This is a genomic window from Cupriavidus sp. DB3, assembly GCF_020418465.1.
GTDB lineage: Bacteria > Pseudomonadota > Gammaproteobacteria > Burkholderiales > Burkholderiaceae > Cupriavidus > Cupriavidus cauae.
Genome location: NZ_JAIZPL010000006.1, coordinates 1 through 340656, shown reverse-complemented (window position 1 = coordinate 340656; position 340656 = coordinate 1). Strand labels below are relative to the sequence as shown.

Below are 340656 nucleotides of genomic sequence, written 5' to 3'. Positions count from 1 at the left end.
GCGTCGCTGCGTTGTCAGCAGCAGAGAAACGAGATTATGCAGAACATTTCGCTTCTCGTCAACAGGTTGTCAGCACTTTTTTGCTGCGGCTCCAGCACCACAGCGCCTTCGCCTTCCCCGCCAACCCCGCCGCCGTTCGGCCGCGAGGGGGGCGAATATTAAGGGAGCGTGACAGCCATTGCAAGCGCTTTTTCGTGCGACCGTCGACGTGCCGTAAGTGGCCTCAAGCTGCCTCTTTGAGCCGCCGCCACAAGGTGGTCGGACTGATGCCCAACAGGTGGCACGCCGCGGCGCGATCCCCACCGCATTCGTCCAGCACACGGCGGATATGTTCCGCCTGGGATGAACGCGCCACTCCCGCAAGCGAATAGCTGCCTGATCGCGCACTCCCCACTGCCGGCGGCGCCGCGTCCATCCCTTCGCCACCGAACAGCTCGGGCACCGTCGCACGCAACTCGCGCAGCAGCGCTTCCTCGCCGAGCGCCCTCCCCGCCAACAACACGGCAATCCGCTCCACCACGTTCTCCAGCTCGCGGATGTTCCCCGGCCAGCCATACGCCGTCAGCCGGCTGCGCGCCGCTTCCGGCAGGCTGTCCGGTCGAGGCAATCCGAGCCGTTGCTGCGCGCGGCGGTACAGCAACTCGGCCAGCTCCGGCAGGTCCGCCTTCCGTTCGCGCAGCGGCGGCATGGCGATCCGCAGGATATTCAGCCGGTAGTAGAGATCCTGGCGAAACGCCCCGTCGCGCACGAGCGCGGCCAGATCCCGATGGGTGGCGGCGATCACGCGCACGTTGACCGGTACCGCGTCCACGCCGCCGATCGGCAGCACCTGCTTTTCCTGCAGCACGCGCAACAGCCTCGTCTGCAGGGCCGGCGGCATGTCGCCGACCTCGTCCAGGAACAGGGTGCCGTTATGCGCGGACTCGAACAGCCCCGCCTTGCCGCCGCGTCGGGCGCCGGTGAACGCGCCCTCCTCGTAGCCGAACAGCTCGCTCTCGAGCAGCGCCTCGGGAAACGCCGCGCAATTGATCGCCACGAACGGAAACGCGCGGCGCGGACTGGCATCGTGCATGCCCTGCGCCAGCACCTCCTTGCCGGTGCCGCTCTCGCCGCTGATCAGCACGGTGGAATCGACGGCCGCATAGCGCCGCGCCAGTTCGCGCAGCTGGCGCATTGCCGGCGATTCCCCCGCAAGATCGTCGAGCCGATAGCGAACGCCGGTCGTGCGCGCGCTGGCGCGCCGGCGCAGATGACGGTCGACCCGCTGGATCGCATTGGCATCCTGAATCGTCAACACCGCGCCCGCGGGACTGCCTTCCATCAGAATCGGAATCCGGTTGACCACCACCATGCGGTCGCCCAGCTTGTGGATCGCCTCGAGTTCCTTGGCGCCGGTCCGCATCACGCTGTCGAGCGACAGATCGGGAGCCAAGCCCTGCAGCTTGCGGCCGACTGCATCGGCGGCCGGCGTGCCGAGGAAGCGCTCCATCGCCGGATTGAACGACTGGATCCGCCCGTCGGCATCGACTGCCGCGACGCCCTCGTTCAGATGCGCCAGGATCGTATTGACGTATTCGCGCCGGCTCGACTCGATGCGCCGCAGCCGCGCCGCCTCGATCGCGTCCTCGAGCGCGAGCTTGACCGACTGCCCCGAGTACAGGAACACCCCCGTCAGCCCGAGCCGATCCGCGAGTTCCGTCACGAGCCCGGGTCCGACCACGACCTCGATGCCCTCCTGCCGCAGCGCCTTGACGCGCACCGTGGCGTCGTCCTCGGTCAAATACGTATACGACGGAATCGGCAGGCCGAACTCCCTCGCAAACTCGTCGACTTCGGGATACGTGGCGGCGTGGGTCACCAGCGCGACCCGCGGCGAGATGCGCCGCGCGGTAGCGAGCGCGCTGAGCACGTCGAACCCCGTTACCTTGACCAGCGTGACCGGCACGTCCACATGCTGGCGCAGATAGGCGCCGTTCGAGCCGGCCGCGACCACCGCATCGAGCCGCCCTTCCCTGGCCTCCCGGGCGATCGCACTGGCGGCCGCCTCGTAGCCCTTGCCGACGAGCCGGAAGTCCGCCTGGGCGGCATAGGAAGGAATCAGATCGGCGAAGGCACGCGACAGCCGGCTGATGCCGACCGCCCAGATGCGAGGCCGGCCAGGAGGGATCGGGGTAGCGGGAGTCATGGATCGAAGGAAAATGGCGAACGCCGCAAGCCACGGCCAACGCGAAACAAGATGGCGAACGCTGCAAACCGCAGTCAGCGGACGAACAAAACCGGCCACAATAGGACGTTGACGCCAGCACGTTACGCGCCGCCGCTGCATTCTGTGCCCACCGGCGCTGCATTTCAAGTCACGGAGATGAAATTCAAACTTGAAATGCAACTCAAGCGTCGGACACGCCACCTGAGGCGGCGAAAACACCCGCTAGCCCTTGTCCGGACTGGCCAAATCACGCCGCCCCGCAACCCGCCACGCCGTTGGCACGCCGCTTGCGCTCTGCCGGCATTCCGCTCACCCAGGACGCCATCATGACCCTGACCTCCCAAGACCTGGCCCGCTCGGCCGGCGCCCGTTTCCGCCAGGCCCTGGCCGACGAGCAGCCGCTGCAGGTCGTCGGCACCATCAACGCCAACCACGCCCTGCTGGCCAAGCGCGCCGGCTACCGCGCGATCTACCTGTCCGGCGGCGGCGTCGCGGCCGGCTCGCTGGGCCTGCCCGATCTCGGCATCTCGAACCTCGACGACGTGCTGACCGACATCCGCCGCATCACCGATGTCTGCGACGTGCCGCTGCTGGTCGACGTCGACACCGGCTTCGGCGCCTCGGCCTTCAACGTGGCGCGCACCACGCGCTCGCTGATCAAGTTCGGCGCCGCCGCAATGCACATCGAGGACCAGGTCGGCGCCAAGCGCTGCGGCCACCGGCCGAACAAGGAGATCGTCTCGCAGGACGAGATGGTCGACCGCATCAAGGCCGCGGTCGACGCGCGCACCGACGAGCATTTCGTCATCATGGCGCGCACCGACGCGCTGGCGGTCGAGGGCCTGGACAAGGCGATCGAACGCGCGGTGGCCTGCGTCGAGGCCGGCGCCGATGCGATCTTCCCGGAGGCGATGACCGACCTGTCGATGTACCGCAAGTTCGTCGACGCGGTGAAGGTGCCCGTGCTGGCCAACATCACCGAGTTCGGCGCCACGCCGCTGTTTACGCGCGACGAGCTGGCCGGCGCCGGCGTCGCGATGATCCTCTACCCGCTGTCGGCGTTCCGCGCGATGAACAAGGCCGCCGAGAACGTCTACGCGGCGATCCGCCGCGACGGCACCCAGCAGAACGTGCTGGACACCATGCAGACGCGCGCCGAGCTCTACGAGAGCATCGGCTACCATGCATACGAACAGAAGCTGGATGCGCTGTTCGCGCAAGCCAAGGCCAAGTAATCAGAACAGAGCGAAGCAAGGAGACGACATGTCCGAAGCCACTCCGGCGCAAGCCACCCCGAAGCCCAAGAAATCCGTCGCGCTGTCCGGCGTCGTCGCCGGCAATACCGCGCTGTGTACGGTCGGCCGCAGCGGCAACGACCTCCACTATCGCGGCTACGACATCCTCGACGTTGCCGAGACCTGCGAATTCGAAGAGATCGCCTATCTGCTGGTGCACGGCAAGCTGCCGACCCAGGCCGAGCTGAACGGCTACAAGGCCAAGCTGCGCGCGCTGCGCGGCCTGCCCGCCAACGTCAAGGCCGCGCTGGAATGGGTTCCGGCCTCGGCCCATCCGATGGACGTGATGCGCACCGGCGTGTCGGTGCTCGGCACGGTGCTGCCCGAGAAGGAAGACCACAATCTGCCGGGCGCGCGCGACATCGCCGACCGCCTGATGGCCTCGCTCGGCTCGATGCTGCTGTACTGGTACCACTACAGCCATAACGGCCGGCGCATCGAGGTCGAGACCGACGACGATTCGATCGGCGGCCACTTCCTGCATCTGCTGCACGGCCGCAAGCCCAGCGAGCTGTGGGAACGCGCGATGCACACCTCGCTGAACCTGTACGCCGAGCACGAATTCAACGCGTCGACCTTCACCGGCCGCGTGATCGCCGGCACGGGTTCCGACATGTATTCGGCGATCTGCGGCGCGATCGGCGCGCTGCGCGGCCCCAAGCACGGCGGCGCCAACGAGGTCGCGTTCGAGATTCAGAAGCGCTACGACACGCCCGACGAGGCCCAGGCCGACATCACCCGCCGCGTCGAGAACAAGGAAGTCGTGATCGGCTTCGGCCATCCGGTCTACACGACCGGCGATCCGCGCAACCAGGTGATCAAGGAAGTCGCGCGCCGCCTGTCGAAGGACGCCGGCTCGATGAAGATGTTCGACATCGCCGAGCGCCTGGAGACCACGATGTGGGACATCAAGAAGATGTTCCCCAATCTCGACTGGTTCAGCGCCGTCAGTTACCACATGATGGGCGTGCCGACCGCGATGTTCACGCCGCTGTTCGTGATCGCGCGGACCTCCGGCTGGGCCGCGCACATCATCGAGCAACGCATCGACAACAAGATCATCCGCCCGAGCGCCAACTACATCGGCCCGGACAACCTGAAGTTCGTGCCGATCGAGAAGCGCCGCTGATGCGGCAGATCCGGGCGGGAGCGGCCGCGCCACGCGCTCCGCTTCCGCCCGCAGTCCGCATGTCCCACGACACACCACGGCGCGCCGAGCACGACCCGTATTGATCCCCTCCCCATGAATACTGCCTACCGCAAACCGCTGCCCGGCACGGGCCTGGACTATTTCGACGCACGCGCCGCGGTCGATGCAATCCAGCCCGGCGCCTATGACAAGCTGCCCTACACCTCGCGCGTGCTCGCCGAAAACCTGGTGCGCCGCTGCGACCCGTCGCTGCTGAACGCGGCGCTGACGCAGCTGATCGAACGCAAGCGCGAGCTGGACTTCCCGTGGTTCCCTGCGCGCGTGGTCTGCCACGACATCCTCGGCCAGACCGCACTGGTGGACCTCGCCGGCCTGCGCGATGCGATCGCCGACCAGGGCGGCGATCCGGCCCAGGTCAATCCGGTGGTGCCGGTCCAGCTGATCGTCGACCATTCGCTGGCGGTCGAGCACGGCGGTTTCGACAAGGATGCCTTCGCCAAGAACCGCGCGATCGAGGAGCGCCGCAACGAGGATCGCTTCCACTTCATCGAGTGGACCCGCAAGGCGTTCAAGAACGTCGACGTGATCCCGCCGGGCAACGGCATCATGCATCAGATCAATCTGGAGCGGATGTCGCCGGTGATCCATGCCGTCGACGGCGTCGCCTACCCCGACACGCTGGTCGGCACCGACAGCCATACGCCCCATGTCGACGCGCTGGGCGTGATCGCCATCGGCGTGGGCGGCCTCGAGGCCGAGAACGTGATGCTGGGCCGCGCGTCGTGGATGCGGCTGCCGGACATCGTCGGCGTCGAGCTGCGCGGCAAGCCGCAGCCGGGCATCACCGCGACCGACATCGTGCTGGCGCTGACCGAATTCCTGCGCAGCCAGCGCGTGGTGGGCGCCTATCTCGAATTCCGCGGCGAAGGCGCGGCCAGCCTGACCCTGGGCGATCGCGCGACCATCTCCAACATGGCCCCCGAATACGGCGCCACCGCGGCGATGTTCTTCATCGACGGCCAGACCATCGACTATCTGCGCCTGACCGGCCGCAGCGACGAGCAGGTGCGTCTGGTCGAGACCTACGCGAAGACGGCGGGCCTGTGGGCCGATACGCTGGAGGACGCCGAATACGAGCGCGTGCTCGAGTTCGACCTGTCGACCGTGGTCCGCAACATGGCCGGCCCGTCGAACCCGCACAAGCGCCTGCCGACCACCGCGCTGGCCGAACGGGGCATCGCCGGCCAATGGCAGGAAGTGCCGGGACAGATGCCGGACGGCGCCGTGATCATCGCCGCCATCACCAGCTGCACCAACACCAGCAATCCGCGCAACGTGATCGCCGCCGGCCTGCTGGCGCGCAACGCCAACGCGCGCGGCCTGACGCGCAAGCCCTGGGTCAAGTCCTCGCTCGCGCCGGGCTCCAAGGTGGTGCAGCTGTATCTGGAGGAAGCCGGACTGCTGCCCGAGCTCGAACGGCTGGGCTTCGGCATCGTCGCGTTCGCCTGCACCACCTGCAACGGCATGTCGGGCGCGCTCGATCCGGCGATCCAGCAGGAGATCGTCGAGCGCGACCTGTATGCGACCGCGGTGCTGTCGGGCAACCGCAATTTCGACGGCCGCATCCATCCCTACGCGAAGCAGGCCTTCCTGGCTTCGCCGCCGCTGGTGGTCGCCTACGCGATCGCCGGCACCATCCGCTTCGACATCGAGCGCGACGTGCTGGGCCACGACGCCAACGGCCAGCCGGTGACGCTGAAGGACATCTGGCCGAGCGACGAGGAGATCGACGCGATCGTCGCGCAAAGCGTCAAGCCCGAGCAGTTCCGCAAGGTCTACGAGCCGATGTTCGCGGTACAGGCGGCCAACGCCGAGACCATCAGCCCGCTGTACGACTGGCGGCCGCAGAGCACCTATATCCGCCGCCCGCCGTACTGGGAAGGCGCGCTGGCCGGGGAGCGCACGCTCAAGGGCCTGCGTCCGCTGGCGGTGCTCGGCGACAACATCACCACCGACCACCTGTCGCCGTCCAACGCGATCCTGCCCGACAGCGCCGCCGGCGAATACCTGGCGAAGATGGGCCTGCCCGAGGAAGACTTCAATTCGTACGCGACCCACCGCGGCGACCACCTGACCGCGCAGCGCGCCACCTTCGCCAACCCGACCCTGGTCAATGAAATGGCGGTGGTCGACGGCAAGGTCAGGAAGGGTTCGCTGGCGCGCATCGAGCCGGAGGGCAAGGTCGTGCGCATGTGGGAAGCGATCGAGACCTACATGGAGCGCAAGCAGCCGCTGATCATCATCGCTGGCGCCGACTACGGCCAGGGCTCGTCGCGCGACTGGGCAGCCAAGGGCGTGCGGCTGGCCGGCGTGGAGGCGATCGTCGCCGAAGGCTTCGAGCGGATCCACCGCACCAATCTGATCGGCATGGGCGTGCTACCGCTGGAGTTCAAGCCGGGCACCAACCGCCTGACGCTGCAGATCGACGGCACCGAGACCTTCGACGTGATCGGCGAGCGCAAGCCGCGCGCGGACCTGACGCTGGTGATCCACCGCAGGAACGGCGAGCGCGTCGAGACCGCGGTGACCTGCCGGCTCGATACCGCCGAGGAAGTGTCGATCTACGAAGCCGGCGGCGTGCTGCAGCGCTTCGCGCAGGACTTCCTCGATTCGACCAAGGCGGCGCGGGCGGCCTCGGCCGCATCGGCCGCATGAACCGGCGCGGCGCTCCACCCTGAATCAGCACGAGGCATCCATGGTTTCCCTTCCCCAGATCCGCATCCCCGCCACCTATATGCGTGGCGGCACCAGCAAGGGCGTGTTCTTCCGCCTGCAGGACCTGCCCGAGGCGGCGCAGTCGCCGGGCCCCGCCCGCGATGCACTGCTGATGCGCGTGATCGGCAGCCCCGACCCGTACGGCAAGCAGATCGACGGCATGGGCGCGGCGACGTCGAGCACCAGCAAGACGGTGATCGTGTCGCGCAGCAGCCGACCGGGCCACGACGTCGACTACCTGTTCGGCCAGGTCGCGATCGACCAGCCCTTCGTCGACTGGAGCGGCAACTGCGGCAACCTGTCCGCCGCGGTGGGCCCGTTCGCGATCGCCGCCGGGCTGATCGATCCGGCGCGCATCCCGCGCGAGGGCGTCGCCACCGTGCGCATCTGGCAGGCCAATATCGGCAAGACGATCGTCTCGCATGTGCCGATCGTCGACGGCATGGTCAAGGAGACCGGCGACTTCGAGCTGGACGGCGTGACCTTCCCCGCCGCCGAGATCATGCTCGAGTTCATGGACCCGGCGGCCGAGGAGGAAGGCGGCCGCGGCGCGATGTTCCCGACCGGCAACCTGGTCGACGACCTCGAAGTGCCCGGCGTCGGCACGCTGCAGGCGACGATGATCAATGCCGGCATTCCGACCATCTTCGTCAACGCGGACGCGATCGGCTACAGCGGCACCGAGCTGCAGGAGGCGATCAATGGCGATCCCAAGGCGCTGGCGATGTTCGAGACCATCCGCGCCTACGGGGCCGTGCGCATGGGCCTGATCCAGAACGTGGACGAGGCCGCGCGGCGCCAGCACACGCCCAAGGTGGCCTTCGTCGCCCCGCCGGCCAGCTATACCGCGTCGAGCGGCAAGCCGGTGCGGGCGGAAGACATCGACCTGCTGGTGCGCGCGCTGTCGATGGGCAAGCTGCACCACGCGATGATGGGCACGGCGGCGGTGGCGATCGGCACCGCGGCGGCCATTCCCGGCACCCTGGTCAATCTCGCTGCCGGCGGCGGCAATCGCCAGGCCGTGCGCTTCGGCCATCCGTCCGGCACGCTGCGCGTCGGCGCCGAGGCGGAGCAGGTGGACGGCGAATGGGTAGTGAAGAAGGCCATCATGAGCCGCAGCGCCCGGATCCTGATGGAAGGCTGGGTGCGGGTGCCGGGCGACTGGAACCCGGTTGCCTGATGGCAGGGATGCCGGGCCGCTTGTCGGCCCGGCATGTCATGGCGGTGGGCGGGAAATCTGGCGGTTAATTGCGTTTCAATGCAATGTCCAACGGGACGACGGTCACCGCACAGCGGCGGACAGTCCCGTCTCGGCCCGTTTCGGCACGTCTCGGCAGCGCCCGGGCCTCCCTGGCCCTCAACCAAACAACACGCTGTTCATCAGCGCCTTCGCCACCACGGTGCCCGCCTCCGGCTGTTCGGCATAGACCGTGATCTCCGTGGCGATCTGCCGCTGGCCGCGGCGCACCACCGTCGCCACGGCGCGCAGCGCGGCCGCCTCGGCCGGCGCCACATACTGGATCGACAGCGCGCTGGTCGCGCCGCCGCGCACCTTGTCCGGGTCCGCGCCGGACGCCGCCGCCGCCGCGCCGGCGATATCGATCAGCGTCGCGATCACGCCCCCGTGCACCGTCTTGCCGACCGTGACATTGCCGGGACTGAACGGCAGCACCAGCTCGACATGCTCGGGCGCCAGCACGTCGAGCGCGACGCCGAGCGTGCGGGCCACCGGCGAGCCGATCAGGATTTCCTCGACCATCGCGCGAATGCGGGGCGCGACCTCGGCATAGGTACCGGTGGCGGAGAGTGGGGTCAGGGAAGACATCATGCGGGCTCCTGAAGTAGGCTGAAGGGTCTGTCGTGGTGAGTCCATGATGGCTGCCGGCGCGGCCGACGCTCAATTACCCGGCAGGTAATCCGATCGACGACGCGGCAGCCGACGCCGGTAGCCGACGCCGGTAGCCGACGCCGGTAGCCGACACCGGTGGACAACGCCGGTGGACGATGCAGTGGTCGACGCGCTGAGCGGAGAATATTGCCGATCGGCGCCACACCGGCCCCCGGCACCGCCCCACCCCGCCGCTTATAATGGCCGCCTTTGCCACACCCAGCCGCCATGCCGCAAACCCGCCCCGATTCCGCGCCAGACCCGCTCGCCGTGCCCGACTCCGCCGAGACCACCGACGACAGCCTGTTCGACCGTCCCGACAGCCCCTGCGTCGGCATCTGCTCGACGCTGTTCGACGAGGTCTGCCAGGGTTGCGGCCGCACCGCGATGGAGGTCAGCAACTGGGTCTTCATGAGCGACGCGGAAAAGCAGGCGGTGTGGGAACGCATCACGCGCGAAGCCACCGCGCGCCGTTTCCAGCGCGACTAGGGCTCCTCTCTGGCCGCTCTGGCCCCTCTGGCCCCTCTGATCCGCAGAGCCTTGATCCAGAGCGCCCTGATCAGCAGAGTCCACTGATCCGCAGAGCCTTGGTCCGACAAGCCCTCACCGGCTCGCCCCGCTCGTCCGGCCGCCATCGCGCGCCGCCGGCGTCAGCACCAGCGTCTCGAACGCCTTCGCCCCCGCCGGATGCCCGGCCCCCTGGATCGTCACGTACTCGCCGCGCGCCCATTGCTCGGTCCAGTCGCGATAGTGCGGCGACAACACGTTGCCTGATTGCCCCGTCGGCGTGATGAAGCGCGAGGCCGACAGATCGGCCAGGTCGTAGATCGCCCGCACGCTGGCGCCATGCACGTTCTCGAACGGCGCCTGTTCGTCGCCCAGGTTGTGGCGGCCGGCATTGACGGTATAGGTGTCGCCGCCGGTCGGCACCTTGACGTTGAAGAACCCGGCCAGCGACGGCACCTTGGCGAACGGCCGGTGTTCGGCGCGGGCGGCATGGGCCTGGCCCCAGCGCCAGCGCCGCGGATCGTCGCCGTAGCGCTGCTGCAGATCGGCGATGGCCCGTATCCACGCGGAGCCCATCGCGTCGTTGCAGTCCTCGGGCGCCGGCGTCTTCGGATCGTCGCACCAGAAACGCCCCAGGCCGCGGGAGCTGCGCAGCACGTTCAGCATCGCCTGTTGCACATTGCGCTGCTCCCACATGCGTGCGAACACGCCATCACCGACCTTGCCCTCGAACATGCCGCGCGACAGCTCGCGCAGCCAGGCGGTGGCGACCAGCGGCTCCGCGCGGTCCGCCGACATCGTGCCGTCCCACCGCGCCAGCGCGGCGAACAGCTCACGCTCGCGCGCCGGACGCGTTTCGTCGGCGGCAATCGACGCACCGAGCAGCAGCGGCAAGGCGTCCTTGACCGCCAGCGACAGCTCGTCCTTCTGGATCGCCGCGAACGTATCGAGCGTGTGCTGCCGCCGCGCGCCAAGCAAGGCCCGGATGCGGTCGTGCCGATACGGCACGGTCCATTCGCTGGTCAGGAAGTACGGATAGTCGTCCGGCACGATCTTCTGGTTCGCGGTCACCACCATGCCGCCGGGCGGATTGAAGCTGCGCGGCAGCCGTTCGAACGGAATGAAGCCGTTCCAGTCGTAGCGCGCGTCCCAGCCGGGCGCCGGAGCCAGGCCCTTCAGATCGTTGGCGGCGTGGCGCAGCGGCACGCGGCCCGGCGCGATGAAGCCGATGTTGCCGTCGACATCGGCATAGACCGCGCTCTGCTGGGGCGTGTGGAAGTCGCGCAGCGCCTCTGTGAAACTGGTCCAGTCGTGCGCGCGGTTCAGCTTCAGGCCGGCCTGCACGGTGCGGTCGTCCGGCCGCAGCGCGACCCATTGGAATGCCACCACATACTGGGCGCCCAGCGGCGCGACGGCGGCCGCGAGCGGGTCGGCGACATCGGAGATCACCGGCCCGTGGCGGGTCGAGCGGACCCGGATCGTCACGTCGGGCTGGTCCTTGACCCGGATGGTCTCCTCGCGCACCGCGAAATCGGCCCAGCCGTTCGGCGTCTGGTACTGCTCGGGCCGGCCGGGACGAAGCCGCTCGATATACAGGTCCTGCAGATCCGGCGCGGTATTGGTAAAGCCCCAGGCGATGCGCGGCGTATGGCCGATCACGACCACCGGCATGCCCGGCAAGGTGGCGCCGGTCACGTCCAGCCCGGGCGCGCGCAGCGTGGCGAAGTACCACAGCGCCGGCGCCTGCAGGCCCAGATGCAGATCGTTGGCCAGCAGCGGCTTGCCCGAGCGCGTATGGGCGCCCGATACGACCCAGTTGTTCGAGCCCATGCCTTCGACCAGCCCCCGCGGCGCCGCGGCCTCGACGCTGGCCATCGCGGTGGTCAGCGGGGCCAGCTGGCGGTACAGCGCGGGATAGTCGGTGGTGCGCAGCGGCTGCTCGCCCGGATACGGCGCCAGCAGCTCGTTGATGCGCGACAGCGGCAGCGTCTGCGCCAGCCGCATGCGCAGCACCTCGCGGCTCCAGTTGGCGCTCAGGTCCCAGGCCATCATGGTCTGCCAGGCCAGCGTATCGGCCGGCTCCCAGCGTTCGGGCACGGTGCGCAGGATCGCGAATTCGGGCGGCAACGGGCCCTGGTGGCTGTCGATGCCGGCATTGACGCCGTCGGCATAGGCCCGCAGCGCGGCGCGCGTCTCGGGCGTGCTGGCGGCGAAGGCGGCCTCGGCATTGCGGCGCACGCCGATGGTGCGCAGGAAGCGATCGGTCGGCAGCGCGCTCGGTCCGAGGATTTCGGCCAGCCGGCCGGAGGCGATGCGCTTGTTCATCTGCATCTGCCAGAGCCGATCCTGCGCATGGACGAAGCCCAGCCCGAAATACGCATCGAGCGGATCGCCGGCCTCGATGCGCGGAATCGCATGGCGGTCGCGCACGATGGTGACGCGCCCGTGCAAACCCGCCAGCGCGACGGTGCCCGCCACCGTCGGCTGCGACGCCTGCCGATACCAGGCATAGCCACCGATGGCCGCGGCCAGCGCCAGCCCCGCCAGGATCACCGTCAGCCATGCCAGCCGCTTGAGCCAATGCATCGCCTTCCCCTCCCCCGTCCAACCGTTCGTTGCGGTGTCGTGTCGTTGTCGATTATCGCCGACGTAAAAATGCCCGGACAGGCCGGGCATCTTCCAATCGGTCGGCGCTCAGGCCGCGGGCTTCTTCAGCTGCAGCGCCTTGTACTCGAGGAACTCCTCCAGTCCGTACTTGCCGGCCTCGCGTCCATTGCCCGACTGCTTGTAGCCGCCGAACGGCGCCATCATGTTGAAGGGGCCGCCATTGATATCGACCTGGCCGGTACGGATGCGGCGCGCCACGCGAATCGCGCGCGCCTCGTCGCCCGACCACACGCCGCCGCCCAGGCCGTAGACGCTGTCGTTGGCGATGCGCACCGCGTCTTCCTCGGTGTCGTAGCAGATGATCGACAGCACCGGGCCGAAGATCTCTTCCTGCGCGACGGTGGCCTTGGGATCGACGTTGCCCAGCACGGTCGGCTGCACGAAGAAGCCCTTGTCCAGGCCGGCCGGCGGCTCGGTACCGCCCGCCACCAGTTCGGCGCCCTCGTTGAGCCCGCGCTGGATGTACCCCGTCACGCGGTCCTTCTGCGCAGCCGAGATCAGCGGTCCCAGCTTGGTGGTCTCCTGCAGCGGATCGCCGACGGTGAAGCCCGCCACCACCTTCCTGACGATCTCCTTGACCTCGTCATAACGGGCGCGCGGCACCAGCATCCGCGTATGCGCCGAGCAGGTCTGGCCGGAGTTCAGGAAGCAGGCGTTGATGGTGCCCTTGACCGCGGCCGGCAGGTCGGCGTCGTCCAGGATCACCGAGGCGGACTTGCCGCCCAGTTCCAGCGCGACGCGCTTGACGGTCTGCGCGGCCAGCTCGGAGACGCGCTTGCCGGCGCGGGTCGAGCCGGTGAACGACACCATGTCGACCTCGCGGTGGCTGGCCAGCACCTCGCCGACCACCGGACCATAGCCCGTCACCAGGTTGAACACGCCCGGCGGCAGTCCTGCGGCCTCGATCACCTCGGCCAGCACGAAGGCGTTCAGCGGCGCCACCTCGGACGGCTTGAGCACCACCGTGCAGCCCGCGGCCAGCGCGGGCGCAACCTTCAGCGTGATCTGGTTCAGCGGGTAGTTCCACGGCGTGATGGCGGCGACCACGCCGACCGGTTCGCGCACCACCAGCGAATTGCCGACCTCTTCCTCGAAGGTGAAGGACTCGACCAGCTTGGCCGCCTGGCTCCAGTTGAAGACCGGGCCGCCGACCTGGATCGCGCGGGCCAGCTTGATCGGCATGCCCACCTCGGCGGCGATCAGCTGCGCCAGCTCCTCGGTGCGCGCCTTCAGGCCCTCGGCGATCTTGCGGATATAGTCGGCGCGCTGCTGCGGCGGCGTGGCGGCCCAGCCGTCGAAGGCGGCGCGGGCCGCCTGGATGGCGTCCTCGGCGTCGCGGGCATGGCCCTCGGGAATCCGCCCCATCACCTCCTCGGTGGTGGAATGGATGACGTCGATCTGGCCGGTGCCGTGCGGGGCGACCCATTTGCCATTGATAAAGAGTTTGTCTCGCTGTTGCATAGCCACAATTCCTCGGTGAGCCGTCAGGCGTGAAACCCTTCGGCGTTTCCAACCTGATTCAGGTGTTTCAGGGCGTTTGCCGTTGTTATCAATCTTTTCTGTGCCGACATTGTAGAGCCGATTTTGTCCGGCGATATCGCTTCGCCGCCCGGCACACGGCCGCCGCTCGCCAATATCCCGCCGATAATCGCGCGCGGTACCGCTCGCCGGCATGAAAAAAGGCCGCAACGCGTCGATGCGTTGCGGCCTTCTTGCGGCCTTTCGTTCGCCAGCCTGCCTGCGGTGGCGGGCGGTGAGCAGCAGGCGTGACAGAAACCGTCAGCCGGCGATACCCTGCGACTCCAGATATTCGTCGTAGGTGCCCAGATAATCGGTCACCGTGCCGTCGGTGCGGATTTCGATGATCCGCGTGGCCAGCGCGCTGACGAATTCGCGGTCGTGCGAGACGAAGATCAGCGTGCCGGTGAACTTGTCGAGCGCGATCTGCAGCGACTCGATCGATTCCATGTCCATGTGGTTGGTCGGCTCGTCCAGCGCCAGCACATTATGGCGGCCCAGCATCAGCTTGCCCCAGATCATGCGGCCCTTCTCGCCGCCGGACAGCACCTTGACGGACTTCTTGATGTCGTCGGCCGAGAACAGCAGCCGGCCCAGCGTGCCGCGCAGCGACTGGTCGTCGTCGCCGGCCTGCGTCCACTGGGTCATCCAGTCCATCAGGTTGGTCTCTTCCGGGAACTCCTCGTAGGTGTCCTGGGGCATGTAGCCGACGTTGGCGTTCTCGGCCCACTTGACGGTGCCGTGATCGACCTCGATGCCGCGCTGCACGCCCGTCTGCACCGCGCCGTCCAGCAGGCAGCGCAGCAGCGTGGTCTTGCCCGCGCCGTTCTCGCCGATGATGGCGACACGCTCGCCGGCCTGGATCGACAGCGACAGGTTGTTCAGGATCTGGCGGTCGTAGGCCTTGCTGATGTTCTCGGCGGTCACCGCCAGGTTGTGCAGCTTCTTCTCGAACTCGAAGCGGATGAACGGGTTCTGGCGCGACGACGGCTTGATGTCCTCGACCTTGATCTTGTCGATCTGCTTCAGTCGCGAGGTGGCCTGGCGGGCCTTGGACTTGTTGGCCGAGAAGCGGCGCACGAAGTCCTGCAGTTCGGTGATCCGCTCCTTGGCGCGCGCGTTGGCGGCCATCTGGCGCTCGCGGGCCTGCATCGACGCTTCCATGTAGTCGTCGTAGTTGCCCGGGTAGACCTTCAGCGTGCCGTAGTCCATGTCGGCCATGTGCGTACAGACCGAGTTCAGGAAGTGGCGATCGTGCGAAATGATGATCATGGTGGAATTGCGCTCGTTGAGCACATGTTCCAGCCAGCGGATCGTGTTGATGTCCAGGTTGTTGGTCGGCTCGTCCAGCAGCAGCACGTCCGGATTCGAGAACAGCGCCTGCGCCAGCAGCACGCGCAGCTTCCAGCCCGGCGCGATATTGCTCATCGTGCCCTGATGCTGGTCGGTCGGGATGCCCACCCCCAGCAGCAGCTCGCCGGCGCGCGCCTCGGCGGTGTAGCCGTCGTACTCGGCGTACTTGGCCTCGAGCTCCGCGGCCTTCATGTAGTCTTCGTCGGTCGCTTCCGGGTTCGCGTAGATCGCGTCGCGCTCCTGCGCCGCCGCCCACATCTCGGTATGGCCCATCATCACCACGTCGAGCACGCGCATGTCCTCATAGGCGAACTGGTCCTGGCGCAGCTTGCCCAGGCGCACGCCAGGTTCCAGCATCACGTTGCCGGCGCTCGGCTCCAGGTCGCCGCCGAGGATCTTCATGAAGGTGGACTTGCCGCAGCCGTTCGCGCCGATCAGGCCGTAGCGGTTGCCCTCGCCGAACTTGACCGAGATATTCTCGAACAAGGGCTTGGGGCCGAACTGCATGGTGATGTTTGCGGTAGATAGCACGTCGAAGAACCTTTTGGAATGCGGTGTAGCGGTGATGGCGGCCGGTGAAGGGGCCCGGTGGACGCGACAGATCGGCGAAGCCGCCGAAGGCGTGCCGCATGGCGCGGCGGGCTGGGCCAACGGAGCGACCGTGGCACGTGGCCGGACAGGCCTGAGCCCTTCACCTCGCGAAGAATCGGAGATTTTACCATTCCTGGCGCAATCGGGCGCGAGGATGGCGGCGGGTAGGGATGCCGGCCTGCGATCGGATCCTGCGGTGGGATCCTGCGGCGGGTCCTTCAATCGGATGCTGCGATCCGGGCCGGGCCCTCAGCGGGGCGCCCACACCGCGCGCTCAGGCCGCCCCGGCAAGCAGCGGATGCCCCGACATCGTCAGCGTGAAACCGTCCGCCGAGGCGCGCAGCACGCCCTGCCCGCCCACCGGCAGCGTTAGCTTGCGCGTGCAGTGGCCGAACGGCAGCCCGGTGACGACCGGCACCGGCAGGCGCTCGCGCAGATAGGCCACCACGGCCGGCAGATCGTAGCCGTTGTCATAGTCGCTGACGCGGTAGCTGGAGAAGTCGCCCAGCAGGATCGCGCGCTGGGCGCCCAGCACGCCGGCCTGCTCGAGCTGCAGCAGCATGCGCTCGACGCGGTAAGGCGGCTCGTTGACGTCCTCGAGGAACAGGATGCCGCCGTCGACCTGCGGCAGGTACGGCGTGCCCAGCAGGCTGCACAGCATCGCCAGATTGCCGCCCCACAGCGTGCCCGCCACCTCGCCAGAGAACGGCTGGCCGCCTTCCTGCGGCGCGTCGATGTCGACGGTATAGGACGAGGCGCGCAGCAGCCCTTCGAAATGCCGCCACATGTAGGGGTCCACCGGCTCGGCGCCGAAGTCGGCCAGCAGCATCGGGCCGGCCAGGCTGATGCCGCCCGCCCTGGCCAGGTACGCCAGCTGGAAGGCCGTGAAATCGCTGTGGCCGACGATCGGCGTGGCCGCGCGGCGGGCCTGCGCGGCGATGCGGTCGAAGTCGATGCGCGGCAGCAGACGGGCCATGCCATAGCCGCCGCGCACCGCCAGCGTCAGCGCGCCTGGCGCGCCCATGCCGATGCCATGCAGGTCGGCCAGCCGCTCGTCGTCGGTGCCGCCGAAGCGCTGATGGCGGCGGTCCAGCACCTCCGGGTTGGCAACGTGGTAGCCGTGCGCCCGCAGCCAGTCGCAACCGCGGGTGGCGACGGCCATGTCGTGCGGATAGCCGGAGGGAGCGATCAGGCGGACTTCGATGGGCGCGTTCATGCGTCGGTCTTTCCCTGCGAATCGGATGACGGTTCGGCGCCGGGCGCGGCGCTGGGCTCAGCGCTGATGAACTCGGTGCTGGTGGGCTCGATGCTGGTGGGCTCGATGCTGGGCTCGGCGCCGGGGCCAACGCCACGCTCGATGCCCAGCGGCGCGGTGGCACGGTCCGCCTTCTGCGCGCGTCGCCGCGCCCGGAAGAAGTCGCGCAGCAGCTGGCCGCATTCGTCGGCCAGCACGCCGCCGCGTATCGTGGTCTGGTGATTGAGCCGCGCCTCGGCGAACAGGTCCAGCACGCTGCCGGCGGCGCCGGTCTTGGGATCGGTCGCGCCGAACACCACGTGGCGCAGCCGCGCGTGCAGCATCGCCCCGCTGCACATCGCGCACGGTTCCAGCGTCACGTACAGCTCGCACTCGGGCATGCGGTAGTTGCCGACCACCTGCGCGGCCGCGCGCAGCGCCTGCATTTCGGCATGCGCCGACGGATCGCGCGAGCGGATCGGCAGATTGTGGCCGCGCGCGATGATCGCGTCGTTCCAGACCACCACCGCGCCCACCGGCACCTCGCCCGCGGCTTCCGCCAACCGGGCCTCCTCCAGCGCCGCGCGCATGAAGCGCTGGTCGCGCTCGTCGGCCTGCGGTCCTTCGAAGGGCGGCGTGGCGGCGGCGGTGGGCGATGGCGGCGGCGTGTCGGTCATCGGCGCGTCGGTGGCGAATTTGGTGGTGAGTTGAGGCAGCGGGTCGGCGTTGAATCGGCGTTGAATCGGCGTTGATTTGGTGCTGACTGGCGGCAAGTTTGCGGCGAGTTTGCGTCAATCAATTCCGCGAGACGCCGGAACGCCCTCAGTCCTGCGCCGGCGCCACGGCGGGCGCGGTCACCTCGGCCCAGCAGTTCGGCGTCTCGAACAGCACCAGCCGGGTCAGCTGCAGATGATGCCCGAAGCAGTCCTTGAACACCGGCGCCAGCATGTCGAAGGCGATCTGCGCCAGGTTCTCGACGGTCGGAATCGCGTCGAGCACCACCGTCTTGTGACCCTCCATGCCGCGCAGGAATTCGAGCAGCGCGGTGTCGCCGCGATGGATCAGGAAGGCGTGGTCCCACTTGTCGACCAGATGCCGGTTCGCCAGCGCCTTGATGTCGCCAAAGTCCAGGATCATGCCCTCGTCCGCCGCGCCCTCGCGATGCAGCACCTCGCCCGACAGCGTCAGGTCGAGCCGATATCGGTGGCCATGGATATTGCGGCATTGGCCGCCATGGTTGGGGATGCGGTGGCCGGCGTCGAATTCGAGACGGCGCGTGATCGAGACTTGCTTGTTCATGAAGACCGGTGCCGGGACCCGTGCGGCAGACGCCTAGCGGATACCCAGCAGCTTGTGGGTTTGCAGCGAAAGGCGCCAGCGCGGATGGCGCTGGCAGAAATCGACGGCGAGGGCCGTATTCTCGCGCGCCAGCGGGCCGTCCATCGGCTGCACGAGGAAATAGCGGAAATCCAGCGCCTCGTATGCCGCGAAGTCCTGGCCGGGCTGCGGGATCACGACCTTGAGCTCGTCGCCGCGCGTGACCACCAGTTCGGCGCCCATCTTCGGGCTGACGCAGACCCAGTCGATGCCGTCCGGCACCGCGATCGTGCCATTGGTCTCGATCGCGATCTCGAAGCCCCGCGCGTGCAGCGCGTCGATCAGCGGCGCATCGAGCTGCAGCAGCGGCTCGCCGCCGGTGCAGACCACCAGCGGGCGGCCGCCCGCGCCCTGCGGCCATTGCGAGGCCACCTGCGCGGCCAGTTCCTCGGCGCTGCGGTACTTGCCGCCCAGCGTGCCGTCGGTGCCGACGAAATCCGTATCGCAGAAGCGGCAGATCGCCTGCTCGCGATCCTGCTCGCGGCCGGTCCACAGATTGCAGCCCGCGAAGCGGCAGAACACGGCGGCGCGGCCCGCGTTGGCGCCCTCGCCCTGCAGCGTGTAGAAGATTTCCTTGACGGCGTAAGTCATGCTTGCGGTCGGTTCGACCTGGAAGATTGGCGACGGGATGGTGCCCTGGCTGTCCCTGCCGGGCAGGGGGCGAATGCCGTGCGGCTGGCCCTGGCGGGGGCGTTCCCGGTCGCGCGGGGAAACGCGACAGTATACCAAAGACGCCTTAATGCCGCAGGCGCATGGCAGGCGGCCGTTCCGCGACCTGGCCCGGGGCGTCGTCCTGCATCCGCGCCGCCAGGAAGTCCAGAAAGCAGGCAATCCGCGCCGACAGCTGGGTATTCAGATAGTAGACCGCGTGGATGGGCTGGCGCACGTCGAGCGTCTCGCGGGGAAACAGCTGCACCAGGTCGCCGCGGGCGCGGTCCTGCGCGGTCATGAAGTCGGCCAGGCACACCACGCCCTGGCCCGCCAGCGCCAGCTGGCGCAGCGTCTCGCCGCTGGAGGCGGACACCGCCGGCGTGATCTCGAACTCGTTGCCGGCCTCGTCGCGCAGCGGCCACCGGTTCAGGCTGTCGGGCTGCGTGAAGCCCAGCAGGCTGTGACGGGCCAGCTCCCCGACCGAGCGCGGCCGCCCGTGCGCCTTCAGGTAGGCGGGGCTGGCCAGCACGCGCAAGCGGCTGTGGCACAGCGGCCGGGCATGCAGCGTCGAATCGCGCAGCGCGCCGATGCGGATCGCGACATCGGTGCGGTGCTCCAGCAGATCGATGATCTGGTCGCTGCTGTGCAGCTCCAGCTCGATCTCGGGATAGGCGCGGCGGAAGTCGTCGACCAGCGGCACCACCACATGGAGCATGAACGGCGACGCGGCGTTGATGCGCAGCTTGCCGGCCGGCTTCTGCCGCCGCAGCGCGATCTGGTCCTCGGCCTGGTCGACCGCGCCAAGGATCGCGCGGGCATGCGCCAGCAGCGCGGCGCCCTCCTCGGTCAGCTCGAGCCGGCGCGTCGTTCGGCGCAGCAGCGCGGTGGCGAGCTTGTCCTCGAGCCGCGCCAGCGCCCGGCTGACGCCGGACACGGTCTGGCCCAGCTGGTCGGCCGCGGCGGTGATCGAGCCGCTGTCGACCACGGTGACGAAGGCCAGCAATTCTTCCAGGGTCATTTTCATGGCGGATTTTCCTGCGGGATCGAGCGGGACCGCTCCGGCGGGTCCAGCCGGGGCGCCGGCATGGCGAGCCGGGGCCGCAATTATTGACTGCGGATCAAATATTTTGTGCATATTAACGGATTAATCGGCAAGCCTGCCAGGGTCACAATGCGTGCCATTCCGATCCCTGATACCTGACACCTGTTACCTGGAGGCCCTCATGCCCCTCGCCTTGTTGGCGCTGACGATCAGCGCATTCGCCATCGGCACGACCGAATTCGTCATCGTCGGCCTGATTCCCACTGTCGCGGCCGATCTGAACGTGTCGCTCCCCTCGGCCGGCCTGCTGGTCAGCCTGTACGCGCTCGGCGTCGCCGTCGGCGCCCCGCTGCTGACCGCGCTGACTGGCCGGCTGCCGCGCAAGACCCTGCTGCTGTCGCTGATGGCGCTGTTTACGCTCGGCAACCTGCTGGCCTGGCAGGCGCCCGGCTACGGCTCGCTGGTGCTGGCCCGCGTGCTGACCGGCCTCGCCCACGGCGTGTTCTTCTCGATCGGTTCGACGATCGCGACCGGGCTGGTGCCGCGCGAGAAGGCGGCCAGCGCGATCGCCATCATGTTCACCGGCCTGACCGTCGCGCTGGTCACCGGCGTGCCGCTGGGCACCTTCATCGGCCAGCATTTCGGCTGGCGCGAGACCTTCCTGGCCGTCTCCGCGCTGGGTCTGGTCGCCTTCGTCGGCAGCCTGCTGTTCGTCCCCTCGGGGATCCGCCATACGCCGCCGGCCTCGCTGATGCAGCAGGCCCGCGTGCTGGCCGAACCGCGCCTGCTGCTGGTCTATGCCAAGACCGCGATCGGCTACGGCGGCTCGTTCATCCCCTTCACCTTCCTCGCGCCGATCCTGCAGGACGTGTCGGGCTTCGACGCCGGCGCCGTCAGCCTGGTGATGCTGGTGTACGGCCTGTCGGTCGCCGCGGGCAATATCTGGGGCGGCCGCCTGGCCGACCGCCACGGCCCGATCCCGGCGCTCAAGACGATGTTCGTGCTGCTGGCCGCGGTGCTGCTGGTGCTGAACTTCACCGCGCCGCACCGCTGGCTGGTGGTGGCCACGGTGCTGGCCTGGGGCGCGGTCGCCTTCGGCAACGTGCCGGGCCTGCAGGTCTATGTCGTCAAGCAGGCCGAGCGCTTCACGCCGCAGGCGGTCGACGTCGCCTCCGGCCTAAATATCGCGGCGTTCAATCTCGGCATCGCCGGGGCCGCGTGGGCGGGTGGCCTGATCGTGACGCACCTTGGCCTGATGCATACGCCGTGGATCGGCGCGGCGGTGGTGCTGGTCGCGCTGGCGCTGACGGTCTGGAGCGGCCGCCTCGATCGCGCCGACGGCGTGGTCCATCGCGGTGGCGGCACCGCCGGCGCGATGTCGCACTGATCTGCCATCGGCGCTGGTCAGCCATCCGGGCTGATCAGCGATCCTCACCGATTGCCCATCCGAGCCGATCGCCATCTGAGCCGAACGCCATCCGAGCCGATCGCCATCCGAGCGGATCGGCGATCCGAGCCGATCGCGCATCCGAGCCGATCGCGCATCCGAGCCGATCGGCGATCCGAGCCGATCGCGCATCCGGGCCGATCGGCGATCCGAGCCGATCGCGCATCCGGGCCGATCCGTCATCCCGCAGTGCGTGGCGGCGCCGGCAAGCCCGCCGCCACGCGCGAAATCTGCACCGCTTCCCGGGCTTGCCGACCAAGGCTTCAAGCCTGTCTCCATCCCGCCCCGCGCATGTGATCCATGCCACCACGGCATGCAACTTGCGTTCCGCTAGCCCGTCTGCGCGCAAAGACAGAACGCCGGGCGACGCCCGGCGACATCACACATCTCGGAGAGACAGCATGAAAGCAACGACCTTGGCAGCGGCGCTCGCCTCCTGCCTGGCGCTGGCCGCCGGTGCGGCGCTGGCGCAAAGCGGCGGCAGCGGCAGCGGCGGCGGGACCGGTAGCGGGAGCAGCAGCGGTGGCGGCAGCGCCGGCACGGGAACGGGCAGCGGCACCAGTGCGACCGGTTCCGGCAGTGGCAGCACCAGCGGCAGCGGTGGCACTTCCGGCAGCGGCACCGGCGGGACGTCGGGCAGCGGCGGCACCAGCAGCTCCGGCAGCGGTTCGACCGGCACCGGCTCTGGCAGCCCCGGAAGCCCCGGCAGTTCGGGCAGCACGGGCACCTCTGGCTCGGGCGGCACCGGAACGGGATCCGGCGGCCTCGGTACCGGGGGCATGGGTTCCGGCGGCGCCGGTGGCTCGGGCGGGACCAGTGGCGGCTCCGGCGGTTCGGGCGGGGCCGGCGGCTCCAGCGGCCGCTAAGCCGGGCGGAAGCGCGCCGGCGACGGCGCGCCTCCAGCCGTACCGAGGCGGTACTCGGGTGGTACTTCGCGCCCTGCTCACGCCCTCCTGACGCCTGACTCGGACTCTGCCCGGGCCTTGCTCCGGCCCTGCTCGGACCCTACCCGCGCTCCACACGCCCCCCACACTTGCGCCCTGCCCGGTCCCTGCTCGGGCCGCACGCACGCCCGACATTCAAGCCGCGATCCGCTGCAGCACCTGCATCGCGTCGTACGCATCCCGGCGCAGTTGCTCCAGATCCAGTCCCACGATCGCGCCATCCCGCACGACCTGGCGTCCGCGCACGAACACGTGGCGCACCGGCGTCGGCTCGCCCGCCGCCACCGGCGCGGCGGCGAGATCGTGAAAGCCGTGAAAGCGCAGGCCTTTGAGGTCGTAGATCGCCAGGTCGGCCGACTGCCCCGGCGCCAGCGTGCCGATCCGCGGCAGGTCCAGCACCGCGGCGCCGCCGGCGGTGCCCCAGTGAATCACCTCCTCCACCGTGGTCTGCGCGGCGCCCCCGACCGCGCGGTGCACCAGCCAGGCGAAGTTGGCCTCGTTGACCATGCTGCCCGATTCATTGGAGGCGACGCCGTCCACCCCGAGCGAGATCCGCACGCCGGCGTCGGCCAGCGCGCGCACCGGCGCCACGCCGCTGCCCAGCCGTGCGTTGCTGACCGGACAGTGCGCCATGCCGGTACCGGTCGCGGCCAGCATGCGGATCTCGTCGGGCGAGAGCGTGACCAGATGCGCGAACCAGACGTCGGGGCCGAGCCAGCCATGCTCGCCGACGAATTCCACCGGCGTGCAGCGATATTTCTCGCGGCAGAAACGCACGTAGTTGTCGGTCTCCGACAGATGCGTGTGCAGGCGCAGGCCGAGCCCGCGGCCGAACTCGGCCAGCTCGCGCAGCATCGCCGGCGGCAGCGAGAACGTCGGCGTGGTCGGCGCCACCGCGACGCGCCGCATCGCATCGCCGGCGGGGTCGTGATAACGCGCCTTCAGCCGCTCGATATCGGCAACCATCTCGTCGAGCGTCTCCGGCACCAGCGCGGTCTTCGACATGCCGGGATGATCGGCGGCCGACTGGATCGCGCCGCCGCGGCACAGCACCAGCCGCAGCCCCATTTCCTCGGCCACGTCGAACAGCAGGTCGCCGGTCTCGGCGCCATGGCCGTGGTGATAGAGGTAATGATGATCGGCGCAGGTGGTGGTGCCCGACAGCAGCAGCTCGGCCATGCCGAGCCGCACCGCGGCACGCAGCACCTCGGGCGTGAAGGCCGCCAGACGCGGATACGGCACCGCCGCCAGCCAGGCCTGCAGATCGGCATTGATGCCGGCGGGCACGGCCTTGAGCAGGTTCTGGAACAGATGGTGGTCCGTATTGATCCAGCCCGGATAGACCACGCAGCCCGTGGCATCGAGCACGCGTTCGCCCGGCAGCGGCGCGAGCCCGGCAGCGATCTCGGCGATGCGGCCGTCGCGGATGCGGATATCGGCCGCGCCGGCGCGCGCGGCCGGGCCCGCCTGGCCGGTCATCACCGCAGCGGCGCCGCGGATCAGCAGGTTGTCGAGCAGGTTCTCGCACGGGTTTTCGTTGATGCATTGGACTTCAGTCAAGATCAGATCTCCGGGGCATGTTCGCCGGCATGGGCCAGCGGTGCGTCACGGCCGGGCAGGCCGTTGAGCAGCAGGTTCAGGAAGACGGACACCACGCAGGCGATGATCACGCTGCTGTGCACGAACGGCTGCAGCGCTTCGGGCAGCTTCTCCAGCACCGAAGGCATGATCACCGGCATCAGCGCGCAGGCCAGCGTGATGGCGACGATGGTCAGGTTCGAGCGGTTGTTCTCGTAGTCGACCTGGCCCAGCGTCTTGATGCCCGCCGCGCCGACCACGCCGAACATCACCAGCGCGGCGCCGCCCAATGCGGCGGCCGGAATCGACGCGAACAGCGCGCCGATCTTCGGCACCAGCGCGACCGCGCACAGCAGCACGCCGCAGGTGGCGACGACCCAGCGGCTGCGCACGCCGGTCACGATCACCAGGCCCACGTTCTCCATGAAAGCGATATACGGAAAGGCCGCGAACATGCCGCCGATCGCGCTCGCCAGCCCGTTGGCGCGCAGGCCGTTGGTCGCCTCGCGTTCGCTGACCGGGCGCTTGACCAGGTCCCCGATCGCGATGAACAGCCCCATCGACTCGACCATCTGCACAAGCATCACGATGGTCATCGTGACGATCGCGCCGATATCGAACACCGGCAGGCCGAAGGCGAACGGCTGCACCATCGTGAACCACGGCGCGCGCCGCACCTCGGCGAAGTCGCCCATGCCGAGCGCCGTGGCCACCGCCGCGCCGGCCAGCAGGCCAATCAGCACCGACAGATTGCGCAGGAACTCGCTGCCGTAGCGATTGATGGCCAGGATCAGCGCGACCACGCCGATCGCCACCGCGAAGAACACCGGCGCGCCGAACTGCGGCGCACCGCGCCCGCCGCCCAGCCATTGATAGGCGACGGGAAACAGCGACAGCCCGATCGCGGTGACGATGCACCCCGTCACCACCGGCGGAAAGAACTGCCGCAACCGCCCGATCACCGGCGCCAGCAGCAGCGTGATGACGCCCGCGCCGATGATGGCGCCGCAGACGCCCTGGAAGCCCAGCGAAGGATCGGTGCCGATCGCGATCACCGGTCCAACCGAACTGAACGCGACGCCCTGCATGATCGGCAGCCGCACGCCGAACTTCCAGAAGCCCACGGTCTGCAGCAGCGTGGCGATGCCCGAGGTGAACAGCGCGGTGCTGATCAGCAGCGTGGTCTGCGCCGGCGTCATCTTCAACGCGGCGGCAACGATCATCGGCACCGTGATCGCGCCAAGATAACTGACCAGCATGTGCTGGAAGCCCAGCGTGAGCATGGCGCGCGGCGGCAGCACCGCGTCGACCGGGTGTTGGGGCGAAGCCATCGTCGTCTCCTTGGTGGTGGCTGAAGGCGCTCGAAGCGGCGCCTGCAGCCACAGTAGCGGCCGCGGGTGGGCGGTCATAGCGCAATTGCGAAGGCGATAGGCGCAAAGCGCAGCGATGTGAGGCACGCGGTGCCGGTGCGTGCGGTGCCGGTGCGTGCGGTGCTGGTGCGGGTGGTGCTGGTGCGGGTGGTCCTGGTGCGGGTGGTCCTGGTGCGGGTGGTGCTGGTGCGCGCGGTGCTGGTGCGGGTGGAGCAACGGTGATGCGGTGGTGGTGCGATGGACATGCGATGGCTGCCCGAAGACGACCGCGATGCCGCCGCGCGCTGCGGGTTTGTCCCGGCTTTGCCGTCGGCAAGGGCGGCCCTTACGATAGCGCGCACCGCCGTTGCGGGTGCCTGTCATCGCATCCTCTGCTCCGCCCTTCCATGCAGCCGCCTTCCGACGTTTCCGCGCCCGGCCTTGGCGCCGTCCATCGATTCCATGCCAGCGAACTGCCGCATGTGGAAGCGCTGTGCGCGCGGCTGTTCGGACCCACGCGGGTGCGGCCGCTCGACGCGCGCGCCGCTGCATGTCGACGCCGAGCAATGCCATATCGGGCAGCTGTCGCTGGTCGATATCCGCTACAGCACGGCGATGGAGATCGAGCCGCAGCCCGGCAAGGATGAGTACGTGATTCAGACCACGCTGGCGGGCCATTGCGAGGCGCTCACCGACGGCCAGTCGCAGCATTATCCGCACGGCAGTACGCTGGTCGCCTCGCCGACGCTGCGCACGCGGCTGCTGCTCGATGAGGATTGCGAACGCTTCTGCGTGGTGCTGCGCCGGCGCGCGATCGAGCATGCGTTCCGCGAGCATTTCGGCTTCGAGCCGCCGGCGCCGATCGCGTTCGCGCCGCGACTGGCCAGCGATGATGGACTGAATGGCAATGGAGGGAATGGCCTGGCCGAGCGCTGGCAGGCGCTGGTCGGATATTTGCGCGCGGAGATGCGCACGCGCCGGGCTGGCGCCGCCAATCCAACCATCGACGCCAGCATCGAACATATGGTGGTGTCGACGCTGCTGTTCGACCAGTTCTCCGGCGACGGCGCGACGCTACCGCGGCGCTTCCAACCGACGCTGCCAGCCTATGTCCGGCGCGCGATCCAGTATCTGCGCCGCAATCTCGATCGCCCGATCACGATGCGCGAACTCGCCGACCATTGCGGCGTGTCCGAGCGCTCGCTGCAGGTGGGCTTTCGGCGCAGCAAGAACGCGACGCCGATGGAATATCTGCGGCTGCTGCGCCTGCAGGGCGCGCGCGACAGCCTGCTGCGGTCGCCGCAGCAGCCCGGCGCGGTGACCGCGATCGCGCTGCGGCACGGCTTCGCGCATCTGAGCATGTTCTCGCGTGAATATCGGCGCGAATTTGGCGAGCTGCCGTCGGATACCTTGCGCCGGGCGCAGTGTCGCGAAGGATAGCGGCGCCGAGAAATAGCGGCGCGGAGAATGGCGGGGCGACGGGTAGCGGCGCGGATAGCGGCGCTTATGCGGGGAGCGAAATGACGGTGATCCAGGGCGCCCTCCGCCCTCCGCCCTCCGCCCTCCGCCCTCCGCCCTCCGCCCTCCGCCCTCCGCCCTCCGCCCTCCGCCCTACGCCCTACGCCCTACGCCCGCCGCCACGGCGTCGATGCGCCGCTACACCCTCGCCTCAACGTGCCAGACAGATCCCCAGCATCGTCTGCAGCCGACCGCGATCCAGGTTGCGGCCGATGAAGACCAGCTTGCTGTCGCGCGGCGCGTCCAGCCACGGCTCGCCCGCATGCAGGTCGAGCTGCCGGTGCACGGCCTGCAGGACATGGCGCCGCTCGCTGCCGGCGACGGCGACGATGCCCTTGATGCGGAACAGGTCGTCCCCTTGCGCCGCCAGCAAGGCGCGGATCGCGCTGGCGAGACGGTCTCCGTCGAACGGCCGGTCGAATACCAGCGAGACCGAAGACACCGAGGGGTCGTGCCGGTGCGCGTGGTCATGAGCGTGGCCATGATCCTGGTCATGATCGTAGCCGTCGCCATGGTCATGGCCGCAATGTTCGTCGCAGACATGGCCATGGTCGGCACCGTGGGGGGCGTGGTCGTGGTCGTGGTCGTGGTCATGCCCGTACTCGTCCTCGCTGTCGTCGAGCACCGCCATCCCCGGCGTAAACCCGCCGATCCCCAGGATCTGCCGCAGATCGACGCGCGCATAGTTCGACCGCAGGATCCGCGCGCCCTCTTTGAGCCGGCGCAGACGCGCCTCCAGCGCGTCGACCGCCGCCGGATCGGCCAGGTCGGTCTTGTTGATGACGATGCGGTCCGCGGCGACGATCTGGTCGACCGCCTGGTTGTCGAAGCCGCGCAGCCGCGGATCGTCCAGATGGCTTTCGATATGCAGCGCGTCCACCAGCGTCACCACCCCGTCGAGCGCGACCTCGCGCGCGACTTCGTGGTCCATGAAAAAGGTCGCCGCGACCGGCGTGGGGTCGGCCAGGCCGCTGGTCTCGACGATGATGTGGTCGAAGCGTTCGGGCTGCGCCAGCAGCTTCTGCAGGATGCGGACCAGATCGGTACGCACATCGACCACGCAGCAGATGCAGCCGTTGGTCATCTGGTAGATCTCCTCGTCCGAGCTGAGCACCAGATCCGAATCGACATCGACCTCGCCGAACTCGTTCTCGATCACCGCGATGCGGTGGCCGTGCCGCTCGGTCAGGATATGGTTCAGCAGCGTGGTCTTTCCCGCGCCGAGAAAACCGGTCAGGATCGTCACCGGCACCGGCACGGCCGCGCGCTCGGCAGGATGTGCGGCGGCTTGCTCGGCGGTGGCCGGGCGGACCCCTTCCGATGCAAGGGACGTCAGGGACGTCAGGGAATCAAGGGACGTAAGGGCATTCATCGTGTCTCCTCCTGCACCATTGCCGCTGGCATCGCGTCGGCGGGCGCGGGACGCATCCCCTGCCAACGCGCGACCAGACCGGCATGGTCGATATCGAACAGGTCGAGCGTGCGCCCGACGGTATGGTTGACCAGATCGTCGATGGTGCTGGGCCGGTGGTAGAACGCCGGCACCGGCGGCAGCACGATCGCGCCCATCTCGGTCACCGCGGTCAGATTGCGCAGATGGCCCAGATGCAGCGGCGTTTCGCGCGGCAGCAGCACCAGCCGGCGCCTTTCCTTCAGCATCACGTCGGCGGCGCGCGTGACGAGGTTGTCCGCGAGGCCATGCGCGATCGCCGCCAGCGTGCGCATCGAACACGGCGCCACTACCATGCCGGCGCAGCGGTACGAGCCGCTGGCGATGGTGGCGCCGATATCGCGCACGTTGTGCGCGACGTCGGCCAGCGCCTCGACCTCGGCGCGGCGCAGACCGAGCTCGTGCTGGATCGTCAGCCATCCCGACGGCGTCACCACCAGATCGGTGCGCCAGTCCGGCTGCTGCGCCAGCCACTGCAGCAGGCGCACGCCGTAGATCGCGCCGCTTGCGCCGGTGATGGCGACCACGAGACGCCGGCTCATGGGCGCCCCATCGCTTTGCCGAGCAGCCGCGCCGCGCGTGCCATCGCATCGTCGCCGATGCGCGCGCGGATGCCGTCGAACTGCGGGCCGCGCGTCGCATCGAGCCCCATGCGCGAGGTGGTGCCGGCGCCGGAGGCCGAGGGATCGAGCGCGCTGCCCGGCAGGCCGTCGACGACCACCACGTCCCGATGCGGCTGCAGATGCGTGGCGACCGCCCACAGCACCTCCTCGTCGCGCGTGATGTCGACATCCTCGTCGACCGCGATCACCGTCTTCAGGTACGGATCCCAGCCCAGCAGCCCCAGCATGACCTGGCGCGCCTCGCCGGCGCGCATCGGCTTGAGCGCGACATAGGCATGGAAATGCGTGCTCGAGCTCGGGTAGTGCACCGCGGTGACGCTGGGAAAACGCTCCTTCAGCTTCTCGACCATCTCGGACTCGCGCGGAATCCGCCCGAGGTTGAGGTGCTCGGCCGAATTGCCGCCGACCACGTCGATCAGCATCGCGTCGCGCCGGCGCAGGATCGTCTCGACGAGCAGCAGGTTGTTGGTCGAGCGGTCCGACGAATAGCCGGTGAACTCGCCGAACGGTCCCTCGTCGACGCGCGCCTCCGGATCGATCACGCCCTCCAGCACGATCTCGGCGCTGGCGGGTACCGCGATGCCATGGCGCGGCGTGCGCACGACCTCCAGCGGCGCGCCGAACAGGCCGCCGGCAACGTGGCGCTCGTCCACGCCGTACGGCAGGCGCGCCGCGCCAGCCAGCATGAACAGCGGATGCGCGCCGATCACCATCGCGACCGGCAAGGGCTGGCCGCGCGCGGCGGCCTGCTGCTGCATGCGCCACAGATGGCCGCGCGAATGCAGGCTGGTGGCGATGCCGGTGGCCGAATGCACCATCGAGCGGTGATAGCTGGCGTTACCGATGCCGGTCTCGGGGTCCTGCGCGATCAGGATCGCGTTGGTGATATAGGGACCGCGGTCGGTGGCGAAATGCCGGATCGCCGGGATCGTGCGCAGGTCGATGCCGTCGGTCTGCACGACCTCCAGCACCGGTCCGCGGTCGACCTCGCGCGGCGGCACCAGGCGGCGGCTGCGCGCCTGGTATTCCGCATGGATGCCGTCGGCACCGACGCCGAGCAGCCGGCCGACGCGCTCGCGCGAGGCGAACACATTGGTCACCAGCGGCGCGTCGAGTCCGCGCACGCGCTCGAACACCAGCATCGGATGGCGTCCCTGCGCGGCCAGCTGCCAGACCACGGCGGTCGCATCCTGGTCCGCACCCACCTCCTCGCCGATCACCAGCACATCGTCGGGATGCGCGGCCCGATAGGCCGCCAGAAAGTCGCGAAAGTCCTGCGAGGACGAATAGCGCCCGGGAGTGGGCCCGGGATGGAGCCCGGAACCGGGCCCCGAATTGAGCGCCGAATTGAGCCCCGAATTGAGCCGCGATGTCATCGATCTCTCCTTGTCACGCCGGCCGGGCGGCGCACGCTGGCGCTGCCCGGCCCGGACGCGTTGTCGGCCCGATCAGCGGCCCGTTCAGCGAAGACCGGCGTAGGTGTCGGTCAGGCGGGCCTGCGCCTCCTCCATCGTGCGCGGCGGCGGCGTGGTCTCCAGGCCGATCAGGCGGGCGATGTTGTTGCCCATGTAGTCCTCGAGCCCGTCCTCGTCCAGGTCCATGCCCTGCGGCGCGGGGCCGCACAGCATCTCCAGCTCGCGCAGCCACATGCCGGGCTCGTTCGGCGGCGTGTCGGTGCCGAACACGATCTTGTTGCGCGGCAATTGGCGGGCGAATTCGACGATGCGCGACTGGAAGCACCAGCCCGATTCGCAATAGACATTGGGCGTGTCCATCGCCATCCAGAACGCCTCGAACGAATAATTGCCGCCGGTCTGGATGCCGAAATGGCCGATGATGAAGTTGACCATCGGGAATTCGCGGATGATCGGATAGAACATCGTCGGAATCGTGTACGGCCCGTCGCCGGTATGGATCAGCACCACGACGTTGTACTTCGCACACATCTTCAAGGCGGGCCGCAGCCAATCGAGCGCGCGGTCGGGACGATAGCCGTGCATGTTGGCATGCAGCTTCATCATCTTGAAGCCGTATTCCTTGACGTGGTATTCGAGCTCGAGCGCGCCCTCTTCCGGGCCCCAGCGCGGATTGAAGGTGAAATTGCCGATGAAGCGGTCCGGATATTTCTGGCACAGCTCGGCCACATAGGCCATGTAGTCGCGCACGCCTTCGCGGCCGCGGCGATTGCCGTCGCGATAGCCGGTATTGCCGGGCGGCGGCTGGATAAAGCCCATATCGATGCGGCGCGGCTTGCCGTTGATGATGTAGGGGCCGTCCATCATCTTGAGCAGGCGCTCGCCGGTAAACGGTTCGCCGGTATGGCGCCAGGCCTCGTCGACGAGGTTGGTGGGATGCAGATGGGTGTCGATGATCATTGCAGTGGCTCCGTGCGGGGCTGCGTGGTCTGGAAGCGGTCGTGGGCGGGGATCGGGCGGCGATGGGAGCGGCGATGAGAGCGGCATGCGGGCCGCCATCGGTGCGCCATCGTCGCGCCATCCGAGCGCCATCAGGTCGTCATCAGGCGGCGAGCCTGGCGCGGGCCTCTTCGACCGTGCGCGGCACCGGCGTCGGTTCGAGGCCGATCATCCGCGCGACGTTGTTGCCGAGGTAGTCCTCGAGCGTGTCCTCGTCCAGATTGAGCCCCTGCGGCGGCTCGAAACACAGCACCTCCAGCAGGCGCAGCCACATGCCCGGCTCGTTCGGCGGCGTATCGGAGCCGAACAGGATCTTGTGCCTGGGCAACACCTTGGCGAATTCGACGATGCGCGACTGCAGGCACCAGCCCGATTCGCAATAGACGTTGGGCATGTCCATCGCCATCTGGAACGGCTCGAAGCAATAGACGCCGCCGGTCTGCACGCCGAAGTGGGCCATGATGAAATTGACCGTCGGGAATTCCTTGATCATCGGCACCCATTCGGTCGGGATGCTGTAGGGACCGTCGCCGGTATGCAGCTTGACCAGCACGCCCAGTTCCGCGCATTTCTGCAGCGCAGGACGCAGCCAGTCGAGCGCGCGGTCGGGCCGATAGGCGTGCATATTGGCCTGGAACTGGACCATCTTGAAGCCGAGCTTGCGCACGTAATGGTCGATTGCATTGACGCCGTTCTCGACGCCGCAGCGCGGGTTGTAGACGAAGCAGCCGATGAAGCGGTCGGGATATTTGCGCACCATCTCGACCGTGTAGGCCATATAGGCGTCGATCGATTCGCTGCCCGACCTGGTGCCGTCGGTCCAGGTGTAGATGGTGTTGCCTTGCGGCGGCTGGATGAAGGCGCGATCGATGCGGCGCGGCTTGCCGTTGATCAGGAATGGGCCATCCATCATCTGGATCAGGCGCTCGCCGGTGAAGGGCTCGCCATCGTGCCGCCATGCCAGATCGACCAGATTGGTCGGATAGCAACTGGTGTCGATGATCATGCGGGAGTCTCCTCGCAATGCTGCAGGTTGAAGGCATGCGGGACCGGGCCGGTCGTTGCCGACGGGCCGGGCGCGCGTTGCGTTCGGGAGCACTGTCGAGGGGAGCGTTGGAAGAATGCGCCACCGACGGTACTCCGTCAGTGAGCAATCTCCAGTTGAACGATCGCGGCATTGCGCCGCTGCTTGTTCAATCGACCGCTTCTACCCACGGCGCCTTTATACCGCCGCGGAAATTCGGATGTCAAGCGGGAAGCGTGGACGCGACGTTGCCGCGCCCCACCTTCCCCTGACCGCTCGATCGCGCTCGATCCCGCTCGATCGAGTCGGTCAATCGTTCGATCGGTCGTTCGATCGGTCGTTCGATCGATCAGGCATTGGCGCCGTTATCGATTGTCCAGGCCGCGCCGGTCACGGCCTGCGCCTCCGGCGAGGCCAGCAACGCCACGACCGCGGCGACCTCGTCGGGCGAGGCGTAGCGCTGCTGTCCCGCCATCAGCGAGCGCTGCCAGTCCGCATGCGGGCCATCGGGCGGGTTCATGTCGGTGGCCGTCGAACCGGGGTGCACCACATTGACCGTGATGCCGCGCGGACCGAGATCGCGCGCGAGGCCCTGCGTCATGCCGACCAGCGCCGCCTTGCTGGCGCTGTAGATCGACATCCCCTGCCCCGGCACGCGCACCGCCAGGCTGCTGCCGATCGAGATGATGCGACCGCCATCGGGCATCACCTCCGCCGCCGCCTTGATCGCGACGAAGGCGGCGCGCACGTTCACGGCCATCGTGGCGTCGAAGTCGTCGACGGTCAGTTCGGCCGGCGAGCCCGCGCGGAAGATGCCGGCGTTGTTCACCAGGATATCGATCTTGCCGAACTGGGCGGCCGCGCGCGCCACCGCGTCGGCCACGGCCTTCGGATCGGTGTTGTCGGCGCGGATTGCCAGCGCCTGCCGTCCGTGCGCGCGCACCTGGGCGGCGACCTGTTCGGCCTGCTGCTCCGAGCTGGCGTAGGTCAGCGCAACGTCCGCGCCGTCGGCCGCCAGGCGTCGCGCGATCGCCGCGCCGATGCCCCGGCTGCCGCCGGTAACCAGTGCCGTTTTTCCTTGCAGGGATGCCATGTCTTGCTCCTTGAACGTGGTGTTCAACGTGATCTTTCGGTTCGCCGGTCCGTCGCCCGACGGGCTGCCTGACCGGCATCGTGCGTTCCACCTACAATCTGTACTTATCGGTACAAATTTAAAGCGAATTATTGGCACGTTGTCGCCGACGGTCAAGGGATTTACTATCCGGTCAGTACAGAATTCACCGTTCCATCCATGAGCCAACGAGGAAGACCCCGCGCCTTCGACCGCGACACCGCCCTGCAGGCCGCCATGCGCGTGTTCTGGGAGCGCGGCTACGAACAGGCGTCGCTGAGCGAGCTGACGGCCGCGATGGGGATCAACCGCCCCAGCCTCTATGCCGCCTTCGGCGACAAGGCGCAGCTGTTCCGCGAGGCCACGGCGCTGTACCAGCGCACCATGAACTTCACCACCCCGGCCCTGGCGCGCCCCACCGCGCGCGCGGCGGTCGAGGCGATGCTGCGCGACAACGTCGACGCCTATTGCGACCCGACGACCCCGCGCGGCTGCCTGGTGGTATCGGTGGCCGCCGCCTGCCCGGACGACGACAGCGAGATGAAGACCATGCTGTCGAGCAAGCTGCGCACGGTCGGCGAGTCGGTACGCCAGCGCCTGAAGCAAGGCGTCGAGGCCGGCGAACTGCCGGCCGACACCGACGTCGGCGCCCTTGCCGCGTATTTCGAAACGGTGCTGCAGGGCCTGTCGATCCAGGCCCGCACCGGCGCGTCACGCCAGCGGCTGCATCGCGTGGTGGATTGCGCGATGCGGGTGTGGGACAGCTTCTCGCCGGAGCCGAAGAAGCGGTCGACGGGCCGTCAAACGTAATCCCTGACCGGTGTCTTCGCGGCCGTGGCTACCGGCCGTCTCGCCGTTCTGTTTGCCGTTTGTCAGAAAACGATATACACTTCTGACACTCCTAAAGGACACCACCATGCAGACTCTTGCCCAACGCATCCTCGAATACGCAGCCGGCTTGCCGGAAGGCGCACCGCTGGTCGCCAAGGGCTTGCTGCACCTTGGCAATCGGGCGGCGCTCGACCAAGCCCTTTGCCGCCTGACGCGCCGGGGTGCCCTGCTGCGAGTCGAACGTGGGATCTACGCCGTGCCGGTGTCCACCCGATTCGGTACGCGCGCCCCTGCAGCCTCTGCCGTAGTGGAAGGATTGGCTCAACAGCGCGGGGAAACCGTGGTGCCGCACGGTGCCGCAGCGGCAAATGAACTGGGATTGACCACGCAGGTCCCCGTGCGGGCCGTGTATTTGACTTCAGGCCGCAGCCGCACGCTTAAGCTCGGGGCCCAAACCATCGAGTTCCGGCATGCGCCGCGATGGCAACTGGTCCTCGCGGGACGTCCGGCGGGCAAGATCTTGCGTGCCTTGACCTGGCTCGGGCCGCAGCACGCCAATGAAGCGATCCGGAAACTGCGGCCGCTGCTGTCGGCATCGGACCTTGCCGAAGTCGCATCGTCGCGCGGCCAGCTGCCGACGTGGATGGCCAAGGAAGTCAGTACCCTGCTGCAGCATTGATGCACCGTGACCGAATTCTTCAGCCTGTCCCGGGCGGAGCAACGGGACGCCCTCGAAGTGGTCGCGACGCGTTCCGGCAGACCACCACATTTGCTCGAAAAGGACCTGTGGGTGGTTTGGTCGCTGCGGCATCTTTTTGCGAGCCCTTATTCCGATCATCTGGTCTTCAAGGGCGGCACCTCGCTGTCGAAGGCATATGGCGCGATCCGGCGCTTCTCCGAAGACATCGATCTGACCTATGACATCCGGGCGATCGCCAGCGATCTGATCGGAGAAGCCGGCGAACCGCTGCCGCCAAACCGGAGTCAGGAGAAGCGATGGAGCAAGGCAATTCGTGCGCGCCTGTCGACCTGGGTCGCGGCAGAGGTCCTTCCGTCGATCCAGCATGAATTGGCCCGGCAGCGGCTGCCTGCGATCGCCCGCGCGGAAGGCGACAAGGTCTTCATCGCCTATGAGCCGTTGTCCGGGGGAACAGGCTACGTTTCCCCTATCGTCATGCTTGAGTTCGGTGCACGATGTACCGGCGAGCCTTGTCACTCACGCCCGATCCAATGCGATGCGGCCACGCACCTTCCCGAGATCGCATTTCCCGGCACCACCGCGCGCGTGATGCGTGCCGAGCGCACGTTCTGGGAAAAGGCCACGGCGATCCACGTCTTCTGTGCTCAAGGCGAATTCCGTGGCACCGCACGGTTCGCCAGGCATTGGCATGATCTGGTGCGTCTCGACGATGCCGGGCTCGCCGATGCCGCCATTGCCGATCGCGGTCTTGCACACGCCGTCGCACAGCACAAAGGCGTCTTCTTCGCCGAGAAATCCCCTGATGGCGCCCCGATCGACTATGGCTTGGCGGTGTCCGGAGGATTGCAGTTGGTGCCCGGCGACAAGGCGCTCACGGCATTGGCGTCCGACTATCAACGCATGGTCGACGACGGCCTCCTGCTAGACGAAGGCGAGCCGTTCGAAACTCTTCTGAAGCGCTGCGCCACCATCGAGCGCAAAGCGAACAGACTGGCGCGCAACACAGGCACACTGACCGAAAAGACGCTCTGACCCGGGCTTCTCGCGCCTCGGCGGAGCGGATCACTCCGCCGCATCGCGTGGGAATCGCATGCCGCGCGCCAGCAGCATGGCGGCCAACGCCGACAGCGCCACCACGGCTGCGGCGGCGTGCCAGCCCCAGGTCTCGATGGCCGCGCCTACCGTGACCGGCCCCACCACCTGCCCCAGGTTGCTGCCCTGCATCAGCAGGCCGACCACCACCGGCACCAGCGCGGCGGTCGGGGCGACGACGGGCGCGCTCGACAGCAAGGTGGCCGGAATCAGGCCGCCCACCGCCGAGAACAGCAGGCACAGCAGGAAGGTCGGCACATCGCCGAACACCGGCAGGAAGATGCCGAGCGCGGCCAGGCCCATCGTCGCGCAGGTGCCGCCCACCAGCACGGGCCGCGACACGCCGCGCGCCAGCAGATAGCCGGCCGCCAGATTGCCGATCATGTTGGCGCCGATCGCGAGCGCGGTCAGCAGCCCCACCATGCGGTGCGAGGCGCCGATCCGCTCGATCAGCAGCACCGGCAGGAAGCTGAACAACGCGAAGAACATCAGGCTGTAGAGCGCGAAGCAGGCGGCCAGCCGCAGCGGCTGCGCGGCGCGCAGCACCGCGGCCATATCGGCGCGCATGCCGGCAACGCCGCGCGACGGCGACGGCGACGGCGATGGCGACGGCGATGGCGACGGCGATGGCGATGGCGATGGCGATGGCGTTGGCGTTGGCGTTGGCGTTGGCGTTGGCGTTGGCGTTGGCGTTGGCGTTGGCGTTGGCGTTGGCGTTGGCAACTGCGACTGCGACTGCGACTGCGACTGCAACTGCGACTGCGACTGCGACTGCGACTGCGACTGTGACGGCGACGGCGACTGCGACCGGGACTGCGATTGCGATTGCGATTGCAATGGCGACTGTGACTGCCATTGCGATTGCGGTGACCATTGCGATTGCGATGGCGATGATCGCTGCGTCAATGCCTGCCACCGCGCGCAGGCGGGTATCGCGAGCCGCGCCGCCGCCATCGCGACGACGGCCAGCGCCGCGCTCCCCCACCAGAGTCCGCGCCAGTTGCCGAACAGCGGACCGGCGAGCATCGCCAGCGCCATGCCGGCCGGCATGAAGCAGCTCCACAGCGCAAAGGCGAAATCGCGGCGCTGCAGCGGCACCACGCGTTGCAGCACCGCGGGCCCGGCCACCGCGATCAGCAGGAAGCCCAGCCCTTCGACGAAACGCGACGCCATCAGGGCCGGCAGCGTCGGCGCCAGCGCGCCGGCGCAGGCGCCCACCACCACCGCGAGCAGACCGCCCAGCAAGACCCGCCGGTCGCCGAAGGCGGGCACCAGCGCGCCGGCCGGAATCCCGCCCAGCGAGCCGAGCACCGCGACGATCGCCATCAGCCAGCCGGCCTGCGCCAGGGTCGCGCCAAGGTCAGCCTGCAGCGTCGGCATCGCGATCGCGGCCTTGCCGACCTGCAACGCCGCCACGACCCCGGCGCCGACCACCACCGCCACGGTCAGCCACATCGCAGCCTGGCTGGGCGGCGCGGCGGGCAGCGGCGCCGGCTTGCCGGACGGCGTGGCGGGTCTCGGCACCGTCCTGCCGAACGGTGCGGCGGCGATCGGCGCCGCCTCGCCGGACGACGCGGCGGGTACCAGCTCCCCTTGGCGCCGCCCTTCGCCGGCGGCCCATGACCGCTCTCCGTTGGCACAATCGTTCGCCCGATCGTTCGCCTGATCGTTCACGCAATCCGTCATCTCGCTCCCCTGCACCGAAACCTCACGATGGCGCACAGCATCGCACCGGCAGTACATCGACGGAAGTGATATAAGTTCGATCCAAACGATCGATCAGATAGATCAATCAAGCCCAGCCGAGCCACCGACTCCACCCGCTCCGCACCATGCTCGACGCCCTGACCCTCGACCAGTTGCGCACCTTCGCCACCGTCGCGGAGGCCGGCAGTTTCCGCGCTGGAGCGGCAAAGCTCGGCCGTGTGCAATCGGCCGTCAGCCACGCGATCGCCAATCTGGAGGCGCAGCTCGGCGTCGCGCTGTTCGACCGCAGCCGGCGGCGGCCGGTATTGACCGCGGAGGGCCAGGCCCTGCTGGTCAACGCGCGCGACATCCTGCTGCGCGTCGATGCGATGCGGGCGCGTGCCCGCGGCCTCGGCCAGCAACTGGAGCTGGAACTGTCGGTGGTCGTCGATACGCTGTTCCCGCTGGCGCAGATCAGTGCCGCGCTGGAAGCGATGCGCAGCCGCTATCCCTCGGTGGCGATCCGGCTCGCGGTCGAACCGCTCGGCGGGCCGCTGGCCGCCCTGCTGGAGCAGCGCGCCACGCTGGCGGTGATGGTCGGCGAGGGCTTCCGCGATCCGCGCGTCGCTCTGCAGGCGCTGTCCTCGACGGAGGTGGTGGCGGTCGTGTCCGCGCATCACCCGCTGGCGGCGCGGCGGCGCGGCCCGCCGCTTGGCCTCGCCGATCTGGCCGATCACCTGCAGATCGTGCAGTCCGATCCCACGCCGCTGTCCGCCGGCCGCGACTTCGGCGTGCTGTCGCCGCAGACCTGCCGCGTCAACACGCAGGACACCAAATACGCGCTGATCCTGTCCGGCCTTGGCTGGGGCCGGCTGCCGCGCTGGCTGGTCGAACGCGATCTGCGCGAAGGCCGGCTGGTGCGCGTGGCCACCACCTCGCTGGGCCGCGACGCCCGCGTCCTCTACGAAGCGTACCTGGCCCATCGCGTCGACCAGCCGCTCGGACCGGCCGCACAGGCGTTCCGCGAAGCGCTGGGCCGCATCGCCGCGCAAGGCTGACCGGCCAGTTATGTCGTGGAGTGCCGATTGGATTCCAAGATATGTTGCAAACAGGAATCGTTATCAATATGATTGACGGCTTTTTGTAACCGTAGATTACGAGAGAGCCCGGACCCACGCGCCATGAGACAGAAACTGGCCTGTTTGCAACCGTCGCGGCTGACGCCGTCGGCCCTGATCGCCGCGGCCATCGCCGGCGGCGCCCCGCTTCCCACGCTGGCGCAGCAGGCGCCGTCCGACAGCCCGGGCACCGCACCCGCGCATGAGTTGAGCACCGTCGAGGTACGGGTCGACCGCATCAAGAGCGATCTGGTCAATCCGACGCGGCAGGTCACCGTGATCGAGCGCGAGCAGATCGAGGAGCTGAAAACCGGCTCCACCAATCTGGCGACGATGCTGAGCAAGCTGATTCCCGGCATGGCCGATTCGAGCCGCACCGTGACGGACTTCGGCCAGACGCTGCGCGGACGCAGCGCGCTGGTGCTGGTCGACGGCATTCCGCTCAATACCAACCGCGATTCCGCCCGCAATCTCGCCACGATCGATCCGAGCAACATCGAGCGGATCGAGGTGCTGCGCGGCAGCAGCGCGCTCTATGGCGCCGGCGCAAGCGGCGGCATCATCTCGATCACGACCCGCACCGCGGGCGGCCCGCCCAGCGCCGACACCACCGTGACGCTGGGCACGCCGCTGACACGGCTCAGCAAGGAAGGCCTCAGCGCCAACGTGCAGCAGCACTTCTCGGGCAGCCAGGGACCGATCGATTACGCCTTCCACATCGGCGCGCAGCGCATCGGCAGCCCCTACGACGCGCACGGCCATCGCATTGCACCGGAACCGAGCCAGGGCGATCTGTTCGATTCCAATGTCTACAACGTCAGCGGCAAGCTCGGCTGGCGCATCGACGGCCAGCAGCGCGTGCAGCTCAGCCTGAGCCGCTACCACGCCAAGCAGAACACCGACTACGCTTCGGATCCCTCGGTCGGACGCCTGCCTCCGGGCTCGGCGGCGGCGCGCGCGATTCGCGGCCTGCAGCTCGAAAACCAGAACGAGCTGCGCAACACGGTGCTGAACCTGGACTACCAGCACCAGGACTTCTTCGGCAGCACGGTGTCGACGCAGTTCTACTATCGCGACTATTTCACCCGCTTTCCCCCGTTCGACGCGCGCGCGGTCGCGACGCGCGGCGGCAACGTCGACCAGATCAGCCAGAACAGCAGCGTATTCGGCGGCCGGCTCACGGTCGGCACGCCGCTGGGCACGAGCAAGCAGACCAAGCTGCTGTGGGGCGCGGACTACAACCAGGAACGCAGCGACATGCCGCTCGACGTGTTCAACGCCGCGCGCTACGACGCCAGCGGCGGCCTGGTGTTCCAGCGCACCGGCGAGCTGACCTATATGCCGCCGCTGACCACCCGCAGCGGCGGCATATTCGGCCAGCTGCAGCACAAGTTCGACGAGCGCTGGTCGATGGAAGGCGGCGTGCGCTACGAGCGCGCCAGCGCCAGCTTCGACGACTTCGTGCCGCTGTCGCAATCGAAGGTGGCCAACCCGGTCGGCGTCAAGGGCGGCACCGTCGACTACGGCGCCTGGCTGTTCAACATCGGCGCCGCCTTTGCGCCGGTCAAGGGCCAGGAGTTCTATGGCGCCTTCAGCCAGGGCTTCCAGCTGCCGGACATCGGCCTGCAGATCCGCAACGCGCGTCCGGGCTTCGACATCAACTCGTCGAGCCTGGAGCCGGTCAAGACCAACAACTACGAACTGGGCTGGCGCGGCGCGCTGGGCAGCAACACGCTGGCCAACGTGGCGGTGTTCTACACCACCTCGAAGCTCGGCGACGTGCAGAGCTTCAACAACGGGCTGATCCTGACCCGCACCAAGGAGCGCATCTTCGGCGTCGAGGCCGCGGCCGACTATCTGACCGACGACGAGAAGTGGGGTGTCGGCGGGACCTTCACCTGGATGCGCGGCCGCGAGCAGCCGCAAGGCAGCAGCAGCTTCCAGAACATGACGGGCTACCGCATTCCGCCGCTGAAGCTGACCGGCTATCTGCAATACCGGCCGATCAGCCAATGGACGAACCGGCTGCAGGTCAGCTATTACGCCGGGCGCGACTATCGGCTCAATGGCCAGAACAGCTTCGGGCGGCGCGATACCGGCGGCTATACGACGCTCGATCTGATCAGCCGCTACCAGCTGACGCGCAAGGACACCATCACGATCGGCATCGAGAACCTGCTCAATCGCGACTACTACCCCTTGTACAGTCAGCTGCTGCGCAACAGCAGCAACACCAGCCGGCTGCCGGCGGCGGGCATCACGCTGACGGCGATGTATCAGCACCGCTGGTAAGCGACGGCGAGCCGGGACAGGATCGGTCCCCCTGCCCGGCTCTGGCCCGCGGCATCGATCGCCGGCATAATTGCAACTGCAACGATACCGGAGAGCATCATGACGACAAACGGGCCCGACCTGTGGTTCTCCTTCGTGCGGGCGCACCGGCTGATCATCCGTGAGGTGGAACGGCGCCTTGCCGACGCCGGGCTGCCCACCTATGCCTGGTACGACGTGCTGTGGGGCCTGGAGAGCGGTCCAGGCGGCACGCGCCGCATGCACGAGCTGGCCGACGCGCTTGTCATCGAGCGCTACAACCTGACCCGTCTGGTCGACCGGCTGGAGAGCGAGGGCCTGGTCACGCGCACTCGCTCGGCCGACGACGGCCGCGCCGCCTTCCTCACGATCACGCGCGAAGGCCGCGCGCTGCGCAAGAAGATGTGGAAGATCTACCAGGCCACGATCGCCGATCTGTTCCTGTCCCAATTCGATCCCGCCGACGAGCGGCGCTTCGCCGACGCGCTCGAGCGGGCCGCGCAGGCCGTGCGCGCTGCCGCGGCCGCATCGCGCCCTTCCTGACGCCGCTGCGCCGGTCCCTGGCCCAGGTGGGAACTGGCTGACGACCCACCACCGGGACCAACCCGCCCTCCCACCATCACACTCGCGCACCACGCCGTGACTGTCGCCGGCCCGGCGACGGCACGCGCGCGTCGACCGCTGCCGTGCCAGCACGCCGGTGCCGCCGGCAATCCGCCGGCCGCCCTCTTCGATCGCTCCACCGATGGCCGTGCTTGCCGAAGCCGTCTCCATCGACTACAGTTGCATCTGCAACGATTGCAGATGCAACTCATAGCCATATCGCAGGACATCATCGGAGGAACCACCATGTCATCCGTCATCCCATCAAGGCTGACCACGCCAGACCTGACCTTCTACACCGCCAACACCCCCAATGGCCAGAAGGTCAGCATCTATCTGCAGGAAGCCGGATTGCCCTACCGGCAGGTGGATGTCGCCCTGGACAAGGGCGAACAGCGCCACCCCGACTATCTCGCGATCAACCCGAACGGCAAGATCCCGGCGCTGGTCGATCACGGCGAAGGCATCACCGTGTTCGAGTCCGGGGCGATCCTCGGCTATCTGTCGAGCCAGTACGGCCCCCTGCATCCGACGCAGCGCCACGAGCAGTGGCAGGTCCAGCAATGGCTGCATTTCCAGGTCGGCGGCATCGGGCCGATGCTGGGACAGCTGTGGTGGTTCCTGCATGGCTCGCAGAGCGGAAATCGCGAAGCGATCGAGCGCTACACGAAGGAAGCGCATCGGCTCTATGGGGTGGTGGACCGACGGCTGGCGGAATCGAACTATCTGGCGCTGGACCGTTACACCATTGCCGACATCGCCGCGTTTCCGTGGTTGCGTAGCCATGACGAACTGCGGCTCGACATCGGGCAATACCGGCATGTGGCCCGCTGGCTCGAGCGCATCGCCGAGCGGCCGGCGGTACAACGCGGTCTCGCGGCGTTGCGCCGGCCCGCGGCGGCGACGCAGGATCGGGCGGAGGCGTGAGCGATGGCGTGGACTTTTCTGTTTGCCGCCGCCGCGCTGGAGATCGTGATGGGCGTCGTGCTGAAGTTGAACCAGGGCTGGACACGGCTGCTGCCGAGCGTGGTGGCCGTTGCCGCTGGACTGGCCAGCATCTACCTGCTGGCCAAGGCGCTGCGCAATCTGCCGGTGGGCACCGCCTATGCGATCTGGACCGGCATCGGCACGCTGGGGCTGGTCGCGATCGGCATCGTCAGCTTCGGCGAGGGCATGCAATGGCAGCGGCTGCTGTTCCTGACGCTGACGGTGGTGGGGATCATCGGGCTGCGGTTCTCCGAGGCGGTGAGCTGACCTGCGGCATAAACCATCGGGAGCCACGATGAAAACCGTGCTTCATGTCAGCGCCAGCCCCAATGGGGAGGCGTCGACCAGCCGCGCCACAGGCGCCGCGTTGATCGAGCGGATGCGACAGCGGGAAACGCTGCGCGTGGTCGAGCGTGACCTGGCGCGTCGTCCGCCGCCCCTGGTCGATGGCGCATTCGCGCATGCCAGCCTCGCGGCGGAGTCTACCGATGCGGCCAGCGATACGGGCGTGCTTGCCTTCTCGGCATCGCTGATCGCCGAATTGCAGGCCGCGGATCGCATCGTGATCTCCACGCCGATGCACAACTTCACGGTACCCGCCACGCTGAAGGCCTGGATCGACCAGATCCTGCGCCCCGGCCTCACCTTCGCGCGCACGCCGGAAGGCAAGAAGGGAATGCTGCCCGACCGCCCGGTCTATCTGATCGTCGGCAGCGGCGGGCCGCTCGGCGATGACGGCAAGGGGCAGCCGGATTTCCTGACGCCGTATCTGCGTCACGCGCTAGCCACCGCCGGCCTGCACGACCTGTCGGTGTTGCGGCTGGACAATCTGCGGCGCGGACCCGCCTGTCTCGAGCGCGCGCAGGCCCTGGCCGACGCGTGGATCGCGCAGCAGATCGCGGCGCTGTCTCCGCCACCGCGCGGCTCGTCGGCGCCTATCGAGGCGCCAGCGTTGGCACCGCGGCAAGACCGGCTCAACTGCGAAGCACTATGACGTGATCCCCTGCGCGCGCAGTTCCGCTTCCTCGTCGCCGGCGATCCAGCCGAAGATCCTGGCATCGCCCTCGCGCAGCTGGACCAGGTAGTGGACGCTGAACCGCACCGCGCGAGGGGCCTCGCCGGGGCGCTCGAAGGTGGAGGCCCACGCCACGCTGGCGACGCCATGCATCGGGTCGATCTGGTGCACCGCCACATGGTCGACGGCCATATCGCGCATGCCCATCGCGCGGTAGTGATCGAAGCCCTTGCCCATCACGCCGCGTAGTTGCTCGTCGTTGGTGCCGGTCATCACGCCGCCGGGCCACGCCGTGATAAAGCTCTCGGCAAAAAATCCGGCGACCGTTTCCAGGTCGGCCTCGCCGCGCAGGCCCTGCACGAAGCACTGCTGGTATCGCTCGAATAGCTGCTCGATGTCTTGCCGCATGGGTCTGCTCCTCGATGGGTGTTTCCCCTCCCCGGTCCCTTCGGACAAGATAGTCAAACATCGATCAATCCGCCTGGCCATCGCAGTCCGCCGGCGTTCATTGCAGCGAGATGTGCACCGTCTGGAATACCTTGCCCCAGCGATCGACCTCTTCGACCAGGTACTGCCGGAACTGCTCGCGCGAGCCGCCGACGACAATGGCCCCCTGCGATACCAGCGTGTCGCGCACGTCGGGCGAGGCCAGCGCCTTGTTGACTTCGGCGTTCAGGCGGTCGAGCACTTCCCTGGGCGTTCCCGCCGGCGCCAGCAGGCCGTTCCACGAATCGGCCTCGAATCCGGGCAGCCCCGCCTCCTCCATCGTCGGCAGCTGCGGCATCTGCGGCATGCGCTTCTTCGATGCCACCGCGATCGCGCGCGGATTGCCGGACTTCAACGTGGGCAACGCCGACATCGACGTCATGAACACCATGTCGACGGTGCCTGCCATCAGGTCCGTCAGCGCGGCCGACGCTCCCTTGTAAGGAACATGCAGCATGTCGATGCCCGCGCGCTGCTTCAGCAGTTCGCCGGCCAGGTGCTGCGAGCCGCCGGCGCCGGTCGAGCCGAAGGTCAAGGTCCCCGGCTTTTTCTTCGCCAGTGCGATCAGCGAGCGCAGGTCGTGCGCCGGCAGCCTGGTCGATACCGCCAGCACGGCCGGCGCCGTCATCACGTTGGCGATTGGCTCGAAGCTCTTGAGCACATCGAACTTCAGCCCCTTGTAAAGGTACTTGGTCATCGTGATCGGCGCCGCTGCCAGCAGCAGCGTGTAGCCATCCGGGGGCGCCGACGCGACATAGTCGGAGGCGATGTTGGAGCCCGCGCCCACCTTGTTCTCGACGATGACCGGCTGCCCCAGCCCCGCCTGCAGCTTGCCGGCCAGCAAGCGCGCCGTCAGATCGGTGGGACCGCCGGCCTGGTAGCCGACGATGATGCGGATCGGCTTGGTGGGATAGCCGGACGGCGTGGCATGTGCCGCGGTGGCAAAGGAAAGGATCAGCGCACCGGCGGCGAGAGCGCCGGCGACCGGACCGAATGTCTTCATGGATGTCTCCGTCATGGCATCAGGGATGGCGCATTGCCGCATGGCTGCGCTCTGTTCGTCGGCAACGACCGGCTGCTGCCCGCCGTTTTCCGCATGGCAACCGCGACATACCGCACGTGTCCGGTCGAACCATCGCCATGGTGTGTGAACCGCTCGCCCCTGAGAACTTCCGATTCGGCCCGCTGCCATGAGAAAAACTCAATACAGCGCCACCGGTCCCGCACCGCCCTGGCATTCCTGTATGTCATACCTGCACGATCAATTGGAAGTTGCCATCCGCACCGCCCTGCACGAGCATCGGCGCCAGCCTGCCAACGTGAACGGACCCCATGACCATCATCGAGACCTTTTCCGCCTTCGCCCAGCAGCCCGGCCCCGGCGCGCGCTCCAGCGAAGTGATCCACCACGCCAAGCGTGCGGTGATCGACTGGTATGCGGCATTGCTGCCGGGCGCGGTCGTCGCGCCTTGCACGCTGCTGGAGCGCGCCTGCGCCGACGATCTCGATCGCGGCGATGCCCGCCTGGCCCTGGGGCGCCCGGCCACCGCGCGAACCGCGGCGCTGATCAACGGCACCGCCGCGCATACGGTGGAGGTCGACGACATCTACAAGCACGCGATCTACCATCCGGGCGCGCCCACGATCGCGGCCGCGCTTGCCGCCGCCCAGCAACGCCGGGCAAGCGGCGCGGCATTCCTGCACGCGGTGGTGATCGGCTACGAGATCTCGACGCGGATCGGCGCGGCGCTTGGCCGCACGCATTACCGTTACTGGCACAACACCGGCACCGTCGGCACCTTTGGCGCCGCCGCGGCCGCCGCTGCCCTGTTCCAGCTCGATGCCGCGCGCTTTGCGCATGCGCTTGCCACCAGCGCCACCTTCGCCGCGGGCCTGCAGCAGGCGTTTCGCATGGACTCGATGTCCAAGCCGCTGCATTCGGGCCGGGCCGCCGAGGCGGGACTGTTGGCCGCGATGGCGGCCGAGGCCGGGGTCACCGGTTCGCTCGACGTGATCGACGGCGAAGCGGGCCTGGGACGCGCGATGAGCGACGGGCCGGATTGGCAGGCGGCCGCCGCAACACTGGGCCGCAATTTCCATATCACGCAGATCACCTTCAAGAACCACGCCTGCTGCGGCCACACCTTCGCCGCGATCGACGGCGCCCAGGCCTTGCAGCGCGCGCATGGGTTCTCCGTCGACGATATCGCCGCGGTGCGGATCGGCACCTATCGCCCGGCCCTCGATGTTGCCGGCAACCCCGACCCGCGCACCGCGGCCGAGGCCCGCTTCAGCGTGCCGTTTGTCGTGGCCTCGGCGCTGATCCATGGCAGCGTGCGGCTGGCCGCGTTCTCCGCGGAACGGCTGGCCGATCCGGCGATCCGCGCCCTGATGTCGCGCATCGAACTGTCGGTCGACGGCCAGCTCGATGCCGCCTTCCCGGGACAACGCGCGGCGCGCGTCACGGTACGCCTGCGCGATGGGCGCGAACTGACCCATCTGCAGCCGAACCGCAAGGGCGATCCCGAAGAGCCGCTGAGCGATGCCGACCTCGACGACAAGTTCGTCGAGCTGGTGGAGCCGGTGCTGGGCCCGGCCCGAACGCGCACGCTGCTGCGGCAGCTGTGGGCGCTCGACAGCGCGGTCTCGTTGCCCTGAGGGGATGGTGCGTCCGATGGCATAGATATAATGAAAAGTCATTGCTCGGACGCGACAACATGGCTCGGCGTATTCCCCCCTTGAACCCGCTGCGGGTCTTCGAAGTCGTGGCACGCAGTCAGAACCTGACCGTTGCCGCGCAGGAACTGCACGTTTCCCAGTCGGCGGTCAGCCGGCAGATCGCGGTACTCGAGGGCTACCTGGGCGTCGAGCTGTTTCGGCGAGAACGCCACGGCGTCTCGCTGACGCGCGTCGGCCAGGCCTATGCCGAGGAGGTCGTCCCGGCCTTCGATGCCATTGCCACCGCGACGGCGCGGCTGCTGAAGAACACCTCGCAGGGCGCACTGCGCGTGCGCACCTACACGACCTTCGCGGCGAAATGGCTGATCCCGCGGCTGCCGGACTTCCAGGCCCAGTATCCCAGCGTCGAAGTGCGCATCGACAACGCGATTCCCGATGTCGACTTCGATCGCGATCCCGCCGATCTTGCCATCCAGTTCGGCGACGGCCGCTGGCCCCGGGTCAGCGCCGACTTCCTGTTCCACGACGAGATCGAACCGGTCTGCACGCCCGAGTACCTGCGCACGCATCGCGGCGGCAGCCGGGGCAAGCCCGAAGCGCTCCTGCGCCACCGCCTGCTGGTGTCGCACTATCGCCGCAACGACTGGGATGATTGGCTGGCGTTCGCGGGCCTGACCGAGATGGCCGAGCGCACCGAACGCATGAGCTTCGGCAGTTCGGTGCTGACCTGGCAGGCCGCCCTCGATGGGCTTGGCATCGCGATCGGACAGGCGGCCATGCTGCAGGCCGAGCTGGCCTCCGGCCGCCTGATCCGGCCATTCGCGCGGCCGCTGGTGCGCAGCAAGTCCTACTATCTGGTCCGGCCGGCCGTGCAGCGCGAGTCCCGCAAGGTGACGGCATTCCGGGACTGGCTGCTCGACACCGTGGCGCGCGAACAGCGTGCGGCGAAATGAAGGACGCGCGTCGAGCGCCGCGCATCGCCCGACGCGGCCGCACGCGGCTCCAGGTATGACGATAAGTTCTACCTGCCCTCCAAACACGAAGTTCACAACCGTCTCGGGATAGCGGAAGCTGATGCCTGGCTTCCGCCCCATCCCGAGACATCGACATGAACTTTGAACTCAGCGAAGAGCATCAGGCATTTGCGGAATCGGTGCGCCGGTTCGCCCAGGACAAGCTCGCGCCCGGCGCGCTGCAGCGCGCGCATTCCGCCCAGTACCCGTGGGACGCGGCACGCATGCTGGCCGAGCAGGGATTGCTCGGCATCGCCTTCCCCGAAGAGGACGGCGGCCAGGGCGGCACGCTGATGCACGCGGTCATCGCGATCCAGGAAATCGCGCTGGTCTGCCCGAAGAGCGCGGACATCGTGCAGGCCGGCAATTTCGGGCCGATCCGCACCTTCGTCGAATACGCGACGCCCGAACAGAAGGCGCGCTTCCTGCCCGATCTGCTCGCCGGCCGCAAACTGATCGCGCTCGGCATGACCGAGCCGGAGGCCGGCTCCGCCGTCACCGAGCTGCGCACCACCGCGCGCCGCGACGGCGACCACTACGTGATCGACGGCAGCAAGATCTTCTCCACGCACAGCCCCGAGGCCGAGCTGTTCCTGATCTACGTACGCTTCGGCCCCGGCGTCAACGGCATCGGTTCGGTGCTGGTGGAACGCGGCGCGCCGGGCTTCCAGGTCGGCGAGCCGTCGAAATTCATGAGCGGCGAGGAATGGTGCCAGCTCTATTTCGAGGACTGCCGCATTCCCGCCGACAACCTGCTGCTTGGCGAAGGCGGCTTCAAGCGCCAGATCGCCGGCTTCAACGTCGAGCGGCTGGGCAACTCGTCGCGCGCCCTCGCGCTCGGCCGCCACTGCTTCAACGTCGCGCGCGAACATGCGATGGTGCGCAAGCAGTTCGGTCGCGAATTGTGCGAATTCCAGGGGATTCAATGGAAGTTCGCGGAGATGGCTATGAAGCTCGAATCCGCCCAGCTTCTGCTGTATCGCGCGGCCATGGAGGGCGAGCACGGCCTGCCGTCCGCGCATAGCACGGCAATGGCCAAGCTGGCCTGCAACCAGGCAGGCTGGGACGTCGCCAACGAGGCGCTGCAGATCATGGGCGGCATGGGCTACAGCCAGGAATCGATCGTCGAATATTGCCTGCGCCGCATCCGCGGATGGATGATCGCCGGCGGCTCGATCGAGATGCTGAAAAATCGCATCGCCGAGGGCGTGTTCGGCCGATCGTTCCCGCAGCGCCCGCCCAGGCCGGCCACAAACTGAGCACGCCAGCCGACCGCACCGACTTTCCTCATACCCCGTTTCCAGTTGCGATGAATTCAACCTCTGCAGCATCCGGCCACATCGACTCCGCCCTCGCGCAGGCGCTGCTGTCTCCGCGCAGCGTGGCGCTGTTCGGCGCCTCCGACGACCCGGCCAAGACCGCGGGACGGCCGTTGAAATTCCTGCGTGCCGCCGGCTATCGCGGAACGGTCTATCCGATCAATCCGAATCGCGATACGGTGCAGGGCGAAACCGCCTACCCGAGCCTGGCTTCGCTGCCGCAGGTGCCCGACCACGTGTTCGTGCTGACGCCGACCGAGACCGTGCTCGATGTGGTGCGCGAGAGCGCCCGCCTCGGCGTCAAGGTGGTGACCATCCTCGCCAGCGGCTTTGCCGAGTCGGGGCCCGAAGGCGCGGCCAGGGAAGCGGAACTGCATGCCCTGAGCCGGCAGACCGGCATCCGCGTGCTCGGCCCCAGCAGCCTCGGTGTCATCCATCCGCGGGCCGGCGTCGTGCTGACCGCCAATGCAGCCTTCGCCGAGCCGGAACTGCCGCGGGGACGGGTGTTCGTCGCCTCGCACAGCGGCAGCATGATCGGCTCGCTGGTCTCGCGCGGCAAGGCGCGCGGCGTCGGCTTTGCGGGACTGGTGTCGGTCGGCGGAGAGGCCGACCTGTGCATCGGCGAAATCTGCTCGGCCACGCTGGACGATCCTTCGATCGACGGCTACCTGCTGTTTCTCGAGAGCCTGCGCCACGGCGACAAGCTGCGTGCCTTCGCGATCGAGGCCGCCCGGCGCGGCAAACCCGTGATTGCCTACAAGCTCGGGCGATCGGCCGCCGCCGCCGAAATGGCCGCGACCCATACCGGCGCGCTGGCCGGCGAGGACGATATCGCCGATGCCTTCCTGAAGGATCTCGGCATTGCGCGCGTCGGCGTGCTGGAAGCGCTGCTGGAAGCGTTTCCGCTGGCACGGCGCATTCCGTTGGCGCAGCCGGGTACGCCGTCACACAGCGAGCCACACAGCGAGCGACACAGCCAGCCACGCAGCACGCCACACAGCACGCCACGCCCGCAGCCACGCCGCGTGGGCGTGGTCACCACCACGGGCGGCGGCGCGGCGATGGTCGTCGATCAGCTCGGTATCCGCGATGTGGTGGTGGAACCCGCCTCCCCGGCGACGCTCGACAAGCTGGCGGCGGCCGGTATCGCGGTCTCGCCGGGACGCGTGCTCGACCTGACGCTGGCCGGCACCAACTACAAGGTCATGAAGACGGCGCTCGACATCATGTTCGAGGCACCGGAGTTCGATATCGTGCTGGCCGTCGTCGGCTCCTCGGCGCGCTTCCAGCCGCAGCTCGCGGTCAAGCCGATCATCGACAGCGCCGACAGCGCCAAGCCGCTGGCCGCGATGCTCGTGCCCGACGCACCCGAGGCGCTGGCCGCGCTGACGGCCGCCGGCGTGCCATGCTTCCGTTCGCCCGAACCGTGTGCCGATGCCATTGCCGCGGTGCTGGCACGACGCGCTCCCGGCATTCAACCCGCGGCGCAACCGAAGCGCAATCGGCCGCCGCGCGGGCTCAGCGAAGCGCAGGCCTACGCCGTGCTGGAACGGCTCGGCGTGCCGTACGCGCCGGCGATCACGCTGCCGATCGACGGCCCCGTGCCGGCACTGCCCTTCGGCTATCCGGTGGTCGCCAAGGTCTGCTCGCCGGAGATTCCGCACAAGACCGAAGTGGGCGGCGTGGTGCTCGGCATTCAGGACGCCCGTCAACTGGAAAACGCATTGGCGGCGCTGCAGACCAACGTGGCCGAGCGCGCGCCGACCGTGCGATGCGATGAAGTCCTGGTGCAGCCGATGACCAAGGGCCTGACCGAGGTGCTGGTCGGCTACCGTATCGATCCGGACGCCGGCCCGATCGTCATGCTGGCCGCCGGTGGCATCTGGGCCGAGGTGGCGCGCGATCGAAGCATCCGGCTGGCGCCGGTGACGGTCGAGGTCGCGCGCGACATGGTCGCCGAAGTGAAGGCCCTGAAGACGGTGTCGGGGCTGCGCGGCAAGGCCCGCGGCGACCTCGAGGCGCTGGCCAGGGCCGTCTGCGCGCTGTCCCAGCTGGCGGTGCGGCCGGAGCTCGGCATCGCCGAAGCCGAAGTCAACCCGATGATGGTGCTGCCCGAGGGGCAAGGTGTGCTCGCCGTCGATGCCCTCGTGCTGACATCGTGAGTTCCCCCGCCCTTCCCCTCGCCCCCGCGATGAACGCCGAACTGATCCGCCTGGACCGACGCGCCGAGACCTGCGTCGTGCACGATGCCGACCGCGCGATGGTCTGGCGCAAGTTCGGCAGCGGGCCGCCGCTGGTGCTGATCCATGGCGGCCATGGCAACTGGATGCATTGGGTCCGCAATATCGAGCCCTTGTCGGCAACCCACACGCTGTGGGTGCCCGATCTGCCGGGCTTCGGCCAGTCCGATGCGCTGCCGGGAGATCCCCACGCCGCCGATCGGCTCGATCGCCTGGTCGGCACCGTCATTGGGACGCTGGACCGCCTGGTCGGTGCGGATGCGATCGTCTCGCTCGCCGGCTTTTCCTTCGGCGGACTGGTGGCGGCACAGGTCGCCGCGCGGCGTCGCGGCACGGCGCGGCTCGCCCTGCTGGGGCCCGCCGGACACGGCGGCACGCGGCGCCAGCGCATGGAGATGATGGACTGGCGCAAGGACGATCCGCACGCCATGCGAGTCGCGCTGCGGCATAACCTGCTCGCGCTGATGCTGCATGAGGAAGGCGGCATCGACGAGACCGCCATGCTGGTGCACGAGCTTGCCTGCCGCGCAACGCGCTTTCGCAGCAAGGCGATCTCGCGGCAGGCGCTGCTGGAAACCGCGCTGGACGCGTTCCATGGCCCCACGCTGCTGATGTGGGGCGAGCACGATGTCACCGCCTCGCCGATCGATGCGGCCAGCCGGCTGACCGGGACCGCGACGCATCGGGACTGGTGCCTCGTTCCGGGCGCGGGACACTGGGTCCAGTACGAGCGCCATCGCGAGGTCAATACGCTGCTGGCGCGCTGGTTTGGATCGGCGCAGTGCTGACGGACTTGCGGCCTACTCGCCAAATTCCTGCTGGATGCGCGGCGCCTGCGGGCACTGCCGGTCCAGCGACTCGCGGTACCTGACGCAGCCGCGCAGGAACTGCGGCCAGTCCGGGACCGCGGGCGTATGCGTGGCGGCATCGGGCAGCAAGGCCCACAGGTCGGGGTGATGCCAGCACAGGTCGTGGCCCGAGGCATCCCGATGGCGGCGGATGCCGGCTCGCAATCGCTTCACTTCTTCGATCAGCTGCTCGCGGCTCATCGTCTCGATGTCGTCGTCCATGGCGTCCTCCTGCGTGGCGTGCGTGTCCTGCGTGTGCTGCGTTTCCGTGGGCCGGAGAAGACGCCACGCGTAGCGATTTCCTTTGCGGCGCCCTCTCCGAAACCTTCAGCTTAGGCCGGTTGCGCGCAGGCCGCCGAAGCCCGTGGCATATGGCGCAGCGTCAACGCCCAGAACGCCAGCGCCGTGGCACTGATCCCACCGCCGAGCAGGCAGACCGCCGGCCATCCCGCGGCCGCATAGACCCATGTCGATGCGATGGCGCCCAGCCCGCTGCCCACCGAATAGAACAGCATGTAACAGCCGACGAGACGGCTGTGCGCGTCGCGCTGCGCCGCGAAAATCATGCTCTGGTTGGCGACATGGATGGCCTGCCCGCCCAGGTCTAGCGCAACGATGCCGATCACCAGCCACCACAGGCCGTGCGAATCGAACCACCACAGCGGCAGCCATGAGAGCAGCAGCACCAGCAGCGCGCCGCCGGTGACCTGCTGACCCATGCCACGGTCGGCGAGACGGCCGGCACGCGCGGCCGCCAGCGCGCCCACCACGCCGACCAGCCCGAACGCCCCGATCGCCGTGTGCGACAGCGCATAAGGCGGCGCGCTCAGCGGCAAGACCAGCGCGCTCCAGAACACGCTGAACGCGGCGAACATCAGCATCGCGATCGCGCCCCGGATCTGCAGCACGCGGTCCTGACGCAGCAAGGTCAGCATCGACAGGATCAGTCGTGGATAGCTCAGCCGCGTTGTCGCGGGCGTCTGTGCCGGCAGACGACGCCACAGGATCAGAGACAGCGCCAGCATCGCCAGCGCCGAGAACAGATACACGCCGCGCCATCCGGCCACATCGGCGATCAGGCCGGCGAGCACGCGCGCCAGCAACAGGCCGATCACGACGCCCCCCTGCGCGGCCCCCACTACCCTTCCGCGCTCCGATGGCGCGCCGGCGGTCGCGGCGTAGGCGATCAAACCCTGCGTCATCGCGGTACCGAGCAAGCCCACGGCCAGCATGCCGGCCAGCAAAGCCGGCGCAGATCCGGCCGCGGCCACCGCGATCAGCGCACCCACCAGTGCAGCGGCCTGCCCCAGCATCAAGCGCCGCCGATCCATGCGATCGCCCAGCGGCACCAGCAGCAACAAGGCCAGGGCACAGCCGACCTGCGTGGCCGTGATCACGCCGCCCACCGCGGCATGGTCCAGCGCGAACTGCGCGCCGAGTGCGTCGAGCAAGGGCTGCGCGTAGTAGACGTTGGCCACGCTGAGCCCGCAGGCACAGGCAAACAGCGCCACCAATGCGCTCGGCATCGGGCTCGTGGACGACGTTGGTTGCGTGGGTACAGGGCCTGTCGGCGGTTCGCCCGGCATGGTTTCTCCTTTCGTCGAGGTGGGTTCAAACGTGGTTTCCAGCCTGGCTTCAAACGTGGCCTCGAAGGGGGCCTCGAAGGTGGCCTCGAAGGTGGCCTCGAAGGTGGCCTCCCACGTGCGCTCAAGGTGGTCTCAAATCAAGACTGGTTTGATTATAGGCAGACTGGTCTTAAAATGAAACCACCAAGACGAAAAGATGACCTGACTCAGCCCCCTACCGAAGGAGTACCCATGGCAAAACGTCGCGACAACCAGACGGAAACCTGTCCGGTTGCCCGCTCGCTGGATTTGGTCGGCGATCGCTGGTGCCTGCTGATCGTGCGCGACGCCTTCGATGGCGTACGCCGCTTCAGCGAATTCCAGCGGCGGCTCGGCGTGGCACGCAGCATCCTGGCCGATCGCCTGCGCCTGCTGGTCGAAGCCGGCATCTTCGAGATCAGCCCGGCATCGGACGGCACGTCGTATCAGGAATATGTGCTGACCCCGAAGGGCGAGCGGCTATTTCCGGTGATCGTGGCCCTGCGCCAATGGGGCGAGCAGCATCTGTTCGGATCGCGGGATGCGCGCTCGGTGCTGGTCGACAAGCGCACCGGAAAACCGCTGGCTCCGATGGAGCCGCGGTCGGTGGATGGGGAGGTGGTGCGGGCTTGGGAGACGGTGGTGAAGGTTCCACAAACAAATTGAGGAAATCCGCGCGAATGCTTCACTTCTTCCGTCCCCCATCGATATGGCCTCGTAGTGTCGTCACGGCGAAGGCATCGTGCCGATATACTCCGGCAATACGACGGAGCTTCAAATGAGCAAGGTCTCCCTATCCAAATACAACGTCCCTATCAAGGAACGAATCAAGGTCACTAGCGCGCCCAGCCCCGACAAGGTCGCACCAAGCACGAAGACCGAACATTCGCTTGATGGGCGCATCGTCGTGATCGAGAACGCTGACTCATCCACCGTTCAGGAAGCCGCTCGCAAGGTCATCCAGAAACATCACGAAGTGATCAAGCGCCTCGCCAAGCGATGAACAAAGGTTTCATCTCGATCACTGCAGATCAGGTACGTGAGATTCACGACCTGATTCTCGAGACCGAGATCGGGCTGGCCGGCGAGCACCCGGGATATCTGGAAGGTGCGCTCCATCGCGTCGCCGCTGCACAGTTCTATGAAGGCGTCGATGACCTCTTCGATCTGGCGGCTCACTATGCGAGGGCCATTGGCCAAGGGCACTGCTTCGTGGATGCCAACAAGCGGACAGGTCTTGTCACATGCCTGACGTTTCTCGAACTGCATGGCGTCACCGTGCAGAAGAACGATGACCTCGAAGACGCCATGGTGGATCTGACCACGAGAGATCTCGGGCTGTCCGATTTCGCCACCCTTCTATTCTCGTTGGCTGAGTACGCCGACAGCAGCGAGTCGGCAGGAGGATAAAAAGGCCTCCCGGGAGGCCGTTTCTTCGCTGCTCCGCCCGCAGCTCCTACGTGAACGCTGCAACCCGGGCATCAATGAATCCGAAGCCCGACGATCTTGTCGCCCTCCACGGTAAAGAGAAATTCCAGCGTAATCGGACTGTTCGGGAATTCGCCGGACACCCTCGCACGGACGGCGATCTCGTCGCCTGTGCGCGACATCTCGATCGGCTCGGCGACGTGGCGATATTTCGCCTTGGCCGCCAGCCACCACGCGCGTATCGCGCCGACGCCCTGATGCCGTGTGCCCTCATCTTCAAGCACCGCATCAGTCGCGAAGGCCCGTGCGATGGCCTCGGCATCGTTGCCCCTGTCCGCCTCGAAATACGCGTTCACAACGGCCGGAATATTCATCGTTTCACTCCTGTTCCTGCTTGCTGGCAAAGTTCGGGATGAAGTTTAGGGCTTGACCATTGTGCAGACAAAGAAGATAAAACCGGATGCCATGATGAAAAATTCGGGACAATGGAACGGACCTCCCTTCAAGACCTGGAAGCCGTCATCGCGATTGCGCGCCGTGGAACGTTCCGCGCAGCCGCGATCGATCTCGGGATATCGACGACGGCGCTGAGCCATGCCATTGGCAAGCTCGAGGCGAATCTCGGCGTTCGCCTGTTCAATCGCACTACCCGCAGCGTCTCGCTGACGGATGCCGGTCGGCAATTCGTCGGCAACGTTGGGCCTGTGCTGCAGGATATGCAGGGCGCGTTGGCGGCCGTGGGCTCGCAACGCGAAACGCCTGCCGGGACGCTACGGATCAATGCCGCCGCATTTGCAGCGCGGGAGATCATTTCCCCGCTGGTGTTGGAATTCCTCCGCCGCTACCCGGAGATGAACGTCGACCTGGTCACCGAAGGCCGATTGGTGGATATCGTCGCCGAAGGCTTCGATCTCGGCGTGCGGGTCGCCGACCTCGTGCCGAGCGACATGATCGCCGTTTCACTCGGACGGCCTCAACGCTATGCCGTCGTGGGTTCACCCGTGTACTTCGAGAATCATCGGAAGCCTCGCATCCCTCCCGATCTGCTGAAGCACCAATGCGTGCGTGTACGGCTGCCCGACGGGACGCTGTATCGGTGGCGATTCGAGAAGGCCGGCGAGACGGTGCGGGTGGACGTGCGCGGCCAGATCACGCTCGACGAAGCGAGCCTGGCACGGGCCGCGGTCATCGAGGGTATCGGCCTGGGCTTTTTCATGGAGCAGGACGTGCTGGCCGATATCGAGGCAGGACGCCTGGTTCGCGTGCTGGCAGATTGGACGCCGCCATTGCCGGGGCTTTGCCTCTACTACCCCGGCCGGCGCAATCACTCCGCCGGCATGAAGGCATTCCTCGCGTTGGCTCGCGAGGTGGCGGATCGGGAGCGGAACCGGCACTCCCCAGCTCGGCGAGGCGGCCAACGCCGCTGAATAGGCGTCCCGCTGTCGCGAGCGTCATCCCATGCCGGGTGCGCGGAAAGCCTTGACAACACAACCGACCAACTAGTAGATTGGTCAAAACGTTGAATGCAAAGCGCAGCATCCCGGCAGCTGGATCAGCGATGTCTTGCATGCGTATTCCACCATCCAGCCCTATTGCCGATGAATATGGAACTTTCCCCCCGCGCGAGCGAAATCGCCGAGCATACGAAGCAATTGCTCGCCGCCGGCGGTTATCACGGATTCAGTTATGCGGATCTGTCCGAGCGTGTGCATATCGGCAAGCCGAGCATCCATCATCATTTTCCGAGCAAGGCGGACCTGGTCCTGACTGTGGTCAGGCTGCACCGGGCGCAGGCAGTGCAAGGGATGGCCGCGCTCGATCAACAGATCGGCGATCCGCTGGCGCGGCTGGCGGCCTATATCGATTACTGGTCCCGGTGCATAGGCGATGGCACCTTGCCGATATGTATTTGCGCGATGCTTGCCGCCGAATTGCCCATGATCCCGCAAGAGATCGCGCATGAGGTGCGAGCCTATTTTGGGGACCTGACCGCATGGCTGGCAACGGTCCTTGAAGCGGGTGCCGCGAAAGGACAATTCCATCTGCGCGATACCCCGCTTGTCGAGGCACAGACGTTCATGTCCACGGTGCACGGCGCCATGTTGACCGCACGGGCTTTCGATAATCCCGAGGCATTCGCCTCCGTCTCGCAAGCGGCGATCCGACGGCTGACCGGGGCGAATTGACCGCTGTTTTGTACCGGCCGCGAGCCGGCTATTTTTTCACTGCGCTACCGACCAACTAGTTGGTTGCCATGCGCGTGGAATCCCGTTGTTTCAACCCGTGGTTTGAAGGAGCCATCGTCCTATGCCGCATCCGATTTCCGCCCTGGGGTCCGGGCACACCCTGATCAGCATCGTCCCCGTCATCGCGGGCCTCTATAGCTTCGCGCGCCACTTCAGGATCGACAGCGCCACACACGCCGGCAAGACTTACCTCGTTGGGCTGGTGCTATCGGTGCTGACGTCATTCGGGCTGTCCAGCACCGGAGGCTTCAACGCCGGCCATGCGCTGGGCATCCTGGCGCTGCTGGCCATCTTCGGCGCGCTGTTGCTGCCCCGAATTCCGGTCTTGACCCGCGCCCAACCCTACCTGTCCCAGTTCGGTCTCACGTTCAGCTTCTTCCTGCTGCTCGTACCCGGAATCAACGAGACGCTGACGCGACTGCCGGCCGCCCATCCTCTTGCCGACGGCCCGCAATCGCCTGTGGTGCGCGGCGCGCTGGCCGCGTGGCTGATCGTCTTTGTGATCGGCTCCGTGTTGCAGGCCTGGTGGATGCGATCGCAACGCCGGCACGCGCCATTGGCCTGATCCGGCTACGCGGCCTCTCGGGGGCCGCGGCCGTCGCCGCATGCTTGCACGCCAAGCGCCGGACCGCTCGCAACAAGCGCGATCAGTAGCATCAGTGCGATGACACAAACGGCGAGCCAGCATGCGGGGGCGGCACGGCAAATTCCGCCTTCATCCGCTTGACCTCTTCGACAGGACTTCGCCCGAACAGGCGCTTGAATTCCCTGCTGAATTGCGAGGGGCTGTCATAGCCGACTTCGGCACTGGCGGCTGCCGCGGTCATGCCACTGCGGACCATATGCAGGCGAGCCTGATGCAACCGTATCGACTTCAGGTACTGCACCGGAGACGTCCTGGTGACGGCCTTGAAGTGAGCGTGGAAGGCAGGAACGCTCATCCCTGCTTCGCGCGCCAGCTGCTCGACGCTGACGTCGACATGGAAAGACGCATGGATCCGGCGCAACGCTCGCGCAATCTTGCCGAACTGTCCATGCATGGACAGCGCGGCGCGCATCGACGCCCCTTGCTCCCCGGTCAACACATGGAAGTAGATCTCGCGCAGCAGCGCCGGGCCAAGAATTTGGGCTTCCAGAGGCCGGCTCATCGCCTCAAGAAATCGAACCAGCGATTCGCATAGCCGGCTGTCCATCGGGCTGGACATCATGCCTCTGGGCTCGGTCGGTTCCATGCCGCCATGCTGGTCGATCTGCAACATCAAATCGGCGGCGAGCTTGAAATCGAGATGCATGTAGATCGCCAGCAGCGGCTCGGTTTCGCTGGCGTCCGTTTCCATGGTGAATGGCACCGGCACCGAAACGGCAAGGTAATGCCGATCGTCGTACAGGTAAATCCGATCGCCGAAATACCCGCGTTTCCTGCCCTGGCAAACGATCACGATTCCGGGATCGTAGAGCACCGGCACCGCCTTCAATGGGCGGTTGGAACGCAGGAATCGGACATCGGGCAACGCCGACAAGTTATATCCTTCGCGCGGCGCGAGCGCTGCGAGCATGGACACCATCCGCTGTACCAACATCGCCCGGCTTGGCGCCTCGCTTTTGCCAGATCGAGCCATGGCTTGAATCCCTTGTCTGCATTGCGGCGTAGCTTACCAGCACCTTTGCCGGAATTCTTGCCGCTCATAGGATCAGGCAAACATCAGAGACCCGTTGCCATGGAGTCATGCGCAGCTTGATTCCATTATTCAATCCGCAGCGCCAGGCCGCGTCGTGGTGACGCGGCGCGCATTGCTATCAACTGGAGCGGTGGAACTCTCATGATCGACGTACTCAACCCTGCAGACGGATCGCGCGTCGGGGCCGCGCCCCACATGAACGGCGCGGCGGTAAAGGCGGCAATAGACAGGACCTGCGGCGCATTTCCGGCATGGTCGCGCAAACTCGCCAGGGAACGCAGCGAGCTGCTTCGCCGCTGGTTCGAACTCGTCAGGGACGACAAGCAGGTCTTTGCCGAATTGATGGTCAGGGAAAACGGCAAGTGCCTTGCCGAAGCACTGGGCGAAATCGACTACGGGCTCGGCTTTATCGAGTGGTATGCCGAGGAAGCCAAGCGGGTCTATGGCGACACCATCCCGTCCCACGCGAATGATGCCGCCGTGATGGTCATCAAAGAGCCGGTTGGACCGACTGCGGCCATCACGCCGTGGAATTTTCCCTTCATGATGATCACGCGCAAAGTCGCGACGGCACTGGCGGCCGGTTGCACCATGATCATCAAGCCCTCCGAAGAAACGCCGCTGACCGCGTACAAGCTGCTCGAGTACGCGCGCAAGGCGGGCATTCCGGAGGGCGTATTCGAAATGGTCACCGGCAACCCGCAAGAGATCGGTGCGCTCTTTACCAGCGACGACCGGATCCGCAAGATCTCGTTCACCGGCTCCACCGCCGTCGCCAAACTGCTGGCCGAGGCCAGCGGGCGCGCGTTGAAAAAGATGACACTGGAATTGGGCGGCAATGCGCCTTTCATCGTCTTCGATGACGCCAATTTGGACGACGCCGTAAGCGGCCTGATCGCCGCCAAGCTCCGAAATTCCGGCCAGGTCTGCATTTCGCCCAACCGCATCTACGTGCAGGATGGCGTCTACGATCGCGTCGTCGCCGCCGTGGTGGAAAAAGTCTCCAAATTCCGCGTGGACCAGGGATTGCAGCCGGAATTCGTCGTCGGGCCACTGATCAATCAAGCGGGCTTCGACAAGGTCGTTCAGCTCGTCGAAGACACGAAGCGGCGCGGTGGCAAAGTTCTGCTCGGCGGCAAACCGCACGAGAAAGGCGGACTGTTCCATGAACCCACCGTCCTCACCGATCTCGATGACGATATGCCGATTGCCCATACCGAGATCTTCGGACCGGTCTTCCCCTTCTATCGCTTCCGTGATGAAGCCGAAGTCGTGAGCAGAGCCAACGACACCGAATACGGACTCGTGGCCTATGCCTGCACGCGCGATCTCGGCCGAGCCTTTCGCTTGTCCCGCGATATCGAGGCGGGCATGGTGATCCTGAATTCCGGTTCGGTGGGCACCGCCTCGGTGCCATTCGGCGGGGTCAAGCATTCGGGCTACGGGCGCGAAGGCAGCTACTACGGGATCGAGGAGTATGTCGAGGTCAAATACGTGCTGATGGCCGGACTGGCGTCCTGACTCCACGGGGGACAGGGCGTTATAGTGACGACCACTCAGCGTACGCCTCCTGTTACTGCCATGGTCCGTCGCGCCCTGCTTCCCCCACTGAATCCGGCCCGAGCATTCGAAGCCACCGGGCGGCTGCTCAGCATTTCCAAGGCCGCCGATGAGTTGTGTGTCACGCCCGCCGCGGTCAGCAGGCAGGTACGCGCGCTGGAGAGCTACCTCGGAACGCCTCTGTTCGTCCGCGTCCACGGCGGGCTGGAATTGACGCCGGCCGGCGCGCGTTACCTTTCCGACCTGATACCGCTGTTCGAGACATTTCGGGAAGCCACCCTGGCGGTGACCAACAGCAGCCCTGGCCGGAACACCTTGCGGATCAGATCGCCCGCCACGTTCGCGGTGCGCTGGCTGATCCCCCGATTGGCGAGCTTTCACCAGCTGCACAAGGATATCGACGTTCAGCTCATGACCTCGTTCGCGCCGTTGGACTTCGAGCGCGAGGACATCGACGCAGGCATACAACTGGGCGACGGGCGTTGGCCGGGAATGCGAACGCTGCAGCTGGTTCGCAACGAGCTTGTTCCCGTCGCCTCGCCTGCCGTGCGCCTGACGCACAAGAAGCAGCTGGCCACGCAGACCTTGCTCCATTCGATGGCGCGCCCCGACGACTGGATGCTATGGCTGCGCGCGGCAGGCTTGCGCAACGTCAGTCCTGCCCATGGCATGAAATACGAGACATCGTTGCTTGCCTATCAGGCGGCAATCGAAGGGCATGGCGTCGCCATCGCGCAGAAGGCATTGATCGAGAAAGAGCTGGCGGACCAGACGCTGGTGGCGCCACTCGGTCAGACGCTCGATCGCGGCGACTACACATACTACTTCGCGTGGCCGACGGGCAAACCGCAGTCAAGCGCATTGCGCGCATTTCGCGATTGGCTGGCCACTCTCGTAGCAACCTGATCCGCCCGGGCGATCCCCTTTACAAAAAGTCAAAGCGTACGGCCCATAAAGTCGATTGCCGGCCCGGGTCCCCCTGCCTATTCTGCCCGCATGACAACTGATCGCGGCCACCAGCGAGGCCGTGTCATCCGGGAGCCAGGATATGTTGAAGCGCAGCTTGCGAGGACTGCGGGTCGTCGATTTTTCGCATGTACTCGCGGGACCCGTTTGCACCATGATGCTTGCCGACATGGGCGCCGATGTCATCAAGGTCGAACCGCCCGGTGGCGAATTGGGGCGGCAGATCGGCCCACCCTGGATAGCGGGTGAAAGCGCGGTGTACCTGAGCGTCAACCGCAACAAGCGCGGCATCGCATTGGACCTGAAATGCGCGGATGGCCGCGAAGTTGCCCGCCGCCTGATCCAGGGCGCGGACGTGGTGGTCGAGAACTTCAGGCCGGGCGTCATGCAGGCATTGGGCCTGGACTATGACACGGTCGCTCGCAGCAACCGCAAACTGGTGTACTGCTCGATCTCCGCCTATGGCCAAACCGGGCCGATGCGCGATCGCGCCGGTGTAGACGGAATCATCCAGGCCGCCAGCGGGCTGATGAGCACGCTTGGCACCGCGCACAGCGAGCCCATGAAGGTCGCGATCCCGGTCGCGGATATGGTGGCTGGCTATCTGGCGACGATCGCCGTCCTTGCCGCGGTCAACGCTGCCCGGCAAGGCGGCCAAGGCGAGTACCTCGACATCAGCCTGTACAACGCGACGCTGATGCTGCAGCAGATCGGGTACGCATCGTACTTCGCCACGAACGCGCTGCCTGCCAGGACGGGCAGCGCAGCCCCGTACGCGGCGCCCAATGAAGCGTACCAGACGCGTGATGGCTGGATCATGGTCGCTGCCTACCACCAGAAGCGTTGGCAAGCACTGTGCGCGGTCCTCGGAGCGCCTGACCTCGAAAACGACCCGCGCTTCGCCGGCAATGCTGACCGCGTCGCACACCGCGACGCGCTGCGCCAGGCACTGACGCCGTTGTTCCAGCAGCGCACCACCGAAGCATGGATGCAGGAATTGGCCGCGCACGACATCTTGTGTGCGCCCGTTGCCAGCTACCAGGAGGTGCTGCGATCCCCTCAGTACGCAGCCAGCGGCCTCGACAGCTGGGTTGACCACCCGCTCGCCGGGAAGGTGCGCATGCCCGGCTTCGCGCCGGGGCCTGCCCACGCGGCCAGTGCAGAGGATCGCGATATGCCCGCGCCTACCCTGGGCCAGCATGGTCCCGATGTCCTCGAGGAATGCGGTTATACGCGGCCTGAAATCGACGCCATGCGCGAGCGCGGCGTCCTCGTCGTTCACCCCACCCCATCCACATGACCCAGGATACGTCGATGAAATCGGAAGAAGCCCGCGCAATGCGCCCCTCCAACGCCCTGCCCGACACGCTGGTTCGGCAAGACATCGGCGAAGGCGTCCTCACATTGAGCCTCAATGACCCTGGCACGGGCAACGCCATGTCGGTGGCCATGGCCGAGGCGCTTGCCGAAGCCCTTGAGGCCGCCAATCGCCTGCCAGACGTCCATTGCGTACTGCTGCGCTCCACCGGCGAGTATTTCTGCACCGGCGGCAACGTCAAGGACATGGAGAGCGGATCGGATCTGATGCAGGGTTCCGCGACGCAGGTCCGGGCGCGGCTGAAAGCCACGTTGCACCGAATCACCCATGCCCTGCAGGCACTGCAGGTGCCGTCGATCGCCGCGGTCAACGGGGCAGCGATCGGGGCGGGTTGCGACCTGGCGCTGATGTGCGATCTGCGCGTCGCGAGCGAGCGGGCCACCTTCGCCGAGAGCTTTCTGCGGCTGGGCCTCGTGTCCGGCATCGGCGGCGCGTGGTTCCTGACCCGGCTGGTCGGAACGGCAAAGGCGCTGGAACTGACGCTGACCAGCGAATTTGTCGATGCGCCTACGGCCTTGCAGCTTGGCATGGTGTCCCGTGTCGTTTCGCCCGAGGCGCTGGACGAAGTCAGTACCACCATGGCGCGCCGGATCGCATCCAGCCCGCCCCAGGCCCTGCGCATGGCCAAGCGCCTGGTATTGGACGCGGCCGAAACGACGCTGCCCGTGGCGCTGGAGACTGCGGCCGCGATGCAGGCGATCCTGCTTTGCGGTGACGAGCACAAGGCTGCCGTGCGGGATTTCCTGGGGCGCCGCGCACGACGCCACCTCTACCCGCAATCCCGCTGAAGGCGCAGCTACGGCGCTCGCTCGGGACAGGTGCATGGCACGGTGAAGCCGCTCGCACGCCGCGTCCCATATAACAGGAGACAAACACCATGATCCGGACCACAACACGCATCGCCCGTCTGGCAGCCGCGATGGCATCGGCGGTCATCGGCCTGGCCTGCGCCATATCGGCACGGGCGGCCGACTTTCCGGAAAAGCCGATTACCTTTGTCGTGCCGTTCGGCGCCGGCAGCGCGACCGATCTGCTCGCGCGCGCCCTGTCGGCGTCGACGGCACAGCAGACCGGGAAGGCCGTCGTCGTCGAAAACCGGCCCGGCGCCAGCGGCATGATTGCCGCACAGCATGTTGCCCGCGCCGCCGCGGACGGCTACACCGTGCTGATTACGACGAACACGACGCAAGCCGCCAATCCCCACCTTTTCAAGAAACTGCCCTACGACCCGATCGCGGATTTCCTGCCCTTGACGGGATTGGGGCGTGGCGGTCAGGTGCTCGTCGTGCGCGCCGACGCGCCTTTCCGCACCGTCGACGATCTGCTGCAGGCAGCCAGGAAGGCGAGAGGAAAACTGAGCTTCGGCAGCGGCAATTCCTCCAGCCGAATGGCGGGCGAAATGCTCAAGCAGCTGACCGGTACGGACATCGTCTGGGTCGGATACAACAGCAATCCAAACGCCCTGAACGATCTGCTCGGCGGTCATATCGACATGATGGTCATCGACACGGTCACCGGCCTGTCGCAGATCAGATCGGGCAAACTCCGCGCACTTGGCGCGTCCACCCGGGAAAGGCTGCCCGAGCTTCCGGACATACCGACCCTGGATGAGGCCGGCATCAAGGGCTACGACATGGGGTACTGGTTCGCCGCCTACGTGCCGGCAGGAACGCCCGCCCCCGTTGCCGCGAGGCTGCGACAGCTACTGATTACGGCGGTCGGCAGCGCGGGAGCGCGCGCCTTCTTCCGCAATTCCGCGACACAGCCCTGGACCACGACGGCCGCGGAGCTGCGCGCGTTTCAGAATGCCGAAATCCAGAAATGGGGCCGTGTCGTCAAGGGGGCCGGGATTGAGCCGGAGTGACGGCCGTTCGTAATCTGCCGGAAGCATGGCGGCCGACGGCCCGGGACTACCGCCGGCGGTTCGACCGCTTCAACCTCGTGGACGACTACCGGAGGAATGACGGACCGCCGTCCAGGGTAGTCCGTCATCGCTGGAGCTGCTCAACCAGCTACCCGTCGATCAAGACAAGGACGATCCGAACCGATGCGAAGGCGCGTATCGTCTCGAGCCAACCCTGTGCTCTCAAGTCACCATCGATTGCTGGGCGAAGATACCGGCCATCGCGCCCTGCCATGATGCCGTGGTGACCGAGTGCATCAGGGGGTTGGCGAGGTCGCCCGCGGCGTAGACGCCGGGCATGCTTGTTTCGCGGCGCTCGTCGACTTTGAGGGCGATGCCCAGGGGCGTATCGACCGTGGCAAGGCCCAGCGATTCATGCAGGCTTGCGGACGGCTTGTTGCGCGGATGCGCGAACAGGATGTCGACCGCGACATTGGCGCCGGCATCGAGTTTGACGGTGGTGTTATGGCTCTCGTCATGGTCAATTTCGGTGATCCGGCCATCGACGACAGGTATATTGCGGTGCGCCAGATCGGCCCGGATATCGGGTGAAAGGTCGTGACCATTGGCGAAGACCGTCAACGTGTCGGTCCAGTCCTGGTACAGCCTGACATGGTTGTGCGACGGCGGGCCGGACCAGACGAGGCCCCAATGCCGGCCGGCGACTTCAAAGCCGTCGCAATAGGGGCAAGGCACGACGGACGTGCCCCAGCTTTCGGCAAAGCCCGGAACATCAGGCATCTGGTCCGCGACGCCATAGCTCAGGATCAGGCGGCGCGCCGCAAGGCTTTCGCCATCGCCAGTGAGGACCGAGAAATCGTCGATGGCGCCGGAGACGCTCTCGGCCCGGGCACTGACCAGCCTGATCGTGGGATAACGCATCAGCTGCTGCCGCGCCTCGGCCAGGATGTCGAGCGGTGGCTTGTGATCGTGGCCCAGCAGGCCATGCGAGTGGTCGGCGAAGCGATTGCGCGGCAGGCCGGTATCCAGAACGGTGACCTTGCGGCGGGAACGGCCGAGCTGCAGGGCGGCGGCGAGCCCGGCAAAGCTGCCGCCGATGATGATGACGTCATTCATGGTGATGGGCTCCGTGCTTGACCATTTACGATACTTAATGGTATCGTAATGCACGAATTTGAATACTGTCAAGTACTGGAATTGTCGTGACCGAAAACAACCAGGGCCGGCGCGGCCGGCCCGCCAACGAGGCGCTTGGCCAAACGATCGTCGACGCCGCGTGCGAACTCTTTGTGGAATTGGGTTTTCAGGCGACGACGATGGACAAGGTCGCCCAGCGGGCGAAGATATCCAAACTAAGCATCTATCGGCACTTCGAGAACAAGGAGGCGCTCTTCAGCGCGGCCATCGCGGCCCGCTGCCATCAGTTCGCACCACAGGCCCTTCTTGAAGGCGTCGACGGGTCGGCCGAAGACCAGCTGATGGCGGTGGGATCATCCCTGCTCCGCACGCTGCTGAGCCCGGACGTGCGCAGTGTCGAAGCCATGATCATGGCCGACAAGACCAATCAAAAGTCGTTAAGCAAGCGCCATTACGAAGCCGGCCCCGCCCATGTCATCGCCCAAATCGAGGCCCTGTTGCGTCAGTTGCACGCGAAGGCGGTATTGAACGTGCCCGATCCTCTCCGGTCCGCCCGCTTGTTTGCCGCGCTTTTCAAGGGATCCGATCTCCTGCTCATCGCACGCTTCGATGAGGCGAGAGCACAGGACGACAACGAAATCGAATCCTATTGCCGGTCGGCTGTCGCCATGTTCATCGCCGCGCACGGTGGCAACGACCACGAGAAGGGTTGAGCTTGCTGGACAGTGTCGGGCTGAGAATGAAAAAAGCCCGCGGTTACGCGGGCTTCGGTGTGTCTTGGCGGTGCGTGGTGCAGACCAGCTCTGAACGCTGGTTCACTCCCACTCGATCGTCGCCGGCGGCTTCCCCGAAACGTCATAGACGACCCGGTTCAAACCCCGCACTTCATTGATGATCCGGTTGGAGCAGCGGCCCAGCAGCGCGTACGGCAGATGCGCCCAATGCGCCGTCATGAAGTCGGTGGTCTGCACCGCGCGCAGCGCGACGACGTAGTCGTAGGTGCGGCCGTCGCCCATCACGCCGACCGACTTGACGGGCAGGAACACGGCGAAGGCCTGGCTGGTCAAGTCGTACCAGCTCTTGCCGACCTGGTCTTCAGTGCACAGGCCTGCGGCGGCGTCCTGCGCCGTGGCGATGGTGCCGCGCAGCTCTTCGATGAAGATCGCGTCGGCGCGGCGCAGCAGGTCGGCATATTCGCGCTTGACCTCGCCGAGAATCCGCACGCCCAGGCCGGGGCCCGGGAACGGATGGCGGTAGACCATTTCGGGCGGCAGGCCAAGTTCGACGCCGAGTTCGCGCACTTCATCCTTGAACAGGTCGCGCAGCGGCTCTAGCAGCTTCAGGCCCAGCGTCTCCGGCAGGCCGCCGACGTTGTGGTGGCTCTTGATGGTGGTCTGCTTTTTGGTCTTGGTGCCGCCGGACTCGACCACGTCGGGGTAGATCGTGCCCTGGGCCAGCCACTTGGCGCGGGTCAGCTTCTTCGCCTCGGCCTGGAACACCTCAACGAATTCGCGGCCGATGATCTTGCGCTTCTGCTCGGGATCGGTGACGCCGGCCAGATGGCCGAGGAACTGTTCCGAGGCGTCGATGTGCACGACCTTGGCGTGCAGGCGGCCGGCGAACATCTCCATCACCAGCTTGCCCTCGTCCTGGCGCAGCAGGCCGTGGTCGACGAACACGCAGGTCAGCTGGTCGCCGATCGCGCGATGGATCAGCGCCGCAGCCACCGACGAATCGACGCCGCCGGACAGGCCGAGGATCACCTCCTCGTCGCCGACCTGCTCGCGGATCCTGGCCACCGCCTCGGCGATATGGTCGCGCATGACCCAGTCGGGGCTGGCACCGGCAATCTTCAGCACGAAACGCTCCAGCATTTCGCGACCCTTGACCGTGTGCGTGACCTCGGGGTGGAACTGCACGGCGTAGTAGCCGCGCGCTTCGTCGGCCATGCCGGCGATCGGGCAGCTCGGCGTCGACGCCATCAGCTTGAAGCCCGGCGGCAGTTCGGTAACCTTGTCGCCGTGGCTCATCCAGACCTTCAGCATGCCGTGGCCTTCCGGCGTGACGAAGTCCTGCACGTCCTTCAGCAGCTCGGTATGGCCGTGCGCGCGGACCTCGGCGTAGCCGAATTCGCGGGTATCGCTCCACTCGACCTTGCCGCCCAGCTGCACGGCCATGGTCTGCATGCCGTAGCAGATGCCCAGCACCGGCACGCCCAGGTCCCACACCGCCTGCGGCGCGCGCAGCTGATGGTCTTCATAGGTGCTGGCGTGGCTGCCCGACAGGATGATGCCCTTCGGCGCGAACTCACGCACGAATTCGTCCGACACGTCGTTCGGATGGATCTCGCAATAGACGTGCGCCTCGCGGACGCGTCGCGCGATCAGCTGCGTAACTTGCGAGCCGAAATCAAGGATGAGGATTTTGTCGTGCATGATGGGGAGCGATTGACGTGTCGACCGGTTCGACATCGGTCACCACTTCGGTGCCGGGACCGTAGCCGGGCGGCGGCGTGATGACCGGCTCGCGCCGGACTTCGGGGGATGGGGTTGGATGAATGGTCGGGGCGGCGGCCGCGGGACGGTTGGCCGCCGCCAGTTCGGCCTCGCGGCGCAGCAGTTCCTCGCGCTCGCGATTGCGGATGCGCTTGGCCAGCGGAATCTGCACCAGCGCGAAGAAGGCCAGCATCGCGGCCAGCAGTCCGAGCCAGATCCGGCCGGCGCCCTGCACCGGCAGATCGAAGAAGAGCAGCCAGGCCGCGATCAGCACCGCGCTGGCCAGATTGACCGGCCCGGCCATGCGTGCGACCGGAACCGTCAGCTGGCCGCGGAACGCCGCCTGGGCCAGCAGCCAGGCGAAGCCGAGCAGCGCCATGCCGAGCAGCTGGCCGTACAGCGCCGGCTGCGGCTGCGGCAGTTGCAACGCGGCATAGAAGGTGGCGAACGGCGCGAGCAGCAGCACGGCGCCGAGCGCGAGGTCGAACAGGGCATCGAAGAACAACACGGCGCGGAGCAGGACCTTCATCGATTCTCCTTGGCGGACTGACGTCGATTGATTCCGACTGATTCCCGACTGACGAGCGGACCAACAATTTGGCGGACCGACAACTGAAACCGCGAAAAACCAGCGGGCCGGTCAGCATCGCCGGCCGGATCGTGCGATACGCATGCAATGCGCGTGCAATACGGGTGCAATGCGCGGCCCGGATATGACGCGCGGCTGCACCGCCTTCAGGCCGTGCAGCCGCGCGTCACTGGCATCGCGAATGGCGCGGCGTTCGCCGGTCAGTCGCTGACGTCAGTCGATATGGTAGTTCGGTGCTTCCTTGGTGATCTGCACGTCGTGGACATGCGACTCGCGCATGCCGGCCGCGGTGATCTGCACGAACTGCGCATTCTCGTGCCATTCGGCGATCGAGCTGCTGCCGCAATAACCCATCGAGGCGCGCACGCCGCCGGTCAGCTGGTGGATGATGGCCATCACCGAGCCCTTGTAGGGCACGCGGCCTTCGATCCCTTCGGGGACCAGCTTGTCGACGTTGGCGGTGTTGTCTTCCTGGAAGTAGCGATCGGCCGCGCCGTCCTTCATCGCGCCGACCGACCCCATCCCGCGGTAGCTCTTGAACGAGCGGCCCTGGTACAGGAACACTTCGCCCGGGGCTTCCTCCGTGCCCGAGAACATGCCGCCCATCATCACGGTATGCGCACCTGCTGCCAGCGCCTTGGCGATATCGCCCGAGTAGCGGACGCCGCCATCGGCCACCAGCGGCACGCCGGTACCGGCCAGCGCCTCGGCCACGTTCGACACCGCGGTGATCTGCGGCACGCCGACGCCGGCGACGATACGCGTGGTGCAGATCGAGCCCGGGCCGATGCCGACCTTGACGCCGTCGGCGCCATGCTCGACCAGCGCGCGGGCGGCCTCGCCGGTGGCAATATTGCCGCCGATCACCTGCACGTGGGGGAAGTTGTCCTTGACCCAGCGGACCCGGTTCAGCACGCCCTGGCTATGGCCGTGGGCGGTGTCGACCACGATCACGTCGACGCCGGCCTTGACCAGCAGTTCGACACGCTCGTCGTTGTCCGGGCCGACGCCGACCGCCGCGCCGACGCGCAGCTGGCCATGGTCGTCCTTGCTCGCCAGCGGGTGCTCGACCGCCTTCTGGATGTCCTTGACGGTGATCAGGCCGCGCAGCTGGAAGGCGTCGTCGACGACCAGCACGCGCTCCAGGCGGTGCCGGTTCATCAGGCGCTTGGCCTCGTCCAGGCTGGCACCCTCGGCCACCGTGACCAGCTTCTCGCGGGGGGTCATCTTGGCGCGCACCGGGGCGTCGAGTTCTTCCTCGAAGCGCAGGTCGCGGTTGGTGATGATGCCGACCACGGTCTTGCCTTCCAGCACCGGGAAGCCCGAAATGCCGTGCTGCTGCGACAGCGCGATCACGTCGCGGATCTTCATGTCCGGCGAAATGGTGATCGGATCACGCAGCACGCCCGATTCGAAGCGCTTGACCCGCGCGACTTCCCGGGCCTGGTCGGCCGGCTTCAGGTTCTTGTGAACGATGCCGATGCCGCCCGCCTGCGCCATGGCGATCGCAAGGCGCGCTTCCGTCACGGTATCCATGGCGGCGGAAACCAGCGGAATGTTCAATTCGATCGAGCGGGTCAGGCGGGTGCGGAGGGAGACATCCCGGGGGAGGACGGCCGAGTAGGCCGGCACGAGCAGCACATCATCGAACGTGAGTGCTTTCTGGACAAGACGCATAGCGATTCCTCTAGGCGCAAAATCGAATTATACAGGAACCGCCCTTTGCATGACGTCCGCGTGCGCGGAAACTGCCGGGCCAATGCTATGCTTTGAGGCTTTTCTGAGCGGAGGCGCGTCCAGCGCGGCAAAACGGATGGGAATCGGCGTACTGTGCGGCCTGCTGGCCGGCGCGTTCTGGGGCATGGTGTTCATCGCGCCGAAACTGCTGCCGGTGTTTTCGCCGTGGGAACTGGCGATCGGCCGCTACCTGGCCTACGGGCTGGTGGCCGCGGTGGCGGCGGCGCCGCTGATGCGCCGCATCGCCCGCAAGCTGACCCGCGCCGACTGCATCGCCCTGCTGCGCCAGGCCTTCACCGGCAACCTGCTCTACTACGTGCTGCTGGCTTTCGGCGTGCAGCTGGCCGGGGTCGGTCCGACCTCGCTGATCATCGGCATCCTGCCGATCTCCGTCACCGTGATGGGCCGGCGCGACCACGGCGCGGTGCCGCTGTCGCGGCTGCTGCTGCCGCTGCTGGTGGTCGCGGTCGGCATTGCCTGCATCAACCTGGACCTGTTCGGCGGCGGCGGACACGGCGCCCACGGCGCGGCGGCCGCCGAGGCGGCGCGACCGGTGTGGCAGAAGCTGGCCGGCGTGGTCTGCGCGGCCGGCGCGCTGGTCTGCTGGACGCTCTACGCCGTCGACAATGCCCGCTACCTGCAGCGCAATCCGCAATACAGCGGCAACGAATGGTCGGCGCTGTACGGGCTGTCGACCGGCATCGTGTCGGCGCTGCTGGCGCTGGTCGGCTGGCTGCTGTTCCGCGATGTGCTGACCGCCCCGGGCAGCGGGCGCGACTGGCAATGGTTCTGGTGGGTCAATGCGGCGGTGGCGCTGGGCGCCTCGCTGATCGGCAACAACCTGTGGAATATCGCCAGCCGGCGGCTGCCGCTGACGCTGTCGGGCCAGATGATCGTGTTCGAGACGCTGTTCGCGCTGGCCTACGGCTTCCTGTACGAGCAGCGCTGGCCGCGGCCGCTGGAGCTGGCGGCGATCGTGCTGCTGATGATCGGCGTGGCGTGGTCGGTGCGGCTGCATGCGGGGGACAAGGCCGCGGGGCCGGCACCGGGTGCCGGTGAGCCGGCAAGCGCCGAAGCCGGCGAAACCGCCGAATCGGGCCAGGCCGGCAAACGGATCGCTTAGGGCCGGGTCAGGACCGACCGGATTGGGACCGACCGGATTGGGCTGGCTTGGGCGGCTTTTCGCCCTCGCCTGCCGACGGTTCAGCGCCCCACCGCCTCGCTGTCGCCGCCGCCGCGCATCCACTTCTTCCCTTCCCGCGTGCCGGCCTCGCGCGCCTTCTGCACGCGGCGCCGTCGCGCCGTCCTGGGATCGGCCACCAGCGGCCGGTAGAGCTCGATGCGATCGCCCTCGCGCACCGCCGTTTCCAGCGTCTTGAGCTTGCCGAAGATGCCGACGCGCAGTGTCGCCGGATCGAGCTCCGGATGGGCCGCCAGCACGCCGCTGGCCTCGATCGCAGCAGCGATCGTGCTGCCGGCGGGCAGTTCGATCTCCTTCATGAACACCGCGTCCGGCTTCGCATGGCAGACCGCCACGCGGACGGTCGCCCCGCCCGGCTCAGCTATTGCCATAGACCACCTCCGCGCGCTTGACGAAGGCGTCGACGAAGGTATTCGCGATCATGCTGAACACCGGCCCGATGATCTTCTCGAGGATGATGCTGGAGAACTCGTAATGCAGATGGAATTCGATCTTGCAGGCGTCCTCGCGCAGCGGAATGAAATTCCAGTAGCCGTTGAAGGTCTTGAACGGACCATCGGCGAAATTCATGGCGATGCGGGTCGGCCGATGCTGCGTATTGCGGGTATGGAAATACTGCTTGATGCCGTTGAAATGGATATGCAGCTTGGCGTCGAGCAACGTCTCGGTCTGCTCGAACACTTCCACGCCGCCGCACCAGGGCAGGAACTTGGGATAGTCCTCGACGCGCGTGACCAGGTCGTACATTCGCTCGGCCGAATAACCGAGCAGCACGGTTTTATGGACGTCTGCCATGAGTTGACGGTTCTGGGCCGATGGCTGTCCACGGGCGACAACCGGGGCCGGTCTGTTTGCTAGAATCCGGATTTTAGCCGACGCGCGCCTGCCCTGGCGCACCCTCCGGCCGGAACGCCGCCATCGGCCGCGGCGCCAGTCATCGTACCAGCGGCCGCCACCGGCGGTCGCCAAACCGGCGGGGCCCGCAGCACGGCGCCGCCGCACCCTACCATCCACCACCACGCATGACCATCGCAGACAACAAGAAGGCCTTCTTCGACTATTTCATCGAGGAGCGATACGAAGCCGGCATCGTGCTCGAAGGCTGGGAGGTCAAGGCAATCCGGGCCGGGCGCGTGCAGATCAAGGAAGGCTATGTGGTGGTGCGCGACGCCGAGCTGTTCCTGATCGGCGCGCATATCAGCCCGCTGCAGAGCGCCTCCACGCACGTCAAGCCCGATCCGGTGCGCACCCGCAAGCTGCTGCTCAAGGCCGACGAGATCCGCAAGCTGATCGGCAAGGTCGAGCAGCGCGGCTATACGCTTGTGCCGCTGAACCTGCATTACACGCGCGGCCGCGTCAAATGCGAGATCGGCCTGGCCAAGGGCAAGAAGCTGTTCGACAAGCGCGAGACCGAGAAGGACCGCGACTGGCAGCGCGAGAAGGCGCGGATCATCAAGAGCGGCGGCAAGGAATAAGTCCCGCCGCCGGTCCTCTCCTCGGCCCTGCCGGGCTAGCCTGGCTTGTCGCTGAATCGGCTAGCCCGCGCTCTTCTGGCTTTTGACGATCTGCAGCGCCGACGCCACCATCGAACTCATTTCGCCCAGGTTGCCCGGCACGATCAGCGTATTGCCGGTCTTGGCCAGATTGGCAAAGGCGCTCACGTATTCCTCGGCGACCTTCAGGTTCACCGCCTCGACGCCGCCCTCCGCGCGAATCGCGCGGCCGATCTTCTCGATCGCCTGCGCATTGGCCTCGGCCACCGCCAGAATTGCCGCGGCCTCGCCCTGCGCCTGGTTGATCGCCGCCTGGCGTTCGCCCTCCGACTGCTGGATCGCCGCCTCGCGCGCGCCCGAAGCCAGGTTGATCTGCTCCTGCCGGCGCCCCTCCGAGGCCGCGATCAGCGCCCGCTTCTCGCGCTCGGCCGTGATCTGCGCCTGCATCGCATGCAGGATCTCCTTCGGCGGCGTCAGGTCCTTGATCTCGTAGCGCAGCACCTTGACGCCCCAGTTCGAGGCCGCCTCGTCCAGCGCATTGACGATGCTGTGGTTGATGAACTCGCGCTCCTCGAAGGTCTTGTCGAGTTCCATCTTGCCGATCACCGAGCGCAGCGTGGTCTGCGCCAGCTGCGTGATCGCGACGACGAAGTTGCTCGAGCCGTAGGACGCCTTCATCGGGTCGGTGACCTGGAAGTACAGCACGCCGTCGACCTGCAGCTGCGTGTTGTCCTTGGTGATGCAGACCTGGCTGGGCACGTCGAGCGGGATTTCCTTCAGGATGTGCTTGTAGGCGACGCGGTCGATGAACGGCAGCACCACGTTGAGCCCGGGCGTCAGCGTCGCGCGATATTTGCCCAGGCGCTCGAGCACCCAGGCGTGCTGCTGCGGCACGATCTTGAAGCTCTGCGCGAGCAGCACGATCACGGCGATCAGGACCAGGAGAGGCAGCACGCTGCCGGCGACGTCTAGCATGGGGACTCCATCGGTTGCTTGAAGGGAAAACGAAGGCGGTGCTGCCCCGCGGCAGCCTAGCGCGGCACCACGACCAGCGTATTACCGCGGACCTCGACGATGCGATAGCGGCCTGGCAGGGCCTCGCCGGGCGCGCCCAGCTCGACCTGCCACTGCGCGCCGCGATACGGCACCCGGGCACGCCGATCGGCATCCCAGGCCGGCACATCGAGCTCCTGGCCGATATCGAGATTGACGTTCGGATCGGTGGCGGCCGCCCCGCGCCGCGCGCGGCCAAAGCGCGAGCGCCGCAGCGCCGCGAAGCCGACCAGCGCGACCACCGCCGCGACGCCGAACTGCGCCGCGACGCCGAGCCCCGACAGCGCCGCGATGCCCGCGGCCACGGCCGCCAGCGCGACCATCAGCAGATACAGCGTCAGGCTGGCCAGTTCCGCAATGACCAGCAGGACCGCAAGGCCGAACCAGATGTGGTAGTCCGCCATGGCGATTCACCCCTCGATATCGTTGTTGCTGTTCTTGTTCTGATGCCGGGCGCGGCCCCATGTGCATCGACCGCGGGCGCGCCCTGCCAAAGCGAAAAACCCCCGCGGCGCCGTGGCGCCTGCGGGGGCATGGCCGCACCCGACCGAGGTAGGGTGCGGCTGACGGTGCCGTTGACTGGCGTTGTCGATCGAATTTACGACGCCAGCTGCCGCCACGTGTCGATCACCGAATCGGGATTCAGCGAGATCGACTTGATGCCTTCCTTGGCCAGCCAGGCGGCGAAGTCCGGATGGTCGGACGGGCCCTGGCCGCAGATGCCGACATACTTGTTCAGCCGAAGCGCGGTCGAGATCGCGCGCGACAGCATGAAACGCACCGCGGGATCGCGCTCGTCGAAGTCCTTGGCCAGCAGCTCCATGCCCGAATCGCGGTCCAGGCCCAGCGTCAGCTGCGTCAGGTCGTTCGAGCCGATCGAGAAGCCGTCGAAGTACTGCAGGAACTCCTCGGCCAGGATCGCGTTGGACGGCACCTCGCACATCATGATCACGCGCAGGCCGTTCTCGCCGCGCTTCAGGCCGTGCTTGGCAAGCAGGTCGACGACCTTCTCGGCCTGGCCCAGCGTGCGCACGAACGGCACCATGATCTCGACGTTGGTCAGGCCCATTTCGTCGCGCACGCGCTTCATGGCCTTGCATTCCATCTCGAACGCCTCGGCGAAGTCCTCGGCGATATAGCGCGAGGCGCCGCGGAAGCCCAGCATCGGGTTTTCCTCGTCCGGCTCGTAGCGCGAGCCGCCGATCAGCTTCTTGTACTCATTGGACTTGAAGTCCGACAGGCGCACGATCACCGGCTTCGGATAGAAGGCGGCGCCGATGGTGGCGATGCCTTCGGCCAGCTTGTCGATGTAGAAGGCGCGCGGGCTGGCATGGCCGCGGGCCACGCTCTCGACGGCCTTCTTCAGGTCGGAGTCGACCTGGGGATAGTCGAGGATGGCCTTCGGGTGGACGCCGATGTTGTTGTTGATGATGAATTCGAGGCGGGCCAGGCCCACGCCGCTGTTCGGGATCTGCGCGAAGTCGAAGGCCAGCTGCGGGTTGCCGACGTTCATCATGATCTTGACGTCGAGCTCCGGCATCTCGCCGCGCTGCACCTCGGTGACCTCCGTCTCGAGCAGGCCATCGTAGATGCGGCCCTCGTCGCCCTCGGCGCACGAGACGGTGACCAGCGTGCCGTCCTTCAGCACATCGGTGGCGTCGCCGCAGCCGACCACGGCGGGCACACCCAGCTCGCGCGCGATGATCGCGGCGTGGCAGGTGCGGCCGCCGCGGTTCGTCACGATGGCCGAAGCGCGCTTCATCACCGGTTCCCAGTTCGGGTCGGTCATGTCGGCAACCAGCACGTCGCCAGGCTGCACGCGCTCCATCTCGCTGGGGTCGTTGATCACGCGGACCGGACCCGTGCCGATCTTCTGGCCGATGGCGCGGCCGGTGGCCAGCACCGCCGAGGTGCCCTTGAGCTTGAAGCGCTGCTCGGCCTTGCCGGCCGACTGGCTCTTCACGGTCTCGGGACGCGCCTGCAGGATGTAGATCTTGCCGTCCTTGCCGTCCTTGCCCCACTCGATGTCCATCGGGCGGCCGTAATGCTTCTCGATGGTCATCGCGTAGCGCGCCAGCTCGCAGACGTCCTCGTCGGTGATCGAGTAGCGGTTGCGCAGTTCGCTCGGCACGTCGACGGTCTTGACGCGGCCGGCTTCGCCCGGCGCGGTGAATTCCATCTTGATCAGCTTCGAGCCGATCGAGCGGCGGATGATCGGGTACTTGCCGGCCTGCAGCGTCGGCTTGAAGACGTAGAACTCGTCCGGATTGACCGCGCCCTGCACCACCGTTTCGCCCAGGCCGTAGCTGGAGGTGATGAAGACCACGTCGGGGAAGCCCGATTCGGTGTCGATGGTGAACATCACGCCCGACGCGGCCAGGTCCGAACGGACCATGCGCTGCACGCCGGCCGACAGCGCCACCACGTCATGGGCGAAGCCTTTGTGCACGCGGTAGGAGATCGCGCGGTCGTTGTACAGCGAGGCAAACACGTGCTTGATCTTGTCGAGCACGTCGTCGATGCCGCTGACGTTCAGGTAGGACTCCTGCTGGCCGGCGAACGAGGCGTCGGGCAGGTCCTCGGCGGTCGCCGACGAGCGCACCGCGAACGACGCTTCGGCGCCCTCGCGCTCCGCGACGCGCGCGTAGTGCTCGCGGATTTCCTGTTCCAGGCGCGGCTGGAACGGTGCGGTGGCGACCCAGTTGCGGATCTCGGCACCGGCCTCGGCCAGCGCCTTGACGTCGTCGACGTCGAGCGCCTTCAGGCGATCGGAGATGCGTTGGGTCAGGTTGTTGTGGGCCAGGAAGTCGCGGAAGGCCAGCGCGGTGGTGGCGAAGCCGCCGGGCACGCGCACGCCGGCGCCTGCCAGCTGGGAGATCATTTCGCCGAGCGACGAATTCTTGCCCCCCACCACTTCCACATCCGCCATGCGCAACTGCTCGAACGGCAGCACGTAGGCGCCGTCATTTGCCAGGTTGGTCATAAATGCCTCAAAACAAAGTAGGAAACCTGTCGCTCACGCCGGAATGTGGTTGGAGTTCTGCTACCGGGCGGATCGCTTTGCTAAACAATCCGGGGCACGGGGGACCGTGGTTTCGATATCGATCGAGACATCCGGTCGGCCATCGCGCTCATTGCGGTCATTGCGGTCATCGCGCCCTTCGCGGCGGATCGGGTCGATGGAATCGGCGGAATGCTGTCGAGCCATTTTGTCGACAATCCCGCTTCGAATCGTCCCGCGCGTGGCGCGCCGTGCAATTGCTTAGCGAAAAGATCGCCGCTATTCTACCGTGCCGCACCGCACTTTCGCGTGCGGCAGGCCCCAAATAATTGTTCAGACATGGATTCCCCCGCCGCGCCGCGCGCCGACAAGCCCGCCGTCCGCACCGTATTTATCGTCTCGGACGGCACCGGGATCACCGCCGAAACTTTCAGTCATTCGATCCTGGCCCAGTTCGAGATGCGCTTTCGCAAGGTGCGAATGCCCTTCATCGATACGCCGGAAAAGGCGCATATGGCGGTCGGCAAGATCAACGAGGCCTTCCATGCCGAAGGCGTTCCGCCGATCGTCTTCACCACGCTGGTCAATGCCGAGTCGAACAAGGCGCTGCGCCGCGCCAAGGGCATGATTCTGGACATGTTCCAGACCTTTATCGAGCCGCTCGAAAAGGAATTGGGCCTGAAATCGACCCATGCGATCGGGCGCTTTCACCAGAATGCCGATACCGAGGCGTACAAGAACCGGATCGAGGCCATCAATTTCTCGCTGGCCCACGACGACGGCCAGTCGCACAAGAATCTGGCCGAGGCCGACGTGATCCTGGTGGGCGTCTCGCGCAGCGGCAAGACCCCGACCAGCCTGTATCTGGCGATGCAATATGGCCTGAAGGCGGCCAATTACCCGCTGATCCCCGACGATTTCGAACGCGGCAAGCTGCCGTCCGCGCTGTACGATTTCAAGCCGAAAATCTTCGGCCTGTCGATCGACCCGCAGCGGCTGTCGGAAATCCGCAATGAGCGCCGTCCCGGCAGCAAATACGCCTCGCTGGAAAATTGCCGCTATGAGGTCAACGAAGCCGAGATCATGATGCGCCGCGAGGGGATCAAATGGCTGTCGTCGACGCACAAGTCGATCGAGGAAATCGCCACCACGATCCTGCAGGAGATCAAGGTCGATCGGGACAATTATTGATCGGCCATTGGGTTGCCTCCCTCTCCCGCCCCTGCGGTAGAGGGGAGCAGCCGAGTCTCGACGCCGACGAGGCGCCCTAGCCCCGCCGCTGCCGCACCGCCTCGAACAGGCACACCGCGGTAGCCGCGGCGACGTTCAGCGATTCGAGCCCGCCGGGCTGCGGAATCCCGACCGTGCGCTGCACCAGCGCCATCCATTGCGCGCTGACCCCCGCCCCTTCGTTGCCGACCACCCAGCCGACCGGCCCGCGCAGGTCCGTATCGAACAGCGCCGCATCCGCGTGCGACGAGGTCGCCAGCAGCGGCACCGCGAGCCGCGGCGCCAGCATCTCGACCGTGCAGTGCTCGACGATATTCAGGTGGAAGTTGGCGCCCATCGCCGCGCGCAGCGTCTTCGTCGACCACGCGAAGGCGCAGCCGGTACCGAGGAACGCATGCTGGATGCCGGCCGCCGCGGCGCTGCGCAGGATCGAGCCGACGTTGCCGGCATCCTGCACGCCGTCCAGCACGATGCAGTCGGTGTCGATGCGCGCGGGCAGATGGCCCGCCGGGGTATCGATCACCAGCATCAGGTCAATGCCGTTGACCACGCCGGTGATCTGCGCGAACAGCGCGTCCGCCAGCACCACGACGCGCTGCTCGTCGATGCGGGCCAGCAGCGCGGCGACCTCGGGATGATCGAGATGGCGCTCGGACACCACGCAGCTGACCGGCTGGCCGAGCGCAGCCAGATAGGCGTCGGCCAGATGCACGCCGTCCAGTACCGACTGGCCGGCCTTGCGCCGCTGATGGGTCGAGCCGGTCAGGGCCTTCAGATGCTTGAACAGCGCGTTGTCGCGCGAGCTGACGTGCTTCACGTTAATCCACGTGGTTCTACGTTATGCCGCAGGGTTATGCCGCCAAGTTATGCCGCAGCGGCTCAGGACAGCGCCGGCCCGGGGCTGACGGCCGCGCCGATGGCGTCGTCGATCGCTTCCATCGCATCGAGCGCGTCGAAGGCATCGATGGTCTCGGCCAGTTCGTCCGGCGAAGGCCGCAGTCCCGCGGCCGCCCCGTCCAGCTCGCCGACCAGCAGCATGGCGTCGGCGCCCAACGGCCCGCGCAGCAGGGCCTCGCGCACGGGCGCGAACGAGCGGCGGTGATGCGGCGTGGCGCCGAAGCGCGCCAGCGCCAGCAGATGCTGCGGCGTGCCGTAGCCGACGTGGCTGTCGAAGCCGTATTCGGGATATTGCGCGTGCAGCGCGACCAGTTCGCGATCGCGGGCGACCTTGGCGAGGATCGATGCCGCCGAGATCGCCTGCACGGTGGCATCGCCCTTGATGACCGCCTCGACCGGATACGGCACGTGCGGGCAGCGGTTGCCGTCGACCTGCACCAGGTCCGGCGAGATGCCGCAGGCGGCCAGGCCGTGGACCGCGCGTTGCATCGCCAGCATCGTCGCGTGCAGGATGTTCAGCGTGTCGATCTCCTCGACCGTGGCAAAGGCGATATGCCAGGCCATCGCGCGCGAGCGGATCTCGTCGAACAGCGCCTCGCGCCGGGCCGCGGTCAGGATCTTGGAGTCGGCCAGGCCCTCGATCGGCCGGGCCGGATCGAGCACCACCGCGGCGGCAAACACCGGACCGGCCAGCGGCCCGCGTCCGGCCTCGTCGACGCCGCACAGCCGCTGCGCCATCGCCGCGGCGGGCGACAGCGACAGGCCCAGCTGCGCCTCGGCGGCGGCGGCCTTGGCGGCCTTGCCGGGCCTCGTTGCCTTCGCGGCCGTGGCGGCCCTGGTCTTCGCGACGGCCTTGCCGGCCTTGGCGGCGCCAGTGGCAGTTCCGGCGGCGGCACCGCTGCCGGGATTGCGCGCAGGCAGCCGCGCCATCAGCCGGCCCTCCGGCTGCGCAGCAGATCGACCACCACGTCGGCGGCGATATCGGCGGTATTGCGGCGCAGGGTCTGGTGCATCTGCGTAAAGTGCTCGTACAGGAAGGCGGTGTTGTCCTGGTCGTTCAGCTGCAGCAGCGTCTCGCGCGCCAGCGCCTCGGGCGTGGCGTCGTCCTGCAGCAGCTCCGGAACGACGAAGCGTCCCGACAGGATATTCGGCAGGCCGACATAGGGCAAATAGCCCTGCCGCTTCATGATCTGCGCGGTCAGCCAGGGCACCTTGTACGAAATTACCATCGGCTTCTTGTACAGCGCCGCCTCCAGCGTCGCGGTGCCGCTGGCGAGCAGCACCACGTCGGCCGCCTCCATCGCCAGGTGCGACTGGCCGTCGACGATGGTGACATCGAGTTCGGGATATTCGCTGGCATGCGATTCGATCACGGCCCGCAGCGACGCATTGGCGGCCGGCACCACGAAGGCCAGCGCGTTGTCCATCTGCCGCATCTGCGCCATCGCGGCGAAGAACGTCGCGCCCAGGTGCCGGACCTCGGACTGCCGGCTTCCCGGCAGCACCGCCACCACGCGGCGCCCGGGCAGCAGGCCCAGCCTGGCGCGCGCGCCGTCGACGTCGGGCACCATCGGAATCACGTCGGCCAGCGGATGGCCGACATAGGTCGCGGCGATGCCGGCCTTGGCGTAGATCTCGGGCTCGAACGGGAACAGGCAGAGGATATGGTCGACGGCTTTCGCGATGGTGCGGATGCGCCCGCCCCGCCAGGCCCAGATCGACGGGCTGACGAAGTGCACGACCGGGATGCCGGCGCGGCGCAGCGGCACCTCCAGGCCGAAATTGAAGTCGGGCGCGTCGACGCCGATGAAGCACAGCGGCGGATCGGCCAGCAGCCTGTCGCGGATCGCGCGCCGCGTGGCGAGAATCTCGCGCAGCGAGCCCAGCACCTCGACATAGCCGTTGACCGACAGGGTCTCCATCGGCCAATGGGAGACGAAGCCCTGCGACATCATGCGCGCGCCGCCGATGCCCGAGTAGGACACCGCGTCGCCGAGCCGGGCCCGCAGCCCCGACAACAGCAGCGAGGCAAGCAGGTCGCCCGAGGCCTCGCCGGCCACCATCGCAATCTCGCCACGCAGGTCGGACAGCGCCGACGGGGCCGCGGCGGCCTGGGATTCGAATACCGGAATCGGCTGCATTTTCGCGTCGGCCATGGCGACGCCGGGCTTCAGCGCACGATGCCGCGCTTGGTCGCGGCGATGAAGTCGAGGAAGGCGCGCAGCGGCACGGCGGTGCTCGCATCGGCCTGGGACAGCATCTGGCCGATCTCGGCCTGGGCCTGGTCGAAGCCCAGGTCCGACTTGTACAGCAGCTTGTAGGCCTGGCGCAGCGCGGCGATCTGGCCGGCGTCGAAACCGCGGCGGCGCAGCCCTTCGACGTTGATGCCGTGCGGCGTGGCCTTGTTGCCGTTCTTGTCGCTGGCCGCGATCACGAACGGCGGCACGTCCTGCACCAGCGCCGAGGCGCCGCCCAGCATCGCATGGTCGCCGATGCGCACGAACTGGTGCACCCCGCTCATGCCGCCGAGGATGGCCCAGTCGCCGACCTGCACGTGGCCGGCGATCTGCGCATTGCTCGAGAACACGGTGTGGTTGCCGACGCGGCAATCGTGCGCGATATGCACGTACGCCATGATCCAGTTGTCGTTGCCGATGCTGGTCACGCCCTCGTCCTGCACCGTGCCGGTATGGATCGTGGTGAATTCGCGGATGCGGTTGCGGTCGCCGATCACCAGCCGGGTCGGCTCGTCGCGGTACTTCATGTCCTGCGGCGCGCCGCCGACCGAGGCGTACGGCCCGATGCGGTTGTCCGCGCCGACGGTGGTATGGCCTTCGATCGTGGTATGCGCACCGATCACGGTACCGCTGCCGATCCGCACATGGGGACCGACGATGGAAAACGGTCCGACGCTGACGTCGGCCGCCAGTTCGGCCTTCGGGTCGACCAGGGCGGTGGGATGGATTTGCGTCATGCGTGAAAGTCCTATCGATCTTGGGGTGGGCGGCGCGTCCGCCGTGGCGGACGCCGCGTCAAGACGGCGCCTGGCGCCGTGTCTTCAGGCGTCGGCCTGCTTGACGGTGCACATCAGTTCGGCCTCGCAGGCGACCTTGTCTTCGACAGTCGCGTAGGCCTTGAATTTCCAGATGCCGCGGATATAGCGTTCGACCGAGACATGCATATGCAGCTGGTCGCCCGGATAGACCACCTGCTTGAAGCGGGCGCCGTCGATGCCGACGAAGTAGTACAGCGAGCCTTCCTTGCGCTCCATGTCGGCGCCGAAGGTCAGCAGGCCGGCCGACTGCGCCAGCGCTTCGAGGATCATCACGCCCGGCATCACCGGCGCGCCGGGGAAATGCCCCTGGAAGTACGGCTCGTTGATGGTGACGTTCTTCAGCGTCTTGATGCGCTTCTGCGGCTCGAACTCGAGCACGCGGTCCACCAGCAGGATCGGGTAGCGATGCGGCAACAGCTTCAGGATCTGGCGGATGTCGATGTCGGTGGCGGTCATGATGATTTCTCTTCCGTATTCTTTGTCGTGGCGTCCGGGCCCTGCCCGCGCAGGCGCTTCTCCAGCTGCATCACGCGCTCGCGCAGCTTGGACAGCCCCCGCACGATGGCGGCGTTGCGCTCCCAGTCGGCATGCGGCAGGAAGGGAAACACGCTGGTGAAGTGCTGGCCCGGCCTGGCGATCGATTTGGTGATCGAGGTCCCGCCTGATACCGTGGTGCGATCGGCGATCTGCAGATGGCCGGCGAAATTGGCCGAGCCGCCGATCATGCAGAAGCGGCCGATCCGGGTGCTGCCGGCCACCGCGGCGCAGCCGGCGATCACGGTGTGGGCGCCGACGCGCACGTTATGCGCGATCTGGACCTGGTTGTCGATCTTGCAGCCTTCCTCGATCACGGTGTCGCCCATCGCGCCGCGGTCGACCGCGGTGTTGGCGCCGATCTCGACATCGTCGCCAAGCACCGCGCGGCCGGTCTGCGGAATCTTGACGTATTCGACGCCGTCCGGGCGGATGTCCGGCGCAAAACCGAAACCGTCGGCGCCGATCACCGCGCCGCTGTGGACGATGCAGCGTTGCCCGACCACGCAGCGGTGATAGATCGATACGTTGGCGTACAGCAGCGTGTCGTCGCCGATCTGCGCGCCCGCGCCGATATAGGTGTTGGCCAGCACGCGCACGCGCTCGCCGAGCCGGGCGCCGGCTTCGATCACGACATTGGGGCCGATATAGCAGGAGGCGGGGACCACCGCATCGTCGGCGACGCTGGCGCGCGGATCGATGCCGGTGCGCGGGTCGTGGTTGGCGGCGCGGTCGAACTGCTGCGCGATGCGGGCGAAGCAGACGTAGGGATTGCGCGCGACCAGCCAGTTGCGGCCGTCGGCGTGGCCCTGCTCGCGGATGCGCTCGAGGTCGGCCGGCGAGACGATCACCGCGGCGGCCGACGAGGTCAGCGCCTGCGGCAGATACAGCGGATTGGACAGGAAGGACAGCTGCCCTTCCCCGGCCTGATCGAGCGGCGCGAGGCCGCGCACGGCCAGCGTGGGATCACCCACAACTTGCGCGCCGGTGTCCGTGGCGAGCTGACCCAGTGTGGGTGTCTTCATCGCGGTACTTCCTGGAACGACGAACGCGGACGGCTTACTTGCCGCCGGCGTTCAGGGCCTTCATCACATCGTCGGTGATGTCGATGCGCGGATTGACGTAGACGGCTTCCTGCACGATCAGATCGTACTTGCGCTGCTCCGCCAGTTGCCGGATCACGCGGTTGGCGCGCTCGAGCACCTGCGCCAGTTCCTCGTTGCGGCGCTGGTTCAGGTCCTCGCGGAACTCGCGCTGCTTGCGCTGGAATTCGCGGTCCAGATCGGCCAGCTCGCGCTGGCGGCGCTGGCGGTCGGCGTCCGCCAGCACGGCGGTGTCCTTGTCGAGCCGGTCGGCCATGCCCTTGATCTTCTGGGCCATGTCCTGCAGCTCGCGGTCGCGCTTGGAGAACTCCTGCTCCAGCTTGACCTGGGCCTGCTTGGCAGGCTGCGAATCGCGCAGGATGCGCTCGGAATTGACGGCGGCAATGCGGGTTTCCTGAGCGCCGGCGGGCGCGGCCACCGCCAGTGCGGCCGCCGCCGCGGCGGCGACGGCAAACGATTGGATGATGCGGGTTGTATTTTTCATGAATCGACCTCTGTCAGAACGCGGTACCGATCTGGAACTGGAAGCGCTGGGTGCGGTCGCCCTCTTCGCGCTTGAGCGGGAAGCCCACGCTGACCTTCAGCGGACCGATCGGCGACAGCCACGACAGGCCGAGGCCGGTCGAATACCGCAGATCGCTGAAGCGCGGCGCCTCGCCTTCCTGGTACACGTTACCGAAATCAAAGAACGTAAAGAGCCGCAGCGTGCGGTCCACGCCGGAGCCCGGCAGCGGGAAGATGAATTCGACGTTGCCGATCACCTTCGAGGCACCACCGATCGGGTTGCCGTTCTGGTCCTTCGGGCCCAGCGTGCTGGTCTGGTAGCCGCGCACCGAGCCGATACCGCCGGCGTAGAAGTACTTGAAGACCGGGAAGTCCTTGCCGGCGTAGCCGTGGCCGTAGGCGATCTCGCCGTTGAACGCCAGCGTGAAGGCCTTCGACAGCGGATAGTAGTACTGCTGCTGCAGCGTGGCGCGGTAGTACTGCGTATCGCCGATGCCGGGCAGGCCGACTTCGAGGTTGGCCTGCGTGTACGGACCCTTGGTCGGGATCAGCGCGCTGTCGCGGCGATCGCGCGCCCAGCCGATCGTGAACGGGAAGTTGTTGGTGACGTCGCCGTTTTCGCGCACCCAGCGCTGGTACTGGATCGGCGTGTTGTTCGACACCGTCAGCTCGGTCCGCTCGTAGCCGATGCCGAAGAACACCGTGTCGTTCTCGGAGAACGGCACGCCGAACTTGAAGCCGCCGCCGGTCGACACGATCCGGTAGTCCTGGTCGCCGATGTAGTACAGCGGGCGCGAGGTCCGGTAGTAGATGTCGGTGGAGCGGCTGATGCCGTCGACGGTGAAATACGGGTCGTACTGCGTCAGGGCAATCGTGCGGAACGACTTCGCGGTGTTGACGTCCAGGCCCAGGCTGGTACCCGAACCGAACACGTTGTCCTGGCGCAGGCCGGCCTGCAGCACGAGCTTGTCGGTCGACGAGAAGCCCATGCCCAGGCTGATCTGGCCGGTCGGCTTCTCGGTGACGTTGACGTTCACATCGACCTGATCGGGCGCGCCCGGCACGTCCTCGGTGGTGATGTTGGTGTCGGTGAAGTAGCCGGTGCGGTTGATGCGGGCCTGCGATTGCGTCAGCTTCTCGCTGTCGAACCACGAGCTTTCCATCTGGCGCATCTCGCGGCGCACCACCTCGTCGCGGGTCTTGCTGTTGCCGACCACGTTGACGCGGCGCACGTAGACGCGGCGGCCCGGGTCGACCATCAGCGTCAGCGCGACCTCGCGCTTCTCGCGGTCGATCTGCGGCTGCGGATTGATGGTGGTGAACGCATAGCCGTAGGTGCCCATCAGGTCGGTGATGGCCTTGGTGCTCTGCGTCAGCTTTTCCGACGAGAAGATGTCGCCCTTCTTCAGGGTCAGCAGCTTCTCCATTTCTTCCTGCTTGCCGAGCAGCTCGCCGGCGAGGCGGATGTCGGACACCTTGTACTGGTCGCCTTCCTTGATGTTCAGCGTCAGGTAGATGTCCTTCTTGTCCGGCGTGATCGACACCTGGGTCGATTCGATCGCGAACTCGAGATAGCCGCGGTTCAGGTAGAACGAGCGCAGCGCCTCCAGGTCGGCCGTCAGCTTCTGCTTCGAGTACAGGTCGTTCTTGGTGTACCAGGACAGCCAGTTCGGCGTGGACAGCTGCATCTCGTCGCGCAGCGTGCCTTCCTTGAAGGCCTTGTTGCCGACGATATTGATCTGCCGGATCTTGGCGATCGGGCCTTCGTCGACGTTGAACACGACGGAGACGCGGTTGCGGTCCACCGGCGTGATCGTGGTCTGCACCTCGGCCGCGTAGTAGCCGCGCGCGACGTACTGGCGCTTCAGTTCCTGCTCGGCCTTGTCGATCAGCGCGCGGTCGTAGTAGCGCGCCTCGGCCACGCCGACGGCCCGCAGCGAACGGCGCAGCGTGTCCTTGTCGAATTCCTTGATGCCGACGAACTCGAGCTGCGAGATGGCCGGGCGTTCCTCGACGTGGACGACCAGCACGCCATCCTCGGCGCGGATCTGCACGTCCTTGAAGAAGCCGGTGTTGTAGAGCGCGCGGATCGCGTCGGCGCCCTTGTCGTCGGTGAAGGTCTCGCCTACCTTGACTGGCAGATAGCCGAAGACCGTGCCGGGTTCTACCCGCTGCAGACCTTCAACCCGAATATCCCTGACCACAAACGGATCCGCGGCCCAGCCCGCCGGTGCCCAGGCCGCGATGATGGCACTCGCCAGCATGCTAAGCGAGATGCGCTTATGTCTGATCAATCTTGATCCCCTCTTTGATTCCATGCAGGATTGGGCTCTGATGCTTCGCCGGGCGGCCTCGCGACGAGGTCCGCAACGGTACGCCGTGGCCGGTGCCACAGCACGCCGCTACGTCGTTGCGCACCGGATTCTAGCTGCGCGCGAGAAACAGGCGGCTGACGTCGTTGAACAAGGCGAGCGAAGTCAGGAGCAAGATGCAGGCAATGCCGACCTTCTGCAGCACAGCCTGCCAGTGGTCTGGAACGGGCCTGCCAGTCAAAAATTCAACGCAATAATACAGCAAATGCCCCCCGTCCAATACCGGAATGGGTAACAAATTCAATACGCCGAGGCTGACGCTGACCAGCGCCAGGAAGCCGACGAACGGTTGCCAGCCGAGGTTCGCGGCCTTGCCCGCGTAGTCGGCGACGGTCAGCGGACCGCTGAGGTTCTGCAGCGAAGCCTGGCCGATCAGCATGCGGCCGAGCAGCTTCAGCGACAGCACGCTGGTGTCCCACACCTGCTGTCCGGCACGGACCAGCGCCTGCAGCGGGGCATCGCGCACGGTCTCCATCTGCACCGCCTGCGTCAGCGCGGCGCCGAGCTTGCCGGCCGTGGCGGCCTTGCTGCCGCCCTCGCCCGGCCCTTCGCCCTCGGCCGGCACCGCGTCGACCTTGACCGGCACCTGCAGCGTCCGGCCTTCGCGTTCGATCGACAGCGTCGCCTGCGCGCCCGGATTCGCGCGCACCGCGCGGATCAGCTGATCGGCCTGGCGGATCGGCTCGCCCTGCCACGCCAGCACGCGGTCGCCGGCGCGCAGGCCCGCGCGTTCGGCGGCCGAATCGGGCAATACCTCCCTGATCGTCACCGGCCCGCCCTTGAGCGCGAGCCCCAGCGTGGCCAGCGGATCGCGCTGCGGATCGCCGCCGGTATTGGGCAGCCGCGCAATGGTCAGGTCGCGCTCGGCGCCGTCGGCCCCGCGCACGCGCAGCACCGCGCCGGCACCGTCGAAGCCCTGCGCCATCACGGCCATGCGCAGATCGTTCCACGAGCGCACCGTCTCGGTCTCGTCGTTGGCGCTCAGCGCGAGCACGCGGTCGCCGTCGCGCACGCCCGCCTGCGCCGCGGCCGTACCGGCGACCGGAGCGGCCAGCACCGGCGCGGGCTCCTGCATGCCGCCGGCGAACAGCGTGAAATACAGCACGATCGCCAGCAGGAAATTGGCGACCGGCCCGGCCGCGACGATGGCGATGCGCTTGCCGACCGGCTGCCGGTTGAAGGCGCGCGGCAGATCGGCCGGATCGAAGGGAGGATCGCGCTCGGGATCGCGTTCGCGCTCGTCGAGCATCTTGACGTAGCCGCCCAGCGGAATCGCCGCCAGCGTCCATTCGGTGCGGTCGCGATGGCGCGAGACCCAGCGCAGCAGCGGACGGCCGAAGCCGATCGAGAAACGCAGCACCTTGACGCCGCAGGCGCGCGCGGCCAGGTAGTGGCCCATCTCGTGCACGTAGATCAGGATGCCGAGCGCAACGATGAAGGCGAGGATGGTCTGCATGGCGGCGGTCCGGTTCAGCTCGGCGTGGCCGCGCCGGCGTTGGTGCCCGCGTTGTTGCCGGCGCTGGTGCCGACGTTGGCACCCGCCCTCGCGCCGGCACTTGCCCGCCCGCCCGCCTGCACCAGCGTCCGGGCCAGCGCGCGGGCCTGCTGATCGGCCTGCAGCACGGCGTCGAGCGAATCGGCCGCATGGCGCGGTCCCTGCTCGAGCACCCGCGCGACAACGCCGGCGATATCGGTGAAGCGGATCGCGCCCTGCAGGAAGCTGTCGACCGCGATCTCGTTGGCGGCGTTCAGCACCGCCGGTGCCACCCCGCCGGCGCGCAGCGCATCGAAGGCCAGCGCCAGGCACGGGAAGCGCTGCAGGTCCGGCGTCTCGAAGGCCAGCGTGCCGGCCGCGACGAGGTCCAGCGGCGAGACGCCGGCGTCGATGCGCTCGGGATAGGCCAGCCCATAGGCGATCGGCGTGCGCATGTCGGGGTTGCCCAGCTGCGCCAGCACCGAGCCGTCGGCGTACGCGACCATCGAATGGACGATGCTCTGCGGGTGGATCAGCACCTCGATGCGCTCGGCCGGCGCGCCGAACAGCCAGTGGGCCTCGATCACCTCGAGGCCCTTGTTCATCATCGTCGCCGAATCGACCGAGATCTTGCGCCCCATCACCCAGTTCGGATGGGCGCAGGCCTCGTCGGGGGAAATGTCGTGCAGCGAGGCCGGATCGCGCGTGCGGAACGGCCCGCCCGAGGCGGTCAGCACCACGCGGGCGACGCCGGCCCGATAGCGCGGATCGTCGAACGGCAGGCACTGGAAGATCGCGTTGTGCTCGCTGTCGATCGGCAGCAGCGTCGCGCCGTGCTCGCGCACCGCGTCCATGAAGATGGCGCCGGACATCACCAGCGCCTCCTTGTTGGCCAGCAGCACGCGTTTGCCGGCCCGCGCCGCGGCCAGCGTCGGCCGCAGCCCGGCGGCGCCGACGATGGCGGCCATCACGGTATCGGCCTCGCCATCGGCGGCGACCTCGGCCAGCGCCGCGTCGCCGTGCAGCACCTCGGTGCCCACGCCGGCCACGCGCAGCCGCTCGCGCAGTTCGGCCGCCGCGCTCTCGCTGCCGACCACCGCCCGCGCCGGGCGGAACTCGGCGCAGCGCTCGGCCAGCTTGTCGATCTGGCGATGCGCGGTCAGCGCATGCACGGCGTAGCGCTCGGGATGGCGCCGGATCACGTCCAGCGTGCTGTCGCCGATCGAGCCGGTGGCGCCTAGGACGGTAATGCGACGCATGAAAGAGGCCTGGGGAAAATCAGAGATACAGGATCAGCAGCGCGGCCAGCGGCAGCACCGGCAGCAGCGCGTCGATGCGGTCGAGCACGCCACCGTGGCCGGGCAGCAGCCGGCTGCTGTCCTTCTTGCCGACCTGCCGCTTGAGCAGCGATTCGAACAGGTCGCCCACCACGCTGGCGATCACCATCAGCGTGGTCAGCAGCGCCACCACCAGCAGGCCGTTGCGGTCGGCCACACGATCGAACCAGGTCGGCGCGAAGGCGTGGGTGGCCGCCAGCGACAGCGCCACGGCGAGCGCGAACAGCCAGCCGCCGATCGCGCCCTCCCACGACTTGCCGGGGCTGATCGACGGCGCCAGCTTGCGGCGGCCGATCGCCTTGCCGACGAAATAGGCGCCGATATCGGCGGCCCAGACCAGCGCCGCGGCCGACAGCAGCACGCCCACGCCGAGGCCGCGCAGCAGCATCGCGGCATGGCCGAAGGCGGGCAGGATCACCAGGCCGACCAGGCCGGCAACGATCGCGAAGGCCGGCGTGGCCTTGCGCACGCCGCGCGCCAGCAGCACGATGGCGACGCCCCAGGCGACCACCGCGGCCTGCATCAGCCACAGCATGGCGCCGCGCGCGGGCAGGTCATGCCAGGCGATCATCGCGACCACGCAGGCGATCGCGTAGATCCACGGGCCCGCGCCGCGCAGGCCGAGCAGGCGGCCGAATTCCCAGGCGGCCAGCGCCACGATCACCGCCATCAGGCCGGCCAGCGCCGCGGGCGGCGCCAGGAACAGGATCGGCAGGATCAGCAGCAACAGGCACAGGGCGGTGATGACACGGGTAAGAAGCATGCGCTGCGAGTCCCGGTTGGTTCGATGGCGAGCGGCCGGCCCGCTCAGGCGGTGCCGGACAGCCCGGACGGCGCCACGACCTGCGCGCTGGTGCGGCCGAAACGCCGTTCGCGCTGCCGGTACGAGGCGAACGCCTTGTCCAGTTCGGCCGCGTCGAAGTCGGGCCAGAACACGTCGGTGAAATAGAGCTCGGAATAGGCCAGCTGCCACAGCAGGAAATTGCTGATGCGCTGTTCCCCGCCGGTGCGGATGAACAGGTCCGGCTCCGGCGCGTAGGCCATCGCCAAGTGCGGCGCCAGCGTCGATTCCTCGATCGTCGAGGGGTCGAGCATCGGCTGCTGAAGCAGCATCTTGCGCACCGCCTGCAGCAGGTCCCAGCGGCCGCCGTAATTGGCGGCGATGGTCACCGTCAGGCCGGTATTGCCCGCGGTGCGGCGCTCGGCGTCGGCGATCAGCTGCTGGATGCGCGGGCTGAAGCGGCTCAGATCGCCAACCACCTTCAGGCGGATATTGTTGGCGTGCATCTTCACCACCTCGCGCCGCAGCGACATCATGAACAGCCGCATCAGGAAGGTGACCTCGTCGGCCGGCCGCCGCCAGTTTTCGGAACTGAAGGCGAACAGCGTCAGGTACTTGACCCCTCGCACCGCGCACGCCTCCACCACGGTACGTACCGCATCCAGGCCGCGGCTATGGCCGGCGACCCGCGGCAGATGCCGCTGCGTGGCCCAGCGCCCGTTGCCATCCATGATGATGGCGACGTGGGCCGGTACGTAACCGGTTTCGGGGATGGCGAGTGTGGAACTGATGTGCATGGTGGTGGACGGGTCCCCGACGGCGTCGCCGCGCCAGCCCACGGCGGGACTGGCGAGCGGCGCCGCGGCTCAGACCGTCATGATCTCCTTGTCCTTCTCGGCGACCAGCTTGTCGATCTCGGCGACATAGCGGTCGGTCAGCTTCTGCACCTCGTCCTGGCCACGACGCTCGTCGTCTTCCGAGATGCTCTTGTCCTTGACCAGCTTCTTGAACTGTTCGTTCGCGTCGCGGCGCAGATTGCGCACCGCCACCTTGGCGCTCTCGCCCTCGCCCTTGACGACCTTGGTCAGCTCCTTGCGGCGCTCCTCGGTCAGCGGCGGCATCGGCACGCGGATGACCTCGCCCATGGTGGCGGGGTTCAGGCCCAGGTCGGCGTCGCGGATGGCCTTCTCGACCGCGCCGACCATCTTCTTTTCCCACGGCTGCACGCTGATGGTGCGGGCATCGGCCAGGCCGATATTGGCGACCTGGCTGATGGGCACCGGCGAACCGTAGTATTCGACCTGGACATGGTCGAGCAGACCGGTGTGGGCACGACCCGTGCGGATCTTGGCCAGATCGGCCTTGAACGCTTCGATGGTCTTCTGCATCTTCTGCTCGGCGCTCTTCTTGATGTCGGCGACGCTCATCATAACCTCCGGAAAACTGGCTGCCATGACCCCGGCGGGCGGGGCCGAAAACGAATCATTCTACTCTGTGCCGTTGCGTGCGCCACCTCGCGGCGGCCCCGCACGGCGGCTCAAACGTGGACCAGCGTACCCTCGTCCTCGCCCAGGATCACGCGCTTGAGCGCGCCCGGCTTGACGATCGAGAACACCTTGATCGGCAGCTTCTGGTCGCGGCACAGCGCGAAGGCGGTGGCGTCCATCACCTGCAGATTGCGGGAGATCGCCTCGTCGAAGCTGATCGTGGTGTAGCGCGTGGCGCTGGGATCCTTCTTCGGATCTGCGGTATAGACGCCGTCGACCTTGGTGGCCTTGAGCACCACCTCGGCGCCGATCTCGGAGCCGCGCAGCGCGGCCGCGGTATCGGTGGTGAAGAACGGGTTGCCGGTGCCGGCGGCGAAGATCACCACCTTGCCCTCTTCCAGCTGGCGGATCGCGCGGGGGCGGATATAGGGCTCCACCACCTGGTCCATGCGCAGCGCCGATTGGACCCGGCCCTCGATATTGGCGTGCCGCATCGCGTCCTGCAGCGCCAGCGCGTTCATCATCGTGGCCAGCATGCCCATGTAGTCGGCGGTCGCGCGGTCCATGCCGGCGGCGCCGCCGGCGACGCCGCGGAAGATGTTGCCGCCGCCGATCACCACTGCCACCTGCACGCCGAGCTTCACGATCTCGGCAATATCATTGACCATGCCTTCGATCGTGGACCGGTTGATGCCGAAGGCATCGTCGCCCATCAGGGCCTCACCGGACAGTTTCAGAAGGACGCGCTTGTAGGCTGGCATATTCACCCTCGGGCTGGTTCGAGTCTTCGATCTGGGCCTTGCCCCGGAGGGCGGATGCCGCCGGGACCAAGCCGGCTTTCCCCGTGGCCCGGGCGCGTCGGCAGGCCCGAAGGGGCGATGCCAGTCAAAACGGGCGACGGCGAAAACGGGCTCCGCGGCCGGCTTCGAGACCGACGCGCTGGACGCATGCGCCGGCCGTTCGGGCGGCACGCGCCATTGTTCTCTCTTCTTGTGCCGAGGGGCACCTCGCGGTGCCCCTCGGGATTATACGGCGGGCCGTCATGGCGCCAGACCGGCGCCTGCCTCCCGCCCGGGATATCAGCCCTTCTGCGCGGCGGCGACCTGCGCGGCCACTTCGGCAGCGAAGTCGTCCTGGCGCTTCTCGATGCCCTCGCCGACCACGTACAGCGTGAAGCCCTTGACCGTGGTGTTGGCGGCCTTGAGCATCTGTTCGACGGTCTGCTTGTCGTTCTTCACGAACGGCTGGTTCAGCAGCGAGACTTCCTTCAGGTACTTCTGCACCGAGCCTTCCACCATCTTGGCGGTGATCTCGGCCGGCTTGCCCGACTCGGCAGCCTTCTGCTCGGCGATGCTGCGCTCCTTGGCGATCAGATCGGCCGGCACGTCGGCCGACGACAGCGCCACCGGCTTCATCGCGGCGATGTGCATGGCGACGTCCTTGGCGGCGACTTCATCGCCGTCGAACTCGACCATCACGCCGATACGGGTGCCGTGCAGGTACGAGACCAGCTTGCCGCCGCCGGCATAGCGGGCGAAACGGCGGATCGTCATGTTCTCGCCGATCTTGCCGATCAGCGCCGCACGGACCTGGTCGACGGTCTGGCCGTCCAGCGGCAGCGCCGACAGCGCGGCCACGTCGGCCGGGTTCTGCCTGGCGACCAGCTCGGCGACCTTGGCCGAGAAGCCCAGGAAGTCGTCGTTCTTCGAGACGAAATCGGTCTCGCAGTTCAGTTCGACCAGCGCACCGGTGGTGCCGTCGATGAAGGCAGCGACCACGCCTTCGGCGGTCACGCGCGAAGCGGCCTTGCTGGCCTTGTTGCCCAGCTTGACGCGCAGCAGCTCCTCGGCCTTGGCCAGGTCGCCGTCGGCCTCGGTCAGGGCCTTCTTGCACTCCATCATCGGCGCGTCGGTCTTCGCGCGCAGTTCAGCCACCATGCTTGCGGTAATTGCCGCCATTTGTCACTCCTTGATTGGTTCACGCCCCGCCCCGGTTCCGCCGGACCTGGAAGTCCCGCGCCGCGGCCGGCTGCGTGGTGTTCAAAGACTCACCCGCCGTGATCGTAGCCACGCCGGATGACAATCATTCCTGTCTGCTTGCTGCTTGCTGCCCGTTGCCGGGCGCGCGCGAACCGCGCGCATTCAAAAAAGGGGGCGTACCATGTCGCCCCCTTTTCTGGTGGTCGCGCGGCCGGCGATGCCGCCGCGCGCCACGGGTCCGTCAGGGCCGTCCGGGCCGTCCCGCCTGCAGGCGGGCCCGACCTCAGGCTTCCTCGACTTCGACGAAGTCGTCGCTGCCGCGGACCGCTTCGACCACGTCCTGCACCGCGTTGGCGCGGCCTTCCAGGATCGCGTCGGCGACGCCGCGCACGTACAGCGCGACTGCCTTGCTCGAGTCGTCGTTGCCCGGGATCACATAGTCGATGCCGTCCGGCGAGTGGTTGGTATCGACCACGCCGATCACCGGAATGCCCAGCTTGTTGGCTTCGGTCACGGCAATCTTGTGGTAGCCGACGTCGACCACGAAGATCGCGTCAGGGATGCCGCCCATGTCCTTGATGCCGCCGATCGACTTCTCGAGCTTTTCCATCTCGCGCTCGAACATCAGCGCTTCCTTCTTGCTCATGGTGTCCAGCGCGCCGGCTTCCTTGGCGGCTTCCATGTCCTTCAGGCGCTTGATCGAGATCTTGACCGTCTTGAAGTTGGTCAGCATGCCGCCGAGCCAGCGGGCGTCGACGTAGGGCATGCCGGCACGGCCCGCTTCCTCGGCCAGGATCTCGCGCGACTGGCGCTTGGTGCCGACGAACAGGATGGTGCCGCGATTCGCTGCCAGCTGACGCACATACTTCAGCGCGTCCTGGAACATCGGCAGCGTCTTTTCCAGGTTGATGATGTGGATCTTGTTGCGATGGCCGAAGATGAACGGGGCCATCTTGGGGTTCCAGAAGCGGGTCTGGTGGCCGAAGTGGCAACCGGCTTCCAGCATTTCACGCATGGTGACGGACATTGAATTCTCCAAAAGGGTTCGGTCTGAAGTCCGCCCCGACATTCCTGAACAGGAACACCCCGGATGGGCGGACTCGCGATTTCGCGGACGTGGCAGACTGCGCCATCCGCACCCGCCCGGACCGCCGTCGCGCATCTCCGAAATCCTGACGTCAGGACTCCGTGAAGCGAGGCGAAGCCAAGCGAGCCCGCGATTGTAGCAACATCCCGGCCATCGCTCAAGTCCGCCGGAGGCCGCCCATCCTGGTGGCACCGCGACGGTGCGGCGCCGGCTTCTCGCCGCCGCGGGGTGCGGCGGGCCCCCGATGGTGCGATAATCCCGGTTTGACAATCCAGAAACGGGCGCCAACCCCACTTGGCGCCCGTGACACTTTTTCCGCGTCGCAGCATGAGCATCCATTTGAAGACCGCCGAAGACATCGCCCAGATGCGCGTCGCCTGCCGGCTGGCCAGTGAAGTCCTCGACTACATCACGCCGTTCGTGAAGCCCGGCGTCACCACCGGCGAGCTCGACCGCCTGTGCCACGCCTATATGCGTGACGTACAAGGCACGGTGCCTGCGCCGCTGAACTATGCGCCCCCCGGCTATCCGCCCTTCCCCGGCGCGATCTGCACCTCGGTCAACGACGTGATCTGCCATGGCATCCCGGGCGATCGCGTGCTGAAGAATGGCGACGCGGTGAACCTGGACATCACGGTGATCACCAAGGAAGGCTATTACGGCGACACCAGCCGGATGTTCATCGTCGGCGAGGGCTCGATCCTGGCCAAGCGCCTGACCCAGGTGACCTTCGAATGCATGTGGAAGGGCATCGCCCAAGTGCGCCCGGGCGCCAGGCTCGGCGATATCGGCCACGTGATCCAGCAGCACGCCGAGGCGGCCGGCTACAGCGTGGTGCGCGAATACTGCGGCCACGGCATCGGCAAGAACTTCCACGAGGACCCGCAGATCCTGCACTACGGCCGCCCGGGCACCGGCATGGAGCTGCAGGCCGGCATGATCTTCACGATCGAGCCGATGATCAACGCCGGCAAGCGCGACATCCGCACGATGCCCGACCAGTGGACGGTCAAGACGCGCGACCGCAGCCTGTCGGCGCAATGGGAACACACCGTGCTGGTGACCGACACCGGCTACGAGGTGCTGACCGTCTCGGCCGGCACGCAGGCGCCGCCCGCCTTCATCACCGACACGCTCGCGGCCTGATTGCAGGGGGCGCCGGGAGGCGCCCCTGTCGTTTGGGCCGCGCCGATTCGCCGTTCACCGACATACGTCGCCACCGCCCTCGCCGCCACCTGCGCCTCCTTCACCCATGTCGACCCAACCCGTCCCAGCCATGGATTCGTCCCCGGAACTGCTGCTTGCCACGCGCGTGCGCGACCGGCTCAAGGCCGGCAAGCAGGCGCTGTTCGACGCCTTCACCGGCGGCGGCCAGGTCGGCACGCTGCTGACGCGGCTGCGCCAGGCGGTCGACCACGCACTGGTCGAATGCTGGCGCGGCCTCGGGCTGCCGGCCGGGATGGCGCTGGTGGCCGTGGGCGGCTATGGCCGCGGCGAGCTGTTTCCGCATTCGGACGTCGACGTGCTGCTGCTGTTGCCGGCCGAGCCGGACGCCGACACCGTCGGCCGCATGGAGAAGTTCATCGGCCTGTGCTGGGACCTGGGGCTGGAAATCGGGTCGTCGGTACGCACGGTCGACGATTGCCTGCGCGAGGCGCGCGCCGACGTGACCATCCGCACCGCGCTGCTCGAGGCCCGGCTGGTAACGGGCAACCGCACGCTGTTCGCCGAGCTGCAGGCGCGCTATCGCGCCGAGCTGGACCCGCGCGCCTTCTTCCAGGCCAAGCTGCTCGAACTGCGCCAGCGCCACGCCAAGTACCAGGACACGCCCTACGCGCTCGAGCCGAACTGCAAGGAAAGCCCGGGGGGCCTGCGCGACCTGCAGGTGATCCTGTGGATGACGCAGGCGGCGGGCTACGGCGACAGCTGGAAGGAGCTGCGCGACAAGGGCCTGCTGACCGAGCGCGAGGCGCAGGAACTGACGCGCAACGAGCGCCTGCTCAAGACCATCCGCGCCCGCCTGCACCTGCTGGCCGGACGCCGCCAGGACGTGCTGGTGTTCGACCTGCAGACCGCGCTGGCCGAGGCCTTCGGCTATCGGCAGAACGCCAACAAGCGCGCCAGCGAGCAGCTGATGCGGCGCTACTACTGGGCCGCCAAGGCGGTGACCCAGCTCAACAGCGTGCTGCTGCTCAATATCGAGGCGATGCTGTTCCCCAGCGAGTCGAAGGTCACGCGCGTGCTCAACGAGCGTTTCGTCGAGCGCCAGGGCATGCTGGAAATCACCAGCGACGACCTGTACGAACGCAATCCGCACGCGATCCTCGAAACGTTCCTGCTGTACGAGCGCACGCCGGGCGTCAAGGGCCTGTCGCCGCGCACGCTGCGCGGGCTGTACAACGCGCGCACCGTGATGGACGCGCGCTGGCGCAACGATCCGGTCAACCGCCAGCAGTTCCTGGCGATCATCCAGGAGCCCCAGGGCATCACGCACGCGCTGCGGCTGATGAACCAGACCAGCGTGCTCGGCCGCTACCTGATCAACTTCCGGCGCATCGTCGGCCAGATGCAGCACGACCTGTTCCACGTCTATACCGTGGACCAGCACATCCTGATGGTCGTGCGCAACATGCGGCGGTTCGCCATCGTCGAGCACACCCACGAGTTCCCGTTCTGCAGCCAGCTGATGGCGAACTTCGACAAGCCTTGGGTGCTGTGGCTGGCGGCGCTGTTCCACGATATCGCCAAAGGCCGTGGCGGCGACCACTCCAAGCTCGGCACCGCCGATGCGCGCCGCTTCTGCCGCCAGCACGGCATCGCGCGCGAGGACGCCAACCTGATCGCCTGGCTGGTCGAGCATCACCTGACCATGAGCCATGTCGCGCAGAAGCAGGACATGACCGACCCCGAGGTGGTCCATGCCTTCGCCCGCGTGGTCGGCAACGAACGCTATCTGACCGCACTGTATCTGCTGACGGTGGCCGATATCCGCGGCACCAGTCCCAAGGTCTGGAACGCGTGGAAGGGCAAGCTGCTGGAGGACCTGTACCGCATCACGCTGCGCGTGCTCGGCGGCGCGCGCGTCGATCCGCATTCGCTGTGGGCGCAGCGGCGCGAGGAAACCATCGCCGCGCTGCGGCTGCAGGCCTTCGACCCGGCCCGCGCCGAGGCGCTGTGGGAACGGCTGGACGTGGCCTTCTTCCTGCGCCACGACGCGCGCGACATCGCCTGGCTGACCCGCCATCTCGCCCACCGCGTCGACAGCGAGCAGCCGGTGGTCAAGGCGCGCGTGTCGCCTGCCGGCGAGGGGCTGCAGGTCGCCGTCTACGCCAAGGATCAGCCCGACCTGTTCGCGCGCATCTGCGGCTATTTCGAGCGCAAGGGCTTCTCGATCCAGGAGGCGAAGATCCATACCACGCGGCATGGCTACGCGCTGGATACCTTCCAGGTGTTCGATCCAGGCGTCGTCGGCGGCGGGCGCGAGACGTACCGCGACATCATCGCGCTGGTCGAGCACGAGCTGTGCGAGCGGCTGGCGCAGCAGGCGCCGCTGCCGGAGCCGTCGCAGGGCCGGCTGTCGCGCCAGTCGCGCAGCTTCCCGATCAAGCCGCGCGTCGATCTGCGGCCCGACGAGCGCGGCCAGTACTTCCTGCTCGAACTGTCGGCCAACGACCGCACCGGCCTGCTGTACGCGATCGCCCGCGTGCTGGGCCGCCACCATATCTCCGTGCATACCGCACGCATCAACACGCTGGGCGAACGGGTCGAGGACATGTTCCTCGTTGACGGCAGCCGCCTCGCCGCCGACAACCGGCTCGAAATCCAGCTTGAACAGGACCTGCTCGCGGCGCTGGAAATCTGAGCCGCGACACCATTGAAACCATGAGCGATCAACCCTCCCCCAAGCGCAAGACCTTGGGACTGAAGTCCGCGGCCGCCAGTCCCGCGCGCAAGAGCGGCGCCACCCGGCCGGTACGCGTATCCGACCTGAACCGGCGCCGCGTCCAGACGGTGGCCGAAGGCGTGCGCGCCGCGCAGCAACGCGCCGACGCCACTGGCAAGCCGCGCAAACCAGGCGGCGCCCGCCCGGCGCCGGAAGGACGCGGCCTGCGTCGGCCAAGCAGCGACGAGCGCGGACCGCGCCGTTTCGGCACCGAGGAACGCGGGCCGCGTCGTTTCGGCGACGAAGCGCGCGAACGGCCGGCGCGCTGGGGCGAGCGCAGCGAGCGAGGGGAACGCGGCGAACGTACCGAGCGCCCACAGCGCTTCGAGCACGGGGAGCGCGGCGAGCGCACCGAGCGGCCGCCGCGTTTCGAGCGCGGCGAACGTACCGAGCGCCCACAGCGCTTCGAGCGCGGCCCGCGTACCGAAGGCCCGCAGCGCTTCGATCGTGGCGAGCGCACCGAGCGGCCGGCGCGCTTCGAGCGCGGCGAGCGCACCGAACGCAGCGGCGGTCCGGGCACCGCCCCGCGCCGCGAGTTCGGTGCCGATCGCGGCGAGCGCGATCCCCGTGGCCGTCCGACCGAGCGTGGCGAACGCACCGACCGCGGCGCGCGCCCCGGCGCCGGGCCGCGTCGCGAATTCGCGGGCGATCGCAGTGAGCGCGGCGAGCGCGGTCAGCGCCCCCGTCCGACCGAGCGCGGCGATCGTCCGCCGCACCCGGCATCGGCCGAATCGCGCGATCGTCCCCGCCGTCCGCAGGCGGAAGCCGGCGACATGCGCCCGGCCCGCTCCGGCTTCGGCGCCGGCACCGGCCGCGCGCCCAAACCGGGCGGCGCCCGCGCGCGCAGCAACGTGCCGCACGCCGCGGCATACGACGCACCGCGCGCCACCCCCACCCGCAGCCCGGCCCGCCCGCCGTCGAACGCCCATGCCGCCGGCGCGGCGCACGAGTCCGACGGTCTGGTGCGCCTGTCCAAGCGGATGTCCGAGTTGGGCCTGTGCTCGCGCCGCGAGGCCGACGAATGGATTCCGCGCGGCTGGGTGCTGGTCGACGGCAAGCCCGTGACCGAGCTGGGCACGCGCATCCGCCCGGACGCGACCATCGAGATCCAGCAGGCCGCCCGCTCCGAGCAAGGCGAGCGCGTCACGGTGCTGCTGCACAAGCCGGTCGGCTATGTGTCCGGCCAGGCCGAGGAAGGCTATCAGCCGGCGGCCGCGCTGTTCACCGCCGAGAACCAGTGGGAAAACGATCCGACCCGCAAGCGCTTTGCGCCCTGGCAGCACAAGGGCCTGGCACCGGCCGGACGCCTCGATATCGATTCCACGGGCCTGCTGGTGCTGACGCAGGACGGCCGCATCGCCCGCCAGCTGATCGGCGAGGACTCGAACATCGAGAAGGAATACCTGGTGCGGGTGGTCTGGGAGGATGCGCCCGACGGCCCGGTCGAGCGCAATGTGTCGGCCGTGTTCCCCGCCGAGCGGCTGGACAAGCTGCGCCACGGCCTGTCGCTCGACGGCGAGCCGCTCAAGCCCGCCAAGGTCAGCTGGCAGAACGAGGAACAGCTGCGCTTCGTGCTGCGCGAAGGGAAGAAACGGCAGATCCGCCGGATGTGCGAGCAGGTCGGCCTGAAGGTGGTCGGACTCAAACGCGTCCGCATGGGCCGCATCGTGCTGGGCGACCTGCCGGTCGGCCAGTGGCGCTTCCTGGGGCCGTTCGAGAAGTTCTGAGGCGCGCTGCCGGGACCGGCGCACCGCGCGGTCCCGGCTTCAACCGAATTTGCTATCGCCCGTTGCCTATCGCCCAGGGGCCGACGGGCCGACGGGCCAGGGGCCGAGGGCCGGAGCTACGGCCCGGGGCCTCAGTCGTCCGACTGTACCCCGTTCAACTCGGGAAACAGCACTTCGGTAAAACCGAACTTGCTGAAGTCCTTGACCCGCATCGGGTACAGGATGCCGCGCAGATGGTCGCACTCGTGCTGCACCACGCGCGCATGGAAGCCCTCGGCGACGCGCTCGATGCGCTGTCCCATCAGGTCGAAGCCGGTATAGCGCAGGCTGGTATGGCGCGGCACCATGCCGCGCAGCCCGGGCACCGACAGGCAGCCCTCCCAGCCGTCCTCCATCTCGTCGGACAGCGGCGTCAGCTCCGGATTGATCAGCACGGTCTTGGGCACCTGCGGCGCATCGGGGTAGCGCGGGTTGCGCTCGAAGCCGAAGATCACCACCTGCAGGTCGACGCCGATCTGCGGCGCGGCCAGCCCGGCGCCGTTGGCGTGGTCCATCGTGTCGAACATGTCCTCGATCAGCGTGCGCAGTTCGGGGGTATTGAAGCGCTGGACCGGGCGCGCGACCTGCAGCAGCCGGGGGTCGCCCATTTTCAGAATGTCGCGAATCATTGCTCGTCCTCTGCTCGGGCAGCCGGGCGTGATGTTGGCTGCCGCATGCGGCGGGTCTCCGCCGAAATTCCGTCGATTATAGCCAGCGCCTCCGGGCGCGGCCGGCGTCCGCGCCCGCGTCGGAATCCGCACTCACGCCGCAAAGATCCTGTCCACGTCGACATGGATCGAACGCAGGCGCTCGAGCGGCACATGGGGTGCCAGATAGCGCAGCATCGCCTGTGCGCGCGATTCCAGCATCGGGCAGCCGAATGTCCACTGCTTGTCGCCGTCCCACATGTCCAGCAGCGGCGCAAACAGGTTCGCGACGACCTGGCGGATGCGGTCCCTCCACGAGGCCTGCGATGGCGCGGATGAGACCCGGCACACCAGCCGTCCGGCGGGCCGCTCGACGCTGCCCTTGTGGGCCTTGAGGCCTTGCAGGATGCCCGCGTCCGTGTCGGCGACATACTCGAGCCGGAAATGCTGCCCGCGAAACACGAAGTCCTGCTGGTGCCGCTGCGCCGGCTGGCGCTGGAAGCCTTCGCGCAGCCCCTCGAGCTTGACGCGGACGGCGACCCAATCCTGGCATGGCGTGTGGTGTGCGGCGGCGATCGAACCCATGGGGACTCCTTGTCGTGAGGAACACGTGATGGAAGAACCCGGCGAGGTTAATCGCGCAGCAGTGGCCGCATCTTTCGCATTCGGCGCTGCACCTTTGCTTTGGCGAGCCGCGATCGGCCGTCTCACTGGACAGCGTCGCTGGACATCGTCGCCACCGGACAGCGACAGGGACCGCGGTCCCTGCCCCTGTCAGCGTCCCGCCGCGCCGTGCTCCTCTAGCAGCGCCATCATGCCGGCCTCGTCCAGCACCGGCACGCCCAGTTCCTGCGCCTTGGCGAGCTTGCTGCCCGCCTCCTCGCCGGCCACCACGTAGTCGGTCTTCTTCGACACCGAGCCCGCCACCTTGGCGCCGGCCGCCTCCAGCATCTCCTTGGCCGCCTCGCGCGACAGCGTCGGCAAGGTGCCCGTCAGCACGAAGGTCTTGCCCGCCAGCGGCGCCGGCGCGCGCGCGGCGGGCTCGCTCTCGGGCCAGTGCACGCCGGCGGCGCGCAGCTGCTCGATGACCTCGACGTTGTGCGCCTCGGCAAAGAAATGCGCGATCGACTGCGCGACCACCGGGCCGACGTCGTTGACCTCAAGCAGCGCGGCCTCGTCGGCCGCCATCAGTCCGTCGAGCTTGCCGAAATGCCGCGCCAGATCCTTGGCGGTCGCCTCGCCGACATGGCGGATGCCCAGCGCGAAGATGAAGCGGTTCAGCGTGGTGGCGCGCGACGCGTCGATCGCGGCCACCAGATTGCTGGCCGACTTGTCGGCCATGCGGTCCAGCGCCGCGAGCTTGGCCACGCCGAGCTTGTACAGGTCGGCCGGCGTGCGCACGATGCCCTGCTCCACCAGCTGGTCGACCACCTTCTCGCCGAGCCCTTCGATATCCATCGCGCGGCGCTGGGCGAAATGCAGCAGCGCCTGCTTGCGCTGCGCGGCGCAGATCAGCCCGCCGGTGCAGCGCGCGATCGCCTCGTCCTCCAGCCGCTCGATATGCGAGCCGCACACGGGGCAAGCGGTCGGCATCGTGAAGGGCCGCGCATCGGCGGGCCGGCGCTCCGGCACCACGGCGACGACTTCCGGAATCACGTCGCCGGCGCGGCGCACGATCACGGTGTCGCCGATATGCACGTCCTTGCGGCGGATCTCGTCCTCGTTGTGCAGCGTGGCATTGGTCACCGTGACGCCGCCGACGAACACCGGCGCCAGCCGCGCCACCGGGGTGATCGCGCCGGTGCGGCCGACCTGGACCTCGATGTCCTCGACCACGGTGGTCATTTCCTGCGCGGGGAACTTGTGCGCCAGCGCGAAGCGCGGCGCGCGCGAGACGAAGCCCAGGCGTTCCTGCTCCTCGACCGCATTGACCTTGTAGACCACGCCGTCGATGTCATAGGGCAGGCTGTCGCGCTTCCTGCCGACGCCGCGATAGAAGTCGAGCAGCCCCTGCGCGCCCTTGACCACGGCGCGCTCGGCGCAGACCGGCAGGCCGAGCGCCGCGAAGCGTTCCAGCAGCGCATCGTGGGTGGCCGGGCGCGGCTCGCCGTCCAGCTCGCCAAGCCCGTAGGCAAAGAACGACAGCGGACGGCGCGCGGTGATGCGCGGATCGAGCTGGCGCAGGCTGCCGGCCGCGGCGTTGCGCGGATTGACGAAGGTCTTCTCGCCGGCCTCGGCCTGGCGTGCATTGAGCCGGTCGAAATCGCGCCGGTACATGAAGACCTCGCCGCGCACCTCGATCACCGCGGGCGCGCCGGCCTTCAGCTTCAGCGGAATCGCCTTGATCGTGCGCACATTGGCGGTCACGTCCTCTCCGGTCTCGCCATCGCCGCGCGTGGCGGCCTGCACCAGCCGGCCGTTCTCGTAGCGCAGCGACATCGCGAGGCCGTCGAACTTGAGCTCGCAGGCATATTCGACCGCATCGGCCGCCGAGAACAGGTCGGCCGCGCCCTCGGCGGCCACGGTGCGGCCCAGGCCCTGCGCGCAGCGGCGATCGAAGCCGATCACGTCGTCGTCGTCGAAGGCGTTGTTCAGCGACAGCATCGGCAGCCGGTGCCGCACCGTCGCGAACGCCGTCAGTGGCTGGCCGCCGACGCGCTGGGTCGGCGATTCCGGCGTCAACAGCTCGGGATGCGCGGCCTCGAGTTCCTGCAGTTCGCGGAACAGCGCGTCGTACTCGGCGTCCGGAATGGTCGGCGCGTCGAGCACGTAATACTGGTAGTTGTGGTGCTCGATCTGCTCGCGCAGCCAGTCGGCACGCGCGGCCGGGGCGTCGGGCTTGTCGGCGGAATTGTCCGGCCGGGCGGCATTGGCGGCATTGGCGGCGTCGGCTGCATCGGCCGCGGCAGGCCGCGGCGCATCAGCCGAAGTGGGAGCGCCGTGTTTCTTTGCTGGCATGAGGCGTGAGCGGTACGAAAAAGCGGCGGCGAAGGTGGGCGGCGAAAGGCGGACAGCGAAAAACCGGTGCCGGTCCGCGCGTCAGCTGCTGAACAGGCGCAATGCCACCGGCGAGCCGGCCGGCATGCCGCGCGCCTCGAGCTTGTCGTACAGCGCCTGCAGCTGCTGGAAGATGGCGACGAAGGACGTCTCGGTCAGCGGCCGATGATTGTCGTCGACCAGTCTCGCGCCCATCCGCTGCGCCAGGCTGTCGCCGTACTCGCACATGGTCTTCAGCGGCTTGACGGCCTGGGATGCCTGCGGCACGTCCAGCAGCAGCGTGATCTGGCTGCCCGCCTTGACCGTCAGATCGTCGCGCAGGAAGTTGGTATCGCCGAACTGCAGCGTGAACAGCGCGCGCTGGATGCCGTCGGGACCGGCCTGGTAGCGGGTGAAGCGGGTGCCGTCGCGCGACAGCACCAGGCCGTCCTGGGTGGCGACGTTCTGCACATAGGCGGCCGACCAGGGCGCGCCATCGGACACCACGTTGACGCCCAGCTGCACGTCGCAGGCGGCGGCGAAGCCGTCGAGCTCGCGCGCATTGGCGACGGTCTCGCTCATGTCGGGCAGTTCAGCCGATGCGTCGAGCGATTCGGCCAGGGCCTCGACCGCGTTGACGAACTCGGAGAACTCCAGCGCATTCAGCGGACCGCCGCGATTGGCCAGCTGCACCGCCACCTGCAGGTCCTCGTACTGGTGACCGGCGGTCACCGGCTCCCAGGCGTTGGCCGGTTCGTACAGGCCCTCGATATGGACCTGCTTGGTGCCGGCGCGGCGCAGGCGCCCGGTCAGCGGCAGGATGCGGTCGCCGGAGGCCTTGCGCTCCAGATGCAGCGGCACGATGCAGTCGATCAGCGGATCGATCACCGCGGGCCGGGGCTGCCCGTCGGCCACGATGGGCTCGGCGACGGGTTCGGGACGCGGCGCCGCTGGCGGTGCCGACTGGGATGCGGACGGGGATGCGGACTGGGATGCGGACGGCGCGGCGGACGAAGATGCGGGCGCTTGCGCCGGCGTCTTGCCGGCGTCGGCGTCGGCGCCCTGGGCGTTGCCCGGGGCCACGGTGCGGGCGGACGGCGCGCTGCGCGCGACGCCGTCGGCGACCTCCTCGGCCAGCAGCTCGTCGGCATCGGCGCTGCCGGACACCAGCGGCGAGGCGGCCTGCGCCGCCTGCGCGTCGTCATCGAGCGGCGGCACCACCAGCGTCGGCTCCTTGCGCTGGATCGTTTCGGGACGCGGCGGCTCGTGCAGCTTGGCACTGACCTCGGGCTTGATTTCCTCGCCCACCACCGGCTCGCGCATCGGCGGCAGGTCGTCCTCGGGTTGCAGCGCGCGCGGCCGGCGCGACTTGCGGATCTGCCATTGGTTGTAGGCCACTACCAGCAGCAGCAGCACGATGCCGGCGACGACCAGCGCGGTTTGCAGGTCCATCACGCGCGCCCTCCGCGGTTCGGGGCCGACGTCGGCCGATTCTTCAGCCAATCCTTCAGCCGATACGTCTGCCGGTTCTTCGGCCCATGCGTCGATCGAAGCGATCCGGTCATGCCGCCTCCGCCATCGAAACGGCCGCATCCATATCGACGGCGACGATCCGCGACACCCCCTGCTCCTGCATCGTGACGCCGATCAGCTGGTGCGCCATTTCCATTGCGATCTTGTTGTGTGAGATGAAGACGAATTGCGTCTTGTCGGACATGCGCGCGACCATATTGGCGTAGCGCTCGGTATTGGCGTCGTCCAGCGGCGCGTCGACCTCGTCCAGCAGGCAGAACGGTGCCGGGTTCAGCTGGAACATCGCGAACACCAGCGCGATCGCGGTCAGCGCCTTTTCGCCACCCGACAGCAGATGGATGGTCGAGTTCTTCTTGCCCGGGGGCTGCGCCATCACCTGCACGCCGGCATCGAGGATTTCCTCGCCGGTCATGATCAGCCTGGCCTGGCCGCCGCCGAACAGCTGCGGGAACAGCTCGCCGAAATGATGGTTGACCTGGTCGAAGGTGCCCTGCAGCAGCGCGCGCGTTTCCTGGTCGATCTTGTGGATCGCGTCTTCCAGCGTCTGGATGGCGTCGTTCAGGTCGGCCGACTGCGCGTCGAGGAAGGTCTTGCGCTCGCGCGCCGCCGCCAGTTCCTCGAGCGCGGCCATGTTGACCGGGCCGAGCGCGTTGATCGCGTTGTTGATGCGCGTGACTTCGCCCTGCAGATACGAGGGCTTCATGTCGCCGTTGAGCTTGCCGACCAGCGCGGCCTCGTCGACCTCGGCCGCGGCCAGCTGCTCGGCGAACTGCTCCTGCGCCAGGCGCGCGGCCTGCTCCTTGAGCTGCAGTTCGGTGATGCGGTCGCGCAGCGGTTGCAGGCTGCGCTCGGCGGCCAGGCGCTGCTCGTCGAACTGGCGCAGCTGCGCCGACAGCGCGTCGAGCTCGATGCGGGCCGTCGCCAGCTTCTGCTCGCGTTCGGCGCGCAGTTCGAGCGCTTCCTGCAGGCCGGTGTGCGCGGTCTGCTCGTTGATGGTTTCGAGTTCGGCGCGCGCGTTCTCCAGCGATTCGGCGATGCGCTCGCTCTGGTCGCCCGCGACCTGGATATTGCGGCGCAGCTCGTCGATGCGGGTCGCCAGATTGCGCTGGGCGAACACGGCCTCCTGCGCGGCACGTTCCAGGTCGCGCAGCTGCTGGCGCGCGTCGGACAGCTTTGCATCCAGCGCTTCGTAGGCCATCTGGTGGTCTTCGTGCGCGGCCTGCATCTCGGCCAGCTCGGTATCGTGGCGCTCGAAGTTGGCCTCGGATTCGGCCTTCAGCGCGCGCTGCTCGTCGATCTGCGCGGCGATTTCCTCCAGCTCCTCGCGGATCTGGCTGCTGCGCGCGGCGTAGCGCTCCATCGCCTGCGACAGCTTGAGCACGTCCATCTGCAGCCCGTGCACGCGCCGCGTGACGCGCTCACTGTCGGCGCGCGCTTCCACCAGCTTGCGGCTGCCCTCGGTATAGGCCGCCTCGGCGCGCACCGCCTGCGCCTTGGCCTCGTCGGCCAGCAGCGTCTGCGCGCGCGCCTGCTTCTGCAGATTCTCGATTTCCTGCTCGCGCGCCAGCATGCCGGCCTGCTCGGAGTCCGCGGCATACAGGTGCACCGAGCTGCGGCCGACCAGATGGCCCTCGGCGACGACGAAGGTCGCGCCCTCGGGCAGGTTCGCGCGTGCGGCCAGCGCCTGCTCCATGTCGTCCGCGGTGTAGACGTCGGCCAGCCAGTCCTGCATCACCGCGCGGATGCCCGGCTCGGTGATCTGCAGCAGCGACATCAGCGGACGCAGTCCGGCCGGCGCCTCGCCCGGGCGTGCCGCGGGCGGCGGCGCGTAGAAGGCCAGCTTGGCCGGCGGCGCGTCGGTCAGCAGTCCCTTGATCCAGTCGAGGTTGGAGACCTCCAGCGCGGCCAGCTTTTCGCGCAGCACCGACTCGAGCGCGTTTTCCCAGCCCGGTTCGATATGGATCTTCTTCCACAGGCGCGGCAGTTCGGCCAGGCCGTGCTTTGCCAGCCACGGCTGGACCTTGCCTTCGCTCTGCACGTTCTCCTGCAGCTGGCGCAGCGCGGCCAGGCGCGCTTCCAGCGCCGCGATCGCGGCCGCTTCGCGCTGCACGCGCTCCTGCGCGGCGCGGCGCTCGGCATCGAGCCGCGGCAGATTGTCCTCGGCCTCGGCCAGCGCGGCCTGGGCGTCCTCGAGCATCGCCTCGTGTTCGGCGAGCTCGGCGCGCAATTCCTCCAGCCGCACGTCGTCGGGCCGGTCCAGGCCCTTTTCCTCGCCGGAAAGGCGTTCGCGGCGCTGCTCCAGCTGCTGCAGCATCTGGTCGGCGTTGCGCTGATGCGCGGCCTCGAGCTTGAGCGCCTGCTCGGCCTGCATGATGCCGGTGCGCTGCTCGTTCAGCAGGGCCTGCGCATCGCGCCATTGCGCTTCGAGCGTCGGCAGCGCCTCGCTCTGCTGCTCGACCGCCTGCTGCGCCTCGATGGTGCGGCCCTCGGCCAGCGCCAGTTCCTCCTCGGCCTGCTCGAGCTCGTCGCTCGCCTGCTGGGCCTTGGCCTGCCACTGCTCGCGCTGCGCGGTCAGCGCGGCGATCTGCGCCTGCACGCGGTTGCGCGATTCGACCACGTAGCGGATCTCGGCCTCGAGCTTGCTGACCTCGGTATTGGCCTCGTAGAGGGCGCCCTGCGCGGCGTGCATGCCGTCGGAAGCGGCATAGTGCGCGGCGCGCAGCGTCTCCAGCTCGGCCTCGACGTGGCGCAGCTGCGCGGTCTGCGCTTCCAGGTCGATCTGGGCCTGCTCGATCGCGCGCTGATGGCGTTCCTGCTCGGCCAGCGCCTCGCGCTTGCGCAGCAGCCACAGCAGATGCTGCTTCTCCTCGCCCTCGGCCTGCAGCGCCTTGAAGCGCTGCGCGACTTCGGCCTGGCCCTCGAGCTTGTCGAGGTTGGCCGACAGCTCGCGCAGGATGTCCTCGACCCGGGTCAGGTTCTCGCGCGTGTCGGACAGCCGGTTCTCGGTCTCGCGGCGGCGTTCCTTGTACTTGGACACGCCCGCGGCTTCTTCCAGGAAGATCCGCATGTCGTCGGGCTTGGCCTCGATGATCCGCGAGATCATGCCCTGGCCGATGATCGCGTAGGCGCGGGGGCCCAGGCCCGTGCCCAGGAAGATGTCCTGGATGTCGCGCCGGCGCACCGGCTGGTTGTTGATGTAGTAGGACGAGGTGCCGTCGCGGGTCAGCACCCGCTTGACGGCGATTTCGGCGTACTGGCTCCACTGCCCGGCGGCGCGGCCTTCGGCGTTGTCGAACACCAGCTCGACGCTGGCGCGCCCGGCCGGCTTGCGCGCGGTGGAACCGTTGAAGATGACGTCCTGCATCGATTCGCCGCGCAGCTCGGAGGCGCGGGACTCGCCGAGCACCCAGCGCACCGCATCGATGATGTTGGACTTGCCGCAGCCGTTGGGACCGACGATGCCGACCAGTTGGCCGGGCACTTGGAAATTGGTGGGATCGACAAAGGACTTGAAGCCCGCCAGCTTGATCGAGGACAGTCGCACGGTTGGTCTTGAATGGGTTCGAATCCGTGGTGAGGCACGCCCGGGAGCGGCACCCAGAAAGGCCGGACAGCCTGCGCGACGCCCTGCGCGGACGTGCCGCCCGCACCGCATTCGTCGCGCACTTGTGCCCGAAAATTGGCGCTAATCATACCATCGGTGTGACGCCGTCCAGCCGGATTTACCGGCAGTTACGGGGTCGTTGCCGGCCGGTTCGGGCGGCATCGGGGCGGCATCGGGACGACATCCGGGCGGCGTCCGGGCGGCGTCCGGGCGGCGTCCGGGCGGTGTCCGGGCGGCACCGGGACGGCGTCCGGGCGGCATCGAGGCGGTGTACGAGCGACGTCGGGCCGGCGTGCTGGCGGCATCGAGGCGGTGTACGAGCGGCGTCCGGCCGGCGTGCTGGCGGTACCGGGCCGGCATCCGGCGGCATCTCGGGCCGCATCGGTCCAGTCCGGAGGCGATCCCGGCGGCACACCCACGCCGCGGTCGTGCCGGCCGCTTACTGCCCCTGCAGGCCGGTACACCCCGCGCCCTCGCCCGCCGGCGCCCGCGCCGGCCCGCTGCGCCGGTGCACCAGGCCGGACAGCGCCCCGGCCGCCACGATGCACAGGCCGCCGGCCGCCTCCTTCCAGCTCAGCGTCTCGGTCGCCAGCCACCACGACGACACCGCGGCGACCACGATCTCGAACAGCATCAGCAGCGAGACCCGGTTGGCGGGCAGATGCTGCAGCCCGTACTGGACGATGGCGTTGCCGACCACCAGCGTGGCGGCCAGGCCCAGCACCAGCAGCGGCGCCGCCACGCGCGCCTCTGGCGCGATCGCCACGGCGCCGGTATCGAGCCACAGCGCGGCGATGCCCCCGACCACCGTGCCGCCGCCGAACACCATCAGCGTGCGCAGCCGCGCGTCCATCTCGGGAAAGCGCTGGCCGGCGCGGCGCGACAGCACGTTGTTGAACGCGAAGGCGATGCCGGCGGCGAGGCCCGCCCATTCGGCGGCATCGCCGGGCAGCGGCACGCCGACCTCTGGCGTCCACAGCATCAGCCCGGCGCCGAACATCGCCAGCGCGACCAGCATCAGGCCCGCCGGCGAGACCCGCTCGCCCAGCAGCAGCCGCGCGACCAGCACGGTCCACACCGGGGTCAGGTAGAACAGCAGCAGCACCCGCATCACGTGGCCGTGGACGCTGCCCCAGACGAAGCCGGCATTGGTAATCCCGGCCGCCAGCGCGATCGCCACGAACAGCCACGACCAGCGCAGGCCCCGCAATTGCCGCCGCAGCACCAGCAGCGCCAGCACGGCGGCGACCGCGCTGACCACCGCCGCGGCCTTCATGCCGCCCAGGCCCCAGGCGGCCAGCAGCCGATACGGATACCAGGCGATGCCCCACACCGAGGCGCCGAGCAGGATCGACAGGGAAGCCTTGAAGGTATCGGTATCGGCGTGGGGGTCGGCATGGGAGGCGCCGGGCCGCACGTTGGCGTTGGAATGGCTCATGGATTGGAAAACACTGGCGGCACCCGGGAAACGGTGCCTGACATGGATGTGGGTGATACGTGAAGCCCGGATCGGAGCCGATCCGGACCGTAACGCCGGCGTTACGCCGGTCCCTCGGCGCGGCGCCTCGTCCCTTATAATGCTGCGTTTCGACAGGCCTTCGACCCATCATGAACCCGCGTCTCGATTTGCTGCAGCCCTACCCGTTCGAGAAACTGAAGGCCCTGTTTGCGGGAATCCAGCCGAACGGCGCGCTGCGGCCGATCAGTTTCGGCATCGGCGAGCCCAAGCATCGGACCCCGCGCTTCATCCGCGATGCGCTGGCCGAGTCGCTTGGCGGGCTGGCGAATTATCCCACAACGGCCGGTTCCGAAGCCCTGCGCCAATGCATCGCCAGCTGGCTGGAGCGCCGCTACGGCCTGCCCCGTGTCGACCCCGCTAGCCAGGTGCTGCCGGTCACCGGCTCGCGCGAGGCGCTGTTCGCCTTTGCCCAGACCGTGGTCGACGGCACCCGCCCCGGCGCGCTGGTGCTGTGCCCGAACCCCTTCTATCAGATCTACGAGGGCGCCGCGCTGCTGGCCGGCGCGACGCCGGTGTTCGCCAACAGCGATCCGGCCCGCAATTTCGCCCCGGCATTCGACCGTATCCCCGATGAAGTCTGGCCGCGCGTGCAATTGGTCTATGTCTGCTCGCCCGGCAATCCGACCGGCGCGGTGCTGTCGCTGGACGACTGGCGCCAGCTGTTCGCGCTGTCGGACCGCCACGGCTTCGTGATCGCCTCCGACGAGTGCTACTCCGAGATCTATTTCGACGAGGGCAAGGCGCCGCTGGGCGCGCTGGAGGCGGCGCACCGTCTGGGCCGCGGCTTCGAGCGGCTGGTGATGTTCTCCAGCCTGTCCAAGCGCTCCAACGTGCCGGGCCTGCGCTCGGGCTTCGTCGCGGGCGACGCGGCGCTGCTGGGCCGCTTTCTGCTGTATCGCACCTATCATGGCGGCGCGATGAACCCGGCGGTGCAGAGCGCCAGCGTCGCGGCCTGGAACGACGAGGCGCATGTGCGCGAGAACCGTGCCGCCTATGTCGCCAAGTTCGCCGAGGTCACGCCGATGCTGGCCGAAGTGCTGGACGTCGCCCTGCCCGACGCGGGCTTCTACCTGTGGGCGGACGTCTCGCGCACGGGGCTGAGCGACACCGAGTTCGCCGCGCGGCTTTATGCCGAGCAGCACCTGACCGTGCTGCCCGGCAGCTATCTGGCGCGCGAGGCCGACGGCATCAATCCGGGCGCCAATCGCGTGCGGATGGCGCTGGTGGCGACGCCCGAGGAATGCCGCGAGGGTGCAGAGCGCATCCTCGCCTTCTGCCGGGGCCTGGCGGGCCGCGGCTGAACCGGCCGGAGCGCGGTTCGATCCCACGGTTCGGTCCCGGGATTCGCCGCCTTGGACCTGGAGTCGACCGCAATATCCACCCCAATATCGGCTGCCGACCGCCACCGCGCGGCGGCCGCGAATTCAACCACGACAACACGCGAAGAAACGCATATGACGCAAGCACTGCAAGCTCTGATCGACCAGGCCTGGGAAGACCGCGCCAGCCTGTCGCCCAAGTCCGCCCCGGCCGACATCCGCGAAGCGGTGGCCACGGTGATCGGCCAGCTCGACGCGGGCACGCTGCGCGTGGCCGAGAAGCAAGGCAAGGACTGGATCGTCAACCAGTGGGTCAAGAAGGCGGTGCTGCTGTCGTTCCGCCTGGAAGACAACGCGCCGATGGCCGCCGGCGGCTTCGCGCAGTTCTACGACAAGGTGCCGACCAAGTTCGCCGGCTGGTCGGCCGACGACTTCGCCAAGGGCGGCTTTCGCGTGGTGCCGCCGGCGGTCGCCCGCCGCGGCTCGTTCATCGCGAAGAATGCGGTGCTGATGCCCTCGTACGTCAACATCGGCGCCTATGTCGATGAAGGCACCATGGTCGATACCTGGGCGACCGTCGGTTCGTGCGCGCAGATCGGCAAGAACGTGCATCTGTCGGGCGGCGTCGGCATCGGCGGCGTGCTCGAGCCGCTGCAGGCCAACCCGGTCATCATCGAGGACAACTGCTTCATCGGCGCGCGCTCGGAAGTCGTCGAGGGCGTGATCGTCGAGGAGAACTCGGTGATCTCGATGGGCGTCTACCTGGGCCAGTCGACCAAGATCTACGATCGCGAAACCGGCGAGATCCACTACGGCCGCGTGCCGGCGGGCTCGGTGGTGGTGGCGGGCAACCTGCCGTCGAAGGACGGCAAGTACAGCCTCTACTGCGCGGTGATCGTCAAGAAGGTCGACGCGCAGACGCGCGCCAAGACCAGCCTGAACGACCTGCTGCGCGGCGACTGACGGCAGCGAGGTGGCGGCCCGCGTGCCGCCACCGCTGTCCGGTTCGCCGCAACCCGCGCCCCAACCCGCGTCCCAACCCGCGCCTCGCCCTCCTCGCCCCCGAGCGGCACAACGCGCCGGCTCTTACGTGAGGTGACCCGTGCCCTCCCTACGCAAGCGATTCATGGCCCTGGACCCCGCTACCGTCAGCACCGTGCTGTCCCTGCTGCCGACCATTCTCGAGCAGGCCAACAAGACCATCGAGAAGCTCAAGAAGAGCAAGCGCAAGGACGAGCCCGCCGACGGCGGCGACGGCACGCCCGCGGCCGATCCGCAGGAGCAGGCGCGCCAGCTCGCGGCGCGCGTCGCCGAGCTGGAAACGGCCGCGATGCAGCAGGCCGAGAACGTCAAGCTGCTGGCCGAACAACATGCGATCACGATCGACGCGCTGCGCAAGGAAGCGGCCCGGCTGGACCGCCGGCTGCGGCTGATGACCGGGGTGGCGATGGCCGGCTTCGCGCTGGGCCTGCCCGCGCTGGTGATCGCCATCAATCTGCTGCTGCGCTGAAGCGGGCGACGGCTCGCGCCATCGCGCCGCCATCGTCCTTTGCCGCCATCGCGCCTCGCGTCCCTCTCGCCAACGATTCATTCTTCATTCGCCATGACCGTCCAGCTCTACGGCATCCCGAACTGCGATACCGTCAAGAAAGCCCGCACCTGGCTCGAAGCCAACGGCGTCGACTACGCCTTCCACGATTTCAAGAAGCAGGGCGTCGACGAGACGATGCTGCGCCGCTGGCTCAAGCAGGTGCCGCTGTCGCTGCTGCTCAACCGCAAGGGCACCACCTGGCGCGCGCTGCCGGACGCCGACAAGGCCCTGGCCGAGGACGCCGATGGCGCGATCGCGCTGATGCAGCGCAGCCCCTCGCTGATCAAGCGGCCGGTGCTCGAGCATGACGGCGCGGTCGCGGTCGGCTTCGCCGCCGATCAGTACGCCGAACGTTTCCAGGGCTGAGCCCGCCGATTGCCGGCCTGCCGCCCCTTGCTTGCCGCTCGATTGCCGCTCGATTGCCGCTCGATTGCCGCTCGATTGCCGCTGGATTTCCGTTTGCTCGCCGCCAGTCCGAATGTCCGCTTAACCATCGCCGCCCCATGACCTCCAACGCCCCCGCAACGCCCGCCGCCAACCCGACGCTGGCGCTGACCGAAGACCTGATCCGCCGCCAGTCGGTGACCCCCGCCGACGAAGGCTGCCAGGCCGTGCTGCAGGCGCGGCTGTCCGCGCTCGGCTTCGCCTGCGAGTCGCTGGTCAGCGGCCCCGACGCGTTCCGCGTCACCAATCTGTGGGCCGTCAAGCGCGGCCGGCTGGGCACCGCCGGCAAGCTGCTGGCCTTCGCCGGCCACACCGACGTGGTGCCGACCGGCCCGCTGGAGCAATGGACCTCGCCGCCGTTCGAGCCGACCCATCGCGACGGCAAGCTGTACGGCCGCGGCGCCGCCGACATGAAGACCTCGATCGCGGGCTTCGTGGTGGCGATCGAGGAATTCCTGCAGGCCCATCCGGACCATGCCGGTTCGATCGCGCTCCTGATCACCAGCGACGAGGAAGGCCCGGCCCACGACGGCACCGTCAAGGTCGTACAGGCGCTGCAGGCGCGCGGCGAACGACTCGACTACTGCGTGGTCGGCGAGCCGACCTCGGTCGATACGCTCGGCGACATGGTCAAGAACGGCCGGCGCGGCTCCTTGTCCGGCAAGCTGACCGTCAAGGGCGTGCAGGGCCATATCGCCTATCCGCACCTGGCGCGCAACCCGATCCATCTGGCGGCGCCGGCGCTGACCGAACTGGTCGGCGAGCGCTGGGACGACGGCAACGAGTATTTCCCGCCGACCACCTGGCAGATGTCGAACATCCACGCGGGCACCGGCGCGACCAACGTGATCCCCGGCCACGTGACGATCGATTTCAACTTCCGCTTCTCGACGGCCAGCACGCCCGAGCAGCTGAAGGCCCGCGTGCACGCGATCCTCGATCGGCACGGGCTCGACTACCAGATCGACTGGACGCTGGGCGGCGAACCGTTCCTGACGCCGCGCGGCGACCTGTCCGAGGCGCTGGCCGCGGCGATCGCCGCCGAGACGGGCGTGCAGACCGAGCTGTCGACCACCGGCGGCACCTCGGACGGCCGCTTCATCGCCAAGCTGTGCCCGCAGGTGATCGAGTTCGGTCCGCCCAATGCCAGCATCCACAAGATCGACGAGCACGTCGAAGTGCGCTTCATCGAGCCGCTGAAGAACATCTATCGCGGCGTGCTGGAGCGGCTGATCGCCTGAGCGATCGTTCCTGACCGCACTGCCCTGATCGCGCCGCTCTTAGCACGTTGCGCAGACCGCGCCGCCGTTATCGCGCCGCCCCGACCGACCCCTGACCTCTGATTCGCCATGGCCACCGCCTCTCCCCTGTCCACCGTCCGCGACCTGCTGCGCCTGGCGGTGTCGCGCTTCACCCAGGCCGGCCTGTCGTTCGGCCACGGCACCGACAACGCCTACGACGAGGCGGTCTACCTGATCCTGCATACGCTGCATCTGCCGCTCGATACGCTGGACCCGTTCCTCGACGCGCGGCTGCTGCCCGACGAAATCGCCGCGGTGATGGAGGTGATCCGCCGCCGCGTCGACGAGCGCGTACCGGCGGCCTACATCACGCACGAGGCGTACATGCATGGGCAGCGCTTCTATGTCGACGAGCGCGTGATCGTGCCGCGCAGCTTCATCGGCGAGCTGCTGCAGGATGGACTGGCCCCGTGGGTCAGCGACATCGACGCGATCGGCCCGGTGCTGGAGCTGTGCACCGGCTCGGGCTGCCTGCCGATCCTGGCCGCGCAGGCCTGGCCGCACGCCTCCATCGATGCGGTCGACATCTCGGCCGATGCGCTGGAGGTGGCGCGCCGCAATGTCGCGGACTACGGCCTCGAGGACCGCATCCACCTCTATCACGGCGACCTGTACGCGCCGCTGCCGGCCGGTGCCACCTACGACGTGATCCTCAGCAATCCGCCTTATGTGAACGAAGGCGCCATGCAGCGTCTGCCGGCCGAATACCAGGCCGAGCCGCGCATCGCGCTGGCCGGCGGCGACGACGGCATGGACGTGGTGCGCCGGATCGTGGCCGGCGCACGCGCGCACCTGAACCCCGGCGGCGTGCTGGTGGTCGAGATCGGCAACGAGTTCGAGAATGTCGAGGCCGCCTTCCCCGACCTGGAACTGGTCTGGCTGACGGTCAGCGCGGGCGAGGAGCAGGTGTTCCTGCTGACGTACGAGGCGCTGCAGGCGGCGGGCCTGTAAGGACGGCCGCGGCGCCGGGGGCGGGACGCGCGAGCGCTGGCGCGCGGGGACGCAGGAGCGCGCGGGCGCGGGATCGCCGCGGCGCGCGGCTTATTGCCCGGCCGCCAGCGCCGCCGCCGCGGCCCGCACCGCGGTCGTGCACTGCTCCACGACCCCTTCGCGCCAGTCGTCGGCGTCGCCATAGAAGGCGCGCCACATGCCCTGGCGGATCAGCGCGCGCTGCGTGTTGTCGGCGTCGGGATGCAGATGCAGCCAGTGGTCGCCGCGCAGCGCCTGCAATACGTCGGGCAGCGGCAAGGTGCCGAATTCCAGCGCGATGCCGGCAAAGTCGATGCCGGGCAGCGTATCGGGAACGGCGTGCCAGGCCAGGCCGGTCAGGTTGGCCGAAGTCGACGAGCCGTCGTACATCGACGTCACGTGCTGGCCCCAGATCGCGCGGGTCCGCTCCAGCTGCGCCGCATCGTCCGGCCCCATGTAGATCGGCTCGCCATAGCCCCACGGGCCGAGCCCGGTATGGATGTCGATCCAGCGCAGGCCGGTCCGCCCCGCGCCGTAGCGCGCGAGGATGCGGCGCAGCGTGTAATTGCTCCAGGTCGCCACGCGCCCGCCATAGAACATGCCGTGCGGATCGTCGTACTGGCCCGCGCTGACGGCGGCCTGGTACCAGCTCATGCCGCGCTCGGCGATCGCGCGCGCCAGCGCGGCCTCGTCCTGCTCCGACGGCGGCCAGTGCGCCGGCAGCAGCAGCGGCGCGACCTCGGCATAGGCCGGGTTTTGCGGCAGCGGCCGCGTGAAATCCATGAAGTTGCGGTTCAGGTCGACGTTGTCCTCGTTGACCCGGCGCATGTGCGAGAAGCCGTAGGGGTTCACCGCATGCACCAGCAGCAGCGCCGCGCCGGCCTTGGCGCATTGCTGCAGCAGCGTGGCATCGTGCAGCAGCGCGATCTGCGCGCCCGAGCCGCAGAAGCCCTCGGCGCCGTGCATCGCGGAGGTGACCAGAATCAGATGGCGCGCATCGCGCGGGCCGATCCAGGCGACGTCCATCGCCAGCTCCTCGTCCTCGGCGCCGCGCCGCGTGGGATGCGCGAACGGCGTGGGCACGTCGCCGACGTTCTCGGCCGCGAGCCTGAACTTGGCGCGGGCTTCCTCGTAGCGGCTTGAAAAGCAATCGTGCAGCTGCATCGGCGGCTCTCCGGGGCGACCAGGATCGATGACCGCATTAAACGCCATTCCGCCGCCGCGCGCCAGCCGGTACAATCCCGTCCGCACAAGGTTGGATCGATCCAGCGCGGCCGGCGCGGCTTCCCAGGCCCGCCACGCGTCTCAGGTAACACCAGTCCCGATCTCCAGCCGGATTTCCCTCGCGCCCGTTCCGGGTCCCGCCTGATCCCTTCGTTCCCGACCGCCACATCGCGCGCCCGGCATGGATTGGCACGCCCATCCCGCCGGCCGGCTCGCGGTCCTTCATCCTGAGACTGTCAACATGATCGTGCGTTATTCCAAGATCGCCGCGGTATTGGCCATGGCCCTGTTCGCCTCGCTGGTGTCGTTCGGCAATATCACCGACTACGGCACCAACTTCGCCTTCGTCCAGCATGTGTTCCTGATGGACACGACCTTCCCCGGCAACGGCATCATGTACCGCGCCATCCGGTCGCCGGTACTGCATCACGCCGGCTATATCGGCATCATCGCGCTGGAAACCGCCACCGCGCTGCTGTGCTGGGCCGGCGGCATCGCGCTGTGGCGCGCGCGCCGGCAATCGCCGCGAGCCTTCCATCGCGCCAAGACCTGGGCGGTGGCCGGCCTGACGCTGGGTTTCCTGACCTGGCAGGTCGCCTTCATGTCGATCGGCGGCGAGTGGTTCGGCATGTGGATGTCGAAGGAATGGAACGGCGTGCCCGACGCGTTCCGCTTCTTCATCACGCTGCTGACGGTGCTGATCTACGTCAGCCTGCCGTACGACGATCTTGATCTGGCCGGCGATCGGTAGGCCGGCGGCGGCAAGCCGGCGTCGATGAGACACGCCGATAAGTTGCGCCGATAAGTCGGCGTGGATGGGTCGGCCTCGATAACAAGCACCGGCAAGTCCGTGCCGGCAAGTCATCCCTCCCAGTCGGCATCCCGGGCGCCCGCCGCGCGCCGCGGCGGCGCCTCCAGCTGCCAGGCGCGCGGATGCAGCGCCAGTCCGGCCGCTTCGCCCTGTGCGCGCGTCAGCGTCAGATGGCGCGCCAGCCAGTCCATCACCCCGCGCAGGAAGCGTTGCTGCTCGAGCCGCACGGCCTCGCGCAGCGCGCGTTCGAGCTGCACGTAGGCGGTGTAGACGTCGAGCAGATTGGCGCTCTTCAGCGTGGCCGGCGTCGACGGGCTGCGCTCGATCGCCAGCACGCGGCCGGCCTGCTGCGGCGTCAGCGCGCCGGTCTCGCGATAGGCCGCATACAGCGGCTCGAGCGGCGCGAAACGGACGCTGGGCTGCACGCGCGGCACGCCGGCCACCTTCTCCATGCGCAGCAGCAGATAGCGGACCGCGGCGGCATGCTGGCGGGCCTGTTCCCGCTCGCGGCTCGCGCCCGCGCCGCGCCGTGGCCGCGCCTCGTCGCGCCACGGTCCGGCGCCCGCGGCGCGGGCGGTGAAGTCGGGCACGCCGTCGAACGCGCCATGGCCGCCCAGCAGCCGCAGCGCGCAATCCGGCCCGAAGGCATGCTCGTGGCCGGCCGCGTCGCGCAGGATATAGGCGTGGCCCGAGCCGATGCCGTGGCCCTTCCTGCCAGCGGACGCGACGCCAGCGCCGACGCCAGCGCCGACACCGGTGCCAACGTCCGAGCCCGCGCAGCGCGTGCCCGGCTCGACGAAATCCTTGCGGACGGCGGTCCAGGCGGGGCGAAGGGTGGAAGCGGGCTCGAGGGGCATGCCTTGATTGGGGAACAGCGAAACGGCGAAGGACGGCGAAACCGCCACGAAACGACGGCGGGGCGCGCATTGTCGCGCGAAAACCCGCCGGACGCGATAGCCGCCGATGGCCCGGCAATCGCGGCGCAATCGCCGGGCGAAAGCCTGGCAAGCCCGGCGAACCTGGCAAGCCTGGCGAGCCTGGCGAGCCTGGCGAGCCTGGCGAGACGTTGGCGAGACGTTGGCTAGACGTTGGCGAGGGCCCCGCGACAGGCGCCCGACAGCCTCGCACCATGCCGCCCGCCGCCCCGGGCTAAAATGCGCCCTGCCCGGCCCCGTGCCGGGCTCGACTTTCCATAAAAGACTCTCGTGATCCGAATCGACCAGCTAGTACTCCAGCGCGGCACCAAGGTGCTGTTCGACCACACCAGCGTGACGCTGAACCCCGGCGAGCGCGTCGGCCTGGTCGGTGCCAACGGCAGCGGCAAATCGACGCTGTTCGCGCTGCTGCGCGGCGAATTGCATCCGGACGGCGGCGACGTCGCGGTGCCGGCGCAATGGCGCGTGGCCCATGTCGCGCAGGAAACGCCGGCGGTGGCGCGCAGCGCGCTGGAATACGTGATCGACGGCGACACCCGGCTGCGCGCGATCGAGCAGACCATCGCGGCCGCGCAGGCCAGCGGCGACGGCCATGCCGAGGCCGAGGCGCACGCGGCCTACGCGGACGCCGACGGCTACACCGCGGCCTCGCGCGCCGAGGCGCTGCTGCTGGGCCTGGGCTTCACGCTGGCGCAGGTCGGCCAGCCGGTGGCAGCCTTCTCCGGCGGCTGGCGCATGCGCCTGAACCTGGCGCAGGCGCTGATGTGCCCGTCCGATCTGCTGCTGCTCGACGAACCGACCAATCACCTGGACCTCGACGCGATCGTCTGGCTCGAAGACTGGCTGGCGCGCTATCCCGGCACGCTGGTGATGATCTCGCACGACCGCGAATTCCTCGACGCGATCTGCAACGTCACCGTTCATATCGAACAGCAGCAGCTGCGCCGCTACGGCGGCAACTACAGCCTGTTCGAGACGCTGCGGCTGCAGCAGATGGCGCAGCAGCAGGCCGCCTACGCGCGCCAGCAGAAGCAGATCGCGCATCTCGAATCGTTCATCACCCGCTTCAAGGCCAAGGCGACCAAGGCTCGCCAGGCGCAGAGCCGCGTCAAGGCGCTGGAGAAGATGGAACGGCTGGCGCCGGTGCACGCGGCGGCCGGCTTCTCGTTCGAATTCCGCGAGCCCGATGCCGCGCCCAATCCGATGATGGTGCTCGATGCCGTCGACTGCGGCTACGCGGGTCCGCCGCCGGTGACGATCCTGCGCGGCCTGACGCTGTCGATCCAGAACGGCCAGCGCATCGGCCTGCTGGGCGCCAACGGCCAGGGCAAATCGACACTGGTCAAGACGCTGGCGGGCACGCTGGCGGCGCTGGCCGGCACGCTGCGCCACGGCAAGGGCCTGCAGATCGGCTACTTCGCCCAGCACCAGCTGGAGACGCTGCGCGACCACGACTCGCCGCTGCAGCATCTGGCGCGGCTGGCGCCCGATACGCGCGAGCAGGAACTGCGCGACTTCCTCGGCAGCTTCAATTTCCGCGGCGACATGGCGACCTCGCCGATCGAACCGTTCTCGGGCGGCGAGAAGGCGCGGCTCGCGCTGGCGCTGATCGTCTGGCAGAAGCCGAACCTGCTGCTGCTCGACGAACCGACCAACCACCTGGATCTCGATACGCGCGAGGCGCTGACGATGGCGCTGGCGCAATTCGAGGGCACGCTGATCCTGGTCTCGCACGACCGGCATCTGCTGCGCGCCACCACCGACCAGTTCATGCTGGTGGCCGACGGCGGCCTGCAGCCCTTCGACGGCGACCTCGACGACTATCGCGACTGGCTGCTGCAGCAGGCCGCCGCCAAGCGCAACGCCGCGGCCGCGGCGCATCGCTCGGACGGAGCCCATGGCGGTGAAGGAAGCAACGGGGCCGACGCCGCGGTGCCGGCGCAGAATCGCCGCGACCAGCGCCGCGCCGAGGCGGACGAACGGCAGCGGCTGGCGCAGCTGCGCAAACCCTTGACCAAGGAACTGGAAAAGGTCGAGAAGCGGATGGCCGTGCTGCAAGAGGCCAAGAGCGAGATCGACGGCTTCATGGCCGACGAAGCCAGCTACGCGGAGGCCAACAAGGCCAGGCTGCTGGAGATGCTCAAGCGCCAGGGCGAGGTCGAGGGGGAACTGGCCACGCTGGAAGAGCGCTGGCTGGAGCTGCAGGAGCAGATCGAGCAGATCGCCTGAGGCGGGGCGGGCGGCTTCGCGCCGCTTGCCCTTCCCGCCCGCTTCTCCGCTTCCCTTCTCCGCTTCCCTTCTCCGCTTCCCGCCTCCGCTTTCCCGCTGCTGCTGCCCCGCGGTGGTTTCCACCGCCGTTTCCGACGGCCGTCTCCCCGCGCGGCGTTCCCGCAGCCCCGCCGCTTACTCCTGCAACGCCTCCTCGGCCGTCAGGAAGCCGCCGCTCTGGTGCGCCCACAGCCGGCTGTACAGGCCGCCGCGCTGCAGCAGCTCGCGGTGTGAGCCCTGCTCGACGATGCGGCCGCGATCGAGCACGACGATGCGGTCCATCGCCGCCAGCGTCGACAGCCGGTGCGCGATCGCCACCACGGTCTTGCCCTCCATCAGCCGGTACAGGCTCTGCTGGATCGCGATCTCGACCTCGCTGTCGAGCGCGCTGGTGGCCTCGTCCAGCAGCAGGATCGGCGCGTCCTTGAGCATCACGCGCGCGATCGCTATGCGCTGGCGCTGGCCGCCCGACAGCTTGACGCCGCGCTCGCCGACGTGGGCGTCGTAGCCGCGCCGCCCTTCCCGGTCGCTCAGCGTGTGGATGAAGTCCTCGGCCTCGGCCCGCCGCGCGGCGGCAATCATCTCGGCATCGCTGGCATCGGGCCGGCCGTAGACGATGTTGTCGCGCACCGAACGGTGCAGCAGCGAGGTGTCCTGCGTGACCATGCCGATCTGCGCGCGCAGGCTGTCCTGCGTCACGCCGGCGATATCCTGGCCGTCGATCAGGATGCGGCCCGATTCGACGTCATAGAAGCGCAGCAGCAGATTGACCAGCGTCGACTTGCCCGCGCCGGAGCGGCCCACCAGCCCGACCTTCTCGCCGGGGCGGATCGTCAGCGTGAAGTCGTCGAACACCGGCCGGCCGGAGCCGTAGGAGAAGCCGACGTGCTCGAAGCGGATTTCGCCGTGCGGCACCCGCAGCGGTACGGCATCGGGACGGTCCTCGATATGCCGGGGACGCGCCAGCGTCGACACGCCGTCGCGCACCGTGCCGATATGCTCGAACAGCTCGGCAATCTCCCACATCGCCCATTGCGAAATGCCGTTCAGGCGCATCGCCATCGCGGTCGCCGCCGCCACCGCGCCGATGCCGATCTGGCCGGCCGACCACAGGTACAGCGCCAGCCCCGTGGTGGCGACGATCAGCATCATGATCAGCGTGTGGTTGACGATCTCGAAGGCGCTGATCAGCCGCCCCTGCGCATAGACCGGCTGCATGAACTCCTGCATCGCGCTGCGCACGTAGCTGGCCTCGCGCCGCGAGTGCGAGAACAGCTTGACGGTGGCGATATTGGTGTACGCGTCGGTGACGCGCCCCGTCATCACCGAGCGCGCGTCGGCCTGATGCGCCGACACGCGCGCCAGCCGCGGCACGAAGTACCAGGACGCGCCGACATAGGCGACCACCCACAGCAGGAACGGCGCCAGCAGCCAGCCGTCGAAATTGGCCAGCACCACCGCCGCCGACACCAGGTAGATCACGATGTAGACGAGGATATCGGCCACCGTCATCACCGCGTCGCGCACGGCCAGCGCGGTCTGCATGACCTTGGTGGTGACGCGCCCGGCGAACTCGTCCTGGAAGAAGCCCATGCTCTGGTTGAGCATCAGCCGGTGGAAATTCCAGCGCAGCCGCATCGGGAAATTGCCGAACAGCGTCTGGAACTTCAGCATGCTCCAGACCGCGACCACGACGATGCTGGCCAGCACGATGCCGGCCAGCAGCAGCAGGCGGTCCGAATAGGTCGACCACAGCTCCTGCGGCTTGACCGCGGCGAGCCAGTCGACCAGGCGGCCCAGCATGCTGAACAGCACCGCCTCGAAGATGCCGATCGCCATCGCGCACAGCACCAGCAGCAGCAGATAACGCCGCACGCCCGCGGTGCAATCGACGATGAATGCGATCCAGTGCTGCGGGGGCGTATCGGGAAGCGAATCCGGGTAGTTGTGGATGCGCCTTTCAAACCAACGGAACACGGCCAGTTTCTCCAGGAATGGTGTCGAGCGGCCGCGCGGGCTCGCTCAACGGTAGTTGCGCTCGCGCCGGATCAGTCCGACCGCCAGCACGCCGGTCAGCACCACCAGCCAGATCAGCGACCAGCCGGGAATCGAGATGCCGAACACCGGCGGCAGCGGCGCGGTGCACAGGCCGTCCGAATAGAAGACCTGCGGCAGCACGCGCGCGGTCGGCAGCGCGTTGACCCAGTTTTCCAGCGGATCGATGCCGCAGCTCGCCTTCGGATCGAGCAGCAGCGAGATGTGATAGCCCGCCACCGCGATGCCGCCGACGCCGGACAGCATCGCCAGCCCTTGCCACAGCGTGCGCGTGCCCTGCCCCAGCGCCGCCAGCAGCGAGAACAGGCCGATCGCGACGAAGGCGAAGCGCTGCATCACGCAGAGCGGACACGGCTGGTAGCCCTGTGCGTGCTGCAGGTAGAGGGCGTAGCCGACCAGCCCGAACGAGACGATGGCGATCAGCAGGAAGTAGGCGCGGGAATTCGCTTGCATGGCGGAGTGGCGGTCGACAGAGCGGTAAGGAATACAGCGTGAATTGACGGCGTGAATAGACGGCGTGAATAGACGGCGAGGCACGCAAGGCTCGGGCGTGCCGGGCATCGCGGACAGGCGCCATCTTACCGATTTTGCGCCACGCGCGTCGCAGCGATGCGATGACCCCTGCACGCGCTGGGGCCATCGTTGCGGCCGATCGCCGCAGCGCGGCACCTCGGCATTGCCCATGGCGCCGAACGCGCCAACAATGCCGTTTCATTGCGTCGGCACGCCCTGTGAACCCCATGCGTTCCCATGCGTTCGACCCCCTGATTTCATCGAGGACCGTACCCATGAAGAGCAATGCGCTGCGCGCGGTGCGCAGCAACGATTTTCGTGCCCCGCGTTTTCGCACGACCACGCCGCCGTCGGCGCCCATGGCCCAGCGCGGCCCGGCGGCCAATTCCGCAAGGCCGGCGGTTCCGGTGGTGCCGGTCGGCTACCGCCAGGGGTTCATCACCGCGATCTCCGTGCTGCTGGCCTTTACGCTGGCGTTCTGGCGCTACTGGAGCTTCGAGAGCCCCGGCGCGTGGAACCCGCTGTCGCTGGTGGTCGAGGTTTCGCTAGGCGTCGCCGCCGGCCTGCAGGTGGTGGCGCTGTTCCGCTCGCTGCGGGTCGAGGACGACCAGGTCCCCGAATACCGCCGCACGCAGCGCTGGCTGTTCGTGTCCGCTGTGGTGCTGATCGCGGCGCTGCTCGGCGCGCTGTGCGAGGACTCGGTGTTCGGTTGAGGGCGGTGGCGCCCGTCGCCCAGGCCCTTGGCCCTTGGCCCTTGGCCCTTGGCAGTTGGCAGTTGGCAGTTGGCAGTTGGCAGTTGGCAGTTGGCCCTTGGCAGTTGGCCGCTAGTCCTGGCGATCGGCGACACAGCGATCAGCCGTCGAGATAGCGCACGCGTTCGATCGCCTGTTCGATCCGTTCGACGGCAATCACCTCGAGCCCCTCGATCGGCTGCTTGGGCGCGTTGGCCTTGGGAATCACCGCCTGCGTGAAGCCCAGCTTGGCGGCCTCGCGCAGCCGGTCCTGGCCGCGCGGGCTCGGACGGATCTCCCCCGCCAGCCCCACCTCGCCAAACACCACCAGTCCGCGCGGCAAGGGCTTGTTGCGCATCGACGAGTGGATCGACAGCAGCACCGCCAGGTCGGCGGCCGGCTCGGTGATCTTGACCCCGCCCACCGCATTGAGGAACACGTCCTGGTCGAAGCAGGCGATGCCCGCGTGGCGGTGCAGCACGGCCAGCAGCAGCGCCAGCCGGTTCTGCTCGAGGCCGACCGCCAGGCGGCGCGGGTTCGGCACGTGCGCCGCATCGACCAGGGCCTGGATCTCGACCAGCAGCGGACGCGAGCCCTCCTGCGTGACCATCACGCAGGAACCGGACACGGTCTGCTCATGCTGCGACAGGAACAGCGCCGACGGATTGCTGATGCCGCGCAGCCCGCGCTCGGTCATCGCGAACACGCCCAGTTCGTTGACCGCACCGAAGCGGTTCTTGAACGCGCGGATCAGCCGGTGCGAAGAATGCGTGTCGCCCTCGAAATACAGCACCGTGTCGACGATATGCTCGAGCACGCGCGGCCCGGCCAGGCTGCCCTCCTTGGTCACATGGCCGACCAGGATGATGGTGGTGCCGCTGCTCTTGGCGATCCGGGTCAGCTGCGCCGCGCATTCGCGCACCTGGGCCACCGAGCCCGGCGCCGAGCTGAGCGCCTCCGAGTACAACGTCTGGATCGAGTCGATCACCGCGACCTCGGGCTTGTCGGCGTCGAGCGTCGCCTGGATCTTCTCCAGCTGGATCTCGGCCAGCAGGCCCAGGCTCGGGCTGTCGATGCCCAGCCGCTGCGCGCGCAGCGCGATCTGCGCGCCCGACTCCTCGCCGCTGACATAGAGCACGCGCCGGCTCGCCGCCAGGTTCGCCAGCGCCTGCAACAGCAGCGTCGACTTGCCGATGCCGGGGTCGCCGCCGATCAGCACCACCCCGCCGGCCACCAGCCCGCCGCCGAGCACCCGGTCGAATTCCTCGATGCCGCTGGTGAAGCGCGGCACGTCGGACGCCTCGATCTCGGACAGCCGCTGCACCGTGGCCGACGCGGCCAGCGGCTGGAAGCGCCGCGCCGAGGGCGCCTCGGGCACGCTTTCGACCAGCGTGTTCCATTGCTGGCAATGCGGGCACTGCCCCTGCCAGCGCGGCACGGAGCCGCCGCATTCGGTACAGGTGTAAACGGTCTTGGCGGTCTTGGTCTTTGCCAACGGGAATCCTTGGGGCCGGGGAGCGGGAGGCGGGGCAGGCGGCGCAGGCGGCGGGACTGCAGGGTGCCGCAGGTGCTGCAAGGCGCCCGCGAGGCGCCGATTCTACTTGGCCGGAGCGGTCTCGGCCACGTTCGGCGCGTCCGGCACGGTCAGCGTCGCGACCGTGACCGGCACCCGCGGCGCCAGCGCGCACATCAGCTCGTAGCCGACCGTGCCGCTGGCGGCGGCCACGTCGTCGATCGGCAGGCCGTGGCCCCACAGCGTGACCGGCGAACCGACGCGCGCCTTGGGGCACGGCGTCAGGTCGACGCACAGCATGTCCATCGACACGCGGCCGACCAGATGCGTGCGCACGCCGTCGACCAGCACCGGCGCCGGCCGGTCGCCCCAGCCCGCGGCATGGCGCGGATAACCGTCGGCATAGCCGCAGGCGACCACGCCGATCCGCATCGGCCGGTCCGCGGTGAACAGGGAGCCGTAGCCGACCGTGTCGCCGGGCCGCAATTCCTGCACCGCGATCAGTTCGCTGTGCAGCGACATCGCCGGCATCAGCCCGGTGTCGGCGATGTCGACGTGCCGGCCGCTCGGCGAGGCGCCGTACAGCACGATGCCGGGCCGCACCCAGGCGCGGTGCGCGGCCGGATGCCACAGCGTGGCGGCCGAGTTGGACAGGCTTGCCTCGCCCGGCAGATTGGCCGTGGTGGTGTCGAACACCTCCAGCTGGTGCGCGATGCCGCGCTCGCCGTCGGCGTCGGAGAAATGGGTCATATGGACGATGCTGCCCACCCCGGACAGCGTGCGGGCGCGCTCCCAGGCGGTGCGGTACTGGTCCGGCGCGAAGCCGAGCCGGTTCATGCCGGTATTGAGCTTGAGCTGGATCCCCAGCGGGCCCTTTGGCCGTGCGACCTCCAGCATGCGCAGCTGCTCCTCGTTGTGGATCGCCGTGGTCAGCCGGTATTCCTCGAGCAGCGGCACGTCCTGCGGCTGGAAGAAGCCCTCGAGCAGCAGGATCGGACCCTGCCAGCCCAGCTCACGCAGCAGCACGGCCTCGTTCAGGTCCAGCAGGCCGAAGCCGTCGGCGGCGCGCAGCCCGGCGAAGGCGCGGCGAATGCCGTGACCGTAGGCGTTGGCCTTGACCACCGCCCAGACGCGGGACGCCGGCGCGTGGCGGCGCACCACCTCGAGATTGTTGGCCAGGGCAGGTTGATGGATGACAGCGTGAATCGGTCTTGGCATGGGATCAGGGAAGGTTCGTCACAGCGGCCTCGCGGCGTGCCGGCCCTTGGTGTGCGATGGCTTGGGCGGGCGTGCCGAAGTGGTGCCTGGGGCACTGTCCGCGGGAACGTCGACGGCGTTCGGCACCACGTTCGGCACCAATGCGCGGCAGCACACCGAAGGCGCACGGCGTAGACCGTTATTTGACCACATTGGTTCGGCGATTCCCGGGAATCCGCTCCACATCGAATGGTCAAACCCGGTCAATTTGCGGTCTTCCCTTCTTCGGAATTGAAAGACTTTCGTGATATAAAGCCGGACGTTCCGGCCATGTTTCAAAAGTGATTCAATATGACGGGTCCCGTCAGGTACGTACACGCCCCAGCCACGCCGAACCGGACCAGGCGCGGGCGACCTTTTGGCACGGCCGCCGTTCACCCCCTCCGCACGATGCCGACGGCCGTTGGCGCGGGCACGCCAGTAGCGCAAGGAAATCGCGATGGAGACAGAGTCCAAGGTATGAAGAAGGGTTTTTACACCATCATGGCCGCGCAGTTCTTCTCTTCGCTGGCCGACAACGCTCTGCTCATCGCCGCCATTGCCCTCCTCGCCGAATTGCACTCCCCGCAGTGGATGACTCCGTTGCTCAAGCTGTTCTTCGTGCTGTCCTATGTCGTGCTGGCCGCCTTCGTCGGCGCCTTTGCCGATTCGATGCCCAAGGGCAAGGTGATGTTCATCACCAACACGATCAAGATCGCCGGCTGCGCCATCATGATGTTCGGACTGCATCCGCTGCTGGCCTATGGCGTGGTCGGCTTCGGCGCGGCGGCGTATTCGCCGGCCAAGTACGGCATCCTGACCGAGCTGCTGCCGGCCGAGCGCCTGGTGGCCGCCAACGGCTGGATCGAGGGCCTGACGGTCGGCTCGATCATCCTCGGCACGGTGGTCGGCGGTGCGCTGATCTCGGTCAAGGTGTCGAGCCTGATGCTGGCGATGGACCTGCCGTGGATCGAGACCGGCATCGACACGCCGGCCGAGGCCGCGATGGTGGTGATCATGCTGTTCTACGTGATCGCCGCGCTGTTCAACCTGTTCATCCCCGACACCGGCGCGCGCTATCCGCAGCAGGAGAAGAACCCGATCAAGCTGATCGCCGAGTTCGCCGACTGCTTCACCGCGCTATGGAAGGACAAGCTCGGCCAGATCTCGCTGGCGGTCACCACGCTGTTCTGGGGCGCCGGCGCGACGCTGCAGTTCATCGTGCTGAAGTGGGCGGAAAAGTCGCTCGGCCTGAACCTGTCGCAGGGCGCGCTGCTGCAGGCGGTGGTGGCGGTCGGCGTGGCCGTCGGCGCGATCATGGCGGCGATGCGCATCCCGCTGCGCAAGTCGCTGTCGGTGCTGCCGTTCGGCGTGGCGATGGGCGCGATCGTGATGCTGATGGCCTTCTACACCAAGGACGCGATGCCCGATGTCGCGCTCGACATACTCGGCATGCGGATGCCGCTGTATATGGCGATCGCCTACGTGTTCCTGATGCTGGTGGGCGGCATGTCGGGCTACTTCGTGGTGCCGATGAACGCGCTGCTGCAGCATCGCGGCCACGTGCTGCTGTCCGCCGGCCACTCGATCGCGGTGCAGAACTTCAACGAGAACGTCTCGGTGTTGCTGATGCTGTGCCTGTACGCGCTGCTGATCAAGCTGAACGTGCCGATCGGCATCGTGATCATCGCCTTCGGCATGTTCGTCTGCGGCACCATGCTGCTGGTGATGCGCCAGCATCGCAAGAACGTCCGGCTGTACAACTCGCTGGCGATGATCGGCGAGGACAAGCACCACTAGCAAAGCCACGCCGGCAGCCGCCACGGCGGCGTCCGGCCCTGCGCTGCCGCGGCCGTCCGTCCATGGGCGGCCGCCCTCCCCTCCGTAGCCTCCCGAGCTGACCTGCTCCGCGCACCACTGACCGGCTGCGCGTGTGCGGCGCACTGCCGTCCACAATGGCACGAAACGCATCCAATTCCGAAAGCGCGCTCGCGCAGGCCGCGGCAGTATCCCGGCACCCGGGCCCTGGCCCGATACGTCAACTTTCCGGGACTCCGCGATGCCGATCACGACGCAGCAGCCAACCTTCAGTTTCCCTTCCAGCCACGCGTTCTTCGACGCGGCCGCTCGCGCCGCCCAGGCGCCCGGCAGTGTGAGCGCCCCGGTTCCCGGCATGGTGTACCGCATTGGCAAACGAACCATGCAATATCTGGTGGACACCTCCGCCACCCGGAAGATCGACCAGATTCGGCTCGCCGAACTGCCCGGTGCGGTCCGCGGACGATTCTCCAGATACATCGATGCGCTGTTGCGGATGTTCGGTCTGCGCGCGCCGGCCACGCTGACACCGACCCCAGCGCAACGCGATGCGATCTTCACGGCGGCGTCGATGCAACGCCAGCGCCGCGACACCGAACTGGCACAGTGGAAAAAACGGATGGCGGCGCCAGCCGACGCCCTGCCCGAGGCCGGCGCTCTGCCCGAGGCCGAGGCCCTGCCCGAGGCCAAGGCTCTGCCCAAGGCCGGGACCCTGCCCGAACAGTGGGTCAAGGATGGACATCGGGACACCGTGGTCGCGCATTTTGCCCCGGAAGTCGGCCGTGTCATGGAGGCGGTCAAACATCTGTATGGCAACTACCCTGCGCCCCAGGCCAGGGACATGGCCACCGGCATGGTGGACCGGATCGGCCAGGAACTGGACGCCTGGCTGGCGGCCGTGTCTCCCGATGTCGCGGAAGCGATCAAGCATCGCCTGGCCATCTCCGCGCGGGTGGAGAAGTTCGGGACGGTTGCGGCAAGCCACCCCAACGATCCGAAGATCCGCCAGCTCGAGCTGGACAAGGTCACCCGTTTTCCGACGCCCGCGCAGCAATGCATCCAGCTTTCCCATGATCTCGATCAGGAGCCCGAGCGCGTGCATGGGCTCGCGCCGTTCAATGAAGTCGCGCTGGGCGACATGCACGGCAATTGCGAACTGCTGTTGCACAGCCTGGTACAGCTCGGCTTCCTCGAGATTGCCGATCCCCAGGCATGGAGCCGGCTGCGCGGCATGCTCCGCAAGCTGCAGAGCGAACCCATGACCGCGGCCGGGCTCGCCCGCTTCCGCGATACGCTGCATCGAGCCGTCACGGTCGACCCTGGCTGCCGGGAGACCCGGCTGACGCTGCTGGGCGATCTGCTCGCCGACCGCATGCACAACGATATCTGCATGCTGGCCATACTCGACCTGCTCCATCAGCGTGGCGTCGACTATCAGGTGATTCTGTCGAACCACGACATGGGGTTCATTCAGTACTACCTGCACAATCGGTCCAGGTCGCAGGACGAGCCGTTCGAGGTCAAGGGCATCGGCCTGATGCAGAACCCGGATCAGGCCGCCTCGCTGGAACGGTGCGACAAGCTGCTGAACGAGCATCGCGGCACGCGCGCTTTCTTTCGCGAGGCGGCCGAACGCGCCTATTTCCCGCATCTGAACGTGTGTTCGACCTCTCTGGACGGACGAACCGTCTTTTCGCACGGCTTCGTCAACCAGACGCTGTTTGCCGAACTTTGCCGCCAGGCAGGCGCCGATCCGGCCGAACCCCATGCCGTGCAGGTCGCCAGGATCAATGCCCATCTACGGGACCTGCTGGCGGATGACGGCAGCCGATACCTGGCAGCGGTCAGCGACGCCGAACTCCCGAGCGCCCTGTATGCGGCCGGCTGGAATATCGGCCCGGGCGATCGCCGGTATCAGGAGGACATATCCGTGACCTATCCGAACGTGGCCCGCATCAACGACCCTCGCCTTCCCCACCCTGACGTTCGGCAGGCGGTTCATGGCCATACGCAGAATGTTGGAGCGCGGGTAAGGGGCGAGCTCCTGCGCACCGCCGAAGCCGCCGATCTGCTCGCGCGCATTGCGCAGCCCGATGGCATGGCCACCCTGGACGATCTGAACGATTACTTGCGCTCCCCGGCAGCGGCCGAGCCTCCGAAGCAGGCGCTCAACGTCATTTCGCCGATGCTGGTCATGCTGCTGGTTCTGGCTCCCCGCTCGCTCGAACCGGAAGCGAGGAAGGACGCCTCCCTGCGCTTCGCGCACCTGCGGGAAAGTCTGTCGGATTATTCGCCTGCCGCCATGAAGGACCTGCCGATGCCGGAGGTCGAAGCCAGAATGAAGCGCTTTTGCGAAGACTTCAGCCGCGCCTGGAATGCCAATTGCAACGCCGGGGAGCCAGTCGCATTTCAGCGCGATTGGGCCACGCCACTGCTGGTTTCGCTCGAACAGATCCTCGCCCTGCCAGCGATCCCCGAACAGGCCACGCCTTTGGCGCCGGTGGTGCAGCGTTTGCGCGAGACGGCAACCGAGTTCGCGTCGGTGGCCGCGGCACACGTACCGGATGCGGGTCCTTCAGCAAACGACAAGGTCAACGCGTACATCGAAGCCCTGGAGCAGCGCTTCATTTCCCTGGACAGCGCCGAGGGGATGATGCCGACCGAACGGAAATTCGTTCGCACCGTTTACGTCGCGTAGCCCGCTCGAACGCCTGGACCCCTCCGGCGGCCGCACCAGGCCATGCGAAGGCGGCACGCCGCCGTGCACTCAGCATCGCGGCGGCTGCACCGCCCGCTGGCGCGCCCTTTCCTCCCAGCCGGGCGGCACCACGAAACCGCGCGAACGTTCGCGCCACCAGCCCGGCGCGGAAGCGCCGGACGGCTCCATCTCGCAGACCATCACCGGGGCCTCGCGCCGCCAGGCCAGCTCGCGATGCGGCTCGGCGAAGCGTGCGGCCAGCGCGTCGTGCAGGGTCTCGAACGGTTCGGTTTCGTGCTCCGGCACCAGCGCCGGCGACAGCCAGCGGGCGCGCGGCAGGCGATGCCAGCGCACCGATGAGGCGGAGGCCGACGTGCCCGACGTGCCCGACGTGCCCGACGTGCCCGACGTGCCCGACGAGTCCAACGAGCCCGGCGAGCCCGGCGAGCGCGCCTCCACCCGCTGCGCCCATTGCGCCAGCGTCGACCACCAGCCGCGCAGATGGGCGGGATCGAGCCCGAGCGCGTCCATGCCGGCCGGCATCACCCCATCGCGATAGAACAGCCAGCCCAGCAGATAGATTTCGCTGCGATCGACACGCGCGCCCAGCAGCGCCTCCGCCTCGGTCGTGCGTGACAGCGGCAGTTGCCGGCGCAGGATATGCGACAGCTTGTCGCCAAGCCGGTCCACCAGATTCGGGCCGACGAAGGCTTGCAGCCGCGTACAAGGGTCCGGCGCCATCGCCTCGACGTTCGCCTCCGGCTCGACCAGCAGGTAGAACTTCGTCGCCATCTCCCAATGTACGAGCTGGCCCTGCGGTGCGCCCCCCGTCCCGCCGCGCGCCACGTCCCGCCAGACGAAGTCGAGCTCGCCCAGCGTCTGCACGCCATGCGGGCCATGCCGGCGCACCGGCAGATTGGAGGCGACCAGCTCGATGCCCTCACCGTGTTCCAGCGCGAAATGCAGCAGCCGTTCGGCATGCCGGCCCAGCCGCAGGCTGCGCGCGGCCGGGGCCAGCGCCTGCACGGCCCCGGGCAAGGCGGACAGTTCTTCGATGGTGGGAGGCAGCAGGTCCGGATCGGCGCTGGCCAGCCAGCGCTGCCAGGCGGCCAGTGCTCCCGGTGGCCAACCGGCGAGCGCGGCGCCGCCGGGTTCGGCCAGCGCGGCGAATTCGCGGGGAATGGCGCTCAACAGCGGCGGCGCCAGCGTGCACCAGGCCAGATCGCGCACCCGCGCCGACGTGGCGGCGCGCCACAGCGGCTCGGCCGTGGTCGCGCCGGCGCCCGCCAGTTCAGTGACCGGCTCCCGCATCGCCGCTGCCGGCAGCGCCGGTCCGTGGGGAGTCGAGCAGATCGGCCGGCGCGGCCGGATCGTTCTGCCGATAGACATCGCGCGCCAGGCACAGGTCTTCCCAGGCGCGGGCCTTGTCGGTCAGCGTGCGCAGCAGGTAGGCCGGGTGGTAGGTCACGACCACCGGGATGCCCTCGTAGCGATGCACCGTGCCGCGCAGCTTGCTGATCGGCGTGGTGGTACGCAGCAGGGTCTGCGCGGCGAAGCGGCCCAGCACGACGATCAGGCGCGGGCGCACCAGCGCGATCTGCCGGCGCAGGAAGGGCTCGCACTGCTCGACCTCGGCCGGCTCCGGATTGCGATTCCCGGGCGGCCGGCACTTGAGCACGTTGGCGATGAAGACATTGCGCCCGCGCGCCAGCTGCAGCGACGCCAGCATGTTGTCGAGCAGCTTGCCGGCCTGGCCGACGAAGGGCTCGCCCTGCCGGTCCTCGTTCTCGCCCGGGGCCTCGCCGATCAGCATCCAGTCGGCCTCGCGGTCGCCGACGCCGAACACCGTGCGGGTCCGCGTGCTGCACAACTGGCAGGCCGTGCAGCCCGCCACGCGCGCTTCCAGCGCCTGCCAGTCGAGCGTGGCGAGGTCGTCGGCGGGCGCGGCAATGGATTGGCCTTCCGACAGCGGCAGGCCATCGTCGGGCACGCTCTGCATGATCGGCACGAGCGGAATGGTCGGCTGGCGCGGCGCCGGCGCGGCGGCCATCGGGCTTGCCGCTTCATGGCCCTGCGCTTCATGGCCCTGCGCTTCCTGGCTCAGCGCTTCACGGCCCAACGCTTCACGACTCGGCGCTTCGTTGGTCGGCGCTTCGCGGCTCAGTACTTCGGGGCTCGGCGCTTCACTGCCCGACGCTTCACGGCTCGGCCCTTCGTGGCTCGGCGCGTCGTGGCTCACGGCCTCGGCCAATGCCGACGCGGACTCGGGCTCGGCCTGCACCGCCTCGGCATGGCGCGGCACCCATTCGGTGCCGATGCCGAGCGCTTCGAGAAACAGCGCGCGCCGGTTCATGCCGATGCCCCCCGCGGGCCGCCCTGCTGCCCGTCCTGCTCCGTGCCCTGCTCCGTGCCCCAGCGGCGGCGCAGCACCAGCGCATCCTCGCGCCCGTCGGCGGCCGGATAATAGCCCTTGCGTCGGCCGATCGTCTCGAAGCCGGCGGCCTCGTACAGCGCCAGCGCGGCGGTATTCGACGGCCTGACTTCGAGCAGCACATTGGGCAGCCGATGCTGATGCGCGGTGGCCAGCGCCACGGCGAGCAGCAGCTTGCCGAGGCCCTGCCGATGGCGCGCCGGCTCGATCGTGATATTGAGCAAATGCATCTCGTCGACCACGGGCATCAGCACGGCATAGCCGGCGAGCTTGCCGGCCGGGTCGCGCAGTGTCAGCCCGATATGGCCGGCCTTGACCGAGTTCTCGAAATTGCCGCGGGTCCACGGATGGCTGTAGGCGCGCTGCTCGATGTCGACCACCGCGTCCAGGTCGCGCGCGCTCATGCGCGCCAGCGCCCAGCCGCCGGGCAGCGTCGGCATATCGGGCACCGCGGGCCAGGCGGCGGCGCCGGTGCGGCTGTCGCCGAGGGCGGCGCTCATTGCCGTTCTCCGGTGGCCGCCAGCGAGGCGCGCCCCGCCGCCGCGGCCTGGCGCTCGGCCACGGTCTGGGCGACCTTGTCGCGCAGGTACAGCGGCGCGGCATCGGCGGCGGCCACGGTCTCGCCGCGCGCCAGCGCGCGCTGCGCAAGCGCGACCACGGCAGCCGCGTGCGGCATCGCGCCGGCGATCGTGCGCGCGGCTTGCGCGGCGGCATGCAAGCGTTCGCCGTAGACGGCGGCGCCGTTGCCGGCCAGCCAGAACGGCGCGGCCGGCGCCTGCACCGCCTCGGGTGCCGCGACGCGCATCGGACCGGCTTCCTGCCATTCGCCGCGGACCGCGTCCCATTCGAACAGCCCGGTATAGACCTCGTCCATGCGTGCGTCGAGCGCGACCAGCACCGGCACGCCGGCGGGCAGCGGCTGGTCCGTGGCGTCGCCCTCCAGCGCGGCCCCGGGCACCCCGCGCACGCGTTCGGCGCAGGCCATCAGCGTATTGACGGGCACGACCGGCAGATCGGCGCCGAACGCCAGCCCCTGCGCGATGCCGCAGGCGGTGCGCAGGCCGGTAAACGAGCCCGGGCCGGCGCCGAAGGCGATCGCGGCGCAATCGGCCAGCCGGATGCCGGCCTCGGCCAGCAGTTCGCCGGCGGCGGGCAGGACCCGGCCCGACGAGCGCGGGCCGGTCTGTTCGTGGCGGGCCAGGCAACGCAGGCCGCCGGTCGGCGAGGCGTGTCCGAGCGCGACGGAACACCACTCGGTGGAGGTTTCAACGGCAAGAATCCATGACATGCCGCGATTGTATCCGCTGGCCACGGAACCGAAGCCGCCCTCGATTTTTTCCGGGCGGGTTTGGCGGCCCAGGGGCTATCATCGCGGGTCCATCTCCCTCACCGTCCCGGAGTCCCCCATGAGCGACCTGCAACAGCGCTTCGAGCAAGCGCAGAACGACGTCAAGCAACTGCCCGAACGCCCCAGCAACATGACGCTGCTGCGCCTGTACGCGCTGTTCAAGCAAGGCAGCGAGGGCGACGTCCATGGCGACAAGCCGGGCATGACCGACTTCGTCGGGCGCTACAAGTTCGAGGCCTGGGAAACGCTGAAGGGCACCAGCCAGGAAGAGGCGATGCAGAAGTACATCGAGCTGGTGGAGGAGCTGAAGTCCGGCGCGGCCAGCTGAGCCAGCGCCGCGCCGCCGCCTTCGCGCGCTGTCTTCTTCGCGCGGACATCCCCGCGCCGCCGTCCCCGCCCTGCCATCCCTTGCGCCGACGGGGACCCGGCGGCTTCCACGCCAGACAGCCAGCACGGTGCGCCCGCTGCGTTCGCGGGCGCGACAGACATCAGGCGCTACTGCCCCACCCGCTCCGGCTGCTGCCGCGGCCGGATCCGCCAGGCGGCCAGGATCGCGGTCGCAATCACCAGCCCCACCGCCAGGAAGGTCTCGTCGAACGCGCGGATGCGCGCCGCGGCATCGGCCCCGGCCTGATTGCCGGCCAGCAGCGCGCCGTGCGACTCCAGCCGCCATTGCAGGCCGACCCCGGCCAGGCTGACACCGATGGCACCACCCAGCTGCCGCACAAAGTTGATCACGCTGGACCCCTGCGCGATCAGCGAAAAATCGACGCCCCGCATCGCGCCCAGCGACAGCGACGGCAGGATGCAGCCCAGGCCGATACGCCCCAGCACCGCCAGCGCCACCAGCACCACATAGGGCGTCGTCAGCGAGCCCAGCGCCATCAGCAGGAAGGACGCGGCCAGCAGCGCCAGCCCCGCCGACACCTGGATATGCGGCGGCACGCGGCTGGTCAGCCGGCCGGCCGCGGCGATGGTCACCGCCAGCGCGATCCCCGCCGGCAGCAGCACGAAGCCCGCCTGCGACGGCGAGTACTGCAGCGCCATCTGCATATAGACCGGCAGCAGATAGGTCGAACCGAACAGCCCGGCGCCATAGATGAAGGCCACCACCGCGCCGGCCGAGAACTGCCGATAGCTGTACAGCCGCATGTTCATCAGCGGGTCCGACGCGCGCAGCTGCCACAGCACGAACAGCACCAGCAGCAGCACGCCCAGGCCCGACAGCAGCAGGCCGGTGACGGTGTCCTCGCGCAGCTCGACCAGGCCGTTGAGCAGCATCACCGTGGCGACGCCGGCCAGCGCCAGGCCCTGCCAGTCGAGCGGCTTGCGCTCGCCCATCATCGCGGAATCGATCGCCATGAAGCGGCGCGCCATCAGTCCGGCGACGATGGTCAGCGGCACCACCACGAAGAAGATCGAGCGCCAGCCGAACGATTCGACCAGGAAGCCGCCCAGGCTCGGCCCCAGCGCCGGCGCCAGCACCACGCCGAAGCCGAACATGCCCATCGCCCTGCCCTGCTCGCGTTCCTCGAACACGCGCAGGATCAGGATATTGGGCAGCGGCTGCATGATGCCGGCGGCCACGCCTTCGGCCACGCGCATCGCGATCATCACGCCATAGGTCGGCGAGAAGCCGCCGACCAGCCCGCCGACGCCGAGCAGCACGGCGGCACCGAGAAAGGTGCGGCGCAGGCCGTAGCGGTTCAGCAGCCACGGCGTCAGCAGCATCGCCAGCGTCATCGCGATCATGAAGCTGGCCGCGACCCATTGCGCGCGCTCCTGCCCGAGGCCGAAATGCCGGCTCAGGTCCGGCACCGCGACATTGACGATGGTCGACGACACGATCGAGGACATCGTGCCGATCATCAGTGTGACCAGCACCAGCCAGCGCAGCTTGTCGCCGTAGCGCTCGCGCAGCTGCGCGCGCGTGGGCGCGCCGCGCGCCGGACCGTCGCCGCCGCGCGGCGGCAAGGAACCTTCGCTCACCCGAGCCTGCCGGTGCTGGCCAGTTCGCGGATCTTGCGGACCGTATCGAGATCGGCCTCGTGATAGGCCGACTTGACGATCTCGGCGTAGCGGTCGTCGCCGCTGGCGTCGACCGCCGGCATCGTGGTCTCGTAGGTGAAGCGCAGCAGCAGCGCGCCCGGGCCCGGCGTCTCGATGGTCATCGTCAGCGTGCCGCCGGCATGGTCGGCGGTGGCGGCGGTCTCGTAACGGACCGATCGGCGCGATTCGAACACGACCCGGTCGCGCACCTCGGCCTTGCCGAAATGCAGCACGCGCTCGATCCAGTCGTCGCCGCGGCCGGTGATTTCGGCGCGGTCCAGGCCCAGCACGAACAGCTCCGGCGACTGGCCGCGCAGCACCAGCCCCTGCCAGACCTGGTCCGCCGTCAGCGGGTCCAGCGCCGGCATGTTGGGGTCATTGATCTCTACCAGATGCTCGAAGCGCAACTTGATTCTCCCTCTTGCTCAAGCCGCCATTATGAAGGCCCCGCGCCGGGGCCGCATCCCGCAAAGCAAAAAGCCCGCGGATGCGGGCTTCGGGCTCTGGAATCGAGATGGCCGTCGTCCCCGCGCGAGCGGGGACGAGGCTCACACTCAGATCTCCTCGTACAGCGGCAGCGTCAGGAATTCGGCGAACGACTCCGACGTCGACATCTGCTCGAAGATCTCCGCGGCGCGGTCGTAGGTCTTCGTGTCGCCGCCGACCACTTCCTTGACCTTGGCCAGTTCTTCCGGAATCAGCGCGCGCACCATCTCGGCGGTCACCTTGCGGCCGTCTTCCAGCACGCCCTTCGGCGAGCGGATCCACTGCCAGACCTGCGAACGCGAGATCTCGGCGGTGGCGGCGTCTTCCATCAGGTTGTGGATCGGCACGCAGCCGTTGCCGGCCAGCCAGGCGCCCAGGTAATGGATGCCCACGTTGATGTTCATCCGCAGGCCGCCTTCGGTGATCGGCGTTTCGGGCTGGAAGTTCAGCAGGTCGGCGGCGCTCACGTTGACGTCCGGGCGCTGCTTCTCGAACTGGTTCGGCTTGTCGCCCAGCACCGCGACGAATTCCTTCATCGCCGGCTCGACCAGGCCCGGGTGGGCCACCCAGCCGCCGTCATAGCCGTCGGTCGCATCGCGGCGCTTGTCGCCGATGATGCCCTGCATCGCGATCTCGTTCTTCTCCGGATCGTTCTTGATCGGGATCAGCGCGCTCATGCCGCCGATCGCCGGCGCGCCGCGCTTGTGGCAGGTCTTGAGCAGCAGCAGCGCGTACGCGCGCATGAACGGCGCGGTCATCGTGACCTTGGCGCGGTCGGCCAGGCAGAAGTTCTTGTCGGTCTTGAACTTCTTGATGCACGAGAAGATGTAGTCCCAGCGGCCGGCGTTCAGGCCCGCGCTGTGCTCGCGCAGTTCGTACAGGATCTCTTCCATCTCGAAGGCCGCCAGGATCGTCTCGATCAGCACGGTCGCCTTGATGGTGCCCTGCGGCAGGCCGATCTCGTTCTGCGCCATCACGAAGATGTCGTTCCACAGGCGCGCCTCGAGATGGCTTTCCATCTTCGGCAGATAGAAGAACGGACCGGCGCCACGCGCGATCTGCTCCTTGGCGTTGTGATACAGGAACAGCGCGAAGTCCCAGATGCCGCCCGACACGCGCTGGCCGTCGATGGTCACGTGCTTCTCGTCCAGATGCCAGCCGCGCGGACGCACCTGCAGCGTGGCGATCTTGTCGTTCAGCTTGTAGACCTTGCCCTTGGCCTCGAGCGTCAGCGTGCGGCGCACGGCGGCCTTCAGGTTGACCTGGCCCTGCAGCTGGTTGTGCCAGTTCGGGGTGTTCGAATCCTCGAAGTCGGTCATGTAGCTGTCCGCGCCCGAGTTGAACGCGTTGATGACCATCTTGGCTTCGACCGGGCCGGTGATTTCGACGCGGCGGCACTCCAGCGCCTTGGGGATCGGCGCGATCTTCCAGTCGCCTTCGCGGATCGACTTGGTTTCCGGCAGGAAGTCGGGACGCTCGCCCGCGTCCAGGCGCTTGGCGCGTTCGACGCGGGCGGCCAGCAGCTGCTGGCGGCGCGGTTCGAAGGCGCGGTGCAGCTTGTCCACCAGGGCCAGCGCTTCCGGCGTGAGGATATCTTCGTAGGCCGGCAGGATTTCGCCGGTAATCTTCATGCCCGCAGGCAACGTGATGGCCATCAATGTTCTCCTGTGATCGATGGGGGTTGTGCCATGCCTGCCCTCTTCATCCCTGCGCGACGGCAATGCCGCGTGCGCGCACGAAATCGAGCAGGTCGTTCATGTCGTGCCCGGTCCCGCTCGGCTCGGCGTCGAGCCGCTCCGCCGGGTGGCCGGCACGATTGATCCAGAACGTGGTGTAGCCGAACCAGGTCGCGCCGCACGCGTCCCAGCCGTTGGACGAGACAAACAGCATCTCGTGCGCCGGCACGCCGAAGGCCGCGGGACCGAGCGCATAGGCGGCCGGGGCGGTCTTGTACTGGCGCACCGCGTCGACCGACAGCACATGGTCGAACAGGCCCTGCATGCCGGCGCTCTTGACCGAGATGTCCAGCATCTCGGGATTGCCGTTGGACAGGATGCCCAGCGGCAGCCCGGCCGCGCGCAGGCGGCGCAGCGCGCCCAGGTTCTCCGGAAAGGCCGACAGGCAGGCGTATTCCTTCAGCAGCTGCGCCTCGGCCGCGGCATCGAGCCGCAGATCGAGCCGCTGCGCCGCATAGCGCAGCGCGTCGACGGTGATCGCCCAGAACGGCTTGTACCAGGCCCCGTCCGGCGCGGCCAGGGTGCGGATCCGCGTGTAGTCGATCTGGCGGTCGCGCCACAGCAGCGCCAGCGCCTCGCCCTTGCCGGGAAACAGCTGCTCCGCGCGCGCCGTGACGGAATACACGTCGAACAGCGTGCCATAGGCATCGAAGACGACGGCGCGGATCGGGTTCATAGCGGGCAAGGACCAGGGTTGGCGGCCGCGGCGCAGGGCCGGCGTACCACGAATTCCGAGCATTGTAGGCAGGCGCTGCAGCGCGGCATAGCCGACCCGGGTCACTTGATCTTTTACTTTTGCCCTACTAATCTTGGCGAACCGTCGGAAGATCCGAAACCAATATCGGCTCCGACCCTGCCATCCGCTGACCGGCACGTATCGCCAAGATCGCTTTGTGTCCGGGCAGCCGCAAACCGTCGGGGACACGTGGATCATTTCAAGCAACTGGCGACCTTCGTCTCGGTCGCCTCGCGCGGCAGCCTGTCCGCGGCCGCCACCGCCGAGGGCGTCGCGCCGGCCATCATCGGCCGCCGCATCGACGCGCTCGAGGAACGGCTGGGCGTCAAGCTGCTGGTGCGCACCACCCGCAAGATCACGCTGACCTTCGAGGGCTCGGCCTTCCTGGAAGACTGCCAGCGCATCCTGAACGATCTGCAGAACGCCGAGGCCAGCGTGTCGGCGGGCGGCGTCAAGGCCAGCGGCCATCTGCGCGTGACGGCACCGGCGGGCTTCGGCCGCAAGCACGTGGCGCCGGTGGTGCCGCTGTTCATCGAGTCGCATCCGGACGTGACCATCACGCTGGACCTGTCGGACCGCGTGGTCGACCTGGTCAACGAGGGCTTCGATTGCGCGATTCGCCTGGGCGACCTGCCCGATTCGAGCCTGGTGTCGATCCGGCTGGCCGAGAACCGCCGCGTGGTGGTGGCGGCGCCCTCGTATCTGGCGCGGCGCGGCACGCCGCAGCTGCCGGAGGAACTCGCCGCGCACAACTGCCTGGCCTTCGGGGCCAGCGCCAACGTGCAGCGCGGCTGGGTGTTCCAGCAGGACGGGCGGCCGGTCACGGTCAAGGTCGGCGGCAATATGGAATGCACCGACGGCGCGGTGCTGCATGCCTGGTGTCTGCAAGGACACGGGCTGGCGTGGCGCTCGTGGTGGGAGGTCGGCCACGAGATCGCGACCGGGCGCCTCGTGACGGTGCTCGATGAGTTCCAGGCGCCGCCGATCGGCATCCATGCGGTGTTTCCGCAGCGCAAGCATCTGCCGTTGCGGGTGCGGCTGTTTATCGATCATCTGAAGAACACCTACGGCAACCCCGCCTACTGGCGCCGGGGCGAACAGGCGCCGCTGCCCGCTGCCGACGAGCCGGTCGGTGCCTGATCCGGCACGACGATCGGGCAAGGGTTCGCCCGCGATGCATTAGCCGCCACACTGGCTACAATGAAGTCAGCGCGGGCCCGGTTTTGTCCGCCCGTTGTCCGCCCGCTTCCGGTGCCCCTCGGGTATGCCTTTGGACTCATCGCAAGGAGATCGGCCATGTTCAAGCACATCCTGCTCCCCACTGACGGTTCGGAGCTGTCCAAGAAAGCGATCGACGGCGGCATCGAACTGGCCAGGGCCATCGGCGCCCGGGTCACGGCCTATGTCTGTCTCGAGGAATATCCGTACACGCCCTTCAGCGAAATCGTGGTCGAGGCCCCGCAGGCCTTCAAGGACCGCATCGAGGCGCAGGCGCGCATCTATCTGAAGGAGGTCGAAACCGCCGCGACCGCGGCCGGTGTGCCTTGCGACACCGATATGTCGACCTTCGCGGTGCCCTATCTGGGCATCATCGACGCGGCCGAACGGCATGGCTGCGACGTGATCTTCATGGCCTCGCACGGCCGCCGCGGCCTGTCCGGCCTGCTGCTCGGCAGCGAGACGCAGAAGGTGCTGACGCATACCGATATTCCGGTGATCGTCTACCGGTAAGGCAGCACCTTCGCTGAACCCCTTCCCCTCTCCCTCTCCCGCCATCGGGAGAGGGAGACGGAGAGGGAGAACCCACTACATCAAGCCACCTTCTTGTCGAAGAACTGCTCGTCCTCGGTCGAGCCCTTCAGCGCGGTGGTCGACGACTGGCCGCCTTCGATGGTCTGCGTGACCGCGTCGAAGTAGCCGGTGCCGACTTCGCGCTGGTGCTTGACCGCGGTGAAGCCCTTCTCGGCCGCCTTGAACTCGGCTTCCTGCAGTTCGACGAACGCGCTCATCTGGTTGCGCGCATAGCCGTAGGCCAGGTTGAACATCGAGTAGTTCAGCGAGTGGAAGCCGGCCAGCGTGATGAACTGGAACTTGTAGCCCATCGCGCCCAGCTCCTTCTGGAACTTGGCGATGGTGGCGTCGTCCAGGTTCTTCTTCCAGTTGAACGACGGCGAGCAGTTGTAGGCCAGCAGCTTGCCCGGGTACTTGGCGTGCACCGCCTCGGCGAACTTCTTGGCGAATTCCAGATCCGGCTTGCCGGTTTCGCACCAGACCAGGTCGGCCACTTCCGCATAGGCCAGCGCGCGTGCGATCGACTGCTCGATGCCGGCCTTGGTGCGGTAGAAGCCTTCGACGGTGCGCTCGCCGGTGCAGAACGGCTTGTCGCGATCGTCGATGTCCGAGGTCAGCAGATCGGCCGCTTCCGCGTCGGTACGGGCGATCACCAGCGTCGGCACGCCCATCACGTCGGCGGCCAGACGCGCGGCGGTCAGCTTGGCGACGGCCTCGCGGGTCGGCACCAGCACCTTGCCGCCCATGTGGCCGCACTTCTTGACCGAGGCCAGCTGGTCTTCGAAGTGCACGCCGGCGGCGCCCGCTTCGATCATCGCCTTCATCAGCTCGAAGGCGTTCAGCACGCCGCCGAAGCCCGCTTCCGCGTCCGCCACGATCGGCGCGAAGAAATCGATGTCGCCCTTGCCTTCGCTCCACTGGATCTGGTCGGCACGCTGGAAGGTGTTGTTGATGCGCTTGACCACCTGCGGCACCGAGTTGGCCGGATACAGCGACTGGTCCGGATACATCTCGCCGGCCAGGTTGGCGTCGCCGGCGACCTGCCAGCCCGACAGATAGATCGCCTTCAGGCCGGCCTTGACCTGCTGCATCGCCTGGTTGCCGGTCAGCGCGCCCAGCGTGTTGACGAACGGCTCGGTATTGAGCAGATGCCACAGCTTCTCGGCACCGCGGCGGGCCAGCGTGTGCTCGATCTGGACCGAGCCGCGCAGGCGCACCACGTCCTCGGCGGTGTAGTGGCGGCTGATGCCCTTCCAGCGCGGGTTGGTTTCCCAGTCTTGCTTGAGCTTTTGTGCTTCGATTTCGCGGGACATGTCACTCTCCTGTTGATGGGGTTCGGCAAATCTGTGCGACGCGACCGGAGGGGGAGCCGGTCTGCCGACCTGGGGCACCGGGTGCCGGTTTCAGCGTTCCGGCTGCGCCGCAAGTCATATGTCTTATATAAGAGTGTAGAGAAGCGTCCCGCGACGCAACAAGGCTCGATGCGGCATGCGCCGCAGATTTTTTATCCTTATATTTCAGTAGTTTATCGAAAACATTTCACGATGCGGCAAGACCTTTCCCATCATGAGAAACGACCGTTGTGCCACGCATCCATGTATTTTTGCGGACCAAAACGTCTTTCCGCATCGTGAAATTGTGTGCAAGCGCTGTCGGGCGGTTCAGCCGGCCGCAACCCGGGCGCGCCGGTAGGCCACCCAGTCGCCGCCTTCGATCTCCGGCAGGCTGCGCACCGCCTCCGCGCCGACCGGATAGAGCAGGCAGCGCCGCTTGCCATCGGCGCATGCCACCTCCTGCTCGGTGCGCACGAACAGCGTCGCCTGGCCCGGATAGACCTCCTCGATCTCGTCGAGCACGGGAATCAGGGCCTCGTCGATCTCGTAGATGTCCCCGACCACGCGCGGACCGCCGGGCAGGCCAGCGCTGTCCGGCTCAAGCGCCGCCGGCACATAGCCCGGATAGCTGCCGAAGTCGTAGAGCCGCCCCGGCACGCTGCCGCTGCCGACCAGCCGCGGCGCCGGCAGGCCATGGCGGCGCGCCGCCTCGTTCAGGTCGTTGACCTCGCCGGCGCGCAAGGTGCCATAGACGAACACCAGCGCCATCGTCAGCCCTGCTTCGCGCTCACCGCGCTCACCGGGCTCGCCAGGTCGACGTCCGACACCAGCACGCCGTCCTCGTCGACGTAGATCCAGTTGCCCGGACGCACTACCGCACCCGGCATCTGCAGCGCGACGTCGCGCTGCCCGCTGTTGCGCTTCTCGCTCTTGCGCGGATGCACGCCCAGCGCGCGGATGCCGATGTCGCAATCGTTGAGCTCGACGGTGTCGCGCACATAGCCGTTCAGCACGATGCCGGCCCAGCCGTTCTTCTCGCCCAGCTGGCCGAGATTGCCGCCGACCAGCGCGCAGCGCGCCGAGCCGCCGGCGTCGACCACCAGCACCCTGCCCTGTCCCGGCGACTCGAGCGCCTCGCGCACCAGCGAGTTGTCCTCGAACACCTTCAGCGTCATGGCGGGGCCGGCGAAGCGCGCGCGCTTGCCGAAGGCCTGCCAGCCCGGCGTCAGCACGCGCAGCGAGCCGTCGGCCAGGCGTGCCTCGTGATCGTCGCAAAGGTCGGTGGTGGCGAAATCCATGGCAATTCACTCCTCGATCAGCAGGGAAACAAAGGGGAAAAAGCGGACAAAGCGAAAAACGCGAAGATGGGCGCGATGCCCGGGTGCGCCCGATGGTGCGGCGCAACCGAAGCATCATAGTGGAAAACGAGCGGGGGAAGACCGGGCAGAAGCGCGGAAGGAAGTCCGCGCGGAAGGCCGGGCAGAAGCTCCGAAGGAAGCGCGCGCGGGAGGCCGGAGAAGGCCGAAGGCCGGAGAAGGCCGAAGGCCGGAGAAGGCCGAAGGCCGGAGAAGGCCGACGCAAGGCCCGCGCCGGCGCACCCCCCAACAGCCCTTACATCTGCTTGAACAGATACGCGTACTGCCGCGCCACCGCCAGCGTCTCGGGGCGATTGCGCAACTTCAGCGTGAGCCGCCCGAGCGACTGGTTGACCGCGGCGGCGACGCAGTCGATGTTGACCACCGTGCCGCGATGGATCTGCCAGAAGCGGTCCGGATCGAGCTGCTGGGTCAGCTCGCGCAGGCTGGTGCGGATCAGCGCCTCGCCGCTGCTGGACACCACGTTGACGTACTTGTCGGTGGCCTCGAGGTAGATCACCTCGTCGACCGGGATGATCCGCACCTCCTGGCCGACCAGGGCCTTGATGAAGCGCAGGTACGGCCCGCCGGTGCGCGCGATGGTGTCGCGGTCCAGCGCCTCGAGCCGGTTCAGCAACTGCTCCAGCCGCTCGCCTTCGAGCGCGCCCGCCGAGGCGCTGCCGTCCATCGTCTGCGGCGGCATCGCCAGCCGCGTCTTCAGCCGGTTCACGGTCGCCTCCAGCCGCTCGCGCTGGATCGGCTTGAGCACGTAGTCGACGGCGGCGCTCTCGAAGGCCTCCAGCGCGAACTGGTCGTAGGCGGTGACGAACACCACCAGCGGCGCGCCGGGCTTGCCCAGCAGGTCGCGCGCCACCTCCATGCCGGTGATGCCCGGCATCCGGATATCGAGAAAGGCGACGCGCGGCGCGTGCTGGCGCACCGCTTCGAGCGCCGACACCCCGTCATGCACGGTCGCGACGATCTGCGCCTCCGGCCACAGGCTGGACAATTCGGCATGCAACACGCGGGCAAGGAGCGGTTCGTCGTCGGCAATCAGCAGGGTCGGCGTCATCGTGGAGTCGGTGGCAGTCGATCGGGGATCATCGACGGTCGTCGGCGGACCGTCAGCGGTAACGAAACGGGGCGGGCCCGCGGCGACAGTCCGCAGGCCTCGCGATATCGGTATCAGGACCGCGCCGCGGCGGAGGCAGCCGGCACGGGCGGCACGGGCACCGCCGCGCCGGCGCCGGCCTGCGCCGTCCCGCATGTGGCGGCCGGCGCGGCGACGCCCTGCTGGACGGGCTTGCGCGTGACCGGCACGGTCAGCCGCACCACCACGCCGCTGGGCACGTTCTCCTCGATCTGCATCGTGGCGGCGGCGCCGAAGATCCGCGCCAGGCGTTCGCGCACATGCGTCAGCCCCAGGCCCGAGCCCTTGACCGGCGCCTGCGCGAAGCCGACGCCGGTATCGGCGATCGACACCTGCACGGCGTTCTCGCCCTGCGCGCGCGCCGACACGGTAATGCGCCCGCCCGCCATGCAGGGCTCGATGCCATGCGTGACGGCGTTCTCGACCAGCGGCTGGATCAGCATCGGCGGAATCTCGACCTCGGCCAGATCGTCGGGCAGATCGAACTGATAGGACAGGCGCTGGCCGAAGCGCAGCCCCTGGATATCGAGATAGCTGCGCAGCAGCGCGAATTCCTGCTGCAGCGTGCATTGTTCCGCGCGGGTGTGGGCCAGCGAGCGCCGCAGGAAGCCGATCAGCCCCTGCAGCAGCTTGCGCGCGGCATGCGGATCGGTGGCGATCAGGCCGTCCAGGTGGGCCAGCGAGTTGAACAGGAAGTGCGGTTCGATCTGCGCCTGCAGCGCCATCAGCTGCGCGCGCACCAGCTGCTTCTCGGCCTCCTCGCGCTGCAGCGCGTCGAGCGCGGCCTGGCGCTGCAGGAAGGCCAGGCGCTCGCGCGACCAGTAGAAGTAGATCATGCTGGTCGCCGCCAGCATCCCGACCACCAGGCACATGCGCAGCATGTCGTTGGCCTCTTCCATCGACTTGGGCGGCAGGTCCAACACCATCCGCGTCGCCCAGCTGCCGAACAGCACGCCGAGCGGCACCGCGGCGATCGCCAGCAGGATGAAAGGCCAGCCCGCCGGGCGTTCGTTGCGCCAGATCACCACGCGCGGGATATCGATCAGCGCCCAGATCGACAGGCCGATCAGCTGGCTATAGACGAAGTTCTTCAGGAAGGTGCCGCCGGTCTGGAAGCCCCAGGTGAGGCTGACCGCGATCACGCCATTCATGACCAGCACGAACACCAGGTCGCGCCCCAGCAGCGTCAGGCGGGAAGGAATGGCGTGGGTGAAACAGCGGTGCGTCGATCTCATGTCGCCTCCGTCCTTCCACCGCCACCTCGGCGACGCGGGTGTGGGGAGGGACCATTGCCTCATTCTAGCCGCGACCCGCCGACGTTCCATGCGGCGGTGCGGCCCCCAACCGCGGCATTCGCCAGCTCGGAGGCGGATCGCATGCGGCACGGGATGACCGGCGATGCGGTGCAGCATGGCTGGCGGCCGCTGCATCGGTACGCATCCCGTGTCCGTGCGCGTAATGTAACCCGGGTCACGGCGCGAATGAAACCCGGATGCGACGAACGGGCGACCAGCGGCGCGAAGGGGCCGCTGCCGGGTCCGAAGTGGATGCGGCCGCGCGACGGCATCGCGAGGCAATGCAACGATGCACCGCGGCGATCGCGCGGCGCCGAAGAAGAGCCAGCATGCGGCGGCGCCGCGATGCCGGCTTCGTGCGCAAGCCTACGCAGCCTCGGCCGTCAGCGCCCCGAAGCTGCCGCCCTCGGCCAGCGCGCTGCTGACCGCCTGCTCGGACAGCTGCGGCGCGAACAGCTGGATGAAGGCATGCGCATAGCCGCGCAGATAGGCGCCGCGGCGCACCGCCACGCTGGTGGTGTTCGACGCGAACAGATGATCGGCCGCGATCCGCACCAGCCCGCTGTCCTTGCGCGGATCGTAGGCCATCGAGGCGATGATGCCGACGCCGAGATCGAGCTCCGCATACGTCTTGATCACGTCGGCATCGAGCGCGGTCAGCACGATCTCCGGCTGCAGGCCGGCCTGCGCGAAGGCGCTGTCGATCTTGCGCCGGCCGGTAAAGCCCGCGTCGTAGGTGATGATCGGAAAACCGGCCAGGTCCTCCAGCGTCGGCTCGGGCAGCCGCGTCAGCGGGTGGTCCGGCGCGACCACCAGCACATGGCGCCAGGTGTAGGCGTCGAACGCGGTCAGCGACGGCTCGCTCGCCAGCGCCTCGGTGGCGATGCCGATATCGGCCTGCCCCGACAGCAGCAGCTCGACGATATGGTTGGGCGAGGCCTCCTGCAGCGCCAGCGTGACGTGCGGATAGGCGCGGCGGAATTCCGTGACGACCTTCGGCAGCGCATAGCGGGCCTGCGTATGCGTGGTGGCTACCGTCAGCCGGCCGGTATGGCGGCCGGCGAATTCGTCGCCCGCCTGGCGCAGGTTCTCCGCCTCGAGCAGCAGACGCTCGACGATGCGGACGATCTCGCGGCCCGGCGCGGTCAGCCCGGTCAGCCGCTTGCCGTAGCGCTCGAAGATCTCGACGCCCAGCTCTTCCTCGAGTTCGCGGATCTGGCGCGACACGCCCGGCTGCGAGGTGTACAGCGCGTTGGCGACCTCGGTCAGGTTGAACTGGCGGCGCACCGCCTCTCGGATCGATCGTAGTTGCTGGAAGTTCATCGGGCCGCTCCTGCCTGTGCAGACGCTTGCGCCGCCGCTTGCGTCGCCGCTTGTGCCGCCGCTTGTGCCGAACCTCGGCCCGCCTGCCGCACGCCCTGCCCGCCCGCGAACACGCGCATGCGCCGCGGCCGCGCCGCCAGCAGCTCGCCCTCGCGATAGCCGTCGCGCTGGAAGCGCTCCAGCGGCAGCACGACCTCGATCAGCTCGCGGTTGTCCTCGCGCTCCAGTTCCAGCTGCGCGACCGGTCCGAGCGCCAGCGCACGCCGCAGCGTCGCGACGATGCCTTCGGCGCCGGGCGCATAGCGCTCCAGCTCGACCTCGTGCGGACGGACGTAGCCGATCGCCTCGGCGCCCTCGGCCTCGTCGACCGAGCCCAGGCCGTCGTCGCCCAGACCATCGGACAGCGACAGCAGCGCCGCCCCGCTACGCAGCGCCCCGCCATCGGTCCCGCGCTCGAGCCGCCCGTGAATGCGATTGACATGGCCCAGGAAGCCGAACACGAACGGCGTGGCCGGATGCTCGTAGACCGCCTGCGGCGAGCCCACCTGCTCGACGCGGCCGCGCTGCATCAGCACCACGCGGTCGGCCACCTCCAGCGCCTCCTCCTGGTCGTGCGTGACGAAGACGCTGGTCACATGCAGTTCGTCGTGCAGGCGCCGCAGCCAGCGCCGCAGTTCCTTGCGGACCTTGGCGTCGAGCGCGCCGAACGGTTCGTCCAGCAGCAGCACGCGCGGCTCGACCGCCAGCGCGCGGGCCAGCGCGATGCGCTGGCGCTGGCCGCCGGACAGCTGCGGCGGATAGCGGTCGGCCAGCCAGTCCAGCTGCACCAACTCCAGCAGCGCGCGCACGCGCTCGCGGATCTGCGCCTCGCTCGGCCGCTCGCCGCGCGGCTTGACGCGCAGGCCGAAGGCGACGTTCTCGAACACCGTCATATGGCGGAACAGCGCGTAGTGCTGAAACACGAAGCCGACCTGGCGCTGGCGCACCGGCTGCCCCGTCGCATCCTGGCCTTCCAGCAGCACCTGCCCGCGGTCGGCGCGCTCGAGCCCCGCGATCACGCGCAGCAGCGTCGTCTTGCCGCAGCCGGAAGGTCCCAGCAGCGCGGTCAACTCGCCTTCGGCGAAATCGAGCGAGACGTCGTCCAGCGCGACGAAATCGCCGAACTGTTTGTGCAGATGCCTTACCTGAATGCTCATGATGTCCATCCCAAGCTGTCTTGCGCGTCGGCCGCGGCGGCCGGGCCGCGTACCTTGGCGGGGTGCCCGTCGCGCGCGGATTCCCCACCGAACGAGGGGGCATGCGCGTGCAACGTGGCCGGGCGTGCGGCCGCTGCGGACGTTGCCGCCGATACCGCCGATGCTGGCGAGGCAGCCGAAGCGGCCGGCACGGCCTCTTCGCTCGCCTCGCCCAGCTCCCGCCGCGTCCGGAATTCGACCAGTGTCTTGATCGCCAGCGTCAGCAGGGCCAGCAGCGTCAGCAGCGAGGCCACCGCGAAGGCGGCGACGAAGTTGTATTCGTTGTAGAGAATCTCGACGTGCAGCGGCATCGTGTTGGTCAGCCCGCGGATATGGCCGGACACCACCGACACCGCGCCGAACTCGCCCATCGCCCGCGCATTGCACAGGATCACGCCGTACAGCAGGCCCCAGCGGATATTGGGCAGCGTCACGCGCCAGAAGGTCTGCCAGCCCGAGGCGCCCAGCACGATGGCGGCCTCCTCTTCCTCCGTGCCCTGCGCCTGCATCAGCGGAATCAGTTCGCGGGCGACGAAGGGAAAGGTCACGAAGACGGTCGCCAGCACGATGCCCGGCACCGCGAACAGGATGCGGATGTCGTGCTCGGCCAGCCACGGACCAAGCCAGCCCTGCGCGCCGAACAGCAGCACATAGATCAGGCCCGAGATCACCGGCGAGACCGAGAACGGCAGGTCGATCAGCGTGGTAAGCAGGCTCTTGCCGGGAAATTCGAACTTGGCGATGGCCCAGGCCGCGGCGACGCCGAACACCAGGTTCAGCGGCACCGCGATCGCCGCGACGGTCAGCGTCAGGCGGATCGCGGACAGCGCGTCGGGCTCGACCAGCGCGTTCCAGTAGGCGTGCAAACCCTGGCGCAGCGCCTCGTAGAACACCGCGGCCAGCGGCACGAACAGGAACAGCGTCAGGAACAGCGCGGCCAGCGCGATCAGCGCGCGGCGCACCCACGGCGCCTCGGCGGTGGCGTCATGCAGGCGCCCGGGCGGCAGCGCGCGGGCGGCGCCCAGAGGAATCGTCGCGGCCATCTCAGAAGTCTCCGGCAGCGGTCAGCGCACGGGAGGAGTCGGCCGCGTCGTCGCGCGCCTGCGCCGGGGCCTGGCGACCGCCGTTCTGGCGGCGCCGCGACCAGGCCTGCAGCCCGTTGATCAGCAGCAGCAAGGCGAACGAGATCAGCAGCATTACCACCGCCACCGCGGTCGCGCCGGCATAGTCGTACTGCTCGAGCTTGGCGTAGATCATCAGCGGCGCGATCTCGGACACCATCGGCATGTTGCCGCTGATGAAGACGACCGAGCCGTACTCGCCGGTGGCGCGGGCGAAGGCCAGAGCAAACCCGGTCAGCAGCGCCGGCGCGATCGCCGGCACGATCACGCGCCGGAAGGTCTGCCAGCGGGTCGCGCCAAGGCTGGCCGCGGCCTCTTCCAGCTCGCGCTCGAGTTCCTCCAGCACCGGCTGCACGGTGCGCACGACGAACGGCAGCCCAATGAAGGTCAGCGCGATCACCACGCCCAGCGGGGTGAAGGCGACCTTGATGCCCAGCGGCTCGAGCCAGCGGCCGATCCAGCCGTTGCCGGCAAACAGCGCGGTCAGCGCGATGCCGGCCACCGCGGTCGGCAGCGCGAACGGCAGATCGACCAGCGCATCGACCAGGCGCCGGCCGGGAAAGCGGTAGCGCACCAGCACCCAGGCCACCACCAGCCCGAACACGGTATTGACCAGCGCCGCGATCAGCGAGGCGCCGAAGCTCAGCTTGTAGGCGGCCAGCACGCGCGGCGCCGTGACGATCGCCCAGAAGCTGTCCCAGCTCAGCGTGAATGCCTTCAGGAAGGCGGCCGCCAGCGGAATCAGCACGATCAGCGTCAGATACAGCAGCGTGAAGCCGAGCGACAGGCCGAAGCCCGGCAGCACCGTCGGGCGGGCGCGCAGCGGGCCGGGCAGGCGCCGCGGAAAGGTCGGCGCCGCTGGCACGGTATCGGTCAATGGCAGGGTGGCAGGCATGGTGTCTGGTTCGAAAGCCGCCGACGGCGACGATGCGCGCCACGCGGGACGCACGTTGGGGGCCGCCGGCGCGTCAGTGCGGCGCCGGCGGCGGGACCAATAGATTGTGCAGAGCAGCGCTTATATCCAGAACGAATATTTACGCATGTCTTTAGTCGATTCAGATATATGGGACGGTCGGGATCACTTCGAGCCCGGCTTCCCACGCCGTGCCGTGCTGATCGTGAGGGCGTCCGCGGCGCCGGGTGTCGATCCTTTGCAGCAGCGTGCCGAGCAATCCCAGCCCTTCCGGCCAGCGGCCGAGGCCCGAATCGGCGTTGATGTGGCCGAGACTGCCCGCGTCGTGCAGCTCGCTGCCCCACAGCGTGCCCCAGGTGAAGGCGGTGCGCTGCGCCATCCAGGGATCGTTGCGGCTTGCCACCAGCAGCGTCGGAAACGGCAGCCGGTAGGCCGGCAGCAGCGGCGCGACGCCGAACTTGTCGGGATCGGCCGGGGCGACCAACAGGGCGCCGGCGATGCCATCGGGGTCGTTGGCCGCGTGCCGCAGCGTCGCCAGGCAGCCGAAGCTGTGGGCCACCAGCACCGCGCCGCGCGGCGCCACCCGCCGCACCCGCGCGACGGCGTCGCCCACCCGGTCCGCCCACAGATGCAGGCTCGGGCGCGACCAGTCGCGCTGCTCGACGCGCTGCCAGTCGGGGAAGCGGCGTTCCCAACGGCTCTGCCAGTGCTCGGGGCCGCTGCCGTGCAGCCCGGGCACGGTCAGGATGCCGAGCCCCGATGGGACCTCGAGCTCGATTTCGGCGGCATGGGACGGCAGATGCGACGTCATCTCGGTTCCTCCTGGTCTTCGTGGCGCGAATCGGCGTGGTGTGGGTCGGCGCGGTCCGAGTCGGGGCGGTCCGAGTCGGGGCGGCATGAGTCGGCGTGGTGCGAGTCGGCGCGGCACGAGTCCGGGCCGCACGGCAGGCGCCCCGCGCGCCGCAACTCGCCCGGGCCGAGCGTCGCGCCGGCATGGGTGCCCTGCCCCAGTTCGATACCGGCCGCCTGCAGCCGCAGCGCGGTCTCGGCGCTGTCGAGCCGGCGGCCGATCAGCGTCACGCCGGCCTCAAAGGCGCTGGCGCGCAGGCCGGCCAGCTGGCGGTCGGTCCACAGCCGGCCCATATCGAGCTTGAGCCAGTCCGGCCGCGCCTGCGCGATCAGCACGCCCGCCTCGGCCGGGTCTGACGCCTGCAGGCTGACGGCGAAGCCGTTGCGCCGGTAGTTGCCCACGACCTGCAGCAGCAGCGGCAGGTTGTCGTTGGCGCTGGCCGGCACCTGGATCACCAGCTGCGATTGCGGCAGGTCCAGCGCCTGCACCGCGCGCCGGAACGCCGCGCCATGGTCGTCGGCCACCGCCGCCAGCAGGCGGTTGTGCACGTTCAGCACCAGCCGCCCCGTGCCGCCCGCGGCCACGTAGTTGATCGCATGCAGCAGCCGCGACAGCCGGTCGAGCGCGACCAGCGAGGCGTCGTCGGCCGCCAGCGCGAACAGCTTCCACGCGGCCAGTCCCGGCTGCTCGCCTGCGTACGTCCGGATGGTGCCTTCATGGCCGATCACGCGGCGGTCGGCCAGCGCGATCAGCGGCGCGAACGCGCTGGTCAGCGAGCAATGGTGAAAGCGCCCCTGCACCTGGCCGCGCGCGTCGCGCCACAGCGAATAGCCGGGCTCGGGCCGCGCCGGCAGCGCCTCGAGATAGCGGGCCAGCGCGGCCGGAAGCGGCGGCGCGTCGGCCGGTATCGGCGGCGCGCCGGCCGCGTCGAACCGCGCGCCGGCGCACCGTTCAAGATCCCGAATGCCGCCCGCCTCCGCGAGCGGCCGTCCATCGGCGGGAGCGCGACGGCCGAGCGCGCCACGGTCGGTGCCTCGCTCGCTGCCACGATCGGTGCCACGATCGATGCCGCGATCGATGCCGCGTTGGGTGCCGGCTGGGCTCATGAATGCTCCCGTCCCGCGGCTCAGCGCCGGCCAGGCTGATAGACCTGGTCGAAGGTGCCGCCGTCGGCGAAGTGGGCCTGCTGCGCCTTCTGCCAGCCGCCGAACACCTCGTCGATGGTGAACAGCTTCACCTGCGGGAAGGCCGACGCGTACTTGGCCGCGATCTTCTGCGAGATCGGCCGGTAGTAATTGCGCGCGGCGATCTCCTGGCCTTCGTCGGTATAGAGGAATTGCAGATAGGCCTCGGCGGCGCGGCGCGTGCCGCGCTTGTCGACCACCTTGTCGACCACCGCGACCGGCGGCTCGGCCAGGATCGATACGGACGGCGCGACGATATCGAACTTGTCCGGGCCGAGCTCCTTGATCGCCAGCAGCGCCTCGTTCTCCCAGGCGATCAGCACATCGCCGATGCCGCGCTCGACGAAGGTCGTGGTCGCGCCGCGCGCGCCGGAGTCCAGCACCGGCACGTTCTTCAGCAGCTGGGCGACGAAATCCCGCGCCTTGGCTTCGTTGCCGCCCGGCTGGCGCAGCGCATAGCCCCAGGCCGCCAGATAGTTCCAGCGGGCGCCGCCGGAGGTCTTCGGGTTGGGCGTGATGACCTGCACGCCCGGCTTGACCAGGTCGCTCCAGTCGCGGATGTTCTTCGGATTGCCCTTGCGCACCAGGAACACGATGGTCGAGGTATAGGGCGAGGCGTTGTGCGGCAGCCGCTTCTGCCAGTCCGGCTTGATCAGGCCCTTCTGCGCCACCGCATCGACGTCGTAGCCGAGCGCCAGCGTGACCACGTCCGCCTCCAGCCCGTCGATCACCGAGCGCGCCTGCTTGCCCGAGCCGCCGTGCGACTGGCGGATCGTCACGTTGTCGCCGCCCCTGGCCTTCCAGGCCTTGGCGAAGGCGGCATTCACGTCGACATACAGCTCGCGCGTGGGGTCGTAGGACACGTTCAACAGGGTCGTTTGGGCATGCGCGAGACCGGCCGCGCCGGCAAGGGACAACACTGCGGCCGCAATGGCCAACTGGCGAATCATCTTCAAGGGCTCCCGTCCGTCGGAAAAAACAAGGCTGGCATGCGCGACGGCATGCATGGGCCATCGCGACAGCATCGAGGCTACCGGCGGGCAAGGCGACAAGGAACGAATGGTTTCGCCGATCCAAGCACGTTTTTCGCATAAGGCGGCGGGAGGACCGTGGCGGCGGCAATGACGGCGGCCGCCACGGGGGCAATGACGGCCGCAATGACGGGCGCAATGACGGCGGCTACGACGGGGTTATGACGCAGGTTATGACGCCGGTCATTACGCGGGTTATGACGGGGGGCAATGAGGGCGCTATGACCGACTGGGCGATGACGGCCAGCGGACGCACCCAAAAGAAAAAACCCGCGGTACGGGAGCACCGCGGGTCAAGTTTCCAGGTTGGAAACGGGTAGACAAGTCATGAAGTGCGCCCCCGCAGCTTCATGACAGGGTCGATGTTAGGGGCAAGGAAGCAACGGCGCCTTGACGCAGGTCAAGAACGGGCGCCGTCGTGGCGCAAGCGCCAGAGATGCGCCGCGCCACCTCTTTCTCAATGCACCACCCGCCCAAACGTGAACTCGCCGTTCTGGTAGTCCACCGGCACGACATCCTTGGCGGCGAACTTGCCTTCCAGGATCAGCCGCGCCACCGGGTTTTCGATCTGCTGCTGGATCGCGCGCTTGAGCGGCCGCGCGCCGAACACCGGATCGTAGCCCGCGCTGGCGATGCGCTCCAGGGCGGCGTCGCTGACTTCCAGCGCCATGTCCATGCGGGCCAGGCGCGACTGCAGGCGCTGCAGCTGGATCTTCGCGATCGACTCGATGTGCTTCTGGTCGAGCGCGTGGAACACCACCACTTCGTCGATGCGGTTCAGGAACTCCGGCCGGAACTGCGTCTTGACCTCCTGCCACACGGCGCCCTTGATGGCCTCGTGCGGTTCGCCGCTCATCTGCTGGATGATCTGCGAGCCCAGGTTCGAGGTCATCACGATCACCGTGTTCTTGAAGTCCACGGTGCGCCCCTGGCCATCGGTCAGCCGGCCGTCGTCGAGCACCTGCAGCAGCACGTTGAACACGTCCGGGTGGGCCTTCTCGACCTCGTCGAGCAGCACCACGCTATACGGCTTGCGCCGCACCGCCTCGGTCAGGTAGCCGCCTTCCTCGTAGCCGACATAGCCCGGCGGCGCGCCGATCAGCCGCGACACGCTGTGCTTCTCCATGAATTCGCTCATGTCGATGCGGATCAGGTGCTCTTCCGAGTCGAACAGGAACTCGGCCAGCGCCTTGCACAGCTCGGTCTTGCCGACGCCGGTCGGGCCCAGGAACAGGAACGAGCCATACGGCTTGTTCTCGTCGGCCAGCCCCGCGCGCGAACGGCGGATCGCGTCGGACACCAGCCGCACGGCCTCGTCCTGGCCGACCACCCGCTTGTGCAGGTAGTCCTCCATCGCGATCAGCTTCTCGCGCTCGCCCTGCATCATCTTGGCCACCGGAATGCCGGTCGCGCGGCTGACCACCTCGGCGATCTCCTCGGCGCCGACCTGCGTGCGCAGCAGCCGGTTGGGCTGCTTCTGCTCGCTGGCCTCGGCCGCGGTGGCGGCCTTGAGCTTGCCCTCGAGCTCCGGCAGCCGGCCGTACTGCAGCTCGGCGACCTTGTCGAGCTTGCCCTCGCGCTGCAGCCGCGCGATCTCGAGGCGGATCTTGTCGATCTCCTCCTTCAGCGCGGCGGCGCCCTGGGCCGCGCCCTTCTCGGCCTTCCAGATTTCGTCGAGGTCGGCGTACTCCTTCTCGAGCCGCGCGATCTCCTGCTCGATCAGCTCGAGCCGCTTGCGCGAGGCCTCGTCCGTTTCCTTCTTGACCGCCTCGCGCTCGATCTTCAGCTGGATCGTGCGGCGCTCGAGCTTGTCCATCTCCTCCGGCTTGGAGTCGATTTCCATCTTGATGCGCGCGGCCGCCTCGTCGATCAGGTCGATCGCCTTGTCGGGCAGGAAACGGTCGGTGATATAGCGGTGCGACAGCTCGGCCGCGGCCACGATGGCCGGGTCGGTGATCTCGACACCGTGGTGCAGCTCGTACTTTTCCTGCAGGCCGCGCAGGATCGCGATGGTCGCCTCGACCGTCGGCTCGTCGACCAGCACCTTCTGGAAGCGGCGCTCCAGCGCGGCATCCTTCTCGATGTACTTGCGGTACTCGTCCAGCGTGGTCGCGCCGATGCAGTGCAGCTCGCCGCGCGCCAGCGCGGGCTTGAGCATGTTGCCCGCGTCGATCGCGCCCTCGGCCTTGCCGGCGCCGACCATCGTGTGGATCTCGTCGATGAAGACGATGGTCTGGCCCTCGTCCTTGGCGATATCGGACAGCACCGCCTTCAACCGTTCCTCGAACTCGCCGCGATACTTGGCGCCGGCCAGCAGGCCCGCCATGTCGAGCACCAGCACGCGCTTGTTCTTCAGCGACTCGGGCACCTCGCCGTTGACGATGCGCTGCGCCAGCCCTTCGACGATCGCGGTCTTGCCGACGCCGGGCTCGCCGATCAGCACCGGGTTGTTCTTGGTGCGGCGCTGCAGGATCTGGATCGCGCGGCGGATCTCGTCGTCGCGGCCGATCACCGGGTCGAGCTTGCCCAGGCGGGCGCGCTCGGTCAGGTCGATCGTGTATTTCTTCAGCGCCTCGCGCTGGGCCTCGGCGTCCGCGCTGTTGACGGACTCGCCGCCGCGCACGGCGTCGATCGCCGCCTCCAGCGACTTGCGGCTCATGCCGTGCTCGCGCGCGATGCGGCCGGTCTCGCCCTTGTCGTCGGCGACCGCGAGCAGGAACAGCTCGCTGGCGACGAACTGGTCGCCGCGCTTGATCGCTTCCTTCTCGGTGGCGTTGAACAGCGCCGCCAGCTCGCGGCCGAGCTGGACCTCGCTGGTGCCCTGCACCTGCGGCAGCCGCTTGATGGCGGCGTCGAGCGCGCTGGCCAGGCCGTTGATGTTGACGCCGGCGCGCGACAGCAGCGCGCGCGCCGAGCCGTCGTTCTGCGCCAGCAGCGCGCGCAGCAGATGCTGCGGTTCGATGTATTGGTTGTCGTTGCCGATCGCCAGGGTCTGGGCATCGGCCAGCGCTTCCTGGAATCGGGTAGTCAGTTTGTCAAGACGCATGGGGAAACCCTCTCTGGGATACGTGTCCCGAGGCGGCCCCGGCGGCGCAGTCGGTACGCACCGCGTCGGCGGCCGGCAGGACACCGGATGTCACTGCCGAAGATAGGGCTTTGCCGTGACATTTCAAGACGAAACGATGCGTATTTGATGTCGCTTGATGTGGCGCAAGCAGCGCGCAAGCGGCGCACGAGCACGCGGAAGCGATGCGCCGGCGGAGGGATCAGGACGACGCCGCGGCCTGCCGGCCCTCCCCCGGGCCGGCAGGGTGGGCGGCGCTGCCCGCGAGCTTGCGCTCCAGGTTGCGCACCAGCACCAGCGCCTCGCCCTGCAGCACCAGCCGGCCGCCCTCGCCCGTGATGTCGGTGGCCAGATTGACCAGCTCCTTGTCGGCGCGCAGCCGCACGATCCGCACCGTGGCCCGCAGCGGCTCGCCCAGCCGGGCCGCCGACCGCAGCCGCAGCGACTGCTTCATCCAGCCGGTGCCGCGCCCCGGCAGGCGCGTGCCGAGCAGGTCGGAGAACATGCCGGCCAGCAGCGGCAGCGGCACCACCGGGCCGTCGAAGCCGCGGCGCCGGGCCAGCGCCGCGTCCGTGTAGAGCGGATTGGCGTCCTCGCTCAGCGCCACGTACTCGTCGATGTCCGCTGCCTCGAAGGCGCGCTCCGCGTCGGCCTGCTGCCCGGGCCGCAGGTGGTACAGCGCCGTGTCGCCGGCGATCGCCGCGTCGGCACCCGCCACCAGCGGCCCGGTCAGCGCGGCGGCATCGGGATCGAGCAGCAGTTCCGCCTCGCCGCTGGCCGTGACCGGCGCCTCATGAGCAGGCAGCGAGGCCGAAAAGGTGGCCGACAACGGTGCCGATTCCCGGGCCGGAAGTGCGGCCGAAACTGGGGCGGAAAGTGGGGCTGACAGCGGGGCCGACAGCGGGGCCGAAAGTGTGGCCGACGGCGGAGCCCCCAGCGCGCGGCCGCCGCGCTGCACGCAGCGGATCGCGGTGCGCAGCGCGATCCGTCCGGCCGCGCCCTCCCCCGGCACCAGTTCCGCCACCACGCCGTCGCCGACGTAGGTGGGCTGCGGAAACATCAGCGTCTGCGCCAGCGGCAGCACCGGCCCCGCTCGCCCTCGCTGCATCTGCGCGCACAGCAGCGAGAACAGCAGCATGCCGTGCGCGACGGTCGCACCGAAATGCGTGCCGCGCGCAAACGCGGGATCGCAGTGGATCGGATTGTCGTCGCGCGACAGGCGCGCGAAGCGGTCGAAGTCGTGCTGCGTCAGCACGCGGATCGGGGCGGCCGCGGCGGGCGTGGTAGGTGCGGCGCCCACCGCGGGCCCGGCGGTCTGCTGGATGGCCGTCGTCACTGCGGTACCTCGACGATGCCCCCGACGACCTCGATGCGGTCGCCGGCGGCGGGGTTGGCGGCAAAGCCGGGAACGTTGGACGGCTGGATCGCCGGCGCCGGCGAGTTCGGCGTGCCCCCGCGCGGCACCGTGCGCACCACCTGCGACGGCGGCAGCGGCGTGCCGCTGCGCAGATGGTCGTACATCGCGTCGAGCGCGCGGTTCAGGTACAGATGCAGCGGCACGTAGCGATTGCCATAGCCGGGCACCAGCGCATTGAAGGCGTCGAAGTGCTGGGCGTTGGTCACCTCGACATACGACAGCCGGCTGGCCGCGCCCTCGCGCTGCCGGTTCAGGCCCAGGTACGGGCGCGAGGTGTGGTTGACCGGCAGCAGCGCATCGTCGCGGCCGTGCACGATCAGCGCCGGCTTGCCGCGCAGGTTGCCGTTGCGCAGCGTCAGGCGCTGGCCCACCTGCAGCGCGAGGGCCTGCGGCGAGTTGCCGGTCACCAGGTCGCGCAGGCAGCGCGCGCCGGCGGTGTTGGCGTCGTCTACCGGCGAGCCGGGCGAGCGCGACAGCAGGTCGCGGCGCGGACCGCGCGGGTCCAGGTCGTTGATCAGCTGCACGCCCGACGACGGCGGCACGCCATTGCCGGTGGAGAACATGTTGGCCATCTGCGCCTGGGTCACCGGCGCGGGTTCGAACGCCGCGTTGATGCCGCTGAAGCTGTAGCCGCACAGCCGGTCGGTCACGCTGGCGCGCGACAGCGCATTGGCATAGGTCACCGACACCGCGCTGGCCACCTCGAAGAAGCCCAGCGAGGCGTGCAGCACCGACGATTCGGGCTCCCAGCCATAGTCGCGCAGCGCCTGCTGGGCGCTGGCCGCCTGTTCCGCCAGCGTCGCGCCCTTGACGATGCCGGCGCTGGCGAGCGCGGCGCAGCGGTTGGCCGGAATGGCGCCCAGCGTCGCGTAGAAACCGACCGCCGGCGCCTGCGCGTTGGCCGGGTCCTGCGCCGCGCACAGCTGCAGCAGGTTGGCCATCGTCGTGTAGTCGTACAGCGTGCGGCCGTTCACCGCGACCGGCGTGCCGCCGCGCCGCACCGTGATGCCGGCATCTTGCGGCATGTTCAGGTTCGGCTCGCTGACCGCGACGCCGTCAATCAGGCCCTGCACGTCGGCCTCGGCCGCGGCGACCGCCGCGCCGCCGCCATTGGACAGGCTCGAGGCGATCACCAGCAGCTTGTCCTTGTCGATGGTGCGGCGGCGCTGGCCGTCGCGCACCTCGCCATGGCGGTCGTTGATTGCCCAGATGCCGAATTCGATCGCCTGCAGCGTGAACAGGCCCCAGTCCTTCTCGGGATTGCGCTGCGAATGCGCATGCTTGAAGGCCAGCCGATGCGGCGCCGCGGCGTTGAAGGCGGCGCGCGCGCTGTCGTCGATCGGCGCGGCGAAATGCGCCTCGCGGCCTGCCGCGGCGCGGCTGGTGCGGGTGCCGTCGATCAGCGCGACGGTGTCGTTGCCCAGATCGTGCGGCGCCGCGCCGGTGCCCTTGTCGGTATAGGCGACCGCGCAGCCGCGCTTCAAGCCCCATTCGCCGGTCGAGATGCCGCCGTAGACGCCGCGCGAGCCGGACGACGTGGCGGTGATCAGGCAAGGCCGCGCGGGATCGAAGCTGGCCGGGATCTGCACCATCATCGTGACGTTCTGCCGGCCGCTGCCATCGTCGGCATAGGCCAGGTACTCGACGCCGGGGATCTTGCCCTGGCCGCCGGTCACGGTGCCCTGCGCATCGACATTGGGCCCGTACAGCGTGCCGTAGCCGCCGGCGGCGCTGACATCGACCAGCGCCGTGTAGTTGCTCCAGATCGCATAGCGACGCAGCTCGGTTCGCGTCGGCGCATTCGGATCGGCCGGCAGCGGCGCGGTGCCTGCCAGTCCGTCCTTGCCGAGCCCGGCGGTCAGCAGGTCGTCGGCGCTGCCGTCGTACTCATGCACGGTCAGCGAACTGATATAGGCCGGGCGCTGGTTGACCGGAGCGCCACGGTCGTCGTCATCGTCGGAGCCGCATGCGACCAGCGCCATGCAGGCCAGCGGCACCGCGAGCAGGCGGGCGGCGGCGGGACGCGCCGGTCCCGCACAGGCGGGCCGCCCTTCCCGGCGCACGGCCGGCCGCGACATCGATGGCGCCGCGCCTGCCGCCGTTGGCATGGCCCTGGCGGCGCCGCGGCGTCCTTGCCCTGCGCCGTGCCCTGCGCCGTGCCCTGCGTCTTGCCTTGCCCCTTGCCCGGCCGCTCGCCCCACTTCCTGCCTTGCCGCCTGCCCCGCCCCCTGTCCTTCCACATCGCTTCCGTGTCTGTGCTGCATCGTGGTCTCCTTGCGTGGCAACGCCGCATGCGAGCGCCGCATCAATGCTGCCGGTATTGCATGCGCAGCTTGTGTTTCTCGATCTTTCCGGACGGCGTGCGCGGCAGGGCGTCGACCACGCGCACATGGCGCGGTACCTTGTAGCCAGCCAGCCGTTGCCGGCAGTGCGCGATGACGTCCTGCGGGTCCAGGCTGGCGCCGGGTTTCAGCACCAGCAGGGCCATGCCGACCTCGCCCCAGCGTTCGTCGGCGACGCCGATCACCGCCGCCTCGGCCACCTGCGGCAGCGCGAACAGCGCCTGCTCGACCTCGGCCGGATAGACGTTCTCGCCCCCGGAAATGAACATGTCCTTGGCGCGATCGACGATGTAGTAGTCGCCGTCGGCGTCGACATAGGCGATGTCGCCCGAATGCAGCCAGCCGTCGCGCAGCGCGGCCGCGGTCGCCTCGGGCAGGTTCCAGTAGCCCGGCGTCACGCCCGGCCCCTTGATCAGCAGCTCGCCGCGCTCGCCGGGCGCGACATCGTTGCCGAGCGGATCGACCACGCGCGTCAGCATCGAGCCGACCGGCTTGCCGATCGTGCCGGGCTTGCGGCGCGCGGTGTCCTCATCGGCGACGAACACGGTCGGGCCGGTCTCGGTCATGCCGAAGCCGAAGCAGATCGTCACGCCCTTGGTCTGGTACGCCTGCAGCAGCGGCAGCGGTACCGGCGAGCCGCCGGCCGCGCAGCTGCGCAGACCCGACAGGTCGGCCCGTTCGAAGTCCGGATGCTGGCTGAGGAACTGGTAGATCGACGGCACCGCGAAGAACATCGTGATGCCGGCGCCGGACCGCGCATCGAGCCGCGCCAGCGTGGCGCCCGCGTCGAACTGGCGCGCGACATGCACGGTGCCGCCGGCGTGCAGCACCGGATTGGCATACAGGTTCAATCCGCCGGTATGGAAGAACGGCAGCACCGCCAGCATCACGTCGTCGCGGGTGATGCGGTTGGCGATCGTCGCGTTGACGGCGTTGAAGAACACCATGCCGTAGGTCTGGATCACGCCCTTGGGCCGGCCCGTGGTGCCGGAGGTGTACAGCAGATGCCAGACCTCGTGCTCGTCGCGGCAGGGCATCTCGACGATGCGCCCGGACGCCGCGGCCAGCACTGCCTCGTACTCGGTCCAGCCGGCCGGCACATCGGCCGCCTCGTCGTCCGCCAGATGCAGCACCGCGCGCAACGCGCGTCCGCGTGCCAGTTCGGCGACCACGTGCAGGAATCCGTCGCCGGCGACCAGCACCTGCGGCGTGCAGTCGTCCAGAATCGGCTTCAACTCGGCCGGCGCCAGCCGCCAGTTCAGGCACACCATCACCATGCCGGCCTTGGCGCAGCCGTACAGCATCTCGAGATAGTCCGAGCTGTTGTGCGCCAGCACGGCGACGCGGCTGCCGGGTGAGAGCGCGAGCGTCTCGCTCAGGTATTCGGCGAAGCGGCTGGCGCGCTCGTCGAACTGGCGGTAGCTGATCTGCCGGCCACTGTCGACGTCGACCAGCGCGATCTTGTCCGGGCGGTGCTGTGCGTGCTTGTGCAGCCAGTCGACTACGTACATGGGCGCCCCGCTTGGCCTGGGATCGGCATGGTGCCGGTGATGGAGTGCATCGCGCGGATGCCGATCGCGCCGGTGTCGATCGCGCCGGTGTCGATCGCGCCGGTGTGGATCGTGCCGGTGTTCATTGCGCCGGTGTTCATTACGCCGGTGTTCATTGCGCCGGTGTTCATTGCGCCGGTGTTCACTGCGCCGGTGTTCATCGCAAGGCTCGCAGGCGCCCGACGATGCCCTGCGGGAAATAATAGACGCTGAGCACGAACAGCAGGCCCAGCCACAGCAGCCAGCGATCCGGATGCAGCAGCGACGACAGCAGCGGCAGCGCCGCGGTGGCCTCGCTGGCGAGCTTCATCACGTCCTGCAGATAGGTCTGCGCCAGCAGGAACAGCACGGTGCCGATCACCGCGCCATACATCGTGCCCATGCCGCCGATCACGACGATCAGCAGGATGTCGACCATGATCTCGAACGACAGCGAGGTATCCGGGCCGTTGTAGCGCAGCCAGATCGCCATCAGCACGCCGGCCAGCGTGGCGAACGCCGCCGACAGCACGGTCGACACGGTGCGGTAGACCACGGTGCGGTAGCCGATCGCCTCGGCGCGGAAGTCGTTCTCGCGGATGGCCTGCAGCACGCGCCCGAACGGCGAGTTGACCACGCGCAGCAGCAGCAGGAACAGCACCGCGGCGCCGGCCAGCACCAGGTAATACGAAAACAGCTTGCCATTGAGCGGCACGCCGAGCCATTCGCGCACCTCGCCGTCGGCGTCCTCCAGCGCGAAGCCGGGCGTCAGCAGCGCCGGCACCTTGAACGACAGCCCGTCCTCGCCGCCGGTCCAGGCCGACAGCTGCGACACCAGCGTGGCAAAGGCGGTCGCCACTGCCAGCGTGATCATCGCGAAGAAGATCGCGCGCACGCGCAGCGAGAACAGGCCGATCACCAGCGCCAGCAGCATCGACACCGCCAGCGCGCCGACGATGCCCGCCAGCAGCGCGCCCCAGCCGGGCTCGAAACGCGTCATCGCGATGGCCACGCCGTAGCCGCCGATGCCGAAGAACATCGTGTGCGCGAACGAGACGATGCCGGTGTAGCCCAGCAGCAGGTCGTAGCTGGCCACCAGCACCACGAAGATGCAGATCTTGGCGGCCATGTTCAGCGCCCGCGCGCCCGGAATCAGGAACGGCGTGCAGACCAGCGCCAGCAGCAGCAGGAGCAGCAGCACCGTCAGCGTGCGGCTGCGCGGGGTATCGCCGGAGAGCAGTCGGATCATGATGCGGTCGGTTTCTCGAAGAGGAAGCAATGACGGCGATGCACGGATGGCCTGGCAACGATGCGATGGGCGGCTCTGGCGGCCGCTTCAGCGCCGGGCCACCGGATACAGGCCCTGCGGCCGCCACAGCAGGATCAGCACCATCAGCAGGATGTTCGAGAACAGCGCCACCTTGGGAAACAGGAAGCCGGTGTAGTTGGCCATCAGCCCGACCAGCAGCGCGCCGACGAAGCAGCCGGCGGTGGAGCCGAGCCCGCCGATGATGATCACGATGAAGATCAGCACATTGACCTGCGCGCCGATCGACGCGGTGATGTTCTGCTGATAGAGGCCCCACAACACGCCGCCCATGCCGGCCAGCCCTGCCCCGACGGCGAACACGCCGACGAACAGCCGGCGCACGCGATAGCCCAGCGCCTCGACCATCTCGCGGTTCTCGACGCCGGCGCGGATCAGCAGGCCGATGCGCGTGCGGTTCAGTACGAGCAGCATCGCGAGGAAGACCACCAGCCCGAGCACCACCGCGATCAGCCGGTATTTCTCGATCGCGGCGTCGCCCAGCAGCACCGCGCCGCGGAAGCTGGCGGGCAGCGTCAACGCGATGGTCTCCGGTCCCCAGATCGCCTTGATCAGCTGCTCGGCGACGATCATGCCGCCCATCGTGATCAGGATCTGCTTCAGGTGCTGGCCGTAGACCGGGCGCACCATCACGCGCTCGAAGGCCAGGCCCAGCACGCCGGCCACCGCCATCGCGGCGACGATCGCCAGCGCGAACACCGCCAGGTTCAGCGCCAGGCTGTCGGCCTCGACCCAGGGCGCCAGCGGCAGCAGCACCGAAGCCGCGATATAGGCGCCCAGCGCGATGAAGGCGCCGTGGCCGAAGTTCAGCACGTCCATCAGGCCGAACACCAGCGTCAGCCCCGACGACACCACGAAGATGATCATGCCCATCGCCAGCCCGGCGATGGTCAGCGTCAGCCAGGTCGAGCCGCTGCCGATCAGCGGCCAGGCCAGCAGCATCAGCAGCGGCGCCAGCGCCAGCGGCAGCCAGTCCAGGCGGGCGGCCGGCAGATCGGCGGCGCCTGCCGGGGCGGCAGTGGCCGACTCAGTGGTCGACCCAGTGGCCGACCCGGTGGCCGGCGCTGTTGCCGACGCTGTTGCTGATGCTGCGGGATGCGCTGCGGCGGATTCGGACACGGTCCTGCCAGCGGTCATGGTTCGGTTTCCTCGCACAATGGCACGCCAGGTAGCACGCCCGGTGGCGCGGATGGGAGCGTATAAAACGGGTTCGCCAGCATCACTGGTCACTGTTCACTGATGCGCGGCCAGCGACAGCCCCAGCAGGCGCTGCTGCAGGCCCTCGTCGGCGGCGAGCTCGGCCATGGAGCCGGCGTGCACCACGCGGCCGTCGTCCATCACCGCCACCGTGTCGCCCACCGCGCGCGCCATCTGGAAGTTCTGCTCGACCAGCAGCATCGACACCTCGGTCTGCTTCAGCTCGCGGAACACCGCGATCATGTTCTGGATGATGGCCGGCGCCAGCCCCTTGGTCGGTTCGTCGACGATCAACAGCCGGCGCGGTTCGACGATGGCGCGCGCGACCGACAGCATCTGCTTCTGCCCGCCGGACAGCACGCCGGCGCGCTGATGCCAGAACACCTTCAGCGCCGGGAACATGCGCAGCACCCAGTCGAGCCGCCGCGGATCGGCCGGGCCCTGGCGCGCGGCCAGCCGCAGGTTCTCCGCCACGGTCAGGTCCGAGAACACGCCCATGTTCTCGGGCACGTAGCCGATGCCGGCCTGCGCGATCGCCGGCGTATCGAGCGCGGTGATGTCCCTGCCGTCGAATTCGATCCGCCCTGCACTCGCGCGCCACAGGCCCATCACCGTGCGCAGCGTGGTGGTCTTGCCGGCGCCGTTGCGCCCGAGCAGCATCGTCACGCCGCCGCGCGGCACGTCGAGCGTGACGCCGTGCAGGATGTGATACGGTCCGATATGCGTCTGCACGTCGGCGAGGCGCAGCAGCGGCGGCGCCGCGGCGTGCGGTGCGGCGTGCGATGCGCCTTGCGGTGCGGCCTGCGGTGCGGCATTCGGGACGGATGGCGAGGCGGTGCGTTCAGACATCAAGGCCCTCCCCGTCGGCCGGCAGGCCCAGATACGCCTGCTGCACGATCGGCGAGGCGATCACCTCGGCCGGATCGCCGTCGGCCATCAGGCTGCCGTTGTGCAGCACCACGATGCGGTCGGCCAGCGAGCGCACCACGTCCATCTTGTGTTCGACCAGCAGCACGGTGTGCGAGCGCTCCTGCTTGATCTCGCGGATCAGGTCCAGGATCACCGGCACCTCGTCGACGCTCATGCCGGCGGTCGGCTCGTCGAACATGAACACGCGCGGGCGCAGCGCCAGCAGGATCGCGACCTCGAGCTTGCGCTGGTCGCCGTGCGGCAGCGCGGCGACGGTCAGGTCGCGCTTGGCCGCCAGAGCGACCCGCTCCAGACAGCGCTCGGCCTCGGCATTGATGCCGCGGTGACTGCTCCAGACCGTCAGCAGATCGAGTCCGATGCGGGCCCGCGCCTGCACCGCCAGCCGCACGTTCTCCAGCACCGTCAGATTGGGAAACAGGCTGGTCAGCTGGAAGGCGCGGCCGATGCCGCGGCGCGCCTTGCCCGACGCGCTCAGGCCGGTGATGTCGCGGCCGTACAGCGCGATGCGGCCGCTGGTCGGCGCCAGCTGGCCCGAGATCAGGTTGAAGTAGGTGGTCTTGCCGGCGCCGTTCGGGCCGACGATGCAGGTCAGCTCGCCGGCGCGGAAGGCGCACGACACCGCGTTGACGGCCACATGGCCGCCGAAGCGGATCGTCAGGTCGCGCGTTTCGAGCGCCGGCTGTCCGGCCGGCGATGCGGCGCCGGTGGGTCCGCGCTGTGCATCGCCGCCGGGCAGCGGCGCGGCGCCGTCGACGGCCGCGGTGCGCGCGGCCGTGTGGGCGGCCGTGTGGGCGGCCGTGTGGGCGACCGTATGCGCGACCGTATGCGCGACCGTATGCGCGACCGTATGGGCGACCGTATGGGCGACCATGTGTGGGCCCGCGGGCGTGGCCGGGCGGGCGGCCGTGGCCAAGCGGGCGGCGCCGAGGGTGGCAGGGCTGGCTTGCACCGGGTTATCCCCCGCTTATTGCCGCTTGTTGCGGATCGGCACCTGCATCTCGTCGGGCTTGATCTCGCGGACCAGCTCGGGAACGCCCCAGGCAAACGCCGGATCGACCTTGATCTTGAAGTGGTACATCGACTGCATCGCCTGATGGTCCTCCTTGCGGAAGGTCATCCGGCCCTTGGGCGTATCGAAGGACATGCCCTCCATCGCCGCGATCAGCTTCTCGGTGCCGGTGGCGCCGCCGGTCTTCTTCAGCGCCTCGACCAGCGCGATGCCCGAGGCCATGCCGCCGGCGGTGAAGAAGTCGGGCGGGGTCTTGTACTTGTTGTAGTGGTTGGCCACCAGCCACTGGTTGGCGGGATTCTTCGGGATGCCGAAGTAGTAGTAGGTCGCGCCTTCCATGCCGGGGAAGTTCTTGTAGCTCGCCATCGCCGGCAGGATGTTGCCGCCGGTGGCGATCTCGATGCCGTAGCGCTTCGGATCGAGGTCCGCGATCTTGAACGGATTGCCGGCGCCGGCCCAGATGATGAAGATCACCTTGCGGCCGGGCTTGTCCTTCAGCGCATCGAACAGCCGCTGCGCGCCCGCGGTGAAATCGGTGGTATTGGTCGGCAGGTATTCCTCGTGCACGACCTTCGCCTGCTTCAGCGCGTCCTTGAACGCCTTGACGCCGTCGCGGCCGAACGCGTAGTCCTGCGCCAGCGTGGCGATCTGCACGCCGGGCTTGTCGAGCGCGACCGCGTTGGCGATCGCATCCTGCGACGAGTTGCGGCCGGTGCGGAAGATGTAGCGGTTCCACTTGTCGCCGGTGATCGAATCGGCCACGGCGGGCTCGACCAGCAGCACCTTGCGGTATTCCTCGGCGACCGGCAGCATCGCCAGCGCGGTGCCGGACGAGGTCGGCCCGACCGCGATATCGGCGCCGTCGTCGCTGTAGGCGGCGGCCAGCTGCGCCTTGGCGACGTCGGGCTTGCCCTGCGTGTCCTTCTCGATCACCACCAGCTTGCGGCCGTTGACGGTCATGGTGCCGCCGGTCGCGTATTCGAGGCCCATCATCAGCCCGATCTGGGTCTGCTTGGCATAGGCCTCGAGCGCCCCGGTCTTGTCGTAGACGTGGGCGATGCGGATGTCCTTGGCGGCGGCCGTGCCGGTGGCGGCCAGCAGCGCGGCGGCCAGTGCCGCGGCGAGCGCGGCGGTGCGGCGGGTGATGCGGCCGGTAATGCGGTGGCTGGTGCCGCCGCTGGTGCGGCAGGTAGTGCGGCAGGTGGTGCGGCAGGTGGTGCGGCAGGTGGTGCGGTGGGGTCCCATCGTTGTCTCCTCGGTCCTTCTTGTTTTGTCGTGGCCTGGCTGGTACCGCTGGTGTCCTTGCTTATAGCCGGCTCATCGCGCCCTCAACGCGCGCTCATCGTGGCGCCAGCCCGTGCGTGATCAGGTCGAAGGCGGTGTCGACCACCTTCTCCATCGACGCCGGCCGCTTCCAGCGCGCATAGCGCATGCCGAGGAAGTTGCTGATGCCGATCAGGCACCAGGCCCGTACCTCGGCGTCGCCCGGCACGATCTCGCCCAGCTCCTGCGCGCGGGTCAGCCGGCGGCTGTAGAGCTCGGCGAAGACCTGGAAGTACTGGCTGTAGATGGTCTCGTCGACCGAATACGAGTCGAGCACGATCCGGTACAGGTTCTTGTGGCGCGAGACGAAGGACAGGAAGGCCTTCAGGCCCAGGCGCTCGGCCTCGATCTGCGTGGTGGCCGGCGCCACATGCTTGCGCAGATGCGCGCGCACCAGTTCCAGCATGTGCTGGACCAGCGCGCGGAACACGTCTTCCTTGTCCTTGAAGTACAGGTAGAAGGTGCCCATCGCCACCTGCGCCTCCTGCGTGATCTCGGAGATCGACGCGGCGTAGTAGCCCTTCTCGCCGAACACCTTCTCGGCGGCCCGCAGCAGCGCCTCGCGCGTCTTCTGGCCGCGCGCGGTTTTCGGGATCACACAGGCTTCGGTCGGTGGCATCGGCGCCTTCGTTCAAGCGGGAATACGGTTGGGAGCAACGGAAACGCATGGCGCCGTGCAGCATCGCCGGAGCATGTTCCGGAATCGCGCATCAAGCCATGAAACCTGATAAGTGATTCATGTTTCATGGTATAAAGCAGCGAATCGGAATGTCAATAGATGGCTGTCCCAAGAGGCCCCGGCCGGCACGGCGGCGGCACGCGGCTTCGCCGCTCCTCGGGACGCGCCACGCCGCCACGGAGACACCGTTTGGACGCCGCCGATCCCTCCGCCCTGCCCGGTCCAGCCGCGCCTTCCACGGCCGCGCCTCCCGCTACCGCGCCGTGCCCTGCCGCACCGTCCCCTGCCGCACCGTACCCTGCCGCGCCGTACCCTGCCGCGCCGTACCCTGCCGAGCCGTGCCCTGCCGAGCCGTGCCCTGCCGAGCCGTCCCGTGCCGCGCCGTCCGCTGCCGAGCCGTCCTATGCCTCGCCGGCCCATGCCGCGCCGCCCTATGCCCCGCCGGACCATGCCGACCCGTCCCCGGCCTCGTTCAGCTTCACCGAATACCCCGCCCACGCGGACCTGCCCGGCTGGCGCGAGGCCGGCACCGGCAGGCCCTTGCTGCTGCTGCACGGGTGGTCGGTGCCCGGCCAGGCCTTCGCCGGCCAGGCGGCGCTGGCGCAGCGGGGCTATCGCGTGATCGCGCCCGACCATGCGGGCCACGGGCTGTCGGTGCGCTGGCGCCCCGCGGCCGGCGGCACCATCGCCGGGCTGGCCGACGGCGTGGCCGGGCTGATCGACGCGCTCGCTCTGCGCGATGCGATCGTGGTGGGCTGGTCGATGGGGGCGATGGTCGCCTGGGAGCTGGCGCGCGGCCGTCCCCGGCAATGGCTGGAGTCGCGCGTCGCCGCGATCGGCGCGATCGACATGACGCCCCGGCTGCTGACCGCGCCGGACTGGCCGCATGGCCTGCATGGCGGCTACACCGCTGCCCAGGCCGAGCAGATGGCGGCGCAGGTCCGGCGCCATTGGCACGGCATGGTGCCGCTGGTCGGCGCGGGGCTATGGGCCGACGGCGTCGAGCCGCCGGCGCACGAGGCGGCACGGGTGCGGGAATGGATGGCCGGCTGCGACGCCGGCGTGCTGGCCGAGCTGTGGCTCGACATGGCGCGGCAGGACTACCGGCAGACCCTGCGCGAGGCGACCCTGCCGCTGTTCTGCCTGTATGGGGAACGAAGCCGGCTTTACCGGCCCGCGCTGGCGGCGGCCATGGCCGCGCTGCAACCGGCTCCGCGGGTGGCGACAATCCCGGCGGCCGGCCACAGTCCGCATCTGGAGCTGCCGCAGCGCTTCAACGCGGCGTTATTGCAGATGATCGGCGGATAATCGGCGGATGATCGGCGCAGGATCGTCCGGCTCAGGCCAGCGCCCGATAGCTCCACAGCCCGAACAGCGTCAGCAGCAGCGAGCCGCTCAGGTGCAGCAGCACGTGCAGCGCCGCGGCGCCGTAGTCGCCGGCCAGCAGATTGGCGGTCAGCTCGCTGGAGAAGGTCGAGAAGGTGGTCAGCCCGCCGAGAAAGCCGGTGATCACCAGCAGGCGCCAGGCCGGGGGCAGCGAGGCATGGGTATCGAAGAAGCCCACCGCGACGCCGATCAGGAAGCCGCCGAGCAGATTGGCCGCCAGCGTGCCGTAGGGCAGCGCCGGGTTGGCGGCATTCCACAGCAGCGAGAACAGCCAGCGCAGCCAGGCGCCCATCGCCGCGCCGACCCCAACCGCGACGAAGCCGAGCGGGCTCAAGCCGGGGCTCCGGGCTGGCCTTCGCCCTCCCCGGCATCGCCGCTGGCATTGAGCGAGCGCACGCCCCAGCGCGCCAGCGCGGCCTCGTCGGTGACGCGCGCATCGACCCAGCGGGCGCCCTCGGGCGTCGATTCCTTCTTCCAGAACGGCGCCTCGGACTTCAGGTAGTCCATGATGAATTCACAGGCGGCGAAGGCATTGCCGCGATGGGCCGAGGCCACCGCCACCAGCACGATCTGGTCCTGCGGCTGCAGCGGGCCGACCCGGTGGATGATGGTCACGCCTTCGAGGGCCCAGCGCTCGCGCGCGACCGCCTCGATGCGCTCCAGCGCCTTCTCGGTCATGCCCGGATAGTGCTCGAGCTCCATCGCCTGCACCGGGCTGCCGTCGTTGACGTCCCGCACCGTGCCGATGAAGCTGGCCACGGCGCCGATGCCCGGACGCCCCGCGCGCAGCGCCGCCACCTCGGCACCGAGGTCGAAATCCTCGCGCTGTACCCTGACGCTCATCTCAGCCCCCGGTCACCGGCGGGAAGAAGGCCACTTCGCTGCCGTCGGCCACCGCGGTATCGGCGCGCGCGACCGCATGGTTCACCGCCATGCGCAGCGCCCGGCCCTCGGCCAGCGCCTCCTGCCAGACGCCGCCGCGCTCGCGCAGCCACTGCCGCACCTGTCCCACGGTGGCGACCGTGTCCGGCAGCTCGACGCGCTCCTGGGCCACCCCCAGTTGCTCGCGTACGCTGGCGAAGAACCGCAATTCGATCTGCATCGCTACCCTCTTCTCTCGACTGCTTCGGCCGCCCTCGCCGGGACTAGGCCACCAGATTGGCAAACGGCAGGAACGACACCATGTCGCCGCGCCGGATCGGCTGGTTGGGGGGATTGTCGACCAGGCCGTCGCCCCAGACCGTCGAGGTCAGCACGCCCGAGCTCTGGTTCGGGAACAGGTCCAGCCCGCCGCCTTCGTTGATCTTCACGCGCAGGAATTCGTTGCGGCGATCGAACTTGGTCAGGTCGAAGTCGGCCCGCATCGGGATGCGCCGCGGCGCGACGTCGGTCACGCCCTGCATGCGCAGCAGGAAGGGCCGCACGAACAGCAGGAAGGTGACGAAGCTGGACACCGGATTGCCCGGCAGGCCGAGGAAGGCCGCGCTGTCGGCGACGCTCGCTGCATCTCCCGTAGCGGCGGTACCGCCGGCACCGCCGCGCGCCACATGGCCGAACGCCAGCGGCTTGCCCGGCTTGATCGCGATCTGCCACAGGTCCAGCCGCCCTTCGGCCTGCACCGCCGGCTTGATATGGTCTTCCTCGCCGACCGAGACGCCGCCCGAGGTCAGGATCAGGTCGTGGCCCTGCGCCGCGCGCCGCAGCGTGTCGCGCGTGGCGTCCAGCGTGTCGGGCACGATGCCGAAATCGGTGACCTCGCAGCCGAGGTTTTCCAGCAGGCCGCGCAGCGTGAAGCGGTTGGAGTTGTAGATCGCGCCCGGCTTCAACGGCTCGCCCGGCATTGCCAGCTCGTCGCCGGTGAAGAACACCGCCACGCGCGGGCGCCGCACCACGTCCACCTGCGCCTGGCCGACCGAGGCGGCCAGTCCCAGCGCCTGCGGCGTCAGCCGCGTGCCGGTGGGCAGGATCACGGCGCCGGCCATGATGTCCTCGCCGGCGCGGCGGATCCACTCGCCGGGTCCGGGGGCATGGTTGACCACGACGAAGTCGCCGTCGGCCTGGCACTGCTCCTGCATCACCACGGCATCGGCGCCGGCCGGAATCAGTCCGCCGGTGAAGATGCGCGCCGCCGTGCCGGCTTCGAGCGGCACGCCGACATGGCCGGCCGGAATGCGCTGGGCGACCCGCAGCCGCGCGCCGGGCATCGGCACGTCGGCGCAGCGCAGCGCATAGCCGTCCATCGACGTGTTGTCGGCGGGCGGGACGTCGAGCGTGCTGGTAACCGGCTGGGCCAGCACGCGGCCATTGGCCTGCAGCGTATCGACGCGTTCGCTTTCGGCGATCGGCTGGGCGCCGGCCAGCAGCGCGTCGAGCGCCTGCGCCAGGGTCAGCATCGGGGGACGATTTTCCATGCGAGGTGCGTTGTCGTCGCGGCCCGCGCAGGCGGGAACGCAGTGTCCGGACAGGCCCCGCCTGCGCGAGGCGGCGCTTGCGGCCGCGGCGTCGGGCGGCGGCGGCAAGCGGCTGATTCGATTCGTACCAGCTCGATTGTACGAGCCGATTGTAATGACTCGGCGGCCGCCGCGCAGGCAGGCGAGGCGGCCGGTCTCCGGATTACAGCCCGGTATGCCGGGCGATGTACGCCTTGACCTGCGCCGCGTCGGCCGGCATCACCTCGAAGCGCTGCGGCAGCGCCTCGATGCCCTCGAAGGCGGCCGGACGTTCGGGCTCGTGGCCCAGCGCCTCGCGGATCGTGTCGGCGAACTTGGCCGGCAGCGCGGTTTCCAGCACCACCATCGGCGTGCCCGCCGACAGGTGCTCGCGCGCGACCTTGACGCCGTCGGCGGTGTGGGTGTCGATGGTGATGCCATAGCGCGAGGACAGATCGCGGATCGTCGCGACCCGGTCGTCGTGCGTGCTGCGGCCCGAGACGAAACCGAACTGGCGGATGCGCTCGTAGTCCGGCGTGCCGGACAGGTCGAAGCCGCCCTTGGTATCGACATCGCGGAACAGCTGCGCCAGCTTGCCGGCATCCTGCCCCAGCAGGTCGAAGATGAAGCGCTCGAAGTTGGAGGCCTTCGAGATGTCCATGCTCGGGCTGGAGGTGTGGTAGGTCTCGGCCGACTTGCGCACGCGATAGACGCCGGTGCGGAAGAATTCGTCGAGCACGTCGTTCTCGTTGGTCGCCACCACCAGCTTGTCGATCGGCAAACCCATCATGCGGGCGATATGGCCGGCGCAGACATTGCCGAAGTTGCCCGACGGCACGCAGAACGAGACCTTCTGGCCGGGGCCATCGGTGGCGAGCAGCCAGCCCTTGAAGTAGTAGACCACCTGCGCGACCACGCGCGCCCAGTTGATCGAATTGACGGTGCCGATCTTCTGGCGCGACTTGAATTCGAGGTCGTTGGAGACCGCCTTGACGATGTCCTGGCAGTCGTCGAACACACCCTGCACTGCCAGATTGAAGATGTTCGGATCCTGCAGGCTGAACATCTGCGCGGTCTGGAACGCGCTCATCTTCTTGTGCGGGCTCAGCATGAAGACGCGGATGCCGCGCTTGCCGCGCATCGCGTATTCGGCCGCGCTGCCGGTGTCGCCCGAGGTCGCGCCCAGGATGTTGAGCTCCTGTCCGGCGCGCGCCAGCGCGTACTCGAACAGGTTGCCCAGCAGCTGCATCGCCATGTCCTTGAAGGCCAGCGTCGGGCCGTTGGACAGGCCGAGCAGGTACAGCGGCGCGCCGGCCTCGTCGCCGAGCTTGCGCAGCGGCGTGATGTCGGCGGTGTTGTCGCCAGCGCGCGCGTTGCAATAGACCTCGGCGGTATAGGTCTTGCGCGTCAGCGCGCGCAGGTCCTCGGCCGGGATGTCGTCGCAGAACCTGGCGAGGATTTCATAGGCGAGGTCCGCGTACGACAGCTTGCGCCACGATTCGAGTTCGTCGGCGCTGACCTGCGGATATTGCTGCGGCAGGTACAGGCCGCCGTCCGGCGCCAGGCCGCCCAGCAGGATCTCGGAGAAGGTTTGCGGCACGTCATGGCCGCGGGTCGACTTGTAGTTCATCGTGATGGTGGCCGCCGGGCCGCGCCAGCGCCCGGGTGGGGCGGCGGCGCGGCCATCGGCAAGGCTTCAGTTCAGTTCTTCCATGCGCAGGCGGGTGACGCCCGAAAGCACCGTCGGCAGCGCCTCGATCCTGGCGATGGCGGCATTGACCTGCTTCTCGCGGGCCAGGTGCGACAGCATGATGATATCGGTCTGCGGCTCGCCCTCGCGAGACTCCTTCTGCAGCATCGCGTCGATCGAGATGCCGGAATCGGCCAGGATGCGGGTGATATCGGCCAGCACGCCGGTCTGGTCCGACACGCGCATGCGTAGATAGTAGCTGCTGGTGACTTCCTCGATCGGCAGCACCGGCACGCTGGACAGCTCGTCCGGCTGGAACGCCAGATGCGGCACGCGGTGCTCCGGATCTGCGGTATGCAGCCGGGTCACGTCGACCAGGTCGGCGATCACCGCCGAGGCGGTCGGCTCGGCGCCGGCGCCCTTGCCGTAGTACAGCGTGGCGCCGACTGCATCGCCCTGCACCAGCACCGCGTTCATCGCGCCCTCGACGTTGGCGATCAGGCGCGAGGCCGGCACCAGCGTCGGATGGACGCGCAGCTCGATACCGTCCTCGCGGCGGCGGGTCAGGCCCAGCAGCTTGATGCGGTAGCCCAGTTCCTCGGCGTACTGGATGTCGATCGCGGACAGGCGCGTGATGCCCTCGACGTGGGTCTTGTCGAACTGCACCGGCATGCCGAAGGCGATCGCGCTCATCAGCGTGATCTTGTGCGCGGCGTCGATGCCCTCGATGTCGAAGGTCGGATCGGCCTCGGCATAGCCCAGCTGCTGGGCCTCCTTCAGCACGGTGTCGAAGTCCAGGCCCTTGTCGCGCATCTCCGACAGGATGAAGTTGGTGGTGCCGTTGATGATGCCGGCGATCCACTGGATGCGGTTGGCGCTCAGGCCCTCGCGCAGCGCCTTGATGATGGGGATGCCGCCGGCCACCGCGGCCTCGAACGCGACCATCACGCCCTTGCTGCGCGCGGCCTCGAAGATCTCGTTGCCGTGCACCGCCAGCAGCGCCTTGTTGGCGGTCACCACATGCTTGCCGTTGGCGATCGCCTGCAGCACCAGCTCGCGGGCGATGCCGTAGCCGCCGATCAGTTCGACCACGATGTCGATGTCGGGATGGCTCACCACCTCCCGCGCATCGGCCACCACCTCGACCTGCCCACCGGTCAGCTCGCGTGCGCGCTCGGTGTTCAGGTCGGCCACCATCGTAATCTCGATGCCGCGGCCCGCGCGGCGGCGGATCTCCTCCTGGTTGCGCTTGAGCACGTCGAACGTGCCGCTACCGACGGTACCGATGCCGAGCAGGCCTACTTTGATGGGGTTCATGGTCAATCAGATTCCAGTTTGCAAATGGGGGAGCGCGACGGTGCGTGCGTTCGGAGCCGGCCGCGGCCGGAGTCAGGCCGTCGCGCCGTGTCGTTTTCGATAGGACTCGAGGAAGCGCCCGACGCGGCCGATCGCCTCGCGCAGGTCTTCTTCGTGCGGCAGGAACACGATGCGGAAATGGTCCGGCTTGGCCCAGTTGAAGCCGCTGCCCTGCACCAGCAGCACCTTCGATTCCTGCAGCAGCTCGTAGATGAATTCCTGGTCATCCTGGATCGGATACATCGACAGGTCGAGCTTCGGGAACAGGTACAGCGCCGCCTTCGGCTTGACGCAGGTAATGCCCGGGATCTGCGTGATCAGCTCGTAGGCCAGGTCGCGCTGGCGGCGCAGGCGGCCGCCCTCGGCCACCAGGTCGTTGATGCTCTGGTAGCCGCCGAGCGCGGTCTGGATCGCCCACTGGCCCGGCACGTTGGCGCACAGCCGCATCGAGGACAGCATGTTCAGGCCCTCGATATAGTCGTGCGCGGGCCGCTTGTCGCCCGACACCACCATCCAGCCGGCGCGGTAGCCGCACGAGCGGTAGTTCTTCGACAGGCCATTGAAGGTCACCGTCAGCACGTCGGTCGACAGCGCGGCGATCGAGGTGTGCGTATGGCCGTCGTACAGCACCTTGTCGTAGATCTCGTCGGCGAAGATGATCAGCCCGTGCTGGCGCGCGATCGCGACGATCTCGCGCAGCAGCTCGTCCGAGTACAGCGCCCCGGTCGGGTTGTTCGGGTTGATCACGACGATGGCCTTGGTGTTCGGCGTGATCTTCGCGCGGATGTCGTCCAGGTCCGGCATCCAGTCGTTGGCCTCGTCGCACAGGTAGTGCACCGGGGTGCCGCCCGACAGGCTGACCGCGGCCGTCCACAGCGGGTAGTCCGGCGTGGGCACCAGCACCTCGTCGCCGTTGTTCAGCAGCGCGTTCATCGACATCACGATCAGCTCGGACGCGCCGTTGCCGACATAGATGTCTTCCAGGCCGACGCCGTGGATGTTCTTCTGCTGGGTGTAGTGCATGATCGCCTTGCGCGCGGCGAAGATGCCCTTCGAATCCGAGTAGCCCGCCGAGTTCGGCAGGTTGCGCATCATGTCCTGCTGGATCTCCTCCGGCGCATCGAAGCCGAACACGGCCAGGTTGCCGATATTGAGCTTGATGATCTTGTGCCCCTCTTCCTCCATCTGCTTGGCCTTCTCCAGCACCGGGCCGCGGATGTCGTAGCAGACGTTGTTCAGCTTGTTGGATTTCTGGATCGGTTTCACGGCGTGGTCGGGCAGGAGTCTGGCAGGGACAAAGGGAGCATGGGGCCGCCGGTTCGTGCGGCGGCGAACAGGGAATCTGCGTAAAACAGGGGGTCGTCCGGAGCGCGCTTCGCTGCACTGCGGGGCGATGCGAGGGCAGCGCGGCCGGCAGGAAGGCAAAGGCTATAATTTAGCGGATTATGACAGACTTCGGCAGGGATCTTGCGATGCAGCGCGGCCGGACCGCGCTCGCCACCGCCCCGGTCCGCGCCTTCCCGGCGCCGGTTCTGCGACAAGTTCTCCGACAAGCTCCCCGACAAGTTCTCCGCCCAACTCCCCGACCAGTTTCCCCACAAGGTTCCCCCGTGAAACTCCATGCCGACCAGCCCAACGCCATGAACACCGTCACGGCGTATGGCCCGGGCTATATCGAGATCAACAAGGTGCGCTACACCATGTCGGTGCTGGTGATGCCCGAGGGCGAGGTACGGCCCTGGCCCGTCCAGCGCTTCGAGGACCTGGCCGCGGACCAGTTCGAGGGCCTGCTGGACCATGCCCCCGAGGTGGTGCTGCTCGGCACCGGCGACCGCCTGCGCTTTCCGCATCCGCGCCTGACCGCGGCCCTGTCCCGCCGCCATATCGGCGTCGATGCGATGGACATGCCGGCGGCCTGCCGCACCTACAACATCCTGATGGCCGAGGGCCGCAAGGTGGCGGCGGTGCTGCTGCTCGAAGACGCGGCCGCGGGCGGCTGAAGCGGCCGTCCCTGCGGTCGGCCGATGTCTGCCCGACGCCACGCTTGAACTATGCCGACGCGCCCTCATTTGCCGTGAGCACGGCCACGCCCGCGATCCCCGCCCGCCGCGACCGCCCCTCGCCCGAGCCGGCGCGGGGCCGGTCCCCGGCGAGCCGATTTCCCCAGCGCCGCTTCCTCCAGGAGCCATAAGAATGACAGTGTGTCTCAACCAGGCCGTTCCCGATTTCAGCGCACCGGCCACCGGCGGCACCTTCCGCCTCGCCGACTACCGCGGCAAGACGGTGGTGCTGTACTTCTATCCGAAGGACAACACCCCCGGCTGCACCAACGAGGCGATGGACTTCCGCGACCAGCACGAGGCCTTCGAGGCCGCCGGCGCGGTGGTGTTCGGCATCTCGCGCGACAGCATGAAATCGCACGAGAACTTCAAGGCCAAGCTGGAGCTTCCCTTCGAACTGATCTCCGATGCCGACGAAGCGCTGTGCCAACTGTTCGACGTCATCAAGATAAAAAAACTCTATGGCAAGGAAGTGCGCGGCATCGAGCGCAGCACCTTCGTGATCGACGGCAAGGGCAAGCTGCGCCATGAACTGCGCGGCATCAAGGTGCCCAGCCACGTCGACGAAGTGCTCGAACTGGTGCGCGCGATGTGACCTTCACAGGGCAATTGCCAAACGGAAATCGTTCGGATACATTGCCCCGTAATGAGTTCAGATTCTGGTTGCCACGCTGCTTCTCCCCTCCGGCCCAGGCGCACGATGCCCAGGGCCGGTAGCGGAACTGCCGTGCCGTCCGCCCGCACAAGACAAGCCGCCTCGCCCGCTCAACGGGCCCGGCGGCTTTTTCGTCTGTGCGCGGCCCCGCCCGTTTTCCCCTCCCCCTGAAAGGAACGCCCAGCATGCCGCTGCCGACCATGCCCGCCAAGCCTGCACAACTGCTGGACCCGAGCGAGTTCGCTCCGGTTGCAAGGTTGCCGAAGTCCGCGACGCAGGCAAGAAAGCCCGTTCCGGCCTTGGAACGCGTGGCCCTGCTTGAAAGCGGACCCAGCGAAGCCGCCGCGCCCGCGGTGGAGGCCCGTGCCGCCGGCACGCGCGCCCGCGCGAAAGACGTGCCGAGCGCCCCGGTGTCGACGACGCCGGCCTCGCCCGTGTCGCTGGTCAAGACCAGCACCGGCACCACCAGCCGCCGGCAGCGCAAGGACACCGGCCCCGCCAAGCTGTTTGTGCTCGACACCAATGTGCTGATGCACGATCCGAGCTCGCTGTTCCGCTTCGAGGAGCACGACATCTATCTGCCGATGATGACGCTCGAGGAGCTGGACAACCACAAGAAGGGCATGAGCGAAGTCGCGCGCAACGCGCGCGCGGTCAGCCGCACGCTCGATGCGCTGGTGGCCGGCACCGACGGCGTGCTCGACGAAGGCCTGCCGCTGGCCAAGCTGGGCAACCGCGACGCGCAGGGGACGCTGTTCTTCCAGACCCGGCTGAACGACACCAAGCTGCCCGAAGGGCTGCCCGAGGGCAAGGCCGACAACCAGATCCTGGCGGTGGTCAGCGCGCTGCGGCAGCAGCATCCGGAACGCGACGTCGTGCTGGTGTCCAAGGACATCAACATGCGGATCAAGGCCCGGGCGCTGGGCCTGCCGGCCGAGGACTATTTCAACGACCAGGTCCTCGAGGACAAGGACCTGCTGTACTCGGGCGTGATGGTGCTGCCCAACGATTTCTGGACCCGGCACGGCAAGGGCGTCGAGAGCTGGCAGGACCCGAAGACCGGCGCGATGTTCTACCGGCTGACCGGCCCGCTGGTGCCCTCCTTCCTCGTCAACCAGTTCGTCTACCTGGAACCGATGGACGGCAGCCTGCCGCTGTACGCGCAGGTCAAGGAGATCAACGGCAAGACCGCGCTGCTGCAGACGCTGAAGGACTACACGCACCACAAGAACAACGTCTGGAGCGTGACCGCACGCAACCGCGAGCAGAACTTCGCGCTGAACCTGCTGATGAACCCCGACATCGACTTCGTCACGCTGCTGGGCCAGGCCGGCACCGGCAAGACGCTGCTGGCGTTGGCCGCGGGGCTGGAGCAGGTGCTGGACCAGAAGCTGTACAACGAGATCATTGTCACGCGGGCGACCGTGCCGGTCGGCGAGGACATCGGCTTCCTGCCGGGCACCGAGGAAGAAAAGATGCAGCCGTGGATGGGCGCGTTCGACGACAACCTCGAGGTCCTGCAGAAGAGCGACGACAGCGCCGGCGAATGGGGGCGCGCCGCCACGCAGGAACTGATCCGCTCGCGCATCAAGGTCAAGAGCATGAACTTCATGCGCGGCCGCACCTTCGTCAACAAGTTCGTCATCATCGACGAGGCGCAGAACCTGACACCCAAGCAGATGAAGACGCTGGTCACGCGCGCGGGCCCTGGCACCAAGATCGTCTGCCTCGGCAATATCGCGCAGATCGACACGCCGTACCTGACCGAAGGCTCGTCGGGCCTGACCTTCGTGGTCGACCGCTTCAAGGGCTGGAGCCACAGCGGCCATATCACGCTGGCGCGCGGCGAGCGTTCGCGCCTGGCCGACCACGCGGCGGACGTGCTGTGAGCGGACGGAGGCAAGCGATGCGAAGCGATCGCTGGCAGCGCGCCTCCGGCGCGCTGATCCCCTGCCTGATGGCGGCCAGCGCGGTCACCGCGCCGGGGCTGCTGCGTGCGCAGGCCATCTCCGAACCGGCCGCGGCGCCGCCCCCGGGCGCGACCGCGCCGGCGCCCGGCGCGGTACCGCCATCCGTTCAGCCGCCCACGCCAGCCCCTGCGCCAGTGGTCGCGCCACCGGTCAACGAGCCGGTGATCCGCACCGTCGGCGCGGTCAGCTATGTCTGCGGCGGCGTCGGCGAGGACGAGCAACGGCGGCTGGCCGCACGCCAGAAGCAGTTCAACATGGGCGTGCTGTTTACGCAGGGCGCGACCGGCGAATTCCTGGCCGATGTCGAGGTCCGACTGATGCGCGAAGGCCACGAAGTGGCGCGATTTCGTACCGAAGGGCCGCGCTGCCTGATCAAGGCGCCGGAGGGCCGCTACAATGTGCACGCCACTTACAACGGCCAGCCCAAGTCCATGACCGTCGGCACCGGCACCTACGACGCGCAGTTGCGCTGGTAGCCATCCGGGCATCGCGCAGCGATGCCCCGGTCGAAGGACCGCACCGGCTGGCCCACCAGTCCATGCGATCGACCAGCACCGGCCTTCCTTCTTCGCTTCCCTCGACGCTTCCCTCGACGCTTCCCTCGACGCTGTCGTCGATTCGATCCGCGGTGATTGACACGCGCCGGCTGCTGGTGGGCGCCCTCGCCCTGCTGCTGGCGGCCTGCGCCAGCACGCCGCCCTCGCGCCATGGCGGCCATGCCCGCAACACGCCGCGCGCGCCGATCGTCGAGCCGAGCGCCGGCCTCGAAGAAATCTCGATCCAGGCGATGTCGCTGGTCGGCACGCCCTACCGCTACGGCGGCAATACGCCCGATTCCGGCTTCGACTGCAGCGGCCTGGTCCGCTACGTGGTGTCGCGCGCGGCCAACGTCAATCTGCCGCGCACCACCGAGGCGATGGGCACGCGCGGCACGCCGCTATCGCGCGATCAGGTGGCCTCGGGCGATCTGGTGTTCTTCAACACCACGGGGCGGGCGAACTCGCATGTCGGCATCTACGTCGGTCAGAACCGCTTCGTGCACGCGCCGTCGAGCGGCGGCACCGTGCGGCTGGAGGACATGACCAAGTCCTATTGGGCGTCGCGTTACAACGGCGCGCGGCGCATCGCCAACGCCGCGGTACCGGTCGCGCCGAGCACGCCGGTTCCGCAGGCGGTGCCGGCTGTGCCCGTCTCCCCGCCGCCGCCCGCAGCGCCTTCGCCGGCGCCCGCCCCGGCGCCGGTCCCGGAAGACGACGATCCCATCGCCGCCTTCGCCAATCGCTGAGCCGCTTGGCCTTGGCCCACGGCACACTGAACCGGTGGACCGGCGCCAGCCGAAAAAAGGAGCCCCAATGACAAAGGCCAGGCAAATGCCTGGCCTTGTCTTTCATCGCCTGCCCTTGCGGGCGAGCCTCACAGCAGATGCCGCCCGATCCACCAGGCGATCGCCGCCATGAAGGCCGACGCCGGAATGGTCAGCACCCAGGCCCAGACGATGTTGCCGGCCACGCCCCAGCGCACCGCCGAGGTCTTGCGCACCGAGCCGACACCGACGATGGCGCCGGTGATCGTATGCGTGGTCGAGACCGGCACGCCCAGCGTGGACGCGAGGAACAGCGAGATCGCGCCGCCCGTCTCTGCGCAGAAGCCGCCCACCGGCTTGAGCTTGGTGATCTTCTGGCCCATGGTCCGCACGATGCGCCAGCCGCCGAACAGCGTACCCATGCCGATCGCGACGTAGCAGCTGACGATGACCCAGGTCGGCGGCGCGCTGTCGCTCTGCATCACGTGGCCGCTGGCGATCAGCAGCATCCAGATGATGCCGATGGTCTTCTGCGCGTCATTGCCGCCGTGGCCCAGGCTGTAGAGCGAGGCCGACACCAGCTGCAGGCGGCGGAACCAGCGGTCCACGCGCGACGGCGGCGTACGGAAGAAGGTCCAGCCGACCACCAGCATCAGCAGCGAGCCGAGCAGCATGCCCGCCAGCGGGGAGATCAGGATGAATGCCACGGTCTTCAGCAGGCCGCTGGCGACCAGTGCGCCGGTGCCCGCCTTGGCCACCGCGGCGCCCACCAGGCCGCCGATCAGCGCGTGCGAGGACGAGGACGGGATGCCGTAATACCAGGTGATCAGGTTCCACGCGATCGCCCCGACCAGGGCGCCGAAGACCACGTAGTGGTCGACGATATTGACGTCGATGGTGCCCGTGCCGACCGTGGCCGCCACCTTCAGATGGAAGACGAAGATTGCGATCACGTTGCAGACGGCGGCCAGCGCCACTGCGTGATGGGGCTTGAGCACGCCGGTCGATACCACGGTCGCGATCGAGTTCGCGGCATCGTGAAAGCCGTTCATGAAATCGAACAGCAGAGCGAGCGTCACCAGCAGGACGATCACCCACAAGCTCATTTGTACAGTCTGCATGCGGAGTTCCGGTGGGCGCGCTCAGGCGTTTTCCAGCACGATGCCTTCGATGATGTTGGCCACGTCCTCGCACTTGTCCGTGATCGTCTCGAGCTGCTCGAAGATGGCCTTCATCTTGATCAGCCGCTTGACGTCGGTCTCGTCGCGGAACAGCTTGGAAATCGCCCCGCGCATCAACCGGTCAGCCTCGGATTCGAGCTGATCGATCTGCTGGGCCGTCTTCAGGATCGTGCTGGCGTTGCCCATGTCCTCGAGCAGGCCGACCGCGATCTTGACCAGTTCGCAGCACTGCACGCAGATCGAGGCGAGCTTGCGGGCCTCGTCGGTCAGGCTGGTGACGTCGTACAGCGTGATGGTCTCGGCCACGTCCTCCATCAGGTCGAGGATGTCGTCCATGGTCGTGATCAGCTTGTGGATCTCGTCCCGGTCGAGTGGCGTGATGAAGGTCTTGTGCAGCAGATCGATGGTGTCGTGCGTGATCCGGTCCGCCTTCTTCTCGGTGGCCTGCACGCGCCGCGCGTGGGCTTCGGCATTGCCGAGATCGTTGATCAGCGTTTCCAGTTCGCGCGATGCGGTGACCGCGCAGTCGGCGTGCTGGTTGAAGTATTCGAAGAACTTGCCCTCGGTGGGCATGAATCGGCCGAACATGGCTGTTCCTTGTCGCGGCGCGCTGGCGCGCCGTCTCGTTGGGAATGACTGGATTGCGGGAGAGATTGCGCAACAGCCGGCGTTGCCGCCGGCTGTCACGGAAAAGCAATATTCTACAGGGTAGTCGGCGCGTGACGTACGCTTTGTGTGGCGCAACACGACAGCGCGCCACCCGCCTGCCGCGCCCGCGCGGTCAGGTATCGTTGTCGAAGAACGCCGGGCCGCCGCTGAAGTTGTCGAACTTGGTGAACTGGCCCAGGAAGGTCAGCCGCACGGTACCGATCGGACCGTTACGCTGCTTGCCGATGATGATTTCGGCGGTGCCCTTGTCCTGCGAGTCCGGGTTGTAGACCTCGTCGCGATAGATGAACAGGATCACGTCGGCATCCTGTTCGATGGCGCCCGATTCGCGCAGGTCGGACATCACGGGACGCTTGTTGGGACGCTGCTCCAGGCTGCGGTTCAGCTGCGACAGCGCGATCACCGGGCAGTTGAGCTCCTTGGCCAGGCCCTTGAGCGAACGCGAGATTTCCGAGATCTCGGTGGCGCGGTTCTCGCCGCCGCCCGAGCCCGACATCAGTTGCAGGTAGTCGATGATGATCAGGCCGAGCTGGCCACATTGACGCGCCAGGCGGCGCGAACGCGCGCGCAGCTCCATCGGGTTCAGCGCCGGCGTCTCGTCGATGAACAGCTGCGCGTCGTTCATCCGCTGGATCGCATGCGTCAGCCGCGGCCAGTCCTCGTCGAGCAGCCGGCCGGTGCGCAGGCGATGCTGGTCGAGGCGGCCGACCGAGCCCAGCATACGCATGGCCAGCTGCGTGCCGGCCATTTCCATCGAGAACACCGCCACCGGCAGGCCCTGCTCGACGGCGACGTGCTCGCCGATATTCAGCGAGAACGCGGTCTTGCCCATCGACGGACGGCCGGCGACGATGATCAGGTCGCCCGGCTGCATGCCGCTGGTCATCCGGTCCAGGTCGAGAAAGCCGGTCGGCACGCCGGTGACATCGGTATTGGTGTCGCGGTGATAGAGCTCGTCGATCCGTTCCACCACCTGCGTCAGCAGCGGCTGGATCTCCTGGAAGCCCTTCTGCCCGCGCGAGCCTTCCTCGGCGATCGCGAAGACCTTGGATTCGGCCTCGTCCAGCAGCTCGCGCACCTCGCGGCCCTTCGGCGCAAAGGCCGAGGTCGCGATGTCGTCGGCCACCGTGACCAGCTTGCGCAGCACCGAGCGCTCGCGCACGATTTCGGCGTAGCGGCGGATATTGGCCGCGCTCGGCGTGTTCTGCGCCAGCGAGTTCAGATAGGCGAGACCGCCGACCTCCTCGGCCTTGCCGGCCACCTGCAGCATCTCGTAGACCGTGATCACGTCGGCCGGCTTGGTGTCCGAGATCAGCCGCGCGATGCTCTGGAAGATCATCCGGTGGTCGAAGCGATAGAAGTCCGCCTCTGACAGGAAATCGGCGATGCGGTCCCAGGCCGCGTTATCCAGCAGCAGGCCACCCAGCACCGATTGCTCGGCCTCGATGGAATGCGGCGGGACTTTGAGATTGTCGAGTTGGGGATCGGCGACGGGCGCGTTCATGGGGGGCAATTATAGCGGCCCGCCCGCGCATGGCCGAGCGAATCTCGGCCGGCGGAGGACCCGATGATGGTGGCGCCGCGCACAACGCGCATGCGTGCGGGCGCCACAAAGAAAAAAGGCAGAAGCGGCTGTCAGCCTGCTCCTGCCTTTTGCTGGCCTGGCCGGGCCGCGGCGGCGCGAACGGATGTCGCGCCGGTCGCGGCCGGCAGGCTTAGACGTGCTCGCCCAGCACCGAGACGGTGATGTCGACCGCGACGTCCGTGTGCAGCGACACGCTGATCGGATAGTCGCCGACCATCTTCAGCGGACCGTTCGGCAGACGAACCTGCGCCTTCTCGACCTTGAAGCCCTGGCCAGCCAGCGCTTCGGCGATGTCGGCGTTGGTCACCGAGCCGAACAGACGGCCGTCCACGCCCGACTTCTGCGTGATCTGGACGGTCAGGCCGCTCAGCTTCTCGCCTTCGGCTTGCGCGGCGGCCAGCTTCTCGGCGGCGGCCTTTTCCAGCTCGGCGCGCTTGGCCTCGAACTCGGCGATGGCGGTCTGCGTCGCGCGGCGGGCACGCTTGGACGGGATCAGGAAGTTACGGGCGTAACCATCCTTGACGCGAACGATGTCACCCAGGTTGCCCAGGTTGACGACTTTTTCCAGCAGAATGACTTGCATCGTGTTTTCTCCTTAGCGACCAGGCGATCAGTTCTTGTGCAGGTCGGTGTACGGCAGCAGCGCCAGGAAGCGGGCGCGCTTGATTGCCGTGTCGAGCTGACGCTGATAGTGCGCCTTGGTGCCGGTCAGACGAGCCGGCGTGATCTTGCCGTTGTCGCCGATGAAGTCCTTCAGCGTGTCCAGATCCTTGTAGTCGATCTGTTCGACGCCGGCCACGGTGAAGCGGCAGAAGCGCTTGCGCTTGAAGAGCGGGTTCTGCTGCTGGAAGCGCTTCTTGTTCTTGTTGTCACGTTTGACGAATGCCATGGTTCAATCCTTTACGAATGCTTTACATCCAGTGATGTGAAAGACGAGAGCCTTGCTGTTGCGGTGCCTGCGGGCAAGAAAGCCTTCGCAGTCGAGCACCGTGCCGAGCGGCGTGCGCTCCAGGTGCTGGCCGACCGGACCGACGCCCATCGCGGCGATCGCGAACTCGACCTGCCGCGGCGTCTGCGCTTCGACCACCTCGCCGCCGTATTGCAGAAGGCAATTGACGACGGGGATGCCGGCCGGCGTGTAGCGCAACGCGTCGCGCTCGACGAGGGTGGCGTGCAGCCTCAGCTGGTTCATCGCGCCACCGCCTCTCGCATGCCGCCCCGGTCATGCCGGAGCGAACCGCACACAGCAGACCGCACTCAGGCGGCCTGGCCTTCGCTGGTTTGCTGCGAAGCCTTGCGGGCTTCTTCGCGCTGGACTTCCTTCATCATCGGCGACGGGCCGGTCTCGGCCTTCTTCGTCTGGACGATCAGGTGGCGCAGCACGGCGTCGTTGAACTTGAACGCGTGCTCGAGCTCAGCCAGCGTGTCCTTGCCGCACTCGATGTTCAGGCAAACGTAGTGAGCCTTGGCCAGCTTCTGGATCATGTAGGCCAGTTGACGACGGCCCCAGTCTTCCACGCGGTGCACCTGGCCGTTCTGCGACGTGACCAGCGTCTTGTAACGCTCGATCATGGCCGGCACTTGCTCGCTCTGGTCCGGATGGACGATGAATACGATTTCGTAATGACGCATTGACGCTCCTTTTGGGATAAGCCGCCCGGGCGCCAAGTCCGGTGCAGCAAGGGTTAAATAGCCCGCGAGTATAGCCCGGAACGGCCACGGCGGCAAGCCGCATGAGGTCCCGGCTGGATCTGCGGCGCTCCGGCTTGCGCCGCCAGCCTCAGATCAGCGCGAAGAACTGCTGCAAACGCACCGGATCGCCGGCCAGCGCGGGATCGGCGCCAAGCGCCAGCAGCAGCGCGACCCGGGCCTTGTACGGATTCAGATCGCCGGCTGATACGAACGCGCCCGCCGACGGATTGGGTTGCGCCGGCGCGATCACATTACCGGCACCGGTGCGCGTGCTGCGCACCACCGCGACACCGGCGCGCGCCGCGTCGGCAAGCGCTGCCACCAGCGTCTCGTGGATCGATCCATTGCCGGCCGCCGCGACCACCAGGCCCCGCACTCCGCTGGCGACCAGCGCATCGACCACCACGCGGCCCGGCTGCGCATAGCTGGCGACGATCTCGACCGCGGGCCAGTCCTGCGGCAGCGGCAGGGCCTGCCGGGGCAGACGCAGCGGCGCACGCGTGAAGCGCACCAGCGCGTCCTGCACCAGCCCGATCGGCCCGGTGCCCGGAGAGGCGAACGCGTCGACGGCCGAGGTGTGCGCCTTGACCGCGTCGCGTCCTGCATGAATCTCCTGATTGATGACCACCAGCACGCCCTTGCCCGCCGCGTCAGGATGCGCCGCGACGCGTACGGCATCGAGCAGGTTCAGGGGGCCATCGGCCGACAGCGAGGTCGCCGGCCGCATCGCCGCGGTCAGCACCACCGGCACGCTGGCCACGCCGGCAAGATGCAGCAGCATCGCCGTTTCTTCGAGCGAATCGGTGCCGTGCGTGATCACGATGCCGGCCACGTCGTCCTGCGTGGACCAGTGGTGGACCCGCGCCGCCAGCCGCGCCCACAGGCCGAACGACATGTCCTTGCTGTCGATCTGCGCGACCTGCTCCGCCTCGATCCGCGCGACGTCCTTCAGCGCCGGGACAGCCTCGAGCAGCGCCGACACCGGCACGGTCGCCGCCTGATAACGCGCGCTGCTGGCGGCGCTGGACGAGGAACCGGCGATGGTGCCGCCAGTGGCAAGAACGATCACGCGAGGCAAGGTCATGGGCACGAGATATCCGTAAACAGGCGGCGATTGTACCCGCCGCGACGGCCCGCTCCCCTACGGTCTTGCCCTGCCCCGCGGCCCGACCGTCCGGCCCCGAAAGTGGACGAGGATGCAAATTCCTCTTGCACTTCGATCGATACTGTATAAAATCACAGCACACTGTTCAAACGTACAGTGTTGCACATGGCGGCCACCGACGGCCTGCACGCTTCGCAGCGCGCGCCACCGGCCGGACCGCCACCGGATACAACAACACGGACAAGCCATGGCGACTCTGACACCCCGGCAGCAGCAGATCTTCGACCTGATCCGCAATACCATCCGGCAGACCGGCATTCCGCCGACCCGCGCCGAGATCGCTGCGGAATTCGGCTTTTCGTCGCCGAACTCGGCCGAAGAACATCTGCGCGCGCTGGCTCGCAAGGGCGTGATCGAGCTGACGCCCGGCGCCTCGCGCGGCATCCGGCTCAAGGTCAATCGCAGCGACTCCGAAATGCCGGACCAGTTCTCGCTGCCGATGGCCGGCGTGATGCAGCTGACGCTGCCACTGGTCGGCCGTGTCGCCGCCGGCAGCCCGATCCTGGCGGCCGAGCATATCGACCGGCAATACCAGGTCGACGCCTCGGTCTTCGACGAACGCCCCGACTACCTGCTGCGCGTACGCGGCATGAGCATGCGCGACGCCGGCATCTTCGATGGCGACCTGCTCGCGGTCAAACGCGCGCAGGATGCCGCCAACGGCAAGATCGTGGTGGCACGCATCGGCGAGGACGTGACCGTCAAACGGCTCAAGCATCGCGGCGACGCGATCGAGCTGATCGCCGAGAACCCGGACTTCGCCAACATCATCGTGCGGCCCGGACGCGAGGAATTCTCGCTTGAAGGCATCGCCGTCGGACTGATCCGCCAGTCCGGCTTCTAGCCCAACGAAGCAATCCGGCAGGCGCCGCCGCCTTGGCGCCAACCTCAGTCATGCAGCCACACGAGCCGCAGGGCCCCGTGTTGCCGCAAGACTTCCGCTGACGCCTTACCGAAGAGGACCACCATGCTGCAAGCCGACCGCTCCCTGACCCGCTACCCCGTCAAGCCCACGCCGTTCCGCCAGTCCAAAGGTGTCCGCATCTACCAGGGCGCGCAGCGCCGCACCATGGTCGGCAGCATGGCCGCGATCTGCCGGATGCTCGAACTCGATCAGCCGGGGGTGAAGTTGAATGCGTGAAGTTGAACGCGTGAAGTTGATCGCGTGCGGTTGAGCGCGGGAGGTCTGGCGCGTGAATTCGAACGTGCGAGGCAAGCCGCGTTCGTGCGATCGCAGCGACAAGATCGACTGCGTTGAGCGCCTGCGCGCGCGTCCGCGCGAGACGCGGGATATGGCAGCCCGATCGAAAGCGACGGCTCTCGCGCATCGCAACAAACCTTTACAACTCGGACCGTGAATTCGTTGAGGCATGGCCTAGCCTGTTCCCATGCTTTTCGAAGGAGACGGCCATGCCTTCGTCAGACGACACCGTCAAGCTGCTTCGCCCCGGTCGCCGCACCATGAACTGGCACGACGTGGCGCTGATCGCAGCGGGTTGGATCGCCTTGTGCATGGGTGTCGGGTGGACGATCACCAAGGCCGCTGCAAGGCTGGTTTGAGGACCGACTTGAGGCGCTGGCCCGCCCGATGATGCTCGCCACAAAGCAAAACAGCCGCTCGATGAGCGGCTGTTTTGCATGGGATCTTGGGGTGGCTGATGGGACTCGAACCCACGACGACAGGAATCACAATCCTGGACTCTACCAACTGAGCTACAGCCACCGTAGCGCCGTCGTCAGTACTGCTCGACGGAAACCAAGATTATACAAACTTCGTTTGGCGATGGCTAGTACTACGCACAAAAATTTTCGTGCGTAGTCGAACGGCGCATCAGGACCAGCGGGCTTCGAGGCGGATCGCCTCGCGGATCGCCTCGATCGTTTCTTCCTCGGACTGATACGTACCAGGCAGTCTTCGGCTCCTGCCGTTCAGCACATCGGTCTGCAGTGCCGCGGCCGCGGCCGCATCCGTGCCGCGATGCCAGCAGTAGCGGGCGGTCCAGGTACCGTTCTGCAACCGCTCGACCACCCAGACGACGCGGAAGCCTTCGAACGCGACACCAAACAAGCCGTCTTCTTCCATTCCACCCTCCGAGGCCAGACCTTCTTGTCGTTTTTGGCTACATCTTGCCATCACCCGGTTGGGGGGTCACCTCTTTGCAGCAGGCAAACGAGAATGATTCGCGGGGACGTTGCTCGACGGCATCACGCCGGCAGCGGCAAGGCGGGAGGGAAACGGGGCGGACGGCGGAGGAAGGGAAAGCAGAAGACGGAAGCGGCGGGGAAATGCGGTGCAAAAAAAAGTCCGCACACGGCGGACTCTTAAACTCTTGCGATCTCAATGCCCTGAAGGCAATTGCAATGTAACTGTCATCGCCGCCAAGCACTATTCGGGTAAACGAAAGGACCGGCGACCGACCCCGGACACGCCCGGCTGCAGGACAAAAAAAGCCCGCACTAGGCGGGCTCCAAAATCAGTTGAAGAAAGCCCTGTATTCGAGGGCACAGACAGTTTAAGAAAATCGGAATCGGCTTGGCTATCTAGGGGAATCCCTTTCCTGGTGCCTGCCATCGCCTGCACTGGCGCGGAAAGTGGCTGCAACGCGGCGGCACGGCGGGTGCGGGACCATGCCCGATTCGAAATTAGAGTCTGCACTCCAATCGGCGGCGGCCATCTACCGCCGCTCGACCGCCGAGCGCCGACTGCTCGGCTGCCGATCACCTGTCACCGGTACCGGTCACCGGCTCCTTGTCACCGGCTCCTTGTCACCGGCTCCTTGTCACGGACTACCGGTCAGCGACTGCCTGTCAGCGACTGCCTCTCCAGCAACGGCCCCTCACCGACTGCCGACTCCCGACTCCCGACTGCCGACTCCCGACTCCCGACTCCCGACTCCCGACTCCCGACTCGGACTCCCGGCCGCCAATCATGCCGCCTGCAGCGGCCGCTCCGCATGCAGGTGGCTACGCGCCTCCTCGAACAGCGCATCGACACCGTCCCGCGTGCGGATTGCATTCATCCGGCGCGCGTCGGACAGCACACGCCGCCAGCCCCGCCCGCCGGGCACGCCGCGATACAGGCCGAGCATATGCCGCGTCGCCGCGCCCATATAACCGCCCCGCTCCACCAGATCGCCGATATAACGCTGCATCGCCAGTTCGGCGTCGAGACGTGAAGGCGACGGCGCGGTATCGCCGTAGTAGCGGCGATCCACCTCCGCCAGCAGGAACGGCTGGTGATAGGCCTCCCGACCGATCATCACGCCGTCGACATGCTGCAGGTGAGCGTCGATCTCGTCGTAGCGCGTGATGCCGCCATTGATCAGGATTTCGAGCTGGGGGAATTCCCGCTTCAGCTGGTAGGCCACCTCATAGCGCAGCGGCGGAATCTCGCGGTTCTCCTTCGGGCTCAGCCCTTTCAGGATCGCGTTGCGCGCATGGACGATAAAGGTCTGGCAACCCGCCTCCGCGATCGTGCCGACGAAATCGCGGACAAAATCGTAATGCTCGATCGTGTCGATGCCGATCCGGTGCTTGACGGTGACCGGCACCGACACCGCGTCGCGCATCGCGCGCACACAGTCCGCCACCAGTTGCGGCTCGGCCATCAGGCAGGCGCCGAACGCCCCGCGCTGGACCCGCTCGGACGGGCAACCGCAATTCAGGTTGATCTCGGCATAGCCCCAGCGCTCGCCCAGCCTGGCGGAGGCCGCCAGATCGGCCGGCTCGCTGCCGCCCAGTTGCAGGGCGACCGGCTGCTCGGCCGCATCGAAGTCCAGATGGCGCGCGACATCGCCATGCAGCAGCGCACCGGTCGTCACCATCTCGGTGTACAACCAGGTGTGGCGGCTCAGGTGGCGATGGAAGGTGCGGCAGTGGCGGTCAGTCCAGTCCATCATCGGTGCAACGGCGATGCGGCGATGGCTTGTAGCAGCCGTTTTCCCTTGAAAATCAGTCATTTCAGCTTGGTTTGCTTGGACCGACACTTACCGATCCTGAATCACTTTTACCGATGTTTACGCTACGATTGCTACGAAATTGCTACGGCGTGGGGTATCGGTGGCTTCAATCATCAAGATAGGCAGCAAGTGGAGGGCGCAGGTAAGGCGGAAGGGTCACCCTACCGTGACGCGCACTTTCGACAAAAAGGCGCTGGCCGAGCGGTGGGCGCTGCAGGTAGAAACCGAGATCCGGGGCGGCGCGTTCGCTGATGAAAGGAAGCTCGCGGAGTTTACCATCGGCGCCCTGATCGAGCGTTATGAGGAAGAAGTGGGAAAGCTGCGCCCCTTCGGCCGAAGCAAGGCCGGCGCCCTAGCAATGGTCAAGCGCCACCTCGGCCAAACTCCAGTTCTGTCATTCACCGAAGCTAAGGTGCTCGAGTACGCCAAACTGCGGCATAGCATGGGCGCTGGCGGCGTCACTATCGGCATGGAGTTCACCTATATCAGCGGCGCTTACGAAACCGCCCGGTCCGTCTGGAAACTGCCACTCCCGGCAAACCCCGTCGCCGCGGCACGCAAGCACCTGACATTCCTAGGCTTGATCGGCAAATCCAAGCGCCGCGATCGCCGCCCGACGCAGCAGGAGTTGGATTCGATCTGCGACTGGTTCGCGGCCAAGAAGCGGCAACGCATCCCCATGCCAGACATCATCCGGTTCGCGGTGGCCTCCGCCATGCGGGCCGGCGAAATCACGCGACTACGCTGGGCCGACATCAACGAATCTGACCGGACCATCATCATCCGGGACCGCAAGGACCCCAAGGAAAAGATCGGGAACAATCAAGTTGTGCCCCTCCTCGGCGAAGCCTGGGACATCATTCAGGCGCAACCCCGCACCGGCGAACTCATCTTCCCCTATAAGGAAGCCTCATTCTCCAGCCTGTTCCCGCGCGCATGCGCCGATCTAGGCATCGAGGACTTGCGGTTCCACGACCTCCGGCATGAAGGCGTATCGCGGCTGTTCGAGGCCGGGTACACCATCGAACAGGTAGCGCTTGTGAGCGGTCATAAGGACTGGAAACAACTGGCCCGCTACACGCAATTGCGCGCCAAGTCTTTGCACCGGCCGGTGACGGAACACCATCCAAAGGTGACCCCACGGGAAAGGGCCACGGGCATCATCGGCTTTGCTCTGCGCCGGCGCCATCGCTGAGAAAATCGGCGCAAATTCCTCTTGCGTTTTAGCTCCATTGGTTCTAATATACGTCTCAGAGGCAGCGCGCCGCGCAGCCCACTCCCGAAAGGACTGAGCAAAATGGAAAAGACCTTGGACATCCTCAAGACCGAAGCCGAAATCAGCAAGCTGATCGCTGAGAGCAGCAAGCTCAACGCGGAAACCAGCAAGCTGAATGCGGAAATGGCCAAGCTGCACCGCGAATACCGCTGGCTCCCGGTGGTCTACGCGACGGGCCTGATGGCAGCAGCGATGACCTTCGCAAAGTTGTTCTTGAACTGATGACCGAGGGCCGCCGAAAGGCGGCTTTCTTCTATGCGCTACATTCCCCCTCCCCCTGAAAACCTCCAAGCCCTAAAGCGCGAGCTGGGCAAGACAGGCCATGAGATGGCTCACCTGTTCGGCGTAGCGGGCGGCCCCCAGTGGCGCAAATACACCGGCGGTAATCAGCCGCGCGACATTTCCCCACAAATTTTGTTCTTCGGCGTGGCCAGGCTCGTGCTGTCTCCAGAGGAACTGAACAAGGTGCTGGATCGCATGCGCGAACTCGGCGCAGAGATTGACCTAGATGCGCCAGACAACCGCGAATCGGAAGCCGCATAGGACGTCCCTAGTAGACACGGCGACCGGTTTGTGTAGAATCAGTGCCGCATTAGACCCTTCATTGCCCGCCATCCAGCGGGCATTTTTTTGGCCGCATGTAGCGCCAAGCCGACGCCCCTCCCCTGATGGGATAGCGAAGTTAGCCGCTCACCCCATATAATCCCCGCGAACAAAAGTGTTACGGGCACGTTACAGATGCCCGATAAAACTGGCAGTCCGTGCAGCCAGTAGAACGGGAGAGGTCATGCGGGTCAATGAGGTCACCGCGGCAGCGATCGCGGGAGGCGCAGCGGCGTTCGGCGCCGCTGAAACCAATCATCAGCTGGGCATCACGCGGGTCCTGATTATCTCGCTACAGGACGACAGTAAGCGGCGTGAGCATATGCGCCGTCAATTCCAGCGGTTCCCGGGCATCCATTACGAATTCTTCGACGCGATCCGAATCAGGGAGCGCAGCGAGTACCCGCAGGATTACGACACGCGCGCGCGGCGCCGCCTATTTGGCGACGATCTGCGCCCGGGCGAGGTCGGCTGCTACTTGAGCCATCGGGAACTGTGGCGGCAGTGCGCCGAAGCAGCGGACGACGAAGTCTGGTGCATCCTCGAAGACGACATCGTCCTTCTGGACGACTTCCCCCGACGCATTCGAAAGCTGACCGAGCATCGCGACAAATGGGATGTTGTCCGGCTGATGGAACTGATCCCGCGCCGGGGCAGCTGGACGTACACCGAGCTGGACCGGGAGCACGCTTTGCGCGCCTATGACCGGCAGCCGTCCGGCATGCAAGGCTACCTCTTGAAGCCCGCAGCCGCTCGGCGCCTCCTGCCTCATGCGAGCCGGATCGTCTGGCCCATCGACGAAACCCTAGACCTCTACTGGGAACACAAGCTGCGCCTCTACACCGTAACACCGGCCGCTGTGGACCTGGAGCCGTCGTTCAACTCCACCATTGGCCAGCGTTCGTCAAAGCGCCGATCCAAATGGCGGAAGCTGCAACGCGAGTTCATCAACGGCGCGCACGGGCTGCAGCGCAAGCTGTTCAATTTGCGCCGCTATGGCTTGTCCCGTAGACCTCTGCTGGCTGATGACGAAACCGCGCCGGATCTTTCAGGGCGGCATAAAGGACGTTCGGTTCAAACCGCCACGGGTCAATGAACCCTAGCGCCGCGGCTAACGCTTCTGAGCAGAACCAGTCGTTTCCGGCGCCAGTGATCGGGCGCCACAGGAACCCCAGGTTGCCGAGCAGATCGTACGGCGCCCCCTCGTGCTGAAGGAACCATCGGCGCGCGCGGGCTTCGTCAAACCCGGACAGGTCTAGGAAGTCCCAATTTCCATCCGTGAAGTCAATCCGCTTGAACCGGACGCCGCCGTCCTCGAAGGACGACGACGCGGAAAGACCATCAGAGAAAATCAGCTCGCAGTGCGAGTACGGGCCGGCCATCAAGAATCGCACGGCGCGACTGTAGAGCCCGGCGACGCCCGGGCGCGTGCCCTTATAGAACGCCGCTCGCATCATCGTTCCACTGGATTGCGCGAATCTCATCCACCGTCGTCGCCACAGCTAGGCGGGCCTTGAGGGCTTGCGCTCGAGCAAAGTTCAGAGCGCCCTGAGCCGCCATACTGCCGATAAACGCTTTCCACTCGTCGATCGTCGCAATGGGGTAATACGTATTGTCAACCGCCTTCCATGCGCCGGGCCACGGCTGCGGGAATTCGCCGGTCAGCAGCAGCGTCGATGTCGTTCCGTCGATGTCGCCGCGGCTAAGCGCATCGCACGCAAAGGTCTTGCCGTCATGCGTGAACGTGCTGCTGTTTGCAGCCAGGCGCCATGCGTTGATCTCATCGTTCTTGCGCGACCGCAAGACCTCGATGTCACCCGACGGGTCGGCCTCGGGTGTGTTGCCCTCCTCCACCCACGCGGCGTACGCCTGATAGTCGGCATTGCCTTCATCGACAGGGATATAGACCGCATCCGCGATTCGCTGGATGGCGTTGATCGCTCCCTCCGAGTCCCGCTTGATCCGATACATTGCCGCCCTCACAGTTCAGCGCTTAGCGCGAGGTTGCGGAAGGAGATGAACGACTTGGTGTGCGACACGTCCCAAACCTCCAACCATTGATTGGTGGCATTGATGCCATCTGGTGCGCCACGCGAAGTGATGGTGCCGTTCGAATTGCGAAACATCACCGATCCTGCCGTTCCTTGGTCGTCCTGGAAGCTGATCGTAGGCGTTGCCCGCATTCTGGATGGCAGCAGCGTGAAGAACGCTGCCCAAGACGTCGAAGGCGCGCCGATACCCGGCGAATCGAACTGACCAAACATGTATTGGTAGTAGCGCTCTGCCCAAAGAATCTCAGCGGAGCCGTGATCCGCGAATCCGGTAGCCACCGTACCGGGCTCAGCCTGCGCGTCCCGCAAGGCGACAATCTCGCTTGGAGTAAGACCGTTTGGAAATTCGATGGCAAACGCTACCCCCCTGCCAGTGAGCAACGTGCCTGGAGGCACAGTGATGGAGTGTCGACGCCACGTTGTCGGCGAGCCTTGATGCACTACCGAAGTAGACGCAACCGCAGTTTCATTTCCCGACCAGGTGTCGCCTACGCTTGCGGTCATATAGACGGCGAGTGTGAAATTGCGGCTCACGTCATCACGAACGTCGATAGAGAACGTGGCGCCGTTCTCTTCAAAGCCTACGGTATTGATTGACTCGATACGTTGACGCACCCAGGCATAGGCAATGCCACCCAACGGAGCTCGGAGTTGCATGTACGGGCGACCGCCGGCCGTCCCTGTGCTTACCTGGAAATCGCCCGATCCGCTGGATGCAACTGCCCACCGATCAGCGGTGTAGATGGTCCCTGCGTTGAGCGAGTTAAACGACGACCCGCGTTGCCAGAGCTTGAACGCGCCATTGATAAGGCGGTTCTTGCCCATCGTCATGCCTGCGGAATTCAGTCCAAGGTTTCCGCGAGCCGTGGCAGCATTTGAAACGTCGCTGAGGTTGGCGGATTTAGCGAGAAGTGTGCTGGTGTCACCCACGTATTTCCAAGTCGCCCAGCTAGCACCACCATCTGACGATTTCCGCCAGTACATGGCGTCAGGGGCGTCGGATGCCGTAGCAAGGTGAAACACCTCCGCATCCACCGACGATGCCGTCACGAACAAAAGAACATCGGCGGCGCTAACCGGGGATGGGGCGTTCGGCCAGTTGCGTTTCATCCGAAACACGCCGCCGCTGACCATCGTGTTGAAGTTGGTATTGGCAGCAACTGCAAGAGCGTCAGGGATGCCGTATGCCCCCGCCGCCTCGGCCGCCTCTGCCGCGGACTGCGCCGCATCAGCAGCCGAATTCGAGGCGGCGACAGCTGAAGTGCTTGCGGCTGCCGCCTGATTTCCGGCCGTGGTTGCGCTGGTGGCTGCGTTCGTAGCACTGGTCGCAGCACTCGTCGCGGAGCCAGCTGCAGCGTTCTTGCTGGCGAGCGCATCCGCGGCGCTCTGCGCCGCCTCCTGTGCCTTCGTGCTGGCCGTCGTCGCAGAACCAGCCGCCGCCGCCTGCGATGCAGCCGCTTGCGAAGCGCTGGCCGCCGCTGCCGCTGCCGAATCGACCACTGTCTGCTCTGATGCGGCAGCGGACGACGCAGACTGCGCGGCTGCATCCTTCGATGCATTGGCTGCTGTCGCCGATGCAGAAGCAGAATCTGCCGAGTCTTGCGCAGCAGTTGCGGATTGCGCCGCAGCCGTTGCGCTTGCCGACGCGGCCGTTTGGCTATCCAGAGCAGCCGCCGCGCTATTCGCCGCCTCGACAGCCTTAGTGGACGCGGTACTGGCGCTCGATGCCGCGCTGGACGCGCTCGCCGCCGCCTCTGCCGCGGAGCTCTGCGCATTGGAGGCGCTGGCAGCCGCGGCTATGGCCGCTTGCTGCGCGGCAATCCTGTCCGCTTCGATCTGCGCCATGTCTGCGAGGATGAACTCGCCGAACACCGACTCGAGCGAGACGGTGCCATTCGAGAGGATGACGGATAGTTGCATGCTCAGCTGCTCAGGGTTGATTGGGCGATGCGAAGGACAGCAGGCGGCCCGAGAATGACCTTCCCGTCTGGCGTGGTCAGCATCATGTCGATCCGCGCCTTACACGCCGGCCAGGAGCTCGTTGACGGCGCGGAAAGCGTGAACAGGCCCTTTGCTTGATCCACCCATCCGATCGCAAGCTGCGCAATCTGCGTCTTGCCGGCGTAGTCGTACAGCGCGGCCTGAACCGTCCAGCCGGTGAAGTCGGCTGGCGCCCCGTCCTGCTGCAGCTGCCCCGCGAGCGCGAACGTCGCGCCGATGTAGACCGTCAGCATGTCAGCCCTCGAGTTGCTGTGGTGCCGGCGTGATGTCCTTGGCGCGGCCTACCAGCGCCGTAGCGGCGAAGGGTGCAAGCTCGGCCGCCGCATCTTGGCGTTTGACGACCTCATTGCGCATCGACTCGACGGCCGCATGAACGCCGCGCGTTTCACGCGCTTGCGCGGTCATCATCATGGGCAGCCATCGCACCGAGCAGTCCCAGTGATCGACATCGCGGCCCGTCTGTGGGTCCTGCCCGACGACGTGTGCGAACCAGGCGCATTCATGGCCGATGCACGGCTTTTTCAGGAGGGGGCAGAGTACGTTCTTTGTCATGATTTCACCGCTACGATGCAGTCGGCGTACTTGACCTGCGGGGTCTTGTACGTGTGGTCGTGAGCTTGGCCGCTACCGCTGTTCTGAATGCTGATGCCGGTCCCGCTACCCGAGACCCAAATGCCAGTACCGGACCCGTGTACAGACACGCCTACGCTGATGCCGGTGTACCCCACCTCGGTCGCCCCGGGCGGCGCATCGTTCCGGCTGTCTGAGTTGACAAACGAACCAGCCCCCGTATCACTTGCGCCCTTCTGCATACCGTGCGCATGCCCCGGATCGCTAACCCAAGCGTTTGCCCCGTGCGCGTGGCCGGGGTCATTCACTTGGTGCCCGTGCCCAGGATCATTGACGCCGTGCCCGTGGACCGGCATCTGCGCAGGCGTCAACGCACGGCCATCCGTGGTGAACGTCCCGCCGAAGTTCCAGGCGCTCCATGCAGTCACGCCGCCGTGATTGCCACCGGGGCTAAACCGCATCGCGCAGTCCGTCAGCCAATCGGCTGTATCGACAGTCCACCCGGTCGGTGCCGACGCCTGCTGTAGCACCAAGCGCGTCCCCTTCGGCGCGTCCAAGGTGCCCTTCCCTACCTTGCTGTCGTAGAGCTGCCGAATGAACGCCGACAGCGTCTGGATGTAGCCGTTGGCATTCGGTCCGACCGCTTCACTGCCTTGCGGGCTGTTGTTGTTCGGGTTCGTGTTGAGGTCGGTAATACTCTGTGGGATCGGCATTGGTTACTCCGGTCGTGTCAGGGCTCGTAATCCCGTTCGCAGGTTTGTCCTGCAATCCGTGCGGCGTCAGCGTATTTCGCCAGTTCTCCCGCTCTTTCGTCAGCCCGTCCAAGCACGTCGGCAAGCAGAACGACGGGATCTCGGGTTGTCTGGCCAGCGGGGATAGCGGCGGAATCGCCGGGACGGCGGGCAGAGTTGGCGAGGGCGGTAACCCGTGCGAGCAGCTCGCGGCGAGCAGTGTCAGCAGCACGAGCGCTGGCCTGAGCAACGCGAAGTTGTTTGATAGCTTCATGGGCATTCTCTTGTTGTGCCGCGGTGCGGCGTTGTTCCTCGGTGCGGGCTCGATCGGTTGCCTTTGCCTGGTCCACAGCGGCGGCGCGCCGGATCTCCGCTATCTCGGCGTCCTTGCCGCGGGCTGTGAATGTGGATCCAGCCAGGAACGCTAGTGCCAGCGCCGTCACAGCCGCGCCGATCTTCACGAGCATCATTTCTGGGCTTCCATGCATTTGTGGTGGCGCTCCAGCTGGCGCGTCCAGACGCCGTAGCACCGCTTGTTTCCGGGCGTGGAGCAGTCGTATCCCGCCGAGAACTTGTAGAGCAGCAGCGCATTACACGCGCCGACGTAATCGCCTGCCAGCAGCCGCTTCCGCATCGAGGAGGCGCGCCAATTGCCAATGCCGAACTGGCCGACGAAGTCCATGTAGAGGTCAAACTCCGCCTGGAACAGCTCCACGCCCGGCAGGCTCGCTGCGAAGCGCTTCTCGTCCTGCGTCAGCAGATGGCGGGCCAAAACCTCGGCGCGCTTCGGCGTGATCGTGTCGCCTAGACGCACCGGCCTTCCGTCCTCGTAGCGCGTCGACCCGTGGCCGATCGTCGGCACATCGCCTTTCGTCGGAATCACTGCGCGATCCGTGAACCCTTCGGAGGCTTTCCAAGCGCCGAAACCGGCCGCCGACATCGTCAGCAGGGTCACGGCAATGCGCTGCTTACTCATCGCCCAGCGCCTTGAGGGTGCGCATGCGGGCGGCGTGCTCCTCGATCTCCCGCTTGTCCTTGCGCCTCATGTACCAGGCATTGAGGCCAAATGTCAGGAGCGCGGTCACGATGCCGACGATGATGCCGATGTCGGTAAGGGTCAACGACGCGCCAATGGAGGCAATGGCGCCGGCATAGCTCGTGGCCTCGGCGGGATTGATCTGTCGCATGTCAGGGCTCAGATATGAAAATGCCCGCTCAGAGGCGGGCAAATAACGTTGTGATAACCTTGGCGCCGTCACCTCGGCACCCAAAAAGCAAAAACCGCCATCAGGCAGCTCGGGAGATGTTCATGGAGAATGATGTAGTACGCGCTGTGCTCGTTGGCATGGGAGCCGCCGCGGTCAACGTCCTACTGACCCATATAGGCGCCAAGAAGGCCGCCCTGCGCCGCGAACGGGAGCAAGTAAGGACGCAGCGCATTTACGCTCGGTTCTTTCGCCTGGGCCGGTACTTTGCCAGCAAGCGCGGCGGCCGCCGCCCGCTCGTCAAGGAACTGGTTGACCGAGTTCCTTGCGATGTTGACTACCGGGAGCGACCCTAGCTTCCCGCTCAGCTGTGAAAACAGGTTCATTACGGCAGCGCCACTATTGGAATTGTTCACTGCAGACCCCACCGGCTGGGCCTGGATATATGAGGCCACGCGGCCGATCGACTTCAGCGTTTCCACTTCCTCCGCTGGGAACAGCGCCCGTAGCTTCGTCTCGCCGATTTCCCGCAGTGCCTTGTTGTAGTTCGACTGCGAGAACTTCCCTACCTCATCCGCCGCCCCGTTGAGTGCCTTGCTCTTGAGGTGTTCCAGCGTCTGCTTTCTGAGCATATCGGTCTGCTCGGGAATCAAGCCGATCATGGCCTGCACGTCTCGGACAGGCGCGGCAAGGACATGCTTCTGGAAAAACTTGTCGGGCGCCATGTCGTCCACGGCGGCCTTGAGCGCGGGGATCGCCTCGATCGTCTCGAAGCGCTCACGCGCCGCCGCGCGTGCCGCATCGAACGCAGCCTGCGCTTCCTTCCCAAGCGGCGTTGACGGCCGCGTCTGCTCCAGCGCGTCGCGAACGATGGCAAGCGCCCGTACGGTATTGCCGTCCCCGGAACGCTTTGCCAAACGCGTTGCCTCAGCGAGGGTCGTCTTGATCTGCTCGGACGTGCTGATATTCAGCGGCAGCTTCCCTTGGCTGATGTCGTTCACGATCTTGGTGATCTGGGGCGGCAGGAAGCCGATCTTCATTTGCTGGTCGAGAACCGATAGCGCCCGATCAGCAAACTGGCGATGGTCAAGCGGGATCTCATTTGCGTTCATCGACAGAGCGCGCCCGTAGAGGTTCGCCTCGTTATCGCGCAGCGCGCTATCGACGCGCCGCAGGTTGTCGACAACGGACTGGCCCGCGGCGAATTCGCCAGGCGCCGCAGCAGCACCACGAGCATTCAGCGCGTCGATCAGCCCCTGATTCTGAGCGCCGAACCGCTGCGCCAACGGCGCACCAACTCCATCGACGCCGCGCAGGTTCATTTCGCGCGTGAATTGCTGCGGATCCCGTGTCACCTGCCCCAGCGTCAGACCACGCTCCTTCCCGAGAACGGCGTCCCCCTCGGCCTTGCGCAGCAGCGCTCGCGCATCGACCGTTTTCCCGGTGGCGAACGCGTCCGACACCTGCTTTTTCACGCCCGTCAGGATGCTCTGCGGGATGGCGGCCAGATCTATGCCTTGCTCCGCGGCAGCACGCGCAACCTGCGCCTCTGCTTCTGCAACGGCCTGCGCACGAGTCGCCTGAGGGGTAAGCGTCCGTTTGGCAGAGTCAAATGCCCGCCCTCCCATACCGAGCACCTTGTCTGCAGCATAGCCCGAACCGGCGCCGGTGATCGCCCCTAGACCTACCTGCGCCGCCTTGTTCGTACCGAAGCTCTCGGTATTCAGAACCGGCGTCGCGAGGCCGGAAATCGCGCCTTGCAGACCGGCACGGGCAGCGACGCCTCCGGCCGTAGCGGCCCCCATCGGGACGATCCGATTGATCGGGTTGGCGATATTGCCGCCGATTCGCGCGATGTCGATGCCATCCCGGCCTGCCAGCTTCCGCGACGCTTCGTAGTCCTGATTGGCACGGCGCACAAGGGCGTCCACGCCTTCCACCCCATTCGATCGTGCGACAGGGAATCCGTAGTCGGCCAAGGTGTTGCCGAAGTCGTCGATGGCGCGGGCGACCCCTTCCGGAACTGCTCTGCGCGCAAGTTGTGCGCCGGCATCGACTCCATCGCGAATGCCCATGAATAGAGCCCCTGCTACGCTCCCTTTGAGGCGTGACGGATTTGTCGGTACCTGCGGCTGCTCCTTCGATGCGGCGCTCCGGACGTCCTGGCGAGCTGCCGGCTGGCCCGTTTTCCCCGGCATGGCAAAGATGTCGGAGTCATCGCTTGCCCCCTTTGCTGGGGCCAGACTTCCAAAGATGTCGGAATCATCCGTCGTAGGCATGATTTTCCTCACGTAGTTCTGCGTCTCCGCGTAGGGGGGGATGCCGCCATGCTTGCGAACGGCACCCGGGCCAGCGTTGTACGCAGCAAGCGCGAGCTCCGGCGTCCCAAACGCGTCCAGTTGCTTGCGCAGATACCGAATTCCGCCGCGGATGTTGTCGTATGGATCGTTGATGTTGACGCCTAGCTCGCGCGCGGTGGCCGGCATGAGCTGCATCGGGCCGATCGCGCCTTTGGGCGAAACCGCATCCGCCCTTCCGCCGCTTTCGGTCTGCATGACACGCGCGGCGAGCGCAGGATCTACCCCTTGCCGTTGCGCCTCTTGGCGGAGGAATTCGGTCAGCGTCATTTCTGCGTCGGGAACAGCGGATTTTGGCTGGACCATATCTGCAGGTTGTCCTCGAAGGTGCGACCAGTGTTCGGGTTCGCCGCATCGAGGCGACCATACCTCTGCCGCCATTTCCGGGCCATCTCAGCGACTTGCTGCTGACGCTCGGCCATGCGGATGCCGGCGTCGATGAGCAGGCGTCGGCCGTCCGCCGACTGGGCGGCGTTCGGGACCATCGAAGCCAGGAACTGGCGATCGGAGTCGGACAAGGCGCCCGGCATGCCTGCGCCGCTAGACGGGTCACGCAGTTGCAGAGCAATCTGATTCGACACCGCGGCCGCAGCTTCCTTGTTGGGCAATTTCTCGTCGACCTTGATGCCAAGCGAATTGAGCGTGCTGGCGATGTTCGTCCCCAGCGGCGTCAATTTCCCGCCGTCATAGTCACCGAGCAGCGTATCAATCTGACGCAGCGCGGCGATGCGTTTCGATGCCGAAGCGCCCGCCTCTTGCACGGCCTTGTATTGCTCGGCGGCTTGCTTGGCCATCTCGTTTTCGTACGTGCCGGTCGCAGGCGATTGCCCGACCCCGAACGCGCCGCCCGGAGCCGCGCCGCCTTGGGCGCGCCCTCCGCGCAATACTTGCGCCGCCTGCGCGCGGGGCATCATGACGGTGCTGCCGTCTGGCATGGGAACCTGCACCAGGTCATATCCGGCCTTCGCGGCCTCCTGCGCCGCTGTGGTTGCGCCGCTTTGATCGGCCGCGGCCTGCACATAGCCCGGCAGGTTGTACACCTGGCCGCTCTGGTTGATACCCATCCCCTTATCAACCTGCGGGTTGTACGTCATACGGCCAGATACCGGATCGCGCACGTAGCCGCCAGCCGCGAACCCTTGCGGCGTATTGGCGAACTTCACGGCCTCGATCAGATCCGGGCCGCCCAATGCCTTGAGTAGCGTCGCATCGTTCAGCGATAGCGGAAACTCGCTGCCTACCCCAGCATTTCCAGGCCCCGCGGCGCCGCCCATACCCGTTGCACCCATAGCGGGAACCTGGCCACCACCGCTCGGGCTGCCCGAGGGGCCAGCGGTCGTCGCCGGGCGAGGCTTGAAGGCGCTAATCAGGAACGATTGCAGCGCATCCTTCCTCTCGAGTTCCCGCGCCGCGTTGTCCATTTCCAGCTTGAGCTTGTCGGCCTGCGTCTGGCGGTACCCGTCGAGGGCCTGCTGCTGCTTCGCGCCACCGTATGCCTGCAGTCCCTGTAGGCCGCCGATGCCCAAGGCCGGCATTCCCGCGGTCATGCCGCGATTTGCGGCCAGGATCCCAAGGCCGGCCGCGAGAAGCCCCTGCCCTCCGGGAGTGAGTTGCCCGTTTTCGGACAGGCCCTTGAAAGCGTCGAGAATGCCCATGGTGACTCCTTAGCCGAAGAACGAGCCGAGCAGCCCCATGCCGCCGCCAATACCGGCGCCAAGCGCCGTGCCGAGGCCCGGAATGACGCTACCCAGAGCGGCACCGGTAGCAGCGCCGCCTAGGCCGCCAGTGAACGGATTGCCGGCGCCGCGTCCCGCCGTCGACGTCGTGACGCCCTGCGCGCCGCCGCCCAGCGCACCGGCCAAAGCGCTCTGCAGGATTCCGAGCTGCTGGTACGGGGAGTACGCCTGGTTGTACCACTTCTGGTAATCGGCCCCGAGCTGGTTCTGCGCCTGGTTCTGGGCGATCTGACCGGCTTGCAGCTGCTGCCCGTAGCCGTAGTAGTTCGCCGCGTTGAGCTGTGGCGCCAAGCCAGCAGCCGCCAGCGCGTTGCCCTGCGCGTTCTGGTGGTTCTGGCTGTTCAGGGCGTTCTGCGCTTGCGTGTACTGCAGGTTGTTCGCCTGGTTGGCCAGGTTCGTGCTGGTGTTCAGCGCCGCTTGTTGGCCGGCAGCCGCCTGCGTCCCCGCATAGGCATTCCCGCGCAGTTGCGTCCCGACGTTGGTCAGAGCGTTGGACAGCCCCTTGTTCTGCTGGTCCTGGTACTGCTGCATCGCGGAGCCGCCGAACGCGCCGGAATTCCGGAACTGCGCCATGGTTTGCGCCGCGGTACCGTTCTTGTACTGGTCGACAAGGTCGGATTGCGCCTTGTTGACCTGCGCATCCAGATACGGGTTCATCATCGTCGCGTACGGGTTCTGCGACGCCTGAACGTTCTGCCCGATGTACTGGTTAGACGTGGTATACGGGTTACCGGCGTTGCCCGCGATACCCTGAACCGCGTTGTTCGCTGCGGTGAGGGTCGGATTTGCCTGCCCGGCCAGATTGTTGATGCCATTAATGGCGTTCTGCTGGCCACCGGTCAGGGGCGCGACAAGCTCCCCCTGATACTGCGGCATGGGCTGCCGCGAAAGCTCCCCGCCGCGCTTGAGGATTTCCTCCGCATACGGTTTCGCATAGTCGGGGAGTTCCATTTTCGTGGTCTGAGTACCACCGCCGCCGCTGCTCATCGTGTCACCTTTCGCTGATAAATGGTTTCACGGACCGAGAAGTGGTAGCGGGGGGCGACTTTTTCCCACCCGCGCCGAGTCGTTCCGAAGGTAATGGTTGAGGCGTTGATGCCCCGTGCGATCTCGTCGAGCTGGTCGGAAAACTCCGCCATTACGTCGACATCGCTGTTTGCGTACAGCAGCCAGATGTGCAATCTGGCGCCGTCGAAGTCCTTGACGTTGCGCAGAATGACGAACCCGACTTCCTTGTCGTCGATGACGATCAGGTAGAGGGTTGCGCCGCCCATCTTGAGGGTCACGTAGACGTCCTCGGGCAGCCAGCCGTCCGGCGCTTCGATCGTTGCCAGCGGCGCGCGCAGGCGTGGCCACACCGCGCCCAGGCCATCGGGCGCGACCGGTATCAGTGCTCGCATGGTCAGTTCCCGGTGAGGCTTCGGTTTTGCACCCAGACGCCAGGCGCGCCGTCTTGCACGCAGGTCCAGCCGAGTACGACGTACCGCGAGCCCGCTGCGCCCTGCTCAGCCGGCTTGCTGTTGCGGATGTAGTCGCCCTGCTTGTATTCGCCCGTCGTCGGCGGCGCGGTCATCGCGCTCTGAACCGCGGAGATGCGCCCCTCGGTCAGGTTGTTCACCTGGTTGATGAGCAGCCCCAAGATCTGCTTGAGCTTGAACACCAGATCGCCATCGAACTTGTTGTTGGGCGGCGGCGGAGGGAGTTGCGGTAGCTGGAGTCTCATGCTTCACCGTCCGGCACGAGCTTGGGCGCATAGCCGATGACCTCGGTATTGCCCTGAAAGGTGAACAGCGACCGGTGCCAACGCGACGAAATATCGACGTCGAACTTGCCATCCTGATAAACCGACGAAGCGCCGGGCGTGAAGTTGCCGCCGAGGGTCACGCGGTGCTGCGTCGTCATCGAGGCCGACTGCGGGTCCTGCGCGGCATGCAGGCGCACGTACTGCAGCAGCGTGTACTGCTCGTCGTCGCCAAAGTCGCCCGTCATGATCGTCGACTGGCCCGCCTCCCCGGTCAGCGTCTGAATCGTGTGCGCTGTGTCGATAATCGACGGCTGCGTCGCCACGCTGGTCCAGAACGGGGAATTCCAGGGCACTTGCGGGAGGTCAGTCCAGGTGTCCGCCAGTTGGCCCAGCGTCGTCCAGACAATCTGCCCATTGATGAAGTCAACCGCGCATTCGATGGCGCGATTGGCGCGGCCCCAGCGGCCAGTTTTGTAGTTGTAGACGAGGCAGCTGTCGATCGGCCCGGTGCTGGCGTTGCTGACGTAGTACCAGTAGACCAAGCTGTTATTCCGATCGTGGACGCTTCGCACGCGCTGTTTGTGCGACGGATTCTGGTCGCGGAAAAACCAGTTCTTAACCGCATCGCCGATCGGCGTCGGCCGCGTTCCGTCGAACACGTAGAAGTTGTCGTTCCCGAGGAAGTAATGCGCGGTACCGATCGAAACGACGGCCTCCTGACACGGCGCGCCGATCTGGTTCGAGATGACATTGAATGCCCAGATAATCGGTGGCCCTTGGTAGGTGCCGTAGTACATCGACGTCTCTTTGTAGACAACGATGTCCGGGCCCAGGCCGCGGCCAGCGCGGATGTCGCCCGGGGTGTCGATGATCCGACCGTTGGCGCACTGCGTTGCCTGGTCAGGCGTCCAGATGGTCTGATCGTACAGACCGCTGCACCACCACCCATCCGGCCGCGTCCCGTACACAGGGTCCGTCGTGTTGAACACGAACACGAAGCCGGCGACGCTCTCCACGATGGCGGCTGTTGGTGCGCCGGGAATGTCTTCAAACTTGCCGGTCTGGCTTTGCTGAAGGACTTCCGAATTGTTCGTGGCGATCGTCACGTTTCCGAACTGAGCGAACCGCCAAGTACCATCGGTGGCCGTCGTGTAAGGCCCGCTCGCGCGTGTCACATCCTCCCAAGCCGCCGCGACCTCCTCAAACAGCTTCGTTGCCGTTCCAACGAGCAGCCGCTTAGTGTTGTCGAGCTTGACGATCGTCGCACCACCCAGCGCCTCACTGGGGAGCGCCGGGAGGCCCGGATTCACGGGCGACGGTGCGGCACGCATGCCACGGATCGACGGGATCATCGCAGAGCAATCCACGATGATGCCCTCGGTCGCAGGGTCGAGATCAGGCGCGAAGCCAATGAACTCTGGCATATCAGCCTGCCTCCATCGTCAGATCCGAGCCGGAATGCTGGCCCTCGTCATCCAGAGCGCCGATGTCGCGGAGCGCTTCTTCCAGCTTGCTTTGCCACACGACGATCCGCTCATCATTCTTGATGTACGGCTCGGCCTCCAGCAGCGAGGCATAGAGGTAGATGTCAGGACCATCTTCCAGGAGCCAGTTCGACGTGTTCGTCTCGCTCAGCGGCTCGAGCTGCTGGTAGTAGTGGAGCGTGAGTACGCTCTTGCCGTCGACCTGCGTCAGGAGCCAGATCTTGTCGCCGATGAGGGCGTAGCGGTTGAAGTCGCCGCCGAGGTTCATGCTCGGATCAGCCATGCTCTCCGGCAGGAATCGCAGCGGCGTGTTCCCGTACATCACGCGGATCGCGCTCCGGTAGTCGCCAGGCAGCGCGACATACGCAGACGTCGGGGTGAGCTGCAGAACCGACCGCATCTGGCGCACCTTCAGGCGCCGATTGAGCTTAGCTTCAGCCAGAGTAATGAAGTCCTCCGGCGCATCAGCAAGGTTCGTGCGCTTGAGCCAACGCGCTACCGCGGCCTTCAGGTCGTCGTATGTCTGGATCGCCATGGGCAGAGGTGCCTGTCGCCAATCAGGCGGAGGCCAGAATGCCGGCCGCTCGGAGGGCAGTCAGCAGGCCATTGAAATCGCCTTGCGTGGGCGCGGCCGCGACATTGGCGATTGCAGCTTGTTGCAGCACGCCGCCGCGCTGAGTATTGGTCGGAACCTTGTTGCCGGCCATCGCGGTCGTTGCAGTGGTGCCGATGGCAAGGTTGGACGTGCCAGCGCCGATGGCAGTGCGCGCCGCAGCTTGATCGGCAGCAGTCAGTACGGCGCGGCCAACGGACGTCGCGTCGGTGATTTGTGCGCTGGTGACAGTCATTTGGACGGGTTCCCCGTTGCCGGCGACCAGCTTTGTCCACTGGCCGCCGAAGTTGACATAGACATCGTCGGTGTCCGGATCGGTTGCGATTTGGCCGACGTATCCGACGCCCGCGACGAGTGCCGGAACAGCCTCGACCGGGACGGTTTGCTGCAAGAGGTACATTTCAGACCCTCCCCGGCCACACGCGGAAATGCGCGATCGCCGGATCATTCAGGAAGCGGCGCACATGCGCCTGGTCGCCCATGAAATCCGCGAAGGTGACGCCGTTGCGGTTGCAGTAGTCCTCGATCAGGACGGCCGGGACGTTCGCGTACAGCGGCATATCCTTGTGGCCGTGCAGGCCCTCGTTGTGCATGGCCTTCGACAGCTCCAGCACGTCGCGCACGTTCTCAGTGCGCTCGATGACGAGCCCTTGCTCGACAAGGTGGACTTCAGTTTTCACGGTCATGGGGCGATCCAATGAAAAAGGCCCACCGAAGCGGGCCTCCTGGTGCTGCTGATGCCGATCAGGCGTCGGTCAGGTCGCGGACAGCGAACGACGAGCGTTCTTCGCGAGCTTCGAGCGTGCCTTCCCAGATGATCTCGAAGTTCCGCGAGTCACCGACCTTCGCCAGTTCCTCGTCCTCGAAGCCGCGGAGCGTGGCCAGCGCCCAGTAATCCGGGTCGATGCCGTACACGTTGCCGTCCACGCCGTTCGCCATCACGCGGTTGGGCACCAGCTTGATGGTGCCGAAGTCCGACCCGTAGAAGGTGTAGGCGGTGTTCAGCGTCGCCGTCTTCGGGTTGTTGTCGACCTCGTGCATGCGCTGCACGTTGCCGGTGAAGCTCGACGCCTTCTGCTTGCGCGTCGGGTTCATCAGCGCCATGGTCACGTTGCCACCGCTGGTGTACGCCTTCAGGATCGCGTCCTTGAACAGATCCTCGGTGAACGGCCGAGTGGTCCCAGCGGTCGGCGGCGTGTTGTTGATCGGGTCCGGAGCCACGCCGCCCGCGCCCATGTTGTTGTTGGTGGCGATCCAGCCGTTCAGGCCACGCATCTTGCGGGGCGTGGTGTCGTTGCCGACGACAGCGGTGGCATTGGCGATGGCCGCCGCCTCGATGTCCTTCTTCAGCTCGATCATCTTCTTCGCCTTCAGGCGCTTCAGCTCCGAGCCGCCGGCGTGGCGCACCTTGTTCTGGGTCCCCGAGATCTTGAACGTGTCGCTGACGATCTGGCAGCGGTTGCCCAGGCGCTGGGTCGGTGCCTGCTGGCCGTACGTCGCGTCCGCACCTTCGATCGCGGCGTTGTCCGGATTCGGGGCCCGCAGTTGGTCACGCTGCCATTCGTGGTAGACGCCGGTCGCCTCGACCTTGGCAATCGAGGAAGTCAGCGGGGTGTCAGTCGGCGAGACGTTGAAGATCTTGTCGATCATGTCCTCGCGGTTACCGACCGTCTGATAGGTGGTGTACGTGGGCATTCTGCTTTCTCCTGCGCCGGCGTCAGAGGAGTTCTGCCAGCGTGTCGATAGAGGGTTGCTTGTTGAACTTGGCAAGCGCCGCCTTGCGCGCCTCGTCTTGAGGTGCGGTGTTGGCAGCCGTGCCAGGCCGCTCGACCCGCGGCGGCACACCTTTGACGCGCTGTTGTGCGGCGCCCTTCTGTGCCATCAGCTGGTCGTACAGCATCGCCTTGCGAGCGACCACAATCATTCGGTGGTCCATCAGCCCGTTGCGCTCGTCATCGCCGAAGCCTTCCTTCTGAAGGTATCCGTCGATAGCAGTCGCCTCGGCCTTCGCTTTGGCTTGGTCCTTCCAATCCGGGAGCGCTTGGAGCAGCTTCTGCTGTTCCTCGGCAGCACGCGCCTGCAGCTTCTGCGCTTGCTCTGCCTGCTCGCGTTGCGTGAGTGCGGCCTGTGCCGCCTGCGCTTGCTGCAGTTGAGCCATTCGCTGCTGAAAGGCGTAGTTCTGCCGCATGTACTCCTGCGGATCTTCGTTGATGAGTTGCGGATCGGGGGCGTTCAGTTGGAGCAGTTCGGTCAGCTGCGGGATGTAGAACTCCAGAGCCTGCTTCAGTTGCTGGCGCTCCTGCTGCACCTGCTGAAACTCGGGCTCGAGCTGCTTGCGCAGGTTGGCCGCTTCCTCCAGGCGCTTCTCGCCGGCCAGGTACTTTTGAGCCTGGGCGATCAGTTCGCTCTGCTTGAGCTCGCGCTCCTCCCCGTCGACCTTGAGCTTCAGAACGGGGTCGTTCGGATCGTCATCGGCCGGCTGGTTTTCCTCGGCTGCCTGCTGTTGCTGCGCCTCGGCCTGTTGCGGCTGGTTGTCGGGATTGCCCTGCGGGCCATCGTCGTCATCGGGGATCAGTTCCGAGATCGCGTCGATGGGGTCAAGGCGTTCCGCGTCCGACTGGGTAGCGTCCATTCCTTCCATTTGCCACTGCTCCAATGAAAAAGCCCGCGGGATCGCTCCACGCGGGCTCAGGTTGTTATCGGTTGCTGCTATGCGACGACGATCTCGCCATCGCTCCACTGGTAGGCCGGCGAACCGACCAATACCCGGGCCGTGCTAAAGACGCCGACCCAATGCTCGCCACGCGGTGCCGGGTGCCAGATGCACGCCAGACGCCGCGACGGCGAAGTCCGCTCGACGTGGGCTACCCGCGCCACGAATTGATCCCATCCATCATGCGCTGCAGGAGGGTCCTGCGCTCCTCGATCTGCACCGAGGCCATTCTGCCGGTCGTCACCGTTTCCCGTAGGTAGCTCTCCAGCTTGTCCACGAGCTTTACGAGGTGCCATAGCTTTTCCCTTCCTTCAGAATCCCGCGCCGGGCTGTTGATCCATGCCGCCTGGAATTCCTGCCGCATCTGCTGGATTGCCTCCAGCAACAGCGGGTTCTCCAGCAGCTCCGATGCCCTGCGGCCCCTCTCCTGCTCCTGGAGCAATTGCGGGTCCCGTGGGTTGAGCTCCGGGGGGATTTCCTTGTCCATTCAGGGCCTCTTGTGTGGATTGGTAGGTGCGCAGGAACGTGATGCCTTCTTGCATCGGGTGCAGGCCGTACTTCAGCAGCAATTCCTCGCGCTGCAGAGCGATCTCGGCCTCGAGCTTTTCCCGGGCCCGCGCGGCCTCGGCCTGGTTCTGCATCAGCATGGTCTGCTGCTTCATTTGCAGCTCTGCCATGTCCGTTTCATGCTGCAGCTTGATCTTGGCCCGGTCGGGATCTTCCTTCGGGGGCGCGGGAGGCTGCTGCGACGGATCCGTGAAGAATTCCTCGGCATCCTTGAATCCCAGCAGCGGCGGCAGCTTCTTGAGTGCACTGTAGACGTTCTGCGGCGTCGCCACGCCGATCTGCATAGCCTGCGTCTGAGCCTGACCGAGCGTCATCAGATGCTGGATCAGGAGCGACTTGTCGCCGGTACCGAGGCCAACGTTGGCCGTCATGTTGTACTGGTTTTTCCAGGCGCGCGGGTCCACGTCCACCCACTCCCCGCGCAGCTTGACCGTCATCGTGCGGTCTTGGTACTGCGATAGCAGCTTCTGGATCAGCTTAAACAGGTCCTTTACGCCTGTCTCGGCGAACATCCGGGCGATCAGCTTGACGCGCATGTCGGCGCGCTGCGTGATGTTGTTCAGGCCGGCCGCCGTCTTGTTCAGCGTGTCGGCATCGCTGCCCTGCGTGTACTTGGTCACGCCGGTGCGGTTCTGCTTCATCTCGTCGGCGTATTCCAGCAGCTGGTATGCGCCCATCGAGTCGGTCATGCCTTGCTGCAGGGAGCCAACCGCATTCGACGACTTCACGCGGACCACGCCGCCCGGCCGATTGGTCAACAGGTCATCCATGTTGACCTGATTTTCCAGCGCCCAGACGCGGCCATTGATCTGCATGGCCATGTTGTCGACCAAGCCCCGGATAACCGTGGTCTTGAGCCGCTGGGTCTGCATCGACTGCTCGGCCGGCGAGCGTCCGAAGAACAGGTGCGGGATGGGCACGGCGCACAGCGACACGAACGGAGGGCCGTCGCACTCGACGTTCTCGAGAATGGCATTGCCCGATCGCACGATCTTGCGCCATTCGGCGATGCCGTCCCCGTCGTAGTCCATCTGCGTGTACCACTCGGTCAGCCAGACCTCACGCATCGACGGATCGCCCTCGCCGTCGCTGTCCTCGAATCCGTACGGGGCATCTTCCAGCGAGCGCCGGACGATCGCCTCCTGATTCATCGTCGGGTTGGCGAAATCGTCCGAGGTGATGTCGTCGACGTTCTTGTAGCCCCGCTCGCGCAGATAGCTGATCGTGCGCTTCACGCGGTGGCCGCACGAGCCGTCGCCAATGCGCTTGGCCGTCCGCGAAATAAGGAACTCCTCGGGCGGGACGTTCTCGACGCACACCTTGCCGACGCTTTCAGTGCGCACGACGACGACGTCATGCAGCATCGGGGCGTGCTCGAGCATCGCCTGCGCCGGGAGCCCGGTCTGCGCCGCCATGATCTCGGCCGCATGGGGATCGGGATACTCGCTGTGCTCGACCGGCTCTACGTTCTCGTCCTGCATCAGCATGGTGAACTGGACATCGGTCAGGCCGCGGTACTCCTCCCGCACCTTTTCCGGCGTCGGATCCCACCACGCTTTAACCAATCCGTTCTTCTGGATCAGCGCATCCTTGAACCAGGTGTACAGCACGTACCAGCCCGGGTTCATCTCGTAGAAGACGTGATTGACCACGTCGGTCGTTTGCTGCGCCCCTTCCTCGTCGCCACGCTTCTTGGGCGTGAACTTCACGACTTCATCGCCAGCCGTGAAGATCTCCATCAGCGCCGGCATCAGCCATTCGACAGTGTCCTCGACGTCCGTGGACACGATCGAGGAGCGGCCAGGGATAGACGGCGGCGACAGATCGCCCACCGGCAGGCCAAGGTAGTACTGCATCGCCTTGGCGCGCTCGACGGCGATTTTCGAGAACGTGTAATCGAAACTGTCCGTGATTTCCCGGTCGGTGATGTACCGGACGTCGTCGTCGGTCATCTTGCGCCGGCCGGGCGTCACGCCACGTTCGTCTGCGCTGCCGTTGAATTGCTCGCTCATGCGATGTTCAGCTCCGGATATTCGAGGGGCGCGTATTCCTTCGGCTCCTCCCAGATGACGCAGCCGAGCCCGAACGCGTCGGCGCCGTGGCTTGCCCAATCGTGCTCAGGGCCAAGGCCGATGCCGCGCTCCTGGTCGCGCTTCTCGTGGTACCAGCCCAGCGCCGCCCGGCCAGCCTCTGTCGTTGCTTCGTTGAATCGGATCTGCGGGAACAGGACCCGGGTGCGCTCGATGCGCGCCATCGCGGCGCCCTTCCCTTGGTTGGGCACCACCGTCACCGTGTAGCCAGCGCCTTTCAGTGCCGACTCGTACGAGACGTCGTAGACCTTGTCCTGCGTCGTGCCGTCATGCGGCAGCCAGAACTGCGCGCGGTCCGGCGTGTATCCACGCTTGCGGCACCACGCCAGATGCGCGTCCAGCGGCTGGCCGACTGCTTCGTAGTAGTCGACCACGCGAATTTCGCGGCCGATGAACTGGATCGCCCACATGGCGAACGCGTCGGCCTTCGCTCCCGTGCCGCCGATGTCGCAGATCAGGCGGATGGTCATCAGCGGGTCAGCCGGGAAGAACCCGATGCGACCTTCTTCCTTCGCCTTGGCGAGGTGCGCGGCGTAGTACGCGCCTTCCAGCGTCGTCACGTACGCGCCCTCCCATACGTGGTCGTACTGTTCGGGGCGCTCGGCCATGTCGCGCTGCCGGTCCCGCTCGAGCTTGGCCGGGAACTTCGGGTTGTCGCGCCAGTTGAGCTGGATGACCTTGACGCGCGGGTCGGAGCTGTTGCGGAAACGCTTTTCGACCGGCGCATTCTTGCGCTTGGGGTTCCACGTCACCCACAGCTCTGCGCTCCAGCCGTCGCCTTCTTCCCGCAGAGTCGGAATCAGAGTCGTCCACGCTTCGTCGGTCACCGGCTCGGCCTCATCGACCCAGCACAGCAGGATCCGGCCCTTCGACTTGATCGACGCGATGTTTCGATCCAGGCCAGCGAAGGCGAACCAGATGCGGCCGTCCCGGCTCTTGATGTACTTCTCGCCGATCTCGTAGTAGTCCAGCAGGAACGGTTCTTCCTCGATCGCGCGCTTGCATTCCTCGAGGCTGGAATCTTCCAGCGAGTTCATGAACTGCCGGGCGCAGAGGAGCATGCCCTTGATACCGGCCATGCCATAGGCGTAGCCGCGGACGGCAGCCATCTTGGCGAAACTGCGCGTCTTGGCTGAGCCGCGGCCACCGTAGGCACCACGGACGTCAGCCTCCCCCTGGAAGACTGGAATCAGCTTCTCGGGGAGCGCAATCTGTGCGGTCGTCATTTCGTCAGCGCAACGATCTCGATGCGGGTCACTGCTTGAATCGGTTGGTCCTTGTCGCCCTGCAGCTTCAGCTTGTCCTCGTTCCAGCCCATCATGCGAGCGATGCTGTCCAGCGCCGCCCGCTTGTCGCTCCACTTCACGCGCTTGGTGAATCCGACCTGGACCCGGCTTTCACCGTGGCCGTCGAATTCCTCCAGCACCTCGAACTGCGCCAGTGCAGCCGCCGCGTTGTCGTCCAGCTCGGTCGGATGCTTCAGCGTGCCGTCCTCGCGAAACAGGGCCCGCGGGTCACTGAATGCCAGCTTCGCGTACTCGGCCAGCACCTTCTCCCGCGTGATTTCCAGCTTGTTGGCGGTCTTTTGCCGCGCTGCGGTAACCGCCTCGCGGATTTCAGCTTTTTTCAGCAGCTTCTCGGCGATCTGGCCAGCCGTTTTCTGGCTGTAACCGGCCCGGATGGCGGCTTGCGTGCCATTCAGATCGACAAGGTACTCATCGACGAACCGCTGCTGTTTCGGGGTTAGGCTTCGTGCCATCAATCAGTCCGCGCCCTGTCGGGTAGCGGCTCCACACTTGGATCAGGCGGGGTTAGCGCCGCCGCCTTCCTCCTCCACCGGCACATCGCGCCATTCGACGGACAGCCCCCACGAGCCGGTGGCCCACCCCGTGATGGACTCGAATGCCTGCTGCAGGATCAGCTTTCCGTCGCGGCGCACGAAACGAAGGCGCGCGGTCGGGCGCGGACCGGCTGCGATGCTATGGATTGCCTCAACCTCGGTCACTTCTTCCCCTTCAGCACCTTGTTGGCCTTCGTCTTGATCTTCCCGGCCATGGCGGCGGACAGCAGGCCCTCGTTGGCCATCTGTGTCGCGCGGGCCTTCGCATTCGCGGCGTGCGCCCGGTCGTTCACGGGGTACGAGCGATCGGGGCCGGCAAAATCGGAGTCAGGCAGCTTCTTGCGCTTGGCGGCGGTCAGTTTGGACATGGTCAGAACTTGGGCGTATTGGCCTGCTGCAGGATCATCTGAAGCAGAGCGGCGGCAGGACCGCTGCCGATCGGGGCCTGGATGGCAGAACTGGGCATGAAGTTGGGCGGCTGGCCCGTGCCGCGGTATGCAGCAGCCGCGGGGGGTGCCCGCATGCCGGTTTCGTCTTGCTGGCCGGCACCGCTGTCCGCCATCTTGAGAGCGTCCAGCGCAGACAACCCGCCAGTGCTGGCTCCACCGAAGATGCCGCCCGCGCCCCCGCCGACAGTGCTGGGCACCGTGGCGCCGGGCATGATGCCGGGCAGGATCGACGAGGAAATGCCGCCGCCGTAGCCTGCTCCGGCAGTACCGGACATCAGGCCGCTACCCGCGCCACCGGTGCCGAGGCCAGCTCCGGTGAGCGAGTTGGCGCCGCCAGCACTGGGGAGCAGCCCACTCAGCCACGAGCCGCCCGAGCCAGCGCCCGCTCCACCTGCCGCGGCTCCGCTGCCTCCAGCTGCGCCGCCCATCGCCCCCGCGAGCGCAGGAGCGGCGAAATAGCTTCCGATGGCCATCCCGATCGCATCGCCAGGCTTGGCTTCTGCCACGCTCGACACCTTGTCGACGAAGGGGATTCGCCGCGCCGGGTTAATCGTCTTGTCGATCTCGGCAAACGGCTTTACGACGGGCTGCAGGACTTGGTTGGTGGCCTTCGGGATGTCCTTGCTGGTCCAGTCGACCCACTTGTCACCAAACCCCGGGATCATGGCCAGTGGGTCAGTCCATTTCTGGATCTTCCCGCCGACCTGCCCGATGGGCGAGCTCGCGTTTGCGGCGCTCAGGGTGTCGCCGAACATGCCGCTGGACATGGCGCCGTTATTTCGTGAGTGCTGCGAGGTTGTCGCGCAGCGAGTAGCCCATCAGCGGCCACACCTTGGCGACGGCGTTCTGCCGTGCGATCTTGCGGTCGATCTCCGGATCGAAGTTCTCCGGGCTGGCGCAGGCCGACTCGCCGGTCACGGTGAAGCCGTTGCGCAGCACCAGCACGCAGAAGGTGAGGAGCGCCAGGGGCGCCAGATCGGCATCGTCCGGCTGCGGGAAAGTGCGGCCGAAATACGTGCCCTGCTGTAGGGCGCCCTCGCGGCCGTCCCGAGCGGTGAAGTAGTGCTCGCCGACGATGTTGTCCTCGACGTCGGCCGGCGTGACGCGCGGCGCGGTCTTGCCCTTCGCAACGATCTCGCGCTCAATTTCGGCGTCAGTCATGGGACCTCTGGAATAAAAAAGCCCAGCTCAAGGCTGGGCAGGCTCGCAGGATGCGAGGGTAGGAGACTCGTTGAGGGGCCGGCGCCAAACCCGGTTGATGCTTAGGCTGGCGTATTCGCTCGCCCGCATCGGCGTGCTCCCTCACGGCTGGCGGCTGGCCTGATTTGGTCTGCTGGCATTTAGGCCCATCACAGGACGCTGCCGCGCGTTCAACCACCATGCGTGAGGAGCCGGTCTTTCCCGGCTGTCTATCAACGCTTGCGAGGCGTCAATTCGGGCGGAGGCATTCCCGCAATACTCCATGGCCACAGGCTTTGCCTGGTGGTTGAGGGGCCGGTGCTGATCTCCGGCATGGGCGGACGAACCTATATGGCCTATCCCACTTCTCACGTCGCTTCTTGTCGCGCATCAGCCTGCGCATTCCCTCAGAGCTTGAGCCGGCTGGGAGCTAACCCCGCCGCCATGGTTCGGCACACCAGCACAAGCTCTGAAGCAACGCATCCCCTCACGGCTGGCGACTCCCCGAGCAGTCCCCGGCGCTGCTAGCCTTGCGTACCGGATACCGGGCTTGCTTTGTCGGCGCTGAATCGCCATGCGTGAGTAAACGCAAAAGCCCCGCCGAGCTTTCGCCAGACGGGGCCTTCTGTTTTCTACGGGCGAGCGAACCCACCACGCCGGCAATCCTATGTCTGAATCTCAGAAAAATCAAGGGCTTCGATCAAGGATCGGGCGCGCAGCAGCGGCGCGAGGGCGCGCTTCGCTTCAGCGTAGATCGCCTCGGGGTCCTCCCCATTGAGGCGCCCGGCACGCCAAACCGTCGCCCCGGATAGCCAGTTCCGCATGACCGTCTGGATGGCGATCCGGTGCCGGAGCTCGAGCCTCCGGACGCAGTCTCCAACGGCCTCGCATACTTGGCGGCGCGCCGATCTCTCGGCCAGCTCCGCCAGCTCATCGGAGTCACGATAGCGGCCAGGCCGGTAGTTCCGGCACGCCGGGTCAGCTCGGCCATAGCCGAGAGCCGGCCGGTAGGAGTCCTCGTACTCGTACCACTCGACCAGGAGGTCGTCGATCGCGTCTCGCTTGTCGTTCATAGCTGGGACCCGCCTTGCTGATTTTCCACCCGCAAGATCAGGCTGCGGTCGTTCGAGTCGCCATAACCGTGCGGCCGGTGGTACGAGGTCTGCCGTACCCATCCACCTCGGCAGTCATAGAACGCCCCGGCGAAGATTCTTGCCGATGTCGGCTTGTCCTCGAAAGAGCGGAGCGCGTTCTTCTCGAACTCGGTTTCAGGTGTCAGCACCAGTTGCACGATGCCGTCCTCGATGTAGATTGCGGTTTTCATTCCCTGCTGCCCTTCTTCGGGAAAATCGTCTTGTCTTGGTTGCGGAAGATGAGCTCTGTCGGCACGACGACCAGCCAAGCGAGGGGGCCGGCCAGCAACCCCATCCACATCCCGAGCATGATGTCGCCGACTTTGAAGTCCCTATCGCGAGTCACGCCCCAAACGGCAGCCGCAAAACCAGCGGCGAACCAGCCCAGCGCAAGCAGCGCGAGCATCCACGAATTCATAGATCCTCCCGCTTCGGCTTGACGGCGGCGTCGATCGCCTCGGCCACCTGCTGGAAGCGCTTCGCGGTGCGGCCGAAGGCGTCCTTCCCTTCCAGCGCAGTACTGGGCAGCGTCACGACGTCGACCACCATGTCGACAGGGCTTACCGCGACGGCCACCGCGGCTTTGATGGTGTTGCTCAGAATGTCTAGCATGCCTTCCCCTTCGGTATCTCCGCTCGGATGGCGTCGATCACGTCGCCAACGGACAGCCCACCCAGGTCACACGCGATGGCGATATTCTTCGCCCGCTCCAGGGCCGCGGCGTAGGCGGCCTGCCACCCGAGCCACGCACCATCCCAATCTGCAAGCGTGGTCCCATCCCGATCCCACCACGCCTCGAACGCCTCGCGCATCTGCTTATCGTCCATCGTTGCTCCTCTTGCCGATTCGCCGCAGATACGCGGCCGGCAGGCTGCTCCAGTCGAAGGTGTCCAGAAAGTCGCCGCAGCGGTGGTCGCGCGTGGTCAGCACATGCCCAGCTTCCACCGGCCGGCTCGTCCAGCGGACCCCCAGCATCGCGTACCGCTCAATGCCGGACACGGGCGCCGAACGATGGCACTCGCCAACCAGGCTGTCGATGCGGTGCCACCAGTCGCAGCCGGCGCAGCACGGGCCATACTTGACGTAGAAGGCGTCAGCTAGTTCCTGCTCGTGGTCTGGAATGGTTGGCAACGTCACGCTTTCGCCCCCTTGCTGGCGGCCACGGCAGCGCGCTCGATGATGCTCGATACCTCAGCCATCCAAGATCCGCCCCACGGCAACGCGCCGGTATGCTTCACCCAATCCTCGAACTCGCGCACGAAGGCGTCGGCACGCTTCCGCTCCGCATCGCCATCCGGCGGCGCAATCATCCCGGAGTGGGCTCTCGCTACGTCGTACTCGCGCCCGATCCTTATCGGCGGCTCAGGCTGTCGGCGGTTCCATTCCAGTAGCGCATGCCAGTGCGGAGGGAATGGAGTATCGGAATCCGGAGGCGCGGATGCGACGCCTCTCTGCAAGCTCTCTGCATCCTCTTTGACGCTCTCTGCGTGCAAAGAGGCGGCCGGCGAGGCCATCGTCAGGCTCTTGCCAGTGCCCTCGCAAAGCCAGCACGGCACTCCAATCGTGTGACCGTCGCCCTTGCAGCGCGAACACGCGGCCTGCTCGGCCTGCAGCGCCTTCAACCGGCCGCACTCCGGCGTCTTGCAAACGCCGCCGGGCATGCAGCCCGGGCACGGATCGGCTTGCTGCGGGCTGCAAATGCGGCAATCGGGATCGGCGGTGTACCCGCACGATCCGCACTCTTGCTCCGCCTGCTGCCCGCTCGGCGCGGCGCGGGACACCTTGTCCTGCAGCGCATTGGACACGGCTACGGCGTTATCGGCGCGCTGGCGCTCCGCATCAAGCATCTGGCGCAGGCCGGCCATTTCCCGCTCGGCCCGAGCCAGTACTTCGCGCTCGAGGGCGCGCCCGATTCGAATGCAGGCCAACGGGCTATCTGCCGGACGCAAGCCAGGCGCCTCCTGGCAGAAAATCTCCATGATGCGGATCTCGGTCAATGCGGTCATCGGGCCTCCATAGCCTGGTTCTGATTAATCGCGAATTGCTCGCGAGGGTTGCGGCTGCCTCGTGGGCTCGGGCACCGTGTAGCCCCGAGCCAAGTCGTGGAAGAGCGTGAACTCGCCCTGAAAGCCCAGCGGAACCATGCCCTTTTCGCCCATGCGCTGCTTCTCGATCAGCACCTCGCAGATGCCCTTCGCCTGCGTGTTCGGGTTGTAGACCTCGTCGCGGTACAGAAAGAGGATGATGTCGGCGTCCTGCTCGATCTCCCCGGAGTCGCGCAGGTCGGCCATCGTCGGGCGCTTGTCGGCGCGGCGCTCCAGGTCGCGGTTCAGCTGGGCCAGGGCAATGACGGGGATATTCAGTTCCTTGGCCAACGCCTTGAGGCCGCGGGAATAGCTCCCGACCTCCTGATTTCGGCTCTCCCTGGGGCCGCCGGTCATGAGTCCGAGGTAGTCGACGACAAGCAGCGAAAGGCCGTGCTTGCGCTTGACGGCGCGGGCCTTTGACCGGACATCCAGCAGCGTCAGCGCAGCTTGGTCATCGAGGTACAGATTCAGGTCACTGATGCGCTTCGTCGCGTGCGTGAGCCGATTCCAGTCTTCGGGCGTCATCTCGTTGGGGCGCCGCAGTCGCCGCAGTGGGATGCGGCCGAGCATGCTGACGTTGCGCTCATGCAATTGGTCGCGCGGCATTTCCATCGACAGGAAAGCTGCCGTGCCGCCGTCCGAAGCGGAATCAGCGATCGCGAGCGCGAAGGCAGTTTTCCCCATGGAGGGACGCCCGGCCACGATGACGAGCTCGCCGCCGCGGAGGCCGCCGCCCAGCTTCTCGTCGAGATCCTGGAAGCCGGTCGGCGTCGCGCTGATCTCTCCATCGACCGCGGCTTGCAGGCGATCGAAGTAGTTGGCCAGGTCATCCGAAGCGCGCACCGGCTCCGACTTAACCCGCTCCTGCGACAGGAGCTCGAGCCTGGCCTGCACGCGATCGACAACAGACCGGTAGCCGTCTCCACCGACCGCCATCTGCCGCATATCCGCAGCCAGCGAAATCAGCTGGCGCTTCGCCGCTCGGTCCCGGATGATTTCCGCATAGCGCGCAACGTTCGCCGTGCTCGGCGTATTGAGCGAAAGGCTGTTCAGGTAGCCAATCTCGACGTCGGCCCCTTTGGTCTTGAGCCGGTCGTAGACCGTCACCTCGTCGGCGCCCTGCCCAGCGATCAGCAGCGCGTGAATCTCGGCGTAGATGGCTCGATGGTCGCCGCGATAGAAGTGCTCCGGACGCAGATCCCCGCACCGGTCGATGGCATCGTTGTCGAGCAGAAGCGCGCCGAGAACTGCCTGCTCGGACTCGATCGACTGCGGTACCGAGTCGAGGATTTCGTTTTCAGTCATTGCCGCTACCCGCTTGCGTGCCCGGCGCATGGCAGAGCTTCGCCTGCTCACCCGCAGTTGTCAGGACGTACTGACCGTCCTTGACGAACCAGAGCCGGTAGTAGTTTTTTCGGACGAAGTTCAGGAAATGAGCGCGCCAGTCGGCTTGCCGCTTGACGTCGTTCTTTCCGCCAGGCAGGAAATCGGCCTTGAACTCCTGCCAGCAGAGGTCAACGAATTCCAGCGGCAGCTTTACCTTCTCCACGTAGGTCAGTAGCGGCCGATAGTCGCTGACGGGCTTTTCACCGGCTGCCCTGCACTGGTCGACAAAGGTCTTGAACGTGGACTTTGGCCTGCGCACTCTTTCCTTTTTCTTCGGCACGGGGGGATACCCCTCATCGCCGACAGGCGATGGGGGGCTATGGGGGGTATTTGTATTTATATGGTGGTGGTGGAGGTCTGCGTTTTCGTTGGGGTTTCGTTCGGACTCCCGTTCGCCATCCCGTTGCAACGTCCGTTCATCGTCCGTTGCAACGCTCGTTGACTCCCCGTTGAAGTCAGCGCCCCCATCGCGCTTACGGCGCCGAGCCTCGGCGGACGCTTTGCCAGCATTCGAGCGCTGCTCAATGTTCGCCTTGGCACGATCGAGCTCACGATCCAAACGGTGGTGCCGCAGCGATCCGTCGACCTCGTAGAAGTAGGACCGAAGCTCGGGGCCCGCCTCTCGCCATTCGTCCGCGTCCATACGCGCGATGCGACGCAGCCTGTCGTCCGAAGCCGGCAGAGAGCCGTTGTTCATCCAGGCGTGCATGAGCATGAGCATGTAGGCGCCATGCTCTGCAACGCTCAGGTGAAGCGTGTCCGCGAGATAGTCGGATATGTACAGCGGCATCCAAAGGTCGGCCCGCTTCTCGTTCGCTTTCGCCATTGGGTTACCGGCTCCCAGGCCCGTCGGAGGTAGATGCAGGCGCGGCCAGGCCGAGCGACCGCTCCATGCGGGCCACCTGCTCAGGACTGCGCTGGAGGATCTCGTGCCTCATCAAACCCAGGTAGACCTTCGCGACCTCCAACGACCCGCACCCGATGGCGAAGTCGGCAAACATCTGGATACGCTCCTCGCGCGCGCGGTCCTCCGCGCTCATCCCGTCAAAGAGGAAGCGGGTCATTTCGGGCTCCGGAATGCTTAGGGTTGTAGCGGGGGTCCGGCTTCGCACCGGACGAGATTCGGGGCCGCAGCGATACAACGCGGCGCGCGGAGGCCGCGCCCTTAGAGCGGGTCGCTCTCAGCAGAATGGCCGCAGCGGCGGCTCGAGCGAGCAGCCATACGGGCGCCAGAACAAAGACGGCCGCGGCGATGCCGACCATGACGCCGTCCCACGACGTGCAGATCCGACTCACTGCGGACCCCCGTCCTCGGCCGTGCCTGAGTCAGCGCGCTGGCGCGACTTGCGGCTTGTCTGTCGCAGGACGTGCCAGTTGACGTCCGGGCGTAGCTTTTCACACGGGACGCCCGTGGCTGCCTCGACATCGGGACAGCGCTCGGCTGGTACGCCGCGCTTCAGCCAGTTGGCGAGACGATTCGTCGTGACGTTTAGTGCGGCAGCTACCTTGGATAGGCCACCGCAGGCCTCGACTGCCGACGCAAGTGGGTTGGGGGTGTCGTGTTTGTCCATGTGAGCAATATACACACGGTGTGAGTGTTATGCAACACAGTGTGACGCACATCTTGTGAGAGGGATGTAGAATGCCTTCCATGGACATCCAAAACATTCCGTGGGAAACCATTGAGGCGAAACTTGCTATGCTTGGGGAGACTCAGGCGTGGCTCGCGAGGTCACTCAATGTCGGCACCAATGTCATAGCGAACTGGCGCAGCCGCGGGGGTGCGCCCCTTGCTAGAGCCGTCGACTTGGCGCGCGCGCTCGGTTGCACTACCGATGAATTGTTGCTGCTTCCCACCAGCGCCCGAGGGGACAAGGGAAGCCGGCCAGAGGAAAAGCGGGTCCGCCTGATCGCGGATCAAGAGGCAAGCTTGGTTGCTCTCTTCCAGGCCCTTACGCTCGATGGTCGCAGAGAGCTCTTGCAGTTTGCCGAATTCCTGCACGCCAAAGAAAGAAGCGAAAAGTAAATGGTTGCCAGAGACGGAATGGTCACGGAACCGGTGATTCAGGTTGTTGACATCTCAGGGGCTATTGAGCGGCGTAAACAGGCAGCCATCAAAACGTACGAAGAGCGCCAGCGCATGGACGAAAGGCGCGCGGCGCAGCGGCAGCAAAGGCTGTCCGAGCATCTGGCCGATATTGAGCGCTTCACGACCGAAGAGGGCTCGAAACTTGTCGCGATGCTCAACCACGAGACTGCTCCGGTGCTCCTTGAGGATTGGTTGATTTTGGACAGCTGGAGCGTCGATGAGGCAATCCTGCTTCTCCTCGGGATTCAGCCCCTCGATCATGAATCCTTGGAGGCGCGCAGATCTAGGGTCACAGAACCAATCCCTAACAGCGACATCCTTCTGCACCGCACGGTTTGGGGTCTGCCTCTCTGGCGCGATTATTCCGAGTACATCCCCGATTGGAAGGATCGAATCAAGACGACCGCTTCTCGACTCCAGGCTCAAAGGCGCCGTCTGCAAAAAATCTGGTCAAGTGGAAACCACCCGGAGCGCCCGTCGCCCGCGTATGTGATTGAATGGGCCCAGAAAAAGGGAATTCCCGTTCCATGGCTGGAGGCGGCAGCGGACATTGGCGTGGTTGATCGTGGCGTTGCAGTAGCGCGTTCACCTATGGGAGAACGAGAGCGCACTACTCTTCTCATACTCATTGGCGCCTTGGCACAAGAGGCGAAAATTGACTTGGCTATGCCATCGAAAGCAGCCGGTCAGATCGAACTGATCACAGAGAAATTGGGCGCAAGAGTAGCGAAACGGACCATCGAAGAACACTTGAAGCGCGTTCGGAGCGCCTTGGAAAAGCGCGCCACGCCTTAAGGTTCCCCGCAATTGCGCTTCTCGCCCGCGCAATTGCGTTTATCGTGTGAGGCTTAAGGCTTAAATCGTGCCATTCGTTCCGGGCTGTTCCGGAGCGTCCCTAGGGAACCAAAAATGGCAACCGAGAATGCTCTCAGAGAGTTGGCGATCCTTCGCCGCAAGGAAGTACAAGCGCTGACGGGGCTGTCGCGCTCCTCAATCTATCAGCGCCTTCACGAGTCAACTTTTCCAAGGCCCGTCAACCTCGGGCGCCGTGCTGTTGGGTGGCGCGCCGCCGACATCGAGGCATGGTTGCGTGACCCCTCCTCGTACCGGTCCAGCTGACACCGACTCACAGCAAATGCAACCAAACTCACGAGGTGATTGCATTGAACTCACATGCTGTGTATATTCGGTACAGCACACAACGACTTGCGTGCCAATGACAAAAAGCCCGCTCCGACGGCAATCGGAAACGGGCTTTGTGGTGACTGAGCGGCGGCAACCGCTTGCAGTCGAGTAACTTCGAGGACGAACCTGTGAAAAATCGCACTGCCCAAGTTGGGCCGGTGGGTACCCCCACGCCCCGAACTGTAGCAAACAACGCTGAATCCCTCAAGGGCGCCAATAATGCCGCTCCCGCGGTCTCTCGTCCGGACATCGATCGCTATCCGGGCTTCATGAATGACGAGGTCTCGGCAGCTGCGCGTGATGGCCGCTTACCTGGTCATCTAGCAGCACAGCTTGTGCGCATGCTCGAGCGCACCATGGCCGTTTCTGCTGGGACGGAAGTTGTCCAGCGCATCGCGCTGAACGTGGGCGCCGATGACGATTGCATCGATGGACAGATTTCGCTGAACCGCTGCTCGCTCTCGCAGTTGACGATGTTGTCGCTCGAGGCAAATGCGATGCTGTACGACGCGGCCGAATCGCTAGCCTCCGATCTAATTCGGGCTTTCCCCGCGCGGGAGGCGTCTCATGGCTAAGACCAATACCGCGAAGCCCCGCAATTCGCTGGACGACGCGGCCGGCGCGATGGCATACGCCGCGGAGTCCTTCGAAGCTCTGCAAGCGCTATTCCTCGCGCTGGGCGACCTAAAGGCAGGCGACACATTCGTATTCGAGCAGATGGTTAAGTTGGGCGCCGGCATGGCCGAGGATGCCGCCGCGTACTTCGACTGCAAGAAGATCGACTTCAACCGGGAGGTCAGCGATGTCGCAAATTAATCTGCCCAAGGAAGCCTTTGCGGCGGCCACCGGCACGGCTGCATGCGTTGACGGTCGACACACCTTCATCGTCCGAAACGAGTTCGATCCGCCGATCGCCGTTATCGAAACCAGGGCGCAGCAGCTGCATGCCCTCCTGATCGTGATGCAGGACAGCGCCGGGGTTATCGGCCGTATGAACGATTCCCTGCGGGACGGCATTTTCTCCCTCGCGCAGGACCTGACCCGCGACATCGTCGCGGTGGCCCGCACGCAATCGGAGGGAGTCCATGGCTGACATCATCGCCCTACCCTGCGCCGCCAAAGAGCGCGTCGTGCAGGGGCCCCGCCGCGGCCGGCTCCCGAATCGCTACCCGAGCATCCCGCAGATCCTGCACAGGCGCCGCATGGAGCAGTGGCGCCGCGAAGCGGATGCGAAAAAGCAGCTCGAGGATCGCCGGAGGGAGTTCGCTGCGGCCCCGAAGCGGCTGGAGCTTTTCGTCATGGACGACGGCCGCTGGCACGCATTCCTGTACGGTGCAGTCGGCTGGGAAGACATCATTGACGACGTCCAAGCCATGACGTGCCAAATCGAAGTGGACCTAGGCATGCGCCAGCGGGCGCCTGTCCTCGAGCTGGTCACCGAACGTGCCGCATGCGGAGGCCAACGATGACCAATGACGTGCTGATGGACATCGCATCATCGGACGGCGCGGACCTGTCGCTGGATGAGATCGAAACATGGGCCGAGTTCGCGCAGAGCGAGAACAAGGCGATGGGGATGGCGCCGGCTCAGGCGCTGCGCCTGGTTAAGCGACTTCGGGATGCCGAGCGGGATCGGGACCACTACCGACTGTCGGCAGACATCGAAGCGCGGGAAGTCGACCGAAAGAACGCCCTCTTTCGCCCCGTGCTCGACGCTGCGCGCGCCATCGTTGGCGGCAACTCGGACACCGAGCGCTTGCGCCAGGCGGTCGAGGCATACGATGCCGGCGCAGTCGAAACAAACCCGGCAGCGCCATTGAAGTGGAAAACCAACGGCTTGCGCCAGCGCGCACCCAATGGGACCGCGGTGGGGGTCATCGAAAGCGTCGACGGCGAAGCATACCTGTTCATGCTGGATGTGCCCTGCAGCCAAGAGCGCCCAGCCTTTAGAACGACCGTCGCCATTACAGGCGGCACGCTCGCAACGATGATGATTTTGATCGCCAAGCAGGGCGGACTTTGGATACCGGGTGTCGGCACTCTGCGCGTCACCGAAACGGGCCCAGCAATCGGGCGAGATGCTTTGGCTCCCGGAGATCGACATGGTTGAGAAAAGGACGCCACAGTACGACGCAAGCCGCCTTCGTGTGCTCGCCGACTGGATGGAGCAAGACGGCATCAATGACGCCGCCGAAACGCTGCGCAGGATCGCACGCCACATCCAATGTCTGGATGCGCCTGCGGGGCCGGATCAAGAGGCCCAGCGGGAGCGCAGGGACGCGGTGATAGCTGCCGCGGTCAACCTGGTGAAGGTCAAGGGCCGATACCACAGCCAGAAGGCGTACGAACGCTTGGCCGAAGCTGTCGGCGCCATGGCCACCGGCAACGGAGGCAAGCCATGATCGTGTTCGACATCGTGGCCGTGTCTGCGGCTTGTACGTTGGTCGGCCTGGGACTGGGCTTCGACAGCATGAAGGTGTTTCTACTGTCGTTGTGCGCCAGCTGGATGTATCTGCGCTGCGTGAAGGAAAAATGATGAGCACTGACCAAACCCAAACCTTTGAATCTTGGTGGGCCGGCAGATTCGGGGAGGTACTTGAGCTGACCGGGGATCCAGACGCAGACGCCACCTGCCGCATTGCGAAGATCGCGGCCGGCGAGGCGTGGACACGCGCGATGGCCCAACTGCGCGACATTCTTCCCGTCCCGGCACCTGGGTCGCCTATGGAAAAGTACCTGCCCGACGCTATGGCGACATCGGATGCAATCCCGGCATACGTGACAGCGTGGGTGACTGCGCTCGTTCAGGACTCAGCGCAGTATCAGTGGCTCATAGATCGGCTGGCTGGGTACGACTTCAACTGGAACCCAAGCCAAGTTGGCGCCAACGACGGCAAGCACGTTGCGGTCTTTGAAGTCGGCCCCGCCTTCCCTTGCAGCCGGAACATCAGCGCGGCCATCGCCCAGCAGCTTGCCAAGGTGGAGGCCCCGAAATGAATTCGTGTCTATTGATCTTGGCGGCGCGCTTTGAGGGCCGCGTGCTGCTCCGCCTGGACGACGTCTGCGACGTGCTCGGCATCCAAAAGCAGACCGCCTATAACCAGATCTCTGCCGGATCGTTTCCGGTTGCTATGCGCAAGGAAGGTAAGGCGCTGGTATGTGACATCAGGGACCTTGCTGAGTACCTGGACCGGCGCAGAGAGGAGTCCAAAGCCGCATGAACAAAGGGACCCAACGGGTCCCTTTTCTATTTCACGCGGCTTTTTTGACCTGCCATTTTTCGGCGATGTCGATGACATCCGTAGATGCCTTTAGCACCTCTTGCGTGCGGTCTGGAGTAATGCCGATGTTGAGGTGGTAATCCGCATCGACACGGGCTGCATAGACAGGACGCAACGTCTTTGCCAGTCCCGCAGAGACTGCATAGCGGTCATTTTTTTCGGAGAGCCCTGGGAATGCGAGCTGGTTCAGCAATTGTTGGTGCCTACCCGAAGCGCCCATGACATACCCAGGCACTGCCAGACTTTCATGGAATCGCTTAGCAGCGTGGTAAGCCGCATAATAGGCTCGACTGACGACAGCCCGGCAGGTCGCGTCATCCGTACCGAGCTCAGAGATTCGGGTAGCGCACTCAATAAGGTGCGTTGGCTCTGCGTTCATTCCGTTGCAGAAAACGTCACGTCGAAATAAGGATGCCGCTTGATTCCGGCCTCCACCTCTGCTTGCGCTAGGGCGCAGTTCATCTCGAACACGTCGCTGCGAGGCAGCCTTACCATCATCGTGTACGTGATGCCTGTGAAAACGCCCTCCACGTCCTGGACATCTACAACTGGGCGCTTCACGAACAGGTGACCGCGCTTGCGCAGCATCTCGCCAGCCAGGTCCAAGTGCTTCGCCACGTCCCAGTCAGACAGTTCAGCTTCGCGCAGGAGAAATGCAGCGAGCTCGATTTCAGGTCCGCTAAGATTGCTTACATCAAGGCCCATCTCGCGTGCCCTTTCCAGGAATTGAGCCGCCATCACAAACCCTCCAGACTTAACGAGAAGGTTGCCCCGGGTACTAAAAAAGCCGCGCTCCGGCCTCGCCACCTCGGCGCCTAGCGCCAGTACGGCAGAGTGATAGCCAAGATTCGACAGGTTGACCATGTAATTGGTCGCAATCTCTGGAAAGGCCCCAGAAAACGGCATCGCGGCGGTGTAGCACCTGACAAGTTCTTCGTAGTCGCCAGCAATGGCCATCAGCGTGCCAAGGGTGGCCCATCCGAGCCCCGGCTCCACATCGCGCACCTGCTCTGCTTCTCGCTTCAGAGCGCGCCACCAAAGCGAATCTTTGCGGGCGAAGGGACCGCCATTTCTGGCGAATTCGTTCACCTTCTCGGCGATCTCTGAGGCTTTCGTAACAGGTTCGGCTTTCATACGGGCACGAATATAACACTTACCGATGTACTTAACCGGGATCTTCCGCCCAACTTTCGGAGGGAACCCGCACAAATCCGCTGCTACGAAAATGCTACAGCACCACCACGAATCGCCCGCAAACCCGCGTGGTTAAGCCAAATCCGTTCTTACTTCGCACCAGTCCATCATGGGCGCCACCGAAATGCGCCGCGGATTGACCTTCTGCGGACCTGCCGATGCCGGCGCCGCGCTGGCGGCTAGCGATTCGGACATGACTTGGGTCGTCTATCCCGTCCGTCGACGGGAACGAGGAAAACCCGGAAGTTTACCACCCGGAGGCGCATCGCATCGCCCTCCGTCTTCACGCGGCAATGGGCGTCGGACGGGCCGCCCGGGGACAGCGCCGCCGCGCCGCCGGCGGGAGGCAAGTCGGCGCAGTGACACAAGCTGCTCCGCCCCTCAGTCCCCTCAGTCCCCTCAGTCCCCTCAGTCCCCTCAGTCCCCTCAGCCCCCTCAGCGGCTCAGCGGCTCAGCGACTCAACGGCTCAGCGACTCAACGGCTCAGCGGCTCAGCGCGCTCAGTCGTTCAGCCGCTGCTGCCGCGGCTGCAGTTCCAGCCCCAGCTTGACGAACAGGTCGAAGGCATCGGCCAGCAGGTGCTGCTGGCGTGGCAGCAGGCTCGAATACGGCATGTCGTAGATCGACTGGTGCGCGCCGCGGTTGCCCTTGAGCCCGCGGTCGCGGGCGATGTCGGACAGCAGCGCCGCGAAGCCGGACAGGTCTTCGGCGTCGATGGCGTGGTTCAGCACGGTGGCCAGCAACTGCGGCGAGGCAGTGGCCCAGCACCCGACCAGTTCGGCGTTGGCCGCACCTTCCGGGAAGTCGGAGGAATTGTCGCTTGCATCCATATCAGCATTGTCGGCGCGGTTTTCGCCATCTTTAGGCCTCCCCTACGAGAGTGGGGGCCGAGGCGGCGGCCGCGCCGTCACAGTCAGCTTGCGGCGTTGCGCTCCACCCAGGCCGCAAAGGTCGTCAGGAATTTGCCCAGAAAGGCACGTGTCGATTCGTTGCCGATATTGCCCTGCGCATCGAACAGCTTGTCGACACCACCGATATAGGCCTCCGGCATCTGGAGCACCGGCACATTGAGAAACACCAGCGACTGGCGCAGATGGTGGTTGGCGCCAAACCCGCCGATGGCGCCCGGCGAGGCGCTGATTACCGCCCCGGGCTTGCGATCCCAGGCGCTCTGCCCATAGGGACGCGACCCCACGTCGATGGCATTCTTCAGCGGCGCGGGCACCGAGCGGTTGTACTCGGGGGTCACGAACAGCACCGCGTCGGCGCGGCGGATCCGGTCGCGGAAAGCGGTCCAGGCCGCCGGCGGGTTGTCATCGTCGTCCTGGTTGTAGAGCGGCAGCTGACCGATCTCGACGATGTCGAGCTTGAGTTCGGCCGGGGCCAGCTGCGCCAGCGCCAATGCCAGCTTGAGATTGAAGGAATCCTTGCGGAGACTGCCCACCAGTACCGCGACGTCGCGTGGAGTGCTCATCGTGCTTCCTTTTCTGAGAGAGACGGGGAAAGGAAAGACTGCCGAAAAACGGCGGGACCGGCCATCTCTGGCCGGCGCCCAGACCACACTCTAACCCGATGTGGCGTCGGCCGTGCGCGCGCCTGCCCCAAGGGCATCGGCGCGCACGGAGCCCGCACCGGCGCGCGCGTCCTCTCAGGCCTGTAATCCGGCCAGCGGATGCGCCTCGGCGCGCCACGGACTGTCGAAGAAGGCGAGCACCTTGTTGCGCTCGACCTCGTCGAGCCGGGCCGGCCGCCACTTCGGCGCGTGGTCCTTGTCGATTGCCAGCGCGCGGATGCCCTCGACGCCGTCGCCGTAGCGGAACACGTCATGCATCATGTCGAGCTCCATGCGCAGCTCGTCCTCGAGCGCCATGGTCCGCGCGCGGCGGATCTGCTCCAGCGTCACGCACAGCATCAGCGGGGAGCGGGTACGCAAGGCGGCGGCCGTCTGAGCGGACCAGTCGTCGCTGGCATCGCTGACGATGGCAACGATCTGCTGGACCGTGGCGGCGCCGAAGGCCCCGTCGATTGCCTCGCGCTGGCGCGCCAGCATGCTCGCGGCCGGATCGCAGGCGGCGCGATGCCCGGCGCTGCAGGCATCGATCGCGGCCAGCACTTCGTCGCCACTGGCGAAGTTGCCGGCGCGCAGCGACGCCACCAGCTCGGCCAGCGCATTGCTCGGCACGAAGGCGTCGGCCAGTCCGGCGTACAGCGCGTCGGCCGCGTGAATCACGTTGCCGGTCAGGCCCAGGTACTCGCCCAGGCGGCCCGGGGTGCGGGCCAGGAACCAGCCGCCGCCCACGTCCGGAAACAGCCCGATATTGGTCTCGGGCATCGCCATCTTGGTGCGCTCGGTGACCAGGCGCCGCCGCGCGCCCTGCGAGATGCCCATGCCGCCGCCCATCACCACGCCGTCCATCAGCGCGATATAGGGCTTCGGATAGCGGTGGATCTTGTGATTGAGCGCGTATTCCTCGACAAAGAACTGGTCCAGCGTCGGATCGCCGGCGAGCGCGGCCTGATGGAAGAAACGGATGTCGCCGCCCGCGCAGAAGGCCTTGCCGCCCGCACCGGCGACCACCACGGCGACGACGCCGGGATCGGCCGCCCACTGGTCCAGCGCCTGCGTCAAGGCGCGCACCATGTCGAGCGACAGGGCATTGAGGGCCTGGGGCCGGGTCAGCGTCAGATAGCCGACACCGCCGACGACTTCGGTTGCAACAAACTCGGTCATGTCTCCTGTTCCTGTGGTGACGAAATGCAGGCCGCCACTGTACACCAGCCATGCCGGCCCGCAGTCCGTAACGCCGGGAGGATACCGAGGTATGCCAGGGGACCCCGGGGATGTCTGGGGATGCCGGCCAATTCAGGCAAGACGGAAACGCGCCATCAGGCCGGTCAGCCGCTGTGCCTGGTCCTCCAGCGAGGTCGCCGCGGCGGCCGCCTCTTCGACCAGCGCGGCATTCTGCTGGGTCATGCCGTCCATCTGCGTGACCGCCTGATTCACCTGCTCGATGCCCTGCGACTGCTCCATCGAGGCGGCGCTGATGCCGCCGACGATCGCGCTGACGCGGCGCACCGCGCCGACGATGTCCTCCATCGCGCGGCCGGCATCGGCGACGATATCGCTGCCGGCGCGAACATTGCGCACCGATTCGTCGATCAGCCCGCGGATTTCCTTCGACGCGGTCGCACAACGCTGCGCCAGATCGCGCACGTCGCCCGCCACCACCGCGAAGCCGCGGCCATGCTCGCCGGCACGCGCGGCCTCGACCGCGGCGTTCAGCGCGAGGATGTTGGTCTGGAAGGCGATCTTCTCGATCACGTCGATGATGTCGACGATCCGGTTGGCGCTGGCGTCGATTGCCCGCATGGTGTCGACCACGCGCGTCACCGCTTCCCCGCCCCGCTCCGCCAGCCCGCTGGCGTCGCCCGCCAGCGCATTCGCTTCGCGGGCATTGTCCGCGGTCTGCCGTACCGTGCCGGTCAGTTGCTCCATGCTCGAGGCGGTCTGCTCGAGCGAGGCCGCCTGCTCTTCGGTGCGCTGGGACAGATCGGCGTTGCCCAGCGCGATCTGCCGGCTCGCCGCGGCGATGGCGTCGGCGCCGGTGCGCACCTCGCCGACCATGCCCGCCAGACTCGCTTCCATCCGGGCCAGCATGGCGAGCATGCGACCGGTCTCGTTGCGGCTGGCCTCGGTGCGGCCGACCTCGTTGCGGCTCACCTCTTGTGCGATGCCGGCCCCGCTATCCGCAGCACGATGACCCTGCTGCCCGGGCGTATCGAGGGCGCGCGCCGCGCTCAAATCCCCACGCGCGATCCGCTCGAAACGCGCGATCGCGGTCTCGAGCGGGCCGACGATCGAGCCGCGCAGCCGCCACGCAAAGATGGTGCTGAACGCCAGGCCCAGCGCCAGCAGCACCAGCGACCACGCGCGCAGCTTCGCATAGCGATGTTGCGACTCCTGATAGACGGACTCGGCCGCTGCCGTCTGCAGCTTGTTCAGCTCGGCGTTGGCCGACGTGAAGGCGATATCGAGCTTCGGAATGGTCTCGAGCACCAGCGCCATCACGCGCTCGCGATCGCCCGCCTTCAGCGCGGCGATCATCGGCTCGACCCCTTGCTTGTGCAGCGCCTCGCGGCGCGCCGACACCAGCTCGGCAGCGCGGTCTTCCTCCGTGCCGCGCGGCAGTGCCAGATAGGCCTTCCACGCCGTCTCCGAGGCCCGCGCGAATCCGGCCGCGGTATCGGCACGCGCCAGCGCATCGGCCGGATCGGTGGCGAACGTCGCCTGGTCGAGCAGCACGCGCACCAGCAACTGGTTTGCGCGCGCCTCGGACAGATGCATCGCGGCGGCCAGCTGATGCTGATGGATCTGCCGCGTCGCGTCGTTGCTGCGCGACATGCCGAGCCAGCCAAAGGCGCCGACGATCAGCAGGATCAAATTGGTAACGACAATGAGGCTCCACAATCTGGCGCCAATGGTGGTGTTGCGAAACATTCCAGCTCCCCGTTCTTATCGTGCGATCACGGCATGTTTGCCGCCCCGCTATCAACGGCGCGCCGGCGCGTTCCTTGACGGCATGGAAAGGAAAGACTGTGTATCCGGCGGATGCACGAATCGGATCGCCCATCGCGCATTGCCCATCGCGGCCGGCTTATCGAAGCGGATGATGGGCCGTAGAATCGCCGGATTCCATCGTCGGAGAGCCACCATGACCGTCAAGCGAGTCGTCGCAAACATCGCCGCCCCGAACATCGAGGCGGCCCAGGCCTTCTATGGCGACCTGCTTGGCATGGCAGTCGTGATGGATCACGGCTGGATCCGGACCTATGCGACCGGGCAAGACACCACGCCGCAGATCAGCATCGCGACCGAGGGCGGCTCCGGTACCCCGGTGCCCGACCTGTCGATCGAGGTCGACAGCCTCGACGAGGTCCACGCCAGGGCCGTGCAGGCGGGCTTGCAAATCGAATACGGCATCGCCGAGGAGCCCTGGGGCGTGCGGCGCTTCTTCGTGCGCGATCCGTTCGGCAGGCTGGTGAACATCCTCTGCCACCTCTGAGGACGGCGTCCTCCCCGCCTCGGCGCCCACAAACGACAAGGGCCGAGTCCCGTTCACCACAGGACTCGGCCCTTCCCCTTGCGGGCAGCGTATCGCTTGCGCTTATGCGCCTTCGCGCGACGCGCGCTTGCGCTCGTGTTCCTTCAGGAAGCGCTTGCGCAGGCGGATGCTCTTCGGCGTGATCTCGACCAGCTCATCGTCGGCGATGAATTCCACCGCGTATTCGAGCGTCATCTGGATCGGCGGCACCAGGCGCACCGCTTCGTCGGTACCCGAGGCGCGCACGTTGGTCAGCTGCTTGCCCTTGATCGGGTTCACGACCAGGTCGTTGTCGCGGCTGTGGATGCCGATGATCATGCCTTCGTACAGCGGGTCGCCCGGCTTGACGAACATGCGGCCGCGATCCTGCAGCTTCCACAGCGCGTAGGCCACGGCCTCGCCATCGTCCTGCGAGATCAGCACGCCGTTGTGGCGCTCGCCCAGGCCGCCCTCGCGCACCGGCGCGTAGTCGTCGAAGATGTGCGAGATCAGGCCGGTGCCGCGCGTCAGCGTCAGGAACTCGCCCTGGAAGCCGATCAGGCCGCGGGCCGGGATGCGGTATTCCAGGCGGGTACGGCCCTTGCCGTCCGACGCCATGTCGAGCAGTTCGCCCTTGCGGCGGCCCAGCTCTTCCATCACGGCCCCCTGGTGGCCGTCCTCGACGTCGACCGTCAGCAGCTCGTACGGCTCGTGCTTGACGCCGTCGATTTCCTTGAACACCACGCGCGGGCGCGACACGGCCAGCTCGTAGCCTTCCCGGCGCATGTTTTCCAGCAGGATGGTCAGGTGCAGTTCGCCGCGGCCCGACACTTCGAACACGGTGTCGTCGCCGGTTTCGGCCACGCGCAGCGCCACGTTGGACTTCAGTTCGCGGTCCAGGCGTTCGCGCAGCTGGCGGCTGGTGACGAACTTGCCTTCGCGGCCCGCCAGCGGCGAGGTGTTGACACAGAAGTTCATCGTCAGCGTGGGCTCGTCGACCTTCAGCATCGGCAGCGCGTCCTGCGCATCGGGCGCGCAGACGGTGCAGCCAATACCCAGTTCCTCGATGCCGTTGATCAGCACGATGTCGCCGGCCTCGGCCTCGGGCACGATCTCGCGCTCCAGGCCGCGGAACTTCAGCACCTGGTTGATGCGGCCCTTGATCGGGTTGCCCTCGGGGCCGAACTTGACCACCACGTCCTGCAGCGGACGGGCGCGGCCGCGCGAAATACGGCCGACGCCGATCTTGCCGACGTAGCTCGAGTAGTCCAGCGAGATGATCTGCAGCTGCAGCGGACCGTCCGGGTCGTCGTTACGGACCGGAACCTTGTCGAGCACGGTCTCGAACAGCGGCTTCATGTCGCCGTCGCGCACATCCTCGGTCAGGCCGGCGTAGCCGTTCAGGCCCGAGGCGTAGATCACCGGGAAGTCGAGCTGCTCGTCGGTCGCGCCCAGCTTGTCGAACAGGTCGAAGGTCTGGTTGATGACCCAGTCCGGACGGGCGCCCGGACGGTCGATCTTGTTGATCACGACGATCGGCTTAAGGCCCAGCGCCAGCGCCTTGCGCGTGACGAAACGGGTCTGCGGCATCGGGCCTTCGACCGCGTCGACCAGCAGCAGCACGCCGTCGACCATCGACAGCACGCGTTCGACCTCGCCACCGAAGTCGGCGTGGCCCGGGGTGTCGACGATATTGATATGGGTGCCGTTGTACTCGACCGCACAGTTCTTCGCCAGGATGGTGATCCCGCGTTCTTTTTCCAGGTCGTTCGAGTCCATCACCCGCTCCGCAACCTGCTGGTTCTCACGGAAGGTGCCTGCCTGGCGCAGGAGTTGGTCCACCAAGGTGGTCTTGCCATGATCGACGTGGGCGATGATGGCGATATTGCGGATTGCGCGGGTCATTGCGGCTCTCGCTTGCAGCTGGGCATCAAAAATTCAACCCGCCATTCTAGCATGTTGCGACGCAAAACTGCGGGCGGCCGTTCGGTCTGTCTATCGCGTTGCTGCAAGGGCTTGCAGCGCACTATTTCCAAATCAGAAATGACGAATTGACGTTCTTGCGGTTTTCTCAGCACGTGCATATATTTGCCACGACAAAGATTGCATAGGCAAATGATGAACGCCCCGGGCACCGACGACACCTTCCCCTTCGATCCCGCCTCCTATCGGATCTGCGACAGCGTCGGCTATCTGATGGCGCGGGCCAAGGGCGAACTGTCGCGCGACGTCGAGCAGGAGGTCGGCGCGCTGGATATCACGCACGCCCAGGCCTCCTGCCTGGTGATGCTGGCGCACGGCCGCGCCCGTACGGTGACCGATCTGGGCCGGGAGCTGAACACCGATATGGGCTCGGTCACGCGCCTGATCAGCCGCATGGAAAAACGCGGCCTGGTCGAGCGGCAGCGCAGCGACGCCGACCGGCGCATCGTCGACCTGCGCGTCACGCCGGCCGGCCACGCGCTGGTCGACCAGCTGCCCGCGATCTTCTGCCGCGTGCTGAACCGGCGCTTCCGCGGCTTCACCGAGGCCGAGATCGCCCAGTTCCGCGACATGTTGCAGCGGGTGATCGCCAACAACACCGGATAGCGCCCTAGCCAGCCTCCCGCCGCCAGCCGGCCAGATTCGCCGCCGCGGTCCGTGCCATCGGCACCCGACCGCCGCCCTCGCATTTTCGGCATTTCGTTGTCGCCCAACATGAACCCTCAAATTTCGATTTCCCGCCGCGCTCCGGCGCGGCAACCGGCCCGCCGTCTCGGCGCCTTCGCGCTCAGCGCGCTGGCCGCCGCCGCACTGGCGGGCTGCGCCGCCTTCGGCAACTCCCACACCACCCAGGTCATGACCGAGCCCGCGCAGCTGGCCACCGCGCAGACGCTGCCGGGCCAGCATGGCCAGTGGCCGTCGCAGGACTGGGTCGACCAGTTTGGCGATCCGCAACTGCGCGCGCTGGTCGACGAGGCCGTGCAGAACAGCCCCAACCTGCAGGCGGCCCTCGCCCGGGTGCAAGCCTCGCGCGCGATGGCCGACGCCACGCGCAGCGCGCTGTATCCGCATCTGGATCTGGACGCCTCGCTGTCGCGCCAGCGCTTCTCCGAGACCGATCTGTACGAAGGCACGCCGCGTGCCGGCTCGTGGCAGAACCTGTCGCGGCTGCAGGCCGGCCTGTCCTACGACCTCGACTTCTGGGGCAAGAACCGCTCGGCGCTGGAAGCGGCGCTGTCCGACGACCGTGCCGCCGAAGCCGAAAGCCAGGCTTCGCGGCTGCTGCTGACCACCGCGGTGGCGCGCAACTACGCGCGGCTGGCCGCGCTGTTCGCGCAGCGCGATGTGGCCGAGCGCGCCATCGCCCAGCGCGGCGACCTGACCGAGCTGTCGCGCCAGCGCCTGTCGGCCGGTCTCGACACGCAGGTGGAAACCACGCAGGCCCGCGCCACGGTGGCGTCGGCCCGCACCGATCTGCAGCGCATCGACGAAGAGATCGCGCTGGCGCGCAACCAGATCGCGGCGCTGCTCGGCAAGGGTCCGGACCGGGGCCTGGCCATCCAGCGGCCGACGCTGCTGGCGCATGCCACGCCGACGCTGCCGGACAACCTGGCGATCGACCTGCTCGGCCGCCGGCCCGATCTGGTCGCGGCGCGCTGGCGCGTCGAGGCCTCGTCGAAGGACATCGAGGTCGCGCGCGCGGAGTTCCTGCCCAATGTCACGCTGAGCGCCTTCGCGGGCCTGGCCTCGCTCGATCCGTCCAACCTGCTGCTCGGCATCAGCCGCCAGTTCGGCTTCGGCCCGGCGGTGCGCCTGCCGATCTTCGAAGGCGGACGGCTGCGCGCGAACCTGAAGGGCAAGCACGCGCAATACGACCTGGCGGTGGCCAATTACAACCAGACGCTGGTCGATGCGCTGCGCGAGACCGCCGATACGGTGACCAGCATCCGCAGCGTCGATCAGCAGATCCAGACGCAACGCGAGGCGCTGGAGCTTGCGGAGCATGCCTATGCGCTGGCGACCACGCGCTACAAGGCGGGCCTGGGCACGCAGCTGACCGTGCTGAACGCCGAGAGCAACGTGCTGCAGCAGCGGCGCCTGGCCACCGATCTGCAGGCGCGCCGTCTGGATCTGCAGATGGCGCTGGTCAAGGCGCTGGGTGGCGGTTACCAGGAGCCCGGCGAGTCCGCCCATCCGGAGCCGGCACAGGCTGGAAAGCCGGCCACGGCCACGACCACGGCCGCACCCACGCCGCGCCGCGCCGCGGCGCACGGCTGACGCGCCCCACCACCCCGCCACAACACGACAGCGAAGAACAACGACAACGTCGAACCGTTCAAGCGACCGACATCAAGCGACCGACATCATGAGCGACCAACAACAGAACCAGAACGCGGCCACCCGCACGCAACCCTCCGACAACAACAACGGCAAGCGCAAGCGCCTGCTGCTCTCGCTGACCGCCGCGGTGGTGGTCGCGGGCCTGGCCTACGGCGGCTACTGGGCCCTGTATGCCCGGCATTTCGAAAGCACCGACGACGCCTACGTGGCGGGCAACGTGGTCCAGGTGACCCCGCTGGTGCCGGGCACGGTGGTGGGCATTGGCGCCGACGACACGCAGTTGGTCAACGCCGGCCAGCCGCTGATCCAGCTCGACCGCGCCGACAGCGAGGTCGCGCTGGCCCAGGCCGAGGCACAGCTGGCACAGGCGGTGCGCGAGGTGCGCACGCTGTACGTCAACAACGGCTCGCTGGCGGCCAACGTGGCGCTGCGCCAGGCCGATGTCGCGCGGGCCCGCGAAGACCTGAAGCGCCGCCAGGCCATCGCCGGCTCGGGCGCGGTTTCCTCCGAAGAACTGGCCCATGCGCGCACCACGCTGCAGGCCGCCGAATCGGCGCTGCAGGCCGCGCGCGAGCAGCTCGCGTCGAACAAGGCGCTGACCGACCAGACCACCGTCGAGAAGCACCCCAACGTGCAGCGCGCCGCGGCCAACGTGCGCGCCGCCTACCTGAACTACGCGCGCTCGCAGCTGCCGGCGCCGGTGACCGGCTATGTCGCCAAGCGCTCGGTGCAGGTCGGCCAGCGGGTGGCCGCCGGCGCGCCGCTGATGGCGGTGGTGCCGCTCGACCAGGTCTGGGTCGACGCCAACTTCAAGGAAGTCCAGATCACGCATATGCGGATCGGCCAGCCGGTCACGCTGCATGCGGACGTCTACGGCTCCGACGTCGAATACCACGGCAAGGTGGCCGGCTTCTCGGCCGGCACCGGCTCGGCGTTCTCGCTGCTGCCGGCGCAGAACGCCACCGGCAACTGGATCAAGGTGGTGCAGCGCCTGCCGGTGCGCATCGCGCTCGATCCGCAACAGCTGAAGGACCATCCGCTACGCATCGGCCTGTCGATGAACGTCACTGTCGACGTGCGCAAGACCGAAGGCGCGGCGATGACGACCACCACCGCCAGCAAGCCGATGCAGACGGACGTCTATGACAAGGTCGGCCACGACGCCGATGCGCTGATCGCGCGCATCATCGCGACCAACAGCGGCCGCCAGGGCGCCGAGCCGGCGGCGCCGGCCTCGGCGGCCCGCGCGTCGACGGCCAGTTCCGCGACAACCGCCAAGAAAGCGACCACGCACGCCTGATCATGGCCGATACCCTGACCGCCCGCGAGGGCGCCGAACCCGCGCCCACATCGCCAGCGGCCCCTGCGCGCCCCGCGCACCAGGAACCGCTGTCGGGCGCCAAGCTGATCGTCGGCACGATCGCGCTGTCGCTGGCCACGTTCATGAACGTGCTCGACTCGTCGATCGCCAACGTGTCGATTCCCGCGATCTCGGGCGACCTGGGCGTGTCGCCGAACCAGGGCACCTGGGTCATCACCTCGTTCGCGGTCGCCAACGCGATCTCGGTGCCGCTGACCGGCTGGCTGACCACGCGCTTCGGCGCGGTGCGGCTGTTCGTCACGTCGATCCTGCTGTTCGTGCTGTCGTCGTGGCTGTGCGGCGTGGCGCCCAACCTGGAGGTGCTGCTGGCCGCGCGGATCCTGCAGGGCGCGGTGGCCGGGCCGATGATCCCGCTGTCGCAGTCGCTGTTGCTGTCGAGCTATCCGCCGCACAAGAGCACGATGGCGCTGGCGCTATGGGGCATGACCACGCTGGTCGCGCCGATCATGGGCCCGCTGCTGGGCGGCTGGATCTCGGACAACATGACGTGGCCGTGGATCTTCTACATCAACATCCCGGTGGGCATCCTGGCCGCGTACGCGACCTGGGCGATCTATCGCGAGCGCGAAACGCCGACGCGGGTGCTGCCGATCGACACCATCGGCCTGGCGCTGCTGGTGATCTGGGTCGGTTCGATGCAGCTGATGCTGGACAAGGGCAAGGAGCTCGACTGGTTCCATTCGACCGAGATCGTCACGCTGACGGTGGTCGCGGTGGTGGGCTTCCTGTTCTTCCTGGCGTGGGAGCGCTACGAGAAGCATCCGATCGTCGATATCAGCCTGTTCAACGGCCGCAACTTCAGCGCGGGCGTGGTGGCGATCTCGGTCGCCTACGGGCTGTTCTTCGGCAATCTGGTGATCCTGCCGCTATGGCTGCAGACGATCGTCGGGTATACCGCGACCGATGCCGGCATCGTGATGGCGCCGGTGGGCATCTTCGCGATCCTGCTGTCGCCGGTGATCGGGCGCAATCTGCCGAAGATGGACCCGCGCTGGGTCGCCACCGCGGCCTTCATCACGTTCGGCATCGTCAGCCTGATGCGTTCGCGGTTCACGATCGACGTGGACACCACCACGCTGATGATTCCGACACTGATCCAGGGCGCGGCGATGGCGATGTTCTTCATCCCGCTGACGTCGATCATCCTGTCGGGACAGCCGCCCGACAAGATTCCGGCGGCCTCGGGCCTGTCGAACTTCGTGCGGATCACCTTCGGCGCGATCGGTGCCTCGGTGTCGACCACCGTGTGGGAGAACCGCTCGGCGATGCACCATGCGCACCTGGTGGAACAGGTCAATCCCTACAACCCGATCTACAACGCCCAGGTCGAGCACCTGATGCAGCAGGGCATGAGCCATATGCAGGCGGTCGGCGTGATCGAGCGCACCATCTCGCAGCAGGCGTCGATGCTGGGCGCCAACGATATCTTCTGGATTTCGGGGGTGATGTTCTTCGGGCTGATCGTGTTCGTCTGGCTGACGAAGCCCAAGGGCGGTGGCGGCGGGTCCGCGGATGCCATGGGGGCGCATTGAGGGCGCACTGAGGGCGCATTGAAGGCGCATCGATGAGGCGTTGATCGGGCGCTCAGGCTCGGCAGAATGGCGACCGCTGCATGCCCTCTCCCCCGCTCCTCTCCCGCCCCTCTCCCGCCCCTCTCCCGCAAGCGGGAGAGGGCAGCAAACCTGCTGCGTCCCCTCCTCTCCAGGTGTTCCCCCTCTCCCGCGCGCGGGAGAGGGTCGGGCAGAGGGAATCCCGGGCGGTCGTCAGTCGGGCGCGTTCAACCGCACCAACCGCTCCGGCCGCAGCGCACCCTCGCGCCATCTGGCCACGCCCAGCAGCCGCGCCGGCTCGCCGCCATAGACGCGCGCCAGCGCGTCTTCACGCAATCCCGCACCTTTGAATACCGCCGCAGGCAGATCGCGTCCGGCGATGCGTTGGCCCTGCAGGAAGCGCTGCGTCGCCGCGGCGTCGAGCGTCACCGGCGCGCAGCGCTGCAGCAGCGCGTCCACCGGCGCCAGCAGGGCCGGACGCGCCGCGTCGTCCTGCTCGCCGAGCTGCTCCAGCGTGACCGCGCCGTCCAGCGTCAGATCGCCGACCGCGGTGCGCCGCAGCGCGGTCAGATGCGCGCCACAGCCCAGCGCCTCGCCAATGTCCTCGGCCAGCGTCCGGATGTACGTCCCCTTGCTGCAGGTCACGCGCATCGCGAACACGGGCGCCCCGGGCAGTTCGCAGCTCAGCAAGGCGATCTCGTGGATCGTCACGCTGCGCGCCGCGCGCTCGACCGTCTGGCCCGCGCGCGCGTATTCGTACAGCGGCCGGCCATCCTTCTTCAGCGCCGAATGCATCGGCGGCACCTGCTCGATCGGGCCGACGAAACGCACCAGCGCCTGGTTCAGCGCCGCGGCATCGCAGCTGACCGGACGTTCGGCGACCACCTCGCCTTCGGCATCGCCGGTCGAGGTGCGCTGCCCCAGTCGCACCGTTGCCTCATAGGTCTTGTCGGCATCGAGCAGATCCTGCGAAAACTTGGTCGCCTCGCCGAAGCACAGCGGCAGCAGCCCGGTCGCCAGCGGATCGAGCGTGCCGGTATGGCCGGCCTTGTTGGCGCGCAGCAGCCGCTTGGCGCGGATCAGCGCATCGTTGGACGACAGCCCGAGCGGCTTGTCGAGCAGCAGCACGCCATGCACGTCGCGGCGCGGCAGCCGAGGCGGACGTGGAGCGGTGGAATCGGTCATGGGGAATGAAACGGCAGGAGCGGCGGCGAGATCGGTGGAAGCGGTGGCGGCAATGCGCTTGCCATATCGGCGCGCCTGCCATATCGGCGTGCCACCCGGCTGCGCGGCTCGGGAGAGGCGACGACGCAGGACGCGCCGGCGCCACGGACTTACTCGTCCTTGGCCCGTGTGGCGTTGGCCTGGTCGATCAGCTTCGACATCTCGATCGCATGTTCGACCGAGGTATCGTGCACGAAGCGCAGCGTCGGCACGGTATGGATATGGAGCCGCTTGAACAGCAGCGAATGGAGGTAGCCGGCCTTCTCGTTGAGGATCGCCTCGGCATCGGCCGGTTCGGCGCCCAGCACCGTGAAGTGGACCTTGGCGTGCGCGTAGTCCGGGGTCAGCGCCACCGACTGCAGCGTCACCAGGCCCAGGCGCGGGTCGCGCAGCTCGCGCTGGATCATCTCGGCCAGATCCTTCTGGATCTGATCGGACAGGCGCAGATTACGGGAAGAGATATTGCCTTTTTTGGCCATGCGATACGACTTTGCCAGCGGCGTCGCCAGCGAAGGCGATGGGTCCGACGGCGTGGATGGGCCGGCGGCGGCAAACCGGTGAAGGTTCGCCGCCGCGGCGCGCCGCCTTACAGCGTGCGCGCGACCTCGGTGATTTCATACACTTCGAGCTGGTCGCCTTCCTGAACGTCGTTGAAGTTCTTGATCGACAGACCGCACTCGAAGCCCTGCTTGACTTCCTTGACATCGTCCTTGAAGCGCTTGAGCGAATCGAGCTCGCCCGAGAACACCACGACGTTGTTGCGCAGCACGCGCACGAAGGCGCCCCGCTTGACCAGACCGTCGGTGACCATACAGCCGGCCACCGCGCCGATCTTCGGCACGCGGAACACCTGGCGCACCTCGACCTGGCCGATCGTCACTTCGCGCTTCTCCGGCGCCAGCATGCCCGACATCGCCGCCTTGATCTCGTCTACCGCATCGTAAATGATGTTGTAGTAGCGGATGTCGATGCCGTTGTTCTCGGCCAGCTTGCGCGCACCGGCGTCGGCACGCACGTTGAAGCCGATGATGACCGCCTTCGAGGCCGTGGCCAGGTTGACGTCGGACTCGGTGATGCCGCCCACCGCGCCGTGCACGATCTGCACGCGCACTTCGTCGGTCGACAGCTTCTGCAGCGATTGCACCAGCGCTTCCTGCGAACCCTGCACGTCGGCCTTGACGATCAGCGGCAGTGTCTGCACTTCGCCTTCCGTCATCTGCTCCAGCATGGTCTCGAGCTTGGCCGCCTGCTGCTTGGCCAGCTTGACGTCGCGGAACTTGCCCTGGCGGAACAGCGCGATTTCGCGCGCCTTGCGCTCGTCGGGCAGCACCAGCACTTCCTCGCCGGCCGCCGGCACTTCGGACAGGCCCTGGATCTCGACCGGAATCGAGGGGCCGGCTTCCTTGGTCGGCTTGCCGTTCTCGTCGAGCATCGCGCGGACACGGCCGTAGGCGCTGCCCGCCAGCACGACGTCGCCGCGCTTGAGCGTGCCGCTGCTGACCAGCACGGTCGCCACCGGGCCCTTGCCCTTGTCCAGCTGCGCTTCGACGACCAGGCCCTTGGCCGGCGCGTCCACCGGTGCCTTCAGCTCCAGGATTTCGGCCTGCAGCGACACCTGTTCCAGCAGCTCTTCGACGCCCTGGCCAGTCTTGGCCGACACCGGCACGAACGGCGAATCGCCGCCGTACTCTTCCGGCACGACCTGCTCGGCCACCAGTTCCTGCTTGACGCGGTCCGGGTTGGCTTCGGGCTTGTCGACCTTGTTGATCGCCACCACGATCGGCACGCCGGCCGCCTTGGCGTGGGCGATCGCCTCCTTGGTCTGCGGCATCACGCCGTCATCGGCGGCCACCACCAGGATCACGATATCGGTCGCCTTGGCACCGCGCGCACGCATCGCCGTGAAGGCCTCGTGGCCCGGCGTATCGAGGAAGGTGATCACGCCGCGGTCGGTTTCCACATGGTAGGCACCGATATGCTGCGTAATGCCGCCCGCTTCGCCGGCCGCGACCTTGGTGCGGCGGATGTAGTCCAGCAGCGAGGTCTTGCCGTGGTCGACGTGACCCATCACGGTGACGACCGGCGGACGCGGCAGCTGCTCGGCGTCCGACTGGTCCTCGCCGCCTTCGATCAGCAGCGCTTCCGGATCGTCCAGCTTGGCCGCCAGCGCCTTGTGGCCCATTTCCTCGACCACGATCATCGCGGTCTCCTGGTCCAGCACCTGGTTGATGGTCACCATCTGGCCGAGCTTCATCATCTGCTTGATGACCTCGGAGGCCTTGACGGCCATCTTGTGGGCCAGGTCCGCGACCGAGATGGTCTCGGGCACATGGACCTCGCGCACCACCGGCTCCATCGGGGCCTGGAAGCCGCTGCGATCGTCCTGCTGATGCTTGCCGCCACGGCCACGCGGGCCGCCGCGCCAGCCGCCGACACCGCCCGACGAATCGCCGCGGGTCTTCAGGCCACCGCCCTTCTTGCGCGAACCTTCGTCCTGCCAGGTCGAGGAGCCCTTGACCACCTTGCCGGTCTTCTTGTCGACCGTCGTGGTAGCCACCGCGGGCTTCTTCTCGTCCTTCTTGGCCTCGACCGTGCCGGCCGGCTTGACCGGCTTGTGCAGCGTGCCGCTCTGCTCGGCCTTCTTTTCCTCGGCCTTGCGCTCGGACGGTGCCTTCAGCACGCGCGCCGGCGCATTGAGCATCTGCTGGATCGCGCGGGCCTCGGCCTCGGCGGCCTCGCGGCGCTTGCGGGCCGCATCCTGCTCGGCGCGCACCTTGTCGGCGGCGGCCTTGGCATCGTCGGCGGCCTTCTGCGCGGCGGCGCGTTCGGCCGCCAGGCGCGTCTTGTCGTCCTCGGCCTTCTTGCGATCCGAATCCTCGTTGGCCTCGCTCGCGGCGCGCGTTGCCGCGGCCTCTTCCTCGGCCTTGCGGGCGGCCAGCTCGGCCTGGCGGCGTTCCTCTGCCTCCAGCGCTTCCTGGCGTGCGCGGCGCTCGGCCTCCTCGCGTTCGGCCGCCTCCTGGCGGGCCTTCAGCTCGGCTTCCTGGCGCGCCAGCAATTCGGCCTGGCGGCGTTCCTCTTCGGCGCGGCGCGCCAGCTCGGCCTGGTCGACCACCGGCTCGGAAACTTCCTGGCCGTCGGCCGCGCCATCGGCGGGCGACTCGTCGCGCTTGATCAGCACGCGCTTCTTGCGCACCTCGACCTGCACCGTGCGCGTCTTCCCGGTCGCATCCGCCTGGCGGATCTCCGAGGTTTCGCGCTTGGTCAGCGTGATCTTCTTGCGCGAGCCGTCATCGGCCTGACCGTGCGAACGCTTCAGGTAGTCCAGCAACCTGGCCTTGTCGGTCTCGGTGACCACGTCCTCAGGCTTGGACTTGCCCACCCCAGCTGCCTGCAATTGTTCCAGCAGGGCAGCTGCGCTGCGACTCAGTTCTGCGGCCAGTTGGGCAACTGTTGTGCTTGCCATTCAAACCCTTTCAATGCTCGGTTTCTACGTCGGGACAGTCTTGTGCGGAAAGCGCGCTCTATGCGAACGTGTCCCTCAGTTGAACCAGTGTTCCCGTGCTTTCATGATCAGCGCTTTGGCTTCTTCTTCGCTGACCCCGGTCATCTCGACCAGTTCGTCGACCGCCAGTTCGGCAAGGTCGTCACGCGTGTGGATATCGCCTTCGGCGAGCTTGCCGATCAGCTCCGGCGTCAGGCCGTCCAGCGAGCGCAGATCCTGCGACACCGACTCGACCTTCTCTTCGCGAGCCAGCTCCATCGTCAGCAGCGCATCGCGGGCGCGATTGCGCAGCTCGTTGACGGTGTCCTCGTCGAAGGCCTCGATCTCCATCATCTCGCTGATCGGCACGTAGGCGACTTCCTCGAGCGAGGAGAAGCCTTCCTCGATCAGGATGTCGGCCACTTCCTGGTCCACGTCCAGCTTGGACATGAACAGGCGCCGCACCACTTCGCTTTCCTCGGCCTGCTTCTGCGCCGATTCTTCCTGCGTCATGATGTTGATCTGCCAGCCGGTCAGTTCGGACGCCAGGCGCACGTTCTGTCCGCTGCGGCCGATCGCGACGGCGAGGTTTTCCTCGTCGACCACGACATCCATGCTGTGCTTCTCTTCATCGACGACGATCGACTGCACTTGCGCGGGCGCCAGCGCGCCGATCACGAACTGCGCCGGGTCTTCCGACCACAGCACGATGTCGACCGCTTCGCCGCCGATCTCGTTGCGCACCGCGGTGACGCGGGTACCGCGCACGCCGACGCAGGTGCCGATCGGATCGATGCGCTTGTCGTGCGCCACCACCGCGATCTTCGCGCGCACGCCCGGGTCGCGGGCGGCCGCCTTGATCTCCAGCAGGCCCTGTTCCATCTCGGGCACTTCGTTCTCGAAGAGCTTGATCAGGAACTGCGGCGAGGTGCGCGACAGCTCGATCTGCGGGCCACGCGCGGTGCGGTCCACATTCAGGATATACGCTCGAACGCGGTCGCCGGTACGCAGATTTTCCTTCGGAATGATCTGGTCGCGGCCCAGCAACGCCTCGACGCGGCCGGACTCGACGATCAGGCCCTTCTTGTCGGCGCGCTTGACCGTGCCGGTCATGATCTTCTCGCCGCGTTCCAGGTAATCGTTCAGGATCTGCTCGCGCTCGGCGTCGCGGATCTTCTGCAGGATCACCTGCTTGGCGGCCTGCGCGCCGATGCGGCCGAACTCGACCGACTCGATCTGTTCCTCGACGAAATCGCCGAGTTCCATATTGGGGTCCTGCTCGCGGGCTTCAAACAGCAGGATCTGCTTGTCCGGCTCCTGCAGGCCCTGCTCGTCGGGCACCACCAGCCAGCGGCGGAAAGTCTCGTGCTCGCCGGATTCCCGATCGATGTGCACACGGATATCGACGTCTTCCTCGAAACGCTTCTTGGTGGCCGAAGCGAGAGCCGCTTCGAGCGCACCGAATACCACATCCTTGTCGACGTTCTTCTCGCGCGCAAGCGCATCGACGAGCAACAGAACTTCGCGGCTCATTGCTTGTTCCCTTTTCTCTGATTTCCTTTGAAGTCGATTACCGGCACCAGGCGCGCCTTGTCGACATCGGATACGGTAAATTCCAGCAGCGCGGGGCCATCCTTGCCCTCGAATTCCAGGCCGATCTTCTCGGCGCCGGGCTCCCCGGTGGGCGGCTGCAGGATGCCGACGAAGTTCTTGCGACCGTCGATCGGCAGGCGCAGCGTCACGCGCGCCTCCTCGCCGGCAAAGCGAACATAGTCGGCCAGTTTCTTAAGCGGACGATCCAGTCCCGGAGAGGAGACCTCGAGCCGTTCGTAATCGACGTTCTCGACGGTCAGCACGTGGGTCAGCTGGCGGCTGACCTTCTCGCAATCCTCGATGGCAATGCCGGTGTCAGGTTGATCGATATAGACGCGCAGCAACCCGCCTGGGGCGCGTTCAAGTTCGACCAGCTCATACCCCATGCCGGTCAGTGTGGTTTCGATCAAATCTGCCAGATGCACTGTCGTTCCGAAAAATGGCCATCAAACTACCGGGCAAGGCCGCGGCGAATGGCCGGCTGCCTGCCGTCATCTCCGGCGGAGCCCCACATCGCGATTTTCCGCGTGTTCGGACGATCGGACGAACCAAAAAAAAATGGGCGGAACGCCCATCATTCGCCCATCCCCTGGAGGATGACTTTTTGAATAGACTCGCATTATACGCGCTAGGGCCACAAAAGGCAAAGCCGAGCGAAGGGGGCACGAATTGTGCCCGCCCTCGCCCGGTGCCGCCTCGCGTCCGGGCGCGCGTGCGCCTCAGCGCTTGCCGCCGCGCGGGCGTCCGCGCCCGGGGCCGCTCGGCTTGCCAGCCTTCGGAATCACATTGCCGTTGGGCTCGCCGCCGCGCCGCTGCGGACGTCCCTGGCCCTGGCCGCCCTGCCCCTGCGCGCCGCGCGCACCGCCACGCGGACCGCCGCGGCCACCGCCGGCCGGACCGCGCATGCCGGGTTGCTGCGGCATGCTGACGCCCGCCGCGAACCTGCCCGTGTGCGAGGTCAGCAGCGTCGGCGCGGTGATATAGCCCATCGACGTCTGCATCGGATCGGGCTGGCCGCGATTGGCGCCGCCGCGGCCACCTTCCTTGTTGAAGCGCGGCAGGCCATCCATGCCGGTCGGCATCGGCTTGCCCTCGATCGCGGCCTGCTCGCGCTGCTTGCGCCCGCCCACCTTGGTCGCGCCCTTCGGCGCGCCGGCCTGCTTGGCCGGCGCCTTCAGGCCGATCGCGGCCATCATCGCGCGCACCTCCTCGGGCTCGAGCTCCTGCCAGCGGCCGCGCTTGAGGCCGCGCGGCAGCAGGAACTGGCCATAACGGGTACGGATCAGCCGCGACACGGTCAGGCCGACCGCCTCGAACATGCGGCGCACCTCGCGGTTGCGGCCCTCGGTCAGCGCCACGTGATACCAGTGGTTGACCCCCTCGCCGCCGCCGTCGACGATGCGCAGGAAGTTGGCCTGGCCATCGTCGAGCTGGATGCCGTGCAGCAGGCGCTGCCGATCCGCCTCGGCCAGCTCGCCCAGCGTGCGCACCGCGTATTCGCGCTCGACGCCGTAGCGCGGATGCATGAAGCGGTTGGCGATATCGCCTGATGTCGTGAAGATCAGCAGGCCTTCGGTGTTGAAGTCCAGCCGGCCCACGGCCACCCATTTGGCGGTCTTCAGGCGCGGCAGGCTGTCGAACACGGTCGGGCGGCCTTCCGGGTCCGACTGGCTGACGATCTCGCCCGAGGGCTTGTGGTACAGCAGCACGCGCGGGGGCTTGGTGGTCACGCGGCGGTGGATCAGCTTGCCGTTGACGCGGACCTGGTCGGTCGGCAGGATGCGTTGCCCGATATGCGCGGGCAGGCCGTTGACGGACACGCGGCCCTGCAGGATCAGTTCTTCCATTTCCCGGCGCGAACCGAGACCGCCTTCGGCCAGCACCTTGTGCAGCTTGGGCGCATCGTCCTCGGCGGACAGCTCGCGCACCGGCTTGGCCTTGCGCGCCGCCCCGGCAGCGCCGCCATCGGCGTCGTACTGGCCCGAGATCACGAAGCGGAACAGGTCCTCGGCCGCGGCGCTCTTGTCGCCCTTCGCGGCCGGCCTGGCGCCGCCCTTGTCGGCGGTCGGCGCGGCAGACTTGCCGGCGCCCTTGGCGGGCCGGGCCGCGTTCTTGCCGCCCTTGCGCTTGCCGCCCGGACGCGGCTGGCCGTTGTTGCCGGCCTCGCCTTCGGGCCGTGCGCCTTCGGCTCTGGCGCCGGCTTGGTGGCCGACGTTCTGGCTCGCATTCTGGCCGGCATTGCCGCGGCCGCGGCGCTTGCCGGCGTTCTCGCGCGGCGCCTCGCCTTCGGCGGGCTTGGCGCGCCTGCCCCGTCCGCCTCGCGATCCGGGCGCGGGGGCCGCCGTGGCGCCGCCGGTGCCGCCTTCTGGCTGCACCGCCGCGCCGGCATCGCCGGCCACGGGCTCGGCGGCATCGCGGTCCTGCGCCGACTGGCGGCGCGAGGCCACCAGATTGCGCAGGCCACGGCGCAGGCCCTTGCGGCGCGGCGCGGCGCCCTCGGCAGGCGTCTCAGCCTCGCGCACGTCTTGATCGATAGAGTCGGACAAAGTATTCACACTCGCTTGTTGCATCTGGTCTTAGTTCGGGACGCGCGTGCCATGCTCGTCGGCATCGCGTTCATCGAGTTGGGGCGCGTCGGCGTCGGCCTGGCCGGCGGACTCGCCGCCAGCTTCGGCGGCTTCGGGCGCTTCGGCGGCTTCGGGCGCTTCGGCGCCTTCGGCAGCGTCGGTGGCCTCGGCAGCGCCGGCGGCATCCTCGGACCCCGCCGCCGCGGCCATCGCGGGGGCTTCGGCGGAGTCATCGGCATCGGCCCGTGGCTGCCCCTCGCCGGACATCTCAGGGGACCCTTCCCCGGTGGCCACGCCGGCCGCGGCTACATCTTCGGCGAGCGCCACATCCTGGGGCGCCTCATCGGCGGCATCGGCTGCATCAGCTGAATCAACTGCATCGGCACCATGAAGCCCTTCGCTCCCATCCGCCGTAGGAACCGCAGCGGCGTCGATGCCATCGGCCTGCGCCACGCCTTCCGGCGCCGCGGCAAATGCCTCTTCGTCGACGCCGGCCGCGGTGGCGACCTCTTCGAAATCGATGGCGCCCTGCTTCAGCAGCGCCTCCTGGACCTGCGCCTGCGGATCCTCCAGCGGCGGCAGTTCGTCCAGCGTACGCAGCCCGAGGTCGTCGAGGAAGGTCTTGGTGGTCGCGTACAGCGCCGGCTTGCCGGGCACGTCGCGATGGCCGATCACCTCGATCCAGCTGCGGTCCTCGAGCTTCTTGATCACTTCGGTGCTGACCGTGACCCCGCGGATTTCCTCGATATCGCCGCGCGTCACCGGCTGGCGATAGGCGATGATGGCCAGCGTCTCCATCACCGCGCGCGAGTATTTCGGCGGCTTTTCCGGATTGAGCCGGTCCAGGTATTCGCGCATCGCCGGACGGCTCTGAAAGCGCCAGCCGCTTGCCAGCGCCACCAGCTCGACACCGCGCGGCTCCCAGTCCTTGCGCAACTCCTCCAGCAGAACACGGATCGTGTCGGCGCCGACGTCGTCGGCGAACAAGCGGCGCAGATCGGCGACGCGCAGCGGCTCCTGCGCGCAGATCAGCGCCGTCTCGAGGACGATTTTCGCCTCTTGGGTATTCATGTTGTGGTGTGCGGCCTGTCTTTGCATCTGCGTCCGTGACACCCGGACGCGCTGGAGATTGGTCGATTCAGCGGCGCGCGTTCCGCTTCAGGGACGCCTGCCGCCATTCATCGCGCTGCCGACCGGGATGCTTGCCGCATCGGGTCCGCGCGCTTCTCATCGGTGCATCGATTGCCGGTCCGGTCCGGCAGAAGATCGTCCGCCCGTCTCCCGATATCGGTCGGCGGAAGGACCAGCGCGTCGCGCCGTCTCCCCTGTTGCGGCCGACACGCCCGGGCGGTCGTGACCGTCCGGATTGCGAGACAACTTGGTCATGGCCTGGCGTGCAGCCTGTCGGGCCCCTCGCTGCCACGCCGCTGGCCGGTATTCTTGGCCGATGTCGACACCGGATGTTCTAGCCGGACAGTGCGGGGAGGGAGATGGGTATGGAAACCCATGAGTGCCGTGACAGACGCCTGGAACAAGCGCGACCGGGCGACCACGACACCTGCGCGAAAGCGGCCCGGTCGCCGTGGCTTCCCGCGATTGTATGGCATTCCCGCGCCGGCCTGCAACCGCGGGCTTGGGACGCAGGGGCCGGCCCGCCATCAGAGGGTCAGGCAGAAGCCGTGCGCGGCCAGCGTTTCGGGCAGCATCGCGGCCCGCGCGAGACCGGCCGCGCCGAACAGCGCCACCGCCGCGCCGACCCCGCGGCGCACCCACGCGCGGCGCGCCAGCACGCGCAGGCCGGCCGACAGGCTCGACAGCATCAGCAGATTGGGCAGCGTACCGAGACCGAAGGCCAGCATCACCAGCGCGCCCGACGCCGCGCTGCCGGCCAGCAAGGCCAGCGCGAGCGCGGCGTAGACCATGCCGCAGGGAACCAGTCCCCACGCAAGTCCGGCGGCATAGCGGCGCAGCAGACGCCGGCTGGTGCCGTGCGGAACCGGCCCCGCGTCCTGCCGCGCGATGGTCCTTCCGCCCCAACGCGCCCAGGCTGCCGCCAGACGCCGCGCCACGGCGTTCACACCCGGCGCCTTCCCCACCAGTTGCGCGCCGCCCAGCGTCCATAGTCCGGCAAGCAGCAGGCTGGCGCTGCCGACCGCGAACAGCGCGCGCTGCACGGGCAGATACTGCGTCTTCCACGCGGTCGCGCCCACCGCGCCGAGCAAGGCGCCGAGCATTGCGTACGCACTCAGGCGCCCGGCATGCAGCACCAGCAGTTCGCGGACCCAGGCCGCGCGGCTGCGGTACAACGACACCGGCGCGGCCCGCCGCGCGTCATCGCCTTCGAGCACCAGCGCGATGCCGCCGCACATCGCCGCACAGTGGACACCGCCCAACAGCGCCAGCAGAAACACGCTTGCCAGTACGCCGATTGCCATCTCACGCTCCCCTCGACGGGGAGCAGCACGGTAGAATGCCCGCACGCTTGACGCCCATCGCGATGCCGATGGCAACTCCCTCCTTTCGCGCGGATTCCAATTGCTGAACGCCATCCCCCTCAACGACCAATCGACCCGCTGCTCCACCTGCTCGCTGGGGCAGCTGTGCCTGCCGATCGGCATGTCCGCGCAGGACGTCGAAAAGATGGACACGCTGGTGCAGGAACGCGTGCGCGTGCGCAAGGGCGAATCGCTCTATCGCCTCGGCGATCCCCTCGACGCGGTCTATGCGATCCGCTTCGGCACGCTGAAGACCCACGTGACGATGGAAGACGGCCGCGCGCAGATCACGGGCTTTCATCTGCCGGGCGAAGTGGTCGGCTTCGATGGGCTGACCGAGATGCGGCATGCGTCGGACGCGACCGCGCTCGAAGACACCGAGGTCTGCGTAGTGCGCTACAACGAGATCCAGACGCTGTCGGCCTCGTTGCCGTCGCTGCAGCACCAGTTCATGCGGCTGATGAGCCGGGAGATCACGCAGGACCAGATGATGCTGATCACGCTGGGCTCGATGCGCGCCGAGGAGCGGCTGGCGGGCTTTCTGATCAGCCTGTCCGAGCGCCTGTCGGCACGCGGCTATTCGCCGTCCGAGTTCGTGCTGCGCATGAGCCGCGAAGAAATCGGCAGCTATCTGGGCCTGAAGCTCGAGACCGTCAGCCGCCTGTTCTCGCGCTTCGCCGAAGCCGGGCTGATCCAGATCCGCCAGCGCCACGTCAAGCTGGTCGACATGGACGGCATCCGCCAGCTGCTGGGAAAGACGGCCTGCTGAAGCCCGCGCGGCGATGGCGCTGGCGGCCGCCATCGCCCACATTGCCCGCTTTGCCCCCATTGCCCGCTTTGCCCCCGTTGCCAGCTTTGCCCCCATTGCGCGCTTCGCTCGCATCGCCGGCTTCGCCATCGCCCTACTCCAGTTCGTCCGCCGCCGACATCGGCGACGACATCGGCGCCAGGATCGACGCCGGCAGCATGCAGAGCGTCAGCGCGCTGGACAGCGCGCACACCGCCCACGCGACGGCGAAGCCGATCGTATAGACCGCGCCGTGCGACAGCTCGAGCGGCCGTCCGAAGACCCGCAGCTCGCGCGGATCGATCAGCGAGAACACCAGCACGAAGGCCACGGCCGCGCCGACGAAGGCGGGCCACAGCACCCACATCAGCCAGCGCGCCTTCATGGCCGCGCCACCGCGTGGGAATTCACTGCGTCGCGCGCGTGCCGCGTGGCGACCGCCGCTGCGGCCGTCGTTGCGGCCGCCGTTGCGGCCTCCGTTGCGGCCTCCGTTGCGGCCTCCGTTGCGGCCGCCGTTGCAGCCGCGGTTGCAGGCGCCATTGCAGCCGCCATCGCAGCTGCCGGCGTCACCGCCCCCGCCGGCGTCGCCGCCTGCCGGATCACCAGCCCCTGACGCACCACGCCGTCGACGATGGGCCGATCCGCGTGCTGCATCGCGACCCAGATCGTCACCGCGCAGCCCATCATCGCCAGCGCCGGGCCGCTGATCAGCAGCCACGGCCACGGTTCCTTCCACCACGGTTTGCATTGGGACATGTCGATGCCTCGTCAAGGTTGGTCGGGAATGATGAAACGGGTGGACTGCCGCACCTGCACGCCACTGGTGTCCGTGCCCGTACCCGTGCCCGCGCCGGCTTCGGCCCGCGCGCCGCTGACCACGATGTCGACCACATGGGTGCCCGACGCCGCCTGCTCCAGCGGCACGCGCAGCCGCAGCGGCAGCAGCCGGTTGGAGGTTGGTGCCAGATGGCCGGCGCCGCGCTCGTACTCGACCGACAGTCCCGGCAATCCCGGACTTTCCGCCGCGATGGCGATGTCCATCTCGCCTTCGGTGGTGTTGATCAGCTGCAGCCGGTAGACGTTTTCGATCCAGCGCCCTTCCACTTCGCGCGCCAGCGCCTGGCGGTCGCGGATGATGTCCACCTTCAGCGGCGTGCGCACCGCCACCGACCAGACGAAGCCGCCGACCAGCGCCAGCCACAGCACCGCATACAGCACGATGCGCGGGCGGATCACGCGGCGGCGCGCGTTGGCCGCCGACAACGCGCGCCGCATCGCGTTCTCGGACGTATAGCGGATCAGCCCGCGCGGATAGCGCATCTTGTCCATGACCTGATTGCAGGCATCGATGCACGCGCCGCAGCCGATGCACTCGTACTGGAGCCCGTCGCGGATGTCGATGCCGGTCGGGCAGACCTGCACGCAGATGCTGCAGTCCACGCAGTCGCCGATGCCCAGCGCGCGCGGGTCGGCCTTGCGCGAGCGCGAGCCGCGCGGCTCGCCGCGCTGCGCGTCATAGGTCACCACATAGGTGTCCTTATCGACCATCACGCTCTGGAACCGCGCATAGGGGCACATGTACTTGCAGACCTGCTCGCGCATGAAGCCGGCATTGCCCCAGGTGGCGAACGCGTAGAAGCCGATCCAGAACGTCTCCCACGGCCCGGTCGACAGAGTCAGCACCGCCCTGCCCAGCGCATCGATCGGCGAGAAGTAGCCGACGAAGGTGAAGCCGGTCCACAGCGCGATCGCGATCCACAGCAGATGCTTGGTGGCCTTGACGCGCAGCTTGCGCGCGGTCCAGCGCTCGCCGTCGAGCCGGATGCGCGCGATGCGGTCGCCCTCGACCTGGCGCTCGATCCACAGGAAGATCTCGGTATAGACGGTCTGCGGACAGGCATAGCCGCAGAACAGCCGTCCGGCGATCGCGGTGAACAGGAACAGCGACAGCGCCGAGATCACCAGCAGCACGGCCAGGTAGATCACGTCCTGCGGCCACAGCACCAGGCCGAACAGATAGAACTTGCGCGCGCCCAGATCGAACAGCACCGCCTGGCGGCCGTTCCATTGCAGCCACGGCGTGCCGTAGAACACCAGCTGCGTGGCCAGCACCATCGCGACGCGCCAGCTGGCGAACGCGCCGGTGACGGCGCGCGGATAGATCTTGCGCCGGACCTCGTACAGCGAGGCCTCGGTCGAATCGATGCCGGGGGCGTTCATGGCTGTCCTCGCAGTGGCCGCATGGCTGACCCGTTGCCGCAAGCGATGTCCATCACCGCCCCGCGGCCGGCATCGTGCCGGTGTCGGCGGACAAGCCCCACACATAGGCGGTCAGCATGCGGATGCGCTCGGGGCTCAGGATGTCCTCGTGCGCGGGCATCCGGTTGTCGTGGCCCTGCAGGATCGCCTTGACGATATTGGCCTCGGCGCTGCCGTGCAGCCAGATCTTGTCGGTCAGGTTGGGCGCGCCCAGCGCCTGGTTGCCCTTGCCCGTGCCGCCGTGGCAGGCGACGCAGGTCGTCTTGAAGACCGGCTCGCCGCGAGCCGCGCGGATCGGGTTGAAGGCGAGCCCCGACAGCGAGCGCACGTATTGCGCGACATCGCCCGCGGCCTTCTCGTCGATGACGGCGGCGAACGACGGCATCACGCCATGCCGGCCCTTGGCGATGCTCTGCATGATGGTGGCGGGGTCGCCGCCATGGAGCCAGTCGCGGTCGGTCAGGTCGGGAAAGCCGCGGCTGCCGCGCGCGTCCGACCCATGGCACTGCGCGCAGTAGTTCAGGAACAGCCGCTGGCCGATCTCGCGCGCCTCGGGATCGGCGGCCACCTGTTCGATCTTCAGGTCCATGTACTTGCCGTACACCGCCTGCTGGCCACGCAGCGCGGCCTGCCGCTGCGCCGCCAGCTCGCCCTGGCTGGTGAAGCCCAGCATGCCGCCGTACGCGCCCAGGCCCGGATACAGCACCAGATAGCCGAGCGCGAACACGCAGCTCAGCAGGAACATCCACATCCACCAGCGCGGCAGCGGGTTGTTCAGCTCGCGCAGATCGTCGTCCCAGACGTGGCCGGTGTCCTGCGCCGCCGCGCCGGTGTCGGCGCCGCCCGCCGTGCCGGCCGCGCCCGAAGTGGCAGCGCCCGAGGCGGCCGCGACCTTGGCCACGCGCGTCTGCGAGAACAGCAGCCAGACGCACCAGACGATGCCGCCCAGCGCAATGGCGGCGATGTAGTAGCCCCAGAAATCGGAAATAAAGTCGCTCATGACATCAATGTCCCTGCTCGATGGCGTACGGATGCGCGGCGTCGCGCGGCACGTCCGTGCGTTCGCCCATGGCCTCTTCGCCGCCCGCCTCGTCGGGGAGCGCGAACGGCAGCCAGGCGGCTTCGCGATTGGCATGGCGCCGCCCGCCGGACCACGCCCAGCAGACGATGCCGATAAAGACGACGAGGAAGATCAGCGTGGAAAACGCGGTCAGGGTCGCCATGGTCATTGGCTCCCGCTCGGCGCGCCGCCTGCCGTGGCGGGGTCTGCGCTGCCGTCTGCACCGCCGTCCGCGCTACCGTCTGTACTGCTGCCTGAGCTGCTGCCCGCACTACCGTCTACGCGGCGGTCCACGCCCGCGACCTCGATGCCGACGGTGCGGCGATTGGTGCCCAGGCCCTGCAGATACGCCACCAGCGCGTCCTCTTCGGTCCTGCCATTCAGCGCGTCGGGCGCCGCCTCGATGTCGGCGTCGCTGTACGGCACGCCGAGCGTGCGCAGCGTTCGCATGCGCTGGCGGATGTCGTCGGTCGGCAGCACGGTCTTCGCCAGCCACGGATAGGAAGGCATCACCGACTCGGGCACGACATCGCGCGGATTGCGCAGATGGATGCGTTGCCAGTCGTCCGAGTAGCGGCCGCCCACGCGCGCCAGGTCCGGGCCGGTACGCTTGGAGCCCCACAGGAAGGGATGGTCGTAGACCGATTCGCCGGCGGTCGAGTAAGGGCCGTAGCGCTCGACCTCGGCCTGCAGCGTGCGCACCTGCTGCGAATGGCAGCCGACGCAGCCCTCGCGGATATAGATGTCGCGCCCCATCAGCCGCAGCGGCGAGTAAGGGACGATGCCCGGATCGGGCTGCGTGGTCGAATGCTGGAAGAACAGCGGCAGGATCTGCACGAAGCCGGCGATGCTGACCACCACGATGGTGCAGACGATCAGCCAGCCGATGTTCTTCTCCAGCGTCTCGTGCGAAAAGAAGCGTCGTTGTTGGGACATGATGGAATCCGGATGGCGTTCAGGCGGCGGGAGCGGTGGCGGCGGTGGCGGCGGTGGCGGCGGTGGCGGCGGTGCCGGCGGAGGCCGCAACGGCGGTCCCGACGGTGGCCCCCGCCGGAATCACGGGATCGAAGGCGCGGCGGCCCGCGATGGTGCGCGCCACGTTCCACGACATCACCAGCATGCCGGCGAGGAAGCACAGGCCGCCCAGCAGACGGATCAGGTAGAACGGATATTTGGCCTTGACCGCTTCGACGAACGCGTAGGTCAGCGTGCCGTCGGGCTGCGTGGCGCGCCACATGAGCCCTTCCATCACGCCGGCGATCCACATCGAGGCGATATAGAGCACCACGCCGATGGTCGCGATCCAGAAGTGCCATTCGACCAGGCGCGTGCTGTACATCCGCTGCTGGCCGAACAGGCGCGGCACCAGGTAGTACAGCGAGCCGATCGTGATCATCGCGACCCAGCCCAGCGCGCCCGAATGCACGTGGCCGATGGTCCAGTCGGTGTAGTGCGACAGCGCGTTGACCGTCTTGATCGACATCATCGACCCCTCGAAGGTCGCCATGCCGTAGAAGGACAGCGCCACCACCAGGAACTTCAGGATCGGATCGGTGCGCAGCTTGTGCCAGGCGCCCGACATCGTCATGATCCCGTTGATCATGCCGCCCCACGACGGGGCCAGCAGGATCAGCGAGAACACCATGCCGAGCGACTGCGCCCAGTCCGGCAGCGCGGTGTACTGCAGGTGGTGCGGGCCGGCCCACATATAGGTGAAGTTCAGTGCCCAGAAATGGACGATCGACAGCCGGTACGAATAGATCGGGCGCTCGGCCTGCTTCGGAATGAAGTAGTACATCATGCCGAGGAAGCTGGTGGTCAGGAAGAAGCCGACCGCGTTATGGCCGTACCACCACTGCACCATCGCGTCCTGCACGCCCGCATAGGCGGAATACGACTTCCACAGCGACGCCGGCAGCTCGATGTTGTTGACGATATGCAGGATCGCGATCGTCAGGATGTAGGCGCCGAAGAACCAGTTGGCCACGTAGATATGGCGGGTCTTGCGGCGGGCGATGGTGCCGAAGAACACGATCGCATAGGCCACCCATACCGCCGCGATCAGCAGATCGATCGGCCATTCCAGCTCGGCGTATTCCTTCGAGGTCGTGATGCCCAGCGGCAGCGTGATCGCCGCGGCGACGATCACGATCTGCCAGCCCCAGAAGGTGAAGGCCGCCAGCGGCGCGGCAAACAGCCGCGCCTGGCAGGTCCGCTGCACCACGTAGTACGAGGTGGCGAACAGCGCGCTGCCGCCGAAGGCGAAGATCACCGCATTGGTATGCAGCGGGCGCAGCCGTCCGAACGACAGCCACGGCGTATCGAAATTGAGTTCAGGCCAGATCAGTTGCGCGGCGAGCAGCACGCCGACCGCCATGCCGACGATCCCCCAGACCACGGTCATGACGGCGAATTGCCTCACGACGTGATAGTTGAAGGTGTCGGCGGCGCGCGCGGGCGTGGCCGTGCCGGTCAGGCCGGCGGCGGTGACATCCATTCGGACCCCCAAGGATGGATATGGAACAGGAAAGAAGAAGGCGATGAAGGCAATGTAGAGGGGGTCGGGCGGCGCGCCCTTGATCCGGATCAAGCGCCGTGCAGATGCATGGCGCCCCGGGGAACCTCAGTGGGGAAGATCGCAACGGCCCGGCTGCCGCGCGGCGCCCGCCTTCGCATCGGGGCGGTCGTTGTCGAGCAGGATCGCCTGCCCCGGCCGCTCGAGATCGTCGTATTGCCCGGCGCGCAGCGCCCACCACAGCGCCGCGGCGATCAGCGCGACCAGCGCGAGGCTCATCGGCACCAGCAGGAACAGCGTGTCCATCGCTAGCGCACCTTCGGCACGCGCAGCAGGCGCCAGGCATTGGCGACCACCAGCAGCGAGGACAGCGACATGCCGATCCCGGCCATCCAGGCGTTGACATGGCCGCTGGCGGCCAGCGGAATGGCCACCATGTTGTAGGCGAAGGCCCAGGCCAGGTTCTGCCGGATCACCGCGCGCGCGCGGCGCCCGATGGCCAGCGCGGTGGCGACGTCGGCGATGCCGTCGTGGGTCAGCACCGCATCGGCGCCGACCTGCGCGAGCGGCGCGCCGCTGGCGAGCGCTATCGACACCTGCGCCTGCGCCAGCACCGGCCCGTCGTTGATGCCGTCGCCGATCGCAAGTACCACCGCGCCATCGCGCTGCAAGGCGGCCACGTAGTCGCGCTTGCCCTCGGGACTGATGCGCCCTTGCGCGGCTTCGATGCCGAAATGGCGGGCCCACCAGCGCACCGTCGGCTGGCTGTCGCCCGAAACCAGATGGCAGCGCAGTCCGAGCGCGCGCAGGCGCGCCAGCAGTTCGGCCGCCTGCGCGCGCTCGCTGTCCGACAGCACGAAGACGGCGAGCAGTCCGCCTTCGTCGCCCAGCCACACCGGCGAGGCGCCGTCGTGCAGATGGTGGCGCAGCGCATCGAGGGCCGCCTCGTTGCCGGCGGGACCTGACGGAACCAGCGCCGGCGTCTCCGGCGCGGGCGGCACCAGCGCGGGGGGAACCAGCGTGGACGGAACCAGCGTGGACGGAACCAGCGCCGGCGGCACCAACGCCTCGACGAAGTCGCGCCGCCCTACGCGTATCGGACGGCCGTCGAGCAGCGCCTCCACGCCCTGCCCCGGGCGATTGCGCAGTTGCGTCGGCAGTGGTTCGAAGTTCAGGCCGCCGGCGGTGAAACCAGAGACACCGCCAGGGCTCGCCGCGCGCTCCGCCGCGGCCACCAGCGCCCGCGCCACCGGATGCTCGCCGCCGCGGCACAGCGCACCGGCCAGCGCCAGGCAGTCGGCCTGCGCCAGCTTGCCGAGCGCGATCACGTTGGCGACCGCAAACCGCCCCTCGGTCAGCGTGCCGGTCTTGTCCAGCACGACATCGGTGACACCGGCGAGCGTTTCCAGCGCATGGCCGCGCGTCAACAGCACGCCGCGCCGCGACAGCGCCGCGCCGGCCGCCGCCAGCGCCGCCGGCGTCGCCAGCGACAGCGCGCACGGGCAGCTGACCACCAGCACCGCGACGGTCACCATCAGCGCGCGCTCCGGCACGATGGTCCACCACAGCAGGCCCACGGCCGCCGCTATCAGCAGCAGCGCGGCGACGAACCACGCCGCCACGCGATCGGCGATCACCGCGAGCCGCGGCTTGTCGGCCAGCGCGCGTTCGAGCAGCGCGACGATCTCGGCCAGGCGCGTGCCCGCCCCGATCCGCCGCACCGCGATCATCAGCGGACTGCTGGCGTTGTAGCAGCCCGCGAGCACCGGCTGGCCCGGTCCACGCGGCACCGGCCGGCTTTCGCCGCTCAGCATCGACTCGTCCAGATCGCTGCTGCCCTCGAGGATCTCGCCGTCGGCCGGCACGATCTCGCCGGCGCGCACGCGCACGCGGTCGCCCGGCGCCAGCCGCGCAACCGGCACGCGCCGCACCGTGCCGTCAGGGAACAATTGCTCGCAGGTGGCCGGCAACTGTCGCGCCAGCATCTCCGCGCCGCTGCGCGAGGCCTGGCGCACGCGCAATTCGAGATAGCGCGCCAGCAGCAGCAAGGCGACGAACATCGTGACCGAGTCGTAGTAGACCTCGCCAGTGCCGCGCACGGTGGCAAGCACGCTGGCGCCGAACGCGGCCGCCAGCCCCAGCGCGACCGGCACGTCCATGCCGACATGGCGCTGGCGCAGGCTGCGCCACGCACCCGCAAAGATCGGCGCCGCGCTGTAGACGATCACCGGCAGCGTCAGCGCCAGGCTGGCCCATTGCAGCAGGCGCAGATGCGTCGCCGCGATGGTGCCTTCATGCGTATAGACGGGCCACGCGTACATCATCACCTGCATCATGCCGAGCATGGCCACCGCCAGCCGCATCAGCAGGCCCTGCCTTGCCGCGCCGTCCTGCCGGTCCGCCGCGGAGAATTCGAACGGCCAGGCCGTGTAGCCAATATCGGCGAGCGCGCCCAGCAGAGCGGCCACGGTCAGCGCGCGGCCGCGCCAGCGCACCAGCACGCGGCGCGTGGCCAGATTGACGACCGCGGTCTCGACGCCGGGCAGTTGCGCGAGCTTCTGCTCGATCAGCCAGGCACAGGCGGCGCAGCGGATATTGTCGGGCGCCAGCGTGATTTCGAATCGTTCCTGCGGCCGCGCTTCCGCCGCGCCGTCGAGCCGCCGCACGAAACGCGCGCGCAGCTCCTCGGTGTCGTAGGCATGCCAGACGGGCTCGAGCCGGCCCCGTGCCGCCGCGTCCAGCGGCCGGCCGAAGCGGAACTCGCCGCCATAGAGATGGGCGAAGCCGGCCTGGTCCAGCGCCTGCGCCAGCGCCAGGCAGCCGGCGCAACAGAAGGCGCGCGGCATGCCGCCGACCTCCGCGCGCAGCGCGTCCGGCGCGGCGCCGGTCGGCAGTCCGCAATGGAAACAGCAGGCGGCGTCGGTCGGGCCGTCCGCCGCGGCGTGCGCCGATGTGGCGGACGCCGATGGTTCGGTGTGGGAGGAAGGGGCGAAGGCGATCGGCATCGTGGTCCTGGATGTCCGATCGATTCTAGGGATCGCGGCCGGGCGGCCATTTGATCCCGGTCAAGGCGCACGCAATCGGTACGCCGTGCAAGGCGTCGCGGCCAGGAGCGGCTCAGGTAGGCCGGGCAGCCCACGCCGCTCTGGCCGCCATGGCCGCTGTGGCCGCTGTGGCCGTCATGGGGGGCTCTGGCCGCACGGGCCGCACGGACCGCTCAGGCCCGCACCCTCAGGCCGCTCAGGCCAGTTCCGTGACGCCGGTGCGCCGCGGCGCCTCCAGATACTCGCGCGACTGCATCTCGATGATGCGCGAGACCGTGCGATGGAATTCGTTGGCCATCTGGCCTTCGACATACAGCTCGTCGGGCGGCACCTCGGCCGACATCAGCAGCTTGACCTTGTGGTCGTAGAACACGTCGACCAGCCAGGTGAAGCGGCGCGCCTCCGACGACATCCGAGGCGTCATCTTCGGCACGTCCGACAGGATCACGGTGTGGAAGCGCTCGGCCAGCTCCAGATAGTCGTTCTGCGAACGCGGGCCGCCGCACAGCGTGGGGAAGTCGAACCAGACCACGCCGTTGGCCTTGCGCAGCGCATGCAGCTCGCGCTTCTCGATATGCAGGATCGGCGATTCGTCGGCGATGCCGGCCAGCGCCGCGAAGGCGTCGCGCAGCGCCGCGCTGGCCTTGGCGTCCAGCGGCGTGTAATAGGCCTGTACCTGCTCCAGCGTGCGCTTGCGGTAATCGATGCCGGCATCGACGTTCAGCACGTCGAGCTTGCGCTCGAGCAGCGCGATCGCGGGCAGGATGCGGTCGCGATGCAGGCCGTCCGGATACAGCAGGTCCGGGCGGTAGTTCGACGTCATCACGAACTGCACGCCGTTCTCGAACATCTGCTCCAGCAGCCGATGCAGGATCATGGCGTCGGCGACATCGCTGACATGGAATTCATCGAAACAGATCAGCCGGTACTTGCGGGCGATCCGTTTGGCCAGCTCGTCCAGCGGATCGGGCCGGCCGCGCAGTTCCTCGAGCTGGCGATGCACCTCGCGCATGAACTCGTGGAAATGCAGGCGGGTCTTCCTGACCACCGGCACGCAGTGGTAGAAGCTGTCCATCAGGAAGGACTTGCCGCGCCCCACCCCGCCCCACAGATAGACGCCCTTGGGCACCTCGGGCCGGATCAGCAGCTTCTTCAGCGCATTGTTGCGCCGCTGCTTGTAGGCGACCCATTCGTCGTAGCACTGCTGCAGCCGCGCCACCGCGCGCAACTGCGCCTCGTCGGACCGATAGCCGCGCTGCTGCAGTTCGTGGTGGTAGTACTCGGTGACGTTCATCGGGGGGAAGGAAAGGTAACGGCGGATTCGCCGCGAAGGGCATGGCATGGCCATCACGGCGCGCCGCGAGGGCTCCCCTCTCCCACGAGCGGGAGAGGGGCTGGGGAGAGGGCAGCCGGCGGTCGATCGACCGCCGACGCAAGGCAAGCGCCCCGCCCTCTCCCCGACCCTCTTCCGCAAGCGGGAGAGGGAGAACACCAGGGCGCTCTCGCGAACGGGAAAGACCATCCTCGCCCGCACGAGAGCGAACACGGCTCCACGAAGAGCCGTGCCGCGGCTTACATATTGAGCTGACGCTTGTCCACCGCGAGCGCGGCTTCGCGCATCACCTCGGACATCGACGGGTGCGGGTGGCACACCCGGCCGATATCCTCGCTGGCGGCCTTGAACTCCATCGCCACCACGGCTTCGGCGATCAGGTCCGACGCATTGGCCGCGACCACGTGCACGCCCAGGATCTCGTCGGTCCTGGCATCCGCCAGCATCTTGACGAAGCCGTCCGAGGCGCCCATGCCCAGCGCGCGGCCGTTGGCCACGAACGGGAACTGGCCCGACTTGTACTCGCGGCCCTCGGCCTTCAGCTGCTGCTCGGTCTTGCCGACCCAGGCGATTTCCGGGTAGGTGTAGATCACCCACGGAATGCAGTTGTAGTCGATGTGCGGCTTCTGGCCGGCGATGCGCTCGGCCACGGCCACGCCTTCGTCCTCGGCCTTGTGCGCCAGCATCGGGCCGCGCACCACGTCGCCGATCGCCCACAGGCCCGGCACCGAAGTCGCGCAGTGGTCGTCGACCGGAATGAAGCCGCGCTCGTCGGTGGCGAGGCCAACGGCGTCCAGACCCAGGTTGTCGGTGTTCGGCACGCGGCCGACCGACACGATCAGGCGATCGACTTCCAGCGTCTGCGCGTTGCCGTCCTTGTCGGTGTAGCTGACAGTGACGTTGTTGTCGCCGGTCTTCACCTCGTTGACCTTGACGCCCAGGCTGAACTTCAGGCCCTGCTTGGTCAGCAGCTTCTGCGCTTCCTTGGCGACGCCTTCGTCGGCGGCACCGAGGAACGACGGCAGCGCCTCGAGCACGGTCACGTCGGCACCCAGACGGCGCCACACCGAACCCAGCTCCAGGCCGATCACGCCCGCGCCGATCACGCCCAGCTTCTTCGGCACTTCGGCGAACTTCAGCGCGCCCTCGTTATCGTTGACCAGCTTGTTGTCGACCGCGATGCCCGGCAGATGGCGGGCCTTCGAGCCGGTGGCGATGATGACCTGCTTCGCGGTCACGGTCTCGCTGCCGGCCTTGCCGGCGATCTCGACCTGGAAGCCCTCGGCGCCCTTGCCGACGAACTTGCCATGGCCCTTGAGCAGCGTGATCTTGTTCTTGCGGAACAGGAACTCGATGCCCTTGGTCATCTTGCCGACGATGTCGTCCTTGCGCTTGAGCATCTTGGCCACGTCGACCTTGACGTCACCGACCGTGATGCCGTGGTCGCCGAGATGGTGCTGCACGTTCTCGACTTCCTCCGACGAGGCCAGCATCGCCTTGGACGGGATGCAGCCCACGTTCAGGCAGGTGCCGCCCAGGCGCGGCTCGCCCTTCGGGTCGTCATAGGGATTGTCTTCGCAGCAGGCGACATTCATGCCCAGCTGGGCGGCGCGGATCGCGGCGATATAGCCGCCGGGGCCGGCGCCGATCACCAGCACGTCGAATTGTTTGCTCATCAGGATTCCTCGGCGTCGATTACAGGTCCAGCAGCAGGCGGGCCGGATCTTCCAGCGCTTCCTTCATCGCCACCAGGCCCAGCACGGCTTCGCGGCCGTCGATGATGCGGTGGTCGTAGGACATCGCCAGGTAGTTCATCGGACGGATCACGATCTGGCCGTCTTCGACCACGGCGCGGTCCTTGGTGGCGTGCACGCCCAGGATCGCCGATTGCGGCGGGTTGATGATCGGGGTCGACAGCATCGAGCCGAACACGCCGCCGTTCGAGATCGAGAAGGTACCGCCCGACAGCTCGTCCAGCGACAGCTTGCCGTCACGGGCCTTGGCGCCGAACTCGGCGATCTTCTTCTCGATGTCGGCCAGGCTCATCTGGTCGGCGTTGCGCAGGATAGGCACCACCAGGCCGCGCGGCGAACCGACCGCGATGCCGATGTCGAAGTAGCCGTGGTAGACGATGTCGTTGCCGTCGACCGAGGCGTTGATGATCGGGTACTTCTTCAGCGCGTGCACGGCCGCCTTGACGAAGAAGGACATGAAGCCCAGCTTGACGCCGTGTTCCTTCTCGAAGCGGTCCTTGTACTTGTTGCGCAGATCCATCACCGGCTTCATGTTGACTTCGTTGAAGGTGGTGAGGATGGCATTGGTCTGTTGCGATTGCAGCAGACGCTCGGCGATACGGGCGCGCAGGCGGCTCATCGGCACGCGCTCTTCCGGACGATCGCCCAGCGCGGCGAAGTCGACCGGTGCGGAGACCTGCTGCAGGGCCGGCTTGGCGGCCGGGGCCGGGGCGGCCTTGGCGGCGGGCGCCGAACCGGCGGCGAGCACGTCGCCCTTGGTGATGCGGCCATCCTTGCCGGTGCCGGCGACCTGGCCGGCCGACAGGCCTTGCTCGGCCATCAGCTTGGCGGCCGACGGCATCGCCACGGCGCCGGCGGCGGCAGGCGCGGCAGCGGCCGGTGCGGCGGCCGGAGCCGGTGCCGGAGCCGGCGCGGCGGCGGCCGGTGCGGCGGCGCCGGCGGTGGCTTCGGTATCGATCTTGGCGATGACTTCATCGGCCGTCACGGTGTCGCCGTCGTTCTTGACGATCTGCGACAGCACGCCCGCGGAGGGTGCCGGCACTTCGAGCACGACCTTGTCGGTCTCGATTTCGATCAGGATTTCGTCCTGCGCGACCGCTTCACCGGGCTTCTTCTTCCAGTTCAGCAGGGTCGCCTCGGCGACGGATTCGGACAGTTGCGGGACCTTGACGTCAACAATGGCCATGGTGGGAGTTTCCTCGCTAGATGCGTGTATTCAGCGGTATTCGGGGCGAACCGGCGCAGTCGTGATCAAGGGAGCGACTGGCGCGGTCCGATGCGGTTCGAAGCAATGCGATGCGATCGGGGATTGCGGGGCGCAGGTGCAAGCAAAGCGGCAAGCGCAGCGCGGCAGGGCCCGCCGACGGCGCGCCCTGCCCGCACTGGCGCTTACTTGCTCAGCACGAAGCCCTTGAGCTTGGAGAACGCCGCGTCCAGCAGCGCCTTCTGTTGCTCGTTGTGCTTGGCGTAGTAGCCCACGGCCGGCGAAGCCGACGCCGGACGGCCGGCGTAGCCCAGCTTCTGCCCTTCCGTCATGTTCTCCATGATGTAGTGCTGGACGAAGAACCAGGCGCCCTGGTTCTGCGGCTCGTCCTGGCACCACACGATCTCGGTGGCGTTCGGATACTTCTTCAGTTCGGCGGCCACCGCCTTGTGCGGGAACGGATAGAGCTGCTCGAGGCGGATGATGGCGACATCGCTGGCGCCCCGCTCCTTGCGCGTCGCGACCAGGTCGTAATAGACCTTGCCCGAGCACATGATCACGCGCTTGACCTTGCTGGCGTTCAGTTCCTCGTGCTCGCCGATCACGGTCTCGAAATGGCCCTTGGCCAGATCCGACAGCGGCGACACCGCGTCCTTGTTACGCAGCAGCGACTTCGGCGTCATGATGACCAGCGGCTTGCGGAACAGCCGGATCATCTGGCGGCGCAGCAGGTGGAAGATCTGCGCCGGCGTGGTCGGCTGGCAGACCTGCATATTGTGGTCCGCGCACAGCTGCAGGAAGCGCTCGATGCGCGCCGAGCTGTGTTCCGGGCCCTGGCCTTCGTAGCCGTGCGGCAGCATCAGCGTCAGGCCCGAGGCGCGGCCCCACTTGACTTCGCCCGACGAGATGAACTGGTCGATCACGACCTGCGCGCCGTTGACGAAGTCGCCGAACTGCGCTTCCCAGATCACCAGCGCGTTCGGCTCGGCGGTCGAGTAGCCGTACTCGAAGCCCAGCACCGCTTCCTCGGACAGCACCGAGTCGATCACGGTGAACGGGGCCTGGCCTTCCGACACGTTCTGCAGCGGCACGTAGGTGCCCGCATCCCAGCGCTCGCGGTTCTGGTCATGCAGCACGGCGTGGCGGTGCGTGAAGGTGCCGCGGCCGGCGTCCTGGCCGGTGATGCGCACCGGATAGCCCGATGCCACCAGCGAGGCGAAGGCCAGATGCTCGCCCATGCCCCAGTCCAGCGGCTGGTCGCCGCGGCCCATGTTGGCGCGGTCCTTGATCACCTTCTCGACCAGCGGATGCAGCTTGAACTGTTCGGGAATCGTGGTGATCCGCTCGGCCAGGCGCTTGAGCTCGGTCACCGGCACGGCGGTGTCGGCGGCGTCGGTCCACTTGCGGTTCAGGAACGGCATCCAGTCGACGGCGAACTTGTTCTTGAAGTTCGACAGCACCGGATCGACCGTGTGCTTGCCCGCGTCCATCGCGGCGCGGTAGGCCTTGACCAGCTCGTCGCCGAAGTCGGCCGGCACCACGTTCTGCGTGGCCAGCTTGTCGGCGTACACCTTGCGGGTGCCCGGGTGCGCCGAGATCTTCTTGTACATCAGCGGCTGCGTGACCGCCGGGGTGTCCTGCTCGTTGTGGCCCAGCTTGCGGAAGCAGATGATGTCGACGACGACATCCTTCTTGAACTCCATGCGGTAGTCGACCGCCAGCTGCATCGCGAACACGACGGCCTCGGGATCGTCGCCGTTGACGTGCAGCACCGGCGCTTCGATCATCTTGACCACGTCGGTACAGTACAGCGTCGAACGGGCGTCGCGCGGGTCCGAGGTGGTGAAGCCGATCTGGTTGTTGATCACGATGTGCATCGTGCCGCCGGTACCGTAGCCGCGGGTCTGGGCCAGGTTCAGCGTTTCCATCACGACGCCCTGGCCGGCGAAGGCCGCGTCGCCGTGCACCTGCACCGGCAGCACCTCGCGATGGCCGGCTTCGCCGCGGCGCTCCTGGCGCGCCTTGGCCGAGCCCTCGACCACCGGGTTGACGATTTCCAGGTGCGACGGGTTGAAGGCGAGCGACAGGTGGACCGGGCCGCCTTCCGTCGACACATCGCTGGAGAAGCCCTTGTGGTACTTGACGTCGCCTGCCGGCAGATCGTCGACGTGCTTGCCTTCGAATTCGGCGAACAGGTCGGCGGGCATCTTGCCCAGCGTGTTGACCAGCACGTTCAGGCGGCCTCGGTGGGCCATGCCGATGACGATTTCCTGCACGCCCTGCTTGCCGGCGCGCTGGATCAGCTCGTCCATCGCGGCGATGAAGCTCTCGCCGCCTTCCAGCGAGAAGCGCTTCTGGCCGACGTACTTGGTATGCAGGAAGCGCTCCAGGCCTTCGGCGGCGGTCAGGCGCTCGAGGATGTGCTTCTTCTTCTCGGCCGTGAACACCGGACGGGCGCGCGTCGACTCCAGGCGCTCCTGCCACCAGCGCTTCTGCGCCTGGTCGCTGATGTACATGAATTCGGCGCCGATGCTGCTGCAATACGTCTCGCGCAGGTTCTGCAGCAGCTCGCGCAGGCTCATCGACTCCTTGCCGAAATAGGTGTTGCTGGCATTGAAGACGATGTCGAGGTCGGCCTCGGAGAAGCCGTAGAAGGCGGGATCCAGATCCGGCAGGGGCGGACGCTCCTGGCGCTTGAGCGGATCGAGGTCGGCCCAGTGCGAACCGATGTTGCGGTAGGCGGCGATCAGCTGGGTCGCGGCGACGCGCTTGCGGCCCATGTCGGCATCGGCCGAGGCGACGATGGTGCGGATCGGGCCCTGCTTGGCGCGCTCGGCGAACGAGGCGACGATCGGTGCGTGGGGAATGTCTCGGGAGGCGGTGCCGTTCGCGGCCGGCACGTTCTGCATCGCGTCGAAGTACGCGCGCCAGTTGTCGGGGACGGAGGCGGGATTCTGGAGGTAGGCTTCGTACAGCTCTTCCACGTACGGCGCGTTGCCGCCGAAGAGGTACGAATTGCTCTGATACTGCTGCATCATGGGGCGCTCACTATTCTTCGGGTATGCCGAAGTTAAGCGGGTTTATCAACCTTCCGCGACACGGCTTGACCGGTTAGCGGATTGCAAACAACTCTTGAAGGCCCCTAAGCAAACGGCACCACTGGGGTGCCGGCGCGCAGAAGCCCGGAAGGGCAAGTTGTGCGGGGAAGGACCTAAGTCTTCACTGCGCGTAAGAATAGCACGTTTGCGCAAACGTCCACCGCTCTTTTCCGGTAGTGCAACACCGATCCAACGATTTCCCGCGGTATTGCGCGCCTTGCCGGTTTTCCCAGCCGAAAACCCCGTTCGCAACGGGGAATGGCTGTTGCGAAATGCCGTCGCTTTCTTTCAGACGGCTTTCATTCTGCTTTTTACCGCTCCGCCTTTACCGCTCCGCCTTTACCGCTTTCACCGTTTCATGTTCCGTCGCGCGGCGGGATCCGGTCGACCGCGTCGGTAATCACCGCGTCGACGCCCCACCCCAGCAGCGCCGCGGCACGGTCAGGCTCGTTGACGGTATAGCAGGCGACCCGATAGCCGGCCCGGTGCGCCGCTTCAATCACATCTTGATTCAGTTCCCGATGATTGGCGTCCAGCGCGACGCAGCCCAGCCGCGCCAGCCGGTCCAGCCAGTCGGCGGGCAGCGTGTCGAGCAGCAGCGCGCGTGGCAGGTCCGGCGCGACCCGGCGCGCGGCTTCCAGCGCCGCCTCGGAGAATGACGACAGCAGCGGCGGCACGGCGGCGCCAGCCCACAGCGCCAGCGCGTCGAGCGCGACCGCCGCGCCGGTGCGGGTCTCGGTGCTCGGCACCGGCTTGATCTCGATATTGACGTGCAGGCCGTTGGCGCGCGTGTAGGCAGCGATCGCCGCCAGCGTCGGGATCGGCTCGCCGGCATAGGCCGGGCTGTGCCAGCTGCCGGCGTCGAGCTGGGCGAGCTCGCCCAGCGTCAGCGCATCGGCGCGGCCGCGGCCGCTGGTGGTGCGCTCCAGCGTCGCGTCGTGCAGCAGCACCGCCTTGCCGTCGGCCGACAGCTTGACGTCGAACTCGAACATCCGATAGCCGAACGAGGCGCCGTGGCGGAAGGCCGCCAGCGTGTTCTCGGGCGCCAGCTTGCCGGCGCCGCGATGGGCGATCGTGCGGGGATAGGGCCAGGGCGGCAGCGTGCCGGCGGCTGCGGCTGCGGTCGCGGCCGCCGCGGTGTCGGCAACTGCGGTTTCGGCGGCTGCGGTTTCGGTGGCTGTGGTTCGGCCGGCTGCGGTCCCGGCCTCGGTGGACTGGCGCTCGGCTGCCATCTCAGGCCTCGATCCGCTTGCCGCTGGCGTGGTCGAAGAAGTGCAGGTGCTCGCTCGATGCGGTGACCGGCAGCTTCTCGCCCGCCCGCACCTGCATATGGCCGTCGAGCCGGACCACCACCTGCTGGCCGCCGAGCGTGCCGTAGGCGAACGAGTCCGCGCCCAGCGCCTCGACCACGCGCACGTCGATCTGCGCGATGGCTTCGTGCGGGGCGCACGGTTCCACATGCTCGGGCCGCAAACCCAGCAGCGCCTGCTGCGGCAGATGCAGGCCCATCGGCAGATGGCCCAGCGTGGCCTCGGATGGCTGGCCGTCCGGCCCGAGCACACGCATCTGCGCATCGGATGGCACACCCGAAGGCCCCGCGCCCTGCCCCGCCTCGTTACGCACCACCGGAATCAGGTTCATCGGCGGCGAGCCGATGAAGCCGGCAACGAAGATGCTGGCCGGCCGCGCATAGACCTCGAGCGGCGTGCCGATCTGCTCCACGCGTCCGCCGTTGAGCACCATCATCCGATCGGCCAGCGTCATCGCCTCGACCTGGTCGTGCGTGACATAGAGGCTGGTGGTGCGCAGGCGCCGATGCAGCTCCTTCAATTCCAGCCGCATCTGCACGCGCAGCTTGGCGTCCAGGTTGGACAGCGGCTCGTCGAACAGGAACACCGCCGGCTCGCGCACGATCGCGCGTCCCATCGCCACCCGCTGGCGCTGGCCGCCCGACAGCTGGCGCGGCTTGCGCTCGAGCAGCGGCGCCAGCTCGAGAATGCCGGCGGCATGGCGCACGCGCTGTTCGATCTCGGCCTTCGGCATGCCGCGGATCTTCAGGCCGTACGCCATGTTGTCGTAGACCGTCATGTGCGGATAGAGCGCGTAGTTCTGGAACACCATCGCGATATCGCGCTCGGCCGGCTCCAGCCGATTGACCACGCGATCGCCGATATGGACCTCGCCGCCGGTGATGGTCTCGAGCCCCGCGACCATCCGCAGCAGCGTCGACTTGCCGCAGCCCGACGGGCCGACGATCACGATGAACTCGCCATCGTCGATCTCCATGTCGATGCCATGCACGGCGGCGACATTGCCGGCGTAGGTCTTCTGTACGTTTCGGAGCGACAGTTTTGCCATGTGTTTCTGTTGTTCGATGGGTGTTGCCCGATCATTGTCGGTAGGCTTTCCCCTCTCCCCGGGTACGGGAAAGGCGAGGAACACAGTGCGGGATTCCGCTACTTCTCGGTCTCCACCAATCCCTTCACAAACCACTTCTGCATCAGGATCACCACCACCGCGGGCGGGATCATCGCCAGCAGCACGGTCGCCATCACCAGGTTCCACTCGGTGGCGGCATCGCCCGAGCGCGAGATCATCTGCGTGACGCCGACCACCACCGGGATCATCGACTTCTGCGTGGTGATCAACAGCGGCCACAGGTACTGGTTCCAGCCGTAGATGAACTGGATCACGAACAGCGCAGCGATGCTGGTCTTGGACAGCGGCAGCAGCACGTCGAGGAAGAACCGCATCGGCCCCGCCCCGTCGATGCGCGCGGCCTCGGCCAGTTCGTCCGGCACGGTCAGGAAGAACTGCCGGAACAGGAAGGTCGCGGTGGCCGACGCGATCAGCGGCACCGTCAGGCCGACATAGCTGTCGAGCATGCCCAGGTCCGACACCACCTCGTAGGTCGGCAGGATGCGCACCTCGACCGGCAGCATCAGCGTGATGAAGATCATCCAGAAGAAGGTCTTGCGCAGCGGGAACTTGAAGTACACCACCGCGAAGGCCGAGATGATCGAGATCGCGATCTTGCCCAGCGAAATGCCCAGCGCCATGATCATGCTGTTCATCAGCATGGTCGACACCGGGGCCGCCGCCACGCCGACGCCGGAGAACAGCACGGTGCGGTAGTTCTCCAGCAGGTGCGGGCCGGGGATCAGCGTCATCGGCGCGTCGAGCACCTCCTCCGCGGTCAGCGTCGAGGCGACGAAGGTCACATAGACCGGAAAGGCCACGATCAGGATGCCGATGATCAGCACCACGTGGGTCAGGAAATCGAGGAAGGGACGCCGTTCTACCATGAGGGATACCTGTCTGCGGTCTGCATTCGTCGACGTTCAATACTGGACGCGCCGCTCGACGTAGCGGAACTGCACCACCGTCAGCGCGATCACGATCGCCATCAGGATCACGGACTGCGCCGCCGAGCCGCCGATGTCCATGCCGCGGAAGCCGTCGTGATAGACCTTGTAGACCAGCGTGTTGGTCGAATTGAACGGCCCGCCGTGCGTCACCGCGTCGATGATGGCGAAGGTGTCGAAGAACGCGTACACCACGTTGATCACCATCAGGAAGAAGGTGGTCGGCGACAGCAGCGGGAATACGATCGACCAGAAGCGGCGCCACGGACCGGCGCCGTCGATCGCGGCGGCCTCGATCAGCGAGCGCGGGATGCTCTGCAGCCCGGCCAGGAAGAACAGGAAGTTGTAGCTGACCTGCTTCCACGCCGCGGCGATGATCACCAGCAGCATGGCCTGGTCGCCATTGAGCAGGAAGTTCCAGTCCACGCCCATCTGGCGCAGCACGTACGAGACGATGCCCAGCGTCGGATTGAACAGGAACATCCACAGCACGCCGGCCACCGCCGGCGCCACCGCATAGGGCCAGATCAGCAGCGTCTTGTAGGCGACCGCGCCGCGCAGCGCGCGATCGGCGAAATAGGCGAGCAGCAGCGCGAACGACATGCCCAGCAGCGCCACCCCGACCGCGAAGATCGCGGTCACGCGGAACGACTCGATGTAGTTCGGGTCGTTCCACAGCGTCATGAAGTTGGCCGCGCCGACATATTCGAGGCTGATGCCGAAGGCGTCCTGCTGCAGCACCGACTGGTACAGCGCCTGGCCCGCGGGCCAGAAGAAGAAGATCAGCGTGATCGCGATCTGCGGCAGCACCAGCAGATACGGCAGCCAGGGCGAACGGAAGACGACGCGTTTTTCCATGCGTGGCGATGACAAAGGAGCGCCGTCGCGGCGCCCCGGGGGAAATTGGACCTGCCTCGGACCGGCCGCCCGCCGCATCGGTACGGCGGCACGGCGGCGCGGCGGCAGAAGCCGGAACGAATCGCGGGCGGGAAACCGGAAGGGGCCGCCGCCCGCTGGCCGCCGCTTATTCCTTGGCGGTGCGCTGGAAGCGTTCGAGCAGCTCGTTGCCGCGCTTGACCGCGGTATCGAGGGCTTCCTTGGGCTCCTTCTTGCCGGCCCAGACCGCTTCCAGTTCCTCGTCGACCACGGTGCGCACCTGGACCATATTGCCCAGCCGCACGCCGCGCGACTTGTCGGTGGTCTTGACGACCATCTGCTGCACCGACACGTCGGCGCCCGGATTCTTCTCGTAGAAGCCGGACTTCCTGGTCAGCTCATACGCCGCCATCGTGACCGGCAGATAGCCGGTGGCCTGGTGCCAGTCGGCCTGGATCTCCGGGCGCGACAGGAAGGTGAAGAACTTGGCCACGCCCTTGTATTCCTCGGGCTTGCGGCCGGCCATCACCCACAGCGAGGCGCCGCCGATGATGGTGTTCTGCGGGGCGCCCGGCACGTCCGGGTAGTACGGCAGCTGCGACACGCCAAACGCGAACTTGGCGTTCTTGCGCACGTTCGCCAGCGTCGCCGACGAGCCGGTAAACATCGCGCATTCGCCGTTGAAGAACTTCGCGCCCGACTCGGCCTTGCGGCCGCCGTAGCTGAAGTAGCCCTTCTTGACCATGTCCTGCAGATTCGAGATGTGCTTGACGTGCAGCGGGCTGTTGAACACCAGGCGCGTATCGGTGCCCCCGAAGCCGTTGTTCTTGGTCGCGTACAGCGTGTTGTGCCAGGCCGAGAAGCTCTCCAGGTGGACCCAGCCCTGCCAGTCGGTGGTGTAGGCGCAGTTGCCGCCCGAGGCCTTGATCTTGGCCGAGTACTGCATCACCTCGGGCCAGGTCTTGGGCGGCTTCTCGGGATCGAGGCCGGCCTTCTTGAAGGCGTCCTTGTTGTAGTAGAAGACCGTGGTCGAGCTGTTGAACGGGAACGACAGCATCTCGCCCTTGGCGGACGTGTAGTAGCCCGCCACCGCCGGGATGTAGACCTTCTGGTCGAACTTCTCGCCGGCTTCCTTCATCACGGTCGAGACCGGCTTGATCGCGCCCTTGGCGCTCATCATGGTGGCGGTGCCGACCTCGAACACCTGCAGGATCGCCGGCGCGCCGCCGGCGCGGAAGGCGGCGATGCCGGCCGCCAGGGTTTCATCGTAGTTGCCCTTGTTGACCGGCACGATCTTGTACTCGGTCTGGCTGGCGTTGAACTTGCTGGCAACCTCGTTGACCTTGTCGTTCAACGCGCCCTGCATGGCATGCCACCATTGCACTTCGACGGCGGCGTGCGCGGCGCCGGTGGCGGACAGCGCGGCCACGGCGGCGGCCGCGGCGGCAAGCTTGATGGTGATGGTGCGGGGGATGGTCATCGACGGCTCTCCTCGTTTATTGCGTCATCCAGTCGGAAACCGGCTGAATGTATGCATTTTTTGTGACAAGCGGATGTTACTCCGCCAGCGCGCGCCGAGAAACCGAGCGTTTCTACCAATGTCCACGCGGCTTCGGGCCCAACCGGCCCGGGGCGAAGGCAAGATGACAGCGCCGTGACATAGCTTAGGCGACGCCACTTGCGAGGTACAATGCGCCGCCATGCCGACCCCGCAAACCCTCCCCGATCTCCCCGTCTTTCCGGCTGCGCTGCCCGCCGCGGCGCTGCGCCGCGTGCGCGGCGTGCTGACCGATATCGACGGCACGCTGACCACCGCCGGCCGCCTGCCGGCGCAGACCTATCTGGCCATCGAACGCCTGCGGCACGCGGGCCTGCAGGTGATTCCGGTCACCGGGCGCTGCATCGCCTGGGCGGAAATCCTGACGCGGTTGTGGCCGGTCGACGCGATCATCGGCGAGAACGGCGCGTTCTACTCGCACCTGCGCGACGGGCGCCTGGTCACGCGCTTCATCGACGACGCCGATACGCGCGCGCGCAACCTGCGGCGCATCGACGAACTGGCGCAGCGGATCCTGCGGGAGGTGCCCGGCTGCGCGCTGGCGTCCGACCAGCACTGGCACGCGGCCGACCTGGCGATCGACCATGCCGAGGATGTCGCGCCGCTGCCGCCCGCGGCGGTGGACCGCATCGTCGCGCTGATGCAGCAGGCCGGCATGACGGCCACGGTCAGCTCGATCCATGTCAACGGCTGGTTCGGCCGGCACGACAAGCTCAGCACCAGCCGCCTGTGCGCGGCCGAGCTGCTCGGCGCCGACCTGGACGCCCAGCGCGACGAATGGGTGTTCATCGGCGATTCGGCCAACGACGCCGCGATGTTCGCCCACTTCCCGCTGTCCGTCGGCGTGGCCAATGTGCGCGAGATCCTGCCGCTGCTGCCGGTGCCGCCGGCCTATGTGACCGAGGCCGCCGGCGGCGAAGGCTTTGCCGAGATGGTGGACGCGCTGCTGGCGGCGCGGGACGCCGGCTAGGCGCCGGGCCGCACAGGGGCCCTGCCGCACTGGCGCACTGCCGCGCCACCGCACGTTCGCACCGCCGTACTACCGTACTACCGTACTACCGCACCGCCGCCCGGCCCGGTGCCGGCACCGACACCGGCCTCTGGCATCAACTCATGATGCCGATGTGCCAGGGCACGAACTCGTTGTCGCCCAGCCCCAGCAGCTCGCTCTTCGAACGCTGCCCCGACGCGGTGCGCAGCATCAGCTGGAAGATCTCCTCGCCGACCTGCTCGATGGTCTTCTCGCCGTCGAGGATGGTGCCGCAGTTCAGGTCCATGTCCTCCTCCAGCCGGCGGTACATCGGCGAGTTGGTGGCCAGCTTGACGCTGGGCACCGGCTTGGCGCCGAACATCGAGCCGCGCCCGGTGGTAAACGCGATCAGGTTGGCGCCGCCGGCGATCTGCCCGGTGGCCGACACCGGGTCATAGCCCGGCGTATCCATGAAGACCAGGCCATGTTCGGTCACCGGCTCGGCATAGCGGTAGACCGCCATCAGCGGCCCGGTGCCGCCCTTCATCGACGAGCCCAGCGACTTCTCGAAGATGTTGGCCAGCCCGCCCATCTGGTTGCCGGGGCTGACCTGCCCGTTGATCTGCACATCGCGTCCGACCGAATACTCGTCCTTCCACCAGCGGATCCGCTCGACCAGCTTCTCGCCGACCGCGCGGCTGACCGCCCGCCGCGTCAGCGTGTGTTCGACGCCATAGATCTCCGGCGTCTCCGACAGGATCGCGGTGCCGCCGTGGCGCACCAGCAGGTCCACCGCGGCGCCCAGCGCCGGATTGGCGGTGATCGACGAAAAGCCGTCCGAGCCGCCGCACTGCAGGCCGACGGTCAGGTGGCTGGCCGGCACCGGCCGGCGCTCGACGCGGTTGGCCTCGGGCAGCAGCGCCATCACCGCGGCGATGCCGGCCTCGATGGTCTTGCGCGTGCCGCCGCTGTCCTGCATCACGAAGGTGCGCAGCAAGGGGCCGTCCTGCAGCGACTGCGTCTCCAGCAGGCCCTTCAACTGGTTGCGCTCGCAGCCCAGCCCGACGATCAGCGCGCCGCCAAGGTTGGCATGGCGCGCGTAGCCGGCCATGGTCCGCCGCAGCAGGTCCATCGGCTCGCCGGTCATCTCCATGCCGCAGCCCAGCGAATGGCTGAAGGCCACCACGCCGTCGACATTCGGATAGTCGGCCAGCCGCTCGGGCGTGAACCACTCGGCGATCTTGCGCACCACGGTGGCCGAGCAGTTGACGGTCGACAGGATGCCGACATAGTTGCGCGTCGCGACGCGGCCATCGGCCCGCACGATGCCGTCGAACATCGCCTGGCGCGACGCCGGCACGCGCTCCACCGGCACATAGTCGCGGCCATAGGCGTAGTCGCGCTCGTACTCCTGGAAGCTGACGTTGTGCGAATGAACATAGCTGCCCGGCGCGATGTCGGTCGCGGCGAAGCCGATGCAGACGTTGTACTTGACGATCGGCTCCCCGGCGCGGATGGCCCGCGCGGCGATCTTGTGGCCGGCCGGCACCTGGGCGCGCGTGGTCCAGGGCTGGCCCGGCACCGGCGTGCCGATGCCGACATCCATGCGCGCGACCAGGACGTTGTCAGCGGGATGCAGGCGGATGCAGGGGCCCAGCAGGGTCTTGTCGTGGCGAGCTTCCATACGGCGCTTGTTTCCGTGTTGCGTGTCAGAGAAATGGGATTGGGATAGAGACCCGCGTTCGGCGCTTCGGCGCTTCGGCGCTTCGGCGCTTCGGCGCTTCGGCGCTTCGGCGCTTCGGCGTTTGGCGTTTGGCGTTTGGCGTTTGGCGTTTGGCGTTTGGCGTCCGGCGTTTCGGCGCGAAGGCGGGGTCGGGCTTATTCCGGCCGGATATTCGACGCCTTCACCACCGCCGCCCATTTCGGGACTTCGCCCGTCATGAACTTGCCGAACTGCTCGGGATTGGTGCCCAGGATATTCAGGCCCTGCTCGGCGAACTTGGCGCGCAGGCCCGGCTCCTTCAGCGCCTGCGCGACCTCGTCGCTGATGCGCGCGGCGATCGGGCGCGGCGTGCTGGCGGGCAGGAACAAGCCGTACCAGGTCAGCACCTCGAAATCCTTCAGCCCCGCTTCGGCCACCGTCGGCACCTGCGGCAGGCTCGGGGCGCGGGCCAGGCTCGAGACCGCGATCGCCTTCAGCTTGCCCGACTTGATGAACGGCGCCGCCACCGGCACGTTGGCGAACATCACCGGCACATTGCCGGCGATCACATCGGTCAGCGCGGCCGACTCGCCCTTGTAAGGCACGTGCGTCAGCTTGATGCCGCTCATGGTGTTGAACAGTTCGCCGGCGATATGCTGCGGGCCGCCGGGTCCGGACGAGGCATAGCTGGTCAGCTTGCCGGCACGCACCAGCTCGGCCACCTCCTTCACCGTGGTGGCGGGCACCGACGGATTGACCACCATCACCAGCGGCATCGATACCACCTGCGTCACCGGAATGAAGTCCTTCAGCGGATCGAACGGCAGCTTCGCGTACATGCTCGGCGCGATCACCATGGTCGACTGCGAGGCCAGCATCATCGAATAGCCGTCCGCCGGCGACTGCGCGACGTTCGACGCGGCGATGGTGCCGGTCGCGCCGGGCCGGTTCTCGACCACCACCGATTGACCCATCTGTTTCGACAGCTGCGCGCCGAGCTGGCGCGCGACGATGTCCGCGCCGCCGCCGGGCGCGAAGCCGACCACCACGCGGATCGGCTTGCTGGGAAAGGCGTCGGTGGCGGCCGCGGCGGGGCCGGCCGCAAGGGCCATCAGGGCCATCAGGGCCGTCGTGGCCAATCCGGCCGCTCGGGCGTACAGGGTGTGGCAAAGGCCGGCGATGCGCCGGGATGGCCGGCATGGCTGGTTGGTGAAGGTCATGGTCGTCTCCTGGGGTGTCGTTGTATGTTGTTGTGCGGGTTTCTGGCATGCCGTGGCATACCCGGGTCGGAGCTCGGATCGAAACCCGGTTCGGTGCCCGAGTCGGCGCCGAGATGCGGATGCAATCAGGCCGCGAGCCGTTCCGCCCCCGGCATCGCAAAGCCCAGCGCATCGAGCGCCTGACCCAGCAGCGCCCGCTGCCCTTCCTGCAGCTCGGTCAGCGGCGGCCGCACCGTGCGCCAGCCGCCGTCGGCGCTCTGCACCGCGATCGCTTCCTTCATCGCGGCAATCATCGGGAACTGCTGGAAGGCCGCGCGCGTGCGGTTCAGCGCGGCCTGCCGCGCATCGGCATCGGCCGCCTGCCAGTTGGCGTACAGGTCGACGATCGGCGCGGGATTGACGTTGCCGGTGGCCGTGATGCAGCCCGCCCCGCCCGCACGCATGGTTTCCAGCAGGATCGCCTCGGTTCCGGCGAAGACATCGAAGCCGCGCGCGCCGAAGCGCTCGATCATGGCACGCGTGTTGGCGAGATCGCCGGAGCTGTCCTTGATGCCGGCGACGATGCCGGGATAGGCGGTCAGCAGCCGGTCGATCAGGTCCAGGCCCAGTGGCACCTGGCTGACCGCGGGGATGTGGTACAGGTAGACGCGCAGGCGCGCATTGCGGGCCGTCTCGTCGGCCGCCTCGCCGGCCGTGCCACCGACCGCCTCGATGACCTCGGCAAACGCGCGGAACAGGCCATCGTCGCTGACGCCCTTGTAGTAGAACGGCGGCAGCATCAGCACGCCGGCGCAGCCCGCGGTGACCGCGTGGCGCGTCAGCGCGATGGCGTCCGGCAGCGCGCAGGCGCCGGTGCCGGGCATCAGGCGATCCGGCGGAATGCCGGCGTCCAGCAGCCGGTCCAGCAGGCCGCGCTTCTCGTCCAGCGACAACGAGTTGGCCTCGGAATTGGTGCCGAACACGGCCAGCCCGACGCCCTGCTCGATCAGCCAGCGGCAATGCCGCACGAAACGCCGCGCGTCGGGCGCATAGCCGTCGGTGAACGGCGTGAGCACGGGGGAAAAGACGCCGCGCGGGCGGGCGGACTCGGTCATGGCTGTCTCCGGGGATGGGCGCCTGGGCGGCTGGCCCGATGGATCGGGCTCGACGAATGGCGATCAAGGAATGGGGCCATTCTAGGAACCGCCAATCCGCGAAAACAGCATCGAACGGCTGCTTCAAACGATAATGTTTTTTGGGTTCCACCGGGGCGAACAGCCCGGTATCCCGACCGCGCTTTGCTAACATCTGCCGCGCCGCTACGCCCCGCTGCGTGCTGCTGCGTCCCGCTGCCCCCTTACGACTCCCTACGACAACAAGAGGCCTGCCCCGCCGTGGACATTCGCTACCTGCAGAGTTTCGTCGCCGTGGTCGAGCACGGCTCGTTCGCCGAAGCGGCGCGACGCCTGGGCCTGACGCCGGCCGCCATCGCGGCGCGCGTCAAGGCGCTGGAGGAATCGCTGGATACGCCGCTGGTGCAGCGCGCCGGACGCACCGTGGTGCCGACCCAGGGCGGGCTGCGCATCCTGCCGAAGGCGCGCGCGGTGGTGCGCGATGTGCGCGACCTGAACGCGGTCGCGCACGACGACAGCCTGCTGGGCGAACTGCGGCTCGGTGTGTCGACCTCGGCGCTGACGGGTCTGCTGCCGCCGATCCTCAAGCGCGTCTACGCCGCGCATCCCCAGTTGAAGATCTTTGTCGAACCGGGTTCGTCCTCGCACCTGTATCGCCGGATCGTCGGCGGCGATCTCGATGCCGGCATCATCGTGGCGCCGCAGTTCGCGATTCCGAAGGCGTTCGAGTGGCACGTGCTGGTGCGCGAACCGTTCATCGTGCTGGCGCCCGAATCGATGGCCGAGCGCGGCGCGCACGAACTGCTCGCCACCGAGCCGTTCATCCGCTACGACCGCGGCATGTGGGGCGGCATGGTGGCCGACCGCTATCTGCACGAGCACAACATCGTGCCGCACGAGCGGCTCGAGATCGACGCGCTGAACGCGATCGCGACGATGGTGCACCAGGGCATCGGCGTGTCGCTGGTACCGGACTGGACGCCGCCCTGGCCCGAAGGCATTCGCGTCGCGCGCATTGCGCTGCCGGGCCGCGCGCCGGTGCGGCAGGTCGGCCTGCTGTGGTCGCCGCACGCCGCGCACGGCGCGCTGGCGCGCACGCTGCTCGAGCATGCGGCGAGCGCGACCGGGCAGCGCCAGGGGGCGCTAACTGGGCGCTAACTGGGCGCTAACTGGGCGCTAACTGAGCGCTAACGGTGCGCTCACCGGGCGCGAAGGGTGCGCTAACGAGACGCCAAGGGTGGCGCTCCATGGCGGCGCCAAGGGGAACGCCAAGGGCAGCCCAGGGGCCGCCCGCGCCGCGGCGACTTCTATCGACCTGCAATCTACTCCGGCGCCTGCGGCGTCTTGCCGCGCGTTTCGGCGGCGCGCAGGAAGTCGAAATCGACGCCCCGGTCGGCCTGCGTCACCGTCTGCAGGAACAGCTTCAGGTAGCCGCGCGGCGCGCTGGGCTCGCGCACCGGATTGGCCGCACGGCGCCGCTCCAGTTCGTCCTCCGCCACCAGCAGGCTCAGCTCGCGGCGGCTGACGCTCAGGCGAATCCGGTCGCCGGTGCGCACGTGCGCCAGCGGTCCGCCCACCGCGGCCTCCGGCGTGACATGCAGCACCACGGTGCCGAACGCGGTGCCGCTCATGCGCCCGTCCGAGATGCGCACCATGTCCTTGACGCCGGCGCGCGCCAGCTTGCGCGGGATCGGGATATAGCCCGCCTCCGGCATGCCGGGCGCGCCCTTCGGACCGATGTTCTTCAGCACCAGCACATCGTCGGCGTTGACGTCGAGATCGTCGCTGTCGATGCGCTCGACCAGGTCCTGCGAGTTCTCGAACACCACGGCGCGGCCCTCGTGCTCCATCAGCGCGGCGTCGGCGGCGGACTGCTTGATGATCGCGCCGCCCGGGGCCAGATTGCCGCCCAGCACGGCGATGCCGCCCTGCGGATAGATCGGGTCGGCGATCGGGCGCACCACGTCCTGCGCGAAGCCGGGACCGGCGGCGTCGAGCTCCTCGCCCAGCGTGCGTCCCGTCACGGTCAGCGCGTCCAGCCGCAGCAGCGGCCGCAGCTCGCGCAGCAGCGTGGCCATGCCGCCGGCCTTGTGGAAGTCCTCCATGTAGTGCTGGCCGCTGGGCTTCAGGTCGAGCAGCACCGGCGTTTCGCGGCCCATGCGGTCCAGCGCCTGCATGTCGATGTCCAGCCCCATGCGCCCCGCGATCGCGGCCAGATGCACGATGCCGTTGGTCGAACCGCCGATCGCCAGCAGCACGCGCATCGCGTTCTCGAACGCGGCCGGCGTCAGCACCTTGTCGACGGTCAGCCGCTCGCGCGCCATCGCCACCGCGCGCGCGCCGGTCAGTTCGGCGATGCGGATGCGGTCGGCGGTGACGGCCGGCGGCGTGGCGGCGCCAGGCAGGCTCATGCCCATCGCCTCGGTCAGGCAGGCCATCGTGCTCGCGGTGCCCATCACCGAACAGGTGCCGACGCTGGCGACCAGCTGGTCGTTGACCTGCGCGGTCTCGTGCGCGTCGATCTCGCCCGCGCGGAACTTGCCCCAGTAGCGGCGGCAATCGGTACAGGCCCCCACCCGCTCGCCGCGATGCGAGCCGGTCAGCATCGCGCCGGTCACCAGCTGGATCGCCGGCACGCCCGCCGAGGCCGCGCCCATCAGCTGCGCGGGCACGGTCTTGTCGCAGCCGCCGATCAGCACCACCGCATCCATCGGCTGCGCGCGGATCATCTCCTCGGTATCCATCGACATCAGGTTGCGCAGCACCATGCTGGTCGGCGCGGCGAAGCTCTCGTGGATCGAGATGGTCGGAAACGGCATCGGCAGCCCGCCCGCCAGCAGGATGCCGCGCTTCACGGCCTCGATCAGCTGCGGCATGTTGCCGTGGCAGGGATTGAAGGCGCTGCCGGTATCGGCGATGCCGATCACCGGCCGGTCGAGCGCGGCATCGGTATAGCCGGAGCCCTTGATGAAGGCCTTGCGCAGGAACAGCGAGAAGCCCTGGTCGCCGTAGTTGGTCAGGCCCTTGCGCAGGCCGGCGTCGGGGCGAACATCGCTGCGGGTATCGCTTCCGGTGTCGCGCTGGCTGTCATCGGTGGATGCGGGAGACTTGGGGGTTGCGGGATTGCTGGGCGTGGTGCTCATCGTCGTTGATTGGTCGTGGCTTTCGTCGTTGCTTTCGTCGTTGCTTGCGTCGTTGCTTGCGTCGTTGCCTGGAGGCGGGGTCGGTGCAGTGGCATGGGAGGCGTGGCATCGGGCCGGCGCCGGGCCTCAACTATCCGACTCGATGCCGGCCTCGGTGATGACCTTCTGCCAGCGGGTCACCTCGTCGCGCAGGCGCTCGGCGGCCTTGTCGGGCGAGGTCGGGGGCAAGGCGTAGACGCCCTGCTGCAGGAACTGCGCCTTGACCGCCGGCATCTCCAGCATCTTCGCCAGCGCGGCATTCAGGCGCTGCACCACCGGCGCCGGCGTGCCGGCCGGCGCCAGCACGCCGAAGGTCGAGCTGACGTCGAGCGCCGGCATGCCGCTCTCTCCGGCCGCGGGCACGTCGGGCAGCATCGAGATCCGTTTTGCCGCCGCCACCGCAACCGGCCGCAGTTGCCCGCTCTTGATGAAGGGCTGCGCCGCCGGCACGGTCTCGACCATCATGTTGACCTGCCCGGCGACGAGGTCGGTCATCGCCGGGCCGCTGCCCTTGTAGGGGACGTGCACCATGTCGATGCTTGCCTCCTTGCGGAAGATCTCGGCCGCCATCCGCTGCGGCGCGCCGGCGCCCGAGCTCGCATAGTTCAGCTTGCCCGGATGGGCCTTGCCGTACTGGATCAACTGCTGCAGCGTGGTGACCGGCAGCTGCGGATTGACCACCACGACCAGCGGCACCGAGCCGACCACCATCACCGGCACGAAGTCCTTCAGCAGATCGTAGCGCAGCCGCCCTTTCTCCAGCGTGGCCATCGTCGAATGCGAGGTCAGCGCGCCCATCAGCAGCGTGTAGCCGTCCGGCGCGCTCCTGGCCACCGCCTCGGCGCCGATATTGCCGCCGGCGCCGCCGCGGTTCTCCACCACGACCTGCTGGCCCAGCGCCTCGCCGAGCCGGGCGGCGACGATGCGGCCGATCACGTCGGTGGCGCCGCCCGGCGGATAGGGAATCACGAGGCGCACCGGCTTGTCCGGGTAGGCGGCCAGGGCGGCGGGCGCGAGCGCGGCCCACAGCGGCGCGAACAGCGCGAGCAGGCCGGCGCGCAGCCAGGTTCGGCGGAGTACCGGACGGGCTGCGGCGCGGGATGTTGGGCGGGATGCGGGGGATGTGGGGCGGGATGTGGCGCTGGATGCCGGAGGCGGCTTGGTGGTCATGGGGGTCTCCTGATCTCGTTATGCCGGCGCGGTCCTCGTGCCTCGCGTGCGAACGCATGGAGGCACGGGTCGCCGTGACGGCAAGTGTGGAGACGAGCGGGACGCGGAAGAAGCGGTTGCCGCACCGATTAACCAAAAAATTATTTTGGTTTGGGGCCAGCCCAGTCCGCGCATCATCCATCTGAGTTTTCGATGCTCAGCCCCAAAATGATTCGTTTCATATTGCGAGTCCTGCTCAGTACAATCGGCTCCGATCCTGTCGATGTCGCCGATTTCGCCGTCTTGCGATATCGCCAATATCGTCCAGTGGTCGATATCGCCTGACGCCCCGCATCCCTTCTTCATCCCATCACACCATGACCGAATTCGTGATTCCGCCCGTCGAGCAGGCCAGCGTGGCCGTCGCCGGCAGCAGCGCCCGCTTCCCCATCCGCCGCGTGTTCTGCGTGGGACGCAACTACGCCGCCCATGCGCGCGAGATGGGCAAGGATCCGGACCGCGAGCCGCCGTTCTTCTTCACCAAGCCGGCCGATGCGGTGGTGCCCGCGCAAGGGACCGTGCCCTATCCCCCGCTGACCGACAACCTGCACCACGAGATCGAAATGGTGGTGGCGATCGGCAAGGGCGGCACCGACATCGCCGTCGAGCGCGCGCTGGAGCATGTGTGGGGCTATGGCGTCGGCGTGGACCTGACGCGCCGCGACCTGCAGGACGTCGCCAAGTCGATGAGCCGGCCGTGGGACTGGTCGAAGGCCTTCGACGCGTCCGGTCCGTGCGGGCCGCTGCAGCCCGTCAGCGCGGTCGGCCATCCGGCCCAGGGCCGCATCTGGCTCGAGGTCAACGGCGAGGTGCGCCAGCAGGGCGACCTGAACGAGATGATCTGGCCGGTGGCCGATGTCATCGCCTATATCTCGCAGAGCGTGGCGCTGGCTCCCGGCGACCTGATCTTTACCGGCACGCCGGCCGGCGTCGGCAAGCTGCAGCCGGGCAATGCGGTGCGCGGCGGCGTGGCGGGACTGGGCGAGTTCGCCTTCACGGTTGGAGCGCGCCGGGGCTGAACTCCGACGCGAACCTCCCGAACAAAAACGCCACGGCTTGCACCGTGGCGTTTTGTATTGCGCGATCGCTCGCGCCGCTCAATCGAAGCCCAGTTCCTGCAGCTTGCGCGTGATGGTGTTGCGGCCGATGCCGAGCCGGGTCGCGGCCTCGACGCGGCGGCCGCGGGTGACGCCCAGCGCGGCCTCCAGCACCGCCTTCTCGAAGCGGCGCGTGAGCGCGTCCATCACCTCGGGCTGGCCCGCCTCCAGCATCGCGCGGGCCTCGCCCGCCAGCAGGGTTTCCCAGCCGGGCGCGGGCGCGGCGGCCGAGGCCGAGCCCGCCAAGCCCGCCATGCCGGGGGTGCCCGCGGTGCCCGGGGTGCCAAACGCCCCCGCCGGCGCCATGCGGCCGCCGTAGCCCGGCGCTTCCGCATCGTTTGGTAGCGTGGCCGCGCCGTCGGCGGCAAACCCGCCCGGCCCCGCGGCGGCCATGCCACCGGCCATGCCGCCAGCCGAAGCGCCAACCATGGCGCCCGCCTCGGCCGCATCGCCGCCGGGCTCGGCGACGCGCGCGACGCCGTAGTTCGCCATGCCGGCCTGCCCTTCCGGCGCGCCGCCGATCATCTCGCGCGGCAGGTCCTTGACCTCGATGGTCTGCGCGGGCGCCATCACGGTCAGCCAGTTGCACAGGTTTTCCAGCTGCCGCACGTTGCCCGGGAACGGCAGCGTGCTGACATAGGCCAGCGCCTCGTCGGACATGCGCTTCGGCTCCACGCCCAGTTCCTTGGCGCTCTTCTGCAGGAAATGCCGCGCCAGCAGCGTGATGTCCTCGGGCCGTTCGCGCAGCGGCGGCAGCCGCAGCCGGATCACGTTCAGGCGGTGGAACAGGTCCTCGCGGAACAGCCCTTCCTTGACGCGCGTTTCGAGGTTCTGGTGGGTGGCGGCGATCACGCGCACATTGGCGCGCAGCGGGTTGTGGCCGCCGACGCGATAGAAGTTGCCGTCCGACAGCACGCGCAGCAGCCGCGTCTGCAGGTCGAACGGCATGTCGCCGATTTCGTCGAGGAAGAGCGTGCCGCCCTCGGCCTGCTCGAAGCGGCCGCGGCGCATGGTCTGCGCGCCGGTGAAGGCGCCCCGCTCGTGGCCGAACAGTTCGGACTCGAGCAGGTCCTTCGGAATCGCCGCGGTATTGAGCGCGATGAAGGGGCCGTTGGCGCGCGGGCTGTGCTTGTGCAGCGCGCGCGCGACCAGCTCCTTGCCGGTGCCGGACTCGCCGGTGATCAGCACCGTCACGTTCGACTGCGACAGCCGGCCGATCGCGCGGAACACGTCCTGCATTGCCGGCGCCTGGCCGAGGATCTCGGGCGCGTCGAGCAGGCGGTCGTCCATCTCCTCCTCGCGCAGGCTTTCCTCCAGCGCGCGGCGGATCAGTTCGACGGCCTTGTCGACGTCGAAGGGCTTGGCCAGGTATTCGAAGGCGCCGCCCTGGAAGGCCGCCACCGCGCTGTCCAGATCGGAGTAGGCGGTCATCACGATCACCGGCAGCCCCGGATGGCGGCCCTTGATCGCCTGCAGCAGATCGAGGCCCGAACCGCCGGGCATGCGGATGTCCGAGATCAGGACCTGGGGCTCGTCGTCCTCGAGCGCCGACAGGACGTCGCGCACGTTGGTAAAGCTGCGGGACAGCAGGCTCTCCCGGGCCAGGGCCTTTTCCAGGACCCAGCGAATAGATTGATCGTCGTCGACTATCCAGATCGGCTTCATGTGCGTCGCTTGTCTGCTCGGTGTTTCGGAGGTCCGCCTTCGCTGCGCTGTCCACCCGGCGTGGGGCCATGGGCCGTAAGGCCGCAAGCCCTCAAGCCCTCAAGCCCTCAAGCCCGTCCGGGGCCGTCCCGGGTCGTTCAGCGCAGCGGCAGCAGGATGCGGAAATCGGTACAGCCGGGCCGGCTCTCGCATTCGATCAGACCCTCGTGCTGCTGCACGAAGGTCTGCGCCAGTGTCAGACCGAGCCCACTGCCGCCATCCCTGCCCGATACCAGCGGGTAGAAGATGCGTTCGCGAATATCCTCGGGAATGCCCGGACCGTTGTCGATCACATGCAAGTCCAATGCCAGCTTGTACAGCCGCTTGGCGATCGTGACCTGCCGCGCGACCCGCGTGCGCAGCACGATCTGCGCATCGCCGCGCGCGATGCGCTCGGCCAGCGCCTGCGCCGCGTTATGGACGATGTTGAGCACCGCCTGGATCAGCTGCTCGATATCGCCGGACAGCTCGGGCAGGCTCGCGTCGTAGTCGCGCACGATCTCGAGGCCGTTGGGGAATTCGGCCAGCACCACCGAGCGCACGCGCTCGAGCACCTCGTGGATATTGAGCTCGCGCACGATATGCGGATGCCGGTGCGGCTCGAGCAGGCGGTCGACCAGCGTCTGCAGGCGATCCGATTCCTTGATGATGACCTGGGTGTATTCGCGCAGGCTGCGTTCGGGCAATTCGAATTCGAGCAGCTGCGCCGCGCCGCGGATGCCGCCCAGCGGATTCTTGATCTCGTGGGCCAGATTGCGGATCAGCTCCTTGTTGGCCGAGGTCAGGTCGAGGATGCGTTCCTCCCTTTCGCTGCGGACCTTCTGCTCGTTGGGCAGTACCTCGACCAGCGCGGTGCCGGGGCTCGCGTCGATGCCGCCGATCACCACATGCGCGTGCATCGGCTCGCGCAGCGGCGGTTGCAGGACCACGTCCTGGCGCCGCGCATCGACCTGGCGCGCCAGCACCGAATCGATCATCGCGTCGAGCTCGTCGGCGCGGCCGAACAGCGCCGACAGCGACAGCTCCAGCATCGACTTGCGCGAGAGGCCGAAGCTGGCCTCGGCGGCCGGGTTGGCGTAGACGATGCGCATGCCGGGCTGCGCGACCAGCAGCACGGGGTTCGGCATCATGTCGAGCCCCGCGGCGAGCGCTGCCAGCGCCGGCGACGTCGGGGACGCGCTGTCCTCGTCGGCCGGCGCGCGGTCGGCGCCGCCGACCTTGCGTGAAACGCTGCGAATCAGGCGGCGCATCGATCGATCCTCAATCCTTCAGGTTGGCCAGCTCGCGCCGCAGCGCGGCCGCATTGGCCTCGCTGCGGGCGATGTCCTCGCGCAGCGAGGCGGTGCGGTCCAGATAGCGCTGGTAGTTGCGTTCGTCGCCCTGCCGCTCCGGCTGGCCCTCGTTGAATTGCGCGCGCAGCGCGGCCAGCTTGGCCTGCTCGCTGCGCAGCTCCTCTTCCAGCACGGCGCGGCGTTCGCCGTCGCGGCGGCGCTGCGTGGCCGCGTCGATGCGCGGGAAGTTCGCCGCGGTGGCGCCATCGATCGGCGCCGGATTGACACCGCCGCCGCCACCGCCGCCAACGCCCCGCGCCGCCTGCCGGGTCACCGGCACGGTCAGCACGTCGGGCAGGTCCAGCCGCTTGCAGCCCTTGCCGCCATTGCCGTTGCGGTATTCGGGCACGCCCTTCGGGCCGCTGCAGACGTAGATCTCCGAGCCGTTCGACGCGGACTGCGCCGAGGACTGTGCCGCTGCGGGCGCCGCGCCCAGCGCGCCGAACGCCGCCGCCACACCCGCCGCGATGCCCAGCAACAGGGCGGCCGATGCACCGGTCCGGGGTGGCGGCACCGGTTCGGCACCGGCGCGGTGCGGCGGGCGGGACGAAGACAGGGTCGCGGTCATGGGCGGGCGTCGCATCGGCAGGGATCGAGGTCGGAGGAAGCCCAATTCTAGCGAGCCAAACAAAAAGGGACAGCCGAGGCCGCCCCTTCCTGGTGCAACAAGCACGGTGTACTTGCAGCGGGTGCTGACAGCGCCTGCTTACAGCGAGTAGTACATCTCGAACTCGAGCGGATGGGTGGTCATGCGGAAGCGGGTCACTTCCTCCATCTTCAGTTCGATGTAGGCGTCGATCATCGTGTTGCTGAACACGCCGCCACGGGTCAGGAACTCGCGGTCCTTGTCCAGGTACTCGAGGGCCTGATCCAGGCTCGAGCACACGGTCGGGATCTTGGCATCCTCTTCCGGCGGCAGGTCGTACAGGTTCTTGTCCGCGGCCTCGCCCGGGTGGATCTTGTTCTGCACGCCGTCCAGGCCGGCCATCATCAGCGCGGCGAAGCCCAGGTACGGGTTCATCAGCGGATCCGGGAAGCGGGTCTCGATGCGGCGGCCCTTCGGGTTCGCCACGTACGGGATGCGGATCGAGGCCGAGCGGTTGCGGGCCGAGTAGGCCAGCTTGACCGGGGCTTCGAAGCCCGGCACCAGACGCTTGTACGAGTTGGTACCCGGGTTGGTGATCGCGTTCAGCGCACGGGCGTGCTTGATGATGCCGCCGATGTAGTACAGCGCGAACTCCGACAGGCCGGCGTAGCCGTTACCCGCGAACAGGTTCTGGCCGTCCTTCCAGATCGACTGGTGCACGTGCATGCCCGAGCCGTTGTCGCCGACCACCGGCTTCGGCATGAAGGTCGCGGTCTTGCCGTAGGTGTGGGCGACGTTCTGGATCACGTACTTCTGCAGCTGCGTCCAGTCGGCGCGCTGCACCAGCGTGCTGAACTTGGTGCCGATCTCGTTCTGGCCCTGGCCGGCCACTTCGTGGTGGTGGACTTCGACGGGGATGCCCAGCGATTCGAGGATCAGACACATTTCCGAACGCATGTCCTGGAAGGTGTCGATCGGGGCGACCGGGAAGTAGCCGCCCTTCTTGCCCGGACGGTGACCGCTGTTGCCGTGCTCGAACTCGCGGCCCGACGACCACGGCGCTTCTTCCGAATGGATCTTGACGAAGCAGCCCTGCATGTCGATGTTCCAGGTCACGCCGTCGAAGATGAAGAACTCGGGCTCGGGACCGAAGTAGGCGGTGTCCCCCAGGCCGGTGCTCTTCAGATAGGCTTCGGCGCGCTTGGCGATCGAACGCGGGTCGCGGTCGTAGCCCTTGCCGTCGGACGGCTCGACCACGTCGCAGGTCAGCACCAGCGTCGGCTCTTCGTAGAACGGGTCGATATGGGCGGTGTTCGGATCCGGCATCAGCAGCATGTCCGATGCCTCGATACCCTTCCAGCCGGCGATGGACGAGCCGTCGAAAGCATGGCCGCTCTCGAACTTGTCGTCACCGAAGTGCGAGGTCGGCACGGACACGTGCTGCTCCTTGCCCTTGGTGTCGGTGAAACGGAAGTCGACGAACTTGACGTCGTTTTCCTTCACCAGCTTCATCACATCTGCAACGCTCTGCGCCATGCCTATCTCCTGGTAATTCGGCTGAGTTCAGTTGGAGCCATTCACGTGCCGGCCGCCGGGGGCGCATCGCTGCCGCCTGCCGGCGGCGACCGGCCATCAAAAGGACGAAGCATGTTAGCAGAAAGCATGCCAACGTCCGCACGGATTTGGCGCGACGGTGACGCCGGCGCCGCGCAGCAGCCCGCCCGTTCCCGCAATCTGTGCATCGGCGCGGAAAGGCGCCGTTGCACCGCGTTGGCGCAAGGCTCCGACGGATGCCGGAGGCGCCGCGACGGCGGCTCGAAGGCGCGGGTGCCGGCGGCATCGGCACCGGCCGCAAACCCCAACCCGGTGCATCGCCGCGTTCGAATGCACCGACATGGTGCACTCGGCACCATGCTGGCGCCGGCGCCGGTTTTCGAGCCGGCTCGCCGGCCTGCCACTGCGGTTGCACCGCGGCCCCCGCGCCCGGCGGAGTAGAATAACGGTCTTTGCAGCAGGCGTGGCCGCGATCGGCGTCACGTCTTCCATCGATCCAAACCGTCCCTTGCAATGACCACCCGAGACGCGCTTCTGCAGGCCGCCAACGCGCGGCAACAACAGGACCAACTGCCCTACTACGGCGCGCTGACGCCGCAGCAAGCCTACGATCTGCTGATGGCCGACCCAAACGCGGTGCTGGTCGACGTGCGCACCCAGGCCGAGCTGGACTGGGTCGGCGGCCCGGACGTGCCGGAGCGCCAGTCGCTGCATGTGGAATGGTCGGGCTATCCCGGCGGCGCGCAGAATCCGCGCTTCGTCGAGGAACTGAAGGCGAAGGTGCCGCAGGACGCGCCGGTGCTGTTCCTGTGCCGCAGCGCGGCGCGCTCCAAGCACGCCGCCCGCGTCGCCACCGAGGCCGGCTACCGTTACGCGATCGATGTGCTGGAAGGCTTCGAAGGCCCGCGCGACGAGCACCACCACCGCAAGACGGTCGAGGGCTGGTGCGTGCGCGGGCTGCCGTGGCACGGGGCCTGAGGTCGCACTGAAGGCGCAGACTCTTGGCCAGTGAGTCCCTCCCTCTCCCGCACGCGGGAGAGGGGAGCAAACCCACCGCATCTTGCAGCGCAGTGGCGCAATGCCATCTCACCCCGCGCTGACGCCCGCTCCCACGTTCTCCACCACCTCGAATCCCATCGCCCGCACGCCGTCGCGCAGCATCGCGTAGGCGGCCTCCACCAGGGCTGGGGCACCCTTGACGCCCAGGTCGATATGCCGCCGCGCGTACAGCTCGCCGCGCTGGGCGTCGCCGACCGACGGCAGGCTGAACACACGCACGCCCGGGAAGGCGGTCTCGACCTGCTCCATCAGCGGCGTCAGCGTCGACTCCGGCGCCTCGAACACCAGGAAGGCGCGCTCGACGTGCTGCACCTGGTGGAACAGGTGCGAATACTGGTTGTCCAGCACCCACTCCATCATCGGCCACGCCATCACCGGGAAGCCCGGCATGAAATGGTGGTCGCCGATCGAGAAGCCCGGGATCCGGTTGTAGCTGTTGGGGATGATGCGGGCGCCGCGCGGAAACTCGCCCATCTTGAAGCGATGCTGGTTCTCCGGCAGCGACAGATCGGCCTTGACCGGATCGCCGCCCGCCGTCTCGGCGATGCGCTGCGCGATCAGCTCCCTCGCCTCGGGATGCAGCTCCAGCGGCACGCCCAGCGCCGCCGCCGCGCACTGGCGCGTATGGTCGTCCGGCGTGGCGCCGATGCCGCCGGTGCAGAACACCACGTCCGGGCCCGCCAGCGTGCGGCGCAGCGTCGCGGTGATGCGCTCGCGCTCGTCGCCGACATACTCGGCCCATTGCAGCGCCAGTCCGCGCTCGGCCAGCAGCGCGATCGCGCGCCGCATGTGCTTGTCCTCGCGTCGTCCCGACAGAATCTCGTCGCCGATCACGATCAGGCCGAAACCCATGATGCCCCTCTTTTCAGGATGATTCGATGCGGCGCACGTCAGACGGCGCCAGTTCAATGACGTCCGGCCCGGCCGGCGGCGGCGCCACCGATTGCCGCTCGGCGCGCAGCTGCCCGAGCGCGTGCAGGCAGTAGTGGCCGAACCACAGCGCCGAGAAGATGAAGATCAGCGCGTAGAGCCACAGCGCGCCGGCCAGCACGAACGGAAACAGGAAGATGATCGCCGCCGAGGACACCCACAGCAGCGTCGGCGCCGAGCCCAGCAGGCCGACCACCACGCCGATGATCAGCAGCGGCATCCGGTGGCGCCGCATGATGGCCTTGCGCTCGTCGGCGCTGGCATGGTCGGCCAGCGCGTCGTAGGTCATCACGCGATAGGTCAGCCAGCCCCACAGCAGCGGCGGGACCAGCGCGAAGAACGGCGGCACCAGCCACAGCGGCAGCGAGATCAGCACCAGCAGCAGGAACACGCCGGTGCTCGACAGCGAATGCCAGACGCTGCCCAGCACGCTGCCGCCCTTGCTCTTGGCCAGTTCCGGATAGCTGCGCTCGAGGAAACGCACCGCCGCGGGCACCGACCACAGGCCGATGAACAGCAGCAGCGAGGCCACCGCCAGCGGAATCGTCAGCGCGACCACGAACAGCGGCGCCACCACCGCGCGCAGCGACGACACGCCGAACCAGTCGAGCGCGCCGTAGATCCAGCTGGTGAAGATCGAGGTTTCGAGGAAGCCGCGCGCGGCGGTCATCACCGGATCCCAGGTGAAATACAGCAGGCCGCCCCATAACACGGTGGCCAGCACGAAGGGAATCACGGTCAGCGCCAGCATGCGTGGATGCAGCTGGCTGATCAGCGCGCGGACGAAGGAGCGGACGAGGTCGTTCATGCGTAATGCGAAGGTGGAGACGGAGCGGCTGCGGGTCCGCCGACCGGGTCGGTCGATCAGATCGGACGCCCCGGTCAGCTGTCCACGTCGGGCGGCGCGCGCCGCGCGCGGCGGCGCGGCAACGGCTCGCCATCGGGGCCGATTCAGGTGGGACAGACTAGCACACGTGCCGGCAACGCATCGTGTCGGAGCGGCATCGTCCGCGCAGACGACGTCCGTGCAGCAACCTCCGCGCCGGCGAATTCCATGGCGGCGAATTCCGTGGCGGCGAACTCCGTGGCGGCGAACTCCGTGGCGGCGATCTCCGTGGCGGCGATCTCCGCGGGGAGACGGCCGCGGCCACCGCCTAGGCCCGCCGGAACCAGCGCTTGATGCCGTACCACTGCTGCTGCAGCAGGCCGGCGCCGTAGTCGCGCCCGCGTCCGGCCGGCGGCGGCAACTGGTCGCGGATGCCGGTGGGCTGGTAGTCGTCGACGAAGCGGGCCGTGCCGAACAGCATGTCCCACCAGGGGAACAGCACGCCGTAGTTGCAGCCGCCCAGCCGCGCCGGCTGTCCGTGCGCCTCGTGCCCGATGCCGATCGCATGATGCGTGCGATGAAAGCGCGGCGACACCAGCAGGCGTTCGCCGATGCGGCCGAAATGCAGCCGCACATTGGCATGCTGCAGGCTCTGCATCAGCTGCGACAGCGCCACCAGCAGCAGGAACTGCGACGGCTCGACGCCAATCGCCAGCGCGGTCACCGCGAACACCAGGCTGCGCAGCAGATCGTCGAGCAGGTGGTTGCGGTTGTCGCTCCACAGCGTCATCTGGCGCTGGCTGTGATGGACCGCATGCAGGCACCACCACCAGCGCACGGTATGCGACAGGCGGTGATACCAGTAGCCGAGCAGATCGAACAGCAGCAGATAGACCAGGAAGCTGACCAGCGGCTCGCTGGTGACCCCCGGCCACCAGTCCTCGACATTGATCCGCTGCCAGCCGGCCAGGTGCAGGCGTCCTTCGATCGCGTCGACCACCGGATCGAGCGTGAAGAACAGCACCAGCCGGAACAGGCCGAGCCGGTGGATCATCGTGTAGAGCATGTCGGTGCGGATCGCGGCGCGATCGGTGACCGGCTCGACCGGACGCAGCCGCTCCAGCGGCCACAGCAGCGCCACCATCACCGTGAGCTGAAGCAACCCGACCACCAGCCATTCGGTGCCGGTGAAGGCGTCCTCGGCATAGCCGCCGAGGCCGAGCGCGTAGACCACCGGCAGCACCACGTGCTGGAACAGCGCGCCCTCGAGATCGCCGAGCCAGGCGTCCAATGTCTGCAGCATCAGTTGGGCCCTCCCCTGGCGCCGGCCGGCCTGTCCGGGCGGTAGTCCGGATGCTCGCGCAGCGTGGCGAAGCAGAAGCCCTTGCGGCGCAGCCCCTCGATCAGCGGCTCCAGCACGGCCGGCGCCCACGGATCGCGGCGCGACCAGATGCCCAGATGCGCCATCGCGATATCGCCGTCGCGCAGGTCGCGCAGCGCCCGGTTCAGCAGCGCCGTGTTCGGATAGCGGTCGGAGTCGAGTTCGTCGCCGAGAAAGCCCGCCTGCGCCCAGCCGACATGGCGATAGCCGCATTGGCGCGCCCAGGCCAGCGTCTGCGGCGCGGTGCGGCCGCCCGGCGCACGCCACAGCGGCTCCATGCCGACGCCGGCCAGCCGCCGCAGCGCCGCGGCGCTGCGGTCCAGCTCGGCGCAGAAGGCGGGCTGGTCCATCGCGATGTCCTGGCCGGCCCTGGGGCCGAACTGCGGCCGCATCACGACCTTGCCGCCGCGCGTGCTGCGCAGGTACACGTGATCGAAGGTATGCGAGCCGAACGCATGGCCGTCGGCGGCCAGCGCCTTCCAGTACGGCGCCCAGCCCGCGTCAAGCGAATGGTCGCCGCGCACAGTCGGCTCGTTGGCGAGGAAGAAGGTCGCGCGCACGCGCTGGCGGCGCAGCACGTCGGCGATCAGCTGCGCCTGGCTCATGCTGCCGGTGTCGAAGGTCAGGTACAGGGTGCCGGCGCGGCAGTCGTCGGGGGCGGCATGGGCGGGTGGCGAGGCGGCGCAAGCCAGCGCGGTCAGCGCGGCCAGCAGCACTCGCGCCAGCCGCTGGCCTGTGCCCACCGATCTTCCCTCTCCCAGCGGCGGCAGAGACGGGCAAACCGCCAGGGTTGCCGGGGAATGCGCGTTACCGAGCCTCATGCCGCCCTCGTCAATACAGCGGCGCCCGCGTGCGGAAATAGATGCCGTGCGGCGAGCGGCCGACGCGGATGGTCTTGACCAGCTTGCGGCTCGGCACGTCGATCACGCCGACCGAACGCGCCCAGCGGAAGGTCACCCACAGCGTCTTGCCGTCGGCGGCCAGCTCCATGTCGTCCGGCCCCGGCGGCAGGCCGGTGATGTCGCCGACCTTGGTCAGCGTCTGCTGGTCCAGGATGCTGATGGTCCCCGAGACCCGGTTGGTCAGCAGCAGATGGCGCTTGTCGCCGAGCGCGCGGAAGTTGTGCGCGCCCTTGCCGGTCTGGATCTGCTTGACCACCGCGCGGGTGCGCCAGTCGATCACGGCGACATAGTCGGCGCCGGTCATGCCGACCAGCAGATAGCGCTGGTCCGGCGTCAGCCAGATGCCGGCCGGCGCCGAGCCGGCCTCCATGCGCCACAGCAGCGTCTGCGTCGGCAGGTCGATCGCCGCCACCTCGTTCGAGTCCTGCAGCGTCACGAAGGCGATGCGGCTGTCGGCGGTGAAGGCGATATGGCTGGGGGTGCGGCCCAGCGGCAGCTGCCTGGCCGCCTTCAGCGCGCGCCCGTCCCAGCGGTACAGGTCGACGCGGTCGAGCCGGTTGCCGGTGACCACGAACCATTTCTGGTCCGGCGAGAAGCCGATGTGATACGGGTCGTCGATGTCCGGCACGCGCTGCTGGACCCGCCCGCTGACCGGATCGAGGAAGACCAGGTCGTTGCCGACCGCGTTGGCGACGATCAGCGAGCGGTCGTCGGGCGTGGCGATCAGGTGGTGGGGCTCCTTGCCGACCGGAAAGGTCTCCAGCACCTTCTGGCTGTCGCGGTCGATCAGGGTTACGGTTGCATCACCCGAATTGAGCACCACGACCACTTCGGCGTGGGCTGGAAGCGCCGCCGCGCCAAGACAGGCCCAGGTGAAACAGGCGGCGACGACACGGCGAAAGGCGGGCATATGCAGGGCGAACGGAACGGTTGGCGGACCGTTCTGGACGGTCGGCGGAAGGGTTCGAACAAGGAATCGAACAGGAATCGAGCAAGGAAACGGAACGGGTGGAACGGCGGGGGTCCGGCCGGGAATCCCGCTACAAAGCGCGCCCGCCTGACCGGCCGTCCAGGCGGCCGCTCATGCGACCGCCAAGGCCCACGCATTCTAACGTCGAGCCCCACCGTTTCGATGACCGGACGCGCCAAAATCGTGCGCAGGCCGTCCTACCGTTGCATCGACTCCCACACCTTCTGCAGACGCTTGACAGACATCGGCACCGGCGTTCGCAATTCCTGGGCGAACAGCGCGATGCGCAGCTCCTCCAGCATCCAGCGGAATTCCTCCAGCCGGGCGTCCTCGCCGCCCCTGCCCTGCCGCCGCTGCTTGTCCGCGCGTTGCCACTGCTGCAGCAGCGGCGCCATCTCCTGCTGCCGCTGGGTATCCCGGGCCGGATCGCCCTTGAGCTTGTCGATCCGCATCGCGATGCCCTTCAGATAGCGCGGGAAATGCACCAGCCTGTCGTAGGGGGTCTCGCTGAGGAAATGCTTGCCCATCAGCTGCGACAGCTGGGCCTGCATGTCGGCATGCGCGGCGGCGAAGGGCTTGGCCTGCAGCAGCTTGCGCGGCAGCGCCGCGTATTCGGCCAGGATGGTGCCGGCCAGCCGGGCGATCTCCTGCGACAGCAGGCCGAGCCGCCCGCGGCCCTCCTCCTTGCGCGCGGCGAACTCGGCCTCGTTGCGCGGCAGCGGCGCCTGCATGCAGGCGCGCTCCAGCGCCAGCGTCACGATCTGGTCGCGCAGCATGTCCTGCGTGCCCAGCGTCATGTACTGCATCGCCATCTGCGACAGGCCGGGGATGTTCTTCTGCACGAACTTGACCTGCTCGCGCAGCTGCAGCGCGAACAGCCGCCGCAGCCCGGCGTGGTGCAGCCGCTCGGCCTCCTGCGGGTCGTCGAACACCTCGACGTCGCAGTGGGTGTCGCGATCGACCAGCGCCGGATAGCCGAACAGCGTGCGGTTGCCCTTGCGGATCTCCAGCAGCTCGGGCAGCTCGCCGAAGGTCCAGCCGGTCAGCCCTTCGTATTGCCCCGCCTCGGCGACCGGCGCCTCGCGCGCGACCAGGCTCTGGAACGACTGCTGCGCCTGCCCGCCGAGTTCGGCGCGCAGCTGCGCCAGGTTGCGGCCCATGTCGAGCTGGCGGCCATGCTCGTCGACCACCTTGAAGTTCATGAAGTGGTGGGCCGGCAGCGTCTCCAGCTTGAAGTCCGCGCGCCGGATCATGGTGCCGGTCTGCTCCCGGATATCGGCGATCAGCACGTCGATCAGCTCGCCTTCGGCGAACGGCCGGCGCTCGACGAAGCCCGCGGCATAGTCGGGCAGCGGCACGCAATGGCGGCGCAGCTTCTGCGGCAGCGACTTGAGCAGCAGGTGCACCTTCTCCTTGATCATGCCCGGCACCAGCCAGTCGGCGCGTTCGGGCCGGATCTGGTTCAGCGCGTACAGCGGCACCGTCAGCGTGACGCCGTCGCGATGGCTGCCGGGCTCGAAGTGGTAGCTCAAGCCCATGTCGACGCCGGCGACGTTCAGCGTCTTCGGGAACAGGTCGGTGGTGATGCCGGCCGCCTCGTGCCGCATCAGCTCTTCGCGGTTCAGGTACAGCAGCTTGCGGTCGCGCGCGCTCTCGGCCTGGTACCACTGCTCGAAGCTGGTCTGCTGATGGATGTCGGCCGGGATGTGGCGGTCGTAGAAGGCGTAGATCAGCTCGTCGTCGACCAGCACGTCCTGCCGGCGCGCCTTGTGCTCGAGGTTCTCGATTTCCCGGACCAGGCGCTGGTTGTGCGCGAAGAACGGCAGCCGCGTATCGAACTCGCCCTCGACCAGCGCGCGGCGGATGAACAGTTCGCGCGCCTCCCGCGGATTCATCGGGCCGTAGTGCACGCGCCGGTGCTGGTAGACCGTCAGCCCGTACAGCGTGGCGCGCTCCATCGCCAGCACCTGGCCGGCCTTCTTTTCCCAGTGCGGATCGCTCCAGCTGACCTTGAGCAGATGGCGGCCGACCTGCTCGAGCCAGTCCGGCTCGATGCGCGCCAGCGTGCGGGCGAACAGCCGGCTGGTCTCGACCAGTTCGGCGGCCACCAGCCAGCGGCCCATCTTGCGCGCCACCAGCGAGCCGGGCCACAGATGGAACTTGATGCCGCGCGCGCCCAGGTACTCGCGGCCGCGGCCGTCGGCCTCGTCCAGCTTCTGGCCGATATTGCCGAGCAGGCCGGTCAGCAGCGCCTTGTGGACCTGCTCGTAGGTCGGCTCGCTGTCGTTGAGCTTCCAGCCCTGCTCCGCGACCGTGGTCAGCAGCTGCGAATGGACGTCGCGCCATTCGCGCAGCCGCAGGTGCGACAGGAAGTTGGCGCGGCACTGGTCCTGCAGCTGGCGGTTGCTCTTCTTGTGCGCGACCGCGTCCTCGAACCACTTCCACAGCTTGACCCAGCCGAGGAATTCGGAGCGTTCGTCCATGAACTTGCGGTGCGCCTGGTCGGCGGCCTCCTGTGCCTCCTGCGGCCGGTCGCGCGGGTCCTGCACCGACAGCGCGCTGGCGATGATCAGCATCTCGCGCAGGCAATGCTGGTCGCGCGCGGCCAGGATCATGCGGGCCACGCGCGGGTCCAGCGGCAGGCGCGCGAGCTGGCGGCCCAGCGGGGTCAGCGCATTGCCCTCGTCGACCGCGCCGAGCTCCTGCAGCAACTGATAGCCGTCGGCGATCGCGCGGCCCAGCGGCGGCTCGATGAAGGGAAACGATTCGATCGCGCCGAGGCGCAGCGCCTTCATCCGCAGGATCACCGCGGCCAGCGACGAGCGCAGGATCTCGGGATCGGTAAAGCGCGGGCGCGCGGCGAAATCGGCCTCGTCGTAGAGGCGGATGCAGACACCGTCGGCGACGCGGCCGCAGCGGCCGGCGCGCTGGTTGGCGGCGGCCTGCGAGATCGGCTCGATCTGCAGCTGCTCGACCTTGTTGCGATACGAATAGCGCTTGACGCGCGCGAGGCCCGTGTCGACCACATAGCGGATGCCGGGCACCGTCAGCGAGGTCTCGGCGACGTTGGTGGCCAGCACGATGCGGCGCGCGTTGGAGGGCTTGAACACGCGCTCCTGCTCCTGCACCGACAGCCGCGCGAACAGCGGCAGGATCTCGGTGTGGGGCGGATGGTGCTTGCGCAGCGCCTCGGCGGCCTCGCGGATCTCGCGCTCTCCCGGCAGGAACACCAGCACGTCGCCGGGACCGAGCCGGCTCAGCTCGTCGACGGCGTCGACGATGCCGTCGTACAGGTCGCGCTCGCGCGCCTGCGCGGACTTGAACGGACCGTCGCCCGACCTGCTGCCCTTGTCGGTTCCCTTGTCGGCCCCCTTGTCGCCGCCCTTGTCGGCCCCCTTGTCGCCGCGGCCACCGTCCTCGGCGATCGGCCGATAGCGGATCTCGACCGGATACAGCCGCCCGCTGACCTCGATCACCGGCGCCGGCTTGCCGCCGCTGCCGAAATGTTCGGCGAAACGCTGCGCGTCGATCGTCGCCGACGTGATGATCACCTTCAGGTCCGGGCGGCGCGGCAGGATCTCCTTCAGGTAGCCCAGCAGGAAATCGATGTTGAGGCTGCGTTCGTGGGCCTCGTCGATGATGATGGTGTCGTAGGCGCGCAGCAGCGGATCGGTCTGCGTCTCGGCCAGCAGGATGCCGTCGGTCATCAGCTTGATCGACGCGCCCGGCGACATGGTGTCGTTGAAGCGCACCTGGTAGCCGACGTGCTCGCCCACCGGCGAACCGAGCTCCTGCGCGATGCGCTTGGCGGTCGAGGTCGCGGCGATGCGTCGCGGCTGGGTGTGGCCGATCAGGCCGCCCTGGCGCCTGGCCTGGCCGTCCTTGCCGCCGGCGGTACGTCCGCCCTCCGGGGCATCGGCGGTCTCGGTAGCGTCGTTGCCCTCTGCGGCATCTGCAGTCTCGGCGGCATCGGCGCGTGCCGGTCCGCGGCCGATCGACAGGCAGATCTTCGGCAGCTGGGTGGTCTTGCCCGAACCGGTCTCGCCCGAGACGATCACCACCTGGTGCTGCTCGATCGCGCGCGCGATCTCGTCGCGCCGCGCCGACACGGGCAGCGCCTCGGGGAAGGTGATCGGCGGCAGCGGATTGGCCGGCGCGGTGCGGCGCGGCGACCGGCGGCTGGCTTGACCGGCAGGCTGGCCTTCGGGGCGACGTGCGGGCTGATCTTCGGGGCGACGTTGAGGCTGGCCGTCGGAGCGACGTCCGGGCTGGCCGTCGGGGCGACGTTCGGGCTGGCCTTCTGAGCGACGCTCTGGCTGGCGTTCGGACGAGCGTTCGGACGGGCGTTCGGACTTGTCTTCGGTCGGGCCCTGGGACGAGTCCTGGGATGGACCCTGGGACTGGCGTGCGGACTGCGGTCGGGACGGCCTGCGGCGCGGGGCTGCGGGTGGGACGGGGCGTTGTTCGGACATTGGCGGGGATTATAATCCGCGCCATGAACGCCAGAACCGCCACGACCCCAACACCCGGTGCGCACAACGACGCGGCCGGCGATCCCCTGCCCGACCCCGCCGTGGCCCCTGCCGCCGACCCCGCCGTGGCCCCTGACGCCGACTCCGCAGCCCACTCTGCCGATGCGCCGGCCGCGACCGTGGCCGTTCCCGCCACCACGCCCGCTGTGCCCAGCCTGACGAAGGCCCCGGCCACGCCCGAGCGCGCCGCGCCCGGACCGGACCGCCAGCAGTTCGTCGACTGGCTGCGCGCGGTCGCGCCGTATATCCATACCTTCCGCGGCAAGACCTTCGTGATCGCCTTCGGCGGCGAGCTGGTCAAGGCCGGCATGCTGAACGCGCTGGTCAACGACGTCGCGCTGCTGCACGCGATGGGCATGCAGATCGTGCTGGTCCACGGCTCGCGCCCGCAGGTCGAGGAACAGCTGGCGCTGCGCCAGGTCGAATCGCGCTTCGTCGACGGCCTGCGCATCACCGACAACGCCGCGCTCGAATGCGCGAAGGAAGCCTCGGGCGAGCTGCGCCTCGATATCGAGGCCGCCTTCAGCCAGGGCCTGCCCAATACGCCGATGGCCGGGGCGCAGCTGTCGGTGGTGTCCGGCAACTTCGTCACCGCGCGGCCGGTCGGCATCGTCGAGGGCACGGATTACCAGCACACCGGTCTCGTTCGCAAGATCGACGGCGACTCAGTGCGCATGTCGCTGCAGCACGGCAAGATCGTGCTGCTGTCGCCGCTGGGCTTCTCGCCCACGGGCCAAGCCTTCAACCTGTCGATGGAGGACGTGGCCAGCGCGACCGCCACCGCGCTGAAGGCCGACAAGCTGATCTTCATCACCGAGGTGCCGGGCGTGCTCGACCCGGTCGGCAAGCTGATGCCCGAGATGTCGCTGCGCACCGCGGTCGAGCGTCTGCAGAACAACCACCTGCCGCCCGACGTGGCCTACTACCTGCAGCATCTGGTCAAGGCGCTCAAGGGCGGCGTGCCGCGCGCGCACCTGATCCCGTTCGACCTGGACGGCTCGGTGCTGCTGGAGCTGTTCCTGCACGACGGCGTCGGCACGATGATTTCGGACACCGACCTGGAGAGCCTGCGCGAGGCCACGCTGGACGATGTCGGCGCGATCGTGCAGCTGATCGCCCCGCTCGAGCAGGACGGCACGCTGGTGCCGCGCGGCCGCCATCTGATCGAGCGCGACATCGGCAACTTCTCGGTGATCGAGCACGACGGCGTGCTGTTCGGCTGCGCCGCGCTCTATCCCTATCCGCGCGAAGGCATGGCGGAGATGGCCTGCCTGACGGTGTCGCCCGATGCCCAGGGCACCGGGGACGGCGAACGGCTGCTCAAGCGCATCGAGCGGCGCGCGCGCGCGCTCGGCCTGGATCGGCTGTTCGTGCTGACGACCCGCACCGAGCACTGGTTCCTGAAGCGCGGCTTCGTGCGCGCCAGCGTCGACGACCTGCCCGAGGACAAGCGCAAGCTGTACAACTGGCAGCGCAAGTCGATGGTGCTGATGAAGAAACTGTAAAACTGCAAGCGCGGTAGGGGCGGCCCGCGGCGGACGCGGCCGCTTCGTTACAATAGCCGCCGTACGAACGCCGCCGGCAAGCCCACGGCATTGCGCACGAGAGCGCCCACGGCATCGCCCCCCATAGCGCGCCCCATGGCGCGGCTCGCCGCGATCCCACGAACAGAAGACAGAAGGAGTCCCCCATGGCCCGCATGGTCCATTGCGTCAAGCTGAACAAGGAGGCCGAGGGCCTCGATTTCCCGCCGCTGCCCGGCGAACTGGGCAAGAAGATCTGGCAGAACGTGTCGAAGGAGGCCTGGGCCGGCTGGCTCAAGCACCAGACCATGCTGATCAACGAGAACCGCCTGAACATGGCCGACGCGCGTGCGCGCCAGTATCTGCTGAAGCAGACCGAGAAGTACTTCTTCGGCGAGGGCGCGGACCAGGCGGCGGGGTATGTGCCGCCGCAGGGCTGAGCCGGCTGCCCGGCCTGTCCCCTGCCCCTTTTCCCCGCCGATCGGGAAAGTGGGGTGGGAAGAACAAAAGGCGCCTTGCGGCGCCTTTTTTCGTTTGGGCGTGCGCTTTCGCGCTGCCGCGGGCTCAGAAGTCCGTGCGCCGCACGCCGTCGGCCGTGCCCAGCAGCAGCACGTCCGCGCCGCGCAGCGCGAACAGTCCCACCGTCACCACGCCGGGCAGCTGGTTGATCGCCTGCTCCATGCCCTTCGGGTCGCCGATGGCCAGGCCGCTGACGTCCAGGATCACATTGCCGTTGTCGGTCTTGTAGATGCCGCCTTCCTTGGTCATGCGCAGGCGCGGCTGGCCGCCGAGCGCCGCCAGTTGGCGCGCGACCGCGGCCCGCGCCATCGGAATCACCTCGACCGGCAGCGGGAACTGGCCCATCACGCCAACCAGCTTGCTGGCGTCGGCGATGCAGACGAAGGTGCGCGCCACCGAGGCGACGATCTTCTCGCGCGTCAGCGCGCCGCCGCCGCCCTTGATCATCGCGCCGCTGGCATCGATCTCGTCGGCGCCGTCGACGTAGACCGGAATCTCGTCGACCTCGTTCAGGTCCAGCACCTTGAAGCCGTGCTGCTGCAGGCGGCGCGTCGAGGCCTCGGAGCTCGATACCGCCCCGGCGAAGCGGTCCTTGAAGCGCGCCACCGCATCGATGAACAGGTTGGCGGTCGAACCGGTGCCGACACCGAGCACCGCCCCTTCGGGGACTTCCTTCTCGACATAGTCCGCGGCGGCCTGCGCCACCTGCGCCTTCAGTTCATCCTGGGTCATTGCCTGCTGCCTTGGGCCCCACCGTAGACCGCGGTGCGGTACGGTGCGGAGCCGGAAAAGTCGGTTGCGGAAACCGCGTAGTGTAACGGATTGCGCCCGGGCCGCCAGGGGTCGCACAATGGGCCGGTACAATGAGCCGACGCGGTCCCCGAGGTGGACCCACGACACGCTGCACCGATATGGCCTTGCACCGATGCAGCCATGACCTGGCCCCTACGCGGTGTCCCCGTTCCGATTTCTTTCCCGTCCGACGCAATCCATCATGAACCAGCTAGCGCAACTGAAGCAGTTCACCACCGTGGTGGCCGATACCGGCGACTTCCAGGCGATGAAGCAGTACACGCCGCAGGACGCCACCACCAATCCGTCGCTGATCCTGAAGGCCGTGCAGAAGCCGGAGTACCGGCCGCTGCTCGAGAAGGCCGTGCGCGATCATCACGACGCCGGCGTCGATGCCGTGATGGACGCGCTGCTGATCGCCTTCGGCGGCGAGATCCTGAAGATCGTGCCGGGCCGGGTGTCGACCGAGGTCGATGCGCGGCTGTCCTTCGATACCGCGGCGACCGTGGAAAAGGCGCGCCACCTGATCGCGCTGTACGAACGCGCCGGCGTGCCGCGCGAACGCGTGCTGATCAAGATCGCCTCGACCTGGGAAGGCATCCGCGCCGCCGAGGTGCTGCAGCGCGAAGGCATCCGCTGCAACATGACGCTGCTGTTCTCGCTGGTGCAGGCGGTGGCCTGCGCCGAGGCCGGCGCCCAGCTGATCTCGCCCTTCGTGGGCCGCATCCTGGACTGGTACCGCAAGCAGGCCGGCGACAAGTGGAACCCCGACGCCAACAGCGGCGATGCCGATCCGGGCGTGCATTCGGTGCGGCAGATCTACGACTACTACAAGCGCTTCGGCTACAAGACCGAAGTGATGGGCGCGAGCTTCCGCAACACCGACCAGATCCTGTCGCTGGCCGGCTGCGATCTGCTGACGATCAGCCCCGAGCTGCTGGAGCAGCTGGCGGCCAGCACGGCGCCGGTCGAGCGCAAGCTGTCGGTGGACGACGCCCAGGCGGGCCATATCGCGCGCGTGCATTGCGACGAGCCGGCCTTCCGCTGGCAGCTGAACGAGGATGCGATGGCGACCGAGAAGCTGGCCGAGGGCATCCGCGCCTTCGCGGCGGATGCGATCAAGCTGGAACGGCTGATCGCCGAGACCTTCTCCTGAAGCATGACGGGCGAGGCGCCGCCTCGCCCCGGCGCCCTTTGACCTGACCACGCGCGTCCGGGCTTGCCTCAGGCGCGCTTCGCCTTGCCCCAGGCGGGCCTGGACTTGCCGGGGCTCGCCTCAGCCGTCCGCCCGGTCCCACAGCATCGGCAGGCATTGCCCCGCCGGGGCCGACAGCACCAGGTCCGCGGTGGCGTCGAGCGCCGATGGCTGCGGATTGACGACGATCACGCCCGCGCCATGGTCCTTGGCCAGGCCTGGCAACCCCGCCGCCGGATAGACCATGCCCGAGGTGCCGACCACCAGGCACAGGTCGCAGGTCTGCGCCGCATGCTCGGCGCGGTAGCGCGCCACGCGCGGCAGGTCCTCGCCGAACCAAACCACGCCGGGCCGCATCAGCGCGCCGCAATGGATGCAGCGCGGCGGGCTGCGGCCGTCGTCCGGCGCGGCCTCGCAGCGGCCGCAGCCGTCTAGCCATTTGTTGGCGAACAGGTTGCCGTGCAGCTCGATCACGTCGGTGCTGCCGGCGCGCTGGTGCAGCCCGTCGACATTCTGCGTGACCAGGGTCACCTTCTTCTGCGCGGCCAGCGCGACGATCGCGTGATGCGCGGGATTGGGCTGCGCCGCCGCGACCAGCGCGCGGCGATGCTGGTACCAGTCCCACACCAGGCCGGGCTGGCGGCGGTAGGCATCCTCGGTGGCCAGTTGCTCGGGATCGAAGCGGGCCCACAGGCCCGTCAGCGCATCGCGGAAGGTGGGCACGCCGGACTCGGCGGAAATGCCGGCGCCGGTCAGCACCAGGATGTCGCTGGCCGCCGCGATGCGTCGCCGCGCGTCGGCCAGGCCGGCGGCATCGATCAGCATCGCGCCCCCTTCATCGGACGGTCCGCTCAACGCGCCGCCGCGCGGCGCTGGCGCACCGCTTCATAGAGGCAGACGCCGCTGGCGACCGACACGTTCAGGCTTTCGACGCCGCCGGCCATCGGGATCGACACCAGCTCGTCGCAGGTCTCGCGCGTCAGGCGCCGCATGCCCTCGCCTTCGGCGCCCATCACCAGCGCGGTCGGGCCCTTGAGCTCGATGTCGTAGACCGTGCGCTCGGCGCCGTCGGCGGTGCCGACCACCCAGATGCCGCGCTCCTGCAGTTCCCGCAGCGTGCGCGCCAGATTGGTGACAGTGATATACGGCACGGTCTCGGCCGCACCGCTGGCGACCTTGGCGACCGTCGCGTTCAGGCCGACGCTGCGGTCCTTGGGCGCGATCACCGCATGGGCGCCGGCGCCATCCGCCACGCGCAGGCAGGCGCCGAGATTGTGCGGATCGGTGACACCGTCGAGCACCAGCAGCAGCGGCGTGCCTTCGATGCCGTCGAGCAGTTCGTCGAGATTGAGCGCCAGCGACACGTCCTCGGCGCGGGCGACCACGCCCTGGTGGCGGTCGGTGCCCGCCATGCCGCGCAGGCGCTCGGCATCGACCGGGTGCAGACGCACGCCGAGTCCCTCGGCGAGGCGGATGAAGTCCTGCATGCGGCGATCGCGCCGGGCGGACTCGATATAGACGTCGGAGACGCCGGCCGCGTCCTGGCGCAGGCGCGCGGTGACGGCGTGAAAGCCGATCAGAAGTTTTTGTTTGGCCATGGGCGGGATTGTACCCGCCCATGGCCCGCCGGCCGGCGCGGCCCTGGCGCCGGCTTGCCGCAGGCCTGCCATCGGCCTGCCGCTGGCTTATTGCCGGCTCACGGCCCGCCTCAGCGCGTCCGCGTCGACTTCTTCGACGCGGTCTTGTGGGCCGTCTTGCCGGCGGCCTTGCCGGTCCGCTTGGTGGTCGACCTGGCGGTCGACTTGGCCGCGGTCTTGCCGCTTGCCTTGCGCCCCACGCCCGCCGGCTTGGGCTTGGCCGCGCGCTTGGACGGCTTGCCGGTACCGCCGGTGCCCCCTTCGGGCCGCGCCTTGACCGGCGTGATCACCGCCTCGAACACCGGCTGCTCCTCGAACACGCGATCGAGCGTCTCGTCGAACGACTCCTCCGGCTTGGAGGTGCCGCCCAGCAGCGCGGCCAGCTGGCGGCCCTTCTTGCGCGCCGGCAGCGCGTGCGCGGCGGGCACATGCGGCGCCGGCTCGGTGGTCGGGCGCGCGCGCAGGCTCTTGGCCGACGGCTCCTGCACCAGGCGGAAGTCGATCTTGCGGGCGTCGAGGTCGACGCGCGAGACCTGCACGCGCACGCGGTCGGTCAGCCGGTAGCGGATGCCGGTGCGCTGCCCGCGCAGCTCGTTGCGCGCCTCGTCATACTCGAAGTAGTCGCTGCCCAGTTCGGTCACGTGGACCAGCCCTTCGACATACAGCTCGTCGAGCTGGACGAAGATGCCGAACGAGGTCACCGCGCTGACCGTGCCGGCAAACTCGTTGCCCAGCTTGTCGCGCATGAAATAGCACTTGAGCCAGGCCTCGACGTCGCGCGAGGCCTCGTCGGCGCGCCGCTCGTTGGCCGAGCAGTGCAGCCCCAGTTCGTCCCACACCGCTTCGTTGCGGCGCGCGCGGCCGGCCATCTTCTCGGCGCGCGCGGCCTCGTCCTTGGCCTGCATGCGGCGCGCCTTCGGCGAGATCGCGGTATTGAGCGCGGTGCCCGGCGCGAACGCGGGCTGGTACTTGGTATGGGCCAGCACCGCCTTGATCGCCCTGTGCACCAGCAGGTCCGGGTAGCGCCGGATCGGGCTGGTGAAGTGGGCGTAGGCCTCGTAGGCCAGGCCGAAGTGACCGATGTTGTCGGGGCTGTAGACCGCCTGCTGCATCGAGCGCAGCAGCATGGTCTGCAGCAGCGGTGCATCGGGACGCGCCTTGATCTTGTCCATGACCTCGGCGTAGTCCGAGGCCTGCGGCTTGTCGCCGCCGCCCAGCGACAGGCCCGAGGTCTTCAGGAACTCGCGCAGCGCCTTGAGCTTTTCCTCGCTGGGCCCGGCATGGACCCGATACAGCGCCGGGTGCTTGAAGCGCTCGAGGAAGTCGGCCGCGCAGACGTTCGCGGTCAGCATGCATTCCTCGATCAGCCGGTGCGCGTCGTTGCGCGTGCGCGGCAGGATCTGCTCGATCTTGCCCTGCGCATTGCAGACGATATAGGTCTCGGTGGTGTCGAAGTCGATCGCCCCGCGCTCGCGGCGCGCCTTCAGCAGGACCTGGTACAGCTCGTACAGGTTCTGCAGATGCGGCACCAGCTCGGCGCGCTTGTGGGCTTCCGGACCCTTGGTGTTGGACAGCACCGCCCAGACCTCGTTGTAGGTCAGGCGCGCGGCCGAATGCATCACGGCGGGATAGAACTGGTAGGCCTTCAGCTCGCCCTTGGCGGTGACCACCGCGTCGCAGACCATGCACAGCCGGTCCACCAGCGGGTTCAGCGAGCACAGGCCGTTCGACAGCTTCTCCGGCAGCATCGGAATCACGCGGCGCGGGAAGTAGACCGAGGTGGCGCGGTCCAGCGCATCGGCGTCCAGCGGCGTGCCGGGACGCACGTAGTGGGAGACGTCGGCGATCGCGACGATCAGGCGCCAGCCCTTGGCGCGGCCGATCTTGACCGGCTCGCAGTAGACCGCGTCGTCGAAGTCGCGCGCGTCCTCGCCGTCGATCGTCACCAGCGGCACGTCGCGCAGGTCGATGCGGTGTTCCAGGTCGGCATCGCGCACCTCGTCGGGCAGCGCGGCGGCCTCGCTCAGCGCGGCCGGCGAGAACGCATGCGGCACGCCGTACTTGCGCACCGCGATCTCGATCTCCATGCCGGGGTCGTCGATCTCGCCCAGCACCTCGACCACGCGGCCGACCGGCTGCACATAGCGGTCCGGATATTCGACGATCTCGACGCTGACGACCTGGCCGACCTTGGCCTTGCCCTGCGCGCGCGGCGGGATCAGGATGTCCTGGCTGATGCGCTTGTCCTCGGGCGCCACCACCAGCACGCCGCCCTCGCTGAGCAGGCGGCCGATGACGAAACGGTTGGCGCGCTCGACGATCTCGACGATCTGCCCTTCGGGGCGGCCGCGGCGGTCGTAGCCGATCACGCGCACCTGGGCGCGGTCGTTGTGCATCGCCTTCTGCAGCTCGCGCTCGGGCAGGAAGATATCGTCCTCGCCGTCGTCGCGGATCAGGAAGCCGAAGCCGTCGCGGTGGCCCTGCACGCGGCCGACCACGAAGTTGGGCTGGTGCGCCAGCTCGTAGCGGCCCTTGCGGTTCAGTTCGATCTGGCCGTCGCGTTCCATCGCGGCCAGCCGTTTCTGGAAGCCGTCATGCTCCTTGCGCGTGACGGCGAGCGCCTTGGCGATATCGCCGGCCGACAGTGGCGAACCGGAGGTACGCAGGACGCCGAGGATTTCTTCCCGACTCGGGATCGGATAGTTGTTCTGATTCAATTTCTTCTAAAGAGGATTTGACAAATCGATTGTCGTCGCTATAATGAGCGCTTCGGTTGTTTCGACACCTGCCCAGGTGGCGGAATTGGTAGACGCACTAGGTTCAGGTCCTAGCGGTGGCAACACTGTGGAGGTTCGAGTCCTCTCCTGGGCACCAGATCAAAAAACCCGCATCGCTTTCCGGCGCTGCGGGTTTTTTCTTTCCCGCCTGCATCTGCATTTCCATCCGGATCGCTTGCGCGTTCTGCTTTGATCGGGCCATTGGCGCTCCAGTTCGGCGCCGTGTGCGCCGGTTGCCCCGGATCCCCGGGATCGCGTCCCGAAAAATTCCGACCATGTGCCGACCTTGCGCGGCCGACGACCATCTTTCACTGCTTGCGGCGCGCCTGCTGCCGGTCGAACCAGCGTTCGAACCACCGCTCGAACCGATCGCGACTGCACCGCCCCTTGCGCCGGGCGCGACCGTCATCGCCGCACCTCGACATCAAGGCGCAGTGTATCAGCTTCAGTGGCGCTTCCGGCATTCCTTTGACATGGCGGCGGCTTGGATCCCATGCCGATTGCCCGCCTTCTTCCGCGCCTTCTTCCGCGCCTTCTTCCCCGCCCTATTCCGCGCCTTCTTCAGCGCCTCCTTTCGCGCCTCCTTCCGCGCAGTATTCCCCGCTGCTCGACCGACTCCCCGGCCCAAATATCCGCGCCATGGTTGACAGCGCGCGCATATGTAACTACGATGGTTTCACTTCAACGCTTCCCGCCATGTCGACCAGCAGCCGATTCGCCGTTGCCGTCCATATCCTGACCTTGCTGGCCAGCGCCGACGCGCCGCTGCCGTCCTCGCTGATCGCCGGCAGCGTCGGCACCAATCCGGCGCTGATCCGCCGGCTGATCGGCGTGCTGGCGCAGGCCGGACTGGTCTCGACCGCGATGGGCGCGGCCGGCGGCGCCTCGCTGGCGCGGCCAGCGGACACCATCACGCTGCGCGACGTATTTCGCGCGGTGGAGTCCGACAGCCTGATCGCCTTGCATGCCGGCGCGCCGAATCCGGCCTGCATGGTCGGACGCGAGATCACCGGCGCGCTGACCCGCATCACCGACAAGGCGCAGGCCGCGATGGAGGAAAACCTGGCGCAGACCACGATCGCCGGCATGCTGGCCGACGTCGAGCGGTCGGCGCGCGCGCGGCGGCGCTGAATTTTTTTGTCCGCATATGTAACTACGCTGGTTTCATATGTGCGTGCGTCGCCTCGCTTCGTCTTTCGTTCTGCTTCCTCGCGAAGCCAACCTGTGAAGGAGTTCCACCATGCAAATCGCCATCCTGGGTGCCACCGGACGCGTCGGCAGCCGCATCGCCGACGAAGCGCTGCGCCGCGGCCATACCGTCACCGCCATCGCGCGCCACGCCGGCACGCTGGCCGATTGCCCCGGCCTGAAACGGCTGGACGCCGATATCACCGATCTCGCCAACACCGCGAAGCTGGCGCCGGCGCTGGCTGGCCAAGACGCGCTGGTCAGCGCGGTGCGTTTCGCGCAGGCCGGTCCCGAGCCGCTGCTGCAGCTGGCCGGCCAGGCGGGCGTGAAGCGTGTCGTGGTGGTCGGCGGCGCGGGCAGCCTGTATGTCGCGCCGGGCGTGCAACTGGTCGACACGCCGACGTTTCCCGAGGCCTACAAGGCCGAAGCCATCGCCGGCCGCGACTTCCTGAACGCGCTGCGGGCGGAGCAGGAACTGGACTGGACCTTCCTGTCACCGTCCGCGCTGCTCGAACCGGGCGAGCGCACCGGCAGCTATCGGATCGGCAAGGACGAATTGCTGGCCGACGCCAACGGCAAGAGCTGGATCTCGATGGAGGACTTCGCCGTCGCGCTGGTCGACGAACTGGAACGGCACGCGCATTCGCGCGAGCGGTTTACGGTGGGGTATTGAAGGGATGGGGGGATGGAGCGTGGGCGCAGGTGGTGCGCCGCCCTCTCCCCCGGCCCCTCTCCCGCAAGCGGCAGAGGGGACAAAACCGGCGGGACGCTCGGCTCTGCCTATGGTGTTCCCCCTCTCCCGATTGCCCGCGAGGGCCGGGGAAAGGGAGAGGTCCGAATGCCGATCAGCCCTGACCGCCCTCGCCCTCGGCCCGCTTGCCGCGCTTGAGCCAGGCGGCGAGATTATGCGGACGCAGCGTGTCGTATTCCTCGAACGGCTGATGGATCCAGGGATTGGTCGGCAGGAAGCTGACGTGGTAGTCCGGCTTGACCTTCGAACAGGCCTTGTACCACAGCACCGCCGAACGGACCTCGGTCACCGCGGGGTAACGCTCCTGCAGATGGCGCCCGACGCGTTCGAGCGTCACGCCCGAGTCGACCAGATCGTCGACCAGCAGGATGCGGCCGCTCAGCTCGCCGCGCGTCATCGTGATGTACTGCGCGATATCGAGATCGCCCTGCACCGTGCCGGCCGCCTCGCGGTAGCTGCTGGTGGCCAGGATGGCCAGCGGCACGTCGAAGATGCGCGACATCTGGTCGCCGACGCGCAGGCCGCCACGCGCGAGACACAGGATCTTGTCGAAACGCCAGCCCGACTCGTGCACGTTCAGTGACAGGCGGGCAATCAGCCGGTGGTATTCGTCCCACGAGATCCACAGGTTCTCGTCATCGTTCTGAGGCAGGGTCATCGCTTGCTCTTCGTTGCTGCTTTGTTATGGGGTCTTCCCGTGCGGGGGATACAGTAAGGCCCGCTTGCGCGGGCCGGATTTCCATCGATCGCCGCGGCGGGGCCGCGGCTGCGTCGGATCAGATCACCGAATCAGATCAGATACGGATGGCGCAGCAGAATGGTCTCGTCGCGGTCCGGACCGGTCGAGATCATGTCGATCGGAATGCCGACCACTTCCTCGATGCGCTTCAGGTACTGGCGCGCGGCCTCGGGCAGCGCATCCCAGCTCTTGATGCCGAAGGTCGATTCGTTCCAGCCGGGGAAGTCCTCGTAGATCGGCTCGCAGCGCGCCACGGCGTCGGAGCCGCGCGGCAGCATGTCGATCTGCTTGCCGTCCAGCATGTAGCCGACGCACAGGCGGATCGTGTCGAGACCGTCGAGCACGTCCAGCTTGGTCATGCACAGGCCCGACACGCCGTTGATCTGCACCGAGCGCTTCAGCGCGGCGGCGTCGAGCCAGCCGGTGCGGCGCGGACGGCCGGTCACCGAACCGAACTCCTTGCCGACATTGGCCAGGCGCACGCCGACCGGGTCCTGGCGGCGCGGGTTGTCGTTGTCGTACAGCTCGCTGGGGAACGGGCCCGAACCGACGCGGGTGCAATACGCCTTGGTGATGCCCAGGATGTAGTGCAGGCGGCCGGGACCCACGCCGGCGCCCGCGGTGGCGGCGCCCGCCACGCAGTTGCTCGAGGTCACGAACGGATAGGTGCCGTGATCGACGTCGAGCAGCGTGCCCTGCGCGCCCTCGAACATCAGGTTCTGGCCGGCGGCGTTGACCGCGTACAGCTCGGCCGACACGTCGGCGACCATCGGCGCCAGGCGCGGCGCATAGGCCAGCGCCTCGTCCAGCGTCTGCTGGAAGTCCACGGCCTCGGCGCCCAGGTACTGGGTCAGCATGAAGTTGTGGAAGTCGAGGTTCTCGCGCAGGCGCTCGGCGAATTGCTGCGGATCGAACAGGTCCTGCACGCGCAGCGCGCGGCGGGCCACCTTGTCCTCGTAGGCCGGGCCGATGCCGCGGCCGGTGGTGCCGATCTTGCCGGCGCCGCGGCGCGTCTCGCGCGCGCGATCGATCGCGACGTGGTACGGCAGGATCAGCGTGGCCGCTTCGGAGATGCGCAGGCGGTTCTGCACCTGCAGGCCGGCCCCTTCCAGTTCCTCGATCTCGCGGAACAGCGCCTCGGGCGACAGCACCACGCCGTTGCCGATATAGCAGACGGTGCCTTCGCGCATGATCCCCGACGGGATCAGCCGCAGAATCGTTTTCTTGCCGCCGATGATCAGGGTGTGGCCGGCGTTGTGGCCACCCTGAAACCGCACCACGCCCTTTGCATGATCGGTAAGCCAATCGACGATTTTTCCTTTGCCTTCGTCACCCCACTGGGTGCCGATCACGACGACGTTGCGTCCCTGGCTTACTGCTGAAGCGGACATGTTGAACTGGTCAGAAGGTTAAAAACGTATTCTACTCTTGTTGCGGGCCGATCCCCGATTTTGCAGGGAGAACCGCTCAGTCCGGCGAACCGGCGCTCAGCGCGGCACCACCACCCAGCGGCCGCCGTCGCGCACCAGCTGGCGGTCGCAATTGAACTCGTCAAGCTCGTGCGTGTGGCCCGGCAACGACTGGATCACGATCTCGCCGCCCTCGCGCAGCGCCGCGATCGCGGTGCGCAGCGCGGGATCGGCGTCCCACGGCGCGAAGATCGCCAGCGCGCGGACCTCGACCGGCGACAGCGCCGCGACCTCGCGCAGGTCCAGCGAAAAGCCGGTGGCCGGACGCGCGCGGCCGAAGGCCTCGCCCACCTTGTCGTAGCGGCCGCCGCGGGCAACGTGGTTGGGCAGGCCCGCCACGTAGGCCGCGAACATGACTCCACTGTGATAGTGGTAACCGCGCAGATCGGCAAGGTCGATGTTGACCGTGGCATCGCGCACCTCGCCGGCCAGGAAGGCCAGCTCGTCCAGGGCGCGGCCGATGGCCGGGCTGGCGGGCAGCACCGCGCGGGCCCGCTCGATCACCTCGGGGCCGCCATACAGCGTGGGCAGCGCCAGCAGCGCGTCGCGCTCGACCTGGGGGAAACCGGCGGTCAGCTCGCGCAAGGCCGGCACATCCTTGTTCTCCAGCGCGTCGAACAGGACCTGTTCGTTGCTGCGCGCGGGCGGCAGGCCGTCGAGCAGCGCCCCGACGATGCCGGCATGGCACAGGTCCAGCCGCACCTCGCCCAGCCCCGCCGACTGCAGCGCGGCCAGCATCAGGTTCTGGATCTCGACGTCGGCCTCGAGGCCGGCATGGCCGTAGATCTCGGCGCCGACCTGGATCGGCTCGCGCGTCGCGTGAAAGCCCGCCGGGCGCGCGTGCAGCACGTTGCCGGCGTAGCACAGCCGCGTCACGCCGGGCCGGTTCAGCAGGTGGGCGTCGATACGGGCCACCTGCGGCGTGATATCGGCGCGCAGGCCCATGGTGCGGCCCGACAGCTGGTCGACCAGCTTGAAGGTGCGCAGGTCCAGGTCGTGGCCGGTGCCGGTCAGCAGCGACTCGATGTATTCCAGCAGCGGCGGCATCACCAGCTCGTAGCCGTAGGTGCGGAACAGATCGAGCATGCGGCGGCGCAGCTCCTCGATCTTGCGGGCCTCCGACGGCAGCACGTCGGCGATGTTCTCGGGCAGGAGCCAGTGGTTGGACATGGTGCTTCTCTGATTCGTGTGGGTCGCGGGCCGGGCGCGGACGGCTCGCACAAAAAGGATCGGTCAGCGGACGGCATCGATGGCGCACCGTCCCGCGGGCGAACAAAACCCCGGCAAGCCGGGGTTCGGGCACAGCGGACTGCCGCACTGTCGCGCGATCGCGCTATCGCGCCATCGCACCCGCGGAGGCCGGCACGCTCGCTAGCGCCGGGTCGCCGTCTGCGCGCCGCCCGACGAGCGCATGTAGCGGAAGAACTCGGAGTCCGGCTCCAGCACCAGCACGTCGCGCTTGTCGCGGAAGGTGTTGCGATAGGCTTCCATGCTGCGCCAGAACTGCGCGAACTGCGGATCGCGCCCGAACGCCTCGGCGTAGATCTGCGAAGCGCGGGCATCGCCCTCGCCCTTGATCTTCTGCGCCTCGCGATAGGCCTCGGCGAGCACCACCTCGCGCTGGCGGTCGGCGTCGGCGCGGATCTTCTCGCCCTCGGCCGCGCCGGTCGAGCGCAGCTCGTTGGCGACGCGCTTGCGCTCGGCTTCCATCCGGCGATAGACCGACTCGCTGATCGCCGGCAACAGGTCGACGCGCTTGAGGCGCACGTCGAGAATCTCGACGCCGACCGACTTGCCGTACTCGGTCATGCTGTTGCGGATGTTCTGCATGACCTGCTCGCGTTCGCCCGCCACCACTTCGGCGACGGTGCGGCGGCCGAACTCCTCGCGCGCGGCGGCGTCGATCCGCTGCGTCATGCGGTCCTGCGCGCCGCGCAGGTTGCCGCCGAAGGCGACGAAGAAATTGCGCGGATCGGTGATTCGCCATTTGACGAACCAGTCCACCATCATGCTTTTCTTCTCGGCCGTCAGGAAACGCTCGCCGGCGGCCACGTCGATGGTCTGCAGGCGGCGGTCCATGAAGACCACGTTCTGCAGCGGCGGCGGCAGCTTGAAATGCAGGCCGGGGTCGCGCACGACCTGCTTGATCTCGCCGAAGGCGAACACCACGGCGTACTGCCGCTGGTCGACCACGAACACCATCGAGGAGGCAATCGCCAACACGATGAAGAGGCCGATGGCATAGGAAATCAGTCGGTTCATCTGGGTTCTCTCCTCAACGGGAATCGCGATCGCGATTGCGCAGCGCTTCGCGCGACCGCGTATCGGCGCTGGCGTCCGGTACCGGCGCCGGCGTGGCCGGCGGCGGCACCGCACCCGCCCCGCGGGGATCGGCCTGCGACTGCGCCATCAGCTTGTCGAGCGGCAGGTAGAGGAGATTGTTGCCCTGGCTCGTATCGACCAGGACCTTGCTGGTATTGGCGTAGATCTGCTGCATCGTTTCCAGATAGATGCGGTCGCGCGTGACCTGCGGCGCCTTGGCGTACTCGGATTGCACCTGGCGGAAGCGCGAGGCATCGCCCTCGGCCTGCGCGATCGCGCGGGCCTTGTAGGCCTGCGCCTCTTCGGCCAGGCGCGCGGCGGTACCCTGGGCGCGCGGAATCACGTCGTTGGCGTAGGCCTGGCCTTCGCTGATGGCGCGCTCGCGGTCCTGGCTGGCCTTGTTGACGTCGTCGAAGGCGGCCTGCACCTGCTCGGGCGGCTGCACGCTCTGCACGTTCACCGAGATCACGCGGATGCCGGTCTTGTACGCCGACAGGATCGCCTGGATCGACTTGGCCAGGCCCTGCGCGATCTGCTCGCGGTTCTCGTACAGCACCGAATCCATCTTGTTGCGGCCGACGATCTCGCGCACCGAGGTCTCGGCGGCCTGGGTCACCAGCTCCTCGTCGCCGCCGCGGTCGGTCTTGTTGAAGAACAGGAATTCGGTCGCGTCCTGGATGTCGTACTGCACCGTGAAGCGGACGTCGATGATGTTCTCGTCCTGCGTCAGCATCGACGAGTCCTTCAGATTGCTGTCCTTGATCGAGGTCGAACGGCCGACCTCGACAGAACGCACCGCCGACAGGTTGACGATCTCGGCCGACTGGATCGGCCACGGCATGCGCCAGTTGATACCGGGGCCCGTGGTGTACTTGAACTTGCCGAACTGCAGCACCACCGCGGTCTGGCCTTCCTGCACCATGAAGAAGCCGCTGGCCAGCCAGATCGCGATCACCGCGACCGCGATCACGCCGGCGCCGATGCCCGAACCCTTGCCGGGCGTGCGCGTGCCGCCGCCGAAGTTCTGGTTGTTGTTGCCGCCGCCGTTGTCCTTGCGGCCCAGCAGGCTGTTCAGGCGACGATTGAAGTCGCGCCACAGCTCGTCGAGGTCCGGCGGACCGTCCTGCGGGCGCTGGTTCTGACGGCCGTTGTCGCGTCCGCCGTCGCGCCCATCCTTGTCCTCGTCGTCCTTGTCGCCACGGCCCCAGCGGGGATCGTTCAGCGAAAGAATCGCGCGCAGACGCTGCCAGCTGCTCGGCCGACGGGCGCCTCGGGCAAGGCTTGTATCAGAGGTCCGGGAGAACTGGGGCATGTAGGGCACGGTTCCGGGAAAGTTGTAACGAGGGGATTCTAGCAGTCATCGACGCCACTTTTGTTCATTTGATGCCGGAGGCGGCGCCTGACGCCGCCCGCATCAGTCGGCGCCGCGATCGGGAAGGCGGCGAGGGGCCGGTGCTTCGGGGGTCGAATCGGGGTCGGAATCGAGAGCCGAAGCCCGGTCGGACGCCGGACCGGAATCGGCGTCCGAAGCGGGATCGGCGTCCCGGGCAACGGTATCCGCCTCGGCGTTGCGATCGGCAAACCCGACGCCGTCGCCTCCGTCCGCGCCATCGGCACCATCAGCGCCATCGCCCTCCCACTGGCGGCGTTCGTGCAGATCCTGCAGCCGCGGATCGGCGGCTTCCGGCGCGGCGGGCCGCTCCGCCAGCCAGCGCGCGGCCTCGACGATCGCATCGCGCAGGCCGTCCAGCCCGATGCCGTCGCGCGCGCTGATGAAGACCCGCACCGGCACGCCGTCCTCATTGCGTTCGATGCGCGGGCCATGCTCGAGCAGTTCGGGCGCCGCGTCGATCTTGTTCATCACGACGATCTGCGGAATGTCGGCCGCATCGATCTCGGCCAGTACCCGATTGACCTGTTCGATCTGCTCGTGGCGCACCGGGCTGGCGGCATCGACCACATGCAGCAGCAGATCGGCATGCACGGTTTCCTCGAGCGTGGCGCGGAACGCCGCCACCAGCTGGGTCGGCAGGTCGCGGATGAAGCCGACCGTATCGGACAGCACCACATTGCCCAGGCCGTCCAGATAGAGCCGGCGCGAGGTCGTATCGAGCGTCGCGAACAACTGGTCGGCGGCATAGGCACGGGCCTTGGTCAGCGCGTTGAACAGCGTCGACTTGCCCGCGTTGGTATAGCCGACCAGCGAAATGCTCAGCGTCTCGTTGCGCGCGCGGGCACGGCGCTGCGTGCTGTGCTGGCGCTGCAGCCGCGACAGATCCGTCTTGAGCCGCTTGGCGCGGTCGTCCAGCATGCGGCGGTCCAGTTCGAGCTGACGCTCGCCGGGGCCGCCGCGCATGCCGATACCGCCCTTCTGCCGCTCCAGGTGGCTCCAGGCGCGAACCAGCCGCGAGGCGCGGTATTGCACCTGGGCAAGTTCGACCTGCACCTTGCCGACATGGCTCTGCGCGCGCTGGCCGAAGATATCGAGAATCAGGCCCGTGCGGTCGATCACGTGCCGGTTCAGGAAGCGTTCGAGATTGCGCTGCTGCGCGGGACTCAACGCGTGGTTGAACACCACCACGTCGGCATCGAGCGCGTCGGCCGCTTCCTTCAGTTCCTCGGCCTTGCCCGAGCCGATGAACAGCGCCGGGTCCGGACGCGAACGCTTGCCGGTCAGGGTATGCACCGGCGTGGAACCGGCGGTGGACGTCAGCAACGCCAGCTCGCTCAGGCTCTCTTCGAAATCGTGCTTGCCGAAATCGACGCCGACGAGAATGGCGCGGGTGGGTTCGGAGGGGGAAGTGGCTCTAGGTTGCAAGCTTGGGGCGCACAGCGGCGCGGGAAAAAACCGGGATCAGAAACAGGAAGGCGCGCTCCGCAAAACGCGACGATACAAAGAACGATGCCGCGCCAGCACCGGATGGCGCTGGCGCGGCGTCGGAGCGTGATTGCCGCGCATGCGCGCGGCCGGAAATGCGAGCGGCGTCGGAATCAGCCTTCCGCGGAGTCGTCGACGCGGAAATTGACCGCGCGCGCGGGAACGACAGTGGAAATCGCATGCTTGTAGACCATCTGCGTCACCGTGTTACGCAGCAGGACGACATATTGGTCGAAGGATTCGATATTACCTTGCAGCTTGATGCCATTGACGAGGTAGATGGAAACCGGCACGTGCTCCTTGCGCAGCGCGTTCAGGAACGGGTCTTGTAGCAATTGCCCTTTGTTGCTCATGGCACACTCCAAATTTATAGATTTAGTGATCAATGATGGGGATCGATATCCCCGGTTTCAAGTCGGACGACGCAAGATCGCGTCAAAAAAAATCAAAACGGTACCAGGCCGGCATCAACCAGCGGGGGCTCCCGCTAGTGTGAATTTAGCCGCAGTTCCAAACGAACGCAAACGAAACTTCGGCGCCACAGACGGGGCTGCGGCGCCCCCATCTGGCCGCCTTTTCCGACTCAATCCTTCGAGTCCTTGTATGGGTTTTTGTTCGTACGAAATTCGATTCGAAGCGGTGTGCCCTTCAGGTTGAAGGCCGCGCGGAAACGCCCTTCCAGGAAACGCCGATAGGTCTCGGGCACCGCGTTCAGCGAATTGCCGTGCACGACGATGATCGGCGGATTGGAACCGCCCTGGTGCGCGTAGCGCATCTTGGGGCGAGTCGCACCGACGCGGCGCGGCTGCTGGAACTCCACCGCATCGTGCAGCACGCGCGTGAGCTTGGGCGTCGGCATCTTGATCATCGCCGCGGCGTACGCGTCGTCGACCGAGCGCAGCAGCGGGCCGATGCCGCTGCGCTCGCGGGCAGAGATGAAATGGAAATTGGCGAAATCCAGGAACTGCAGCTTGCGCTGCAGATCGTGCTTGATCCGGTCACGGGTATGGCCGTCCAGCCCGTCCCATTTATTGACGCCGACCACCAGTGCGCGCCCCGACTCGACGATGAAGCCGGCGATATGCGCGTCCTGCTCGGAGACGTCCTGCTGGGCGTCGAGCAGCAGCACCACCACGTTGGCATCGGCAATCGACTGCAGCGTCTTGACGACCGAGAACTTCTCGATCGCCTCGAACACCTTGCCCCGCTTGCGCAGGCCCGCGGTATCGATCAGCGTATAAGGCTTGCCGCCGCGCTCGAACTCGACATAGATCGCATCGCGCGTGGTGCCCGGCATGTCGAAGGCGATCACGCGCTCCTCGCCGATCAGCGTATTGACCAGCGTGGACTTGCCCACGTTGGGGCGGCCCACGATCGCGATCTTGATGCCGCGCGTGTTCTGATCCTCGGGCTCGGCCAGCTCGGGACGCTGCTCGACCGCGGCCTCCAGCGCCTCCTCGACCAGTTCGCGCACGCCGTCGCCGTGGGTGGCCGAGATCGCATAGGGGTCGCCCATGCCGAGCTCGTAGAAGTCGGCCGCGACCGCGGTGTACTTCATGCCCTCGGCCTTGTTGACGGCCAGCATCACGCGGCGTCCGGTCTTGCGCAGATAGTCGGCGATGACCAGGTCCTGCGGCGCCAGGCCCAGGCGGCCGTCGACGATGAAGATGACGACGTCGGCCTCGACCACGGCCTGCCGGGTCTGCTTGGCCATTTCGGCGACGATGCCTTCCTTGGCCACCGGTTCGAAGCCGCCGGTATCGATGACGATGTACGGACGGTCGGCGCCGCGCCCCTCGCCGTAGTGGCGGTCGCGGGTCAGGCCCGGCAGGTCCGCGACGAGCGCGTCGCGCGAGCGGGTCAGGCGGTTGAATAACGTCGACTTGCCCACATTGGGGCGGCCGACGAGTGCGATCACTGGTTTCATGCAAATCGTGGAGGGCCACGCCGGGCGCGGTGCGCCAGGCATGCCTCCGAAGAATCAGGTTGGTCCGACAGCCTGGCGCAACGCGCCGGGCCGGCAATCCTGTCGGGTGAAATCAAGCCGCGGGCCACTGGCCCGCATGACGCATGTGGCCGGCACCGCCATCGCGGCGGGCCGGCCATGCTGTCGGGTCCCGGCGGTCGCGCGCACCGACAGGTGAGCGCGCGGTCGCCGGTGGGACGCCCGTGGTGGCGGCCGTCCCTGTTTGGGTCAGCGCTTCAATCCGGAATATAGCCGTAGACGTCGCCCCCTCGGGTCTGCACCACCAGGGTCTGGCCCGCCACCACCGGTGCGGCGGTGATCGGGCTGCTGCCGGCCCGCACGCGCGCGACGAACTTGCCGTCCTCGCGCGACAGGAAATGCAGGTAGCCCTCGAAGTCGCCGATCACCACCGAGCGGCCCAGCGCCAGCGGCATGCCAAGCGGCCGGTTGCGCAGCTGCTCGTTGCGCCAGCGCTCGTTGCCGTTCTGGCGATCGAAGGCATACACCACCGAATGCTCGTTGGCGGCGAACAGCGACACGTCGTCCTGGGTCGGGCCGACCGGCGACGAGAAGTCCTTGCCCCACTGCGGCTGGCCATTGGCGAGCTCCAGGCAGGCGATGCGGCCCTGGAAGGTGGTCGCGCAGACCTGGCGGCCGTTGATCATCGGCAGGCCCGTCACGTCGTTGAGCCGCTCGATCTCGGACACGCCCTTCGGATACGAGATCGTGCTCTCCCACCGCAGCACGCCGTTGGACGGTGCCAGCACGCCCAGCTTGCCGCCGGGAAAGCCCATCACGATGCCGTCGCCGGCGAACACCATGCCCATCGCGGCGCGCAGGTTCAGCGGCGTCTGCGCGCGCTGGTAGATCCAGCGGCGTTCGCCGGTCTGTGCATCGAGGCCCAGCACGCGCGTATCGGTAGTGCGCACCACCACGAGGTCGTGGCCAACCAGCGGCGAGGACAGGATCTCGCCATTGATCTGCTTCTTCCACAACTGCTTGCCGCTGGCGTCGAAGGCGAACACCACGCCCTTCTCGCCGGCGACCGCGGTCACATTGCCGTCGCTGCCGGGGCCGGTGGTCAGGTCGACGTCGGTGTCGACCTTCCACAGCGTGCGGCCGCTGGTGCCGTCGAGCGCCATCACGTCGCCGCCGTGCGACGACACATAGACCTTGTCGCCGACCGCGACCGGCTGCAGCGAATACGGGCCGCTCTTGCCGACGCTGGCGCGCCAGGCCTCCTTGACCGTCAGCGTCTGCGTGACCGGCTGCAGCTGGGCCGGCGGATTCTTGTCGGCCTTGCCGAACAGCGAGCAGCCAGCCAGGGCGGTGGCACAGGCAACGACGAGCGCCTGGGTCAAGCGAACAGGGCGAAAGATCCGGGCAGCGCCGTTAGGCATCGACATCATCTGGTTGCGTTCCTGAAAAAAGGTGGGAAGCGAAGTGGGAGCGGGTCGGGCAAATTCGCTGGCATTCGATGCACCGACCGGGCCGGCGCATCGACTGCAGCATCCTCGCTTATGCGGTGCCCAGGGCGTCCAGCTTGAACTGGATGATCTGGCGCATGCCGGCCTCGTCGACGCCGAGCTTGTCGAGCGCCTGGCGGTAGGCCGCGCGCGCCTCGTCACGCTTGTCCTGCGCCGCCAGCAGGTCGCCGCGGCGATCCGCATACAGCGCGACGAACGGGCTCGGCGGCTCGGCCTTGAGCAGCGCCAGCCCCTGGTCGTAGGCCTTCTCGTCGAGCAGCACGCCGGCCAGGCGGATACGCGCGAGGTGCTGGTACTCACCGTCGCCATGATCGACCGCCCATTGCAGCTGGCTCTTGGCGCCGGCCAGATCGCCGGCCTCGTACAACACCTTGGCGGCGACCAGCGCCGTCATCTGGCCATAGGCCGTCTTGCCGTACTTGTCCTCGAGGTCGCCGGCCGCGCGCTTGGTACGCTCGACATCGCGCGCCTCGGCGGCCTTCAGCACCTGCTCGTACAGCACCGCGGCCTCGCCGGCCTGCTTGCGCTGCCACCAGTTCCAGCCATTCCAGGCCGCGAAGGCCAGCAGGCAGGCAATCAGCAGCCAGGTCAGGAAGTTGCCGTACTGGCGCCACCATGCCTTGATGTTTTCAAGCTGTTCCTGCTCTTCCAGATCGTAAGCCATCTCGTGGTTTCAACCGCGTTGGTTTGTCGTCAGGCAAGCGCGCATCGTGCAGCGCGCCTGCGTCATCATTGAAGGTCTTCGCCGGACTCGCCACCCATGCCGGCGACCATCGATTCGACCAGATAGTCGACCAGGTCCTCGGCGGGCACCGTGGCCTGCTGGCCGTTGTTCTCGGTTTGCCCGTCCGCCGCCCGCAGGGCCTTGACCTGCACCACGCCGGCGGCCAGTTCATCCTCGCCAATGATAACGGCATGGGAAGCCCCGCTCGCGTCGGCGCGCTTCATCTGCGATTTGAAGCTGCCGCTCTTGCCATCCGCGGTGGCGTGCACGACCACATCGAAACCGGCATCGCGCATGCGCTCCGCCGCGATCATCGCCTGCTGCGCCGCGGCCTCGCCCTGGTGCACGACATAGACGTCGCACGCGTCGGCCTGGCGTGCCAGCCCTTCCTCGCGCATCAGTTCGATGATCCGCTCGATCCCCATCGCCCAGCCGCAGGCCGGCGCCGACTTGCCGCCCATCTGCGCGATCAGCGGATCGTAGCGGCCGCCGCCGGCGATGGTGCCCTGCGCGCCGAGCTTGTCGGTGATCCACTCGAACACGGTCAGGTTGTAGTAGTCCAGCCCGCGCACCAGGCGCGGATTGATCGTGAACGGAATATTGTTGGCCTTCAGCAGACGCTGAACGCCCTCGAAGTGAGCCAGCGAGGCCTCGCCGAGGAAGTCGATCAGCTTGGGCGCGTTCGCCGCCATCTCCTGCAGCGCGGGATTCTTGGTGTCGAGCACGCGCAGCGGGTTGGTGTACAGGCGCCGCTTGCCGTCCTCGTCCAGGATGTCCTGGAAGCCTTCCAGATACTTGATCAGTTCCTGGCGATGGGCCGCGCGCTCGTCGGCCTGGCCCAGCGAATTGATCTCCAGCCGCACACCGGTCAGGCCCAGGTCGTCCCACAGGCGCTGGCACATCAGGATGATCTCGGCGTCGACATCCGGACCGGCAAAGCCGAGCGCCTCGGCGCCGAGCTGGTGGAACTGGCGATAGCGGCCGCGCTGCGGGCGCTCGTGGCGGAACATCGGGCCGGTGTACCACAGGCGCTTGGGACCGTCGTACAGCAGGTTGTGCTCGATGGTGGCGCGCACCACCGCCGCCGTGCCCTCGGGACGCAGCGTCAGTTGCTCGCCGTTCAGCGAATCGGTGAAGGAATACATCTCCTTCTCGACGATGTCGGTGACCTCGCCGATGCCGCGCACGAACAGCTGGGTCGGCTCGACGATCGGCGTGCGGATCTGCTGGTAGCCGTAGGCGCGCAGCATCGCGCGGGCCGCCTGGTCGAACTGCTCCCACAGCGGGGCGTCGGCGGGCAGCATGTCGTTCATGCCCTTGACGCCCTGCAGTGCGCGGGCCTTGCCCTGGTTCTGGGCGGCGCCGTTGGACGGCGCCGGATTCTCGGATGCGTTCATGGTTGTCATTCTGTTGCTGGGTCGCGGGCGGTCCGTTGCCGGTCAGCGGCCGATCTGTCGCCGATCACCGGCCCACATTGGCCGCCGTGCTGCCCTTCCCGTAGTGCGTGCGCACATATTCGTCGACCATCGCCTGGAACTCCTCGGCAATCCGCTCGCCGCGCAGCGTCTTCACCTTGACGCCGTCGACGAACACCGGCGCCGCCGGCGATTCGCCGGAGCCCGGCAGCGAGATGCCGATATTCGCGTGCTTGCTCTCGCCCGGGCCGTTGACGATGCAGCCCATCACGGCCACGTCCATTTCCTCGACGCCGGGATACTCGGTCTTCCATACCGGCATCTGCGCGCGCAGGTACGACTGGATGCTGGCGGCCAGTTCCTGGAACACCGTGCTGGTGGTGCGGCCGCAGCCCGGGCACGCGATCACCATCGGCGTGAAGTTGCGCAGGCCCATGGTCTGCAGGATCTCCTGCGCGACATGCACTTCCTTGTCGCGCGACGCGCCCGGCTCCGGCGTCAGCGAGATGCGGATCGTGTCGCCGATGCCTTCCTGCAGCAGCACCGACAGCGCCGCCGTCGAGGCGACGATGCCCTTGCTGCCCATGCCCGCCTCGGTCAGGCCGAGATGCAGCGGATAGTCGCAGCGGCGCGCCAGCTCGCGGTAGACCGCGATCAGCTCCTGCACCTGCGACACCTTGCACGACAGGATGATCTGGTCGCCCGGCAGGCCGATTTCCTCGGCGCGCCGCGCGGAGTCGATCGCCGACGTGATCAGCGCCTCGATCATCACGCTCTGCGCCGGCCACGGTTCGGCGCGCTGGCCGTTCTCGTCCATGATGCGCGCCAGCAGATCCTGATCCAGGCTGCCCCAGTTGACGCCGATGCGCACCGGCTTGCCGTGCCGGCATGCCATCTCGATCATCTGCGCGAACTGCGTGTCGCGCTTGGCGCCCTGGCCGACGTTGCCCGGGTTGATGCGGTACTTCGACAGCGCCTGCGCGCAGGCCGGATGATCCTGCAGCAGCTTGTGGCCGTTGTAGTGGAAGTCGCCGACCAGCGGCACGTCGATGCCCATCCGATCGAGCTGGTCGCGGATGGCCGGCACCGCCGCAGCGGCTTCGGGCGTATTGACCGTGATGCGGACGATCTCCGAGCCGGCGCGCGCCAGTTCCTTGATCTGGATCGCGGTGCCGACCGCATCGACGGTGTCGGTATTGGTCATCGACTGCACGCGCACCGGCGCGTCGCCGCCGATCGTCACCACGTTGTCGCCCCAGACCACGCGCGCCTGCCGGGTGCGGCGGCGCGGCAGCGATCCGGGCAGTACGGGCAGACAGGCCTGTGCGTTCATGGGGTTACCTCGTTGCATTGGCGTGCGGTCGACGAATGGAAACGATCGGGGACCGACGGATAAATCAGGGCAGCGTCAGGCGCGCCACGTTGTTGCGGTTGGCCGCCTGCAGATCGACCGGCTCGCCGTTGCGGGTCATCGCCGCGACGCCCTTGACGTTGCCGATCACGACCTTGTACGGCGCCGTGCCGCCGCCGGCGACCTCATCGCCCGCCTTGGCGGTGCCGCCCAGCACGACCTTGCCGCTGGCGTCGCGAACCTCATACCAGGTCGGGGCGCTGAAACGCAGCTGCAGTTCGCCGAAGGCCGACGCAGCCGTGGCTGCTGCGGCGGCAGGCGCTGCCGCTGCTGCCGTGGCAGCCGACTCATTGGACGCGACCGGCGCACCGGTCACCGGAGCCAGCGGGGTCGCCAGCGTGGCGGATGCACTGGCGGCGCCGCCGGTGGCGCCTTCCGCGCCGCTCATCGCGCCCGGTGCCTCGCTGGCGGCGCCCCCCATCACATGCGGCAGCACCGCGGTCACGGTGCCCGAGGTGCCCGATTCGGTCTCGACCGCCGTTTCCGCGCCGGATTGCGTGAACTGCTGCTCGCGTGCATCGAGCCATTGCTTGACATGGTCGACGCCGAACAGGGCGCCGGCACAGACCACGGCCGCGACCAGCGCGAGCCAGACCCAGCGCCCGCCGGTACCCGACGTGCCGCTGCTGCGAAAGCGCCGGCGGTCGTCGAAGCTCGCGTTGAGGCTGCCCTGGCGGCGGATCGCCACCTCGGGCGCCGGCGGCGCGGCCTGGGCATGGAAACGGGCCAGCAAGGCGTCGATGTCGACCTGCAGCAGGCGCGCGTAGGCGCGCATCAGACCCTTTGCGAACGTCAGATCGGGCAAGGCGTCGACATTGCCGGACTCGATCGCATCGACCTTCTGCGCCGGCACCTTCAGCCGCGCACCGACGTCGTGTATCGACAGCCCCTGGGCCGCGCGTGCCTTCGCCAGGCTCGCGCCGATCTCCTGTGCGACCGCGTTGGCGCTGCCGCTCGCATTGGTCGAGACGGCCTGGCCCTCGGCGCGCTCGTGCTCATTCATCCCGTGCTCCTTGTTGGTATGCGCTTTCCCGCGAGTCCGGGAAGCGCTTATGTAATTGCGCCAGCAATGCCTGCTGTGCGGCCGCGTCTCCCTCGCGGTGCGCAATGCGCGCGCCCAGCCAAAGCGATGCCGGAGTGGCGAAGCGTCCTGCATTGACCTGCGCCACCTCGGCGCGGGCCCGCGGCAGATCGCCTTGTTTCCAATACAGCAGCCCGAGTTGCGTGTGCGCGGCGGCCCGGGTCGCGGCGTCCGCGGAATCCGCGGCGGCCGTCGTGTCCGGCCGGGCCAGCGCCGAGGTCAGGCTGCGGTGCGCCGACTCCAGATCGCCCTGGCGCAGCTGGCAGGCGCCCAGGCTGGTCAGCATCCTGGCTGCACCGCCGGACGAAGAAGCCGTCACCGCGGCCGTCACCGCGCGCTGCAGCTGGGCCAGGCCTTCGGCGTAGCGCCCCTGCTCGCACAGCAGCCAGCCATAGTTGTTCAGCAGATCGCCGTCGTCCTGGCGGCGCGAGAGGGCGGCACGAAAGCTCTGCTCGGCCTCGGCGGGCCGCCGCAGCGCCATCTGCGCCAGCGCCTGGACGTGATAGGCATCGGTCAGGGCCGGATCGAGCGCGATCGCCTGCCGGGCCTCATCGAGCGCGATCGCGCCCTGGCCGGCCTGCAGATATTGCGTGGCCAGCTGCAGCCGCAGCGCGGCGCGCTCGCGCGCATCCGCCGGTGTCGGGCTGGCGTCCCGTGCCTGCGGCGCCTGTTGTCCCGGGGTGGCCCGGGTGCCGGATGTGCCCGTCGACTGGCACGCCGTCAGCAGTGCCAGCCCGGCCAGAACCACGGCGGGCAGACCGGCAGGCAGACGCCTCATGCAGATCGCGCCTCCCCGCCCGGCGCCGCCACTACCGGCGGAATCTTGCCGAAGCGGCCGCGCTCGGCAAGCCGGGTGCGATCCTGCACGCGGCCCTCGGCGGCGAGCTGGCCGCAGGCGGCGTCGATATCGTCGCCGCGCGTCTTGCGGATCGTCGTCACGATGCCGGCGTCCATCAGCACCTGGGCGAAACGCCGGATCTGCTCGTTGTTCGAGCGCTTGAGCCCCGATTCGGGGAAGGGATTGAACGGAATCAGGTTGAACTTGCATGGCACGTCGGCCACCAGCTTCAACAATTCCCGCGCATGCTCGACGCCGTCGTTGACGCCGTCCAGCATGCAGTATTCGAAGGTGATGAAGTCGCGCGGGGCGAACTCCAGATAGCGGCGGCAGGCCGCCATCAGCTCGGCCAGCGGGTACTTGCGGTTCAGCGGCACCAGCCCGTCGCGCAAGGCATCGTTCGATGCGTGCAGCGACACCGCCAGCGCGACCGGCAGGTCCTTGGCCAGGCGATCCATCATCGGCACCACGCCGGACGTGGACAGCGTGACCCGGCGGCGCGACAGCCCGTAGGCGTTGTCGTCAAGCATCAGCCGCATCGCCGGCACGACCTGGTCGTAGTTCAGCAGCGGCTCCCCCATGCCCATCATCACCACGTTCGAGATCACGCGATCGTCCTTCGGACCGCGCCCCAGCTGGGTGCGCATCGCGAATTCGGCCATCCACAGCTGGCCGATGATCTCGCCGGTGGTCAGATTGCGCGAGAAGCCCTGCTTGCCGGTCGAACAAAACCGGCAATTGACCGCGCAGCCGGCCTGCGAGGAAACGCACAGCGTGCCGCGCGTTTCCTCGGGAATGTAGACCGTTTCGACCGCATTGCCGTTGCCCACGTCGAGCAGCCACTTGCGCGTGCCGTCCGCCGACACGTGGTCGGTGATCACGGACGGCGCGCGGATTTCGGCGCGCGTGGCCAGCTTCTGGCGCAGCGACTTGGCCAGGTCCGACATCTCGTCGAACTGGCTGGCGCCGAACTGGTGGATCCAGCGCTGCAGCTGCCGCGCGCGAAACGGCTTCTCGCCGAGCTCGCCGCAATACGTGGCGAGCCCGTCCGCATCCAGATCGAGCAGGTTGACGAGAGCGTTCATGACGGCAGCGGGGGCTTCGGGTAGCAGTCTAGTGTCCGGGTTCAGGCCAGACAATCAGCGCGAGTAAACGTTCATGCCGGGGAAGAAGAACGACACTTCGACGGCCGCGGTTTCCGGCGCGTCGGAGCCGTGCACGGCGTTGGCGTCGATGCTGTCGGCGAAATCGGCGCGGATCGTGCCCTTCTCGGCCTTCTTCGGATCGGTGGCGCCCATCAGCTCACGGTTCTTGGCGATCGCGTTCTCGCCTTCCAGGACCTGGATCATCACGGGGCCCGAGATCATGAAGTCGACCAGATCCTTGAAGAACGGACGCTCCTTGTGCACGGCGTAGAACTGCTCGGCTTCGCCGCGCGACAGGTGCGCCATCTTGGCGGCCACGATCTTCAGGCCGGCGGCCTCGAAACGGGCGTAGATCTGACCGATGACGTTCTTGGCCACGGCATCCGGCTTGATAATCGACAGGGTGCGTTCGATCGCCATAAAAACTCCGAAAAATGAAGGGGTTACCAAATTGGGAAACACAAGATTCTAGCACGAGACCCCAATCGTTTCGAGAGCCGGCGGCGGCGAAACGATCGGGGCGGCGTCCGGCAGATTATCGCGGCGCACGGTCGCCGCGATATGGGACAAAGGGACGGGAACACCGGGCCGGCCGGCCGATCCAAGGCAACGTAAGCGCCTCATCCGTTCCTCGACGGTTTCGCGATTTTTAGTGCTTGATAAATCACTCTGCACTTGCAATCGTGCAAGGACGATGCCACATTGGCGAGGTGTCCGCCGGCGCTTCCGGCACCGCCCTTTGAATGAGGAGTCATCATGAACGACAAGCTGAATACCTATGGTTTCGGCAATGCCGGCGCGACGGCGGGAGCCGTCACCGTCCGCAATCGGGTCCTGCGCAATACCTATTGGCTGCTGGCGCTGTCGATGGTGCCGACCGTGCTCGGCGCCTGGATCGGCGTGGCGACGGGCTTCAGCTTCATGGCCGCCAGCCCGGGCCTGTCGCTGATCCTGTTCCTCGCGATCGCCTTCGGCTTCTTCTTCGCGATCGAGAAGACCAAGAACAGCGCCATGGGGGTCGTGCTGCTGCTGGCCTTCACCTTCTTCATGGGCCTGATGCTGTCGCGGATCATCGGCTCGGTGCTGCAGTTCTCGAACGGACCGGCGCTGATCATGTATGCGTTCGGTGGCACCGCGGCGGTCTTTGCCACGATGGCGACCGTCGCCACGGTCAGCAAGCGCGATTTCTCCGGCCTGGGCAAGTTCCTGTTCGTCGGCGTGATCCTGCTGATCCTGGCCAGCGTGGCCAACATCTGGCTGCAGCTGCCCTCGCTGATGATCACCGTCTCGGTGATCGCGATCGGCATCTTCTCGGCCTACATGCTGTACGACGTGCAGCGCGTGGTGAACGGCGGCGAGACCAACTACATCACGGCGACGCTGGCGATCTACCTGGACGTCTACAACGTCTTCGTCAACCTGCTGGCGCTGCTGGGCATCTTCGGCGGCAGCCGCGAATAAGCGACCGCCTCACCGCCATGACGAAGGGCCGGCAATGCCGGCCCTTTTTTATTGCCCCACGCGGTTGCCCTGTCGCTGGCCCCGGGCCGGCGGTTCGGGCCGATGGTCCCGGCCAATCTCGCCGCCCATCGCTCGCCCCCATCGCCCGCCCCCATCGCCCCGGACAACCGCCCCGGAGGATCGCCCGATCAGGCCCGCTCGAACACCGCGATCGACTCCACGTGCGAGGTGTGCGGGAACATGTTGACCACGCCGGCGCCGCGCAGCCGGTAGCCGGCCTCGTGCACCAGCAGGCCGGCGTCGCGCGCCAGCGTCGCCGGATTGCATGACACATAGACGATACGGCCCGGCAGCACGTCGCTGCCAGCCTGCGCCAGCTCGGCCAGCGCCTTGCTGACGGCCAGCGCGCCTTCCCGCGGCGGATCGACCAGCCAGCGGTCGAAACGGCCCAGCGCCGAAATGTCCTCGGCGCTGACCTCGAACAGGTTGCGGCAGGCAAAGCCGACCTTGTGCGCCAGCCCGTTGTATTCGGCGTTGGCCAGCGCCCGCGCCGTCAGCGCCTCGCTGCCCTCGATGCCCATCACCTCCCGCCCCTGCGTCGCCAGTGGCAGCGTGAAATTGCCGATGCCGCAGAAGAGGTCCAGCAGCCGGTCGCCCGGCTGGGCGTCGAGCAGCCGCAGGGCCCGCTTGATCAGCACGCGGTTGATCTGATGGTTGACCTGGGTGAAATCGGTCGGCTTGAACGGCATGCGGATGCCGAATTCCGGCAGCGTATAGGCCAGTTCACGATCGAGCGGATAGAACGGCACCACCGTATCCGGGCCCTTGGGCTGCAGCCAGAACTGCACGTTGTGGCGGTCGGCGAAGGCCCGCAGCAGGTCGCGGTCGGCATCGTTCAGCGGCTCGAGGATCCGCAGCACCAGCGCGGTGACATCCTGACCGACGGCCAGCTCGATCTGCGGCATGCGGTCGCGGATCGACAGCCCGGCGACCAGCTCGCGCAGCGGCACCAGCATCGCCGACACATGCGGCGGCAGCACCTCGCACGACGTCATGTCGGCGACATAGCTGCTCTTGCGCTCGTGAAAACCGACCAGCACCCCGCCCTTCTTGACCACGTGGCGCACCGTCAGGCGGGCGCGGTAGCGATAGCCCCAATCCGGTCCGGCAATCGGCCGGAACACCATCTCGGGCCGTATCTTGGCGAGGTGCCACAGGTTGTCTTCCAGCACGCGCTGCTTGATCGCGAGCTGGGCGCGCGCGTCGAGGTGCTGCATCGAACAGCCGCCGCAGACGCCGAAATTCGGGCAACCGGGCTGCACCCGCATTACCGACGGTTCACGGACCTCGACCAGATGCGCCTGCTCGTAGCTGGGCTTGCGCCGATAGCTCTGGTAGGCCACCGTTTCGCCCGGCAGCGCACCCTCGACGAAGATCACCTTGCCCGGCGTCCCGTCCTCGTTGACCAGCCGTCCCACGCCGCGCGCCTCCATGTCGAGGCTGTCGATCTTCACGGTCGGATGGGCCTGGGCCTCGGCGCCGGCGGCCGATGCGGCGGCGCCGCCACGCTTGCGGTTGGGAGCGGGCGAGGCGGCCGGTTGCTGCACCGGCTCAGGGGCGGATTGCGGGGAAGACACGGCTTGAGACACCAGCGGGACCTGACGTATTGTTTTGCGAAAGCGCGATTGTAGACCAGTCGCCGCGATCGGAACCGGCACGAACGGAACGGCAGCGATGCCGCCATCGTGCGCAGAACCGCCCCGGCGGAGGCAAGCGATGGAACTGATCAGTTGGAACATCCAGTGGGGACGCGGCTGCGACGGCGAGGTCGATCTCGCCCGCACCGTATCGACGCTGCGGGCGCTCGCCGACTTCGACGTGCTGTGCCTGCAGGAGGTGACACGCGGCTTCGGCGAGATGCCGGGCAACCCGGGCGCGGACCAGGTGGCCGAGCTTGCCGCGCTGCTGCCCGGCTACCATCTGCTGTTCGCGCCAGGCGTCGACCGTTTCGGGCCCGATGGCGTGCCGCGCCAGTTCGGCAACGTGATCGCGACGCGCCTGCCGGTATGCGAGGTATTCCGCCATGCGCTGCCGTGGCCCGCCGATCCGACCGTCGCATCGATGCCGCGCGTTGCGCTGGAAGCGACCGTGATCGCCGGCACCCAACGGCTGCGCATCATCTGCACGCATCTGGAGTATTACTCGGCCCTGCAACGCAACGCACAGGCCGAAGCGTTGCGCGCCTGGCATGCCGAGGCCTGCGGGCATGCGGCAAGGCCGGGACCGGCGGAACAGCGCTTCGGCCCGTTCACGCCCGAGGCACGTCCACCCAGCGCCATCCTGTGCGGCGACTTCAACAGCAAACCCGGTGACACCGCCTACCTGCGCCTGACCGCGCCCTTCGACGACGGCACGCCGGCGTGGCGCGATGCCTGGCTGCATCTGCATCCGGGCCGGCCGCACGCGCCGACCTGCGCGCTCTACGACAAGGCGCAGTGGGACGAGCCGCCCTTCGCTTGCGACTTCATGCTGGTGACCGAGGATCTACTGGAACGGGTGGTTCGTTGCGAGGTCGACGGCAGCACGCAGGCATCGGACCACCAGCCGGTGCTCCTGTCGCTGCGGGACTTTGAATAAGGGACAACCGGGAGCAACGCGGAGACGAACCGAGGGGCAAGAAACTGGCGGCGACGCGACTGTTCAGTCGATGTCTTCGTCGTCGGCCACGCGGCTGGACGGCTGCAGCTGGAAGGCGCGCAGATATTCCATCCATTGCGGCCCGGGCAGTTCCGCCAGCGATTCCTGCACCAGTTCGACCTCGGCATCGAACTCGCGTGGCGTCAGGCCGCCGCGCATCATCTGGAAGCGGCAGTACATCAGATACGTGTTGACGACGTCGGTCTCGCAATAGGCCCGGATCGCGCCGATCTGCCCCTGCTGGAACGCTTCCCACACCTTGCTGCCGTCCATCCCCATCTTGCCGGGGAAGCCGCACAGCTTGGCGAGGTCGTCCAGCGGGGCGCTGGCACGCGGCTGGTACATCGCCAGCAGATCCATCAGATCCAGATGCCGCATGTGGTAGCGGCTGATGTAGTTGTTCCACTTGAAGTCGCGGCTGTCGTCGTCGCGGCCCTCGCCCATTTCCCAATAGCGGGGCGCGGTGACGCCGTGGACCAGCCCGCGATAGTGCAGCACCGGCAGGTCGAAGCCGCCGCCGTTCCACGACACCAGTTGCGGACTGTAGCGCGCGATCAGTTCGTAGAAGCGCTGGATCAGCGTCGCTTCGCCATCGTCCTCGCTGCCGAGCGAGCCGACGTGGAACAGCGCGGTGCCGTCGCGCTGCGTGCGGCGCAGCACGCAGGAGATCGCGACCACGCGTTGCAGATGCAGGGGGAGAAAATCGCTGCCGGTCTTTTCGCGGCGGGCGGCGAAGGCCAGCTCCGCAACCTCGGCATCGGTGAGGCCCGGCGGATGGTCGTGCAGACGGCGCAGGCCGGCGACATCGGGAACCGTCTCGATGTCGAATACCAGCACAGGCGTCATAGAACCGCGTCCTTGCGCACCCCTTGCGAAGCGAAATGCCGCTTGAGCTTGACCAGCGCTTCCTGCTGGATCTGGCGCACGCGTTCGCGCGTCAGGCCCATTTCCTCGGCCAGCTCTTCCAGCGTGGCCGGCTCGATATGGTTCAGGCCGAAGCGGCGCTCGACGACATAGCGGTGCTTTTCGGACAGCCGCGCCAGCCACAGCTTCATCAGGTTCTCGAGCTCGCGGTGCGCAACCTCCTGATCCGGCGCGGCATTGTGTTCGTCCGACAGGAAGTCGAGCAGGCTCGAGCCTGGATCGAGATCGAACGGCGTATCGAGCGAGGTCGTGTGTTCGTTCAGTGCGAGGACGTCCTGCACTTCGTCGGGGGTCTTGCCGAGCAGATGCGCGATGTCCTCGAGACTGGCATCGCGTCCGTCGGTACCGCCCTTCTCCAGATGCCGCTTGGCGCGCAGCACCTGATTGAGTTCGCGGATCACGTGCACCGGCAGGCGGACCGTGCGCGCCTGGTTCATGATCGCGCGCTCGATGCTCTGGCGGATCCACCAGGTGGCATAGGTCGAGAAACGGAAGCCGCGCGAGGGATCGAACTTCTCGATCGCATGCATCAGGCCGAGGTTGCCCTCCTCGATCAGATCGAGCAGCGGCACGCCGCGATTCAGATAGCCCTTGGCGATGCTGACCACCAGCCGCAGGTTGCGCTCGATCATGACCTGACGCGCGGAGAAATCGCCGTCCTTGGCCAGCGTCGAGAAATGGAGTTCTTCGGGAGCCGACAGCAGCGGCTTGATGCTGATGCGGTTCAGATAGTGCTGAACGGTATCGGCGGCGAGTTCGGTATGCAGGGCGCTGCGGAATTCGTCCTGCTCGGTGGCGACCGCTTCGGTCGCGCCCTCTTCCTCGTCGCTCTCGCGCTCGCCTTCGTCATCGTCGCGCGCGACCGCGTCGCCGTCGTCGGCCATCAGATCGGTCTCGCGCAAACCGACCGAGCCCGCGCCGGGCGCGATCGGTTCGTCGGTCAGGGGAATCAGCTCGGCCGCCAGATCGTGATCGTAGCCATCGGCTTGACCGTCACGATGTGCCACACCAGAACGTGCTTCCGGTTGCTTGGCACGACGGGTGCGGCTGACGGTTCCGGAGGAGACTGTTTTCTGGCGTGGCATGAACCCTCACTGTGGCGGCAAATACCGCATCGGATCGACCGGTTTCCCGTTCCTGCGAACTTCGAAATGCAGTTTCACGCGATCGGCATCGGTATTGCCCATCTCTGCAATTTTCTGACCCCGGCGGACCGTTGCCTGTTCGGTCACGACGACCTTGTCGTTGTGGCCGTAGGCAGTAAGAAAAGTCTCGTTGTGTTTGATGATGACAAGATTCCCGTAGCCGCGCAAGGGGCCTACGTGAATCACCCGACCGTCGTCCGCGGCGAGCACCGCATCGCCGCGCTGACCGCTGATATCGATGCCCTTGTTGCCCTTTTCGTCGAAGCGTCCGAGCAGCGAACCGCGCGCGGGCCAGGCCAGCTGGATGTTGCCGTCGGCGGGCGCGCCGGGGATCGGCGCAGCGGCCGCGGGCGCCGACGCGGCCGAGGGCGCGGTCGCGCCCGGCGTGGTGGCCGGCGGCAGCCCCGCCTGCTCCAGCGGCTGGCCTTGGACCGCGGCAGGCGCGACCGGCATCGTCGCGACGCCGGTCGCCGCGTTGACGTCCGCGCCCGGCGGCACGATGCGCAGCAATTGGCCGACCTCGATCTGATTGGCGTTGACGATATTGTTCCAGGCCGCGACATCGCGATACGACTGGCCGTTCTCGAGGGCGATGCGATACAGCGTATCGCCGCGCTTGACCCGATAGTAGCCGGGGGGCGCGGGCTCGACCGGTGCGATCGTGGTCCCGGTACCGCCGGCGGTGCGGTCGATCACGGGCGCGGGCATCGGCGAGGAAGCGCAGGCGGCCAGCAGGGCTGCCAGCAGCGAGGCGGTGGCGAGCTGGCCCGCGCGGATAAGACGTTGCGAAGTCACGGTGTTGTGCATAGTTCGACTCAGGTGGTGCCCGATTTTAATGGCACAAAGAAAACGGCTTCAAGCGCGGTGCGGTGAAAGCGATGCCGGCTCCGGCGCTCGATCAGCAGCAGTTGCTGCGTCACGGCCTGCCCCTGCTTGTGCCCGTCCGCGCCGGCGGACGCGACCGCGACCGGCGCGATCAGCCTGCCGCCGACCTCCAGCTGCTCCAGAAGCGCCTCCGGCACCTCCATGCCGGCCGCGGCCAGGATGATCGAGGAGAACGGCGCGGCCTGCGGCAGGCCGAGCATGCCGTCGCCATAGTGCAGGCGCAGATTGGGCAGCCGCAGTGCCCGCAGGTTGGCCTTGGCCTGTTCGTGCAGCGGCCGGATCCGCTCGATCGAAAACACGTCGCGCGCGATCAGGCTCAGCACCGCGGCCTGATAGCCGCAACCGGTGCCGATCTCCAGCACGCGCTCGAGCGGCTGCGCGGGCGCCAGGCCATGGCGCAGCAGTTCGATCATGCGGGCCACCACCGACGGCTTGGAGATGGTCTGCTGATGGCCGATCGGCAGCGCCGCGTCCTCGTAGGCCTGCGAGGCCAGCCCCGGCTCCAGGAACAGATGGCGCGGCACCGTGGCGATCGCCTGCAGCACGCGCTCGTCGCGAATGCCGCCGCTGCGCAGCCGCGCGGCCAGCGCGGCGCGCGCGCGGTCCGAGGCCATGCCGCCGCCGCCCACGCTGGCCGCGATGGTGCGCGCCTGCACCGCGCTGCCCGGCGGCGCCGGCGCGGGCACCGGTGCGGCGGCG

Annotated in this window: 315 protein-coding genes, 2 tRNA genes and 3 pseudogenes; 98 read left to right on the top strand and 222 right to left on the bottom strand. The window is 67.5% G+C overall.

What is annotated here, in order from left to right; all coding sequences use genetic code 11:
* Positions 1-223: 223 nt before the first annotated feature.
* Complete coding sequence (gene prpR / locus K7G19_RS20825; RefSeq protein ID WP_226108921.1) at positions 224-2185, bottom strand: propionate catabolism operon regulatory protein PrpR; 1962 nt, start codon at positions 2183-2185, stop codon at positions 224-226.
* 347 nt (positions 2186-2532) lie between these two features.
* Here prpR and prpB point away from each other — a divergent pair, with 347 nt between their 5' ends.
* The 4 genes from prpB to prpF all read left to right on the top strand — a co-directional run bounded on the left by prpB (position 2533) and on the right by prpF (position 8606).
* Positions 2533-3441, top strand: a complete 909-nt coding sequence (gene prpB, locus K7G19_RS20820; RefSeq protein ID WP_043438308.1) for a methylisocitrate lyase — start codon at positions 2533-2535, stop codon at positions 3439-3441.
* 28 nt (positions 3442-3469) lie between these two features.
* On the top strand, positions 3470-4630 hold the full coding sequence (prpC, locus tag K7G19_RS20815) for a 2-methylcitrate synthase (RefSeq protein WP_150081489.1): 1161 nt from the start codon (positions 3470-3472) through the stop codon (positions 4628-4630).
* Between the two features lie 114 nt (positions 4631-4744).
* Positions 4745-7366: a Fe/S-dependent 2-methylisocitrate dehydratase AcnD gene (gene acnD / locus K7G19_RS20810; RefSeq protein WP_149318963.1), complete on the top strand. Its 2622-nt coding sequence runs from the start codon at positions 4745-4747 to the stop codon at positions 7364-7366.
* Between the two features lie 40 nt (positions 7367-7406).
* On the top strand, positions 7407-8606 hold the full coding sequence (gene prpF / locus K7G19_RS20805; protein ID WP_226108919.1) for a 2-methylaconitate cis-trans isomerase PrpF: 1200 nt from the start codon (positions 7407-7409) through the stop codon (positions 8604-8606).
* 177 nt (positions 8607-8783) lie between these two features.
* Here prpF and K7G19_RS20800 read toward each other — a convergent pair whose 3' ends face one another.
* A complete protein-coding gene (locus K7G19_RS20800) occupies positions 8784-9254 on the bottom strand; it encodes a PaaI family thioesterase (protein ID WP_226108917.1) in 471 nt (156 codons plus the stop codon).
* Between the two features lie 330 nt (positions 9255-9584).
* On the opposite strand from K7G19_RS20800, the gene K7G19_RS20795 reads away from it, so the two are divergent.
* Entirely contained in the window at positions 9585-9803 is a 219-nt protein-coding gene (locus tag K7G19_RS20795) for a DUF1289 domain-containing protein (RefSeq protein WP_223819403.1), read from the top strand.
* Between the two features lie 114 nt (positions 9804-9917).
* Here K7G19_RS20795 and K7G19_RS20790 read toward each other — a convergent pair whose 3' ends face one another.
* The 8 genes from K7G19_RS20790 to K7G19_RS20755 all read right to left on the bottom strand — a co-directional run bounded on the left by K7G19_RS20790 (position 9918) and on the right by K7G19_RS20755 (position 20236).
* Positions 9918-12407: a penicillin acylase family protein gene (locus K7G19_RS20790; RefSeq protein WP_226108915.1), complete on the bottom strand. Its 2490-nt coding sequence runs from the start codon at positions 12405-12407 to the stop codon at positions 9918-9920.
* A gap of 108 nt (positions 12408-12515) precedes the next feature.
* Positions 12516-13949 carry an aldehyde dehydrogenase family protein gene (locus K7G19_RS20785; RefSeq protein ID WP_149318967.1) on the bottom strand — a complete coding sequence of 478 codons (1434 nt, stop codon included), beginning with the start codon at positions 13947-13949 and terminating at the stop codon, positions 12516-12518.
* A 318-nt stretch (positions 13950-14267) separates the two neighbouring features.
* Complete coding sequence (locus K7G19_RS20780; protein WP_149318968.1) at positions 14268-15890, bottom strand: ABC-F family ATPase; 1623 nt, start codon at positions 15888-15890, stop codon at positions 14268-14270.
* Positions 15891-16224: 334 nt separating this feature from the next.
* A complete protein-coding gene (gene ldcA / locus K7G19_RS20775) occupies positions 16225-17166 on the bottom strand; it encodes a muramoyltetrapeptide carboxypeptidase (RefSeq protein ID WP_226108913.1) in 942 nt (313 codons plus the stop codon).
* Entirely contained in the window at positions 17163-17861 is a 699-nt protein-coding gene (tadA, locus tag K7G19_RS20770; RefSeq protein WP_226108912.1) for a tRNA adenosine(34) deaminase TadA, read from the bottom strand. The genes ldcA and tadA overlap by 4 nt, the downstream gene beginning before the upstream one ends.
* 145 nt (positions 17862-18006) lie before the next feature.
* Positions 18007-18483: a 6-carboxytetrahydropterin synthase QueD gene (gene queD, locus K7G19_RS20765; protein ID WP_149318970.1), complete on the bottom strand. Its 477-nt coding sequence runs from the start codon at positions 18481-18483 to the stop codon at positions 18007-18009.
* 33 nt (positions 18484-18516) lie between these two features.
* Positions 18517-19152 (bottom strand): 7-carboxy-7-deazaguanine synthase, encoded by a 636-nt coding sequence (queE, locus tag K7G19_RS20760; protein ID WP_226108911.1) that lies wholly within the window; start codon positions 19150-19152, stop codon positions 18517-18519.
* Positions 19153-19297: 145 nt separating this feature from the next.
* On the bottom strand, positions 19298-20236 hold the full coding sequence (locus K7G19_RS20755; protein ID WP_150081504.1) for a LysR family transcriptional regulator: 939 nt from the start codon (positions 20234-20236) through the stop codon (positions 19298-19300).
* A gap of 199 nt (positions 20237-20435) precedes the next feature.
* Between K7G19_RS20755 and K7G19_RS20750 the strand changes: the two genes are divergently transcribed.
* Positions 20436-21641 carry an MFS transporter gene (locus K7G19_RS20750; RefSeq protein ID WP_226108910.1) on the top strand — a complete coding sequence of 402 codons (1206 nt, stop codon included), beginning with the start codon at positions 20436-20438 and terminating at the stop codon, positions 21639-21641.
* Positions 21642-22080: 439 nt separating this feature from the next.
* On the opposite strand, the gene K7G19_RS20745 is transcribed toward K7G19_RS20750, so the two are convergent.
* From K7G19_RS20745 to K7G19_RS20735, 3 genes are all read right to left on the bottom strand, one after another.
* Complete coding sequence (locus K7G19_RS20745; RefSeq protein ID WP_226108909.1) at positions 22081-22446, bottom strand: hypothetical protein; 366 nt, start codon at positions 22444-22446, stop codon at positions 22081-22083.
* Between the two features lie 334 nt (positions 22447-22780).
* The gene (locus K7G19_RS20740; protein WP_226108908.1) at positions 22781-24205 is read right to left on the bottom strand and encodes an amidohydrolase family protein; all 1425 of its coding nucleotides are present in this window, start codon (positions 24203-24205) and stop codon (positions 22781-22783) included.
* Between the two features lie 2 nt (positions 24206-24207).
* The gene (locus K7G19_RS20735) at positions 24208-25554 is read right to left on the bottom strand and encodes a nucleobase:cation symporter-2 family protein (RefSeq protein ID WP_149318975.1); all 1347 of its coding nucleotides are present in this window, start codon (positions 25552-25554) and stop codon (positions 24208-24210) included.
* A gap of 129 nt (positions 25555-25683) precedes the next feature.
* Between K7G19_RS20735 and K7G19_RS24985 the strand changes: the two genes are divergently transcribed.
* Positions 25684-25815 carry a hypothetical protein gene (locus K7G19_RS24985; protein WP_255650854.1) on the top strand — a complete coding sequence of 44 codons (132 nt, stop codon included), beginning with the start codon at positions 25684-25686 and terminating at the stop codon, positions 25813-25815.
* 237 nt (positions 25816-26052) lie between these two features.
* Positions 26053-27012, top strand: a complete 960-nt coding sequence (locus K7G19_RS20730) for an AraC family transcriptional regulator (protein WP_226108907.1) — start codon at positions 26053-26055, stop codon at positions 27010-27012.
* Between the two features lie 229 nt (positions 27013-27241).
* Here K7G19_RS20730 and K7G19_RS20725 read toward each other — a convergent pair whose 3' ends face one another.
* The 6 genes from K7G19_RS20725 to K7G19_RS20700 all read right to left on the bottom strand — a co-directional run bounded on the left by K7G19_RS20725 (position 27242) and on the right by K7G19_RS20700 (position 33694).
* Complete coding sequence (locus K7G19_RS20725) at positions 27242-28348, bottom strand: GTP-binding protein (RefSeq protein ID WP_226108940.1); 1107 nt, start codon at positions 28346-28348, stop codon at positions 27242-27244.
* Between the two features lie 110 nt (positions 28349-28458).
* A complete protein-coding gene (locus tag K7G19_RS20720; RefSeq protein ID WP_226108906.1) occupies positions 28459-29082 on the bottom strand; it encodes a UbiX family flavin prenyltransferase in 624 nt (207 codons plus the stop codon).
* Positions 29079-30539, bottom strand: coding sequence for a UbiD family decarboxylase (locus K7G19_RS20715; RefSeq protein WP_226108905.1), 1461 nt, complete (start codon positions 30537-30539; stop codon positions 29079-29081). The genes K7G19_RS20720 and K7G19_RS20715 overlap by 4 nt, the downstream gene beginning before the upstream one ends.
* Positions 30540-30623: 84 nt before the next feature.
* Positions 30624-31538: an amidohydrolase family protein gene (locus tag K7G19_RS20710; RefSeq protein WP_006578677.1), complete on the bottom strand. Its 915-nt coding sequence runs from the start codon at positions 31536-31538 to the stop codon at positions 30624-30626.
* A gap of 142 nt (positions 31539-31680) precedes the next feature.
* Positions 31681-32583, bottom strand: a complete 903-nt coding sequence (locus K7G19_RS20705) for an amidohydrolase family protein (protein WP_006578676.1) — start codon at positions 32581-32583, stop codon at positions 31681-31683.
* A gap of 367 nt (positions 32584-32950) precedes the next feature.
* Positions 32951-33694, bottom strand: coding sequence for an SDR family NAD(P)-dependent oxidoreductase (locus K7G19_RS20700; protein ID WP_149318978.1), 744 nt, complete (start codon positions 33692-33694; stop codon positions 32951-32953).
* A gap of 198 nt (positions 33695-33892) precedes the next feature.
* Between K7G19_RS20700 and K7G19_RS20695 the strand changes: the two genes are divergently transcribed.
* The 3 genes from K7G19_RS20695 (at position 33893) to K7G19_RS20685 (ending at position 36275) form a co-directional block, all read left to right on the top strand.
* On the top strand, positions 33893-34522 hold the full coding sequence (locus K7G19_RS20695; RefSeq protein ID WP_226108903.1) for a TetR/AcrR family transcriptional regulator: 630 nt from the start codon (positions 33893-33895) through the stop codon (positions 34520-34522).
* Between the two features lie 106 nt (positions 34523-34628).
* Positions 34629-35222: a DUF6088 family protein gene (locus K7G19_RS20690; protein WP_226108901.1), complete on the top strand. Its 594-nt coding sequence runs from the start codon at positions 34629-34631 to the stop codon at positions 35220-35222.
* Positions 35223-35228: 6 nt separating this feature from the next.
* A complete protein-coding gene (locus K7G19_RS20685) occupies positions 35229-36275 on the top strand; it encodes a nucleotidyl transferase AbiEii/AbiGii toxin family protein (protein ID WP_226108899.1) in 1047 nt (348 codons plus the stop codon).
* A gap of 30 nt (positions 36276-36305) precedes the next feature.
* Here the strand turns inward: K7G19_RS20685 and K7G19_RS20680 are convergent, their stop codons facing one another.
* Positions 36306-37859: an MFS transporter gene (locus K7G19_RS20680; protein ID WP_226108897.1), complete on the bottom strand. Its 1554-nt coding sequence runs from the start codon at positions 37857-37859 to the stop codon at positions 36306-36308.
* Positions 37860-38167: 308 nt separating this feature from the next.
* Here K7G19_RS20680 and K7G19_RS20675 point away from each other — a divergent pair, with 308 nt between their 5' ends.
* From K7G19_RS20675 to K7G19_RS20650, 6 genes are all read left to right on the top strand, one after another.
* Entirely contained in the window at positions 38168-39079 is a 912-nt protein-coding gene (locus tag K7G19_RS20675; protein ID WP_149318982.1) for a LysR family transcriptional regulator, read from the top strand.
* Positions 39080-39202: 123 nt separating this feature from the next.
* Complete coding sequence (locus K7G19_RS20670; RefSeq protein WP_226108895.1) at positions 39203-41431, top strand: TonB-dependent receptor; 2229 nt, start codon at positions 39203-39205, stop codon at positions 41429-41431.
* A gap of 99 nt (positions 41432-41530) precedes the next feature.
* Positions 41531-41992 (top strand): MarR family winged helix-turn-helix transcriptional regulator, encoded by a 462-nt coding sequence (locus K7G19_RS20665; RefSeq protein ID WP_226108894.1) that lies wholly within the window; start codon positions 41531-41533, stop codon positions 41990-41992.
* A gap of 306 nt (positions 41993-42298) precedes the next feature.
* Complete coding sequence (locus tag K7G19_RS20660) at positions 42299-42979, top strand: glutathione S-transferase family protein (protein ID WP_053821696.1); 681 nt, start codon at positions 42299-42301, stop codon at positions 42977-42979.
* Positions 42980-42982: 3 nt separating this feature from the next.
* Complete coding sequence (locus K7G19_RS20655; RefSeq protein ID WP_226108893.1) at positions 42983-43306, top strand: multidrug efflux SMR transporter; 324 nt, start codon at positions 42983-42985, stop codon at positions 43304-43306.
* A gap of 28 nt (positions 43307-43334) precedes the next feature.
* Positions 43335-44033 (top strand): FMN-dependent NADH-azoreductase, encoded by a 699-nt coding sequence (locus K7G19_RS20650; RefSeq protein ID WP_226108892.1) that lies wholly within the window; start codon positions 43335-43337, stop codon positions 44031-44033.
* Here K7G19_RS20650 and K7G19_RS20645 read toward each other — a convergent pair.
* Both K7G19_RS20645 and K7G19_RS20640 read right to left on the bottom strand, forming a co-directional pair.
* The gene (locus tag K7G19_RS20645) at positions 44028-44462 is read right to left on the bottom strand and encodes a nuclear transport factor 2 family protein (RefSeq protein ID WP_226108891.1); all 435 of its coding nucleotides are present in this window, start codon (positions 44460-44462) and stop codon (positions 44028-44030) included. The two genes, K7G19_RS20650 and K7G19_RS20645, sit on opposite strands and share 6 nt — an antisense overlap.
* Positions 44463-44559: 97 nt before the next feature.
* Positions 44560-45543: a tripartite tricarboxylate transporter substrate binding protein gene (locus tag K7G19_RS20640; protein WP_226108890.1), complete on the bottom strand. Its 984-nt coding sequence runs from the start codon at positions 45541-45543 to the stop codon at positions 44560-44562.
* A 329-nt stretch (positions 45544-45872) separates the two neighbouring features.
* Between K7G19_RS20640 and K7G19_RS20635 the strand changes: the two genes are divergently transcribed.
* The 5 genes from K7G19_RS20635 (at position 45873) to K7G19_RS20615 (ending at position 52579) form a co-directional block, all read left to right on the top strand.
* Positions 45873-47198: an MmgE/PrpD family protein gene (locus K7G19_RS20635; protein WP_226108889.1), complete on the top strand. Its 1326-nt coding sequence runs from the start codon at positions 45873-45875 to the stop codon at positions 47196-47198.
* Between the two features lie 59 nt (positions 47199-47257).
* Positions 47258-48172, top strand: a complete 915-nt coding sequence (gene gcvA, locus K7G19_RS20630; RefSeq protein ID WP_149318991.1) for a transcriptional regulator GcvA — start codon at positions 47258-47260, stop codon at positions 48170-48172.
* 155 nt (positions 48173-48327) lie between these two features.
* Positions 48328-49491, top strand: coding sequence for an acyl-CoA dehydrogenase family protein (locus tag K7G19_RS20625; protein WP_149318992.1), 1164 nt, complete (start codon positions 48328-48330; stop codon positions 49489-49491).
* Positions 49492-49541: 50 nt separating this feature from the next.
* A complete protein-coding gene (locus K7G19_RS20620) occupies positions 49542-51713 on the top strand; it encodes an acetate--CoA ligase family protein (RefSeq protein WP_226108887.1) in 2172 nt (723 codons plus the stop codon).
* Positions 51710-52579, top strand: a complete 870-nt coding sequence (locus K7G19_RS20615) for an alpha/beta fold hydrolase (protein ID WP_226108885.1) — start codon at positions 51710-51712, stop codon at positions 52577-52579. Before K7G19_RS20620 ends, K7G19_RS20615 begins: the two co-directional genes overlap by 4 nt.
* A 12-nt stretch (positions 52580-52591) precedes the next feature.
* Here the strand turns inward: K7G19_RS20615 and K7G19_RS20610 are convergent, their stop codons facing one another.
* Both K7G19_RS20610 and K7G19_RS20605 read right to left on the bottom strand, forming a co-directional pair.
* Positions 52592-52861 (bottom strand): hypothetical protein, encoded by a 270-nt coding sequence (locus K7G19_RS20610; RefSeq protein WP_150081537.1) that lies wholly within the window; start codon positions 52859-52861, stop codon positions 52592-52594.
* 110 nt (positions 52862-52971) lie between these two features.
* Positions 52972-54225: an MFS transporter gene (locus K7G19_RS20605; protein WP_370639582.1), complete on the bottom strand. Its 1254-nt coding sequence runs from the start codon at positions 54223-54225 to the stop codon at positions 52972-52974.
* A 231-nt stretch (positions 54226-54456) separates the two neighbouring features.
* Here K7G19_RS20605 and K7G19_RS20600 point away from each other — a divergent pair, with 231 nt between their 5' ends.
* From K7G19_RS20600 to K7G19_RS20590, 3 genes are all read left to right on the top strand, one after another.
* Positions 54457-54909 (top strand): helix-turn-helix domain-containing protein, encoded by a 453-nt coding sequence (locus K7G19_RS20600; RefSeq protein WP_226108881.1) that lies wholly within the window; start codon positions 54457-54459, stop codon positions 54907-54909.
* A gap of 112 nt (positions 54910-55021) precedes the next feature.
* Positions 55022-55246 carry a hypothetical protein gene (locus tag K7G19_RS20595; protein ID WP_149318997.1) on the top strand — a complete coding sequence of 75 codons (225 nt, stop codon included), beginning with the start codon at positions 55022-55024 and terminating at the stop codon, positions 55244-55246.
* Positions 55243-55653, top strand: a complete 411-nt coding sequence (locus tag K7G19_RS20590; protein ID WP_149318998.1) for a type II toxin-antitoxin system death-on-curing family toxin — start codon at positions 55243-55245, stop codon at positions 55651-55653. Before K7G19_RS20595 ends, K7G19_RS20590 begins: the two co-directional genes overlap by 4 nt.
* Positions 55654-55724: 71 nt before the next feature.
* Here K7G19_RS20590 and K7G19_RS20585 read toward each other — a convergent pair whose 3' ends face one another.
* A complete protein-coding gene (locus K7G19_RS20585) occupies positions 55725-56045 on the bottom strand; it encodes a nuclear transport factor 2 family protein (RefSeq protein ID WP_226108880.1) in 321 nt (106 codons plus the stop codon).
* A 111-nt stretch (positions 56046-56156) separates the two neighbouring features.
* On the opposite strand from K7G19_RS20585, the gene K7G19_RS20580 reads away from it, so the two are divergent.
* From K7G19_RS20580 to K7G19_RS20570, 3 genes are all read left to right on the top strand, one after another.
* On the top strand, positions 56157-57098 hold the full coding sequence (locus K7G19_RS20580) for a LysR family transcriptional regulator (RefSeq protein WP_226108879.1): 942 nt from the start codon (positions 56157-56159) through the stop codon (positions 57096-57098).
* A gap of 171 nt (positions 57099-57269) precedes the next feature.
* Positions 57270-57857, top strand: a complete 588-nt coding sequence (locus tag K7G19_RS20575) for a TetR/AcrR family transcriptional regulator (RefSeq protein WP_226108878.1) — start codon at positions 57270-57272, stop codon at positions 57855-57857.
* Positions 57858-57978: 121 nt separating this feature from the next.
* Positions 57979-58482 carry a hypothetical protein gene (locus K7G19_RS20570; RefSeq protein WP_226108877.1) on the top strand — a complete coding sequence of 168 codons (504 nt, stop codon included), beginning with the start codon at positions 57979-57981 and terminating at the stop codon, positions 58480-58482.
* Positions 58483-58573: 91 nt separating this feature from the next.
* Here K7G19_RS20570 and K7G19_RS20565 read toward each other — a convergent pair whose 3' ends face one another.
* Entirely contained in the window at positions 58574-59482 is a 909-nt protein-coding gene (locus tag K7G19_RS20565) for an AraC family transcriptional regulator (RefSeq protein WP_226108876.1), read from the bottom strand.
* A 255-nt stretch (positions 59483-59737) separates the two neighbouring features.
* Here K7G19_RS20565 and K7G19_RS20560 point away from each other — a divergent pair, with 255 nt between their 5' ends.
* The 5 genes from K7G19_RS20560 (at position 59738) to K7G19_RS20540 (ending at position 65364) form a co-directional block, all read left to right on the top strand.
* Positions 59738-61117 (top strand): NAD-dependent succinate-semialdehyde dehydrogenase, encoded by a 1380-nt coding sequence (locus tag K7G19_RS20560; RefSeq protein WP_226108874.1) that lies wholly within the window; start codon positions 59738-59740, stop codon positions 61115-61117.
* Between the two features lie 60 nt (positions 61118-61177).
* Complete coding sequence (locus tag K7G19_RS20555; protein WP_226108872.1) at positions 61178-62062, top strand: LysR substrate-binding domain-containing protein; 885 nt, start codon at positions 61178-61180, stop codon at positions 62060-62062.
* 142 nt (positions 62063-62204) lie between these two features.
* Entirely contained in the window at positions 62205-63422 is a 1218-nt protein-coding gene (locus K7G19_RS20550; protein ID WP_226108870.1) for a CaiB/BaiF CoA-transferase family protein, read from the top strand.
* Between the two features lie 38 nt (positions 63423-63460).
* Positions 63461-64288 (top strand): enoyl-CoA hydratase-related protein, encoded by an 828-nt coding sequence (locus tag K7G19_RS20545; RefSeq protein ID WP_226108939.1) that lies wholly within the window; start codon positions 63461-63463, stop codon positions 64286-64288.
* Positions 64289-64377: 89 nt separating this feature from the next.
* Positions 64378-65364 carry a tripartite tricarboxylate transporter substrate binding protein gene (locus K7G19_RS20540; protein ID WP_226108868.1) on the top strand — a complete coding sequence of 329 codons (987 nt, stop codon included), beginning with the start codon at positions 64378-64380 and terminating at the stop codon, positions 65362-65364.
* Positions 65365-65586: 222 nt separating this feature from the next.
* Here K7G19_RS20540 and K7G19_RS20535 read toward each other — a convergent pair whose 3' ends face one another.
* Positions 65587-66480 (bottom strand): NAD(P)/FAD-dependent oxidoreductase, encoded by an 894-nt coding sequence (locus K7G19_RS20535; RefSeq protein WP_226108866.1) that lies wholly within the window; start codon positions 66478-66480, stop codon positions 65587-65589.
* A gap of 86 nt (positions 66481-66566) precedes the next feature.
* On the opposite strand from K7G19_RS20535, the gene K7G19_RS20530 reads away from it, so the two are divergent.
* Positions 66567-67214: a TetR/AcrR family transcriptional regulator gene (locus K7G19_RS20530; RefSeq protein ID WP_226108864.1), complete on the top strand. Its 648-nt coding sequence runs from the start codon at positions 66567-66569 to the stop codon at positions 67212-67214.
* Positions 67215-67316: 102 nt separating this feature from the next.
* Here K7G19_RS20530 and guaA read toward each other — a convergent pair whose 3' ends face one another.
* The 3 genes from guaA to guaB form a co-directional block, all read right to left on the bottom strand.
* Positions 67317-68936, bottom strand: a complete 1620-nt coding sequence (gene guaA, locus K7G19_RS20525; protein ID WP_149319012.1) for a glutamine-hydrolyzing GMP synthase — start codon at positions 68934-68936, stop codon at positions 67317-67319.
* The gene (locus K7G19_RS20520) at positions 68911-69525 is read right to left on the bottom strand and encodes a hypothetical protein (protein ID WP_150081580.1); all 615 of its coding nucleotides are present in this window, start codon (positions 69523-69525) and stop codon (positions 68911-68913) included. The genes guaA and K7G19_RS20520 overlap by 26 nt, the downstream gene beginning before the upstream one ends.
* 273 nt (positions 69526-69798) lie before the next feature.
* Positions 69799-71262, bottom strand: a complete 1464-nt coding sequence (gene guaB / locus K7G19_RS20515; protein ID WP_149319014.1) for an IMP dehydrogenase — start codon at positions 71260-71262, stop codon at positions 69799-69801.
* Positions 71263-71398: 136 nt separating this feature from the next.
* On the opposite strand from guaB, the pseudogene K7G19_RS20510 reads away from it, so the two are divergent.
* Positions 71399-72358: pseudogene (locus K7G19_RS20510) on the top strand (DMT family transporter); the annotation flags it as partial.
* Positions 72359-72525: 167 nt separating this feature from the next.
* On the opposite strand, the gene K7G19_RS20505 reads toward K7G19_RS20510, so the two are convergent.
* Together K7G19_RS20505 and K7G19_RS20500 are read right to left on the bottom strand one after the other, a co-directional pair.
* Positions 72526-72894, bottom strand: coding sequence for an RnfH family protein (locus K7G19_RS20505; RefSeq protein ID WP_226108860.1), 369 nt, complete (start codon positions 72892-72894; stop codon positions 72526-72528).
* Positions 72881-73318: a type II toxin-antitoxin system RatA family toxin gene (locus K7G19_RS20500; protein WP_226108858.1), complete on the bottom strand. Its 438-nt coding sequence runs from the start codon at positions 73316-73318 to the stop codon at positions 72881-72883. The genes K7G19_RS20505 and K7G19_RS20500 overlap by 14 nt, the downstream gene beginning before the upstream one ends.
* Positions 73319-73545: 227 nt before the next feature.
* Here K7G19_RS20500 and smpB point away from each other — a divergent pair, with 227 nt between their 5' ends.
* Positions 73546-73998 carry an SsrA-binding protein SmpB gene (smpB, locus tag K7G19_RS20495; RefSeq protein ID WP_006579356.1) on the top strand — a complete coding sequence of 151 codons (453 nt, stop codon included), beginning with the start codon at positions 73546-73548 and terminating at the stop codon, positions 73996-73998.
* 60 nt (positions 73999-74058) lie between these two features.
* Here smpB and K7G19_RS20490 read toward each other — a convergent pair whose 3' ends face one another.
* From K7G19_RS20490 to ppsA, 3 genes are all read right to left on the bottom strand, one after another.
* A complete protein-coding gene (locus K7G19_RS20490) occupies positions 74059-74991 on the bottom strand; it encodes an SPFH domain-containing protein (protein WP_226108856.1) in 933 nt (310 codons plus the stop codon).
* 56 nt (positions 74992-75047) lie between these two features.
* Positions 75048-75473, bottom strand: coding sequence for an NfeD family protein (locus K7G19_RS20485; RefSeq protein WP_226108854.1), 426 nt, complete (start codon positions 75471-75473; stop codon positions 75048-75050).
* 194 nt (positions 75474-75667) lie between these two features.
* Positions 75668-78052, bottom strand: coding sequence for a phosphoenolpyruvate synthase (gene ppsA, locus K7G19_RS20480; RefSeq protein WP_149319019.1), 2385 nt, complete (start codon positions 78050-78052; stop codon positions 75668-75670).
* A gap of 357 nt (positions 78053-78409) precedes the next feature.
* On the opposite strand from ppsA, the gene K7G19_RS20475 reads away from it, so the two are divergent.
* Positions 78410-79261: a pyruvate, water dikinase regulatory protein gene (locus K7G19_RS20475; RefSeq protein ID WP_149319020.1), complete on the top strand. Its 852-nt coding sequence runs from the start codon at positions 78410-78412 to the stop codon at positions 79259-79261.
* A gap of 76 nt (positions 79262-79337) precedes the next feature.
* On the opposite strand, the gene K7G19_RS20470 is transcribed toward K7G19_RS20475, so the two are convergent.
* From K7G19_RS20470 to rpsB, 16 genes and pseudogenes are all read right to left on the bottom strand, one after another.
* Positions 79338-80117 (bottom strand): RNA methyltransferase, encoded by a 780-nt coding sequence (locus K7G19_RS20470; RefSeq protein ID WP_149319021.1) that lies wholly within the window; start codon positions 80115-80117, stop codon positions 79338-79340.
* Between the two features lie 62 nt (positions 80118-80179).
* Positions 80180-80935, bottom strand: a complete 756-nt coding sequence (gene rnhB, locus K7G19_RS20465; RefSeq protein ID WP_226108938.1) for a ribonuclease HII — start codon at positions 80933-80935, stop codon at positions 80180-80182.
* Between the two features lie 191 nt (positions 80936-81126).
* Positions 81127-82260, bottom strand: coding sequence for a lipid-A-disaccharide synthase (lpxB, locus tag K7G19_RS20460; RefSeq protein ID WP_223819404.1), 1134 nt, complete (start codon positions 82258-82260; stop codon positions 81127-81129).
* Between the two features lie 107 nt (positions 82261-82367).
* On the bottom strand, positions 82368-83171 hold the full coding sequence (lpxA, locus tag K7G19_RS20455) for an acyl-ACP--UDP-N-acetylglucosamine O-acyltransferase (RefSeq protein ID WP_226108852.1): 804 nt from the start codon (positions 83169-83171) through the stop codon (positions 82368-82370).
* An 84-nt stretch (positions 83172-83255) separates the two neighbouring features.
* Positions 83256-83708 carry a 3-hydroxyacyl-ACP dehydratase FabZ gene (fabZ, locus tag K7G19_RS20450; RefSeq protein WP_149319024.1) on the bottom strand — a complete coding sequence of 151 codons (453 nt, stop codon included), beginning with the start codon at positions 83706-83708 and terminating at the stop codon, positions 83256-83258.
* Positions 83705-84811 carry a UDP-3-O-(3-hydroxymyristoyl)glucosamine N-acyltransferase gene (gene lpxD, locus K7G19_RS20445; protein ID WP_226108850.1) on the bottom strand — a complete coding sequence of 369 codons (1107 nt, stop codon included), beginning with the start codon at positions 84809-84811 and terminating at the stop codon, positions 83705-83707. Before lpxD ends, fabZ begins: the two co-directional genes overlap by 4 nt.
* 34 nt (positions 84812-84845) lie before the next feature.
* A complete protein-coding gene (locus K7G19_RS20440; protein ID WP_149319026.1) occupies positions 84846-85373 on the bottom strand; it encodes an OmpH family outer membrane protein in 528 nt (175 codons plus the stop codon).
* A 13-nt stretch (positions 85374-85386) separates the two neighbouring features.
* Complete coding sequence (gene bamA / locus K7G19_RS20435) at positions 85387-87687, bottom strand: outer membrane protein assembly factor BamA (RefSeq protein WP_043438778.1); 2301 nt, start codon at positions 87685-87687, stop codon at positions 85387-85389.
* A 130-nt stretch (positions 87688-87817) separates the two neighbouring features.
* Positions 87818-89221 carry an RIP metalloprotease RseP gene (gene rseP / locus K7G19_RS20430; RefSeq protein WP_226108848.1) on the bottom strand — a complete coding sequence of 468 codons (1404 nt, stop codon included), beginning with the start codon at positions 89219-89221 and terminating at the stop codon, positions 87818-87820.
* A gap of 80 nt (positions 89222-89301) precedes the next feature.
* Positions 89302-90498: pseudogene (ispC, locus tag K7G19_RS20425) on the bottom strand (1-deoxy-D-xylulose-5-phosphate reductoisomerase); the annotation flags it as partial.
* Between the two features lie 19 nt (positions 90499-90517).
* A complete protein-coding gene (locus K7G19_RS20420) occupies positions 90518-91339 on the bottom strand; it encodes a phosphatidate cytidylyltransferase (protein ID WP_149319029.1) in 822 nt (273 codons plus the stop codon).
* A gap of 44 nt (positions 91340-91383) precedes the next feature.
* Positions 91384-92154: an isoprenyl transferase gene (locus K7G19_RS20415; protein WP_149319030.1), complete on the bottom strand. Its 771-nt coding sequence runs from the start codon at positions 92152-92154 to the stop codon at positions 91384-91386.
* A 69-nt stretch (positions 92155-92223) separates the two neighbouring features.
* Positions 92224-92784, bottom strand: a complete 561-nt coding sequence (gene frr, locus K7G19_RS20410; RefSeq protein ID WP_149319031.1) for a ribosome recycling factor — start codon at positions 92782-92784, stop codon at positions 92224-92226.
* Between the two features lie 110 nt (positions 92785-92894).
* On the bottom strand, positions 92895-93605 hold the full coding sequence (gene pyrH, locus K7G19_RS20405) for a UMP kinase (protein WP_006578101.1): 711 nt from the start codon (positions 93603-93605) through the stop codon (positions 92895-92897).
* A gap of 318 nt (positions 93606-93923) precedes the next feature.
* Entirely contained in the window at positions 93924-94802 is an 879-nt protein-coding gene (tsf, locus tag K7G19_RS20400; protein WP_226108846.1) for a translation elongation factor Ts, read from the bottom strand.
* Between the two features lie 304 nt (positions 94803-95106).
* A complete protein-coding gene (gene rpsB, locus K7G19_RS20395) occupies positions 95107-95850 on the bottom strand; it encodes a 30S ribosomal protein S2 (RefSeq protein WP_006578103.1) in 744 nt (247 codons plus the stop codon).
* 387 nt (positions 95851-96237) lie between these two features.
* Between rpsB and map the strand changes: the two genes are divergently transcribed.
* The 3 genes from map (at position 96238) to K7G19_RS20380 (ending at position 101580) form a co-directional block, all read left to right on the top strand.
* Positions 96238-97056: a type I methionyl aminopeptidase gene (gene map / locus K7G19_RS20390; RefSeq protein ID WP_150081601.1), complete on the top strand. Its 819-nt coding sequence runs from the start codon at positions 96238-96240 to the stop codon at positions 97054-97056.
* Between the two features lie 130 nt (positions 97057-97186).
* Positions 97187-99772, top strand: a complete 2586-nt coding sequence (locus tag K7G19_RS20385; protein WP_149319033.1) for a [protein-PII] uridylyltransferase — start codon at positions 97187-97189, stop codon at positions 99770-99772.
* A 20-nt stretch (positions 99773-99792) separates the two neighbouring features.
* Positions 99793-101580 (top strand): pseudouridine synthase, encoded by a 1788-nt coding sequence (locus tag K7G19_RS20380; RefSeq protein WP_226108844.1) that lies wholly within the window; start codon positions 99793-99795, stop codon positions 101578-101580.
* Between the two features lie 131 nt (positions 101581-101711).
* Here K7G19_RS20380 and def read toward each other — a convergent pair whose 3' ends face one another.
* The 6 genes from def to K7G19_RS20350 form a co-directional block, all read right to left on the bottom strand.
* The gene (gene def, locus K7G19_RS20375; RefSeq protein WP_149319035.1) at positions 101712-102248 is read right to left on the bottom strand and encodes a peptide deformylase; all 537 of its coding nucleotides are present in this window, start codon (positions 102246-102248) and stop codon (positions 101712-101714) included.
* Between the two features lie 132 nt (positions 102249-102380).
* Positions 102381-102851, bottom strand: a complete 471-nt coding sequence (locus tag K7G19_RS20370; protein ID WP_226108842.1) for a hypothetical protein — start codon at positions 102849-102851, stop codon at positions 102381-102383.
* A 189-nt stretch (positions 102852-103040) separates the two neighbouring features.
* Positions 103041-105224: an NAD-dependent DNA ligase LigA gene (gene ligA / locus K7G19_RS20365; protein ID WP_226108840.1), complete on the bottom strand. Its 2184-nt coding sequence runs from the start codon at positions 105222-105224 to the stop codon at positions 103041-103043.
* An 81-nt stretch (positions 105225-105305) separates the two neighbouring features.
* Entirely contained in the window at positions 105306-106694 is a 1389-nt protein-coding gene (locus K7G19_RS20360; RefSeq protein ID WP_226108937.1) for a cell division protein ZipA C-terminal FtsZ-binding domain-containing protein, read from the bottom strand.
* 109 nt (positions 106695-106803) lie between these two features.
* Positions 106804-110319, bottom strand: coding sequence for a chromosome segregation protein SMC (gene smc / locus K7G19_RS20355; RefSeq protein ID WP_226108838.1), 3516 nt, complete (start codon positions 110317-110319; stop codon positions 106804-106806).
* 499 nt (positions 110320-110818) lie between these two features.
* Positions 110819-111817, bottom strand: a complete 999-nt coding sequence (locus tag K7G19_RS20350; RefSeq protein ID WP_226108837.1) for a DMT family transporter — start codon at positions 111815-111817, stop codon at positions 110819-110821.
* Between the two features lie 170 nt (positions 111818-111987).
* Here K7G19_RS20350 and dapC point away from each other — a divergent pair, with 170 nt between their 5' ends.
* From dapC to prmB, 6 genes are all read left to right on the top strand, one after another.
* A complete protein-coding gene (gene dapC, locus K7G19_RS20345) occupies positions 111988-113199 on the top strand; it encodes a succinyldiaminopimelate transaminase (RefSeq protein ID WP_226108835.1) in 1212 nt (403 codons plus the stop codon).
* Positions 113200-113352: 153 nt separating this feature from the next.
* On the top strand, positions 113353-114180 hold the full coding sequence (dapD, locus tag K7G19_RS20340) for a 2,3,4,5-tetrahydropyridine-2,6-dicarboxylate N-succinyltransferase (protein WP_149319041.1): 828 nt from the start codon (positions 113353-113355) through the stop codon (positions 114178-114180).
* A gap of 163 nt (positions 114181-114343) precedes the next feature.
* Positions 114344-114727, top strand: a complete 384-nt coding sequence (locus K7G19_RS20335; RefSeq protein WP_187829248.1) for a hypothetical protein — start codon at positions 114344-114346, stop codon at positions 114725-114727.
* Positions 114728-114820: 93 nt separating this feature from the next.
* A complete protein-coding gene (locus K7G19_RS20330) occupies positions 114821-115174 on the top strand; it encodes an ArsC family reductase (RefSeq protein WP_149319043.1) in 354 nt (117 codons plus the stop codon).
* A gap of 137 nt (positions 115175-115311) precedes the next feature.
* On the top strand, positions 115312-116493 hold the full coding sequence (gene dapE / locus K7G19_RS20325; protein WP_226108833.1) for a succinyl-diaminopimelate desuccinylase: 1182 nt from the start codon (positions 115312-115314) through the stop codon (positions 116491-116493).
* A gap of 108 nt (positions 116494-116601) precedes the next feature.
* Positions 116602-117504: a 50S ribosomal protein L3 N(5)-glutamine methyltransferase gene (prmB, locus tag K7G19_RS20320; RefSeq protein WP_226108831.1), complete on the top strand. Its 903-nt coding sequence runs from the start codon at positions 116602-116604 to the stop codon at positions 117502-117504.
* A 90-nt stretch (positions 117505-117594) separates the two neighbouring features.
* Here prmB and K7G19_RS20315 read toward each other — a convergent pair whose 3' ends face one another.
* Positions 117595-118686: a M14 family metallopeptidase gene (locus K7G19_RS20315; protein WP_149319046.1), complete on the bottom strand. Its 1092-nt coding sequence runs from the start codon at positions 118684-118686 to the stop codon at positions 117595-117597.
* Between the two features lie 301 nt (positions 118687-118987).
* Between K7G19_RS20315 and K7G19_RS20310 the strand changes: the two genes are divergently transcribed.
* On the top strand, positions 118988-119497 hold the full coding sequence (locus K7G19_RS20310; protein ID WP_149319047.1) for a DUF2165 family protein: 510 nt from the start codon (positions 118988-118990) through the stop codon (positions 119495-119497).
* 110 nt (positions 119498-119607) lie between these two features.
* On the opposite strand, the gene K7G19_RS20305 is transcribed toward K7G19_RS20310, so the two are convergent.
* Positions 119608-120414, bottom strand: coding sequence for a hypothetical protein (locus K7G19_RS20305; protein ID WP_226108829.1), 807 nt, complete (start codon positions 120412-120414; stop codon positions 119608-119610).
* 348 nt (positions 120415-120762) lie between these two features.
* Between K7G19_RS20305 and K7G19_RS20300 the strand changes: the two genes are divergently transcribed.
* Complete coding sequence (locus tag K7G19_RS20300) at positions 120763-122721, top strand: ATP-binding cassette domain-containing protein (protein ID WP_226108827.1); 1959 nt, start codon at positions 120763-120765, stop codon at positions 122719-122721.
* 174 nt (positions 122722-122895) lie between these two features.
* Here the strand turns inward: K7G19_RS20300 and K7G19_RS20295 are convergent, their stop codons facing one another.
* Entirely contained in the window at positions 122896-124737 is a 1842-nt protein-coding gene (locus tag K7G19_RS20295) for an ABC transporter ATP-binding protein (RefSeq protein ID WP_150083698.1), read from the bottom strand.
* 45 nt (positions 124738-124782) lie between these two features.
* Positions 124783-125268: a disulfide bond formation protein B gene (locus tag K7G19_RS20290; protein WP_149319051.1), complete on the bottom strand. Its 486-nt coding sequence runs from the start codon at positions 125266-125268 to the stop codon at positions 124783-124785.
* 335 nt (positions 125269-125603) lie between these two features.
* Between K7G19_RS20290 and K7G19_RS20285 the strand changes: the two genes are divergently transcribed.
* Positions 125604-126041, top strand: coding sequence for a hypothetical protein (locus K7G19_RS20285; RefSeq protein WP_317845749.1), 438 nt, complete (start codon positions 125604-125606; stop codon positions 126039-126041).
* 139 nt (positions 126042-126180) lie between these two features.
* On the opposite strand, the gene radA is transcribed toward K7G19_RS20285, so the two are convergent.
* On the bottom strand, positions 126181-127554 hold the full coding sequence (gene radA / locus K7G19_RS20280; protein WP_149319052.1) for a DNA repair protein RadA: 1374 nt from the start codon (positions 127552-127554) through the stop codon (positions 126181-126183).
* A gap of 102 nt (positions 127555-127656) precedes the next feature.
* Positions 127657-128790, bottom strand: coding sequence for an alanine racemase (gene alr, locus K7G19_RS20275; protein ID WP_226108825.1), 1134 nt, complete (start codon positions 128788-128790; stop codon positions 127657-127659).
* Between the two features lie 498 nt (positions 128791-129288).
* Here alr and lplT point away from each other — a divergent pair, with 498 nt between their 5' ends.
* Positions 129289-130608, top strand: a complete 1320-nt coding sequence (gene lplT, locus K7G19_RS20270; RefSeq protein ID WP_149319054.1) for a lysophospholipid transporter LplT — start codon at positions 129289-129291, stop codon at positions 130606-130608.
* 259 nt (positions 130609-130867) lie between these two features.
* Positions 130868-133324 carry a hypothetical protein gene (locus tag K7G19_RS20265; protein WP_226108823.1) on the top strand — a complete coding sequence of 819 codons (2457 nt, stop codon included), beginning with the start codon at positions 130868-130870 and terminating at the stop codon, positions 133322-133324.
* Between the two features lie 69 nt (positions 133325-133393).
* Here K7G19_RS20265 and K7G19_RS20260 read toward each other — a convergent pair whose 3' ends face one another.
* The 4 genes from K7G19_RS20260 to tsaB are packed head-to-tail and all read right to left on the bottom strand — an operon-like array spanning position 133394 to position 137043.
* Complete coding sequence (locus K7G19_RS20260; protein ID WP_226108936.1) at positions 133394-134635, bottom strand: DUF1853 family protein; 1242 nt, start codon at positions 134633-134635, stop codon at positions 133394-133396.
* Positions 134616-135677: a uracil-DNA glycosylase family protein gene (locus K7G19_RS20255; protein WP_226108822.1), complete on the bottom strand. Its 1062-nt coding sequence runs from the start codon at positions 135675-135677 to the stop codon at positions 134616-134618. Before K7G19_RS20255 ends, K7G19_RS20260 begins: the two co-directional genes overlap by 20 nt.
* Positions 135674-136255 carry a ribosomal protein S18-alanine N-acetyltransferase gene (gene rimI / locus K7G19_RS20250; protein WP_226108821.1) on the bottom strand — a complete coding sequence of 194 codons (582 nt, stop codon included), beginning with the start codon at positions 136253-136255 and terminating at the stop codon, positions 135674-135676. Before rimI ends, K7G19_RS20255 begins: the two co-directional genes overlap by 4 nt.
* Positions 136252-137043 (bottom strand): tRNA (adenosine(37)-N6)-threonylcarbamoyltransferase complex dimerization subunit type 1 TsaB, encoded by a 792-nt coding sequence (gene tsaB / locus K7G19_RS20245; protein WP_226108820.1) that lies wholly within the window; start codon positions 137041-137043, stop codon positions 136252-136254. Before tsaB ends, rimI begins: the two co-directional genes overlap by 4 nt.
* A gap of 118 nt (positions 137044-137161) precedes the next feature.
* Here tsaB and K7G19_RS20240 point away from each other — a divergent pair, with 118 nt between their 5' ends.
* Positions 137162-137431 (top strand): acyl-CoA-binding protein, encoded by a 270-nt coding sequence (locus K7G19_RS20240; RefSeq protein ID WP_149319058.1) that lies wholly within the window; start codon positions 137162-137164, stop codon positions 137429-137431.
* Positions 137432-137598: 167 nt separating this feature from the next.
* Here K7G19_RS20240 and K7G19_RS20235 read toward each other — a convergent pair whose 3' ends face one another.
* The 4 genes from K7G19_RS20235 to K7G19_RS20220 all read right to left on the bottom strand — a co-directional run bounded on the left by K7G19_RS20235 (position 137599) and on the right by K7G19_RS20220 (position 142050).
* Positions 137599-139092, bottom strand: coding sequence for a DHA2 family efflux MFS transporter permease subunit (locus K7G19_RS20235; RefSeq protein ID WP_370639581.1), 1494 nt, complete (start codon positions 139090-139092; stop codon positions 137599-137601).
* Positions 139089-139559, bottom strand: a complete 471-nt coding sequence (locus K7G19_RS20230) for an SRPBCC family protein (protein ID WP_149319059.1) — start codon at positions 139557-139559, stop codon at positions 139089-139091. The genes K7G19_RS20235 and K7G19_RS20230 overlap by 4 nt, the downstream gene beginning before the upstream one ends.
* A 147-nt stretch (positions 139560-139706) precedes the next feature.
* On the bottom strand, positions 139707-141293 hold the full coding sequence (gene aceB / locus K7G19_RS20225; protein ID WP_149319060.1) for a malate synthase A: 1587 nt from the start codon (positions 141291-141293) through the stop codon (positions 139707-139709).
* A gap of 46 nt (positions 141294-141339) precedes the next feature.
* Positions 141340-142050: a haloacid dehalogenase type II gene (locus K7G19_RS20220; protein WP_226108819.1), complete on the bottom strand. Its 711-nt coding sequence runs from the start codon at positions 142048-142050 to the stop codon at positions 141340-141342.
* A 249-nt stretch (positions 142051-142299) separates the two neighbouring features.
* Here K7G19_RS20220 and K7G19_RS20215 point away from each other — a divergent pair, with 249 nt between their 5' ends.
* Together K7G19_RS20215 and K7G19_RS20210 are read left to right on the top strand one after the other, a co-directional pair.
* A complete protein-coding gene (locus K7G19_RS20215; protein WP_149319062.1) occupies positions 142300-143250 on the top strand; it encodes a LysR family transcriptional regulator in 951 nt (316 codons plus the stop codon).
* A 156-nt stretch (positions 143251-143406) separates the two neighbouring features.
* Positions 143407-143841, top strand: coding sequence for a universal stress protein (locus tag K7G19_RS20210; protein ID WP_149319063.1), 435 nt, complete (start codon positions 143407-143409; stop codon positions 143839-143841).
* Positions 143842-143921: 80 nt separating this feature from the next.
* On the opposite strand, the gene aceA is transcribed toward K7G19_RS20210, so the two are convergent.
* The 23 genes from aceA to K7G19_RS20090 form a co-directional block, all read right to left on the bottom strand.
* Positions 143922-145214, bottom strand: coding sequence for an isocitrate lyase (gene aceA, locus K7G19_RS20205; protein WP_149319064.1), 1293 nt, complete (start codon positions 145212-145214; stop codon positions 143922-143924).
* A 348-nt stretch (positions 145215-145562) separates the two neighbouring features.
* Positions 145563-146003 (bottom strand): gamma-glutamylcyclotransferase, encoded by a 441-nt coding sequence (locus K7G19_RS20200; RefSeq protein ID WP_226108818.1) that lies wholly within the window; start codon positions 146001-146003, stop codon positions 145563-145565.
* Between the two features lie 2 nt (positions 146004-146005).
* The gene (gene rraA / locus K7G19_RS20195) at positions 146006-146533 is read right to left on the bottom strand and encodes a ribonuclease E activity regulator RraA (protein WP_226108817.1); all 528 of its coding nucleotides are present in this window, start codon (positions 146531-146533) and stop codon (positions 146006-146008) included.
* Positions 146534-146846: 313 nt separating this feature from the next.
* Complete coding sequence (locus tag K7G19_RS20190) at positions 146847-147662, bottom strand: LytTR family DNA-binding domain-containing protein (protein ID WP_149319066.1); 816 nt, start codon at positions 147660-147662, stop codon at positions 146847-146849.
* A gap of 113 nt (positions 147663-147775) precedes the next feature.
* Positions 147776-148975: a sensor histidine kinase gene (locus K7G19_RS20185; protein WP_149319067.1), complete on the bottom strand. Its 1200-nt coding sequence runs from the start codon at positions 148973-148975 to the stop codon at positions 147776-147778.
* A 426-nt stretch (positions 148976-149401) separates the two neighbouring features.
* Positions 149402-150358, bottom strand: a complete 957-nt coding sequence (locus tag K7G19_RS20180; RefSeq protein ID WP_226108815.1) for a CysB family HTH-type transcriptional regulator — start codon at positions 150356-150358, stop codon at positions 149402-149404.
* Positions 150355-151554 (bottom strand): sulfate/molybdate ABC transporter ATP-binding protein, encoded by a 1200-nt coding sequence (locus K7G19_RS20175; protein WP_149319069.1) that lies wholly within the window; start codon positions 151552-151554, stop codon positions 150355-150357. Before K7G19_RS20175 ends, K7G19_RS20180 begins: the two co-directional genes overlap by 4 nt.
* Positions 151551-152636 carry a sulfate ABC transporter permease subunit CysW gene (gene cysW, locus K7G19_RS20170; RefSeq protein ID WP_150084658.1) on the bottom strand — a complete coding sequence of 362 codons (1086 nt, stop codon included), beginning with the start codon at positions 152634-152636 and terminating at the stop codon, positions 151551-151553. Before cysW ends, K7G19_RS20175 begins: the two co-directional genes overlap by 4 nt.
* A 1-nt stretch (position 152637) precedes the next feature.
* Entirely contained in the window at positions 152638-153609 is a 972-nt protein-coding gene (gene cysT, locus K7G19_RS20165; RefSeq protein ID WP_149319071.1) for a sulfate ABC transporter permease subunit CysT, read from the bottom strand.
* 160 nt (positions 153610-153769) lie between these two features.
* Complete coding sequence (locus K7G19_RS20160; RefSeq protein ID WP_226108813.1) at positions 153770-154438, bottom strand: alpha/beta hydrolase; 669 nt, start codon at positions 154436-154438, stop codon at positions 153770-153772.
* The gene (locus K7G19_RS20155) at positions 154435-155385 is read right to left on the bottom strand and encodes an EAL domain-containing protein (protein WP_226108934.1); all 951 of its coding nucleotides are present in this window, start codon (positions 155383-155385) and stop codon (positions 154435-154437) included. The genes K7G19_RS20160 and K7G19_RS20155 overlap by 4 nt, the downstream gene beginning before the upstream one ends.
* Before the next feature lie 218 nt (positions 155386-155603).
* Positions 155604-156611: a sulfate ABC transporter substrate-binding protein gene (locus K7G19_RS20150; protein ID WP_149319073.1), complete on the bottom strand. Its 1008-nt coding sequence runs from the start codon at positions 156609-156611 to the stop codon at positions 155604-155606.
* A gap of 538 nt (positions 156612-157149) precedes the next feature.
* The gene (gene clpB / locus K7G19_RS20145; protein ID WP_226108811.1) at positions 157150-159738 is read right to left on the bottom strand and encodes an ATP-dependent chaperone ClpB; all 2589 of its coding nucleotides are present in this window, start codon (positions 159736-159738) and stop codon (positions 157150-157152) included.
* Positions 159739-159958: 220 nt separating this feature from the next.
* Positions 159959-161056 carry a MaoC/PaaZ C-terminal domain-containing protein gene (locus tag K7G19_RS20140; protein WP_226108933.1) on the bottom strand — a complete coding sequence of 366 codons (1098 nt, stop codon included), beginning with the start codon at positions 161054-161056 and terminating at the stop codon, positions 159959-159961.
* Positions 161057-161088: 32 nt separating this feature from the next.
* On the bottom strand, positions 161089-163251 hold the full coding sequence (locus tag K7G19_RS20135) for a D-(-)-3-hydroxybutyrate oligomer hydrolase (protein ID WP_370639580.1): 2163 nt from the start codon (positions 163249-163251) through the stop codon (positions 161089-161091).
* Positions 163252-163478: 227 nt separating this feature from the next.
* Positions 163479-165026: a long-chain fatty acid--CoA ligase gene (locus tag K7G19_RS20130; RefSeq protein WP_149319077.1), complete on the bottom strand. Its 1548-nt coding sequence runs from the start codon at positions 165024-165026 to the stop codon at positions 163479-163481.
* Positions 165017-165181 carry a hypothetical protein gene (locus tag K7G19_RS20125; RefSeq protein WP_226108931.1) on the bottom strand — a complete coding sequence of 55 codons (165 nt, stop codon included), beginning with the start codon at positions 165179-165181 and terminating at the stop codon, positions 165017-165019. Before K7G19_RS20125 ends, K7G19_RS20130 begins: the two co-directional genes overlap by 10 nt.
* Before the next feature lie 41 nt (positions 165182-165222).
* On the bottom strand, positions 165223-166293 hold the full coding sequence (locus K7G19_RS20115) for a branched-chain amino acid ABC transporter permease (RefSeq protein WP_150084651.1): 1071 nt from the start codon (positions 166291-166293) through the stop codon (positions 165223-165225).
* Between the two features lie 87 nt (positions 166294-166380).
* Positions 166381-167313, bottom strand: coding sequence for a branched-chain amino acid ABC transporter permease (locus tag K7G19_RS20110; RefSeq protein WP_226108930.1), 933 nt, complete (start codon positions 167311-167313; stop codon positions 166381-166383).
* A 291-nt stretch (positions 167314-167604) separates the two neighbouring features.
* On the bottom strand, positions 167605-168417 hold the full coding sequence (locus K7G19_RS20105; RefSeq protein WP_226108809.1) for an ABC transporter ATP-binding protein: 813 nt from the start codon (positions 168415-168417) through the stop codon (positions 167605-167607).
* Positions 168410-169156: an ABC transporter ATP-binding protein gene (locus K7G19_RS20100; protein ID WP_226108929.1), complete on the bottom strand. Its 747-nt coding sequence runs from the start codon at positions 169154-169156 to the stop codon at positions 168410-168412. The genes K7G19_RS20105 and K7G19_RS20100 overlap by 8 nt, the downstream gene beginning before the upstream one ends.
* A gap of 306 nt (positions 169157-169462) precedes the next feature.
* On the bottom strand, positions 169463-170653 hold the full coding sequence (locus tag K7G19_RS20095) for a substrate-binding domain-containing protein (protein ID WP_149319190.1): 1191 nt from the start codon (positions 170651-170653) through the stop codon (positions 169463-169465).
* Positions 170654-170846: 193 nt separating this feature from the next.
* Complete coding sequence (locus tag K7G19_RS20090; RefSeq protein ID WP_006577456.1) at positions 170847-171449, bottom strand: TetR/AcrR family transcriptional regulator; 603 nt, start codon at positions 171447-171449, stop codon at positions 170847-170849.
* A 249-nt stretch (positions 171450-171698) separates the two neighbouring features.
* Here K7G19_RS20090 and K7G19_RS20080 point away from each other — a divergent pair, with 249 nt between their 5' ends.
* Entirely contained in the window at positions 171699-172817 is a 1119-nt protein-coding gene (locus tag K7G19_RS20080; protein ID WP_304524173.1) for an alpha/beta fold hydrolase, read from the top strand.
* A 31-nt stretch (positions 172818-172848) separates the two neighbouring features.
* Here the strand turns inward: K7G19_RS20080 and crcB are convergent, their stop codons facing one another.
* The 7 genes from crcB to K7G19_RS20045 form a co-directional block, all read right to left on the bottom strand.
* Complete coding sequence (gene crcB, locus K7G19_RS20075) at positions 172849-173229, bottom strand: fluoride efflux transporter CrcB (protein ID WP_226108807.1); 381 nt, start codon at positions 173227-173229, stop codon at positions 172849-172851.
* Positions 173226-173738: a molybdopterin synthase catalytic subunit MoaE gene (gene moaE / locus K7G19_RS20070; RefSeq protein ID WP_149319083.1), complete on the bottom strand. Its 513-nt coding sequence runs from the start codon at positions 173736-173738 to the stop codon at positions 173226-173228. The genes crcB and moaE overlap by 4 nt, the downstream gene beginning before the upstream one ends.
* A gap of 1 nt (position 173739) precedes the next feature.
* Entirely contained in the window at positions 173740-173997 is a 258-nt protein-coding gene (moaD, locus tag K7G19_RS20065; protein ID WP_053821618.1) for a molybdopterin converting factor subunit 1, read from the bottom strand.
* A 43-nt stretch (positions 173998-174040) separates the two neighbouring features.
* Positions 174041-175288: a gephyrin-like molybdotransferase Glp gene (gene glp / locus K7G19_RS20060; protein WP_226108927.1), complete on the bottom strand. Its 1248-nt coding sequence runs from the start codon at positions 175286-175288 to the stop codon at positions 174041-174043.
* A 220-nt stretch (positions 175289-175508) separates the two neighbouring features.
* On the bottom strand, positions 175509-176954 hold the full coding sequence (gene thrC / locus K7G19_RS20055) for a threonine synthase (RefSeq protein WP_150084646.1): 1446 nt from the start codon (positions 176952-176954) through the stop codon (positions 175509-175511).
* Positions 176955-177020: 66 nt separating this feature from the next.
* Positions 177021-178331 (bottom strand): homoserine dehydrogenase, encoded by a 1311-nt coding sequence (locus tag K7G19_RS20050; protein WP_149319085.1) that lies wholly within the window; start codon positions 178329-178331, stop codon positions 177021-177023.
* Between the two features lie 72 nt (positions 178332-178403).
* On the bottom strand, positions 178404-179636 hold the full coding sequence (locus K7G19_RS20045; protein ID WP_149319086.1) for a pyridoxal phosphate-dependent aminotransferase: 1233 nt from the start codon (positions 179634-179636) through the stop codon (positions 178404-178406).
* A gap of 344 nt (positions 179637-179980) precedes the next feature.
* On the opposite strand from K7G19_RS20045, the gene K7G19_RS20040 reads away from it, so the two are divergent.
* From K7G19_RS20040 to K7G19_RS20020, 5 genes are all read left to right on the top strand, one after another.
* Positions 179981-180370, top strand: a complete 390-nt coding sequence (locus tag K7G19_RS20040; RefSeq protein WP_149319087.1) for an Mth938-like domain-containing protein — start codon at positions 179981-179983, stop codon at positions 180368-180370.
* Between the two features lie 193 nt (positions 180371-180563).
* Positions 180564-181025 carry a peroxiredoxin gene (locus K7G19_RS20035; protein WP_226108805.1) on the top strand — a complete coding sequence of 154 codons (462 nt, stop codon included), beginning with the start codon at positions 180564-180566 and terminating at the stop codon, positions 181023-181025.
* 245 nt (positions 181026-181270) lie between these two features.
* The gene (locus K7G19_RS20030; protein ID WP_149319089.1) at positions 181271-182974 is read left to right on the top strand and encodes a PhoH family protein; all 1704 of its coding nucleotides are present in this window, start codon (positions 181271-181273) and stop codon (positions 182972-182974) included.
* A 17-nt stretch (positions 182975-182991) separates the two neighbouring features.
* The gene (locus K7G19_RS20025) at positions 182992-183531 is read left to right on the top strand and encodes a hypothetical protein (RefSeq protein ID WP_226108803.1); all 540 of its coding nucleotides are present in this window, start codon (positions 182992-182994) and stop codon (positions 183529-183531) included.
* 62 nt (positions 183532-183593) lie between these two features.
* Positions 183594-184340: a C40 family peptidase gene (locus tag K7G19_RS20020; protein ID WP_149319090.1), complete on the top strand. Its 747-nt coding sequence runs from the start codon at positions 183594-183596 to the stop codon at positions 184338-184340.
* A gap of 128 nt (positions 184341-184468) precedes the next feature.
* On the opposite strand, the gene K7G19_RS20015 is transcribed toward K7G19_RS20020, so the two are convergent.
* The 8 genes from K7G19_RS20015 to K7G19_RS19980 form a co-directional block, all read right to left on the bottom strand.
* Positions 184469-185479, bottom strand: coding sequence for an inorganic phosphate transporter (locus K7G19_RS20015; RefSeq protein WP_149319091.1), 1011 nt, complete (start codon positions 185477-185479; stop codon positions 184469-184471).
* A gap of 21 nt (positions 185480-185500) precedes the next feature.
* A complete protein-coding gene (locus K7G19_RS20010) occupies positions 185501-186127 on the bottom strand; it encodes a DUF47 domain-containing protein (protein WP_006575384.1) in 627 nt (208 codons plus the stop codon).
* A gap of 193 nt (positions 186128-186320) precedes the next feature.
* A complete protein-coding gene (locus K7G19_RS20005; protein ID WP_149319092.1) occupies positions 186321-187712 on the bottom strand; it encodes a replicative DNA helicase in 1392 nt (463 codons plus the stop codon).
* A gap of 211 nt (positions 187713-187923) precedes the next feature.
* Positions 187924-188376: a 50S ribosomal protein L9 gene (gene rplI, locus K7G19_RS20000; protein WP_149319093.1), complete on the bottom strand. Its 453-nt coding sequence runs from the start codon at positions 188374-188376 to the stop codon at positions 187924-187926.
* A gap of 27 nt (positions 188377-188403) precedes the next feature.
* The gene (gene rpsR, locus K7G19_RS19995) at positions 188404-188682 is read right to left on the bottom strand and encodes a 30S ribosomal protein S18 (RefSeq protein ID WP_006575387.1); all 279 of its coding nucleotides are present in this window, start codon (positions 188680-188682) and stop codon (positions 188404-188406) included.
* 3 nt (positions 188683-188685) lie between these two features.
* Positions 188686-188985 carry a primosomal replication protein N gene (gene priB, locus K7G19_RS19990; RefSeq protein WP_149319094.1) on the bottom strand — a complete coding sequence of 100 codons (300 nt, stop codon included), beginning with the start codon at positions 188983-188985 and terminating at the stop codon, positions 188686-188688.
* Between the two features lie 65 nt (positions 188986-189050).
* Positions 189051-189425 (bottom strand): 30S ribosomal protein S6, encoded by a 375-nt coding sequence (rpsF, locus tag K7G19_RS19985; RefSeq protein WP_149319095.1) that lies wholly within the window; start codon positions 189423-189425, stop codon positions 189051-189053.
* A gap of 148 nt (positions 189426-189573) precedes the next feature.
* On the bottom strand, positions 189574-190569 hold the full coding sequence (locus tag K7G19_RS19980) for an asparaginase (protein WP_226108801.1): 996 nt from the start codon (positions 190567-190569) through the stop codon (positions 189574-189576).
* Between the two features lie 268 nt (positions 190570-190837).
* On the opposite strand from K7G19_RS19980, the gene lexA reads away from it, so the two are divergent.
* The 3 genes from lexA to K7G19_RS19965 all read left to right on the top strand — a co-directional run bounded on the left by lexA (position 190838) and on the right by K7G19_RS19965 (position 192210).
* A complete protein-coding gene (gene lexA, locus K7G19_RS19975; protein ID WP_149319097.1) occupies positions 190838-191494 on the top strand; it encodes a transcriptional repressor LexA in 657 nt (218 codons plus the stop codon).
* Positions 191495-191617: 123 nt separating this feature from the next.
* Entirely contained in the window at positions 191618-191791 is a 174-nt protein-coding gene (locus tag K7G19_RS19970; RefSeq protein ID WP_023265037.1) for a hypothetical protein, read from the top strand.
* A gap of 269 nt (positions 191792-192060) precedes the next feature.
* Positions 192061-192210, top strand: a complete 150-nt coding sequence (locus tag K7G19_RS19965) for a hypothetical protein (protein ID WP_190286435.1) — start codon at positions 192061-192063, stop codon at positions 192208-192210.
* Between the two features lie 87 nt (positions 192211-192297).
* Here K7G19_RS19965 and K7G19_RS19960 read toward each other — a convergent pair.
* From K7G19_RS19960 to dusA, 3 genes are all read right to left on the bottom strand, one after another.
* Positions 192298-192373, bottom strand: a tRNA-His gene (locus K7G19_RS19960).
* A gap of 108 nt (positions 192374-192481) precedes the next feature.
* Complete coding sequence (locus K7G19_RS19955; protein WP_149319098.1) at positions 192482-192733, bottom strand: hypothetical protein; 252 nt, start codon at positions 192731-192733, stop codon at positions 192482-192484.
* Positions 192734-193577: 844 nt separating this feature from the next.
* Positions 193578-194609 carry a tRNA dihydrouridine(20/20a) synthase DusA gene (dusA, locus tag K7G19_RS19950; protein ID WP_226108799.1) on the bottom strand — a complete coding sequence of 344 codons (1032 nt, stop codon included), beginning with the start codon at positions 194607-194609 and terminating at the stop codon, positions 193578-193580.
* 166 nt (positions 194610-194775) lie between these two features.
* Here dusA and K7G19_RS19945 point away from each other — a divergent pair, with 166 nt between their 5' ends.
* The 4 genes from K7G19_RS19945 to K7G19_RS19930 all read left to right on the top strand — a co-directional run bounded on the left by K7G19_RS19945 (position 194776) and on the right by K7G19_RS19930 (position 197584).
* Positions 194776-195804, top strand: a complete 1029-nt coding sequence (locus K7G19_RS19945) for a site-specific integrase (RefSeq protein WP_226108797.1) — start codon at positions 194776-194778, stop codon at positions 195802-195804.
* Between the two features lie 102 nt (positions 195805-195906).
* Positions 195907-196107 carry a hypothetical protein gene (locus K7G19_RS19940; RefSeq protein WP_226108795.1) on the top strand — a complete coding sequence of 67 codons (201 nt, stop codon included), beginning with the start codon at positions 195907-195909 and terminating at the stop codon, positions 196105-196107.
* 33 nt (positions 196108-196140) lie between these two features.
* Positions 196141-196428, top strand: coding sequence for an XRE family transcriptional regulator (locus K7G19_RS19935; protein WP_226108794.1), 288 nt, complete (start codon positions 196141-196143; stop codon positions 196426-196428).
* A gap of 244 nt (positions 196429-196672) precedes the next feature.
* Complete coding sequence (locus K7G19_RS19930) at positions 196673-197584, top strand: glycosyltransferase family 25 protein (protein WP_226108792.1); 912 nt, start codon at positions 196673-196675, stop codon at positions 197582-197584.
* Positions 197585-197922: 338 nt separating this feature from the next.
* Here the strand turns inward: K7G19_RS19930 and K7G19_RS19925 are convergent, their stop codons facing one another.
* The 37 genes from K7G19_RS19925 to K7G19_RS25130 all read right to left on the bottom strand — a co-directional run bounded on the left by K7G19_RS19925 (position 197923) and on the right by K7G19_RS25130 (position 225995).
* Complete coding sequence (locus K7G19_RS19925; RefSeq protein ID WP_226108790.1) at positions 197923-198459, bottom strand: DUF4376 domain-containing protein; 537 nt, start codon at positions 198457-198459, stop codon at positions 197923-197925.
* 8 nt (positions 198460-198467) lie between these two features.
* Positions 198468-200459, bottom strand: a complete 1992-nt coding sequence (locus K7G19_RS19920) for a hypothetical protein (RefSeq protein WP_226108788.1) — start codon at positions 200457-200459, stop codon at positions 198468-198470.
* A gap of 2 nt (positions 200460-200461) precedes the next feature.
* The gene (locus K7G19_RS19915) at positions 200462-200773 is read right to left on the bottom strand and encodes a hypothetical protein (protein ID WP_226108786.1); all 312 of its coding nucleotides are present in this window, start codon (positions 200771-200773) and stop codon (positions 200462-200464) included.
* A gap of 1 nt (position 200774) precedes the next feature.
* Positions 200775-201092 carry a hypothetical protein gene (locus K7G19_RS19910; protein ID WP_226108785.1) on the bottom strand — a complete coding sequence of 106 codons (318 nt, stop codon included), beginning with the start codon at positions 201090-201092 and terminating at the stop codon, positions 200775-200777.
* Positions 201089-201823: a hypothetical protein gene (locus K7G19_RS19905; RefSeq protein WP_226108784.1), complete on the bottom strand. Its 735-nt coding sequence runs from the start codon at positions 201821-201823 to the stop codon at positions 201089-201091. The genes K7G19_RS19910 and K7G19_RS19905 overlap by 4 nt, the downstream gene beginning before the upstream one ends.
* A gap of 17 nt (positions 201824-201840) precedes the next feature.
* Positions 201841-202311, bottom strand: coding sequence for a DUF2514 family protein (locus K7G19_RS19900; RefSeq protein WP_226108783.1), 471 nt, complete (start codon positions 202309-202311; stop codon positions 201841-201843).
* Positions 202308-202817: a glycoside hydrolase family protein gene (locus K7G19_RS19895; RefSeq protein WP_226108782.1), complete on the bottom strand. Its 510-nt coding sequence runs from the start codon at positions 202815-202817 to the stop codon at positions 202308-202310. Before K7G19_RS19895 ends, K7G19_RS19900 begins: the two co-directional genes overlap by 4 nt.
* A complete protein-coding gene (locus tag K7G19_RS19890) occupies positions 202810-203028 on the bottom strand; it encodes an HP1 family phage holin (RefSeq protein ID WP_226108781.1) in 219 nt (72 codons plus the stop codon). Before K7G19_RS19890 ends, K7G19_RS19895 begins: the two co-directional genes overlap by 8 nt.
* Positions 203029-203210: 182 nt before the next feature.
* On the bottom strand, positions 203211-205673 hold the full coding sequence (locus tag K7G19_RS25015) for a transglycosylase SLT domain-containing protein (protein ID WP_304524172.1): 2463 nt from the start codon (positions 205671-205673) through the stop codon (positions 203211-203213).
* Positions 205670-207058, bottom strand: coding sequence for a hypothetical protein (locus tag K7G19_RS19880; RefSeq protein WP_226108780.1), 1389 nt, complete (start codon positions 207056-207058; stop codon positions 205670-205672). Before K7G19_RS19880 ends, K7G19_RS25015 begins: the two co-directional genes overlap by 4 nt.
* A 9-nt stretch (positions 207059-207067) precedes the next feature.
* Positions 207068-208126: a hypothetical protein gene (locus tag K7G19_RS19875; RefSeq protein ID WP_226108779.1), complete on the bottom strand. Its 1059-nt coding sequence runs from the start codon at positions 208124-208126 to the stop codon at positions 207068-207070.
* Positions 208123-208539 carry a hypothetical protein gene (locus K7G19_RS19870; protein ID WP_226108778.1) on the bottom strand — a complete coding sequence of 139 codons (417 nt, stop codon included), beginning with the start codon at positions 208537-208539 and terminating at the stop codon, positions 208123-208125. The genes K7G19_RS19875 and K7G19_RS19870 overlap by 4 nt, the downstream gene beginning before the upstream one ends.
* Before the next feature lie 2 nt (positions 208540-208541).
* Entirely contained in the window at positions 208542-208862 is a 321-nt protein-coding gene (locus tag K7G19_RS19865) for a hypothetical protein (protein WP_226108776.1), read from the bottom strand.
* The gene (locus K7G19_RS19860) at positions 208859-210307 is read right to left on the bottom strand and encodes a hypothetical protein (RefSeq protein ID WP_226108774.1); all 1449 of its coding nucleotides are present in this window, start codon (positions 210305-210307) and stop codon (positions 208859-208861) included. The genes K7G19_RS19865 and K7G19_RS19860 overlap by 4 nt, the downstream gene beginning before the upstream one ends.
* A gap of 1 nt (position 210308) precedes the next feature.
* Positions 210309-210902 (bottom strand): hypothetical protein, encoded by a 594-nt coding sequence (locus K7G19_RS19855; RefSeq protein ID WP_226108772.1) that lies wholly within the window; start codon positions 210900-210902, stop codon positions 210309-210311.
* Positions 210903-210924: 22 nt separating this feature from the next.
* A complete protein-coding gene (locus tag K7G19_RS19850; protein ID WP_226108771.1) occupies positions 210925-211380 on the bottom strand; it encodes a hypothetical protein in 456 nt (151 codons plus the stop codon).
* A gap of 1 nt (position 211381) precedes the next feature.
* A complete protein-coding gene (locus K7G19_RS19845; RefSeq protein ID WP_226108770.1) occupies positions 211382-211666 on the bottom strand; it encodes a hypothetical protein in 285 nt (94 codons plus the stop codon).
* A gap of 58 nt (positions 211667-211724) precedes the next feature.
* On the bottom strand, positions 211725-212675 hold the full coding sequence (locus K7G19_RS19840) for a DUF5309 domain-containing protein (RefSeq protein WP_226108769.1): 951 nt from the start codon (positions 212673-212675) through the stop codon (positions 211725-211727).
* A gap of 22 nt (positions 212676-212697) precedes the next feature.
* Positions 212698-213621 carry a hypothetical protein gene (locus K7G19_RS19835; RefSeq protein ID WP_226108768.1) on the bottom strand — a complete coding sequence of 308 codons (924 nt, stop codon included), beginning with the start codon at positions 213619-213621 and terminating at the stop codon, positions 212698-212700.
* Positions 213622-214004: 383 nt separating this feature from the next.
* Complete coding sequence (locus K7G19_RS19830; protein WP_226108767.1) at positions 214005-216272, bottom strand: DUF2076 domain-containing protein; 2268 nt, start codon at positions 216270-216272, stop codon at positions 214005-214007.
* Complete coding sequence (locus K7G19_RS19825; RefSeq protein ID WP_226108766.1) at positions 216269-217576, bottom strand: PBSX family phage terminase large subunit; 1308 nt, start codon at positions 217574-217576, stop codon at positions 216269-216271. The genes K7G19_RS19830 and K7G19_RS19825 overlap by 4 nt, the downstream gene beginning before the upstream one ends.
* The gene (locus K7G19_RS19820; RefSeq protein ID WP_226108764.1) at positions 217573-218109 is read right to left on the bottom strand and encodes a terminase small subunit; all 537 of its coding nucleotides are present in this window, start codon (positions 218107-218109) and stop codon (positions 217573-217575) included. The genes K7G19_RS19825 and K7G19_RS19820 overlap by 4 nt, the downstream gene beginning before the upstream one ends.
* Positions 218110-218151: 42 nt before the next feature.
* Positions 218152-218355 carry a hypothetical protein gene (locus K7G19_RS19815; RefSeq protein WP_226108762.1) on the bottom strand — a complete coding sequence of 68 codons (204 nt, stop codon included), beginning with the start codon at positions 218353-218355 and terminating at the stop codon, positions 218152-218154.
* The gene (locus tag K7G19_RS19810; RefSeq protein ID WP_226108760.1) at positions 218352-218558 is read right to left on the bottom strand and encodes a hypothetical protein; all 207 of its coding nucleotides are present in this window, start codon (positions 218556-218558) and stop codon (positions 218352-218354) included. Before K7G19_RS19810 ends, K7G19_RS19815 begins: the two co-directional genes overlap by 4 nt.
* A gap of 2 nt (positions 218559-218560) precedes the next feature.
* Positions 218561-219406, bottom strand: coding sequence for a hypothetical protein (locus tag K7G19_RS19805; protein ID WP_226108757.1), 846 nt, complete (start codon positions 219404-219406; stop codon positions 218561-218563).
* A 7-nt stretch (positions 219407-219413) separates the two neighbouring features.
* On the bottom strand, positions 219414-219800 hold the full coding sequence (locus K7G19_RS19800; protein ID WP_226108755.1) for a Gp49 family protein: 387 nt from the start codon (positions 219798-219800) through the stop codon (positions 219414-219416).
* A 683-nt stretch (positions 219801-220483) separates the two neighbouring features.
* Positions 220484-220891 carry a hypothetical protein gene (locus K7G19_RS19795; RefSeq protein WP_226108753.1) on the bottom strand — a complete coding sequence of 136 codons (408 nt, stop codon included), beginning with the start codon at positions 220889-220891 and terminating at the stop codon, positions 220484-220486.
* A complete protein-coding gene (locus tag K7G19_RS19790; protein ID WP_226108751.1) occupies positions 220888-221142 on the bottom strand; it encodes a hypothetical protein in 255 nt (84 codons plus the stop codon). The genes K7G19_RS19795 and K7G19_RS19790 overlap by 4 nt, the downstream gene beginning before the upstream one ends.
* Positions 221139-221357 carry a hypothetical protein gene (locus tag K7G19_RS19785; RefSeq protein ID WP_226108749.1) on the bottom strand — a complete coding sequence of 73 codons (219 nt, stop codon included), beginning with the start codon at positions 221355-221357 and terminating at the stop codon, positions 221139-221141. Before K7G19_RS19785 ends, K7G19_RS19790 begins: the two co-directional genes overlap by 4 nt.
* Positions 221358-221365: 8 nt before the next feature.
* A complete protein-coding gene (locus K7G19_RS19780) occupies positions 221366-221563 on the bottom strand; it encodes a hypothetical protein (protein WP_226108747.1) in 198 nt (65 codons plus the stop codon).
* The gene (locus K7G19_RS19775) at positions 221557-221778 is read right to left on the bottom strand and encodes a hypothetical protein (RefSeq protein WP_226108745.1); all 222 of its coding nucleotides are present in this window, start codon (positions 221776-221778) and stop codon (positions 221557-221559) included. Before K7G19_RS19775 ends, K7G19_RS19780 begins: the two co-directional genes overlap by 7 nt.
* Positions 221768-222088, bottom strand: a complete 321-nt coding sequence (locus K7G19_RS19770) for a hypothetical protein (protein ID WP_226108744.1) — start codon at positions 222086-222088, stop codon at positions 221768-221770. Before K7G19_RS19770 ends, K7G19_RS19775 begins: the two co-directional genes overlap by 11 nt.
* Positions 222085-222957: a hypothetical protein gene (locus tag K7G19_RS19765; protein WP_226108743.1), complete on the bottom strand. Its 873-nt coding sequence runs from the start codon at positions 222955-222957 to the stop codon at positions 222085-222087. The genes K7G19_RS19770 and K7G19_RS19765 overlap by 4 nt, the downstream gene beginning before the upstream one ends.
* Before the next feature lie 24 nt (positions 222958-222981).
* On the bottom strand, positions 222982-224343 hold the full coding sequence (dnaB, locus tag K7G19_RS19760) for a replicative DNA helicase (RefSeq protein ID WP_226108742.1): 1362 nt from the start codon (positions 224341-224343) through the stop codon (positions 222982-222984).
* A complete protein-coding gene (locus tag K7G19_RS19755; RefSeq protein WP_226108741.1) occupies positions 224336-225250 on the bottom strand; it encodes a DUF1376 domain-containing protein in 915 nt (304 codons plus the stop codon). Before K7G19_RS19755 ends, dnaB begins: the two co-directional genes overlap by 8 nt.
* 4 nt (positions 225251-225254) lie before the next feature.
* Positions 225255-225488 (bottom strand): hypothetical protein, encoded by a 234-nt coding sequence (locus K7G19_RS19750; protein WP_226108740.1) that lies wholly within the window; start codon positions 225486-225488, stop codon positions 225255-225257.
* Between the two features lie 228 nt (positions 225489-225716).
* On the bottom strand, positions 225717-225995 hold the full coding sequence (locus K7G19_RS25130) for a YdaS family helix-turn-helix protein (protein ID WP_226108739.1): 279 nt from the start codon (positions 225993-225995) through the stop codon (positions 225717-225719).
* 80 nt (positions 225996-226075) lie between these two features.
* Between K7G19_RS25130 and K7G19_RS19740 the strand changes: the two genes are divergently transcribed.
* From K7G19_RS19740 to K7G19_RS19685, 12 genes are all read left to right on the top strand, one after another.
* Positions 226076-226450, top strand: a complete 375-nt coding sequence (locus tag K7G19_RS19740) for a hypothetical protein (RefSeq protein WP_226108738.1) — start codon at positions 226076-226078, stop codon at positions 226448-226450.
* A complete protein-coding gene (locus K7G19_RS19735) occupies positions 226451-227308 on the top strand; it encodes a hypothetical protein (RefSeq protein WP_226108737.1) in 858 nt (285 codons plus the stop codon).
* A 114-nt stretch (positions 227309-227422) separates the two neighbouring features.
* Positions 227423-227632 carry an AlpA family transcriptional regulator gene (locus K7G19_RS19730; RefSeq protein WP_226108736.1) on the top strand — a complete coding sequence of 70 codons (210 nt, stop codon included), beginning with the start codon at positions 227423-227425 and terminating at the stop codon, positions 227630-227632.
* Positions 227633-227796: 164 nt separating this feature from the next.
* Entirely contained in the window at positions 227797-228273 is a 477-nt protein-coding gene (locus tag K7G19_RS19725) for a hypothetical protein (RefSeq protein ID WP_226108734.1), read from the top strand.
* On the top strand, positions 228266-228514 hold the full coding sequence (locus K7G19_RS19720; RefSeq protein WP_226108733.1) for a hypothetical protein: 249 nt from the start codon (positions 228266-228268) through the stop codon (positions 228512-228514). The genes K7G19_RS19725 and K7G19_RS19720 overlap by 8 nt, the downstream gene beginning before the upstream one ends.
* Positions 228501-228791: a hypothetical protein gene (locus K7G19_RS19715; RefSeq protein WP_226108731.1), complete on the top strand. Its 291-nt coding sequence runs from the start codon at positions 228501-228503 to the stop codon at positions 228789-228791. The genes K7G19_RS19720 and K7G19_RS19715 overlap by 14 nt, the downstream gene beginning before the upstream one ends.
* Positions 228784-229167, top strand: a complete 384-nt coding sequence (locus K7G19_RS19710; protein ID WP_226108729.1) for a hypothetical protein — start codon at positions 228784-228786, stop codon at positions 229165-229167. The genes K7G19_RS19715 and K7G19_RS19710 overlap by 8 nt, the downstream gene beginning before the upstream one ends.
* Positions 229164-229808 carry a hypothetical protein gene (locus tag K7G19_RS19705; RefSeq protein ID WP_226108727.1) on the top strand — a complete coding sequence of 215 codons (645 nt, stop codon included), beginning with the start codon at positions 229164-229166 and terminating at the stop codon, positions 229806-229808. Before K7G19_RS19710 ends, K7G19_RS19705 begins: the two co-directional genes overlap by 4 nt.
* Complete coding sequence (locus tag K7G19_RS19700; protein ID WP_226108725.1) at positions 229801-230100, top strand: hypothetical protein; 300 nt, start codon at positions 229801-229803, stop codon at positions 230098-230100. Before K7G19_RS19705 ends, K7G19_RS19700 begins: the two co-directional genes overlap by 8 nt.
* Complete coding sequence (locus tag K7G19_RS19695) at positions 230097-230234, top strand: hypothetical protein (RefSeq protein WP_226108723.1); 138 nt, start codon at positions 230097-230099, stop codon at positions 230232-230234. The genes K7G19_RS19700 and K7G19_RS19695 overlap by 4 nt, the downstream gene beginning before the upstream one ends.
* Positions 230234-230695, top strand: coding sequence for a hypothetical protein (locus K7G19_RS19690; RefSeq protein ID WP_226108721.1), 462 nt, complete (start codon positions 230234-230236; stop codon positions 230693-230695). The genes K7G19_RS19695 and K7G19_RS19690 overlap by 1 nt, the downstream gene beginning before the upstream one ends.
* On the top strand, positions 230692-230919 hold the full coding sequence (locus K7G19_RS19685; protein ID WP_226108719.1) for an AlpA family transcriptional regulator: 228 nt from the start codon (positions 230692-230694) through the stop codon (positions 230917-230919). Before K7G19_RS19690 ends, K7G19_RS19685 begins: the two co-directional genes overlap by 4 nt.
* A gap of 31 nt (positions 230920-230950) precedes the next feature.
* On the opposite strand, the gene K7G19_RS19680 is transcribed toward K7G19_RS19685, so the two are convergent.
* The 6 genes from K7G19_RS19680 to K7G19_RS19655 all read right to left on the bottom strand — a co-directional run bounded on the left by K7G19_RS19680 (position 230951) and on the right by K7G19_RS19655 (position 236671).
* Positions 230951-231172 (bottom strand): hypothetical protein, encoded by a 222-nt coding sequence (locus K7G19_RS19680; protein ID WP_226108717.1) that lies wholly within the window; start codon positions 231170-231172, stop codon positions 230951-230953.
* Positions 231173-231354: 182 nt separating this feature from the next.
* Positions 231355-232113 carry a hypothetical protein gene (locus K7G19_RS19675; protein WP_226108715.1) on the bottom strand — a complete coding sequence of 253 codons (759 nt, stop codon included), beginning with the start codon at positions 232111-232113 and terminating at the stop codon, positions 231355-231357.
* A 560-nt stretch (positions 232114-232673) separates the two neighbouring features.
* A complete protein-coding gene (locus tag K7G19_RS19670) occupies positions 232674-233003 on the bottom strand; it encodes a hypothetical protein (RefSeq protein ID WP_149319100.1) in 330 nt (109 codons plus the stop codon).
* An 83-nt stretch (positions 233004-233086) separates the two neighbouring features.
* Positions 233087-233647 (bottom strand): NADPH-dependent FMN reductase, encoded by a 561-nt coding sequence (locus tag K7G19_RS19665; RefSeq protein ID WP_226108713.1) that lies wholly within the window; start codon positions 233645-233647, stop codon positions 233087-233089.
* Between the two features lie 174 nt (positions 233648-233821).
* Positions 233822-234904 (bottom strand): enoyl-CoA hydratase/isomerase family protein, encoded by a 1083-nt coding sequence (locus K7G19_RS19660; protein WP_149319102.1) that lies wholly within the window; start codon positions 234902-234904, stop codon positions 233822-233824.
* 132 nt (positions 234905-235036) lie between these two features.
* The gene (locus tag K7G19_RS19655; RefSeq protein WP_226108711.1) at positions 235037-236671 is read right to left on the bottom strand and encodes a methyl-accepting chemotaxis protein; all 1635 of its coding nucleotides are present in this window, start codon (positions 236669-236671) and stop codon (positions 235037-235039) included.
* A 214-nt stretch (positions 236672-236885) separates the two neighbouring features.
* Between K7G19_RS19655 and K7G19_RS19650 the strand changes: the two genes are divergently transcribed.
* On the top strand, positions 236886-237236 hold the full coding sequence (locus tag K7G19_RS19650; RefSeq protein WP_226108709.1) for a VOC family protein: 351 nt from the start codon (positions 236886-236888) through the stop codon (positions 237234-237236).
* 102 nt (positions 237237-237338) lie between these two features.
* Here K7G19_RS19650 and typA read toward each other — a convergent pair whose 3' ends face one another.
* Positions 237339-239159, bottom strand: coding sequence for a translational GTPase TypA (gene typA / locus K7G19_RS19645; RefSeq protein ID WP_023264592.1), 1821 nt, complete (start codon positions 239157-239159; stop codon positions 237339-237341).
* A 210-nt stretch (positions 239160-239369) separates the two neighbouring features.
* On the opposite strand from typA, the gene K7G19_RS19640 reads away from it, so the two are divergent.
* From K7G19_RS19640 to K7G19_RS19625, 4 genes are all read left to right on the top strand, one after another.
* The gene (locus K7G19_RS19640) at positions 239370-239843 is read left to right on the top strand and encodes a MarR family winged helix-turn-helix transcriptional regulator (protein WP_149319105.1); all 474 of its coding nucleotides are present in this window, start codon (positions 239370-239372) and stop codon (positions 239841-239843) included.
* Between the two features lie 108 nt (positions 239844-239951).
* Positions 239952-241514: an AdeC/AdeK/OprM family multidrug efflux complex outer membrane factor gene (locus tag K7G19_RS19635; RefSeq protein WP_226108707.1), complete on the top strand. Its 1563-nt coding sequence runs from the start codon at positions 239952-239954 to the stop codon at positions 241512-241514.
* Positions 241515-241602: 88 nt separating this feature from the next.
* Positions 241603-242877, top strand: coding sequence for an HlyD family efflux transporter periplasmic adaptor subunit (locus tag K7G19_RS19630; RefSeq protein ID WP_149319107.1), 1275 nt, complete (start codon positions 241603-241605; stop codon positions 242875-242877).
* A gap of 2 nt (positions 242878-242879) precedes the next feature.
* Entirely contained in the window at positions 242880-244490 is a 1611-nt protein-coding gene (locus K7G19_RS19625) for a DHA2 family efflux MFS transporter permease subunit (protein WP_149319108.1), read from the top strand.
* A gap of 231 nt (positions 244491-244721) precedes the next feature.
* Here K7G19_RS19625 and truB read toward each other — a convergent pair whose 3' ends face one another.
* The 8 genes from truB to K7G19_RS19585 form a co-directional block, all read right to left on the bottom strand.
* Positions 244722-245693: a tRNA pseudouridine(55) synthase TruB gene (gene truB, locus K7G19_RS19620; protein WP_226108705.1), complete on the bottom strand. Its 972-nt coding sequence runs from the start codon at positions 245691-245693 to the stop codon at positions 244722-244724.
* 149 nt (positions 245694-245842) lie between these two features.
* Complete coding sequence (rbfA, locus tag K7G19_RS19615) at positions 245843-246211, bottom strand: 30S ribosome-binding factor RbfA (RefSeq protein WP_149319110.1); 369 nt, start codon at positions 246209-246211, stop codon at positions 245843-245845.
* 107 nt (positions 246212-246318) lie between these two features.
* The gene (gene infB, locus K7G19_RS19610; RefSeq protein ID WP_149319111.1) at positions 246319-249195 is read right to left on the bottom strand and encodes a translation initiation factor IF-2; all 2877 of its coding nucleotides are present in this window, start codon (positions 249193-249195) and stop codon (positions 246319-246321) included.
* 75 nt (positions 249196-249270) lie between these two features.
* Positions 249271-250746, bottom strand: a complete 1476-nt coding sequence (gene nusA, locus K7G19_RS19605) for a transcription termination factor NusA (RefSeq protein WP_149319112.1) — start codon at positions 250744-250746, stop codon at positions 249271-249273.
* On the bottom strand, positions 250743-251231 hold the full coding sequence (rimP, locus tag K7G19_RS19600; RefSeq protein ID WP_053822015.1) for a ribosome maturation factor RimP: 489 nt from the start codon (positions 251229-251231) through the stop codon (positions 250743-250745). Before rimP ends, nusA begins: the two co-directional genes overlap by 4 nt.
* Before the next feature lie 294 nt (positions 251232-251525).
* Positions 251526-253376, bottom strand: coding sequence for a 23S rRNA pseudouridine(2605) synthase RluB (gene rluB / locus K7G19_RS19595; protein ID WP_226108703.1), 1851 nt, complete (start codon positions 253374-253376; stop codon positions 251526-251528).
* 6 nt (positions 253377-253382) lie between these two features.
* Positions 253383-254444: an SMC-Scp complex subunit ScpB gene (scpB, locus tag K7G19_RS19590; RefSeq protein ID WP_226108701.1), complete on the bottom strand. Its 1062-nt coding sequence runs from the start codon at positions 254442-254444 to the stop codon at positions 253383-253385.
* 587 nt (positions 254445-255031) lie between these two features.
* Positions 255032-255808, bottom strand: a complete 777-nt coding sequence (locus K7G19_RS19585; protein WP_226108699.1) for a sulfite exporter TauE/SafE family protein — start codon at positions 255806-255808, stop codon at positions 255032-255034.
* A gap of 100 nt (positions 255809-255908) precedes the next feature.
* Here K7G19_RS19585 and fnr point away from each other — a divergent pair, with 100 nt between their 5' ends.
* The gene (fnr, locus tag K7G19_RS19580; protein ID WP_149319116.1) at positions 255909-256637 is read left to right on the top strand and encodes a fumarate/nitrate reduction transcriptional regulator Fnr; all 729 of its coding nucleotides are present in this window, start codon (positions 255909-255911) and stop codon (positions 256635-256637) included.
* Between the two features lie 133 nt (positions 256638-256770).
* Here the strand turns inward: fnr and K7G19_RS19575 are convergent, their stop codons facing one another.
* The 18 genes and pseudogenes from K7G19_RS19575 to ugpB form a co-directional block, all read right to left on the bottom strand.
* Positions 256771-257040 (bottom strand): hypothetical protein, encoded by a 270-nt coding sequence (locus tag K7G19_RS19575; RefSeq protein WP_149319117.1) that lies wholly within the window; start codon positions 257038-257040, stop codon positions 256771-256773.
* Positions 257041-257222: 182 nt separating this feature from the next.
* A pseudogene (locus K7G19_RS19570) lies at positions 257223-257411 on the bottom strand (lipoprotein transmembrane); the annotation flags it as partial.
* Between the two features lie 12 nt (positions 257412-257423).
* Positions 257424-258875, bottom strand: coding sequence for a cytochrome c oxidase accessory protein CcoG (ccoG, locus tag K7G19_RS19565; protein WP_226108696.1), 1452 nt, complete (start codon positions 258873-258875; stop codon positions 257424-257426).
* A gap of 52 nt (positions 258876-258927) precedes the next feature.
* A complete protein-coding gene (gene ccoP, locus K7G19_RS19560; RefSeq protein ID WP_226108694.1) occupies positions 258928-259914 on the bottom strand; it encodes a cytochrome-c oxidase, cbb3-type subunit III in 987 nt (328 codons plus the stop codon).
* Between the two features lie 4 nt (positions 259915-259918).
* On the bottom strand, positions 259919-260137 hold the full coding sequence (locus K7G19_RS19555) for a hypothetical protein (protein ID WP_226108693.1): 219 nt from the start codon (positions 260135-260137) through the stop codon (positions 259919-259921).
* Between the two features lie 2 nt (positions 260138-260139).
* Positions 260140-260910, bottom strand: coding sequence for a cytochrome-c oxidase, cbb3-type subunit II (gene ccoO / locus K7G19_RS19550; protein WP_226108692.1), 771 nt, complete (start codon positions 260908-260910; stop codon positions 260140-260142).
* A 19-nt stretch (positions 260911-260929) separates the two neighbouring features.
* The gene (gene ccoN, locus K7G19_RS19545) at positions 260930-262471 is read right to left on the bottom strand and encodes a cytochrome-c oxidase, cbb3-type subunit I (protein ID WP_226108691.1); all 1542 of its coding nucleotides are present in this window, start codon (positions 262469-262471) and stop codon (positions 260930-260932) included.
* Positions 262472-262597: 126 nt separating this feature from the next.
* Entirely contained in the window at positions 262598-262795 is a 198-nt protein-coding gene (gene ccoS / locus K7G19_RS19540; protein WP_149319121.1) for a cbb3-type cytochrome oxidase assembly protein CcoS, read from the bottom strand.
* 2 nt (positions 262796-262797) lie between these two features.
* Positions 262798-265494, bottom strand: a complete 2697-nt coding sequence (locus tag K7G19_RS19535) for a heavy metal translocating P-type ATPase (protein WP_226108690.1) — start codon at positions 265492-265494, stop codon at positions 262798-262800.
* A gap of 235 nt (positions 265495-265729) precedes the next feature.
* A complete protein-coding gene (zapE, locus tag K7G19_RS19530) occupies positions 265730-266827 on the bottom strand; it encodes a cell division protein ZapE (RefSeq protein ID WP_226108689.1) in 1098 nt (365 codons plus the stop codon).
* A 278-nt stretch (positions 266828-267105) separates the two neighbouring features.
* Positions 267106-268542: a dihydrolipoyl dehydrogenase gene (gene lpdA / locus K7G19_RS19525; protein WP_149319124.1), complete on the bottom strand. Its 1437-nt coding sequence runs from the start codon at positions 268540-268542 to the stop codon at positions 267106-267108.
* A gap of 19 nt (positions 268543-268561) precedes the next feature.
* Positions 268562-269806: a 2-oxoglutarate dehydrogenase complex dihydrolipoyllysine-residue succinyltransferase gene (gene odhB, locus K7G19_RS19520; RefSeq protein ID WP_226108688.1), complete on the bottom strand. Its 1245-nt coding sequence runs from the start codon at positions 269804-269806 to the stop codon at positions 268562-268564.
* A gap of 203 nt (positions 269807-270009) precedes the next feature.
* Entirely contained in the window at positions 270010-272862 is a 2853-nt protein-coding gene (locus K7G19_RS19515; protein WP_149319126.1) for a 2-oxoglutarate dehydrogenase E1 component, read from the bottom strand.
* Between the two features lie 416 nt (positions 272863-273278).
* A complete protein-coding gene (gene ugpQ, locus K7G19_RS19510; protein WP_226108926.1) occupies positions 273279-274022 on the bottom strand; it encodes a glycerophosphodiester phosphodiesterase in 744 nt (247 codons plus the stop codon).
* Between the two features lie 133 nt (positions 274023-274155).
* Positions 274156-275280 carry a sn-glycerol-3-phosphate import ATP-binding protein UgpC gene (locus K7G19_RS19505; RefSeq protein ID WP_149319128.1) on the bottom strand — a complete coding sequence of 375 codons (1125 nt, stop codon included), beginning with the start codon at positions 275278-275280 and terminating at the stop codon, positions 274156-274158.
* Positions 275281-275378: 98 nt separating this feature from the next.
* On the bottom strand, positions 275379-276227 hold the full coding sequence (gene ugpE, locus K7G19_RS19500) for a sn-glycerol-3-phosphate ABC transporter permease UgpE (protein WP_149319129.1): 849 nt from the start codon (positions 276225-276227) through the stop codon (positions 275379-275381).
* Between the two features lie 36 nt (positions 276228-276263).
* Complete coding sequence (gene ugpA / locus K7G19_RS19495; RefSeq protein ID WP_149319130.1) at positions 276264-277145, bottom strand: sn-glycerol-3-phosphate ABC transporter permease UgpA; 882 nt, start codon at positions 277143-277145, stop codon at positions 276264-276266.
* A gap of 166 nt (positions 277146-277311) precedes the next feature.
* Positions 277312-278643, bottom strand: a complete 1332-nt coding sequence (gene ugpB, locus K7G19_RS19490) for a sn-glycerol-3-phosphate ABC transporter substrate-binding protein UgpB (protein WP_149319131.1) — start codon at positions 278641-278643, stop codon at positions 277312-277314.
* Between the two features lie 220 nt (positions 278644-278863).
* Between ugpB and K7G19_RS19485 the strand changes: the two genes are divergently transcribed.
* Entirely contained in the window at positions 278864-279691 is an 828-nt protein-coding gene (locus K7G19_RS19485; protein WP_226108687.1) for an HAD-IIB family hydrolase, read from the top strand.
* Between the two features lie 136 nt (positions 279692-279827).
* Here the strand turns inward: K7G19_RS19485 and K7G19_RS19480 are convergent, their stop codons facing one another.
* The 3 genes from K7G19_RS19480 to K7G19_RS19470 form a co-directional block, all read right to left on the bottom strand.
* A complete protein-coding gene (locus K7G19_RS19480) occupies positions 279828-281375 on the bottom strand; it encodes a UxaA family hydrolase (protein ID WP_226108686.1) in 1548 nt (515 codons plus the stop codon).
* Positions 281376-281569: 194 nt separating this feature from the next.
* Positions 281570-282613, bottom strand: a complete 1044-nt coding sequence (locus tag K7G19_RS19475; RefSeq protein ID WP_226108684.1) for a tripartite tricarboxylate transporter substrate binding protein — start codon at positions 282611-282613, stop codon at positions 281570-281572.
* 125 nt (positions 282614-282738) lie between these two features.
* Positions 282739-283707 carry a dihydrodipicolinate synthase family protein gene (locus K7G19_RS19470; protein WP_226108682.1) on the bottom strand — a complete coding sequence of 323 codons (969 nt, stop codon included), beginning with the start codon at positions 283705-283707 and terminating at the stop codon, positions 282739-282741.
* 279 nt (positions 283708-283986) lie between these two features.
* Between K7G19_RS19470 and K7G19_RS19465 the strand changes: the two genes are divergently transcribed.
* Positions 283987-284883 (top strand): LysR family transcriptional regulator, encoded by an 897-nt coding sequence (locus K7G19_RS19465; RefSeq protein ID WP_149319136.1) that lies wholly within the window; start codon positions 283987-283989, stop codon positions 284881-284883.
* A gap of 164 nt (positions 284884-285047) precedes the next feature.
* On the opposite strand, the gene K7G19_RS19460 is transcribed toward K7G19_RS19465, so the two are convergent.
* Complete coding sequence (locus K7G19_RS19460) at positions 285048-286868, bottom strand: IlvD/Edd family dehydratase (RefSeq protein ID WP_226108680.1); 1821 nt, start codon at positions 286866-286868, stop codon at positions 285048-285050.
* A 126-nt stretch (positions 286869-286994) separates the two neighbouring features.
* Entirely contained in the window at positions 286995-288077 is a 1083-nt protein-coding gene (locus K7G19_RS19455) for a tripartite tricarboxylate transporter substrate binding protein (RefSeq protein WP_226108678.1), read from the bottom strand.
* Between the two features lie 356 nt (positions 288078-288433).
* On the opposite strand from K7G19_RS19455, the gene K7G19_RS19450 reads away from it, so the two are divergent.
* Positions 288434-289135, top strand: a complete 702-nt coding sequence (locus tag K7G19_RS19450; protein ID WP_226108676.1) for a fumarylacetoacetate hydrolase family protein — start codon at positions 288434-288436, stop codon at positions 289133-289135.
* A 78-nt stretch (positions 289136-289213) separates the two neighbouring features.
* Here K7G19_RS19450 and ntrC read toward each other — a convergent pair whose 3' ends face one another.
* The 4 genes from ntrC to K7G19_RS19430 form a co-directional block, all read right to left on the bottom strand.
* Complete coding sequence (ntrC, locus tag K7G19_RS19445; RefSeq protein WP_226108674.1) at positions 289214-290878, bottom strand: nitrogen regulation protein NR(I); 1665 nt, start codon at positions 290876-290878, stop codon at positions 289214-289216.
* 137 nt (positions 290879-291015) lie between these two features.
* Complete coding sequence (gene glnL, locus K7G19_RS19440) at positions 291016-292167, bottom strand: nitrogen regulation protein NR(II) (RefSeq protein ID WP_226108672.1); 1152 nt, start codon at positions 292165-292167, stop codon at positions 291016-291018.
* A gap of 10 nt (positions 292168-292177) precedes the next feature.
* Positions 292178-292816, bottom strand: coding sequence for a DUF4124 domain-containing protein (locus tag K7G19_RS19435; RefSeq protein WP_226108670.1), 639 nt, complete (start codon positions 292814-292816; stop codon positions 292178-292180).
* Between the two features lie 138 nt (positions 292817-292954).
* Positions 292955-294370, bottom strand: a complete 1416-nt coding sequence (locus tag K7G19_RS19430; RefSeq protein WP_149319140.1) for a 3-hydroxylaminophenol mutase — start codon at positions 294368-294370, stop codon at positions 292955-292957.
* 531 nt (positions 294371-294901) lie between these two features.
* Here K7G19_RS19430 and K7G19_RS19425 point away from each other — a divergent pair.
* Positions 294902-295366, top strand: coding sequence for a rhodanese-like domain-containing protein (locus K7G19_RS19425; protein WP_149319141.1), 465 nt, complete (start codon positions 294902-294904; stop codon positions 295364-295366).
* Between the two features lie 108 nt (positions 295367-295474).
* Here the strand turns inward: K7G19_RS19425 and K7G19_RS19420 are convergent, their stop codons facing one another.
* From K7G19_RS19420 to hrpA, 6 genes are all read right to left on the bottom strand, one after another.
* The gene (locus K7G19_RS19420; RefSeq protein WP_149319142.1) at positions 295475-296299 is read right to left on the bottom strand and encodes a molybdopterin-binding protein; all 825 of its coding nucleotides are present in this window, start codon (positions 296297-296299) and stop codon (positions 295475-295477) included.
* 13 nt (positions 296300-296312) lie between these two features.
* The gene (locus K7G19_RS19415; RefSeq protein WP_226108668.1) at positions 296313-297185 is read right to left on the bottom strand and encodes an EI24 domain-containing protein; all 873 of its coding nucleotides are present in this window, start codon (positions 297183-297185) and stop codon (positions 296313-296315) included.
* Positions 297186-297531: 346 nt separating this feature from the next.
* Positions 297532-298506: a sterol desaturase family protein gene (locus tag K7G19_RS19410; protein ID WP_150084106.1), complete on the bottom strand. Its 975-nt coding sequence runs from the start codon at positions 298504-298506 to the stop codon at positions 297532-297534.
* Entirely contained in the window at positions 298506-299327 is an 822-nt protein-coding gene (locus tag K7G19_RS19405; RefSeq protein WP_370639579.1) for a polysaccharide deacetylase family protein, read from the bottom strand. The genes K7G19_RS19410 and K7G19_RS19405 overlap by 1 nt, the downstream gene beginning before the upstream one ends.
* Positions 299328-299415: 88 nt before the next feature.
* The gene (locus K7G19_RS19400; protein WP_149319146.1) at positions 299416-300396 is read right to left on the bottom strand and encodes a cytochrome D1 domain-containing protein; all 981 of its coding nucleotides are present in this window, start codon (positions 300394-300396) and stop codon (positions 299416-299418) included.
* A gap of 257 nt (positions 300397-300653) precedes the next feature.
* Complete coding sequence (hrpA, locus tag K7G19_RS19395; protein ID WP_226108666.1) at positions 300654-304928, bottom strand: ATP-dependent RNA helicase HrpA; 4275 nt, start codon at positions 304926-304928, stop codon at positions 300654-300656.
* Between the two features lie 215 nt (positions 304929-305143).
* Here hrpA and argA point away from each other — a divergent pair, with 215 nt between their 5' ends.
* Both argA and K7G19_RS19385 read left to right on the top strand, forming a co-directional pair.
* Positions 305144-306493, top strand: a complete 1350-nt coding sequence (gene argA / locus K7G19_RS19390; RefSeq protein WP_187829255.1) for an amino-acid N-acetyltransferase — start codon at positions 305144-305146, stop codon at positions 306491-306493.
* Positions 306494-306678: 185 nt separating this feature from the next.
* A complete protein-coding gene (locus K7G19_RS19385; protein ID WP_149319148.1) occupies positions 306679-306951 on the top strand; it encodes an oxidative damage protection protein in 273 nt (90 codons plus the stop codon).
* Positions 306952-307075: 124 nt separating this feature from the next.
* Here the strand turns inward: K7G19_RS19385 and rpiA are convergent, their stop codons facing one another.
* Entirely contained in the window at positions 307076-307762 is a 687-nt protein-coding gene (gene rpiA / locus K7G19_RS19380; protein ID WP_149319149.1) for a ribose-5-phosphate isomerase RpiA, read from the bottom strand.
* A gap of 262 nt (positions 307763-308024) precedes the next feature.
* Here rpiA and tal point away from each other — a divergent pair, with 262 nt between their 5' ends.
* Positions 308025-308978: a transaldolase gene (gene tal / locus K7G19_RS19375; protein WP_149319150.1), complete on the top strand. Its 954-nt coding sequence runs from the start codon at positions 308025-308027 to the stop codon at positions 308976-308978.
* A 120-nt stretch (positions 308979-309098) separates the two neighbouring features.
* Here the strand turns inward: tal and K7G19_RS19370 are convergent, their stop codons facing one another.
* The 3 genes from K7G19_RS19370 to rnr all read right to left on the bottom strand — a co-directional run bounded on the left by K7G19_RS19370 (position 309099) and on the right by rnr (position 313371).
* Positions 309099-309842 carry an NAD-dependent deacylase gene (locus K7G19_RS19370; RefSeq protein WP_150084103.1) on the bottom strand — a complete coding sequence of 248 codons (744 nt, stop codon included), beginning with the start codon at positions 309840-309842 and terminating at the stop codon, positions 309099-309101.
* A 26-nt stretch (positions 309843-309868) separates the two neighbouring features.
* On the bottom strand, positions 309869-310615 hold the full coding sequence (gene rlmB, locus K7G19_RS19365) for a 23S rRNA (guanosine(2251)-2'-O)-methyltransferase RlmB (protein ID WP_149319151.1): 747 nt from the start codon (positions 310613-310615) through the stop codon (positions 309869-309871).
* A gap of 110 nt (positions 310616-310725) precedes the next feature.
* Positions 310726-313371 carry a ribonuclease R gene (rnr, locus tag K7G19_RS19360; protein ID WP_149319152.1) on the bottom strand — a complete coding sequence of 882 codons (2646 nt, stop codon included), beginning with the start codon at positions 313369-313371 and terminating at the stop codon, positions 310726-310728.
* Between the two features lie 70 nt (positions 313372-313441).
* On the opposite strand from rnr, the gene K7G19_RS19355 reads away from it, so the two are divergent.
* The 4 genes from K7G19_RS19355 to K7G19_RS19340 all read left to right on the top strand — a co-directional run bounded on the left by K7G19_RS19355 (position 313442) and on the right by K7G19_RS19340 (position 315292).
* Positions 313442-313528, top strand: a tRNA-Leu gene (locus K7G19_RS19355).
* Positions 313488-314078, top strand: coding sequence for a hypothetical protein (locus K7G19_RS19350; protein ID WP_226108665.1), 591 nt, complete (start codon positions 313488-313490; stop codon positions 314076-314078). The genes K7G19_RS19355 and K7G19_RS19350 overlap by 41 nt, the downstream gene beginning before the upstream one ends.
* Positions 314079-314127: 49 nt before the next feature.
* Positions 314128-314562 carry an Rrf2 family transcriptional regulator gene (locus K7G19_RS19345; protein ID WP_149319153.1) on the top strand — a complete coding sequence of 145 codons (435 nt, stop codon included), beginning with the start codon at positions 314128-314130 and terminating at the stop codon, positions 314560-314562.
* A gap of 109 nt (positions 314563-314671) precedes the next feature.
* The gene (locus K7G19_RS19340) at positions 314672-315292 is read left to right on the top strand and encodes an NAD(P)-dependent oxidoreductase (RefSeq protein WP_226108663.1); all 621 of its coding nucleotides are present in this window, start codon (positions 314672-314674) and stop codon (positions 315290-315292) included.
* Positions 315293-315464: 172 nt separating this feature from the next.
* On the opposite strand, the gene K7G19_RS19335 is transcribed toward K7G19_RS19340, so the two are convergent.
* The 16 genes from K7G19_RS19335 to ndk form a co-directional block, all read right to left on the bottom strand.
* Positions 315465-316028, bottom strand: a complete 564-nt coding sequence (locus tag K7G19_RS19335) for a phosphoribosyltransferase (protein WP_006577131.1) — start codon at positions 316026-316028, stop codon at positions 315465-315467.
* A 131-nt stretch (positions 316029-316159) separates the two neighbouring features.
* Positions 316160-317500 carry an adenylosuccinate synthase gene (locus K7G19_RS19330; RefSeq protein ID WP_149319155.1) on the bottom strand — a complete coding sequence of 447 codons (1341 nt, stop codon included), beginning with the start codon at positions 317498-317500 and terminating at the stop codon, positions 316160-316162.
* 96 nt (positions 317501-317596) lie between these two features.
* On the bottom strand, positions 317597-318748 hold the full coding sequence (locus K7G19_RS19325) for an ATP phosphoribosyltransferase regulatory subunit (RefSeq protein ID WP_226108662.1): 1152 nt from the start codon (positions 318746-318748) through the stop codon (positions 317597-317599).
* A gap of 201 nt (positions 318749-318949) precedes the next feature.
* Positions 318950-319840, bottom strand: a complete 891-nt coding sequence (gene hflC / locus K7G19_RS19320) for a protease modulator HflC (protein WP_149319157.1) — start codon at positions 319838-319840, stop codon at positions 318950-318952.
* Positions 319841-319853: 13 nt separating this feature from the next.
* Positions 319854-321212 carry an FtsH protease activity modulator HflK gene (hflK, locus tag K7G19_RS19315; RefSeq protein WP_149319158.1) on the bottom strand — a complete coding sequence of 453 codons (1359 nt, stop codon included), beginning with the start codon at positions 321210-321212 and terminating at the stop codon, positions 319854-319856.
* A gap of 102 nt (positions 321213-321314) precedes the next feature.
* Positions 321315-322718 carry a GTPase HflX gene (gene hflX / locus K7G19_RS19310; protein ID WP_226108661.1) on the bottom strand — a complete coding sequence of 468 codons (1404 nt, stop codon included), beginning with the start codon at positions 322716-322718 and terminating at the stop codon, positions 321315-321317.
* A gap of 173 nt (positions 322719-322891) precedes the next feature.
* Entirely contained in the window at positions 322892-323131 is a 240-nt protein-coding gene (hfq, locus tag K7G19_RS19305; protein WP_006577126.1) for an RNA chaperone Hfq, read from the bottom strand.
* A gap of 230 nt (positions 323132-323361) precedes the next feature.
* Positions 323362-324705: a ribosome biogenesis GTPase Der gene (gene der, locus K7G19_RS19300; RefSeq protein WP_226108660.1), complete on the bottom strand. Its 1344-nt coding sequence runs from the start codon at positions 324703-324705 to the stop codon at positions 323362-323364.
* 275 nt (positions 324706-324980) lie between these two features.
* Positions 324981-326150, bottom strand: a complete 1170-nt coding sequence (gene bamB, locus K7G19_RS19295; RefSeq protein WP_370639584.1) for an outer membrane protein assembly factor BamB — start codon at positions 326148-326150, stop codon at positions 324981-324983.
* A gap of 112 nt (positions 326151-326262) precedes the next feature.
* A complete protein-coding gene (locus K7G19_RS19290; protein WP_149319161.1) occupies positions 326263-326895 on the bottom strand; it encodes a tetratricopeptide repeat protein in 633 nt (210 codons plus the stop codon).
* Positions 326896-326960: 65 nt separating this feature from the next.
* Positions 326961-328352 carry a histidine--tRNA ligase gene (gene hisS / locus K7G19_RS19285; protein WP_226108659.1) on the bottom strand — a complete coding sequence of 464 codons (1392 nt, stop codon included), beginning with the start codon at positions 328350-328352 and terminating at the stop codon, positions 326961-326963.
* A 64-nt stretch (positions 328353-328416) separates the two neighbouring features.
* On the bottom strand, positions 328417-329703 hold the full coding sequence (ispG, locus tag K7G19_RS19280) for a flavodoxin-dependent (E)-4-hydroxy-3-methylbut-2-enyl-diphosphate synthase (RefSeq protein WP_150084097.1): 1287 nt from the start codon (positions 329701-329703) through the stop codon (positions 328417-328419).
* A 64-nt stretch (positions 329704-329767) separates the two neighbouring features.
* Positions 329768-330784, bottom strand: a complete 1017-nt coding sequence (locus K7G19_RS19275) for a RodZ domain-containing protein (RefSeq protein ID WP_226108658.1) — start codon at positions 330782-330784, stop codon at positions 329768-329770.
* Positions 330777-331640, bottom strand: a complete 864-nt coding sequence (locus tag K7G19_RS19270; protein WP_226108657.1) for a tetratricopeptide repeat protein — start codon at positions 331638-331640, stop codon at positions 330777-330779. Before K7G19_RS19270 ends, K7G19_RS19275 begins: the two co-directional genes overlap by 8 nt.
* Positions 331637-332785: a 23S rRNA (adenine(2503)-C(2))-methyltransferase RlmN gene (gene rlmN / locus K7G19_RS19265; RefSeq protein ID WP_149319165.1), complete on the bottom strand. Its 1149-nt coding sequence runs from the start codon at positions 332783-332785 to the stop codon at positions 331637-331639. Before rlmN ends, K7G19_RS19270 begins: the two co-directional genes overlap by 4 nt.
* A 54-nt stretch (positions 332786-332839) precedes the next feature.
* A complete protein-coding gene (ndk, locus tag K7G19_RS19260) occupies positions 332840-333265 on the bottom strand; it encodes a nucleoside-diphosphate kinase (RefSeq protein WP_149319166.1) in 426 nt (141 codons plus the stop codon).
* A gap of 336 nt (positions 333266-333601) precedes the next feature.
* Here ndk and K7G19_RS19255 point away from each other — a divergent pair, with 336 nt between their 5' ends.
* Entirely contained in the window at positions 333602-334306 is a 705-nt protein-coding gene (locus K7G19_RS19255; RefSeq protein WP_149319167.1) for a Bax inhibitor-1/YccA family protein, read from the top strand.
* Positions 334307-334494: 188 nt separating this feature from the next.
* Here K7G19_RS19255 and rlmD read toward each other — a convergent pair whose 3' ends face one another.
* A complete protein-coding gene (gene rlmD / locus K7G19_RS19250) occupies positions 334495-336012 on the bottom strand; it encodes a 23S rRNA (uracil(1939)-C(5))-methyltransferase RlmD (RefSeq protein WP_370639583.1) in 1518 nt (505 codons plus the stop codon).
* 70 nt (positions 336013-336082) lie between these two features.
* Between rlmD and K7G19_RS19245 the strand changes: the two genes are divergently transcribed.
* Complete coding sequence (locus tag K7G19_RS19245) at positions 336083-336943, top strand: endonuclease/exonuclease/phosphatase family protein (RefSeq protein WP_149319169.1); 861 nt, start codon at positions 336083-336085, stop codon at positions 336941-336943.
* 63 nt (positions 336944-337006) lie between these two features.
* On the opposite strand, the gene K7G19_RS19240 is transcribed toward K7G19_RS19245, so the two are convergent.
* The 4 genes from K7G19_RS19240 to K7G19_RS19225 all read right to left on the bottom strand — a co-directional run.
* Positions 337007-337849, bottom strand: a complete 843-nt coding sequence (locus K7G19_RS19240) for a 3'-5' exonuclease (protein ID WP_226108655.1) — start codon at positions 337847-337849, stop codon at positions 337007-337009.
* Positions 337846-339012: an RNA polymerase sigma factor RpoS gene (gene rpoS / locus K7G19_RS19235; RefSeq protein WP_149319171.1), complete on the bottom strand. Its 1167-nt coding sequence runs from the start codon at positions 339010-339012 to the stop codon at positions 337846-337848. The genes K7G19_RS19240 and rpoS overlap by 4 nt, the downstream gene beginning before the upstream one ends.
* Positions 339013-339018: 6 nt before the next feature.
* The gene (locus tag K7G19_RS19230; protein ID WP_149319172.1) at positions 339019-339879 is read right to left on the bottom strand and encodes a peptidoglycan DD-metalloendopeptidase family protein; all 861 of its coding nucleotides are present in this window, start codon (positions 339877-339879) and stop codon (positions 339019-339021) included.
* A gap of 8 nt (positions 339880-339887) precedes the next feature.
* Positions 339888-340656 (bottom strand): protein-L-isoaspartate(D-aspartate) O-methyltransferase (locus tag K7G19_RS19225; protein WP_226108653.1); only part of this gene is annotated, 769 nt, incomplete at its 5' end.

What these genes read in the sequence shown, in the direction of transcription:
- ntrC (WP_226108674.1), bottom strand. Translation starts at nt 290,878, where the DNA reads ATGAAGCCGATCTGGATAGTCGACGACGATCAATCTATTCGCTGGGTC.
- ppsA (WP_149319019.1), bottom strand. Translation starts at nt 78,052, where the DNA reads ATGACCAACCTGGCAAATGACGGCGCCTACGTGCTGCCGTTCGAGCAG.
- K7G19_RS20660 (WP_053821696.1), top strand. Translation starts at nt 42,299, where the DNA reads ATGTCATCCGTCATCCCATCAAGGCTGACCACGCCAGACCTGACCTTC.
- K7G19_RS19340 (WP_226108663.1), top strand. Translation starts at nt 314,672, where the DNA reads ATGCAAATCGCCATCCTGGGTGCCACCGGACGCGTCGGCAGCCGCATC.
- K7G19_RS19955 (WP_149319098.1), bottom strand. Translation starts at nt 192,733, where the DNA reads ATGGAAGAAGACGGCTTGTTTGGTGTCGCGTTCGAAGGCTTCCGCGTC.
- K7G19_RS19425 (WP_149319141.1), top strand. Translation starts at nt 294,902, where the DNA reads ATGACCACCCGAGACGCGCTTCTGCAGGCCGCCAACGCGCGGCAACAA.
- K7G19_RS19805 (WP_226108757.1), bottom strand. Translation starts at nt 219,406, where the DNA reads ATGTCCAGCGGCATGTTCGGCGACACCCTGAGCGCCGCAAACGCGAGC.
- K7G19_RS19730 (WP_226108736.1), top strand. Translation starts at nt 227,423, where the DNA reads ATGGCAACCGAGAATGCTCTCAGAGAGTTGGCGATCCTTCGCCGCAAG.
- aceB (WP_149319060.1), bottom strand. Translation starts at nt 141,293, where the DNA reads ATGGCCATCACGTTGCCTGCGGGCATGAAGATTACCGGCGAAATCCTG.
- K7G19_RS20500 (WP_226108858.1), bottom strand. Translation starts at nt 73,318, where the DNA reads ATGGCAGACGTCCATAAAACCGTGCTGCTCGGTTATTCGGCCGAGCGA.
- K7G19_RS20255 (WP_226108822.1), bottom strand. Translation starts at nt 135,677, where the DNA reads ATGAACCGGCGCGCGCTGTTTCTCGAAGCGCTCGGCATCGGCACCGAA.
- K7G19_RS19685 (WP_226108719.1), top strand. Translation starts at nt 230,692, where the DNA reads ATGAATTCGTGTCTATTGATCTTGGCGGCGCGCTTTGAGGGCCGCGTG.
- K7G19_RS20135 (WP_370639580.1), bottom strand. Translation starts at nt 163,251, where the DNA reads ATGTCGCGGCCGGCCGTGCGCCGGGAAGGGCGGCCCGCCTGTGCGGGA.
- K7G19_RS19290 (WP_149319161.1), bottom strand. Translation starts at nt 326,895, where the DNA reads ATGGCTTACGATCTGGAAGAGCAGGAACAGCTTGAAAACATCAAGGCA.
- ccoP (WP_226108694.1), bottom strand. Translation starts at nt 259,914, where the DNA reads ATGAGCGACTTTATTTCCGATTTCTGGGGCTACTACATCGCCGCCATT.
- K7G19_RS19965 (WP_190286435.1), top strand. Translation starts at nt 192,061, where the DNA reads ATGCCTTCGTCAGACGACACCGTCAAGCTGCTTCGCCCCGGTCGCCGC.
- K7G19_RS19455 (WP_226108678.1), bottom strand. Translation starts at nt 288,077, where the DNA reads ATGACCACCAAGCCGCCTCCGGCATCCAGCGCCACATCCCGCCCCACA.
- K7G19_RS19825 (WP_226108766.1), bottom strand. Translation starts at nt 217,576, where the DNA reads ATGACGACCGCACAGATTGCGCTCCCCGAGAAGCTGATTCCAGTCTTC.
- K7G19_RS20110 (WP_226108930.1), bottom strand. Translation starts at nt 167,313, where the DNA reads ATGCTGCTGGCCTGGCCGCTGATCGGCAGCGGCTCGACCTGGCTGACG.
- frr (WP_149319031.1), bottom strand. Translation starts at nt 92,784, where the DNA reads ATGAGCGTCGCCGACATCAAGAAGAGCGCCGAGCAGAAGATGCAGAAG.
- rpiA (WP_149319149.1), bottom strand. Translation starts at nt 307,762, where the DNA reads ATGACCCAGGATGAACTGAAGGCGCAGGTGGCGCAGGCCGCCGCGGAC.
- K7G19_RS20290 (WP_149319051.1), bottom strand. Translation starts at nt 125,268, where the DNA reads ATGCAAGCGAATTCCCGCGCCTACTTCCTGCTGATCGCCATCGTCTCG.
- K7G19_RS20555 (WP_226108872.1), top strand. Translation starts at nt 61,178, where the DNA reads ATGGTCCGTCGCGCCCTGCTTCCCCCACTGAATCCGGCCCGAGCATTC.
- K7G19_RS19430 (WP_149319140.1), bottom strand. Translation starts at nt 294,370, where the DNA reads ATGGCGCAGAGCGTTGCAGATGTGATGAAGCTGGTGAAGGAAAACGAC.
- K7G19_RS20520 (WP_150081580.1), bottom strand. Translation starts at nt 69,525, where the DNA reads ATGAAGGTCCTGCTCCGCGCCGTGTTGTTCTTCGATGCCCTGTTCGAC.
- K7G19_RS20550 (WP_226108870.1), top strand. Translation starts at nt 62,205, where the DNA reads ATGTTGAAGCGCAGCTTGCGAGGACTGCGGGTCGTCGATTTTTCGCAT.
- K7G19_RS19460 (WP_226108680.1), bottom strand. Translation starts at nt 286,868, where the DNA reads ATGAGCACCACGCCCAGCAATCCCGCAACCCCCAAGTCTCCCGCATCC.
- K7G19_RS19665 (WP_226108713.1), bottom strand. Translation starts at nt 233,647, where the DNA reads ATGAGCACTCCACGCGACGTCGCGGTACTGGTGGGCAGTCTCCGCAAG.
- K7G19_RS19370 (WP_150084103.1), bottom strand. Translation starts at nt 309,842, where the DNA reads ATGCTGATCGATGCCGCCGGCCTGGCCGACGCGCGGCGACGCATCGCG.
- K7G19_RS19860 (WP_226108774.1), bottom strand. Translation starts at nt 210,307, where the DNA reads ATGCCAGAGTTCATTGGCTTCGCGCCTGATCTCGACCCTGCGACCGAG.
- K7G19_RS20625 (WP_149318992.1), top strand. Translation starts at nt 48,328, where the DNA reads ATGAACTTTGAACTCAGCGAAGAGCATCAGGCATTTGCGGAATCGGTG.
- hisS (WP_226108659.1), bottom strand. Translation starts at nt 328,352, where the DNA reads ATGAACGCATCCGAGAATCCGGCGCCGTCCAACGGCGCCGCCCAGAAC.
- hflC (WP_149319157.1), bottom strand. Translation starts at nt 319,840, where the DNA reads ATGAACCGACTGATTTCCTATGCCATCGGCCTCTTCATCGTGTTGGCG.
- ccoN (WP_226108691.1), bottom strand. Translation starts at nt 262,471, where the DNA reads ATGGATGTCACCGCCGCCGGCCTGACCGGCACGGCCACGCCCGCGCGC.
- K7G19_RS25015 (WP_304524172.1), bottom strand. Translation starts at nt 205,673, where the DNA reads ATGACGCTGACCGAATTCCTCCGCCAAGAGGCGCAACGGCAAGGGGTA.
- K7G19_RS20005 (WP_149319092.1), bottom strand. Translation starts at nt 187,712, where the DNA reads ATGAACGCGCCCGTCGCCGATCCCCAACTCGACAATCTCAAAGTCCCG.
- queE (WP_226108911.1), bottom strand. Translation starts at nt 19,152, where the DNA reads ATGACTTACGCCGTCAAGGAAATCTTCTACACGCTGCAGGGCGAGGGC.
- dapD (WP_149319041.1), top strand. Translation starts at nt 113,353, where the DNA reads ATGACGCAAGCACTGCAAGCTCTGATCGACCAGGCCTGGGAAGACCGC.
- pyrH (WP_006578101.1), bottom strand. Translation starts at nt 93,605, where the DNA reads ATGCCAGCCTACAAGCGCGTCCTTCTGAAACTGTCCGGTGAGGCCCTG.
- K7G19_RS20330 (WP_149319043.1), top strand. Translation starts at nt 114,821, where the DNA reads ATGACCGTCCAGCTCTACGGCATCCCGAACTGCGATACCGTCAAGAAA.
- K7G19_RS20700 (WP_149318978.1), bottom strand. Translation starts at nt 33,694, where the DNA reads ATGGCATCCCTGCAAGGAAAAACGGCACTGGTTACCGGCGGCAGCCGG.
- rpsF (WP_149319095.1), bottom strand. Translation starts at nt 189,425, where the DNA reads ATGCGTCATTACGAAATCGTATTCATCGTCCATCCGGACCAGAGCGAG.
- K7G19_RS20490 (WP_226108856.1), bottom strand. Translation starts at nt 74,991, where the DNA reads ATGCTAGACGTCGCCGGCAGCGTGCTGCCTCTCCTGGTCCTGATCGCC.
- lpdA (WP_149319124.1), bottom strand. Translation starts at nt 268,542, where the DNA reads ATGAGCAAACAATTCGACGTGCTGGTGATCGGCGCCGGCCCCGGCGGC.
- rluB (WP_226108703.1), bottom strand. Translation starts at nt 253,376, where the DNA reads ATGCAACAAGCGAGTGTGAATACTTTGTCCGACTCTATCGATCAAGAC.
- K7G19_RS19255 (WP_149319167.1), top strand. Translation starts at nt 333,602, where the DNA reads ATGAACGACAAGCTGAATACCTATGGTTTCGGCAATGCCGGCGCGACG.
- K7G19_RS20485 (WP_226108854.1), bottom strand. Translation starts at nt 75,473, where the DNA reads ATGGCGGACTACCACATCTGGTTCGGCCTTGCGGTCCTGCTGGTCATT.
- K7G19_RS19785 (WP_226108749.1), bottom strand. Translation starts at nt 221,357, where the DNA reads ATGCTCGCGCTGCTTGCGCTGGGCTGGTTCGCCGCTGGTTTTGCGGCT.
- K7G19_RS19230 (WP_149319172.1), bottom strand. Translation starts at nt 339,879, where the DNA reads ATGCACAACACCGTGACTTCGCAACGTCTTATCCGCGCGGGCCAGCTC.
- K7G19_RS20675 (WP_149318982.1), top strand. Translation starts at nt 38,168, where the DNA reads ATGCTCGACGCCCTGACCCTCGACCAGTTGCGCACCTTCGCCACCGTC.
- K7G19_RS19475 (WP_226108684.1), bottom strand. Translation starts at nt 282,613, where the DNA reads ATGACCTTCACCAACCAGCCATGCCGGCCATCCCGGCGCATCGCCGGC.
- K7G19_RS20050 (WP_149319085.1), bottom strand. Translation starts at nt 178,331, where the DNA reads ATGAACCCCATCAAAGTAGGCCTGCTCGGCATCGGTACCGTCGGTAGC.
- K7G19_RS20665 (WP_226108894.1), top strand. Translation starts at nt 41,531, where the DNA reads ATGACGACAAACGGGCCCGACCTGTGGTTCTCCTTCGTGCGGGCGCAC.
- K7G19_RS19935 (WP_226108794.1), top strand. Translation starts at nt 196,141, where the DNA reads ATGCGCTACATTCCCCCTCCCCCTGAAAACCTCCAAGCCCTAAAGCGC.
- K7G19_RS19630 (WP_149319107.1), top strand. Translation starts at nt 241,603, where the DNA reads ATGAGCGACCAACAACAGAACCAGAACGCGGCCACCCGCACGCAACCC.
- K7G19_RS19325 (WP_226108662.1), bottom strand. Translation starts at nt 318,748, where the DNA reads ATGTCCAACCACTGGCTCCTGCCCGAGAACATCGCCGACGTGCTGCCG.
- tadA (WP_226108912.1), bottom strand. Translation starts at nt 17,861, where the DNA reads ATGACCGACACGCCGCCGCCATCGCCCACCGCCGCCGCCACGCCGCCC.
- K7G19_RS19480 (WP_226108686.1), bottom strand. Translation starts at nt 281,375, where the DNA reads ATGGAAGCTCGCCACGACAAGACCCTGCTGGGCCCCTGCATCCGCCTG.
- priB (WP_149319094.1), bottom strand. Translation starts at nt 188,985, where the DNA reads ATGAACCAGCTGAGGCTGCACGCCACCCTCGTCGAGCGCGACGCGTTG.
- K7G19_RS20150 (WP_149319073.1), bottom strand. Translation starts at nt 156,611, where the DNA reads ATGATTCGCCAGTTGGCCATTGCGGCCGCAGTGTTGTCCCTTGCCGGC.
- K7G19_RS19905 (WP_226108784.1), bottom strand. Translation starts at nt 201,823, where the DNA reads ATGCCGATCCCACAGAGTATTACCGACCTCAACACGAACCCGAACAAC.
- K7G19_RS20190 (WP_149319066.1), bottom strand. Translation starts at nt 147,662, where the DNA reads ATGACGCCGACCCTGCTGATTGCCGACGACGAACCGCTCCTTGCCCGC.
- K7G19_RS20305 (WP_226108829.1), bottom strand. Translation starts at nt 120,414, where the DNA reads ATGCCCCTCGAGCCCGCTTCCACCCTTCGCCCCGCCTGGACCGCCGTC.
- K7G19_RS19775 (WP_226108745.1), bottom strand. Translation starts at nt 221,778, where the DNA reads ATGGACGATAAGCAGATGCGCGAGGCGTTCGAGGCGTGGTGGGATCGG.
- K7G19_RS19820 (WP_226108764.1), bottom strand. Translation starts at nt 218,109, where the DNA reads ATGGCACGAAGCCTAACCCCGAAACAGCAGCGGTTCGTCGATGAGTAC.
- rraA (WP_226108817.1), bottom strand. Translation starts at nt 146,533, where the DNA reads ATGGATTTCGCCACCACCGACCTTTGCGACGATCACGAGGCACGCCTG.
- K7G19_RS19755 (WP_226108741.1), bottom strand. Translation starts at nt 225,250, where the DNA reads ATGGCGAAAGCGAACGAGAAGCGGGCCGACCTTTGGATGCCGCTGTAC.
- K7G19_RS20585 (WP_226108880.1), bottom strand. Translation starts at nt 56,045, where the DNA reads ATGAATATTCCGGCCGTTGTGAACGCGTATTTCGAGGCGGACAGGGGC.
- K7G19_RS20560 (WP_226108874.1), top strand. Translation starts at nt 59,738, where the DNA reads ATGATCGACGTACTCAACCCTGCAGACGGATCGCGCGTCGGGGCCGCG.
- K7G19_RS20420 (WP_149319029.1), bottom strand. Translation starts at nt 91,339, where the DNA reads ATGCTTCTTACCCGTGTCATCACCGCCCTGTGCCTGTTGCTGCTGATC.
- K7G19_RS19930 (WP_226108792.1), top strand. Translation starts at nt 196,673, where the DNA reads ATGCGGGTCAATGAGGTCACCGCGGCAGCGATCGCGGGAGGCGCAGCG.
- K7G19_RS20200 (WP_226108818.1), bottom strand. Translation starts at nt 146,003, where the DNA reads ATGGCGCTGGTGTTCGTCTATGGCACCTTGCGCGCCGGCGAGGTCAAC.
- K7G19_RS19420 (WP_149319142.1), bottom strand. Translation starts at nt 296,299, where the DNA reads ATGGGTTTCGGCCTGATCGTGATCGGCGACGAGATTCTGTCGGGACGA.
- K7G19_RS20090 (WP_006577456.1), bottom strand. Translation starts at nt 171,449, where the DNA reads ATGCCACCGACCGAAGCCTGTGTGATCCCGAAAACCGCGCGCGGCCAG.
- thrC (WP_150084646.1), bottom strand. Translation starts at nt 176,954, where the DNA reads ATGAACTACAAGTCGACCCGCGGCCATGACGTGCCGCAAACCTTCTCC.
- K7G19_RS19700 (WP_226108725.1), top strand. Translation starts at nt 229,801, where the DNA reads ATGGTTGAGAAAAGGACGCCACAGTACGACGCAAGCCGCCTTCGTGTG.
- dusA (WP_226108799.1), bottom strand. Translation starts at nt 194,609, where the DNA reads ATGACTGATTTTCAAGGGAAAACGGCTGCTACAAGCCATCGCCGCATC.
- K7G19_RS20575 (WP_226108878.1), top strand. Translation starts at nt 57,270, where the DNA reads ATGAATATGGAACTTTCCCCCCGCGCGAGCGAAATCGCCGAGCATACG.
- K7G19_RS20730 (WP_226108907.1), top strand. Translation starts at nt 26,053, where the DNA reads ATGTGGAAGCGCTGTGCGCGCGGCTGTTCGGACCCACGCGGGTGCGGC.
- rlmN (WP_149319165.1), bottom strand. Translation starts at nt 332,785, where the DNA reads ATGAACGCTCTCGTCAACCTGCTCGATCTGGATGCGGACGGGCTCGCC.
- K7G19_RS19345 (WP_149319153.1), top strand. Translation starts at nt 314,128, where the DNA reads ATGTCGACCAGCAGCCGATTCGCCGTTGCCGTCCATATCCTGACCTTG.
- K7G19_RS19970 (WP_023265037.1), top strand. Translation starts at nt 191,618, where the DNA reads ATGCTGCAAGCCGACCGCTCCCTGACCCGCTACCCCGTCAAGCCCACG.
- K7G19_RS19660 (WP_149319102.1), bottom strand. Translation starts at nt 234,904, where the DNA reads ATGACCGAGTTTGTTGCAACCGAAGTCGTCGGCGGTGTCGGCTATCTG.
- K7G19_RS20790 (WP_226108915.1), bottom strand. Translation starts at nt 12,407, where the DNA reads ATGCATTGGCTCAAGCGGCTGGCATGGCTGACGGTGATCCTGGCGGGG.
- tal (WP_149319150.1), top strand. Translation starts at nt 308,025, where the DNA reads ATGAACCAGCTAGCGCAACTGAAGCAGTTCACCACCGTGGTGGCCGAT.
- K7G19_RS19385 (WP_149319148.1), top strand. Translation starts at nt 306,679, where the DNA reads ATGGCCCGCATGGTCCATTGCGTCAAGCTGAACAAGGAGGCCGAGGGC.
- rplI (WP_149319093.1), bottom strand. Translation starts at nt 188,376, where the DNA reads ATGCAAGTCATTCTGCTGGAAAAAGTCGTCAACCTGGGCAACCTGGGT.
- fabZ (WP_149319024.1), bottom strand. Translation starts at nt 83,708, where the DNA reads ATGACCGCCACCGACATCGACATCCGCCAGATCCTGAAGCTGTTGCCG.
- K7G19_RS19585 (WP_226108699.1), bottom strand. Translation starts at nt 255,808, where the DNA reads ATGGCAATCGGCGTACTGGCAAGCGTGTTTCTGCTGGCGCTGTTGGGC.
- rpsR (WP_006575387.1), bottom strand. Translation starts at nt 188,682, where the DNA reads ATGGCATTCGTCAAACGTGACAACAAGAACAAGAAGCGCTTCCAGCAG.
- infB (WP_149319111.1), bottom strand. Translation starts at nt 249,195, where the DNA reads ATGGCAAGCACAACAGTTGCCCAACTGGCCGCAGAACTGAGTCGCAGC.
- nusA (WP_149319112.1), bottom strand. Translation starts at nt 250,746, where the DNA reads ATGAGCCGCGAAGTTCTGTTGCTCGTCGATGCGCTTGCGCGCGAGAAG.
- tsaB (WP_226108820.1), bottom strand. Translation starts at nt 137,043, where the DNA reads ATGTCATGGATTCTTGCCGTTGAAACCTCCACCGAGTGGTGTTCCGTC.
- K7G19_RS19625 (WP_149319108.1), top strand. Translation starts at nt 242,880, where the DNA reads ATGGCCGATACCCTGACCGCCCGCGAGGGCGCCGAACCCGCGCCCACA.
- K7G19_RS19240 (WP_226108655.1), bottom strand. Translation starts at nt 337,849, where the DNA reads ATGACGCCTGTGCTGGTATTCGACATCGAGACGGTTCCCGATGTCGCC.
- K7G19_RS20020 (WP_149319090.1), top strand. Translation starts at nt 183,594, where the DNA reads ATGCGATCGACCAGCACCGGCCTTCCTTCTTCGCTTCCCTCGACGCTT.
- K7G19_RS20105 (WP_226108809.1), bottom strand. Translation starts at nt 168,417, where the DNA reads ATGTCTGAACGCACCGCCTCGCCATCCGTCCCGAATGCCGCACCGCAG.
- K7G19_RS20350 (WP_226108837.1), bottom strand. Translation starts at nt 111,817, where the DNA reads ATGAGCCATTCCAACGCCAACGTGCGGCCCGGCGCCTCCCATGCCGAC.
- zapE (WP_226108689.1), bottom strand. Translation starts at nt 266,827, where the DNA reads ATGAACGTCACCGAGTACTACCACCACGAACTGCAGCAGCGCGGCTAT.
- hfq (WP_006577126.1), bottom strand. Translation starts at nt 323,131, where the DNA reads ATGAGCAACAAAGGGCAATTGCTACAAGACCCGTTCCTGAACGCGCTG.
- K7G19_RS19690 (WP_226108721.1), top strand. Translation starts at nt 230,234, where the DNA reads ATGAGCACTGACCAAACCCAAACCTTTGAATCTTGGTGGGCCGGCAGA.
- K7G19_RS19800 (WP_226108755.1), bottom strand. Translation starts at nt 219,800, where the DNA reads ATGACTGACGCCGAAATTGAGCGCGAGATCGTTGCGAAGGGCAAGACC.
- ndk (WP_149319166.1), bottom strand. Translation starts at nt 333,265, where the DNA reads ATGGCGATCGAACGCACCCTGTCGATTATCAAGCCGGATGCCGTGGCC.
- queD (WP_149318970.1), bottom strand. Translation starts at nt 18,483, where the DNA reads ATGAACAAGCAAGTCTCGATCACGCGCCGTCTCGAATTCGACGCCGGC.
- K7G19_RS20440 (WP_149319026.1), bottom strand. Translation starts at nt 85,373, where the DNA reads ATGAAAAATACAACCCGCATCATCCAATCGTTTGCCGTCGCCGCCGCG.
- K7G19_RS19705 (WP_226108727.1), top strand. Translation starts at nt 229,164, where the DNA reads ATGACCAATGACGTGCTGATGGACATCGCATCATCGGACGGCGCGGAC.
- ispG (WP_150084097.1), bottom strand. Translation starts at nt 329,703, where the DNA reads ATGAACGCACAGGCCTGTCTGCCCGTACTGCCCGGATCGCTGCCGCGC.
- K7G19_RS20220 (WP_226108819.1), bottom strand. Translation starts at nt 142,050, where the DNA reads ATGAACCCGATCCGCGCCGTCGTCTTCGATGCCTATGGCACGCTGTTC.
- K7G19_RS20475 (WP_149319020.1), top strand. Translation starts at nt 78,410, where the DNA reads ATGGATTCCCCCGCCGCGCCGCGCGCCGACAAGCCCGCCGTCCGCACC.
- truB (WP_226108705.1), bottom strand. Translation starts at nt 245,693, where the DNA reads ATGACCGATTCCACCGCTCCACGTCCGCCTCGGCTGCCGCGCCGCGAC.
- odhB (WP_226108688.1), bottom strand. Translation starts at nt 269,806, where the DNA reads ATGGCCATTGTTGACGTCAAGGTCCCGCAACTGTCCGAATCCGTCGCC.
- K7G19_RS19505 (WP_149319128.1), bottom strand. Translation starts at nt 275,280, where the DNA reads ATGGCAAAACTGTCGCTCCGAAACGTACAGAAGACCTACGCCGGCAAT.
- K7G19_RS19765 (WP_226108743.1), bottom strand. Translation starts at nt 222,957, where the DNA reads ATGACCGCATTGACCGAGATCCGCATCATGGAGATTTTCTGCCAGGAG.
- K7G19_RS19450 (WP_226108676.1), top strand. Translation starts at nt 288,434, where the DNA reads ATGACCGAATTCGTGATTCCGCCCGTCGAGCAGGCCAGCGTGGCCGTC.
- K7G19_RS19715 (WP_226108731.1), top strand. Translation starts at nt 228,501, where the DNA reads ATGTCGCAAATTAATCTGCCCAAGGAAGCCTTTGCGGCGGCCACCGGC.
- tsf (WP_226108846.1), bottom strand. Translation starts at nt 94,802, where the DNA reads ATGGCGGCAATTACCGCAAGCATGGTGGCTGAACTGCGCGCGAAGACC.
- K7G19_RS19875 (WP_226108779.1), bottom strand. Translation starts at nt 208,126, where the DNA reads ATGAGCAGCGGCGGCGGTGGTACTCAGACCACGAAAATGGAACTCCCC.
- K7G19_RS20415 (WP_149319030.1), bottom strand. Translation starts at nt 92,154, where the DNA reads ATGCACATCAGTTCCACACTCGCCATCCCCGAAACCGGTTACGTACCG.
- K7G19_RS19890 (WP_226108781.1), bottom strand. Translation starts at nt 203,028, where the DNA reads ATGCGACAGATCAATCCCGCCGAGGCCACGAGCTATGCCGGCGCCATT.
- ccoG (WP_226108696.1), bottom strand. Translation starts at nt 258,875, where the DNA reads ATGAACGCCCCCGGCATCGATTCGACCGAGGCCTCGCTGTACGAGGTC.
- K7G19_RS20720 (WP_226108906.1), bottom strand. Translation starts at nt 29,082, where the DNA reads ATGAGCCGGCGTCTCGTGGTCGCCATCACCGGCGCAAGCGGCGCGATC.
- K7G19_RS19830 (WP_226108767.1), bottom strand. Translation starts at nt 216,272, where the DNA reads ATGAGCGAGCAATTCAACGGCAGCGCAGACGAACGTGGCGTGACGCCC.
- rbfA (WP_149319110.1), bottom strand. Translation starts at nt 246,211, where the DNA reads ATGGCCAAAAAAGGCAATATCTCTTCCCGTAATCTGCGCCTGTCCGAT.
- acnD (WP_149318963.1), top strand. Translation starts at nt 4,745, where the DNA reads ATGAATACTGCCTACCGCAAACCGCTGCCCGGCACGGGCCTGGACTAT.
- hrpA (WP_226108666.1), bottom strand. Translation starts at nt 304,928, where the DNA reads ATGTCCGAACAACGCCCCGTCCCACCCGCAGCCCCGCGCCGCAGGCCG.
- K7G19_RS19795 (WP_226108753.1), bottom strand. Translation starts at nt 220,891, where the DNA reads ATGAACGACAAGCGAGACGCGATCGACGACCTCCTGGTCGAGTGGTAC.
- prpR (WP_226108921.1), bottom strand. Translation starts at nt 2,185, where the DNA reads ATGACTCCCGCTACCCCGATCCCTCCTGGCCGGCCTCGCATCTGGGCG.
- K7G19_RS20115 (WP_150084651.1), bottom strand. Translation starts at nt 166,293, where the DNA reads ATGATCCGACTGCTCTCCGGCGATACCCCGCGCAGCCGCACGCTGACG.
- ugpA (WP_149319130.1), bottom strand. Translation starts at nt 277,145, where the DNA reads ATGGAAAAACGCGTCGTCTTCCGTTCGCCCTGGCTGCCGTATCTGCTG.
- rpsB (WP_006578103.1), bottom strand. Translation starts at nt 95,850, where the DNA reads ATGTCCGTCACCATGCGTGAAATGCTGGAAGCCGGTTGCCACTTCGGC.
- K7G19_RS20735 (WP_149318975.1), bottom strand. Translation starts at nt 25,554, where the DNA reads ATGGCTTCGCCCCAACACCCGGTCGACGCGGTGCTGCCGCCGCGCGCC.
- K7G19_RS19740 (WP_226108738.1), top strand. Translation starts at nt 226,076, where the DNA reads ATGGACATCCAAAACATTCCGTGGGAAACCATTGAGGCGAAACTTGCT.
- cysW (WP_150084658.1), bottom strand. Translation starts at nt 152,636, where the DNA reads ATGGCCGCGACGATTCCTCTGGGCGCCGCCCGCGCGCTGCCGCCCGGG.
- ccoO (WP_226108692.1), bottom strand. Translation starts at nt 260,910, where the DNA reads ATGTCCCAACAACGACGCTTCTTTTCGCACGAGACGCTGGAGAAGAAC.
- K7G19_RS20785 (WP_149318967.1), bottom strand. Translation starts at nt 13,949, where the DNA reads ATGCAACAGCGAGACAAACTCTTTATCAATGGCAAATGGGTCGCCCCG.
- K7G19_RS19335 (WP_006577131.1), bottom strand. Translation starts at nt 316,028, where the DNA reads ATGACCCTGCCTCAGAACGATGACGAGAACCTGTGGATCTCGTGGGAC.
- K7G19_RS20545 (WP_226108939.1), top strand. Translation starts at nt 63,461, where the DNA reads ATGCGCCCCTCCAACGCCCTGCCCGACACGCTGGTTCGGCAAGACATC.
- rimI (WP_226108821.1), bottom strand. Translation starts at nt 136,255, where the DNA reads ATGAGCGCCGCCCTCGGCGACAGCCGCACCGGCGCCGCCGCCTGGCCC.
- K7G19_RS19790 (WP_226108751.1), bottom strand. Translation starts at nt 221,142, where the DNA reads ATGAAAACCGCAATCTACATCGAGGACGGCATCGTGCAACTGGTGCTG.
- K7G19_RS19485 (WP_226108687.1), top strand. Translation starts at nt 278,864, where the DNA reads ATGCCGACCCCGCAAACCCTCCCCGATCTCCCCGTCTTTCCGGCTGCG.
- der (WP_226108660.1), bottom strand. Translation starts at nt 324,705, where the DNA reads ATGAAACCAGTGATCGCACTCGTCGGCCGCCCCAATGTGGGCAAGTCG.
- K7G19_RS19910 (WP_226108785.1), bottom strand. Translation starts at nt 201,092, where the DNA reads ATGACAAAGAACGTACTCTGCCCCCTCCTGAAAAAGCCGTGCATCGGC.
- K7G19_RS19470 (WP_226108682.1), bottom strand. Translation starts at nt 283,707, where the DNA reads ATGACCGAGTCCGCCCGCCCGCGCGGCGTCTTTTCCCCCGTGCTCACG.
- K7G19_RS20030 (WP_149319089.1), top strand. Translation starts at nt 181,271, where the DNA reads ATGCCGCTGCCGACCATGCCCGCCAAGCCTGCACAACTGCTGGACCCG.
- aceA (WP_149319064.1), bottom strand. Translation starts at nt 145,214, where the DNA reads ATGTCCCGCGAAATCGAAGCACAAAAGCTCAAGCAAGACTGGGAAACC.
- K7G19_RS19810 (WP_226108760.1), bottom strand. Translation starts at nt 218,558, where the DNA reads ATGTCCAAACTGACCGCCGCCAAGCGCAAGAAGCTGCCTGACTCCGAT.
- K7G19_RS20710 (WP_006578677.1), bottom strand. Translation starts at nt 31,538, where the DNA reads ATGATCATCGACACCCATCTGCATCCCACCAACCTCGTCGACGAGGCC.
- K7G19_RS20310 (WP_149319047.1), top strand. Translation starts at nt 118,988, where the DNA reads ATGATCGTGCGTTATTCCAAGATCGCCGCGGTATTGGCCATGGCCCTG.
- K7G19_RS20385 (WP_149319033.1), top strand. Translation starts at nt 97,187, where the DNA reads ATGGATTCGTCCCCGGAACTGCTGCTTGCCACGCGCGTGCGCGACCGG.
- K7G19_RS19870 (WP_226108778.1), bottom strand. Translation starts at nt 208,539, where the DNA reads ATGCGAGCACTGATACCGGTCGCGCCCGATGGCCTGGGCGCGGTGTGG.
- K7G19_RS19245 (WP_149319169.1), top strand. Translation starts at nt 336,083, where the DNA reads ATGGAACTGATCAGTTGGAACATCCAGTGGGGACGCGGCTGCGACGGC.
- K7G19_RS20750 (WP_226108910.1), top strand. Translation starts at nt 20,436, where the DNA reads ATGCCCCTCGCCTTGTTGGCGCTGACGATCAGCGCATTCGCCATCGGC.
- K7G19_RS19675 (WP_226108715.1), bottom strand. Translation starts at nt 232,113, where the DNA reads ATGAAAGCCGAACCTGTTACGAAAGCCTCAGAGATCGCCGAGAAGGTG.
- scpB (WP_226108701.1), bottom strand. Translation starts at nt 254,444, where the DNA reads ATGAATACCCAAGAGGCGAAAATCGTCCTCGAGACGGCGCTGATCTGC.
- K7G19_RS20505 (WP_226108860.1), bottom strand. Translation starts at nt 72,894, where the DNA reads ATGGCAATAGCTGAGCCGGGCGGGGCGACCGTCCGCGTGGCGGTCTGC.
- K7G19_RS19850 (WP_226108771.1), bottom strand. Translation starts at nt 211,380, where the DNA reads ATGTACCTCTTGCAGCAAACCGTCCCGGTCGAGGCTGTTCCGGCACTC.
- K7G19_RS19650 (WP_226108709.1), top strand. Translation starts at nt 236,886, where the DNA reads ATGACCGTCAAGCGAGTCGTCGCAAACATCGCCGCCCCGAACATCGAG.
- K7G19_RS20265 (WP_226108823.1), top strand. Translation starts at nt 130,868, where the DNA reads ATGCCGATCACGACGCAGCAGCCAACCTTCAGTTTCCCTTCCAGCCAC.
- K7G19_RS19695 (WP_226108723.1), top strand. Translation starts at nt 230,097, where the DNA reads ATGATCGTGTTCGACATCGTGGCCGTGTCTGCGGCTTGTACGTTGGTC.
- K7G19_RS19915 (WP_226108786.1), bottom strand. Translation starts at nt 200,773, where the DNA reads ATGCTGACGGTCTACATCGGCGCGACGTTCGCGCTCGCGGGGCAGCTG.
- ccoS (WP_149319121.1), bottom strand. Translation starts at nt 262,795, where the DNA reads ATGGACACGCTGTTCCTGCTGGTGCCGATGAGCCTCGCGCTGGTCGCG.
- K7G19_RS19330 (WP_149319155.1), bottom strand. Translation starts at nt 317,500, where the DNA reads ATGTCCGCTTCAGCAGTAAGCCAGGGACGCAACGTCGTCGTGATCGGC.
- K7G19_RS19835 (WP_226108768.1), bottom strand. Translation starts at nt 213,621, where the DNA reads ATGGAAGGAATGGACGCTACCCAGTCGGACGCGGAACGCCTTGACCCC.
- K7G19_RS20640 (WP_226108890.1), bottom strand. Translation starts at nt 45,543, where the DNA reads ATGAAGACATTCGGTCCGGTCGCCGGCGCTCTCGCCGCCGGTGCGCTG.
- K7G19_RS20800 (WP_226108917.1), bottom strand. Translation starts at nt 9,254, where the DNA reads ATGATGTCTTCCCTGACCCCACTCTCCGCCACCGGTACCTATGCCGAG.
- guaB (WP_149319014.1), bottom strand. Translation starts at nt 71,262, where the DNA reads ATGCGTCTTGTCCAGAAAGCACTCACGTTCGATGATGTGCTGCTCGTG.
- K7G19_RS19415 (WP_226108668.1), bottom strand. Translation starts at nt 297,185, where the DNA reads ATGAACGACCTCGTCCGCTCCTTCGTCCGCGCGCTGATCAGCCAGCTG.
- K7G19_RS20175 (WP_149319069.1), bottom strand. Translation starts at nt 151,554, where the DNA reads ATGAGCATTCAGGTAAGGCATCTGCACAAACAGTTCGGCGATTTCGTC.
- K7G19_RS20285 (WP_317845749.1), top strand. Translation starts at nt 125,604, where the DNA reads ATGAAGAGCAATGCGCTGCGCGCGGTGCGCAGCAACGATTTTCGTGCC.
- K7G19_RS20240 (WP_149319058.1), top strand. Translation starts at nt 137,162, where the DNA reads ATGAGCGACCTGCAACAGCGCTTCGAGCAAGCGCAGAACGACGTCAAG.
- K7G19_RS20570 (WP_226108877.1), top strand. Translation starts at nt 57,979, where the DNA reads ATGCCGCATCCGATTTCCGCCCTGGGGTCCGGGCACACCCTGATCAGC.
- dnaB (WP_226108742.1), bottom strand. Translation starts at nt 224,343, where the DNA reads ATGACTGAAAACGAAATCCTCGACTCGGTACCGCAGTCGATCGAGTCC.
- ugpE (WP_149319129.1), bottom strand. Translation starts at nt 276,227, where the DNA reads ATGGTAGAACGGCGTCCCTTCCTCGATTTCCTGACCCACGTGGTGCTG.
- lpxB (WP_223819404.1), bottom strand. Translation starts at nt 82,260, where the DNA reads ATGGTGGCCGGCGAGGCCTCGGGCGACCTGCTTGCCTCGCTGCTGTTG.
- K7G19_RS20335 (WP_187829248.1), top strand. Translation starts at nt 114,344, where the DNA reads ATGGCCCTGGACCCCGCTACCGTCAGCACCGTGCTGTCCCTGCTGCCG.
- K7G19_RS19635 (WP_226108707.1), top strand. Translation starts at nt 239,952, where the DNA reads ATGAACCCTCAAATTTCGATTTCCCGCCGCGCTCCGGCGCGGCAACCG.
- lpxA (WP_226108852.1), bottom strand. Translation starts at nt 83,171, where the DNA reads ATGACGCAAATCCATCCCACCGCCCTGGTCGACCCGAAGGCCGAACTG.
- K7G19_RS19925 (WP_226108790.1), bottom strand. Translation starts at nt 198,459, where the DNA reads ATGTATCGGATCAAGCGGGACTCGGAGGGAGCGATCAACGCCATCCAG.
- K7G19_RS25130 (WP_226108739.1), bottom strand. Translation starts at nt 225,995, where the DNA reads ATGGACAAACACGACACCCCCAACCCACTTGCGTCGGCAGTCGAGGCC.
- prpC (WP_150081489.1), top strand. Translation starts at nt 3,470, where the DNA reads ATGTCCGAAGCCACTCCGGCGCAAGCCACCCCGAAGCCCAAGAAATCC.
- rnhB (WP_226108938.1), bottom strand. Translation starts at nt 80,935, where the DNA reads ATGGCGCAGCGGCTGTGCGGCGTCGACGAGGCCGGACGCGGGCCGCTG.
- K7G19_RS20600 (WP_226108881.1), top strand. Translation starts at nt 54,457, where the DNA reads ATGGCAAAACGTCGCGACAACCAGACGGAAACCTGTCCGGTTGCCCGC.
- gcvA (WP_149318991.1), top strand. Translation starts at nt 47,258, where the DNA reads ATGGCTCGGCGTATTCCCCCCTTGAACCCGCTGCGGGTCTTCGAAGTC.
- prmB (WP_226108831.1), top strand. Translation starts at nt 116,602, where the DNA reads ATGGCCACCGCCTCTCCCCTGTCCACCGTCCGCGACCTGCTGCGCCTG.
- clpB (WP_226108811.1), bottom strand. Translation starts at nt 159,738, where the DNA reads ATGCGTCTTGACAAACTGACTACCCGATTCCAGGAAGCGCTGGCCGAT.
- K7G19_RS20620 (WP_226108887.1), top strand. Translation starts at nt 49,542, where the DNA reads ATGAATTCAACCTCTGCAGCATCCGGCCACATCGACTCCGCCCTCGCG.
- guaA (WP_149319012.1), bottom strand. Translation starts at nt 68,936, where the DNA reads ATGCACGACAAAATCCTCATCCTTGATTTCGGCTCGCAAGTTACGCAG.
- lexA (WP_149319097.1), top strand. Translation starts at nt 190,838, where the DNA reads ATGGCGACTCTGACACCCCGGCAGCAGCAGATCTTCGACCTGATCCGC.
- ugpB (WP_149319131.1), bottom strand. Translation starts at nt 278,643, where the DNA reads ATGACCATCCCCCGCACCATCACCATCAAGCTTGCCGCCGCGGCCGCC.
- K7G19_RS20580 (WP_226108879.1), top strand. Translation starts at nt 56,157, where the DNA reads ATGGAACGGACCTCCCTTCAAGACCTGGAAGCCGTCATCGCGATTGCG.
- K7G19_RS19780 (WP_226108747.1), bottom strand. Translation starts at nt 221,563, where the DNA reads ATGCTAGACATTCTGAGCAACACCATCAAAGCCGCGGTGGCCGTCGCG.
- K7G19_RS19855 (WP_226108772.1), bottom strand. Translation starts at nt 210,902, where the DNA reads ATGGCGATCCAGACATACGACGACCTGAAGGCCGCGGTAGCGCGTTGG.
- K7G19_RS19655 (WP_226108711.1), bottom strand. Translation starts at nt 236,671, where the DNA reads ATGTTTCGCAACACCACCATTGGCGCCAGATTGTGGAGCCTCATTGTC.
- prpF (WP_226108919.1), top strand. Translation starts at nt 7,407, where the DNA reads ATGGTTTCCCTTCCCCAGATCCGCATCCCCGCCACCTATATGCGTGGC.
- K7G19_RS20210 (WP_149319063.1), top strand. Translation starts at nt 143,407, where the DNA reads ATGTTCAAGCACATCCTGCTCCCCACTGACGGTTCGGAGCTGTCCAAG.
- K7G19_RS19865 (WP_226108776.1), bottom strand. Translation starts at nt 208,862, where the DNA reads ATGAGACTCCAGCTACCGCAACTCCCTCCGCCGCCGCCCAACAACAAG.
- rseP (WP_226108848.1), bottom strand. Translation starts at nt 89,221, where the DNA reads ATGCAGACCATCCTCGCCTTCATCGTTGCGCTCGGCATCCTGATCTAC.
- K7G19_RS20185 (WP_149319067.1), bottom strand. Translation starts at nt 148,975, where the DNA reads ATGAGATCGACGCACCGCTGTTTCACCCACGCCATTCCTTCCCGCCTG.
- K7G19_RS19400 (WP_149319146.1), bottom strand. Translation starts at nt 300,396, where the DNA reads ATGCCCGCCTTTCGCCGTGTCGTCGCCGCCTGTTTCACCTGGGCCTGT.
- K7G19_RS20715 (WP_226108905.1), bottom strand. Translation starts at nt 30,539, where the DNA reads ATGACATCGCGGCTCAATTCGGGGCTCAATTCGGCGCTCAATTCGGGG.
- K7G19_RS19575 (WP_149319117.1), bottom strand. Translation starts at nt 257,040, where the DNA reads ATGAAGGCGCGCTGGCTGATGTGGGTGCTGTGGCCCGCCTTCGTCGGC.
- ldcA (WP_226108913.1), bottom strand. Translation starts at nt 17,166, where the DNA reads ATGAACGCGCCCATCGAAGTCCGCCTGATCGCTCCCTCCGGCTATCCG.
- K7G19_RS20125 (WP_226108931.1), bottom strand. Translation starts at nt 165,181, where the DNA reads ATGAACACCGGCGTAATGAACACCGGCGCAATGAACACCGGCACGATC.
- K7G19_RS19710 (WP_226108729.1), top strand. Translation starts at nt 228,784, where the DNA reads ATGGCTGACATCATCGCCCTACCCTGCGCCGCCAAAGAGCGCGTCGTG.
- K7G19_RS20015 (WP_149319091.1), bottom strand. Translation starts at nt 185,479, where the DNA reads ATGCAGACTGTACAAATGAGCTTGTGGGTGATCGTCCTGCTGGTGACG.
- K7G19_RS19895 (WP_226108782.1), bottom strand. Translation starts at nt 202,817, where the DNA reads ATGAGTAAGCAGCGCATTGCCGTGACCCTGCTGACGATGTCGGCGGCC.
- K7G19_RS19640 (WP_149319105.1), top strand. Translation starts at nt 239,370, where the DNA reads ATGATGAACGCCCCGGGCACCGACGACACCTTCCCCTTCGATCCCGCC.
- K7G19_RS20655 (WP_226108893.1), top strand. Translation starts at nt 42,983, where the DNA reads ATGGCGTGGACTTTTCTGTTTGCCGCCGCCGCGCTGGAGATCGTGATG.
- K7G19_RS19535 (WP_226108690.1), bottom strand. Translation starts at nt 265,494, where the DNA reads ATGCCGATCGCCTTCGCCCCTTCCTCCCACACCGAACCATCGGCGTCC.
- K7G19_RS20635 (WP_226108889.1), top strand. Translation starts at nt 45,873, where the DNA reads ATGACCATCATCGAGACCTTTTCCGCCTTCGCCCAGCAGCCCGGCCCC.
- bamB (WP_370639584.1), bottom strand. Translation starts at nt 326,150, where the DNA reads ATGTCGATGCCTAACGGCGCTGCCCGGATCTTTCGCCCTGTTCGCTTG.
- K7G19_RS19880 (WP_226108780.1), bottom strand. Translation starts at nt 207,058, where the DNA reads ATGGGCATTCTCGACGCTTTCAAGGGCCTGTCCGAAAACGGGCAACTC.
- K7G19_RS20605 (WP_370639582.1), bottom strand. Translation starts at nt 54,225, where the DNA reads ATGCCGGGCGAACCGCCGACAGGCCCTGTACCCACGCAACCAACGTCG.
- K7G19_RS20650 (WP_226108892.1), top strand. Translation starts at nt 43,335, where the DNA reads ATGAAAACCGTGCTTCATGTCAGCGCCAGCCCCAATGGGGAGGCGTCG.
- dapC (WP_226108835.1), top strand. Translation starts at nt 111,988, where the DNA reads ATGAACCCGCGTCTCGATTTGCTGCAGCCCTACCCGTTCGAGAAACTG.
- map (WP_150081601.1), top strand. Translation starts at nt 96,238, where the DNA reads ATGAGCATCCATTTGAAGACCGCCGAAGACATCGCCCAGATGCGCGTC.
- K7G19_RS20590 (WP_149318998.1), top strand. Translation starts at nt 55,243, where the DNA reads ATGAACAAAGGTTTCATCTCGATCACTGCAGATCAGGTACGTGAGATT.
- K7G19_RS20595 (WP_149318997.1), top strand. Translation starts at nt 55,022, where the DNA reads ATGAGCAAGGTCTCCCTATCCAAATACAACGTCCCTATCAAGGAACGA.
- glnL (WP_226108672.1), bottom strand. Translation starts at nt 292,167, where the DNA reads ATGCGCCGCCTGATTCGCAGCGTTTCACGCAAGGTCGGCGGCGCCGAC.
- K7G19_RS19980 (WP_226108801.1), bottom strand. Translation starts at nt 190,569, where the DNA reads ATGACCTTGCCTCGCGTGATCGTTCTTGCCACTGGCGGCACCATCGCC.
- K7G19_RS19940 (WP_226108795.1), top strand. Translation starts at nt 195,907, where the DNA reads ATGGAAAAGACCTTGGACATCCTCAAGACCGAAGCCGAAATCAGCAAG.
- K7G19_RS20670 (WP_226108895.1), top strand. Translation starts at nt 39,203, where the DNA reads ATGAGACAGAAACTGGCCTGTTTGCAACCGTCGCGGCTGACGCCGTCG.
- def (WP_149319035.1), bottom strand. Translation starts at nt 102,248, where the DNA reads ATGATTCGCGACATTCTGAAAATGGGCGACCCCCGGCTGCTGCAGGTC.
- K7G19_RS20315 (WP_149319046.1), bottom strand. Translation starts at nt 118,686, where the DNA reads ATGCAGCTGCACGATTGCTTTTCAAGCCGCTACGAGGAAGCCCGCGCC.
- K7G19_RS20010 (WP_006575384.1), bottom strand. Translation starts at nt 186,127, where the DNA reads ATGTTCGGCCGATTCATGCCCACCGAGGGCAAGTTCTTCGAATACTTC.
- K7G19_RS20645 (WP_226108891.1), bottom strand. Translation starts at nt 44,462, where the DNA reads ATGCGGCAAGACATCGAGCAGCTATTCGAGCGATACCAGCAGTGCTTC.
- lpxD (WP_226108850.1), bottom strand. Translation starts at nt 84,811, where the DNA reads ATGAAGACACCCACACTGGGTCAGCTCGCCACGGACACCGGCGCGCAA.
- glp (WP_226108927.1), bottom strand. Translation starts at nt 175,288, where the DNA reads ATGCTGACCCTGGCGCAGGCGCTCGACGCGCTGCTGGCCGGCGCCCAG.
- alr (WP_226108825.1), bottom strand. Translation starts at nt 128,790, where the DNA reads ATGCCAAGACCGATTCACGCTGTCATCCATCAACCTGCCCTGGCCAAC.
- K7G19_RS19735 (WP_226108737.1), top strand. Translation starts at nt 226,451, where the DNA reads ATGGTTGCCAGAGACGGAATGGTCACGGAACCGGTGATTCAGGTTGTT.
- moaD (WP_053821618.1), bottom strand. Translation starts at nt 173,997, where the DNA reads ATGCAGATCGAATTGCGGTTCTTCGCCAGCGTACGCGAGCAACTGGGG.
- K7G19_RS20380 (WP_226108844.1), top strand. Translation starts at nt 99,793, where the DNA reads ATGAGCGATCAACCCTCCCCCAAGCGCAAGACCTTGGGACTGAAGTCC.
- K7G19_RS20370 (WP_226108842.1), bottom strand. Translation starts at nt 102,851, where the DNA reads ATGGGTTCGATCGCCGCCGCACACCACACGCCATGCCAGGATTGGGTC.
- rlmB (WP_149319151.1), bottom strand. Translation starts at nt 310,615, where the DNA reads ATGGCCAAACAAAAACTTCTGATCGGCTTTCACGCCGTCACCGCGCGC.
- K7G19_RS19840 (WP_226108769.1), bottom strand. Translation starts at nt 212,675, where the DNA reads ATGCCCACGTACACCACCTATCAGACGGTCGGTAACCGCGAGGACATG.
- K7G19_RS19435 (WP_226108670.1), bottom strand. Translation starts at nt 292,816, where the DNA reads ATGACCGCGACCCTGTCTTCGTCCCGCCCGCCGCACCGCGCCGGTGCC.
- K7G19_RS19670 (WP_149319100.1), bottom strand. Translation starts at nt 233,003, where the DNA reads ATGGATGCAAGCGACAATTCCTCCGACTTCCCGGAAGGTGCGGCCAAC.
- K7G19_RS20035 (WP_226108805.1), top strand. Translation starts at nt 180,564, where the DNA reads ATGACAGTGTGTCTCAACCAGGCCGTTCCCGATTTCAGCGCACCGGCC.
- rpoS (WP_149319171.1), bottom strand. Translation starts at nt 339,012, where the DNA reads ATGCCACGCCAGAAAACAGTCTCCTCCGGAACCGTCAGCCGCACCCGT.
- K7G19_RS19900 (WP_226108783.1), bottom strand. Translation starts at nt 202,311, where the DNA reads ATGATGCTCGTGAAGATCGGCGCGGCTGTGACGGCGCTGGCACTAGCG.
- K7G19_RS20360 (WP_226108937.1), bottom strand. Translation starts at nt 106,694, where the DNA reads ATGGACCTGCAAACCGCGCTGGTCGTCGCCGGCATCGTGCTGCTGCTG.
- K7G19_RS20130 (WP_149319077.1), bottom strand. Translation starts at nt 165,026, where the DNA reads ATGTACGTAGTCGACTGGCTGCACAAGCACGCACAGCACCGCCCGGAC.
- cysT (WP_149319071.1), bottom strand. Translation starts at nt 153,609, where the DNA reads ATGCCTGCCACCCTGCCATTGACCGATACCGTGCCAGCGGCGCCGACC.
- K7G19_RS19920 (WP_226108788.1), bottom strand. Translation starts at nt 200,459, where the DNA reads ATGCAACTATCCGTCATCCTCTCGAATGGCACCGTCTCGCTCGAGTCG.
- typA (WP_023264592.1), bottom strand. Translation starts at nt 239,159, where the DNA reads ATGACCCGCGCAATCCGCAATATCGCCATCATCGCCCACGTCGATCAT.
- K7G19_RS19555 (WP_226108693.1), bottom strand. Translation starts at nt 260,137, where the DNA reads ATGGCGACCCTGACCGCGTTTTCCACGCTGATCTTCCTCGTCGTCTTT.
- K7G19_RS19720 (WP_226108733.1), top strand. Translation starts at nt 228,266, where the DNA reads ATGGCTAAGACCAATACCGCGAAGCCCCGCAATTCGCTGGACGACGCG.
- K7G19_RS20160 (WP_226108813.1), bottom strand. Translation starts at nt 154,438, where the DNA reads ATGACGTCGCATCTGCCGTCCCATGCCGCCGAAATCGAGCTCGAGGTC.
- K7G19_RS20180 (WP_226108815.1), bottom strand. Translation starts at nt 150,358, where the DNA reads ATGAACTTCCAGCAACTACGATCGATCCGAGAGGCGGTGCGCCGCCAG.
- lplT (WP_149319054.1), top strand. Translation starts at nt 129,289, where the DNA reads ATGAAGAAGGGTTTTTACACCATCATGGCCGCGCAGTTCTTCTCTTCG.
- smpB (WP_006579356.1), top strand. Translation starts at nt 73,546, where the DNA reads ATGACCATCGCAGACAACAAGAAGGCCTTCTTCGACTATTTCATCGAG.
- ligA (WP_226108840.1), bottom strand. Translation starts at nt 105,224, where the DNA reads ATGCCAGCAAAGAAACACGGCGCTCCCACTTCGGCTGATGCGCCGCGG.
- K7G19_RS20025 (WP_226108803.1), top strand. Translation starts at nt 182,992, where the DNA reads ATGCGAAGCGATCGCTGGCAGCGCGCCTCCGGCGCGCTGATCCCCTGC.
- K7G19_RS19515 (WP_149319126.1), bottom strand. Translation starts at nt 272,862, where the DNA reads ATGATGCAGCAGTATCAGAGCAATTCGTACCTCTTCGGCGGCAACGCG.
- K7G19_RS20565 (WP_226108876.1), bottom strand. Translation starts at nt 59,482, where the DNA reads ATGGTGTCCATGCTCGCAGCGCTCGCGCCGCGCGAAGGATATAACTTG.
- K7G19_RS19270 (WP_226108657.1), bottom strand. Translation starts at nt 331,640, where the DNA reads ATGAGGCGTCTGCCTGCCGGTCTGCCCGCCGTGGTTCTGGCCGGGCTG.
- K7G19_RS20535 (WP_226108866.1), bottom strand. Translation starts at nt 66,480, where the DNA reads ATGAATGACGTCATCATCATCGGCGGCAGCTTTGCCGGGCTCGCCGCC.
- K7G19_RS19275 (WP_226108658.1), bottom strand. Translation starts at nt 330,784, where the DNA reads ATGAATGAGCACGAGCGCGCCGAGGGCCAGGCCGTCTCGACCAATGCG.
- K7G19_RS20695 (WP_226108903.1), top strand. Translation starts at nt 33,893, where the DNA reads ATGAGCCAACGAGGAAGACCCCGCGCCTTCGACCGCGACACCGCCCTG.
- K7G19_RS19410 (WP_150084106.1), bottom strand. Translation starts at nt 298,506, where the DNA reads ATGCTGCAGACATTGGACGCCTGGCTCGGCGATCTCGAGGGCGCGCTG.
- K7G19_RS20260 (WP_226108936.1), bottom strand. Translation starts at nt 134,635, where the DNA reads ATGCGGGAGCCGGTCACTGAACTGGCGGGCGCCGGCGCGACCACGGCC.
- K7G19_RS20755 (WP_150081504.1), bottom strand. Translation starts at nt 20,236, where the DNA reads ATGAAAATGACCCTGGAAGAATTGCTGGCCTTCGTCACCGTGGTCGAC.
- K7G19_RS20690 (WP_226108901.1), top strand. Translation starts at nt 34,629, where the DNA reads ATGCAGACTCTTGCCCAACGCATCCTCGAATACGCAGCCGGCTTGCCG.
- K7G19_RS20540 (WP_226108868.1), top strand. Translation starts at nt 64,378, where the DNA reads ATGATCCGGACCACAACACGCATCGCCCGTCTGGCAGCCGCGATGGCA.
- hflK (WP_149319158.1), bottom strand. Translation starts at nt 321,212, where the DNA reads ATGCCCCAGTTCTCCCGGACCTCTGATACAAGCCTTGCCCGAGGCGCC.
- K7G19_RS20610 (WP_150081537.1), bottom strand. Translation starts at nt 52,861, where the DNA reads ATGGACGACGACATCGAGACGATGAGCCGCGAGCAGCTGATCGAAGAA.
- prpB (WP_043438308.1), top strand. Translation starts at nt 2,533, where the DNA reads ATGACCCTGACCTCCCAAGACCTGGCCCGCTCGGCCGGCGCCCGTTTC.
- moaE (WP_149319083.1), bottom strand. Translation starts at nt 173,738, where the DNA reads ATGAGCGTCAGGGTACAGCGCGAGGATTTCGACCTCGGTGCCGAGGTG.
- dapE (WP_226108833.1), top strand. Translation starts at nt 115,312, where the DNA reads ATGACCTCCAACGCCCCCGCAACGCCCGCCGCCAACCCGACGCTGGCG.
- K7G19_RS19750 (WP_226108740.1), bottom strand. Translation starts at nt 225,488, where the DNA reads ATGACCCGCTTCCTCTTTGACGGGATGAGCGCGGAGGACCGCGCGCGC.
- K7G19_RS20705 (WP_006578676.1), bottom strand. Translation starts at nt 32,583, where the DNA reads ATGATCATCGACACCAGTTGCTATCCGACCAATCTGGTCGATCTGGCA.
- K7G19_RS19845 (WP_226108770.1), bottom strand. Translation starts at nt 211,666, where the DNA reads ATGACCGTGAAAACTGAAGTCCACCTTGTCGAGCAAGGGCTCGTCATC.